We start from the raw sequence: 450,953 nt of genomic DNA on the forward strand, positions 1-450,953 counted from the left end.
ACCTCGGGGCGGGCGACGTCGACCTCCGTGGCTGTCGGCGTGCGGCCGAGCGGGCAGGAGTCGAGTGGCTCGTATTCGAACACGATGCGCCCGCAGACCCGGAGAAATCGGTTCGCGACGCCGTGGCGTGGCTGCGGAACGAGCCATCAGGATCGCGATAGGTATTTCCACGCTGGAGCGCTAGAGACGACTCAGTCGTGGATTCGCCCACGGCGTCATCATCACCATCATCACCATCACCGCCTCCGGACCGGGGGCACCAGCTATGCGCACGAGACACCAGCCATGGACGACACAGCAAAATACCTCATTCACGCGGCGATCACGGCCGACGGCGTCGTCGAACGGAGCGACGTGGTCGGCGCCATCTTCGGACAGACGGAAGGACTACTCGGCGACGAGCTCGACCTCAGAGACCTCCAGCAGTCGTCGAAGGTCGGGCGGATCGACGTCGAGATCGACTCCGAGGGTGGGCAGTCGTTCGGTCACGTCACCATCGCGTCGAGCCTCGATCGAGTCGAGACGTCGATCCTCGCGGCCTCGCTGGAGACGATAACCCGGGTCGGCCCGTGTCGGTCCGAAGTCAGGGTCACGGAGATCGAAGACGTCCGCGAGGCCAAACGCCGCGAAGTAGTCGAGCGCGCGAAGGAACTGCTCGCGGAGTCGTTCGACGAGAGCATCATGACCTCCACGGAGATCCTCGACGAGGTCCGCGAGAGCGTCCGCGTCGAGGACATCACCGAGTACGAGGGTCTCCCCGCAGGCCCTCACGTCGCGGAGTCGGACGCCATCATCGTCGTGGAGGGGCGGGCGGACGTCCTCACGCTCCTGAAGTACGGCATCAAGAACGCCGTCGCCGTCGAGGGGACGAACGTCCCCGACGCCATCGCGACGCTCACGCAAGAGCGCACCGTGACGACCTTCCTCGACGGCGACCGCGGGGGCGAACTCATCCTGCGCGAACTCGCTCAGGTCGGCGACGTCGACTACGTCGCGTTCGCACCGGAGTCACAGTCCGTCGAGGACCTGGGCCGGTCGACCGTGATGTCGGCCCTCCGCGACAAGGTCCCGTACGAGACGTTCGCCACGGGCGACGACGGGACCAGGACGGGCGTCGACGCGGAGACGACGGCCGCGGCGATCCGGGCGAAACCGCTCGGTGACGCCAGCGAGGCCGACGCGGCCGACGAAACCGACGAGACTGACGCGGCCGCCGGGACGGACGACACCGGCACGACCGGCGGCACACGGACGGCGACGGAGACCACCGACACGGAGACCGACACCGGAGAGGGTGACGGGACGACCGCCGTCGCCGAGACCGACGGCGCGGGAACGGCGGCACCGGACGGGACCGTCTCCACCGGCGCGACGGGGACGGTGACGCCGGACGGTCCCGAGGGAGCCGACCGCTCCACCGACACGGCGGACGCAGAAGACGCTGCCGACGGGACCGGCCCGGACGGGACGTCGAGCGGAGAGGACGCGGACGTGGCGAGTGAGACGGCGGACGACGAGAACGCCGACGCGGAGAGCGACACGTCGGGCGAGGAGGACATCGACGGATCGGGCGAGGAGGACGACGGTGCCGTCGGGACGCTCCGGGGGGTCGCCCGCGACGTCATCGCCGAAGAGACCGGCGAGGTCCGTCTCACGGACGACTCCTTCCGGGAAGTCGCCTCGGGGGAGGCGTCGGAGGCGTTCGAGCTCCTGAAGACGGCCGACGAGGTGCCGTACGCCCTGTTCGTCGACGGAGAGGTGACGCAACGGCTCGTCGACGTGGCCGCCCAGCGGGGGACCGAGCACGTCGTCGGGCGCTCGGTCGGGGAGTTCGTCAAGCGGCCCGTGAGCGTCCGGATCCGGACCGTCGAACAGCTACTCGGTCCGCGGCCGGCGGGCGAGTAACAGTCCCGGGCGACCGTCGAAGAAGCCCGGGAGCTCCCGCTCGATCTCGAAGCCGAACCGCTCGTACAGCGACCGCGCCGCCGCGTTGTCGCGGGCGACGGTGAGCGTCACGGTCACACCGGGTCGGCCGCCGAGGAGCGTCGCGAGGAGCGCCGACGCGTGTCCCTGCCGCCGCGCCGCGGGGGCGACGACGAGTTCGGCGACGTGCGTCGTGGGGTCGTCGCGGGGGAGCGGCGGTGCGAGGTCCGCCGGCCCACCGTCGACCGCGAGCAGGTAGCCGACGGGACCGCCCTCGTCGCGGCCGACGGCGACGAGCAGCTCACCCAGCGCGCCCGAGAGCGCCGCGTCGAGCAGCGCCGGTGCGGGGTCGTCGAGGTGCGCCTGAAGCGAACGGATCGCGGCAACGTCGGCGGGGGCCGCACGACGGACGCGCGGGGCGTCCGAGTCCGTCGGCGGCATCAACCCGGGAGGACGGCGAGCGCCACGCCGCCGCTGACGAGCGCGCCCGTGAGCGTCGCGAGGAGGTTGACGGCCTCGTTGCCGATGCGGTCGCCCTCGAGCGTCGCTCCGAGGACGCTGTCGACCGTCATCCCGGCGACCCCACCGACGACGACGATGACGACGACGAACGCGACGGGGCCCGACAGCGGCATCAGGAGGAGCGCGAGGCCGGCCACGAGCACCGCGCCGACGACGCCGGCCACCTCGCCCTGCCAGGTGACGCCGCCGTCGGTGCCGGGCGGGACGGGCTGGAACGTCGTGATGAGTCTGGGGCGGTCGTAGAGGCCGCCGATCTCCGAGGAGAGCGTGTCGCTCATCGCCGCGGCGACCGAGCCGGCGAAGGCGAAGCCGAACGCGGTGTCGACCGGGAGCGGCGTCGCGAGCCGGAGCGACGCGGCGAAGCCGACGACGGCGACGAACGCGACGACGGCGTTGCCCAGCACGTTCGACGAGCCACGAGCCCCGTCGTTGTCCTCGGCGACACCGCGGGCGCGTTTCTCCTCGTAGCGGAACTTCGTCGAGAGGCCGCCGATCGCGAAGAAGGAGGTGAGGACGACGAACCAGCCGAATCCGCCGAGGACGATGGTGAGGAGACCGAAGAGCCCCCCGGTGAGCATCCCGGTGACGGAGGCGGTGCCGAGCGCGTAGGAGGCGTAACCGAGCACGACGGTCACGGCGATCGCGACGCCGATCTCGACGGCACCGACCCGCAGGGCGAGCGCGTCGAACAGCCAGACGAGGATGCCGGCCGAGAGCACCACGACGGGGTCGTCGCGCTCGTGCAGTGCGGAGCGGACGAGCGCGGCGACGAGCGTCGCCGTGGCGGCGACGAACGCGAACGCCGGGAGGGAGACGGCGGTGGCGGCCGCGAGCGCGACGACGATCTGTCCGGCCACGCCCGCAAGGAAGCCGAGTGTGACGAAGCCGACGACAGGTGCGAGCGAGTCGTCGAGCGGCGTCGACCGCGTCGTCACGAACTGCGCGCCGAGGTTCCCGTAGGCGACGACCACAACGGTCGACACGAAGAGGCCGACGGGCATGGGCGTCCGCGGGACCGTCGCGAGGAGCGCGAGGCCGGTCGCGGCGAGCGCGAAGCTCGCGAGGCCGTTGAGCCGCCCCTCCTCGCGGTCGCCGGGACGGGCGAACAGCTCGAACACCGGCCCGTCGGTGATGACGAAGGCGGCGAGCACGGCGATGGCCGCGAAGGGTGCAGCGGCGGCCACACCGAGCGCCGGGGCAGCCAGCGAGAGCGTGCCCACGGCGGCGAAGCCGCCTGCCCGCCGGAGCGTCGAGGTCACAGAGTTCGGTACCCCCGACGCACACTTAACGGTCCCGACACGGGCGTCAGCGGGATCGCCGGACTGCGAGGCGGTCGAGGGACGGGCCGAGGCGTCGACGCACGCGGTCGGAGCCGCCGTCGACCGGAGCGTGCTCCGACTACCGCGTGCCGATGGGGACGGAGCGGTGTGGTTTAGGTGATCGACACTGAACGACCGGCGTGGGTGTGTACGATCGGTATCTCGCCGTCCGCCACCGCCTCCACCCCGAGGAGCCACCGGCACACGTCGCCGTCGTCATCACCGAACGGGATCTGCTCGAACAGGGGGCGTACGCGACGCTCGAGCGGTTCCTCCGGTGGGCGTTCGAGTACGGTGCCGAGCGCGTCACCATCTCGGTGAGTGTCCTCGACGAGGCGGTCGTGCCGACGCTCGAACGCGAACTCCGCGAGGTCGACGCCCCGCGGCCGCTGGCCGTCCGGCAGCCGGGCGACACGGAGCCGGCGACCGAGCCGATCCAAGTGAGCGTCGGCCTCGGCGGGAAGCACGAGTTCGCCGAGGCGGTCCGGGCGCTCGCCGAGACGGTCGAGAACCACGAGGTCGGTCCCGACCTGGTCGAGGAGATCGACGAGACCGACATCGAGGACCGGCTCGTGTTCCGCGAAGAACCCGATCTCGTGATCAAGACCGGTGCCGAGCGCCTCTCTGACTTCATGATCTGGCAGTCGGTCTACTCGGAGCTGTACTTCACCGACGTCAACTGGCGCGACTTCCGCAAACGGGACTACCTCCGGGCCGTCTTGGACTATCAGAACCGGAACAGACGGTTCGGGCGATAGACCGAAGCACGTCGAGCGTGCTCGACGGCGATTCGGGCGCTGAGCGGCAGTGAAGCGCGGGAACGTCGGAGGACGAACAGAAGTGAGTCGTCCGGAAGTTCGGACGCTGACCGGTCTGGAGAGCAGCGGGGGACAGACAGGTGTCGCGTGCTGGGTACAGAGGATGGATTCAGCGGTCGCCGTTCCCGGTCAAGGACTGAGCGATATCCAGAAGACCTGTGGACATCCTCTGGCGTTCCGAATCAGTCGACGGTTGCGGTGGTTATCAGGTATTCCATAGAAACGGTGTTCTGGCTGTCGTCGAAGTACTCCTCGATCGTCGCGATCATGTCCTCGCTCAGGGCTGGGTAGTCGTCCTCGTCCACGTCTTCGAGGGCGACGATGAAGATCCCCGACTGGGAGCGGATCATCTCCCACGAGTGTGACGGGGAGAGCGACAGTTGCTCGACGACACCGGTCTCGAACGAAACGTCGGACACTCCGTCGTTCAATCGCTCCTGCACGACTTCCTCGTCACCCCAGAGGAACGGGGGCGGGGATGCATCTGGATTGGGCGGCAGGTACTCCTGCAGAGTCTTCGCCATCGCCGGGACGACGCTTCGGGGTGTCCACGACGTGAAGGCGATCCGGCCACCCGACTTCGTCACCCGACGGAGTTCCAACGAGGCAGCATCCGGCGGATTGGCGAACATGTGACCGACGCACGAGAGGGTGACGTCGAAGGCGTCGTCCTCGAACGGCAACTCCGTCGCATCTCCCTCGCGCCACTCGATATCGTCGACACCCGCGATGGCGGCGTTCTCTCGGGCGTCTTCCAGCATGTCAGGGGTGATGTCCAGGCCGGTCACCTGCGCTCCGCGTCGGGCGGCGGTGATGGCGACGTTTCCCGTCCCACACGCGATATCGAGGACCCGGTCGTCCGCATCGACCGTGGCGGCTTCGACGAGATGGGCGGCCATCGACAGGAAGCTCGGCCCGATGGTATCGGAGTAGGAGCCGACCGTCCAGAGCCGTTGCACGTGCTCTTTGGAAACCATAATTCACTCTGTCGGAGGGTCGACGACCCCGACCTGTGTCAGTAGCCCGAGGAAATCCCAGGTCGCCCACGTTTCTGCGATCTGGCCGTCTCTCACGCGATGCATCGCGTTTCCCTGTATCTCGACCGACGAATCGGTTGGTTCGATGCCTCGGAAATCTCCCCGATGTGTCCCGGTCATGGTGCCTTCGAACGCGACCAAGTCGCCTTCGGCAATGAGTTCACCAATCCGAACCTCGGCATCAGGGAACGCCTGATGCAAGCCCTTCACGGACTCGACCCAGGGGCCAGGCCCCGACTCGGATTCGGGACTCGCGGGGTCGTGACGGGTGTACTCCTCGGTGAAGATGTCGTCGACGAGATCGTAGTGCTTGTCGTTGACGAACTCGCTGATGAATCGCTGGACGACTGCTTTGTTGTCCTGTTCTCGGGTGGTCATACAATCGCCTCCAACCAGGCGACCATTCGGGTGGGCGGATAATGTAGATGTCTAGTGAAATATTTCAGGCGGTGAAATCTCACACCCCACGAGGAGTCGGTCCGCTCGTCACGTCGGTCGATCGAGGGAGAGGAAGGATTCGGGGTCCTCCACCAGGCGAGCGTCGTTTCGGACCTGCTGGTACACCGAATCGGCCCACTCGCGTGCCGCTGGCGAGTCGGTATCGACGACAGCTCTGAGCGCACCCACCGGGCCGTCGTGGCAGCAGATGGCCACGCGCTCGTCGAGAATAACGAGTCCGCACCGGTCGCCGTCTGGGAGCGAATCGTGGACGAGGTGCGTACAGTTCTCGAGGGCAGTCGCCTCGGTGACCAGCTCGGGGTTCCACGAGTAAACAGCCTCGAATACGGCCGGGTCGTAGACGTACTCCGCCTCCATACCGTTCAATATGCGGGTGAATGCCGCCTCCAGGTTGTTCGATTTTACCACCGTCGCGCCGAACCCGCGCAGCGACTCCGTCCCCCCGACGAGCTCCGCGATGCGCTCGAGCGGCTGGGAGGGGTAGCCTGGTCCCGGGTACGAGACGACAGCGTCCTCGAACAGTTCGACGTCGAATCTCGACATCTCGCTGGGGAGCCAGCGCCAGACGTCGCGCAATTTTCGCTCTGTCGCCATCGACTTGCAGAATTCGACGAGTTCCTCGGCCACGAACTCACCGAGTCGCGTCAGTTCGTAGATTCGACCGTCGCGGACGACCCATCCACGCTCCTCGAAGTCGGCGAGGACGCGGCCCATCGTCGGTGAGGACGCCTCGGTCGCCTCACACAGTTCGGCCCGGTCGCAGGGCTCCTCCGAGAGGGCGGCTAGCACGCCGACACGGTGGGCTGACCGGACGAGAAACTCGATCTCCTCGACAGACTGTTCGAGTGCGGCCCCGTCACCAGGCGTGTGCATGATTCACATACGAGGTCGTTCGCATTATCTCTGTCCACCCGGGTGTCGGAGGGGCTAGGCCGAACTGCGAGAGGTGTGCCGTGTATGCAGCACGGCTCACACGAACTACTCGGCAACTGTCATAGGGGGGGTGAGCGAGATACAGCGGGTACAGTCAGCAGGATTGCACTAATGAGTCGCCTGTGAAGGTGATCTCGGATCACGGGCCTCTGGACAGGCTTGGTCTCGGGGGCACGCTTAAGCGTCCATGTGGAGCGTCGTGAATCACCATAGCCCCCGGAGTTTCGCCCTGATCATCTTCGGGAGGAGCGGTAGTACGTCCGGAAAGGTCACACCGAGTTGGGCCAGCATATCCTTCTCGTTGTAGTAGAGCCGATCTTCCCGCACTTTCCCGTCCCGTACGATGGTTTTGGCCATCCCCGAGACGGTGAAGCTACGCCCAGTGGGTGGGGCACCGTAGAACTCGCCGTCAAAGGTTCCGGACGCCGTCCAATCGAGCATGACAATGTCGTCGCGGACGAGTATGTCGTGGGTTTCTAACTCGAAGTCAGGGAACCCCTGGAACGTCTCCCGGACGTGTGCTTCGACCGCATCCCGCCCGTGGACGACCCCCTCGGGAGCGGCCGGATCGTACACCGATGCCGACTCAGCTACCACGTCGATGTTCGAGAACTCACCGTTCCAGAGGCCCTCATACTCGGCGATAATCTGTTCTTGTCGTGATGAGCTTGCCTGGGTCATTGGAACCACCGCTGGCCGCCAGACTGTCCCTCGTGCCTCGACAGGGGGATCGTCGTTTGGTATGAGCCAACATACGACAATCAATCCGAGTGACAAAGAACGTTCGGCTGTGTAAACAATACGCGCCCTGTATTCAGCAAGCGTCTCTGCCAGTTACTCGACCTCTGTCAGTAGCGGCGTGACCGATACAGAGGGTGTCTCCGTCACAAAGGGAATCCAAGTTATTTCGGAGATACCACCGCGCCGAGTGTCTGCGTAGCTATCTTCCCGTTGCGGATCAGGAAGGTATCGGTGACAAATTCGTAGACGTTGTCGGGCGTCTCCGCATGGTAGGTAATATAGGCAACGTCCCTGTGGACGCGCTGTTCGTCAAGCGTGACCGACACCTCCTCCTGACCGAACTCCGTGAAGAGCCCTTGGAACAGCTGTTCGATCTCGTCGAGGCCGTGAAAGTCGCCATTGTTCGAGATGATGACCGAGTCTTCAGTGTAGTCGGCCAACACATCGGCCATCTCGCCCGCGCTGAACGCGGCAAGGTGGTGATCGAGCACTGCTTCGGTTGTCTGCGGTCGTGTTGTAGCTGTCATCAGTTGTCCCTACCCCTACGAGAGGTTCCGTATCGACACCGAGAACCCACTCTGATAAGTCTCGGATAAGTATAAGCTAGCAGGTAACATACTGAGATCAACTAACCAACTAGTCCCCAATCTGGTCTCAGCGTTCCGGGGAGGAGTGTGCTGACTCCCATGACCGATTCGCGCGCTGTATCCAGCACGACCGATGACACCGGTCACATGCTGCACCGTTCTACGAGGTCGACGGACCAGGCACCGAACGGGAGCGAACGCGCGACCGAGCCGTCGTCAGTCGGCGTACCCGGAACCGGCCTCGCTCTCGCGCTGCCGTTCGAGTTCGGCGTTCAGTTCGCTCGCGGCCGTCGAGGAGAGCTGCCCGCGCAGGCGGCCGGCGACCGTCCGGGCCTCCGCGAGTTCGGTCTCGGCCACCGCGCGGACCAGCGCCACCGCGCGCTCGGTCCGGGTGTGACGCCACGACTCCTCGCGGGATTCGTACGTGCGGATGGCCCGGAGGAAGTCGACCTTCGAGAACTCCGGCCAGTACGGCGCGCAGAAGAACACCGCCGCCTCGTTGCCGTTGGCGTGCCACGGCAGGAAGTTCGAGGTTCGCTCGTCGCCGCCCGTGCGGATGATGAGGTCGACGTCGCGGACGGGCTGGCCAGAGAGCCGGGCGTCGATGGCGTCGACGTCGACCTCACTCGCGGCAAGATCGCCGTCGGCGACCGACCGGAGGACGTCCCGTGCGGCGTTCAGGAGTTCCGCGCGGCCGCCGTAGGCGAGCGCGACGTTCAGGTTGAACGAGTCGTACGCGCTCGTGCGTCCCTCCGCGTAGGCGATCGCTTCGCGCACCCGTTCGGGTAGCCGCTCGGTCTCGCCCACCGCACGGATACACATCTCCTCGTCGTGGACGCGGTCGGCGTCGGCCAGTTCGTACAGCTTCGACTCGATCAGATCGAACAGCGGCTCGCGCTCCTCGGGGGGGCGCGAGAAGTTCTCCGTCGAGAAGGCGTAGACGGTGAGTTCCTCGATGCCGAGCTCCCGGCACCACTCGAGCACCTGTTCGGTCGTCTCCGCGCCGGCGCGGTGGCCGTCGGGGGCGTCGCCCCCCTGCTGGCGGGCGTACCGGCGGTTGCCGTCCTGGATGATCGCCACGTGGGTGGGGCCATCGTCGATGGTCCGGTCGAGGTGACGGACGTACGCCTGCCTCAGCTGTCGCCGGACCCAGCGCAACATACGAGTGGGTACTTTCCGCCCCCGATATGTGTCTTGTGTTCCGAGAGTCACGACTGAGACTGGGGGACGAGGTCGGCACGACGGTCCGGACGTCCACGATCCGGTCGTGCGGTCGCAGCCCGTCGGCTATCGTCACCAGTATATGCCCGTCCCACCGAACGACGAGTATGACGACCGTCTCCGACGAGGACCTCTACCGACGGACCAGGACGCTTCTCGAACCGGGAGAGATCGAACTCGTGGGGCTCGTCGTCCACACGGACCTCGCGGGCGCAGAGGACCTTGAGATGCACGAACTCACCGTCGCACTCAACGACGTCATCGCCGAGCACGCCGGGAAAGGCGAGTCGTACATCTACGCCGGCAACGACGACACGAGCTTCGCCTCGAACCAGTTCCAGGGGCTCACCCTGGCGGACGACGCGTTCGTCTGGGAGTGTCAGCAACTGCTCCGTGAGGGGACGTTCGACCTCGTCTTCTACTACGAGGCGGACGTCGACCAGGCGGCCATCGTCGGGGCAGTCGAGGACCTCGACCACGTCGACCGCGCGGCGACCGTCCGGACGGACGACTGAGCGCTCCGGAACGCCCAGTACCCCGTCGAACCGAGGGATTCAGACGCGAGCGGACCGGGAGGCGTCCACACGTGGGAGGACTGAAACCCGGTACCGTTTTCGGCCGGTGAGAATCGGGACGAGACGCTTAACTCCCTCTCGCCCTGACGGTCGCACATGAAGACGGTGGACGCGGAGCTGGCACCGCTCGACCGGGCGATTGTGAACGCCTTTCAGGGAGGGTTCCCCGTCGTCGAGCGACCGTTCGAACCGGCCGCGGAGGCGCTTCGCGACCGCGGCGTCGACGTCGACGCCGACGGACTGCTCGCGCGCGTCCGTCACCTCGACGAGACGGGCGTCCTGTCCAGATTCGGCCCGCTCGTCAACGCCGAGGCGATCGGCGGCACCGCGACGCTCGTCGCGATGCACGCCCCGCCCGAGCGCTTCGACGACGTCGCAGAGCAGGTGAACGTCCACCGGGAGGTGGCGCACAACTACGAGCGCGAGCATCCGCACCTGAACATGTGGTTCGTCGTAAGCGTGGCCGACGCCTCGCGGGTGGCGGAGGTGCTCGACGCTATCGAGCGCGAGACGGGCCAGCCGACGTACAACCTGCCAAAGCAGCGTGAGTTCCGCGTCGAGGCGAAGTTCCTCGTCGACGGCCCCCTCTCGGAGGGCGACCTCGACCTCTCGCGGCTCGGCCCTGCCGTCGAGCCCGACGGTCGGGCGACGCTCACACCCGCAGAGCGCGACCTCGTGATGACCGTCCAGGGTGGGCTGCCGGTGACGGCGACCCCGTACCGCGACGTCGCCGACTCGCTCGGGGTCGACGTCGACTGGGTGCTCCGGACGCTCAAGCGCTTTCTCGCCGAGGGAAAGATCAGACGGATCGGCGTCGTGCCCAACCACTACGCGCTCGGCTACACGGAGAACGGCATGACCGTCTGGAACGTGCCCGACGACCTCGTCGAGACGGTCGGCCCCGCCGTGGCGTCGCTGGAGTTCGTCACCCACTGTTACCAGCGGCCGCGTCACGAGGGGGTGTGGCCCTACAACTTCTTCGCGATGACGCACGGCCGCTCCGAGGAGGAGTCCCGCGAGCGGATCGACGAAGTGCGCGAGACGATGGCGGAGTACTGGGACGTCGGGGACGACGACTGGGACAGCCTGTTCTCGACGCGTATCCTGAAGAAGACCGGCATCCGGCTCGACGAACGCGCCGACGCGAACACCGAACCGACCGATACAGACATCGAACCGACCGACTCGAACGCCGAGCCCACCACACGGAACGAATGATCCCGCTCGTCCACGACTTCACCGGCCAGACGGTCCTCGTCTTCGGCGGGGGTGCGGTCGGCGCACGCAAGGCGCGACGGTTCGCCGCGGAGGCGCACGTCGTCGTCGTGAGCCCCTCGTTCGCGGACGGACTCGTGGAGGACGGCCCTCAGCCGTCCGTCGCCGACGGAGAGACGACGCCGGGGTCGTGGACACCAGCGGGTGACGCCCCTGGCGTGGAACTCGTTCGTGCGGAACCGACCACGAGCGAGGTGGCGGCGTGGATCGAGCGGCTCGAACCGGCGCTCGTCGTCGCGGCGACGGACAGCGAGGCGGTGAACAAGGCCGCAGCGACGGCCGCCCGCGACCGGGGAATCCTGGTGAACCGGACGGACAGGGCGGGCGAGCGCGACGTCGGGAGCGTCGTCGTGCCCGCGACGGTCGAAGACGGCCCAGTCACCGTCGCCATCACCACGGGCGGGGCCAGTCCCGCGCTCTCGAAGTACCTGCGCGAACACCTCGAGAGCGAACTCGCCGGCGCGGGGGCGATGGCCGACCTGACGGGCGAGCTCCGCGCGGAACTGAAGCGAGGGGAGCTCTCACCGACGGAGCGACGCGACGCGATCCGTCGGGTCGTCCGGTCGTCTCGCGTTTGGAAGGCTTTACGTACGGGTACGACAAACGCCCGACGAGTGGCCGAGGACGTGATGCGAACAGAGACACCCGCCAGTCCGGAAACGGAGGGAGGCAACCCGTGAACGGGGGCGTCATCAGCGGCGTGAGCGTCTCGCACGTCGACGCGAGCGTCGACGAGATCGAGCGCGTCGGCGGGGACTCCGAGCGGGAGATCGTGCGCGACCTCCTGACGCGCGAGGACGTCGAGGAGGCGTTCGCCCTCCGGACGTGCAACCGTGCGGAGGCGTACGTCGTCACCGACGACGCGGCGGCCGGTCGCCGCGCACTCCGCGGGTTCGCCCCCGAGGTCCGCGACGGCGCGGTCGTCGACCTCGAACACGAGGCGGCGGTCAGACACCTGATGCGGGTCGCGAGTGGGCTGGAGTCGCTCGTCCTCGGCGAAGACCAGATCCTCGGACAGTTCCGGACCGCGATCGAGGAGGCGCGTGCCGTCGGCGGGGTCGGACCGATGCTCGACGAGGCGCTGACGAAGGCGCTCCACGTCGGCGAGCGAGCCCGCACCGAGACCGCGATCAACGAGGGCGTCGTCTCGCTCGGGTCGGCCGCGGTCCGGCTCGCCGACCGACAGCTCGACCTCGCGGAGACGACGGCGCTCGTCGTCGGCGCGGGTGAGATGGGCCTGCTCGCCGCGCGTGCGCTGGCCGCCGCGGGCGTCCCTCGCGTGCTGGTCGCGAACCGGACCGTCCCGCACGCCGAACACGTCGCACAGGACGTCGCGGCCGAGGCGTGCGCGATCGGTCTCGACGCCCTCCCGGCGGCGGTGGCCGAGGCCGACCTCGTCGTGAGCGCGACCGCCAGCCCCGACTACGTCCTCGACGAGGATGCCGTCGCGGGGGCCGGCGAGACGCTGCTGGTCGACATCGCCCAGCCACGCGACATCGACCCCGCCGTCTCGTCCGTGCCGGGCGTCGACGTCCACGATATCGACGCGCTGGAGTCCGTGACGTCGGAGACCCACGACCGGCGGCAGGAGGCGGCGGCGCGGGTCGAGGCGATGATCGACGCGGAGTTCGAACACCTGATGGAGCGGTTCAAGCGGAACCGCGCGGACGAGGCGATCAGCGCGATGTACGAGAGCGCCGAGCGGACGAAGCGCGAGGAGCTGGAGACGGCCTTCAGGAAGCTCGAGGCGCAAGGAGAGCTCACGGCGGACCAGCGCGAGACGGTGGCTGCGATGGCCGATGCGCTCGTCAACCAGCTGCTGTCCGCACCGACGAAGAGCCTCCGCGAGGCGGCCGCAGAGGACGACTGGACGACGATCCACACCGCGATGCAGCTGTTCGACCCCGAGTTCGGTGGCGATCCACCCGAATTACCGACGGGCGAGACGCCGACCGAGATCCCCGACGACGCCGACGTGCCCCAGCACGTCCTCGACCGGTTGAACGACGACTGAGCGACGACCGAGCGGCGGAGTCGACTGTCGCGGTCGGGGTGCTCGTCGTCCGCTCGTCGGGTGCTCGTTTTCGTCGGCCACGACTGGAGGGCCGAGCGACGAACACGCCGGACGGCGGCGTGAGCGCACCTTTACAACCGTCCCACCCCAGGCCACGAGCATGTACACCGTCACTGTCGTCCGTTCGTTCATCGCACAGCACTTTCTCACCGTGCCCGACCCGGGACCGGAGGGCGAGGTGCACTCACACCACTTCCGCGCCGAGGTCGAACTCGCGGGCGACGAACTGAACGAGTACGACTACCTCGTCGACATCGACGAGGTGGAGGCCGCCCTTGACGCGATCGAGGCGCGGTACGCCGACGAGACGCTCAACGCGCTCCCCGAGTTCGAGGGGTACAACCCGAGCGTCGAGCGGTTCGCCCGGGTCGTCCACGAACGGATCGCCGACGGGATCGACGCCGCCGGAGTCGACCGACTCACCGTCACGATGTGGGAGGACGACGTCGCAAACGCCGCGTTCACCGCGGCGCCGTAATGCGGATCTCGTTCGTCGTCCCCGGCGACTTCGACACCACCTCCGGCGGGTTCCGGTACGACCGTCGTCTCGTCGCGTCGCTCCGCGAGGCGGGCGACGACGTCACCGTCCACTCCGTACCGTGGCGTCGCTACCCGCTCGGGGCCGTCGACGCGTCGCGTCACTCGCTGGCACGCCTGGCCGCCGGCGCGGACGTCGTGGTCGTCGACGAACTCGCACATCCGACGTTCGCGTTCGCTTCGAACGGAGCGTTCGGGACGAAGCGGACGCCCGTGGTCGCACTCGTCCACCACCTGCGGTGTGACGAGGGTGGCGTCGAGGCCCCCCTCGCCCGGACGCTCGAACGGCGGTTCCTCGGCCGCGTCGACGCCGCGATCTGCACAAGTTCGGCGACGGCCCGGTCGGTCCGCGAGGCGGTCTCGACTCCCGGAGGGAGACAGAGACGGGAGTCCGACGAGGACATCGATCACGACGCACCCGCGCTCCCGACCGTGGTCGCTCCGCCGACCGACGACCAGTTCGACCCCGACGTCACGACCGCGGCGGTCGACGACCGCGCCACCGTGGACCCCTTCCGCGTCGTCTTCCTCGGCTCGATCGTCCCTCGAAAACGGCCACTCGCGCTCGTCGACGCGCTCGCGGGACTGGACGGCGCGTGGCGGGCGACGCTCGTCGGGCCACAGCCGAACGACCGCTACGTCGACCGGGTCCACCGGCGGTGTCGTCGCCGGGGAGTCGAAGGCCGGGTGACGCTGACCGGTCCGCTGCCGACCGACGAGGTCGCGGCCGTGCTCGAACGAGGGCACGTCCTGGCGCTGCCGTCGAGACACGAGGGGTTCGGCATCGCCTACCTCGAGGGGATGGGGTTCGGCCTCCCGGCGGTCGCGACCCACGCGGGGGGCGCGACCGACCTCGTCACCCACGGCGAGACGGGGTTTCTCGTCCCGCCGGAGGGCGTCGGGGCCGTCGCCGCGGCGCTGTCGACGCTCGCGTCCGACCGGGCGCGGCTCGCGCGGATGGGGCGCGCGGCGCTCCGCAGGTACGACGCTCACCCCCCGTGGACCGAGACGATCGCACGGATCCGGTCGTTCCTCACGGCGGTGGTCGACGGCGCGAGCGGAGCGGACGCGAGCGTCGGTGGGGGAGTCACGGGATGAAGGGCGACTTCGAGCGGTACCTGGCGGCGAAGGCGACCGTCGACGACCGCGCGCTCGACCGCCGGGTGCTCGAGCGCGCCCGCGAGGGTCTCAACGCGGAGTCGACGCCGCGGGTCCTCGAAGCCGGGGCGGGGACGGGCGCGTTCCTCCGGCGCGTGCTCGGCTGGGAGGCGGTCCCCGACTGTACCTACGTCGCCGTCGACACCGACCCCGCGCTCCTCGCGACAGCCCGCGACCGGGTCGTCTCCCGCGCACGAGACGAAGGGTTCGAGGCGTCCGTCGTCGACCCCGGCCCCGAGGAGACGGACGTCGACCGCTCGCTCGAGCGGACCGAGGCGACCACCGTCGCGGCACTCAGCCTGCGCGGTCCCGCCCGGATCGACGTCCGACTCGTGGCCGGCGACGCGGTGGCGGTCGCCGAGGCCGGGGAGTGGGACTGGCTCGTCGCGCAGGCGTTCGTCGACCTGCTCACCCCCGACGCGGTCGGTCGCCTCGTCTCGGGCGTTCGCCGTGGTGGCGGCGTCTACTTTCCCATCACGTTCGACGGCGGCACCGCGTTCGTCCCCGAACATCCCGCGGACGCGCCGGTGCTCGACGCGTACCACGCGACGATGGCGGACCCCCCCGACAGGCTCGGCGCGACTGCCGGCCGGCGACTGCTCGCGCTACTCCCCGAACGCGGGATCGAACTCGACGCGGTCGGCGGGTCGGACTGGGTGGTCACACCGCACGACGGCGCGTATCCGGCCGACGAGGACTACTTCCTGGAGGTCGTCGTCGACACGGTCGCCGACGCGGTCCGCGGGCGCGTCGCGTCGGAGACGGTCGAGTCGTGGCTCGACGCCAGACAGGGAGAACGAGCCGAGAGACAGCTGCGGTTCGTCGCGCGGAACCTCGACCTCTACGGACACCGCGCGTAGGAACGCGGCGGACACCGCGCCCGTGAGCGGGAGGGACGGATCAGTCCTCGGTAGTGGTTCGGTCGATGTCGACCTCGCCCTCGTGGATGCGGGCGCCGTCCTGGGTGACCTGTCGCGCGAGGACGGCGCATTTGATCCGCATCGGGCTGATGTCGACGCCGAGCATCTCCGTGACGTCGTCGGTGTCGAGCGCCTCGAGTTCGTCGAGCGTCATCCCCTGGAGTCGGGAGGTGAGCATCGACGCCGACGCCTGCGAGATGGCGCAGCCGTCGCCGCTGAACGCGGCGTACTCGATGGTCTCGCCGTCGTCTTCGAGCCGCACGTCGACGCGGATGGTGTCGCCACAGGAGGGGTTCTCACCCTCGTGGGTGAACGTCGGATCCTCGAGTTCCCCGTAGTTCCGGGGGTTCTTGTAGTGGTCGAGGATCTGCTGTCGGTACATATCCGAACCCATGCCCATTGTGGCTCGAGATACGGCTGAACGCTGTAAAACAGTTCCGCCACGACCCGCCGACGAACCGCTCACGTGCCGTGCACGACTCACGGCGCGCAGTGAGCACGGATCCAGACACGAGTCGCGCAGTGAGTACGGATCCAGACACGAGTCGCGCAGTGAGCATCGATTCACACACGAGTTATGCACCGTGATCACGTCCGTATCCACGGAGATGCAGATCGGTATCATCGGTGCCGGCAACATCGGGCGAACCGTCGCGGCACACGCGGTCGACAACGGCCACACCGTCGTCGTCAGCAACTCGCGCGGGCCGGCGTCGCTCGCCGACCTCGTGGAGACGCTCGGACCGAACGCACGGGCGGGCACCGTCGCGGAGGCGGCCGCGTTCGGCGAGATCGTCCTCGAAGCGATCCCGTACGGCGCGTACGAGAGCCTCCCGGCCGACGAACTCGCCGGGACGATCGTCGTGAGCGCGGCCAACTACTACCCGGAGCGCGACGGCGAGATCGATCTCGCGGGCGGGACGCAGACGGGGCTGATCGCCGACCACCTCGCCGAGTCGCGCGTGGTGAAGGCGTTCAACACGATGTACTACGAGACGCTCCGCGAGGAGGCGCGACCGGACGCCCCGCTCAAAGAGCGGCTGGTGCTCTTCCTCGCGGGCGACGACGACGAGGCGAAGTCGACGGTGAGCGAGTTCATCGAGGAGATCGGCTTCGCCCCCGTCGACGTCGGGTCGCTCCGCGACGGCGCGGTGATGGAGCCCGGATCCCCCATCTACAACGAGCCGATGACGCCCGCGGAGGCACGGGCGGCGCTCGAACGGCTCCAAGAGTAACGACGCAGGGCGGACGCCGGGGACTCCCGACCGGAACCACGCGCCGCGGCCCGGGCCACGCCTCAGTCCAAACAGCCAAGGAGTCGCCCCACGCAGAGAGATCGATGACCGACGGGGACGTGTCGGACCGCGTGGCACGGATCGAACCGCAACAGATCCGTCGTCTGTTCGACCTCGCGAGCGAACACGACGGCGACGATCTGGTGCATCTCGAACTGGGGGAGCCGGACTTCCCCACGCCCGACCACGTCGTCGAGGCGGCCGTGACGGCCGCACGCGACGGCCGGACCAACTACACGCCGAACGCGGGGATCGACCCGCTCAGGCGGGCCATCGCCGACCGGCTGCGGGCCCGTGACGTCGACGCCGACGCCGACCGCGTGGTCGTGACGACCGGCGGCGTCGAGGCGCTCTACCTGACGCTGCTGACGGTGACGGACCCCGGAGACGAGGTGGTCGTGCCGACGCCGGCCTGGCCGAACCCGCTCTCGGGGGCACGGCTCGCGAACGCGGTTCCCGTCGAGGTTCCGCTCGACCCGGCTGACGGCTTCGCCTTCGACGCCGACCGGATCGTCGACGCGATCGACGAGCGGACCGGGGCCGTCGTGCTGACCTCGCCGTCGAACCCGACCGGCCGGGTGTTCGACGTGACGGAGATGGAGCGCGTCGTCGCCGCCGCCGCGGCCCACGACGCCTACGTCGTCGCCGACGAGGTGTACCACGAACTCGTATACGACCACGCCCAGCCGCGGCTCGCGGCCGTCACGGACCACCCCGAACGGGTCGTGACCGTCGACTCCTGCTCGAAGACCTATTCGATGACGGGGTGGCGCGTCGGCTGGCTCAGCGGGCCGGAGCCGGTCACGGCGGCGGTGACGAGGATCCACGAGAGCACGACTTCGTGCGTGAACACCCCCGCCCAGTACGCCGCGCTCGCCGCGCTCACGGGGCCCGACGGCCCGGTTCGGGAGATGAAGGCGGCCTTCGAACGCCGGCGTGACCTGGTCGTCGACCGGCTCCGCGAGATTCGGGGCGTCTCACTGACGCCACCCGACGGCGCGTTCTACGCGTTCGTCGACGTGGGCGCCCTCCCGGGGTCGAGCATGGACGTCGCCCGGCGACTCCTCTTCGAGTACGACGTCGTCGCCGCCCCGGGCAGCGCGTTCGGCCGCGGCGGTGAGGGGCATCTCCGGTTCAGCTTCGCCAACGACACCGAGCGGCTGGAACGCGGGCTGGACCGGTTCGAGCGACTGGTTCGGGCGACACGGGGCACGCGCTGAGGTGGGTCGATCCCGTTCGCGGTTCGCCCCCTACGGTCCACTCTCGGGGTCGTCCGCTAGCGTCCACTTCTTCTCGACCGCGCTGTTCGCCACGACGACCCGGTCGCCGTCGTCCAGATCGAGCCGGCTCTTGCGGAGGCCGATGTCCCGAACCTCGCCCGTGGTCCCGTCGGCCGTCACGCGGTCGCCGGGGTTGAAGTCGGGGTCGCGGAGGAGGTAGACGCCGGCCACTGTATCGGCGATCATACTCGACAGCGCGTAGGAGATCCCCAGCGCGATGAAGCCGGCGGCAGTCCCCAGGCTCGCGGCGATCTCACCCAGTCCCAGGATGTTCAACAGGGCGAGACCGGCGGCGAACCAGAGGAAGACGCCGACGACGGTGGTCGCCAGGTTCACGATCAGGTCCTGTTCCGCCGGGTAGACGGCGTCGAGCGCCCCCCCGACGAGTCGGAGAGCGATCCTGATGCCGACGTACGCGATCGTGAGGAACACCAGCGCCATGACGAGCTTCGGGAGCGCGCTGACGAGCCCCTCCTGGATGCCGGCGATCGTCTCTCGGACGAGTTCGGTCAGAAATCCGACGTTTGTCTGCATGGCTCAGGGTCATGGGCGGGTCGATAAAAAACGGTTCGACATCCGGACGGTCGGCTCGAGGGCGGGACGAACGAAGAAGAGCAGGTCAGGCGGGAGCCGGCCCGATCCATCACTCGCCGACGACCGTCTGTCTCCCCGCCTCCTCGCCGGCGAACTCCGGTTGCGCCATCCTGTACAGGCCCCAGAGGAACAGCACCGCGAGGCCCGCGATGACGAGGCCGGTTCTGAGTGCGGGGTCGACCATCGGGGTGGCGACCACGTCGCCGGCGTCGTTCGTCACGGGAGCGGCGCCGTACGGCGGCCCCGCGAGGATCTCTACGACTCCGAGCACGACGACGCCGATCAGCATCAGCGCGCCGCTCAGACCCATCGCGAGTCTGTCGATCGCGTCGATTTTGTGTTGCATCTCTGGTCACCTCCTCAGCCGAGCAGGTACCGCAGCCGCGGGTGTGCTTGCACGAAGCGGGTCTTCTCGATGATCGCGTCGAGGCCGTAGTAGCGCCCCGTCGCCAGCACCATCACGGTGACGAACAGCAGCAGTCCCATGAAGTCGCCGCTGACGACGCCGTGGGCGAAGTCCGCGTTGCCGATCCAGAACAGGACCATGAAGATGGCCCCGCCGAAGGCCGCCAGCCGGGTCAGCGCGCCCGCGATGAGCGCCAGCCCGATCAGCGTCTCGAACAGGGGGACACCCGGCTCGATCAGCCACGCGAGGTTCTGGCCCATCCAGACGGGGATCGGCCCGAGCGCCGTCCCGGTCATGCCCTCGAGGTAGGCCGGCCCGTAGCCGAACGCCAGACCGTCCTCGATGAGCTTCGTCACGCCCGCGTGGAAGAACCACCAGCCGGTGACGACCCGCAGGATCGCGAGCCAGTACGCCGCGAGCGGCCCCGCGGTGAACTCGAACTCCGATTTCAGGGGGTTCGCCGGTTCGTATGCCATCGGTCTCACCTCACATGTGCGGGTTGCGGGCTAAGAGTGGTATAAGTTCCAGCAGGTTCCCGGCGTGTGAAAACCGACGCGGCGGCCACACCCTCGTGATGGAATAAACTGAAGACCGTTCTCAACTGCTGGAAAACACTGTGATCGATCGTGAAGGTCGGTGACGTCGCATCTACCGTCCGGACGATGCACCGGATCGAGGGGGGCGTGCGGCGGGGGAAAACGCGGGTCGGTGCGCGTCCGGGCCGGATCAGGCGAACAGCTGTCGAGCCTCGTCGACCGCGTCGACGAGCGCGTCGACTTCCTCGCGCGTGTTGTACACGTAGAACGACGCGCGCGCCGAAGCGGCGGCACCGAGTTTGTCGTGTAGCGGCTGGGTGCAGTGGTCGCCGGCGCGGATCGCCACACCGTAGTCGTTCAGGATCGACGAGAGGTCGTGGGCGTGGACCGAGTCGAGGTTGAACGCCACCAGCCCACCGCGGTCGTCGCCCGGCGGGCCGTAGACGGTGACGTCGTCGAACGCCGTGAGACGGTCGTAGGCGTACTCGGCGAGCAACTCCTCGTGGGCCTGGACGTTCGCCATGCCGAGGTCGTCGAGGTAGTCGACGGCGGCGTGGAGCGCGACGCCCTGCGCGATGGGCGGCGTTCCCGCCTCGAACTTCCACGGGAGGTCCTCCCACTCGGAGTCGTCGTACGTCACCTTCCGGATCATCTCGCCCCCGTAGAGGTACGGCTGCATCTCCTCCAGGATGTGCTCTTTGCCGTAGAGGACGCCGATGCCCGTCGGGCCGCACATCTTGTGCCCCGAGAAGGCGAAGAAGTCGGCGTCGATCTCCTGGACGTCGACGGGTCGTGTCGGGACCGACTGCGCGCCGTCGACGAAGGCGTACGCGCCGACCTCGTGGGCCAACTCAGCGAGGTCGGCGACCGGGTTGACGGTGCCCAGCGTGTTCGAGATGTGGACCACCGAGACCATCGCGGTCGACTCGTCGATCAACTCGCGCGCGTGGTCCATGTCGAGATAGCCCGAGTCGTCGACGCGGATGTACCGGACCTCGGCACCGATCTTCTTGGCGATCTGCTGCCACGTCACGAGCGACGCGTGGTGTTCCATCTCCGTGAGGACGACCGAGTCGCCCGGGCCGAGTTCGGCGAGCCCCCACGCGTACGCGACGAGATTCATCGCCTCGGTGGTGTTCTTCGTGAAGACGATCTCCTCTCGCCCGTCGGCACCGACGAACTCGGCGACGCGGTCGTGCGCGCGTTCGTAGGCGACCGAGGCCTCCTGGCTCAGGTGGTGGATCCCTCTGTGAACGTTCGAGTTGTAGCCGCGGTAGTAGTCACAGATCGCCTCGACGACGGGTTCGGGCGTGTGACTCGTCGCGGCGTTGTCGAGGTAGACCAGTGGCACCGTGTCGTCCGGCCCCTCGCCGGGCGTCTCGAGGTCGCCGCCGACGTGCCGTGTCAGGATGGGGAAGTCCCGCCGGATCGCCTCGACATCGAGGGGGTACGACTCCTGCGTTCTCATTAGGTACGCCTAAACACTGCATCATCAACACACCTTCGGTCCGTGGCGCGACGAGAAACCGAAATCGGTTGCGGTGGACCCGGCGCGTACTCGTGTCTCGGTTCTCGTGGCGGTCGCGGCGTCGGCGATCCGAGGCTCCCGGACGGTCGGCGTGCGAGCGAGAGCGGGCAGGGTGATCGAGACGCCGAAGACGTCGGGACGGCCGAGCAGAAGACGCCGTCGACACCCGGTAACACTCACGTCAGCGCGAATTCAAGTCGTTCCGGCCCCTCTCTCCGACGATGGCAGACGTCACACCCACACCGGGCATTCACCACGTCACGTGTATCGCGGGCGACCCACAGCGGAACGTCGACTTCTGGGTCGAGACCCTGGGACTCCGACTCGTGAAGCGGTCGATCAACCAGGACGACCCCGGCACCTACCACTTCTTCTTCGCGGACGCCGAGGGGACCCCCGGGACGAGCATGACGTTCTTCCCGTGGGAGGACCTCCCGCGGGGGAAAGTGGGGTCGGGACAGGTCTCTCGCACGGCCTTCCGGGTTCCCGAAGGGAGCCTCGACTACTGGGAGGCGCGGTTCGACGAGTACGGCGTCGACTACGACGAGCGCGTCGAGCGGTTTGGGAGCGAGGCGCGAAGCGCCTCGGAAGACGCGAGCGGCAGTGAGCCGCGGGCGGAGACCGTCCTCCCTTTTTACGACCCCGACGGTCTCCCGGTCGAACTGGTCGCGGTCGAGATCCCCGACGACGACCCGACGGTCCCGTGGACCGCGTTCGTCCCCGAGGAGCACGCGATCCGCGGGTTCCACTCCGTGACGCTCTGGCTGGCGGATCCCGAACCCACGAAGGAGCTGCTCCGGACGATGGGCCTCGAGGAGGTCGGCACCGAGCAGTCGCCGGGCGACACTCCCGGTGACGAGCGAACCCGGTTCGCCGCCAGCGGTCCCGTGGGCAAGTACGTCGACGTCCTGCCCACGATCCAGGGCGGGCGACAGGGCCACGGCACGGTCCACCACGTCGCCTTCCAGACCCCGACCGACGCGGACCAGGAAGCGATGCGCCGGGCGGTCCAGTCGGCGGGGCTGAGCCCCACTCAGCAGATCGACCGGCACTGGTTCCGCTCGGTGTACTTCCGCGAGTTCGGGGGCGTCCTCTTCGAGCTCGCCACGAACGGCCCGGGCTACGTCAGCGACGAGCCGCTCGACGACCTCGGCGGGCGACTCGTCCTCCCCGGCCCGTTCGAGGGCCGACGCGAGGAGATCGAGGGAAAGCTGGCCGACGTGACGATCCCGCGCCCCGCGACGGCCGAAGCGGACGACTGACCGCCCACCGTCCGCGCCCGCGTCGCTCCCTCAGTCGTCCGCGGTCACGTCGTCCGCCGGTACCGGGTCGAGGAGCCCGTCGAGCGCCAGGTGTGTCGCGACACCGACGAACAGGCCCACCCCGACGACGGCCGCCAGGTCGACCGTCCCCGGCACGTCGTAGATCCACCCGAGTACCCCGATTCCGACCCCGAACGACCCGCCGACGACGACGCCCGCCCAGAGCGTGTGCGTGACGGTCCGGTGAGGCGGCCGCTTGTGTTCGACCAGCCGTTCGCTCCGGGTCATCACCGCCAGCACCACGAACACGCACAGCACCGCGAGGAGTCCGTTTGGGACCGCCCGGTCGACGTCGAACAGGAAGACGAGGTAGAGAACGCCGCTGCCGGCGGCCAGTTTGACGCCGGTCGTGAGCCACCGGTTCGGCTTCGACGCGTGGTGGTCGACGTCGGGGACGCTCGCGCCGACCAGCACGCTCGCCGCTCCTGCGGCGCCGAGGGCGAACGCGTACACCGAACTCCCGGTCAACCAGAGGACCGACCACGTGACGACGACCCCGAGTCCCGCGGCCGGGAGTCGTGCCACGTCGAGGTGTTCCTCGAAGCTCCCCATACGAGAGCTGACAGTCCCGTTCGACAAAAATATTGGGTATTCAAACTTTCAGAACTGGCGACGCTACCGCAGCCAGAGCAGCTGTGCGTGGAGCGTCCCGCCGACCTCGAGGACGCGGTCCTCGTCGACGAGGCCGGCGTCGATCGCCACGGAGACGGCTCGCTCGCCCACGATGTTCGCCGTCGTCGCCCGGGAGAGGCTGTCGACGACCGTCTGTTCGTCGGCCTCCTCGGCCTCCTCGCCGCCGTAGAACTCCTCGGTGACGTCGAGGGAGACGGGGCCGTCCTCGAACGTCTCGCCGAGGCAGTCGGCGTCGCAGACCGACACCAGCAGGCCCTCGGGCGTCTCTCGCTCGCGCAGGAGCATCAGCGACGGTCCTCGACGAGGCGCTCCTCGCGCTTCTCGCGCAGTTCGTCGGCGCGTTCCTGCACCCGCTCGGCCTCCTCGCTCTCTCCCAATTCTTCGAGGGCGATCGCCTTCTCCTCCAGCACCTCGGCGCTCCGCATCCCCAGGCGGATGGCGTTGTCGAAGGCGTTCACGGCGTCCTCGAACAGCCCCCGTTCGGAGAGGAAGAAGCCCCGGTTGTACCACGCCTGCGGGAAGCGCGGGTCGATCTCGACCGCGCGCTCGGCGTGTTCGAGCGCCTGCTCCGTCCGTCCGTACTCCCAGAGGGCGTAGGCCAGATTCGTCTCCGCCGAGGCGGCGTGCTCGGAGTCGTCGTCGATCCGGAGCGCCTCCTGGTAGGCACCGATCGCCTCGTCGTACTCCTCGAGTTCGGCGTGGGCGACACCCTTGTTCACCCAGGCTTCCTGGGCGTCGAGCGAGTCCTCTTCGGCGAAGCGGGCGGCGCGCTCGAACGTCTCGGTCGCCTCCTCGAACCGGTTGATCCCCATGTACGAGAGGCCGACCTCGACGAGCTCCTGGACGTCGACATCGTCGCGGTCGACGTTCCGGCGGTCGAGGATGTCGGAGAGCACCCGCGAGTCGACGGGGTCGACCTTTGTCGGGTCGACTTTGAGTTCGGGCGGATCGAGCGTGAACTCGTCGTAGTCGGCGTCGACCCCCTGTCCCTCGGAGAAGCGGTGTTTCTTCGGCGGGTCGCCGTCGTCGGTCATACCGCAGGGTTGGCAGTCGCCGGGGGTAAGGGTTACGTCACGCGGCCCTCGACGCGTCACGGTTTTGCCGCTCGCCGCCGCACGGACGACCATGCGCCTGTTCGTCGCCATCGATCTCCCCGACGACCTCGCACCCGATGTCGCCGCCGCACAGGACCGGTTCGAGGGGGCCGCCAGCCTCCGCCCCACCGACCCCGGGGACGCACACGTCACCCTCAAATTTCTCGGCGACGTCGACGACTCGCGCGTCGACATGGTTGCGGAGGCGATCGCGGAGGCAGTCGATGCGGCTGGCGTCGGCCCGTTCGAGGCGACGGTCGGTGGCTTCGGCGTCTTCCCGTCGCTCGACTACATCAGCGTCGTCTGGACCGGGATCAGAGCGGGGACCGGGGCGATGACCGAACTGCACGAACGGGTCGAAGCGCGACTGACTGCGCTCGGCTTCGACCCCGAGGATCACGCGTTTACCCCCCACGTGACCCTCGCACGGATGGACGACGCCCGCGGGAAGCGGACGGTCCAGCGCGTCGTCCGCGAGGAGGACCCGACCGTCGGGTCGTTCCGGGTCGCGGAGGTGCAGTTGAAGCGGTCGGAGCTGACACCGGACGGGCCGGAGTATTCGACCGTGGCACGGTTCCCACTCTGAGCCGGTCGAGCGACGGCCACGAGCACGGTCGGGTCGTCCACCCGAAGTCGCGACCACGGTCGACAGATCGTCGTCGTGGGCGACCCACGGGCCGAGAGGATGCCGATCGGTGCGACGGTCACACACGAGCGAGGGAGCGTTATTATCGAGGGAGTGGTCGTTCTCTCATGCACACTGTCCGTCGGTCACGGGTACTGCACGCACCGAAAGACCGCGTCTGGGAGGTCATCGACGACTTCGGCGGCGTCTGGAAGTACAACCCCGGCGTCGAATCCTCGCGGATCGTGAGCGGGCCCGAGACCGGACAGGGCGCGTGCCGCGAGTGTGTCTTCTCCGACGGCGGCCGCATCGAGGAGACGATCCTCGACTACGATCCGGGGACCGCCTACACCGTGGCGTTCACCGACGTGGGCTCGTATCCGCTCGTCTCGAACACGGTCGACGTCACGGTCGACGCGCTCGACGAGACACACAGCGACGTCACGATCACCGCCCGGTTCACGCCGAAGTACGGCCCGCTCGGCTGGCTCCTGGGACGGGTCGTGATGGAACGGCAGTTCGAGAAGCGGTTCGACGCCGTCCTCGAGGGGCTCGTCGCGCATCTCCGGACGGGGGAGCCGGTCGGCGAGGACGGCGAACCCGTCGCCTCCGCCTGACCAGCGACGCTCGTGGAGGAGACGGCCCTCGTCGCGACCGTCGTCGAGACGACTCGTCGTTCGAGATCGCCCCCGTCGACGTCTGTCGAGGGCGTCGTCGGATTCGAACGGGCGAGCCGTAAATCACATTTCGCGATACAGAATCACCGCGAGCGGCTCGGAAGACGACTTATACCCAGCCGCCGACACCCCAGACCATGGAGCGAATCTGCGTCTACTGCGGGTCACGGTCCGGGACCGATCCCGCGTTCCGGGCGGCCGCCGCGTCGTTCGGCCGCCTGCTCGCCGAACGCGGGATCGGGCTCGTCTACGGGGGTGGTGACGTCGGGCTGATGGGTGCGGTCGCCGACGGGGCGCTCGACGCCGGTGGCGACGTCGTCGGAGTCATCCCCGAGGCGCTCGAAACACGCGAGGTCGCCCACGCGGGGCTCACGCGGCTCGACGTCGTCGACTCGATGCACGCCCGCAAACGGCGGATGGCCGACCTCGCCGACGGGTTCGTCGCGCTCCCCGGCGGCTTCGGGACGCTCGAGGAACTCGTCGAGATGCTGACCTGGGCGCAGCTGGGGTTTCACACCGACCCCTGCGGGCTGTTGAACGTCGCGGGCTACTACGACGGGCTCGTCTCCTTCTTCGAGACGCAGGTGGACGCGGGGTTCGTCGAACCGGCCCACCGGGACCTGCTCGTCGTCACGGACGACCCCGACGAACTGCTCACGCGCTTCGCGTCGTACGACTCGCCCGTGGGCGAGCGTGTCGTCGACGAATCCGAGATCTGAGCTGGCTTCGGCGTCACCGCACCGCGGTCGCGGTCCATCACCTGTGCCCGACGAGCGACTGGCACCGGCCGGGCCGGTCGGGGTCGTGATTTCGTGGACGGCGGCAGCGTCGCCTGATTCGCGCTCGTCGGGTGCGGTGGCGCGGACGACGGTCCGGCGCGCGGAGTCCCACGGCGACGAGAGCCAGTGGTCGGGGTGACGACGGAGACCGTGGTTTCGTATCGCGGAATACGATTTACGCTTCGTTCGAACCGGCTCACGGGAAGCGGTCGAATCGAGCGTCAAGGAGCCTCGAAATCGGCCGACTCGAAGGTCGAGCGGCGAAGCGAGATCAATCGAGCCACGACCAGTCGAGGAGCACGGCGCAGACGGCTCGACCGCGGCGGAGAGTGTGACGAGCGAGTCACCGCGACGGAGCACCGACAGAACAACGGTCACGACTCGCGACGTGGCCGGCCGACCGGCGACGCGTGAATCGGTGGGAACCACGGTGGCGGCCGGGAGTCTCGGGTCCACACTCCTCGAATCAAGAAACCGACCGGCCGCCGCGGCGTGTCGCAAGGTCGGAGCGGGTCGGCGAACGACAGCACTGTCGACCCCGCGCGCTCGACCCAGGGGTCGGAGACGCCTCCCGGTCGGTCGGCAGTGCCACGTGCGCGCCAGTGGGATCATGACTTCGGTTCGTCAGAACCACGCACAGGGTCGTGATCGTGCGACGTTCCCGACCTGTGCCCGCGTCGGAGCGTCGCTATCGGAGCGGACGTGAGTCCGCGAACACGTCCGTCTCCGAACGAGTGCACCCAGTCGGAGCCCGGCCCACGATCTCCGGCGGTTCGGCCCTCAGCTCACGGATCTCCGTGCGTTCCGGGTCGAAGTCCCACGAGCGTCGATACACCACATGTGACGATACGAAACGCGGGCGCTGGAGATTTCGGCCCGCCGGATTCCTCACGACGGCGGGGCGCCCCCGGTGTCCGTGGCGGCCGAATCCAGCGATCCCCCGGTGGAGGTCCGAAAGAACAAGATTTTATGCGCTCCTCATGAAGTACCCGTCACTATGGGTAAGAAATCGAAGGCCAAGAAGAAGCGGCTGGCCAAGCTCGAACGGCAGAACAGCCGGGTCCCCGCGTGGGTGATGATGAAGACGGACATGGAAGTCCAGCGCAACCCCAAGCGGCGCAACTGGCGCCGAAGCGACACCGACGAGTAAGCCATGAGCGCCAACGACTTCGAAGAGCGTGTCGTCACCGTGCCGCTCCGGGACGTCCGCGCGGCCCCCGACCACGAACGGGCGGGCAAGGCGATGAGCATCATCCGCGCACACCTCGCGAAACACTTCACGGTCGACGAGTCGGACGTCCGACTGGACCCCTCGCTGAACGAGACCGTCTGGGCTCGCGGCCGGAAGAACCCGCCGAGCAAGCTCCGGGTTCGCGCCGCGCGGTTCGTCGAGGACGGCGAGCCGATCGTCGAGGCCGAGCCGGCGCGGTAACGCGTGCTCCGCGCCTCCTTCGCCGGGTCGTCGTACGTCGGTGTCTTCGCACGCGCGACCGACGACTGTCTTCTCGTCCGGCCCGACGCCGACGCCGATCTGGTCGCCATGATCGGTGAGGAACTCGGCGTTCCCACCGTACAGACGACCGTCGGTGGCTCCGGAACCGTCGGGGCGCTCGCGACCGGCAACGAGAACGGGCTCCTCGTCACGGGTCGGTCGACCGAACGCGAACGCGACGCGATCGCCGCCGTCACCGACGTCCCCGTCTACGAACTCCCGGGGCGTATCAACGCCGCGGGCAACGTCGTGCTCGCCAACGACTACGGGGCGTACGTCCACCCGGAGCTCTCCGCGGAGGCCGTCGCCGTCGTCGAGGAGGCGCTCGCGGTCCCCGTCGAACGTGGCGACCTCGCGGACGTCCGGACGGTGGGCACTGCCGCCGTCGCGAACAACCGCGGCGTGCTCTGTCACCCCAAGTCCAGAGAGCCCGAACTCGAGGCGCTCGAGGCACACCTCGACGTACGGGCCGACATCGGGACCGTGAACTACGGCGCGCCGCTCGTCGGCTCGGGCCTCGTCGCCAACGAGACGGGCTACGTCGTCGGCGAGGACACGACCGGCCCCGAACTCGGCCGGATCGAGGACGCGCTCGGCTACATCGACTGACGCGTCTCTGCCGACGCACCCCGGTCGAGACGACGACGCTCACGGACGCCCGTCGTCGACCACACCGACCGCCGCGACGGAACCGAGTAGGAAGACTCTTCCCGCTCCTTCTCCCAGGCGTAGACATGAGCCAGTTTACAGTGAGCGGCCGCTTCCAGATGCGGAACGGCTTCCAGGAGTTCACCAAACGCGTCGAGGCACCCAACGACTCTGTCGCTCGCGAACACGTCCTCTCCCAGCTGGGGAGCGAGCACAACCTCAAGCGCACGCAGATCGAGATCGGGGAGGTGACCGCCGCATGATGGGTGGCGGTGGCAACCAGCAGCTCCAGCAGCTCTCGCAGGAACTGCAGGCGATCCAGGGCGAGATCGACGAGCTCGAGGCCGAGATCGACGCCTACCAGGACGAGCAGGACGAGATCGATGAGGCGATCGAGGCGATCGAGACGCTCGAGACCGGCTCGACGGTGCAGGTGCCGCTCGGCGGCGGCGCGTACGTCCGCGCCGAGATCCAGGACATCGACGAGATCATCGTCGAGCTCGGCGGCAACTACGCCGCCGAGCAGGAGCAGGACGCGGCCGCGGACGCCCTCGAACACAGGAAGGAGGCGATCGACGACCGCATCGCAGACGTCCGCGAGGAGATCTCCGAACTCGAAGACGAGAGCGCCGAGCTGGAACAGCAGGCCCAGCAGATGCAACAGCAGATGCAGCAGCAGCAGATGCAGCAGATGCAGCAGATGCAGCAGTCCGACGACGAGTAACCGCCGATGTTCGACGGGCTGAAGAAGAAGCTGAACAGTTTCCGCGAAGACGTCGAGGAGACGGCCGAGGAGAAGGCCGAGGCCGAACCGGAGACCGAAGTCGAGTCGGAGGCCGAAGTCGAGTCGGAGGCCGAAGTCGAGTCGGAGGCCGATCCCGAGGCCGACTCCACGGACGGAGAGGTGGCCGCCGCCGACGTCGAGCACGGCGTCGACGACGCTGCCGCCGAAGCCACGGCTGACGCGGGGACCGGGGCCGACGCCGGCGTCGACACGGACACGGACGCAGATGCGGACGCTGGTGCAGACGACGGCGAGACGACGACCGCGGCGGTCGACAGCGACGACGCCGGCACCGCGGTCGAGCCGGACGCCGAGGACGTCCCCGACGACGTCGACCTCTCGGACGACGAGGAACGGCTCGCCGCCGAGGGCGTCGAGACGGCCGTCGAGGAGGCCGCGGGCGGTGCCGAACGTAAGAGCGCCAGCACCCTCCAGCGGGCGAAGGCGTTCGCGACCGGGCGGATCATCATCGAGGAAGAGGACCTCGAAGAGCCGCTCTGGCAGCTGGAGATGGCGCTGCTGGAGTCCGACGTCGAAATGAACGTCGCGGAGGCCATTCTGGAGACGATCCGCGAGAAGATGATCGGCGAGTCGCGCAAGCAGGTGGATACGACCGCCGAACTGGTCTCGGCGGCGCTCTCCGACGCCCTGCTGGAGGTGATCTCGGTCGGGCAGTTCGACTTCGACCAGCGGATTCAGGCGGCAGACAAGCCCGTCACGATCATCTTCACGGGCGTCAACGGCGTCGGCAAGACCACGTCGATCGCCAAGATGGCGCGCTACTTCGAAGCGCGCGGGCTGTCGACCGTCATGGCGAACGGCGACACCTACCGCGCCGGCGCGAACGAACAGATCCGCGAGCACGCCGACAACCTCGGGAAGAAGCTCATCAGCCACGAGCAGGGTGGCGACCCCGCCGCCGTCATCTACGACGCCGTCGAGTACGCCGAGGCACACGACGTCGACGTCGTCCTCGGCGACACCGCGGGACGGCTCCACACCTCGAACGACCTGATGGCCCAGCTAGAGAAGATCGACCGCGTGGTCGATCCCGACGTGACGCTGTTCGTCGACGAGGCCGTCGCCGGACAGGACGCGGTCCAGCGGGCGAAGAAGTTCAACGAGGCCGCCGAGATCGACGGTGCCGTCCTCACGAAGGCGGACGCCGACTCCCAGGGTGGCGCGGCCATCTCCATCGCCTACGTCACGGGGAAGCCGATCCTCTTCCTCGGCGTGGGCCAGGGGTACGACGATCTCGCCCGGTTCGACCCCGAGGAACTCGTCGCGAGCCTCCTCGGCGACGAGGAGTAGCGCGACGGGTCGTCTCCTCGGCGTCAGGCTGTGTTTCGTGCTCTCGTCCGTCCGTCGTCGAGTGTCGTCTGGGTGTGCACTGAGTGACACCTACGAACCGGCCGCCGAGGCGGCGTAGCCGTCCCGACACGCCGCCTCGGCGGCCGGTCTCGCAGGCCCACCGCTTTTCTCGTTCGCGACACATCGTCAGACATGGCCACTATCGTTGGCCTCCGCTGTCGCGACGGCGTCGTCCTCGCGGGCGACCGCGTGCTGGTTCGAGACGGGCGGATCGAGAGTCGCAACCGGCGGCACGTCTTCGACTTCGACGACGTCGGTGCCGCCGCAGTCGGCTCGGACGTCGATCGGTTCGCCGACCGTCTCGCGGGCGAACTCCGGTCGTACCGGCTCGACCGCGGGTCGGTCTCCGTCGCCGTTCTCGAACGACTCGCGAGCGAACTCGCGTCCGGAACGGGGATGGAGGCGGTCGTCGCCGGGCGCGACCGCGACGACGAGGGAGAGCGCGAAAACGGCACGGGACGTGCCGCACTCCGCGGCGTGTACGCCGACGGCTCGACGCTCGGGGACCCGCCGATGGCCCTCGGGAGCGGCGCGTCGCTCGCGCTCGGGCAGCTGGAGGCCGCCGACCTCGACTCGATGTCGGTCGCCGAGGCCGAGACGTTCGTCCACGACCTGTTCGAGACCGTGGCCGAGCGCGATCCGGGGACCGGAGCCGAGACCGACGTCTGGACGCTCTCGGACACCACCAGCGAGGGGACGAGTGGCGCGGAGACGGACACCACCGGGAGCTGACCGACGCTCGGTATCACGCCGTGCCGTCGGGCCGCGTGTACCACCACGCCCAGAGGAGCAAGACCCCCTGGAACGGCAGCCGCGCCCACGTGGCCGCGTCGGACGGTTCGCTGGCCCACTCGGGGACGCCCTCCAGGACGACGTCGTGGGTCGCCATGTAGACGTTCGCGGGGAAGACGGCGAGCAACAGGAGAACGAGTCCCCACGCGGCGATCCGGCGCGTCCGGGGGACGAGGACACCGAGGCCGAGGAGGATCTCCGCGATCCCGGAGAGGTAGACGAGGGCGAGCGGGCGGGGGAGCGACGGGGGGACGACCTGCACGTAGACCTGTGGGACGACGAAGTGCATCGCGCCGGCGACGACGTATAGGACACCCATCACGTAGCGGAGCGGTCGCTTGTACCGCCCGAGACGGTTCCGAACCACGTCACGCATCTCGTCGGAGAGTCGGTCGGAGACGACAAAGGACGATCGGTCGAAGACGGCGAGGAGCGTTCGTCACGCGTCAGCGGAGCAGCGTCGCCGCGAGGACGACCATCACGCCGGCGGCGACGTACTGCAACCCCGAGGAGACCCGGCTTCGCGCGAGGAGTCGCCCGGCACGGTTGGACGCGAGCGCCACGCTCGACAGGTAGACGGCCGTGATGGCGGCGTACAGCGCACCCAGGAGCGCCATTCGCGTCGGCGCATCGGGGCCCGATCCCGCGAACCCGGGGAGAAAGGCGAGGAAGAACAGCGCGACCTTCGGGTTGAGCGCGTTGACGAGGACGCCCCGGCGAAAGCTCCCACCCGCCTCCGTCTCGGTCGTCGGGTCGAACTCGTCCGTGCGCAGGGTCTCGACCGCGAGGTAGAGCAGGTAGGCCGCGCCGACGTACTTCAGGACGGTGAAGGCTGTCGGGGTGGTCCGGAGGAGCGCGGCGACGCCAACCGCCGCCGCGAGCGTGTGGCCGAGAACACCCGTCGCGACGCCGAGTGCCGAGCGAACGCCAGCGTCCGGCCCCTGGAGCCCGCGCGCGAGCACGTACATCGTGTCCGGCCCGGGCGCGAGGATGAGCGCCACCGCTGCGGCGAGGTACGCGACGAGGGTGGTGGTCTCGAAGCCGGCTACGGGCACGAGTCGCCGGTTGACGAGCGGCGGGTAAGTAAGGTGTGGGTTGTGACTGCTGTCGAGCGGGCGTGTGACTCGTTCGTCGGAATCGCGTGAATTTTCGTGCGTTCTGAGTGGCAGGTGACAGAGGAGATGAGATGTCGCGACCGATACAGAGAATCTGTGTAGCCCTGTGGCGTGTTTAGCTGCCGCCACCGTCTTTCCTCGCTTGGTGGGCGTCAATACCGAACAGCAGGCCAGCGAGGAACAGCAGTTCATTCCCCTGATAGATATTCTGAATAACGTAATCGATAAGTCCGATATCCGGTGCGGCGATACCGAAAATGACCAGAACGAGTGCGATGAGAGCCGCGAGCCCGGCAATTGCTCTGATGATGACACCGGAGATCAATCCGACGACGAATATCACTATCGCTGAAAGCAGGCTCATTGTGGTGTCCGTTCCAGCCGAATCGACGTATAGATATCCTGCGATCCGGGCGATGTCTAAGCGAACTGTTCGCCCAGCTCGATCCCCCTACGGGGTGGGGCAGGAAGCCTCTCGCAGGAGTACAATAGGGCCCATCGCAAGTACGCGATATGGATAGCTGCCGACGAGCGATACGCGCCCTGTATCTCGCACGGCGTTTCTGACAACGACCGAGAACACATGGGATGAACGTCCGGCTTCCGTTGCTCGTCCTCGTCCGAATCGACGGGGTCAAAGCCGTCCGTGACGACGATCCCGCAGTACACGGTGCGTGGTTACGCCGCGTCCTCCCCAGTCGATTGCGATCCTCTGGCCTCCAGCCCTGCAGTCCTCGTCAGTCGCGCGTGTCCTTCGCTCGCGCCGACCGGCTCTGTGGTGGCGTGACAGTCGCTGCGGTGGCACGACAGTCGCGGCTCCGGCCACGACGGAACGCGAGGGGTAACTGAGCGAATGGAGTGAGCGAAAGAGTCGGGTGGAGGGGTCGGCGACAGATCCGTCCTGGCAGCCGTTTCGCCGTCACCCGCGAGCCACGTTCACGTCCGCTCGTGAGTCAGTGGTCACGACGCGGGTCGAAGCCACGCCGAACGCACCCGGTGTCTCATAGACCACCACCATCCGCGACGAACAAAGCCTTTACCGCCCCCGTCTCCTACCTGCATTCAACAATGGTACTCGACAACCTCGGGAGTTCCCTCAGGGGTTCGTTGAACAAGCTCCAGGGGAAGTCCCGGCTCTCCGAGGACGACGTCCAGGAGATCGTCAAGGAGATTCAACGGTCGCTGCTGTCGGCGGACGTCGACGTGAGCCTCGTGATGGAGCTGTCCGACTCGATCAAGACGCGAGCGCTCGACGAGGATCCACCGGCAGGCACCAGCGCCCGCGACCACGTCCTCAAGATCGTCTACGAGGAACTCGTCGATCTCATCGGCGACTCCACGGAGATCCCGCTGGAGCCGCAGACGATCATGCTCGCGGGCCTCCAGGGGTCCGGGAAGACGACGACATCGGCGAAGATGGCGTGGTGGTTCTCGAAGAAGGGGCTTCGCCCGGCCGTGATCCAGACGGACACGTTCCGGCCCGGCGCGTACGACCAGGCGAAACAGATGTGCGAACGCGCAGAGGTCGACTTCTACGGCGATCCCGACGCCGACGACCCCGTCCAGATCGCCCGCGACGGGCTCGAGGCGACCGAGGACGCCGACGTCCGCATCGTCGACACCGCGGGGCGGCACGCGCTCGAGGCCGACCTCATCGACGAGATCGAGGAGATCGAGTCGGTCGTCGACCCCGACCTGAACCTCCTCGTGCTCGACGCAGCCATCGGCCAGGGCGCGAAGGAGCAGGCACGGGAGTTCGACGACTCGATCGGCATCGGCGGCGTCGTCATCACGAAGCTCGACGGCACCGCGAAGGGTGGCGGAGCGCTCACGGCGGTGAACGAGACCGGCTCCTCGATCTCCTTCCTCGGCACGGGCGAGACAGTCCAGGACATCGAGCGGTTCGAGCCCAACGGCTTCATCTCCCGGCTCCTCGGCATGGGCGACCTCAAACAGCTCTCCGAGCGCGTCGAGCGCGCGATGGCCGAGACGCAGGCCGAGGACGACGACTGGGACCCCGAGGACATCATGAAGGGGTCGTTCACGCTGAAGGACATGCAGAAGCAGATGGAGGCGATGAACAAGATGGGGCCGCTCGACCAGGTGATGGACATGATCCCCGGGCTGGGCGGGGGGATCAAGGACCAGCTCCCGGACGACGCGATGGACGTCACCCAGGATCGAATGCGGAAGTTCGAGGTGATCATGGACTCGATGACGGACGCGGAGATGGAGAACCCCCGCTCCGTCGGCGCTCAGCAGGTTCGCCGCATCGCCCGCGGCTCGGGCACCGGGGAGGAGACCGTCCGCGAGCTGCTCCAGCAGCACAAGATGATGGAGCGTACCCTCAAGCAGTTCCAGGGGATGGGCGACGGCGATATGCAGCGGATGATGAAGAAGCTCCAGAAACAGGGCGGCGGTGGCGGCATGGGCGGCATGGGTGGGATGGGCGGCGGCCCGTTCGGCTGAAGCCGCTTCGCGCGTTTTTTCGCTTACATCGGCTGCGGGGTGTCCGGCTGTGACGGCGTCGTTTCGACGACCGGCCGGCGGGTGTACTCAGCGACGCCGACGAAGGCGACCCCCCACGCGACGGCGAGCGCGCCCCACAGCGGACCGGCGCTCGACTCGACGGTGAACGCGAGCGAGGTCGCGCCCAGCAGGACGGCGACGGCTCCTGCACTCCACGCGGCGAAGCGCCAGTCGCGTTCTCTGACGGTGGCCAGTGCGGCCATCAGGACGATGTACACCGCACCCGCGGCCATCGCCCCGTAGTGCACGAAGAGGACGTGGTCGTCGGCGAGCGTCACTTGCCGGAGTATCTGGTCGCCCGCGAACACCAGCAGGGGAACCGCGGCGACGACGACGAGCCCCGCGAGCAGCCGGTTCAGCCGTTCGACCCGGTCCAGCCGGAGGACGGACCGGCCGGCCGGATGCAGGGCGACGAGGACGAGACCCAGCACGCCGAAGATGAGGGGGAGCATCAAAATGGGCGAGTCGGCGGCGAGGGCGAACACAACCAGCGGCGCCAGAAAGACCAGCGGTGCCAACACGGTGGTCACCCGTCGCTTCGGGCGGTACAAGAGCGTCGCTACTGGGATGAGGAGGGCGAGCCACAGCATCGGGAAGCTGATCATGTCGTGGACCTGGTGGGTGCCCATGTCCGTGGTCCACCCGGTGAACGCGAGCAGGAGCTCTCCACCGAGCATCACGCCGGGGAGGATGAGCGTCACGACCGCGACGAGCGAGAACGCAACGCCCCGCACTTTCGAGAGCGTCGATACGTTGGATTCGCCGATCGATTCACTCGTCACTGTGTGTCTCTGTCATATGTATTCGTATCATTGTGGCGCTGTGAGAACACAACTCTGCGTGCACTGCCCAGAGAAAGCTTATCACGGCCGATGACGTCCCTCTTCCATGCGATTCCCCGAACTCAAAGCACGGGACCTCGACGGTCGGTCGGTGACGCTGCCGAACGATCTCGGATCGGATCCGACACTCCTGCTCGTTCACTTCACGCCGCAAGTGACGCCCGACGTCGAGACCTGGCTCCCGGTCGCGACCGACCTCGCGGAGGCGAACCACGACTTCTGGTGTTACGACCTCCTCGTCCTGCCGGAGCTCCCCGACGCCGTCGAGTCGTCGCTGGCCGTGGACCTCCACGTCACGGACGGCGACGGCGGCACCGACGACGCGTCCCGGTCGCTCACCGCACACACCGACCTCGCGGCGTTCCGCCGGGCGCTCGTGCTCGACCGCCTCGACCGGGTGTACGCGCTCGTGCTCCGTGACGGCCGCGTGGAGTGGCGGGCGTTCGGTCCGCTGACGACGGCACTCGAACGGCGGATCCACACGGCTGTCGGGGAGTCGGCCACGGGAGACGGATCCGACGACCTCGTCGCGTCCTGAGCCACGCCACCTGTCCCACCCGAGGCGTCCCGTCCAGCTCACACTGCTCCGTGCCGACGTACACGACTCCGCTCCGTGCCGACGTACACGACTCCGCCCGGCCGTGATCCGGCGTCCGAACGCGGGTGTCACCTGGTTTTTAATGCCAGGGACCGTCCCTCGGCACGATGACAGTCCGCGAGGTCGCCGTCGAGGCGTACCGCGACGCGCTCCCCGCGCTCGTCGCCAGCCTGGTCGGGGGGCTCCTCGCCGGCGTCGTCCTCGGCGGGATGCGTGCGGAGCTTCGCGCCGTCCCGGGACTCCTCGTTCTCATCCCTGCCCTCCTCGCGACCCGTGGCAACGTCTACGGCTCGCTCGGTGCGCGGATCGCGACCGCCCTCCATCAGGGGCTCGTCGAACCACGGCTGTCGGCGGCCGACCGGCGGCTCGGTGCGGCCGCCGCTGCGGCGATCTCGAACGGACTCCTCGCGTCGACGTTCGCCGCCGTCGTCGTCTTCGCGCTCCTCACGACGCTCGACGACCCGGTCGCGCCGCTGGCGACGCTCGTCGGGGTCGCGCTCGTCGCCGGCGTCCTCTCGGGCGTGGTCCTGACGGTCGTGGTCGTCACGGTGGTGTTCGCTGGCTACCGCCGTGGACGCGACCCGGACACGCTCGTCGGGCCGATCGTCACCACCACGGGTGACGTCTTCGGCGTGCTCTTCCTCCTCGTCGCCGTCAGGCTCGTGCTCGCCCTCGGCGGAGGAGGAGGTGGCTGATGCCGACCGAGTGGACCGTCCGGGCGATCTCCCGTGCGATGCTACCCGTCCTCCTCGTGTTGACGCTGGTCGAAGTGGGTTCGGGGCTCGTCCTCGGCAGCTTCGAGTCGTCGCTGCTGGAGTTCCCGACGCTTCTGGTTCTCGTGCCGGTCACCATCGGCACCGCCGGCAACCTCGGGAGCATCCTTGCCGCGCGCCTGTCGACCGCGTTCCACCTCGGCACCCTCTCGTTCGACCCGGGCGACGAGACGCTGTCGGGCAACGCGCTCGCCACGTTCGCGCTCTCGGTCACGGTGTTCCCCGTCATCGGTGTCGGCGCGTGGAGCCTCTCGACGCTCCTCGGGACCGCACGGCTCCCGCTCGCGACCGTGTTCGCCATCGCCATCACGAGCGGCGTCGCGCTCGCGGTACTGGCCGTCGCCGTGACGCTCGTGGCGACCTACGCGGCGTACCGCTTCCGCCTCGACCCCGACGACGTCGTCATCCCCGTGGTGACGAACGCCTCCGACGTGCTCGGGGTGCTGGTGCTGTTCGGTGCCGTCCGACTGTACGTGTGAGTGTGCCGGGTGACCACAGCCGTCCACGGAGACGCCCGACTGCCGACAGTCAGTCCGCAGCTGAAACCCGCGTGGTCGCGTCGGGCGTTGCTACGCGGGCAGTTCCTCGGGGACGAGACCCAGCTGGCCGAGGTAGGTGAGGGTGTCGTAGTACCACCACGCCTCGGTCACCTGCGCTCCGTCCAGGCGGTAGACGGTCGCTCCCGAGAACTCGACCGTGTTGCCCGTCGGATCGGCGTCGAAGGCGGGGAGTGGCCCCTCGTGCGTCCCGCTGACGGTCCACTGGCTAGCGACCCGGTCTTCGCTCACGACGAAGTCGACCGTCTCCATGTCGACCTCGAAGTCCGGGAAGCTCTCGTGCACGCGGTTCACCCACTGTGCGAACTCGTCGCGGCCGTCGTACGTCTCTCCGAGCGGGACGTCGTGGACGACCACGTCGACGGCGAACAGCTCGTCGAGGGCGTCGACGTTCCCGCGGTTCCAGACGGCGTCGGTGTACTCGTGGAACTGTTCGTTCAGGTCGTCGGTCGCTGATTCGGTCATCGTTCTCCCCCAATCAAAGGTTGTCCATCCGACACGATAGCTGTTGCGGTGGTCCACCGTACCGTCTCGTCACGCGGCCGAACCACCGCTGGCCGGGTGCAAGTCGGCTGTCTTTTTGTCGTTCCCGGCTCTCGGACGACTCGATGCGTTCGCTCCCCGTCCCGGGTCCCGACCGTCCGTACGTCGCAGCCCCGTTTCTCGGCATCCTGGCGACGATCCTCGTCCAGTTCGCGAGCGGCCCGGTGGGACTCACGTCCGCACAGACGGTCGTCGTGGCGCTCATCACCGCCGGGCTCCTCGGTGCCATCTTCGGGACGCGGTACGCCGGCGAGACCGCCGCGGCCGCGTCGCTCGCTGCGTCGCTCGCCACCGGCGGAGCCGTGATCGTCCTCATCGTCGCGGGCTCGCTGTAGCACCAGCGGGCGCTCTCCCACCAGCGACCGCTGGCTACCGCTGGCTCTGGTACAGGAGCACGACCGTCGCGAGCGCCGCGAAGAGGTCCGGGAGGAACGTGAACGGACCGAACGGCGTGGGGCGGAAGCCGAGGATCAACACCACGACCGGGTTCGACGTGAGCGCGTACAGCAGCAGCGCGACGCAGAACACCACCAGGCTGAGCGTGAACGGGTTCGGCAGGTCGCGGTAGAGGCTCGCGTACGTCCCCGCCAGCGCGAGGAGCAACACGACGGTGAACGTCGTGACGATGAGCTTCACCTGCAGGACGAGCGCCAGCCGAGGCCGGTCGATGAGCCGCGGACCGACCGCCGAGGTGAACAGATACGAGACGACGAGCGCCACGACGAGCGCCACGGCGACCAGCGCCGCCGTCCGCGTCAACGGGTCTCCCTGTCTCTGTCCCCCTCCGGTGCCCACGTCCGTAGGCGCCTCGCGGTCGCTCATGAGAGGTCCGCCTTGCTGGCGATCTCGTCCAGCACATCCATGTTCCCTTCCATCCGGTCTGTCACGAAGTACGTCTTCCCGTAGTCGTCGCCCATCGTCGTGAGCACGTCGTTCTCCTCGAGGAGTTCGAGGTGGTGTTGGATCGTCTTGTAGTCGAGGTCGAGCGCGTTCGAGAGCTGGTTCGTGTTCATCGGCGTCTCGTGGAGGCTTCGGATGATACGCAGGCGGTTCCGTCCCCCGCGCGACCCACCGATGAGCCACCACAACACCCGTCGCATTCGTGCGCCCGTTCTCCGTGAGTGTACCTAAAGAGGGAGGGCCGAGGTCGGGGACGTTACGCGTCGGTCCCGTCGGTCTCGTCGCTGTCGTGATCGCGTCTCTCGTCGTGGTCGCGCCTGTCGTCGTAGTCGCGTCTGTCGTCGGACCGACCGTCGCGGTCACGGCGCTCGTCGCGGTCGTGGTCACGGCGCTCGTCACGGTCGACGCCGAACTCGTCGAGCGTCTCGCGGACGTACTCGCGGAGTTCCGCCCGGTTCGCGCCGTCGTCGACCAGTTCGAGCGCCCCGTCGACGAGCGCCTCGGTCTGTTCGTCGCTCAGGTCGTGGCGCTCGGCCAGGGCTCAGAGACGGTGCTCGACGACCGCCGCGCGCATCTCCGCGTCGGTGACGCCGAACGACTCGAGGGTCTCGCGGACGCGCTCGCGGACCGCGGCGCGGTCGGCACCGGCGTGGAGTTGGTCGACGATACCGGTGGCGAGTTCGGTCACCTGGTCGTCGGTGAGGTCGAACGCCTCGCCGAGGCGGGAGGCGACGGCGTACGCGTGGACGTCTCTGGCGTCGTACCCGTGCTGGTACAACTGGTAGTGGACCATGTGATGCAGGTCGGCCGCGGCCGCACCGTCGGCACGCATCTCCTCGGCCTCGTCGACGATTGCATCGTGTTCCTCGTCGGTGAGGTCGAAGACCGCGAGGAACGCGTCGAGGTCGTCGAGCCAGTCAGTGCCCCCAATACCGGCGAGCCGCGTCTCGAAGACGGTGCCGCGGAGCCGGGTCGTCTCCGCGTTCACCGCCCGGTCGGCCTGGGTGTTCGTGAGCTGTTCGGTGGGCGCGTCCGTCGCGCCCGTGTCGAGTGCGGTGACGCTGCCGACGCCTGCCCCGACGAGCAGGAGCACCAGCACCGTCGCCGCGATGGATGCAAGTCGTCTCATTCTGTACCTCCACCCATCCCGACGGTGAGGAGGTAATAGTAGATTTTCCGAACTTTCTCCCGATTCGACGAGAGTTCGACGCGAGTTCGACGCGAGTTCGACGCGGGGTTCGTCCGAGGTTAGACCCAAATTCGTCCCAGACCCACTGACAGGGAGTAGCGATTCGGTCCGTACTCTCTCCACAAGTGTGTCACGAGACTATCAGAATCCGCATGCGAGATGTACAGCGCAAGATTGCTATCTCCTTGCAATAGACACCTGCGTTCCACGTTGCAGGACAGATTTTTACCATATTGATGAAAGTACCCGAGTATGGGCCGCCAACCAGAGGGGCCAACGGATGACGACGAGGTTCAGCGTGAGGTCGACGAATACGTTCGAGGACTCCAGCCACCCCCCGAAGAGCTCTTAGAGATGGATTTCCTCTTCGAGTCCTTGTCACACCCGAGACGTCGGTATCTGATCTATTCACTTCTTTCCGATACGAAGTGGACACTCCGAGAGTTGTCCACGAAACTCGTCGCCTGGGAACAGGATATTACCGAGGAGGCCGTCACCGATATCGACCGCGACGAGATGCTCGTGTCGTTGTATCACCTTCACGTCCCAAAGCTCATCGAGCACAGAATTATCGAATATATGGACGAGAAAAGCACCACAATCGTCACCGCGGAGAACGCCACGCAAGTGCTCGCCGCATTGGAGGGACTCGGCGCGAGCGTGGATGCCGATCAAGAATCGCACGCTCGTCGCGATTACAAAGAGGAGTGAACTCAATGGCAGAGAACACAGACTCGAACTCCCCTGTAGAGAACGAGAGACGGAGTAACGATTCGGGACTGGCGGACGAACTCTACACCTTCGAGACCCAGGCCAATTACGACCCGACGGAGTCGCGGGACCTAACCACGGTCATCATCGGGGCGATCGCCGATGCCGAGGGTGTATCACTCACCGAGGTGCGCTCACCACCCCTCTATGACGTGGTGGACGTCGAGGCAGTCGAGAGAACCTTGTTTGGCCGTTCCAAGACATCTCAGGACGACTCGGTATCGGTCGTGGAGTTCCGATACGACGATTACGAGATCAGAGTCGAATCGACCGGTTGGGTGACGGTCTCGAAACGTTCCGACGGGAGGACGGTTGACTGAGAAGGATTGGTGAATGTAGCCTCTGAGTCGGTCACGCCGATCTCAGCAGATCAGAGTTCCGTTACGGTGGAGATCACGAAGCGCTCTGCTAATCCCTAGTACCATTGTGAGATCGTCGTGGTCTGGGGGCGGTCACACGAACCAGGCTCTGGACCGGCACTCGCCCCACCCACGCTCTGCCAACCGACGCGCATTTGACTACTCGCTTCCGATCGGCGACTGTGACCCCCGTGGTCGTCGCGCTCCAGTCACAGTCGAACGCGCTCGTCCCGGTGCTGGCCGAGGTGCTCCCTCGCGTCGCGCGCATCGCCGTCCTCATCGCGCTCGGGGTGTTCCTCGCGAACCTCGCGGTGGGGTTCGGCGTCGTCGAGCGCATCGCCGGCCTCTCGCGGTACCTGACGCGGCCCGCGAACCTCCCCGACGAGGTCGGGACCGCGATCCTCACGACCGCCGCCTCTACAACCGCGGGCTACGGGATGCTCGCGGAGTTCCGCGAGTCCGGGATGCTCGACGACCGCGCGACGCTCGTCGCCGTCACCATCAACACGTTCTTCGGCTTCGTCCAGCACATCTTCACGTTCTACGCCCCCGTGCTCATCCCGATCTTGGGCATGGAGGTCGGCGTCCTGTACGTCGGCTCCCGGGCGCTCGTCGCGCTGGGGATCACGCTCGCGGGTGTCGCCGCCGGAGCGCTCCTGCTCTCGGCGGAGAACGTCGACCGCTCGGCGACCGTCGCGGCGGACGGGGGCGGCCGTCGGCACCACGGCGACGACGATCCGGACACTCCCCGGGAGGTCGTCGTCCACGCGTGGGACCGAACCCTCCCCAAACTCCGGCGCATCGTTCCGCGGCTCGCAGTGGTGTACACGCTCGTCGTCGTCCTCACCCGGACGTACGATCTCACGGCCATCACGCGCGCAGCGGATCCACTGGCGACCGTCGTCGGCCTGCCGGGGGCCGCCATCCCCGTGATCGCCGTCTTCGCGCTGGACACCACGGCGGGAGCGGCGACCATCGCTCCTCTGGTCGGCGTCGAGTTCACCCCGCGGCAGGCCGTGGCGACGATGCTCCTCGGCGGGATCGTCTCCTTTGCCGTCTCGACGTTCAAGCGGTCGATCCCCTTCCAGTACGGCATCTGGGGGGCAGAGTTCGGCTCGAAGGTCGTCCTGGTGAACACGGCGTTCAAGATCGTCTTCATCGGGCTGGCCGTGACGGTCGTCCTGTACGCACCGCTGCCGCTGTAGGCGCACGACCCGTTCGTCGGGCGGGTCCCGTTCGCCGTGGCGCTGGACGCACCAGCAGACCGAGTACGTCAGCCGATACAGGCGTCTTCCGTCGTCCGCGTCGACGGGATCGTGACCGTCAGGGTCGGGTCGAGGGAGTCGCGACGACGACCACGTGTGAACTCGCTTGGGCCGTCAGCGACGAGCCCGAATCGGTCGCGGTCGGTGGCAGAGAAGACTTTTGCCGCCCTGACCGGAACGTGACGATCCATGCGACGCCGCGCCCTCCTCGCAGCCCTCGGCACAGCGCTCACCGCGGGCTGTGCCACGACCACACCCTGTGCGTCCCCGGACGGTGACACGGCACCCGCGGACGCGTCGGAGTCGACCACGGAGACGGACGCTGGCTGGCCGGCTCCCCATCGGACGCCGACGAACGCCGGTCGTGCCCCCCCGACGCACGGACCGGACGGTTCGGAGCCTCCGGTGGCACGCGAGTGGCGTCTCTGGGAGTTCACCGAGGAGGCCGAACGCGCGAGGGACGACGGAGACGACGAAGGGAGTGACGGAGACGGCGAGGGGTGGGACGTCGGGCGACTGCTCCAGCGGAGCCGATTCACCAGCCCCGTCGCCGACGGTGAGCGCCTCTTCGTCGCGACCGGACCGCGCTCGCTCCCCGTCTCCGACGACGATCCGCGTGGCGGCTTCCTGTTCGCCGTCGACCCGGCGACGGACCGCCCGGCGTGGACGACCCGGCTCGCGTTCGGTGCGACGGGGTCGCCCGTGCGCTGGGACGACCGCCTCGTCGTCCCGACGAGCGACGGATCGGTCGTCGTGGTCGACACCGCCGATGGCACGCGTCGCTGGAGCCGATCGTTCGACGCGCCCGCCGGCACCCCCACGGTCGCGGGCGGGCAGCTCTTCCTCGGGAACGCCGACGGTCACCTCCGTGCGCTCGGGAGCGACGGCCGCCCGTGCTGGTCGATCCACCGGGGTCCCCTCGTCGGCGGTATCGGCCTCGGCCGTCGGCCGTCGGCGCGGTTCAAGCCCGCCGTCGACGCCGACCACGTCTACCAGCTGTTCGTCCGCGACCGGGGGACGGGAGCGATCATCGCGGCGTCGCGCGACGACGGCGACGTCGTCTGGGCGACCACGTTCGAGGCGGACGGGCTGGATGCCCGGGCACCGGCGGTCGACGGCGGGACTGTGTACGTCCCGACCGGACGGACGCTCCGCGCGCTGGACGCGGCCACGGGAACCGAAGAGTGGCGCTACGCGTTCGGGGCGGTGCCGACCGTCAGTACGCCCGCCGTCGGCGACGACCGGCTGTTCGTCTGCGCGAAGAACGTCCACGCGCTCGACGCGGCCACGGGGACCGAGAAGTGGCGTTTCGTCAACGAGTCGACCGGCCGGTCGCTCGGTGGCGGGCGCATCCCGATGGAGGCTTCCCCGGTGGTCGCAGGCGACACGGTGTACGCCGGTGCGGGCGCGCTCGACGCGGAGACAGGGGCGAAGCGGTGGGGAGACCTCGGCAACGACCCGGAGTCGCCGTACTTCGCGAGCGGGCTCGACGGCGTCCCCACCCGAGAGGGACCCGCGCTCACCGCCGCGGCGCTGTCCGTCGTGACGCAGTTCGGTCTCCTCGTCCGGTTCACCACGGAGGGTGAACAATGAACTCGACTCGCCGGACGTTCCTCGCAGGAGCGGGCGCGACGGTCGGGCTGTCGACCCTCGCCGGTTGTTCGGGGGTGCTCGGGAACGGGTCCTCCGACGACACACCTCGGTGCGACCTCGACCGTTCCCGAGAACGGGGCACGAGCGGGTGGCCGACCCACCGGGGCGATCCCCGAAACACGGGCGCGGTCCTGGACGCCGACCTACCTGCACCGCCGTTGTCTGTCGCGTGGTCGGCCACGCTCGGCGGGTTCGCCGCGACGGTGCTCCCGGCGGTCACGGACGGGACGGTGGTGACGACCAACGCCGACGACGTCGCCGTCGCGTTCGACGCGACGACGGGCGACGAGCGCTGGCGACGGACGATGGAGAACACCCGGGCGTGGGCGGCGCTCGTCGACGGGCGAGCGCTCCTCGCGTCAGACGACGGCCTCCACGCGCTCGATCCGGCGACCGGCGAGCCGATCTGGACGGCCCCTCACCCCGACGGGCCGGTGTCGTTCGACGGCGTTCTCGGGAGCGACGGCGACATCGTCGTTCTCGGGACCGACCTCGGGGTCGTCGCACTCGACGCCGAATCGGGCGACCAGCTGTGGACGCACCGGACGGGCCTCGCGAGCGACCCACCGCCTGCGGTCGTCGACGGGACGGTGTACGTACCGAACGCCGACACGTACCTGTACGCGCTCGACGCGGCGACAGGCGAACCAGGGTGGCGGTTCAAGACGGGCGCCCGGATCCGGTCGGCACCGGTCGTGGTCGGCGGTCGAGCGTTCGTCGGTTCGAACGACGGCACCCTCTCCGCGCTCGACGCCGGATCGGGCGACGAGCACTGGCGACGCGAACTCGGCGGCGAGGTGTGGACGCCGGCGGTAACCGGGGGCCACCTCTTCGTCCCCGCCGCGCCGGGGTACGGCGAGCGGACACTGACGGCGATCAGGGCCGACACGGGCGAGGAGTGCTGGCGGAGCGACGCGTTCACCGGCGCGACGGTCGCCGCCGGGCTCGACCACCTGTACGCCCCCGTCGAGTCGGAAGAGGAGCCGACGACGATCGGCGCGTTCGATCCGACGAGCGGCGAGGTCGTCTGGCGGCTGACCGGGTTCGATGGACGGCTCTCCGACGGTCCGGCGGTCGTCGACGGCAGGCTGTTCGTCGGGGGCGTCACGAGGGACGGCGTGGTGATCGCAGCGCTGGAAGGAGCGACCGACTGAGCCGCGCGGGTCAGTACAGCTCGCCACCCAGCGGGACGTCCTCGTCGGGCGTCACGAGGACGGGGTTGCCGTCTTCGCCCGGCACGCCAACCGTGAGCGCCTCGCTCTCGAACCCGGCGACGTTCACCGTGCCGAGGTCGACCGCACAGAGCACCTGCCGACCGACCAGTTCCTCGGTCGTGTGGTGGTAGCCCAGCTGGGCGGCCGACTGCACCACGCGATCGCCGAGGTCGACCGCGAGTTTGAACAGTTCGGGCTTGCGCGCCTCGGGGAACGGTTCGGCCGAGACCACCTCGCCCACGCGGATCGTGACGTCGAACGGACTGCTCATACCATCCGCTCCGTGTCCGGGTTGATAAAAGCCGGCATGAGCGTCCCGCGGAGAGTGGCCGACCAACCCGACACGATCGGCTGGCCGGAGTAAGATACTCAACCCCCGCCCGCACACACCAACCCATGACAGACAGTCGACGCTACGAGTTCGAGGAGACGACGCCGACGATCGCCGACTCGGCGAACGTCGCCCGAGACGCGACGCTCGTCGGTGACGTCCGGGTGGGACCAGACGCGAGCGTCTGGCCCGGCGTCGTCCTGCGGGGAGACATCGACCCGGTGATCGTCGGCGGCGAGTCGCACGTCGGAGACAACGCCGTGTTGCACGCGGCCCGACTCGGCGAGCGCGTGATGGTCGGTCACGGCGCCGTGCTGAACGAGACCACGGTGGGAGACGGCTCGATGGTGGGGTTCAACTCCACGGTGTCCGACACGCACATCGGCCACGGGAGCATCGTCGCCGTCGGGACCGTCGTCCCCGAGGGACTCGACATCCCCGCCGAGTCGTTCGCCCGCGGCGCACCCGCGAAGGTGACGCCGCTGTCGGAGACGACGTTCGACGTCGAGGAGGCGTTCGAGGCCTACTCTTCGGGAGACTACTCGGACCTGGCGAACCGACACACGGACCTATTTAAGTAGCGACAGCTCTCGTCTCCGAGGTTCGAGCGCCGTTTTCGGAGACGACAATCGCCTTGCTACCGCCACTAACACGGATCGACTACCGATCGAGAGCGGTTCGTATCGAGCGATTTCGACGGGGGTGGTTCTCTGTCGAACCCCTGCGTGCTACGCAGCTCTGTGTAGCAAACGGGACACACGTAGACACCGGTATCCCGCAATACTATTATATAACTGATGTGTTCGACATTACACACGATTAAGACCTGTCCCTCCATCGGCCCGATTGTGGAACCCACAAAACCGAACTCGGACCTCAGACGCCGAACCGTCCTCGGTCTCACGGGAGGAACCGTCCTCGGACTGCTCGCGGGCACTGCGGTCACGAGCGCCGATCCGGGTCAGTCCGGCGGCCCCGGTGAGAGCACGAGTATCGCGCTGGAACGGATCGGTCGGTACGAGTCGAATGAGGGATTCGACGAGGGCGGGGCCGAGATCATCTCTTATCACGCCCCGACCCAGAAGCTGTTCGTCATCAACGCGAACCTCGGTGGCGTCGACGTGCTCGACGTCACGGACGTCGAGGATTTCGATGGGTCAGGGCCGGCTGATCTCACGGAAGTCGGTGAGATCGACGCCGTGGGTGCGAACCCCGACGTGAGCTCCGCGAACAGCGTGGCGACGTCCGAGGACCTCGTCGCCGTCGCGCTCGAAGCGAACACCGCACAGGACCCCGGACAGGTCGGTTTCTACGACCCCGAGACGCTCGAATCGCTGGGCACGGCACCGGTCGGCCCACTCCCGGACAAGGTCACCTTCACACCCGACGGGACCAAAGTGCTCGTCGCGAACGAGGCCGAGCCCACAGAGGACTACGCGTACGACCCGCAGGGCTCGGTCAGCATCGTCGACATCTCCGACGGTGTCGACGAAGCTACGGTCGACACCGCGGACTTCACCCGCTTCAACGGTCGCGAGGACCAGCTCCGCCGGCAGGGGATCCGCATCTTCGGCCCGAACGCGAGCGCTTCGCAGGACTTCGAGCCGGAGTACGTGACGATCAGCGACGACTCGCGGACGGCGTGGGTCTCGCTACAGGAGAACAACGCCATCGCCGAGATCGACATCAAGAACGCGCGAGTCCGGAAGCTCCTGCCGCTCGGCTTCAAGGACCACAGCCTAGATGGGAACGAACTCGACGCCAGTAACGAGGATGGCGGGGTCAACATCCAGAACTGGCCGATTTATGGCATCCTCCAGCCCGACGCGATCGGCGCGTACAGCCCCAACGGGCGGACCTACATCGTGACGGCCAACGAGGGTGACAGCCGCGACTACGACTCCTACAGCGAGGAAGTCGAAATCGGCGACCTCAGGCTCGATCCCGACGCGTTCGGGGGCGAGGACAACGTCGAGGAACTCCAGAAACCTGAGAACCTCGGTGCGAAGAACGCGACGACGACGCTCGGCGACACCGACGGCGACGGCCTCTACGAGGAGATCTACGTCTTCGGCGGCCGCTCGTTCAGCATCTTCACGACGCAGGGCAAGCGGGTGTTCGACAGCGGGAGCGACTTCGAGGAAATCACCGCCGAGCGGTTCGGCGACGACTTCAACAACGACAACACGGAGAACACGGGCGACAGCCGCAGCGACAACAAGGGGCCCGAGCCCGAGGGCCTCGCGCTCGGGCAGGTCGGCGATCGCCACTACGCGTTCATCGGGCTCGAACGCGTCGGCGGGGTGATGGTCTACGACATCACCGACCCCGAGAGCGCCGAGTTCGTCGACTACGTCAACAACCGGGACTTCGACTTCGACATCCAGGGCGAGATCGCGAACGGTTCTGCCGACCCCGGCGCCGCCGGCGACCTCGGCCCGGAGGGGCTGGACTTCGCGACCGCCGAGGAGAGCCCGATCGACAACCCGCTGGTCTTCGTCGGCCACGAGATCAGCGGCACGACTTCGGTCTTCGAAGTGAAGAGCGAGACCACTGGCTCGTAGGTCGAGTACGGTACCGACTGAGGCCCGCATCGGTTCGCGGCTCTCGGTCTCCGGTTTCTCTCGTTCTATCACCTCTGTTTCGCACGACCGATCGCTCGGAGGCGAAAACAGTACTGCCGCCGGCACGTCACGCGCGACCGCTGCGCTCACGGACGGCTCTGTTGTGGCTAGCAACCCACTCAGCACGCCGTTCCCCGGTCGGTTAGCAGGATGTCGTCGCACGCCGACGTTGCCGTGTGGCCGGAGCGCACGGGATTCGCCCGCGCTTTCCTCGACCGCCGGCTACTCGTCGTCCCGAATCGGTCTGCCGTCGCGTGTCTCCGGGGCGATCGAGTCGATGAACGCTTCGACCGACGGCTCTCGGACGCGGACGTGGACCTCGATGTCGCCGAGTTCGTCGGGGTTCCCCACGGAGAAGTTGACCACGCTCTTGAACGCGGCCTGTTTCTTCAGTGCGAAGGAGAAGCCGTCGTCGTCGGCGCGACGGAAGAACTCCCGACGAGCCGAGTCGAGAATCTCCTGTTCGTGGAGTCGTTCGGAAAAGCGGTCCATCGAGTGCGTCTCCGCGACGATCCGTCCGGCTTCGCGTGAGACGTCGGCGTTCGGGAACAGGTTCCCCACTGCGTCACCCACCCGGTCGGCGACCTCGGTGTCGCGGACGGGGGCGACGATGCGGACGTCGACGCTGTACACCGCCGTCATCGGTCGCTCACCTCGGCTCCGGCCTCGGTCTCGGTCGCGTCCCCTTCGGCCGACTCCGACTCGACGTCGAGCACCGTCCGGATCCGCTCGCGGTACGCCGCCAGTGACGTCGTGTTCTCGATCACGACGTCCGCGCGCGCCATCGCCTCGTCCATCCCGAAGTCGAGTTCGCGCTGTTCGCGCGCCAGGAGCGCCTCGCGGTCCTCGTCGGTCAGGTCCCGGCCGCGCTCGGCCAGCCGCGTGGCGCGCGTCTCGAACGGGGCCTCGATACTCACCAGGGTGAAGTCGTCGCCGAAGGCCTCCTCGAAGCAGTCGAGCTCGACGCCCGACCGGAGACCGTCGACGACGACGGTGTCGCTGGTCTCGAGGTGGCGCTCGATCATCGGGATCGACCGCCGCGCGATCGCCTCGGGACCGTCCTCCGCGCGGAGCGCCCGCGCGACGGTCCCGTGTTCCTCCGGCGGCAGACCGCGCTCTTCGGTCTCCTTCCGGACGACGTCGCCCATCGTCACCACGGGGATGTCCGCTCGCTCGGCGACCGCCGCAGCCTCCCCTTTTCCGCTCCCGGGCAGGCCGACGGTACCGACCACGCGCCTGTCGCCGTCGTCCGTCTCCGTCTCGTCACTCATCTGTTCGAACGTCCTCGTCGGTAGGCCGATTCGGCACCACCCGCGCGAGATCTGGTCGCTCAGGACCGACCGCGCGCCCCGACGACCGACCACTGCTCATACACGACCGTATTCGAGTCGGCCGGATAGGTGTTCCGTTCGCGCGGTCCGTCCGCGCGGTCCGTCCGGCGACGCTCTCTTTGCCGTCGGTGGTCTCTTTCCCCCATGGCACAACGATCCCTCCTCGTCCGTGCGCTGTGGTTCGTCGTCGTCGGCTGGTGGGCGACGCCGCTCGTCGTCAACCTCGCGTGGCTCCTCAACGCCACCATCGTCTTGCTCCCGCTCGGGATCAAGCTCATCAACCTCGTCCCGACGGTGCTCACGCTCCGAGAGCCGCGGTCGCTCGTCGACCCCGATTCGGCGGGGAGTGGCCAGCGCTCACTCGTCGTCCGGGCGGTGTACTTCGTGTTCGTCGGCTGGTGGCTCTCGTGGCTCTGGGCGAACGTGGCGGCGTTTCTCGCCGTGACCATCGTCGGCCTCCCGATCGCCGTGTGGATGTTCAACCGCCTGCCGTACGTGACGTCGCTGTACCGGTTCGACGGGTGATACGAGAGGGTGTCGTCGGTCGCGACGATCGGTGCGAGAACGTACCGTGCGTGTGAGATCGAACAGATCGGAGACGACTCCGAGCTGCTAGGGCAGTTATGCCACGCCCTCCCCAGCCGATTCGTTCGCTCGCTCCGCTCGCTCACTCATCCCTCGCACGGTCGAGGCGCGACACGAGGTCGCGCCAGCGCGCGCCACCGCCCGACACGAATCAGTACCGCTTTTGTGCCGTCGTCGTCTTCCCGTGAGTGAGGGCACGTAGCTCAGCCAGGATAGAGCGTCGGACTTCTAATCCGATGGTCGTGGGTTCAAATCCCATCGTGCTCGCTTCTGCGAGGAACGGACGCGACGAGTAGAGCGAGCAGACGTGGGGTTTGAATCAGGGAGTGGGAGGTGAGCGAGCAACGCGAGCGAACGGGAACGACCGTGGTTCGAATCCCATCGTGCTCGCTATCTGCGAACGAAGTGAGCAGTAGCGACACCGGGATTTGAATCAGAGAGTGAAACGAACGGAGTGAGCGGAACGACCGTGGTTCGAATCCAATCGTGCTCTCGCTTCTGCGAGGAACACACGTGACGAGCAGAGCGAGCAGACAGAGAATTTGAATCAGAGAGCGGGGGATGAGCGACCGTGATTCAAAGCCTATCTTTGCTACTTAGCCTTCGAATCGTAGCGGTGAGACGCGTCTTCCATACTCAATTCCACCTGGCAATCAATGTATACATCTCCATTCACTACCCCTGTGTCTTGGTCTTCGCTTTCGGTCAACTTGCTATAGATGTACGAGGATACAACTCCAACCCCAATATCTCGCGTTGAAATTATCACTTGGCTTGCAACGCTACCGGCAATCTGAGGGTCAACCTCACAGAGTGTACGTTCCTGATTATCTCTTATCTTTAATTCACCGGCAAATTCATTCGCGATATCTTCTCGAAACTGGTTGTATGCTTCATGAGATGTTTTTTGATTATCTATCTCCAGGTACACCACTTTCGACTCATCTTCGGACATACAATTAGAAAGAGTGCGTAATATTTAGTCTTTGACCACTCAGAGATATCTTCCACGTCGAAGTTTCCGAGCACGGAGCAGGCTATCAGAAACGCCGTCGCTCACGACCTCAAAAGAACGGAGAAGTGTCGGTGTCGGCCGAGCGGCGATTCGTGCAGCAGGTCAGGGGGATGGGCGGGTGTGAGTTCCTAAACCGGCGCTCACATCGCGCCGCCCATACCGCCCATGCCGCCCATGCCGCCCATGCCGCCGCCCATACCGCCGCCGGCGGGCATGTCCATGTCGTCGTCGTCGTCGTCGCTGGAGCCACCCTTGAGGTCGCCCGCGGCGATGACGTCGTCGATGCGGAGGATCATGACGGCGGCCTCGGTGGCCGACTCGATGGCCTGCGTCTTGACGCGGAGCGGCTCGACGACGCCCTCTTCCTCCATGTCGATGATGTCGCCGGAGTAGGCGTCGAGACCCGCCGCGAACTGGCCGCTGTCGTGTTTCTGGCGCAGGTCGACCAGCGAGTCGATGGGGTCGAGCCCGGCGTTCTCGGCGAGCGTGCGCGGGACGATGTCCAGCGCGTCGGCGAACGCCTCGATGGCGAGCTGCTCACGACCGCCGACGGAGCCGGCGAAGTCGCGGAGCTGCAGCGAGAGTTCCGTCTCGGGGGCACCGCCGCCGGGGAGGACCTTCCCGTCCTCCAGCGTGGTGCGGACGACGCCGAGGGCGTCCTCGACGGCGCGCTCGACCTCGTCGACGACGTGCTCGGTGCCGCCGCGGAGCACGAGCGTCACGGACTTGGCGTCCTCGACGTCCTCGATGAAGAGGCGCTCGTCGCCGCCGATGTCCTTCTGGGCGATGGAGCCGGCGAAGCCGAGGTCGCCCTCGTCGATGTCGTCGACGCTGCCGACGACCTTGCCGCCGGTGGAGCGGGCGATGCGCTTGAGATCCGAGTCCTTCACGCGGCGGGCGGCGATGATGCCGGCCTTCGCGAGGTAGTGCTGGGCCATGTCGTCGATGCCGTCACCGACGAACACCGCGTCGACGCCGTGGTCGACGAGCGTGTCGACCAGTTCCTTCAGCTCCTGCTCCTCGCGGTCGAGGAACTCCTGGAGCTGGTCGGGGTCGGTGACGTTGACCTCGGCGTCGATCTCCGTCTCGCGCACCTCGAGCGCGCCGTCGATGGTCGCGACGGTGGCGTCCTCGACCATGTAGGGCATGTTCTCGTCGACGCGCTCCTTGTCGACGACGACGCCCTCGATGAGCTCGGAGTTGTCGATGGAGCCACCGACGACCTTCTCGACGCTGACGTTGTCCGTGTCGATCCCGTCGTCGTCGGCCACGGCGAGCACGGCGTCGACGACGAGTTCGGCGAGTCGGTCCTTCGCGCTCTCCGCGCCCTTGCCCGTCATCGCCGTCGAGGCGATCTTGACGAGGGTCTCGCGGTCGTCGGCGGAGACGTCGATCGCGTTGTCCTCGAGCACTTCCTTGGCCTTCTCGGCGGCCTGTCGGAAGCCCTGCGCGATGGTGGTGGCGTGGACGTCCTGCTCGATGAGCTCCTCGGCCTGGTCGAGGAGTTCACCCGCGATGACGACGGCGGTCGTCGTGCCGTCGCCGACCTCGTCCTCCTGCGTCTCGCTCACTTCGACGATCATGTTCGCCGCGGGGTGGTCGATGTCCATCTCCTTGAGGATGGTCACCCCGTCGTTCGTGACGACGACGCCGCCCGAGGAGTCGACGAGCATCTTGTCCATCCCCTTCGGGCCGAGCGTCGTCCGTACGGACTCCGCGACGGCCTTGCCGGCCGTGATGTTCATCGACTGTGCGTCTTTCCCCTGTGTGCGCTGGGAGTCTTCGCCGAGAATGATCATCGGCTGTCCCTGCTGCATGCGCTGAGACATAAGTCACCCATGCGTTGTTTGCGATTCTATATAAGTTCTTCGCTACGGCTCGTGTCAAATCGCCACACGGGGACGAGGTGTATCACGATAACTGCTAGCACGAAACGGTGTGTTTATACCTGTTCCGTGGCCACACGGGTCAGCCCGTCCGGAGCCGGACCCGCGACCGTCCGGCGAACGGCTGGACGTAGTCGATGCCCGCACGGTTGAACACCTCGCGAGGGATGCCGATGTCGGCGAGCCAGAGCGCACCGTCGACGGGCCCGGCGAGGCCAGCGAGACCGGTCTTCGGCAGTGCGAGCGTCAGCACGTGGTCTGCGTCGACCGCCGCGCCGGGCGTCTCGCCCGTGGTCGCGTCGACGCCCGAGGGAACGTCGAGCGAGAGGACGGGCGCGGCGGCGGCGTTACAGGCGTCGATGCGGGCGGTAGCCCGCCCCCGGGGCGCACCCGCGAGGCCGTAACCGATGACGGCGTCGACGACGACCCCCGCCTCGGTGATGCCGGCGGCGTCGACGTCGGTCTCGACGAGCGTCGCGTCGGTCCCTTCGAGCGTGCGGTACTGGGTCGCCGCCGCGCCGGTCAACGCCGCGCTCGGTCGATCGAGCGCCACCCGCACGTCGAACGTGTGGTTCGCGAGGTGACGTGCCGCACAGAGACCACCTCCCCCGTTCCCGCCGTCGCCGGCGAGGATGACGACGGGGCCGTCGGCGAGTTCCCGGGCGAACGACGCGAGCGTGCGGCCGGCGTTCTCCATCATCTGGAGGAGTTCGGGACCGACCTCCTCGACCGCGATCCGATCGATCTCGCGCATCTCCGCGGTCGTCACGGCCGGGACGGCCCGGCCGTCGTCCGTCGTGAACGTCTCCGTCGGCATCGCTGTCCCGTCGACGGTCGGACAGCATACGTGTTCCGGGGAGGCCGAGCACGGAGCCGACCAGTCTCGACGGCACGAACGCCGCGGCCGCGCCGAGCGAACCAGCCACACCACCGAGAGCGGGGTGTGTCCGCGTCACTGATCAGGAGCCCGCACGCGGGGCAGGAGGCCGGCGACGCGCGTCTCCCGACGCTACGACTTGACGTCGAACCCGCGGGTGAGTTCGTTGTGTTTCCGTTCGAGGAACGAGTAGACCGCACCGTGGGGTGCCCCGTCGAGGATCATCTTCGTCGCCCGGCGAACCGCCTCGACCTCCTCGGGCTGGCCGATGATCCCCAGCGTCGAGCCGTAGATGACGACCTCGGCCCCGGTGAGCTCCTCCATCAGCTCTCTCGTCCGCCCGTTCTCGCCGATGAGTCGGCCCTTCTGTCGCTGGAGGTCGTTCTTGTTCCGGGTCTGGTCCGCGAGATCGATGAGTTCGAACATGCGCAGGTCGTCGTCGAGAAGCGACAGTGCCGTCTCTGGGGTGAACCCCCGCCCGACGGCGCGGACGATGTCGGGTGCCACCAGCCCGGTGACGGGGTCGCCGACGGTGTCGACGGCGACGCTCCCGCTCTCGGAGTCGATGTCGAGGCGGACCTCGGCGCGGCGTTCGATCTCGCGCATGGTCTCGCCACCTTCACCGATGAGAACACCGATGCGGTCCTGCGGCACCTTCACGTGCTGCATACGCCGAACTACCCGATGGAGTGGTTTAAGAGTTCCTTCGTGGGCCGGCGCACCCCGGATCGGTCGGTGGCCTCCCGTCAGCGTGGTGCGTCCCGTCGAGGGTCACCCCGTCCGTTCGGTGGACGCGTCGACGGCGTGGACGGGTGAGACCGGGCGCACGGACAGCTGTTCGCGGAGCCACCTGTGGTTGTCGATCATACCCGTCGTGGCGATGCGACCGTCGGCGAGTTCGTGGACGAACGTCCAGTGTGCCTCGACACGCCGGCCCGTCGGTTCGAGCCCCTCGAACGTCCCCTCGTGCGTACCGGTCATCGCTGCCCTGACGACGATCCGGTCGCCCTCGGCGACGGCGTCGCGGACGGTGACCCGCAGGTTCGGGAACGCGTCGCGGTACGATTCGACGACCGACACGTACGCGTCGCGTCCGTCGACGTCGTGCGCCGCCCGTCGGAAGGCGTGGTCGGCGGCGAGAAGCCGTCGGGCGACGGCTCGGACGTCGTCGCCACCAGCACCCCCCCAGAGTCGCTCGGCGTGGGCGATCCCGAGCGCCCGGCTCTCGTCGGTGCTCTGCAGGTCGGCCACCACCGGCGTCGGCGACGTCTTCGGGACCGGAACGTCGTCGGCGTCGGCAACGATGCCGGCGTCGTCGAGTGCCCACGCGAACCCGGCGTCGTCGACGCTGACCCACGCCTCGGCGACTTCGATCGTGTCATCGACGTCGGGCGCGTCTGCCCGGTCGTCCGTCGACACCCGAGCGATCTGGACGCCGCGGAGCGAGACCCGCTCGTCCGTCGGATCGACGCCGAAGAGACGACCGACGTGTCTACCGCTCACGGTGAAGACGAGCGCCACCCGGTCGCCGTCGGCGACGTCGCTCTCGATTCGCACGGAGAGGTCGTCGAGCGCATCGCGGAACCGATCGACGTACGCGTCGTACACCGCCGGACCGCGGTCCGACGGTGCGCCGGCGGCGTGGAGCACGAAGTCGTCGGCGAGGTAGGCGCTCGCCGCGGGGCTGTCCGTCCACACCGCCTCGACGGTGCCGCGGACGAGCCGGCGGTTCCGCTCGGCGGCGAGGAAGCGGTCGGCCGCCGCCCGTCCTGCGGTCGTCAGTTCCTCGATGAACGACGGCCGACAGTCGAGCTTCGAGGCCGGCCCGAGCGACCGCGGCGGGTCGAGCCGCGTCTCGTCGAGGCCGATCGTCCGCACGGCCACCTGCTGGTATCGCTCCGGGAGGGAGCCGTCGGCGACCCACTCGTTGACCCGCCTGATGAACGCCAGCTCCTGGGAGACCGAGAGGTTTCCGCCGAGTTCGTTCCGGCGGTCGCCGATCGTCTCCAGGGTGGTCGGGACGTCGTCGCGTCGCTGTGGGTTGATTCGGACGAGCCAGATCTCCTCCGGTTTCTCGGCTCTCGACCGACCCGCGAGCAGGTCACGGAGCGGCGGGTTCTGCGAGAACAGCCCGTCCCAGTACTGCCGCGTCTCGCCGTCGTCTTCGACCGTCGCGGCTCTGAACACGGTCGGCACCGCCGCCGACGCCAGCACGGCGTCGATGGTCACGTCGCGCTCCGTGAACGTCCGGAACGTCCCGCGAGTGACGTCGACGGCACCGATGTGGAGGGTGGGACCGGTCGGTTCGTCCTGTTGTGCGTCGACGACCCGGGCGAGTTCGTCAGGTGGGACCGCCCGCTCGAGTGCCGACCGGAGGTACCGCTCGGTCCACACCGACGCGCCCGAGGCGTAGGGGCTGACCTGCGGCAAGGGAGCGCCGCTGTCGCGGGCCCGTGCCCACCAGACACCCGCCCGGTTCGCCGCCGCCGTGACCGGATCACCCGCCGCGACGTCGTGCCACACCTGATCGAGGAGTTTTCGTGCCCGTGCTCGTCCCGCCGGTTCGTCGGCGGTGTTCGCGAGGCCGTACCACGCGAGGAACGCACAGATCGCACCGCCCGACGTCCCGGTCAGCGCGACGATCTCGTGCGCCGGATCCGGGTCGGACAGCAGGCGATCGAGCACCCCCGCGGTGAACGCCGTGTGGCTCCCGCCGCCCTGACAGGCGACGGCGACACGGCTTCGTCTCTCCTCGGTCATGTCTGTTCAGGTACGGGTGTCGACGACATAGCCCTAGTTGCGGCGGCACCGACAGTCTACGGGGCTGAGATGACGGCTCGTGGCGGAGACGACAGCGGTGACTCGTGGCGGAGACGACAGCGACGGGCGACCGTGGTGGTCACTCCGTCTCGGCCGTCACGTAGTCGTAGAGCGCCTCGGGGTCGGTCTCGAGCCCCTGTCTGGTGAAGAACGTCGCCACGTTTCTGCAGTCGCGCCTGAGGAAGTCGTCGGCGTTGCGGTGGTGGACTGTCACGGCCTGACCGAGGTCGATCACCACGAGTTCGCCGTCGTGGATGATGAGGTTGTACTCGGAGAGGTCGCCGTGGACCAGCCCCGCCCCGTGGAGCCGTCGCATGTACTCGCGGACGACCTCGTACGCCGTCTCGGGGTTCTCGACCCTGACCTCGGCGAGGCGGCGGGCGCGCTCCTCGACGAGGCCGACGAGCTCCATCACGAGCACGTTCCGCTCGACGGCGATCGGTTTCGGGACGCGCACGCCCGCCGCCCGCGCCCGTTCGAGGTTGGCGAACTCCTTGCGCGTCCACGCCAGCACGATCTTGGCCTTGTCGTTGCCGATCCCCTCGAACCGCGGGTCGCCGTCGAGGTAGTCGCGCATGTGCTGGAAGTCCGAGGCGTTGATGCGGTAGATCTTGACGGCGATGTCGCCGTCTTCGCCGAGGGCCTCGTAGACGTTCGCTTCCTTCCCGGTCGAGATGGGCCCCCCGAACGCCTCGATGTGTCCGTCCTGGACGAGTTTGTAGATGGCGGCGAAGGTGGCGTCGTCGAACACCGACTGCTCGACCTTGAACTGGTCGGCGTCCTTCAGCCGTTTGCGGAACTCGTCGAACTCCCGATCCCGTTTGCGGGCGATGCGGTCGGCGTCGGTGTCGGAGACGTCGATCTCCTCCCACTCGTCGCCGAACGTATCGCCGTCGCCCTCCTCGGGTTCGATCAGGCCGAACTCCTCTGTCATCTAGGTTCGGTGTAGGTGGCCGTGGGTGAAAAGGGTGGGTATCGATGCCACGGTCTGGATGCGTCGCGGAATCCGGGTGGGTCGTCGGCCGGGCGGTTGTCCGACGTACCGACACTCGCCGACTCCGGATCGGGTGGATGCGGTGTCGACGGGCGACGGTCGCTGATGAGCGAATCGCGGACGCACGACAGTCCGTGCGACATCCGCGAGGGGCTACCCGTCCGGATCGCCGGTGAGGTTGAGCTGAGCGAAGAGACGGGCGGTGATGACCTGTTCGATGATGGAGAGCAACCCCGCGTCGTCGGTCGTGTAGTCGGCGAAGATGCCGAGCGGGATCTCGCCGCCAGCCACGTCGTGGTGACCGCCCGCACTCCCGACGTCCTCGAACGCTTTCCTGAGCACGTCGCCGGCGTGGATGCGCGGATCCGGCGACCGGGCACTCAGATGTATCGAGTCGTGGACGATGCCGAAGACGATGGCCGTATCGACGCCCTCCAGCGTCGCGAGGTAGTCGGCCGCCTGCGGGAGCGCGTCCCGCTCGGTCGTCCGGCCGACGTACGAGACGAGCACCGACCCCTTCGTCGTGCGGTTCTCGATCGCCGTCGCGATCGCGTCGAGGGTCTCACCGGTGACCGACGGGGTCGAGATCTGCCGGAGGAGTTCCCGGTCTGCCCGCGGGTGGAGGTAGCCCGCCGCGTCGTACTCCGCGCGGGTCGCCCCGCGGAGGAAGCCGAGCGTCTCGCTCCGGATCGCGAAGAGCAACGCCGTCGCGAGCGTGTCGTCGACGTCGACGTCGAGTGCCCGAACGTGCTCCGTGAGCATCGTCGCGGCGGCCCCCATCTCCGTCCGGTGGTCGACGAACCGGGCGGTGACGTCCTCGGCGGGGTGGTGATCGATCACGATGTCCAGCGCCGTTCCCTCCGGAACCCGGTTGTTCGCGCCCGGGATCGAGTGGTCGACGAACGCCAGCAGTGAGTCCGGCGGCCGGTCCTCAATGATGTCCGCGTCGAACTGTCTGAGGTCGATGTCGAGCAGGTTGACGAACGCCCGGTTCTGCTGGTGGGAGATGTCGCCGCTGTAGAGGATGCGCCGCTCGTCGATACCGGCGACCGCCGCGATCCGACCCAGCGCGAGCGCGCTCGCGAGGCAGTCCGGGTCGGGGTTGTTGTGACAGACGATGGTGAGTTCGTCCCCCTCGGCGAGGATGTCGTGGAGGTCCTGCGCGGTGCTCATACTCTCCGTACGCTCCCGACCGGGTTAGGCTACGGGGCTGTCCCGCGTAGAGCGGTGTGGTTCCGACGGCGTCCTCCAGTTCGCTCCGCCCCTCGCCGGCGTAGTACTCGTCCATCTGCCGCCGGAAACAGTCGGGGTTGCCCCTTGCCGCGTCGATCGCGGCGTCGCCGAATCCCCCCGGGAGGAAGTGGCTGATTCCCTTCGCGAGTCTCACGCGATACGCGTGTTCATCCCCGTCCGTCTCCTCGATGTACTGTGTGAGGCGCCTGTCCGCCTTCCGGCCGTACTCGACGAGTTCGGTCTTCGCAAGCGTTCCGATGACTGCGCCGCCGACGAGAACCGTCGGGTCCGCCATGGCGACTCCCGTGACCGCTTCGAACGCTCCGCTCTCGGTCAGTTTCCGGAATCCGTCGCCGATCGCGTCGGCGGCGGCCCCGGCGTCAAGCGTCGGAAGTCAGTCCGGGCTGGCTGACATCGGACTATACGTGTTATTTTTGAGTCATAACGTTTCCGCACGTCGGGCTACACGAATCGGCGTCGAGCGTTCGTCGGAGCCGTCGCTCCGCGTCCGACACACCATCGAAAACCCTCTCCTCTTCAGGCGATGTGCCCTTCTTCGCGCAGCTGGTCCGCCTCGCTCTTTTCGTAGCGCCAGGTGATGTCCCCCTTCTCGTCCTGCCAGTCCCACGGCTCGACGAGCACGACGTCGTCCTCGCGGATCCAGATACGCTTCTGCATCCGACCCGGGATACGGGCGGTGCGCTCGACGCCGTCCGCACAGCGGACCTTCACCCGGTTGGCGCCCAGCATGTCGGTCACGACAGCGAACACCTCGTCGTCGTCGGGCATGCGGAGGTCGCGTCGCGTCTCGTCTCCGTCTCTCGCCATATCCGGAGGTTGGTCATCATCCGGTTTAAAACCGCGGATCGTCCGTCGTGCGGCTCGTGCTCCCCCGTAGCCCCCCCAAGAGCGACCACGACACGCGATCGTCGTGACGACAGCTATCACGTTTGAAAACCGCACACATAGCTATAAACTGTATCCGTCTCCAGAATGTCACCAGTGGGGCGGATTCGAGTCGGCGGTCGACCCGCGAAGCGACCGATCGACCGGACCCGTCCGAACGAGCCGCCCCGTGAGCCAGAACCCACTCGGGAACACAAATTATGAAGTTAGGAACAATCGGCATCGGCAACGCAGGCAGCAAGATCGTCGACAAGATGGTCGAGTTCGAATCGCTCACTGACCGAAACCTCTGCCGGCACGTGATGGTGATCAACACCGCACGGACGGACCTGAGCAAACCGGACCACATCCCGGAGGACAAACGGATCCTGATCGGCGACACCCACCAGAAGGCGAAGGGTCACGGCGTCGGCGGCGACGTCGAGGTCGGCGCAGAGGTCGCCAAGAACGACATCGACGAGATCCGGCGCGCGTTCGACGACGTGGACATCCACGAGGTCGACGCGATCCTCGTCTGCGCGTCGCTCGGCGGCGGCACCGGGAGCGGTGCAGCCCCGGTCGTCATCAGCGAACTGCAGAAGATGTACGACGAGCCGGTGTACGGGCTCGGGATCCTCCCCGGGAAGTACGAGGGCGGTCGTCCGGCGCTGAACGCCGCCCGCTCGCTCCAGTCGTTCGTCAACAACACGGACAACTTCATCGCGTTCGACAACGACGCGTGGCGCTCGAAGGACCAGACGGTCGGCGAGGGGTACGACGGCATGAACCGCGAGCTGGCGACCCGGATCGTCACCCTCCTCGGCGCCGGCGAGTACGACGAGCCGACCGTCGCGGAGAACGTGATGGACGCGAGCGACATCATCCGGACGCTCGACACCAACGGGATCTCCTCGATCGGCTACGCGTCGACCTCGGTCGATGGGAAGGACGACGGCTTCCTGACGCGGTTCCGCGAGGATTACGAGATCGAAGACAGCGGGAGTGCCGCGGCGAAGATCAACGGCCTCGTTCGCCGGGCCGTCAACTCCCGGCTCACCCTGCCGTGTGACGCGTCGAGCGCCGACCGCGCACTGATCGTCATCTCGGGCCCACCGTCGGAGTTCTCCCGGAAGGGCCTCGAGAGCGCCCGCGAGTGGATCGAGAGCGAGGTCGACACGGTTGACGTGCTGGCCGGCGACGACCCGCGGGAGAACGCCTCCGCCCTCTCGGCGGTGGTGTTGCTCTCGAACGTCACCGAGACGCCCCGGATCAAGTCGATCCAGGAACAGGCGGTCGACGCCCAGGACAAGATCGCCGAACAGGACGCCGTGCGCGAGGAGGAGATCGCCGAGCTGATCACGGACGAACAGGGCAAGATCGATCCGGTCATCTGACCGTGACCCCCGCCACCCGTGGACGCGCGTCCACCCCACAGGGAGAGAGCGCATGAAGCTCGCAGCCGTCGGCGTCGGCAACGCCGGCAGCCGGGTCGTCAACCGGATCCTGGCGACGGAGAAGGCGTCGAACCGGACGCTCTGTGGTGGCGACGCGCTGCTCGTCAACTCGACGGCGCCGACGTTCGACACGACCGAGCACGTCCCCGAGGAGCGGCGACTGACCATCGGCGACGCCTACTGGGAGGTCGACGAGATCGACGTCGACGGCGACCCCGACCTGGGGGCCGACATCGCACGCGAGGAGCGGAACGAGATCAACCGTGCGTTCGACCTGATCGACTTCCAGCGGATCGACGGAGTCCTGGTGATCGCCGGGCTCGGCGGCGGCACCGGTGGCGGCGCGGGATCGGTCGTGATCGACCAGCTGAAATCGATCTGTGACGTGCCGGTGTACGCCGTGGGCGTCCTCCCCGGCGCGTCGGAGGGACCACGGCCGGCACTGACCGCCGCCCGGTCGCTCCAGTCGTTCGTCGACAGGGCGGACAACGTCATCCTCTTCGACAACGACACGTGGCTCCCCGACGATCCGTGGCGGGTGTCGGCGACCGACGCCGAGGACGTGGACGGCCTCGACGACGTGGTCGAGGCCGAAGAGACCGTCGCCGGAGACGCGGCCGACGCGACGGTTGCCACCGATGGAGCCGGCGAACCCGGCGAAGCCCGCGAAACGGATGGAACCGAAGTCGACGACGACCGGCTGATGGAGGCGTACGGGCGTGCGAACGTCGAACTGGCGGAGCGGCTCGTCGCCCTGTTCGCGGCGGGTGGGATGGAGGGGGCCGTCACCTCCGAGACGCAGCTGGACCCCAGCGACATCATGCGGATGCTCGACACGGGCGGCGTCTCGTCGATCGGCTACGCCTCGATCGATCTGCCGTCGAGCGGCGGTCTCACGGGGTGGCTCCGCACGCTCCGCGAACTCTTGCCCTGGACGGGCGACGAGGCGACCGACGACGACGAAGCGACCGACGCGGCGCGGATCAACGGTCTCGTCCGCCGGGCGGCTCGATCGAAGTTGACGCTCCCGTGTGAGATGGCGAGCGCCGACCGGGCGTTGATCGTCCTCTCGGGCCCGCCGGGGACGCTGTCGCGCAAGGGGTTCGAGAGCGGTCGGTACTGGCTCGAACGGGAGGCCGACATCGTCGACGTGATGGCCGGCGACGAGCCACACGACGGTTCGGCGACGCTCACCGGAGTCGTCCTGTTCTCGAACGTGACGGACGTCCCCCGGATCGACGCGATGCAGGAACTGGCGCTCGAACACCAGCCCACGCCCACCGACGGGGGATGGCGCTTCGGCATGACTCAGCCCTCATGAACAACCCGATCGACGAGGAGTGGCAACGGACGACCGGAGGGATCTCTCCACGGCTCGCGAACGCGGTCAGAGCCATGCGCGTCGACCTGGCGTGGCTCCACGCGGCGTGGATGAGCCTGCTCTTCGCGGACGGCTTCGCCGGCGACTACTCCGTGGTCGAACGCCGTGGACCGGAGACCGCAGGCGGTGCCGTGCTCTTCCGGCTCTGGGCCGTGATGGGCGGGCTGGTTCTCGGCGTGGCGTACCCGCTCTTCGTCCTCGGTCTCGCCACCCGGTACTACGCACGGCGGCTCGACCGTCTCTCGGCGAGCCTCGGCTTCGTCGGGGTCGCGCTCCTCTCGCTTGTCGTCTGGGGCGCACTCACCGCGGTGACGTACCTCTCCGCGATCGGGTTCGAGGGGTTCGTCGCGGTCGGCATCGCGGGCGTCGTCGCGACCGCGTCGGCGGTCCTCGCGATGCAGGTCGCCCGACGGGGGGGACGGGCCTCGACGGTCCTCCTCGGCTATCCACTGGGGGTGACAGCCATCCTCCTCCCGCCGGTGGTCGCGTCGCTGTACTCGCCGACGCTGGCGTCCGTCGTCTTCCCCAGCTCGGAATCGCTCGCCATCTGGCTGCTGAACAACGTCCTCGCAGTCGGTGGCCTCGCCGCGTTCATCCGGGCGTCGTTCGAGCTGCAGGGGCTGGCGTACGTTGGGATGTGGTTCCTTCTGGCGGTCCCGACGGGCTGGGTCCTCGGAGTCCTCGCCACGCTCGCGACCGGCGTGCGACGGTCGCGCGAGACGACGGGGAACGACGTCTACTGACGGTGGCGTCGTCTACTGACGGACGCCCGCGGACCCCGCGGTCGGCGAACTGTCGCCGAAATCGCCGGAGACAGCGGTTTCTTCGGACAGTGTGGCGGAGAGAGACGGAAGACTACCGGTGGCGGATTCGTCTACTCCGCCGAAGGTCGGGGGGACCGGATCCGCCCTTGAGACGCCGCGTGCTCAGAGTACCGCGCGTCCGGGCGCGATCAGGTCGTCGAGGTAGCCGGCCAGCGCACTTTTCGCGTCCGCCGGGTGGAGCTCACCCGAGTCGAGATCCGCCTCAAGGGCCGCGTAGGCGTCGTACGTCAGATCGCCACCGTACTGTTCGGGGCGCTCGACCACGACCGTCTCGAACCGCGGGAAAACGTGGTACCGGAAGATCTGGAGCACGGGGTTCTCGCGCTCGTTGCCGTCGTCGTCGGGTTCCGGGTCGGCCGTCGGCGGGCAGTACGCGGCGTTGACCTTCTCGTCGAGGTCCTCGCGCGAGTCCTCCATCGAGATGGTGACGCCCTCCGAGGAGGACATCTTGCCGACGCCCGTGGTGAGATCCGCGAGGATGGGCGTGTGGAGCGCCGGTCGGGAGTCGTAGCCGACCGAGGGCAACTCCTCGCGGGCGAGCATGTGCACCTTCCGCTGGTCGAGGCCGCCGACGGCGAGGTCGAGATCGAGGTATTCGATGTCGAGCGCCTGCATCAGCGGGTAGACCATCTGTGACACCTTCGCGTGCTCGCCCCGCTGGATCTCCGCCATCGCCCGCTGGGCCCGCGCCACCGTCGTCTCCAGTTCGAGCGCGTGCAGGTCGAGCACGTACTCCTCGTCCAGCTGGTACTCCGACCCCAGCACGAACTCCGTCCGCGACTCGTCGAGCCCGTAGGCGACGAACTGCTCCTGCATCCGTTCGGCGGTCTCGCGGATCTCCGCGAACGTCCCCTTGTCGTTGAGGTACGCGTGGACGTCCGCCAGGAGGACCACGATCTCGAACCCCGCCTCCTGGAGGTCGATGAGCTTGTTCGCCGTGAGCATGTGTCCGATGTGGAGGACGCCGGAGGGTTCGTAGCCGACGTACGCCCGCTTGCCCTCGGGGTCGTCGCTCAGCGCGCGTACCTCCTCCTCGGTGACCACCTCGGCCGTGTTCCGGGCGATCAGCTCGTAGGCGTCCATACACGTGGGGAGCCGACGGTGTGGCATATGACTTCTGGAAGCGTTCGGTCGCGGAGACGGGGAAACCGGGAGAGACGCGGCCAGCCGTGACGAGCGGCGACCGACAGCCTGATTCCCGCCGCGCCGATAGCTCCGGACGAGACGATGGCCTCGCTTCGCTCCCCGGTCGCCCTGTTCGTCGGCTTCTTCGTCTTCGTCAGCGTCCCGCTGGTCGCCATGTGGGTCGCCGTCGGCGACCTCTCGCTCCTCGCGCGGCTGGCCGGATTCATCCTCTACTTCCTCGTCGCCCACGTCGTCCTCCCGGGGTGGGTCTACCTCGACGCACGGAGCGCCGGCAACGACTACGCGGTCGCGTGGACCGTCGTCACGTTCCTCGTCCCGTTCGTCGGTGCCCTCGTGTACCTGCTGCTCGTGCGTGGCCGCCGGGACGTGGCGTCGAGTGGGTGAGCCGCACCGCTCACTCCTGTGCGTGCCGCACGACGCGGACTGGCCCCGCTCTCACTCCCGGCTCTCCGCCCGCGACTCCGCACGGTGTTCGGAGATGATCTGGTCGACCATGCTCTCCTTCTGTTCCCGCCGGCGTTCCTCGGCCCGTACCTCCCAGTCCTCGATCGCGTCCTCGACCTCGGACTCGCGGGCGACGGCGAGTTCGTCCACCTCCTGGACCGTGACGTCGTCGGCAGGCGCGACCGGGATCTCGTGATCGAACAGCACCTGATCGGCGACCTCCGAGAGACCACCCCGTCTGAGCACCACGCGGGGATCGAGGTCGGCGAGGCGTTCGGCCGTCGACCGTCCCGCCCCCGAGGCGTCGCGGAGGTAGACCACGTCGCCCGCGGCGATGCCGTACTGCTCGACCGTTCGATCGATGGCGTCGCGGGTGAACTGCTCGACCACCTTCACCGGGACGAGGTTCCGGTCGGTGTTGACGTCCGCGAAGTTCGAGTGGTCGAGCTTCCACAGCGTCTTCAGCCGTTCGAGCTTCCCGTCGAGTTCCTCGCTCCGCTCGCGCACCTTCGCGAGCTCGCGCTCCAGCCGGCTCTTCTCGCGTTCGAGCCGGGAGACCTCCTGGCGCTCTCGCGCCTCGCGGCGTTCCTGTCGGCGCGCCTCGGAGAGCTCCTCGCGGTACTCCTCGATCGTCTCGGACTGCTCTTCGACCGTCGATTCGAGGTCGTCGACGAGCGACTCCAAGCGCTGGGCCCGGTCGCGGAGCCGACGGAGCTCCTTCTCCTCCTCGGTGAGTTCGCGCTCGGTGTGTTCGTGTTCCTCCTCGGGTTCCTGGTCGTCCTGTGTGAGGTCGCGGAGGACGCTCTCGACGCTCTCCTCATTCCCCAGCACGCGCGAGATGACGGTCCCGCGGTCGACGTCCGGGGGCACTTTCCGGGAGATACGGTCGAACTGGTCCTCGTGGTCGTCGAACGCGAACAGCGCCGCCGCCAGCGCGTCGCGCTCGTGGTCGTTGTCGTAGTCGACGTCGCGCGTGCGGTGGAGTTTCTCGTCGACCGGGAGGTCCTTCGGAGGCGTCCACCCGGCGGCGTCGAAGCTCCGGCGGAACTTCTCGACGGTCTCGGGTATCGGCGTCACGTCCGCGGCCACCAGCAGGGGGCGTCCCCGCTCGATGAGCCACTCGATGACGCCCGCGGTGTCCTCGGTCCGCGTGGAGAAGACGTCGAGCGCGGAGCCGTCGAGCCCCACCACGGCGGCGGCCGTCGTCGTTCCGGGGTCGATACCGACGATGACGTGGTCGCGCCGTTTGACGAGGGGTTCGAACTCGATGCCGTCGCGCCGCTGTCGTTCGACCTCGACACGGGTGTCGCCCGACCGCCGCGCCGACACCGGAATGTCCCCGGGCGGGGCCTCGACGGTGAAGACGGCGTTGGCGTAGCCGCCGTACTTCTCGGTGACCTCACGCTCGTAGACGAGCCCGGCCTCCGTGAGCTTCGATTCGACCTGTCTGGCCGTCCGCTTGACCGACCCGTGGATGCGCCGCGTGTAGCGGTCGGCGCTCCACCCACCCTTCCCCGTAGAGCGCCCCCGTGACACCTTCACCGTGGTGGTATTCTCGAACGCCGACACCTCGTAGCCGACGTTGGCGGCGGCGAGCCGGGCGGCGGCCTCGGCCTCCTCCATCGGCTTCTTGCCGTAGGGGACGCCGTGTCGCGACGCCACCCGCGAGAGGGGTTCGGGCCGTTCGGCACCCGTCACCTGCACGAGCTTCGTCTCGCTCGGGAGCGAGCGCAGGAAGGCCACCAGCTCGTCCTTGTCGGCCGCGAGCTCGTACATGTTGTCGGTGGCGACGATCGCGGGGGTCTCCCGGTCGATCAGCCGCCGGAGCTTGCGGTACGACACGACATCGCGGTCGACCCGCTCGCCGTCGAAGGCGACGACAGCGTACGACGGTGCGTCCCCGCGGACGTCGCCGCTCTGGATGTCGACGCCGAACACGAGCGAGTCGAGCGCGCTCGTCCGGTCGTTCACACCAGGGGGTAGGGACGTGGCCGATATATACTCCACGCCGACTGTCGGCACCGTCTCACGGGACGAGAGAGGGTATGGACGGGTGGAGCGACCGGAGCGTCTGGACGAGCAGAGAGTCGCCATGCCTGATACTTCGGAGGCCAAAGTTATTGTAGTCTGGACTTCGAAGCATTGGACGAAGACGGTCGAATTACCAATGACAACGTGTTCGCGCTCTCGATGCGTCTGCCCCGACACCGACCTGATGGACGTGCTGGCGAGCAAGTACACGATGCAGCTCGTCTGCATCGTCGACGCGCACGGCTCGGCCCGGTTCTCGGAGTTCGAGTCGCACCTCCCGGACGCGAGCACGTCGACGCTGTCGACGCGACTCGGTTCCCTCGTCGACGCGGGGATCCTCGAACGGACCCGCTACGACGAGGTCCCGCCACGAGTGGAGTACGAACTCACCCGCGACGGGCGGGGGCTGGCGCGGCGCACCCGCTCGCTGCTGTCGTGGGTCGACCGGAACGACTGACTACCGGATCGACCCGTCGGCGGGGACGACGCGACCGCCGACACCGAGCGACGTGCCCGTGAGCGAGCCGTACGATCACGCCTCGGGGAACGGTACCTCGATCTCGAGCCCGTCGTGGGCGACGACCGACTCGCCGTCGAACGCCGCCGCGGCCTCCCGGGCGATCTCGGAGGCGTCACCCGCGTAACGCGAGGAGATGTGCGTCAGCGCGAGCCGTTTCACGCCGGCACGGCGGGCGAGCCGTCCCGCCTCGCGCGCCGTCGTGTGTCCGGTCGACCGCGCCCGGTCGGCCTCGTCGCTCGCGAACGTCGCCTCGTGGATCAACAGATCCGCGCCCGCGGCGATCTCCTCGGTCGCCGACACCGGACGAGTGTCGCCGGTGTACACCAGCCGCCGCCCGGGTCGGGGGTCGCCGACGACCTGCTCGGGCTCGACGACGCGGCCGTCGTCGAGTTCGACCGGGTTGCCGTCGTGGAGTTGCCCGAACTTCGGGCCGACGGGGACCCCCAGCTCCTCGGCACGCTCACGGTCGAACCGCCCACGACGGTCCTCCTCAACGAGCGCCCACCCGACGGAGCGAGTGCGGTGTTCGGTGGCGAACGCGCAGATCTCGAAGCCGTCGCCATCGAGCGCGACGGCACCCGGAGAGACCTCGTTGACGCGGATCGGAAAGCCGGGCTGGTGACCGCCCGCGTGGAGCAGTGACTCGATGTGCCGGCGCGATCCCGGCGGGGCGTGGATCGCCAGCGGCTCCTCCCGATCGTTGAAGTCCCACGTCTGGACCAGTCCCGGAATGCCGAGGACGTGATCGCCGTGGAGATGCGTGACGAACAGGTGCGAGACGGCGAAGCCCGTCCCGAACCGCATCATCTGTCGCTGGGTCCCCTCGCCGCAGTCGAAGAGGAACCGCTCGCCCGCGCGGTTGCAGACCAGCGCCGAGGGGGCCCGCTCGGTCGTCGGCACGGCCGCGCTGGTCCCGAGAAACGTCACGCGCATCGACATGCGTCACCGTCGTCGTGGCGACGGTAAACGGCTGTCGGATCGAACCCGCCAGCCGGTCGGCTACGACAGCGACTCGATCTCGGTCACGCGCCCGCGCCAGGCGTGGAAGTCGTTGTCGGGCAGGTGCCACACGACCTCGCCTGCGGTCGGGATCGGTGCGCCGTCGCGGACCTCGTAGTCACGCCACAGGCCTGTCCACGGTGTCGGCTCGTACCCGTCGCCGACGCGCCTGTTCCGGGCCGTCGCGTGGACCCGTTCGACCTCGTTCTCGGGGGAGAAGTGGAACGTGAGCGACGCCGTCGTCCCGCCGTGCGCAAGCGTCGCCCGCGCGGTTCGGTCGTCGATCGGCTCCCACGACACCCCGTGTTCGGGCAGGAGCGCCTGAGGGTACCAGACCGCCTCGGCGAGGTACCGCTGGAGTGCCGCCTCGTTCAGTTCCGGACTCGGCGTCGCCCCGTCGACCGGCAGCGCGCCGAACAGGGCGACCCGAGCCGAGCCGCCACCGTCGACGTAGCCGTCGCGGACGCGGACCGACACGGCGGGGGCGAGGTCGACCGTCGCGTCCCAGACGAACCCCGGTCGACGGGTCGTCGCGTGGTGCGTCGCCGCGAACCCGGTCCACGAAGAGTCGGGACCGAGACGGAGCTCGCCCCGCTGCTCGACGCGAACCGCCGGTCTCTCCAGCGGATCCGCCGGGAGTACCGTCTCGAAGTAGCGTCGGACTGGGTCGGGCAAGCCGTCGAACGCGTCGGGGGATCTCGCCGGAAGCGGACGGCCACGAGCGGAGCCGAGGAGTCGGTCCACCGCCGCCGCGGTCGCGCGTTCCTCGCGGCGTCTGCCGACGACGAGGAGCGCGAGCGTCAGGAGGACGTGGACGGCGACGGCGAGAGCACGCGAGCGGGTGAACCCGCGGTCGATTTTCATCGGTCAGAGTTGTCGTTCCCCGGCTAATAGTAGTGTCTCGTCACCACCGTGGACGTGATCGACCCGGACTGTGTGATGTCGGGCCACACGGTCGAGTCAGGTCCACGGTCGGAACAAAATAACTTGTACTTACGTTGAGTCACCAACTCGGGAGACCACGCGAGCAGAGTTCGCGGTCTCCGTTCGGGGTAGAGGGCGCGATATCCGGGTCTCACGCGGTTTTCGTCTCGTCTTCGACGTTTTCGGTGTCGATTCGTGTCTTTCTCGAGAGTAGTGCCGGGTCGCCGACCAAAGTCGACACATCGTGGTCGATCGCCCCGAAGAGACGAGAAACCGTCGGGAGATCGGCGACCCGTCGACCGTGTCGAGAGCTTCGACTACGGAGCGGAGAACGAGACGGCAAAAATATACAATTATATCTATTCACTCGTTTCGACGAGTCGGACATCGACGGCGCGAACGCTCGACCGACCCCACGATCTCGTGACGCGAGTATCGTTGTAACGAACCCTGGAGGACGACCCGTCAGCACGGGTCGTCACCGGACCCGTCCCGAACTCACGTCGAGAGGGGCGGGACCCGTGTTGACCAGCACTGGTGTACGATTCTACGGAGACGAAACATCGTTCATCGTTCAATAACGCCACGCACGCGACGAGTGCGCTACGGACGGATCAGACGGGCTCGTGTCACGTGATGTGTACGGTAGTACTGGCAACAGTGCAACGGAGAAGCCACTCCGTTCGAGGTTCGAGTCGGTTCTGGAGATGGCGTCTCGAGCACGGAGAGCTATCCGAATTCAGTCATTTCGTGTCACACGAACGGTTCGGTGATCGAGAGGGGATCGAGAGACCGTGCCGGAGCGCACGAGCCGGCAGTACATCATCCGCGGGCTCACTCGGTTGCGCCGAACGTGAACCCGCGGAGGACGCCACCGCGCCGTCCCTGCCCGCACCAATGTATAAATAGCTCGTACCGAAATCACGGAGTAGTCATGCGATTCGTCGACGCACACACGCACGCGTGGGGGCACGACACGGCGGAACTCCCCTGGCAGGGCGAGGTCCTCCCTCCGGAGTGGGAGGGGCCGTACACGCATGAGGATCTCGTCGCCGACATGGACCGCCTCGGCATCGACGCGAGCGTCATCGTGACCACACCCGCCTACGGTCGCGGGATGCGCGCCAACGAGTACACGATGCGGAGTATCGAGGCCCACCCCGGACGCTTCTACGGCGTCGGGCTGGTCGACTTCTTCGGCGACGAGGAGACGGTCCGCACCGCCGTGCGACGGGCGGTGGGCCACGAGCGGATGCTCGGCGTGCGAATGCACGCGGCGCTCGAGTACGCGGAGATCCCAACAGAGCTGAATCCGGACACGGACTGGATCGCCGACGATCGTCTGGAGCCGGTGTGGGACGAACTGGCGAGACAGGACGCGGCGCTGTTCGTCTTCCCGAAGGCCCGGCAGCTCCCGCTCGTGGAGGAACTCGCCGGAGCGCACCCGGACGTGCCGGTGGTGGTCGACCACATGGCGTGGCCCGACGAGGAGACGGACCCCGAGGCCGCCCCGTGGACCGAGTTCGCCGCGGTCGCCGACCACGACAACACGTACGTGAAGATCAGCTCGCTCCCCCGGTCGGCCGACACCGACTGGCCGTACCCGGACCTCCACGGCTACGTGCGGAACCTCGTCGAGTGGTTCGGCCCCGAGCGACTGATGCTCGGCTCCGACTACCCGTGGATGGACAGCTGGGACTCGTACGAACGCTGTCTCTCGTGGGTCCAGGAGGTCGAGTTCCTCTCCGCGCGCGACCTGTCGTATCTCGCGTATCGGACCTTCGAGAAGCTCCACCTGAAGTGAGGTCCGAAGCGGAGTTCGCGTCTCCCGCTCGCCGGATCAGTCGAAGACGTGTCCCTTGCCGAGGACGTCGTAGATGGCGATCTCGATGGCACCGATCACGCCCAGCGGGATGGCTCCGCGCGCCCAGAAGAGGTTCCGGTCGTAGAGGTCTTCTCGGATCCCGAGGACGTTCTCCGGGTCCCGTCCGACGACCTGCGACCGCAAGGCGTCGACGATGCCCCGGACCGCCTCGTTGCCCGTCAGGGCGTGCCCGGCTTCCCCCCAGCCGACGAGGCCCGTGTCGGTTTCGACGCGCACGAGCGACGCGTCCCACGACTCGATCGTTCCCGCGGACCACTCGAGTGTCTCGTCCTCGGGGTAGACGTGACTCACCAGGACCGGCTCGACGCTGGTTATCTCCATGGCTGTCACGACACGCTCGCCCAGTGGGCTTAGCGTTTCCGCCGGCGATCGTCACCGTCGTTCGGTCCAGTTGACGAGACAGCGGAGGTAGCCGGCACCGTACGCCCGCGAGCGGTGCCGCCACTCCGTGTCCCCCGCGAGTTCAGGGACGTGATCCAGGAGCACCGGCCCGTCGAACCCCACGTCGTGGAGCGCCTCCATCGCGGCGAACTCGTCGAAGTTCCCCTCGTCGAGGAACGTCTCTGTGAACGCGGGCACCGTCCCGATGACGTCGCGGAAGTGGACGAACACCAGGTCGTCGCCGAAGTGACAGATCACGTCGGGGACGTCTTCGCCCATCTCGGAGAAACAGCCCAGACACAGCTTCAGCCCGTGGGCGTCGCTCGGGACGGCCGCGAGCGCGCGGTCGAAACTCTCCCGCGTCCCGAACAGGCGCGGGACTCCGCCGAGTTCCTCGTACACGGGCGGATCCGCCGGGTGGAGCGCCAGGCGGACCCCGGCGTCCTCCGCCCGGGGGAGCACCCGCTCGAGGAACCCCTCGTAGTACTCCCAGCACTCCTCGGCCGTGTACGTCCGTTCGAGGTCGCCGGGTGGGGTCTCGATGGGATCGAGGTCGGCCTCGTCGAACGCCGTCGCCGTCGCGCCACCCCGAACGGGAACCGCCGTCGCGGTCCGCATCGGGACCAGCCCGCGTGGGTTCCACTGGTAACCGAGCGTGTCGATGCCGGCGGCACCGAGGCGGTCGATCAGCGTCCCGATCGCCTCGAGCTGCTGCTCCTTGCCCGCCCGGTCGAACATGATGTCGCCGTACATCCCGAAGTGTAACGAGTGGATCCCGGCGAGTCGGAGGCCGGTCCCCTCGACGTGGGCCTTGAGCGTCTCGAGCCGGTCGACGCTGGGGACGTCGTCCGGTGCCAGCCGGAGGTGTTCGACGTCCCGATCCGACGCCAGGTCGTCCGCGTACGCGTCCGCCTCGTGTCCTGGGGCGATCACGTCGACGAACACCTCCTCGGCACCGACCTGCCGCATGAACCGGAGGCGTTCGTCGCTCAGCCAGCGCGTCCGAAAGCCGAACCGAATCCCGTCGGGGGTCGAAGTGGGTGCCATACGTGGTCCTCGAAGGTCGGGCGGTTGTATGTTCTGGTCGGTCCGCCCCCGCACTGTCGCGACCGGACGCGACGGGCGCACGTGAGTCGGGCAGGGGTCCAATGATATTTGTAACGCTTCGGATCGTCCGGACAGTCGGATTCGACGACACGGACCGCGGCGACGACACGCCAGGCAGTCTGACGGTGGCGGTGCGGAAGGCAGGGTCGACGCCGACGTCGTCACCAGAGCACGGTCGGTGGGCGTCGGGTCGTGTAGTGTTCGCCGAGAGACGACGTGAGACGATGTCGCGCGGAACGGGTGATCGAGTCGCTCAACGGCCCCTGTGCGCGGTCACACGAGGACGCTCGATCGGCAGGCTTCGCGGCCAGTTCCGGTTCCCCGCGACGAGACCGAGGCAGCTGCTGTTCCGCCGAACGCGGAGACGGGGACGATCCTCGCCTCGCGACGACCGGACCGGGCGGGGAGCCGATCCCACGAGAGGCGCGATCGTCGAAACGATATGAAATTATAAATAATTGTTTTCTCGGGAGAAGACACGCTGGCGGTCACGCCGGGCGGAGCGGACGACGGCTCCTGGCCGCCGGCCGGTCGAACGGACGACGTGCCGACGTCGGGTCCGAGACGGAACGCGACGCCGTGCGGTGGCCATCACCAACCGTTATGTAGAGTCGCGGTCTCCGTCCACAGAGGAGAACGATGTCCCAGGCACGACTGAATCACGTCAGCATCGTGGCGCACGACATGGCGGAATCGCTGGAGTTCTATCAGGGCGTGTTCGGTCTCGAGCACATCCCCTCGCCGAACTTCCAGACGGACGTCGAGTGGCTTCGGGCCGGCGACCTGCAGCTCCACCTGTTCGAACGCGACGTCCCCGCGCCGCGGTACCACCACTTCGCACTCTACGTCGACGACTTCGAGACGGTGTACCGGACGGTGAAGGAGAGGGGGATCATCACGGATATCACCGACGACCAGCCCGAGGACCGGGTGTACGTCCTGCCGGACGGGGCCGTACAGATGTACATCGAAGACCCCGCGGGGAACCTCGTGGAGGTGAACTACCACGACGCCACCGAACTGGACGAGTCCGTCGTCACCGATCTCGTCCATCGGGAGGAACTCACACCGGACATCGGGGCCGGACGAGCCGGAGAGGCACGCCTGTTCACCGAGGCGTTCCTCCGCGCCGGAGCGGACGGCAGTCGAAGCTGACGCCTGCGAACCCGAATCGGTCGTCGACGAACACGGCCCCGACGGGCCTCGACCCCGTGAGACCGGAGACTGCGTGTCGTAGCGGCGAGGCGTCGTCACCGGACCGTCCCCACACTCGACGGTTCAGTCGAGGCGTCTGACCGGCTCGGCGGGGTTCCCCTGGACGACCACGTCGTCGGGGACGTCTGACGTCACGACCGCGCCCGAAGCGATCACCGCCCGGTCGCCCACCGTCACGCCCGGATTGACGACCGCCCGTCCACCGATCCAGACGTCGTCGCCGATCGTGACGGGCGTTCCGTACTCCGGCCCTTCGATCCGTCTGGCGGCGTCCAGCGGGTGCGTGGCCGTGTAGACGTGGACGCCGGGACCGACCAGGCAGTTCCGGCCGATCCGCACCGGACAGACGTCCAGGACGACGCAGTCGAAGTTCGCGTAGAAGCCGTCTCCCACGTGGACGTTGTAGCCGTAGTCGCAGCGGAAGGGCGGTTCGACGGAGACGTCCTCGCCGCTCGGCCCGAACAGCTCCCGGAGCAGTCGCTGTCGCGTCTCCCCGGCCGACGGCTCTGTCTCGTTGAACCGTCGCGTGAGTTCCCGGGCGCGTTCGCGTTCCGCGACCAGCTCCGGGTCCGAGGCGTCGTACAGGTCCCCGGCGAGCATCTTCTCTTTTTCAGTCGGCATACTGCATTCTGGAGAGCCCCGGTCAAAACCGTTGTGTCGGTCGGCGTCCGTGGTCGCGTGGACCGGTAGACTCGTCGACCCGACGATCCGTCCGGCGCAGACGGTTCGGTGATAGCAAACGGCCGCCGTCGACACCGGGCAGCGTTCGGACGGGGAGACGCGCCGGAGCCGTGACGCGACGACACGGCCACGGATCGGTCGTCGAGCGGCGCGAGTCGTTCGACGTGGGGAGTCATCGGCGAGGACCGTGGCGTCCATCTAGTCGGCGATCGGGTGTCGGGTACCCGGACGGTCCAGCACACGGACAGCCCGGCGGCCGGGAACGCTCCCGACGTCGCTACACGAAGTACTGCGCGGCCAGCAGGAACCAGCCCTGACCGAACGAGGTGACGCCGAACGGCATGTCCGGGCCGCCCGGCGGACGGGCGACCCGTTCGACGCCGCCATCGTCGTTCACCAGATCGAGCGTGACCTCGATCCCGGCGCGTGCAGCGTCCTCGTACCGGTCGTCGTCGAGCAGTCCCATCTGGCTCGCCTTCATGAACGAGTAGGCGAACATGAGCGTCCCCGACGTCTCCAGCGGTGACTCGGGGTCGTCGAGGATGTGGTGCCAGAAGCCGCTCGCGTCCTGCAGGTCGACGACACTGCTCGCGACGTCCTCGAAGATCTCGACCAGGTCGTCGCGATCCGGATGGTCGTCAGGGAGCCGTTCCAGCGTGTCGAGGATGCCGGCGGTGGCCCACCCGTTGCCGCGCGACCAGAACGCCCCCTGCGGGAAGGTGTTCGGCGTCTCCTTCCACATGTGTCGACAGAGGCCGGTGTGGGGGTCCTGGACGTGCTTCGCGACGATCTTCGCCTGGTGAGCCGCCTCGTCGAACGCCGCCGGCTCCTCGGCGGCGACGCCGTAGCGCGCGAAGAACGGACAGAGCATGTAGATGGAGTCCACCCAGAGTTCGACGTCCTCGCGTCGGTGTGAGATCCCGCCGTCTTCGGTTCGATCGACCGTCCCGAAGAACTCGTACTGGCGGCGTGCGGCCTCGAGATACCGTTGCTCGCCGGTTCGCTGGTAGACGTCGAGGACGCCCTGTCCGAGGGCGGCCGGGTCCGAGATACCCTGGAACGAGTCGAGGTGGGACTGCTGGAGCCACGGTTTGTAGTCGAGCGAGCCGTACGAGAACTGGCCGGCGCTCGTCTGTGTCGCGACACAGCGATCGACGAGCGTCTCGGCGGCGTCGAGGAACTCCGGCTCTCCCGTCGCGTGCAGTCCGTTGATCGCGACCGCCTTCTCCCAGTCTTCGCCCTCCATGTCCCGTTCGATCGTATGCCGAGCTACCACCGGACGGAGCGCCGCGAGTCGTTCTGCGAGCATCGATATTCGTCCGTCGTTGGCAGCTACCCGATAAAAAAACTACTGTTGTCCAGGGGAGGTCGTCGAGCGAGGCCGTGACGGACACCGACGGTGCCGCTGTCGGTTCCGGGCGGGCCAGGGCTCGCGGGCGCGTCAGAACGGCGACGCCGCGACGAGTCGGTTAGCCGTCCAGGAACTCCCGGAGCCGTTCCTTCCGCTCGGGCGTGGCCTCGAGGACGTTCGCGAGCAGGCCCTCGAGGTGGAGCCCCTGCTCGAACTCGGTTCGCGAGGCCATCTTCGCCGCCGTCTTCGCCAGGACGAGCGCGAGTTCGTCCTTCTCGGCGATCGCCTCGGCGACCGCCATCGTGCGCGTCTCGAGCTGATCGGGTGGATGCGTCTCCTGGATCAGTCCGTACTCCCGTGCGCGCTCGCTCGGGACCATCTCGCCCGTCAGCAACATGAGGAGGGCGGTGCCGAGGTTCGTCTCGCGAGGGAGTCGCTGCGTGCCGCCCTCACCGGGGAAACCGCCGATGGCGATCTCGGGGAACCCCACCGACGCCTCGGTCGACGCGAGCCGGATGTCACACGCCAGCGCCAGTTCGAGGCCGCCGCCGAGCGTGAGACCGTTCAGCATCGCGATGGTCGGTTTGTCGATCGCTTCGATCCGTTCGGGGAGCGCGAACTGCTCGAGTGTGACGGCCTCCGTCGTCGTCTCCGGGATCCGTTCTTCGAGTTCGGCGATGTCCGTCCCGGCCGAGAAGGAGTCGCCCGACCCGGTCAACACGAGGACCGTCGCGTCGGCGTCGTCGTCGAACCGGTCGAACGCCCGAACGAGTTCGTCCCGCATCGTCGCGTTGATCGCGTTCTTCTTCTCGGGGCGCTGCAGTCGGACGGTCGCGACGCCGTCGTCGACCGTGACGTCGATGAACTCGAAGTCGGTCGCGGTAGTCATGATCGGTGAGGCCATCGTAGAACGGTGGTAAATAGCTTGGCGTCGACCGTCGAGGAACGCGTAACTGGGGCCTGGTTACGTGCCGAAGTCGTCGACCAGATGCTCGGCCGCGCGCAGACAGACGGCCCACATCGTCAGCGTCGGGTTGATGCCCGGACAGTTCGGGAACACCGCGCCGCTGTACACGTAGAGGCCCGGCGTGTCGTGAACCTCCAGTTCGGGACCGACGACGGACTCCTCGGGATCCGTGCCCATGCGGCAGCCACCCAGATCGTGACTACTGCCGACGCCGGTGAACGCCGGCCCGCCCCAGGTCTCCGTCGCCCCCATCTCCTCGAGGATCTCGACGATCTGCTCGCGGAAGAACTCGTGGAGCCTGCGCTCGTTCTCGCGCAGGTCGTACGTGATCCGCAGCACGGGCATCCCCTCGCCACTCTCGTCGACGTGTTCCGGATCCAGTTCGATGTAGTTCGTCGCGTACGGGAGGTTCGTCGACTGGAGTCGCACGGCCGCCCAGTGGTTCCACTCGCGCAGGTGGTCTTTGTACTCCCGGCCCCAGCGTGGGACGTCCGCCGGCAGCGACTCCTGGCTGATCTCGATCGGCAGGTACTGGGGCTCGGCACTCAGGGTGGCGCCGCCGACGAAGCCGTGTTCGACCGAGTCGAACTCGTCGGAGAGGTAGTCGTCGAGGATCACGCTCTGGGCGGCGGGTCCGGTGTGGCGGTTCCACACCTCGTCCGGCACGTAGCCGCTCACGTCGGAGAACATCTTCGTCATGAAGTGGTTGCCGACCTGTCCGGTGTTGTTGCCGAGGCCGTCGGGGTGGTGTTCGTCCGTCGAGGTCAAAAGCAGCCGGACGTTCTCGAAGGTGTATGAGCAGAGGACGACGGCCTTCGCGTCCTGTCGGCGTCGCGTCCCGTTCGCGTCGACGTACTCGACGCCGCAGGCGTCGCCGTCCTCGTCGGTGAGGATCTCCACGACTCTGCAGTGCGTCCGCAGGTCGAAGTTCCCGGTTTCGAGCGCCCGGGGGACGTGGGTCTGCCCTGGGTGCCACTTGGCGTCGTTGAACGGACCGAACCCGTTGTTCCACGCGGTGTAGGTCGTCGCCGCTCGGCCATCGTACGGTTCGCTGTTCACGCCGACCGGGACCGGGAAGGGGGTGAGTCCCATCTCCTCGGTGACCTCTTTGAACGCCTCGCCGATCTTGTGAGGCCGGAGCGGGGGGTTCGGGAGCGGTTCGCTCCGCTCGACGTACGGGTTGTCGTCGCCGCCCGAGACGCCGATCTCCTGCTCGGCGCGGGTGTAGTACGGTTCGAGGTCCTCGTAACTCAGCGGCCAGTCCGCGAGCGTGCAGTCGTCCGGCAGGACGTCCTCGCCCCAGCGTTCCTCGACGTACGAGCGCTCGCGGAAGTGGTGTGGGTGGAAACGCCGGAGCCACGCCCCGTAGTGGATGACCGAACCGCCGACGCTGTTCATCATCCGACCGAGCGAGAACGACGCATCCCGGGTGTCTTCATCCTCGTCCCGGCGCCACCGGGGCGTCTCGGCGTCGAACTTCTTGCCCATATCGGCACGACAGTAGTACGACGAACCGAGTTCGTCCGGCAGGAAGTCGCCCTCGGTCCGGTACGGCCCTGCCTCGTACGCGACGACGTCGAGGCCGGCCTCCGCGAGGATGGGTGCGACCATCCCACCCATCGCGCCGACCCCGACCATCGCGACGTCGGCCTCGTCGGCCGGCGGCTTCCCGCCGGCCTGTGGGTCGAACCCCTCGATGTCCGGCGGGCCACCGCCGCCCGCGTCGTCGGGGTCGTAGCCGAGGTCGGCCATCGACTGGTACTCGCCGCCCTTGGTCACGGGTTCGTCCGAGAGGTTCTCCGCCGCGGAGTTCTCCAGGGAGACGCCCGGATGGCCCAGCACCTTCCAACCCTTCTTCTCCCGGTTCCCGCCGTACGCCGGGTCGGCGAACAGCCCCTCGGTCAGATGCTGGTGGAGCAGATCGAAGAACGTCTCCTGCGGCGGCGTGTGGAAGTCGTCGAGCTCGCCCGCCTCGAGGCGAGCGATCAGACTGTCCTGCTGCTCGGGCGGACAGTCCGCGAACGGAACGCCGTACGTCTCCGTCGCGTTCCGGTCCAGCGCGTCGAGTCCGAGGCGGTAGGCGCGCTGTTGCTCGGCGTACGCGTCGTTGAGTGCGCGATCGACGTACCGGGTGGCACCGATCTCCGTCGCACCGGGGTCCTCGTCGGCCGGGAACATCCGCTCGAACAGCGCGGATACCGTCCGGGCCTGATGTCGATTGAACGTTATGAGTGTGTCAGGGAGACGCATGCTCGTGTTGTGCGTGCAACGTACGAGCCGATTGATTAAACGTTGTCGGTGAGTTCGGTTCGTGGAGTGGACGGACGACGGTGGCGGCATCGTCGACCGCGGTCGCTGCGCACGACCGAGAGAGAGGGGTGCGTGTGCCAGGAGACGAACGTACCGACGAGCGTCGGCGTCGACAGACGAGCTGGGGGTGATCGGAGAGCTGGCGGGTGGTCGGAGAGCTGGCGGGTGGCCGAGAGGCCACGAGGCGTCCGTTCCCGAACGACGATCCGTCAGTCGTCCACCGAGGACGACGCGAGGTCGGCCGGATAGCCCAGTTCCTCGAGGACCTCCGCCGTATGTTCGCCGGCGCGTGGCGGATGTCGCCGGATCGACGGGGGCGTCTCGCTCAGTCGGAGCGGCATGCCGGTGACGGTGAGCTCGCCGAGCGTCGGGTGGTCGATGGTCTTGATCATGTCGTTGTCCCGGACCTGCGGGTCCTCGAGCACCTCGGGGAGGTCCTTGACCGGCCCACACCAGACGTCGTGTTCGATGAGCTGCTCCATCCACGCGTCCGTGGTGTCCGTCTCGAGGACGTCGGCGACGTGTGCCATGATCTCGTCGCGCCGCTCGTACGCCTCCTCCCACGTCGACACGTCGGTGATCTCGTCGATCCCGAGTATCTCGCCGAGCTCCGAGGGGAGCACGAGCGAGAGCACGATGTGGCCGTCGGCGGTCTCGTACACCCCGTAGGGAGCCGGGTGGTAGAGGTTGCCGAGCCCGTGTTCGCCACGATCGAGTTCCGCGCCCGTGTTGGCGTACGTCGACAGTTCCTGGAGCTGGAGGTCGACCGTCGCGCTGAGGAGGTCGCCCTCGATCCGCTGTCCCTCGCCGGTCCGGTCGCGGTAGTGTAGCGCCGCGAGGATCCCGAACGCGAGGTACGTCGCCGAGTGGAGATCGGCGATGGCGACCCCCTGTGGCGTCGGGAGGTCGTCGCGGTCGCCGGTGATGCTCATCAGACCGCCCATCCCCTGGATGATGAGGTCCTGCCCCGGCCGGTCGACGTACGGACCCGACGAGCCGAAGCCGGACGCGCTCGCGTAGATGAGTCCGGGATTCCGCTCGGAGAGCTCCTCGTACCCGAAGCCGAGTCGGTCCATCACGCCGGGGCGGAAGTTCTCGAGGACGACGTCCGCCTCCTCGCAGAGGTCGTAGAGCACCGCGCGGTGGTCGTCGTCCTTGATGTCGAGTTCGACGCTCCGTTTGTTGCGGTTGAAGACCTGAAACTGGAGGCTCTCCCCGTCGCGATAGCCGTTGGCCATCGAGAAGTGACGCATCCACTCCCCACCGGGCCGTTCGATCTTGAGGACCTCGGCACCGAGATCCGCGAGCATCTGCGTCGCGACCGGACCCTGGGCGATCTGCCCGAAGCTTACGACCGTGATGTCGTCGAGTGCGGCTGGCATTGCGTGAGCGTGTGAACCGACCGAAATAGGCTTTTCCCTCGCCTCACCCCTCCGGCGCCTCCCGTCGTGGAGTGATCGGCTCCCGTCGGAGGCTGATTCACTCCGGCTGAAGGGCAGCGTCCGGGGCGACACCCGGCGTGTTCGACACGGCGAGGAACGGTCGGAATCGGGGTCGTCACACCGCGGAGACAGTTTTATACCGAAACCTCCCGACGGTCGAACCATGCCGACCGACCAACACGCGCACGGCCTCTCGGTGTCGGAGGAGGTCATCGTCGACGCCTGCGGCGACCTGCGCCTCCCCGAGATGGGAGTCATCGAACAGCTCTGGGAGACGGATCCGATCGCACCCGACGACGTCAGTGCGGCGGCCGCCGCAGCCGTCGAGTCGCTCTCGTTCGCGGACGTCCCCGACGGCGGCGAGGTGGCGCTGGGTGTGGGGAGCCGCGGCATCGCGAACCTGGGGGCCATCGTCGCGGGGGTCGTCGACGCGCTCGAAGACGCCGGCTACGAGCCGTTCGTCTTCCCAGCGATGGGGAGTCACGGCGGGGCGACGGCCCAGGGCCAGACCGAGATGCTGAACGAACTCGGCGTCTCCGAGGCGAGCGTGGGGTGTGAGATCCGTTCGAGCATGGAGGTCGTCGAGGTGGGTCGGACGCCGGACCGCGACGTCCCCGTCGTCGCCGACGCCAACGCGGCGAGCGCGGACGCCATCCTCCCGATCAACCGCGTCAAACCCCACACCGACTTCGACGGCACCGTCGAGAGCGGCCTCTCGAAGATGCTCGTCATCGGCATGGGAAAACAGCGCGGCGCGAAGATCGCCCACGAGTGGGCGGTCGACTGGTCGTTCCGGCGGATGATCCCCGAGATCACCGAACAGTTGCTCGACTCGCTCCCCATCGTCGGGGGGGTCGCCATCGTCGAGGATCAGCACGACGACACGACGCTGATCGAGGGCGTCCCCCCGAGCGGCTTCCTCGACCGCGAGAAGGAGCTGCTCGAGCTGGCGTACGACGTGATGCCGACGCTCCCGTTCGACGAGCTCGACGTGGTCGTCTTCGACAGACAGGGCAAGGACGTCAGCGGCCAGGGGATGGATACGAACGTCATCGGTCGCCGCCCGTTCTCGATCAACGAGCCCGCGCCCGAACGGCCCGAGATCAAGCGAATCTACACGCGCGGACTGACCGAGACCACCCACGGCAACGCGATGGGCGTCGGCTCCGCCGACGTCGTCCACGAGTCGATCGCCGCCGAAATCGACGCGCCGACCACGCTGATCAACGCGCTCACGGCGAGCACCATCCGCGGCGTGAAGCTTCCCCCGGTCGTCGAGACCGACCGCGCGGGGCTCATCGCCGCGCTGTCGACTATCGGCGTCGTCGATCCGGAAACCGTGCGCGTGCTCCGGGCTGGCGACACGATGCACCTCCACCGGCTGTACGCGTCGACTGCACTGGTCGAGGCCGCCCGGGGGCGCGACGACCTCCGCGTCGTCGAGGAACCGTCGCCGATCGAGTTCGACGACGGGCAGTTCCGCGCGCCGTCGTTGCGAGAACGACCCCGCTGAGGGCGACAGGGGGTCGACCGTGGTGCTGTGACGGCGACGCGGCTCACAGCTCGCCGTCGACCCGGGCGCGTGCGATCGATCGGAGTTTCGACGTCTGTATCTTGCCGGTGCCGCCGAGGGGGAGTTCCGCCGCGAAGAAGACCCGTCGCGGGTGGGCGTACGCCGGCCCGCGGTCGAGCGCGTACCCCTTGAGTTCGGCTTCCGACACGGGAGTCGCTCGGACGACGAACGCGACGGGTGCCTCGCCCTTCTCGGCGTGTGGGACGGCGACCACGGCGACGTCCTCGACGGCGTCGTGGGTCAGGAGCAGGTCCTCCACCTCGGCCGGGTAGAGGTTCTCGCCGCCGACGACCAGCATGTCGTCGAGTCGTCCGACGACGTAGTGGTAGCCCGCCGCGTCCTTCCGAACGAGGTCACCGGTGTGGAGGACCCGCCGCCCGTCGCGGAGCTCGAACGCCGCCCGGGTGGCCGCCGGTCGGTCGTGGTAGCGCCCGAGGCCGGGACTGGCGACCAGCAGTTCGCCCGGTTCGCCGGGCGGGCAGGTCTCGCCGGTCTCGGGGTCGACGATCTCGGTCTCGACGCCGGGGAGGGCGACACCCGCGCTCCCGACCTTCCGGGAGCCCGTCCGTGGCGAGTGCGTCACGACCGGCCCACCCTCGGTGAGCCCGTACACCTCCAGCAGGTCGGCGTCGAACGTCTCGGAGAACGAGTCGACGAGCGACGCCGGGACGGGCGCGCTCCCGCAACTCGCCCACGTCATGGAGGAGACGTCGTGCGCGTCGAGCGCCGACGCGTCGGCGACGAGTCGCTTGTAAATCGCCGGCACGCCGGTCATGTAGGTGACGTCGTAGGTGTCGATGGCCGCGACGACGGCCGCGCTGTCGAACTCCGGCACCAGCACCACGGTCCCACCACGGTGGAGCATCGGTTTCACGACGCCCGTCATCGCGTTCTTGTGGTACAGCGGGGTGACGACGAGTCCCCGGTCGTCGGCGTCCAGATCGAGGTGGTCGGTGAACGCGGTCGTACACCACGAGACGCCGCCGTGGGTGAGAACGACCCCCTTTGGACGGCCCGTCGAGCCGCTCGTGTACGGCTGGATCGCCGGATCGTCGGCCGAGACCGCGACGGGCGCGCGCTCGTCGGCGGCCGCCGGCAGGCGTTCCGTGAGTGCGACCACGCGCGTTTCGGAGAGGGAACACGCCTCGGGGGAGCCGTCCACGACGACCGTCTCGACGCCCGCAGCGTCGTCGAGCACCGCGTCGACGGCGTCGGGGACGGAGGGACCGGGGCGCACGACGGCGAGCGACGCCCCGGAGTCGTCGACGATCGCGGAGAGCTTCTCGCGGCGGAGCTGGAGGTTGATCGGGACGGGGACCGCACCGAGACGAGCGACGGCGAGCAGCGTGACGAGGTACCGGACATCGTTCGGGGAGAACGCGAGGACGCGGTCGTCGCGTCCGACACCCAGATCGGCCAGAACGTTCGCCACCCGAGCGACGCGTGTGGCGAACCCACCGTACGAGAGACGCTCGTCGGTCTCGCCATCGACGAGCGCCGTGCGATCGGGGTCGCTGGCGGCGACTGGGTCGTGGACCGCCCCGAGGTTGCGTTCTGTCGCCCTGTCGTGTGGCATAGCGCCACGTTGCGGGACGCGGGTCAAATGTGTTTCTCCCTGGCTCCCGGGACGTCGGGAGGACCACGGGATGCGTGGGGGGACGGGACGAGTGGATGGGGGTCGAGCGTACCATCGGCGCGCAGGTCGCAAACCATCCGGAACTCGCCGTCGTCGGTCGACGGCCCGGCCGAGAGACCGTTTTCGAGTGTAACGAACGCACGCGAGGTATTCCGAACGACACTGCCCACGCAGGATGCCGAAAGCAAAGAGCCCGATCGAATCGACGAAGCCGACCGTTCGCATCATCGGGAAGCTGAAACGGCTCGATGGGGCGACGATCTCCGAACTCGACGGCCACCTCGACATGCGCTTTCTCGAAGCGGGACCGTTCGCCCGGCACCGTCGACAGATATACGAGGCCGCCAGGGCCGAGATGACGGGACCCGCCGGGGAGACCAGTGAACTGGCGAACCTCGTCGTCGAGGAACACGGGTGCGGTGTCTACATCCACCGGGCGTCCGGCGAGCGGGCGGTCAAGGTCGACTCCTTCACCGGACAGCGAGCCTACCTGCACAACACGGCACTCGGCAGGGCGATCCTGTCTCGTCTCCTCAGGCTCGAGAACGAGACGGTGCGGTATTCGTCTCCGCACGAGAACCAAAATCCGAAACCGTGTGGACGCGATCGATCGTTCAGTATAACGAATAGATTCGTCCGAGAGACACGGTGGACTCGTCGGTGACCGACGTCTCGTCGTCGAAGCGAGCGGTTCCGATTCTCACGTGTGGTCGCTGGGGGCCACTCGTCGACTCCTCATTACACCCGTACAGACGTAATAGATCACGTTGGACACCCCCGGTTCCAGTAGAGCGGCGTCCGCCGCTGATCGGAGCGGGCGAGAGTGATGCCGCGCGGCCAGTGGGATCGCTGCGACGTGAGGGCACGCTCCCGGCTGGTCACGACCGAACGGACAGCCGGTCACGCCGTACAGCGATGCAGCGGGTCCGTGACCGGTTCACGTCGGACCGCCAGCGCGATCGTGGCGACTCTGACCGGACCCCGTTCGCCGGATCCTGTGCAGGGACGCGGCGCATGATATCCGAGTTCGAAACCGATGATAGCACGCCTGAGTGGCCGGAAGGGGGAGAGATCGAGGACGGCAAGACTGCGAACGGAGTCGGCGCTGGTCGCCCGTCCGAGGGGGATCGAGTGGGATGAAAACGACGGTCGTACGAACCGGATACCGTCGACGTCGACCTGTTTCGGTGCGCACTGAACGGGAACTGTGGGGAGAACTAATTGTACTTGTACCGGCGTCAATAGACCGACCAATCTCCTCACGGCCGTACCGCTCGCGGGCAGGGGATCGACGTTCCCGTTCGTGACACGCCCTGAAATATAATTTCTTTGGTGTTTTTGTCTAAGTAGCAGATATAATATACTTGCGGTGGCCGTCCGTCGGCGGCAGCCTGTACCCCCGATGCCGGGGACGTGTGCGACTGAACGGTGCTCGACGATTCGATCGGTGACGGTTCTCGTCCGGGCTAAGTCGACGTTCAGCACGTGCTGGACGACGTGTTCGAGACACCGACGAGCCGATCGGGAGAAAGAGAACGACGCGAGAACGTGCCGAGACACGACGTGCAGGCCGTTTCGTATCGGTCGACACCCCCCGATCGGAGAGATACGTCGACGGAGGGACGACGAGTCAATCCGATACGCCCACCGACATATCTTGCTAAATGCTAGTTAAGAAATCTTATAGTTCGAGGACGGCGGACGCCGGATGTCGTCGGAGCGGCTCGCGTCGGAGTCGTCACGGTGGAGAGGCCAGGATCGAACGGCGGGCCACGGACGGAGCCGACGACGGGCGGTCGTCGGTCGATCGCAGTCCGGTCCGTACGGACGGACTGACCGACCGATTCTTACGCTCCGGCCGACACACTACGTCGTATGAACGCACCGCTCTGGACGGAGGCACACGCGCCAGCGCTCGCGGAGCTCCCCCAGCCGGAGGTCCGCGACCACCTCCAGCGAACGGTCGACGAACCGATGAACCTCGTACTCCAGGGCCCCGTGGGTGTCGGTAAGACCGCTGCGGTCAGAGCGCTCGCATGGGAGACGCACGACGACCCCGACGCGGACCTCGTCGAGATCAACGTCGCGGACTTCTTCGACCGTTCGAAGAAACAGATCGCCGACGACCCGCGCTTCTCGCACCTGGTCGACCGGAGTATGTCGAAGCGCGAGATGGTCAAACACGTCTTCAGCGAGGCCGCCGGCTACGCACCCATCACGGGCGACTACAAGACCATCCTCTTCGACAACGCCGAGACCATCCGCGAGGACTTCCAGCAGGCCCTCCGGCGGGTGATGGAACGTCACCACCGGACCACGCAGTTCGTCATCGCCACCCGCCAGCCCTCCCGACTGATCCCGCCGATCCGCTCGCGGTGTTTCATCGTCCCCGTGCGGAAGCCGACGACGGACGAACTCCGTGACGTCTTGCGGCGGATCGTCGAGCGCGAGGGGGTCGACTACCACCCGGACGGCCTGGAGTTCGTCGCCGGCTACGCGGACGGAAACGTCCGACGCGCCGTCATGAGTGCACAGGCGACGGCGGTCGAGGAGGGCGAGATCACCATGGACGCCGCCCACAGAACCATCACGGCCGTGGGTCGCGACGATCAGCTCGAGTCGGTCCTCTCGGACGCCCGCGCGGGCGCGTATCGTGACGCTCGGAAGACGCTTGGGAGCCTCCTCGACGACGAGGGGTACGAGGGTGGCGACCTCCTGCAGGCGCTCCTCCGGGTTGCTCGCCGGGGCGATCTCGACCGTGACGAACTCGCCCGGCTCCACCGGATCGCCGGCGAGGTCGACCTGGATCTCGCGACCGGGACCGACGACAGACTTCATCTGACGCATCTCCTCACCGCTTGGGGAGAGGAGGTCCACGCGTGAACTTCGCCCCTGGCGTTCGGAAGTGGGCGCTGCCACCGCTCGTCGGTGCGTGCGTCTTCGCCCTGCTCGTCCCGCCGCTCGCGGTCGTGCTCCTGGGGGTGGGGCTGTTCGTGCTCTGGAACTTCCGCGACCCCGAGCGACATCCTCCCACGGAGGGGATCGTCGCGCCCGCCGACGGGAAGGTCTCCGTGGTCCGCCAGGAGGGCGACCAGCTTCGGGTCGGCGTCTACATGAACGCCCTCGACGTCCACGTCGTCCGCGCGCCGAGGAAGGGGTACGTCGACGGGATCGAACACTCGCCGGGCGCGAACAGGCCGGCGTTCACGAAGGATTCGGAGAACAACGAGCGTGTCGACGTCGACTTCGGGCTGTTCGAGGTGTCGCTCATCGCGGGCTGGTTCGCCCGACGGATCGTGCCGTACGTCCACGACGGCGACACGGTCGCCAAGGGCGACCGCCTCGGCCACATCGCGTTCGGCTCCCGCGCGGACGTGCTCCTGCCGCCCTCGATCGACCGCGACCACCTCCTCGTCGAGGAAGGTGACTCGGTCCGGGCGGGCGAGACGGTCGTCGCCGAACTGCCGAGCGACGGCGAGGTCTGAGGTCGACCCCTCCGTCCGGTCTCACGCGGGTTCGATCCGATACGGGAGCGTCTCGAACGTCCGTACGTCGACGGCGTCGGGGGTCGCAACCGTGACGGGGAATCGGTCCGAGGCCCGCGTGTCGGTCGGATACCAGGGACGACCGGTCTCGACGACGACGAACAGCCCCTCGTCGTCGCCGACGACTGCGAACTCGTCGGTCGACTCGTCCCACCGGGTCGCACCGACCGCGTCTTCCAGCGCTTCGACGGTGTGCCGGACGTCCGGCGTCGGCAGCCCGATCTCGCTCACGCGACGGAACCGTCCCGCGTCGAACGCGCCCGTGGCGTCCGGCAGCCCGTGTCTGGCGATCAGTTCGACGACGTTCCCGGCCGGATCGAGACAGTAGACCGCGTGGGCGTTCATGAACTCGAAGGAGAACGTCTGCTCGTCCGTGTCGGGATCCGTCAGTGGCTCCACCCGGTCGGTCAGCCACGCGACGGCGTCGTCGAAGCGGTTCGACGGAACGGTGATCGCGAAGTGGTAGTACGGATTCGTTCCCGTCGGTGACGGCTCGAACACGACGCTGGTCTCGCCGAACGCGACGACGACGCTGTCGTCTTCCACGCTCCTCACGTCGAGCTCGAACTTCTCGGCGTAGAACTCGGACAACGCTTCCAAGTGGGCCGTCTGGAGGTGGAGCCTGTCGATTCGCATCCTGACACTGGTCCGGCGCGTCCGTCCATAACGGTTGCTCGCACGGGTCGCGGACACGCACACGTCCCCCTCGCGCTCACACGTCGGCGTATATCTCCAGCAGGTTCCCCTCCGGGTCTCGAAAGAACAGCGTTCGGTGCCCGTACTCCCGGGTTCGCGGTTCGTCGACGATCTCGACGTCGTGGTCACACAGCGCCTCGTAGCAGCGGTCGACGTCCGGTGGTGGCACGCGAAACGCCAGCTGGACGCCCGTCGTTCCGGACGGCGGCGACTGTCCGTCCTCGGGCCGTCCCCGTTCCCGGAGCGTCAGGAGCGTCGCCCCGACCTGGAACTCGATCCAGTCGTCCCAGTCGCGATAGATCGGGAACGAGAGCACGTCGGCGTAGAACCGCCGTGTCGTCTCGATGTCGTCGCAGAGCACCACCACGTAGTCGAGCGACCGAATCGCGTCGAGCATGGTCGACCCACGTCGAGGAGGGACGAATCCCTGTCCGTGTTCGGTACGACCGACACACAGATCCGCGTGGGATTGCGCTTCGGTCGGGGGGTCACGCCCGCCGTACCACGTGGACGTTCCGCGTCAGCGACCCGTGGGTCCGCCGTTCGAACCGCTCGACGACGCGCCACTCTGCGTGCTCGGCCGCGCCGTCACCCTCCCGTCGCCCCGACTCGCCCGCTACCGGTCCACCGACGCCCTGATGAACTCGGTCCCGTCGAACCGGTCGCCGATCCGGTCGACGGCGTATCCGTGGGCGGTCAACAGCTCCGTCACGTCGGCACCGACCCCGTGGATCTCGCAGAATATCGCCGGCTGGTGGGACTCCAGGAGACGGCCCATGCCCTCGAGCACCGCCCGCTCGTGCCCCTCGACGTCGATCTTGACGACGTCGGGGGGCTCCGTCTCGAGTTCGTCGAGTGTGACGCTCTGGACCGCGAGCCCGGTCGGTGTCTCCGAGATCTCGCTGCGGCCGTTCGGGGATCCCCGACCCGTCAGGTAGCGTCTGCCCGAGGCGTCCGAGACGGCGGTCTCGTGGACGGATACGGTGTCGAGGCCGTTGCTCGCGACGTTCCGTCGGAGGTCCGCCGCCGCGTGTGGGTTCGGTTCGAACGCGTGTACCTCCGCGGCTATCCGTCCCAGCAGGCAGGCGTAGAACCCGACGTTCGCGCCGACGTCGTAGACGACCGTCCCCGCGTCGACCGCATCGAGTAGCGCCGACCGGAACGGTCCCTCGGTCCGCCTGGCGAACTCGATCTCCCAGTACCCCCGGAAGTGGTCCGAGGTCAACGTGACGCTCGTCCCGCGGGTCCGAACAGTGACCGTCCCTCGCCGAGTGTTCCGTATCGCGCCGACGAGGGCCGCGAGACAGACACCCAGTCCGCCCACCGCTGCACGTGCACCGATCAATGACGACCTGTTCTCGCCACGGCCGAATAACCGTTCTTACGACCGAACATCGATCCTGCCGTCCGGGATTCGATGACCGACGGCACGCGCAGCGACGGCGACCGCTATCGCCGTAACACGTGCACGTGTCGCGTCAGCGAGCCGTGCACTCGCCGCTCGAACCGCTCCTCGACGGTCCACCCGGCGTGTTCGGCTTCGGCGTGCCAGCCCCGGTCGGCGACGACGACGGCCCGCGGGGCGACCCGGGCCGCTTCTTCGAGTGCGCCCCCGACCAAGTCGGCGAGCGAGTGGGTCGCGACCTTCGACTGTCTCCCGTAGGGGACGTCCACGACGACGCCGTCGGCGCTGTCGTCTCTGAGTGGGAGGGCCGTCGCGTCGCCTCTGAGCACGTCGTACCCGTCGTCGAGATACGCGGCCAGGTTCTCTCGCGCTCCGCGCGTCATCTTCCACTGGGCGTCGAGGCCGACCACGTCGCTCCCGACGAGCCCGGCCTCGACGAGGAACCCGCCGGTGCCGCACATCGGGTCGACGATTCGGGTTCGAGGGCCCGCACCGGCGACGTTGACGGCCCAGCGGGCGTCCAGCGGGTCCATGCTCCCCGGCTGGAAGAACGGCCGGTCCGTCGGTTGGCGGGTCGAGAAGTCGCGGACGCTCTCGGCGACCTGCCAGCCGACGAGACAGGTCCCGCCGGAGAACCACGCACGGAGCACGTGATCGGGGTCGTCGAGGTCGACGTCGAACCCGCGGTCGACGAGGACACTGCCGAGTTCGGTCTCGGCCGTGCGCGTGGAGACGCCGGCCGACGAGCGGACGTCGCGTGCCCGGACGGCGACGCTTCCGACGCGGTCGATCCGGGCCGCCGTCAGGAGCGCCCGGGCGCTCTCGACCGAGGCGTCCGTTCGCCCGACGAGTTCGACCGCACGGTGGGTGTACGCGAGGTCGGCCACGCGCGCGTGATCGATCCCCCGTGCGGTCGCCAGGCCCGGCGCGACCACGGTGACGTCGGTCGCGGCGACCCGTGCCTCGCGGGCCGCGTACGTGTCGTCGGTTCCGGCGAGTTCCAGCCCGTACACACCCGCGACTCGACGCGCACGGCGAAAGAGCGTGTCGATCCGACCGGTCCGCGTCCGCCTTCGTTTCGTCGTGTCAGCGCCTGCACCAACCTTTTTAAAGGTTAAATACGAGTCTCCATCCGATATATGGCTGACCCCAAGGACACGATAAACATCGAGAACGTCGTCGCCTCGACGGGGATCGGACAGGAGCTCGACCTCCAGAGCGTCGCGATGGACCTCGAGGGGGCGGACTACGACCCCGAACAGTTCCCCGGTCTCGTCTACCGGACGCAGAACCCGAAGTCCGCCGCGCTCATCTTTCGCTCGGGCAAGATCGTCTGCACCGGGGCCAAGAGCACGGACGCCGTCCACGAGAGCCTCCACATCGTCTTCGACAAACTGCGCGAACTCGAGATCCACGTCGAGGACGACCCCGAGATCACCGTCCAGAACATCGTCACCTCCGCCGACCTCGGCGTGAACCTCAACCTCAACGCCATCGCCATCGGTCTCGGCCTCGAGAACATCGAGTACGAGCCCGAGCAGTTCCCCGGCCTCGTCTACCGCATCGACGACCCGAGCGTCGTCGCGCTCCTGTTCGGCTCCGGAAAGCTCGTCATCACCGGCGGAAAGGACCCCTCGGACGCCGAGAAAGCGGTCGACAACATCGTCTCCCGTCTCGACGAACTCGGCCTCCTCGACGGCTGAGTCGCGTCCGTCTCCCCGCCCGTGCCCGCCGATGCCGTCGGACGATGGGAACCCGTCCCTCGCGCGTCGCTTCCGCCGACCGACCCGAGATAGCCGGACCTAAGACCCTCTCGCCCCTCCTTCCGGTATGTTCGTCCTCCAGACCGTGCCGTCGGGGAGCGCGTCACAGGTGGCCGGCACGTTCGCACTCTTCGCGCTCTTCTTCGCGGTCACGGCACACATCGCCGCGCGGAACGTCCTCGGTGACGTCGAACTCAAGAACGCGGTCGCGGTCGGGCCGGTCATCCCGGCCGTCAGCTTCGTCTTCGTCGCCCTCGAGTGGCCCGCCGCGCTGGCAGTGCCGGTCGCGCTCGCGGGCGACTTCCTGCTCGTTCGGTACCTCTACGGCCAGTCGACCCGGCTCGCGGCGTATCTCACGCTCATCCACGTCGTCGTGAGCATCATCCTCGGCGTCATCGTCTTCGGCCTGCTCGCTATCATCCAGAGCGCGCCCGGGTGAAACCGGGGGGAGACACGGACGGGCCGCGGACCGAGCGGTGCGCTGAAGTGGCCCTCGGACGCACTCCCGGCAACGAATGGTCGCCATCGCCCGTTTCTTCCGTCGGCTCGTCTGGAACGCCGACGAGCGTCGCCCGCGTGCACCCGTCCGCCTCGTCGGCGGGATCGTCGTCGTCGTGGTCGCCCTCGTCGGCGCGGCGCTCTCGCTCCAGTCGCTCCGCTCGGTCCTCCCGCCGTTCACCCTGGTCGAGAGCAGCCTGTTCGTGGTCGTCGTGACGGCCCTCACCGGCGTGGTAAGCGTCGTCGCCGTCGCCCTGGTCGGGTGGTTCGTCGACCGCCGCCGTCTGTCGGACTTCGGTCTCGATCTCGACCGCGACTGGTGGATCGATCTCGGCTTCGGGCTCGCCCTCGGGGGCGCGCTCATGACGGCGATCTTCGGCGTCGAACTCGCGCTCGGGTGGGTCGTCGTCACGGGGACGTTCGTGCCGCCGGAGTCGTTCCTCCGGGGTTTTCTCGCCGTCTGCGTCCTCTTTCTCGTCGTCGGCGTGCAGGAGGAGCTCCTCGCGCGGGGCTACCTGCTGACGAACGTCTGTGAGGGCCTCGTGGGGTGGCTCGGCGAGCGGGGTGCGACCGGCGTCGCCGTCGTCGTCTCCTCGCTGGTGTTCGGCGGGCTCCACCTCGGGAACCCGAACGCGACGCTCGTCTCCACCCTCTCGATCTCTCTCGCCGGGGTGATGCTCGCCGTCGGCTACGTCCTCACCGGCGACCTGGCCATCCCGATCGGCCTGCATATCTCGTGGAACCTCTTCCAGGGAGCCGTCTACGGCTTCCCCGTCTCGGGGCTGGGGATCGACGCGACGGTCGTCGCCGTCTCACAGCGCGGCCCCGACCTGTGGACCGGGGGGGCGTTCGGCCCCGAAGCCGGACTCGTCGGGATCACCGCGATCGTCCTCGGGACGCTCGCCACCGTCGGATACGTCCGTCTGCGGTACCGTTTTCTCGCCGTCCACCCCTCGCTCACGGTGCCCGATCTACGGTGGCGCGACTGAGCCGAAACCGGGACTGTCCGACAGTCGTGACGGTCGACGCAGCTTTTTGATCACGGACGTCGTCTCGCGACGACATGAACTCCGGACTCCTGCGGTTACTCCGCCCTCGCCAACACGTCTCGCTCGGGCGCGTCGTCGGCGTCGGTGCCTGGCTCAGCGTCGCGCTCTGGTCGGTCGTCGCCCTCGGAGCGATCGGCGCGTACCGCGATCCGACCTTCTTGACGAAACTCGGGAACGTCGGGGGCGTGAGCGAGGCTGCGAGCCTCCTGTTCGGAGTCGTGCCGACGACCGTGCTCCCGTTCGTCGTCGCCGGGGTCGCGCTCGTCGTGATCCCGCTTCGGCTCGTCCGCGAGGTGCGTCGGGCGTTCGGGCGCGGGCGACGCGGGTACACGAACAACGGCGGATACGGTCACGGCGACCCCGGCGCTGTCGGGGGGTCGCTGCTCGGCGGTGGGCTGCTCGGTGGCGCCTTCGACGTCGGCGACGCGCTCGGCGGTGACGGTGGTGGGGACGACGACGGCGACGAGTAACGCGAGGGACGACGACGACGACGGCGACGAGCGGGGCTACTCCACGAGCCGTTCGATCTCGGTGACGAGGATGTCGCTCGCGCCGACCTTCTTGAGTTCGTTCACTACCTCGTAGACGGCCCGTTCGTCGACGACGGCGTGGACCGCGACGGACTCGCCGCCGGCGACGTCCATCACCGTGGGACCGCCGAGCCCGGGGATGACGTCGCGCACCGCGTCGAGCTCACTTCGCGGAGCGTTCATCATGAGGTAGCGCTTGCCCTCCGCCGAGAGCACGGAGCGGAGCGCCATCACCAGCCGTTCGACCGCCTCGTCGTCGACGTGGTCGGGGTGGGCGAACAGCCGCGCCGACGAGGAGAGCACCTCGTCGACCACGGCGAGGCGGTTCACCGCGAGCGTCGTCCCCGTGGAGGTGATGTCGATGATGGCGTCGGCCATGTCGACGTGCGGGGTGAGCTCGGTCGCGCCGGTCACCTCGACGACCTCGGCGTCGATCCCCTGCTCGGCGAAGTACTCGCGAGCGATGGTCGGGAACTCCGTGGCGACCGTCCTGCCCGAGACGTCGGCCGGTGAGGTGATGTCTCCGTCCTCGGGGGCGGCCAGCACCAGCCGACAGCGCCCGAACTCGAGGTCCACCAGGTCGACGAGGTCGTGGCCCGACTCGCGCACCTGGTCGTAGCCCGTGATGCCCACCGCGGCGGCACCGTCCCAGACGTATTCGGGGATGTCGGCGGCGCGGGCGAACAGCACCGTCACGTCGGGGTCGACCGTCCCGGCGTACAGCTTCCGGTCGGCCCCGTTGTCGAGGTGGAGACCGGCGCGTTCGAGCAGCTTCAGCGTCGGATCGTGGAGACGCCCCTTGTTGGGAACGGCGATGCGCATACGCACTCCACACGGCGTCGGGTGAACTGCCTTTCGACCGGGGACCGACGGCACGACCGCGACGGCGAGCCAGAGGTTTATCCGGGAAGCCGACGCCACCCCGCGTCGTGACCTGACGGAGAACGCGACGCGGCCCGGGGCCGAACAGCCGGCCCGAACGCTGGCGGCACACCGCGTCGCGCCGACTCGTGGGAGACGACAGGTGCCGTCCGTTCGCCCCGACCACCACGACGACGGGTCCCGACTACCGAGTGAACCGACGGGGTTTTCGCCCACCGCTCCGCACGCGAGTACATGACAGAGACGCTCTGTGTCGCCGGCGGTCTCGTCCTCCGTCCCGACGGCTCGGTCGTGGAAGCCGACGTGCTCGTCGATCAGTCGGCCAGCGAGATCGCCGACGTCGCGCCCGATCTCGCCGGCACGGCCGACGAGACGCTCGACGCGACGGACGCGGTCGTCCTCCCGGGGCTCGTCAACGCCCACACCCACGCCGCGATGACGCTCCTCCGGGGGTACGCCGACGACAAGCCGCTCGACGCGTGGCTCCGCGAGGACATCTGGCCCGCCGAGGCCGCCCTCGAACCCGCCGACGTCCGCACCGGCACCGACCTCGCGCTGCTCGAGATGATCCGCTCGGGGACGACGACGTTCGGCGACATGTACTTCCACGTCCCGGCGGTCGTCGACGCGGTCGCCGAGGCAGGTCTGCGCGCCCGGGTCGGCCACGGCATCGTCACCGTCGGCAAGGACGTCGAGACGGCGCACGACGACATCGCGGAGAGCCTCGACGTGGCCCGCGAGTACGACGGCACTGCCGACGGTCGGATCCGGACGGCCGTCATGCCGCACTCGCTGACGACCGTCTCGGCCGAGGCGTTCGAGGCGTGTGTCGCGACGGCCGCCGAGGAGGGTGTGCCGCTCCACCTGCACGCGAACGAGACGCGCGACGAGGTCGACCCGATCGTCGACGAACACGGCGTCCGTCCCCTCGAATACGCCGACGACCTCGGCGTGCTCGACGAGGGGACGTTCCTCGCTCACGGCGTCCACGTCTCCGAGGAGGAGATCGGTCTGCTCGCACGGCGAGAGACGAGCGTCGTCCACTGTCCGGCGTCGAACATGAAGCTCGCGTCGGGCATGGCTCCCGTCCAGGCGTATCTCGACGCCGGCGTCACGGTCGCACTCGGGACCGACGGCGCCGCCTCGAACAACGACCTCGATCTCTTCGACGAGATGCGCGACGCCGCCATGGTCGGCAAACTCGCCGCTGGCCGAGCGGACGCCGTCGCCGCGCCCGACGTGGTCGCGATGGCGACCGCGGGAGGCGCCGACGCGCTCGGCCTTCCCGGCGGGCGGATCGAACCCGGTTCGGCGGCCGATCTCGCAGTCGTCGCGCTCGACGCGCCGCACCTGACGCCCGTCCACGACGTGGTCTCACACCTGGTGTACGCCGCACGCGGCTCCGACGTCCGCCACACGGTCTGCGACGGGCAGGTGCTCATGCGCGACCGCGAGGTACTGACGCTCGACGAGGAGCGGGTGATGGCTGAGGCGCAGAATCGGGCGACCGGACTCCGCGAACGGGCCACCGGCGAGTAGACGACCGGTCGCGTCCGGTCGGAGCCGTAGGGGGAAGTGAACGAGGCGTACGGCGGCAGCGTGCGACGGCGACGAAACCGTCGCCAGTCGGCGCTACCCGATCTGTCGCCGGTAGACGACCGTCTCGCCGTGGACGATCCTGAGCGCGGTCGCGTCCGAGGGCAATCCGTGGCCGAGGTGGACCGACTCGCCCGCGGTGAATCGGCCGTCGCCCCCGGCGTCGTCCGTGAACTCGGTGAAGCGAACGCGCTCGGTGCCGTCCGAGCGCTGGACGACGAGTTCGAGCGCGTCGAGCGCAACCCGGTCACCGCTCTCGTGAGTGACGACGACGTCGTCGTCGGAGACGACCACGTCGAGTTTCACCACCGGACTCTCCCGCTGTGCCTGGTCGACGACCCCGGTGAGCGCGAACGCGGTCGCACTCGCGACGACGAACGTCACCACCAGCAGGATCATGCTGGAGGCCATCGGCGTCGGTCCACCGTTGTGCCGGGTCACGCATAGAACGTTCAGTTCCGAACGGATAGTGTTTCCTACAGTAATATTTCTTTTGATAGTTGGCGCGAGGCGGAGCGCTCGCGCGGACGGGCAGCCGTCGGCCACGTCCGAAAGCGGAGCGAGGGAGCGGGCTTCGGTAGGGTTTTGCCACCGCTACGACAAGCCACGACCATGACCAGGACGTCTATCACGGCGCGCCTCGACGACCCCGAGGCCGCACGCGAGGAGGGCCGTCGGAAGATGGAGTGGGCGATGCAGCACATGCCCATCCTCGAGGCGCTCGCCGAGGAGTTCTCGGCCGAGGAGCCGCTCGAGGGACAGGTCGTGGGGATGGCGATGCACGTCGAAGCGAAGACGGCGAACCTCGTCGAACTCCTCGCAGAAGGGGGAGCCGAGGTGGCCATCACGGGCTGTAACCCCCTCTCGACGCACGACGACGTGAGCGCGGCCCTAGATGCACACTCCCACATCACGTCGTACGCCGAGCGCGGCGTCGACGACGAGGCGTACTACGCCGACATCGAGGCGGTCATCGGACACGAGCCCACGGTCACGGTCGACGACGGGATGGACATGGTCGCGGCCATCCACGAGTCCCATCCCGACCTCATCGACACCATCGTCGGCGGCTGCGAGGAGACCACGACGGGCGTCCACCGCCTGCGGGCGATGGACGCCGACGGCGAACTGAAGTACCCGGTGTTCGCCGTCAACGACACGCCGATGAAGACGCTGTTCGACAACGTCCACGGCACGGGCGAGTCCGCGCTCGCCACCATCGCCATGACGACCAACCTCTCGTGGGCGAGCAAGACGGTCGTCGTCGCCGGCTACGGCTACTGCGGGAAAGGAGTGGCACAGAAGGCGTCGGGACAGAACGCGAACGTCGTCGTCACCGAGGTCGAACCCCGACGGGCGCTGGAGGCACACATGGAGGGGTACGACGTCATGCCCATGCGAGAGGCCGCCGAAGTGGGCGACGTCTTTATTACCACCACTGGAAACCGCGACGTGATCACCCGCGAGCACTTCGAGCGCATGCGAGACGGCGTCCTGCTCGCCAACGCGGGACACTTCGACGTGGAGGTCAACCTCGACCACCTCTCCGACATGGCGGTCGACCAGTACGAGGCGCGCGACGGCGTCGAGGCGTACGAACTCGCCGACGGACGGCGGCTGAACGTCCTCGCCGAGGGGCGACTGGTGAACCTCGCCGCGCCCATCGCGCTCGGCCACCCGGTCGAGGTGATGGACCAGTCGTTCGGCGTCCAGGCCGTCTGCGTGCGCGAACTGGTCGAGAACGCCGACGCGTACGACCCGGGTGTCCACGACGTTCCCGACGAGCTGGACCGCGAGGTCGCCGAGATCAAACTCGCCGCCGAGGGCGTCGAGCACGACTCGCTCTCCGACGCACAGCGCGAATACATGGACTCCTGGGACCACGGGACTTAAGCTGATTACTCGGATCGTTCGGTTCGCGTGTGAGATGGGGCAGGAGCGCGGGACCCCCGACCGAGACTGAGGCCGCGCGGTCGCCAGGGCGACTGTGCCACAGTCCTCCCCAGCCGATTCACTCGGTCACTCCGTTCATCCACCAGAGCGACCGCGTCGCTCCGAGCCTTCACTCGCTGGTGCTCGCGAAGACCCCGCGTGTGGGTCGCGGACCGGCGTCCACGACGCCACGCGCCACCACACCGCTGCGATTCGCTTCAAAGGCGATCAGCGCGCAGGACCGAGTGACTGCAGGGAACGACTCGCACGAGGGACGAGTGACCGACGTGACGAGCGAGTCCGATGGGAGGTGTTCCTCCCTGACGTACCGGCTCCTGCAGCCAGAGCGTGGCAGAAGTCCTCACACTGTTCACTGTAACAGATTGCTGAGTAATTGAAACCGGTGTGCCGAATAGAGAGCACATATCTCGAACGGAAGCAGGTCGAGAGTATGAAAGACGGAACCGTTCCATACAGAGCAGGAATCACACGCCGTTATCACCCCCCGAAATGGGGCTGCCGGAGGTATCCTTATTAGAACGGATCATGTTACACTTTACCATGAGTGAAACCCATCTGACTCCGGATCTCGAACTAGATGGGCTCTCTCCAGAAGAGGCATTTGCCGTTCTGGGGAACGAAATCCGACTCGACATCATCCGCGTGCTCTGGCACGCGGACGCTACCCACCAGTACGACGAGGTCTCCGATATCGCCGAGACAATGTCGTTCTCGGAGCTACGGCGCCGGGTCGATCTCGTCGACAACGGCCAGTTCAACTACCACCTATCGCAGCTCTGCCCACACTTCGTCCGGCAAACCGAGGACGGGTATCGACTGAGCGGCGCCGGCAAGCAGATCGCCCGAACCGTGATCGCAGTCTCGGGGACCGGAGACATCGACTTTTCGGCGGACTTAGAAGAGAGGTGCCCTCTTTGCGACGCGCCTATGACAGTGACATACGAGGATCAGTGGCTCCGAGTCAGTTGCACCGACTGTGACGGCCAGTTCGGCGACGAGACGCCCCGAGGGTCGGTCTTCCTTTCAAACTATCCGGCTGCAACGATAGCGAATCAAACGGCCGACGAGGCGCTACGGATAGGGTTCTACCGGTGTATGCTGGATAACGCCTATCTGATGCACGGAATTTGTCGAGAGTGTGCAGGGGCCGTCTCGGCGTCCGTTTCGGTCTGTGAGGACCACCAATCGCGGGCTGGGAACCCGTGTCCCGACTGTGGAACCCGGTCACAAGTCTGGGTGGAACAGCGGTGTGACACCTGCAGATTCGCCAAGCACCTGCCGGTCGAGGTGTTCGTCATGGGTCTCACCCCCGTAATCGGGTTCCTCGATCAGCACGGGATCGACGTTCTCGCTCCATCCCTGGAAGAGATCGTTGACATCCTTCAGCACAACATCGAAACGGCTGTCACGAAGGACCCGTTCCGTGTGACGGCCACGGTCGCGAATGGCACCGATGAACTGACAGTGATGCTTGATGGAGAGATGAACCTCGTAGACGTCAAACGCTGACAGGATTACATATAATTCGACTGTTGTATCACGTACTCTAGTGAAAGGCGTTTCTCCGAATCTTGAACACGATTCCGACCGATACGAGTGAGACGCATGTACAAAGATAACCTCATCGTGGAGGGCACCAGTCACACGTACCATATATCGGAACAGAACGCACTGAACCCACAGGCCGTAGGGATGGGCAACGGGCTCTTCGAGATCATCAACAACCTGCACCCGGACGCCTACGAACTCCCGCCGGAGAAATGGTTCAAGGACGACACCGCGCAGGAACTCGCCGACCTGATGTGGCTCGAAACCGACATCGACCTCGCCCGGTTCCAGTCGACGAAGCTTACGGACTACTTCGCGGACGGGATGAACAGGCTGGATACGGGGATCGAACTACGCGAGAAGTACGGCGACTTTCGAGTGCCGTCGGTGCTGGGGAGCGTCAATCCCCTCGCCGACGATGCGCTCGAGGAGATGGAACGACAGGTCGAACAGGAGGACGTCGACGGGTTCAAGCTGTATCCTGCATTCTTCGAGGACGGTCAGACGCTCGATATGCGTTTGGACAACCCCAACGTCGGGGTACCAATCATCCAGAAGGCTGTCGAACTCGACGTGCCTCACATCGCGGTCCACAAGTCCGTCCCGTACGGGCAGACAAATTTCGAGGAGTACGACGTGGGCGACGTAGAGGATGCGGCGTCGATGTTTCCGGAGGTTACCTTCGAAGTCGTCCACGCCGGGTTGTCGTTCCTCGAGGAGACCAAGTTCCTCCTCCAGCGCTACCCGAACGTCTGGGCCAACCTCGAGATAACGACGTTCCTCGTCGCCGAGAGTCCGATGAACTTCGCAGAGGTCCTGGCTGAACTGCTGGTGTGGGGCGGGCCGGAGCAGATCATCTGGTCGACCGGCCCGACCGCGATCCATCCTCAGCCGATTATTGAGGCGTTCTGGGAGTTCCAGTTCCCCGAGACGATGCGGGAGAACGGCGTCCCGCCGCTGACCGACGAGATCAAACGGATGATTCTCGGCGAGAACGCGCTCCGCATGATGGGCAAAGACCCCGACGCGGTCAGATCGAAACTCGAGGGTATCGACGACGAGGTCGCTCGCATCCGTGCAGAACAGGAGGAACGCCCTGAGCCGTGGTCGTCGATCCGGCCCACTGGCGCCTCGGGACCGATGCAGCAGCCGAAGGCTGGACAGAAAGCAGCCGGTGATAATTGATGTTCATTAGTAGCGACAGCTCGGATCTCGAACTTCGAGTTAGGGAGCAACTGGACGAGGTCTTCGACCCCTGTAGCACGTTCACGGAGAAACCTCAGAGCATCGTCGACCTTGGGCTGGTCGATGGTGTCTCTATCGAGAACGGGGATGTAACAGTCGATCTGTTACCCACGAATCAGTTGTGCATGTACATCCCTCACATGTCAGAAGACATTAAAAACAGAGTGGGGGACATCCCGGAGGTCGACTCGATCACCGTCGAGACGGTCGCGGACAAAGTTTGGACCCAGGATCGGATGACCGACGAGGCATACGAGGAACGGGAGGCGTACTTCCAAGAGCGGGTTGAAGCCCACGAAATCACGCCAGCCTACGACGGAGCGGAGTGGTCTGATGAGACCACGAGTTATATCGGGAACGCGGAAGACTGAGAAGAGTAGTCACCCACAAACTGCAGAACGAAGCGCAGTCGTTGATTCTTTTGCCCGTATGCTGAACTCACCCTCAGTATTCAGCACACCACTTCTATCAGTTTCCGAGGGTTCTCGAAGCGAAACTGCGGAATTCTCTGACAAGCCCTCGATGTCGTCACGTCACCACTCGCTTCGACGACGGTGAGGGCGACTCGACAGCGATCACACTCATCCACCGAACAGAGTCCACGAAGCACCCAATTTAAGCCCGTCCACCGACGAGAGCGGGCAATGAGTGCGAACCGGAAGGGTGACCGGCGGGAGCGCGAGCTCGTCAACAGACTCGACGAGGCCGGCTTCGCCGTCATGCGCGCGCCGGCGTCCGGCAGCGCCACGGCCCGCGAACTCCCCGACGTCCTCGCCGGCAACGGCGACGTCTTCTACGCGATCGAGGCGAAAGCGAGCGCCGGCGACCCCATCTACCTGACGGGCGAGGAGGTCGAAGCGCTGATCTACTTCGCACAGAACTTCGGCGCCAAGGCGAGGATCGCCGTCCGGTTCGACCGCGAGGACTGGTACTTCTTCCACCCCGGCGACCTCTACGTCACCGACGGGGGCAACTACCGGGTGAAGAAGGAGACGGCGCTCGCGGAGGGCGAGGACTTCGACGAGTTCGTCGGGCGGTCGAAGCGGACGACGCTCGACGATCTAGACTGAGCGGTCACACGGTGGTGAGGAACCCCTCGACGGCGGCGGCGAGTTCCGCGCTCTTCTCCTCGGCGACGTAGTGCCCGCAGTCGTCGAGAGGGATGGTCCGGGCCCGAGGGAACGCCTCGCGCCACCGATCGAGTTCGTCGCCGAACGCCGGGTCGTCGAGCCCCCACACCACGAGCATCGGTTTCCCCGCGATGGCCTCGCGCCGCGCCCACAGGTCACCGAGCCACGCCCGCGACCCGACGAGCTCGCGCGGGAACACCCACGACCCCTTGCGGTCGGCCGGCGTCGCCAGCGGGGCGACGTACTGTCGACGGACGTCCCGCGTGAGCCGCGAGCGGTCGGCGAACGCCAGCGGGACCACGACACGGGCGAACGCGTTGAATCGGAGGATGGCCTCGCGGCCGAGTACGCCACCGAGCAGCCGGCTAAACCGCCGGACGTGCGCCGAGTCGTGTGGCCACATCCAGGAGTTGGTCACGACCACGCCGCGAACCCGGTCGGGGTGGCGCGTCGCCCAGTCGAGCCCGATCGGCCCGCCCCAGTCGTGAACGACGAGGACGACGTCGTCGAGTCCGAGGTCGTCGACGAGGCGGTCGAGGACGCGGGCGTGGTCCCGCGGGAGGTACGAGAAGTCGGCGGGTTTGTCCGAGAGACCGAATCCGAGGTGGTCGGCGGCGACGACCCGCGTCTCCGTGGCGAGCGCCGCGACGAGCTCGCGGTAGAGGAACGACCACGTCGGGTTCCCGTGGACACAGAGGAGCGTCGGCCCCGTGCGTGGTCCCTCGTCGACGTAGTGGACGCGGCCCTCGGGGAGGTCGAGGAAGTGCGACGCGAACGGGAACAGCGACCGGTCGAGCCACGGTGGATCGCCGTCGTCGGTCGTCGGACGTGCGGGAGTGAGACGCATGATCGAGAGAGGCATCCGAGCGGGTTAAATCGGCGTATCGGAGCATCGACCCAGGCTGTCGGGCCGCACGGTCGGCTCAGGCAGTCGACTCGAAGCCGACCGCCTCGCAGTCGTTCGTCCCGCCAGGTGTCCGGTCCGACGTGTCGTCCACGCCGACTCGATCCGTGGTCGTGTCGTTCTCGTCAGCGATCGTCTCGTCCGAGTCGTCCGATTCGGCGTCGGTCCGTCCGGGACGGTCCGAGAGTGTGAGCCGAGGTTCGCCCGGCAGCCGTCGGAGGCGCGACGCGGGGAAGTAGTACCGACGCCGTGGTGGGCGGTCGTCGAGGTAGACGGCCTCCACGACGGGTTCGTGCCGACCATAGTGGCGGTTGGTTTCGTAGTCGGCGACGACTCGCCCCTCGCGGGTCTCGACCGCATCCGCGCGTCGGGTCGTCGACCGGACGACGGCGAGCGCCGACCCCGTCTCGCGGTCGGTGACGACCGCGCCGGATTCGAACGTGTGGCGGGCGCACAGCTGTGGACCGGTCGCGTCGAGCGGGACGAAGGCGTCGTCGCCGCAGACGGCACAGACGGCCGGCCGTTCGTGTGGGGCGGGGATCCGTCGTTCGGTGATCTCGATGGCGACGCGTCTGAGGTGTTTGCAGCGCGCCCCACGGATCGCGTGATCGGGGCAGGTACACGTGCGGCGTTCGACGTCGACGACGTACGTCCCACCGTCTGTCTCGACGACGTACCGGCGGTCACGGAGCGGGCGGACGGTCATCGGCTCGGTGCGGGCGCGACGGGCGCGTCCCGTGGCGTCGGCGGCTGGCAGTCGCGTGTGCTGTGACGCGGGTGTGTGTGCAGGGTGCGTCATGATACGAGCGCGTGGTCGGAGACCACGTCCTCGTATTCTCGTAGGGGCTGCACGGTCCTAAGGCTTCTTCTCGTCGCACGAGGACGTGAACCCGGAAGCGAGAGAACGACGGTTCGCCCCCGCTTCGAAGCACTTTTCAGAACGTCGGAGGAAGCGACAGCAGACAATGGCTCTCGAAGCGGAGATGCGTCGGAAAATCGTCGTCTCCATCGTCACCGTCGCCGTCTTCATCGGCATCATCATCGGGATCGGCGTCACGTTTCACGACGGTGGGCTCGGGAGCACCGGCGGTCTCGCGCTCATCGGGAGCATCGTCCTGTTCGTCCTGTTGATGGCCGGCGTCGGTGTCTTCCTCTCGCAGTAGTCGGTCTCGGCTGCGATCAGACACGGACCACGACCCCTCGTGACGGCTACGTCGGCGGGTTCCCGGTCGTGTCGGCGTCTCCGTCGGTCGTGTCGGCGTCTCCGTCGGTCGTGTCGGCATCTCCGTCGGTCGTGCCGACGTCTCCGTCGGCCGCCTCCAGTTCTGCATCGGCATCCCTCCTCTCGGCGGTTCCGACGTCTGCTGCGTCGTCCGTGCCCGACCGCTGGCTCGACAGCCGGGTAGCCGAAGCCGACTCGACCGCGTCGCCGTAGTACGCAAGCGGATGAGTGATCCGATCGCACCGCTCGTCGCGGTTCACGCAGTCGCCGTACGCCTGCATCGTCGCACACGACGGTGAGGGGTACTGCGTCCCCTCCCGGTCGCGGAGGAACTCGACCTGTCTCGCCGTCGTCTCGGGATCGAGCCTCGTCATCGATGCCACCGTCTCGGCGTCGAGGTCGAGTGCGACGAGAAACGACGTGAGTGCGAACCGCGACGCCGGCGGGAGCTCCTCGCCGTCCCGGGCGCGACTGACGAGCGCGGTCACACACGGCGGGAACAGCGATGGTTCGACGACGTCGGGACCCGACGCGGGAGCGTGTCCCGCCGAGAGGAGCCGTCTGACGGACGCGACGGTCGGTTCGAGCGCCGCCGCGAGGTCGGGGTTGCGCCCGCGAACGTCGAACGGGAGCCCGTCGGCGACCCGTCTGCGGACCGCCTCCTCGACGAGTCGGTCGAGCGCCGACCGGCGGACGCGGACCTCTCCCTGTGCCACCTCGCGGTTGACGAGTCGCCACTCGTCGCCCCAGTCGGGATCGGCGAGGGTGAGATACGTCGAGAGTGGAAGACGGAACCAGTCCCCCTCGCGCCCTCGTGCCCGATCACGACGTTCGGGGACGGCGTCGATCTCGAACTCCTCGAGCACCTCCTGTCGGGTGACGCTGACACGTTCGACGCTCCGCAGTCCGCCGTCGTCGGTCTCGAAGTCCGTCTCGAACCGGTCGGCCGCTGTCGCCGCCTCCGCCGCCGCGTACTTCTCGACGGCCGCGCCGTCGTCCAGCAGCGAGACCAGGATGCGGGCGATGGGATACGAGAGCAGTTCGTCGCGGGGGTCCCACCGATCCGGCTCCTCGGCTGCCGTCCGCCCACGAGTGAGTGCCCGTTCGACCCGCTCGCGCGCCCGCTCGACCGCCGGTGCTTCACGCGCGACGAGTTCCGTCAGCGAGAGATCCGCCTCTCGGACGGCCTCTCTGGCCGCGCTGAAGAACGGGTATCGCGCGTGACGAACCGCCGGTGGCATCTGCTACGGGTTGCGGGTCGTGCCGAATAAACACGGCGGTCCGAGGGTTTGACGCTCGGCCGGAGTCGCGAGACGAGAGTGTGGCGGGGCGGGACACACCGCCAGATGGGACACGGACGGGAGAGGTGTCGGGAACGCGAGCGACCGAACACTCAAGTACGAAACCGCAGCCACGCAGTGTCGTGGTGTAGACACCACCGGGAGACGACTCGCGGTCGTGCGGTACACCGTCTCCCGGCATCGACGTACCGCCTGTCCGCCACCTCGACACCGGAGACAGGGACGGCGACGACCACGGAGCATATTACCAGCCGACGTCTACCGGAGGTCGTGCCGCGCTTCAGCTACCCCTGTCCCGACTGTCGGAGCACCAACAGTCTCCACGGCACCGACTGCCGGTTCGAGGGGACGCCGTGGGCCGACGTGGAGCGCGCGTACGTCGACCTCCTCGCGCGGCTGTCTGCGTCGCCGCTCCGCGAGGACAGCCTCCGCGACGCCGTCGACTGGTCGGCGCTGCACGAGGCGGCGCTCCGCCAGCTGAAACACGAGGACCGGCTCACGGAGCGCAACGGGGTGCTTCGCCTCAGGACGGCCGAGGAGTATCGCGAGGAGGTCTCCGAACCGACGGTCGAACCGCTCCGAACCATCTACCAGTACGGCTCTGTCCCCGGCTGTCACGACAACGCTGTGTTCGCGATGATCGCCTGGTACGAGATGGTGGGGCTCTCGTGGGCCGAGACGAAGGAGAACGTCGTCGCCTGGCTCGAAGAGACCGGGACGTGGGACCGCGGGGGGTTCGAGGAAGCCTCGCCCGGGGAACTCGTCGAGAAGAAGCGCCACGTCTACGAAGCGGGCTACGGCTGGAAGGAGAAGGCGCAGTCGGCGAAGCGGGTCATCGATCGGAGTCTGTGACGGATTTTATTCCCCAGCCTCTTCACCGACCCACCCGCACCGGTCGTCGTATCTGTCACAGCTGTGAACGAGCACGTTCCACGGGTCGCTGACGGTCTCGCCGGGTATGTAGTGGACCTCCACTGCGACACAGCCGGACGATTTCTCTGCCTCCTCGCGAAGGTCGGCGGTCTGTTCACGACGGTCGACCCTGTTCCACTCCCCACCGTCGACCCGTGCGTGGACCGCGTACATCCCGGCGACGGCCCCCCACGTGCAGTCGGCGAGAGCTCCCGGGATCCGGCCTTCGGTGGCCTGTTCGACCCTGTGTGACGACTCGTGGACGGTCGTGTCGTCGCGCTCGACGCGGAGGTCGAAGGTGTGTGCCGCGGTCTCGTCGTGGTTGCTCACCGAGAGCCGGCCGAGCGTCGTCGCCGGTTCGAAAACTGCGCCGTCGAGACAGCCTGCGAGGTTGGCGGCCCCGACTGCACCGAAAGAACCGAGGAGGGCACGACGGTTCATGCGGTAGCTGTGGCAGAACCCGGTAAATGTCTTGTGACCCGACAGTCAGTTCGGAGAAAGCATTAGGCCCGCTGGGTGCGCCGTGAGTATATGAGCGGACCCGAAGCCGCCACCGCGTCCGACGCCACGTCCACCGTCGTCCCTCGCCGTCGGGCACTGGCGACCGTGATCTTCGTCGTCTTCCTCGACCTCGTCGGCTTCGGTATCGTCATCCCGATCCTCCCGTTTTACGTCCGGAGCTTCGGCGTCAGCGACGTGTTCATCGGCCTCCTGGCAGCGTCGTACTCGCTCATGCAGTTCGTCTTCGCTCCGCTCCTGGGGAGGCTCTCCGACGCGCGCGGACGTCGGCCAGTACTCATGCTCTCGCTCGCGGGGAGCGTCGTCGCCTGGACCGTCTTCGGTCTCGCCGGGGAGGTGCTGGCACTCTCTGGGCTCGTCGCGGGCGTCGCCACGCTGTTCGCCTCACGGATGCTCGCCGGGGCGATGGGTGGCAACATCGCGACCGCCCAGGCGTACGTCGCGGACGTGACGCCGGTCGACCGACGCGCCGCCTCGCTCGGTCTCATCGGTGCCGCCTTCAGCCTCGGCTTCATCTTCGGCCCCGCCCTGGGGGGTGTACTCGCCAGCGACACGGTCGTCGCCGCCGCCCGGAACCTGCTCCCTGCGGTCGTCCCCGCGACCCGGTTCTCGCTGCCGTCGTTCGGTGCCGCGACGCTGAGCCTCCTCGCCCTGCTCTCGGCGGCGCTGTTCCTCCCCGAACCCGAGCGGAGCCGCGGGCCCGCCCAGCGGGTGACGCTCGTCAGCGGGTTCGTCGAGGCGCTCTCCGACCATCGACTCCGGGGTCTCGTCGGCTCGTTCTTCCTGCTCTCGCTCGCCTTCTCCGGCGTGCAAGTGATGTTCATCCCCTTCGCGGCCGACGTCTACGGCTACGACGCCACCCAGACCGCGTTCTTCCTCACCTACATCGGCTTCCTCGGCGCGCTCAACCAGGGCGTCCTCGTCGGGCGGCTCTCCGCGCGCTACGCCGAATCGCGCCTCGCGGTCGTCGGCGCGCTCGTGCTCCTCGTCGCGCTGACGCTCCTGCCGTTCTCGCCGGACGTCGGCCGCCTCCTCCCACCGATGGGGGGACCGGCGTGGTTCACCCGCGAACTGTTCGTGCTCCTCGTCGACGGGGCGCTCCTGTCGTTCGGCAACAGCCTGCTGAACGTCTCGCTCTCGACGCTGGTCTCGACGACCGCGAGTGCCGACCGACAGGGCAACGCGTTCGGCGTCACCCAGGGTGCGGGGAGTCTGGGTCGCACGGTCGGGCCGCCCGCGATGGCCGTCCTCTACGTCGCCGGCTTCTGGTGGCCGTTCGTGATCGGCGCCGTGCTCCTCGCCCCCATCGTCTTCATTCTTGCACGGGCCGCCGTCGACGCTACCCCCGGGATCTCCGTCTGACGCGGCCGATCGCGGAATCTCCGGGTGGCACCGGCGTCGAGGCCACCAGTTCCGTCGGTGGGGACGCGGAAAAGTAGTATTTATTGATAGTCAGTATAGAGAATATTTTTGGCCGTGGAGATCGTTCGTCGAGTATGGGACCGAGCGCCTCGCCGCTGGTCTTCGGCTCGCTGGTCGCCGGCGGGACCTCGCTCGCACTCGCCACGTACGCGTGGTACGGGCGGGACGAGCCCGGAGCCACATCGTTCGCGCTCCTGATGGCGGGGGCGACGGTCTGGTCGCTCTCGTACGCGATCGCGCTCGCGACCTTCGACCCGACGCTCAGACTCGCGTTCGAGGTGCCGATCGAGGTCGGCAAGGCGCTCATCGCCCCTGCGTGGCTGGCGTTCGCGCTCGGCTACACCGGCCGGTCGTCGTATCTCTCGCGCCGGACTATCGCCGTCATCGGGCTCGTGCCGGTCGCCACGCTCCTCTTCGTCGCGCTCCCGTCGCTCCGTTCGCTCATGTGGACCGGATACCGGGTCGTGCCGACGCTCGGCGCGGCCACCGTCGTCTACGACCCCGGCCCCTGGCACTTCGTCCACGCGGTGTACGGCTACGTCCTCGTCGGGGTCGGGATGGCGCTGCTCGTCGGCACACTCGTCTCCAGCGGCTCGCTGTACCGCGACCAGACGGTCGCGCTGGTCGTCGGCTCGGCGGTCCCGACGGTCGCCCACGTCAAGCGGACGTTCGGGCTCGGCCCACTTGCGCCCGTCGACTTCACACCGATGGCGCTCGCCGTGATGGGGCTGACATTCGGCTACGCGCTCTTCCGGTTCGAGCTGTTCGACCTCGCGCCGGCGACCAGCTACCGGGGTCGACAGGCGGCCGTCGACGACCTCGGCGTCGGCGTCGCCATCGTCACCACCGACGACCGGATCGTCGAACTCAACGCCGAGGCCGAACGGCTGTTCGGGGACGCCGACGCCTTCGTCGGCGAACCGCTCTCGGAGCTGGTGCCCGCCCACGCGGTCGACGGGGGAACGTTCGACCGCGTGGTCGACGGCCACCGCCGGACGCTGGAGGTCGTCCCCGCCGCCGTCGACGACGCCCACGACCGCGCCATCGGGCGGACGATCGCGTTCCACGACGTGACCGACCGCGAATCCCGGCGACAGCGACTCGAGGTGCTCAACCGCGTCCTCCGGCACAACCTCCGCAACGAGATGACCGTCGTGATGGGGTACGCAGACGTGCTCGCGGAGTCGCTCCCGGACGACGAGGCCCGACTCGCACGCACGATCGAGGACCGGTCCGCGGCGCTCGCCGACCTCGGGGAGAAGGCCCGGGACCTCGAATCGATGATGAAGTCAGCCGACGAGGTGTCCTCGACGGTCGTCCTCGCCGACGTCGTCGGCGACGTCGTGGCCGACGTCGAAACGGACTTCGAGGCCGGCGACACCACGGGGAGCGAGACCGACCCGGCACCCACGCCCGACTTCGAGACGGACGTCCCGTCGGCGCTGACCGTCGAGACGAACGAGCGGGTGCTCCGGGCCGTGCTCTCGACGGTCGTGGAGAACGCCGTCGAACACAACGACGACCCCGAACCGTGGGTCGGCATCTCCGCACGCGCCGCCGCGACGGACGGGGGCGTCACGGCCGGTGACGAAGTCGTCGTCGAAGTGCGTGACGACGGTCCCGGTATCCCCGACCACGAACTCGCCGTCGTCGACGAGGGCGAGGAGACCCCACTGAATCACGGCAGCGGGCTGGGCCTGTGGATCCTCCAGTGGGGGAGCCGGTGGCTGGGAGCCGACGTCGACGTCGAGACGGGCAACGCCGACGCCGAGACGGACGACGGACGTGGAACGACCGTTCGGCTCCGGCTCTGAGGCGGTGGTCGGTCGGGACCGCTCGGGAGCGAGAATGGTCCTCACGGACGATCGGGCGCGAGAATGGCCCGCACGGACGACCGGGATCGCTCAGTCGTCGGAGCCGTCCGAGTCGCGACCGAGCAGCTCCTCGACGCCGTCGACCGGGACGCTGTAGCCTTCGTCCCGCCACGTCGCCAGGGCGTCGTCGGCCGTCCCGACCGAGAGCACCTCGCGCTCGACGGCGCGTGCCACGAGGCCGAGCGAGCCCGTGACGGGGACCCCGTAACTGTCGGCGACGCGGCGGACGTCGCGGTCGTCCGTCGCCAGCGGCACGCCCGCAGCCAGTGCCTGATACAGCACCGAGGCCTCACCGAGCGACAGACGGTCGAGCAGTTCGGGTTTCCGCTGGCGGACGAGCGAGCCCGCGACGGCGATCCCCGGCGTCCCGGCGTCGGAGTCGAGAGGGTCGCGCAGCGCCGCCAGCGCCCGTCCCGCGGCGTCGTCTCCGGCCGCGAGACTCGCGTCGAGATCCGCCCGGACCGCGTAGGAGGTCCGCGGGTTGTCGACCGTCGACGGGGCGGCGTCCACGAGGTCGACGCTCGCGAGCGTCGTGAGAACCGTCGCATCGAGGTAGAGCCGGTCGTACGAGTCGGTCGACCGGGGTGTCGACGTGGGGCTCATCTGACCGCCCGGGCGACGTCGAGTTCGTCCGCGGCCCGCTCCTCGTCTTCGGGTCCGACGCGGAGGTCGACACTGGACGCCCGGAGCGTCGACCGCATCTCGAACCGGGACAGCCCCGCCCGTTCGGCCGCCTGCCCCATCGTCAGCTCGCCCAGCGCGTACTGACCGACGGCAGCCGCGAGCCGCTCGTCCGTCTCCGTCGACAACGAGTCTGACATTCTTTGAGGCGTATACGCGCCCCGAGCTTGAAAGTACGGTTCGGAGCGCCGCGCGACGGGGTGCGGCGGGCCGTAGCGTGCGCGGTCGTCTCCGCGCGCCTCAGTCGCTCTGGATACGCGGGGCGAGCATGTAGGTGATCTGTCCCTGTCCCTCGGCGATCTGGTAGTGGAGCTTGACGGGGAACTCCTCGCCGAGCTCGACCGTCACCTCCGCGTCCTTCGGGATGGCCTTGTTCATGTCCTTCAGGTAGTCGAGGGAGAACAGCGAGCTGGCCGGTCCCGCGGCGAGAGAGATGAGGTCGCTCTCCGTGAGCGTGAGGTCGACGTCGTCGGTGTCGCCCTCGGCCTCGATGTGGAACGTCTTCTCCTCCTCGTCGACGCGGAGGGAGATGTGGTCCGACACCATGTCCGCGGCCTTGATCCCACGGTCGAGCTGCTGTCCCTCCAGGACGATGCTGGCGGGAAGGTCGAGGTCGGGGATGTCCGGCTCTTTCCTGATGGAGTCGGGGTCGATGAGCGCCAGCGTGTACGAGAGGCGCGAGTCGGACGTGTCGATCTGGATGTGGAGCTTCCGCGTCTCCTCGTTGAGTTCGAGGTGGACCAGGTCGTCCGCGTTCGCCATCTTCGCGATCTCTTCGAGCCGCTTGAGATTCACGCCGATGACGCCGCCGTCGGCCTCGTACGACTCGAACGCTGCGGCCTCCAAGAGCAGATCGACCATCCCCACGTTGGCGGGGTCGACCGCACGAATAGCGAGTCCGTCGTCGTTCAACCGGATCTTGCACTCCTCGACGAGGACGCTCACCGAGTCGAGGGCGTCCCGGAGCGTCGCGGCGCTCACGATGGCGTTGAACATGTGGGTTCAGGTACGACAGCGGACTTAAAAATACTCCTGATTCACGTCCCCGCACGCACGGTGGCCGCGTCTCGCCGGTGGCGAACGACGCCTCCCGGGTCGATCCGTGTGGCCCCGTTCTGTGGTCATCGAGAGCGACGAGTACGCCGCGGTGAGACCGACTGTGACGTGACCGTGTACGAGAGCGACACTACCGTCGGCTGCCTGTAGACCCGCCACGAGTACCGAACCACTCCCGACCGCGCGGGAGAGAGCCGGTTCGGCTGCGTTCCGTGAGCGGGCACGGTCAGCGCCATCCGATGTCCCTTTCCGGGTCGGCGGCGTCTCCTACGATATGAACACGATTTCGCCGGCGGTCTCTGCGCGGAACACGTCAGGGAATTCGGTGAGGTACGCATGACAGGTCGAGACGAGTACTACAACCGGGCCAAACAGGAGGGCTACCGTGCCCGATCCGCGTACAAACTCAAACAGCTGGACGACGACGCAGGGCTGTTCGGTCCCGGGAACACGGTCGTCGACCTCGGTGCCGCCCCGGGTGGGTGGCTCCAGGTGGCCGCCGAGGCGGTCGGTCCCGGTGGGAGAGTGGTCGGCGTCGACCTCCAGCGCATCAGACCGCTGGATCGCGACGACGACGTCGTCGAGACCGTGAGGGGGGACATGACCGACGAGGAGACGCGTGCGCGCATCACGGAACTCGTCGGCGAGGCGGGAGCCGACGTGGTCGTCTCCGACATGGCACCGAACATGACCGGTGAGTACTCACTGGACCACGCCCGTTCGGTCCACCTCGCCCGGCAGGCGTTCGAGACCGCCCTCGAGGTGCTCGCGACGGGGGGCGACCTCGCGGTGAAGGTGTTCGAGGGACCGGACGTCTCGGCGCTGCGGGAGGACATGGAAGCCGAGTTCCAGTACGTCCGCTCGATCCATCCCGACGCCTCGCGCGACAGTTCGTCGGAGCTGTACCTCGTCGGCAAGCATCGCATCACCGCACCCGTCCGCGCGGGTGACGAGCTCGCGGTCGAGATCGAGGACGTCGGGAGCGAAGGAGACGGCATCGCGAAGGTCGAGGGATTCACGCTGTTCGTCGCCGGGGCGACCGAGGGAGAGACGGTCCAGGTCCGAGTGACCGACGTGAAGCCGCGGTTCGGGTTCGCCGAACGGGTGGACTAGTCGTCGACGTCCACGTCGACCATCTCGCGGTCGCCCTCGGAGTCGGAGTCGACCACCAGGTCGAGCCACAGGTGCGTCTCGCACTCGCTCGACCGGACGCCCCGACACTGACCGGTGGCGAGGATGTCCGTGAACGACGTGTACGTCCCGCAGTTCGGACACCGTACTCCCCGTTCCATCGCGTCGTCCTCGGAGAGACGGATCCGTCTGCGATCGGCCATGCGTGGGTTACGCGAGCACGGGTCATAAACTAGCGCGGTGATTGCGTCGGAAGGAACGCGACAGAGCGCCGCAGTCGCTCGGTTTTACGTCGACTGTGCCTCAGTCGACCGTCCAGGCGTTCGTCGATTCGGACCCCGTGCCGTCGTCGATCGTCCGGACGACCGCGTAGACGAACGGGGTGTCGGCGACCGCGATGAGCAGTTTCAGGAGGTACTGCCCCACGATGAGCGCGACGACGACGGAGGTCGGGAGCGGCTGGCCCGTGCCGAGCAGCGTCGGCGCGACGAGGAACGCGACGGAGACGAAGATGACGGTGTCGAGCACCTGTGACGTGCCCGTCGAGACGATGTTGCGGAGCCAGAGGTGCCGCCCGTCGGTGCGAGCGCGAAGCGCGTGGAAGACGAGCACGTCCCAGTTCTGGCTGACGACGTACGCCAGGAGGCTCCCGAGGACGATGTTCGTGCTCGATCCGAGCACGGTGGCGAACTGGCCGGGGTCGACGCTCGTCGGTGCCGCCGGCGCGAGGATGGTGCTCCACACCAGCGCCAGGAGGACGAAGTTCATCCCGAAACCGACGTTGACGAGCACCTGCGTCTCGCGCCGGCCGTACAGTTCGGCGTAGCAGTCCGACGCGAAGAACGTGAGCGCGTACGCCAGCGCCGCCCCCGGGAGGAACACCGTCGCGCCGACGACGGGGAGCGCCCGCGGCAAGGGGATGGCGAGCACTTTCGACGCGGTCAGCTGGGCGGTGACGAGCGCGGTGACGAACAGCGAGACGAGGGCGATCCGGCCGACGTCGCGTCTACTCATCCTCGAGGCGGCCGTGACGCTCGTCGATGTCGTCGAGCAGGTCGAGCGTCTTCCGGATCGACGCGCGAATGGCGTCCGACCGGTTGACGAACTTCTTCGTCTCGCCCACGTGCTCGTCCAGGTCGGCGAGCAGTTCGTCGGGCACTTCGACACTTATCTTGGTCATATTCCGAGATTCTCACCCGAGCACTTACGCCTTTTCAGGCGAGACGGGGACGATCGGGGACGGGGAGCGACGCGACCGATCCGAGGTGCGACGGTTCACGCCTCCGCAGTCCGTGGCTTCGCGAGGTTGCGACGACCGCCGAGCGTGATCACGTACAGGATCCCGAGGCCGGCACCGTAGGCGGCCATCAGCGGCACGGTGACGAGGAACATCGTGATGACGTCCGCGGGGGTGAACAGCGCGGCGAAGGAGAGGATACCGACCGTCACCTCGCGCCACCGACTCCGCATCGTGCGGTAGCTCACACCCGCGGTGTTCAACAGCACCATCAGGACGGGGACGTCGGCGAGCAGACCGATCCCGGCCGTCGTGAAGAAGATGAGCCAGAAGAAGTTGGTGATGCGGTAGGCGATGATCATGTTCGACTGGACGGCGTCGGCGACGAGGAACGAGATGATCGTAGGAGCGACGTAGCCGTAGCCGAGGGCGAACCCGCCCAGCAGTCCGGCGGTGAGCGCCCCCGCCCAGCCGAACACCGCCCGACGGCGGTGGCGGACCACGTTTCGCTCGCGGAGGGCGGGCCACGCGTAGTACGCGATCACGGGGAGCGTCACCAGCGCCGCGATCAGCGTCGAGAACTTCACCTCGAAGATGAGCGCCTCCATCGGGTGGAGGGCGACGACGGTGATGTCCTGGTCCGGCGTCACCTGCGCGGGGAGCTGCGAGAGGAACTGTTCGAAGACCTCGCCGATGCCGCCCGTGTAGAGCCAGCCGAACACCGACGCGAGCGTGATCCCGAAGACGGCGGCGATCCGGAACGACTTCGAGGTGACGGAGTCGACGACGAACGCGATCTCGTCGTAGTAGCCGCCGACGTCGTCCTCGTCTTTCTCCCCCTCGGTGAGTTCCGAGAGGAAGGTCCCCGTCGCCCGTTCGGTGCGGTCGGTGACGTCCTCGACGGGGTCCGGCTCCTCCCCGTCTTCGTGTGCCCGGGCCTCCCGCTCGGCCTCGGCGGCGTCGAACCGGTCGAGGATCGCGCGCGCCTTCTCCTTGTCACCGGCTTCCATCGCCTCGCTCGACAGCCGGAGCGCCTCCTGTTCTTCCAGCTCGGCGAACGCCTCCGGCGGGGCTGCCCGGACGCCCATCGCGTCCAATTCGCGGAGGTCGATGTCGGCGGGATCGCCGACGGTGCCCGGCGTGGCGCTCCCGGCGAGCGCGACGATGTCGACGTACACCACGTACATGGCGGCGAGCACTCCACCGGTGAGACCGGCCGCGGCGACGTAGACGAACAGGAGCGTCCGACCCGGGGTGATGGCGCGGTAGTCCGACCCCGCCGACGCGAGGAGGTCGTTGGCCAGGGGAACACCGCCGTACGAGAAGAACGCGTAGAGCGCGAGGCCGCCGAGGACCGCCGCGCCCGCGAGGAGGTTCCAGCGGGTGCGGAGCGTGCGGGGGAGGTCGAGACGGTCGGAGCCGCGGCGGGCGGTCGTGACGACCCGGGCGAGATACAGCGAGAACCCGTACAGCACGATGACGGGCGTCGCCCACAGCACCTGTGTGAACGGGTCGGGCGGGGTGAACAGCGCGCCGGCGAGGAAGATGCCGGCGATGGCGTGGCGCCACTTCTCCTTGAAGGTCTCGTACGGGACGATCTCCGTGTACGACAGGGCCGTCATCACCAGCGGGAGTTGGGTGGCGAAGCCGAACGAGATGGTGAGCAGGAAGATGAACTGTGCCCACTTGACGATGGAGTACGTCGGCGCGAACCCCGCCGAGATCGCGTTGTTCGCGAGGAACGCGAACGTGAAGGGGAAGAAGACGAGGTAGCCGTAGGCGACGCCGAGCATGAACAGCACGGTCATCGCGAGGAGGAGGACGACGAGTTTCCACACCGGAACGGGCGAGGAGGGCCAGAGATCGCGTGCCCTGAGGGCGTCACGGGAGAAGTAGAGGAACGGCGGGACGGCGAAGATGACCCCGACGACGAGCCCGATCTTCGCCTGCAGGAGGATGACGTCGAACGGCGTCTGGGCGATGATCTCGACGCTCTCGGCCGTGAGCGCGTTCATCTTCGCCTCGGTGACGCCCTTGAAGAAGTCCCAGATGTACAGCCGGAGCGCGTAGAACGTCCCCAGGAAACCGACGAGGAAGACGATGAACACCTTCTGCAGGTCCTTCTGCGCCGCCCGCAGCATCGCCCCTGCCGTCTCCCGACCCCGATCGAGGGTCCGGCGGGTGTCCTCGTCGAGCGCGCTAGACATACGTGAGGAGAGTCAGTTGGTCGTTATCAACCTTTTTCATCGTGACGACCGGTGCGCCGAGCCGATGCAAAAAGGCCTATAACCGCCGGGTGGCCTACACCGAGTCAATGGGCGACGATCCGGAGCCGCGCGGGTCGCGATCCGACGAGACGGACTCGACGGCGGACGCCGACTCCGAGTCCACAGCCGCGGCTCCGACCGATCCGTCGTCGGATGCCGGGTCCGGCGACGACACTGACGACGACGTCAAGGGCGACGGGACTGCTGACGACGACACCGACGACAGTACACTCGAGGACGACGCGACCGCTGACGACGAGTCGACCGAGCCGACATCGGAGACAGCCGTCGACGACGAGACAGTCACAGATGCGGATACCGGGGCGGACGCGGAGACGGTCCCGGGCAGCGAGACGAGCGCGGACGGCGACGAGATCGACTGGACCACGTTCGCGGCCGATGAGCGGGAAGAGGACGGGACGCCGAAGCCGACACCGCCAGTCGTGACTGACGACACCGACGACGCCGAAAGTGACGACACCGGCGACACGGGCGGCTTCACGTTCGAGCCGCCGCAGTCGACCGACGGTGAGACCGAGGCCGACGCGGGCGACGACAGTCGGATCGACGAGAGCACCGAAGCGGACGAGGCAGGAACCGACAGCCGCGACGCTGACGACGCGGACCCCGTCGACGACGACCCGGCCGGCTTCGACTTCGAGTTCGAGGATCTGGAGTCGGACGGCAGCGAGACCGACGAGGCCGTGGACGGCGAACCCGACGCGGAATCCAGCGCCGACGTGGTCGCCTCACCAGGGGACGACGACACCGAAACGGTCGAAACCGGCACCGACGCCGAGACGACGACTGCCGCGTCCGAATCGGGAGCGAGCGTCCTCGAATCCCCGGAGCTCGACGAACGACCCGCCGAAGACGCCCGCGACGCCCCGGCGACGAGCGCGGAGATGGCCGAGGAGGCACCGACCTACGACCCGACTCTCGCCGACGACGAGGACGACGACTTCTTCGACGGCCCCGAGTCGGACGTCGAGATGCCGCTGGCCGACCACATCGAGGAGATGGTTCGCCGTCTCGGCATCGTGTTCCTCCTCGCCGGCGTGGTCGCCGTCGTCGTCTTCCCGATCGCCGACGACCTCGTCAACTTCCTCTGGAACACCCACATCCCGGGAGCGACGACGATCGAATCCCGCCGGCCACGGCTGTACGGACCGCTCGAACTCATCCTGACGGAGCTGAAGGTCGCCGGACTCGCCGGCTTCGTCGTCGGCCTCCCCGTCTTCGTCTACCAGACGTACCGATTCATGCGTCCCGGACTCTACCCGAAAGAGCGGAAGTACTACCTCGCGGCCGTCCCCACGAGCCTCGTCCTCGCGTTCGTCGGCGTCGGGTTCGCACACTTCGTCGTCCTCCCGGCCATCTTCGCGTACTTCACGTCGTACACCATCGGCACCGCCGTCATCGCGTTCGGTCTCAAGGAGACGTTCGGCCTCATCCTCGTGCTGATGGGGTACATGGCGCTCGTCTTCCAGATTCCCCTGTTCATCATGCTCGCGATCATGATGGGACTCGTCACCCGGACGTGGCTCACCGAGAAACGGCTGCTGTTCTGGGGTGGCTTCCTCGGCGTCTCCTTCCTCGTCTCGCCGGACCCGACCGGGATGGCGCCGATCATCATCGCCGCGACGATGATCGTACTGTTCGAGGGGACGCTCCTGCTGCTGAAGTGGACCGGCCGCTGACGCGAGTCACCGGTGATGCCGGGTGGGTCGTGGGGAGCCGGTACCGTCGCCGCGCTCCGTTCGCCGCGAACGAAGGTTTACCTACGAATCCGCGGCCACCGCGTCCCGTGACCTGACCGTCGCCACGGGGTGGACGCGAGTGTGCGGCACACCGCGCCGTGGAAGGGAAGCGTGGCGCCTGTTCGCACGCTGGACAGTCGTGAGCCGGTCGGTTGGACAGTCCGTGAGCCGATGGCTCAGCGCGTCGGTCGGGGATGCGGCCTCGTATCTCCTCTCGCTCCGTTGTCCGTCGACTCGACACGTCGTTTCAGTGCCAGGTTCATCGCCTCGAACCCCCGCTCGGTCGCGTCGCCGACGAACCGCCAGACGATCGGGAGGAGGACGCCCGACATCGACTCCGCGTGGGTTACCGACGTCCGGGTATCGCCGTCGAGCGGGGTGAGGACGAACCGGTGCTCGCCGTCGAACAGTCCCGTCGTCCAGAGGTGACCGAGCCAGCGGAGCTCGCGGGAGGGGTCGACCCGCGTAACCGTCGGCCGGAACCGCGTCGTGGGAGCACCCGGCGGCGACAGTGCGACGTGGAGTCGGGCACCCTCGGTAGCGCGGCCTGCCACGGCCAGGAACGGGTTCCACTCGTGGTAACGGTCGAAGTCAGTGAGGACGTCCCACACCCGGTCGGGAGACGCGTCGATCTCGACGTGTGTCGTGAGTTCCATGGGAAGGATATCGTCTTCTCAGCACGTGAACGTGCCGTCCGTGACGGAGTGTGGGCTCGGACGGGGACGGAAACGCTCATCCACTGGCGTCGTGTAGCGTGGCCATGGCGACGGTACTCCTCGCCCGCCACGGCGAGACGACGTGGAATCGAGACGGACGAGTCCAGGGGTGGGCACCGACTCCACTCACGGAGCGCGGTCACGAGCAGGCAGCGGCGCTCGGGATACACCTCGCGTCGGACCACGAGGTCGACAGGGTCGTTTCGTCCGATCTCCGGCGGGCACAGGAAACCGCACGGTACGTCGCGAGAGAGACGGGGCTCGACGTAGAGACCGATTCGGCGTGGCGCGAGCGCGATTTCGGGTGTCTGCAGGGTCTCTCCGTTCCCGAACTGTTCGACGAGCACCCGGAGTACGCGCTCTCACAGTCGGGCGCAGCCGCGGCGACAGCCTGTCCGGACAGCGGCGAGTCGATCGTCGACGCGCGTGAGCGCGTCCTCGCCGGCTGGAGACAACTCCACGCCACTCTCGAAACCGGGGAGACGACCGTCGTCGTCGCTCACGGTGGGCCGATCCGGCTGGTGCTCGGCTCACTACAGGGGTACGACATCGTCGACTCGATTCTGGAGATCGACCAGAACAACTGCGCGCTGAACGAAATCCACGCTTCGGAACCGCGCGTCGTCCGCCAGAACGACACGGACCACCTCTCTGACTCGCTCAGCGTCGACTCGGAGACGGTCGCGTAGTCCACAACCGTCGCGAGCGCGAGTCGACCTGCGCTGCCCGTCTACTCCCCGAGGGGGTAATCCTGCGCGAACACGTCTTCGACAAGCGGCTCGTCGGTCTCGTCCTCGGCGGCAGCGGGACTCACGCTACCCGTGCGGTAGCCGGCGAGGTCGAGCGTGACGTGATCGAAGCCGATGTCCGCGAGGTGTTCGTTGGCCGCGCGGGCGAACTCGGGGTCGAGCGCCCACTCCAGTTCGTCGGGCCCGACCTCGATCCGGGCGATCCCGTCGTGATCGCGGACGCGGAACTGGGTGAAACCCCACTCGCGCAGGAGCGACTCGGCACGTTCGACGCGGCTGAGCCGTTCCTCGGTGACTTCGAGCCCGGTGGGGATGCGCGAGGAGAGACAGGCCATCGCGGGCTTGTCCGCGACCGAGAGGCCGTACGTCTCGGCGAGCTGGCGCACTTCGGCCTTGTCGATCCCGTGGGTGAGAAGCGGGGAGAACACCTCGAGTTCCTCGACCGCGCGGAGTCCCGGTCTGTGACCCTCGCCGGGATCGGAGGCGTTCGTCCCGTCGCACACCGTCTCGATGCCGAGGTCGCGGGCGACATCGTACATCCGGCCGAGACGCATCGTCCGACAGTGGTAACAGCGGTCGCCGTCGTTCTTCACGAAGTCGGGGTTGTCGAGTTCGGAGAACTCCACGACCTCGTGACGGATCCCGATCTCGTCGGCCACTCGCCGCGCTTCGTCGAGTTCCGCGTCCGGGAGCGTCTCGCTCTTCGCGGTGCACGCGACGGCATCGTCGCCGAGCGCGTCGTACGCGAGCGCGGCGACGACGCTGGAGTCGACACCGCCCGAGAACGCGATCAGGACACCCTCCCGTTCGGCGAGGGCATCCCGCACCGAGTCGGCCTTCTCTGTCGTCGTGGCCGTCGTCATGCCACTCCATACCGGGTCGAGGGTCAAAAACGGCGCGACTCACCGCCCGATCCCGGTTCGGGGAGACGACAGGGCGTCGTAGTGGTCCACACTGGATCGTCCGGCGGAAACGGCGACGTCGCGTTTCCGCGATCCGGAGGGATGGCAGCGTGGTCGTCGGCGTTCGTATCTCGAACGTCACGGTGGCTCCGACGCGGTCCATCACCCACCGTCGCAGGTGAAATCCAACGACCCGCAAGGTTTTGTCGACCGGGGCGATAGCCACATCCGAATGGACCTGACGGCCATCTCGGGGATCGGCGAGAAGACGGCAGCCGCGCTGGCCGAACTCGACGACCCCGAGGGCGCGCTCCGTGCCGGCGACGTCGCCACCCTCGCGGGAGCGCCCGGCATCTCCGAGGGGCGTGCCGCCAGCATCGCCCGGGCCGCCATCCGCCACGACCACGGCGACGACGGTGGGTTCCTCGCGACCGCTCGCGCCCAGGAGGTCTACCGGGACGTCCTCGCGCTCGTCAAGGATCGGACGGTGACCAGCTACGCCGAGAAGCGGGTCGAGACGTTCTTCCCGACCGCTACCGCGTCGCGGATCGAAGAGGTGCGGACGGTCGTCGACCACGCGGTCGAGCGCGTTCCCGACGAGGCCGTGATCGACGCGCTCGCCGGCGTGCGCCCGCTCCGGTCGCCGACGACCGTCCGCGTCCGCGAGCGGTGTCTCGCGACCGCCGACGCCGAGACGTACGCCGACGCGAAGGAGGCGTTCCCGGAGCTCTCCGTCGAGGTCGTCGACGATGCGCGTGGGCTGGCCGAGCTCGCCCGGTCGTACTCGACGGTCGTCGCGCTCGACCAGGCGTTCGCCGGCGTCGACGTCACGGGCGACGTCCGCGTCCGACCCGACGCGTTCGAACACCCCGACGAGGTCGTCCCCGAACGGGTGCTCGCGTTCTTCGCGGCCAACCGCCCGTCCGTGCTGGCCGCGGGAGACGTCCACGAGGCCGCGGGCGAGGAGCCCCCCTGCGACCTCGATGCGCTCCGCGACGCGCTCTCGCGGCTCGACGACGACGGGACCCCCGTCGGCGACGCCGACCTCGATCGACTCGTCCGTGCCGTCGACGACCTCGACGCCGCCGTCTCCACCGCGGAGTCGGTCGCCAACGACCGCCTCCGCGACGCGATCCGCGAGCGCGACGTCACCATCGAGGGGACCGACTTCCTCTCCCTCGTCGAACAGGGTGCCCGGATTGATTCGCTGCTCGCGCGCGAACTGGCCGACGAGTACGACGAGAGCGTCGCGGCCGCGCGCGACCACCTCGTCGACGCGCTCGCGCTGACGCCGAACGAGGCCGAACTCGCCCGGCGCACGTTCGGTGGCGACCCGACGTTTCCGGTCGACCGTCGCGAGGACGCGGTGTCGCGGCTCCGGACGGAGTTGACGGCCGCACGCGACCAGCGGGCCGAGCGGCTGAAGCGGGAGCTCGCGTCGGAGCTGGCGGCGCTCCGCGAGCCGGTCGAGATCCTCGTGCGAGACGCGCTCGAACTCGACGTCGAGCTCGCGATCTCACGGTTCGCCCGCGACTTCGACTGCACCGTCCCCGAGTTCGGCGGCGAGGGGTTCGCGATCGAGGGCGGTCGTTCTCCACTGTTGGACGTCCCCGTCGCCGAGGTCGACCCCGTCGACTACGCGGTCGAGGGGGTGACGCTGCTGTCGGGGGTGAACTCCGGCGGCAAGACCTCGACGCTCGATCTGGTCGCGCTGGTCGTCGTCCTCGCGCAGATGGGCTTTCCCGTCCCGGCCGAACGGGTTCGGCTGCGCCGCTTCTCCGAGTTGCACTACTACGCCAAGTCACAGGGCACACTCGACGCCGGCGCGTTCGAGTCGACGCTGCGCGACTTCGCGGGCGTCGTCGACGGGGCCGCGGATCGGCTAGTGCTCGTCGACGAGCTCGAGTCGATCACGGAGCCCGGCGCGTCGGCGAAGATCGTCGCCGGCATCCTCGAGGCGCTTCACGCCCAGGACGCGACCGCGGTGTTCGTCTCCCACCTCGCGGGCGAGATCCGCGACGCCGCGGGGTTCGAGGTCGCCGTCGACGGGATCGAGGCCGTCGGTCTCGTCGACGGCGACCTCGCTGTGAACCGCTCGCCCGTGAAGGGCCACCTCGCCCGGTCGACGCCGGAGCTGATCGTCGAGAAACTCGCCGGCGACGACGACACCGGCTTCTACGCGCGGCTGCTGGAGAAGTTCTGAGCCGACCGCACTCGTCGGTGACGGCCGCGCGTCTCGGCGACGACGAGACGCCCCGATCCACCGCGGCTACTCCGTTTCTGTACCAGTCGTGTACGACAGGTGGGCCGTGAGATCCATCGTCGAGAGGATCCCGACGATCCCCCCCTCGTCGTCGGTGACCGGGAGATGGTGGATACCGTTGGTGATCATCTTGGCGGCTGCGTCGCGAATCGAGTTCCGCTCGCCGATCGTGACGATCCGATCGGACATGTACTGTTCGACGGTCGCCTCGCCGTCCAGTTCACCTGCCGAGACGATGCCGACCAGGTCGGTGTTCGTCAGCATTCCCACTGGCCGTCCCTCCTCGTCGACGACGACCAGCGACCCGATCTCCTCCAGAAGGAGCGTTTCGGCGGCGGCGGTGACGGACGTGTCCGGTGTCACGGTGAAGACGCCGGTCGTCATGAGTCGGGCGACGGGGGTTCCGTCTAGGTCCATACGACGACCTTGGATCCGAGCCCGTAATAGCTGTCGGCAGCGACATGTTTCGAGTGCTGTGTCCTCGCACGTACTCGAATACGATCGAAAGGTGCTCATCTGTCGTTTTCCACCGATCCGAACGGTGTCGGGCGAGCGCCGCCGTGTGGGTACCGTGATCGTCGTGCCGACCGGACGAGCGGTGGCGTCTCGGTATCTCGCCGTCGCCGTCGCGTCCTGGCGTAGTCCGTCAGTCGTCGGTCGCGTCCGGAGCGCAGACGACAGTGACGGGGACGGGCGCGTAGACGTCCATCTCTCGACCGTTCGCCGAGTACCACGTCTCCACGCGATCGACGAGGCCGACCGCTTCGAGTCGGTCGAGGTGGTAGGTCGCGTTCTGTATCGACGTCCCGACGGCCTCCACGACCTCCGAGGCAGGGGCCGGTGACCGGTGAAGCCGCCGAAGTACCGTCCGTGCCGTCTCGGAGGTGAGCGCCTCGAAGACGGGACCTGCCTCCTCGATGGGACAGACGCGTTCGTCCGGTTCGCTGTCGACGGACGATCGAAGCGGGGGCCCACGGCTCATGAGTTACTGGCACGCCCCCGCCGAGCCACCTGGAGCGAGTAGGCGATGAGCGACAGTCCGGCGAGCTGGAGCAGTCTGACGAGGAGCCGGAACACGCTCTGGAACGACAGCGAGACGACGTGGAACGCGATCATCCCCTGGCCGACGATGGCCAGCAGGTAGGTGACCCCGAACAGGAGGATCATCCCGAGCGAGAGGTACCGCATCGCCGGCTCGTCGTTGCGGCGGAGCCCGCGGTAGGCCTGGTAGCCGATGTAGAGGCCGACGACGGCGGAGCCGGTCGCCGCGCCTCCTGCGAACAGCCCGACGAGCGACTGGGTGCCGAGCATCTCAGAACTTCCCCCAGAGCCGCGTCAGTTCGTCGGCGACGTCCGTCTCGGCCCGGTCGACCGTCCACGTGAGGTCGCCGTCGCGGATCGAGAGCTCGAACCGTTCGATGGCCGCCACGTACACCGTGTCGTGGTGGCCGTCGCTCCGGGGGCGCGTCCGCTCGCGGAGCAGGTCAGCTGCGACGAGTCGGTCGGTCCGGCGGTAGATCGCGGAGTCCGACACGCCGCACCGCTCCGCGAGCTCCGCCGCCGACAGCGGTTCGGCGCTCGTCGCGACCAGCATCGTCCGGACGTGTTCGTCCTCGAGGAGGTCGACGACGGTCGCGAGGTCGGGCTCCTCCGCCACGGGTGCATCGCTCATCGCACGGCGAAATAAATCGCCCGCCGACGGGGACCACCCCCCGCAGGTCGCCGGCGTCGAGTTTCGCACCACACCGACGGCGGGTGCGGAGGAAGTCGTCACGGCTCGCCCTCCAGCACGACACTGAACAGCGTTCGCCCGAGCGTCGACGACGACCCGGGCGCGAACGCGACGTCGACCCGAGTCGCCCGACGATAGTCGCCCGCCGTGTACGGGTTCGCGGCGTCGGGATCGACGTCGTCGGAGTGGACGACTGCCACCTCGGGTCGGTCGCTCACGTCGACGGACACCACGTCGCCGGGACCGAGTCGCTCCGCCTCCGTCGGGAGCGGACGGCGGACGGCCTCGGCCCACTGCTCGCCCACGCCGTCGACGTCGAACTGGAGGTGGAGGGCGTCGGCCGGAACCGACTCGCCAGCCTCGTGCCGGATGCGGAGCGTGTTCCCGTCGCGGGTGTATCCCCAGGTGATCAGCGGCGGGTACGGTGGGTCGACGGTGGACGGGGGGATGCCCGCCGCGGGTGGGATCCGTCCCTCGACCGTGACGAGTCGGCCGTCGACCCGGAAGTCGGTGTTCTCCACCTCCCGGGTGAGCACCGTGCCGGTCTTACTCCGTCGCCGGAGCTCGTCCTCGGGTGGCGTCTCGCCCTCGGGGTAGAGAAACGTCCGAACGTGGTAGGCGGTGTCGCCGTCGAAGCGGAACCCCTCGCAACTCGCCCACGTCCGCTCGTCGGTCGGCGGAACGTACTCGACCATCCGGCTCTCGCCGACGGCGTCGGTGACCCGCCCGAACGGTTCGCTCTCCTCGTGGTACCGGGGGCGTCGCCCGTCACGGGCGTCGACGAGCGCCTCGACGTTCGGCCGCTCGTGGACGCGACGGCTCGACCAGACGACCGCGTCGTCGGTCACCACCGCCCGTCGCCGGACGTCGGACCGGGTGAACACGTCGCCCCCCGCGTACGAGCCGTCGCGCCGGTAGCCGCTCGCCGCGAGCGTCGAGGCGACCGCCGCCGGGTCGAACCCACCCTGGAGCACGGTGCCGAACGGGGTCCGAATCAGCCGGTCGTAGGTCGCGTACGCGACGCCGAAGGAGTCGAGTTCGGCGAGGAGTCGTTTTCGGGGCGTGGTGAAGCGGACCGGGGCGGGGTAGTCGAGCGCGGTCGGGTGTCTGAGGAGAACCCGGTAATGTCGGCTGTCGAACCCGTCGAGCGCCGCGGGTGCGGGGAGCCAGCGGCGGTAGATCGGGTCCTCGGCAGGCGGTGCGTTCACGCGCCCGAAGCGCTGTCGCGCGCCGAGCGGCGGGAGGGCCGAAGTACAGCCGGCGAACACCGCGAGACCGCCCGTCAGCAGTCCCGCACCGCCGCGGAGGAACGCGCGGCGCGTGGCGTCGCCGGTGGAGGGTGTGTCGGGAACCATCGTCGGTTCGTACTCCTGTCGCCATCCGTATCAGCGTGGGTGACGACCTGCGTGGCGGCGCGGATCGGAGAAAGATTTTTGTGAGAGGTCGGCCCGAGGCGTGGGCCGGTGGGACGAGCGCTCCACTCACGAACAGAACGACCCGCAGGAGACGCCGACCACTGTCACGCCGTGGCAAACGATTAAGTAGTCACCGGAGCCTGGTGAAAGTGATGAGGGACGACCCCGAGGAGGGGATGCTGTCGTGGGACGAGACGGTGTTCCGCGACGAGCACGTCTTCGAGATCGACTACGTCCCGGAGACGTTCGACCACCGCGAGACGCAACTGGAGACTCTGAAGTACGCGCTCCGGCCCGCGGTGCGGGGCTCCCGTCCGCTGAACACGATCGTCCGGGGGCCCCCGGGGACGGGCAAGACCACCGCGGTCCAGAAGCTCTTCGGCGAACTCCGCGGCCAGTCGAGCGTGCGCGTGGTCCACGTCAACTGCCAGATGAACTCGACACGATACGCGGTCTTCTCGCGAGTGTTCGAGGACATCTTCGAGTACGAGCCTCCCTCCTCGGGAATCTCGTTCAAGAAGCTCTTCTCGCAGATCACCGACCGCCTCGTCGAGGAGGAGGAGGTGCTCGTGGTCGCGCTCGACGACGTGAACTACCTCTTCTACGAGAACGAGGCATCCGACGTACTCTACTCGCTGTTGCGGGCGCACGAGACCCACGCCGGCGCCCGCATCGGCGTCATCGTCATCTCGTCGGACCTCTCGCTCGACGTGATCGACGAACTCGACGGCCGGGTCCAGTCGGTGTTCCGCCCCGAGGAGGTGTTCTTCCCCCGGTACGACCAGCCGGAGATCGTCGACATCCTCGGCGAGCGCGTCAAACGGGGCTTCCACGACGGCGTCCTCGACACTGTCGGGCTGGACCGGGTGGCCGAACTCACGGCCGAGAGCGGCGACCTCCGGGTGGGGATCGACCTGCTCCGGCGGGCTGGTCTCCACGCCGAGATGCGCGCCTCCCGGACTATCGAACGCGAGGACATCGAGACGGCGTACGACAAGTCGAAGTACGTCCACCTCTCGCGGTCGCTCCGCGGACTCTCCGACTCGGAGCGGGCGCTCGTCCGCGTCATCGCCGACCACTCGGGCGAGCAGGCCGGGGCGGTGTACGAGGCCTTCCACGAGCAGACCGACCTCGGCTACACCCGCTACTCCGAGATCGTCAACAAACTCGACCAGCTCGGACTCATCGACGCCGAGTACGCCGACGTCGAGGGGCGTGGCCGGTCACGGTCGCTCACGCTCGAGTACGACGCCGACGCGGTGAAAGAGCGTCTCTGAACCGTCGTTGCGTCCGGGCCCGGACGCTCGGTGTTCGGATGGACCCAGAGGACCGGCCGCCGCCCGTCAGCCACCCCCACCACGAACGCCGTCGCGACGACACCGTGGTCGTCGACGAGAGCCGCAGGGCCGGCGGTCGACGACACCGGGGAGCCGGTGTGACCGGCAGTCCGATCCGACGCTCGACGGGGACGACGGAGAACGCGAGCGAGCCGGAGTCGGGAGTCATCGGCCCGTACACTCTTGTCGATCCACTCCTGACCCCCGGGTATGCCCTGTCCGCTCGGGTCGAAGTCGTGTACGGAACGCAGAGAGGCGACGAAAGGCGCCGCGACCGGTGCCACCATCGGCGCGCTCGTCGGGTCACCGCTCGGCCCGGTCGGCGCGGGGATCGGTGCCGGCTTCGGGGGTGCCTCGGGCTTCATCGCCGGAACCGCGAAAGGGAAGGTGAAGTCGAAACTGAAGCCCGGCTGTCGGTAGCGGCCCACGATCCCCGCACGTCACCACCGTCGGCGACGGCCTGGCTACTCCTCGTCGCCGTTGTCGAGGGTGATGTACTTGACCTCGGTGAGTCGTTCGTCGGCCAGCAACTGGTCGCGGACCGACTCGGGGACGGGATCGTCGAGGTTGTAGACGGTGAGTGCGGCGTCGTCGCCGGGGGCGCGACGGGCGTTGAACATCCCCGCGATGTTGATGTCGTTGTCGCCGAGCACCGTCCCGATGAAGCCGATGACGCCCGGGCGGTCGTAGTTGCGAGCGACGAGCATCCGGCCGTGCGGGATCGCGTCGACGCGGTAGCCGTCGAGGCGGACGATGCGCGGATCCTCGCCGGCGAAGAGCGTGCCGCAGACGGAGAGCGAGTCGTCGTCGTTCTTGACGGAAACCGTGACGAGGCTCTGGAAGTCCTCCGACTGCCGGCTCTTGGTCTCGACCACCTCGATGCCGCGTTCCTCGGCGATCTTCGGCGCGTTGACCGCGTTGACCTGCCACTCGAGCGGCGTGAAGACGCCCTTGAGCGCCGACGCGGTGACGAGTTCGACGTCCTCCTCGGCGATCTCGCCCTGGTAGCGGACCTCGACCTCCGAGATGCGCTGGTCGAACACCTGCGCGGCGACCTTGCCCGCCGTCTCGGCCAGGTCGATGTACGGGCGGATCCGGGGGAACGCGCTCCGATCCACCGACGGCGCGTTCAGCGCGTTCACGACGGGCTCGTCGGCGAACGCCGCCATCACCTGGTCGGCGATGCTGGTGGCGACGTTCTCCTGTGCCGCCTCGGTCGACGCGCCGAGGTGCGGCGTGACGACGATGTCCTCGACGGCGAGCAGCGGGCTGTCGGGCGAGACGGGCTCCGACTCGAAGACGTCGATCGCGGCCCCGTCGAGCGTCCCGTCCTCGACGGCCGCCGCCAGCGCCGCCTCGTCGACGACGCCGCCGCGGGCGCAGTTGACGAGGTAGCCGCCGCCCATCAGTTCCAGCTCGTCGGTCGAGATGAGCCCCTCCGTCTCCGGAGTGAGCGGGGTGTGGACGGTGAGGAAGTCGGCGCGGTCGAGACACTCCTCGAACGGCACGAGTTCGGCACCCAGCCGTTCGGCGCGCTCCTCGCCGATGTAGGGGTCGTACGCGACGAGTTCCATCCCGAGCGAGTCGAGCCGTTTGGCGACCTCCTGCCCGACACGGCCGAGCCCGACGATGCCGAGGACCTTGCCGTTGAGTTCGGTGCCGAGGTACTCACCCTTGGCCCACTCGCCCGCACGGAGTCGGGCGTGTGCCTGGGGGATCGAGCGCGCGGTCGCGAAAGCCATCGCGACCGTGTGCTCGGCCGCGGCCCGGACGTTCCCCTCGGGGGCGTTGGCGACGACGACGCCGTGGTCGGTCGCGGCGTCGATGTCGATGTTGTCGACGCCGATCCCCGCGCGACCGACGATGACCAGGTCGGGAGCCGCCTCGAACACCTCACGGGTCACGTCGGTCCCCGAGCGCACGACGAGCGCGTGGACGTCCGCGACCGCGTCGAGGAGCGCGTCACCCTCGACGTCGTAGTCGGTGACGACCTCGTGGCCGGCGTCGCGCAACTGTCGCAAGCCCGCGTCCGCGATGGGATCCGTGACGAGTACCTTCATAGGCGTAGGGTTCTCTGGCGCGTGTTTAAGCGTTTCTTCAGCGGCCGGACACCGTGGTAATAGGTGTGTTCACACTGGTCACGTTCGGGCCGTCATGTCCGCGGAATCGCACAGCAGCGTCTGCGGCAGGGTACATCGTCTGCGGCGGAGCGCATCGTCTGCGACGGAGACACTCCCCGGTCGTCGGTCGTCCCGTCCGACGTGCGACGACGAGAGACCGAACAGTTAACAGAACAGGCCGCCACGCCATGGGTATGGCCGAACTGCTCTCCGACGACGAGGTCGACGAGCGGCTCCCGCAAGGGTGGGAGCGCGAGGGAGACGAGATCGTCCGGACGTACGGGTTCGACGACTACCTCGCCGGAGTCGAGTTCGCGACCCTGGTCGGCGAGGTCGCGGAGGAGGAGTTCCACCACCCCGAGATCGTCATCGGCTACGAGACCGTCGAGGTCCGCCTGACGAGCCACGAGGAGGGCGGCATCACGGACAAGGACATCCGGCTGGCGAACCTCTTCGACGACGAACGGTGAGCGAACGAGGAGAGGTCGGCGGCGCGAACCGACCGGACCGGAGGAACGAACCGACCGGACGGGAAGAGCGGATCGACCGGTGACGGACGGAGTGGAGACGACGAATGGACGGACACTACGTCTTCCGCGTACAGTTTCGCCTGACGTCGAGCACGGTCGAGACCGATCCGGACACGTTCGAGACGGTCGTACGATACCCCGCCGCCGACCCCGGCGACGACGGCTGGCGCTTCTTCGAGGAGTGGCTCTGGCACGGCGACCTGACCGACGAGCGGCGGTTCCGGGAGGTGGTCGAGGGGTGGCTCGGCGTCGCGGTCGTGTCGGTCCGGTTCAGCGAACTCGTGGTGGACGAGGCGTACCTCGACGCGTGGACCGACGCCGTCGCGAGCGAGGTCGACCGGTACAACGCGGCGTCCGCGCGGGAGGTCCGGCACAACCACCTCGGGTCGTCCGTTCGCGTCCGTGAGTAGCGGGCGAGGGCCCTCGCTCGCACCGGGACGACACGCGGCGTCGAGGGTCGGGGGGCGCGGATCGAAGGACGTGCTGCGCCGTCAGGCGAGGACCGTTCTCACCCGAGAGAACCGGGACACAAGGGACTTACCCATCCACATCGTAGCGGATAATCCGTATGGTGGTCGAGGAGTACGACGTCTGGCTGTTCGACCTCGACGGGACGCTCGTCGACGCCGACTGGGCGTACACGCGCGAGGTGTTCGACCGCGTCGGCGCCCGTCTCGGCCGTGAGTTCACGGACCGGGAGGCGGAGGTCATCTGGCACGGACTCAACGGCGCTCGCGACCCGCAGTTGCGGGCGTGGGGCATCGACCCCGCCGAGTTCTGGCCCGTCTTCCACGACGAGGAGGACCCGCTGGCCCGCGCCGAGGTGACGTACCTCCACGACGACGCCGTCGACCTCGTCCGCGACATCCACCGGACGGGCGCGCCGATCGGGGTCGTCACACACTGTCAGCGGTTCCTCGCGGAGCCCGTCATCGACCGCCTCGACATCCGCGACTGGTTCGACACCGTCGTCTGCTGTACCGAGGAGCTCGGCTGGAAGCCCGACCCGGCACCCATCGAACACACGCTGGCCCAGCTCGAGGTCACGGACGGTGAACACGGGATCCTCGCCGGCGACGGCGCGAGCGACATCGGCGCGGCGTGGAACGCCGGGCTGGACGGGATCCACGTCGAGCGACACGAACCCGACCGGCGCGGCCACTGCGTGCTCGCCGACTACCGCGTCGAATCGTTCGACGAACTGGATCGGACGACCTCGACCTGACGAACTCGCCTGGACCTGCCCGGTTCGCGGACGAGACTCACCCGGACCGACTCCGCGACCGCGACTGCTACCGTTCTCGCGGTCGACGTGCGTCGGGAGAGCCGGCGAACGAGCAGATAACTACAATGACGCGGACGCGGCAGCGACCGCGGAATCCGCGAGTGACGCGTCAACAAGTAACGGGGTACCGTGACGGACGAAAGAGACAGAGAGGACGGAGAGGATCGAACAGACGGAACGGACGGAGCAGACGGTGTCGACAGCGTGGGTCGCGTGGACGGAGCGAGCGATCGCGACGGACCGGGGAGGCCGGAGTCGGTCGATGCGTGGACGACTCAGCTCGGGACGGCGGAGACCGTGATACTGCCGCTGGCGGTGACGGTCAGATCGAGGTCCGCGTACGAGAAGTGGACCTCGACGTCCTCCGTCGTCCGGCTCCGCGCCGACGGTGCGAGCAGACGCTCGAGCGCGTCGGCGTCGACGGCGTCGTACAGCGGGTCGAGTTCGGTCGCGTCGGTGTCGACGAAGCGTTCGACCGCCTCGACGATCGAGACGCCGAGTTCGGCGTGCGAGGAGAAGTCGTGGCGACCGATGAGGTGTCGGTTTTCGTCGCTCGTGCGGGCGTCGTCGGCGGCGAGTCGGAGCACGTGACGGAGGACCGACCGGTAATCCGACGGGTCGGCCTTGCGGACGTACTCGGAGACGTCCGCCGCGAGAGCGTCGTCGGCGACGTCGCGCCACTCCTTCGCGGTGAAGAGGACGATCGGGGCGTCGGTCTCCCGGCTGGCGGCCTCGATGAACGACTGGCCGTCGGGCATCCGGACGGAGTCGGAGACGATGCAGTCGACGTCGTGCGTCTGGAGCGCCTCCAGCCCGTCCGGTCCGCTCCCGGCGGTGACCATCGAGAGGCTGGAATCCGTGCGGTCGAAGAGCTGTTTCGACAGGTCCAGCACGTCGGGTTCGTCGTCGACGTGCAGCACTGAGACGTGTCCGGACATGATACGTCGTATGGCGAAGTAGTACATAAAATCGGGGTCGGGATTATCACTTCTGAATCTGGTCTGGGAACAGCGACGGGACGAACCTGACGGACAGCGAGGGATCGGAGGCAGGGTGAGGCCGTTACGCCATCTGGTAGCCGGGGAGGTCGACGTCGGCGTCCGCGAGGGCGGCCGCCAGTTCCCGGACGGCCGGTTTCCCGACTCGATCCGGTGAGGCGCGGAGAGCGACGCGTTCGTGCCCGAGCGAGACGAAGTCGAGATCCAGCGCCTCGGCCGTCGCTCCGAGTCCGAGTCCCACGTCGGCCTTCCCGCCGAGGACCGCCCGGGCGGGGCTCTCGTGAGCCTTCACGGTCAGATCGTAGCCGTCGATCGCGTCCGCGAGCGCGCCGCGGGAGACGTCGCGGGCCGCGGCGAGGTCGTCGAGCGCCGCGTCGAACGTCGCCCGGAGGCCGGCGTTGCGGTCGCGGTTCACGAACCGGACCGCCTCGTCGACGAGTGCGGCGAGTCCGTCGACTGCGGTGTCGGCGTCGGGGGCGACGACGAGCCCCCACTCGCGGGTCCACGCGCCGAGTTCCTCGCTGTCGACCTCCCGGGAGGTCGGCCCGGCCACGACGGCGAGGTCCGGCACGCCGTCGCGCAGGCGACGCAACCCTTCGCGGCTCCCGACAGGGAGGTATCGCGGCCGATCGACCCGATCGAGCAGGCGCGAGAGGAGCGGGTCGTCCTCGCCGACGCCGAGCAGTCGCGGCGGGCGGACGTCCGGGGAGAACAGCTGGACCTCGACGCGCTCGCCGGCGGCGACGTACTCCGTGTCGGCCGGCACCTCGACGACGCCGTCGGCCTCGACGAGGCTCGTCGTCGCCCCGCTGCCCTTGTCGACGGGGTAGACGAGGAGGTCGTCGTCCGGATCCGTCGCGGCGACAGACGCCGACGACTCGGTCCCGGTCCCGGTCCCGGTCCCGCGCCCGACGAGACCGACGGGCATCAGTCGCATCCGACCCTCGCTGTACCGTTCGCGGACGGCGAACTCGCCAGTGAGCGTCGCCGTCCGCGGCTCGGGGAGCCCGGCCGCCCGACGGATCGCGGGCGCGACGAACGTCCGGAAGATGGTGAGCGCGGACACCGGGTAGCCCGGCAGCCCGACGTACGCCGACTGCTCGCTCTCTCGATCGTCCCCGGCCACGCCGTCCGGCGGGTCGATGCGACCGACGAGCATCGGTTTGCCCGGCTTGACCGCCACGCCGTGCAGGAGGAGGTCGCCGCGGTCCTCGATGACGCGGTAGATGACGTCCACGGCAGAAGCGGAGGTCGATCCCGACGAGAGGACGAGGTCACACTCGTCGGCGGCCCGCCTGAGCAGGCGCTCCATCTCGTCGTAGTCGTCGCCGGCGTGTGGGTAGAGGACGGGGTCGCCGCCCGCGTCGGCGACGCCGGCGGCGATGGTGTTCGAGTTGACGTCGTAGATCTCTCCCCGATCGGCGTCGAGTTCCTCGCCGGGCCGGACGAGTTCGTCGCCGGTCGAGACGATCCCCACCCGCGGACGGCCGCGGACGGGCACCTCGTCGACGCCCAGCGCCGACAGCAGGCCGATCTCTCGCGGAGTGAGCCGCGTCCCAGGGCCGAGCGCACGCGACCCGGCGGCGATGTCCGTGCCCGCGAACATCACGCTGTCACCGGGCGCGACGGCGGTCCGAACCTCGATCTCGCCGCCGAGGTCGTCGGTCCGTTCGACCATCACGACGGCGTCGGCACCTGGGGGGAGCACCGCACCGGTCGAGATCTCCGCGCACGTGCCCGGCTCGACCGTCACGTCGGGTTTCGCCCCCGCGTGGACCGACCCGATCAGCGCCAGGGTTCGAGGATCCGACTCGTCGGCACCGAACGTGTCCCGCGCGCGGACGGCGTAGCCGTCCATGCTCGCCCGATCGAAGCCGGGGACGTCGATCGCGGCGTCGACCCGTTCGGCGAGCACCCGCCCGCGGGCCTCGTCGAGCGGGACCGTCTCGGGCGACGGGGCCAGCGAGAGCGAAGCGATCGCCTCGCGCGCCGCCTCGGGGGTGGCGAGGTCGCGGAATTCCCGGCGGTCGCTCACGCCGACCACTCCCAGTGTTCGACCGCGACCCGTTGACCCTCGGGGAGTCCCTCCTGCGAGTCGGGGACGACGACCCAGCCGTCGGCGAGCGCCACGGAGGAGAGGATCCCCGATCCCGAGGTCCGGGTCGGAACGGCGACCTGCTCCCCGTTCTCTTCGTCGAGTTCGACGCGGGCGAACGTTCGCGTGCCCGGTTCGCTGGAGATCTTGCGTGCGAGACGCGCCTCCGTGGTCGGGAACGGCGGACAGGCCATCCCACCGACGTGTTTGACGAGCGGGCGGAGGAACTGGACGGCGTTGACGATGCAGGCGACCGGATAGCCCGGGAGCGACACCACCGGCGTCTCCTCGACGACGCCGAGCGCGACGGGGTGACCCGGCTTCAGGGCGACGCCGTGCACGAGGACCTCGCCGAGTTCGTCGATCACCTCGGGCAGGAGGTCGCGTTCGCCCACGGAGGAGCCGCCGGTCGTGACGATCACGTCCTTCGTGAGGTCGCGCTGGATCGCCGCGCGGAGCGCGTCGAAGTCGTCGGTGACGACATCGCGGTAGGTCGGGGCCCCGCCCCACCGCGAGGCGAGCGTCGACACCGTGAGCCCGTTGGTCTCGATGACCTCGCCGGGGCCGGGATCGGACTGGACGAGCTCCTCGCCCGTGGGGAGCACGCCGACGGTCGGCGGCTCGAACGCGCGGACGCGATCGAGTCCCACGGACTTGAGCAGGCCCAGGTCGGAGGGGCGGAGCGTGTGGCCTGGCTCGAACAGGAGCTGGTCAGCCTCGACGTCCTCACCCGCGTCGCCGACGTTCTCGCCCTCGGAGACGGCGTCGAACACCTCGATTTCGTCGCCGACGCGTTCGGTCTGTTCGATCATCACCACCGCGTCGGCCCCCTCGGGGAGGGCGCTCCCGGTGTGGACCCGGACGGCGTCGCTCGGGCCGACCGGGGCGTCGTCCCCGGCGGCGCCGGCCATCCGGAGCACCGTCGGGGAGCGACCCGAGGCGCCGAACGTGTCGGCGGCACGGACCGCCCAGCCGTCCATCGCGGCGCGGTCGTAGCCGGGGACGGGGTTGGGTGCCGTCACGCGCTCGGCGAGCGTGCGGCCGTCGGCCCGTGTGAGCCCGACGCGTTCGGTTCGTTCGTGTGGGGCGGCGGCGTCGAGCAGGCGCTCGCGGGCGTCGTCGACCCGCGTCCGCGTCTTGAACCCGGATCGTTTCCGGTCGTCGTGCATACCTGTGTCTGGGTGGACGAGCGGTAAAAAACGTCGCCGAGTGCGCACGGACGGACCGAGCGTCGGGACCGTGCCGGTCCGCAGTCGTGGACCAGCCGTCCGTGCGAGACACGGGAGAGCGAGGCGGGGGAGACGAGAGAACGTGACGGAGAGAGCGACCACCAACGACTACGGGGCTGGCGGAACCAGCCCCGGTCGCGCTCCGATGACCGAGACACATCGCAGACCCCTGTTGAAAGCCTTCGCCGCGATCGGCCTCGGCACGGCGTCGATCGTCGGGTGGCTGTCGTGGCCGCTCCACACCGACCTCCACAGCGTCGCGTTCGAGAACTGGCGGTCGGAACCCGTCGAACTCGACGTCGAGCTCGCGGCCAACGGCGCGACGGCGTCCCGATCGACGGTCGAGTTGAAGCCGGAGGGACGGGCCGCACTCCCCTGTGCGTGGCCCCGACCCGCCCTCTCGTACCGGCTGGCCGTCCGGCTCTCGTGGACCGACGAGTGGCACACGGTCAGGTTCCGTGGCGAGGGGACGCACTGCTCGGTCACGAAGATCCGCCCCGACGACGCGGTCTCGGAGCCGGTCGACTTCGAGTACACGACGCCCTGTCCGTCGACCCGTCCCGAACCCGAGTCGTGTCGGTGAATAGGTCGGATCCCCTCGACGACGGACCGGACGAGCGCACGAGGGCGCGGCATCCGGGACCGCGGCCTTCTTACATCCCCGTTCCGTAGCCCACTCCATGTCAGCACTGCGTGACGCGCTTCGCGAACTCCCCGAAGCAGTGTTCGCGGACCTCCTCGAGTCCGACGACCAGTACCTGCTGGTGCTCGACCTCCCCGGTGTCACGGCCGAGACGGTCGACATCGCGGTCGAGAAGGGCCGCCTCGTCGTCGAGGCACGCCGCGAGAAGAACCTCCCGCCGGAGTTCCGCTACGTCCGGGAGAACCGCTCGCTGTTCCTCGACGCGGAGCTCCCGCTCCCGCCGGACGCGACCGGCGCGGGCGCAGAGGCGACGATCGACCGTGGCGTGCTCGAACTCCGCCTGCCGAAGCGGGATTCGGCCCCCGAACACACCATTCCGATCTCGGACAAGGACGACTGATCGGGTGGGGTGGTCACGCTGGTCAATCTCCGCGCCTACTGGCGCTTTCTCGTCGTCATCTACCAGTTCTCCCCGCTCATCGTCGCGTACGCGCGGGACAGACGACGGTTCGTCCTGTTCGGACGGTCGCGACAGGTCGACGCCGAGACGCAGACGAAACGCGCGAACGTCCTCCTCGATTCGCTTCTGACCCTGGGACCGACGTTCATCAAACTGGGGCAGCTGCTGTCGACCCGGCCCGACATCCTCCCACCGGCGTACGTCGACGTGCTCTCACGGCTCCAGGACGACGTCCCGCCCGCCCCGTGGGCGGAGGCCGAAGTCGTGATCAGGGAGGAGCTCGGCCCCGTCGACGAGGTGTACGACGACTTCGACCGCGACCCGATCAGCGGCGCGTCGCTCGGTCAGGTGTACACCGCCACCTACGACGGAGAGGACGTCGCGGTCAAGATCCGTCGGCCGGGAATCGAAGAACTCGTCGAGGCGGACCTCCGCGTCATCCGCTGGTCGCTCCCCGTCGTCCGGCGGTTCATCGGCGAGGGGCGGGCGTTCTCGCTGGAGAACCTCGCCGACGAGTTCGCCAAGACCATCCGCCAGGAGATGGACTACTCCCGTGAGGGGCGCGTGCTCGCGACGATCCGCGAGAACTTCGCCGACGACGACGAGATCCGCATCCCCGAACTCGTCGACGAGGTCTCCGGCCCGCGCGTGCTCACCATGGAGTATCTCCCGGGAATCAAGATCAACGATCTGGAGACGCTCGACGAGCGCGGCATCGACCGGACCGAACTCGCCACCCGATTGCAGCGCATCTACCTCCAGATGATCATCGACGACGGCGACTTCCACGCCGACCCCCACCCGGGGAACCTCGCGGTCGACGACGACGGCGCCATCATCTTCTACGACTTCGGGATGAGCGGCCAGGTCGACCCGTTCGTCCAGGAGAAGATCGTCGACTTCTACGTCGCCGTCGCCAACCAGGACATCGACGGCATCCTCGACGCGCTGATCGAGATGGGGACGCTCTCGCCCGAGGCCGACCGGCAGGTGATGGGCGACGTGATGGAACTGGCAATCGCCGACGCCCGCGGCGAGGACATCGAGCAGTACCGCGTCCAGCAGATCGTCGAGCAGGTCGAGTCGACCATCTACGAGTTCCCCCTCCGCCTCCCCCGGAACCTGGCGCTCGTGCTCCGCGTCGCCACCGTCGTCGAAGGGGTCTGCGTCACGCTCGATCCCGACTTCGACTTCATCGCCGTCGCCACCGACTACCTCACGGAACAGGGCTACCGCGAGGAGACCATCAAGCGGGTCGTCACCGAGACCGGCCAGCAGGTCCAGGAGACGACGCGGTCGCTGTTCCGGGTCCCACCGAAACTCGAACGCGTGCTCGACACCGTCGAGCGCGACGACCTCACCGTCAACGTCCGCATCGAGGACCGCAACGACGTGCTATCGAAGCTCGCCCGGCGCATCGTCTACGGCGTCCTCCTGGCGGTGGGCGTGCTCTCGACCGCCATCCTCTACGCGTTCGACGGTCCCGAACCGGCCGTCGTGGCCGCTGTAGCCACCCTCCCGTTCGTCTACCTGCTCTACCGGTCGTTCAAGCGGAAGAAGGGGCTGAAGGCGCGCCCGCAGTTCACCCGGCAGAACCTCCGGGAGCGTCGCGGCGAGTGACGCGGTGACGTACGTGTCGGTCGGGGGGACCACCCTCGCCGGACCGAGCCGACGGCGTTCGACGGCGCGAGTGGCTGGTGGGGCGACGAGCGAACGATCTCGAAACTGGTGAACGGACGGGTTTTTGCTCCCACTCGGCGTAACTCGACCGTGCACCACACCGTCTTCGGCTACGCGTTCGACCTCGACGAACGGCTCGTCAGCGTCTCCGCCGACGAACTCCGGCGACAGCTCCGCGAGTACGAAGACGGTGACCGAACCGCGTTCGACCTCGACGTCGACTTCCCCGACTCGTTCACCGGCGCGGTGATGCGGGCCATGTCGGCGATCCCGTACGGCGAAACCCGGACGTACGGCGACCTCGCGCGGCGGATCGGGACGAGTCCCGTCGCCGTCGGCGGCGGCTGTGGCCGCAACCCGCTGCCGCTCGTCGTTCCCTGTCACCGGGTGGTCGGCGCGGAGTCGCTCGGCGGCTTCTCGGCGGCCGGTGGCATCGCCGCGAAGGAAGCCCTGCTCGCCCACGAACGGGGGAGCCCCGTCCAGCGGACTCTGGGGTAGCATCGGATCACCGAGCACGGTCGTGGGGGCGTGCTGTGATCCCTCCGGTGACTCCTCTCCCGATTATCAAACGAAAGAACTACCGGACGGGTATTATGTAGGGTGGGATGCGTAGATGGGTCAATGACCCGTTGGCCCGCGGTGTTCACCGGCCTCCTCGTCGCCCTCACGATGGAGGTCGTCATCTTTCTCGTCTCCGGGCGACTCTCGCTCGTCGGCGGTCTCGTCGGGAGCGGCGTCGCCGGCTACGTCGCCAGCACCGACCCGACGGACGGTGCCTGGCACGGGCTCATCGCGGCGCTCGCGTGGGGGACGATCCTGATCCCGGTTGGGGTGCTCGTCACGCTCACCCGCGGGGTGGGGTTCCCGTTCCCGCTGGAGTTCGTCCTCCCGCTGCTCCACGCGCCGGGCGACGTGACGACGGCGATGCTGCTGCTCGTGACGCTGCCGAACGTGCTCACGGGGGTCTCGGGGAGCCTCCTGCGCTGGGGGACCGGCCCGCCGACGTGGGTCCCCGAAGAGTGGGTCTGAACGGAGCCTCCGGTCCCGCGACGCCGACGGCCACGCCAAGGGTTTTGTCTCGTCCTCCCGAGTCGCGACCATGGAGATCGCCCCCTTCGCCCTCGAACGCTGGTTCGCCGAGGTCGAACACGACGCCGACGTGATGCTCGCCGAGTCCGGGATCCGCTCGCTCCACGCCGACCGGTTCGACACCGACCCCGACGACCTCGGCTACGTGATCCCGACGAACGGCGATCCCGATCTCCGCGACAGGATCGCCGGACGGTACGACCGCTCCGCCGAGGAGGTGCTCTGTACCTGTGGGACCCAGGAAGCCAACTTCCTCGCGTGCGTCGCGCTCCTCGACTCGAGTTCACACGCCGTCTGCGTGACGCCGACGTACCAGTCACTCCACGAGCTCCCGCGGACGTTCGGCTCCGTGACGACCGTCGACCTCGACCCGCCGCGGTGGACGCTCGACGTCGACGCAGTCGCCGACGCGATCGAACCGAACACCGAACTCCTCGTGTTCAACAACCCGAACAACCCCACGGGACGCTACCACGCCGAGGAGACCGTCCGGGCGCTGTACGACCTCGCCGCCGACGCCGACGCGTACCTGCTGTGTGACGAGGTGTACCGGCTCCTGGCCGAGAACCCGCTCCCGCCCGTGGCGTCGATGGGACCGCACGGCCTGTCGACCACGTCGGTGACGAAGTCGTACGGGCTCGCCGGGGCGCGGTTCGGCTGGCTCGTCGGCGATCGGGAGGTCGTCGACGCCGCCTGGCGGTGGAAGGACTACACCACGATCTCGCCGTCGGCGTTCGGCCAGCACATCGCGCGACAGGCGCTCGGACGGCGCGAGGCGACGATCCTCCGCGAGAACCGCGACCTCGCCCGCGACAACCACGCGATCGTCGCCGAGTGGCTCGACGACCACGGGCTGGACTGGCACAGCCCCGTCGGCGTCGACGGCTTCGTTCGGGTTCCGGAGGGGTTCGCGGACGGCGAGGCGTTCTGTCGGGCGGTCGTCAGGGAGGCGTCGGTCGTGCTCGCACCCGGGAACGCGTTCGGCTTCCCCGACTACTTCCGCATCGGGTTCGGCCTCCCGACCGACGACCTCCGCGAGGGACTCGACCGGGTCGGCCGCGTGATCGAAGACGTCTCGTGACCCACGCCGGCAGGCGGTCGACGCCCCGGTCGGGGGACCGCGCGGTCGGTGACGGACACGAATCGTGACACGAACCCGAAAAAACGCTCTCTCGTCCCCACGGGGAACCACATGACAGACACACCGCAACGCCTCGTGTCCCGAGGGCGGCCGCGGCGCGACGTGTACACGTGGGGATGCTCAGACCGTCGTGCCACACCGTCCGGATTCGGGACGCGATGCGCAAGTGGAATGACGCGTCCTGAGAGCTTAATTATGCGCTCCCTAGAGCCGCGCACACGCCGGTTCGGCGGTCGACACGGACGAGGGGTGCGGTCGACGGAACCGGAGGGATCGGTGTTCCGGTCGGAGCCGTGGTCCAGTGCGACGGATCCGTGGGACGGCCGGGGCTGACACCACAGGGCCGTAGCACGGCTGATCCGTCCTCCCACCGGCACGACACCACGACCGGCCGTGGCGGTGTTCCAAACGGTTTATACTGCCGTCCCAAGAACCCACACACATGGCGAAAGAGCAGAAGCAGGTCCGAGAACTCCAGGAGGGGAGCTACGTGATGATGGAGGACTCCCCCTGTAAGATCAACGCGTACTCCACCGCCAAACCCGGCAAGCACGGGAGCGCGAAGGCTCGCATCGAGGGGAAGGGCGTCTTCGACAACAAGAAGCGGTCGCTGTCACAGCCGGTCGACGCGAAGGTGTGGGTGCCGATCATCGAGCGCAAGGGCGGACAGGTGCTCTCGGTCTCCGACGGCGAGATGCAGGTGATGGACCTCGACACGTACGACACGTTCACGATGCGCATCCCCGACGGCGTCAGCGTCTCCTCCGACGACGAGATCGAGTTCCTCGAGTACGAGGGACAGCGCAAGATCGTCCGGTCGTAGGACGTCACCATGTTTCCCGGCGCGCGTACCCCGCGAGAGGCGGCCGACTACGTCGTCGTGGGCGCGCCGCTCGACGTCTCGACGACGTTCCAGCCGGGGGCCCGCTTCGGTCCCGACCGCGTGCGACGGTTCGCCGAGACGTACGACGACTACGACCACCGGACGGACCAGTGTTTCACGGCGCTCGGTGTCGCCGACGCGGGTGACGTCCGGGCGTGGGACGACGCCGAGGAGTACCTCACGTTCCTCGCGGGCGAGCTCGGCGACGTCGTCCGTGACGGCGCGGTGCCGCTTCTCCTGGGCGGCGAGCACACGGTGAGCTACGCCGGCGTGGTGGCGACGGAGCCGGACGTCTTCGTCTGTCTCGACGCGCACCTCGACCTCCGGACGGAGTACGACGGGAACGAGTGGAGCCACGCCTGCGTGACCCGACACGTCCTCGACGTCGTCGACGAGGCCGTGATCCTCGGCGCCCGTACGGGGTCGGCCGAGGAGTGGGATCGCGCCGCAGAGCCGGACGTGACCGTGGTCCCGCCCGAAGACGTGAGCGAGTGGCTCACGGCCGTCGACGGCTTCGACCGGGACATCTACCTCAGCGTCGACGTCGACGGTGCGGATCCGAGCGTCGCCCCCGGCACCGGGACGATGGAGCCGTTCGGGCTCTCTGGCCGGGAGATGCGCGACGTCGTGCGAGCGGTAGCGCCCGCCTGTGTGGCCTGCGACGTGGTCGAGGTGAACGACCGCGACGACGGGCAGGCGGCGGCGCTCGGTGGGAAACTCCTCCGCGAGTTCGTCTACGAACACGCCGCAGGCGGAACGCGACCCCGAGACTGAGGTCACAGGCGGAACGCGACCCCGAGACTGAGGTCGCCGATGCGACGTTCGACGAGTGCGCCGTGACGTTGCTGTGACGCGTCGTGGCGCACTCGCAAGCAGAACCCCTACACTGCGGTCCCGCCGTTGTGAACTCGTGCAAGCATCCACGCTCGTTCTCGCGTTCGGCGCACTGTTGTTCGTTCTCCCGATCCCCGGCACGTTCGTCGGCGGCGGGCTCGTGCTCCTCGGCGGGGCCCTCGCCCGCTGGCTCGGCCTGTGAGGCGCGACGGCACGCGGCGCGCGAGCCGAACGTCCACACCGGCGAGAAGGCGGAGCGGTCGCGGCGGGGGACGGGACAGATACAAGCGCGTCGCAGTCGACGACCGAGTATGAGACTCACAGAACTCGTCGCGCGGTACGACGAGGAACTGCGGACCGACGCCTACGGCGACATCGACGCGAGCGCGAACGGGCTGCAGGTCGGCTCGCCGGAGGGGGAGGTCGACCACGTCGCCGTGGCGGTCGACGCGGCGACGGCGACGATCGAGGAGGCGGCCACGGCGGGGGCCGACGTGCTGGTGACCCACCACGGGCTCTCGTGGGGTGGGATCGAGCGCGTCACCGGGCGGACGTACGACCGGATCGCCGCGCTGGTCGACGCCGGGATGGCGCTGTACGTCTCACACCTCCCGCTCGACGGCCACCAGCAGGTGGGCAACGCGGCCGGACTCGCCGAGTTTCTCGGGCTCGACCACCGCGAACCGTTCGCCACGATGGGCGGAGAGCCGGTCGGGCAACAGGGGCGGCTTCCGACGCCCACGTCGGCGTCGGGGCTCCGCGAGACGCTCGACGAACTCCCGCAGGGCAACCAGGAGACGCGGCTGCTCCCGTTCGGTCCCGAGGAGATCGAGACGGTCGCCATCGTCACGGGGAGCGGCGTCGACTTCCTCGACGCGGCCGTCGAGAGCGAGGCCGACGCGCTCGTCACCGGCGAGGGGAAGCAGCAGGCGTACCACCAGGCGCGGGAGTCGAAGCTCAACGTCTTCCTCGCGGGACATTACGCGACGGAGACGTTCGGCGTCCGGTCGCTGGCCGCGCTCGCCGCGGACTGGGGGCTGGAGACGACGTACGTCGAACATCCGACCGGGCTGTGAGCGACTGACGGCGGGCCCGCGTCCCCGCAGGACGGACCGGGACGTTCAAACGCCGGCCCCGCCCATCTCTCGCCCATGAGCGACCAGGGAGACGCCTCGGACGCCCCCGACGAAGACGGAGCGGGCAACGCCGGGGCGGCGGACGATGGGCACCGAGAGACGTTCCGCCACGACCCGATCGGCCACGCCCGGGTGCGGGCGGGGATGACCGTCGGCGAGCTCGTCGACGAGTACGGGAAGGCGGGGATCGGTGCCGCCGACGTCGACCGGGCGGTCGACGTCTACGCCGAGATGCTCTCGCCAGACGTCACGAACTTCGTCGGCCTCGCGGGCGCGATGGTCCCGGCGGGGATGCGACAGATCGTGACGGACCTGATCCGCGACGGCCACGTCGACGCGCTGGTGACGACGGGCGCGAACCTCACACACGACGCCATCGAGGCCGTGGGCGGCAAACACCACCACGGCAGCGTCGGTCCGCACGACCACCGGGTGGAGGAGCGCACCGACGCACGGAACGAGCGCGAACACGACGAACGACTCCGCGACGAGGGCGTCGACCGCATCTACAACGTCTACCTCCCGCAGGAACACTTCACCCTGTTCGAGGAGCACCTGCGCGCGAACGTCTTCCCGAAGCTGGAACGGACCGTCACGATCCGGGAGTTCACCCGCGAGCTGGGCCGGGCGAACCTCGAACAGAACGAGGAGCGAGGGGTCGACGAGGATCCCGGCATCGCCGCCGCCGCCTACGAGCACGACGTTCCCGTCTACGTGCCCGCGATCCAGGACTCCGTGCTGGGGATCCAGGCGTGGATCTACGGCCAGACCTCCGAGTTCGCCCTCGACGCGATCGGCGACATGACGCACCTCTCGGACCTCGCCTTCGCGGCCGACTCCGCGGGTGCGCTGGTCGTCGGCGGCGGCGTCCCGAAGAACTACACCCTCCAGACGATGCTGACGGTCCCGGACGCGTACGACTACGCGGTGCAGTTGACGATGGATCCCTCGCATACGGGGGGCCTGTCGGGCGCGACGCTCGACGAGGCGCGGTCGTGGGGCAAACTCGAGAAGTCCGCGCGCAACGTGACCGTGGTGGGGGACGCGACGATCACCCTTCCACTGGTCGTGGCGGCGGCGCGCGAGCGGGCAGGGGAGTGAGCCGGACGAGCAGTGGGGAGAGTGACCAGCATCGGGCCGGTGACGAGGACGAGCCGAGCCGAATCGGTCGTGACAAAAGACGGGGGCGGAGTGGCGGTAGCATCCCACGGTCGACCGGAGCGGCGAGCGGCGAGGAGACGACGCCTCACGACCCGTCAGTGTCGACCAGAAACGGTCCCACGCGGTCGAGCGCGTCGACGCCCTGCGCCTCACCAGCGAGTTCGGGGACTCGCCTGACGGGGAGGTCGAACCGCTCGTCGATCTCGTCGAGGCGAGCGGCGTGGCGCTCGGCGTCGCGGCGGCACCGATCGCAGGAACACCCCTCGCGGTTCTCGAAGACGCGGTTCACCACGAGCGAGTCGACGGGAACGTCGGCGTCAGTCAGTCGGGCCACCAGTCGGTCGGCCTCCGCGATGGCCATCCGTTCGGGCGTGAGCACCACACGGAATCGGGTCCGAGCCGGATCGCGCAGGAGCGCGCCGACCCGGGCGATGCGTTCCTGGAGCGACGCGACCTCGTCGCGGTCGTCGTCCGACCGCCAGTACGCCGCCGGGCCGAGCACCATGCTCTTCGCGGCGCGACCGGCCCGCCGTACACGTTTCTGGACGTCGCCAGCGACGCCGAGCGTCTCGGCGAGCACGTCCGGCAGGTCCAGCAGTCGGAGCGTGTGCCCGGTCGGGGCGGTGTCGAAGACGACCGTGTCGTAGCCGGCGTCGGCGTAGCGAGCGACGTACTCCAGCGCCGCGACCTCGTCGCCGCCGGGGATCAGCCCCGCCTCGAACAGTCGTTCGAGGTCCGCGTCCGACAGCCGGAGGCCGGCGTCGCGGAACTCGCGGGCGAGCGCCTCGACGACGCGCCGGTAGGCGTCCTGGCCGGTCTCGGGGTCGACCTCGACGGCGTCGAGTCCCTCGTGTACCTCTCTCGGTTCACCGTCGAGATCGCACTCGAAGGCGTCGCCGAGCGAGTGTGCCGGGTCGGTCGAGACGACGAGCGTCTCGCCCGCAGTCGAGCGAGCCAGGGCGTGGGCCGCCGCACACGTCGTCTTGCCGACGCCACCCTTGCCCCCGTAGAGCACGATCTCCGGTGCCGCAGAACGCTCCCCGGTCATCGTGTCGGTAGACGAACCCGACCACTACAAATCCGCCGGTCGCGCAGTCGTGGGGACAGCCGACCGGGGCGTACACGGATCGAGGCGGACACGGGTCCACACCGGATTCACGCGGATCGAGACGGACACGGGACCACACCGGATTCACGCGGATCGAGACGGACACGGGTCCACACCGGATTCACGCGAACGGGGACGGATACGGGGCGACACCGGACGCGTCAGTCGCGGTCGCTCGGCTCCGCGTACCCGTCCTCCGCGGGGCTGTAGTCGAGCACGCCGACGTCGCCGAGCGTGAGCGCCTCGGGGTGGTAGCTCCCGTCGGGGGAGTGATAGCCGGCGGCCTCGAGCACCGCCGAGACGACCGCCTGGTCCTCCGCCTCGATCCCGACGGCGTCGGCGACGCGCTCGACGCGGTGTTCGGTGCAGGAGACGTCCTGGATCTCCCAGGTGAACCCCTCGTAGTTCCGGAGCACGACCACGACGATGTCGCCGACGCCGAGGTCCGCGTCGTCGCCCGCGCGAGCGCAGGCCCCACACCGGACCGTCCCGCGGTCGACGTCCTGTCTGACGGCGAGGCTCTCGACGACGAGCCCCGTGAACTCCCGTCTGAGGTCGGCTTCGGTCCGGCGTGGGAGTGGCATCGTCCGCCACGATGGGAGCGAACTACAAATACTGCCGGGGCGACGGATCCGACGCCGCCGGTGACCCCTTCCCACCGATCGGGAACGGATGACAGCGTTCTTGCCCCGGGACGCCCTCCTTCCGGACGACCCAGATGTACGACGACATCCTGCTTCCGACGGACGGGACCGAGTCGATGGCGGCCGTCTACCGACACACGATCGATCTCGCGAAACGACACGACGCGACCGTCCACGTCCTCTACGTGGTCGACGACCGCGCGTTCCTGACGCTCGCCCCCGACCTCGTCGACGACGTGGTGGGCGAACTCGAAGGGGAGGGGGACGAAGCGACCGCCGCGGCGCTCGACCGACTGGCCAGCGGTGGCGTCGACGCGCGGGCGGTCCTCCGCCGCGGGAGCCCCGCCGAGGAGATCATCGCGTACGTCGAAGAGGCCGGGATCGACATCGTCACCATGGGCACCCACGGCGCGAACTACCGGCAGAACATGGTCGGGAGCGTCTCGGCCCGCGTGGTCGCGGACGCGCCCGTCCCCGTCCTGACGGTGAACGTCAACGGTGACGACGACGACGCGGAGTGACGACGGTCGTCGGGAGAGGACGAACCGGTTTTATCCGAGGCGTGTGATCGTGTCGGCATGGCACAGGAGTGTCCCGTCTGCGGCACCGCAATCGTCGCGTTCGTCGACCTCCCCGAGGCCGTGCGCGAACGACTGGAAGCCGATCCGGAGCGACAGTGGCAGTCGGTCGCCCACCGCCGGGAGAAACACACCGCCTGTCCCGACTGTGAGCTGGAGATCCACGGCTGCGGTCAGCCGTACGCGATCCCCGAGCAGGCAGTGCAGTAGAGTCGAGAACCACTGGCGAGTCGGTGAGAAACCGATTTGTTCCCGCGCGGTCGACATCCGGGTGGCCGATGACGAGCGAACCGCTCAGAACCGGGGTGGCACCCGGTGGTGACGAGCCCTATGAGTGCCGAGGCCGCCAATTTTGATGGTAGAAGGGCTCTCTGAGGCCGTCTTATTGGGGTCACAGTAGACAGAGGCCACAGTCAGAATACAGTCGGGCAGGCAGACACGGATTTATGAGCACAGGCGAGCAAGCACACTGCATGGCCGCCGAAATTTCCGACCGAGTTCGAGAAATCGCCGAGGCTCGCGGCCTTCCAGAATCCGAGGTGTTCGAGCAAGCGCTGGAACGCGGTCTCGAAGACCTGTGGGAAGACCTCGTTCTCGCGCGGTATCTCGACGGGGATCTCGACCGCGAGGAAGCTATCGAACTCGTCGGTCGGACGAAAATCGAGCGAGCCGAACGAGAACGTGAGGTCGTCGAGGACGACGTGGACTGGGGCCTGAACGCGTGACGCTTGCAGCGGTTTCGGACACAGGACCGCTCATCCACCTCGCCGAAATCGATTCGCTCGAACTCCTATCAGCGTTCGACAAATTGTACATCCCCAAGACAGTCTACGAAGAACTCAAAGCAGGTGACGTTCCGAAGGGGTTGAGCCAGCTACGATACGAACTGGTCGAGCCGAACGAGAGGCGAACGTACTCCACCGAGTTAGACGCCGGCGAGACAGCAGCGTTGTCGGTTGCAAAAGAACAGGGAGTCGTCTTCCTGACGGACGACCTCGTCGCTCGAAAGGCGGCATCGGAGGAGGACATCGAAGTCCACGGTTCTGTCGGCATTATCGCGCTTGGCTATTCCCGTGATTTGCTCGACAGGGACGAAGCCGCATCCCGAATGCGAGCCCTCCAGCGCGAGACGAGCCTCTTCGTGACCGAGGCGGTCGTGGAGCGTGGCATCCGGATGCTCGACGAGCAGTAACGGCACGAGCGGACTCTATAGGGACGCTAAGAGCGTTCACTATGGATGGATTGTGAGTCGTGAGTGCCGAGGCCGCCATTTTCGACGGTAGACGGCGTCTCTGAGGGCATCTGGTTGTGGCCTCGGTGAACATAGGTCCCGGTCAAATTCTCACCGGGCAGGCAGACACGGATGTAACAACGTTGCCGGGTAATCACACGCCGCGGCCGCCGAAATCTCCGACCGGGTTCGAGAAATCGTCGAGGCGTACTGAGCCGTGGACAGATCCCGAGTCGTGAGTGCCGAGACCGTTCTCACGACGTGCCGTCACCGACGACCGGGACGACGACCGACGCGGTCGCCGCCCGCTCCGTCTCGTTCGCCTCCTGCACCACGTACCGCTGGCCGACCATCGGGTCCAGGAGGCTGTCGACGGGCGCGCGGTCGTCGCGCAACACGGGTACGTCGTCGGTCTCGGGCGGCTCCCGGTAGTTCCGGATCTCCCGCGCGAGGTCGATGCCGACGTCGCGGCGGTCGTTCCGCGCGAGGAGTTCCGCCTCGGTGAGTCGCGACCCGTTCTTCGTCGCGACGACTTCGATGTTCTGCACCACGGTGCCGCCGTGGGTCGGGAAGCTGTACACCTGCGGGAACACCCCGTGCATCGTCTTGTACTCGGCGCGGTAGAACTGTGACGCCGGGCCGGTAGGCGCGGAGATGAGGTTCGCGAACAGGACGCCGTCGTCGGAGAGACGGTCGCTGGCGAGCTCGAAGAACTCCACGGTGGTCAGCTCGAACGGGACCTTGTCCTTTCGGTAGGCGTCGAGCACGATGAGGTCGTACGTGTGGTTCGTCTCCCGGAGGAACTGCCGTCCGCCCGTCGTGTGGATCCGGAGTCGTGGGGACTCCTCGACCGAGAAGTACTCCTCGGCGACCCGAACGACCTCGGGGTCGATCTCTGCGACGTCGACGGTGACGTTTCGATAGTCGTGCACGAACCGTTTCGGGCCGGTGAACCCGCCGCCACCGACGAACAGCACGCGGTCGACGTCGTCGGTCATCAGAAGGGGGAGGTGGAAGTAGCGGGTGTAGTCGAAGACGTGACGGTTCGGATCGTCGAGGTCCATCGCGCTGTGGCGCTGGCCGTCGAGGTACAGCGTCCGCGTCTCGCCGCGGTCGATCACCTGGAGCTCCTGATACGGCGTCTGCGTCTCGTAGACGACGCGGCCCTCGACAGTGATCCCCGCCACGCCGGTGCCCGCCGCGGCGACGAGCAGGAGTGCGACGAAGCCGATCGCGGCGGCCCGGTCGACGTCGAAACGCGGGCGGAACAGGACGAACGCCGTCGCGACGGAGAGCAGCCCGAAGAGGAGCGCGATCTGGTCGATTCCGAGCGACGGGATGAGAACGAACGTCGTCGCGAACGCGCCGATGATGCTCCCGATCGTGCCGAGCGCGTAGACGTGGCCCGACGCCTCGCCGAGGCCGTCTTTCGCGGAGAGTTCGGCCGCGTACGGGCTGATGTACCCCAGGAGATACGTCGGTGGCCCGAACAGCAGCGTGATCGCCGGGAGCGACGCGAACCGGCTCGGCAGCGGAAAGCCCGCCGTCGCGCGTAACAGGAGATCGCCCACGAAGATGAGGCCGGCGACGTACGCCGCCGTCAGGAGGAACAGCCGGGCCATCCGGTCGTTCGTCGCGCGCGTCGCCGCCTCCTGTCCGCCGCGGTGGTAGCCGTAGCTGAGCGCGGCGAGGAAGACGCCGATGATGCTCCCCCACGTGTAGATGCTGCTGCCGAACTGCGGGGCGATCATCCGGCCGGCGAGGATCTCCAGCCCCATGCTGGCGACGCCGGAGACGAACACCGCGAGTTCCGGACGTGTCAGCCGGAGAGAATCGAGAGACTGGGCCGAGGCCATGCCGGAGGGAGCGGACCGAGGTACATTAACTGTTCGACGCCGTGTCGCACGAATCCGAACGGGGCGACGCGGCCGGGAGACGTCGAACCAGTCGACGAACCCGGCCGTGGCCGCGGAGCCGTCGTCGAACCGTCGTCGTCAACACGACGGGGACCGTTCGAACGAGCGTGCCCCACGACCGGATTCACGCGAGACGGCCGACCCACGATGTCGACCGATGGAACACCGGCACGATCACGCGCGTCTTCGAGCGCGACGGCCACTGCATCGTCGTCGTGGAGGACGAGGGCGAGCCGGTCGAACTCCGCGTCACGTTCGCGATCAGGGACCTGTTCGTCCGCCGCCTCGATCTCGCCGAGGGCGAGAGTCCCGTCGGCTCACAGGTCTGGTATCGAAAACGCGGCGCACGGTGAGGCGCGACGGGCCTTCCCGACGAGGACGACGGACGCGATCGAAGCCAGCGGTGTGATCGAAACGGGCGACGCGAGCGGGGCCGTCGCTGGTCACGACGAGGATCGGGCGAAACCGGCTCGAAGAGCGGGGGAGCGGGGGGACGCCCCGAAAGAGATCAGTCGATGTGGCCTTCGCGGCGGAGCTGGTCGGCGTCCTGTCCCGTGTAGCGCCACTCGATGTTGGCCTTCTCGTCCTGCCAGTCCCACGGTTCGACGAGGACGACGTCGCCCTCGTTGATCCAAGTCCGGTACTTCATCCGGCCGGGGATCCGCCCCATGCGGTTCTTCCCGTCCTCGCAGCGGACGCGGACGTGGTTTCCGCCGTTGTGCTCTGTGACGACCGCGAACAGTTCGCTGCCGTTCGGCATTCGAAGGTTCTTCCGTTCTACTTCTTCACTCATTGGAGGAAGTACGAGGCCTGGACGGTTAAGTCATTGGAGACGCGCGATACCGTGTGACACGGCCCCGACGAGTCGACGAGGACGCCGCCATACGAGGACGAACCGATTCCGACGCCGACGCGGACGTGCCTGGGAGCGTCGGTCGCGACGAGCGACCCGGTTCGGGCGGGAGGGCTGGTCCAGAGTGCCGGAAAGCTTAGTCGCAGCCGTCCAGTACGGAGAGTATGGACGGTCACGGGGGGCACCAGCACGTGTCGCGCGGACGGACCACACGGGACACGGTTCGCTTCTACCTGATCGATCACCGGACGACGGCGGGCAAAGCGATCGACGTCGGCCTCCTCGCCCTCAATCTGGTGTTCATCGGGATCTTCGTCGCGCAGACGTATCCGCTCTCCGGCGGCGCACAGGGGGGGCTGTGGGCCGTGGAGGTGGGTATCGCGACCGTCTTCCTCGTCGAGTACCTGCTCAGGCTGTACGGGGCGCGGAACCGACTCGCGGAGGTGACGAACCCGTACACGGTCGTCGACCTCCTCGCGATCGTCCCGACGTTCGCGGTGCTCGTGTCTCCGGGGTCGGTGGCCGGACTGGGCGTCCTGCAGCTGCTGCGCGTGGTCCGGATCCTCCGCTTCTTCCGCTTCACCCGCGACGAGGAGTTCTTCTTCGGGACGGTCTCGGTCGAGACGCTCCGGGTGATGAAACTGCTCATGACCGTGGTGGCGATCTTCTTCGTCTCGGCGGGGCTGTTCTACGAGTTCGAACACCGCGGTAACGCCGGCGTCGACACGTTCGGTGACGCGTTTTACTTCACGGTGGTCACACTCACTACGGTCGGCTTCGGCGACATCACGCCGACCACCGACGCCGGGCGGTGGGTGACCATCGCCGCGATCCTCGCCGGCATCATCTTCATCCCGTGGCAGGCGTCGAAGATCGTCCGCGAGTGGACCTCCCGGGACAAGCGGAACGTCACCTGCCCGGAGTGTGGGCTGGAGTACCACGACGCGGACGCCTCCCACTGCAAGGCCTGCGGCCACGTCATCTACCAGGAACACGACTCGCGGGAGTCGTAGCCCGGACGTCGACCATCCGCGGTCGGGGTCCGAGCGAGGCGGTCCGAAGAGTTCCAACGGGCGAGACGCCGAAGGGTCTCACCGGGCCGACGCCGAGACGTCGAACGTGTAGCAGACGGCGGTCCCCGAGAGCACCTCGGTTCCGTCGTCGCGCGTCACCCGCGTCCGCAGTTCTGTGATGGGTTTGTCCTCGCGCACGGCCGTGACCTCGACGACGCCGGTGATCGTGTCGCCGGGACGGACCGGCGCGGTGAAGTCCCAGTCCACGCTCATGAACACCGTCCCCGGCCCGGGGAGGTCCTCGGCGACGACGGCGTTGAGGATGCCGCTCGTCACGCCGCCCTGGACGACGATCCCCCCGAACGGGGTCGCTTCGGCGGCCACCTCGTCGTAGTGGAGGGGGTTGGTGTCGCCCGTGATCTCGGTGAAGTAGTCGATGTACTCCGCGCGGATCTCGCGCGAGCGCTCCGCTCGATCGCCGACCTGCGGCGCACCGCTCGGCCAGACGGTCTCGTCTTCGGACATGGTCGGGGGGACGACGCGAACTGTCAAATAGCCGCCCCGAGGTGAGCGTCGAGGGCACACAGCCGGCCGTCGGACGCGACGCAGACCGACGGCGGCGAGAGCCGAGAGAACGGCGGGGGAACGAAAGAACGGTGGCAGGAGCTGAGAGGGAACGAGAGCGGCGGATGCGATGCTGGAGCGGAGCGAGACGACGAACCACGGAGGTGAGCGGGCCACTGGAGGCCGCAGCCGCGACGACCGTGGCGGCTACTCGAACACGAACTCCGCGGCGACGAACGCGAGCGTGCCGACGACGACCGTGGCGAGCAGTGCAACGTGCCCGGGGCCGAGTGGCCGTGACGAGACGACGAACGCGCCGACGAGCGTCGCACAGAGCAGGGCGACGACGCCGACGACGCCGACCGTCCAGACGACGAGTTCGACGAGTCGGAGCGTCTCCGTGATCGACCGCCCGGGGGTGGTGACGGGTGAGAGTGCCATGTAGGACGGTCGACCGTGGGGCACATCGACCTGTCGGTGAGCCAGGTGACGGCTGGACGTGCGTGTAATTATCTGCCACGGATCGGTGGAGATTGCCAACGGCTATCCGTCTCGAGCACTTTCTCGTCCCCATGGACTACGAATCTTCTCTCGACCGTGCCATCGACGCCTTGCCGGAGCGGACCGGAACGGAAGACCGTCGACTCCGTGTCCCGGACCCCACGGGGGAGACCGACGGTGCGTTCACACGGCTGACGAACCTCGGTGCCATCGCCGACGCGCTCTCGCGCGAGCCCGAACACGTCCACCGGGCCATCCAGCGCGAACTCGGGACGGCTGGCCAGTTCGACGGCGACCGCGCCCGATACAACGGCTCGTTCACCGTGGCGGACTTCGACACCGCCGTCGAGAACTACATCGAAGAGTTCGTCCTCTGCAGCGAGTGCGGCCTGCCCGACACGCGACTCACGACCGAAGACGGCGTCGACATGCTCCGCTGTACGGCCTGTGGGGCGTTCCGACCCGTCGAGAAGCAGAAGAAACAGACGACGACGCAGACCCCGCGCGACGTCATCGAGGAGGGGAAGACGTACGAGGTGGAGATCACCGGGACCGGGCGGAAGGGCGACGGCGTCGCCGAGCGCGGCAAGTACACCATCTTCGTCCCCGGCGCTCGCGAAGGACAGGTCGTCAGCGCCCGGATCGAGAACATCAGCGGCTCGCTGGCGTTCGCCCGGAAGGTCTGAGCGCCACACACGCAGGCGACGGCTGATTCTCACCGCCGAACCAACCAGGACAGCGACGACGTCGACGCACCAGAACGGCTCGCCACCGTGGACGGACGCGCTGGGACGACCCGTCACCGTGGACGGGCGACCGAGCCACGCGGACGCGACCGACGTCGACCGCGGCGAGGTCGAGACGGTGGTGGACCGACTCGTCGGGCCGGCCGCAGGGAGAGCAGCCCCGACGACGTGACCGGGGCGGAGTCGTCGGACCTGAACCGGCTCTGTCGGCGTAGTTTTATTCGTCCGTTGGCCGACTCCGAACCATGGAGTACACCACGTTCGGCACGACGGGGACGACCGTCTCACGCATCTGTCTGGGCTGTATGAGCTTCGGCACGAACTGGGACGACTGGACGCTCGACGCCGAGGCGAGCCGCGAGGTGATCGAGCGCGCCATCGACCTGGGGATCAACTTCTTCGACACCGCCAACGTCTACTCGTACGGCGAGAGCGAGGAGATCCTGGGGGAGGTCTTGGGGGAGTACGACCGCGACGAGATGGTCGTCGCCACCAAGGGGTACGCCCGGATGCGCGAGGACGACCCCAACTCGGGCGGCCTCTCCCGCAAGGCCATCGAGCAGGAGCTCGACGCCTCGCTCTCCAGGCTCGGGATGGAGACGGTCGACCTCTACCAGATCCACCGGTGGGATTACGACACGCCGATCGAGACCACGCTCCGCGCGCTCGACGACGCGGTTCGGAGGGGGTCGGTCCGCCACGTCGGGGCGTCGTCGATGTGGGCCCACCAGTTCGCCGAGGCGCTCCACACCGCCGAGAGGGAGGGACTGGAACGGTTCGTCTCGATGCAGAACCTCTACAACCTCGCGTACCGCGAGGAGGAGCGCGAGATGCTCCCCCTGTGTGCGAAGGAGGACGTCGCCGTGATGCCGTGGTCGCCGCTCGGTGCGGGCTACCTCACCCGGCCACACGAGGCGTTCGAGGCGACGACGCGCGGTGAACACGAGGCCGACGTGGGGCGACCCTACCTCGACGGTGGTGGCGTCGAGGTGAACGAGCGTGTCCAGGAACTCGCGGCGGAGAAGGACGTGAAGATGGCACAGCTGTCACTGGCGTGGCTGTTCCACAAGGACTGGGTGACGACGCCGATCCTGGGCACGTCGAGCGTCGAACACCTCGAGGACGCGGTCGAGGCGCTCGACGTCTCGCTCTCGGAGTCGGACGTCGAGTGGCTCGAGGAGCCGTACCAGCCGGTTCGGGTGTCCGGACACGAGTAGAGCCGGGCGTGGCTGGGCGGACAGGGGTCGTCCGACGACTCACTCGGAGGTCTTCGAACCGCCGGCCTCGCGCTCGTCGACGACCGGGATCTCGGTGCCGCGCGTCGAACCAGTCGAGTTCGTCGAGTCCGTCGAATCGTCCCCACCGCCCGCACGGGCCCGCCAGAAGCCGTCGTCGAGATACCGTTCCTCGGTCGCCCGGTAGCCGAGCGCTCGTGCCAGCGGGCCGAACGTCTCGCCGAGCGCCCGCTGGAGCGCGTACGGGGCACCGGTGAAGTACGTCTCGTCGACCGCCGCCTCCGCCATCGCCATCGCTCGGAGGAAGCCGGGGCGACCGCGGCCGTCGACCTTTCCGTCGTGTGCGAGACCGAACAGTGTCACCACGACCTCTCCCAGCAGGGCGTTCGGCGGGACGGTCCGGACGACCATCACAGCCTCCTCGCTCCCCTCGTTGCGGAACGTGTGCGGCGTGCCGGGCGAGACGCGTATCTCGGTGCCGGGGTCGATCCGTCGCTCGCGGCCGTCGATCCGGAAAGTCACGCTTCCCTCGCGGACCTCGAACCGCTCTTCGGTGGTGCGGTGGACGTGCTCCGCCGGCCCCTGCGCGCCCGGGGCGAGGCGGATCTCGGCGGCCGACTCGTCGTCCGGGAGTTCGGAGAGCGAGACGCCGGTCACCGGGTTCGAGACGGAGACGCGCTCGTCGGATCGCGCTGCCATGTGCGGCGCGACGGGATCGAGGCGAAAGACCGTTTCGGCGCGGTCGGTGTGGTCGGTCTGACCGGCGCGGGTGGTGTGATCGGCCGGTCGATGCGATCGGGAGCGTCGCGGGGGTGGGTCAGCAGGTCAGCGGGTCAGCGGGTCAGCGGGTCAGCGGGTCGGCGGGTCGGCGGGTCGGCGGGTCGGCAGGGCGGCAAGACGGCGAGGATACTCCTCACGCGCGATCGACGACGCCGTTGCACCGCAGGCACAGCACCGTCTCGGCGACGTAGTTGACGTCGCGCGCGCCGCAGTCGGGACAGCGGAACGCGTCGACCCCGTACTCGGTCGAACCGCGGGGGGCGAACAGCCGGCCGTCGTCGGCTCTGGTCGCGAGGAGCGACCGGAGCCGCGACCGCTTGAATCGGACCCGACGAGCGAGTGCGTCCGATCCGTCGGTGCCGTGGAGGTCACCCCAGTCGAGGTCGTCGGGACGCGAGAGCTGGAGGACGGCGTCGGTGTTCGACTGGAGGAGCGGTCGCGTCGTCGCCTCTGCGGGCGAGTCGGGCGCGGCATCGGCGTAGGCGTCCGCGGCGCGGTCGTAGGCGGCGGTCGCCCGGTCGGCGTCGCCCGCGACGGTCCGGAGGTCGCCGGTCCACTCGTGGCAGGCGGCGCGGTCGACGGGGTGGACGAGTACGTGCTCGCGCTGGTCGCCGGCGACGAGGATACCCTGGCCGGCACGGTTGCGCGCGCGGTCGTCGCTCCCGGCGAGCCGATAGCAGACGCCGGCGAGGAACAGCGACGCCAGCGGGTAGCCGACCCAGCCGGCGTCGTCGGGATCGAACGCCTCTCGACGGCGACCGTCGAGGCCCGACAGTCCCCCGTACGCCGCGAGCGTGTACGCGTCTCCCGCCTCGGCGTAGCGCTCCCCCGAGAGCGCGCGGATGGCCCGATCGCGGTGGTTCAGGTCTGTGTCCGTCTCCGTGTCCGTTGTCGTGGTCACGACCTCGCTAGGGAGCGAGCCGTATCAAGGTCACTGGCCGCCGTCGGAGCGAGCGGCGTCGGGTCGAAACCCCGGTGGGATCAGCCATCGTGCGTGGCCAGCCCCTCGTCCCGAAGGTCGCGGTCGCGGTCCGTCTCGACGGTCAGATCGGGCACCGGTTGGGGAGCGCCGTGGGTGTCGACGGAGACGAACGTGAACGTGGAGTCGCTCGTGCGCTCGCACTCGCCCGTCCGGGGGTCCTCGCGGTCGACGCGGATCCGAACCTTGACGCTCGTCCGACCGGCGTCGTACACCCACGCCTCCACGACGGCGATGTCGCCTCGTGGGATGGGTCGGCGGAAGTCGAGGCTCTCGACCCGGGCGGTGACGCACGTTTCCCCCGCAAAGCGCATCGCACTCATCGCGCCGATCTCGTCCATCAGGTGCATCACGACGCCGCCGTGGGCCGTGTCGTAGTTGTTGGTCTGGTTCGGCTGGATGCGCTCGCGGTTCTGGATGTACGTCTCCGAGGGGGTGGGCATGGTTGGAGAGGTCGGCCGAGCGGCTTACGTCTGGTGTCGCCGTGCGCCCGTGATCAACGCGCGCGATCGCGGCTCGACCGTTCCCCGGAGGACGATCGCAGGCTGTTCGACGGCGCTACCAGGATGCCGACACCAGCTCGCCGGGCACGCCGATCCGTCGCCGACCCTTCTCGGACGTCGTCCGTCCGGCTCGTGGCGCCACTGAGTAATCTTTAATGTCAGACGTAGCATATTTATGTCGTGCAAATCGCGGCTACCCGGTTCCCACCGTCGATCGACTCGAGCACGGATCAGTCATCGGACGAGACGGTCCACGGGACACGACGAGGGAGCGTCGACGGTGACGACGACCAGGGTGAGGGATGGGGTAGCGATGTGGTCGGGGGAGGGCTGCAACACTCACTGCTGTTCTTGCGGACGAACATCCCGGCCAACTTGCTCGCGCTCTGGGCGGCACTCGAAGGGGCTGCGGAGCTGTACGCGCTCCCAGCATGGGCACAGTGGGCGCTGTTCGTGCTGGCCGTCGTCGCCACCCCGATCTACGTCTATCAGGCGGTCGACAGGCCCGAGGATCCGTCAGACGGATCCGACGTCAGGTGGTGGCGGGAGGCGAACGTCGGATGGCAGAGCATCCTGTCCACCGGTGCATTCGTCGTGTGGGTCTACTTCCTCGGTGGGCCGTTTCAGGCGGCGGGACTTCAGAACGCCGATCTCGCGATCCTCCTGGTCCTCGCCTACCCGATCGTGATCGTGATCTCCCCGTACTACGGCAGTTTCCTCCTGTATCAGCTCTCCCAGCTACGCCGGAAGGCAGCGTGAGGACGACGGGCCACGGACGACAGCCGGCCGACAGTCAGAGGCCGGCGATCGGCTGGGCAGAGCCCGCGTTCGAACCTGCGAGCGGCTGTGCCTGCAGACCGCGAGGGCGGTCACTCGTACGTGCGGTACGAGGCCGTCCCGACACTGACCCGGACGAGCCGGTTCTCCGACCACGCCTCCTCGCGCGCGTCGTACTTCGCATTGATGCGCCGGGTCGCCTCGCGCGTGGCGGCCTCGTCGTCGACGACCTCCGCGGTGCCGAGCAGCGTCACCGTCCACTCCGCGTGGCCTCCGGTGTCCTTCTGGATCGACAGCGCCACGTACGGGTTCTCGCGGACGTTGGCGAGTTTGCGCCCGGTGGTGACGAGTTCGACGACCTCGTCGGTGGAGTCGTACACGTACCACACTGGTGCGACGTGGGGCCGATCCCCACGACAGGTCGCGAGGTGCGCCATCAGCGGTTCGCTCGTGAGCAGGTCCGCGGCCTCGGGTGGCACGACGGTCATGCGGGGGGGAGGAGCGGCGGCGGCAAAGACGTACCGCGGGATGTCAGACGGCCTGTTGTCGGTCACGACCGGATCGGTCGCGTTGCGACACGCGATCGACCGGGAGACGAGAGAGCAGGCCGTATCAGAGCCGGATGAAGAGCAGGAGGATCCCGAGCGGCGTCGCGGCCGCGGCGACGAGGAGGAGACCGGCGACGATCACGACGGTCTCGCCCGGGACGACGAGCCCACCCGCGAGCAGGTCCGTCACCGGCACGTGCCAGAAGACCTGGTGGAACGGATAGAAGACGGCGAGACAGAGCGCTCCGAGCCCGACGAGCACGAGTCCGAGCGACACGTATGGGTCCTGAGACTCTCCAGCAGACTGTACGTCTCGCCACATGATAGATAAGACATCGCGAATATACATAAATATGATGTGATTACGAGGGCGTAACTACCGGTTAAGCGCCCCCGACGTGACGGCCGACCGGGACGGTCGTCACTCCCGGGAGCGGACCGAACGGTGCGGTCAGTCGCGGTCCGGCTCGAAGTCGAGCGCGACGGAGTTGATACAGTAGCGCTTGCCCGTCGGCTCCGGACCGTCCTCGAAGACGTGTCCGAGGTGGCCGTCGCAGGTCGCACACAGCACCTCGATACGGCGCATCCCGTGGCTCGTGTCGACTCGCGTCTCGACGTTACCCGAGAGCACGTCGAAGAAGCTCGGCCACCCGCTGTTGGAGTCGAACTTGGTGTCGGCGTCGAACAGGGGCGTGCCACAGCCGGCGCAGCGGTAGGTGCCGTCGTCGGACTTGCCGAGGTAGTCACCGCTGAACTTCGGCTCGGTGCCGGCCTCGCGGAGGACGCGGTACGCCTCCGGCGAGAGTCGCTCGCGCCACTCGGCGTCGGAGTCGGGGAGGTCGTGGGTGTCGGTGGTCGACTGATCCATACCCGTACGAGGGTCCGAGAGCAGAAGAGGGTTTGGCGCGCCGTGGGTCGGGCGCTAGTCGTCGCGCTGGAGCAGCTCGGGGAGCCGGATCCGCTCGAGGTCGTCGAAGCCGTACTCGAGCAATCGCGCGCGCGTCACCGCGTCGGGGACGCTCCCCTTCGGACGGCGGTCGTCGGCGTCGTCGCGTGCGGACGGCGGACCGGCGACGGGCCCCGTGTCGACGAGGGCGTCCCAGACGGCCTGGCGCTCTTCGAACTCGCGGCGGTTGTTCTTGGCCCGCTGCTGTCCCTCCTTGAACGAGAGTTCGAGGACGCTTCTGCGGTAGGCCGTCGACGCCTGTCGCATGATGCGTTTGTACTCGTCGGGGTGCCGCTCGCCGAGCACCGCGGCGACGCCGAGGGCGTACATCCGCTTGAGCGCCTGCTCCTCGGAGAGGCGCTCCCAGTCGAAGCCGAACGCCTCCTCGTACATCTCACTCACGTCTCGACCTTGGCCGAGGGATCGACGACGAGTCCACCGTCGGTGAACGTGGCCGAGCGGATGTCGCAGTCGATGTTCGTCCCCCGCATCTTGATGACCTGGACACCTCGCGTCATGCCGCCCGCCTCGAGGTAGTTGTGGAAGAAGACGACGCCGTGAGCGAGGTAGTGCTCGTCGGAGTACGACGACGGGTCGGTCATCTCAGAGACCAGCAGGGTCGTCGCGTCGCCCTGCTTCAGCGCCGTGAGAAAGCGCGTCATCTCCTCGGAACCGTTGGCGAAGAACAGCCGGAGGAGCATCGTCGAGTCGATGATGAGTCGGTCGACGTTGCGCGAGTTGACGAACGCGACGATCTTGTCCGTGAGCGACTTGACGCTCGAGGAGCCGCCGCTCTGCGAGAACTGGTTGAGGACGTGTTTGCCCTTCGGACTCACCAGGTTCAGGAACCGGAAGTTGTCGGAGTCGGTGAGCGTGTCGAAGCCGAAGTCGTAACTCGACATGTCGTTCACGAGCTCCTCGCGCGTCTCGTGCATCGTGATGTACATGCACTGCTCGCCGTTCCGCAGCCCCTCGGCCACGAACTGTGCGGTGAACGTCGTCTTGCCACTCCCCGGAGGACCACTCAGGACGTAGAGGCGTTCGGGAAGGAATCCGCCCCCGATGAGGTCGTCGAAACCGCTGACACCGCTCCGGATTCTCATACCGCGACCGACACGGCACCCACGCATAACCGTTATCCACCAGATATCAGGTGAGATAATTCACGTCGGCCAGCAAATACGGACCTGTCCACGGATTTCGGAGTAGTTGTCCGCTGCTCGACAGTTCGAGGTGGTGCGTCGGGGTCGAGGGCGCGTGTGGGCGCGACGCGGCGGACACACGCGGCTCGTCGGCGCGACGGGGTGTGCGCGCACGAACGCCACCGGAGGTCGTCGAGACGCCCGCACGAACGCTCCGTCATCGTGCGCGAGAGGAGTCGTTCGGAGGACAGTTCCGCGGCCGGCCTACTCGGGGTACAGCTCCGTTTCGGCCTCGATGGCGTCGATGCGAGCGACGTCCGCCTCGTCGAGGACGACGTCGCCCGCATGGAGGTTCGACTGGAGATGCTCGGCGGATGACGCCTTCGGAACGACGGCGAGCCCCTTCGCACGGAGCCACGCGATGCTCGCGACCGCCGGAGAGACGTCGTGTCGCTCGGCGACGGCGACGACGGGGTCGAGGTCGAATACCCGGCCCCCCGCCAGCGGCGAGTACGCGACGACCGTGTAACCGTGTTCGCGGGCGTCTCGTACCAGCGCCGGCCGACGGAACAGCGGGTGGTACTCCGTCTGGTGAGCGGTGAGAGGGGCGTCGAGGTGTGCGCGCGCATCCCGCAACTGGTCGAGCGTGAAGTTGCTCACGCCGACGTGCCGGACGAGACCGTCGTCGACGCACGCGTCGAACAGCGGGAAGGTCGTGGGGGGATCGTACGAACCGCGGGGTCGGTGGAGGTAGAGCAGGTCGATGGTGTCGACGCCGAGTCGCTCGCGGGAGGCCTCGACGGAGTCGCGGAAGCGGTCGGGGTCGAGGTTGTCGACCCACACCTTCGTCGCCACCAGCACCTCGTCGCGGTCGACCAGCCCACGGTCGAGCGCCCGGTGCAACCCTGCCCCGACGACGGCCTCGTTTCCGTAGATCTGTGCCGTGTCGAGGTGGCGGTAGCCGAGTTCGAGCGCCGTCGTGACGACGTCGCTCCCCGCGTCGCCGTCGAGACCCATCGTCCCGAGGCCGATCGGCGGGACGACCGGGCCGCTGGTGTCCGCCCCGTCGTCGGGATCGCTCATCGTGCGGCCTCCGACTCGCGAACCGGGACGCGGTCGAACGCCAGGAGGTCGTCGAGTCGCTCGACCTCGTACGTCGGCGGCGTGTCGAGCGCGTGACCGTGGCGGTGTGGGCGGCGGACGAAGGCGGTGTCACAGCCCGCCCGGTCACCCGCGACGACGTCGACCCAGGTGTCGCCGACGAACAGCGCGTCCTCGGCGGCGACGTCGAGCGTCGCCAGCGCGCGGTCGACGTAGTGCGTTGACGGCTTCTTGCGCGAGAGGCTCTCGGGCGTCGGCTCCCGCCCGAGTACCGTCTCGAACCACGACCCGATGGCGAAGTGGTCGACGAGGAACGACAGCGTGGCCTGCTGGTTCGAGCTCACGACGCCCCGGGGGGCGTCGATGGCCTCGACGGCGGCGACGTCGTCGTACAGGCGCTTCTCCCCGCGGTGGACGGCGTCGATCTGTGCCCGAGAGGACGTCTCGTCGCGGACGCGCCAGAACGCCTCGGGCGAGAGATCGTACCGCTCGCACACCGCGGCGAGGTCGTCCGGCGAGACGCCGACCGTCACCCGGTCGACGTCCGCGGGCGCGGGGTCGACGTCGAACGCGGCGAACGCCTCGGCGGCCGCCTCCCGGAGGACGGCGCGGTCGACGAGCGTCGTCAGGACGCCGTCGTTGTCGAAGAGCACTGCGTCGTAGGCGTCTGTGGTCACGTCACAGCAGGCGTGCCGACGGCTAATGAGCGTGCCGGGCGACGGGTGAGGATCGCTCCGGGCGAGGGTCGTCAGCGACGCGGAACGGCCGGAACAATCAACATCCGGACATCGCTAGGTCCGATCGATGTCCGAGATACCGGACGCTGGACACCTGGCGGCCACGGCTTTCGATCAGGTCTGGCGGCACGGCGACGTCGAGACAGTCGAGGAGTCGTACGCCGACGACTACGCGGTCCACTTCATGGGCGAGGAGAACCGGCTCGTGGGACCCGACGCGCTGGGCGGCTACGTCGATCACCTCCACGACGCGTTCCCCGACCTCGCGATGACGGTCGAGGACCGGCTGGTCGATGGCGATCGCGTGACGACGCGCTGGTCCGCGACGGGAACCCACGAGGGCGAGCACATGGGTCTCCCCCCGACGAGCGCCGAGGTCGACCTCTCGGGCGTCGTCATCGACCGCGTGGACGAGAGCGAGGGCGAGATCGCCGAGTCGTGGATCTACCTCGCCCTCCCGGCGGCGCTCCGTCAGCACGGGATCGAGCCACACGGCGCCGGGCGGAGCGAGTGAGTCGGGGACGAGCCACGACATCGTCGACCGGGCGACAGGCCACGACGCCTTTCACTGCCCAGTGCCAACGATCGCGCATGACTTCCCTGTGTGTCGTGGGTGCGGGTGCGGCCGGAGCGGGTGCCGCGTACGCGCTCCGGAACACCGACGTCGAGGCGACGGTGCTCGAGAAGTCCCGCGGCGTCTGTGGTCGCGCGGCGACCCGCCGGAGACACGGCTGTCGGTACGACCACGGCGCAAACTACGTCAAGGACCCCGACGAGCGCACGACCCGACTGATCCGCGAACTCGGCGACGACGGGCTGGTCGACGTCGAGGAGCCGGTCTGGACGTTCGACCGACGCGGACGGATCACGGAGGGTGACGACCGCGACGACCACAAGTTCACCTGGACGGAGGGGCTGACGCAACTGGCCAAGCGGCTGTTCGCCCGGACCGACGCCGACGTCCGGACCGCGACGCGCGTCGCGGCACTCGACCGCGAGGGCGACCGCTGGTCGGTCACCGACACCGACGGCGACGGCCACGGCCCGTTCGACGCGCTCCTCCTGACGCCGCCGGCGCCGCAAACTGCCGCACTGCTCACCGACACGCGGTGGGACGACGCGCGGCTCCCCCGGCTGCGCGAGGCGGTCGGATCGGTGCCGTACCGGACGATCCGGTCGTACCTCCTGCACTACCCGTTCGAGATCGACCGCCCGTGGTACGCGCTCGTCAACGTCGACAGGGAGCACGACGTCGGCTGGCTCTCCCGCGAGGAGTGCAAGCCGAGCCACGTCCCCGACGGGGAGTCGCTACTCGTGGTGCAGATGTCGCCCGCGTGGTCGACCGCCCACTACGACGACCCGCTCGACGAGTCGGTCGGGACGGTCGCCGAGACGGTGGCGACGCTGCTCGACGACCCCTCGTTCGCCGAACCCGACTGGTACGACGACCAGGGCTGGCGCTACGCCCTGCCCGACGACGGCGTCTCCGACGTGGTCCACGAGGCCGAGGACGCGGGGCTGTTCTTCGCGGGCGACTGGGTCGCCGGCGAGGGCCGGGTCCACGCGGCGCTCTGGAACGGGATCGAACAGGGCGAACGCGTGGGCGAACACCTCGCGACATCGGTGTTCTGAGAGGGATTCGCGGATGTCCCCGTACTTCCGAGCGTGAACAATCCAAATAGTCGAGATCGGTGCGGCCGACTCGGAGGGTGCATTCAGCAGAGCGATGCTAACCAGGATTCGCCCATAGAGTTCGGGAAGTCCAACAACACGGCTATCGGTGAACGAGACGGTGGAGAGCCCCCAAGAGAGGTATTCGGACAGAAGCTCCCGGAAGCGTGGACTCTCCCTCTCGCCGCAGGACTCTGGCCAGTCTCGTAGGGGCAAGTACACTATCGGGTGCTCAGCACTACCCTCTGACCGAGCATCGATGGACCTGGCCGTCTTCAGCCACGTCGATGAGCCACACGAGGTGTGGCTACGTCTGTTTCGTGCCGATAAACAAGCGAGAGCCGAGGCAAGCGTCTACGAGCAGACGTTCTCGATAGAACCGGAAGGTAGAGGTCCAGCGCGAGGGAATCGTTCCCGCCCGGCAGTACGAAATCCGGTTCACGGTACTCACGTCTTCCGACGGCAAAACGACGCAGCAAGACCACGTTCACTACTACCCGGTCCGTGGCAAGGATGACCCCTCCGTGGCGTTTGATCTCGATCCAGGTGGTGTGATGTGGATGCGCCGACAGAGCACGTGTTTTCACGACTGGTCTCTACTGAGTGTCTTCAGAGACGGTCGAACTCCGAGAAGCGGCCCGGCTACAGTCGCGCCCTGTACGCAGCACGACCGCAACGAACTACCCGGTTGCTGTCGGTAGCGGCGTGACCGATACAGAGGGTAGGTTCAGCACCGAGATCGCCGACGACACCCTCAGTGAGGTATCTCGCTACGGGTAGCGAGTTGTCGTAAATTGTAAAAATACCTGCAGAGTTGGTGGCGTTGTGCGTGAATCCACGATCGGGGCGGTGCTGGTGCTCGGCGCGGCCGCGGGGTTTGGAACGATCGGAATCTTCGGAAAGCTCGCAGTAGCGATCGACCTCGACCTGGCGACGTTGCTCCCCGTCCGGTTCACGATCGCGACGCTCGTAGTGGTTGCCCTCGCCATCAACCGTAGCTGGGCGTTTCCCCGATCGGAGCGTGACTGGCTGACGACGCTCGCGCTCGGTGTGACCTACACGGCCATGACGCTGTTCTTCTTCGTCTCCCTGCGATTTCTCACGGCTGGCATCGCCACGATCGTCCTATACACGTACCCGACGTTCGTCGTCGCGCTGTCAGCTACCTTCCTCGGCGAGACCGTGACGGTACGGAAGCTGATCGCGCTTGGATTGGCGACGGGCGGCATCGCGCTCGTGGTCGGGGTAGGGATGACCGATATCGATCCACTCGGAGTCGGCCTCGCGCTCGGTTCGGCGGCTTGCTACGCCGTGTATACGACCGGGAGTCGGATGTTGTCACCGTCGATCTCACCACGGCCGCTCATGATCGGGATCCTCGTCGGAACGACAGTCAGTATGCTCGTCTATGGAGTTCTCGACGGCGGTCTCGCGCTTCCGACCGGACGTGACGAATGGTGGATCGTGCTCGGTCTCGCTCTCGTCTCGACGGTGATACCCCATCTGCTGTTCTACGAGGGAGTATCCCGACTGCAAGCGAGCAGGGTCGGCGTCGTGAGCACTGCCGAACCGGTGGTCACGGTCGTGCTCGGTGTGATACTGCTCGGAGAGACGGTCACGCTCTCCGTCCTCGCGGGTGGCCTGCTCGTGCTATGCGGCGTGCTCGTTGTCCAGTCCGGGGAAACGGACCCCGGATCCCTTCCAGAGGCCCCGGCGTTCACCGACTCCGACGACTGAGGCGCTCGTCGCAGGAGAATCACTCCCCTGATGTTGCGGGATGGCTCTCGAAGAGACCGGCAGACGATGCAAACTGTTGATTCAGGTTACGCGCCCTGTATTCAGCGAGCGTCTCTGCCAGCTACTCGATCTCTGTCAGTAGCGGCGTGACCGATACAGAGGCTGTATGCAGCAGAACTACCGTTGTGAATGGTCACAATAGTGGTATTTTTATCTGCTTTGGCATGCTGATATTAAGCTCCCACAATTGAAGGATGGCGGTTTGACTGGTCGAAGCCTGTTCAATCCGTCCTATTCCCAAGAAATCCCGCAAGGGGTAACTGGGGGCATGAGTGGACTCGACGGGAGGTCAGCGCTCGGCTCTGGGTCGTTGTAGGCCTTCGGAGCGACGTCGTTCGGTGCGTTTGGATAGAACAGCGATGCAATCGCATGGATGTGCTCACGGCCGACATCTAACTCGAACTGGCCACCGCCGAACATCTGTATATCGTGTTCGCGGCAGTAATCAATCGTGTCGAAGAGTGACTGAACCGACCCAAATCGTGACGGCTTGATGTTGAGCCATTCCGGTTCCCATGGGAGAGTCTCGACCGTCTCAACTCCTCGAATTGGGTAGTCCCATGTTACGCGTGCCTCTGCTCCATTGAACAGTGATCGCGTCTCCTCGTTCAATTCCGGGTCTTCGATAAGTGCGCTGGGAAACCCTTCAAGAACCCGTTCGTACAATTCCGGGTCAGCTGGTTGGTCGACCGTCGTCCCGTGGTACTGGCCTTTGAGATCGAGCGTCTGGACTGCATCAGTCGCTGCAAGCCGTTCGATAACCTCAGCGGTCCACTCGGAGGTCGGATCAAGTTTGAACTCCAACTCGGGATCTCGCTCAAGCCAATCGATGATTCGATCCCCAGTTGGTGGCTCCTCCAAACGCGTGCTCACGACGAACCGGACGGGCTCGTACGTACGCCCTAGTTGCTCGGCGAGGTTCGTATCGGCCTGTTTGAGTGCAAGATCCAACGCAGCGCTCTCGAATGCCCACTGCCGATAATTGTGGAAAATTGACTGTCCCGGTTCGTCACCGAAGAAGAAATCAATCTCAGATAGTTGGTTCGAGAACTCGCCGAGAGTGTATTCGCCCGTGATGGGAAATTCCGCTTCGGCGTCGTGAAGTGTGTCGTGTGCCTCGTTGTCGTACGTGACGTCCTCGCCACGTCCAGTACTCCCATTGCCGTGTAACGAGACGAGAGTCGTTGCTCGGGTGAAACCACTAGACGTGTCTCGCTCGAGTTGTTCGAGACTATATTCCTCAATCTGGAGTTCGAGATTAGCGACGTGGTCGTACAGCATTGTCTGTTTCTTACGAGAGAGGCAAGTAAAGGTAGTGCAGACACCGGTCGAACTAGGTAACAGCCGTGTCACTGCGTGTACGATTCTCTGGAGCTAGTCAATCACGGGACCTTGATGTAGCGATACCCCTCGTCTTGTAGTCTGGTCAGCACACCGACTGACGTCGGGGCTGTCTCAGCTGCGTCATGAATATCGTCGATTGTTAATCCTGCTGCCTGCATCGACTTTTCGCACGCGATGAACTGAACGTCGCCTTTGGACAGTTCAGCGATATCCTCGGCGTACGTGGAGTCCGCTCGAACGAGGTCGATACCAGAGGCGTTTGCCACGACTGCAACGGCATCGATCTCCACGGAGTCGTCGTCGAAGATTCCTCCGGCATACCGAATCGTTGCGTCCTGAATGTCGTCGTCTCCATCTGCGAGGTGAAAGACGGTCTTCATACTGCGTTCATCAGTGGGGTGTCGGTAAGTGTTTTCGACGCCGCACAATTGGAAGGTGGGGGCTAGGATATCAGAGCCGCCGATGTGGAGTGAGGATAGGTCGGTCGTAGCGCAGTTAGTTGAAGAAAGGGGCTGGATTTCCGCCGACACACTGATTTTCTGTCTCTTGCTAACGGATGTATGCCCATCGAAGACGCCGACGGACTCCGTCGGATTCTTGGATACAATCGCGTCGCCGTAGTCGGGGCGTCGACATCCTACGAAAAATCAGCACACATCGTGCCAGCGTATCTTCAGCGCCACGGATATGAACTTCGTCCGGTCAACCCAACCGCCGACGAGATATTCGGCATCCAAGCGTACGACTCCTTGGCCGACGTTATCCAACCCATTGACATTGTCGAGATTTTTCGGCCGAGCGATGAGGTTCCTGGAATCGTCGAACAGGCGCTCGATCGAGACGACGTGAAGGCAATCTGGATGCAACCCGGAATCCGAAACGATGATGCGGTTCAAAAAGCGGAAGCGAACGGAATTGAAGTCGTCCAAGACCGGTGTATGAAGGTCGAACACGGACAACTGATTCGTCATCCTATGGACTGAGTCGTGGAGTGACTGACTTGCGCCCTGTATACAGCAGCACCTTTGCCAGCTACTCAGTCTCTGTCAGTAACGGAGTGACACATACAGAGGGTGTATGTAGCGATGCCAATGACCTGACTTACGAGGCGTTAGGAGGGTCGTGAGATCATAGATGTATGTTGGCAACTATCGATACCACGCGTACAGTACACTGGCCACCAGCAACACACCGACGATGACTAGTATTCCACCTAACTGCATTGATTCACCAACAATCATCACACCGATTACCGTTGACGCAACTCCTGCTACCACAAACAAGAACCCCCACACGAAATCGGGGATGAATTCCAGTACGATATCGAATAGTCCCTCAAATATCTCGCCTATCATGGTCCCCAGGCGAAAACTGTTCAACGAGTCATATAAATCTGGCTTGCCATCATGCGCTGTGAGTCACTGACCGATTCGCGCCTCGTATCTCGCACGGCAACAGTGGCTGGTTTCGGACAACAGGCGGGGAGACATCTGGATTCGTTGACTCCTCCCGGTGACTGTCCGTCGCGAGAGCGTCGACTACTCCTCGCCGTGAATGGTCTCGCCGCGGTGGAGCCGTGACGCGATGGTGAACGTCTGCTCGCGCTCGCGGCGCGTGGGGGCGTGTGCCGCTAGGTATCGCGCGACGGCGACCAGACAGACGCGGCGTTCGTCCCCCTCGCGGCGGTCGGCCTGCGCGAAGCCGGCTTCGAGCGCCTGGAACGTGTGAAAGCCCGCGTCCTCTCTGACCAGCGCTGCTCCCAGTCGCTGCTTCAGCGTCGCCACGTCGCCGCCGGCGTCGAGCGCGTGGGCGGCGAGTCGTCCGGCCTCGTCGACGCCACCCTCGCGGTCCATCGTGTCGTCCAGCGCGTCGAGGAGAGCGTCGACGTCCGCGTTCTCGTCCCCCCGGTCGGGGATCCGTGCCGGGGGACTGTTGAGGAAGCGGTCGAGGTAGACGTTGACCGCACCGTCGAAGACGGCCCGGTAGGCGGCCCGCGAGACGGCTCCGTCGACGTCCGAGACGCGCCGGGCGAGCGCGTGGACGGCGTTCGCGTAGGTGAACGTGTGGTGGACCGTGTTCCAGTCGGAGAACTCGTTCGCGGTCGAGAACTGCGCGACGCGAGTGGCCGCGGCCATCGCCACGCTCCGGGCGAGCTGGCGGGGCGTCGCACCGGCCGCGATCGCGTCTTCGAGGGTCTCGACGACCCGGTCGGGGTCGTCTTCGAGGAGCGTCTCGACGAAGCCGTCCGGCTCGGCCCACGCCGACCCCCTGCCTTCGTCGGCGAGGTGGTCGAGGCGGTCGAACGTCTCGTCGAGCCGTGCCGCGAGGTCGACGGGCTGACGCCACGAGGACAGTTCCTCGCTGCGCGTCGCGTCCGTGAGGCTCGTCACGAGCGCGGGGAGGACCTCGTCGGCGTGGTCCCAGCCGACGTGGTCGAGCGCCTCGCAGGCCTTGTTGACGAAGTCCATCGTGTGGCCGCCGTCGAGGTAGCGGTGGTCGGTCGCGGCGACGAGGAGGAGGCCGGCGACCTCCTCGGGGACGTAACCGGCGGCGATGGCCGTGCGCAGACACCGCTCGGCCCCGTCGGCGTCGCGCACCTCGACGGTGTCGCGGAGCCAGTCGGCGAGGCGGTCGCGGGAGACGTCGCGGTCGTCGAACGGGTCCTGGTCGAACCGGGGGGGTTCGCCCGCGCAGTCGTCGGCAACCTCGACGAGCCCCTGGTACAGCGCCCGCTTGCGGTCCTCGACCACGAGGTCGGGGAGGACGTTCGCCATCGCCGTGAGGATCGTGAGGCCGGGGCCCCAGCCGTCGGCGCGGTAGCGTACCCCGAACCGGACGCCGGCTTCGAGAGGCGACGTGGGAGCGACGTCGGCGTCGAGGAGGCCGATCACCGACTTGGCGACGACGAGCCGGAGGCTCCGTTCGAGACCGTCGTCGAGGCGTTCGGCCCACCGTTCCGCGGGCGGGCGATCGTTGCTCGGGTTCGGGTCGACGTAGACGACCCCGTCGACAACCTCGGTGGGGTACGACGGGACGTCGTCGGCCCACGGATCGAACGTGTCGCCACAGGAGAGCGCGAAGCGCGCGTGGTGCCAGTGACAGGTGAGGACGCCGTCGTCGACGGTGCCGCGGGCGAGCGGGAACCCCATGTGCGGACAGCGGTTGTCGACGGCGCGCACCTCGTCCTCGTGGTGGACGACGAGGATGGCGCGGCCGTCGACGCGGACGACGCGGCGGCCCTCGTCGCGGAGTTCGTCGAGCGGGCCGACCTCGTGGGCGTGCGGGGGAGGACTCGTACTCATCACCCCCGGTAACACGCCCCACGGTCAAAGTTCTCACGGGAGACGAAGTAACAGCCGACACGCTCAGACAGGAGGCTTATGCCGGTCGGGACCAACTCTCATACGTGTCACTGACCGTCCGCATCGATCCGCACGTCCACAGCGAGGCCTCGTACGACGGGCACGACCCCGTCGACCTCATCCTCGAGCACGCGGCGGACATCGGTCTCGACGCGGTCGTCATCACCGACCACGACGTGATCCACGCGTCGCTCGACGCTGCCGCCATGGCCGAGGAGTACGGCCTCGTCGGGATCCCGGGGGTCGAGGTGTCGACGAAACACGGCCACCTGCTCGCGCTGGGCATCGAGGAGCTTCCCCCCCGTCGACGACCACTCGACGAGACCGTCGAGTGGGTTCGTTCTCGTGGTGGGGTCGCGATCGTCCCCCACCCGTTCCAGCGCTCCCGACACGGCGTCCGCAAGCGACACTTCACCGACGCCGACGCGGTCGAGGTGTACAACTCCTGGCTGTTCACGGGGTACAAGAACCGCCGCGCGCGGCGGTTCGCCGACAAACAGGGCTATCCCCGCGTGGCCGGCAGCGACGCGCACCACGTCGGCTTCGTCGGGCGTGCGTACACCGAGATCAAACTCGACGGCCTCACCCGCGAGGAGCTCACGGCCGACCACGTCCTCGACGCGATCAGGAACGGGTCGACGAGCGTCGAGGGACGACGGACGCCGGTGCGGGTCAGCACCAAACATTACACGATCGCCGCCGGCCGCAAGAGCGGCTACTACGCCAAGCGGGGTGCGCTCGCCAGCGGCCGGACCGCCGCCCGCGGCGCGGTCACTACCGCCAGACTCCTCTATCGTCTGTCGCCGCTGTCCGGGTGACCGTCGCGACCGAACCGTCCTCCACCCCGTCTACCGGAGACACTGCACTCCGAATGTTTACATCGGAAGCCGCGGCCACACGCCGCGTGACGTGAGGATCACACGGCGTGGGCAGCGGAGCGCGGCACGACGCGTCGTGGCGGCATCCATGCCGACAGTTCGCCAGTCGGGTCCGAGGAGCGCGAGTGCGAGCCGAGCCGTCTCGGCCCGTGAGTCGTCGGCAGATGACGAGCGTCGTGAACTGCGACGGCCCGGTGTCGCGAGGCACGGGGCACGACTCTCGGCTCCCGTCGACTACCGGAATCTGACGCCGAGATCGTGCATCCCGTCGTTGTGCTGGGCGACGTTGATGAGGAGTGGGGTCAGCGCCTCGATCTCCGGCGCGTTGGCGACGCCGCCGGCGTCGAGCGCCCGGAGGCCGCGGATCTCCTCGGCGAGCCGCGTCACGATGTCGTTCGCGTCGGGGTTGTCACCGATGACGAGCGTGTCGATGCCGAGGTCGGCGTCGAGGTCCGCGAGCCGACCGGCCGGGAGGTTGTGGAACGCGCCGACGACGTGGACGCCGTCGGGCGCGGCGTCGGCGGCGAGCTGTGTGACCGAGCCGGCGCCGGGGCGGTGGTAGTGGAAGCCGTCGTCGTCGCGCTTGATGCCCGTCGCCGGCGAGACGAGGATGTCGCCCTCCGAGAGCGACTCCGCGACCGCCGAGACGGTGTCGCCGACGTGGTACGGTGGGACCGCGAGGACGACGACGCGGGCGCGGTCGGCGGCCATCTCGTTGGCGAAGCCCTTCATACTCGATTCGACGCCGCGGCTGTCCAGTTCGGTCAGATACTCTTCGACTTTCCCGCGGGCGCGGTCAGGGTCGCGCGAGCCGACCAGGATCTCGTGATCGGTGTCGTACGCCCACCGGAGTGCGAGACCCTGACCGATGTCGCCGGTTCCACCGAGCAGTGCGATGCGCATGCATGGTGGGAGGACGGACGGGAGGTAAGCGTTGCGTGACGGTCGCGGCTGGTCGAGCCGTGTCTCACTCTCGGCTCCGTGCGTCCGACTCGTCCCCGTCGGCGCCACGACCCAGCAGTCGCCGGAGCTGGAAGGACGCGAAGCCGTCGCGGTAGACCAGCCAGTACGCGACGAGCGGCGCAGCGACGAGGGTGACGCCCAGCGCGTACGTTTGTGCCGTCGTACCAAGAGCGAACAGCCCGGTCGCGAGCGACACGCCCAGGAGGTCGAGGGCGAGCATCGTGACGACGTACGTCGGGAAGCGGCCCATAGTGGTTCCCGTGGGGAGCAGCAAGCAAAGCTCCGTCGGCGTCGGTGCTGGCGTCGCCTCCGGTGTCGGGAACGAGGGCCGTGTCGGGAGCGAGAGCCGCGTCGACGCGAACCTCCGATGGTGAAGGGCCGCCGTCGGCCACCCGATCAGACGTCGCCGAAAAGCGCCGGGAGGTCGTCGACCGTCTCGACCACCGCATCGGCCCCTGCGGCGACGAACTTCCCGCGACCGTCGCTTCCGCGGAGGCCGCCGGTGAGGACGCCGATGCCGTAGTACGTGCGGTCGGGATCCGTCTCGTCGGCCCGGACCGCGGTGCGCACGTCGTCGAGCGTGTCACCGACGAACGCGACGCGGGTCGCGTCGAACCGTTCGGCGAGCGTCACGAGCGCCCGCGGATGGGGCTTCCCCTCGTCCCAGTCGTCCATCGTGAACCGGTGGTCGTCGGGCACCGCGAACCCGACGCGGTCGAGGGCGATGTCGGCCTCCGCCGCCGGTCGCCCGGTCAGGACGCCGAGGTCGTACGCCGCCGCGAGCGTCTCCAGGGTGCGCCCGGCCACGAGGATCGGTTCGTCGTGGATGTAGCCCGGCGCGTCGAACGGAGGATCGCCCCCTTCGAGGTCGCGGTACAGGTCCGAGCCGAGGTACAGCGTCTGGAAGACGTCTCTGAGTCGGTCGGTGTCCCACGCGGTGCGGACCCGGTCGTGTGCGTCGCCGTCCAGCGCCTGCTCGACGACCGACTCGGCGGCAGCGAGGCCGCCACCGGCGTCGGCGATGGCGTCGGTGAACGTTTCGACGTCGCCCTCGTATCCCGCTCGCTGGGCGAGGACGAGCAGGGCGGCCGCGTACGTGACGTCCCAGTCGTTGTTGAACCCACTGGCGTCTTTGAACGCCTGGATCGCGTCGGTCGGGACGGGTTCGTCGTACACGCGTTCGACGGACTCGCCGATCGCTCGCCGGTAGGAGTCGGCGACGTCGACGAGGACTCCGTCGATGTCGAGAACGACCGCGTCGACTTGCATGCGTGTCGCTGGGGCGCGCGAGTGATTTAGTGGGTTCGGATTCGTCCCGTCTCGTCCGCGTCGCTGACGGACGTCTGACGGGCGTCGCACGCAGAGTTATACAGCCGGAACGGGTGAATTCGAGACGATGTCAGTCCACGCACGAACACTCGTCGTCTCGGGTGCCCGACGGGTCGTCTCCCCCGCGGGAGTCGCACTGTTCGCCACGTCCGCACTCGGACTCGCGGCGTTCAACGCGGCGCTGAACACCGTCCTCACGGCAGCCGCCGGGACACCGCTCCCGGCCGGTGGACAGATCGCCGAGTACGGTGTCGTCCTGCCGGTCAGCCCCGCAGTGGCCACCCTCCTCGCCGGAGTCACCCTCCTCGTCGGCGCGTTCGCCGTCGTCGTCGGTAGTCGTCGCCTCCTCGGTCGCTCCCAGTCCAGATGGACGGACCCCGTCGAGTGTCTCACCCACCGTGTCGTCCCCGCAACCATCGCCGTGCTCGTCGGCAGCGTCGTCGTCGTCGCCGCCGTCGCGTTCGGGACCGTCCTCCTCGTGATCCCGGGCGTCGTCGTCGCCGGACACCTGCTGCTCGTCCCGAGCGTCCTCGCGGCGGAGGACGTCGGACTCCTCACGGCGCTCCAGACGAGCTGGCAGCGCGCCGCCGCAGCCCGGGTCGAACTGGTGACCGCGGCGCTCGCGCTCGTAGCCCCCGCGACGCTCGTGGTGGCCGGTGCGAGCCTCTCGTATCTCCTCCCCACGGGCGTCGAGTTCGTCCTCGGCGTCGTCAGCGGCGCGGCCCTGCTCGTCCTGTGGCTCGGCGTCGCGACGGAGGCGTACCAGCGACTCGGCACCGGATCGAAGCGCACGACTGCCGGCAGCCGGAGTCGCCGTGCGAGCCGGGCACTCTGAGCGTTATTGACAGATAAGAATTATGAGTCAGACACGCGTCATACGCGTCTGATAGCCCTAAGAAACGGTTATACGACCCGTTACATTTAACATCTGATAGCTTGTGCATCCGGTATGCAACGACGCCAGGTACTCGTGGCGCTCGCTGCCCTCCTCCCCGCCGGGTGTCTGGGTGCGAAGCGACCCGAGGCCGCAGCAGCAGTCCGAACCGAAGGTGGATCACCCCGACGGACGCCGACACCGACACCCGAGCCGACGCCGACCCCCGAACCGACCGAGACGCCCGAACCGACCGAGACGCCAGAGCCGGGCCCGTCAGAAGAAGCGATCGACGCGGGCGCAGAGGCGATCTCCCGCGTCCAGTCCGCGTTCGTCGAGAGCGTCGAAGCGTACACCGGTGACGACGACGGGACGCTGACCGAGGTCTCCGTCACGAGTCGGAAGTTCGACGTCCGGACGGTGCTGCTCTCGATCGACACCATCCAGCGTGAACTGATGGCTGCCGAGACGGCGGCGGTGACCGACGACCAGCAGGCGACGGTCACCGACCTCCGGACCGCCGAGCAGTTCCTCACGCAGTCGGCGCTGGTCCAGTCGTACGCCGTCGAGACCGTCGACCGCCTCGACGCGGTCCGGGCGGCCTTCGCGGACGACATCGATGCGGTCGAGGACGCCGAGTCGCGGTTCGAGACGACACTGAAGCGGGCCAGTGACGGCATCACTACGCTCAAGAACGACGTCGACGCCGACGCGGTGCCCGCCGCCGAACCGTTCGACGACGACACGTACGACGAGACCGTCTCGCGGTTCGACGCCGTACGCGCCGTCTTCAGGGACGCCGATTCGGGCCTCAACCGCATGATGCAGGGACTCGACGACCTCGAAGACGCCCACGAGGACGAGGAGGACGGCGACGACGACGACGCCGAGGAGAAGGCCGAGAGCGCGCGCGACTACTTCGACGAGGCGTACGACTTCTTCGACGACGCCGCCGACGCCGCCGACGACGTCGGCAGCGAGGAGCTGGAGTCGGTCATGGACGCACTCAGAGAGCGTGCCGACGACCGATACGTCGAGGCGGACGACCTCTACGAGGACGTCTCGTAGTCGGCACGAGAGCAGGCGAAGTCGCCGACGTCGAGACAGTGCGCGCTGACCGACTGTCTTCGATTTCAACACTGATATTCACGGGGGCAGGTTCAAATACGAGCCGTGGCTCGCACGAGCCATGGACACGCTCACGCTCCGCGACCGGCTCGTGTTCGTCCTTCTGGCGGCAGGAACGGTCGCGCTGTCGATGGCGTCCACGACGGCACTGACGCCGTGAGCACCGACGGTCCCTGCGGCACGGATCCGGACGCGGCGCGGCGTCACGGCTCACGGCCGTTCTCACCGGGACAGCCGCGCCTCTCCACGACTCGTACCGGTCGCCAGTGAAGACGTTTCGGCGGTGAGACGGCGAGTCGAGCGATCGGCTCTTGTTCGTCGACCCGACAGTCGACCGAACCGGCGCGACGGTGTGTCCGAGGACTCGGAGTCGCGTCGTCGCCCGGTCAGGCGCGGTCGTCGGCGGGTGGCAGTCCCTCGTCGTCGACGACGTTCCCCTCGTCGTCGACGGTGACGACGCCGCGGTTGTTGACGGCGTAGGGGTCGAGACCGATCTCCTCCATGAACTGTTTGTAGAGGCGTTCTGCGGTCTCGGCGTCCTTCTGCCGGTCGGAGGCCCGGTCGCAGAGTTCGACCAAGTCCTCGGGGACGTCGTTCTCGTGGACGATCCAGTGGTTGATCAGGTCGGAGAGCCGTCGGATGGGGGAGGTGAAGTGGCCGTAGATGTCGAAGTTCAGCGCGTGGTGGCCGCCGAAGGGGTCGTTCATGTACTTCGCCCGGGGCATCACCCGGAGCACGGCGCGCTGGATCTTGTTGAGCGCCCGGCCGGGTGCCTCCTCGAGCGCCGCGTTGACCGCCTTCCGGGGATCGTCGAACGAGGCACCGGGGATGGAGACACCGTCGAGTTCCATGATCTCCGTGAGGGCTTTGTCCCACTGATCGGGGGTCGGCTGGGGGTGGACACGGTACATCGCTTCGACGCCGCGACCCCACATGAGTTCGTGCGTGACGGCTTTGTTCGCCTTCAGCATGCACTCCTCGATGATGGTGTGGGCGCGGTCGCGGCTCGGGTTCAGTACTAAGGAGCCGTCCTCCTTGCGCTGTTCGTGCATCTGGTCGGCGAGTTCGAAGGCCAGAACGTTCTCCGCGTGTAACGGAGCGTCCTCGTCGTCGAGCCGCTTCTCGCACTGCGAGTAGGTCAGCCGTTCGTTCGAGTTGATCACGGACTTGTAGATGTCGACCGACTCGAAGGAGAGCGTCTCGCGACTGATGTGCATCTCGACGGTGTGTGCAAGTCGGTCCTCGTTCGGGACGAGCGAGCAGACTGTCTCCGCGAGGATCGGCGGGAGCATGTGGACGGTGTACGCGGGGAGGTAGACGGTGTTCCCCCGCTTGACGGCCTCGGCCCACATCTCCGAGCCGGGGTGGACGTAGTGGGTGACGTCGGCGATGTGGACCCAGAGGGTGTACTCCTCGTCGCCCTTCTCGATGGAGATGGCGTCGTCGAAGTCCTGTGCGTCCGCCGGGTCGGTCGTCCACGTGGTCAGGTCGCGGAGGTCCTGCCGTTCGTCGACTTCGGCCTGGATCTCCGCCTGGACGCCTTCGGTCCGCTCCTCGGCCTCGCGGAGGACGGCGTGAGGGAACTGATCCCGCAGCTCGAACTCCTCGAAGAGCTCCTCCCGCTTGTTCTTGAGGTGGCGGGCGACCTCGGCGTCGATCTCCACCGGGCCCTGTCCTTCGGCGGTCCCGGCGTACGCCTGATCTTCGTTCGACATGCAGTGAGGTAACAGGGAGAGGTAGTTAGTCGTGTCGGGGGAGGACGGAAGGGGAGGGAGCGAACACGACCGATCCCGCGAGGAGAGCCAACGGACCAGCCACCGGGTCGGTGTCGTCCCGGCGACGACCAGCGGGAGAAAGACCACGGACCGATCGCGTTACCGATCGCGTTCCTCGGCCGACCCGTACCGCTTCTCGACGGCGGCGAAGTACCGATCGAGGAACTCGTCCCGGGCGAGTCCGTCCTGTTCGATCCCCAGGAGGAGCGACTCGAGGTCCTCGCGGGGCTGGTGACAGAGCTCCCGGTAACACTCCTTGCAGAGGTGTTCGAACTCCTTGCCGTGCCGGTCCCAGCGGTTGCCCTCCTTGTCGTACTCGCGGGCATCGGCACGGAGGACCGACTCCCCGCAGGCGATGCAGACGACCGTCTTTCGGTCCCGGTTCGTCCGGGAACGCCACATGAGGGGTACCACGAACGGGGGTTACTTAGCGTTTGTCAGCCGTGTCTGACGCGGAGCACACGCGCACGAGTCGAGCAGGGTCGCGAACTCGGAGCCAGAGTTCGGGCGTCCGGACCCAGGCGAGTCGACGTCCGTCCCGGAGTCGCCGGAGCGTCCGTCCTCGGCGGCACGACACACCGTATCGGTCGATTTATCGGCGCGGGGAGTCCACCACCGGTCATGAAAGTCAAGTCTCGCCACCACCTCCGTAGCGACGAGATCCGCCAGCTGCGCGAGACCGTCGAGACGCGGACGGGCGTCGACCTCGCGGGCGACACGTTCGAGAAGGTCGAACTCGCCGAGACGCGGTTCGACGTCGTCCTCGTCGACGGGTCGCCCGCCGTGATGTACGTCGACGGCGACCCGTCGCTCACGGTCACGGGTGCGAACGCGTACCAGCCGACCGAACACGTCGTGACGGTCGACGCCGGTGCCGTCTCGTTCGTCTCCAGCGGGGCGGACGTGATGCGCCCCGGGATCGTCGACGCGGACGAGGACATCGCCGAGGGCGACCTCGTCGCGATCGCGGAGGAGACCCACGGGAAGGTGCTCGCCATCGGCCGAGCCCTGGTTCCGGGGTCGGAGATGCTCGGCGACTCGGGGAAAGTCGTCGAGAGCGTCCACCACGTCGGCGACGACCTGTTCGAGCTGTCGATCTAGGATCGGGAGGCGGTCCGGTTCGGTCTCGCATCCCGTCACGTTCCGGACCAGTGCGGAGTTCCGCTCGGTGAGACGACGCACAGGACCCGGTGTGCACGGAGGCCACAGGTGGTTCGGTCGGGCGATCCAGCGCGCGCTGCTGGCGCCTCCGAGTGCTGCCCCCGGACGAGGCCGTCGCCGGCACAATTAATCGGATCGTCGTCGATTACGGTCGTATGCGTGCGATTCGATATCACGACACAGGAGGACCGAGCGTGCTTACTGTCGACGAGGTCCCCCGTCCGGGACCGGGATGTACCGACGTGCTCGTCGAGGTGAGAGCAGCGGGCGTCAATCCGGTCGACGTGAGCTTCCGTGAGGGGGCGTACCCGACCGATCTGCCGGCGACAGCGGGCCTCGACGTCGCCGGCGTCGTCTCCGCGGTCGGCGAGGACGTCACTGCCGTCGAGGTCGGCGACAGAGTGTGTGCGACGGGCGTCGATGGGGCGTACGCCGAGTACGCGCTCGCGCCAGCTAACAACGTTGCACAGTTGCCCGACGACGTGTCGTTCGTGGAGGGGGCTGCGGTCGGTCTCGCCGGCGTGACTGCCTGGCAGGCGGTCGTCCACTACGGGTCGCCACTGCCGGGAAAGACCGTTCTGTTTCACGGGGGCAGCGGCGGCGTGGGTCATATCGGCGTGCAACTCGCAGCACTGGGCGGAGCGCGGGTCATCGCCACCGCGGGGGCAGCGGATCGACGAGACCGGGTTCGTGACCTGGGCGCGGGCGACGTCTTCGACTACGCCCGTGAGGACCTCGGAACCGCAGTAGCGGACGTCGGAGCTCCCGATCTCGTCGTCGACCACCGGCCGGAGACGTACCTCGAACTCGACCTTGAGGTGGTGGCCGAGGGGGGAACGCTCGTCCTCATCGAGGGCGAGTTCCCCGAGACGAGCACTGCCTTCCTCTCGCGAGTGAAGGAGCTCACGATCCAGGCGGTGAGCGGGTTGAACGCGCCGGATGTCGGATCGACGCTCGGCGATCTCGTGGGATTGATCGCGGACGACCGGCTGACCGTCGAGGTGGAACGCACCTACCCGCTCGAGGACGCCGCCGAGGCGCAACGTGCGGTGGTCGAGGACAGCTACGTCGGCAAGCTGGTCGTAGAGCCGGGCGCGTGAACGACAGCCATCTCGAACGTGCTCACGTCACCTCTCCACCGTCGTGTCGAGGTGTCGAGAGAGGACGAGTGAAACACCTCGGAGACGTGTTCGGGGTGCGGTGACGACCCGACATCGGACCGAACGCATCGTGAACTGTGCGTCTGCCAGCCGTGCGGGTTAGTCGGGGACGCCGATCGTAACGGGGCGGAGAACAGGACAGCAGATAACTCCGAGTCCTCACGGTGAATGGAGGAGTCACGGCCGTGTGACACGGCCATCGACAGACGTCGACCACCAGAGCGGGACGACCGACACGAGAGAACAGGTCGTGTCGTAGACCAACGCAGATCCCAACCACCGCACGGGGAGCCCGGCCGTTTACCGTGGGGAGGACGTCAGCCGTCGGACCTGAGACCGTGGGCGATGGACGCGAACACGATCGCCACGAATACGACGAGGAGCACAGCCACTATCAGAAGTATCGCAGTCTCCCCGAGCGCTCCCGAGACGCTTCCTCTTCCCTCGAATTCCAGGATCTGTGACTTGAAACTGACCAGGTCAGCTCCGAGCATCAGGAGTATAGTCGAGACGACGATCATCTCGGTCACGATCTGGAAAATCATGAATCCGTGACGACTCATCTATTCGTCACCCCCAGGAGGACGCCGATACGCAAATACGAGGAACGCCGTTGCCAGGAGTGAGACGGCCACCGACGGAAGGGAGCCCAAGACGACCGAAATCGCGATCGCAAGTCCTCCGACGACGGCACCGGTACCGACGACTGATTTGTAGATGAACGCATAGATCTCCGCTGCCTCTCCACGAGTCATCTCTTCAGGACCATCCGTCTCGTCAGTGTCCGAAAGTGATGCGACCTGTGCGACGGCCGCTGGCACCAGGCGCTCGGAGTATCCCGCAGCGAACCCGACGGCGATCATCAGCGACGCCAGAGCGCTACTGTCAACCATGGTGGTACCTTCGCTCAAAAATGGTGTTTGGAGCAAAAAATACAGTACCAGTGCGGAGACCGCGCCGATAGCCCCACGCCCGGTGGTGATAGTACGCTGATTGATCTGAGGAGGAATCCGTGTCCGATCCGAGTGCCTGCGGAGCGACCATATCCCGGATACCGATGCTCCCATCACTCCCGTGAGAGCGACATATACCGCGAATCCTACTGCGGTGACGTCTGGAGGGGTCGTCCCGAAAGGCGTCTCGAGATAGGCGGCCATGCTGCCCGCGAATCCGAGAGGAGCGTCACCGAGAGTCGAGTCGAGCAACGATAACACGAACAGTGAGAGACCTGACAGCAGTCCCATGAACAAGAGCTGGTTGAATTGGCGCTGGTACTCGCTACGGACGAGGTATGTGCTCTCGTACTGTTCGTGGAGGATCCGACTCGCCTCGCTGAGCTCCGCTGCGGTAACGTCGTCTCGCAGCGCCTCCGACTCGTCACAGAGGAGGTCGACCACCGCTTGTCGCCGCCAGCCGTCGAGCGCGTCGAGAGCCTCCTCGCGAACGGTGGCAGCGCGGACCTGGAGCGGCGACGATGGTTTTACCCGTTCGTCGGTGATGTCTGATGCCGAATCGGTATCCTGGACTTGCTCTTCGATCCGTTCAAGCCCGTAAATCTCGAGTCGCTTTGCAGCGTGGAGGTGTCGCCAGCTCTCGTTGAAGTTGCCACGTCGTAGGTCACCTACCGCCGTCTGCAGTAACTCTCGTCCCAGAGTCGCCCACGGTTCCCCTTCGGCTTGGCTTCGTTCGACTGTCATCTCGAATTCTCGAATAGAGACAGTGAGTTCGGAGCTGAGTCCCGAATACGCCGCGTCGTTCACGAGGAGCTTCGCAACGAACGACCGCTGAGAGGGTGGCTCCACTGCGGTCGGCAGGTCGACCACCGCCTGGTTGACCCCATCCTCCTCTCGGGATGTGGTTGGTTGGTCGGACGTATCCATGGTACCGTATACCATGATACACTATACCATAACATTATGTTTCTGAATTGATGCGAAGTCCGGGGTGTCCCAGACGCCGACACCCTCCCCCGTATCCGTGCCCCGTTCGAGACGTCGGTGGTGGTGTTCGAGTGAACGATCTCCCCCTCGTGTACAGAGACGAATTATTCTCACACGTTGTGTGTACGTCGTTGCCGATGCATCTCGGGTGAGTTCGAAACGAGAATTCTACATACGGAAGGCTCCGTACGTTCGTTATCGGATTTTATCTGGTTGTTCGCTGCTGAGTCGGAGCGTCGTATTCGCGAACACTGCTGCCCCACGGACGACATCCTCCCACGGCGTGAACTCGTCCTCGTTGTGGGTCTTCCCGTCTTCACTCGGGACGAAGATCATCGCCGTCTCCGCGATATCGCTCAGATACTTCGCGTCGTGACCAGCACCACTGACGATGCGCTCGGCCGAGACGTCGAGCTCCGCCGCGACGGTTTCGACCGTCGAACAGACCGATTCGGAGAACTCGGTGTGAGGGATACGCCAGATCTCGTCGACTTCGGACGACGCACCGATGCGTTCACACGCGGCGTCGACCTCGAACCGGATCGCGTCGACCCCGCGTTCGACGACGTCGTCGTCGTAGCTTCGAACGTCCGCGGTGAAGGTGGCTCTGGTCGGGATAACGTTGATCGCATCGGGCTCGACACTGATTCGGCCGACCGTCGAGACAGCGTCCTCGGACAGGCGCATCGGGAGTTTCTGGATCTTGCCGATCGCCTCCGTCGCCGCGTCGAGCGCGTCCGTCCGGGTGTGCATCGGTGTCGGGCCGGCGTGGTCAGCTTCCCCGTCGATCGTTACACCGAGCCAGCTCATGCCGTACACACCCTCGACGATACCGATACTCGTCCCGTGTTCCTCGAGCGTCGGTCCCTGTTCGATGTGGAGTTCGAGATGGGCGTGGACGTCGTGCGCCTCACATGGAGCGTCACCCGCGTAGCCGATCCGTTCGAGTGCTTCACCGACGCTGACTCCGTCGTCGTCCGTGATCGCGAGCGCTTCTTCGGTCGAGACGACGTCCGTGAAGACACCGCTCCCGAGCATCGCGTGCTCGAACCGCGCACCCTCCTCGTTGGTCCAGTTGACGATCTCGACCGGTCGGCGCGTCTCGACACCAGCGTCGTCGAGGGCACGGAGGGTCTCGAGCGCACAGAGAACGCCGAGCTGTCCGTCGTATCGCCCACCGGACGGCTGGGAATCGAGGTGGGACCCGACGAGCACGGGGGCGGCATCGGGGTCCGTGCCATCACGTCGTGCGAACATGTTGCCGAGTTCGTCGACACGGACAGCCAGTCCGAGCGCCTCGACGTCGTCGCGGAAGCGATCACGGACTGCCTTGTCCTCGTCGGAGAGGGCCAGTCGATGGAGTCCACCGCGGTCCGTCGCCCCGATCGCGGAGTAGTCGGCGAACGTGTCGCGGAGTCGGTCGGCGTCGATCTCGAGCATGCCTGCAATCTCTGGGAGAACTCGATAACTGTTCGGACGCCAGTCGGGGCCCGGACTCACTGGTCGCGGGCAGACGAAGCTCGTTCGAGACGGGGATCGGTCGGGAGGAGCCGGCATCGTTCTGCGCCGTCCGGAGCACGTCTCGGCACCGGGTCGCTCGGGTGCGAAAAATTCGCCTCGTCTACACGTTCGGGGAGTGGTCGGTCCTGGTTGGAGCGCCTGTCTGCGCCCGTGCTCAGTCTTCAGCGGACGACAGCGGTCGGCTCCCGAAGATCTCGGCGGGAACCGATCAGAAGTACCGGTCGACGATCTTCTCGGCCGTCCGCGCCGCGAGCGCCTGCCCCGTGTTGGTCGGGTTCGCCCCGCCGACGGAGTTGGCGAGCGCGCTGTGGTCCGCGACGAACAGCCCCTCGACGTCGTACGCCTCGCACGCCTCGTCGACGACCTTCCCCATCCGCATCGTGCTGTGGACGTGCAGCGCGGTCGGCGGCGAGTCCGAGCGGTGGACGTGTGACGCACCCCCCGCCCGGAGGATCTCGGCGGCGATCTCCGCCAGCCGGTCCCGCCGTCGGCGGTCGGCCTCGCTCGGCTCGTAGTTCACGAGGGGGACGGGCCCGTGTTCGTCCGCCACGCCGGGGGCCGTCGTCACGCCGTTCCGTGCGTGCGGGCGGTCGTCGCTCACCACGAGCACCTGTAGCATCCGGCGGTAGCCCGCGAGCAGGCGCTTGAGTTCCCGTCCGGCGAGCCGGCCCACCGTGTCCCACGGCGCGTCCGCCGGGTCGTTCTGGAAGGCGAAGCCCGAGGCGCTGGTGCCGAACCCGAGGATCGCGCCGAGACCCGGGTGGGTACCGACGGTCTGGAGCATCCCGAGTCCGGGGTAGTCGAACCGCGCGGCGATGTCCTGGCCCTGGTGCTGGTCGATCCGTGGCTTGCCGAGCGCGTCGTCGAGGTCGTCGGCGTCCCACAGCCCCATCACGTTGTCCCCGAAGTGGATCGTCATCCCGCGGCCGACCCACTCGTTTCGTGGGAGGTCCGCGTTCAGCCACAGTCGCGGGGTCTCGATGGCTCCCGCGGCGAGGACGACCACGTCGGCGTCGACCCGTTCGACCGACCCCGACCACGTGTCCCGGAACCTGACGCCGGTCGCCCGTGGCGTGTCGCCCAGCGCCCGCGCCGTCTCGATCCCGGTCGCGAACGCGTTCGGCCGGATCGTCACGTTCCCGGTCCGCAGGGCGGCGGGGACGAAGCTGACGTTGCTCGCCCGCTTTGCCTTCTCCTCAAACGGCGCACCACGGGGGTGGGGGTTGCCGGCGATGTTCCCCAGCGCGAGGGTGTCGCCCTCGACGTCGGGGTAGGTGAAGTCGCCGTCGTAGCCCGCGTCGACGTGGAGCGCCGCGTCGGGCTGTCGGATCGCGTTCGGCTGGGGTCGGTACCCCGGTTCGGTGACGTTCAGCCCGTCGATGAGCTCCCAGCCGGCGGCGGCCGCCCCGCGGAAGAACAGCTCCTCCTTGGCCGTCACCGGAGCCGGTTTCACCTCGCACATCTCCTCGATCTCCTGGTAGTACGGCACCAGGTCGGCGTAGTCGATGGGCCAGTGGCCCTGCTCGTCGATCGACGCCGGATACGCCCGGGGGTGGTTGCCCGTGTAGTGTAGCGTCGTCCCGCCGACGCCGGCACACTGGAGGATCGCCCCGTCGCCGGGGAACTTCCGGAACCAGAAGCCGCGTTCGTGGTCGGCGGGGCCGAAGACGAGCTTGTTCACCATCTCGAACTCCCGCGTGGTGAACTGCTCGTCGAGCAGCTCGCCGCTGAGGTCGTCGACGCTCGACGACGCCTCGCCGCCAGGTTCCTCGTGGGGCTTGGGCCACTCCTCGTTGCCGTGGAATGGACCCGCCTCCAAGACGAGCACCGACAGGCCCGCCTCTGCGAGCTTCCACGCGGCGACGGGGCCGTCACCGCCGGCACCGACCACGACCACGTCGTAGCGGTCAGCGACCATCTCAGTTCACCTCTGGGCTCGCGTCCGGTTCCGACTCCGTCTCCGGGAACGGTTCCTCGTACCCGCTCGTGTCGTAGTCGTTCTCGCGGAACTGCCCCGGACCACGGACGACCTCGACGGGCGGGGTCGCGTCGGCGTCGATGATCGTCCAGACCGCACCTTCGCCCAGCGAACTCTCGGCCGTCCCGACGTACCCCCGGAGCGCGGCGTAGCCGTCGGCGTATCCGGGGAAGTCCGTCTGTCGCCAGCTCTGGACGGCGCTCGGGCGGTTGGGGTGGACGCGCTGGCTCGGCGGTTGCGTAAACTCGTCGTACCCCTGCCACTCGCTGTAGTAGATCATCTCCGCGAAGCCGACGGCGAGCTGGCCGACGAGGCCGGCGTCGATCTCGAACAGCGTGTCCGCGAACGGTTCGACCTCGATCTCGAACTCGTCGAGGATGCCGATCGCGCGCAGTCGGTCGCGCCGCGAGAGTTTCGCGAAGAGTCCGGCCCGTTTCCTCACACGTCGCCGGGGCGGGTCGTCGGGGCCGAGCAGCGCGTACACCCGATCGAGACTGGGGTCGGAGTCGTTCTCGTCGCGGGCGACGAGCGCGATGGCCGCCTTGTCGAGCACGGCGGCGAGCGGCCCGGCGATCGGGAGGTTCCCCTGCGGGCCGAAGTGGGGGAGCCCGAACTGGAACAGGTCGTTGACGTAGACGACGAGGAAGTCGTCGAGGGCGACCGCGAGGCCGCCCGGCACGTGTTCGGGCCCGAGGTCGGCCGCGAGGTCGGGCGTCTCCGGGACGACCGCGTCGACCACCGCGCGGTACGTCACCACCGTGTGCAGGTCGCGGTCGGGGTCGAGCCGGAAGCCGAGCAGGGACGCCGCCTGCTCCCAGAGGTCGTCCACTCGCCGGAGGAACCGACGCCACCGGGGGTCCTCGTGCATACCGCTAGTCATTGTTCACCTGACATATACGGTTTTTTACGACGGATCGGACAGACAGCCGGTGGAGAACGTCGCAGCGCGCACACGGTCGAGCGTGGAGCCGGTTCGCTGTCGGCCACGAGTCGAGCGGCAGGAGGACTGACCACCGTTCTCGGCTCCGTGGACCCACCCCGCCGATATTTCCCGCCAGGCGACGACATCGAGGTATGTACAGTCGCATCCTCTTCCCGACCGACGGCAGCGACACCGCGACGGCCGCCCTCGAGTACGCCCTCGACGTCGCGGCCGCCCACGACGCGACGCTCCACGTGCTCAACGTCGCGGACACCAACCAGGACAGCCTCACCCGGATCGGTGGGCGCGTCGTCGACGTGCTCGAGGGCGAGGGGCGGAAGGTCGTCGACGCGGCGACCGACCGGGCGGCGGAGCGGGGCGTCGAGACCGTCGCGACGGTGCTGCAGGGCGACCCGGAGTTGACCATCGTCGACTACGCCGACGAGCACGACGTCGATCTGATCTGCATGCCGACGCACGGCCGAACGGGGCTCTCGCGGGTGCTCCTCGGGAGCGTCACGGAGCGCGTCGTCACCACGGCGACCGTCCCCGTGATGGTCGTCACCCCCGACGACGACGTCGAGTTCGTCTACCCACCCCGGCGGATCCTCGTGCCGACGGACGGCAGCCGCGCCGCGGGGCTGGCGCTCGCGTCGGCGATCGACCTCGCGCGGGAGGTCGGCGCGGGACTGCACCTCCTGCACGTCGTCGAGACCGCGAGCCTCGGCTTCGACGTGCGCTCCGTCGTCGCGAGCGACGACCTCGACGCGCGGGCGGAGTCGATCCTGTCCGAGGCGGTCGCGGCCGCCGACGAGGCCGGCGTCGAGCCGACCGTCCGCTCCGTCGCGTACGGCCGCCCCTACCGGGAGATCCGCTCGTACGTCGCGGAACACGACGTCGACCTCGTCGCCATCGGGAGCCACGGGGAGACCGACTTCAGTCGCTCCGTGCTCGGCGGGGTGACGACGAAGATCGTCCGCTCCTCGGCGGTGCCCGTGTTGTTACGCCGCGAGACGGGAGCCGTCGCGGACGAGGGGAGCGAGACGAGCGGCTGAGCGACTGAGCGACTGGGCGTCGGCGTCCGGCCGCCAGCGCACTCGTCTCCGCCGGCGAGCTACGGCTGTCCATGGTCGGATCGTCACCGAGCCGTCGTCGAATCGAGGACGATCCACCCCCTGATCCGCCCGCCGTCATGCGGATGTCTGACGTAGAACTAAGCCCCCGGACACCGCTGTACTGTCCATGGGCATCATGAACAAGTTGCTGAGTGGGGGGCAAACCCACAGCACAGACGACTACGTCACGCTCGACCTCGACGACTTCGACACCGCCCGCGGCGGCGAGGCCAGCACCCAGGTCCACATCGCCGAGATCGGCGGGCAGCAGGACGTCATCGCCATCAAGGACGCGGTCTACGACGGCGACATCGTCATCGCCGACGTCACCCGTCTCCGCATCAACGACAGCACGATGGAGCACATCATCGACGACCTCCAGCAGGTCGCGCGCGAGGTGGACGGCGACATCGTCCAGAAGGGCGACGACCAGATCATCATCGTCCCGCAGGGCTGCGGGATCTCCCGCCGCAAGCTCTGAGCTGGCCCCGGAACTGAGGCCACTCTTCTCCGCCACCGTGTCGATACCCACCGCAACCGATGGGTATTCCCCCGCCCGTTCCTTACGACGGTTCAGATGAGCAAGGACTTCATCGAGGTTCGAGGTGCAGAGGAACACAACCTGAAAGACCTCGACGTCCGGATCCCACGCGAACAGTTCACCGTCGTGACGGGTCTGTCGGGGTCGGGCAAGTCGTCGCTCGCGTTCGAGACGATCTACGCCGAGGGACAGCGCCGGTACATCGAGTCGCTGTCGGCGTACGCCCGCAACTTCCTCGGGCAGATGGACAAGCCGCAGGTCGAATCCGTGGAGGGACTCTCCCCCGCGATCTCCATCGACCAGAAGAACGCGGCGAACAACCCCCGGTCGACCGTCGGAACGGTCACCGAACTCCACGACTACCTCCGACTCCTCTACGCCCGCGTCGGCACGCCACACTGTCCCGAGTGCGGGCGAGAGGTCGGCGAACAGTCCGCGTCGAACATGGTGTCGCGGGTGCTGTCGCTCCCCGAGGGGACGAGAGCGAAACTCTGCGCGCCCGTCGTCCGCGACCAGAAGGGCGCGTTCAAGGAGCTCTTCGACGACCTCGTCGCCGAGGGCTACTCCCGCGTGGAGGTCGACGGCGAGGAGTACGACCTCGCGTACGACAAGCCCGACCTCGACGAGAACTACGACCACACGGTCGACGTGGTGGTCGACCGGGTGAAGATTTCGCCCGAGGCGCGCTCGCGCATCACGGACTCGGTCGAGACGGCGCTCGAGGAGGCCGGCGGCGTCCTGAAAGTGATCCTCCCCGACCCGCCCGAGGGCGTCCACCTCGGCGTCGAGAGCCGCTCGACGGGCGATCTCGCGGGCGACGGCGACGCGCGACTCGTGGTGGAGTTCTCCGAGTCGCTCGCCTGCACACACTGCGGCATCGACTTCTCGGAGATCGAGACGCGCTCGTTCTCTTTCAACTCCCCCCACGGGGCGTGCCCCGAGTGTGAGGGGATCGGCAACACGAAGGAGGTCGACGAGGATCTCGTCGTACAGGACGCCTCCCAGCCGATCAAACACGTCTTCGAGCCGTGGAGCTACAACCGGTCGTACTACCGGACCAGACTCGACTCCGTCGCCAGACACTTCGACGTCTCGGTGTCGACGCCGTTCGAGGAGCTCGACCCCGAGGTCCAGCGACAGTTCCTCTACGGCACCGACCGCGAGGTCGTCTTCGAGCGACAGACGAAGAACGGCACCCGCCGCAAGACCAAGCGGTTCGAGGGCGTCATCCCCAACCTCGAACGCCGCCACGTCGAGACCGACTCGGAGTCGACGCGCGACCACATCGAGAAGTACATGGCCGTCACCACGTGTCCCGCCTGCGACGGCACGCGGCTGAAGCCGCAGTCGCGGTCGGTGCTGGTGCAGGACACCGCGATCACCGAGGTCAACCGGATGAGCATCGGCGACGCGCTCGACCACTTCGAGGGGCTCGAAGCGGAGATGGGCGAGCGCGAGCGCACCATCGCCGAGGAGATCCTCAAGGAGATCCGCGCGCGGCTCGGCTTCATGTGCGAGGTCGGCCTCGAATACCTCACCCTCGACCGCGAGGCCTCCACTCTGTCGGGCGGAGAGAGCCAGCGCATCCGGCTGGCGACGCAGGTCGGCTCGGGGCTGGTCGGGGTGTTGTACGTGCTCGACGAACCCTCGATCGGCCTGCACCAGCGCGACAACGACCGACTGCTCGACACGCTCGAGGGGCTTCGCGACCTCGGGAACACGCTGATCGTCGTCGAACACGACGAGGAAACGATGCGCCGCGCGGACAACGTCGTCGACATGGGTCCCGGACCGGGCAAGCGCGGGGGCGAGGTGGTCGTCCAGGGCGACTTCGACGAGATCTGCGCCGCCGAGAACTCCGTGACTGCGGACTACCTCTCTGGCCGCAAGCAGATTCCAGTGCCCGACGAACGCCGCGAGTCCGCCGGCGTGCTCACGGTCAAAGGTGCCCGCCAGCACAACCTCAAGGACGTCGACGTCGACCTGCCCCTGGGGACCTTTACCGCCGTCACGGGCGTGTCGGGGTCGGGCAAGTCCACGCTGATCCACGACATCCTCTACAAGGGGCTCGCCCGCCGGATGAACGACAACACCTCGGTCGATCCCGGCGAACACGACGCCATCGAGGGCGTCGAGGAGATCGAAACCGTCAGACTGATCGACCAGTCGCCCATCGGCCGGACTCCCAGATCCAACCCCGCGACGTATACGGGCGTCTTCGACTACGTCCGCGAACTGTTCGCCGAGACCAAACTCGCCAAGCAGCGCGGCTACAAGAAGGGCCGGTTCTCGTTCAACGTCAAGGGGGGGAGATGCGAGGCCTGTGGGGGGCAGGGAACAGTAAAAATCGAGATGAACTTCCTCTCGGACGTGTACGTCCCGTGTGAGGACTGCGACGGCGCCCGCTACAACGACGAGACGCTCGACGTGACGTACAAGGGGAAGACGATCGCCGACGTGCTCCAGATGGAAGTCGACGAGGCGTACGACTTCTTCGAGGCCAACTCGCAGATCCGTCGCCGGTTGAAGCTCCTGAAGGACGTCGGGCTGGGGTACATGCGGCTGGGCCAGCCCTCCACGACGCTGTCGGGCGGGGAGGCCCAGCGGGTGAAGCTCGCCGAAGAGCTGGGAAAGAAAGACTCGGGCAACACCCTCTACCTGCTGGACGAACCCACTACGGGCCTCCACAAGGAGGACGAACGGAAGCTCATCGAGGTGCTGCACAGGCTCGTCGACAACGGCAACACGGTCGTGGTGATCGAGCACGAACTCGACCTCGTGAAGAACGCCGACCGTATCGTCGACCTCGGTCCCGAGGGCGGCGAGCACGGCGGCGAGATCGTCGCCCAGGGGACGCCCGAGGCGGTGGCGCGGGTCGAGGCGTCACACACCGGGCGCTACCTCCGCGACCTCCTCCCGGCGATCGACCGCGAGGGACCGCGGTCCGATCGGCGCGAGGTGCAGGCGAAGGCCGCGAGCGACGACGACTGAGCCGTCGGCTCCTCGTGTCGGCGGTGGGGCGCGAAGAGAGTGATTAAATATATGTCAATAGGAGATGAATGGTATCACATGACACGAGCACTCAAAACGTCCGGATTCCTCGGGCTGACGGTGATGATGGTCGTCGGCATCTACCAGCACTCGCTCGTCGCCGGTGGGGGTGGCGCGCCGGGGTGGATGGTCGGTGGACACGCACACCTCGGAGTGCTGTCGATCCTCGCGATCGTGATGGGGTTCGCCGTCGACGCGTTCGCGCTGACCGGGACGCTGCGGTCGGCCGTGACGGGCCTGTTCGTCGTCGGCCAGTGGCTCCTCCCAGTGAGCGTGTGGGTCGGGGCCGGCCTCGGTGTCACGGTTCTTCTGCCCACCGTCTTCGTGTGGGGGGTGTGTCTCATCGTCGCGATGCTCGTCATGGCGTGGCAGGCGGCGACGACCGACCTCGGCGGCGGGAGTTCGACACGGGGCGTCACGCCTGCCGACGACTGAGCGTGTGGTGCTCGGTCGGTCGCACGGAGCGGTCTCCCCCCGCTTCGAGGGAAGCCGCTGCCGTGGCCGTCAGCCGAACACGGTTCGCACGGCGTCGGCCATCGTGCTCGCCCGGGTGCCGTGTTCGAACTCGTCACGGACGCCGTTCGTGACGTAGGCCATCGCCAGCCCGTCGGGATCGCCCCAGCCGACGATACTTCCGAGTCCACCGTGACCGAACGTCGAGCGGGGAGAGAGCGTGCCGTACTTGTCCCACACGGACCCGGCACACTCGAACCCGAGGGCGTAGCGCCGGGGTACCCCGAGGGTCGCGTCGTGGTCGACCGCGATCTGAGGGGAGGTCGCCGCGGCGACGGTCTCCTCGCTCAGCACCCGGACACCGTCGAATTCGCCGCCGTTGACGAGACAGGCGTAAAAACGCGCCATGTCGCGGGCGGTGCCGATCCCCGTCGAGGCGGGGACCACGGCCCGCTGGATCGACTCCCGGTTGAACAGCGCGGCGGCGTCTTTCGTCCCCGTGTCGAGACCGGCCCCCGACGCGCGACAGGAGTCGTACGGCTCGAAGCCGACGAGCGTCGCCACCGCGTCGGCAGAGACGCCGTCGGGGAGGCCGATCGTCGTCTCGGTCATGCCCAGCGGCTCGAAGACGTGCTCGTGGGCGTACGTGTCGATCGGGGTACCCGATAGCCGCCGGACGAGCTCCCCCACCAGAAAGCCGTACGAGAGCGCGTGGTACGCCGCCGTCTCGCCCGGCGCGAACGAGAGGGTCGCGTCCTCCATTGCCGTCACGGCCGCGTCCCAGTCGGCCCACTCGTCGGGACGCGCCTCGAAGCCGGTCGTCGGCAGACCGGCCCGATGGGAGAGGACGTGCCCGACCGTCACCTCTGCCTTCCGATCGTCGCCGCGGTCGAACGCGGGCCAGTGGTCGACGACGGGGTCGTCGTAGTCGACCAGTCCCCGGTCGCGGAGGTGGTGGAGACACACGCCGGCGTAGGGCTTCGTACACGAGAACAGGAGGTGGCGCTGGTGTGGGGTCGTCTCCGCACCGTCGGAGCCGGTGACGCCGCCAGCGAGGTCGAGGACGAGTTCGTCGCCGTCGTACACCGCCAGCTGTGCGCCGTGGTGGAGGCCGGCGTCGAGGTGGGCGTCGAACAGCTGGCGGATGCGGTCGGGGCCGGTCGCGTCGAAGGGGCCGGACGACATAGTGAGTGAGACCGAGGAGCGGGTGAAATGCGTTGGGGCGAACCAGCACCCTGAACTGTTCCCCGACGGGACGTATCGACGATGCACACCGACACCGACGCGCTCCTCGAATCGGTCCGTCGCTGGCTCCGAGTCGTGGCGCTCGCGCTCGGATTCGGCGTGATCGCGCTCGCCGACGTCGGCTACAGCGTCACGAACGGTGTCGACGGGACCCTGTACGCCGTCGTCGGCATCGTCGGCGGTCTCGTCGCGACCGTCGCGGGTCTGCGGCTCCTCGCGGACCTCCTCGTCGTCTCGGGAGACGACCGGCCGACACGCGATTCGACGGACTGACGCACCGACGCGACCGCCACGCCGTCCGCGACGACCACGAGCCGTCCGCTACGACTGTCGCGTCGGCAAGCTCGGCTGTCGTGTCGGCCACGCCGATCGGTGCGTCGACCCCCTCGACCGCCGTATCGGTTCCCTCGATCACCGCGACACGTCCCGACTGTCACGGGTGAACACGCACCACCGACGCTTTCAGTCTCGGCAGTCTATCCGCCTCATGGACCGACTGTACGCCGCGTTCGGTGGACGCGTCGCCGTCGTCGACGTCGAAGGGGAGACGGTCGACGCCGACGGGGAGGTCGAACGGATCGCCGGAGCCGAGTGTCGTCGGACGGCAGCGCCCCGTCCGGACGCGTCGATCCAGTGCGTCGCCGCCTCGCCGCTCGCCCCCGACGTGGTCTGCTGTGGGACCGCCGACCACGGTCTGTTCCGCTCGGCGGACGCCGGGCGGACGTGGCACCGCGTCGCCGGCATCGACCACGAGCGCGTGACGAGCGTCACCGCGTCGGTCGTCGCCGGCGACACCGGATTCGACCGCCGCGACGGCAGTCACGACGCCGAGCGCGACGCGCGCGCGGAAGACGCGACCGACGAGCGAGTCGAGTGGTGGGCCGGGACGGAACCGAGCCGGGTCTACCGCTCACACGATGGGGAGACGTGGACCGAACGCGAGGGGCTGATCGACCTCCCGTCGGCGTCGTCGTGGGCGTTCCCGCCGCGGCCCCACACCCACCACGTCCGGTGGATCGAGGTCGACCCGCACGACCCCGACCACCTGTACGTCGCGGTCGAGGCCGGCGCGCTCGTCCAGAGCCACGACGCGGGCGAGACGTGGGAGGACCACGTCGCGGAGTCACGGCGCGACACCCACTCGATGGCGACCCACCCCGACGCGCCCGGACGGGCCTACTGCGCGGCCGGCGACGGCTACGCCGAGAGCCACGACGGAGGGGAGACGTGGCATTACCCACAGGAGGGGCTCGCCCACCGCTACTGCTGGAGCGTCGTCGTCGACCCCGCCGACCCCACGCACCGACTGCTGTCGGCCGCCAAGGGCGCGATGACGGCCCATCGCGTCGGCTCCGCGGACAGCGACGTCTACCGACGACGGGATGACCGGCCGTGGGAGCGAGTCGAGGGACTCCCGACGGGCGCGGGCGTCACCCGGTACGTGCTCGGCGTCGGCGACGAGGGGTTCTACGCGCTGTCGAACGCGGGGCTGTTTCACTCGTCAGGAGGAGAGTCCTGGGAACGGCTCCCGCTCGACGTCCCCGACGCCGCGACCGCGGCGGGAGTCGCCGTCGTCTGACGACTCGCGAGCGTCCGTTCACGAGCGCATCTGCGAGCGGCGCGTCAGCCCTCACCGTCGTCGCCGACGAGCGCCCGCGGAGGAACGACGCCGAGCCGCCGCCGCACGACGTACTCGACGGCACCGAGGGCGACGACCGCGGGCAGCACGAGGAACCAGCCGACGAGGTAGAGCGGCGTGAGACTGTCGACCGGCGCGGCGAAGAGATCCGTTCGAACCGCGTTCGCGGTGAGAACGACGACCACGAGGCCGGGTGTGACGAGACTGTGCCGGAGCAGCAGAAGCGTCGGCACGGCGCCGAGGGCGAGCATCCCGACCGCACCCCAGCCGAGCCAGAGGCCGAGCGAGTCGACGACGGCCGCGTACTCCCCGCTCACGACCCAGAGCACGAGTGCGGCGTGAGCAGCGCCGACGACGCCGGCCGTGGCGAGCGCGGCGGTCCCGAGTCGCTCGCGCACCTGCTGCGGGGTTCGGAGCGCGTGTTCGACCACACCGAGGACACCACAGCCGACGACGAGCATCGACACGGCGACGCCCACGCGGGAGAGCGAGTGGAGCCCCGACGGGACGACCGCCGGGAGGACGAGGAGGCTACAGCCGGCGACGACCAGGGTGACGTGGAGTCGACGACCGACGCCGACCACGACCCCGGCGCCGAGCGCCGCGAGGGGCAGGAGGTAGAGGAGACAGAGCGCGACGACAGCCGTCGGGAGGACGTCGCCGCCGAGTCCCGTGATGCCGAACGGAGCGAGGTACGCCGTGTAGGCGAGCGGTGCGAGGAGGGCCGCGCCGACGAGTCGTCGGTCCACGTGGGTCGACGACGGGGGCCGTGGGAGGGGGAGGAAGGGGACCATGGGGAACGCCTGGGTCGACACGGTCAAAGCCGTTCGGGCCGGACGGCCGCAGCGAACGGGGACGACCGTCGCGTCGGGACGGGTCGACGGCTTCGAGAAGATATTTACTCGCGCTCCCGTTACCGGGGAGTGATGTACGACTTCGTCGTGGTGGGGGTCGGCCCCGCAGGTGCCCGCGTCGCCCGGCGGGCCGCCGAGGCCGGCTACGACGTCCTCGCGCTGGAGAAGGGGGAGGTCGGGACGCCGCTGGCGTGTTCCGGTCACGTCTCGACGGACCTCTGGGAGTACCTGCCATCCGCGGCCAAGGCGGAGCTGTTCCAGAACCGCATCTACGGGGCGAACTTCCACGTCGGTGGCCCCGGAACGAACGCACACCGGTTCTACAAGCACGAGGAGATCTCGAACGTCATCGACCGGGTCGGGCTCGACCGGACGCTCGCCGAGCTCGCGCGCGAGGCGGGGGCGGACGTCCGCGAGAATCACACGGTGACGGGCGTCGACGAACGCGCCGACCGGGTCGTCGTGACGGTCAAACACGGCGGCGAGACGTGGGCGGAGGAGGCGAAGATGGTCGCCGGCTGTGACGGCCCCGTCTCGCGGGTGCGGCGCACGCTCGACCTGCCCGAACCCGCTGAGACGCTCCACGGCGTCCTCGCCTTCTCCGACGAGGTGGACCACGGCGATCACGTCGACGTTCACCTGACCGTCCCGCGGTTCTTCGCGTGGCGCATTCCGCGTGGAGAGGCCGGCGTCGAGTATGGCCTCGCCGCCCCGCCGGGCGCGTCGGTGAACGAGATGTTCGAGGTACTCACCGACGAGTACGACGTCGACACCGACCACTTCTGCTCGGGCGGCATCCCCATCGGGCCGCCGGAGCGGGTGACGACCGACCGCGTCTTCCTCGTCGGCGACGCCGCCGCCCAGACCAAACCGTTCACCGGTGGCGGTATCCTCTACGGCATGTCCGCGGCGGACCACGCGGTGCGGACGATCGACCCCGACGCGCCCGACACGCTGGCGGACTACGAGGCGGCGTGGCGCGCGGACCTCTCGCGGGAGATCAGGCTCGGCCACTGGGTCCGGCGGTGTTACTCACTGCCCGAGCCGGTCCAGAAACTGGGGCTCCGGGCGCTCTCGGGGGAGATCGGCGTCCACATGGACCGCCCGACGACGCTCTTCTCGCGGGAGGGGCTGAGGAAGCTCGTCAGTCGGTAGGCGATCCCGGAGGTCGTCAGTTCCGACCGCGAGCAGAGCGCCGGGTCTGCCAGCCCTACAGCCGCGCGCGGTCGCCCGTGCCTCCTCCGACGCGCCCGTCGAAGCGGCTCGCCCTACAGGCGAGCCCGATCGCCGGTCCCGCCGGTCATCGCGCTCGCGACCGCCCCCTTCACCACGACGTCGTCGCCGAGCGACGTGAGCTGGATGTCGGGGATGTTCACCATCACCATCTCCTCGATGCGCTCGCGGATCGGGTCGACCACCTGGGTCGGGTTCCGCAGCGCGACGGCGCCGCCGATGTAGACGACGATTGGGGCGTACGCGTGGATGACGTTGGCGACGCCCATCGCGTTCCAGTGACAGAGCTGGTCGATGACGTAGTCGGCGAACTCGTCGTCGCCGGCGTGCTGGAAGACGTCGACGGCGGAGAAGTCGGGGTCGTCGACGGGGAGGTCGGTGTCGACCGTCGGATCCTCCTCGTACAGTTCGTACGCGTAGCGGGGGATGTTCTTGCCCGAGCAGTACGCCTCCCAGTGGCCGTCGTGGCCACAGCCGCAGGTCATGAAGCCGTGCGGGTCGACGGTCATGTGGCCGACCTCGCCGGCGTTACCGTCCCAGCCCGAGACGACGTGTCCGTCGATACAGACCCCGGCACCGATGCCGGTCGAGACCGTGATGTAGACGACGTCGTCGGGGTTGCGCTCGGAGTGGAAGCGTTCGCCGATGACGCCGGCGTTGGTGTCGTTGTGGAGGTAGACGCGATCGGTGTCGAGCAGCACGGACAGGGGACCGGTGAGCGGGATGCGGTCGATCGTATCGGGCAGGTTCGCCGGGTTCTCGACGGCCCCCTCCGCGAGGTCGAGCGGGCCGATCGAGCCGATGCCCGCCGAGACCGCGTCCTCGGGGTCGATACCGGCGTCGTCACACGCCTCTCGCGTCACCCCGAGGACGGCCTCGGTGACGGCGATGCCCGTCGGTCCACGCGGTGTCCCACGCTTCGCGGTCCCGATGATTCTCCCCTCCGCGTCGGCAACGACCGCCCTGACGTTCGTCGCCCCCAGGTCGACACCAACGTAGTACGTCATTGTCTCCACTGGAACGCGCCGAGCACTTAATCGGGCCGGTTCCAGCTATCGAATCAGCGAATCGGCGAATCAGCGAATCGGCGGCTCGCTGGCTCGCCGACACACCGACGTACGAATCACGAAGCCGCGGATCAGCGGATCGGCGACGCACGAACCGGGTCCGGTCGACGGAGGGTACGTCCGGCGGTCACGAACGAGCGAGACGCGGGACGGGTCGCTCCGGCGTCACGCGAGATGTCGGCCGCTCAGTTCCCGCCGCTCGTGTTCGGCAGCTGGGGGATGAGGAACGACAGGAAGTGGTCGAAGCTCCGCGTCTGGAGCCACACCTTCCCGGGACCGGTGAACTCGCAGACGAGCCCCTCGCCGCTGAACAGCGTCGACTTCAGCCCGCCGACCCGGTTGACCGAGAACGTCGTGCTCTCTTCGAAGGCGACGATGTGTCCCGTGTCCACCGTGTACCGCTCTCCGTCGGCGAGTTCCCGTTCGTGAACGGCGCCGTAGCTCGACAGGAACGTCGGTCCCGACCCCGACAGCGACAGGAGGAACAGCCCCTCGCCGCCGAAGAAGGTCCGACCGCCGCCGAACTTCGTATCGAGGTCGATCGCGGGGTCGCACGCGAGGAACGACCCCGACTGCACGAGGAGCGTCTCGTCGGCGATGTCGTGACGGACGACGTCGCCGGAGAGTGCGGGGGCGAGCGTCACCTCTCCCGCCTCGGTCGCGGTGAACGTGTTCTGAAAGAAGGACTCCCCGCCGAGCACGTTCCGTTTCAGCGAGCCCAGAATGCCGCCGCTGGCACCCGTCTCGATGTCGATACCGCTACTCTTCGAGACCATCGCGCCGGCTTCCGCGCGCAGCTGCTCTCCCTGGTCGAGGTGGACGGTCAGGAGGGCGAACGAGGGTCGGTAGTCGATCTCGTGTTCCATACGACTGCACGTGTGAGCGGGAGAACACATCTACTTGTCGCCGGCGAGGGAGTCGACGCTCGGTGCGGCGGCACGGCACGGGAGAACGGCCGACCGAGGTCGCCCGAATCGACCGGTGACCGTCTCTCACTTCGTGTCCGCGCGGACGAACGTCACGGGACACGGCGATTCGAGCATCACTTCCTGGGCGGTGCTGCCGAAGACGGCCTTGCCGGCGGGCGACCGTTTGCGACCGCCGACGAGGACGAGGTCGGCGTCGACGTCGGTGGCGATCTTGACGATCTCCTTGCCGTGTTCGCCGACGCCACCGCGGAACTCGTAGTTCAGGCCCGCCTCGTCGAGCATCCTCGCGAGTTCGCGAGTCGTCGTGTGCCGGCGTGCGGCGTTCCCCGGTGTCGCCTCCTCGGCCTGCGGGTCGATCTCCAGCGTGTCCAGTGTCCTCTCGAACTCCTCTTGGGTGAACACGTGGGCGAGGATGACTTTCGCGCCGGCAGGGCCCGCGATGTCGACCGCCTCTTCGCCGAGTCGTTCGTACCGGTCGGCGTCGCTCGGACCGACCGCCAGCAGGATCGTATCGAGACTCATACGCAGGTCGTGGTTCGCTCCCCCGGCACTTAACTGTACATTCCGTTTACTCGAAATTGAATGAATATCTTTGACGAGGCGACCACGGGGGCGGCCCGATCGTGGGGTGACCACCCAGTGCCCGCGTCTCAGATCGCGTCCGCGTCGCGGAGCCGGTCGATGTCGGCGTCGGTGTAGCCGTACTCCGAGAGGACGTCGACCGTGTGCTCGCCCAAAAGCGGCGGGTGGTGACGGATGGTCGCCGGGGTCCGCGAGAAGTGCATGGGACTCCCGGGCATCTCGATCTCGCCGGCCGTCGGATGGTCGACGGACTGGCGCATCCCGCGGGCACGGATCTGCGGGTGGGAGAAGACGGCCGCCATGTCGTTGACGGGACTGACCGGGACGTCGTGCTCGCGGCAGCGGGAGACGACCTCTTCGGTCGTGTACGCCGCCAGCTCCGCCTCGAGGATGGGGTCGAGTTCCGCCCGGTGTTCGACGCGGTCGGCGTTCGTGGCGAAGCGCTCGTCCGTCTCCAGGTCGGGTCGGCCGATCGCCTCGCAGAACCGCGGCCAGATGTGTTCCGAGGCACAGGCGACGACCACGTAGTCGTCCCGCGTCTCGAACGCCTGGTACGGGGTGATCGTGGGGTGTTTACTCCCCATTCTCGCCGGGGGGTCGCCCGTGGCGAAGTAGTTCGACGCCATGTAGCTCATCCACGCCGCCTGCCCGTCGAGGAGGCTCACGTCGACTTTCTGTCCCGTCCCGTCGCCGAGCTCGCGCGACAGGAGCGCGGCCAGGATCGCCTGCGTCGCGTACATCCCGGCCCCGATGTCGGCGAGCGCGACCCCCACTCGCACCGGCGGACCGTCGGCCTCGCCGGTGATGCTCATCAGGCCACCCTCGGCCTGCATCATGATGTCGTAGGCGGGGCGGTCCTTGTGCGGCCCCCACTCGCCGTACCCCGAGAGCGAGCAGTAGACCAGCCCGGGGTTCTCCTCGCGGAGGTCCGGGTAGTCGAGGTCCCACTCCGCCATCTTCCCCACGCGAAAGTTCTCGACGACGACGTCGGCCTCGCGAGCGAGGTCGCGGAACACCGCCCGACCGGCGTCGGTCGTGAGATCGAGCGTGATCGAGCGCTTGTTGCGGTTGATGCTCACGTAGTAGGCGCTCTCGTCGCTGTCACCGTACGTCGGCGGGTGCCAGCCGCGGGTCTGGTCGCCCGTCCCCGGCCGTTCGATCTTGATCACGTCGGCACCGAGGTCGCCGAGCTGCATCGTACAGAACGGGCCGACGAGGACGCGCGATGCGTCGAGCACGGTCAGTCCGTCGAGCGGTCCCGTCTCGCCCGACGGAGTGCGGGCCTCACCGGTCATGGTCCGTCGGGGCTGCCGGTGGCGACGTGGGTCGGCCAGAACGGTACGGCGATCTCTCGAGGATCATCGTGGCTCAGTAGTCCGGGGCGTCGTCTTCGACAGCCCGCTTCATCGAGTCGCGTCGGGACTTCGCGTCGCGACCCGTCACCTCGAGCAGGAAGTCGTTCTTCGCGGAGACGGCGTCCTGCGCGTGGTCTTCGAGGCCTTTCTCCAGGATGGCTGCGGCCTCGTGCTCCTCGAAGTGGACGGCGAGCTGGTCCTTCTTGCCGCTGTACGTCGACGCGCCAGCGACGATCCGCTTGAACACCGGGTTGTCCGGCTCGTCGACCACGTACAGTTCGTTCCCGTTCCACTCCTCGGTGCCCGTCACGGGGCCGAAGTACTCCTCGATGGTCGCCTTGAGGTCGGGGGCGTTCTCCTCGAGCGTCTCCCCCCGTCGCATCTTGTACTCCTTCATGCTCCGTCGTTTGACAGGGGATGGTTTACCTGTTTCGTCACCTGTCGTGACTCAGCGTTCGCGCTCCGCGATGTACCCCTGCTGACACTCGGGACAGATGTCGCCCGAGCGGAGCGACGAGTCGAGCGGGCGGGCGTGGCCACAGTTCGGGCAGTAGTACTCCGTCTGGACGCCCGGCGCACGCCCCGACACGTCGTCGTGGGACGCGCTGACGATGGTCCCGTCGCCGTCGCGCTGTTCGACGGCCTTGTCGAGGTACGACGTCTCGTAGCCGTCGTCGTGGTCCTCACCGTTGGTCGACTCGGGGGCGATCGAGTTCCCGTACGCGACGTCCGGCCCGCCGGCCGTGGCGCTGGCTGCCGCGAATCCCTCGTCCGCCCCCTCGTGTGCCGGCCACGAGCCCCCGGCGTCGGTCGTCCCGTGGCCGCCGGTCGTCGCCTCCCCCGCGTCGGGCGTGTCGGTCTCGTCCGTGCCGCTGTCGAGCAGTTCGGCGTCCTCCTCTGCGGCCGTTTCGGCGACGGTGCGCTCGACGTCGTCGGCCTCGCCACCGGCGTCCGTGTCGACACCGTCTCCCGCGTCCCCATCCGTGGGGGCGGCGTCGGGCGAGTCGTGCGAGCCGTTCGACGCGGCCGCATCGTCGCTCTGCGCGTGCTCGGGGACGTCGTCGTCGGGTCCGCGGCCACCGTCTGCCGACGCCGAGGGAGGGGAGCCGACGTCGCTGCTGTCGGGCCACTCGCCGTGGCCGCGTTCGGGTGTCTCGTCGGTCTCGTCGAGGATGACCGCGTCCTCCTCCGAGGGGTCGATCGCGTCCCTGTCGTCGTCGAACCCCGCCTCGGCCCGGTCGAGGAGCGACGTGTTCGAGTCGTCGGCCGGCACGTCGGCGGTCTCCGCGGCGTCGTTCGTCACGCGTTCCGTGGGCTCGTCGGCCGTCGCCTCGCCGCTCGGTTCCTCGGCCGTCGCCGGCTCCGTCCCGCTCGCGGGGCCGACCGCTTCGGCCGTCTCGTTCAGTGGGGTGGACGCCGGCGTCGACTCGTCACCGTGGGCCGTCGCCGGCCCCTGTGTGCGACCTGCCGGCGCGACCGCGTCGGCGTCGCGGCGGTCGATCCTCACGTCGTCTTCCTGGCGGATGGCTCTGACCTCCGTACTCTCGGAGAGGACCTTCTCCTCGCCACACCGGCGACAGAGCCGGATCTCTCGTTCGGTCACCACCATCTCGCTCCCATCCTCCTCGTGCTCGCGAACGACCCCGGAGGGACCGAAGTCGTGTCCGAGCAGGCACTTGAGTCCCATTACGTCTCACATTCCCGAGTCGACAGCAAAAAACTACCTCCGCCGTCAGACGGCCGTCTGACGCCGTTTGACCGCGAAATCGGCGGATCGATCGACCCGGTTTCGACGGTCGTCTGACGCTCGGCTGACGGGTGGCTGACGCGCGTCGTGCCGGGCCGTCTCCACCGCCGCCGGGGGAGCCAACAGTATAAACCATCCGCGCCCGATGCAACAGATATGAGAGCGCGGCGGGAGTTCCGGAAACGAAAGGACATCGACGTCGCCGTCCTCGATGCCCTCGTCGACCGGGCCTCTGAGGGGATGACCGTCTACGAACTGCGAGCCGTCGTCGACGCCGACATCGACACCATCGGCGAGGCGCTCGACCGGCTCAAGGCGGACAACCTGATCACCGTCGAGGGCGAGGACGATCGCGTCCGGATCCTGCCGGCCGACCGCGTCGTCCCGGAGCCGGGTGAAGCACCGGACGACGACCGTGGCCTCGTCGACAGGATCCGCGACAAACTCGGCTTCTGACGGTCGCGCGGTGCAGTCGCGCCGTCCCGCGTGACGATCCCTCGGACCGCTGTCGGCACCTCGTGCTCCCCGCTGGCGGCCCCCGGACCACTGCCGCCGACGGGAACGATTCCCTACCGTTTTCCCCTCTGCGCGTCTCCCTACAGCCATGACGCTCGTAGGCGACCTCCACGAGGCACACGGTGCCACCTTCGTCGAGCGAGGCGGGGTCGACGTCGTCGACCACTACGGCCGGCCCGAACGCACACACCGGGCGGTCAGAAACGGCGTCGGCGTCGTCGAGATGGGGTACGGCGTGGCCGTCGTCGAGGGCGACGACCGCGTCGACTTCGTCGACAACGCCGTCTCGAACCGCGTGCCCGACGTCGAGGGGGAGGGCTGCTACGCGCTCCTCCTGGACCCGCAGGGACGGGTCGAGACCGAACTGTTCGTCTACAACGGGGGCGAGCGACTGCTGCTTTTCACGCCGCCGTCTCGGCTCGACCCGCTGCTCGACGACTGGCGCGAGAAGGTGTTCATCCAGGACGTCGAACTCCGCGACGCCTCCGCCGACTTCGGCGTTTTCGGCGTCCACGGCCCCACGTCGACGGAGAAGATCGCCTCCGTCCTGAACCACGCCGGCGCGCCCGAGGGGGAGCTGAACTTCGTCCGCGGGTCGATGGGCGACGTCGGCGTCACGGTCGTCGCCACGGACGCGCCCACGGGCGAAGAAGGGTACGAGGTCGTCTGCCCCGCCGAGCAAGCGGAGGCGGTGTTCGACACGCTCCTCACCCGCGGACTGAACGCCGTCCCCGTCGGCTACCGGACGTGGGAGACGCTGACGGCCGAGGCGGGGACGCCGCTGTTCGAGAGCGAGGTCGAAGGCCGGATCCCGAACGTCGTCGGGGCCCGCTCGGGACTGGACTTCGAGAAGGGCTGTTACGTCGGGCAGGAAGTCGTCTCGAAGGTGGAGAACCGTGGACAGCCGAGCCAGCGACTCGTCGGGCTGCTCCCGGCGAGGCTGCCCGGCGCGGGTGCGGCGGTGTTCGCGGGCGACGCGGCCGTCGGCGAGGTGACCCGCGCCGTCGAGAGCCCGTCGCTCGAGCGACCCATCGCGCTCGCGTTCGTCGACTACGACCTGCCCACGCGCGTCGCGGACGGGGTCGACCTCACGGTTCGCGTCGACGGCGACGAGGCCGACGCCGACCTCGCTGGTCTCCCGTTCGTCGAAGGGAGCGCACGATCGGGCCGCCTGCCGCGGTACCCCGCGGACGAGAGCGAGTAAGCGCGGGACGAGGACGGGTCGGGACGAGAGCGAGGAAGCGCGGGACGAGAACGGGTCGGCACGGGCGGAAACGGCTTATCCGCGCTCGGCCCCAACGCGGTGTATGCACAGGCGTGACGTGCTCCGTGGGATTGCCACGACCACGGCCCTGGGTGCGGGGCTGACCGTCGGCACTCCCGCGAGCGCGCACGAAGGGGGCGGCGACGGCGACGGGACGGTCGCCGGCGAGGCGGGTGGGTACGAACCGCTCGGCGTCGTCGACGTCCCGGGAGCGATGGAGGCCGTCGTGAGCGGGCGGACCGTCTACGTCGCCACGGGCGACGGCTACGCCACCGTCGACATCTCCGACCCCACGGTCCCGCGGGTGCTGGCGCGCCGCCGTGACCTCCTGGCAGACCGCGACGACGGCCCGCTCGTGAACGTTCAGGACGTGAAGGTCGACGGCGACACGCTCGTCGTCGCCGCGCCGGCACACCCCCGCCGGAACGCCCTCTCCGGCCTCGTCGTCGTCGACGTCTCCGACCCGGCGTCACCGGTGGAACACGGCTTCTTCGAGACCGACTACCCGATCCACAACTGCGACGTCGTCGACGGGCGTGCGTATCTCACCGGCAACGACGGCGACCGCAACGCGCTCGTGATCGTCGACGTCTCGGACGTGGGTTCGGACGAACGTCCCGTTGAGCTGGGGCGCTGGTCACTACTCGACGTCGACGACGGCTGGGGCGACGTCGCCGGGGGCCGGCGGACGCTCCACGACGTGACCGTCCACGACGGCGTCGCGGTGTGTGCACACTGGGACGCCGGCACCTGGCTGGTCGACGTCGCCGACCCCGCCGAACCGTACGTCCTCGGGAGCGTCGAGGCACCGGAGCCGAGCGACCTCTCCACCGCAGGCCCGAGACCGGCGGTCACAGCGCCGGGCAATCACCACTACGCGACGCGCTCGGGCGGACTCCTCGCGGTCGGCAAGGAGACGTTCGGCGTCCGCGTCGACGACGACGGCGACGGCGAGGGCGACCAAACGGTCGGCGGGCCGGGTGGCGTCGACCTCTGGGACGTCTCGGACCCGCGCGACCCGGTGAGACGGGCGACCGTCGCACCGCCGACCAGCGACGACCCCACGGTCGGGGGGACGTGGACTACCGCCCACAACCTCGACCTCGCGGGGGGGACGCTCTACACCTCCTGGTATCGGGGTGGGGTGAAACGATACGACGTGACCGACCCCGCGAACCCGATCGAGGAGTCGTGGTGGCTCGCACCCGCCGAAGCGAGTTTCTGGACCGCACGGACGGTTACGACCGGCGCGGACGGCTACTTCGTCGCGTCGAGCCGCGGGGTCGGCGACGTCCCGGGACGGCTCTACACGTTCCCCGATCGACCGGGCAGCCAGGCAGAACGACCGACACTCGGGGCGACCACGACCACGACCGCGGCGGCGAACGCGGGCGAGACGCCGTCGTCGTCGGCCGCGTCGACCGAGTCGGCCGCCTCGGCTCCCGGTTTCGGCGTAGGATCGGTGATCGCGGCGTTCGGGGTAGGTGGCTGGTGGCTGCGGCGACGCGCCGGCGACCGCGACTCGTGAGTGCGATGGCGACGGGTCGCAGCGTCGACGTCGCCGTCACGATCACCGGCGCCACCGGGTCCGAGTTCAGCCGCACGGTCGGTTCGACGACGTGGTCGCGTCGACCTCCTGTGAGGAACGACCGCGGCACCGCCCGGCAGCGTTTTTCATGAACGATCCACGAAACCGTAACCTACCCATAGCTGGACGTGCAATCTCGGGTAATGACCGACGAACCGCTGAAGGAGCGCATCGAGACCTGGATGGTCGGCCAGATGCCTATCATCCAGATGCACGGCGGCGAGAGCGTCGTCCGCGAGGCCGACCCCGACACCGGCGAGGTCGTCGTCGAACTCGGCGGGACGTGTTCGCACTGCGGGATCAGCAACATCACCGCCCAGAACATCAAGGCCGACCTCATCCGCGACTTCGAGGAGGTCACGGACGTCGTCGTCCGGGTCCCCGACACGGGCGAGATGACCTCCGACACCGTCGAGGGCGGCCGCGGCGGCGAACTCCAGTTCTCGACCGAGGGATCGGATCACTTCTGAACGGTCGGTCTGGCGTCCGTCTGTCGTCGTGTTAGTACCGGGGGCAGAGTGAGAGACGTTCGAGCGAGCAACCAGTCGATGTCGAGCGGAGTCGGAGTCGGTTCCTCCCGTTGCCTGTGACACCGTCGCATCCGATCGCGTCTGTCGAGTTCGTTCCTCACGACGTAGTACAGTGTTCGGCCGTCGTCACCCTGCCAAGCCGCCGGTTCCACACGCTCGATCCACCACTCGTTCAGGGTTATTGAAATATATGTGACAGAAGTCAAAAATTTTTTGTCTTGACCTTTTGGCTATCTACCACATGGGAGCCGAAGTCGAGGGCGACGCGATCCGGAGTGCCTTACCCGATACGATCATCGGGATCGGCGGAGCGGGGAAGAACATCCTCTATCGATACCTCAACACTGACTGGATTCTGGAGGAGGCGATCGAACCACGGGAGGGGCAGCATCCGGACGGGTTCAGTGCGTACGCCATCGACACGGCGATCGAGGACCAGGAGACCGACGAAGCGATGGAAGCGCAGGTGAACAAGCGGATCGGAGAGATGGCGACGGACATCGAGGGCCTCGAACCTGCGTTCGTGCAGAACAAGACGAAACTCACGTACATCAATCCAATCGACGAGATCGACGACCGATACCTCACGGATATCGGGCTGACCGCGACGAACAACGTCCGTGAGATCGCCGAGCTGTCGGGCATCCGAGCGTGGTGGCTCGAACAGAACAAACAGCTGGCAGGCGACGGGGACTACGCGACGGGCGTCGTTCGTCGACGGGCATTGAGCAAGGCGCTGTACTTCGCGACTCAGTCGAGCTCGCAGTCGTTCGAGAGGATCAATGAAAACCCTGGCGACCACATCGCGATCATCGTCGGGCTCGGTGGCGGAACCGGGTCCGGGATGTTCCTCGACCTCGCACGATCGCTCCGCAAACAGAACCGATCGGTCGTCCTCTACGCGATCATCCCCTCGAAGAAGGAGAACGACCGAAAACGAGGAAACGCCTACGCCGCACTCTCGGAGCTCGAGTATCTCAGTCTCACGGGGAACAACCCGTTCACCAACGTCGTGCTGTTCCCGTTCGACGAGCCACGGAAGCTCGCCGACAAGACCGAGTTTTACGATGCCGTCGTCCAGTCGATCGTCGCCAACGCGAACATGTCAGACGAGGTTCGGAGTGTCCTCGACTCGTCGACCGGGGACGGGCCGCCACCGTACGCGCCGTTCACCGTCGCCGTCCCGAAGACGCTCCACTACAACATCGGCGACATCGAGGAGGCGAAGAGTGGGCTGGACGAGTTCACCGAGAGTCGGATCGAGGCACTCGAGACCGAGCACGCGCTGTACGATTCACTGGCCCAGTTCATCCAGGAAAACGTAGGGGGGAAGGCGTGGCGGCTGCTGGAGCAGACGAACGATGGCGACGAGCCAGTCGACACGGAGGAGTTCAGGCTCACGTCAGAGGAGGTCGACGAGCTCTGGGAGCGAATCGAGGACATCAAGGGCATCCTCGAGAGCGACGAGTACGACTACGTCGGCTACGAGACGCTCGAGGGGTGGGAGGAGTTCATCACGGAGAACGAGGCGAAGGTCAAAAACGAGGAGTCGATTCCCGAAGAGGAGAAACTGCGGTCGCTCGTCCTGGAACTGTCCAGACGGGGGACCGAGTACGAAGTGGACGGAACGGGAGACGACGAGGACGACGAGCAGTTCGGCGAGATGATGCAGAAGGAACTCGGTGCCATCCGCAAACGGGTGAACCTGTTTCGAACGATGCGTCTCCTCGACGAACCGATCAAATCGGGGGTCGGAGACGCGCTCGACGAAGGGACCAGCAGGATGTCGGGGGGAAGCGATGTCAAGGACCGGATCAGAGCGGTCCAGGACGAAAGTGAGGCGCTCGAGACGAACATCGATGTACTGACCGGGGTCGCAGAGACGATCGAGAACGAGGACCTGTTCACCAGGTACCGGAGACAGTGGTGGGATTCGGTCGAAGGGAAACTCTCGTCGTACCTCGTCGTTCGGCGTGACGGCGAGCGGGTGAGACAGCTCCTGTCCGATCTCGACGACGCGATCGAGGACGCGGTCGAGCAGATCAACGAGGAGGACGAAGCGGCGTTTCTACCGGTCGATCTGGAGTTCGACGGGTTCAGAGAACTGAACGATCGGCTCGACGAGATGGGGATCGACGCCGACGTCACCATCGACGAGGAAGTCATCGAGGGCACGGTCGAGGCCGCGGGCGACGCACGCAGGGAGTGGCTTCAGGCCAACTCGCTCGGATTCATCAAGCGGAAGTTCACGTCCGCCTTACAGGAGCACGAAACCGAGTACGACCGGTGCATGAACAGCATCGACACGGAGCTACTCTCCGTGAGTCCCAGCGTGGGTGCGGACATCACCGACGCCGACTACTACTGCACGTACAGCGGCGAGAGCCAGTTCGACCGGCTCGAAACGCAGGTGGCCAACAAAGAACAGGAACTCCTGGCAGAGATCGTCAGTTCGTTCGAGAACGCGCTGATGAATCCACCGATCGACACCGACTGGTTCGAGGCACGATCGGAGTTCGAGGAGTGGGCCGGCGAGGAACCGACGCTCACGTGGCCGGGAGACGTCACGGAGTACCCGAACAGTCTTCGGACCGAACTGGATCGACTCGATCCGACCGAAGCGGACGTCCAGTCGGTCAAAAACGAGTTCGATCGACAGCCGAACGAGGCCGTCCAGCAGCCAGGGGGAGTCGTGTACAAGGCGTTCCGATCGGCCGTCTTCGAGCCCATCGAGACGCTTCGGAACGAATACCGAGACGACAAGAGCGAGATCGACGAGGAGGTCGCCCGGCTCACGGAACTGCTGCGTATCGTCCAGAACGAGGGGGACGAGTGGAGCGAAGCGCACGACTCCCGGATGGAAAAACCGGCCCGTGTCGCGGACACACAGGTCAGCACGTCGATGTTCCGAGTCAACCGACATCCACACGGGGAAACGAGTATTCGGAGTAAGGACCACATCGGCGAGACGAACTTCCTCGAATCCGACTCCGAAGAGCACGACGCACTCCTGCGGACGTTCTGGGAATCGATCGCGAACGACGCGGCAGACGGGACGGCTCTCACGGGGCTCGTCACGGGGCACCTGACGGCGACTCGCGACGAACAGGACGTCGAACGACCGACACACAAGGGGACGTTCATCGGGAACGTGTTCATGAGCCGCGCGTGCCAGCGATCGGACGACCCGGCGGGGGGCGTATACGAGCGGACCAAAGATCGGTTCGACGATGGAGAGATCTACTTCGAGGACAACCAGAACGGCTACGCGGCCGTCGCTCGGCCGTTCGGTCCGAAGTGGGACGTCTCGCTCACGACGTTCATCGGCGGCGTCTTCCTCGACAACCTCGAACCGGTCGTCGACACGGCACACGGATACAAGACCGGGTACGAGGATCAGGTCACCAAGCTGGACCAGAACGTCCGGGTCAGACACGTCCACGGGCTGGACGGGCTCGACCGAGAGATCGCCTCCGACGGGTGGGGAGCGTACGTCTGGCGTCGGAGCCTGTTCAACCTCAGAAACGGCTCCGATCGAGACACGTTCCTCGACATGACCAACGAGAAGGTCGCCCAACACATCAGGGAGGACCGACTCACCGTCGAGAAGTTCAGGAGTACGGTCGATTTGACGGGCGACGAATAACGCATGGGACGGGAATGGGGGGCGCTTCTGGGACTCGCAGTCGTCATGGGCGTCCTCGGAACCAGGGTGAGCGATCTCCTCGTCGCCGCGTGGGACAGCCACAGGACTGTCTACCACGTAGGATATACGGTCGTCGCGCTCTCGCCGGTCCGCGATCCCGACATTTTCGTCGTCCTCGGCGTGGGGACCGTCGGGGGACTTCTCGTCTTTTTCGCCGTCGACGCACGAAAGCACAGGCAGGGACTCCTCCTGCTGATCGGAGCAGCGCTCTTTGGCGGGACGGTGTTCCAGACGTGGGCGGAGACGGTCTCCTTCTTCGAGAACCTCCCGTGGGCGGTGGGGGGGCTGGTTCTCGGCGCCGTCGCGAGTTATCCACGCAGCACGATTCCGCCGCTGCACAGCGGGACGCGGGGAGACTTCGGAAGACGGTGGGAGTTTCCCTACGCGGGACTGTGGTTGTACGTGCTGGTCGTCGTCGTCTCCCTGATCGGACTGGTGGAGCGATACGTCCCGTACCGGAGTCCGATCGTCGCGCAGAACGCACCGCTCTCGCGGACTGCACCACAGGTCACGGCGAGCGGGGTGCTGCTCGACGTTGTGAGCGTCGGGGCACTGGTGATCCTCGTGGCAGTGTTCGTCGACTACTCGAACGAGCATCGGATCGTGTTGGTCTCGGAAGATCGACAGGAGCTCGGACGGGTGATCGGTGGCCTGTTCAGACAGGTGAGCGATCCGACTCCGGTCGGTCGCGACATCTCGGTCCTCCGGGCTGTCGCACAGAACCGCCGGAGTTCGCAGCAAAAAGTGAGTAAGCCGGTGACCTTCGCGTACGCGGGCGGCCTTCTCGCGACGTGGCAGACCATCACGGCGGAACCCATTACGCTCCGCCGGAGGGATCCGTCGACGATCGGGGAACGGGTAAAGGAACGGCAGTCTCCGATTGGTCGGCTCAGGCAGCTCCTCCGTTGGGTCGCGAAGACCGTGATCCCCGGCACTCTCACGGCCCCGTTCAGTACCTACGGCCACATCGATCGAATCGACGATGCCGACACGATCTTCTTCGTCCTGCCGGCGTCGGCGTTCATCAACGCGAGCTACCTCGACCAGTTCGAGCCCGGTGAGAGGGGCGTCGAAGACGAGTACCTCTACCGCTCCCGTCCGCGGAAATTGAAACCGTACATCGAAGCGTGCACACAGTATACCGGCGATCGGAGCCGTACGGCAGTGCTCGTAGTCACGGAGGGAGACCTCGCCCGTCGAGCGTTCGCCCTGGATCAGAGAGACGAGACGCGGACGGATGTCGCCCTCGACAACGGACCGTTCCTGCAGTACGTTGAGGAGAGCGTTCTCCAACTCGAGGGCAGGGAGCGCTCCTGCGATGTCATCGTGGTCGATCGACCTCCGGGTGAGATGCGAGGCACGGGGTTCGAATCACTCGCCCGTCATCTCTGACGACGTCGCCTGTTCGAACCAGCGTCGTGTGAGCCACGCCACGGTTCGGTCGCTCTCGCGCCGTGAGCGTGCGTCGGTCGTTCGCCATCTCGGAGGATCGTCGGGTCGGTTCGAAGGTGGCCGTACACCCAGGACCGTCTTTCGTTCGAGAATCCTCAGTTCTAATCCTGATCACGGAACACGAATGTTTATGTAACAAGACGAGAACGAATCCAGATATGACCCGGGAACACTCCGACCGCATCGGACCCGACGTGCGCGGGACGTTTTACAGGTTAGTTCCCAACGGGTATTCCCTCCAACGTTCTCTCCCGAACCGCTGGTACGTCGAACTACCCGCCTATCTCTTTCTTCTCGTCGCCGGTGGTCTGTTAGTCAGTCGAATGCTGGCGATCGCGTGGACGCGTCCCGAGCCGACGTATCCGTCGTGGGGAGTGACTCGTATCCTCGTTCGCAGCGTTCTCGAAGGGGCGAACATCCCGCCACAGGTGTTCTTCTACGTGCCGACCGGGTTCGTCGTCGGCCTCTCGCTGGTACTCCTCTTCGACGACTTCAAACGACGGCAAGGGATCATCGTACTCGTCGGGATGCTCCTGCTCTCTGTGCTGGTGCTGGTACCGTTCGGTGTGCTCATCGGACCGCTGCTCAGTGGGTTCACGCTCGCCGGTGGGCTGCTCGGCCTCGTCGCTCTTGGCGTCGGGCTCGCGGTCGGTGGTCTCAGGCCGAAACACTTCGCATTACCCGAACGTGGTGAGATCCACCGCGACCGAAGCTGGAGTATCCTCAACCCGAAACAGCGGCCGCTCGAGTTCGACACCGCACCACGGCTCCTCCTCGAGATCGCGTTCTGGGCGTGTGTGGTGGGGTTCATCGACGCACACGTCATCTACGACCCGCCGATCAGGGCGACCGGAAACGGGCTTCTCGTGTCGATGATGGCATCGGGACCGTTCTCGATCCCGGAACCGTTCGTAGTCGAACAGGTGGTGATCGGGCAGTGGGGGCTGCTCCATCTCGCCGGCATCGTGATGCTCCTCCTGGGCCTCGACGCGCTCCGAATCTACGAGGTGAACCGCAACGTGTTGATGCTCGGCCCGGCGCGAAGCGGCAAGAGCGCGGCGTTCGGTGGGCTCCACGAGGCACTCGACCGCTTCGAGGAGTCGAACACGATGCAGTGGCAGGGTGACGCGCTCCGTGACGCGATCAGCGAGGGACGGTTCCCGGACCCGAACGAGGTCGGTCGGTTCGAGGGCGCGGCCGGGACGCGTTACCTGCACATGCCGTACGTGTGGGGGAAACTCTTCCCGAAACGGGTCTCGTTCGACACGGTCGACTACCCCGGGGAGAGCCTCGAGCGGATCCTCAGACCGTTCTACGACGATCCGGGTCCGGGGGCCACCAACACGAACCCGTACGGTCTCTCGGTACTCGGTCAGGCCGCCGCGACCGACGGTGGACGGACCACGAGCGGAGAGACGGAGCGTTCGGGGGTCGACCAGGGAGGAGAGGACGCCGAGGTGATCGACGAAGACGAGGACGACCCGGGGAGGTCACAGAGAGACCCACACCAGACCGAAACGAGTCAGTACTCCACGAGCTACACGCCAGCGGGCAGCTGGGACGATGCCGTCTACGGGCTCAAAACGGAGCTCGGATCGGCCGATCCCGAGATGACGACTGTCATCCAGCGTATCTCCGACATGGTCTACTACGCCGACACGCTCATTCTCGTGGTCCCGCTGGACGACTTCATCGTGCCGATCGCTGCCCGGGGGAACGAGCCATCGTACGTCGAGGTGTACGACGAGGACGAGGTGACGTTCGGGAGCGACGTGGTGACGGCGACGACGGAAGTCGACGGCGAGCGAATCTCGACCGAGTACACGGACGTGGAGTTCCAGCGACGGTTCACCGCACTCAGGTACCAGGGGAAGAGCTACTACTCACGGAGGCCCGAGACTCGCGCCAGACCGAACCAGTATCTCGACTGGTATCGCTCGCTCGTGAGCGTGTTCGGCGGTGACAAGACGTTCGTCATGGTTCCAACGATGTCGGACCTGGCCGTCGACGACATGCGGGCGGCCGAGGGCAACAGTCGAATAGACCCCGGACGGCGAGACGTGTACCCCGACTTCGCGGCTCACATCGAAGACGAAGTCCTCAAGAAACAGAGTCAGAAGGTCGATCAGGTGATCGGTGAGCCACACATTCCCGGACTGTATCCGATCTGGTATACGATCGTGGACGATCGCGCGCCCGAAGACGACGACGAGGATCTGTCGATCGACACGAGCGTCAGACCGACGATACTGAACGGGGCCGAACAGCTCCTGAAGAAGGTGAACTGGTGAGATGCAAGAGGTTCGTATCTTCGGTGGTCCGACAGGGGAGTTGATCGTCGGCGACGGGGAATCCGGATCGATCCGGTCCGACATCAAGGCGGAGTATCACACGCCCGTCCTGCTCTACTACGACCCTACCGGAGAGACGCGGACGATCCGGACGTACCTCCGTCTGAGTGACAGGGACCGAAGTCAACAGTACATGGCCGAGTACGTCGACGACCAGGACGCCGATCTCGTCGCGTCGTACAAGCGGGCGGTGACCGAGCTGATCGAACAGACCGAGTGGACAGTGAACACGGCGGAATCGGAGAGTGCCAATCAGATCGTCTACGACCGCCTCGGCGTCGTCGACGAGGGGCAAACACGCGACATCGACGAACGGCTCGGTCAGTGCGTTCAGAAAGACGACGAGACGAAGTCGCTGTTCAACAACCGCGAGCAGTTCGAGAGCTTCGGGTTCGGCGTCCCGGACAGACGTACTGCTGTGGTGCTGTTCGAGGTCCTGCGCGAGCGGTATCCGGACAGTTCGATCGCGATCAGCGGCCAGGAGAACGTTCGGTCCATCGTCGACGTCGACGTTCTCATCGTTCCCAAGGGAAAGTACGAACGGATCGCGTACACCGATCGAACGTGGGACGAGTGGCGGGACCGCAAGTACGAGATCGCCAAAAATGACATCGAGACGAAGCTCGAGCAACTCGCGACGACCGTCGAAACGTCCGAGACGACTCAGTCGGCCGCGATGGCTCGCGCGCTGACACGGGCCGGGCTCGAAGAGGCGATCGGAATCGTAGCCCGTGGGGACGACGAGACGGGACCGTTCGTTCGTAAACTGAAGACGAACGCGCGGTTTTTCACCCCGTACACTGTCCTCGCCGGCGTTCTCGTCGCAACGGTACTCACCGGAGCAGGGAACCTCCTCACTGACCTCCGCAGAACGGGAGAGTTCACGATGCCGGTGGCGCGGCTCAGGCCGTACGTTTCGTCGATCCGCTTCCAGAGCTGGCTGCTCGTAGCGGTGAGCGGCACGATCAGTGTTCTGGGACTGTTCGTTCCGCCTGCGACGGCACCGGCAGGGCCGGTCCTCTCCCGGTCGGGATCGAACTCCCAGACGACACGAGCGACGACGGAGTGGGGGGAAGACGTTCGAGAGTCCGGGGACGAGGTCGTCGACGCGTTGGGACAGCTCCGCGAGTACGCGGACGACGACGACGTGTTCGCGAGTGATCGAGACCAGCTCCTCTCCTCGCACGTCACGGTCGTCGACGCGCGAACGGAGCGGCGGAACGCGGTTGGAGGCGCGATCGTCGGAGCAGTGGGAGCGCTCGCCGCCGGTGTCGCGATCTTCGTCGGCGCGTCGGAAGTGGCGAGGCTCGCCTTCTCCCTGCTGAGTACGTACTGGTGGACCGTGCTCGAGGTGCTGACGGTCGTCGCCGTCGGGATCGTCGGAATCCGCGCAGCACCACACGTTCGCTCGGGAGTCACACGGTTGTATCGCGGCGTGACGTCCCGCCCGTCTGGAGGAGTGCGTATTCCGGGACTGTCGCGCGGTTCGTCGAGGGGTACAAGCAAGAACTTCTCTCAGTTCGAGGCGGAGCTCGAGGCAGGAGAGAAGCCGAAACCGAGCGAGTACATCCACATCGTGGAAGAGGAGAATTTCAACTGGAACGTCAGAAAAAAAGTGGCGTACGAGCTGAGAGATCGCGCCTCGAAGTCGGAGCGCGAGAAGATCGATCCCGTCTACGACGTCGGAAAACTGGAAGACGGGGAGGGCCAGGGACAGCTCGACCACTACTACCAGTACCTAGGTGGGGGGCACAACGAGAAGATCCGAAAACGCGCCGCGAAGGCCCTCTCGAAGCTCGACCAGCACCATCCGGTGGAACAGCAGCGCCGGATCAACCAGATACTCGACACGGAGTCTCGAAGCCACGACACGGCCGACACCCAGCCGGACAGCCCCGAAACCGAGAGCGGTGCCGAGACACCCGGTGACCAGACGCATCAGACCGACACGCTGGCCGCCGACAGGGAGACCAGCACTGAAACCACCCCCCGGCAACAGCAATCCGCCCGGTCCGTGGTACCGAAAAGTTTCGGGACTGCAGAGACGGAGCAGCCGAATCCACGGCGGTTCGCGCACTATCGGGGCGACGCCTGGCGGAGTGGGTCGAACACGAGCGTCGGAAACGCGATGGAGGAACCACCCGCCGAGGGGAAACCACTCGTCGACCTCTCCCACCACAAAGAGGTGTCGTCCCCGGTCATCGCCGACGGTCGCGTCTTTGTGACGGCCGATCGGAAGCTGATCGAGTGTGAGATCGACACCGGAGCGTGCGACGACAGGACGGCCGAGATTCTACAAGACAGGCTGTTGTACAGCGGACCACCGACGGTCGTGAACGACATCGTGTATGCGGTGACGAAAGGTGGACGGGTGGTCGGGGTATCGACCGACGACGTCGTCCTGAACGTGGAACTCGACGGGGCCAGTCCGACGACGCCAGCAGTCCGCAACGGGATCGCATACGTCACGTACGAATCCGACGACGGGGGGGCAGTCGCTGCAGTGCACCCGGATTGGCCCGAGTCTGTGGTGGTCTCGGAGCTTCAGACACCGGTTACCCGACCCATCGCGACGAAGGACCACGTCATCGTCAGCCACGGGACGAAGGTCTCGGTCTTCGACCGAAACAAGCCCTTGCGGCTGTTGTGGACCGACTCGCCGAACGACGGGATACAGCCCCTCATGGGAGCAGCGGGCCACCACGATCGAGGTGATCTCTACGTTGCGGATTCGGAGTACCTGTACGTCTACCGGTCCGTCTCCGAGGGCCTGTCAGATCCCGAGAGAAGCAAGTTCCCCGGCGACGAGGGCACGTTGTTCGAACCGGCAGTCACGAGAGATTACGCCGTCGTCGCGGGGGGGACCGATATGCTGTTCAGGGGAATGGGTAGTCCCGAGTCGAAATCGTACGACACACGGATCGTTGCGCCGCCGGTGTGTACCGACGACGCGATCATCACCGTGCACAACCCTGGGGGAGGGAGGGGAGAGCTCCGCGCGAGAAGTTCGTTTGGCAACACCACATCGTGGGTCAAACCGGTGCAAGGGCCGGTCGTGGGCGAGCCTGCGGTCACCAGGGACTGCATCGCGGTCCTCACGACTCGGGGGAAGATCGTGCTGTTCACTCGGTGAGTCGGGACCCCGGATCCGAAGCGGCCTGAGGCAGCACCGGCACACCACCGTGAAGCGGTGAGGGTCGGTACGATCTCACGACTACCGGCGCACGTAGAGGTAGACCGCCACGATCACTACGGCGGCAAGACCGATCACCACACCCGGGATCTGGACCGGTTCTGGGGGTCGGGGTCGGCTCTCGTCTGCGTCCCCCACACCGGTGTCTGCGTCAGTGTCGTCGAGTGCGGTCTGAGCGTCCGCGCCACTCTCTCGACCGTCCCCATTGCTGTCGGCGTCGGAACTGGTGGTCGTCGATTCGCCGGTATCCGTCTGTACAGCAGTCTCTGTTCGCGGTTCGACTGTTTCGGTGCCCGGCGGTTCGACGGTAGCGGATCGGATGTGTTCCTCTCCGTCGACATCGACGACGCGAAGGAGGATCGTGGTATCCGACCCGTCGGCGGCCGCGAGCTGTTCGTCGATGGTGAGGTTCTGCCCGGTCGATTCACCGTCGTACAGCTGTTTGAAGTCGATCGTTTCGTCGCTTCCCCGTGGTGCAGTTTCGACGCTCACCCGCTGGTATGAGCCGAACTGAACCGAACCCTGGACGTGGACCGACCCGTTGTGCCACGTGACGTCGCTGAACGACATCTCGGGCACCACGCTGTCGTTGTACACGACCGTGAACTCCTCGGTCACCGTGTTCCCGGCGACGTCTGTCGCCGAGACTCGAACCGTGTTCTCGCCGGGGTTGAGCGGGATGCGTCGGTCGAACGAGACGGATCGCCGTTCGGAATCGACCGCCGGTCCGTTAGAGGTCACGAGACTGGCCGATCCGATTCGGTTCTCGACGGTGTAATCGATTCGATCGATCTGGGTGTTGTCTGAGGCACTCCCCGAAAGGACGACAGAGCTGGAACGGACGGTCGTCGGGAGTTCGTCGACAGTGAGTGTGGGATCGGTCCTGTCGACGACGACGATCTCGAACTCGTACGACCGTGTGTTCCCCAGGGTGTCCGTCATAGTGAACTCGATGTCGTTCTCACCGTATCCGACGGAGACGTTCTGTGAGAACGTGTCGCCGGGGTCTCGTATCTGGTGGGATCTGGCGGCGACGCGGATCTCACCCACCTGTTCGTACCGATGACGTCGTTCGATCGTGACCGTCTTCACACCCGAGAGGTCTGAGAGCGTCCCGGAGATGGTGAGACTCGACGATGATTCGGAAACTGAATCCGGGGGACGTGACTGAACCTCGGTCTGAAACGGCGAGTCGAACCCGACGAAAGGACCGACCCCGTCTTTGATCAGCGTGAACTGCGTGGATTCGACTCCACCAGCGGAATCACGAACGAGGACCTCGACGTCGTTCGCCTCGTTGTTTTCCAGTGACACGACGAACTCGGTCGTGAACTCCGTCGAGTCCGGGGAGAACGACCGTGTCGTCTCACCGTTGACCCGAACGGCGACCGTCTCGATCTCGTCAGCTGCCGTCGTCGTGATCTCCATCGACGGATTCTGTCTGAACGACAGTTCGTCTCCACTGGTGACGTTCGTCTTCTCGACCGTGACGTCGAGTGTGGGCGTGTCGGCGACTGCAGCCCCTGCTCCGACCCCAAGGACGATCAGTAGCACGAGAACGCCAGTCGAGAGGGGTCTGGCAGTCATGTCAGAAGGCTCGTTAATCAGTGTAGTAAATGTTTGGTCCCTCGGAAGATCGGGTCCACCAGCGAGCCCGGCAAGAACCAGTTGTACCTCAAGATTGACACTTGTATATAGCTCAGCACGGTCGTAGCCGCGGGTCAGTACGGCCTCAACTGGTCCAAGAGAGGTATTTTCGAAGCTCGTTCGTCGTCCACCAGCTCCCACGCGATTCCCGTCGGTTTGCCGTCCGGACTCGGCGTGTCGACCGTCCGCTCGGGCGTACAGATGCGATCGATCGGCACGTCCTGCGGCGTCGTCGGGATCGGCTCGTCGACGACCTGCAGGTCGTGCACCGTCGTGACCGTCGTCGTCGCGTCGTCGGCCAGTCCGAACTCGCGGAGGATCGCGAACTCCAGGTCGCTGTACCCCTCGCCTTTCCCGACGCGTGCCCCGCTGTCGTTCACCGCGACGCTCCCCGAGACGATCAGATCGACGGGCTCCATCTCCCCGGGGGCCACCTGCTCGCCGACCTCGGCCGAGCCGCCGATGGTGGTAGCGTGATCGACGTCCTCGATCTCGTCGGGGTCCAGTCGGAGGAAACACTTCTCGTCCCGCAATCTCGGGACAGCCACGTAGACGGTCTTTCCCTCTCTGAGGGCAGCCCGTCGAACGGGGAGCTGTGGCGAGTCGGGGTTCGATTTGATCACGTCCGCGTGCTGCCACGCCGCCAGCTCTGTCAGCCGTTTAGCAGCGTCGCCGGCTCCAGCAAAGTTGGGTATTCTCCCGTGCGGTGGATAGGGAAAGCGGGCAACTCCGCTCTCTTCCAACTCGTCCCAGACCCGCTCTCGCAGCTCCTGCTTGTCCATACCCTCGATTGCAGCCCTCCGTACTAGTACATCCCCACTCGGGGACAGCCGGGGACACCCTCACCCCAGGAACGCCCTCACCTCGGGAACACCCTCGCCTCGAGGCGGGGAGGAAAACCGTTCCTCCCCCGCGGTCTTCCAGTGCATCTCGGACCCGGTCACGGAGCACCTGTTCGCCCACATGTCGAGGGGAGTGTCAGGTACGAAGTACCGCGGACCCGCTGCGCCCCCGACGCTCACAGGACTCACTCGCCCGTCGGTGTGGCGTCGTCCCCCTCTCGGGTGGGTGTCGTGAGCACCGGGACGGTCGCGTTCCGCACCACGCGTTCGGTCACGCTCCCGAGGAGGTAGTGCGCCAGTCCGGTGCGCCCGTGCGTCGACATGACGATCAGGTCGGTGCCGGACTCCTCGGCGTGCGTGCAGATCGCGCGAGAGGGGAGCCCCTCGATCACGGTCGTCGACACCGCGACGCCCCGGTCGGCGGCTGCCGACTCGATCCGTTCGGTCGCCTCCTCCGCGGCCGCCTCCATCCCGCCGACGACGTCCTCCAGCGCGGTACCGACGTTGTAGAAACTCGACTTCGTCCGTTCGTCGACGACGTAGAGGCCGTCGACCGTGGCGTCGAACCGCTCGGCGAGGTCGAGGGCGTGTGGGAGCGCCGCGAGCGACGCCTCGCTCCCGTCGGTCGGCACGAGGACGCGCTCGATCGGCGGCCATGCGGGCGCGGCGTCAGAGACGCGAACCGTCACGATCGGGACGTCGGCACGTCTGACCACCTTCTCGGCGACACTCCCGATGATGAAGCGCCTGACGCCGGTCCGACCGTGGGTGCCCATGACGACGAGGTCGATCCCGGCCTCGGCGGCGTACGCGAGGATCGCCTCCGACGGGACCCCGACGGTGACGTCCGTGGTGACGCCGCCGTCGACGAGGTCGGCGACCGACTCGACCGCCCGCCGGGCCTCCCGCTCGGCGGCCGCCCGCCCCTCGCTGATCACGGCCTCGCCGTCGACGACACCCCCGTCGTAGTCCCGCTCGTCGACGACGCTGAGCGCGTGGACGTGGGAGCCGCACGCCTCCGCGAGCACCACGGCGTGGCGGGCTGCTAGCTCGGCCGAATCGCTCCCGTCTGTGGGGATCAGGATGTCGTCGTACATGCTCGTGGATGTGGACTGTACAGCGGTGTGACGTATAGACGTTCGGACGACCGTGGTGGACCGCGGCAGGCTTACCCGCCCGCGCCCCGAGGCGTCGACCATGACGCGCACGCGACTCACGACGGTCGAGGACGTGCCCGAATCGGGGTCGTTTCTGTTCACCGTCCGGGAACGCGACGGTTCCGAGGAGGAGGTCATCCTCGTGCGGTGTGACGACGCGGACGCCGACGACCCCGTCACGGCGTGGCGGAACTTCTGCCAGCACGAGACCGACCAGCGGCTGGACCGGGGGTTCGGGGCCGCCGTCCGCGCGGGGGAAGTGGTGTGCCCGAAACACGGGTCGATGTTCGACACCTGCACGGGCTACTGCGACAACGGGAAGGCCGCGGAGTCGTACCTCTCGGGCGTCGACGTGGCCGTCGACGACGGGGTGGTGTACCTCACCGATTCGACGGTCGAGTACAGCCACGACGGCGGGATCGACGACGAGGACGACGAGGACGAGGGGCCGAGCTCGACCTCGCACCTGACGTTCTGAGCGGCACAGAGCGAGTCGTCCTCGAGGACCGAAACGGACGTGACGCCCCGTTCGAGACCCGAACGACGCGCTTGTCACGACCCCTGCGTCAGCTTCGGTCGACCCGTGCTGGCCGCCGGTCGGGTGTGCTGGAGGCGGCTTCACGCCCGCTGGCGTCGCGTGATGCATGTCAACAGTTAACAATTCTCGCACCGAAGTCGTCGACATGTACCTGCCGACGGTAATCGTCGATTCCGCGACCGGGGAGCGCATCGTCTTCGACGAGGACGCCTCCAGCGAGGAACGACTGGTCTGGGACGAATCGAAGCCGGCAAACGTCGAGCCGCCGCCGACACACTACCACCCCGAAACCGAAGAGCGGTTCGTCGTTCGTGAGGGTCACCTCGTCGTCCGGGTCGACGGAGACGAACACCGGATCGGATCGGACGAGGAGCTGGTCGTCCCTGCACGAACGCCACACTGCTCGTACACGGAGGATGACGCGGCACGCTTCAGACGTGAAGTGGTGCCGCCGGGGCGGTGGCGCGAGTTTCTGACGACGCGGTTCGCCTGTTCCCACGCCGTCGGCGAGCTATCCGGGGGACGTAGTCTCCTCCAGTCGGCACTCCTCCTCCGGGCCTATCCGGACGTAGTCGTCCCCGAACGACCGCCCCGGGCCGTCCAGCGCGTCCTCCTCCCCGTCCTCGCCGTGATCGCTCGGGCACTGGGGCTGGAGCTCTGTCACTCGTATCCACGAGACGACGGAGACGCCAGCGCTGCCTGACGGCCCGAACGGCACCACGAGCGGCGGGGGCCTAGAAGCCCGTCTCGGGCCGAGAGGCAGTGCCAGAACCGACGAGAGCGGTTCACCCCTCCGTCTCGTCGTCTCGGACCGCAACCACCTCGCTCACGACGCGCGGCGGGAGTCGGTCGGGGACGAGGGCCGCGGCGTCGCGGGCGACGTCGTCGCCGACCCCGCGGAGGTCGATGGCGACGAACGCCGGGCACGGGCGTCGACCGAGGCGGAGCACGCCATCGTCGAGGGTGCCGAACCAGCCGTGGTACGAGAACCGGTCGTGGGGGTCGTCGATCCGGCAGGCGACGTAGACGGCACCGCCGTTCAGCGGACGCCACGGCTGGACGTACGCCCGGACGGGACGGGTCCACGACTCGAGCGAGAGCGCGCGCGTCTCCCCGGTCGCGGCAGCGTCGGCTGGCGTCGGGTGGAGCGTGGGAGCGTCGACGGTCGTCGCCCGTGCCCGGGGGACCGAGGGGCGGAGATCGGGGGTCGCTTCGGCGAGGTGATCGCTGGCTGGACCGGTCTCGACCACGGGCCGCCACCGCCGGCCCGCGGGCGTCCCCTCGCCGAGGAGGACGCGCTCGCGGACGGGATCGAAGACGCCGAAGTGGCCGCCGCAGTCGTCGACCGCCCACGCGACGTACGTCGCGGCGGCGCTGCGGGGCGTCCACGGCTGGAGCGTGAGCGTCGGCGGCGTGTCGCCGGCGCGACGGTGGTCGCACTCGCGACGGTGGAGGCGGCAGACGAGCGTCGGCCCGCGTGCGTCGGCGTCGGGCGGAGCCGGCGGCTCGACGTCGTCGGGCGAGCGGCGGGCGAACGAGCCGCCGTCGGGACGCTCCATGTTCGGGCATTCTCGGGTGGCGTGAAAAGCCCACGCCTCTCCGGTCGATCCGAGCACTGGCCGCGAGAATCGATCGAAGCGAGCCACGGGGTCGTCCGCGTCCCCGGCGAGCCGCCGGACTCGTGGGGGTTATCCGCCTCTACGATCTACCGACGGTATGTTCGAGAACCGACCCGACCGCGACGAGGTCGTGCTCGTGGGACGGTCGAACGTGGGGAAGTCGACGCTGATGCGCGAACTCACGGGACACGCGGTGAAGACGGGCAAGAAGCCCGGCGTCACCCGCCAGCCGAACCACTTCGACTGGGCCCCCGAGAAGTTCATGTTCACCGACCTGCCGGGGTTCGGCTTCATGTCCGGGGTGAGCGAGGAGCGCCGCGAGCAGATCAAGACCGACGTCGTTCGCTACCTCGAGGCGAACGCCGACCGGATCCTCGTCGGGGTCGTCGTCGTCGACGGGAAGGCGGCCGTCGACATCATCGACCGCCACACCGAGGCGGGCGAGGTCCCCCACGACGTCGAGATGTTCCACTTCCTCCGCGAACTCGACGTCCCGGCCGTGGTCGCCGTCAACAAGATGGACAAGGTCGACGACCGCGACGAACGGCTGAACGACCTCTGCGACCGGCTCGGGCTCTACCCACCGTGGCAGCAGTGGCGCGAGACCGTCGCGCCGATCAGCGCCAAGCGCGGGAGCGTCGAACCCCTCCTGGAGGCGCTCCGAACCCACTTCCACGACCAGAAGCGCGACGACCTCCTGAAGTTCGTCACCTCCTGAGGAGCGGTCTCTCCCGAGGCCCACCCTCCTCGCGGGTCGTCACCGCTCGCTCGCGACACGACCCGGTTCGTCAGGTCCTCGTCCGCCTGGATCCGCCGGACGTTCGTCCGAACGAGAGCGACGAAAGCGCGGGCGAGCCGAACCGCGCGTTCGAGACAGTCCGCTTCAGTCCGCTCGAGTGACCGAGCCGACGATGTCCGTGCATACGGCTTCGACGCGACGAGCAGGTCCGAGACGCCCCGGCGCGACGGGTGGGGTCGAAGACGGTGGCGACGGAGTCGTCGACGGCGACGCGCTGGCGTTTCACGCTGTCGTCCTCGCTCCCCGTGTACAAATCGCCGGGAGGTTCGGGGCGGTCAGTCGTCGGCCGGAGTCGCCGTCCCCGTCGCCCGGCCCGTCGTGACCGAGTCGACGACGCGCTCGTTCGCGGCGACCCAGCGGAGCAACAGGAACGCGAAGATGTACTTCGCGCCGATGTCGAGCAACGAGTAGCCCCACGAGGTGATGGCGACGCTGAGGAGCGCGAACCCCTCGCTCCCGAGCGCCCACAGGATCGGGTAGCCGAGCCACAGCACGACCGTCAGGAGCTTCAGCATCCCGAATATCTCGCTCGTGCCGGCGGCGGCCGCGTCCCGTGGCCACTCGACCAAGAGGACGTACAGCACGGCGACGAAGAACGCACAGCTGATCAGGTAGAACACCCACCGGAGCAGGTACGAGGACGTGATCAGCGCGGCCGCCAGCCCGGTCACGCACATCCCGATGTCCATCGTGATGGCGGTGAACAGTTTCGCCCGGTCGGTGCCGGCCAGCAGGCCGAGGGCGAGGAGGATCATGGGCGTGGAGAACGTCCACGTGAGGTACCGACCCCACGGCGAGAGGACCTCCTGTCCGGCGAGTGCGTGCCCCGCGGGCATCTCCAGCAAGCCGACGGTCAGCCCCGACGCGAGCCCGGCGTAGCTCGAGATGGAGACCAGCGGAACGAGCAGTGTCGCCACCCAGATCAGTTGCGCGCGCGACGACTCGATCCGTCGGCCCATCGCGACGAACAGGAGAATCGAGAGTCCGGCGAGCGCGATGTTGACCCACAACGACGCGTTGAGCGAGGCGTTCTCCTGGATCATCCGGAGCACCTCGGTCTGGGTCTGCAGTGGGAACGCGGGGTCGAATATCAGGCTACTGCCATTTGCCATGTAAACCGTTAGGACCGGGGGTACATATACCTGTCCGGTCGAGGCGGACGGTAGAAATTCACATAACGGTCGAGGCCGGGGGAGGAAGCAGGACGTCCGTCTCCGGGTGGTCTGCGCGCCACTCCCCCCAGGTGGCCACCGTCGAGGGGACGATGGTGAGTCGGTCGCCCTCGCGTTCGCCGCAGATGGCGCGCGCGAGGAACTGGCTCCAGTAACTCCCGGTCAGTTCGTCGTAGAGAACGAGATTCCCCGAGTTGCGCGCCTCGGCCTCGCCGTCGGTGGCGCTCGCGCCGAAGACGCGGCCCTCCGTCTTCGCCGACTCGGCGTAGATCTGGGGTGGCTGCCAGAGCTGTCCCGTGACGCCGAAGGTCGTCTCCGTTCCCCCGACGCGCCGTTCGGCGACCATCCCCGACTGGCAGATGGGACAGAACGTGACGAGCAGCGGCCGATCCAGGGTGTCGTTGACGATCTCGTGCCACCACACGACCGACAGCGGGTACGCCCGCGCCTGCGTGCCGTCGTCGCTCGCCACGCCGATGACGAAGCTGTCGGCGGTGAGCCCGTCGCCGACCTCGAACCCCATGCGATACTTCTTCGCGACGTCGGCGTCGGCCCAGTCCGCACCGTACGCGGGATCGACGATGGCGCGGATGCCGATGTCGGGCTGGATCTCCGCCTCACAGATCGTCGAGGGATAGCCCCACTCGCCGAGGCTGTCGCGCTCCTCGACCGGGACGGGCGTCCCATCACCCGCGAACGCGCCGCGGTCGGGCGTCGGCGTGTCGGTCGGCGTCGAGCCGTCGTCGGCCGCGAGCGGAGAGGCGGCCGAACAGCCGGCGAGTGCGCCCGCGACGCCGGTCGCGAGCGCCCCGAGGAGCCGACGGCGGGTCGTGGGAGCCGAACGTCTCATACGGGACCCTCGGCGTCCCGGCGGTTAATCGGCGCGCGGCTGTGTGGCCCCGGCACACACGGTCGGACTGGTGCGGCTGACGACCCGTCTCGGTCGCCACCGATACACCGTCTTAACATATATCTGTGATACCTGTTGACCTGATAACTGTCGGTCGTCTGTGGCCGTGACGGTTCGGAGAGTGGACGGAGGGGACGGATGAGTCGAAGGGGTGGGACCGCCCATCGGTCACCGCCTCACTCGCCGGGCTGGCGCTCGACGAGCGTGATGTGTTGACACGCGAGCAGCGTCGTGCCCGCCTGATCTTCGACCTCGTACGCGTAGACGACCCGGCCGAGGCTGTCGTTGTACGGCTCCGTCTCGACGACCTCGCGGTGGACCGTGAGCGTGGTCCCGATCGGGACGGGGTTGACGAACCGGAGCGAGTCGTAGCCGTACGAGAACGAGCGCGGGTTCATGTCCGCGACGAGCGCCTCGGCCACCGAGAACACGAGGTTCCCGTGGGCGATCCGCTCGCCGAAGTCGGAGTCGCCGGCGACGGTCGTGCTCATGTGGTACGGGTGGAAGTCGCCGGAGAGGCCCGCGAAGTTGACGATGTCGGCCTCTGTGATCGTCCGGACCGCATCGACCGTGAACGACTCCCCTTCCTCGATCTCCTCGAAGTAGCGATCGGTGTCCTTGGTGAGTGACGACATGCCAGGGACACGACCGAGACGGTAATAAATCTACGCTGAACGAGCGGTCGGAGGAGGCGCTCGAATTCATATAGAATTTCATATATTACTACGTTATAGTCCGAAAACAAGTATGTACGATCCGGGTCAGCGACGTCCGCGTCTGTAGGCGGGACTTCCGGAACGGACGGGCGGCTGTTCGATCGTCGCCGGTCTTGATGCTCCCTCCGGCACCCGCCAGCACCGTCGTCCCGTCGGGCAGGGCGTCGACGGTCGTTTCGGTGACGGCGATCCGTTCGCCGTACGACAGCGAGTGGTACTCGCTGACGTTCGCACACGCGAGGATCGTCCCGATGCCCGCGTCGGCGATCGCCCGCGCGTTCGACGAGAGCGCGGCGTGGTCGACTTCGAGCTCGTCGTCGAACGGCGTGAGGACGGCGGTCGCGACGTCCCGGAGCCGCTCTCGGAGCAGATCGTAAGCCATGGCAGCAGCCAACACGCCGTTTCGGGTTGAACGCTTCGTCGGTCCGACTGGGACGACACCGCGCGACGGGCGACGCGGCCACGGCCCGTGCCCCCAACAATTATCAGCGCCCCCTCCCCCTCCTCTGGTATGCAATTCGACTGGATGGTGCAGTGTTACGCGGGCGCGGGCGTCCACCGCGACACGCCCTTGCTCGACACGGTCGAGCGGGAGACGGTACTGAACGGGGTCGACGTCGCCGTCGAGTCGGGGCTGGAGGGACTCTGGGCACCCGACCACTTCATGCTCGGGCCGAAGGCCGAGGAGTACGAGGTGTGGACGCTGTTGAGTGCCCTCGCCGAACGGACCGACGACGTCGACCTCGGCCCGCTCGTCGGATCGGTCACCTACCGCAATCCCGCCCTGCTGGCGAAGATGGCGACGACGGTCGACATCCTCTCGGAGGGGCGACTCAGGCTCGGTCTCGGTGCCGGCTGGCACGAGGAGGAACACCACGCGTACGGCTTCGACTTCCCCGACATCAACACCCGGATCGACATGCTCGACGAGGCGATCAACGTCGTGAAGACGATGTTCACCGAGGAGTCGCCGACGTTCTCGGGCGAGCATTACGAGATCGACGCGGCGCTCAACAACCCGAAACCCGTCAGCGATCCCCACCCGCCCATCGTCGTCGGGGGGGCCGGCCCCCGGATGCTCCGGCTCGTCGCGCGGCACGCCGACGAGTGGAACGTCGAGATCAGCGCCCGCGCCCGCGGCAAGCCCATCGAGTTCAAAGTCAGAAAGTTCGACGAGTACCTCGAGAACGAGGGGCGCGACCCCGACGACGTGGAACGATCCTGGCTCGCACACGTCCTCGTCTGCGAGGACGAAGCGGAGATCGACGAGTACGTCGACCGGATCTTCCCGCTGCCGTGGGGCGAGGAGTCCGACATGGACGAGCAGCTCGAGACCGCCGACGACGCACGCGAGAAGGGGAGCATGCTCATCGGGACGCCCGCGCAGGTCGCCGAACAGATCGAGCGGATCGAGGCACTCGGTTTCGACAAACTCCAGCTGATGTTCCTCGACTTCCCCGAGACGGGCGGGATGGAGCTGTTCGGCGACGAGGTCGCCCCGCAGTTCCAGTAGCGGTCTCGTGCCCGCCCGGCGTCTCGCGACTCCGTCCCGGTACTGCCCCCTCGGCCGAGGGGTAGCGGTTATGTGCGTGTTGGTGGACGGTCTCGTATGACGTGTACGGTCACGGCCGAGTACAGCCGCCGCGGACTCGACGTGGTGTTCCTCGAGAACGATCACCTGCGCGTCGAACTCCTCGCCGGGAAAGGGGGCGACGTCACCGAGATCACCGACAAGCGCACGGACACGAACGTGTTGTTCGAGGCGCCACACGGGTGGCGCCCGCCGGGGGACGGCGTCGTGGGAGCGCCCGACGGCGCGTTCGCGTTCCTCGACCACTACCCCGGCGGGTGGCAGAGCGTCCTCCCCGCGGCGGGCGGTCCCGCGTCGGTCGGCGGGACGCCGCTCGCGCTGCACGGGGAGTCGACACTGATCCCGTGGACCGCCCGGGTCACGACCGACACGCCCTCGCGGGTGGCGGTCGAACTCACCGCGTCGCTCACGCGCTACCCGTTCACAGTCGAACGCGAGGTCGAACTCGTGGCCGAGGAGCCGACGCTGAGCGTGACCGAGACGGTCACGAACGCCGGCGACGTGCCGGTCGACTACTCGTGGCTCCAGCACGTCGCGCTCGGCCCGCCGCTCGTCGCGCCCGAGGCGCGACTGTCGGTGCCGTGCGAGACGGTCGTCGTCGACCCCGACCAGACGACCGACAACGCACGGCTCCCACCCGGCGAGACGTTCGACTGGCCGGTCTGCGAGACGAGCGACGGCCCAGTCGATCTCCGGGAGTTCCCCCCGAGAGCGGAGCGGGTCCACGACCTCGTCGCGCTGACCGGTCTGCAGGAGGGTCGGTACACGGTCGCGAACCCCGCGATCGACCTCGGCGTGAGCGTCGAGTTCCCCCACGACCTCTACGAGTACCTCTGGTACTGGCAGCCGTTCGGCGGGTTCGAGGGGGCACCCTTCTTCGGTCGCAACTACAACGTCGGGCTAGAGCCGTGTACGTCGGTCCCGAACGCGGGGCTCGACCGAGCGATCGAGAACGGGACCGCGGAACGCCTCGACCCGGGTGCCCGCCAGGAGTCGACCGTCACGGTGACGACACACCCGGTCGACGACGACTAACCGACGGGCGACGCGCCGGGGAGGCGACGCGAAGTCAGACGCCGAACGTCCGCATCGCCAGCCACGCGTTGGTCAGCGGGTGGTAGCCGGGTTCGACGGCGACCCCTCGGTTGGGGTCGTCGCGCTCGTGGTCGCGGGTCAACCGCTCGTACCAGTTCCCGTGCCGGGGGTTGACGAAGTGCTCTTCGCCGTAGACCCAGAGCCGGTCGTACCACTCGTCGAACGTGTCGCCGGCGACGGTCCTCGCTGCGGTGTCGTCGGCGTCGTGCGCCGCGAGCAGGGCGGCGGCCCCGATCCCCTCGGTGTGGACCCAGCTGAACTTGTCCGCCACGACGGGGTCGCCCGTCTCGTCGGTCGTGTAGTAGAAGCCTCCGTGGGCGTCGTCCCAGCCGAGGTCGACCGCGGCCTCGAACAGCTCGACAGCACGCTCGTGGAACCACGCCTCGGGGTGGTGGTCGTCGAGCACCATCAGGAGCTTCGCCCACTCGAGGTGGTGGCCGGGTTCGTACCCCCACGGCCGGAACTGGTGGCGCGGCTGGTCGCGGTTGTAGTCGAGGTCGGCCTCCCACTCCTCCGTGTAATGTTCCCACAGGAGGCCGTCGGTCTGGCGGGTGACCTCACGCGTGAACGCGTCGGCTATCTCGTACGCCCGGTCGAGGAACGCGTCGTCGCTGGTGGCCTCGTACGCGGCGATCAGCGCCTCGCAGGTGTGCATGTTCGCGTTCTGTCCCCGGTACGGGGCGAGGTCGGACCAGTCGCCCGAAGCGTGATCGGCGCAGAGGCCGTAATCGGGCTCCCAGAAGTGGTCGTCGATGACGCCGAACGCCCGGTCGAGTTCCGCCCGCGCACCCTCGATCCCGATCTGGTGGGCGCGCGCCGCCGCGAGGAGGACGAACGCCTGGCCGTAACAGAAGCGGCGGTCGTCGACCGTTTCCCGGCCTTCGAGCACCCAGTCGTACCCTCCCTGACGCTCGTCCCAGTGGTGTCTCGACAGGAAGTCGAGCCCCCACTCGGCCGCGGTCCGGCACCAGACGGGGCCGTCGAGCAGCGCGCCGACGCTGAAGTTGTGGACGGCGCGGGCGGTCGCCACGAGGTGTTTCGTCCGCGCGTCGTACACGTGACCGTCGCGTTCATCGAGCCCGATGACGTAGCCGCCGTAGTGGACGTCGAGACACGTCGGGTAGTAAAACGAGAGAACGTCGTAGATCTGTCCCCGGAGCCAGCGCGGATCGCGGTACAGTGAGTCGGACATGGTACAGTCGTCTGTGGGGAGCAGTAAATAGTCGCTCCCTCGCGTCGTGGTTCGTCACACGAACTGTGCCGGACAGGGAGGGTGTGGTGCCCCGTTCCAGCCGTGTTCGAGTCGGTGCACGCGATGACGACCGTCTCTCGCGAACCGATAACGGCACTGGCAACGGTCCGGTGGCTCACCGATCACGGGACCATGACGTGGATTCGAACGCGAGACGCCGCTCGTCGGCCCCTTCGGTCACCGGCCTGTCCCGTCTCCGGCCTGCTGGGAGCGGACCGTGCTCGACGCGGGCGGCGGCAGCAGCACACGACCGTCGGGGTTCTCGGCTCGCCACTGCTCCCACGTCGTGACGGTCGACGGGAGAACCCGCAGGTCGGTCCCAGCCAGTGGTCCACAGATGGCCCTCCCCAGCAGCTGACTCCAGTAGCTCCGCGTCGCCTCGTCGTACATCACGAGGTTCTCGTCGGCCTCGACCGCACCCCGCTCGCCACCGACCCGTTCGGCCCCGAACGCGACCGTCGAGCCGTCGAGGGAGCCGTCCGACGACGGTGACCACAGGAGTCCCGACACGGCGAACGTCGTTCGCACTCCGTCGACGACGCGCTCGAAGACCAGCCCGCTCCGGCAGAGCGGACAGTACGTCACCGCCAGCGGCGTCCCACCGATCGTGTCGTTGACGATCTCGTGCCGTGTCAGGACCGTGATCGGGTAGGCCCGGGCGTGGGTGTCCGTCCCGACGCCGACGACCGTGGTCTCCGGCGAGAGTGCGTCGTTCCCCGCCGTGGCGTATCGGGAGTCAGCCGCGACGTCGCCCCAGTCCGGGCCGAACGCGGGGTCCACGATGGCGACGATCTGAGTGTCGTAGCGGATCGACTTCGAACAGACCGCCGGAGTCCGGGCCCGTCGTCCCGACGCCGATCGGTCTGAATCGGTCCCAGTGCCGCGAACGGCTCCGTCCACCTCGGCGGCGCGGGCAGTCCCGTCCGTCCTGGTGGCGCGAAACGGAGTCGTGCCGCCACGGTCCGTGCTCGCACGGCCGAGACAGCCGGCGACGCCGACCGTCATCCCGGAACCGAGGGAGCGGAGGAGTCGCCGCCGATGCATGTCGCTCTCATCGCGTCCCGTCCGCAAACCCGTTTCGGGGTCCTGCGCGGACCGTGCCACTGTCGAGCGGCGGAAGTTCACCGTCCCGCACGGTTCAGTACTCGACCGCGACGGCCCGGCCCGACGCCGCGGACTCGTACGCCGCGTCGACGACGGCGAGCGCCTCGACGGCTGTGTCGCCCGGCACTGCGGGGTCGGCACCGCGGAGCGTCTCGGCGAACCGCTCGAGCATGACCCGGTTCGGGTCGGTCCCGTAGAACACGGACGAGGTGCCGCCGTCGTCGCCGTCGCGTGTGACGCGGAACCGCTGTGCGAAACAGTCGAGGTGGACGACGCCCCGTGTGCCGGTGATCTCGAGCGTCGCGTTACCCCAGGCATCCCAGGCTTCGGGGCGGCTCCACGACCCGTCGAGGCTGAACGGCGTCTCCGCGCCGAGCGTCATCGACAGCAGGTTGACGTCCTCGACGTCGGCGTCGGTGAACCGGGTGGCCGTCTCGGCGTACACCTCGGTGACCCGGGCACCGGTCAGCCAGTGGACGAGGTCGACGACGTGGACGGTGTGGTCCATCACCGCACCGCCGCCGCTCTCGGCGGGATCCGCGAACCACCCGCCGGGGAACTGTCCGCGGTTCGTGCCGGAGAGCGCGACCAGCTCCCCGAGGGCGTCGAGGCAGTCACGGGCCTGGCGGGCGGGAACGCTGTGGCGGAGCGGCATGGCGACGCTCAACGACACGCCGGCGTCCGCGCAGGCGGCGGTGATCGCGGCCGCCTCGTCGGCGCTCGTCCCCAGCGGTTTCTCCGCGAGCACGTCGACCCCCGCGTCGGCGGCCGCGTGGACCCACTCGCCGCGGTCGGCGTTCGTCGAACAGACGACGACGCCGTCCGCCCGCTCGAAGAGCGCGTCGCGCGACCGAAGTTGGATGTCGTGGTCGGCGGCGAACCGTCGCCCGCGCTCGGTCCGTTCGTCGGCGACCCCGACGAACTCGACCCCCGGGAGCGAGTCCGAAAGGAGGTCCGCGTACGCGCCCGCGTGGACGTGGGCGACCGAACAGAGGCCAACGCTGACGGTCACGCGTCCACCTCCCTGACGACGACCGGTTCGTTCCGCGCGGCCGAGCGCCGCGCCGCGACGGCGAGTCGCACCGCCTCGACCGCATCCCGGACGGGCACCGGCGGCGGCCCGCCGGTGGTGACCATCTCGACGAACGCGTCGAGTTCGCGCCGGTAGCCGTCACGTCGGACGGGTGGCGGCAGGTCCACCTCCCCGGTGTCGCGGTCGCCACCGGTTCCCTCGAACCGCAACGGCACTCCGGTGTCGCTCTCGTAGGCGACGACGCCTCGCTCGCCGGCGACCTCGAACGCGCTCTCGAGTTCACCGCCGGCCGGTCGGTCCCACCCGGCCTCGACGACGCCGACGGCCCCGTTCGCGAACCGGAGCGTCGAGTGGCCCCGCTGGCACCGCTCGTCCCGGTGAACCCTGGCGAACACTCGCTCGACGTCGCCGACGGTCCACCGGCAGAAGTCGAACTCGTGGATGGCCAGATCGTGGAACACCCCGCCGCTCCGGTCCGCGTCGGCGTACCAGTCGGCCCAGTCGGGGAACGGCGAGACCCGCCGTGCCCGGACGGTCCCCGGTTCGCCGATCGCTCCCGCCGAGAGCGTCTCGGCGAGTTCGCGGTACGCGGGGAAGAACCGGAGCACGTGCCCCACGAAGAGCGACCCGTCTGCCGCCGCGACGGCGTCGGCGACCGCCTCCGCGTCGGCGACGGTGAGTGTGAGCGGCTTCTCACAGAAGACGTCGAACCCCCGCTCGACCGCCGCCGTCACGAGGGACCTGTGGGTCGGGGTCGGCGAACAGACGTCGACGGCGTCGAGGGCGGCGTCGCCGTCCATCATCGCCCCTGCGTCGGTGTGAGCCGTGGCGTCGAGCCCGTTCTCGGCGACGAACGACGAGGCGGCGGTCGGCGAGGCAACCGCCACGACCCGGGCGTCGTCCATCGCCCGATACCGGTCCAGATGCGTCTGTGCCATGAACCCGCTGCCGACGAGCCCGATACGAACCATACTCGCTGCATTGGACGAGCGGTGTGATAGTAGTTAGCACGGGAGGAGCGAGAGGTGTGAGGGTCGCACGCGTCCGTCGGCTCGCGTCGCCCGACCCGTCTCACCGCTCCTCCTCTTCGGTCTCGTACGCCTTCCCGACCGCCGAGGGCATCCGCGTCCGGCCGACCAGCGTCAACACCACGAGGACGGCGAAGAAGGGGAACAGCCCCGCGAGTCGGTTCGGAATGCTGATCCCGACGGTCTGGAGCTGGATCTGGAGGGCGTTGACGCCCCCGAACAGCAGCGAGGCGCCGAACGTGCCGAGGGGGTTGTAATTGCCGAAGAGGTAGGCCGTGATCGCGATCCACCCGCGACCGTTGACCATCGTGACGCCCCGGCCGACGAACCCGGCGGAGAACGCGATCGTGAGCGAGGCCCCACCCAGCCCGCAGAGCGCACCCGAGAGAACGACAGCCGCGTACCGGACGCGGTTGACGCCGATGCCAGCGGTGTCGAGCGCCTGTGGGTTCTCGCCCGCGGCCTGGATCCAGTAGCCGAACCGGGTGTACTCGAGGACCACGTAGGCCGCGACGACGATCACGAGTGTCAACATCACGAGCGGTGAGGCCGCGAAGAGGAGCGGCCCGAAGAACGGGATCTCGGAGAGCCCCGGGACGACGACCTCGTTGATGCTCCGGAGCGGGGGACTGTTCACCTGTCCCCAGAGGACGATCGCGCCGAACGGACCGAACCCGAGCCCGATGAACCAGACGGCGAGCCCGGCGACGATCTGGTTCGCCTTGTACCGGATGGTGAGGACGGCGAACAGCGCCGCCAGGACCGCCGTCGAGACGACGGCGGCGAGCACGCTTATCCAGAGGTCGAGCTGGCTGATCTGCCCCCCGCCGGAGACGAGAAACGCGGCCGCACCCGCGAAGAACGCCCCGAAGATGAGAAAGCCCTCGAGCCCGATGTTGAACACCCCGCTCTTCTCCGCGTAGAGGCCGCCGATGGCGGCCAGAGTGATAGGAGTCGAGAGCCGCAGTGCCCGCTCGAACGTCCCCGTCGTCGTCAGCTCGCCGACGACGGTGTCGGGGAAGACGGCACCGACGAGCGCGAGCCCGAAGAAGACGGCTGTGGCGGCGAGCGTCGTCCCGTGGCGGTGACGCAGCCGACCGAGATCGACGCTCATCGGTCGTCACCCCGCAGGCGTCGGCCGGCCATCCTGAACAGCTCGGGCGTCGCCACGAACAGCACGATGAGACCGATGATGCCGTTGACGAGCTCTTTCGGGACCATGAGGTTGACGTCGACGAACTGTTTCGCGGTCGCGAGCCCGCCGAACAGCAGCCCCGCCGGCACGACGGCGAGCGGGTTGTTCGCCGCCAGCAGGCTCACCGCGATGGCGTCGAAGCCGAACGTCGGGAAGACACCGGGGTCCTGGAAGTAGCCCACGATCATGACCACGTAGACCGCGCCGGTGAGCCCGGCGAGCATCCCCGAGAACACCATCGTCGTGACGGTGGTCCGCTTCGGCTCGACGCCGCTGTACGCCGAGGCGGCCGCCTGGTAGCCGGTCGTGCGGAGGTCGTAGCCGAACCGCGTGTTCGTCATCACGACGGAGACGACGACGACCGCGGCGAGCGCGATGGCGAGACCGATCACGGAGAACGAACTCGAGTTGGCGAACAGGGACGGGAACCCGGCGTACGCCGGGAAGTCCGGCGTCTTCGGCGCGGCCGCCCCGGGTGCCTTCAGCGGCCCGTCGACGAGGACGAACAGGACGCCCGTCGCGATGAAGTTGAGCATGATCGTGGTGATGACCTCGTTCGCGTCGGCGTAGGCCTTCATCAGCCCGGGGATCGTCGCGTACGCCGCGCCACCGCCGACGCCGCTCACCAGTCCCAGCAGGACTAAGACGACGCCGCCGATGCCGTTGGCGGGCAGGAACGGCGCGAGCCAGAGGATCGTCATCGACGTCGCGAACGCTCCCACGACCATCTGTCCCTGGACGCCGATGTTGAACACGTTCGCCCGGAAGGCGAACGCGACGGCGAGCCCGGCGAGGATCAGCATCGTCGTCTTGCGGAGCGTGAACGCGATCTGGCCGGGCGTGCCGACCGCGCCGTACAGCAGCGAGTACATGAACAGCCCCGTGTCGTGGCCCATCACCACGAGGATCGCGGCGGCGATGACCAGCGAGAACGCGATGGCGGCGAGGGCGATCAGCAGCCGTTCGAGGACGCTGGCGTCCACCAGGCGGGCGAGGAGCCACCGGGAGTTCCGCCGGAGACGGTCGACGGCGCTCACCGGCTCTCACTCCGTGCGTCCGCTGCGTCGGGTCGGCGGCCGGCCATGAGCAGTCCAAGCTCCGCGTCGGTCACCGTGTCGGGGTCGACGACGTCGGTAAAGCTCCCCTCGTACATCACCGCGAGTCGGTCGGAGAGCTTCCGCATCTCGTCGAGCTTCGAGGAGACGAGCAGCACCGACACACCCTCCGCTCGCATCTCGAGCAACTGTTCGTGGATGAACTCGATCGAGCCGACGTCGACACCCCGCGTGGGGTGGGCGGCGACGACCAGTGTCGGATCGTGTTCGAACTCGCGACCCACGATGAACTTCTGCTGGTTTCCTCCCGAGAACGAGCGCGCGAGCGTGTCGACGTCCGGGGGCTGGACGTCGTACTTCTCGACGATCGCCTCGGCGTGCTCGCGGACGGCCGGCCAGTTCAACAGGCGGCCGTCGGAGAACGGCGAGAGCGTCTGGTTACCGAGGAGCGCGTTCTCGACGAGGTCGTACGCGAGGACGAGTCCCTCCTCGTGGCGGTCCTCGGGGATGTACGCGATGCCGGCCTCGATCCGTTCACGCCGCGAGAGCGGGCTGATGTCTCGGCCCTCGAACTCGACGCGGCCACCAGCCAGCGTCCGGAGTCCGGTCACGGCCTCGACCAGTTCCGACTGACCGTTTCCCTCGACTCCGGCGATGCCGAACACCTCGCCCTCGCGGACGCTGAAGTCGACGCCAGCGACCTGTTCGATCCCACGGTCGTCGTCGACACGGAGAGTCTCCGCTGACAGAACCACGTCGCCGGGGTCGTGGGGGGAGCGCTCGACGTCGAACAGCACGTCGCGGCCGACCATCATCCGCGCGAGCTCCGTCTGCGTCGTGGAGTCGGTGGAGACCGTTCCAATCTTCCGGCCGTCGCGCAGGACCGTGATGACGTCCGCGGCCGTCATCGCCTCCTCCAGTTTGTGCGTGATGAAGACGATCGAGTGGCCCTCCTCCGTGAGTTCGGCCATCACCCGGTAGAGCGACTCGACCTCCTGCGGGGTCAACACCGCGGTCGGTTCGTCGAGCACGAAGACATTGGCGCCGCGGTACAGCGTCTTGAGGATCTCGACGCGCTGCTGGAGGCCGACGCCGATGTCTTCGACCCTCGCGTCGAGCCGCTCGTCGACCGCGAACCCGTACGCGTCACAGAGTGCTCCGATCCGCTCTCTGGCGGCCGACCGATCGACGAACCCGAGGCCGCCACCGGTCGGTTCGTGTCCCAGAACGACGTTCTGGAGGACGGTCATCGTGTCCACGAGCATGAAATGCTGGTGGATCATCCCCAGACCCGCCTCGATCGCCTCCTGTGGGGAGTCGAACGTCCGGGGCTCCCCGTCGACGTAGATCTCGCCCTCGTCCGGGCGATAGAGCCCGTAGAGAACGTTCATCAGCGTCGTCTTCCCCGCACCGTTCTCCCCGACGAGGGCGTGGATCGTCCCCCGGTCGAGGGTGAAGTCCACGTCGTCGTTGGCGACGATGTCGCCGAACCGCTTGGTGATCCCCTCCAGGCGAACGGCAGGGGTGTTCGGTCCCGACATACGTTACCTGGTCGCCCTCCGGGGGGAGTGTATAAACGTGATCATGAGACGCACCGCCCGATGACGGTCACTGACAGCCCGCAGCGGTGCACGGAACGGTGATGCTACCGTCGACGATGGCGTTCTTGGCGTCCTCGAGGTTCGTGTCGAGGGCGGCAGGGAGCTTCGACTCCAGCCCGCCGCCTTTGACGAATCTGACGGCGTCCTCTTTGAGGCCGAGCACGTTGCGACCGTTCACCGCCTCCCAGTTGTCCTCGCGGACTCCCTTCGCCACCTCGTAGGTCCCCACGTTGAGGAACTTGACCGCACTGCCGATGATGACGTCGGAGTACTGCGGGAGCGTCTGTGACTGGTCGGCGTCGACGCCGATGGCGAAGCGGTCGCGGTCCTGCGCGGCCTGGAAGATGCCGGGACCGGTTCCGGCCGCGGCGTGGTAGACGATGTCCGCCCCGTCGTCGTACTGTGAGAGCGCGACCTCCTTGCCGGCCGCGGGGTCCTGGAACGACCCCGCGTAGCCGACCTTGACCTCGGTCCCCTCGTCGACCCAGTGGACCCCCTCGACGTACGCCCGCTGGAACGCCCGGATGAGCGCGGAGTCGACCCCGCCGACGAACCCGACGACCGTCCCGTCCGGGTCGGTCGCGTTGTCGTCGTGGGTCAGCTCGCGGGTCGTCATCGTCCCCGCCGCGACACCGGCGAGATACGACATCTCGTGGTTCGCCCAGACGTAGCCGGCGACGTTCTCGAAGTGTTCGCCGTTCTCCTTGAACAGCCCCTGGTTGATGAGCATCCACTTCTGGTCGGGGAAGTTCGCGGCGTTCTGCTTCAGCGCGGAGGCCTGGTAGAAGCCCACACAGACGATGAGGTCGTAGTCGGTGCTGCTCTCTGCGAGCTGGCTCTGGAGGCTCTCGTACTGACCGCCCTCACCCTGGACCCTGTTGACGCTGCCGCCGAACTCGCTGACGGCCCGGTTCAGCCCCTGTAACGCCATGTCGTTGTACGCCTTGTCGCCGAACCCACCGGGTCCGGAGATGATCGCGAGGTCCAGTCCCTCCTGTGGGGTGGCGGTATCGTCGCCACCGTCGCTCCCACTACCGTCGCCACCATCGCCACCGTCGCTACCGTCGCCGCTGCTGCTGTCGCCGCCGCCGCCGCCACCGCCGCCGTCACCGTCGCCACCGGTTCCGGGCTCGCTGAGACACCCCGCGAGTGCGCCACCGGCCCCGATCCCTGCACCAGTCCGCCTGAGGAAGTTCCGTCGTCTCATTGTGTGTCACCTGTTACCGTGGCTTCATCACGATTATTCGGAACATAATTAAATCTGACGGGTGGGCGTCACGAACGCCCACGAACCGCCCGTGAGACACCGCGAACGACGGCGTGAGGTCGGTCGCGTGGCCAGGGGCCGGACGGCTCGGCGGGGAAGAGCGGGTCGTACCGCCCTCGCCGTCACTCCGATCACTCGGGTCGCTCCGGTCACTCTGATCGCTCGGATCGCTCGTGGGGCCGTGACCGCCCCGACGAACGGCCCGTCTCGCCGCTCACACGTCGTCACGCGCCGTCACGCGCCGACGCGGACCGCCCTCCTCGAGGGCGAGAGGCCGACCGCGGTCACCAGGAGGTGATCTCGACGTCCTGCAGGGGACGGTCCAACGGGATCGACACCTGACCGTTCGCGTAGTGCGAGACGTAGAAGCCGACGATGATCTCGAGCGACCTGGTGGCGTCCACACCGGTCGAGGGGTTCTCCGCCTCGCCGTCGAGCATCGCGACGAGGTGTTCGACCGCGTTGGGGAACGCCTGTTCGTAGTCGTCGTCCCACGACCAGGCGTCGTCGATGCCCGGGAGCGGTTCCTCGACGTGTTCGCCGTCGTCGAGCCGCCAGTACCGCCACTCGCCGTCGTCGTTGTTCAGGTAGAGTTTCCCCTCGCTGCCGATGAAGGTGAAGGCCATCGACGAGTCCGCCCGCGGGATCGTACAGTCGACGGTGGTGAAGGTCCCGTCGTCCATGACGACGAATCCGCCGCCACCGGCGTCGTCGACCTCGCGCCCCGCGCCGAGCGATTCGGCCGCCTCGTTCTCGCCGGTGATGTACCCCGCGACCCGTTCGGCGCGCGCGTCGAGGAGGTAGACGAGCGTGTCGAGCAGGTGGGTCGAGTTGCGCAGCAGTTCCATCCGGAACTGTGCGTTCACCGAGTGGACGTCGCCCAGGATGCCCCCGTCGTGGATGAGGTCGTGGAGCCGCTGGAGCTTCTCCGTGAATCGAAACGAGTGGTTCACCACGAGCTCCGTCCCCTCCCGCTCGCAGACGTCGATCATCTCCTTCGCGTCGGTGACCCGCGAGGCGATGGGCTTCTCACACCAGATCACGTCGGGGTCGGCCGCGGATTCGGCGGCGTCGACGACGTGGCGGTGGTGGAGGTACGACGGGGTCGCGACCGACACCACGTCGAGGTCCTCGGCCGCGAGCATCGCCTCGTGGCCGAGGTACTGGCGGTCGTCGGGGATGTCCCAGGCCGTCCCGAACGTCTCGAGTTTCTCCTCGTCGACGTCCGCGATGGCGACGAGGTCGATGCCGTCGGTGGCGTCGAAGCCACCCGCGTGGCTCGCCCGTACCTTCTTCTTCCCGATGTCCTCGGCGTCGTGCATCCCGAGGATGCCCATGCCGGCGATGCCGCCCGTTCCGATGATCCCTGCGGTGTAGCTCATTGTCCGTGTCGTATGCTCCGTCGCGTCACTCGTAGACGTGGACGCTGCCGGTCGCGTTGTCCTCGATGTACTCCCAGTCGTAGTCGACGCCGAGACCGGGACCGTCGGGCACCGAGACGGTTCCGTCGTCGTCGACGGTCTCGATCATGTCGGAGTAGCCCTCCTCGTACACCGGCGGCATCGTGTTCTGGCAGTCGGGGTGGACCAGCGCCAGTTCGTAGTAGTTGGCGTTGCGCGCCGCCGCGATGCAGTGGCGCTGGGCCGGGCCCGGCGCGTGGAACTCCACGTCGAGTCCCAGTCCCTCGGCGATCCGGGCACGCTTCATCGCGCCGGTGATGCCGCCGTCGTACTCGGGGTCCGCGCGACCGAAGTCGGTCGCGCCCGAGACGAGGAAGTCGGTGTACGGTTCCAGTCCCCGGACGTGCTCGGTCTGCAGCAGCGGTGTCGAGAGCCGTTCGGCCAGCCGGTTGTGGGCGTGCTGGGAGATGCCGCCGTCGCGGTAGGGGTCCTCGTACCAGTAGAAGTCCTGTTCGTCGCAGGCCCGACCCACTTTCAGCGCGTCCGCGAACGTCTCGTACTCGCAGGCTGGATCGAGCATCAGGTCCATCTCGTCGCCGACGCGCTCGCCGACGGCGTGGACCGTCTCGACCTCGCGGTCGACGTCGCGCTCGGCGTCGCTGCCGCCCCAGCCGTGGATCTTGAAGCCGCCGAACCCCATCTCCAGACACGCCTCCGCGAAGTCGGCGAACGCCTCGGGCGAGTCAAGCCCGCCGTTGGTGTCGCCGTGGTACGTCGAGGCGTACGCGGGCAGTCGCGTCCGGTAGCTCCCGAGCAGTTCGTGGATCGGCGCGTCGTGGTACTTGCCCGCGAAGTCCCACAGCGCGATGTCGACGGGACCGATCCCCATGCGGTCGTACTTGCGGAGGCCGCGCTTGATCTCGGACCAGTGGCGCTCGCGGTGGAGCGGGTTCTTCCCGAGGAGGTAGTCGGCGAACGTGTTGATCTGGGCCGCGCCCGGGGAGTTGCCGCCGACGTACTCGCCGGTGATCCCCTCGTCGGTGTGGACGCGGAGCGCGAACAGTTTGCGGTGCGTGACGCTCCCGGACTCGTAGACGAGGTTGAACCCGTTGTCGTCGGTGCCGACGTCCTCCAGCGGGTAGGAGAACTCGGTGCTCTCGATCCGTTCGATCTGCGGTGGCATGAGAGAAGCGTCCAGCGGCGACTTAATAAATCCCACACTGACGTGACCGCGGCGGGGGAGGGGAGACAGCAATCGCCGGTCAGACCCACGGAACGTCGCCACAGAGGGCCGCGACCGGATCCGGGCCGGTCAGCGCCGTGACCGCGCCCGGCTGCGTCGTCGTCACCGCGCCGACGGCGTTCGCCACCGAGAGCACTCGTTCGGCGTCGGTCACGCCGTTCGTCATCGCGGCGATCGCGCCCGCGAGGAAGCCGTCGCCCGCCCCCGTCGTGTCGACGACGTCCACGTCGTACCCCACGTGCCGGGCGACGCCCGCGAAGGGGCTCGACTCGGCACCGTACACGAGCGACCCCGCGCCGCCGAGCGTCAGGAACACCGTCGCCGGGCCGCGTGCCGTGACCGACCGCGCCAGTTCGGCGGGATCGGACGCTCCGAACCCCGCGGCTGCGAGGTCCTCCGGAGTCGCCTTGAGCACGTCCACGTGGTCGAGCGCCCCCCGCACGACGGCGGCGAACTCCTGCGTGGAGTGCCACATCTCCGGCCGGGCGTTCGGATCGAGCGACACCGTACAGCCCGCCTCGTGTGCGCGCTCGGCGAGTTCGAGCGTCGCGGTGCGGCTGGGCTCGACGCTGAGCGTGACACCGGTCAGGTGGACCCACGAGACGTCGGCGAGCGTCTCGTCGGTGACGGTGCCTGGCTGCATCCGGGTGTCGGCCGTCCCCTCGCGGTAGAAGCTGAACCCCCGCTCGCCGTCGGCGTCGTGCGAGACGAACGCGAGCGTCGTCTTCGCGTCGGCGTCGCGGACCACGTACTCCGCGGGGATGTCGCTCTCGGCGAGGACCCCGGCGAGGAACTGGCCGAACGAGTCCGTGGCGAGGCGCGTCCAGAACAGCGGCGGGGCACCGATCCGTGACAGCGCCATGGCGACGTTCGCGGCCGAGCCGCCGAACTTCCCCGCGAAGTCGGTCGTCGGTTCACCGTCGCCGGCGGGCATGAAGTCGACCAGCGTGTCGCCGGCGACCAGGACCTCCGGAGCGGTCGTCCCCATCCCTGGTCACCTCTGGTCCTCGCTCGCGTCCGCACGTAGCGGATCGCCGCGATCGCCCCAGTCGTCGCGGAAGCCGGCCAGCCCCTCGTCGGTCTTGTGGTGGTCGAAGCTCGCCTCGAACACCGACGGGGGGAGGGTGAGCGCGTCGACGCCCGCGCGGTAGAGCTCCCGGGCCTGCTGCGTGTTCCGGACGCTGGCGGCCAGCACCTCCGTGTCGAAGCCGTACGCGTCGAACGCGGCCTGGATGTCCCGCGTCACCTGGAGGCCGTCCTCGCCCGCGTCGGTCAGCCGGCCCACGTACGGGGCGACGAACGTCGCGTCGTTCTTCGCCGCGAGGACCGCCTGCGACACCGAGAAGAGGACCGTGACCCCCGCGCGGATCCCCTCGCCACGGAGTCGGTCGAGCGCCTCGTACCCCGCGGTCGTCGCCGGGATCTTCACGATCACGTCCGGGGCCCACGCGTCGTACGCCCGGCCCTGCTCGACCATCCCCGAGACGTCGTCCGCGATCACCTGGGCGAACACCGGCCCGTCGATCCGCTCGGCGATCGACGCCACGACCTCGTGGTAGGTGTACTCGGTCTCGGCGACGATCGAGGGGTTCGTCGTCACTCCGTCGATGACGCCGGACCGCGCGTACGTCTCGATGAGGTCGAGATCCGCCGTGTCGACGTACAGATGCATACGCAGGGTGTCGGTCGCGCGGCACATGAAAGTATACCGTCGACGTCGATGGTGATGGAGATGGAGACAGCGACAGTGACGGCGACGGCGACAGTGACGGGCAGGAAACGACACGACCGAGCGTAGCTCACCGGCCGCCGGCCAGATAGCCGCCGTCGACGACCAGGTCCGTGCCCGTGATCCACGCGGCGGCGTCGCTGGCGAGGAAGGCGACCGCCTCGGCGACGTCGCGCGGCTCGCCGACCCGCGAGAGGAGCGTCCGCTCCGCTTCGCGTTCGATCGTCGCCTCGTCGTTGAGGTCCTGCATCGGCGTCTTCACCACGCCGGGGAGGACGGCGTTGGCCGTGGCGTCGCTCGCGGCGGCCTCGATCGCCAGCTCGCGGGTGAGCGCGACGACACCGGCCTTGCTCGCGGCGTACGGCGGACCGCTCCCACCCCGGTAGGCGTTGACGCTGGCGACGTTGACGATGCGGCCGCGGTCGGAGGCGTGCAGGTGTGGCATCGCGTACTTCGCGGTCAGGAAGTAGCCCGCCAGGTTGACGCCGAGGACGCGGTTCCACTGCTCGAACGTGAGCTCCTGTGTGGTGCCGGGGATCTGGATGCCCGCGTTGTTGACGAGCACGTCGAGCCCGTCGAACGTCTCGACCGTCCGCTCGACGAGTCGTTCGACGTCGGTCTCGTCGCTCGTGTCCGTCTCGACGAACAGCGAGTCGACGCCGTAGTCGTCGGCGACGAGTTCGTCCGTCGGTCGCGTGACGTCAGTGTCGTACCGCGCACCCTGTTTCGGCTCACGACGCAGGTCCGCGACGACGACGCTCGCGCCGTCCGCGGCGAGCCGAGTCGCGATCCCCCGCCCGATCCCGCTCGCGCCACCGGTGACGACGGCGACCACCCCGCTGAGAGACATACGCACCACTCCCGCGGCGGCCGAATGACTGTTGCGGTCGGCCACGGTCCGGCTGCCGTCACACGGGCGGTCAGGCAAGGCTGCGTCGTCACACGTCTCGCCGAAACGTCTGTGTGGTCGAACCGCACGACCGCACGACCATCGCCCACGCCGACAGTCAGCAACGTTTATGCTGATGCCGTAATACCACCTGAACATATGTCACGAATTAACAGGCGCTCGTTCCTGAAAGCGACCGGTGCGACCGGCCTCGCGGTCGGACTGGCGGGCTGTACCGGCGGCCTCGGCGGCGGCGGCTCCGACAACACATTCGAACAGGTCGGGCTCACCGCGTACGTCCGCGGCGGGGCGTGGATCACGGCCTACATCGAGGCGGCGGAGTTCTACGCGGAGGACCTCGGGATCGAACTCGACGTCCGCCCGAACCAGCAGTCCGCACAGAAGCAGGTTCAGGACATCCGCGACTTCACCAATCAGGGGTACGACGGCATCATCGCGGGCATCTGGTCGACGGGAGCCGCCGAGAGCGCCATCGACGAGGCGATCGAGGCGGGCGTCCCCGTCTTCGCTACGAACGCCGACACCTCGAGCAGCGAGATTCCGATGTACGTCGGGTTCAGTAACTACGACGGCGGTGCCCAGTGTGCGGAGGCGATGCTCAGCTCGCTCGAAGAACAGCGCGGCGATCAGGACGAGTGGCGCGTCCTGAACGTCCGCGGGATCCAGGGCAACCAGTCGGCCAATCAGCGGAGTCAGGGCTTCCTCGACGTGATGAACGAACAGGACAAGGTGACGGTGCTCGACACGATCAACGGCGAGTACGCCCGTGACGTCGCCCAGTCGACGTCGCAGGAGTGGATCAACGCCAACGAGGTGCCCGACGGCATCTACTCGGGGAACCTCTCGATGGGGCTGGGCGTCGTCCAGGCGCTCCGGAACCTCGACCTGGCGGTGCCGAAGAGCGACGAGGACCACATCATCCTCACGCAGATGGACGGTAGCCCGGAGGTGAACCCGCTGGTGAGCGAAGGACTCATCGACGCCGCCGCCGACCAGCCGAACTACTTCTACAACCCGATCGCGATGGAGTACATGCGGCAGTACGTCGAATCGGGACAGGACGAGAGCGTCATCCCCGAGGTCGGGTCGACGGTGACGCCAGAGGACTTCTCGATCGAGCCCGGTCAGCACAAGGGCGTCGAACTCTGGTCCGAACCCATCTGGGCCCCCGGCGAGATGCGAGAGCAGAACGGCCACCCGTGGTTCCGGACGAACAGCATCCTCATCACCGAGGAGAACGCCGACCAGCCGTTCCTCTGGGGCAACGTCTGGGGCTGAGTCGGTCTACCGACTGCTGCTACCAACTCACTCGACACTTCATCAGAGATGGCAACCGAAACCTCACTGCGAAATCGACTGTTCGACGACACGGACGACATCGTCCTGACGCTGCTGGACAACATGATCTGGCCGATACTGGCCATCGTCGTCCTCGGCGTGCTCGTGTTCGTGCCCCAGACGCTCCGGAACTTCCGGGGGATTCAGCTCCTGCTCTGGGCCGCCGTCCCCCTCGGACTGCTAGTGCTCGCCGAGAGCCTCTGTCTCCTGTCGGGACACTTCGACCTCTCGATCGGCTCGATCGCCGGCTTCTCAGCGATGTTCACCGGGATGCTCCTCGGGACGTGTCCGAGTTGCTGGAACGTCTTCCAGAGCCCGGTCCTCGGCTTCGTCATCATCCTCACCGTCGGCGGCACGATCGGCCTGGTCAACGGCCTGATGATCGCGAAGGTCGGCCTCAACCCCTTCCTGCAGACACTCGCCTTCCTCATCATCTTCGAGGGCGCGAAGACGGCGATCCAGACCCAGCCCGTGACCGGTCTCCCCGGCGGCTACGTCGAGCCGGGCGGGACGCCCAACTTCGCCATCGGCGTCCTCGTCGTGGCGTTCTTGCTGTTCGGTCTGATGATGCGCTACACGTCGTTCGGCCAGTCGGTGTACGCCGTCGGGAGCGACATCAAGTCCGCCCGCGAGGTCGGGATCAACACCGACCGCCTGATCATCGCGGTGTACACGATCAGCGGTCTGCTGTCGGCCATCGCCGGCCTCATGCTGACCGGCTTTACGGGCGTGGTGCCGCCGCTCATCGGTGAGGGGCTGGTGTTCCAGGCGTTCGCCGGCGCGGTCATCGGCGGGATCAGCCTCTTCGGCGGGCGTGGCAAGATCACCGGCGCCCTCGGTGGCGTGGTGCTCATCGAGGTTGTCCAGTCCGCGCTCGACAACGCGAACCTCATCAGCGCGACACAGATCCAGATGATCAACGGTGTCGTGCTCCTCATCGCTATCCTGCTGTACAGCACGCAGACCAAGATCCGGGCTCGCATCCTCGCGAGTGGTGCGTCGTGAACCCGCTGTCGATCGGGCCGGTCGCCGCCACGACCGCCGAGAGCGAGGGGGTCGACGCGTCCGCGGTCGACGACGACCGCGACGTGAAGATCCGGGTCGAGAACGTGACCAAGCAGTTCGGCCGGATCATCGCGGTCGACGACGTCACGCTCGACGTCATGGACAGCGAGATCTTCGCACTCGTCGGCGACAACGGTGCCGGCAAGTCGACGCTGATGAACGTCATGAGCGGCGTCCACGCGCCGACGTCGGGGACGGTGTACGTCGACGGCGAAGCCGTCTCGTTCTCGAACCCGAGCGACGCCCGCGCGAGCGGGATCGAGACGGTGTATCAGGACCTCGCACTGATGAACGACCTGGACATCGCCTCGAACATCTTCATGGGGCAGTTCCCGACCAACGGGGTCGGCCCCTTCCGGTTCATCGACTGGGACGAGACCTACGAGCGAGCGGAGGAGATCATGCACGACCGGCTCGGACGCGACGTCAACGTCCAGACCGAGGTCGAGTTCTTCTCCGGCGGTGAGCGACAGCTCGTCGCCGTCGGGCGGGCGCTGGCGTTCGACCCGCAGGTGATCATCCTCGACGAGCCGACCAGCGCGCTGTCGGTCGACGCGACCCGGCTCGTCGTCGACACGCTCCAGCGGCTCCGCGACACCGGCCACACCATCGTCATCGTCAGCCACAACATCGAGACGGTACTCCAGATGGCCGACCGGATCGGCGTGCTCTACCAGGGGGAGCTCGTCGGCATCTACGACCCCGCGGACACCGACCTCGAACGGCTGAACAAGCTGATGACCACCGGGACGGCCGGCGCGGAGGTCGCGGACGACTGAGCCCCCACCCCGGCGTTCACTGGCCTTCGTGTTCACCGGCTCGGTGAACGGTCGGCCCCGGTCGCCCCGGCCCACCGGTCACCCACTCCGTCGACCCGTCACCCCGAACGGACGGCGCGCGCGTCTCAGATCCCGCGGTGTGCCAGCCAGCCGCCGTCGACCGGGACGTTCGCGCCGGTGACGAACGACGCTTCGTCGCTCGCGAGGAACACGGCCATGTCACCCACGTCGCGGGGAAGCCCGAACCGGGGGAGAAGCGTGTGGTCCGCGGCGGCGGCGACGTCGTCGTCGGTGAGGTAGTCCTGGAGTGGGGTCTCGACGTACCCAGGGTTGATACAGTTGACCCGGACGTTCGCCGGGCCGAGTTCTTTCGCCAGATCCCGCGTCAGGTTGACGATCCCACCCTTCGCGGCAGCGTACGGCGGGCCGCCGCCACCCTCGAACCCGCGGACGGAGCCGACGTTGATCAGCTGGCCCGCCGACTCCTTCAGGTGCGGGATCGCGTGTTTCGCGCAGTAGAACGCCCCGCCGAGATCCACCTCGACCGAGCGCTGCCAGTCGTCGACGCTCGTCGTCTGGGAGTCGCCGACGATCTGGATACCGGCGTTGTTGACGAGCACGTCGATTCCACCGTAGGTGTCGACCGTCGTCTCGACCATCGCGGCCACGCTTTCGGGGTCGGCAACGTCCGTCTCGACGTAGGTGGCGTCACCGGGCGTCTCCGCGGTCACGAGCTCGTCCGTCGGTCGCGTCGCCTCGGTGTCGTACCGGTCGCCCCGCTTCGGCTCCCGCCGGGGGTCGGCGACGACGACGTTCGCGCCCTCCTCGCCGAACCGGAGCGCGATGCCGCGGCCGATGCCGCTCGCCGCCCCGGTCACGATCACCGTCCGACCCGTGTGTCTCTCTGCCTGCATGACGGTGGGTCGCCTGCCGCCAGCATAACCGTGCCGGGGGTGCCCCCGGAGACACGAGGGCGAGTTCCCCAGCGGCTCGGCGGTGTCGGTGACGGATGCCCCGCTTCTCGGGGCACGCTGGGCGTCGAGAGCAGTTTAGCCGCCGCGCCGACGGTAGCTCTTTATTCGTGTCGGGCGAGCACACGCGGTATGGCGCAGACCGATCCGACACCGACGCTCGTGGCGGACGTCGCCTGTGAGACGGGCGAGAACCCGCTGTGGCACCCCGACGAGGAGCTGCTGTACTGGTGTGACATCCCGCCGGGCCACCTGTACGCGTACGACCCCGCCCGCGACGAGCACGAGCGAGTGTACGCCGCGCCCGACGACCGCATCGGCGGCTTCACGTTCCAGCGCGACGGCTCGCTGCTCCTGTTCGGGAACGCCGGCGGTGTCAGCCGCTACGCCGACGGGCGGGCCGAACGGGTGATCGACCCCGATCCGGATCGGTTCCACGAGCGGTTCAACGACGTCATCGCCGACCCACGGGGGAGAGTGTTTTGCGGGGTGATGCCGGACCCCGACGCCGAACTGACGGGCGCGCTGTACCGGCTCGACACCGACGGCACCTTCACGCGGGTGATCGACGAACTCCACCTCCCGAACGGCATGGGCTTTTCGGCCGACCGCGAGTCGATGTACGTCACGGACACCGGCTTCTACACCGACGAACCCGGCCGGATCGACCGATACGACTACGACGAGGCGACGGGTGAGATCTCGAACCCCGAGACGGTCGTCGAACCGGAGGACGTCCCGGGACTCCCCGACGGGATGACCGTCGACGCCGAGGATCACCTCTGGTCGGCCTTCTGGGACGGGCACGTACTCGTCCGCTTCGCCCCCGACGGCACCCGGGAGCGGACGGTCGAGTTCGAGCCGCGCAAGGTCTCCTCGGTCGCGTTCGGCGGCGACGACTTCGGCGACGCCTACGTGACGACCGCTGGCGGCCCCGGCCGTCCCGAAGAGGGCGAGACCGCCGGGAGCCTCTTCCGCGTCGACCTCGGCGTCGGCGGGCGGGCGGAGTTCCGATCCGCGCTCGACGTCTGAGCGGGTCCGAGCGGCGACCGCGGTTCGCACGGTGCGACCGCGACCGTGCTCATCCGCCCCGTTCGTGTCTCAACGCAGTCAACATCCCGTTGAGGTAGCCGACCGCGTGGGCGCGTCCCCGGTGCTCCCAGTCGGTGTCACCCTCAACGTGGGGGACGTGGTCGGGGATGATCATGCCGGAGAAGCCGACCTCGTCGAGGAGCGCGAGGATCTCGTAGGCGTCGTAGTTGCCCTGGTCGACGAACGTCTCGTTGAACCGCGGGACCGTGCCCTCGACGTCGCGGAAGTGGACGTAGAACAGTTCGTCGCGCTCCCCGAAGTAGCGGACCACCTCTTCGAGGTCCTCGCCCATCTCCGACCAGCAGCCCAGACAGAACTCCAGCCCGTGGTTCGGGCTGGGGACGAGCTCCATCGCCCGCCTGAAGTTCTCGAAGTTCCGGAACAGCTGGGGGATCCCCCCGAGCGACTCCACGGGTGGGTCGTTGGGGTGGAGACAGAGCTTCACGCCCGCGTCCTCGGCGACTGGCAGGAGTTCCCGGAGGAAGTACTCGTAGTTCTCCCACAGCTCGTCCTCGGTGTACTCGCGGTCGTGGGTGAGCGCCTCGTCGACGGCGTCGCCGTCGAAGCCGGAGGCGCTGGCCCCGCCGCGGACGGTGACGTCTGTGTTCCGCCAGACGCCGCTCGGCATCCAGTGGTAGCCGAACATGGGGATGCCCGCGCGGCCGATGTTCCGGATCGTGGTCTTGACGTGTTCCATCTGCTCCTCGCGTCCCGGCCCGCCGAGCATGATCTCGTCGTAGAAGGAGATGGGGATGTTCTCGATGGCGTTCAGCCGGAGACCGGCCGCCTCGATCCGCTCGCGGAGTTCGACCAGGTTCTCGTACGCCCACTCCTCGTCCCCCTCGAGCGGGATCCGCTCGTTGTCCGGCATGTGGGGGTAGTCCGGCGAGTAGCGGTACATGTTGAGCAGGACGTCGTCGACGCCGAGCTGTTTGATGAACCGGAGCTTCTCGTCGGTGGGGTCCATGAACTGCCCGAGACCGACGCGCATCGGGAGGGCGTCGAAGTCGAGGTCGGAGTCGGTGTCGCTCGCCGTGGCTGTCGGCGGTGTCATGCGTACACCACTCCGTTGACCAGTATAAGGATTTCCCGGGGAACGACGTCCCGACCCAACGGGGCGGACCGCGGTCCACAACGCTCAATAGCGCCCGCCGTGACGCCGAACCATGCCCAGCGATCGAGAGACGGAGCGGGCCGTTTACGTCCAGCGGCTCGATCCCGACCAGCGCGAGGCCTACGTCGCGGCGCACGACGACGTCCCGGAGGGCGTGACGGACGCGATGGCCCGCGGGGGCGTGACGGCGTTCGACCTGTTCGTCCGCGACGACATCGCGGTGTGTATCCTCGAGGCCGAGGACGTCGACGCCTACCTCGAGGAGGTCACGGGCGATCCCGACGTCGAGGAGTGGGAGCGGTACGTCGCGGGGTTCAAACGCGAGGGGGTCGACGTCGACGCCGACCCCGACGAACAGATCCCCTTCATGGAACGGGTGTGGCAGTTCAGGCCCGACGCGGACGACGACTGAGCGGCGAGCGGATCGAACGGTCGCACCACACCGGCGACGACCGCTCCGGCTGTCGTCGCCGAGGGTGTGCGTGAGAACGCGTCGCAACGGCAGGACAGCACCCTTTTTGTCCGGGGATGGCGAACTGACGGGACGACATGGACCTCGACTTCGACACCATCCTGCTCGCCGTCGGCCCCCGCGACGAGGACAGCGTCGAACGGCTCGCCGAGACCGTCGCGCAGGTTGCGCTCCCGACCGGCGCGACCGTCGTACTGACGCACGTGTTCACGGGCCAGGAGTTCCGCGAGACGGCCACGATGCTGGACTACCCCGACGCCGACGCGTCGATGGTCGACGAGATCCTCGACCGCTACGACACGGTCAAACGGTTCGAGGAGCTGTTCGAGGAGGTTGGCGTCGACTGGGAACGCCGGGGGATCGTCGACGACGTCGCCGAGGGCATCCTCTCGCTCGCCGGCGAGATCGACGCCGACCGGATCGTCGTCTCCGGACGGCGGCGCTCGCCCGCCGGGAAGGCCGTCTTCGGGAGCGTCAGCCAGGAGGTGCTGCTCAACGCACCCTGTCCCGTGACGTACGTGCGCGAGGGGCTGTAGGCCGACAGCCGCGGACGGGAGACGGAGACACCGCGGCGCGGCTCACCCCAGCAGTTCCTCGGCCCGTTCCGACGCGGTCGCGATCGCCTCGTCGACCGACGCCGAGCGGTCGACGACCGCCGCCGCGACCATCTCGTCGAGGATCTCGTTCAGGTCGGTGTACGCCGGAACCTGCGGAAGGGTGTTGACCGGCCCGGTGTTGACCTCCTCGACGACCGAGTAGAACCGGTTCGTCCGGAGGATGTCGGGGTCGCGCCACGTCGAAAAGCGCGTCCCCGAGGCCCCTTCGAGCGTGGTGATCCGGTCGTTCTCGGCCGAGGCCGCGTGGCGAACGAAGTCGTACGCCAGGTCGGCGTGGTCCGTGCCCGCCGGAATCGTCAGCCCGTACAGCACGGTGAGCGAGGTGTGCTCGCCCGCCGGCGTGTCCGCGCGCGGGATGAGTCCGTAGTTGGTGTGGCCGAACACCGCCGAGTCCGGCGCTTCGGCGAGCGCGCCGAACCCCGACCAGTTCCACATCATCGCCGCCTTCCCGTCGGCGTAGAACTGCCCGGCCTCGACGCTCTCCATCTCGACGGCCTCGGGCGGGACGACCCGGTGTTCGTGGATCAGATCGTGGTAGAACTGGAGCGCGGCGCGTCCCTCTGGGCTGTCGAACGCGGGGCGGCCGTCGTCGTCGAGCAGTCGACCACCGCGGCTCCACAGCTGGATGGCGAAGTCGTAGACGTCGTTGTGGCCGTCGGGTTTCGCGGCGACGACCGTCCCCCACAGTCCCTCGTCGGGTCGCGTGAAGAACGTCGCGACCTCGATGAACTCCGCCCAGGTTCGCGGGACGGAGAGCGGTCGACCGTACGCCTCGCGGAACGCGCGCTGTTCGGCGACGCTCTCGAAGAGGTCTTCGCGGTAGTGGAAGATCTCGGGGCCGTCGTGGTAGGGCACGCCGTACGTCGCCCCTCCGTAGCTGACGAGGTCGCGCATCGAGTCCGCCCAGCCCGCGGGCCAGTCTTCGGGCGGGTCCGCCGCGAGTCGGTCGTCGAGCGGCTGGAGCAGCTGGCGGTCGGCGAGCGCCGGGAGCCAGTCGCTCAGGCAGAGGAACAGGTCGTAGTCGTCGGCGATGTCGCCCGTCGTCACCAGTTCCTCGTGGATCTCCGGGAGCGGCCGGTGGTCCCGCTCGAACGTGACGTCACGGTCGACGGTTTCGGTGAACGAATCCATCTGTCGCTGGAGCGCGCGCTCGAACCCCTCGAACGGTCGGCCGACGAATCGGAGCGTTGGCATGGACCGTGTGCGCACGCCGAGCCGATAACTCTGCTGTCGTCCCAGTGCCGTGAGCCGCGGGAACGTCGTGTCGGTACCCGTCCCGTGAGCACCCGCCGAGCCGGCTTCCGACGGCGGCCAGTGAGCCGAGGCAGAACGCTTATTAGAAACACGGCCGTCCTCACAGTCGCCCGTCGGAGGCAGCAGCAGGTGCTGTCGTGGCGGGACAGTCAGTCGGTCAACCCCCCCCCCAGACCCGTGCCAGCGGCTGGCTCACTCCCCCCGAGCCAGTTCGCTTCAGGGACGCGATCCCCCGACACGACGCCGACGACCGAGAGACGCGTCTGCACTCCCGCCGGATCGTGGGGTTCGACGAGGTCGAGTCAGAACAGAGAGTGCGACTATATCGCACACATCGACCGATCGGCCGACACACAGCGCGCGACTCCGGCGTCGATCGCCCGTGAACGCTGAATTCGGACGAGCAAGTCCGATAATATCGGACGGATATCGAGAGGCTCTCTGGGAGAGTGGAGCGATATCGGGGAACAGATTCGAACGTTTCGTGGGTTTCTACGACGATGACGTTCGTAACTGATCGGAGCACGGCTGAAAAGCGAGTATGTGAAGAAACGTACCATCGATCGATCGTCTTGCCTGTTCGATATTGTTGTCTGGTACCAACACACACGACAGGGCCGCCGCTCGGACGACTGTTTCGGTGTAACGAGCGCCGTGCGAGCGGTCGGATCGTCGCCGGTACCGCGTCCTCGGCCGTGGGTAGTCCTCGACGAGGACGGTGGCCGGATCCCTGGCGCGAGCACTGGAGCCGGGACGTGGCGTCGAGTCACCGTCCCGAGCTTCGACCGGGCCGACACACTCGGCGGGTCACTCTCGTCGGAGGTGGGCTCCGGGACCCCGGGAACGTCGAAGCGGTCACACGGTGGACGACGCGCAGCTGTCCGTCGGTCACGGCGGTTGCCGCCGTCGTGCGGGGGAGTCGACAGTTCGTCTCCGTCTCCCCTCCCACCGATCGGTCCACTCCCCCCGGACCGGCTGGGTCGGAGAGCACCGTCGGTGGCTCCGGTCCCCCCACGCAGATCCGGTCCGATCCTGTTCGACCACGCCGAAACGCTCGTCTCCACAGGTGCGGTCCGTATCGAACACCCGTTCGATGGGACCGGACGAGGTCGAACGCGAGGGAGACGACGAACTCACGACCGTCGGGTGACGACGTCTTCGGCAGAGGCTCGCGGTGGTGTGCATCGACTCCCACCAGTGTCGCCCGACGACGGTGACCGAACGCGCGAACGGCGAGCGTGCACGCCGTCTCGTCGGATTCGGAAGATCGCGAAGACCGTCTTCCGACGGAGGAGCGAACGGGGTCGGCCCTACCAGTTACAGCTGTACTGTTGTAATGGATACCGACGGGCGCGAGAGACGACAGTGGCGTCGCGACCGGTCATTCCGACTCGAAGCGATCCTGTTCGATGTCGCTCGTCTGGACGTTCACCTCGATGATGTTGGCCGCCTCCATGACGCGCTCGACCGCCTCGTCGGCGAACGCGTCGTTCCGGTGTCTGCTGGTCGGGGCCGAGAGACTTATCGCCCCGATCGGTTCCTTGTATCGGTCGAGCACGGGCGCGCCGACCGCGTGGAGCCCGCGGACGGCCTCCTCGTCGTTGACCGCGAACCCCCGGTCGCGGACCCGTTCGAGCTCCTCGAAGAGGACGTCGACGTCGCCGACGGTCCTGTCGGTGCGCCCCGGGAGCCCGTGCCGCTCGACGATCTCCTCGACCCGCTCGCGGGACAGGTGAGCGAGGATCGCCTTGCCGGCGGCCGAGTAGTGGAGGTGGCGGGTCGCGAACTCGCGGTTCTGAATGTAAAACTCCGTCCCGACGGCGTCTTGTCCGAACGACTCATAGAGGATGACCTCCAGACCGTCGTCCTCGACGATGAGGTGGACGGCGTCGCCGGTCTCGTCGGCGAGTCCGTCGACGACCTCGCGGCCGTGACGGTACAGCGTCGAGTGGTTCCGGACGTACTCACCGAACACCATGAGCTGGTAGCCGAGGTCGTACCGGCCGTCGACCTTCCGGACGAACCCCCGGTCGTCGAGCGTCGACAGATGCGTGTGGACGGTGCCGGGCGACAGACCGGTCCGTTCGGCGAGCTCGGAGACCGTCGCTCCCCCGAGCGCGTGAATCCCTTCCATGATCTCGACGGTCCGGTCGACCGATTTGATCCGCCTTCCGTCGTCGTCCCGTGTCATCGGTTACGCCTACGTTGTGGTCCCATCCCGATAGATTTGACGATCGCAAATCGACGCTCCGACTGGCCACAGCTTGATGAGAGAGAGAGTGACAGTCATGCGGCGTGACAGCGTGAGAACGCCACGTCGGCCGTTGCTCGCCGGTGTTCACCCGCTCCGATAGTGACCGGAGCACTGAACGTCTATTTGTCACACAATATTGATGCGCATTTTTTGACACTCGCAAACAGCGTCGGGACGGTGACCGTCGATCCGTCCCGGTGGTGGGGCGGCGTCGACCGGGGATCGGCGGCGTCCGTCACCGACGCACCAGTCCGGGCCATCCGACGTGGCCGACGCTACCGGTGTGGTTCCGTCGCGTCGGCGATCCAGTCGAGGTTCCGCTCGGGCAGGAGACCGTAGTTGTAAAACGAGATGCGGGGGGTGCCGGCGTCGACGAGTCCGTCGACGATCGCCGCGAGCGTGTCGCCGTCCTCCACGACGGGATGCGCCGGGAGAACGCCCGCGTGCAGCGGGATCTCGGGCGTCAGTGCGTCGGCCTCGTGAAGACAGTCCACGGCGGCTTCACGCGAGGACTCGTAGGCCGCGACGGTGTAGTAGTCGACGCTGTCGGCGAGCGCGTGCAGGTCGACCCCCTGCATCCACGTCTGCCCGACCGACAGCAGTCCGACGTACGAGCCGAGCGACGCGCTCCCGGCCGCACGATCGAGGTCACGGTAGAGCGCGGAGAGCGTCTCCTCGCGGGCGTCGACGTAGCCGCTCACCGCCGGATGGGCACGGAGCCACGCGCCGACGGCCGCGTCGTGTGGGACGTCGCCGGCGACGATGCCGTCGACCGTCTCGCGGACCACGGAGCGGGCGCGGTCGACGTCGACGCCCTGGTCGGCGGCGTGTCCGCGACAGTCGGGGCAGAAACAGAGACCGAACAGGAACTCCCCGAGCGTGCCGAGGCGTGCGTGGAACTTCTCGTGGTGCCAGCCGAACCCCGTGCCGTAGAAGTAGTCGAACGTTTCGAGTTCGATCCGCTCGAACTGGTTCCGGTCGGCGAGATCGGCCACGAGCGTCCGGAGGTACGTCTGAACCGCGGGGTTCGACGGACAGAGACCGAACACGAGGTCGTCGCCGAATGCGTTCTCGATGGTCGTCTCGGGGTGGCGCATGCCGAGCCGGGAGTTGTGGACGCCGACCGTCCACGAGTTCAACGAGACCGCCGTCCCTGCCAGTTCGGCGGCGATCTCGTCGACCCAGTCGGCGTCGCCCATCGTCTCGTTGGGGATCGGTTCGAGCGTCCCGTACCCCTCGCCCGGCTGGAAGTACGAACTCGCCTCCGCGAAGAACGTCCGCCGTTCGGGGTTGTGAGGGGCGAACGCCTGCACGTGGTGGTAGTTCGTCGCGAGGTTCAGTTCGGTGATGCCCAGCTCCTGAAGCCGTGCGACGACGTCGGACACTCCCTCGTCGAGGAGGTCCCACGCGTACGCCCAGAGTGCGAACTGCATGCGAGGGCTATCCCGAGCGGTGGCTTTACCTCTTTTTTCATTTGTTTTACACGACTGTCCCCGGTTCGAACCGCTGAGACAGAGTTAAGTAGCCGGACGAGTCGACTACTGGTAAGAGTTACCATGGGAGATGTCACACTCACCGACGTCACCAAAGTGTACGCCGGCGAGGAGTCCGTCGTCGCCGTCGAAGACATAGATCTCGAGGTACAGGACGGGGAGTTCGTCGTCATGGTCGGTCCGTCGGGGTGTGGGAAGTCGACGACCCTGCGGATGATCGCGGGGCTCGAAGAGGTGACCGGCGGGACGATCGAGATCGGCGGCGAGATCGTCAACGACACCCAGCCACAGAAGCGTAACATCGCGATGGTGTTCCAGAACTACGCGCTCTACCCCCACATGACGGTCCGGGAGAACATGGCGTTCGGGCTCCGCCTCTCGAGCGAACTCTCCGAAGACGAGATCACCGAGACGGTCGAGGAGACGGCGACGCTACTGGAGATCGAACCGCTCCTCGATCAGTACCCGAAACAGCTCTCCGGCGGCCAGCAACAGCGGGTCGCACTGGGCCGGGCGATCGTCCGCGATCCACAGGTGTTCCTGATGGACGAGCCCCTCTCGAACCTGGACGCCAAACTCCGGACACAGATGCGTACGGAGCTCCAGCGGCTCCAGTCCGAACTCGGCGTGACGACAATCTACGTCACCCACGATCAGACGGAGGCGATGACGATGGGCGACCGGATCGTCGTCCTCAACGACGGCGAACTCCAGCAGGTCGCCCCACCCGAGGAGTGTTACGACCGACCGAACAACCGCTTCGTCGCCGGCTTCATCGGCAGCCCGTCGATGAACTTCTTCGAGATCACGCTCGCCGACACCGAATCGGGGTCGACCGTCTCCGGCGAGGGATTCGAGGTCTCGCTCGGCGAGATCGACGCGCCGCCCGGCGAGTACACCCTCGGTGTCCGTCCGGAGGACTTCACCATCGTCGAGTCGGACGGGATCACGGCGACGGTGGACGTCGTCGAACCGATGGGGTCGGACAACTTCATCTACCTCCAGACGGAGACTGGCACGGCGTTCACTGCGCGCGTCGACAGCGCCTTCCGGCCGAACGAGGGTGACGTCGTCCGCGTCGGCTTCGCGGCCGACGACGTCCACCTCTTCGACGCCGACGGCGACCGGATCGAACACCGCCGCGAACGGACGCCGCCGGCGACCTGAGGCTGGGAAAGGTTTATTTCGGCGCTCGAAGACCACCGAACGATGTACGACACGCTTGGCGCCGGCCGGAGCGACTGGGCCGGCAAGCCGTATCCGGAGATCGTCGAGACGGCCGAGGCGGACGGATCCGTGCTCGTGATTCCGGTCGGGAGCATCGAACAGCACGGCCACCACCTCCCCGTCGCGACCGACACGATCCTCGTCGACGCCGTCGCACACCTCGGCGCGGACCGGGTCGCGTCCGACCTCCCGCTGCTGGTGACGCCCACCGTGTGGTCGGGCTACTCGCCTCACCACATGCCCTTCGGTGGCACGATCACGGTCGACTACCGGACGCTCCTGTCGATCCTCGAAGACGCCGCCGATGCGGCGCTCGACAACGGGTTCGACGCGGTTCTGTTCCTGAACGGCCACGGCGGGAACGCCTCGTTGATCTCCTCGGCGGTGAGCACCGTCGGCGTCGAACACCCCTCGGCGCAGGTGCTCGGGCTGACGTACTTCGACCTCGCGCGGTCGTTCGCCGACGAGATCCGCGACAGCGACGTCGGCGGGATGGCCCACGGCGGCGAGTTCGAGACGTCGCTGATGGCGTATCTCCGTCCCGAACTCGTCGGCGAGGGCGACGCCGAGTACTGGCACGAGCCGTACGATCACGGCGGGAAAGACCTCCTGGAGGGTGGGCCACTCTCGGTCTACCGGACGTTCGACGAGTACTCCGAGACGGGCGCGATCGGCGATCCCGCCCTCGCCTCGGCCGAGAAGGGCGAGGCGATCTACGACCTCCTCGGCGACGAACTCGAGCACATACTCCGGGCGATCCACGAACAGAACCGCTAAGAACCGGTCGGTCGGCGACGGCGATCCGAGGCGCGACGCGTCGGTCAGGGTGCCGAGGCGATGACCTCGATCTCGACGCCGATGTCGACGGGGAGGTCGTCGACTTCGACGGCGCTCCGCGCCGGGTACGGCTCGCTCATGTACTCGCCGTACACCTCGTTGATGGCCGCGTAGTTGCGCATGTCCCTGACGAACACGGTCGCCTTCACGACGTCGTCGAGCGACGCGCCCGCCGCTTCGAGGACCGCGCCGACGTTCTCGAGCGTTCGTTCCGTTTCTTCTTCGATCGTGTCGCCGACGATGTCGCCGGACTCGGGGTCGATGGGACCCTGTCCGGAGACGTAGATCGTCCCGTCGTCGACGATTCCCTGTGAGTACGGGCCGATACTGGCCGGTGCGTCGTCGGTCGAAATCTCTCGCATCGTCTCGGTCGACGACGACCGGGCACAAAAAAGGACGTGTCCGCGGCGACCCACGTGGGTCGGTCGTCCCTACTCCTTGACCGCGCCGCTCGTCATCCCGGCGACGATGTACTCCTCGAGGAACGCGAACAGCAGGAGAAGCGGGACGACGCCGATGACGGCGACGGTGAGCATCATGCGCCAGTCGATGCTCAACACGCCGACCATCGAGAAGATCCCTCGCGGGACGTTGTACTTCCCACTGGACGTGAGGAACGTGAGCACGAACAGCAGGCGGTTCCACGCGTAGAGGAAGGTGTAGGTCACGCTGGCGACCATCGCGGGCTTGGCCAGCGGGATCACGATCTTCCGGAGCACCATCAGCTGGCTGGCGCCGTCGATGCGTGCGGACTCTTCGAGTTCGACCGGGATCGTCTTGAAGTAGCCGTACAGCATCCAGATGTTGAACGGCAGGGTGAACGCCGCGCTCGGGATGATGACCGCGAGGTACGAGTCCATCAGGTTCAGCGCGACGATGATGTCGAACAGCCCGACGATGAGGATGACGGGCGCGAACATCTGGACGACCAGCACCGAGAGCAGGAACGTCCGCTTGCCGACGAAGTCGTTCCGGGCGCAGGCATACGCCGCCGGGATGGCGAGCGCGAGCGTCAGCACGACCGTCGAGATGGAGATGATGAAGGAGTTCATGACCCACGTCAGCACCTCCGTCTGCGACCACACGTCGAGGTACGCCGAGATGGTCGCGTCCTGCGGGAGCACGTCCGCCGGCGACTGGAACACGTCGCCCTCGGCTTTCAGCGTCGTCGAGACCATCGTGTAGAAGGGGAACATCATCACGCCGAGCAGCGCGATGAGGACGCCGTAGACGCGGACCCGCGTGAGCGTCGACTCGCCCGAACTGAGACCGACACTCACAGGCTGTCACCTCCGCCACGGGTGTAGACGCGGATGTACAGCATCGCGAACAGCAGGAGGATGACGAAGCCGATCGCACTGAACGCCGCGGCCATCCCGAGGTTGCCGTTCTCGAAGCCGGTCTTGTAGATCCAGATGACGAGCGTCGCGGTCGAGTCGAGCGGGCCGCCACGCGTCATCGTCCAGATGACGTCGAAGCCGACGAACGTCCAGATCGTCGACAGCAGCGTCGCGATGAGGATCACCGGTTTCAGCTGGGGGATCGTGATGTGACGGAACTGCTCCCACCGGTAGGCCCCGTCGACGGCGGCGGCCTCGTAGAGGTCCTCGGGGATGGACTGCAGCCCCGCGAGGAAGATGATCGCCATGAACGGCGTCCCGATCCAGATGTCGGCGGCGACCGCGCCGAGCCAGGCGATCGAGGGATCGCCGAGGATGCCGATCTGCTGCTCGATGAGTCCGAGTTTCAAGAGGATGGCGTTGAGGTAGCCGTACTGCGGCTGCTCGATCCAGCGGAAGATGACCGCCGAGATGGCGTACGGGATCCCCCACGGGATGAGGAAGGTGGTACGGAAGAACTTCCGTCCCTTGATGTCGTGGTTGAGGTGGACGGCGATGAGCAGACCCAACAGTGTCTTCATCACCACGGCGAGGACCACCCAGCGCGCCGTCTGCCAGAGCAACTGGTAGAAGAACGGGTCGGCGAAGATCTCCCGGAAGTTCTGGAGCCCGACGTACGCCTCGACCGTCGTGGTTCGCGGGGCCGAGTAGAGCGACAGCCGGAGCGTCTCGAGGATCGGATAGGCGACCACGGCCAGGAGGAAGAGAATGGCGGGCGCGATGAGCGCGTAGACGTTCCAGTTCCGCTGCAGGTACGAGACCAGCCGATCGACGGATCCCTGCGTGGCGCTCTCGGCCTGTTGGTTGTCGAGAAGGGACATAGGAGCGGTGGTGAGCTCCGCCGATCAGCCCTCGATCATCTCTTCGAGGTCGGCCTGGGCGTCGTTGAGCGCCGTCTCGGGCGTCTTGCGCTCGGCGATCGACTCCTGGATCGCCGTCACGAGCCGGTTGGTGACCTCGTTGAGGTTCGCGAGCTTCGGCCGCGAGCGGGCGTACTGCGACGCCTCGATGAACGGCGACCAGAGGGGGTCCTCGGCGAAGTAGTCGCGCTCGCCGACCTCCTGGACGACCGGCATGAACCCCTTCTGCTTCGAGTACTGGAACCGGCGTTCGGTGTCGTAGTAGAACTCCAGGAGCTCCCTGACGCCCTCTTTGGCCTCCGACGTCGAGTACATCACCATGCTGTCGGTCGTCGCCAGCGAGTACCGACCATCTGGCCCCTGCGGCATCTGCACGATGCCGTAGTTCGTCCCCGTCTCGTTGTTCGCGATGTTGATCCCGACGTAGACGTGTCCGATGTGCATGGCGACGTCGCCCTGCTCGAACAGCTTCCGCACGTCGTGACGGGTCGACGAGAGGGGCGACGACTGGGTGACGCCGTGTTCCGTGACCAGACTGGAGTAGAAGTCGAGCGCCTCGATCCCGGCGTCGGAGTTGACGACCGGTGCGCCGTCGCCGTCGATGATGTCCGCGCCGTGACTCCAGTGGTACGGGAGCCACTGCGAGACGGTAGTCAGCCGGTCGGCGGCGGGCAGCCCGTACGCCGGCGTCGACGTGTTCTCTTTGATCTGCTGGGCCGCCGAGAGCACGTCGTCCCACGTGTCCAGCGTGGGGTTCTCGGGGTCGAGTCCGGCCTCCTCGAAGACGTCCTTGTTGTAGTAGAACGCCTTGTTCGAGTACGCCCACGGGACGCCGTAGTAACTCCCGTCGACCTGCGTCGTCTCGGCGACCTTCGGGTAGAACTTCTCGAGGAACTCGCCCTGCATGAGGTCGTCGAGCGGGTCGATCGCCTCGAGGTTGCGGAACTGCGGGATCCACCGCGACGGGAGACGGCTCGTGTCCGGTGCCTTGTTCCCGTTCACCCGCGTGACGAGCGTCGACTGGGCGTTGTCCCACGTGATCGAGGTGAAGTCGAGTTCGTATCCGGTCTCCTCCTCGAACGCGGCGTTGTTCTCCTCGAAGAACGACTGGATGTTGTCGCCCACACCCATCGTGAGGAACTGGATCGTCCCCTTGCTCCCGCCACCGCCGTCGCCAGAGCCGCCGTCGCCACCGCCACCGCCGCCACCGCCGTCGCCGGAGCCGCCGTCGCCACCCGACTCACCGTCGCCGGAGCCGCCGTCGCCACCGCCACCGCCGGTACATCCGGCGATGACGACCATTCCGCCTGCGCTCGCGCCGCCGAGGGCGCGCATCATCTCGCGTCGTGAGACGCCGCCAGTACTGTTGGACTGCGGGCTGTCTGAGTCCATCGTGAGTCGATATCTGACTACTCTACTAAATATGTTTGGGAGTCTGCCACACACGTCCGTCTCCACGCGGCGCGGGCCGGGACACACGTCGGCCGCAACCCCGCACGATCCGGGACGCAGGTCCCGCTCCGCCCTGCACGGTCCGACCTCCGGCGTCGTGCGGCAGCCGATCGTCAGAACTCGGGGAGGACGTGCTCCGCGAAGGCGTCGATCGTCGCCCGGGGGTCACCACAGGTCGATCCGACGAGGACGCGCGAGACGCCCGCGTCCGCCAGGCGTTCCAGGGCAGTCACCCAGGTTTCGGGATCGTCCGTGATGTGGTTCGCCGACCGGATCGCCTCGTCGCTCAGCTCGGCGAGTTCCGCGTCCGCGACGCGCTGGATGTCGCGGGGGTCCGGGTTGTCCAGCTCCGTGTCGTCCGGGATGTACTCGCCGCGGTCGCGGATCTCCGCGACGAGTGAGGCGGGGTCGCCGTAGTTCGCGGCGAACTCCGTCGTCACGTCCGTGTCGTCGAACGACCGGTCTGCCGCCTCGAGCCCGTCGCGGAAGTTCGGGACGATCCGGTCGGCGATCAGGTCCGCGGGGGCCGCCGTGATGAGGTGGTCGGCGTACTTCCCCGCCGCCCGGCACGACTGTGGTCCCCACCCGGCCCAGTGGACGTCGATCTCCGTCTTCGGACGCGTGTACAGCTTGACGTCCTCGTACTCGTAGTACTCCCCGTCATGGTGGATGTACTCGTCCTCGGACCAGAGGCGTTTCATGACCTTGATGGCCTCGACGAGCATCCCCGCGCGCGTCCCCCAGTCGGGCCACTCCCCGTCGTAGAACGGAGCCTCGTTCAGCGCCTCGCCGGTCCCGACGCCGAGGTTCACCCGTCCGGGGTACATGTTGTCGAGGGTGGCGTACGCCTGCGCCAGCAGCGCCGGATCGTACCGGATGATCGGACAGGTCACGGAGGTGCCGACCGGGACGTCCGGTACCGCCTCCATCAGCGCGCCGAACCACGGCAAGACGTGGTGCGTGTACGGCCGCGAGTGGATCCACGGGTGGAAGTGGTCACCGATCCAGACGCCCTCGAACCCCGCGTCGACCGCCTCGCGTGCCAGTTCGACGTCCTCGTGCGGCGGTCGAAAACAGCCGTAGACGTTGTAGTGGATCTCCAGCGACATAGCCTGGCTTCGCTGTCGAGAGTGCGGTACAAGAAGGTTCGGGGGCGTGGGAAGTGGTACCCGACAGAGAGGACCGGCGCGTCCTCCGAACGTGCTCCGCGATGCGGGAAGACGGCGTGACGAGAGGGCCGGTGAGAACGAGGGTGCGACGAGAGTGCCGGCGAGAACGAGAGCACGATGAAACAGAGACCGTGCGCCACCCGGTGTGCAACGAGATGCCTCTCCCCTCCCCAGCCGGGTGTTCGCGCACGGTGGCGCGAACACGTCCCCTCGCGTGGGTCGCTCACGCCCTGCGGTCGTTCGCTCCCGCACGCCGATCGCCGCGGAGGGGGTCACCGCCATCACCGTAGTCGACCACATCGGGCACTGGCTGACGGCCGTCCGTATCAGTCGGTCCGGCCACGCCGACGACCCGCTCCGACGACCGAATCGCGGCCGAGCGTCCGCGTCCACACCGAACGGATCGCGGCCCCCCTTCGGCCCCGATGATTTATGTCGAGTCCCCACACACCGGCGTCCATGCAAGTGACCGGCGTAGACGTGACTACCGTCGAGGTCGAGCGACGGTACGGCTTCGGGACGAGCACGTGTTCGTTCGTGGAACTGACGGCCGACACCGGCACGACCGGGGTCGGGGAGATCCCGGACGTCGAAGAGCCGGCGGCGATGCCCGCCGACGAGACGATCGCGGCGGAGATCGCGGAGTTCCTCGTCGGCGCAGATCCCCGCCGTATCAGACGACTCACGGACGAGATGGACGACGCCGTCGACTTCGGTCCCGTCGCGTTCCACTCCTTCCAGCAGCTGGCGCTCGGGGCGATCGACACCGCGCTGTACGATCTCGTCGGCTCCGAACTGGGCGTGCCCGTCCACCAGCTCCTGGGCGGGCACTCGCAGGACGTGCCGATCCAGTGGGTCGTCTTCACCCGTGGCGGTGCGGACGAGCTCGACGCCCTCCGCAACGAGGTGCGCGAGAAGGTCGACGCGGGGTTCTCGGCGTTCAAGCTCAAGGTGGGCGAGCGCTCGCCCGAAGTCGACCTCGCCCGGATCGAGGCCGTCAGGGAGATCGCCGGTCCCGAGGCGACCGTGATGCTCGACGCCCAGGGGCTCTGGACCGTCGAGGAGGCGGTCGACTGCATCACGACGTTCGAGTCGGCCGGTATCGACGGCGTCGAGACCCCCGTCGGCCACCCCGACCCGGACGTGGACGCGCCGGGCTACTACTACGACATCCCCCTCGTGCCCGAAGAGCTCGCCGAAGTCAGAGAGCGAACCGAGACGCCCGTCGTCGAACACGTTCTCGACCCGTCGTTCGGGTTCGCACTCGCCGAGGCCGACGCCGTCGACGTCTTCACCGTCGAAGTCTGCTCCGGTGGCATCACCCGCGCCGACCGTGTGCTCGACCTCGCTGCCGCCGCCGGCATCGACGCCCGTCTCGGGAGCACCGTCGAACTCGGTCCCGGGACGGCCGCGGCGACGGCGCTGGCAGCGGCGAACACGGCCGTCACCTACCCCTGTGACCTCGTGGGACCGGCGCTCTACCGGGAGTCGGTGCTCACGACGCCCGTCGCCTACGACGACGGACACCTCGTGCCACGGGACGCGCCGGGGTACGGACTCACGCTCGACATCGATCGCGACGGCGCGGAGGTGCGCCCATGAGCCCACCGGTGACAGAGCGAGACGGCCGCCTCGCGGGCGAGATCGCCGTCGTCACCGGAAGCGCGAAGGGGATCGGGCGGGCGATCGCCGAACGGTTCGCGAACGAGGGCGCGTCGGTCGTCGTCGCCGACGTCGACGACGCGGGTGGTCGAGAGACGGTCGACGCGATCGAATCGGCGGGAGGACGGGCACTGTTCGTCGAGACCGACGTGAGCGACGCCGGCGACGTCCGTGCACTCGTCGACGCCACGCTCGACGAGTACGGGAGACTCGACGTGCTGGTGAACAACGCGGGCGGCGGGCTCGCGGGCGACGACAACCTCCACCGGATCGACGAGGCGACGTGGGACGTCAACGTCGACGTGAACCTCAAAGGGTCCTTCCTCTGTGCACGCGAGGCCGTGCCCGCGATGGTGGCCGGCAACGGTGGGCGGCTGGTGCACATGTCCTCCGTGAACGGGCTCACCGGCATCGGTCTCACCGCCTACTCGGCGGCGAAGGCCGGCGTTCTCTCGCTATCGCGGAACATCGCGACCCAGTACGGCCGCCACGGGATCCGCTCGAACGTCATCTGTCCGGGGACTATCGAGACCCGATCCCGGCAGGAGGAGATGGAGGAGAGCGGCGGCGGTCCGGCCCGCGACGAGTGGCTCGAACAGTACGCGCTCGCGCGGTTCGGCCGCCCCGAGGAGGTCGCCGACGCCGCGCTCTTTCTCGCCTCGGACCAGTCGTCGTTCGTCACCGGGACGGAACTCGTCGTCGACGGCGGGCTGACCGCGGGGCTGGACCACGGTCTCGAACAGCTCGTCTACGACGTCGACGACGTGCCGACCCGCCCCGAGTGATCGGTTCGAGGGGACGGCGAGACGGATCGAACCACAGGTCGACGCCCGCGGCGCTCAGGGTTCGACGCGGTACGTTTCGACCTTCTCCTCGTCGACCGTGACGCCGAGTCCCGGCGCGTCCGGCACGGCGATCTCCCCGTCCTCGACGGTGAAGGGCGTCTCGATGATGTCGTCCGCCCACGCGTAGTAGACGGTGTCGGGCGCGAGGTTGATCTCGGGCGTGGTGGAGACGGCGTGGAGGATGGCCGCGGTTTTCACGCCGAGGTCGAACGCGCAGTGGTGTGACAGCGAGATGCCGAGATCGCTCGCGGTGCCGGCGAGCCGTTTCATCCCGAGGATCCCCCCCGAGGGGATGATGTCGACGACGCCGACGTCGATGGCGTCCTCGCGGCCCATCTGGAGCAGGTTCCGCTGGAAGTACATGTCCTCGTTCGCGCCGATCGGCGTCTTGAGCCGGTTGCGTAGGCGTTTCATCGTCCCGAAACTGTCGATCCGGATGGGCTGCTCCATGTACTGGAGGTAGATGTTCTCGTCTTCGAGCATCGCACCGACGCGGACGGCGTCCTCGAACGTCCACCCCTGGTTCGGGTCGAGCCGGAACTCGAGTTCGCCGTCGACCTCGTCGTGCATCGCCACGATCCGAGCGACGTCCTGCTTCCAGTCGCGGCCGGCCTTGGTCTTCAGCACGTCGAAGCCCTTCTCGAGCGCACGCCGGGCGTGCGGGCGCGACTCCTCGGGGCTCAGGATGCCGACGCAGTACGCGAAGTCGACCGCGTCGGTGCACTTCCCGCCGAGCAACTGGTGGACGGGCGCGTCGCGGTACTTCCCGAGCGCGTCCCACATCGCCATCTCGACGCCGCCGACGAACGTCCGCGTGTCCATATACTCGTAGAAGAAGGAGTCGGCGAACGCCTCGATCTCCCACACCTCTCTTCCCACGACCTCGGGAGCGACGTCGTGTTCGAGGATGGTCTTGGTCGCTGCCGCGGAGAGCGTGGTCCGCATCTCGCCCCAGCCCGTGATCCCCTCGTCGGTGTCGAGTCGGACGAGCATCCGCTCCATCGTCTCGACCGCACCGTGGTTCGTGACGTACGGTGCGAGGCCGTCCTCCTCGGCGAGCGGTTTGACGTCCATCGCGACGGGAATAGCCTCGAGGTTCGTGATCTCCATCGTGCCCGAAAGCCTGCGGCCGGGTTTCATAAATCCACCGTCGGTCACCACTCACCCGATCGCCTCGACTCTCACGACGTCCACGGGGCGAACCACCGGTCCGTCCCTTCGACGCAAACGCTTTGCCCCTCCCGGGTGGAGTCGGCGTCATGCATCGCATCACGCGCGAGACACAGGAGCGGGCGGGCTACCGCTACGCGTTCGATCCGGACGACGACCCCCTCCTCACGGTCGATCCCGGCGAACGCCTCGTCGTCGAGTCGGAAGACTCCTACCACGGGCAGCTCTTCGCCGAGGGGCACCGAGACCGTTCGACCGAACCCCGCTCGAACCCGCTGTCCGGACCGATCGCGGTCGACGGCTCCTCTCCCGGCGACACGCTCGCGGTCCACGTCGAGTCGATCGAGCCGCTGGAGGGGCGGGCGTCGACGTACGTCCCCTCGTGGTGGTGGTATCTCGGACCGATGGCCTCGCGGCGGGCGATGGACGACTTCGTCGGCGTCGACCCGCCCGAGGAAGCCCGGGAGCTCGCGATCGGACTGGACGGAGACGACGCCGAGGGGACGATCGACGTCGACGGTCATACGGTCCCGTACGAGCCGATGCTCGGGACGATCGGGACGGCTCCGGCCCGGACACCAGCACCGAACGGACCGGCCGGCCCACACGGCGGCAATATGGACCTCCCGATCGTCCACCCCGGAAGTACCGTCTACCTCCCGGTGAACGTCCCCGACGCGCTCCTCGCGCTCGGCGACGCCCACGCCGCGCAGGGCGAGGCGGAGGTGACTGGCGTGGCCGCGGAGATGCCCGCACGGACGACGCTCCAGGTCGACCTCCTCCGGGGTCACGACCTGTCGTGGCCGCGCGTCGAGACCGACACCTACCTGTACGCCGTCGCGGCGAAGACGCCGTTCAGCACGTTCGAGGACGCGATCCGACTGGCGTTCGTCCTCCTCGTCGGCTGGCTCGAAACACGGGGGACCGACCGGTACGACGCGCTCAGACTGGCGGCGGTCGCGGGACGGCTGCTAGTCGGCAACTTCAACTGTGTCGCCGCCGGCCTCCCGAAAGCCCTCCTCGACTGAGCCGTCGCCCGGTCCGTGTCGGTCTCGGCTCGCATCACGCCGTGTTCGTCCCGCGCCGTCGTCCACGTACGCTGCCGACGCCGGCACTCTTTTGTCCGCGTTCGGTGTGCGTGAGACCGATGACATTCGAGGCACTGAAGACGAACCTCCGGGATGCGGCGTTCACGACGCCGACACCGTTCTCGGCGGACGGCGACGCCGTCAGACACGACGCACTGGCCGACAACCTCCGCTTCCTCCGCGACGCCGGTGCCGGTGTCGTCATCCCCAACGGCAACACCGGCGAGTACTACTCGCTCTCCCACGAGGAGCGGGTCGCCGTCGTCGAGACGACAGTCGAGACGGTCGGTGACGACCTCACCGTCGTCGCCGGTCTCGGCGGCTCGACAAAGACGGCGCTGTCGCTGCTGTCTGCGTACGAGGACGCGGGCGTCGACGGGGTAATGGTGATGTACCCCGCCCACACGTACCTCCACGAGGAGGGCGTCGCCGACTACTACCGATGCATCGCCGACGCGACGGATCTCGGCGTAGTGCTCTACAAGCGCGGGCCGCGGCTCAGCGTCGAGAACGTCGCCACGCTGACCGCGATCGAGAACGTCGTCGCCGTGAAGTTCGCACAGAACGACGTGAACCTGTTCGCGAGAGCCGTCGCGGAGAGCGAAGGGGACGTGGTCTGGTCGGTCGGCATCGCCGAACGGTTCGTCCCGTCGTTCGCCGCGGAGGGGGCCGACGCGTTCACCACGGGTATCGGCAACTTCGTCCCCGGGGCGGTCCTCGCGCTGATGGACGCGATCCGCGACGGTGACCTCGACCGCGCCCGACACGTTCGAGACGTCCTCCGACCGTACGAGGAACTCCGCGAAGAGCCGGGGGCGGGGAACCACATGAGCGCCGGCAACAACGTCCCCGCGGTCAAGTACGGGCTGGAGCTCGCCGGCCAGTACGGCGGACCCGTTCGAGAGCCGCTCGTCGATCTCGCCGAGCGAGACAGAGAACGCTGCGAGTCGTACTACGAACGCATCCTCGAACTCGACGTCTGAGGAGCGGCTCCGATCGCGGACGAGTTACGCCCGATAGTCGGTGGCGACGTCGACCAGCGTCCGGGCGTTGTCGGTGATTCGTTCGAGGTCGCCAGTTCGAACGGCCTCGTCCGGGGTGATCGAGCTGCCGACGCCGAGCGCGACCGCACCGGCCTCGAAGTACGTTGCCGCGTTCTCGGGGCCGATCCCACCGGTCGGAACGAGCGGGAGCTGCGGGAGAGGGCCACGAACGCTAGCGACGTGCGCCGGCCCGACCGACGACGCGGGGAAGATCTTGCAGGCGTCGGCACCGGCCTCGACAGCCGAGAGCGCCTCCGTCGGCGTCAGGACGCCGGGAATCGAGACGACGCCGTACCGGTTGCACGTCTCGACGACGGCCTCGTTCAGGGTCGGCGTGACGACGAACGACGCGCCCGCGTCGAGCGCGGCGACGGCCGTCTCGGGGTCGAGGACCGTCCCGGCACCGAGCACGCCGCCGCGGTCGGCGACGACCGGGGCGACCGCCGACAGCTGGTCGAGAAAGCCGTCCGTGTTCGCCGTGATCTCGACCGACGTGACGCCACCGTCGAGGATCGCCCTGACCACGCGACACACGTCGTCGGTCGGGACGCCCCGCAAGATGGCCACGATTCCACTGTCGAACACCGTCGACGGATCCGGCTCGGTCATCGTGTGAGTCGACACGGTCCCTCGTAATATACTGTCGGTCGCACGCCGCCGGTCGTCGACGCCCGCGACGACACCGACGTCTCCTGACTCCCCGACGCCCGGTCGACCGGGCCCGAACGGGATTCACACGGCGTCACTCGCCTATCGAATATTTCTCGTTAAAATTCGAATCGGTTCACCCATAATTCCCAGTGACGTCGATTCACGAATTCGAGATTGTCTAGTATTCAATAAAACGAGTCAGAATTTTATATCTCGTCCTCATTGGTCGATTACAGAGAAATAGCACGAATAATAACGGCTGGCTGGCCTCAGATCGCGTTTCAACCGTCCAGAGACGATTCGTCCGCCGTTCACGGCGATTCAGACACACCTCTCGTAACGCCTTTAATCCGAATACTTGTGTAAATATCGGATCCACGTGTCGACGATGGTCGGCCTCTCGGAGAGTCCAGAAGACTCCACGGCGTGCTGGCCGCGGGTCGAACACACCGCTGTGGCACTGTCGGCGCTCGAAGCGGTGATCGATCGACGCGTCAGGAGAACGGTGGCTCGGGAGACGGCCTCGTCACACGGGGCTCGGAGGGGGTAACTGTCGTCACTGCCACCGGATCTACGTTCCGCTCGAACGGCAAAAACGCACTCGGTTCCACCCGAGGCGTTCGACGTGTCGCGGGAAACGAATTTTGTCGGTGAGGTCGAATAGTCCCAGCATGTCGACCGACCTCGCCGTCATCGGGGATACGCACGTCCCCGGCCGCGAAGCCGCGGTGCCGCAGTGGGTCCGCGAGCGCGTCCGCGCGGCCGACCACACCATCCACACGGGCGACTTCGACGACCCTGAGACGCTAGAGACGATCGAAGGGCTCGCGACCGGGTTGACTGCCGTCGCGGGGAACATCGACCCGCCGGCCATCGACCTCCCGGACGTCGCGCAGTTCGTCGTCGAGGACGTGACGTTCGTCGTCGTCCACGGCACCGGCCCGCAGGAGTCGTGTCCCGAGCGCGTCGCCAGACTCGTCCGGCAAACGACCGACGACGACGCCGAGCGTGTCGTCGGCGTCGCCGGCCACACCCACACACCGACCGACACCACGGTCGAGGGGCTCCGCCTCCTCAACCCCGGCACGGCGACCGGTGCGACGCCGGGGTCGCGGGCGACGATGTACTCGGTCCGGGTCGAGGGTGCGAGCCTCGACGTGGAACTGCTCGAAGAGTGAGCGCGGGTCGTGTCTCACGTCCGTCCTGTCCGCGTTCGTGTTTGTTACCGCGTGGGACCGTGTCCGCTCGCGTCCGCGTCCGATCGTGCCGCCACCGTCGGTCACCGACGTCGGTAGACGTACAGGCCGACCACCACGGCCACGAGGAGCACGAGGAGCCACCACGGGAACGCGACGCCGAACAGGGTCGCCGATGGGGCGGGCGTGGCGGTCTCGGTCGGTGGCGTCGCGGTCGGCGTGTCCGTCGGCGTCGCGGTCGGCGTGTCCGTCGGCGTCGTGGTCGGCGTGTCCGTCGGCGTCGCTGTTGCGGCCCCACCGCCACCGGTAGATCCACCGTCGCCGGCACTGGCGTCACCCGCAGCCACACTGACCTCGACGCTCCGGGTCGTCGTGTTGGTGTAGCCGAAGGCGTCGACGACCGTCAGCGACACCTCGAACGTCCCGCCGTTCTCGTACGTGTGGCCGATCCGCGCCGAGTCGCTCGTCGCGTCCGTTCGCCCGTCACCGTCGAAGTCCCACTCGTACGAGAGGATGATCCCGTCGGGGTCCTCCGAGTCCGACGCGTCGAACCGGACCGGCGAACCCGACTCGGGAGCGGTCGTCGACACGCTGAACGCGGCGACGGGAGGCTCGCTCGCGCTCCCTCCCCCACCGCCCGACTCGGGAGCGGGCGTCGGTGTCGGGGTTGGCGTCGGCGTCGGTGTCGGGGTTGGCGTCGGCGTCGGTGTCGGGGTTGGCGTCGGCGTCGGTGTCGGGGTTGGCGTCGGCGTCGGTTCGGGCTCCGGCCCCGTATCGGACTCCGCCGTTCCGAGCGGCGCGAGGACGCTGAACTCGGTGACGTACGCCGAGACGACGTCCGCGTCGGTGTCGATCTGTGACGTGGCGACCGGCTCCCAGACGGAGCCGTTGTGCTTCCAGAGTGCCAGCGTCGACTCGTCGACACCCGCGGACGCGACGGCCGCCGCGTCGTACGCAATCGTGAGGTTCAAGAACGCGCCGGGACCGAGCGCCTCCACGTCGACGAACTGGCTCACGTTGCGCTGCCCCGCGGGGTCGGCCGGCGGCGACGGTTCGGCCGCGACAGCGACCTCGCTCGCGTCGAACGTCACCACCGCAGTGTCGAGCGTCAGGTTCGTCGCGGTCGTGTCCGTGCTGCCCGACCGCGTCTGGACGGCTGTCGTCGCGTTGGCGACGGTCGTGTCGACCACCAGTGTCTCCGCCACACCGACCAGCTCTACCCCGACAGCCGTGGTCGTGACCGTCACGCCGACGATCCTCGTCCCTTCGCTGCCGCTGTCGACCCTGACACCCTCGTCGACGCGAGTCATCTCGGTCCCGGAGACAGTCACGTCGTCCGATCCGGAGACGTGGACGCCGGTGTCGCTCTCCTCGACTGTGTTGCCGACGATTTGTCCGTCGTCGCCGGTGGTACCCGAGACGGAGATCGCCGCCGAATCCCCGCCGCCCGTCTGGTTCGCGAGGCTGTTGTCACGGACGGTCGTGGATGCGACGCTCGCGCCGCCGCCGACGGCGACGCCGAACTGCCCGCCCGTCACGGTGTTACCCGTGACGAGATGTCCGCCGGAGTCCGCGATGGTGACCCCGCGCTGGCTGCTGCGGATCGCGAGATCGATCGTGTTGCCCTCGACGACGGTCCCGTCGGAGACCCTGACGGAGATCGCGTGGGTGTCGGCGGCCATCGACACCGCTGTCACGTCGTTCGCGACGACGTCGCTGTCGGGCGCGTTCAGCAAGCTGATCCCGTCCCCAGCGGCGACGGTGACGGTGTTGTCCGACACGTCGGTGTTCGCCGCTCCGCCGGCCGACCCCGCGGCGATCTCGATGGCGACGTCGCCGTTCTCGCCGCCGACGAGCGTGTTCCCGCGGATCGTGCCGTCGGTCGCGCTGCTGTCGACGCTGATCCCGCTCGAGACTGCCGACGTCCCGGCCGCCGGCCCGCCGTACTCGACGGTGTTGTTCGCGACGGTGACACCGTCGATCGACGCGCCCACCGTGAGGACGGTGGCCAGGATCGACTGCGCGGTGTAGTTCCTGACCTCGAAGCCGTCGATCGTCACCCCTTCGGCGAGGATCAGGAACGCGGTGTCGTTCGTGTCGGTCCCGTCGAGCACCGCCGTGCCGTTCGCGACGAGCGAGACGTTCGTGTCGACGGTGACGCTCTCGGCGTACGTCCCCGAGCAGACTTCGATGACGTCGCCCGGTCCGGCGGCGTCGACCGCGTGCTGGATGGTGGTGTGGCTCGCGACCGAACACTGCAGGCCGTCGTCGTCGACCACGAGGGTCGACGGCACGACCGGGCCGGCACCCTCGGGCTCGCCCAGCGGCGCGAAGACGCTGAACTCGGTGACGTTCGCGGAGACGGTTTCCGCCGTCGTGTCAACGGTCGAGCCCGGCACGTCGGTCCAGTCCGTCCCGTCGAACACCCACAGCCGGAGCGTCGACTCGTTCACGTCCGCGCCGTCGACGACCGTCGGGTCGTAACGGACGGTCAGATCGAGGTAGCCGCCCACGGTGGTGTTCGTCGCGTTGACGTAGACGCCCACGTTCCGGCGGTCGGACGGATCGACCGGCGGCGACTCGACGCCGGCGACGGCGACGTCTCGCGCCCGTGCGTCGAGGACGGCCGACCGGACCGTGAGGTTCTCGGCCGTGTACGCGCCGGAGAGGTTCGACGCGACCACGGCCCAGCGACCGTTGTCGCGCGCGGTCGTGTCCCGTATCGTGACGCCGCTGCTCTCGTCGAGGTCGATACCGTCGGCGGTGTTGTTCTCGAAGACGCCGCCGTCGACCACGACGCCGGCGGAGTCGACGATCGAGAGGCCGACGGCGTTGTCGCTCGCCGAGAGATCGGTGAGGGTCGTGCCGTCGGCCCCGGTGAACAGGAACCCCTCGGCGCTACTGTTGACCGCGGAGACGTTCCGCAGCACGTTGTCCCCGACGGCGACCCGGTAGCCCACCGGACCGCTGTCGACGACCGAGACGTTCGTGAGGCTGTTACCCCCGGCGTCGTACAGCTCGAACCCGCCCGAGCGGCCGTTCCTGACCGCGACGTCCCTGAACGTGTTGTTCCCCGCGTTGAAACTGAACCCGTGCCCCCCGGCGGTCTCCACGGAGACGTCCCTGAACGTGTTGTCGCCGGTCTCCCTGAACGCGAACGCGAACCCGTCTGCGCCGCTTTCGACCGCCGAGACGTTCGTGAACGTGTTCCCTCCCGATATCAGGAAGAATTCGAACCCGATCGAACTGCTGTTGATCACGGTGACGTTCCTGAACGTGTTGTTCCCGGCGTCGATGATGAATCGGAAGCCGCTGCGGGTGCTGTTGACCACGGTGACGTCCCTGAACGTGTTGTCGCCGGAGTCCCAGAACTCGAAGCCGTTGTCGCGGCTGTCGGTCACCGAGACGTCGATGAACCGGTTCCTCCCGGCGTTCGAGAAGTCGAACCCCCGGATCTCGCTGTCGTTCACTGAGACGTTCGTGAAGACGTTGTTCCCGGACGCCTCGAACTCGAAACCGCTGCCCCCGCTCCGGGCGACCGAGACGTTCCTGAAGCCGTTCCCTGCCGAGTCGGTGATCCGGAGCCCCGTGGCGCTGCTGTTTTCGACGGCGACGTCGACGAGCGCCACCCCCGGCGATCGGGTCAACTCGAAGCCGTCGCCGTTGCGCTCGGCGACCGCGTCCGCGACCCGCCCGTCCGTCGCGTTCTCGAAGCGGATCCCGTCCCCCCAGTCCGAGACGGTGAGGTCCCGCACGGTGACGTTCTCGATCCGGGCGGCCGTCCCGTTGGCGAACACCCCCACCGTGTCGGCCGCGGCGACGCCGTCGATCGTGTAGCCGCCCCCGTCGAGGATCACGTCGGACGACCGCACGTCGAGACAGACGCCCGCGGTGCTGTCGGTGATGTCGCCCGTGAGTTCGTATCTCCCCGGCGAGTCGATGACCCGACACGTGGAGACGTCGGTGCCGCCGCCCGACACGGTGGGTCGACCGAACGCGGTGTACACGCCGGGACCGGTGACGTTCCCGCTGACGACGTTCGTCGTCGTGTTCACGGTCGATCCCGACACGAGCGACCAGGCCGAGCCGTTCCAGCGCCACAGTGCCAGCGTCGACTCGTCGATCCCTGCGGTGGCGACGTCGGCGTCGGTGTAGCTCACCCCGAACGACGAGCTCGACGTGGTGTTGGTCGCGTCGACGTACGTCCCGAGCGGGAGCACCCCCGACGGCGGCGGGCTCGGCTGGGTCGTCGGCGAGAGCGCGACGTCGCCAGAGACGAACGAGACCGTCGCGGCGTCGGTCCGGAAGTCGACGACAGAGACGTTCTGAGTGCCGTTCGTCGCGAAGTAGTCCCACACCGCGCTGTCCGTGACCGTCACGTTCTCCATCCGGACGCTACGGGTGGCGTTGATCGACACGCCGTATCGGTCGGATTCGAGCACACGTGTGTTCCTGATCGTCGTGTTCAGGGTCGTTTCGAGCTTGATTCCGTCCCTCGTGCTGTTTTCGAACTGTCCTCCGTCGATCCCGACGTCGCTCGAGACGATGACGAGCGCGCCGTAGACCTGACTGTCGACCGCCGAGACGTCCCGAAGGCTCGTGTTGAGCGTCAGGTTCAATCGGAAGCCGATGGCTGTCCGTTCGGTCGCGACGTCGACGAAGGTGTTGTTCCTGGAGGCCTCGACGTTGACACCGAGCACGCCCTCGGCGATGGACGCGTCTCGCAGGGCGTTGTCGTCTGACGCCTCGAACAGGAATCCGCCCACGCGATTGTCGTTCGCTGATGCGTCGCTGACGGTGTTGCTCCCGGACCCGACGAAGTGGAAGCCGAGTACACCGTCGTTCGCGGAGACGGTCGTGAGGGTGTTGTTCCCGGCCGAGTCGTCCGGGTCGCCGGAGCTGCGCCAGAAGCTGAAACCAGCGGATCCGCTGTTGTTCGCGGAGACGTTGGTGAGCGTGTTGTTTTCGGAACTCAGGAACCGGAACCCGTCCACCGCGCTGTCGTTCGCCGAGACGTTCGTGAGGACGTTGTCGTCGGCATCGCTGAAGCTGAACGCGACGAAGCCGCCGCTCTGGCCCGGATCGAACCCGCTGTCGTCGGCGGAGACGTCGGTGAGTGTGTTGTTCCCGCCCCCGCTGAACGCGAACGCCCGTTCGGTGGTGTTGACGGCACGGACGTCGGTGAGGGTGTTGTTCTCGGAGTCGTCGAACTCGAACCCGATCCGGTCGCTCCCGACGGCCGCAACGTCGCGCAGGACCGTCGACTCGGTGCTCTCGAAGCTGAACCCGACGTCGTTACTGTCGGCGCTCGCCCCCTCGACGCGTCCCTCGGTCGCGTTCTCGTACCGGACACCGCTCGCCCAGTCGGTGGCGGTGAGGTTCCGGACGGTGACGTTCGTGACCGGCGCGGCCGTCCCGTTCGCGAAGACACCGATGCTCTCCGCGGCGTCGACGCCGTCGATGGTGTAGCCGTTCCCGTCGAACGTCACGTCCGACGAGCGGACGTCGATACAGACGTCCGTGCCGCTGTCGAGGATGTCGCCCGTGAGTTCGTATCTCCCTGGCGAGTCGATGACGCGGCAGACCGAGACGTCGGTGCCGTCGCCCGGTTCACTGACGTCCATGGACTCGCCCAGCGGCGCGAACACACTGAACTCGGTGACGTTCGCAGACACCGTGTCGGCGTCGATGTCGACCGACGAGCCCGGAACGGGGACGGGAACCGGCTCCCACCCGGTGCCGTCGTTGCGCCACAGCTGCAGCGACGACTCCTCGATGCCCGCGGCGTCGACCGCGGTCTGGTCGTAGTCGACGGTCGCGTCGAGGTATCCAGACGCCGAGGTGTTCGTCGCGTTCAGATAGACGCCGACGTTCGTCCGACCGGACGGGTCCGCCGGCGGCGAGTCGACGCCGACGAGCGCGACGTCGCGGATCTCTGCGTCGAAGACGGCCGAACCGACGTCGACGTCGGTCACGTCGGCATCGCTGCTGTTCTCGGCGAACACCGCCCACCGGCCGTTGTCGACGGCCGTCACGTCCGCGAGCGTCACTGGCGAACCGTCGAGGACGAGCCCGTTCGCCGTGTTGTTCCGGGCGGTGAGGTTCCGCACGTCGGTGCCACTCGCCGCGAACACCACGACACCCTCGACGTTCTCCGCGGCGGTCGTGTTCGAGAGGACGGTGTCGTCCGACTCGGAGATCGCGACGCCGGTGGGCGGGAACGGCGCGCTGAGGTAGGTGGGGACGGGGAGGGCGTTGCCCGTCGCGTTGGTGTCGGACAGCTCGTTCCGGTCGGCCCCGTCGAGCACGACGCCGAACGAGGAGTTGGTGACCGTGGTCCGGGCGAGCGTGTTGTCGCTCGCGTTCGCCAGCCCCACACCGACCAGCTGGTCGCGGACGGTGTTGTCGGCGAGTTCGTTCCCGCTGCCGTCGAGGACGACGAGCCCGAACCCGGGGACCGCCAGGCTGCCGACGACGCCGCCGCCCTCGGTGATCGTGTTGCCCGTGACGGTGGCGCCGTCGATCCCCGAGAGGACGATACCGAGGACCGCGTCCGAGACGTCGTTGTCGCGAACTCGGTCGGCCTCGCCCGCCGCGGGATCGGAGCCGGTCGGCTCGAAGACGGCCACGCCAACCGTGCTGTCGGCGACGGTGTTGTCCGCGACGTCGACGCCGTCGACCGACTGGAGGAAGATCCCGGTGTCCCTGGTCGCGCTGGGGAACGCGAGCCCGAAGCCCTCGACGCCCGGTGCGCTGAAGCCGATCGAGACGCCCGCTGGAATCTCGCGGGTGTTGTTCCGGATCTCGTTGCCGGTCAGGGTGGCGTTCCGGCCCTCGACTCCGACGACCCCAATCAATCCGTCGGTCACCTCGCTGTCGACGACCTCGATCCCGTCGCCGGAGACCGAGAGGACCCCGAGGTAACTGTCGCTGATCTCGGTGTCGGTCACGCTGGCGTCCGTCGTGTTGACGAACAGCACTCCGATGGTGCCGATCAGTTCCTCACCCCCGGTCCCGTCGGACAGGTCGACCGGGAGGGTCGCGGTGTCGTCGACGACCGTGTTGTTCACCACGTCGCTGTCGTCGATCGTTACGTTCTCGCTCTCGGTGACGGCGAGTCCGATCGTCCCGTCGGCGAACCGGCTCCCGGCAACCGTCACGTCGGTGGCGTTCTCGAAGACGCCGCCGACCGCGTTGCCCTCGGCGACGGTGTCGACGAACCGGACGTCGGTAGCACTGTTGACGTACAGGCCGTACCGCACGTTGTTCCGGGCGGTGACGCCGGTGACGAGCGTTCCGTTGCTCCCGTCGGCGATCAGCCGGCTTTCGCCCCTGCTCTGGCCGGTGACGAACACACCGTCGCCGGCGTTGTTGTCGGCGATGGCTCCCCGGACCGTCGCGTTCGGACTGGTCTCGATCCGCAGGCCGTGGCCTCCGAGAGATCGCACACTGTCCCCCCGACTCGCGGCGAAGGTCCCACCGTCGACCACGGCGTCGACCGAGGATCGGACGAGTGCGCCGAGGGAGTTGTTGATCGCCGAGACGTTCGTGAGCGTGACGTCGTCGCTTCCGAGCACCGTGAGCCCCTCCTCGGTTCCATCGACGACCGAGACGTTCGTGAGCGTGGTGTCGGGGGAGTCGTCCACCAGGACGCCAGTCATGCCTCTGGCCGTGGTCACCTCGGTGAGCGTGCCGTTCGGCGAACCGGCGAACACGACGCCGAGGAATCCGTTGTCGACGGCCGAGACGTCGACGAGCGTGCCGTCGGGCGATTCGACGAACCGAACCCCGCTGAAACCGTTATCGAGGGCCGTGACACCTTCGACGGTCCCACGGGACGTGTTTTCGTAACGGATGCCGTTGGACCACTCGGAGACCGTGAGGTTCCGGACGGTGACGTCCGAGAGCGGCACGCCCGCGCCGTCGACGCGGACGCCGGTCGTCTCGAACCCGTCGACGCCGCCGATGGTGTGGCCGTTCCCGTCGAACGTCACGTCCGACGAGCGGATGTCGATACAGACGCTTGCGGTGCTGTCTGTGATGTCCGCCGTGAGTTCGTATCTCCCGGGCGAGTCGATGAGGCGACACGCGGAGACGTCGGTGCCGTCACCCGGCCCGCTGACGTCCGTCGGCTCGCCCAGCGGCGCGAAGACGCTGAACTCGGTGATGCTGGCCGAGACGGTGTTGGTAGCCGTGTCGACGGTCGAATCCACAGGTGTCCACGCCGTCGAATCGTTCCGGTAGAGTGCCAGCGTCGACTCGTCGACGCCTGCGGCATCGACCGCCGCCTGGTCGTACGCGAACGTGACGTTCAGGTAGCCCGTTGCTGTGGTGTTCGTCGCGTCCAGGTAGACCCCGACGTTCTGGCGCTCGGGCGAGGTCGGATCCGCGGGCGGGTTCTCGACCCCCGCGAGCGAGACGTCGTCGGCCTCGAAGGAGAGCGTTGCCGACTCGGTCGAGACGGTCTCGCCCGTCAGGTTCGCCGATTGGAAGGAGTAGATTCCGCCAGTGTCGACCAGAGAAACGTCCCGAAGCGTGACGTCGGCGGACTGGAGGAGCGTGAGCCCCTCCAAGCCGGTGACGGCGACCGAGACGTTCGTCAGCGTGGCGTTCGGAGAGTCGTCGAACCTGATGCCGTCGAAGGTGCTGTTGATCACCACGACGTCCGTGAGGGTGGTGTTGCTCGCGAGGAAGGCGCTGATCCCGTCGTCGCGGCTGTCGCGCACGGAGACGTTCGTGAACGTGTTGTTGGCCCCGTTGATGACGTCCACGCCGTCGGTGTTGTTGACCGCGACGATGTCGGTGAACACGTCGTTGGAGGCGGAATCGATGAAGAGACCCGTACCTCTGTTGTTCCGGACGACGACGTTCTCGACGGTCGTGTTGCAGAACTGCAACCTCGACGACAGTTCGACCCCGTTGCCGCGGTTGTCGGAGGCATTGACGTCGGCCATGTCGGTCCCGTTGGAGTTCTGGATCAGGACACCCGTTGCCCGGTTGTCGGTAGCGATGACGCCCCGGATCGTCGTCCGGTTGGCGTCGGAGAGCTGAATCCCCGGCCCGCCGTTGCCGACGGCGGTGGTGTCCGTGAGCGACGAGTCGGTCCCGCCCACCACGACGCCAGCGCCGTCGTTCCCGTTCGCGGTCGTGTTCGCGAACGTTGCCGTCGAGTCGAAGAGGGTGATTCCGGGCCCACCGGTCGTCCCGCTCGCGGTGGTGGTCTCGAACGTCGCCGTCGAGAGGGTGAGGACGATCCCGGCGTCGACGCTGTCGCGAGCGACGGTCTCGCGGACCGTGGCGTTCGACTGTTCGAGCAGGATTCCCTCCGCGTTGCTGGTCGCCTCGACGCCCAGGAGTTCGCCGCCCTCGACGCCCGTGAACTCCACGCCAGTGTCCCAGTCGGAGACGGTGAGGTCGCGGACGGTGACGTTCGAGAGGACGTTGCCGGCGGCCACGCCCGTGGTCCCGTCGGCGTCGACGCCGTCGACCGTGTGGCCGTTGCCGTTCACCACGACGTCCGAGGACTGGATATCGATGCAGGTGGTCTCGCCGCTGTCCGTGATGTCACCGGTGAGTTCGTATTTCCCGGGCGAATCGATGACGCCACAGGCCGAGACCTCGGTCCCACCGCCCGGTTCACTGACGTCTGTCGGCTCGCCCAGCGGTGCGAAGACGCTGAACCCGGTGATGTTCGCGGAGACGGTGTTCGCGGCTTCGTCGCGCGACGACTCCGGTACCTCGGTCCACGCCGATCCGTCGAACTCCCAGAGCGCGAGCGTTGACTCGTCCACACTGGAGAGGTCGGCCTCGTCGTACGACACGGTCACGTCGAAGAACGCGTCCGCCGAGAAGGCCACCGCGTCGAAGTAGACGCCCACGTTCTCGCGGGCGCTCGGGTCCGCGGGCGGCGAGTTGACCCCTGTCACGAAGACGTCGCGGGCAGTGAACGACAGCGTCGCCGATCCCACGGAGACGTTCTCCCCGGTCAGGGTCGCCTCCTCGAGTTCGAGGTCAGAGACGTCGTTGGCTCCGAAGACGACGTCGGTGAGGGTCCCGGTCGACGACTCGACGAACAGCCCCAGGTCCGTGTTGTCCTGGCTGACGAGGTCGGCGATCGTCAGCCCGTTCGAGTCGAACGTTTCCACGCCGTTCTCGTTACTCAGGGCGTCGACGTGTCGGATCTCTCCGTCGGCGACCTCGTCGAAGAAGATCCCACCGCCCCAGTCGACGACCGTGACGTTCCTGACAGTGACGTTCGACAGCGCGAACCCGGCGACGATCCCGATGGAGTCCGGGTCGTCCACGCCCTCGATGGTGTGGTCGTTCCCGTCGAAGATCACGTCCGACGACTGGATATCGATGCAGTCGGGATCGGTGGAACCGACGATGTCTCCCTGAAGTTCGTATCTCCCTGGGGAATCGATGACGCGGCACCCGTCGACGGGTTCGACGGCCGCGAACCCGTCATCCGGAGCGAGCGCGCCGAACCAGCCGCCCGTGGCCGCGACGCCGCTGGCGAGACCATCGAGCGAAGCCGCGACCCCCGACCGCGTGTTCGCCAAGGGTGAGAGGTCCCACGGCGTCTCGGATGCGGCCGAGACGTGATCCGCTTCCATCCCGCTACCCGTGTGTGCGGCGCTGGCGGCGACGACGATCCCGGGGAAGACGCTCGCGAGCACGACCAGCACGACGACGGCGACGACCGAGAGAGGTCCACCCCGAGATAGCATGATGCGCCTGACACGACGCACCGGTATTTAACATCTTCGTGGACTATCCGTTAAACGTACCACTATCATACGATAATAGCCGATTAAAATACATAGACGCTAGCCGAAAACGGTGCTGTACGGAAACGGCCCGAAAGAGAGCCCCCGAGAGCGAGCACGCGTCTCTTTTTACCTCCGGGGTGAACCCGGTAGTATGGAACTGTTCGCTGTCGAGGGACTGCCCGAGATCGAGCCGGGCGACGATCTCGCCGCGCTGGTCGCCGAACGGGTCGATCTCGCGCCCGACGACGTCGTCTGCGTCGCCTCGACCGTCGTGTCGAAAGCCGAGGGGAGGGTCGCGTCGCTCGACGACTTTCCGCCCGGGCCGCGGGCGAACGAGATCGCCGCACGCCTCGAAGCGATCACGGGCGAGGAGAAGGACCCTCGGTTCGCGCAGGCCGTGCTCGAGGAGTCGACGGAGCTGTTGCTCGAGGCGCCGTTCCTCCTGACCGAGACGCGCTTCGGTCACGTCAACGTCAACGCGGGGATCGACCGCTCGAACGTCCCCGGGGGCGACCTGCTCCTCCTGCCGAAGCGTCCCGCCGAGTCGGCCGCGCGGCTCCGTGAGGAACTCGCTGCCGACCGCGTCGTCGTCACCGACACCTGCGGGCGACCGTTCCGCCACGGCCAGCGCGGCGTCGCCATCGGCTGGGCCGGTCTCCCCGCCTCGCGCGACTGGCGCGGCGAACGCGACCGCGACGGCCGCGAGCTCACGGCGACGGTCGAGAGCGTCGTCGACGAACTCGCCGCCGCGGCGAATCTCGTCGCGGGGGAGGGTGCGGGCGGGACCCCCGTCGTGGTCGTCCGCGACTTCGAGTTCGGCGAGCACGCGGGGAGCGACGAGCTCTTCCGGGAAGTCGACGACGACCTCGTCCGGCAGGCGATCCGTGCGTGGCACTTCGACGGGTAGCCGTCGGTCCTGGGCGAACAGGCGGAACCCGCAGACCCGATGCGCTGTCTCGCACAGACGCGTGACGCACCGGGGTGACTCTCAGTGGTCCATGTGACGTCGTGGCCGCGGTTTCGTACGTAAGCGTGGGGGTCGTCCCTCCGCATGCCAGGAGCGAACTCACCGTCTCCCGACTACCGTTTTGCCGGTATCTCGACCGTTGAAACCCGGCGAGTTCCGAGGACCGGTATGCGACGATACGCGCCACGAGCAACCGCCGACGCCGACCCGTGGGCAACCGACCACACGGACCCGGCCGCGCGTTCCGAGAGGGGGATCGCGTGATGTTCGGGATCGAACTCACCCCCGAACAGCCGGTCGACGACGTGGTCGATCTCGGCGCCCGCGCAGAGGACGCGGGGTACGACACGCTGTTCGTCTCCTCGCACTACAACAACCGCGACCCGTTCGCGGTGCTCGCTCGCCTCGTGACCGCGACCGACGACGTGCGGCTGGGGCCGGGCGTGGCGAACCCCTACGACCGCCACCCGGTGACGCTGGCCTCGCAGGTGGCGACGGTCGCCGAGCAGTCTGGCGGTCGTGCCGTCTTCGGGATCGGTCCGGGCGACCCGTCGACGCTCGAGAACCTGGGACTCGCCGACGAGCGCGGCCTCCGGTCGGTGCTGGAGGCGTTCCGCGTCGCCCGGCGACTGTGGGACGGCGAGCGCGTCTCCCACGACGGGGCGTTCGCGTGCGAGAACGCCGGGCTGAACTTCGACGTGCCCGGCGAGATCCCCGTCTACGTCGGCGGCGAGGGGCCGAACATGTGCCGCATGGCGGGCAAACACGCCGACGGCCTCCTGTTCAACGGCTCACACCCCGACGACCTCGCGTGGGCCCGCGATCGCGTCGAGGAGGGGATCGCGGAGCGAGCCGACGACCACGGGACGTTCGACCTCGCGGCGTACGCCAGCGTCTCCGTGGCCGACGACCGCGAGGCAGCGCGGGAGGCCGCACGCCCTCCGGTGGCGTTCATCGCCGCGGGGGCGGCCCCGCCGGTGCTGGACAGACACGGCATCGATCACGACCGCGCGGCGGCGATCGGTCAGAAGATCCGTGCGGGCGAGTTCTCGGCGGCGTTCGAGCGCGTGACGCCGACGATGGTCGACGCCTTCTGCATGGCGGGGACCGTCGACGACGTCGCCGGGCGAATGGCTCGGGTCAGAGAACACGCGGACAGTGTCGTGGTCGGATCGCCGCTCGGACCCGACCCCGCCGAGGCGATCACTCTCGCGGCGGCGGCGTCCGACCGATAGCGTCGCTCCCACCCCTGCCACCGCCGGGGCCGCCGGCGATCGCGTCGACGAGTGCGCCGAGTGCCAGATAGCCGAGCGCGGCGACGGCGAACGTGGTCAGCCCGGCACCGACGAGGAAGGAGACGAACGCGAGGGGGTCCGACAGTGCGACCCGGGTGACGAAGATGACGACGAGTTCGATGACACTCCCGAGGAGCCGAGCGACGAAGTCGAAGAGCGTGACCATGTACCGTGTGAGTACGGGGGGTACTTGTGTGTTCACACTTCGCGCGGAAAGCGAGTGGTGGCGAGGGAAGAGACGTCGAGTCGCCACGGGGGAGAAGCGTTATATTCTCTATTTCGCTAGGAAGTGACGTGGCGTCTCCGTTTGAGATTCTGGGTGTCGACTCCGACGCGGACGAACAGGAGATCAGCCGGGCCTACCGCCGGCGGGTGATCGAGACGCATCCGGACCAGGGAGGCTCGGCACGCGAACTCCAGCTGGTCAGACGGGCGTACGAGGAGATCCAGGCCGGCGACGGCGCCGCCGAACTGGAGATCGAGCCTGCAGAGGCCGACGCCTCGAGTCCGTCCGCCGACGATCCGGTCGAGGAACGTCCCGAGGACCAGGGCGTGCGGGTCGAGTACCTCAACTACGACGTCCTCGCCGACCACGGGTGGAGCCTCGACGACGAGGACCTGTTCGAGAAGGCGGCCGACGCCGACCTCGACCCCGCGGATCGCGGGCGCTTCCGCGCCGAGTCCCACGAGACACTGCTGGACGCCGCCGAGGAGTGCGGCTTCGCGTGGCCGTACGCCTGCCGCGGCGGCGCGTGCGCCAACTGTGCGGTCGCCGTCACGGAGGGCGAGATGGAGATGCCCGCCGGACACATCCTCTCGAACGATCTGCTCGACCGCGGCTTCGAACTCTCCTGTATCGGCATCCCGACCACGGACGAGCTGCGGGTCGTCTACAACGTCAAACACCTGCCGGACCTCGACGAGCTCCGGCTGCCGGCCAGCCGCTTCGAGAAGGCACAGCTCAACGACTGACGGGGCCGAGCGTGAGTCGTCCCCGACGTCTCGACGAACCGGATTGAAGAGACCGGCGAGCGGAGCGCGAGCGACTCGACGAAGCCGCCGGCCGTCCCGTCGGCCGGGGGACGGGGCGCGACGTAGCAGAGGCCAACGCCGCCGAGGGTGTGACTCCGGCCGTGTCGACTCCGTGCATCGGTCAAACGGTCGTGTGTCCGACCACAAGGAACTCGGGGAGTCGGCCCCTCTGTTGGCGCATGCCGACTACGGAAACGCCGGCCGGGGGCGAGCGGAGCGCGAGCGACCTGCTGGCGGGGGTGGTCCTCCTAGCCGGGATCGGTCTCGTCGGCGCCGGGAGTTACGTCCACCTGACCGTCGCAGCAGAGGCGAGTGCCGGACGATGCGACGGCTGCGAGCCGTGGCACCCCCTCATCGTCGTCACCCCGCTCGTCGTCGGTTCGGGGTTCGTGCTCCTCGGAGGATATCTCCTGACCCGGTGAGCCGATGCTCCGGAGCTGCTGACGTCGTGGCCGGAACGCGACTCAGAGGTCGGCGACCCGGTCGACCACGTCGTCGAGCGGGGGTGCGTCGAACCAGTCGAAGCCGGTGTACGCGTTCGTCCCTGCAGTGTAGAGATCCGAGACCGTGTCGAGCACCGTCGGAGGGAGCGGCTCTGGCGTCTCCTCGCACCGGCTCCGCCAGTCGGCGTCGCCCGCCTCGCGCGCCGCCCGCTTCGCCGCGGCCACCGCGTCGACCCACTCGGGATCCGTCCGTCTGTAATACTGCCTCACGACCTCCTTCGAGAGCTCCTGTCCGTCGTACGAGAAGCGGTTCTCGTCGAACGTCCCGACGACGTCGGCCACCTTGAGCGTCCCGTCGTCGTACACCACCTCGATCTTGCCGTCCTCGTGAGTGAAGCCACTCTGCTCGGCCCGCATCGTCACGACCGTGTTGACGCCGAGCGCGAGCTCTTCGAGCCGGTCGAGGCTGGCCTTCCCCGCGATGGCGTCCGCCTCCGGGCGCGAGAGGTAGCGGTCCTGTTCTTCGAACTTGGTCGAGAACTCGACGATCGGCTCGGGGAGGTCGACCGGTTCGTCGGGCCACTCCTCGTATGAGAGCCCGAACTCGTCGGGCGAGCGCCGCTTCCGGAGCGACGAACCCTCGGGGACCGTGTTGCGGAAGACGATCTCCAGGGGGATCACGTAGCCGTCGCCCGCCGCGGCGTGAAACGCCTCGTAGTCGTACGCCTCGCCGTCGACCGGGAGCTCCGGGACCCGTGCGAGTTCGATCGCCATCGTCCGCGGCGGCGTCTCACACTCGCCCAGCTCTTTGGGTTCGCCCGCACCCGCGTCCACCTCCTCGTACACGCCTCGGTAGTGCGTGGGGACGTGGTTCACGTCCAGGAGTTCGAAGTTCGCGGCCCCCATGGTACAGAGCGCGGTTCCCTTGTCGGGGATCCGGTCGGGCATCCGCCCCCAGTCGAAGACGGAGTAGTCGTCGGTGAAGTAGAACGTCCCCCGGCCCAGACCGTCCGCGTCGGGTTCGCGGTCGACGTGGATCTCCTTGACGCTGGTCATACGCGTGTTCGCGGGGGCCGGCAGGAAGAAGGTTGCAGTTCCGTCTCTCCCGTCATACTCGTCGTTTCGTCTGTCCCGTCACGCCGAATGCCTTCGCGTCGCTGGCGATGCAGGGGCTGACCGGTGCGCGAGCGCGAAAACGACGCCACGGTTCACGGCGACAGTGGCACCGTCTGCGCCGCGCGAACGACTGACGTCGACGAGCGGCTTTTGTCCACGGGACGACTCCTCCCGACCATGACCACCGACGTCGACGCCGCCCTCGCCGCGGTCGCCGACGCGCTCGTCGACGGGAGCGGCGCGATGGCGCTCACGGGCGCGGGCGTCTCCACGGCCTCCGGCGTGCCGAGCTTTCGAGGGGAGGACGGCATCTGGGAGACACAGTTCGACCCGAACGACTTCCACTACTCGCGCTTCCTGCGCGATCCCGAGGGGTTCTGGGTCGATCGTCGGAGGCTCCAAGACGCGATGTTCCCGGAGGGGGTCGAGCCGAACGCCGCCCACCACGCGCTCGTCGCGCTCGAAGAGCGGGGCGTCCTCGACGGGGTCGCCACGCAGAACACCGACGGCCTGCACCGCGCCGCCGGCCAGGAGACCCTCGTGGAACTCCACGGTAACGCGGCCCGTGTCGCCTGTCACGCCTGCGGGAAGACGCGTGACGCCGCGCCGATCGTCGAGCACGCCGACGGGGACGACTCCCCCCCACGCTGCGGCTGCAGTGGGGTGTACAAACCCGACGTCGTGCTGTTCGGCGAGAACCTCGACCCCGACGTCCTCGCCCGGGCAGAGGACCTCGCGATGGCATCCGACACCGTGCTCGCGGTCGGCACCTCGCTCCAGGTGAATCCGGCGGCGTCGCTGGCCGGACTGGGCTCGCGGCTGGTCGTCGTCAACTTCGACGAGACGCCGTACTCCGACCGCGCCGACCACGACCTCCGCGCGGACGTCACGACGGCGCTGCCACGGCTGGTCGACCTCGTCGACGAGCGGCTGTGACGACACGCCTACACGTCGGCGGATCGACGCGCCGACCCGCGGAGGCACTCCCTCTCGAGTTTCCCCGACCGGCCCATTTTTGACCCCGTAGCGTCTTCGAGGGAGCATGTCCGCACGACGGGTCCCCGACGACGTGACGTTCGAGCACGTGCCGGAGACGGACCAGTCGTTCGAGAACGCCCTGGCGAAGGCGCGCGCCGGCGACCGCCTCACCGTCGCCGACGGCGTCGAACTCCTCACCACGGGGACCGATCACGCGGGGATCGACCTCAGACGGAAGGAACGCGTGCTCGAGGCCGCCGACCGTCGCCGTGCCGACGTCGTCGGCGACGACGTGACGTTCGTCGCCAACCTCAACAACAACGTCACCACCGCCTGCAACACCGGCTGTCTGTTCTGCAATTTCAAGGACACCGCCCACCAGTTCGAACGTGGCGAGGGCGACCACGCCGGCTTCACCAAACCCCCCGAGGAGTCGCGCCGGATCGTCGAGACGACGCTCGATCGGGGGATATCGGAGGTGTGTTCCGTGTCGGGACTCCACCCCGCGTTCGCCCTCGACGACGAACACCACGAGATCCTCGCGTCGTACGACTCGCCGGCGCAGACGGTGAACTACAAGCCGCCCGCCCGGTACGAGGTCGACCCGGGGACGTACCTCGACCAGATGCGCGCGATGAGCGTCGGCGGCGTCCACCTCCACTCGATGACGCCCGAGGAGGCGTACCACGCGAGACGGGGCACCGACTGGTCGTACGAGTCGGTGTACCGGCGTCTCCGCGATGCGGGGCTGGACTCCGCACCGGGGACCGCCGCGGAGATCCTGGTCGACGAGGTGCGTGACGTCATCTGCCCCGGCAAGATCGACACCCAGGGGTGGGTGGACGCGATGGAGGGCGCCGTGGCCGCCGGGCTGGACGTGACGGCGACGATCATGTACGGCCACGTCGAGAACGAGATGCACCGCGTCATGCACCTCGACGTGGTCCGCGACCTCCAGGATCGCACCGGAGGGATCACCGAGTTCGTCCCCCTGTCGTTCGTCCACCAGAACACGCCCCTCTACAGGCGCGGGATCGTCGACGGCGGGGCCTCGGACGACGAGGACGAACTGATGATCGCCGTCTCGCGGCTCTACCTCGACAACGTCGACAACGTCCAGTCGTCGTGGGTGAAGTACGGCAACGCGAAGGCGCTCAAACTGCTCAACTGCGGCGCGAACGACCTCATGGGCACCATCCTCTCCGAGGAGATCACGAAGCGCGCCGGCGGCGAGTACGGCGAGTTCCGCTCGGTCGCCGACTACATCGACATGGTCTCGGCCATCGGTCGGCCGCTGGTCGAACGCTCCACGGACTATCGGACCAGACACCGGGTCGACCCCGACGACCCGCCGTTCGGGCCACACCTCGGCCCGCGTGCGGACGGGACGCCGCTGCTCGACCGCCCGCGACGGGGCGTCGCAGCCGACGACGACTGAGGTGAGGGTGGCAACGGGGACCGAATCGCCGGGCGCGGGAGGAAACCGGCGAGGGGACGATCACGACACGTCTAAGTGTGCCGACGACTTCCGTTACGGTTCGTATGCGACGTCGACCGAAACCGAGTGAGGGAACGGGGAAACGTCCGGTGAGCGCGCCGTGATGGCCCCGACTCACGCGATGGTCGGCCTCCTCCTGGCGACGCCCGTCGCGATCGTCGCCCCGGAGCTGGCGCCGTCGGTGGCCGCTGCGGCCGTCCTCGGGAGCCTCGCCCCCGACCTCGACATGGCCGTCGGTACCCATCGCCGGACGTTCCACCTGCCGCTCTTGGCCTGGCCACCGGCTCTCGTCGCGGCGGGAATCGCGCTCGCTCGGCCGACGCCGTGGCTCGTCGCGAGCGCTGTGTTTCTCCTCACCGTCGCCGTCCATCCGCTCTGTGACCTCCTCGGCGGCTCGTCGGAGCCACATCCGTGGCTCGCCAGGACGAACCGCGGCGTCTACTCGCACGTCGGCCGGCGGTGGATCGAGCCTCGTCGACTGGTCAGGTACGACGGCTCGCCCGGTGACCTCGCCGTCGCCGCGCTCGCCGCCGTCCCGGCGCTCGTCGTCTTCGGTCCCTCTGTGGAACCGGTCGTCGTCGCCGCCCTCGTCGTCGGCACGGGCTACGTCGTCGTGCGCAAGCGCGTCCCACAGCTGTCGGGCCGCATCCCGATCCCCGGCCCGCTCGCCGTCCTCGTCTGGGTAGTCGCGTTCGTCCGGTCGCGGTGAGCAGTGGCACCGCGGCACGGGAACGGACGCCAGCCCCGACTGGACTCAGTGGTCGGCCTCGTGAGGGTTCACCACCGTGCCGTAGTTCTCGGCGTGGTCGGTGTAGTCGATGAACCGCGGTGCGTCGGGGTCGAACGGCCGCTGGAGCGACTCGAACGCCTGCTTCTTGTCCCACCCCTGCAGCTTCCCCACGGCGCTTCTGTCCTCGAGATCGTGGTAGGCCAGATCGTCCTTCGTGAGGTTCCACGCCTTCAGCCCCTGCTCGGTGCGGACGATGACGCTGGAGTACTCGTCGGACGACCCGACCGAACCCACCGTCAGATCCGCGCAGTAGCCGGTGAAGTCCGCACACTCGTCGCAGCCCTTGAGCGCCGCATCGTGGAAGTGCTCGACGTCCTCCTCGAGCAGAAGGTCGCCGTCGTGGTCGTACGCCATCAGCTTCCCGTGGAGGACGTCCATCTTCCCGATCTCCTCCCGGGCGATCCCGCGCTCCTCCTCGATCAGTTCACCCATCAGCGCGTAGTAGTTGAAGTTCTTCGTGCACATCAGGGCGATCGTGTAGTCGACGGCACGGACGCCCGCCTCCTGGCTCCCGTACTCCCAGTCGAAGTCCTGCAGCGCCCGGATGCCCTCGATCTCGCAGGGCGTCCCCACCAGGGCGAGCGAGAGGTCGTCGGGATCCTTCTCGACGTCCGCCGCGAGGTCGTCGACGAGATCGGAGACGTCGAGCGCGCCGAGCGCCATCGTCTGGTTGTAGACGCTCCCGGCGTTGGCGATCAGTTCTTCCCGAGAGGTCGCGAGGAACGGCTCCGCCTTCCACGCCTCCTCGTCGGACTCGCGCGCGACGAGCGCGCCGTCGATCTCGCCGTCGTCCAGGAGGTGGATCAGCACCGAGGTGACGACCCCGCCGTCCTGCGACCCCTCGCGCCACGCCTCCTCCACCTTCGCGGAGAACTCCGTGATCGGGTCGCCCGCCCCCTTCACGTTGTCCTCGCCGCCCGTGATCTTCCACTGGCGCTCGTAGCGGAGGCCGCCACGGGGGCAGAAGTCCCAGCAGAGCGAGCAGCCGGTGCACATCTTCACCAGCTCCGGGAGGTCGTCGTCGCCGATGCCGATCGAGTCGGATGGACACGCGGCGACGCACGTCCCGCACTGGATGCAGCGATCGGCGTCGATGACGGCCGTATCCAGCTCCATGAACCACGTCTTCTCGTCGGGTTCGGCGATGTCGTTCATCTCGCCCCGGATCGCGTACGAGGGCGTGTCGAGCTCCTCCGGATCCACGCCGTCGGGAAGCTGGACGCGTCTGTCTACGGGTTCGTCGGACACGTCCTGGCTCGTTCCTTCCGTGGGTGGCGTGAACGAGAGGTCCGTGAGGTTTCCCTCGCTGTCGACGTTCGCCGGCTGGACACCGCCGTCGGTCGCCGCCGAGTCGTTCGAGCGACAGCCACACGAACTCCCACAGCCGCAGCCAGGGTCGTCGGTCCCCGACTGGGCGCCTGACGACGGCCGCGGGCCGCGTCGGAACTGGATCGGCTTCCAGCCGTCACCCGTGACGGCGTTCGGGTTCTGGACCTGCGGGTCGCCACCATCGCCCTCGGGAACACGAGGGAGCCTCCCTCCGTCGGCGACCTCTCGCCCGTCCGCCGCCGACTCGGGTTGTTCCGGTTCGTCGGCTGCCGGCTCGGTGAGTTCGGGTGCGGCGTCGGCCGGCGCGTTCGTCGGCGGCGATTCGTGGGGGTCGACCGACGGGTCGTGTGGGTCAGTCATCGGCCGCGACACCTCCGACGACGTCGGCATCGGCCCGCTGCATCACGGTTCGGAGCCGGTCGTTGTCGACGCGGCGGCACCACTCGTAGAACCGTTCGTCGTCGCGCCGTTCGCGGGCGAAGGCGTCGAACAGCTGTTCGAGCGCCGGCACCACGGCGTCGGCGGGCACCGCGGCCTCGACCCAGTCGAGGAACTCGTTGTCGCTGCCTAACGAACCGCCGAGACCGAAGTCCATCCCCTCGACGATGTCGACGGCTTCGCCGTCTCCTCGAGGCGTCGTCGACACCTCGTTCCCCTCGTTCGTCGTCGCCCCGAGATCGTCGACTTTCACCGTCTCCCCGCGGAAGCCGATATCCGCGATCTGCGGCTGCGCGCACGACGCCGAACAGCCCGACAGGTGCATCCGCACGACTTCGAGGTCGTCGGGAGTGTCGATTCGTCGGTCCAGCGCCTTCGCCCACCGTCGAACGCGCTGTTTGGTCTCGACGATGCCGTAGCTGCAGAACTCCGAGCCGGTGCACCCCACGGCACCCCGCGAGAAGGGGCCGGGATCCGGACGATACGTGCGGGCGAAGGGCTCGTCCAGGAGCGCGTCGAGGTTCTCCTCCGGGACGTGGGTGACGAGGAAGTTCTGGTCGGTCGCCAGCCGGACCGACGCGTCGTCGGTGCCGTACTCCCGGGCGGCGCGGGCCGCCTCGACGAACTCCTCGCCGCCCATGCGCCCGGCGACGACGTTGAACCCGACGTAGTAGAGACCGTCCTGTTTCTGCTCGTGGACGCCGACGTGGTCGCCGCGATAGCCGCGCGTGAGATCCGTTCCCCGGCTGGGGAGGTCGACGGCACAGCGGTCGCGGACGGCCGCCTCGAACGTCTCGGGTCCCAGCTGTTGGACGAGGTAGCGCAGCCGGCACACGCCGCGGTTGTTCCGGTCACCGAGTTCCTTGAACGTCTGGGCGACGGCGCGAGTGAACTCGACCGCGTCCTCCGGCGGGACGAACACGTCGAGGTCGGAGGCCATCCGGGGTCCGTCGGAGAGACCGCCGCCGACACGGACGTGGAAGCCGTACTGATCTACCCCCTCCAGCGTCTTCCGCGCAGGCGTCATCCCGACGTCGTTGATCTGCGACTGCGCGCAGTCCTCGCGACAGCCGGTGATGGTCATCTTGAACTTCCGCGGGAGGTTGGCGTACTCGCGGTTGTTCGTGAAGAAGTCCGAGACCGCGTCGACCACGGGCTGGGCGTCGAAGCAGTCGTGGTCGTCCAGCCCCGCGGCGGGGCAGCCGAGCACGTTGCGCGCGGAGTCGCCGCAGCCCTGGATCGTCGTGAGGCCGACGTCGTCGTAGCGGTCCCAGATGTCGGGGACGTCCTCGACCTCGATCCAGTGGTGCTGGACGTCCTGTCTGGTGGTGATGTCGAGGAAGGCGTCGCCCCACACCGGGTTCTGCTCGTCGCCGCCGTACTCTTCGGGAGCGGTGGCGTAGTCGCGGGCGACCTCGCCGATCACCTCGGCCTGCTCGGGCGTGAGGTAGCCGCCGGGGACCTTGGTGCGCATCATGAAGTAACCCCGCTGGCGGCCGTGGCTGTACATCCCGGCCCACTTGAGCCGCTCCCACTCGCCGTCGCCCGCCCGCGCCTCGATCTCGTCGAACGACAGCCCCTCCGCGGCGTACTCGTAGACGTCCTCGACCACGTCGAGCGGGTGCTTCTCCTGTTTCCACTGCTCGACGGTGTTCACGCGAATCCCCCCGAGATGAGCGTGTGCTCGTCGCGCGCTCCGCGTGCGACGGTGTTCACGCGAGCCACCTCCGGTGGTGAGCGTGAGCAGGGAACAGCTCCGCTGTGACCGTGTTCATCTGAGTCCCTCCGGGACGAAGATGAGCTTGCTGCGCGCTCCACGTGCAGCAGCGTTCACGCGAATCCCCCCGAGATGAGCGTGAGCAGGGAACAGCTCCGCTGTGACCGCGTTCATCTGAATCCCCCCGTGCCGACACGCCCGCCGCGCACCGCGCGCGACCGCCCGTGCGAGTTGCCACCAGTGTTCGTTGGCATGGTCACCTACACGAGGGCCAGCCGTATGCCCCTCGTCGTACGAGCCACATCTGCCACCACTCCGGGACACCGGGAGTCTTGCGTGGGCGTCTACGACGCGCCACAACGCCAGGTTCGCGAGGTTCGCTCGCGCACGCGGCGGTTGACTCGAGCTGTGCGCGGTCACACACGACCGTGTAATCGGATGATGTTGCCGGTTTTTCGACGGTTCTGGTTACGCCCGGCTCCCGTGGGCAGAGGAGAGACACGCGCGGTACCGCCGACCCGCGTCGTCGTCGGCCGCGATCGCCGCCCGGATGCGCTCCGAAACCCACGCGCGGTCAGTGGAGGAGTCGTTCGCGTCCGCCGTCGACAGGTACCGCTCGTACACCGGCAGGCGCTCGTGCAACGGGACGCCCGCACCCGACGCGAGATCCTCCAGTTCCCGCAGGGCCGGCCACTGGTAGTCGGGGTTGATGTAGTCGTCCGTCACGGGCGAGACGCCGCCGAGGTCGTCGACGCCGCAGTCCAGGAGTCGGGCGGTGGGCGAGAGGTTCGGCGGCACCTGGACCGACACCTCCTCGGGAAGCGCGACGCGCGCCATCGCCACGACGCGCCGCATCGTCTCGACCGACGGCCGCTCGAACGACGAGCGCTCGTTCGGCACGACGTTCTGGACGATGACCTCCTGGATGTGGCCGTACCGCTCGTGGAGCGCCCGGATCGCCAGGAGCGACTCGGCGCGGTCGCGCCACGTCTCGCCGATGCCGACGAGGAGCCCCGTGGTGAACGGGACGCCGACCTCGCCGGCCGCGCGGATCGTGTTGAGCCGCTGGCCCGGCGTCTTCTTCCGCCCGCCCGAGTGCGCCGCCACGTCGGCCGTCGTCTCCAGCATGACGCCCATCGAGGCGTTCACGTCCCCGAGGCGTTCGAACTCCGCTTCGGTGAGGTCGCCGGGGTTCGAGTGGGGCAACAGACCGACGTCGAGCGCGAGTTCACACACCTCGGACAGGTAGTCGAGGATCGAGTCGTGACCCCACTCCGCCAGCTGGGAGTGGATCGCCTCGTAGCGCTCGTCGGGCTTGTCGCCGAACGTGAACAGCGCCTCCGTACAGCCGGCGTCGGCACCCATCCGGAGCGTCTCCTCGACCTCGGCAGGGGACATGAGCGACGCCTGTCCCGGCACGTCGTAGTAGGTGCAGTACGTGCAGGTGTAGCGGCACGCGGTCGTGAGCGGGAGGAAGACGTTCCGCGAGAAGGTGAGCGCGGGTGCGGGGTCGACGTCGGCCGGTGTCACGTCGAGCAGGCGCTCGACCCGTCCCTCGTCGACCATGAGCGAGAGGTCGTACGCGTCCGCACCGGGGAACATACCCGGGATTCGGGCACAGGGGGATATAAACGACGGGGTCGACGACGGAACCGGGCGCCCCGTCACTGACCGATCAACCGGGCGTCAGAGCCCGAACGAGCCCCGTTCCGGAGCGGCATCGGCTCGTCCGCACCCCAAGACCTACGCGTAGCCCCACGTGACACGAACCCATGCGCCGCCGCTCGGTCCTCGCGACGCTCGCTCTCGCTCCCGTCGCCGGCTGCGGCACTCGGCTCCCCCCGTTCGCACGGACCCCGTCGTCGGTGGGATCGACCACGGAGCCGCCGCTCGACGACCTGCCCTGTCCGCCCGGCGGTATCGACCCGGCCGCGGCCGTCTGTGCGCACCGCGCCGACGACCCGCCGGTCGTCGTTCGCGCGACGGAGCACGTCGCACGGGTCGACTCCCTCGAGAGTGGGTTCGTCCTCGCCAACGCGACCGGTGAGGCGCTCCGGTTCAACCCGCACAACCCCGACGTCTACCGTTACGTCGGTGGTCCCGGCGACGAGTACGACCTCGTCGAGCGTCAGTCGAGCGGGAACGGCGTCGTCGAAGTGCCCCCGGGAGGCGAACACGAGTGGCGGCTGACCGACCTCCCACAGGTCGACCGGCTCTCGCCCGGCACGTACCTGTTCGGCGTCTCGGTGCCGACGGCGGGGACGATGGAGACGGAGTGGGTGATCTGTCTCGCGCCGTTTCGTCTCACCGACGGCTGAGGGCGACGCGCCCCGCCGCGTCGTCGATCGCGAGTTCGAACCGGTCGGCGAGCCAGTCGCGCGCGCGACCCTCGCCGTGGACGAACACCTCGACGAGATCCGCGGGTTCGTCGACGTCCGTCGAGAGCCGGAAAGAGTCGACCGTTCCGAGTGTCGCGCCCACGTCGTCGGCTGCGCGGCGGTGGTCGAGGTACGACGTGCCGTGGAAGTCCACCTCGAACGCGGGCGTTCGGACGACGAGCGCGTTCGTACCGACGCCGCGACCCGGCGCGAGGACGACGTCGCCGTCGGCGTCGACGAGTCGGGCGAGTGCGGCCGGCGTGGCGAGCGCGAGGTCGGCCATCACGACCGCCAGCGCGTCGCCGGTGGCGTCGCCGTCGGCCGCGTCCCTGCCGACCGTCTCGTCGATAGCGTCGTTCACGACGGCCGAGAGCGGGCGGTCGTCGACCCGCACGGTCGCCCCCGGGTCCCCGGGGTCGACCGCGGCGGTGGCGAGGACGTCGACGTCGGTGTCGGCGTCGGTCGCCGCGACGGCGTCGAGCACGTCCCGCAGCATCCGCTCGGCGAACGCGCGGCGTTCGGTCGCGTCGAGAACGGGGGCGAGCCGCGTCTTCGGCTCGGTCGCGTCGAACGGGACGACGACGCGCATCGGTGTCACCCGAGCGGGTCGTGGCTGTCCTGTTGCGAGCGCCAGTAGAGGAACCCGCCGACGAGCAGGGCGACGACGACGAGTCCGCCGACGGCGTACAGCGCCAGCTGGAACGTCTGCTGGGACTGCTGCGAGGACTCCGCCTGCGACTGGGCCTCGTTCGCCAGTTCGGCGGCGAGGTCGAAGTTCTCCGACTCGTAAGCGTTTCGCGCCTGTTCGAACGTGTTCTCCGCCTCGCTCACGTCGGCACCGTCGGCGCTGGCCGCACTGATCGCGCTCCCCGCGTCGTCGAGCGCGTTCCGCGCGCGGTCGCTCGCCGACGTGAAGTGGTGGGCCTCCCAGCTGTCGATGGCGTTGGCGTTGCCACCCTCACGGCTCTGCGTCAGCGAGAGGAACAGGAACGTCTGCTCGGGGTCGTACGAGTACGAGTCGACGGGCGGGACCGTCCCCGTGACGCGAAGGCGTACCTCCGCGGTGCCGTCGGTCGCGGAGATCGCCGAAGAGGTGAAGTTCTGCCCGTCGAACTCCTCGCGGCCCACGGTCGCGCCGGTCTGGTCGACGTAGCTGAGCGACCACGTCACGTCACGCAGTTCGGTCTCGCCTTCGAGTTGCCACTGTTCGAGCGTCGGGTTCTGGTACAGCTGCGTCAGCGTCACCGTCGCTTCGACCTGCGAGCCGACCTGTCCTTCCTCCGGGACGGTCGCGTCGCCGACCGAGACCGCGGCGACCGGAGCGGCGAGGGACGCGAGGACCAGGAAGGCGATGAGGAGGCTAGAAAAGCGACTCAAGTTCGTCTTCGTCATCGTTCACTAGGCCTTCGAGCTTCTCCTCACTCTCATCTCGGATTTCGGCAAGATTGTCTTGTGCCTCGATGGCGACCTGCTGCAGCTCCTTGATCCGGGGGACGTTCGTCACGCCCGAGAGGAGGATGACCGCCGCGACCTGCGTCGACTTGCGGATCGGGTAGTCGCCGCCGCGGACCTCCATCGACCCGGTCTGCTCCTCGATCCACTTGCGGCCGCGCTCGATCCCTTTCCGGTTGAGGTGTTCGGGCGGACCGGCCATCACGAGCAGCGCACGCTCGGCGCCCTCGATCTCGCAGGGGAGCGTGAGCCGGCCGAGCGCCGCCTTCCGCACGAGCGACGTGATGCGGTTCGTCGTGTGGGCGCTGTCGAGCCCGTCGTCGTCTTCGCCCCCACCCGTGAGCCGCGAGAGCAGCCCACCGGAGTTCCCCTTGGGTTCGACGTTCTCGGAGGCGTAGCCGACGGTGGAGACGCCGCCGCCGGCGAGGGTGTTGATGATCTCGGAGGAGTCGACGACCGACTCGGCGACTTCCTGCCCGGCCTCGACCTCGCCGGCACCGAACAGCACGCCGAACCGCGTGACGATCTCCGTGTTGATCTGATTGTAGCCGCCCTCGACGGACTCGCCGGTCTTGCGCCAGGCGTCGTTGTCGAAGACGAGGAGGTTGTCCACCTCGCGAACGAAAGTCTGGAACGATCGCGCGGCGTTCAGCGTGTAGATGCCGCCCTCGTCGCTCCCGGGGAGGATCCCCAGACCGTAGACGGGTTCGGTGTAGATCCGCTTGAGGTGTTTCGCCAGCACCGGTGCACCGCCGGAGCCGGTGCCGCCGCCCAGCCCGGCGACCACGAGGAACGCGTCCACCTCGTGGACCGGGATGTTGTCGATGGCACCCTGCACCTCGTCGATGTCCTCCTCGGCGATCTCCGCGCCGAGTTCGTTGTCCGCGCCGACCCCGTGTCCCTTGACCCGCGACTGGCCGATGAGTACCCGCTGATCCTGTGGGATGTTCTCCAGCCCGAGTAGGTCCGCCTTCGCCGTGTTCACCGCGACGGCGGCGCGGACGATGTTCGAGTTGTGGTTCCGGTCGTACTCGAGGAACTGGTCGACGACTTTGCCGCCCGCCTGGCCGAAGCCGATCATCGCGAGTTTCATCTGTGCTGTCCCCTCGTCATTGAATAGAAACCAACACGAATCAGCGTATAAGCTTTTTGAATGTTTGAAATCTTATACTTCGGTTACAGACCGCACGACTGAGCTGCGATGGGGCGATGTCAGCCCGACGTGTGACGCCCGTCTGACAGACGATGTTTTCACGACGGATAATCAGCGTGTGGCCGCGCGTGTGAACAGAAGCGAGCCGAAGGGCGTGCCCACGGCGGCTCCGGAAGGGGTGCGCCCGTCCGTGAGTGGTCGTACGCAGTCACCGCTCCGAGACGAGGGGGGAGCGATCGGACCCGTCACGGACGCCGACCCCGGGCCGCGTCACCCGGCGAGGTACTCGCCGAGGGTCGTGAGGTCCGACTCGCTCACCCCGAACGCCCCGACGTCGTTGTCGGCGGTGGTGTTGTCGAACTTCAGCGACCGGTACTGATCGGCACCCATCGGGAACCCCGGTACCTTGCCGGCGATGCTGAGACCGACACCTGCCAGCGCCATGGGAACCGGGAGGACCGTCACCGAACGCCCCTCGGCGCCGTGGATGACCTCCGCGACTTCGGCGAGCGTCAGTTTCTCCGGGCCGCCGATCTCGTAGGTCTGCCCGACGTGCTCGTCGTCCTCGCAGGCGTCGGCGAGCATCGGGACCAGGTCCTCGACCCAGATCGGCTGGAACCGCGTCTTCCCGCCGCCCGGGAGCGGCGTGACGTACGGCGGGGCGAGTTTCTTCGTGAACGAGACGAACTCGCCGCCCTCGCCGAACACGACCGAGGGGCGGAAGATCACCCAGTCGAGCGAGGAGTCCCTGACCGCGTCCTCGGCGTTCCCCTTCGACCGGATGTACGCCGTCTCTCCCTGGGAGTCGGCACCGAGCGCGCTCATCTGGACGAGGCGGGAGACGCCGTGTTCCTCGCAGGCACGGACGACGTTCTCGGTCCCCTGTCGGTGGATCCGGTCGTGCATCTCGTCGCCACCGCTCGGTTTGAACAGTGGCGAGAGCGCGACGAGGTTGACGGCGACGTCCATCCCGTCGAACGCCTCGTGCATCGAGTCGTAGGCCGTGACGTTGCCCATCGCCTTCGACACCCCGCTCGGGAGGCGGTCGTTGCCCGGACTCCGCGACAGCGCGGTGACGCTGTGGCCGCGCTGCTTGAGCTCGCGACACAGGTAGCTGCCGATGAACCCGCTCCCGCCGACGACGATGACTCTCATACGCTCACCTGCGCCGGAGTTGACGTAAAGCTGTCGCGAAGGGTCCGGTTCCGTGTCCCGGTTTTCGGACCGGATCCGCCAGAGCCTCGCCGGAGCGTGCCACCGGGTCTCGGCTTCGACAGGGTTATTCCTCGGCGGCGTCCCCTCATCCCATGCTCGTCACGCTCGAGGGGCTGGACGGGAGCGGCAAGACGACGGCGTGGGAGGCGCTCCGCGACGAGTTCGACGCCGTGTTCACCCGCGAGCCGACCGACTCGTGGTACGGCGACGCCGTGTTGCGCTCGATCCGCGACGACGACGCCGACCCACTCGCCGAACTGTTCCTCTTCACTGCCGACCACGCCGACCACCTCTCACGAGTCGTCCGGCCCGCCCTCGCCGACGGCGAGGTGGTCGTCTCCGACCGCTACTCCGACTCCCGGTACGCCTACCAGGCCGCGACCCTCGCCGACTACGACGACCTCGCGGTCGACGACGCGCTCGACTACGTCCGCCGGGTCCACGAGCCGTTCACGCGCGAACCGGACCGCACCGTCTACCTCGCGATCGACCCCGAGACGGCCGCCGAGCGGGCCGGGGCGACGAACAAACTCGAACGCCTCGACTACCTGCGGCGGGTGGGCGAGAACTACGAACGGCTCCTCGACGAGAACCCCGAACGGTTCGTCCGCGTCGACGCCTCCCGGACGGAGTCGGCGGTGGTCGCGGACGTGGTTCGGGTGGTCGAGGCGGCGCTGACGGACTGAGAGGGGACGAACGACAGTCGACGGCTGGTCGACGGCGGATCGACGACGGATTCGCTCGAACCGGGGTTCAGGTCGTGTCGGGGAGTTCGATCTCGTCGGGCGGCGGGACGTACAGCACGTCGATGGTGAAGCCGAGGACGAGCGGCATCGCGATCCAGACGCCGAGGAGGACGGAGACCCCGAGGTTCCCCGGAATGATCGCCCCGAACAGCATCGTGGTGACGAAGAGGACGACCGGGATGAGCAACAGCGCGTAGATCACCGCGCCGGCCCGGGTCTTGAGACGGATGCGGAAGAAGCGCGTCATCACCGCGGCGATGAGGGTGTTGATCACGAGGACGACCCCCAGGAGCACGAGGTTCACGACCGAGACCATGCCTACGGTAGGAGCGAGACGCTCTTTGACCTGTCGGGTTTCGGTCGCCCGAGCGTCGCGGTACGGTCGACCGGCCGGCGCACGCGACAATCTACGGTCTGTCGGCGGACGGGTCGATCCCGCCCACCCGGGAATCAGTCGTCCATCGCGATGTACGTCTTGGTGTCGGTCACGCCCTCGAGGCCCTGAATGCCGCTCGAAGCGGTCTTCAACACCTCGTACACCTCGTCGGCGTCCACCTCGGCGATGATGTCGTAGGCGCCCGCGACGATGTGCGCCTCCGTCACCCGTTCGAGACCACGAACGGGCTCCAGCAGCGGTTCTGACTCGCCGGCACCGGTCTTCACCATGATGAACGCGTGAACCATGCGACGTGATACACCACAGCAGGGCAAAAAGCGTTCGGCGTGGTGACGCCGGACCGCGAGGCGACGCCCGACTGCGGGGACAAGCTTATTGACGGCGTGCGGTGTATCCTTCGTCATGCGATTCGTTATCATTGGTGGCGGGCGCGTCGGCTCCCGCACCGCGCGCGTCCTGCGGGAAGAGGGTCACGACGTGACCATCGTCGAACTCGACGAGGACCGCATCGAACGCTGCCAGTCGGCGGGCTTCGAGGTGGTCGCCGGCGACGGATCACACGAGGACGTCCTCGTCGAGGCGGGGATCGACGATGCCGACGCCCTCGGGGCGCTCACGAGCGACCTCAACGTCAACTTCGCGGCCTGTATGATCGGCAAACACCACGACTGCCGCACCGTGATGCGCATCGACGAGGAGTACCGCGAGGAGATCTACCAGAAGTACGCGGGGGAGGTCGACGAGATCGTCTACCCCGAGCGGCTCGGCGCGATCGTCGCCAAGAACGCCCTCCTCGGAGGGTCGATCCGCGCCATCGCCGACATCGCCCAGAACCTCCAGGTCGTCCTCCTCACCGTGGGTGAGTCGTCGCCGATGCGCGGCTACACGCTCTCGGAGGTGGCGCTCCCCGGCCAGTCGCACCTGCTGGCGTTCGGCAAGAAGGACGAGCCCATGGGCATCCCGCTCCCCGACGACTCGCTCGAACTCGGCGACCGCGTCGCCGTCCTCGCGGACTTCTCCGTGCTGGGCGAGGTGCGACAGCTGCTGGTCGGCGACAACGTCGCCTACGCCGCGGGGGGTGACTGACCGTGGTGACCGCCTACATCATGGTCAAGGCCAACACCGGCGAGGCCGACCGGCTCAAACACGAGATCCTCGACCTCGGCGACGGCATCGTCGACGCCAACATCGTCGCCGGCGACGTCGACTTCGTCGTGAAAGCGATGGTCGAGACGCCGGTCGACGTCAAGGACATCGCGTCGGCGATCCAGGCCATCGACGGCATCGAGGACACGCAGACGTACATCGCGATGGACTGAGCCGTCGCGTCCTCGCCGACGGCCGCTCGTCCGACGCCGACTGCGAGACCGGAACCGAACCGTTCCGAACCGACGCGCTCAGAATCCGCCCGTCTGTCGCGCGCTCGAGAGGAGCGACGACACCGGTTCCGTGTAGTCGTAGCCGGGGATGACCCCCTGGACGAACGTCCCCTCGACGAACGTGACCAGCGCCGCCGCGTCATCGACGCCGCGTCGTTCGTTGATGTCGGCGTACTCGACCGTCACGACGACCTCTTCGTCGGCGCGGCGGACCACCAGGTCGAGGTCGTGCTCCGCCCGTGTCACGCCGCTCGCGTCGGTCACGCGGAGCTCGAACGTCTCGTACCACCCCGACGCGACGACGTCGGCGACGTCGCCGTCGACGACCGCCGGGAGCGTCGGCACACGGGCCTCGACGGCGAACGCCACGCGGCCGTCCGTGGCGTCGTCGACCCGTACCGTCGCGTCGAACGACGTCTTTGTCGACGCGTACTCCCCGTCCGCGACCTCCTCGAACCCGTCGTGGTCGGCGAACGCACGCCGGACACGACCCGGGACTTCGCTCATACCCCGTGTGAAGCGTTCGCCGGAGAAAAGCCCGTTGTCCCGGCGCGACCGACAGTCCGTCTCGTCCGTCTCCCCGTCGGTGTCCGACCGATCCGGTCGTCACGGCCGCCGATCCGTCTCGGTTCGATCGGCTCGTTGGGGGCGATCACGGCGGTCTCCGGGTGGATTTAATCGGTGGGAAACCCGGGAACCGTGCCGTCGGCGGCACGCTTAAGTTGCCATGGGTGCATGCTTCTCGTGACGCTTCGCTTTGGAGGGCCGAAGCGTCAGCGGGGACCAATTCAGGGCGGCAAGCGGTCGCATTTTTGGCGACCGCTTTCCACTCTCTCTTCGTCGTCCACGGAACGTGAGTCACGACCAGCGTGGCCGCACCGTCGATGTCCAGATGACTGCCGGACGCACGGCGTCGGCGTGGTCGCACTCTCGCGACGCCGTCGCGCTCGCCACCGACACGCGGCGCGCTCAGGCGGTGCGCGCGTCGGGGTTCACGGCGACCGACCCCACCCACATCGTCGTCGCCAGCACCGACCCGACACCGCCGGCGACGCGGAGCGGAACCGACGAGAGGGTGCCCACCGCGAGGCCACCGAAGAGGATGAGTCCCATCGCTGCGAGCACCAGGTCGGTCCAGGCGAGCGGCCGTGAGTCGGACAGTCGCGAACGCATAATTACATCTCATTACCGCCCCAGGGAAGTATCTTGTCGTTCGGTCTGACTGTCCGTCCGACACGCACGCTCGACCCGACTGGACGCTCGGTCAGAACGACTACGTGGCTCGCCGCGAACACCGCCGTATGCGCGTCGCGTTCGTCTGCGTTCAGAACGCCGGACGGAGTCAGATGGCCGCCGCGTTCGCCCGTCGCGAGCGCGAACGACGGGGCGTCGGCGACCGGGTCGACGTCGTCACGGGCGGCACCGACCCCGCGGACCACGTCCACGAGCCGGTCGTCACCGTCATGCGCGAGGTGGGGATCGACCTCGCCGACGAGACGCCCCGCGTGTTCGATCACGACGACGCGATGGACGCCGACGTCGTCATCACGATGGGCTGTTCCGCCGAGGGGGTCTGTCCGATGACCTGGCGCGGCGACGCCCGCGACTGGGCCCTCGACGACCCCGCCGGACGGGATCTCGAGACCGTCCGAGAGATCCGCGACGAGATCGCCGCCCGGATCGCCGCCCTGTTCGACGAACTGTGCGCGGAGTCGTCCGGCGTCGACCCCTCGGTGGGACCTCCGACGGAACCCGACAGCTGACGCGGCTCACTGCCGGCGGTCTCGCCGGAGCCCCGGCCGCGTCCGGAGCGCACGCGACCCCTCTACGGACGCTCACTCGCGTTCGTCGTCGCGGATGTCGAACTCCGTCCAGAGCGGGAAGTGGTCCGAGATCCGCCACGAGAGCGACCGCCTGCCGAGGCCGCGGCGTGCCAGGGCGACGTCCCGGAAGTCGAACGAACCGCTCCGTCTGTACGCCAGCGAGAGCGCCGGACGGTCCCCGTCCTCGGTGAACCACGCGATCTGGTCGTAGAACTTCTCGTCGGAGTCGTCGGGGTCCGCGAAGATGGTGCGAGGGACGTCGTGGAGGTCCTCGGGGACGGTCAGGCCCGTCGAGGTGAACGCCTCGTAGCGCTCGTCGCCGCGGCGGTCGATGTTGAAGTCGCCGAGCGCGACGATGTTGTGCCCCCAGGCGTTGACGTCGCGCGCCCACTCGTCGAGCCACTCGGCGATCGCTCGCAGCTCCGGCGTTCGCTCGCTCACCCGGTCCCCGTACAGCACGTGGAGCGTCACGAGGATGAACGTCTGATCGCCGGCCCTGAAGCTGACCGCGTACGGCGTCCGGGCGAACTGCTCGGTCAGCGCGTCGGGCGCGATGGGTTTGTGCTCCAGCTGTTCTTTCGGCACCACGAGCTCGCCCGCGAGACCGCTCGGCTGAACCGTGCGTCGGTCGTAGAGGAAGCCCAGCCGTTCGCCGTTGCCCTTCGAGCCACGGGTCACGTCCGTCAGCACCAGCCCCCAGTTCCGGCCCAGGAGCTTCATCGTATGCCGCAGCGCCTTGAGCTTCCCCCGCGTCTCCTGGATCGCGACGACGTCGAAGCGACGGATGATCGCGGCGATGACGTGCAGCGACTCCAGGTCGCGCTTCGGGCTGTCGTCGTCGTCCGCGACCCACTTCTCGGTGAGCCCCCCGAACGCCCGGACGTTCCACGTCCCGATCAGGAGGTTGCGGTCGATCGTCCGGGGGGGAATAGCGTCGTCGAGCGCCGTTTCGAGCCCGGCGAGATCGGTCTGGACCGCCGCCGGTGGGGTGTCGGTGACGTGTGGCATGGTGTGTTGTCGCCAATAAATGTATTCGAGGCAACATAACTGTTGCCGGACGACCGGCCGGCAGCGTGGCCTCGGTCGGTGGACGACGGGAACGGAACGACGGCCGATCCGCTCCGCTCGTATCCGTTCGACGGTTCGCCGTCGACGCGTCGGCGTCGACGACCCGCGTGCGGGGCGGGATGTGAACCACGGCCGGACACGCCGCCCCGCTCGCTGGCGGTCGCAGAAGCGATGCGAGGGAAGGGATCGTGAACCACGGTCGTTCCGCTCACTCGGTTCGCTTCACTCCCCGATTCGAATCCCTCCGTGCGCACGCTCGGCTCCTCACGTTCGTTCGGAGCCAGAGAGTGCGAGGGAAGGGATTTGAACCCTCGAACCCCTACGGGAGCGGATCTTAAGTCCGCCGCTTTTGGCCTGGCTCAGCCACCCTCGCGCGACTGTCCCTTTCCACGTCTCCCGAAAATCGGTTTCGGTCCGACTCGCTACCAGTCGACCGACAGAGTGCCGTCGCCGTTCGGATCGGGCGCGATCTCCTCGTCGGTCCGCCGGTCGATCACGTGGATGACTCCCCGCCCCTTCTTCGCTGGGCACACCTCGGCGGCCTCGACGTTCTCGTCGAGTTCGTCCTCGCCGATGTAGTACGACCCCGGCTGGGCGAGCCCCGTGTCGATGCTCATCGTCCAGTTGTCGGCGACTTCGGCACACCGGCCCGCGCCGATGCACTTGTTGGCCTCGAAGATGATCTTGTACGGTTTCTCGTCGACGGGTGGGGCGTTGGCCTCGTCACCGATCTCGCTCGGCTTCGGGGGGGCGTCGCTCATCACCGATGGTAGACGTGGTCCGGTCTTTCCTCTTTCGCCTCCACGACGCCAGCGCGCGATCGTCGTGTCGGGGGCCGAGGGGTGTGTCTGTAGTGTCGTGACTCGGAGCGTCTGCAGTGTGGTAAGGCACCAGCGCGACGTGGGGGTTCGGTTCGTCGGACGCGACAGTCCCCCGATGGCTCCCTCTGCGTGCGGCGGTGGAGGGCCACGTTCCGATCGGTTGGGAATCGTGTCAGGACTTTATGAACGAACGTGGGCACGTCGAACGTATGAGTTCGGACTACAGACCCCTGCTAGGGATGGAACTGGACGAGTCCGGGATCGACGAACTGTTGACCGAGGCGGGCGCCGGCGTTCTGTCGATGAGCGCCGACGGTGTGCCGTACGGCGTGCCGCTGTCGTTCGGGTACGACGGAGTCGGTAGCCTGTACTTCGTCTTTCTCGGCTCGACCACCGAACTCCGCAAGGAGACGTACGCCGAAGAGTCCGACGTCGCGAGTTTCACCACCTTCGACGTCGGCACTGACGGCTCCTGGCGGAGTGTGATCGTCGCCGGCCCGCTCGACCGGATCACCCCCGGAGAGTGGGACACAGCACGCGAGGCGATGATCGACAACGCGTACCAGTCTACCCTCCTCGCCGAGTACGAACTCCAGGAGAATCCGAACGTGTGGGCACTCGACATCCAGGAACGGTCGGGACGCGCTGTCGGTCGACGGTGACCGCGTGACGGCCCCACGTCGGTCCGACTGACGCCGCCGCTTGCGGCCCGGCGAGCCGACCACGCAGGTCATACGTTCTCGACGCTTACCCGAGGTGAACGTCGATCCACACGGTGGGTCGAAGGACGGTGATTTCGATACCACAGACACCCACAGTCCCCCCGAAACCCGCGACACGGAACCCGATGGCCCGCCTCTTCGCCGAGTACGGTCGCCCCGAGTGGCACCTCCTCGCCGTCGCGCTCATGACCAGCCTGTTCGGTCGGACCGTCGCGCTCGTCCCGCCGCTCGTGCTCGGCGTGGCCATCGACGCCGTGTTCGTCGGCGACGCCCCCTACACGCTCCCCCTGGTTCCGGTCGAATACCTCCCGGAGACGCGGGCCGAGGGGCTGTGGTTCTCGGCGGTGCTCGTCGTGGGCGCTCTCCTCCTGGCGGTGCTGTTGACCTGGGCACAGGGCGTCTGTTTCTCGCTGTTCTCCAACCGCGTCCAGCACCGGGTGCGCGTGGACGCCTACGAGGCGATGCAGGGGCTCGACATGGCCTTCTTCGACGACAAACAGACCGGGCAGGTCATGTCCATCCTCAACAACGACGTCCGCAACCTCAAGTCGTTCCTCAACGGGACGGTCGGCGGCGCGGTCCAGCTGGTCGTGACGGTCACGGCCATCGCGTGGCTCCTCTTCTACCTCAACGCCCAGCTCGCGCTCGTGACGCTCGTCGCAGTGCCGCTTCTCGGCATCTTCACCGTCTGGTTCATGCGGACCGTCCGGCCCCTGTACCGGGCGCTGCGGGCGAGCGTGGGCGACCTCAACACGCGCATCGAGAACAACCTCGACGGCATCGAGGTGATCAAGACCTCCGCGACCGAGCCGTTCGAGACCGCCCGAGTGGACGACGCCTCCTGGACCACCTACCTCAAGACGTGGGCCGTCGTGAAGCTGGAGTATCTCTACCAGCCCGGAATGGAGCTCATGGCCGGAATCGCCTTCGCGTTCACATTCGTCGTCGGCGGGCTGTGGCTCGTCGCCGGCCCGCCCGGTCCCTTCTCGGGGACGCTCCTCGTCGGGGAGTTCGTCACGTTCCTCTTCATGACCCAGCGGTTCGTCGACCCGCTCGCGGGGGCGGGACGGATCGTCAACTCCTACGAGAACGCCCGCGCGTCCGCCGAACGCATCTTCGAACTCGCCGACCGGCCCGTCGTCGTGAGAGACGCCGACGACCCCGTCCCGCTCCCGCGCTCGGGGGTTCGCGGCCGGATCGAGTACGACGACGTGACGTTCGGCTACCGGCCGGACGACCCCGTCGTCTCGAACGTCTCGTTCGTGGTCGACCCCGGCGAGACGGTCGCGTTCGTCGGTCCCACGGGTGCGGGCAAGTCGACGCTCGCGAAGCTCCTGCTCCGGCTGTACGACGTCGACGAGCGGCGCGCGTCGGCCCGCCGGGCGCGGTCCGACGACGTCGATCGCGGCTCGGTCTCCGTCGACGGCGTCGACGTCCGCGACCTCGCCCTATCCGACCTCCGTCGCGCCGTCGGCTACGTCGGCCAGGACGTCTACCTGTTCGACGGCACCGTCCGCGAGAACCTCCGCTACGGCGCGTTCGACGCCACGGACGCGGAGATGGTCGCCGCCGCGAAGGCCGCCGAGGCGCACGCGTTCGTCACCGCCCTCCCCGACGGCTACGACACCCGCATCGGCGAGCGCGGCGTCAAGCTCTCCGGCGGACAGCGCCAGCGGCTCTCGATCGCCCGTGCCATGCTCCAGGATCCCGCGATCCTCGTGCTCGACGAGGCGACGTCCGCGGTCGACACCGAGACCGAACTGTACATCCAGCGTGCACTCGACGCCCTCACCGACGGGCGGACGACGGTCGTCATCGCTCACCGCCTGTCGACGATCAGGGACGCGGACGTGATCCTCGTCCTCGACGAGGGACGAGTGGTCGAGCGAGGGACCCACGCGGAGCTCGTCGACGCGGAGGGTCTGTACGCGGCGCTCTGGGGCATCCAGGCCGGCGACACGGACGACCTGCCGTCGGAACTGGTCTCGCGACTGAGCCGTGTCTCGACCGCCGACTGATCCACGTCTCGACTGCCGACTGATCCACGTCTCGACGTCGAAACCGCCGCGTTCGACGGCCTTCTTCGCCCCCTCCGGCGACGGATCGAGCCACGCTCGAGGGTTCGACCGGGCTACGACGTCGAGGCTCCACCGGGAAACTCGTCCCGCGACCGCTCCGGTCGGTACCTCGTCGGCTCGCCGGCGTCGGCCGAATCCTGTTCGTCGGGAGCCGACGAGCCGTGTTCGGCTGGGTCGGACGAGCCCTTGCCGGAGGCGTGGTACTGTTCACCCTCGGGCGCGCGGAAGCGGAGAGTCACCACGTTCCCCCGTGGCTCGTTCGACTCGTAGGTGACCGTCCCGCCGGACTCCGCGACGATCCAGTGGACGAGCCACAGTCCGAGCCCGCTCGCCTCGTCGAGCGTCGGATCCGCACCGACGAGCACGTCCCGGTCGGCATCGGCGATCGGGGGACCGTCGTCCGCGACCGTGAGATCGACGTAGCGGTCGCCGTCGACGACGAGTCGGTCGACTGTGATCCGCAGCCACGGGGACGACGAGTCGTTGTGTTCGACCGCGTTCTCGACGAGGTTGTCGACGGCGGAGCCGACGAGGTCGGTCGCACGGATCCACGCGTCGACGGGCAGCTCTGTCTCGACGGTCACGTCGGGGGTCGACCGTTCGAGTTCGGCCACCTCCTCGCGGACGACGCGGACGACGTCGAGCGTCGACAGTGTCGGCTCGTCCGCGTCGAGGTGGCGTTCGACCCGCCGGACCGTCTCGACGAGCTCGCGCATCCCGGCCGCTCGCTCGGCGAGCCCCTCGACGTACGCCTCGTTGCCGGGGTCGCGCTGGAGGAGCTGGGCGTAGTTCTCGACGACCGCGACGTCGTTTCGGAGGTCGTGTCTGAGGACGCGGTTGAGGACGGCCACCTCCTGCTCGCGGCGCCGGCGGTCGGTCACGTCGCTGAGCGTCACCAGCCGCCCGGCGGTCCGGCCACTGCGGAGCGGCGACACCCGGACCTCGTAGTAGCGGCGCGGGTCGGAGACGACGTAGTCCGCGACGCCGTCGCCCTCGCCCTCACCCTCACCACGGGGGTCGGCACCGACGTCGACGCTCTCGACCAGATCGGCGAGCGACGGGGCGACCGTCCCCAACGCCGCACCCACCGCGTCGTCCAGTGTGGTCCCGAGCACCGACTCCGCGCTGGGGTTCAGGTCGACGACGCGGCCACGGTCGTCGAGCGCCACGACCGCCTCGGGGAGTCGCTCGACGAGTTCCTCGCGGGCGATCCCGCCCGTGACGGGGTGGAGGTCGAGCAGCCGGTAGCGGTGGAAGCCGCTCCCGAGGACGACCGCCGAGACGACGAAGCCGAGCGGGGTGAGATCCAGCGGAGAGAGCCCCGAGAGGAAGGCGAGATTGCCGATCCAGGGCGCCGCGACGGCGAGCACCAGCGCGACCGTCTGGAGCCGGAAGGTCCGGGCGCGCGCGACCGACCACACCAGCAGGAGCGTGCCCGCCGCAGTCAGCGCGTAGGCGTACGCCGTCCAGAGCCAGAAGACCGGCCCGTATTCGACCGAGAGTACGGCGACCGACAGCCTGGGGACGGTGACCAGTTCGTAGCTCGTCCAGACGAGACCGGTCGAGAGCGTCGTCCAGGCGAACACCACCATCGCCGCCGGCGGTGCGGCGAGCGCGAGCAGCCGTCTCCGTGTCAGGAGTCTCTCGCGGCCCGTGTACGCGAGCGCGAAGGTGAACCACGTCAGGGGGACGACGACGATGCCGACGTACGAGAGCCGACCGAAGCGCAACGTCCCCGTCAGGGTCGGGCTGGCCAGTTCCAGCGCGTAGAAGAGCGACCACCAGCCCGCGCCGAGCGCGAGCGCCGTCAGCGACGCCGAGCCGGGGCGTGCGCGCCGCCGCCACACCACCACGGCGACAGCTACCGCGAGGACGACAGCGACGGCGAGGACGGTGGCGACTGTCAGGGACAGCGGCTGCTCGAGCGCGACCGGCAACGGAACCGGCGTGGCCGTGGAGCGGAGCGCCTCGACCACCCGGTCGAGTGGCCACATCACCTCGGATACGAGCCACAGCGTATTTGCTCTTTCTGCCGTCGTACCAGGGCTCGACGGCACCAACGGGAGGTTACTTGAGCACCCGGTCCCAACGACGGACGATGCCGTCCGCCCCGTCGCTCGCGTCGCTCCTCCGGAGACGAAGTCGGACCGAGGTCGCGGCGTTCGTCGCGGCGCTGTACGCCGCGCGGGGGGCCGAAACCCGCGTCGAGGGCGGGTCGGTCGTCGTCGACGGGAGCCGCTACCTCGTCGTGCCTGCCGGCTACCGTGCACGCGTCCGCCAGTGGCTCCCCGGAGCGATCCGTTCGACGCCCCACGGAGCGACCGCTTCGACACCCGACCGGGTCGTCGCCGTCGACGCGGCCCGTGCCGACGCGCTGGCGGAGCGGTACGACGCGCCAGTGCTCACGCCGGCGACCCTCGACGACCTGGCACGGTACGGACTCGACCACGAGATCGCCGACGCGGTCTACCGCGACCACCTCGGACGCTCGCTCGACGACGTCGCCCCAGCCGCCGCACGCTCGCGGTCTCCCGACGCGCCGGACCGGGCGACGACCGACTCCAGTGCCCCGAACCGCGACGACGTTCGGGACCCCGCGTCGCTGTCCACCGGCGCGGTGGTCGCCACCGTGGCCGTCCTCGCCAGCGTCGTCCTGCTGACGACGGCGGCGGCGCTCGGTGGCGGACCGCTCGCTGGTGGGTCCGACGGCGTGCCGACGACGACCGCGACACCGGCACCCGGGGTGGCGACGGACGAGGCGGACGTCGCGAACAGTCCCCGTCCCACGCCCGACGAGACCGAGGAGGGGAGCGAACGAAACGAGACGAGCGGGCTCGTCCTCGCCCCCGGACTCACCACCCACGGCGTCGTCGACGCCGACGCGCTCGCCGAGGCACACGCGACGACGCTGGCGAACCGCTCGTACACCTGGGAGCTCACGTACGTCGAGTTCGCCAACGGGACGAAAGTCGGGAGCGCGACCGAGACGGTCGCCGTCGCCGCACCGTCCGTGTACGTCTCGAACGTGAGCCACGACGGGTTTCTGACCTACCGCGGTCCCGTCGACTCGCGCCCCGCGTACGCCGACGGGACGAAGCGCTACCAGCCCACGGCGACCGGGCTCGAAAACACGACGATCGAGGACGACGACGCCGGCAGGCAGCAGTCGCGTGCCCGCCAGTATTACGGGATCCTCCTCGACGGACAGGAGACGTCGGTCGTCCGAACCCTCCTCGGCGGTCCGCGGCTGTACGTCGTCGACATCGAGGGGACGAGCGCCGTCACGGTCCAGAACTACACGGCGACGGCCCGTATCTCCCCCGAAGGGATCGTCTACTACTACTCGGGCTCGTACTGTCTGGCCTCGTTCGGCAGAGACGACGTCAGAGAGCTCTGCCTCTCGATCACGATGCAGTACCGCAACGTGGGCGAGACGACCGTCGAACCGCCGCCGTGGTACACGGAGCGGGTGCCGAAATCGGCGTGAGCCGACCGGGAGGTGGATTCTTGGGGGCACGCGTCGTCGTAGGGGACGATGTCGTCGCCCCCGACGCTGGCGTCCTTGCTCCGTGGCCGGAGCAGTGCCGACGTCGCGGCGTTCGTCGCGGCGCTGTACGCCGCACGCGGTGCCGAGACCACCGTCGCGGGCGACGTCGTGATCGTCGACGACACCCGGTACCTCGTCGTGACCGCCCGGCAGACCGCTGTCGTCCACCGGCTCCGGAGACGAACAACGACGCCGCGGCGGCGAATCGACCGGGTCGTCGCCGTCGACGCGACACGGGCGGCCCGGATCGCCACCCGGTACGACGCACGCCCCGTCTCCGCCGCTGATCTCGACCGTCTCGCGCGCTACGGACTCGACCGCGCGACGGCCGACACCCTCTACCGCGACGAGTTCGGGTACCCGCTCTCGGCGGTCGCCCCCGTGCCCGACTCACCGACTACAGACGGGCGGGCGCGACCGTCGGTCGTCGGTGTGGTCACCGTCGTCGCTGCCCTCGTCCTGCTCGGGACGGCGATCGCCGGCGTCGGCGTCGCGGCCGCCCCGTTGCCGTGGGCGTGGGGGGCGTTCGACGACGTCTCCGTGTCGACGCCGTCGCCGCTGGACGGGGGACCGCGGGCCATCGGGACGACCGGTCTCGCCGACGACGACGTGACCGAGACGACACCGCCGCCCGAACCGACGACTCCCTCGGCACGCGAGGGCGAGCAGTTCGCCCCGGGACTGTCGTCGAGCGGGATCACCGACGTCGCCGCGCTCGCCGCGGCGCACAGGGTCGCCCTCGGCAACGGTTCGTACCACTGGGAGCTCGACTACGTGGAGGTGGCGAACGGGTCGGCGACGGCGAGCGGGACGGAGACCGTCCTCGTCGAGTCGCGCCGACGGTTCGTCTCCACCGTCGCCTGGACGGGCGAACCGACCGGGAGCAGTCCCGTCGCCACTCGGTCGTCGTACGCCGACGGCTCCGTTCGGTACCGTCCAGCGGCCAACGGGACAGGGGTCGTCATCCGCTCGCTCAACGACTTCCCACCGGCCGGCGAACAGGGGTGGCGCGCCTCCCGCTACCTCCTCTGGTATCTCTCCGCCGAATCGTCGACGGTCGAACGGACGCTCGTCGACACGGGACGGCCGACGGCGGTGGTGGCGCTCCGCGGGAAGGCGTATCCGATCGCCGAGGAGTACACCGCCCGGGCGCACGTCACCGCCGACGGGTTCGTCCGCTCGCTCTCCGTCTCGTACGTCCGTACGGGGCCGGACACCGACCCCGTTCGCGTCCGGTTCTCGTTCCGGTACGACGTCGATCCGAACGTGTCCGTGTCGTCGCCGGTGTGGTACACGGCCGACGAGGCGCACCGTGCCGGCTGACGACCGCGAGAGGAGCCGCTGTCGATCGATCGGGTCGATACGTCCTCAGAGACGTCGATAAACTGTCTAAAAATCTCTCGTGAGGTGATAAACGGTCTGAACTGCGTTCAAACACGGGTCGCGTGGCTGTAAACAATCTGAACCGGCGCGAACGGTTTCCCCCCTATACGTGGGTGGGACTCCATGGATCACGTGACGGTCGTTCCCCATGTCAGTCTCGGAATTCGCCCGCACGGAACAGGTCACCCGCACCGCCCTCGAACGGATCGAGAGCCTCCAGACGCTCCTCACGGCGCTCGTCGGCGTCGTCACCCAGTCGGTCCAGGCCGTCGCCTTCTGGGCGGCGACACTCCTGCCGCTGTCGTATCTGCCCCTCCTCACGACGGACGTCGCCGCGGAACGGCCGGTCGGGTTCGCCGCCCTCCTCTGTCTGAACGCCGTCGCGTTCGTCGTCGGTCACGCGTACAAGCGCGACGAGGCGGAGGACCGGTGACGGAGCGTTGAAGACGCTCGGCCCGCTAGTCGGATCCGTGGCAGACGATCCCACCGGCGTGGCCGCAGATCGGACCGGCGTGAGCGACGACCGCGCCGACGTGGCCGACGACACGGAACGCACCCCCTGATATGGCCGACGATCCCACCACAGACCCTCCCGACGACGCCACTCCCGACCCGCCCGACGCGGTCGACGACGTCCCGACCATCTCCTGTACCCGGTGTGGTCGCGAGTGGGACCTCACGTACGAACTCGACGCGCTCGTGGCCGGCAACCAGTCGGTCGAGCAGTTCGCGCTCGATCACAAACGCCACACCGGTCACTTCCCCGACGACGCCGCGACGTGGCTGGCCCGCTGTCGACACTGCCCGGAGGGGGTCGAGCGGCTCTCCCGGCGTGCGGCACGACGCTGGGCGGAGGTACACGCGCGACACACGCGACACAGCGTCGCGGTGAGCCACGGCACCGACGGGGAGGAACTCCTCGTCGAACCGGGCGACTGGAAGGCGTCGGCACGGGCGGAGTCCGACGACGACGGCCGGTTCTGAGACGGCGGACCGGCCGGCGAGGCGACGCCGTGCCGTCCCGTTCCATCTCGTCCCGTTCCATCCCCTGTCAGACGTCGACGCCGACGTCGACCGACTCGAGGAGGACGTCCTCGCGGGGGCGGTCGTTGCCGTCGGTCGGCACCGAACCGATCGCTCGGACCACGTCCATCCCCTCGACGACGCGGCCGAATACGGCGTGTCTGCCGTCGAGGTGTGGCTGGGCGTCGAGGGTGACGAAGAACTGTGAGCCGTTGGTGTCGGGCCCACGGTTCGCCATCGAGAGCACACCGGGACCGTCGTGGCTCAGATCGGGATGGAACTCGTCGTCGAACGTGTAGCCGGGGCCTCCTCGACCGGTCCCGGTCGGGTCCCCACCCTGGATCATGAAGCCGTCGATGACCCGGTGGAACAGCACGTCCTCGTACAGCGGATCGGTGCGCGTCTCGCCCGTCTCGGGGTCGGTCCACTCCTTCTCGCCCGTGGCGAGCCCGACGAAGTTGGCGACCGTGTTCGGGACCTTCTCCGGGTAGAGTTCGACCGCGACGTCGCCCTCCGTCGTGTGCAGCGTCGCGCGACGCGCCGAGAGCGATCCCCCCGACGCGGGCGACTCGTCCGCCCTCTCGGATGCACCAGTCGACGTCGTCGAGGCCGATTCGGACGGTTCGGTCGACTCGCTCGACTCGCTCGACGAAGACGACGAAGACGACGAAGACGACGAAGACGACGAGGACGAATCGGCGTTCGAGGCGGCGGAGCTACAGCCGGCGAGGGTGGTCCCGACCAGCGCCGCACCGGCGAGGAGCGTGCGGCGTCGCATCCGGTTCATACACCCCGGAGCAGGGCGGCGGACATAACCTCACTGCTGGTGGGCGCGACGGGCGGGTCGGTTCAGCGGTCGACGTCGACCGACTCGAGGACGACGTCCTCGCGGGGGCGGTCCTGACGGTCGGTCGGCACCGAGCCGATCTCCCTGACGACGTCCATGCCGTCGGTCACCTCGCCGAACACCGCGTGTTTGCCGTCGAGGTGCGGGGTGGCGTCGAGGGTGATGAAGAACTGCGAACCGTTGGTGTTCGGACCGCTGTTCGCCATCGAGAGCACGCCGGGGCCGTCGTGTGTCAGGTCGTCGTGGAACTCGTCGTCGAAGCTGTAGCCGGGGCCTCCTCGACCGGTCCCGGTCGGATCCCCACCCTGGATCATGAAGTCGTCGATGACCCGGTGGAACAGCACGTCCTCGTACAGCGGATCGGTACGCGTCTCACCCGTCTCGGGGTCGGTCCACTCCTTCTCGCCCGTGGCGAGACCAACGAAGTTCTCGACCGTGTTCGGGACCTTCTCCGGGTAGAGTTCGACCGTGATGTCGCCTTTCGTCGTGTGCAGCGTCGCTGTCAGATCGCTCATACCCGGGTCGACGGCTGCCGGCGTGAAAACCCTGCCGTCCGCGACCGACGGGCGGCGGTCACGCTCACGGCTGTTCGCCCGGTTCGCTCGTTCGTCCGGTCGCGGCCGCGACCCTCATCCACACCGTCGTCCTGCAGCACCCTTTTTGCCGCCGCCCGCCTGAGCAGTGAGCCGATGGTACCTGACGCCCCACGGGACCGCCCGACCTCGGTGGCCACCGTCGAACAGCTCCGGTTCGCGTACGAGCAGGCGAACGCCGAGGTGAAACACCACGACGGCCTCCTCGCCGTCGCTGCCCTCCTCTTCGCCGTCGTGCTCGTCGCGTTCGGCGGGAACGTCCAGGTGGAGCGGCTCTTTCGACTGAACACCGGGTTCGCGCTCCTGACCGGCGGGCTCGCGTTCGCGACAGTCGGACTCGTCGTGGCCGCGGTCGCCAGGCGACGGGTCGCGGCCGCGGGGCGGCGACGGCGGCTCGGACAGCGACTCGCAGCGGCCACCGCGACGGCCGAGGGGATCGACACCGACCCCGATGCAGTCGTGACCCACGCGGATCATCGAGCGGGTGTCGAGGGCGGGCAGAGAGCAGGTACCGACCCGGAGACGGACGGTCACGGCCCCGAACCGACGGCTAGCGATACTGAGGAGGAACCCGTCGACACGGAGCCTGACGGGGTCGACGTCGAGACAGCGGACGGAAATCTCGACGCCGCCACCGCCGTCGCCGGTGTGATCGTGACCGTCGGCGTGGCGCTGGTCGGCCTCTCCGTGGTCGTCTTCGCCGCGTGGCTCAACCGACTGCTCCCGGTGTACGTCCCATCGAGTGACCAGGAGTTCTGGCTCGCGGTGGCGATCACCGCCGTGCTCCTCCTCGTCTCCGTCGTCGTGCTCGCCACGCTCGTCGTCGCCGGGATCGGCCTCGTGACCGACAAGGGAGGGTCGGAGGACGCATCCGACGTCGTCGACTCGTCGTCGACCGACCGGGCGTCACGGTGACGCACGCCGACCGCCCGAAGCCCCAAGAGACCACGGTCCCATCCTCCGGTATGCACACTGCCGAGCGACTCACGCTCGCTCGCCTCCCGTCCGGCTCGCCGGTCGAGACGACCGTACACACGTATGGAACGGGGGACCCGACGGTGTACGTCCAGGCCGCCCAGCACGGGCACGAGGTGAACGGGGCGGAGGTGCTCCGCCGCGTCCACCACGCGCTCCTCGACGGCGAAGCCGACCTCAACGGCACCCTCGTCGCGGTGCCGGTCGCGGACCCGATCTCGTTCGATCACGTGTCGTACACCACGCCCCCGGAGATCGACGCGAAGAACCCGAACATGAACCGGGTGTGGCCTGGCGACCCCGACGGGACGATTCATCAGCGGATCGCCGCGCGGCTCTGGTCGTACGCCTCGGCGGCCGACGCCGTCGTCGACCTCCACACCGGCAGCCCGGAGATGCTCACCCACACCGTCTACCGCCGTGGCGACGACGCCTCGCGCGCGCTGGGACTCGCGTTCGGGACCGAAGTCTGTCTCGCGGAGTTCGCCGGCGAGGACGCCGAGTCGGAGTGGAGCGACCGCGGCTTCGACGGGAAGTTCCGCGTGGCGGCCTCCGACGAGGGGATCCCCGCGATCACGCCCGAACTCGCCCACAACAAACAGCTGGTCGACGACGCGATCGAGACGGGCGTCGACGGCGTGTTCAACGTACTCCGTTACCTCGACCTCCTGCCCGGCGACCCCGACACGCCGGCGCGCCAGCGGACCGTCCGCAACCACCTCGGTCGTGTGACGGCCACGGCGTCGGGACTGTTCAGACCCGCTCCGGGCACCGAGCTCGGCCGCGAGGTCGAGGCGGGCGAGCTGCTCGGGCACGTCACCGACCCGACGAGCTACGATCGACTCCAGCGCGTCGAAGCGACCCACGACGGCCTGCTCTACTCGATCACTCGGAACGCGACCGTCTCCACCGGCCAGAAGCTCGTCGGCGTCGCGCTCCCGCTCGACGACGGAGACGAGGACGACGCCGACGAGTGAGACGGGAGAACCGAGTGGCTTCGGTGGCGTCGACCGGTCCAGAAGACGAGACCAAACCGCCCCCACCAGAGACGGTGACGCAGGACGACGGTGGACGGGTCGGCCGACCGGCTACGCGTGCCGGCGGCGGTCCCGCCGCGCACGACCCTCGTCGGGTCCGTGGACCGCCTCCGAGACGGCCGCGAGCACCGGCTCGCCGTCCTCGAGCGCGCGGAGTTCGTCGCGGAGCGTCGGGTCGATCGTGGGCGAGAGGAGTGCGTACGCCGAGCCGGTCGCGACGGTCCGGACGCGCCACCGGACGAACGGGGCGAGACGCGGGCGGTCGGCGAGCAGGGCCGCGTTCGTCCACGCGAACTCCCGGGCCGCACGGAGGCCGAAGAGCGTCGCGTCCTCGTCGAACCGACCGAGGAGGGCGTCGATCTCGGCCAGGCCGGACGCCTCGTACATCGACGCGAGCGTCGTCTGGACCACGTCGGCGAGCCCCGCGAGCACCTCGTTGATCGCCAGGTGGTCGGCGCGTCTCCGCGCGCGCTCGCCGCCGTCGCGGTCGCCGATCCCCACCTCGTCGAGCGCGAACGCCAGGTCGTTGACGATGTGGGCGTTGATCCCGAGCAGTGCGTCCTGGACGACGAGCGTCCGGTCGCTCAGCGAGGCACCGAACGCGACGCGCCAGGCCGGCGGCACCGGACGGCCACGCTCGAAGTCGACGAGCGCACGGCGGTACTCCTCGGCGAAGGCGACGAGGTACGCCCGCGTCCAGTCGGGGTCTTCGAACCGTGGCTCGCCGCCCTCGATGCCCGCACGGACGCGCGCCGTCATCGCGACGTACACCGTGAGGAACACCGCCCGGCGGTCGTCACGACTCCGAAGGTGGGTCTCGGTGGCCGAGAGCCGGTCGTACACGTCGTCGACGCCCGAGAAGGGCTCGGAGAGCAACACGGTGAGGTCGGGATCGGGATGCGCGGGGGGACCGGCGAGTGGCCGTGTCAGCCGACCCCAGTAGCGGTCGGCGACGGCACGGAGTTCGGCGGCGAGGCTCGGTCGCCCAGCTTCGTCCGTGGTCGCCCTCGGCACACCCATTGCTCTCTGTCTACTGTTCGCCCTCGTACTTATCACTGTCCGTGCCGCAGACGGGCGTCTACTGGTGTGTGGATCGACGTCTGTCGGTTGGAGGTCGGCGTCTGTCGGTTGGAGGTCGGCGTCTGTCGGTTGGAGGTCGGCGTCTGTCGGTTGGGGGTCGGTGTCGGGCACGATGGTCGGTGCCCGGAGCCGCGCCACGGAGACACGGCAGTGGTCGTCCGTCTCAGAACGCCTGGAGATCGTCGAGCACCGCGGCGGCGTCGCCGCGGTCGACGACCTCGCGGGCGCGGTCGAGCCCCGCGTCGAGGCTGTCGACGTCCTGGCGAGCGTAGATGCGGAACGCGGCGTTCAGCGCGATCGCGTCGGCGAAGTCGTCGTCTCGGTCGCCGGCGAGCACCTCCCGAGTGATCGCGGCCGACGCACCGGCGACGTCGTCGGGGTCGACGCCGAGGTCGTCGTACTCGAAGTCCATGCCGTACTTCGCGGTCTCGATCTCGTAGTCGTCGAAGTCGCCGTCAGTCCACTCCGCGACCTTCGTGTAGCCGGGGCGGATGTCGTCGTACCCTTCCATCCCCTGGAACATGATGACGCGCGAGAGGTCGTGGTGGTCGGATCGCTCGAAGGTCTCGACGACCTTCTTCGCGAACGCCAGGTGGTAGAACGAGCCGAGGTGGACGTCCGCCTCGGCGGGGTTGGCGAGCGTCTCGATGGTGTTGACGAAGCTCCGGACGCCCATCTGGTCGCGGCGGTCGAACAGGTCGTGAGTCGCGGGGTTGAACGCCGGCTGGTAGTAGAAGCCGAAGCCCGTCTCGTCGACCATGTCGGCCGATTCGGCGGGTTCGATCTCCGTTCGGATCCCGAGCGCGTCGAGGACGTGTTTGTACGCGTCCTGTTTCTGCGTTGGGACGCGGTCACCCGAGTGGACGACAACGGGGGTACCGGCAGCGGCGGCGACGACTCCCGCGGCGACGCCCAGGATGGCGGTCTCGCCCTTGCCGTCGTAGTTCGCGCCGCAGTCGACGGGGTCGGCGTCGGGGGCGGCGTACTCGACGTGCTCGCACATGACGTCGGTGTACGCCGCGAGCTCCTCGCTATTGTTGTGTTTCCAGCGGTTCGCCAGCCAGAACGCTCCCAGCGTGGTGGGGTCGGGCTCGCCCGCGAGGATCCGCCGCATCGCCTCTGTCGCCTGCTCGCGACTCATGTCCTCGGCCGACTTGACGCCCGAGCCGACGACCTCGGTCATCAGCCGCTTGAGCGGCCACTCGCCGTACTCGTGGTCGGGGTCGTGTTCGGGGGCTTGTGCCATGGTCGCGGCTTCGGACGCGGACCTCAAAAGGGGTTCGTCTGGTCGCGCACGCCCGGCGTCGCTCACCGCGCAGACCCCCGCCACTCGATCGGCCGTTCGGCGGAATTCGTGCCCGACGGTCGCGTTCCGATCGGCCGTCGATCGCGTTCGCCGACGCCGGGCCGAGTTCGGTTCAGGCGAACGGGGCGAACCTGTCGACCGAGCGGGCGACCGCCGGTGAGCCGTCGACCGACTGTGACGTCACCGCCGTGGCGTCTCCCGTCGAAGGGGCGACGAGATCGGCCGTCGGCGTCTCGGGTGCGGGCGTCGTCGTGTTGTTGGTGAGCGCTCCGTCGCCGCTCTCGTCGGTACCGTCCGTCCCGTCGGCCGTCTCCTCGTCCGTATCGTCCTCCTCGTCGTCGCCGTCGAGCTCCGACTCGGGGATGCGTTCGCCGCTGATGAGGAACTCGACGAGGAACGCCATGAACTGCTCGTTGTCACCGACGTTGAACCGGTCCGACTGGAGGAACGTCTTGTCCCCGACGAGCACCGCGTTCTCCGCCTCCTTGTGGATGGCGACGGGGTAGCGACGCGAACTGTCGATGCCGGCCTCGTGGGTGTTCTGTGCCGTCCGCAGGAGTACCGTCCCGCCGCGGGAGTACACCGGTGCGGCGGTGAACATGGTGACGCTGTCGAGTTCGAGTCCGGATTCGGGCGTCGCTCGTGCGGTGACGTGCTTGTAGTTGCCGCCGTTCGTCTCGAGGTTGTAGAGGTACGCCGTGCCGAGGCTCATGTCGTACCGTCCAGCGAGGGTGGTGAGCGCGCTCTCCTGTTCGGAGATCGACGTCCCGAAGAGGCTGGCCGAGATCCGCTTGCGGTTCGGTTCGCCGATCATCAGCAGGTGCCCACCCTCGTTCGTGAACTCGCGGACGTTGTCGATCTCGTCGCGGTCGAACTCCTGGCCGGGGTCGACGACGAGGAACGCGTTGACGTTCGACAGCTCCTGGTCGAGCGACTGGTCGCCGTCGTAGAAGCGGACGGTGTAGCCGATCCGCGTCAGCTCCCGGACGAGCGGGGCGAGGTCGGCACGACTGACTCGGTTCGAGTGGCTCTCGTCGATGACGACCACGCCCGCGCGGTTACCGACGCTCGCGTCGGCTTCGATCTCACCCTCGGCGGGGATCGGCGTCGTCGCCAGCGACTCGACCTCGTACTCCGGCGTGTCCAGCGGCTCGCGCTCCGTGCTGGAGTCGGTGGCGGCCGGAATGGCGAACGCCGTCGCGACGATGAGCACCACGACGACCGCCGCGACGGCCAGTCGTTTCGCGAGCGCGACGCCGAGTTCGTTCGGCGTCATGGCCGGCCCTCCGTAGCGGCCCGGATCGGTGGCGTCTCGAACGCCGACGCGGTCGCGCCCTGCGAGGTCCCAGTCCCAGCCCCAGCCATCGTCGCCTGAGCCGTCGTGGCCGAGCTGAGCTGCCACTGGGAACTGACGTACGACCCGGGCATCATGAGGAACGTGGGGCCCGTGCCGGGACGGCCGGCGAAGTACTCGAACTCCACCATCTCCTTGTTCGGCGCGTCGGACGCGAGGTAGTTGTTCCGCGACACGAAGCGGAACGTCTGGCCGTCAGGCCGGAGCGTCCGGACCTCGTACGACTCGAGGTTGGCCTCGTCGGCCGCGCGTTCGATGGCGGTCTGGCGGTCACCGATCTGGTCGGCGAGCCCGTTCTGCACCGCCTGCGAGCCGGAGTAGATCTGCGCCTGCGCCAGCTCCGCGCGCGTCAGCTGGATCCGGTCGCCGCGGCTCTCGAACACCGCGCCGATGAACGCACGCCGGAGCGACTCCAGGATGGAGAAGAACTCCCGGCTGTCACCACCGGAGAGCTTGTTCGGTCCCGTGGTCCCGACGATGTCGTTCGGTTCGAGGTCCTGTGGGATCGTCCCGAGGACACCGACACTACCGACGATCGAGGACGGCTTGGCGTAGATCGCTCGGGCGGGGGCGATCGTGTAGTACGCACCCGAGGCGGACGACGCGTCGATGCTCGCGACGACCGGGAGCTGTTGCGCCGTCCGTTTAGTCTGGAGGTACATCGTCTCCGACGCGGAGGCCGATCCGCCCCCGCTGTTGGAGACGAGGACGACAGCCTTGATGTCGGAGCTCTGTCGTGCTTGCTGCATCATGTTCGTGTAGGCCGCGGCGGTGTTACCGTCGATCCCGCCGTCGATGGGGACGATCGCGACGGTTCCCCCGGCGTCGGTCGCGGCGTTGAACGCGAGCGGCGCGAAGGTGAGGCCGACCACCACACCGATCACGACGAACAGTACGTAGGATGTCGCCACCCGGCGGAGGGCAGCCCATATCGAATCGAGCATCAGTCTCGTGTGTGACTGTGTTCCACGCTACTAAAGTCAATGGGTTTGTGGCGGCCCGTTCACACGCGCAGATGTCGGGGATGTGACGGCGCTTCGAGATGTGTGAGCGCCTCCCGACACGCTTCCGGACGGTGGAGCGAAAGCGATACCCTTCACGGCTTCCAAACCGGGGTAATGAGCGCACTGGACGACGACTGGCGGGCCGGGCTCGACGAGGTCGACGCGGCCCTCATCGACGGCTACCAGAGCGGCTTCCCCGTCGTCGAGCGGCCGTTCCGGGTCGTCGGGGAGGCGCTCGGCGTGAGCGAGGACGAGGCACTGCGCCGGGTCCGTGACCTGCGTGAACGCGGCGTCTTCCGTCGGTTCGGTGCGGTACTCAACCCGCCAGTGATCGGCTCCTCCACGCTGGCGGCCGTCCAGGCCCCCGAGGACCGGTTCGACGAGGTGGCCGCCGTCGTGAACGAGTACCGCCAGGTGAACCACAACTACCGCCGCGACCACGCGTGGAACATGTGGTTCGTGGTCACCGCCGGGTCGCGCGAGAAGCGCGACGCGATCCTCGCCGAGATCGAAGAACGAACCGGATGTGCGGTGCTCGTCCTGCCGATGCTCACCGACTACTACATCGACCTCGAGTTCCCGGTGGTGAACGACGATCGGTTCGCGCGGGAGTCGCTGACCGAGACCGAGGTTTCCGCCACCCGCATCTCCGAGGACGCGACCGGAAGCCTCTCGCCGCTCGAGGCGGCGCTGCTCGTCGAGATACAGGGCGGCTTCCCGCTGTCGAAGACGCCGTACCGCGACGTCGCCGCGGCGATCGACGCTCCCGTCGACCGGGTGCTCGCCGCCGTCGACCGCCTGCTCGCCGACGGCTGTATCAAGCGGATCGGCTGCGTCGTCAACCACGTCGTGACCGGCTTCGACGCCAACTGCATGGTCGTCTGGGACGTCCCCGACGGCGAACTCGACGACCGCGGGACCGACGTCGGGAGTCTCCCGTACGTGACACTCTGCTACCACCGACCCCGTCGCCCCGACCAGGGGTGGCCGTACAACCTCTTCACCATGATCCACGGGCGCGACCCGGCGGCCGTCGACGAGATGATCGACGAACTCGCGGCCGAACACCTCCCGTTCACGCACGAGCGGCTCTACTCCACCGAGACGCTGAAGCAGACGGGTGCCCGGTACGACGAGCTCGTCGCTTCCGCCGAAGGCGACGACCGGTCTCGGTGTCGGTGAACGGGGCGGACGTCCCCTCGCCACGCGACCGCTCAGAACCGCGCTTCGAGTTCGTCCCGCAGGTCCGCGACGGTGAGATCGTTCATCGCCAGCAACACCAGCAGGTGGTAGACGAAGTCGGCCGACTCGTGCAACAGTTCCTCGCTGTCGTCGTCCTTCGCCGCCAGCACGATCTCGGTGGCCTCCTCGCCGAGTTTCTCTAACACCCTGTTCTCCCCCTTCTCGTGGGTGAAGAGCGAGGCCGTGTACGACCCCTCCGGGAGGTCGCGCTTTCGGTCCTCGATGGTCGCGAAGAGGGAGTCCAGAACGTCCTCGTCGGCGACCGTCTCGTCTTCACCCGCGCCGGAGTCGTCGCTCATGAGGGGTCGGAGACGGTCGAGGAGCGAAAAGCCTGCGTCTTCGCGTCGTCCGGTCGTTTCAGTCCGCCGCCTCCGCGGGCAGTTCCTCGAAGAACGCCAGCCGGTGAACGCGGACGTCGTTCGTGAGCTCGGGGTGGAAGGAGGTCCCGACGACGGGGCCGTCGCGGACGGCGACCGGGCGGCCCTCCCACTCGGCCAGTACCTCGACGTCCTCGCCGACGGTGTCGATCAGGGGTGCACGGATGAACACCGCCGGGAAGGGGTCGTCGAGCCCCGCGACGTCGAGCGGGGCCTCGAAGCTGTCGACCTGCCGGCCGAAGGCATTGCGGTCGACCGTCACGTCGACGAGGTTCAGGGTTTCGACGCGGTCGTCCTTGGCGTCACGCGCGGCGACGATGAGCCCCGCACACGTCGCGAGGACGGGTTTGCCGGCGGCGACGTGTGCCTCGATCTCGGGGGCGATCCCTTCCTGGCGGAGGAGCCGCGAGATGGTCGTCGACTCGCCGCCGGGCATGAGGAGGACGTCGCAGTCGGGGACGACCCCCGCGTGTCTGATCTCGTGGACCGTCGCCTCCCGGCCGTGGGCCGCCGCCGCTCGCTCGATCGCCCGCGCGTGTTCCGAGACGTCGCCCTGCACGGCGATGACGCCCGCGTGTAGCATACTACTCGCTTCGAGGCGACTCACAAAAAGGGCGCGTCACGAATCGACGAGCGGGCGAACGTCCAGTCGAGACGAGAACCGACGGGCGACCACGCTCGGGTTGAGGAACGTCGGTGCCGGCGACCTCGTGGGGCTGTCTGTGTCGCGGCTACAGCGCGACGACGTTCAGCACCATCACGAACACGCCGAAGAGGAGGCCGAACGCCACCACGGTCTTCGGATCGATGCGGATCGCGTTGCGGTCCTCGGCGTCGAAGTAGCGGACGAGCCCCGCGCTCGACATCAGGCCGCCGCTGTTCTGGCCACTGCTCATACCTCTCTTTGCGAGACTCGACCGCCTAAACGTTTCGTTCACGTTCTCGGAGGGGAGAGTGGGAAATCCTTATGCGGACGAGTGGGCAATCTGCGTGACGCAATGAGCGTCCGACTCAAAGACTTCTACGCCGACTGGTGTGGCCCGTGCAAGCAGCAGGACTCCATCCTCGAGGAGATCGTCGCGGAGTGGGGCGACGATCTCGAACTCGAAAAGGTCGACGTCGACGAGAAGCAGGACGTCGCCAACGAGTACCAGGTCCGCTCGCTGCCGACGCTCGTCGTCGAGAACGACGAGGGGGTCGTCGACCGCTTCGTCGGCGTGACCCAGCGCGAGGACATCGAGGCCGCGCTGACCGAGGCCTCGGCCTGACCGCGCAGCGGGTCGTCGCACGCCCGGTTCCGCACCGACGGCACGGTCGGCGTCCCGGCCGTCTCGCAAGCATTATCACGCCGAATCGTCTACCGCCAGGCATGGCGAGTTTCGACGCGGCCGAGGAACGGACGCTGAGCAAGCAGATCTGTATGCGCTGTAACGCCCGGAACCCCCAGCGGGCCGACAGCTGTCGGAAGTGCGGCTACAAGAACCTCCGTCCCAAGTCGAAGGAACGACGCGCAGCCTGACGCCGACAGCGGCCGCGTTCGGTTGCCACGGACACGGCGACGACGGTGGCTACGATGGCTACGGTGGCGGGGTGCGGGTCGGCGGCGACGTTCACGAGCCGAGCGTCACGATCGGCGAACAGCTCTCTCTTCGCCGACGGGTCGACGAGCGAACCAGCGAGCGGCCGGACCGCGACGACCCGTCCCGACCGCCGGGGTCGGTCAGCCGTCGGGGTACTTCGGCTGGCGGCGTTCCGCGCGCGACAGCGCTCGCTCGATCACGTCGCGCACGGACTCGCCGTGGTCGCTCGCCCGGAAGACGTCGCCGTGGCCGGCGTACATCGCCTCGACCGAGTCGGGTAGCCGGTCGAGGAGCGTCCGCAGGCTGGTGATGAGTCGCTCGCGGGACTGGCCGGTCATGTCCGTCCGCCCGAAGCTCCCGTCGTCGTACGCGCCGTCGTTGTAGACGACGACGTCGCCGCTGAACAGCCGGCTGTTCGAGACCAGCGAGACGTGATCCGACGCGTGACCCGGTGTGTACACCACGTCGTACGACTCGTCACCCATCTCGACGGCGTCGCCGTCCGCGAGTTCGTGGGTCCGACGCGGGTGGTCCGCGTACGCGTAGAGGTCGGCGTCGAACGCGTCGAGCACCTCGTCGAGCCGGCCGACGTGGTCGGAGTGCTGGTGGGTGAGCACCACGCGGTCGAGGTCGTCTGTGTGGTCGGCGACGACGTCGGCGACACCGAGCATCGTGCCTGCGTCGACGAGCGTCGGCACCTCGCCGGGCACGAAGTACGCGTTACAGGTGAACTGGTCGGCCCCCGCAGTGACGGTGACGATGTCGTCTGTCATGACTGGTCGTAGACGGTCGGGGGAGTAAAAATAGCGGGTCGGCGGCACGAAATCGCCCACATGGTTTTTCACTCGGAACTACCTACGTCTACGTGTAATGGGGTTCGGAAGCTACGACGAGTCCGAACAGGAGAACCAGGAGATAGACGCCGACTACGACGAGGAGGACGCGGAACAGACCGAGAGGAACACACACGACGGAAGCGTGGAGTTCGACATCGGGGCGTCGAACGACGAACTGCTCGACCGGCTCGAAGAGATCAAACAGACGGGCGAGTGAACCGACCGGCAACGCCGAGAGACGGGGCACCGTGACGTGAAACCCGGTGTCCGCGCCGTCGGCATCGCGGCGTCCGACGGCCCGAGCGAGGGCGACCCGAGCGTCCTCTGCGGGGCGGTCGTGCGCGCCGACCGGGTCGTCGACGGCTGTTCGTTCGCCACCTGTACCGTCGGAGGAACCGACGCGACCGCCGCCATGGAGACCCTTCTCGCCGACCTCGACCGCGAGGACGTCAGAGACGTCCTCGTGGCCGGCGTGGCACCCGCCTGGTTCAACGTCGTCGACCTCTCGCGGCTGGCCGACGCCGCCGACCGCCCCGTGCTCTCGGTCTCCTTCGAGGAGAGCACGGGGCTGGAAGCCGCCCTCCGCGAGGCGTTCGACGGCGACGCGCTCGCGACGCGGCTCGAGACGTACCGGGCGCTCCCACCTCGCAGCCCGATCGACGTGAACGACGAGACCGTGTTCGTTCGCGCCGTCGGCTGTGACGACGAGGAGGCCACACGCGTCGTCGACGCGTTCACGCCCGAGGGCGGTCGACCCGAACCGCTCCGGGTGGCTCGGCTGGCCGCACGCGGTGCGCGCCGGTGGCGCGAGCGTGAGGACGAGGATGGCTGACAGCCGGCCGATGTGTGGTGTCAAGCCCGGCCGAGGTGTGGTGGCGCCAACGGCCGGGATTAAGTACGCACGGCACCGCGGTCGGGTATGGACACCGACCCCGACGTGGAGTTCGACGGCCTGCGCGTCACCGCGTGCGAGCGCTGTCCCGAACTCGTCGACTCGAGAAGTCGGATCGTCAACGGCGTCGGCCCCGAGGACGCGGCCGTGGTGTTCGTCGGCGAGGGACCCGGTGCCAGCGAAGACGAGCGGGGTGAGCCGTTCGTCGGGCGATCGGGGAGCGTCCTCGACGAGGCGCTCGCCGAGGCCGGTCTCTCCCGATCCCGCGTCCGCATCACCAACTGCGTCCGGTGTCGGCCGCCGGAGAACCGCGATCCGTGGACGGACGAACTCGCGAACTGTCGGAGCTTTCTGGAGTCGGAGCTGAGGACGGTCGCACCGGAGGTAGTGGTGACGCTCGGGAAGGTGCCCTCACAGCACCTGCTCGACCGCTCCGTGGCCGTGACGAAGGAGGCGGGGAGCGTCCACGACCTCCGACTGGACGACGTCTCGCTCCGCCTCCTGATCTCGGTTCACCCCGCCGCGACGCTGTACGACCGCAGCCAGCGCGACGGCTTCTTCGAGACGATCGCCGAGGCCGCCCGACTGGCCGGCGTCGAGGCGGGCGAGGGTGGCGAGGGGGGCGACGGGGACGGAGGAGGCCGGAGTGGCCAGTCGAGTCTCGGCGACTTCTGACGCGCCGCGCTCGACTCACACGGCCGGCGGTCCATGCCCCGTTCCGCGCGGCCGACGCGAGACCGACACATTCGTACTCAGGTCACCTCGATCTGTTCGATCTGCTCGCCCCGCGCTCCCCCGGTGGCCGCCTCGCGTCGTTCGGCCGCCCGTCGGTGTTCCTCGAGGTGTGCGTAGAGGTCCGTGGCAGTCTTCAGCCCGATCAGGAGGACGAGCGCGAAGAGCGGCGCACCGGCCGCGGAGGCCCCGAACGCACCGAGGATGATCGTCAGGTGGAGGACGATGACGCGTCGGTACGGCTCTTTCATCTGCATCCCGGGCGAGGCAGCGCGGTACTCCTCGTGTCCGACGAAGTTCACGAGGAACGAGCCGGCGTGGCTCACGACCATGCCGACGACGCCGAGGAAGACGGTCGTGAACGCGAGACCGCCGGAGAACGGATCGGGGACGAACGCCACGAAGACGAACAGCCCGTGGACGACCCAGAAGATCCCGTAGTGCATCACGAAGAAGCCGGCGATGTCGGTGTTTTCGGGGTAGAGGTGGAGGCCGTCTCTCGGCTCCGACGGCCCCGAGAGGTCGACCTGCCGGCCGTTGATCTTCGCCGAGAAGTTCGCCGGCTCCTCGGAGCCGGGAGCGAGCAGGATCTTCGGGACGTTGAACGCGCCGATGATGCCGCTCTCCACCCAGTAGATGACGAGGATCGTGCCGAGACTCCACCCGAAGAAGACCACGCCGGCGAGCGGGACGAGGTTGACCGCGACGAGGCCCGCGATCGCCAGCGAGGACGACTCCCGTGGGGGAAGCAGGCGCATGCGGACAGTACTGCGGTCGAGCGACCTAACCGTTTGCCTCCGATCACCGACGCGTGACGTCGCGAGGCGTTCCGCTCCGGGCGTGGCATCCCGCCGACTAGCCGGGTGAACGAGCATCGGACGCCGATCCGGAAGCCGAAGCGCACGGAGCGGCCTGCGAGCCGAAGCGGGCCTCAGTCACTCGTAGCGGAGGCGTGTCGCTCCCGATCGGCGAACCGGCCGACGACGACTGCGGTCACCGCCGTCGCGAGGGCGCCGACTCCGGCGATCGCGTAGAACGCCGTCTGAACGCCGGCCCACTCGATGAGGTAGCCGAACACGGGCGGAGCGATCGTGCTCCCGAGCATGATGCCGACGGTGACGACGGCGAAACTCGTCGCGACGGTGCCGCGGGCCGACAGCCGCTCGGTGAGTTCGTCGCGAGCGGGACTGGCCACGCTGCGGACCCCACCGAGCAGCAAGAAGAGTCCGACGACGGCCGTCGCGGGGGCGAGCTGTGTGGCGATGAGACCGACCAGTGCCGTGAACCCGACGAAGCTGAAGATCAGGATTCGCCCGCCGCCGAAGCGATCCGTGAGGTAGCCACCGACGAGGATCGCACCGGCGCCGACGACGAACAGTCCGGTGAGGGTGAGATTCGCGGTCCCCAGCGAGAGCGCGTAGGCGTCCGTGAGAAACACGACGGCGTAGGAGGTGAGCCCCCAGTTCGCAGTCGTGGCGAACAGCGCGAGCACCGCCAGGGCGAGGATGCCGGGCTCGGCGACCAGCGCCCGCAGTTCCGACCTGACACGTTCGGCGAGCGGCTCCCCGGTCGTCACCGCCTCGACGTTCGGAGCGGTCACCTCGTCGTCGACGCGCCACGCGATCAGGGCGGTGACCAAGAGCCCGTAGACGAGTCCGACCACGCCCAGGATGCCGATCGCGTGACGCCACGTCAGGCCGTCGATCGCGACGATCGCGGTGATGACCGCCGGTGGGGTCGCGAACCCGAGGCTCCCACCGAAGTTGTAGATGGCGAACGCTCGGCCACGGACCGCGTCGGGCGTCGCGTCCGACAGGAGCGGGTAGTGACTGGGGTGGTGACCGGCGACGCCGATCCCGAGGAGCACCTGTCCGAGCACGAGGACGGTGAACTCCGGTGCGACCGCCGTGACGAGCGCGCCGACGCCACCGAGCACCGAGGAGATCCCGAGCGTGATCGTTCGGTCGTAGTGATCCGCGAGGTAGCCGAAGGGAAGCTGGAAGACCGTGTTGACAAGCGCCTGCACCCCGAGTGCGAGGCCCAGCAGCGCGATCGACACGTCGAGATCCCGCGAGAGGAGCGGGAGGATCGGCGGTAACAGCACGAGGAAGACGTGGTTGACGAACTGTGAGCCGCTGATGAGCCCGACGACGACCGCCGTCTCTCGGGAGCGGAGACCGACCAGTTCGCCGACGCGACTCATCTGCCTGCCCGGTGCGTCGGATCGACGAATAACAGTGGCGAAGTCGTGGCCGATTGGCGGTGGTCGGAAGCCGACCGCGTCGTTCGGCACGGGGCGTCCCGTCTGCGGCAACGGAAACGCACTTGACCGCGACCGGCGAAGACTGAGTATGAGCATCTCGGACCAGGCCGAAACCGAGGAGACGCTGGCGTCCGTGGTCGTCGTCGACTACGGGCTCGGGAACCTCCGGTCGGCGATGCGTGGACTGGAGCGCGCCGGCGCGGACGTCACCATCTCCGCGGACCCCGCGTCGTTCGACGACGCCGACGGGATCGTCCTGCCCGGCGTGGGCGCGTTCAGCGAGGGGATGGAGAACGCGGGGCCGTTCCGCGCGTCGCTGGCGGAGGCCGCGTCCGACGGCGTGCCCGTCTTCGGGATCTGTCTCGGGATGCAGATGCTGCTGACGTCGAGCGAGGAGGCCGACCACGCCGGCGAGGGCGAGGTCGAGGGGCTGGACATCATTCCCGGACGAAACGTCCGGTTCGACGAGGGGCAGAAGGTGCCGCACATGGGGTGGAACCAGCTCTCCGTCCAGCGCGACCACCCGCTCGTCGCGGGCGTCGACGGCGGGTACGCCTACTTCGTCCACTCGTACTACGCCGCCCCCGACGACCCCGAGAGCGTGGTCGCCACCACCGACTACGGCGTCGAGTTCCCGTCGGTCGTCGCCAACGAGGCGGGGAACGTCTTCGGGACGCAGTTCCACCCCGAGAAGTCCGGGAAGATCGGGCTCAGGATCCTCCGGAACTTCGTCGAACTCTGCGCCGACCGGGCGTAACACGGGTCCCGACGGTGGCGAGTAGATCCGGTCACCGACGAGGGAGAAGTCGATCACACCGACGTTCGAGCGTGTCGACACCCACACCCACGATCGCGCGGGCGACCACGAGCCGAGAGTTATGCTCGTCGGCGTTCTGACGTCGGACATGACGACGGACGGGGAGACGGCCAGGGACGAAACAGAGGCGGACACTGACGCGGACCACGACGGCGACGACGGGAACGGCGGACCGGACGAGCGCCACGTCGTGACGGCCTTCCTGCGGAACGCGGGCGACGTCCTTCTGATCCGTCGGAGCGACGAGGTGGGGACCTACCAGGGACAGTGGGGGGCGGTCTCGGGCTACGCCGAGGGCGATCCCGACGCCGCCGCACGGTGGGAGATCGACGAGGAGGTCGGCCTCGCCGACGCCGTGACGTTCGTCCGTCGGGGCGACCCGGTCGCGTTCACCGACGACGACCTGGGCGTGCGGTGGGTCGTCCACCCGTCCCTGTTCGACTGCACGGAGCGGGCGCTACGACCGAACGAGGAGATCGCGGAGACGGCGTGGGTGCCACCGACTGAGATCCTGCGTCGCGAGACGGTCCCCGAACTGTGGACCGCGTACGACCGGGTGCGGCCCCGGGTCGAGACGATCGAGGGGGACACCGAACACGGCTCCGCGTGGCTCTCGCTCCGGGCGCTCGACGTGCTGCGGGACGAAGCGGGGCACCGGGCGACGGTCGAAACCGACGGGCGAGACGGCTGGGCGGCAGTCGTCGAGACGGCCGAGGCACTCCTCGACGCCCGTCCGAGCATGACCGCACTGGCGAACCGGGTGAACCGGGCGATGGCCGAGGCCGCCGAAGAACGCACCGCCACCGCGGTCGAACGTGCCGCACACGAGGGGATCGAGCGGGCGCTCGCCGCCGACCGGCGCGCGGCCGAGACCGCCGCCGAGAGGGTGGCGGACGAGACGGTGCTGACGCTCTCGCGCTCGGGGACGGTCGAGCGGGCGCTGTCGGGGCACGGCGGGACCGACGAGGACGGAGACGAGGAGAGGAACGAAGACGGGCCTGCCCACGTCGTCGTCGCCGAGTCGCGGCCGGCCCGCGAGGGCGTCGGGGTCGCCGAGCGCCTCGCGGCCGAGGGAGTCGACGTGACGCTCCTCACCGATGCGGCGACAGCGCACGCCCTCGCCGGCGGGATCGGCGACCGGATCGACCGGGTGGTCGTCGGCGCTGACACCGTCTTCCCGGACGGGAGCGTGCTCAACAAGACGGGTACCCGGAGTGTCGCCATCGCGGCCGCAAACGAGGACGTCCCCGTCGACGTGGTCGCGGCCGTGGACAAGGTGGCGACGACGACGACCGTCGAGGGGGAGACTGGACCCCCCGAAGCGGTGTACGACGGCGACGCCGATCTCGCCGTCGAGAACCCGACGTTCGACCACACGCCGGCCGTGTTCGTCACCGGCGTCGTCACGGAACGGGGCGTCCTCGACGATGCGGCCGTCGAGCGCGTCGCAACGGAGTTTCGAGCGCTCGCGAGGTGGCGGGACTGAGCGGAGCTGACGAGTGTCGGGGACGGCAGAGACCGACGAGAACTGACGAACGTCGGGGGCGACGGAGACCGACGGGGACCAGCGAGGCGAGAGCGACGACCCCTCACCCGACGGTCTTTTGCCACCGACCCGAGAAGGGAGCGCGTATGAGAGCAGTCACCCTTGGTCCCGCGGGGACGTACTCCCACCGGGCGGCCCGTGCGGTCGCCGACGACGTCGAGTTCCGCGAGTCGGTCACGTCGATCGTCGAGAGCGTCGCCGACGGGACGTACGAACGCGGCGTCGTCCCCATCGAGAACAGCATCGAGGGATCGGTCACCGAGAGTCTCGACGCGCTGGCGGAGTACGAGGTCGCGGTGACCCAGGAGATCGTCACGCCGATCCGCCACGCACTGCTCGCGCAGGGACCGGAGTTCGAGGTCGTCGCCAGCCACTCGCAGGCGCTCGCACAGTGTCGTTCGTTCCTCGAGTCGGAGTACCCCGACGTCGCGCTCGAGGCGGTCGCCTCCACCGCACGCGGCGTCGAGCGTGCCCGGCAGGACCCGACGGTGGCGGGCATCGGCCACCCCGACAACGCGGGGGGAAGTCTCGAAATCCTGGCCGAGGACATCCAGGACCGCTCGTCGAACGCGACGCGCTTTCTCGTCGTCACGCCGCAGTCCGAGCGGTCGGAGGCGGGCGGCAAGAGTTCGATCGTCGTCTACCCGAACGCAAACTATCCGGGGCTCCTCCTCGAACTACTCGAGGTGTTCGCCGAGCGCGACATCAACCTCTCGCGCATCGAGTCGCGCCCGTCGGGGAACCGCCTGGGCGACTACCTGTTCCACATCGACTTCGAGGCCGGCCTCTACGAGGGACGCACGAAGGAGGCGATCGCGGCCGTCGAGGAGATCGCCGACAACGGGTGGGTTCGAGTGCTCGGCTCCTACGACTCGCGGCACGTGGTGTAGCGACGGCGAGCGCGCCCCAGTACCCGCCACTCCGTCCCGACGTCCGGGTAACGCTCAAATCCGTCGCCGACGTACCGACAGGTGAGATGCCTGACAGACCCAATCCGTTCGAGGACATCGAGCGGTTCTTCGAGCGCATGAACCGGAGCCTCGGCGACGCAGGAATGACTCCACAGCTCCACGATATTTCCGTCGACGTCGCCGAGACCGACGCCGAGATCGTCGTCACGGCCGACCTTCCCGGCTTCGAGAAGGAGGACGTGACGATCTCGGTGTCGGGACGAGACCTCACCATCGAGGCCGATCACGAGGAGGAAACCGAAGCGTCCGACACCCGGTACGTCCGCCGCGAGCGGACCCACCGGGCGGTGTCGCGGACCGTCCGACTCCCCGACGCGGTCGAGGAGGACGACGCGAGCGCCACGTACCACAACGGCGTGCTCACGGTGACACTCCCCCGTGAGACGGTGGAGACCGACGACGACTCACACACCATCGACATCAGCTGAGTCGATCGACGATCGAACCGAAGAGACGGTCGAACCACCGACGTCGACGGGCACGCCGCCCGGAGCCCGTTCGCGGACGACGGTTCGAACACAAGATATATTCCAGTCCGATGCCAGCCGTCGGTATCCGCAGTGATCTCCCCTACACGAGCGAGCGGCGTGCCCGTCGACGGAACACGCACACGGCGCCGAGCCGATCGGCGTGCAAATCGACCGACCACGTGCCCGACGAGCCGAACGGCTGACGTCGCCCGAGGGGCCGTCGCCACGGCCACTCGTGAGCAACGCGCCCGCGCACATCCCCAGCCATGTCAGTCGACGTAACGCGCCCGCGGCTCCGCCGTGCGCTCCAGGTCGTCGCGCTGGTCGTGCTGACGCTCACCGTGCTCTCGGCCGGCCACTCCTACCTGAGCTACGAGCCCGTCGCGGGTACCTCGGCGTCGGTCGACGAGGGGATCGGTGTCGCTGGCGGCTCGTCGGAGCCACCCGCGGTGGTCGCGACGATCGACGGCGTCGGCCCCGGCCAGATCGTCGCCTACGACGACGACGGCGACGTCGTCTACCGGAACGACTCGCTGTGGATCTACCACGACGTCGACCCCAGTCCCCGAGGAAAGTACACCGTCACCTACGTCGCGTCGGACGGGGCCGATCCCAGCGAGTGCGCCGGCGAGAAGTGTCTCCGGAACGTGATCGAACGGCTGAACCTGACGACCGGCGAGGTGACGCGCGTTCACGGGTGGGTCGACGCGCGGAACGGCTCGTCGCAGACGCACGACGTCGACCGGGTGAACGAGTCGGTGTACCTCGTCGGCGACATCAGCTACCCCGACCGGGTGTACATGGTGAACACGACGACGGGCGAGGAGATCTGGGAGTGGCGCGTCTCCGAGGCGTACGAGCCGACGAGCGGCGGCGACTACCCGTCGGACTGGACGCACCTCAACGACGTTGAGTATCTCTCGGACGGGCGCGTGATGGTCAACCTGCGCAATCAGGACCAGGTCGTCTTCATCGAACCGGGTGAGGGGATCCAGCCGGAGTGGACCCTCGGAGCCGACGACGACCACGAGGTCCTCTTCGAGGCGCACAACCCCGACTACATCCCCGCCGAGCGCGGCGGCCCGGCGGTCGTGATCGCGGACAGCGAGAACAACCGGCTCGTCGAGTACCAGCGCGAGAACGGCTCGTGGGAGCGGACGTGGCACTGGCAGGATACGACGATGCAGTGGCCGCGCGACGCCGACCGCCTCCCCTCGGGCCGGACGCTCGTCGCCGACTCGCACGGCCAGCGCCTCCTGAGCGTCGACCCGGACGGGACCATCGCGTGGGCACAGCCGTTCCCGACCGGGAGTTACGACGTCGAACTGCTCGGGACCGGCGACGAGAGCGCGGGCGGGACCAGCGCGGCCGTCCTCGAGCCACGTTCGCGGTGGCCGCAGGTGAGTATCGACGACGGCAACACCTCGATGCGCGACGGGGTAGTGGGCGGCGACGCGAGCCGAGCGACCGATTCGGCGGCCGACACCGGATCGTCGGCGTCCGCGTCGACGGGTACCGCACCGGCCGCCGAGGGGTTCGCTCCCGGTCCCTCGACGGTCGCGTACACGGTCGTCTCGCTCGTCCCCCCGCTCGTCCTCCACGGCCTCCTCTTTGCGCTCCCGACGTGGGCGACCGCCGTCGACGCCGTCCTCGTCCTCGCCACGCTGCTCGTCGGCGTCCCGCTGGTCGTCGTGGAACTGTGGGCACGACTCGCCCCACGCGTCCGCGCCAGGTGGGGGTAGCGCGTGGGTGGCGACGACCCACATCGGAGGAGTCGACTGGGGCTCGCCAACCACGGCCTGCCGTGACGCCTACGCCTGTCGCTAATACGCCGTATTCTCCGGATAGAGTCGCTCTACTGTGCGAATTACCACCACGTGTCCTGCAATCTTTATTATTTCAGACGGCGTCGTATCGGTCGCAATGATGCGACGTTCCAACTTCGGTGACGACCCGTTCGACTTCCGATCCATGTTCGAGCAGATGAACCGCCAGTTCGAGGAGATGAACCGCCAGTTCGGCCGGTTCGCCGAGACACGCCCCGCGCTGGAATCCGGCAGCGCGCTCCCGGCCACGATGGGCCAGGGCGGGATGCAGGTCGACGTCGCCGAGTACGACGGCGAGATCGTCGTCACGGCCGACCTCCCCGGCTTCGAGAAGGAGGACATCGACCTCTCGATCGCCGGCGACGCGCTCACCGTCCGCGCCGACCGCGACGTCGACTCGGAGCACGAGTCCGGCAACTACGTCCGCCGCGAGCGACGCCACCACTCCGTCCGCCGGACCATCCCGCTCCCGGGCGAGGTCCGCGAGGAGGACGCGAGCGCGTCCTACGCCAACGGTGTCCTCACCGTGACGCTCCCCCGCGAGTGGACCGACGAGGACGACGACAGCCACCACATCGACGTCGAGTGAACTGTCCGTGGCCGACCCTGGCCACTCGTCTCGTGTCGTGCACCGTTCACGGTTTGGTTCGAGGTTCGGTTCCGGTTTGGTTGGCCTCGAATTGGTCCGATTCGTTCCGATTTCCGTCCGCGTTTCGTTCCGACTCGTCCCGTCCCTTCTCACCCGTCTCGCTCCCTGCCGTGGATCGAGCTTACGCGCCCGCAGAGCTAGTGCACCACGTGTCCAGAGCGTCTCATCAGTGATGGATCGAGAGTCGCCGGTGACGGATCGGGACGACGCCGAGGTTCGTGAAGGGTACCGACCCGGGGTCGTCGGACGACTGACCGAGTTACACGCGACGTACTACGGGCGGCGCTGGGAACTCGGACCCCGCTTCGAGGCCGAGATCGCCGAGGGGGTCGCCGAGTTCGTGGCGCGGTACGACTCGGCGCACGACGGCCTCTGGACCGTCGTCGACGGGGCGGGGGTCGTGAGAGGCGGTATCGTCATCGACAGCCGACGGGTACGGGACGAGGGGGCACAGCTCCGGTACTTCATCCTCGACCCCGCGCTCCACGGGAAGGGGCTCGGGCGGGCGTTGCTGACGACGGCGATGGGGTTCTGTGACGCCAAGGAGTTCGACCGCGTCTTCCTCTGGACCGTCGACGAACTCGAGGCGGCGATCCACCTGTACCGCGAGGCGGGATTCTCGCCGACCGACCGGATCGACGTCCACACGGGGTGGCGAACGGACGTGCCGTACCGGCTGTTCGAGCGCGAGCAGTAGCGAGCGGAACGGGTACGACGGCAGCCTCGATCGAGACGACGACGACGGGCCCACTCAGTCGACCGATCCGTCGACAGGTTCGGTCGCGGCGTCGACCGCGACGAGGACACGCTCGGCCGCGCCGTCGACCGCGTCCCGCCAGCCGGCGGGGAGCGTTCCGTCCGCCCGCGGTGGGGAGAGGTCGAGTGAGACGCCGTGGTACGAGACGTGTGGGAACGACGCCGCGATGCGACGACCGACGAACTCGGCGTCCGCACGCCGGCTGGAGACGCCGCCGCCGGCGAGGTCGTAGTGGGCCGTGAACAGCTGAACGACCACCACGGGACGTGTGGTCGAACGCGAGAGCACGCCCTCGGCGAGGTGTCGGAAGAGCGTCGCCGTGTTCGAGACCGGGTCGGCACGGCGCCACTCCAGTTCGACGAGGACCAGCGCCTCGCTGGAGTCGCCAGCGACGTCGACCCGGGTACCGCCGAGGTCGTACTCGGTGTCCCAGTCGACGGCGGGGCGGGACGCGGCGAGCCGATCTCTGAGCGCCGACTGGATCTGCGAGGCGTGCTCACCCATCGGCAACCAGCTCGGCCGCGGGGGGCCTGAATGTTCCGCCCACGGCGTGGTCCGTCTCGGAGCCCGTCACGGTGCGTCGGATGACCCGTGTGCTCGGTGATCGGCCCAGGGCGCCGGTCGGTCGACCGGGGCTCGAACCGCGCGACCGGCGAACGCGAGCGACGGACGGTATAGCAGTTGTTTTAGGCCGCCACGACGGACACGTGTGTATGACTTACGACCCGCAGGAACTCGAGGAGCGCTGGCGGGAGCGCTGGGCCGAGACCGGGCGGTACGAGCCCGACCCCGGCGACGACGCGGACGACGTGACCTTCCTGACGGTCCCGTACCCCTACCCGAGCGGCGGGATGCACATCGGTCACGCCCGGACGTACACCGTCCCCGACGTCTACGCACGCTACCGACGACAGCAGGGCGACACGGTGCTGTTCCCCATCGCGTGGCACGTCACGGGCACACCGATCATCGGTGCGGTCGAACGGCTGAAGAAGGGCGAGGAGAAGCAGCTCTCGGTGCTCCGGGACACGTACAACGTGCCCGAAGAGACGCTGCAGGACCTGGAGACGCCGATGGGCTACGCCCGGTACTTCATCGAGAACCACTACAAGCGGGGGATGAAACAGCTCGGCCTCTCGGTCGACTGGCGCCGGGAGTTCACGACGAACGACGACCACTACTCGCAGTTCATCACCTGGCAGTACGAGACCCTGCGGGAGCAGGGGCTCCTCGAGAAGGGGCTGCACCCCGTGAAGTACTGCACGAACGAACACCAGCCCGTCACAACCCACGACATCCTCGAGGGCGAGGAGGCGGAGTTCCAGGAGTACACGCTCGTCCGGTTCGGCTGGGACGCGAAGGGAGAGTCGGATTCGGACACCAGCGGCGGCGACAAGGACGGCGAGGTGGTCGTCCCGATGGCGACCCTGCGTCCCGAGACGGTGCGTGGGGTGACGAACGCCTACATCGACCCCGACGCCGACTACGTTCGAGCCACGGTCGACGGCGAGACGTGGCTCGTCTCGACCCAGGCCGTCGAGAAGCTCCGCCTGCAGGACCACGAGGTGACGGTCGAGGAGGAGTTCACGGGCGAGCGCCTCGTCGGCGAGCGGGTTCGGAACCCCGTCACGGACGAGTCGGTGCTCGTGCTGCCCGCCGGGTTCGTCGATCCCGACAACGCCACGGGCGTCGTGATGTCCGTCCCCGCGCACTCGCCAGACGACTACGTCGCTCTGCAGGAGGCGAAAGCCGACCACGCGCGGCTGGAACGGTACGGCATCGACCCGGGGGAGGTCGAGACGATCGAGCCCGTCCCGATCCTCGAGATCGAGGGATACGGCACGATCCCGGCGAAGGACGCCGTCGAGGAGCGCGGCATCACGTCGTCCGACGACCCCGCGCTCGAAGAGGCGACGAAGGAGCTGTACAACCGCGAGTTCCACGCCGGGCGGCTCCTCGACGCGTACGGCGAGTTCGCCGGCGCGGTCGTCGAGGACGTTCGAGGGAGTTTCCGCGACCACTACCGCGACGCGGGCGTGTTCGGGTCGATGCAGGAGTTCACCGAGGACGTCGTCTGCCGGTGTGGCGGCGACGTCGTCGTCGCCGAGCAGGAGACGTGGTTCCTGCGGTACAACGACGAGGCGTGGAAGCAGCGGACGAAGGAGGCCGTCGAGAACATGGAGTGCATCCCCGAGAACACGCGCGGGGAGTACACGCACACGATCGACTGGCTGAACGAGTGGCCCTGCATCCGCAACTACGGGCTCGGGACGCGACTGCCGTGGGATCGCGACTTCGTTATCGAGCCGCTGTCGGACTCGACGATCTACATGGCGTACTACACGCTGGCCCACCGCATCGGGGAGCTCCCGCCCGAAGAGCTCGACCGGGCGTTCTTCGACACGCTGTTTTACGGGGCGGACGCCGTCGACGACCCCGACGAGCGCGCGCTCGAGTTGCGCGAGGAGTTCGAATACTGGTACCCCGTCGACTACCGCTTCTCGGCGAACGACCTCATCTCGAACCACCTCACGTTCTACCTGTTCCACCACGCGGCGCTGTTCGAGGAGGCGAAGTGGCCGCAGGGGATCGTCATCATGGGGATGGGTCTGCTCGAGGGCGAGAAGATGTCGTCGTCGAAGGGGCACGTCGTCCTCCCCGGGGCGGCCATCGACGACTACGGCGCCGACACGGTCCGCTTCTTCCTCCTGAACTCGGCGGAGCCGTGGCAGGACTACGACTGGCGTGCCGACCAGGTCGAGAGCGTCCGTAACCAGCTCGAACGGTTCTGGAACCGCGCCACCGAGATCGTCGACGCCGCGCCCGAACGAGCGCCGACCGTCGCCGACGACGGCCAGGGCCCCCGGACGCTCCCCGACGGCCTCGCGAGCGTCGACCACTGGCTGCTCTCGAAGCTCCAGACCACCGTCGGGGACGTGACCGGGGCGATGGAGAGCGCCGAGACGCGCTCGGCGTCGCAGGCGGCGTTCTACAACTTCGAGGAACAACTGCGATGGTACCGCCGACGCGCCGATCTCGACCGACCGGGCGCGCGGTGGACGCTCCGACACGTCCTCGAGACCCGACTCCGGCTGCTGGCCCCGTTCGTGCCGTTCCTCGCGAACGAACTCCACGAGCGGCTGACGGGGACGCCCGCCGAGAACGCCCCGTGGCCGGTGGTCGACGAGACGCTCGAACGCGAGGCCGTCGAGGTCGAGGAGCGGCAGATCGAGCGGCTCACCGACGACGTCAACGACATCGTCGACGTGACCGGCACCGACCCCTCGATCATCCGGGTGTACGTCGCCGCAGACTGGAAACGCGAGGTCTTCGAGACGGTCGCCGACGTCGGCACCGACGTCGGTGCGGTGATGGGACAGGTGATGCAGGAGCCGTCCCTCCGCGAGCGCGGCGACGACGTGAACCAGCTGGTACAGGAACTCACGGAGCAGGTCCGTGGGGTCGACGACGAGACCCTCGCGGCGATGGTCGACCTCGACGAACACGCGGTGTACGAGGCCGCGGTCCAGTTCCTCGAAGCGGAGTTCGACGCGACCGTCGAGCTCTACGGTGAGTCCGACGACGACATCGTCGATCCGGCCGACCGTGCGTCCGGTGCGGTGCCGTTCCGCCCCGCGATCCACATCGAGTGAGGGACGGGCGACGCACCCGGTGAGGGACGGACGGCATCCAGAGTGAGGGACGGACGGCATCCAGAGTGAGGGACGGACGACCAACGGTTATGAGCCCGGAGCGCTTCGGTGGAGGCATGAGTTCCGACACGGAGCTGGAGACGAGTAGCGACGAGCCAGGCGTCCTGACGCGGGCGTACCGGAGCGTCTCCCCTCGGTACGAGTCGCACGGCGACGCGGCGATGGACTCCATCGGCTGGGCGATGTTCCTCGGCCTGCTGGTGCTCCTCGTCCCACTGCTGCCCATCCTCGTCGTCGTCTGGGTGCTGGAGAAGGCCGTGAGCGCCGTCGCACGGCAGCGAGGAGGCGAATAAGGGCAATAAGGGGAGTCGTCGACCGGCGGACGTCCGCGAAGCGACGGGACGACGGGGTCGTGACTGCGTTATCACGGACGAAACCAGGACACTGACAGTCACGTGTCACCGCTTATCGAGTCGGGACGCGTATCCGTTCTATGCGACGACGTGAGTTCATTCGGGGAGCGGGTGCACTCGCGGGAGCGGCGGTCGTCGGCGGGGCCGTGTCGACTGGGGCCTTCGCCCGACCGGGAGCGACTGTCCAGCAGGTCGTCGAGGGGGGGAGACCCCAGCCACGGTCGCTGCTGACCGTTCGGACCGTGGACACGATCGACCACGTCGACCCCGAACGGATCCACGTCTCCGTGCCGGTCGTCGACCCGACGGTCGACGAGACGACGATGCGTGGGGTCGAGGTGATCGACGCCTCGGTCGTCGGCAAGACGCTTCGGCTCGTCGTCGACGGGCCGGTGAGTCAGGGGGCCGTGCTCTCGTTCGGCGAGCGGGGCCTCTCGGTCGACGGGCAGGGCCTCTCGGTCGACGGGCAGGAGACGGGCTCGTTCATCCACGCACTCGACGGTTCGCTCGAACGGCCCGAACGGGCGACACAGTGGTTCAAGGCGTACGAACCCACGGACGTCGACCTCTTCGACCCGCGGGTATACCGTGGCGGGACGCTCCCCCGACAGTACCCCGTGGCCGACACCGCGACCGTCCGGACGCGGCTGGCGGCACACCTCGACCGCTTCGTCGATCGGGGACGGCTCACCGTCGAAGACCGCGACGCGAGTCTCGCTCGCTTCGACGATCCGGACGTGAGACGGCTGTTCGTCGACCACGACGGGGAGTTCGATCCATACACACTGGCGGGCGTGCTCGCGAACGCCGGAACGATCGCCCGCGGCATCGACGCAGTCCTCGTCGACGGCGAGAACCGGTTCGGCCGACCCTACACGGTACGGCGACAACCTCCGCCGTCGGGCGGGCTGATGGAAGTACGGATCGACGACGGCGATCCGGTGATTCTCGTCAGCCCACGGCTCGACGGCGAACCGATCGCCGCGCTCGCGCCGCTGCTCGCCCACGAAGGGTTCCACCAGGACCTCACCGTCGGCCTCCACGAGGAGGTCATCGCTACCTACCTCGAGACGCTCGTGTGGGCCGAGCACCTCCTCGTGAACCCGACCCTGGCACGGCTCGGAACGCGGGCGATCCGGCGAGCCAACACGTTGCTCCTGCTCGCGCTGAACTCCGGCAGTCGTGCGTTTCCCGAGATGGGGCTCCGGGCCGCACCGCACAGGCAGGGGGTCGCCAACGCCGCACCCAACGCGGCAGAGCCGGTGGCGGACTTCGCCGCCGTCGTCGAGTCGAGATACCTCCGGACGCTCCCCGGATCGTCGCCGGGCGTCCCGTTCGCCCAGCAGGTCATCTCGCAGGTCACGGGGACGTCGACGGCGGCACTCGACTTCGACGTCGACACCCTCGGGCTGCTCGACGAGCGGACGCGGCTGTTCTCGACCGAAGAGCTGCTCGCGTTGCTCGCGACGCTCGAGCTTCGACCGGCCACCGGAACGGCCGAGGCGCCCGCGAGTACCGATCCGGTCGCCGTCTCGGACGCGACCGGGAGCGACGAGGGGGCGGGGATCCACGCGGACGCCCAGGCCGGTCACCTCGGCGACTGTGGGACCTGCCAGCGGACGGCAGGCGGCATCGGGTAAACGATCCCGCTCTACTGACTCACTTCGGTCAGTGCTTGCGGTCGGGGGCTCCACTTCGAATCGTGCAGAGTCGTCCCCGCACGCCGCCGCGGACCGGAGTGGACGCGGTGCGAATCGGGGAGTTCGGGACAGACCGATCAGAGACCGTAGAAGTCGAACGGAGTGCCGTTGTCGTTCTCCGTCGCGTGTTCGTACACGACGTGTGCCGCGGCGACGTCCTGGATTGCCAGTCCCGTGGAGTCGAAGACGGTCACCGCGTCGTCGTCGGTGCGGCCCTCCTTCGCGCCGACGACGATCTCGCCGATCTCGGCGTCGATGTCGTCGTCGGTGAGGGTTCCCGCGCCGTAGGGGACGTTGATCTCGCCGGAGTGGGTGCACTGCTCGTAGTCGTCGATCACCAGTTTGGCGTCGAGGAGGAGCTGGTCGGCGAGTTCGTGTTTGCCGGCGGCGTCGGCGCCCATCGCGTTGACGTGAGTGTGGTCGCCCACGGCGGAAACGATCGGCGACTCGACGGGCGTGACCGTCGAGAGCACGTCACACCGGGCTGCCTCGTCGACGGAGCCGCCGCGGACGTCGAAACGGTCCGCGAACGTCTCGACGAACCGCCCGACGCGCTCGTCGTCGAGGTCCGAGATCACCACGGTGTCGATGTCGCGGACGGTCGCGATGGCCTCCAGCTGGGTGTACGCCTGCACCCCCGCCCCGACGATGCCGAGCGAGGAGGCGTCGTCGACCGCGAGGTGGTCTGTGGCGACCGCCGCGGCCGCCCCGGTCCGCTTCATGGTGAGCGCACGCCCGTCCATGATCGCCAGCGGGTAGGCGTTGCGCGGGTCCGAGTAGATCATCGTCCCGAGCACCGTCGGGAGGTCGTACTCGGCGTTGTTGTCGGTGTGGACGTTCACCCACTTGATGCCCGCCCCGTCCCACCCCGTCTCGTCGAGCGCCGACTCCTCGACGCGCAGGTAGGCGGGCATCGACCGGAAGTCCCCGTTGTACTGCGGGAGATCGATGTACGACTTCGGCGGCATCTGGGCGTCGCCGCGTTCGTACGCGGCGAAGGCGTCTTCGACGGCGGCGATGAGTTCGGGGTAGGAAGTGTTCTCGTCGACGTCGTCGCTGTCGAGGAGTAGCGTGTGCATACGTCTCGTTCACGCGACGGACACTTAGTTCATGCTAAAACGAGAGATAGCTACTACCTCTATCGAAGTGGCAGAACTGAATACGGATTTCGAGTCTCGTTCCAAACTGAATTCGACTCTGTCGACACGCCCCGCGGGGACGAGAGCCGGCGGTGGGCGGGGGGAAGAGACGCGATCCGGTCATTCGGCGTCGGGATCGGTCTCGTCGGCTTCACCGTTCCCCTCGTTCGCGGTCTCGACCGGGTTCCGTGCGTCTGCGGCGTCCGTGGCGTCGAGCGTGACGCCCTCGACGACGCCCGTACCGCGCACCAGTCGCCGGTCGTCGTCGGTCGTCCGAAAGACGAGAGTCCCGTCGACGAGCGACTGGAGGACGCGGACCTGTTCCCCGTCGTGCCGGGCCTCGTCGACCACGAACAGTCCCAGCTGGTCGGCGTTTCGGACGCGGCTCGTCAGCACGTGGAAGAACGCGAACGCACGCTCGGGACCGAGGCGCTCGACGACGGGCGACAGCGAGACCATCCCGAGGCGGACGCGGTCCGACTTGATCGACCGGAGGTGGTTCGTGATCCCGACGCCGATGCCGGTCACGTCACCCGGTGACTTCGCCGCCTCGACACGAGCCGGAGAGAGTGGACCGGTGTCCCGTTCGAGTCCGGAGTGTGACGCGTCGACCACGTGGAGGTGGTCGAGGTCGTCGGGGTCGGCGAGGTGCGAGCGATACGCGTCGACGACCGACGCGGTCGTCTCCGTGGTCGTGACGAGCACGACGCACTCCCGATACCGCTGCGCCCGCGCGAGTATCCGGTAGGAGAGATCCGACGCGCCGGCTTCGTCGCCGACGACGAGGAGGTTCGTCCCCGACGAGATGGCGTCGAGGGAGTCACCCAGGGCACCGTCGAGGACGTACGCTCCGTCCATTGGCGGTCCGGTCATCGGCGAACCCTTCGGCGCTCGTCACCGCCGGCCAGGGCGGGCACAGCGTCGACTACTGCCGATCGAGACGGGAGATGGGATCGGCGGATGCGTACGACGATCCGGCAGGAGGTCGTATCGAACACCTCCCAGTCGACCACAGTCGCCGGAGCTGATCGCATATTCGATAATCCAGCGTGAGCGTGATAAAGGTCACTGGCGACAGTAATAGAACGTGAGCGTCGGGGACGCGAACCATCGCGTCGTCCGACCGTCGGGCGACGACGGACGTCGACCGCGGACGATCGTGCTTCGACAGCGTTCGTGTCTCGGGCGGTACCGGCTGGACGGAGGGGTCCGGGAACGAACCCCGCGGACATCGGCCGTATCAGACTGAGTCTGACGGCCTATGGAAATCGGTCTTCGACCGATTTCACCTCGCGGGTCGCGTGCGCTCCCCGCTCGGTATCGAGGCGGTGCGCCGCTCGCGCTGCTCGCGTTTTCCCGCCTCGCTTACATCGCGCCGCCCATACCGCCCATACCGCCCATGCCACCCATGCCGCCGCCGGGGGCACCCTCGTCGTCGTCACCCTTGTCGGTGGAGAGGTCGCCGGCAGCGATGATGTCGTCGATCTTGAGGACGAGGTTCGCCGCCTCGGTCGCGGAGGAGAGCGCCTGCTCCTTCGAGTGGGCCGGTTCGACGACACCCGCCTCGAACGTGTCGACGACGTCGCCGCTGAAGACGTTCAGGCCAGCGCGGACCTGTCCGTCCTCGTGAGCGGCGCGGAGGTCAACGAGCGTGTCGATGGCGTCGAGACCGGCGTTCTCCGCGAGCACGCGCGGGACGAGTTCGAGCGCATCGGCGAAGGCCTCGACGGCGAGCTGTTCGCGACCCTCGACGGAGTCGGCGTAGTCGCGGAGCCGGGAGGCGATCTCCACCTCGATCGCGCCGCCACCGGCGACGACTCGGCCGTCGGTCACCGTCGAGGTGACGACGTCGAGCGCGTCTTCGATGCCGCGCTCGAGTTCGTCGACGACGTGGTCGGTCGACCCGCGGAGGAGGAGCGTCACGCCGTGGGCGTCGTCGCCCTCGACGTAGAACAGCTCGTCCTCCTCGTCGCGGCGGACGGAGCCGTGGCCGAGGTCCTCGGTCGTGGCGGAGTCGAGGTCGGAGACGACGGAGCCGCCGACGACGTTCTTGAGGAACTTGATGTCGCTCTTCTTCACGCGGCGCAGGGCGAGGATACCCTTCTTCGCGAGGTAGTGCTGGGCGAGATCGTCGATGCCCTTCTGGCAGAAGACGACGTCGGCGCCCGTCGCCTCGATCTGCTCGACCTTCTCCTTCAGCTGGGACTCCTCGCGGTCGAGGAACTTCTGGAGCTGGTCCGGTGAGTCGATGTTGACCTGCGTGTCGACGTCGGCCTCCTCGATCTCGATCGCCTCGTTGATCAGCATGATGGCCGCGTCGTCGAACTCGACGGGCATGTCCTCGTGGACGGGGTCCTTGTCGATGACGGCGCCAGCCAGCATCTCGGACTCGCTCGCGGAGCGACCCGTCTGCGTCTCGATGTTGACGTTCTCGAGGTCGACGATGTACGACCCGTCGTCGGCTTCGACCGTGACCTGCTGGACGGCGCCGACGATGAGCTCCGCGAGGAGCTCCTTGTTGAGCTCGGCACCCTTGCCGGTCATGGACGTCTCGGCGACCTTCTTCAGGAGGTCCTCGTCGTCGGGGTCGACGCGCTCGGCGACCGCGTCGATCTCCTCGCGGGCCTTCGCCGAAGCGAGGTGGAAGCCCTTGATGATCGCCGTCGGGTGGATGTCCTGCTCGAGGAGGTCCTCGGCGTTCTTCAGAAGCTCGCCCGCGATGGCCACGGCGGTCGTGGTGCCGTCACCGGCCTCGTCCTCCTGCGTCTCGGCGACCTCGACGATCATCTCGGCCGTCGGGTTGTCGATGTCCATCTCCTTGAGGATGGTGACGCCGTCGTTCGTGATGGTGACGTCGCCCATCGAGTCGACGAGCATCTTGTCCATCCCTTTCGGGCCGAGTGTGGATCGTACCGCGTCGGCGACCGCACGCGCCGCGCGAATGTTGTACGCCTGCGCGTCGCGGTCCTTGACGCGCTGGGAGTCCTCACCGAGAATGATCATCGGCTGTCCCTGCTGCATACGCTGGCTCATAGTACACCAGCGGATTGTTTGTGATTCTATATAAAAGCTTCGGGGTCGTACCGGAGACGCTCGCCGGACTCCCGACCCCGTACAGGTGACGAACACGATGACTGCACTCGCTTTTCGGTGAGGTTCGTGCGAGATATTCTCACGCGAAGGAGCGATTCGACGCCGGCCATTCCCCGGCGTTTATATATTAGTCGGTCGGCTCCTTCCAGTGGATCGCGACGGTCCCGACGGCGAAGGCGTCGCGCGAGTCGGCGTCACGGCGAATGCGAACGGTGTTGGTCCCCGCGTGGAGTTCGACGCCGGTCAGCGTGTCCATCCAGTACTGCCACCCGTCGTTCGGCGGGATGTCGAAGCCCGTCAGCGCCTCGTCGTTCACCACGATCTCGTGTCCGTAGTCACCGACGTCGAACGCCTGCAGGCCCACGTACGCGTCCTCGGCGTCGTCGGTGGGCACCTCGAACTCGTACGCCTCCGTCAGGTCGCCGACGTTGGTCGCCCAGTCGAGGTCGAGCGCCCGTCCCTCGGGGGCCAGCTGGACCCCCATGTACAGCGTCGCGTAGTTCGCGCGGTGTGACACGCCGTCAGCTACTCGTGGGCAGTTCATAAACACGGCGACATCGGCCGGAAGCGGCCAGTGCCGCGGGAGAAACGTGAGTCTCAGTCGTCGTCCGGGAGGTCGTCAGCGATGAAGTCACCGTCGACGTCCTCCCACCGCGGCGGTTCGTCGTCGCGGTCGAGTGTCCGGAGCTCCCTCTCGTTCAGGCGCTCGTGTAGCTGGTTCAGCTTGTTCAGGCCTTTCTTCTCGCGGCCACTCTTCGTGTCAGGCATTGTCAGGCACACCAACGTCCCCAACTGGTATGAACGTTTCGTCAAACCGGAGAAACGACCGGGAGACGGCACCGATCGGTCCACGAATCGGCCGGAGGACGGCACGTTCGTACGGCTCCCGACCACGTTCGTACAGCTCTCGACCGTCGACGCCGTCGGCCGACCGACGGGGGGCGGCTTAGCCCCGGCGACCCGACCGGTCGCGAGGTGTAAGAACGGGAGACCGCAAACGGACCGACGACCCGACCGGTCACGAGGTGTAAGAACGGGAGACCGCAAACGGACCGACGACCACGAGTCCGCCCGGCACCGCTCGCCGGCAGCAGTGACAGCTCGTGGCACGGTTCACCGACGGCGACGACGCCCTGTCGCTCCGCTCGCCGTCACCAGCCGCGGGTCGCCTCGACACCGTCACTCTCGCCCACGCGGTCGAACTCGTCGGCGAGCTGCTGTCGGACAGCGTCGGTGTCGCGGTCGGGGTCGGTCACGATGTCGAGCGCGGCGAGCAGGGCGGCGCGCGTCTCCTCCAGTTCCTCGATCCGGTCGACCAGGTCGTCGTGGCTCCAGTCGTCGTACTTCGTGGACATGCGTCCACAGACAGGGAGAGCGGATACATAAGCCATGGCGTCGTGCGCGTCGCGCGACCGTGACCGACCCGTCCGACGACGATGCCGCGTCGCTCCCGGATCCGAGCGTGCACGTTTTACGTGTCGCGTCGTCTGTACAACCATGGACTTCGTCCCCAGTCGGCGACGGTTCCTCCAGACCCTCGCCGCCGGGGCGGCCGCCGGACTCGCCGGCTGTTCGCAGTCGGTGGAACCGCCCGCCCAAGAGAGCACGGACGGGACCGCGTCTTCCGCGACGGGCGCGGCGACCACGACGGCCACGTCGACACCCACCACCGAGACGTCCCGGGCAGGATCTGGAACTCCACCGGGAGCCGTCGCGTTCGACACACTCGCCAGGGGGCTGGGCGCACCCCTGGACGTGGTGTTCGCACCCGACACCGACAGACGGTATATCGCCGACCAGGCCGGACGAATACTCGTCCACGACGCTGACGGCCTCCGTGACCGTCCCGCGCTCGACCTCGGAGACGCCGTCGTCACCGGCGGCGAGCGGGGGTTGCTGGGGATCGAACTCCACCCGGAGTTCGCCGAGAACCGACGGCTGTTCGTCCGCTACAGCGCACCTCCGCGATCGGAGACTCCCGACGAGTACAGCCACACGTTCGTCCTCAGCGAGTTCCGCGCCACCGACGACGGCAGCCGCGTCGACCCCGACTCCGAGCGGACGCTCCTGGAGATCCCCCAGCCCCAGAGCAACCACAACGCCGGCGACCTCGCGTTCGGCCCCGACGGCTACCTCTACGTCGCGGTCGGCGACGGGGGAGGTGGCGGCGACCAGGGACCGGGCCACGTCGACGACTGGTACGACGCAGTCGACGGCGGCAATGGGCAGGACACGACCGAGAACCTCCTCGGATCGATCCTCCGCCTCGACGTCGACGAGACGGGCGACGACCCCTACGCCGTCCCCGACGACAATCCACTCGTCGGCCGCGAGGGGCTCGACGAGCAGTACGCGTGGGGGTTCCGCAACCCCTGGCGGATGTCGTTCGACGGGACAGATCTCTTCGTCGGTGACGTCGGCCAGAGCGCCTACGAGGAGGTGAGCCTCGTCGAGAAAGGTGGCAACTACGGCTGGAACGTGCGGGAGGGCACCCACTGCTTCCGGGCCAGCGACTGTCCGACCACGGTGTCCGAGGGCGACGAACGCCTCGTCGACCCCATCGTCGAGTATCCCCACGGCGGAGCGCCGGTCAGCGGGATCTCCGTCATCGGCGGTGCAGTCTACCGCGGATCGGCGTTCCCCGACGCCAGGGGCGTCTACGTCTTCGGCGACTACCGGCTCCAGGGTCGGCTGTTCGCCGCGACCCGTCCCGACGGCGACGGACTGTGGCCGACGACGACGATCGACCTCGCCGACGGGAGCGCGGAGAAGCTCCGGCAGTTGCGGTCGTTCGGCCGCGACGCCGACGGCGAGCTGTACGTCGTCGGCACGGGCTCCGAGGGCGGAGCACTCCACCGTCTCGTCCCCGCGGAGTGACCGACGGAGGACACCGAATCCACCGACAGGGGCGCGAAACCCGCTGGCGTCGCCGACTCAGCGTTCGGTGACCGAGAGGACCTTGCCGGCGGCGATGGTCTGCCCCATGTCGCGCACCGCGAACGACCCGAGTTCGGGGATCTCCGAGGAGGGTTCGATCGAGAGCGGTTTCTGCGGGCGCAGCGTGACGACCGCAGCGTCGCCCGCCTTGATGAAGTCGGGGTTCTCCTCGGCGACCTCGCCCGTCTTGGGGTCGAGTTTCTGGTCGATCGCCTCGAACGTGCAGGCGACCTGCGCGGTGTGCGCGTGCAGGACGGGCGTGTAACCCACGGTGATGACCGAGGGGTGCTGCATCACGACGATCTGCGCTTTGAACGTCTCGGCGACCGTCGGCGGGTCGTCGGCCGGGCCGCAGACGTCGCCACGACGGATGTCGTCCTTGCCGACCCCGCGGACGTTGAACCCGACGTTGTCGCCCGGTCCCGCTTCGGCGACTTCCTCGTGGTGCATCTCGACCGTCTTCACCTCGCCGCCAACGTCCGACGGCTGGAACGAGACGTTCATTCCGGGCTTCAGTACCCCGGTCTCGACGCGTCCCACGGGGACGGTCCCGATGCCGGAGATGGTGTAGACGTCCTGAATCGGAACGCGCAGCGGCGCGTCCGTCGGCGGCGACATCTCGGGGAGGTTGTTCAGCGCCTCCAGGATGGTGGGCCCGTCGTACCACGGGGTCTCGTCTGAGTGTTCGGCGACGTTGTCGCCCTCGAACGCCGAGATGGGGATGAAACGGGCGTCGTCGCTGTCGAACCGCACCTGTTTGAGGAGCTTCTGGACCTCCTCTTTGACCTCGTCGTAGGTGGTCTCGCTGTAGTCGACGACGTCCATCTTGTTGACCGCGACGATGAGCGTCTCGATGCCGAGCGTCTTCGAGAGGAAGACGTGCTCGCGGGTCTGGGGTGCGACGCCGTCGTCTGCCGCGACGACGAGCACGGCGTGATCGGCCTGCGAGGCACCCGTGATCATGTTCTTCACGAAGTCGCGGTGACCGGGCGTGTCCACGATGGTGAAGTAGTACTTGTCCGTGTCGAACCGCTGGTGGGCGATGTCGATGGTGACGCCGCGCTCGCGCTCCTCGGCGAGGTTGTCCATCACGTAGGCGAACTCGAAGCCGCCCTTGCCCTTCTCCTCGGCCTCCTCTCGGTACTGCTCGATGACGTGCTCCGGGACGGAGCCGGTCTCGAACAGGAGGCGGCCGACCAGCGTGCTCTTTCCGTGGTCGACGTGGCCGATGATGGCCAGGTTCTGATGTGGTTTGTCTGCCATGAGTCTGAATCCCCCCGGACGGCGTGGTTGCCGTCCGGAGACCGAGAGATACGCTGGCGACGGGCAAAACGGTTCTGTGGCACGCGAGTTGACAGATCGTTCGTGCGAAGCCACGCAGATGCAATCGAACACGTCGTTCCGAGAGTCACGCCAGGACAGGGATTCGAACCCGATGGCGAGACTCACGCCGTTCATCTCGCGTGGTTCAAATCCCTGTGGGGGTTCCTACACACTCGCAGGTGACGAGCACACGCTTCGCGGTACTCGTCACGTCGCTCGCTCGAAAATCACGCCAGGACAGGGATTTGAACCGGAACCGGACGGTCGTCCTCGCTCCGCTCGGACGCTGCGACCGGTAGGGTTCAAATCCCGTCGAGATCGCTCCCAGACCACCATCGCGTCCACTCGGCGACGAGACGCCTCGCTCGAGAGCTGAGGTTCACAGAAGCGCCAGGACAGGGATTTGAACCCTGGATCCCAGAGGGAACACGCTTTCCAGGCGTGCGCCTTACCACTCGGCCATCCTGGCTCGTTCCAACGTATCCCGGTGCGAGGTTTAAGTCCTTCCTTTCGGCTCGAAACGGGGTCTGAGCCGGTGTGTGAGGCCTGCAGCGACGACTCCCACGAGAGCGGCGACGGCGAACCGACTCGCGAAGCCGACGTCCAGTCCGACGACGAGGTCGTACCCCTGGACGAGTACGAGGAAGGCGAGCGCACCGACGACACCCCAAAGGAGGCTCGCCTTCGTCCGGGGGGTCAGCGTCACTCGTCGTCCGCCCCCGCGTCGGGAACGACGGCGACCGCCTCGATCTCCACCGCGGCACCCTTCGGGAGCGCCCCCACCTCGACGGCGCTCCGCGCGGGCGGGTCGTGTCTGAAGTACGTCGCGTACGTCTCGTTCATCTCGTCGAAGTCGTCGATGTCGGCGAGGAACACCGTGATCTTGAGGACATCGTCGACGCCGGCACCCGCCGCGTCGAGCACCGCCAGCAGGTTCTCCAGCGCCTGCTCGGTCTGGACGGCGGCCGAGGACTCGCTCAGAAAGTCGCCCTCGGGCGTGAGCGCGATCTGCCCCGCGGTGAAGACGAGGTCGCCGGTCGTCGTCCCCTGGCTGTACGCGCCGACCGCGGCGGGTGCCTCGTCCGTCGAGATGATGCGTCGCATACGGGAGGCTCGGCGGGTGAGGATAAAAAATCAGCACTCGGGACGACTGCCGCTCTGCGCCAGTCGTCGGTCGGCGGCCACTGATCGTCGGCCACTGGCAGTGCAACTCGGCGCGATCGCCGCCGGAGACCGGGACGACCCACGCCGGCGACCTCACACCAGCACTTCGACCGCGTAGCCGTGTTCGCGGAGGGCGGCGAGCAGGTCGGCGACGTGCTCCTCGCCGCGCGTCTCCAGGTCGAGTTCCACCTCGGCGGCGTTCATCGCCACGTCCTTCGAGGTGCGGTCGTGGTGGATGGCGTGGATGTTCGTGTGGTGGTCGACGAGGATCTCGGTGAGGTGCAACAGCGCGCCGGGCCGGTCCTTCAGGATCGTCCTGATACGCAGGTAGCGGCCAGTCTCGACGAGGCCGCGCATCAACACCGTCGTGAGGACGTTGAGGTCGATGTTGCCGCCACAGAGCGCGGGGACGATCACCTCCTCGTCGTCGTAGTCGAACGCCTCCGAGAGCACGGCAGCCAGCGGAACCGCCCCCGCGCCCTCGACGAGCGTCTTCGACCGCTCGAGCAGGTGCGTGACGGCCATCGCGATCTCCTCGTCCGTGACGGTCACGACCTCGTCGACCCGCTCGCGGATGACCTCGAAGGTCCGGTCGCCGACGCGGCGCGTGGCGATCCCGTCGGCGATGGTGTCGACCGAATCGAGTTCGACGATCTCGCCCTTCTCAAGCGAGGAAGCGAGGCTCGACGCGCCCGCCGCCTGGACCCCGACGACCCGCGTGTCGGGCGACCGTGCTTTGACCGCGGTGGCCATACCGGAGATGAGACCGCCGCCACCGATCCCGACGACGACTGTCTCGACGTCGGGACACTGGTCGAGGATCTCCAGCCCGAGCGTGCCCTGGCCAGCCATCACCGCGGGGTCGTCGAACGCGTGGACGTAGGTGCGCCCCTCCTCGGTCTCGATCTCGTGTGCCTTCGCCTGCGCCTCGCTGTAGTCGACGCCGTGGAGGACGACCCGTCCACCGTACCGACGGGTGGCCTTGACCTTCGAGATGGGCGCGAACTCCGGCATGACGATCGTCGCGTCGACGCCGGCGCGGGTCGCCGCCAGCGCCACCCCCTGCGCGTGGTTACCCGCGCTGGCGGTGACGACACCCGCTTCTCTCTCCGCGTCCGAGAGCGTCGCGATCCGGTTCGTCGCGCCACGGATCTTGAACGATCCGGTTCGCTGCAAGTTCTCCAGTTTCAGGTGGACCGCCGCGCCGGTCATCCGCGAGAAGGTGTGCGAGTAGTCGAGGGGTGTCTGCCGGGCGACCGCCTCGACGCGTGGACGGGCGTCGAGTACGTCTGTCAGCGAGAGCATGCGCGACGTTGCCAACGGGAGGCGATAACGGTTGGGACGACGGGACGCGATGGGGAAGGAGGACGATGTGATGAGAGGAAAGACGACGGGAGGCGATGACGGCTGAGGGCAGTGAGATTCGATACCGGTCGGGAGGGCGAGAGCCGTCGGTCGTCGAAGCCGAGCGTGACTCGTCGGCACCGGTGTCGCCAGAGCCGGTCACGGACGGCTCGTCGGCTCGCGGCAGGAAGGGGGAAATGCACGCGTGTGACGTGCAAGGGAGACTATCGGTCCGGTTGATATAAACCTCATCCGAGCACAGTGAAAGTGAAACCGTCCGATGGCACCGACACACCGGCGAACGTCGGACGGACGTCTGTCGGCGAACCGACGACGGACGCTACCGGTCGGGGAGCGGTTCGACCGACACGTCGGCGTCGGCGAGGTACGCACGGAGTCGCTCGGGGAAGGAGCCACGGCCGGGCCAGTCGACCGCGGCCTCGAGTCGGTCGGGGTCGCCGACGTAGACGGCGACCTCGCCGCCGTCGGTCCGCGGGAGCGAGACGCGGACGTACAGCCCGCCGTCGACACCCTCGTAGGCGTCGAGCCGGTCGATTTCGTCCGTCCGGAGCAGCCGTCCCGCGGCCCGGCCGCCTGGTGCGAGCGTCGGATACCGGCCCTCGACGATGTGGAGGCCGTGAAGGTGTGCGGGTCCGACGAACGCATACGAGTCGACCACTTCGGCGACCCGCTCGGGCGCAGTGAGCGTCCCGTAGACGAAGACGTCCATGCTGACGGGAGGCGACGAACGAATAAAAAGCCACAGCGACGGCGAGGGTTACGCCTCGCCGGCCACGCTTCGCACGTCGCTCGCCCCGCACCCGGGGCACGACACTCTCGCCATGTGCGACTCGTCGGTCACGAACTCCTCGTTACAGATCAGACACTGGTACGCGTACGACCGGGACTCCGTCCCGCGACCCAGGACCGCCTTGAGACGTTGGACGAGTGTCATCTGATACCACACCCCACGTAGAAGAGATAGAGCCAGTGACATAAACCGCGGCGAGAGTGGTCAGCTTCTGGTACGTACTCGCCGGGGTGAGGGCGGTTACCGCTCGTCGAGCGGCACGAACTCCAGGTCACGCGGGCCGACGTAGCGGGCGCGCGGTCGGATGAGCCGGTTGTCGTCGTACTGTTCGAGGACGTGTGCGATCCACCCGCCGACGCGCGACAGCGCGAAGATGGGTGTGTAGATGTCGATCGGGATCCCCATCTGGTAGTACGTGGAGGCGGAGTAGAAGTCGACGTTCGGCGCGAGCCCCTTCTCTTGCATCATGTACTCCTCGATGGCGACGGAGTAGTCGTACCACTTCATCTCCCCGGCAGCCTCGGCGAGCGCCTCCGACTGCTCGCCGAGGATCTTCGCCCGCGGGTCCTTCACGTTGTAGACGCGGTGGCCGAAGCCGGCGACGCGCTTGCCCTCGTCGAGCGCGTGCTTCACCCAGTCGGTGGGGTCCATCCCGCTCTCGTCCACCTCGTGGAGCATCCGCATCACGTTCTGGTTGGCACCGCCGTGGAGCGACCCCGCGAGCGTCCCCACGGCCGAGGTGACGGCCGAGTGCAGGTCGGAGAGCGTCGAGGCGGTGACGGTCGCCGAGAACGTCGAGGCGTTGAGGCCGTGGTCGGCGTGGAGGACGAGCGCCTGGTCGAAGACGTCGGCGAGGACGTCGTCGGGCTCCTCGTCGTTGAGCATGTAGAGGAAGTTGGCGGCGTGGCCGAGGTCCTCGCGCGGGTCGACGGGGTCGTTGCCGTTCCGGAGGCGTTTGAACGCCGCCAGCGCCGTCGGGATCTTGGCGGTGATACGCCGGCCCTTCCGAATATTCGCCTCGCGGTCGGTCACCGCGTCGGCGGCGAAGCCCGACTCGTCGTCGTACGCCGAGAGCTGCGAGACGACGGTTCTGAGCGCGGCCATCGGCTCCTCGTCGGCGTCGGCGAGCGACTCGATGGTCCGGAGCAGCGCGGGGTCGATCGCCCGCTCCGTGGCCATCGACGCCGAGAACTCCGCGAGTTCCGACTCCGTGGGGAGCGCCCCGTGCCAGAGAAGGTAGACGACCTCCTCGTAGGAAGCGCCCTCGGCGAGGTCCTCGATGTCGTAGCCACGGTAGATCAGCTGCCCCTCGTCGCCGTCGATGAAGCTGAGTTCCGACTCGGCAACGAGGACGCCCTCGAGCCCCCGTTTCAGGTCGTCTGACATACGACTCCGTTTCTGACCCGCTCAAAAAAGCGTTATCGTTCGGTGCGCACCCAGTGGAGAGCGGGTGGATAGGTGTCCACCGATCACCCGAAAGGATGACCGGTCGTCGGGGCGTTCACGAGATAGCCATGCTCTAGCGGTATCTATGTCCTCAGCACGCGAACGGAGGGGAGATCATGAACACGACGAGTGAGTCGGGAGTGACGACGATGACGACGACAGACGCCCCGCGAATCGGCCGCCGGACGGTCCTGCAGGCCGCGGGTGCGATCGCAGCGAGCGGCCTCCTCGCGGGACGGGCGCGTGCCGCCCACCGCGACGACGGCACGTTCACCGCGTGGGGCCGCCCCGTCGAGGTGGCCAGCGGCGTCGACGTGCGGACGTTCGCGACGCTCGACCGCCGCGGGGTTCCCGTGGCCATCGGCGTCCACATCCCCGTCGAGGCCATGCGGGTGCTGCCGGCGAAACTGACGGCGTACCACCTCGACTTCCCGCGAGCGTTGACCACGCGTGACACCCACGCGTTCACGTTCGCCGGCCTCGACTGGAATCCCGCGGGTCACCCCGGCCCGATGTACGAAGTGCCGCACTTCGACGTGCACTTCTACCTGATGGACGAGGCGGAGGTCGAGGCCATCGCCCCCGGCGTCGCGGCGTACGAGATCGCGGCCGAGCGCCTGCCCGAGGGGTACGTCTTCGAGCCGGTGCGTTTCATCGTCCCGGAGATGGGCGAACACCTCGTCGACCCCACGTCGCCGGAGTTCAACGGCCAACCGTTCACCGAGACGTTCATCTACGGGGCGTACGCCCGCGACGGCGCGTCCGACGACAGCGGCGTGTTCGGTGCGGGCGCGACCGGGGAGATCACCTTCCTCGAACCGATGGTGACGAAGGCGTTCCTCGAGACGAACCCCTCGGTCCGGAAGTCGATCAAGCAGCCCCAGGGCTTCGCGGTCGCGGGGTACTACCCGACGACGTACACGATCGAGTACCGCTCGCAGTGGCAGGCGTACGTCGTGACGCTCGAGGACTTCGAGTGGGTCGACGCGGTCTGAAACCGACCCATTCGGTCTCGGTCTGAAACCGACCCACTCGGTCGCCAGACGGGCCCTCGTTCGGCAACTGAACGACCCCATCGACGCGCCCGCGCCAGTCGGCAGGGGGTCGCCCCCGCCGGAAATCGAGCGTGCCTGTCGGCAGACAACCCTTTTGCGCGTGCGGGGGTGATTGACTGTAGTATGTACCCCGGGGACGTCGAGTACGAGCCGGTCAGCGTGAAGGAGGTGCTGGCGGAAATGAAGGACACCGCCGAACTGCTCATCGATCTCTCGTACTCGGCGGTCCTCCTCGGGAGCGACGAGATCGCCAGCGAGGTGCTGGCGCTCGAAGAGCGGATGGACATCCTGCAGCTGCAGGCACGGATGAGCCTGCTGATGGCCGCCCGCAGCCCCGAGGACGCCGAGGAACTCGCGCCCGTCCTCGGGGTGGTCGGCGCGGCCGAGAAGATCTCGAACGCCGCGGGCGACATCGCCAAGGTGGTCATCGAGGACATCGGCCTCCCGGAGGCGATCCGCGCGGCGCTCCCCGAGGCGACCGAGATCCTCGTGCGCGTGCCCGTGGGCGTGGAGTCACCGTACGACGGCCGCTCGCTCGGCGAGATCAACATGGAGACCGAGACGGGCGTTCGGGTCATCGCCGTCCGTCGGGAGCAGGCGACGGGGAAACGGCGGTGGATCACGAACCCCGACCACGAGAGCGTCCTGCAGTCGGGCGACGTCCTCCTCTTGCGAGGACCGGAGACCGGCCTCACCGAGGTGTACGAACGCGCGAGCGGCACGGCGTACGAGCCGGTCGAACCGCCCGAGGCACCCATCGACGACCTCGAACGCGCCGTCGACTCGATCGTGACGATGAAGAACATGAGCGAACTCGCCGTCGACCTCGCGTACGGGGCGGTGCTGTTCGACAGCGAGGGCGTCGCCGAGGAGGTCGCCGAACTCGAGGCGGAGGTAGACGCGCTCAAGTCGCGGTTCGAGGCGTGGACGCTCCGCGCGGCCGCCCGCGTCGACGACCCCATCGCGCTCCGGGGGCTGATGCATCTCGCGGTCTCGACGGAGGTCATCTCCGACGCGGCGCTGGAGATCAGCGAGGGCGTCCTCCACGGGCTGGCGGCCCACCCCGTCGTCGCCGCCGCGGTCAGGGAGTCCGACGAGGTCATCGTCCGGCTGACGCTCGCACCGGCGAGCGAGCTCGCGGGGACGACCATCGGCGATCAGCTGATCCAGACCGAGACGGGGATGCGGATCATCGCCATCCGTCGCACCGGGTCGGACGGCGACTGGGTCGTCCAGCCCGGCCCCGAGACCGACCTCCGCGCCGGGGACGTCATCATCGCCAAGGGGACCCGCGCCGGGGCGGCCCGACTCGGCGAGCGCGCCGGCGACCGGCCCGACGTCGGCGAGTAGCGCCGGGGAGCTGGCCACGGAATCGACGATGGGCGAACTGTTAAAAATTTTTTAATTTCCGGGGAGAAATAAATTTATTCACTCCCTCTCCGTGGGATGCGGTATGAGCATCGTCGCGGAGTTCACCATCGACGCCGAACAGTTCCTGTTGGGGCGGGTGCTCCGCACGGGTGGGGGGATGAACATCGAGATCGAACGGGTCGTTCCCGCCTCCAGACGAATCATGCCGTACGTCTGGGTCAGCGGCGGCGACCGCGCGGAGTTCGAGGAGTCCGTCAGGGGGACCGACGAGGTGCGCGAACTGCTCCACCTCGACACGATCGAGGGCCGGTCGCTGTACCGTATCGACTGGGACGAGACCGTCGAGAGCCTCATCTACGGCATGGTCGAGACGGACGCGACCATCCTCGAGGCCCACGGCGGCGGCAGCTGGCTGTTCCGCATCCGGTTCAACGACCACGAGTCGCTGTCGGCGTTCAGCGACTACTGCCAGCGCCACGACATCCGGCTCAACGTCCGTCGCGTGCACAACCTGACGGCCGAGGAGGTCCGCGACGAACCGTTCGACCTGACCGACGAGCAACGCGAGGCGATCGAGTTGGCCATGGAGCGAGGCTACTTCGAGGTGCCCCGGCGGGCGACGCTGTCGGATCTCGCCGCCGAAGTCGGGGTCTCACAGCAGGCCGTCTCCGAACGACTCCGCCGCGGCACGAACAAAGTGATGCGGGCGCTCGTCGACGGGGCGATCAGATCGTGACCGCATCGGGAGTGAGAGGAGTCACGGTAATAAGGGCCTGAATCAACAAGCCGGAAAGCCATACCAGAGAGAGGAGTTCACCGGAGTATGGCGCGAACCAGCAGACAAGGGAGGGGAGACGACGTGCTCGTCCGCGAGCTGGTCGGTTCTCCGCAGCGGCAGGCGATCGTGAAACGGCTCGCCGACAACGACGGAGACGCGACGTTCGAGGAGCTCGTCGGTGCGCTCTCCGACGGGCCGGAGGAGACGATGAGCGCCGTCCGACTCTACCACGTCCACCTCCCGAAGCTCCAGACGATGGGAGCCGTCGACTGGGACAGCGAGACGGGAGCGGTACGGCTCACGCCCCGGGCTCACCGGACGTTCGAGACGCTCGCCGCCAACGGGCTGTTCGGTCGGGTCACCGGCGACTGAGAGACGCCGTCTACCGGTTCACCGACAGGAGAACGAGGCGAATCAGAACTCCCGCGAGAGTCGGTACGCCGAGACGACGGTGAGTAGCGCGGTCACGAGCAGTGCCGTCGCCGACGCGAGGACGAACGCCAGCAGCAGGAACCACCCTTCGGCACCGATGACGGGGTACTGTCGCGTGCCGGCGAACGGGCCGAGGAGTTCGAGCACGCGGAAGAGGTAGACGACGACCGCCAGACCGACGCCGGCGAGGACGCCGAGCGTCGCGTTCCGGGGGACCTGCAGCGCCTGCACGAGACCGCCCGACTGCGGGCGGTCGGGGGGGTCGTCGGTCACGTCTAGAGACGAGGACGGGGACGGTAAATCGGCGTCGGTTCCGACCGCCGCGGCCCGGGTGAGTGCGGCGACCTCCCCGGGTCAGGCGTACGCCTCGAACTCCTCGCCCGCGACGAGGAAGTAGCCCGTGCCGACCAGCCCGACGACGGTGGCGACGCCGAAGGCGACCGCCGGGGACCCCGCGTACAGCAGTCCACCGACGGCGGCGCTCGGGATCGTGACCGCGTTGCGAACGAGGTAGTACGAGCCGACGACGCGACCGCCCGTGTTCGCCTCCGCGGGACCGACGATGAGCGCCTTGTGCGCCGGGAGGCCGGCGAAACGGAGCCCCGAGAGCGCGAAGAGGAGTCCGACGACGAGCGGGTCTGCGGGCACGGAGATGAGGAGCACGGGAAACACCGCGTACACCGAGAAGCCGAGCGCGACGACGGGTTTCAAGCCCACGCGCTCGGCGAGTTTCGCCACCGGGACCATCGTGAGGAGGGCGATCGCCATCTCGACGGCCAGGAGGACGCCGAAGAACGCGTCGGGCGAGAGCCGTCCCACGGCGGGGAGCGTCACGCCGACCGCGAGGAACTCGGTGACGACGATGACGAAGAAGACGTACACCATCCCGTTGGCGAACCGGACCAGGGTGTCGCCGATCAGGAGCGGGCGGAGCGGCGACGGCAGTGACCGGAGGTCGTCGACGACGGTCTCGACGCCCGAGAAGGACTTGCCGAAGGAGTCGGCGGAGGCGTCGTACAGGAGATGCTGGGTGATCGTCGCCACGGCACCGAACGCCACGGCGACGAGCAGGACGTACCGGAAGCCGATCTCGAACGCGAACCGTGCGAGGATGGCGGCGGCGAGCAGCGGTCCGAGGAGGAACGCCAGTCGCCGGACGGTCTCGGTCGAGGCGAAGCCGGTCGCCAGCCGGTCGGGTTCGACGCTCTGCTTCACGACGGCGAACGTCGCGCCGAGCCCGAACGACTTCCACGCCTGCGAGAGGACGAGTCCGAGAAAGACGACGACGACGCCGACCGACGTCGGCCCCAGGGAGACGGCCGCGAGCGGCCCCGCGGCGTACCAGACGAGGAAGCCGAGCGTCGAGGCGAGGCCGAACGCCGTCAGCGCCACGCGGGAGCCGACGCGGTCGGAGACAGCACCGCCGGGATAGGGGTAGACGGCGCTGATGAGGTTGCCGAAACTCCCGTAGAGCCCGATCGCGAGGCTGCCGGCGCCGATGACGCTCAGGTACCGCGGCATGTATCGTCCGGTCATCTGGAAGCCGAGGCTGAACGCGAACATCGCCACCGACAACACCAGCACGTCACCGTCGAGCGCGAGAAACTGCCTGACGGTGCCCCGGACGCCGGCCTCCGCGTCGGACATGCGTGGCGGTTCCGAGTCCGAGCGCAAATAGCTCTCGGTGAGCGAGTACAGTCGACTACGTTCCACAGGGGAGAACACCCCCCAGTCACCACGGTCGAGACGGGTTCGATCACCCCGGGGAGGGCCGTATCACCGGCTCCCGACGAGGGATGCGGCCGACCCCACGACGGAGCGCGTCAGAGATCGGTCCAGTCCGTGGGACCTACTTCGGGGATGGACAGCCGCTGTTCTGGCCGGGACCGTTCGCGGAGGTCGACGAAGCCGTCGAACAGGTCGTCGGACGGGCGCGTCGCGTCGTCCCGCGAGCAGCCGTACCGGTAGTGGCCCATCCCCCGAGCCGTGCCGATCGCGTCCGTGATCCGCCGGAGGAACCGGTCGATCGAGTCACGGCCGTGACCGGCCGCGAGGGAGTCGAGCGAGACGAGCGCCAGCCGGAGTTCCCCACCGACGAGCGGTGGCGACCGCGAACTGAACTCGTCGACGGCCGCGGAGATGGCCTCCCCGATTGCGCCGAGCGGGTCGCGCTCGGCGGCGTACGTGCTGGCGTCGATGACACGGACGGAGGGGTCGCTCGCGTCGACTCCGGTCGGCAACAGGTCGCCCACGGCTGGGGCGTCCGCCGTCCGCACGAGGATCCGCTTTCGCTCGATCGTCGGCGACCCGAATAGCCGTCGTGTGGCCCGACACGTGGTCGCCTCGGAGACGGCTCCGGTGACGAGCAAATTGCAGCCCTCTCGTTTGAGTCGTGGGAGCGTCTCCACGACCGCCGGCTCACCGCCCCCAGTCGCTCGGCGGCCGTCGGACATATGTTACAATAAAATCTTTGATGAGATAAATCTTGGCATGTCGTTCATCCAAAATTCGTGCAGGTTGAAACGAATCGGACGAGCGGGGTCACAGCGGTCGGCATCGAGGACCGAACCGATAAAGGGGGGGCCGGACCAGTGTTCGACAATGACGACACTGGGAACCGCGGACGCGGCCCCTGGGGAGGTGGCGACGGGTCGACTCGAAGTTGGTGAGACGCGCGACGGGAGTCCGATCGGACTGCCCGTCGCCGTCGTCAACGGGGTCGAACCCGGGGATACGTTGTACGTGCAGGCGGTCAGCGACGGCGACGAACTCAACGGGGTGGGCGTCGTCAGTCGCGTCGTCCCGCGGCTGGACCCTGCCGAGCTCTCCGGGACGGTGCTGTTCGTCGGCATCGTCAACTACCACGCCTTCCAGATCGCGGAACACCGCAACCCGATCGACGACCGGAAGCTGAACCGGACCTATCCCGGAGACGAGAACGGGACCTCCTCGGAGCGGATCACGCACGCGACGTTCCAAGCGGCCCGGCGGGCCGACCTCATCCTCGACCTCCACCAGGGGTCGACCAGCCGGATGATCGACGAGACGCGGGTCCGGTGCGGGTCGCGGCACCGCCTCCACCGCGAGTGCCTCCGCCTCGCGAAGACGTTCGACTGCGGCTACATCCTCGACCAGAAGGGACCCGACGGACAGCTCGCCCGCGCCGGCCCGGACGAGGGCATCCCGACGATCGACCCCGAACTCGGCGGGAGCGTCGGCTGGGACGAGTCGAGCATCCAGCGGGGCGTCGGGGGCGTGTTCAACGTCCTCCGGGGGTACGGCTACCTCGACGGGGAGGTCGAGCCGGGGCCCCAGATTCGGGCGAAAGGGTTCGACCAGTACGGCTCGCCCAGCGGCGGACTCGTCCACTTCGAGGCGGAGCTGGGCGACGAGGTCGACGCGGGCGACACGCTCTTCCGCGTGACGGACCCGTTCGGGACGCCGAAGGCGCGCGTCACCGCCGACAGCACGGGGGTATTCTGGCGCACGCGGCGGCTCCCGCAGGTCGCCACGGGCGAGTACGTCTGTTCGGTCGGGACCGACATCGACACCTACTGATCGACCGTGTTTCCGGGACGGAGCTGGCTCTGTCACGGACTGCAGCAGCGGTCTCGAACCGTTCGCCGTGTTCCTGAACGGTGCCGACTCGTCCTCGTTGGCCGACGCGTCCGCGACGAAGCGGACGAGCGCTTCCGGCACCCGATCGAGATCGGTACGTGACGGTGTGCACGTCTGCGACCGGCAGTCCCAAGATCACCGTCAGCCCAATCGAGCGCTGGGGAGGGGAGAAGCTGGATCTGAACGTAGAGGGGATCTATCGCCGCCTACCCGTCGACGGCGCCAGTCGTCCGAGGGCCCTCGGATGGTCCACACTGCCCTTCCCGCGAGAGTGACGCGATGCCGCATCCAGGATACCTCGATCGACCCACGAGGCGCGCAGACGGAGTTGGCGTCCACGACGATATCACAGCCGAACTACCACATCGCCGCTGAGACGCGACGCACCGTCCGCTGAGACGGCACGAACACGGCCACGATTGTTAGAAATAGATTCACATTCACTCGAGTAACCGAACGTCCCGTCGAGTGTGACGATGGGTTCATCAAGAGAGCAGAGCAGGAGATCATCAGGCCGTCACTCGTCCGTCTAGGAGATTCTTCGACCGAAGTTCGACTCGAGCGAGCACTACGGATGCATCTCTCACGGGCGATCATATCGATAACAGTTGACGGCCAGAAAACGAGGCGCGTTCGACATTTAAACGTATATTTTTGAACACATACACGAGACTGAACCTTCGTGGAGTGGGCGGTGACGCGTGCTTCGAGTCGAAGGGGCCGTCTCTCTGAGACTGAAGACATCGTACGAACTCAGGTCCACCACCCAGAACGGTTGCCCGTTCACGCCTCGAACAGTCCACAATAACACTGACAGCTCTCATAGATCTCTTTCGTCGCATTACCCTGTGGTGAGCTAGTACCCGCCGGCAACTCAGACGTGGGTCGGTGCCGAACGTGCACTTCGCTCAATAGTGTGGTTCAATTTTTTATCTACCGTATCACTGGTGAAGTCGTGTGAGGAATGCACAGCGACGAGAGTCCCGACGGTCTGGCCAACGTATCGGTCTTCGGATGGTAGATTTGGGATACGAACAAGACGAGAAAATTGTTCTAATAACCGGGTGGACATGCCCCACCGCCCAAGCTGCGGACTCTCCGCCCTCGACCAACGATCGCGCCGGGAGAGAAGTCCCACGTCGGTTCGGTACGAGGAGACAACGAACGTACGGGTTCAGCCGACCGGTACGACTAGTTCGCCGCTGGTGCGCTCGTCGATCGAGCGCTGCGGTGCAGTAACACCAGTTGCCGATCCCGTTGACGGACGGCATCGCTTTCGAGACACGTGTATTCGTCTTTCCGGAAGACGTCCCCGACGTCGAGCGTGATAGACAGTGGGATATATCAAGAATAATTAACGTTGATCTCCATCACGTTCGCCGCCTGCAGCAGTCTGTTCGGAATCTCCTCCTCCACTCGTTCGCCCTTCATGCGCGTGGTGGGTCCGGCGACACTGATCGCTCCGAGCACGCGGTCGCTGGAACCGCTCATCAGCGGCACTGCGACGCACTGGAGTCCCTTGACTCGTTCTTCATTACAGTAGGCGTATCCCCGCTCGCGGATCACATCGAGTTCGTCGTACAGGTCCTCACGGTTCGTGATCGTGTGTTCCGTCTCCCGCGGGAGGCCGTGTTCGTCCAGTATCTCTTCGACTCGCTCGTCGTCCGTGTGCGCCAAGATCGCTTTGCCGAGGGCGGTGTTGTGGAGCGTTCGGCGCTTTCCAGTGTGTGTGTCGATCGTCACTGCGTGTTCTCCGCGGGCACGGTAGAGGTAGACGCCACGGCCGTGCTCCTCGACGAGTAAATTTGCCAGCTCTCCAGTTTCCTCCGCCAGTTTGTCCACTTCCGACTTGGCGACGTGGTAGATCCGAATTCGCTTGCGCGCGTACTCGCCAATCTCGAAGAATCCAAGGCCGACGTAGTAGGTGTTCCCCTCCTTGACGACGTAGTCGTGTTCTCGTAATGTACTGAGGTAGTTGTGGACCGTCCCTTTCGAGAGATCGAGCCGGGCCGCCAGTTCGGTCACCCCCGCGCCGTCCATCACCTGTAACGCTTCCACGATCTGGATGGTCTTTTCCGTCCCCTTGATCGGATTCTTGGCCTTGTTTTGCATCCCACCAGTTCAATCGATTGTGGGTGCATAAATATCTTGTTCCAAGTTATCAAACACCAGTCGTCGGCACGAACGGGCGTCGACGTCAGCGGTTACCGGCTACCCCTGTGCGCTGTCGGCGTTCGGTTTGTGCCGGTTCGTTCGGCGACCGAGTTGACGCTCCAACCGTGGACAGACGACGAGTGCCTCCAAGAGACACCCACCTCGTGCAGATTAGATATATCAAACAGTCCGTGTCTAGGATTGTCATACCAGTGAGAGCGACGTTATGCCTGCCGGACAGCCCGCAGACGCTCTCCTAGTCGTGCTTCGGCAACACGACGCACTCCGTTGTGACTGGGCGATCACTTCCCGGCCGAGCTCCACTGCGTGCACTTCGTTTCTCGTCGGTGCGCGCAGTCGCGACCCTCCTCGGAGTGATCCGACGGGTCGTTCGGCAAGTCACCGTCCGCCGCTCGGGCGGTGTGGTATCCGGTCACCGTGGCGAGCGTGTTCGGGTCTGCGCGTTTGGGTCCAGTGTCGGTTCGTCGATGTGTCTCGATCGAGGGCGGATCCGTGACATCGTCGATCCAGTAACCGATCGCGCCGTCTGGCACCGGTTTCGGTACGCACTATCGTGCAAACCGGAGTACAGATGTAACAGCCGGTCGTCCCCTCAGACGGCGTCAGTGGACTGGAACGGCGACGACAACGGTCATCGTGGTGATTGCTCCGATCCCGTGCGACATGAGTAAAAGCACGTTGTTGTTGAATTTTTCGTCTCAGAAAGCGATGTGTATTCATATATGCGCAAAATTTTCACGTTTAATCGAGTCTTCGACGGTCAGATGAAAATACCTCCAGTATTGAATGCACATGGTGAAATCCGGTTGAGTTACATCTATATCACTGTAAAGCTAGAGAAGAGATTGAATTACAGTCATAGAATTGTAATTTACAAGAGAACGTACTAGAATTATACAACCACAATATATTAATCAGCGAACAAGACGTCACCAATTACAAACGTATCAATGTAATTTCCAGGGTCGGGAATGGACTGTCCTCCCCCCGCGGATCGCATGGGATCGAGTTTGTGTATATCAAACAATGTCGACAGGCCGGTCCGACGAGCGGCGAACGCGGATGCTGACGACGCCTGAGCCGTCTCGGGGGCCGTGCGCTGGATCTCCCATCGCACGTTCGACCAGTCGGTCTCGCAGAGAGACGGCGGCGCGTAGTACACCCACAGCCCCACCTGCTGAGATCGCGGTGCCTTCGAAGCCACCCGATACATTCAGGTGAGTTCGTCGTGTCGCAATCGCTATGTCTCTGATAAACCCTGACGTCGATCGACTCGACCGAGAACTCGTCGAGTCCTTCGAGGGGATTCCGACCGCGATACTCTCGGACGTACTCGGTGCCAGGGCAGCCGTCATGGACTCCGGAATCGACCCCATCTACAGCGGGATCGAAATGGCCGGAACTGCACTAACCGTGAAGGCGGTCCCGGGCGACAATCTGATCATCCACAAAGCCATCACCGTGGCGGAACCGGGAGACGTGATCGTGATCGATGGCAAGGGATACACCGAGACGGCCTATCTGGGAGAACTCATGTCCGCATCGTGCGAAGCGCACGATCTCTCCGGGATTATCGTCGACGGGGCGATACGCGATCGAGCGGAGATCGAGGAAATCGGCTTCCCGGTCTACGCACGCGGGGTTCATCCGAAGGGACCGCTCAAACACGCTCCCGGTTCGATCAACGTCCCGGTCACGTGCGGTGGGGCTACCGTCGCCCCCGGAGACATCGTTGTGGGTGACGATGAGGGCGTCGTCGTCGTCCCACCGAACGACGTCGAGGCGACACTCGAGAGTGCCCGCGAGAAGCAGGCCGCCGAACGCATCCTCCGTGAACGGGTCGAAGACGGCGAATACCTCTACGACATCGGCAACTACGACGAAGTGCTCGAGGATCCGGACGTGACCGAACCCGACGACTCGGTCTCTTAGTGGTCTGTCGGTGTGTTCCGATACGCTCCGACGCGAGCGCGTGATTCGATCAGAACGGAACTCGTTCGAGGGCTCGACTGCGGTTCTCGAGGAGCGGACCACTCGTCCCGTGATCCGAGTACCACGGCGACACGAGCGCTGTGGAGACGACGTATCGAAGAACGGTGCCGGCCCCCTCTCTGCACTCGGAGCGTACTCGTGCGCACGGAACGACCCTCACCTCACGAACGACTGGTATCAACTCAGGCAAAGGTTTTTGTCCGCACTGTGTTTTGGGTGGTTCACCTAACATGGTGTACGGCTTAGACGGTAATACAGCTCTCGTCGCTGCGTCGAGCAGTGGGTTGGGAAAGGCCTCCGCGAAAGCGCTCGCTCGCGACGGTGCGAACGTCGTAATCAACGGTCGGGACGAAGACCGCCTCGAAGAGGCAGCGGCGGAGGTGCGTGCCCTGGCCGAAGGGGACGTCCTGCCGGTCCAGGGTGATCTGACGGACCCGAACGACATCGCGCGACTCGTCGAGCGGACGATCGACGAGTTCGACCGACTCGACCATCTCGTGACGAACGCTGGTGGCCCGCCGAGCGGGGCCTTCTTGGAGACCGAAGAGGAGGACTGGTATCAGGCGTTCGACTTACTGGTGATGAGCGCGGGACGTCTCGTTCGGGAGTCAGCGTCGCACCTCCGCCGAGACGGGGGCGGAACGATCGTCACGATCACCTCGAGGAGCGTCAAAGAGGCGATCCCGTCGCTCGTGCTCTCGAACTCGGTGCGGATGAGTGTCATCGGTCTCGAGAAGACGCTCTCGAAGGAACTGGCGCCCGAGGTACGTGCCAACGCCGTCCTTCCAGCCCCGCACGAGACGGCACGCCAGCGGGAACTCATCGAAGCGGCCGTCGACCGCGACGAGTTCGACAGCTACGAGGAGGGGCTGGACGCGAAGGGCGAGATCAACCCCCTCGGGCGTATCGGTGACCCGATGGAACTCGGGGACGTCGTCGCGTTCCTCTCCTCCGAACGATCGAGTTTCATCAACGGCGTCGCGATTCCAGTCGACGGCGGACAGGGAGCCTCGAATCTGTGAATGACCCGACTTGCCAGAACCAGCGACGGTCGACCGCTCGTTGGTGACGGAGCGGGTTTCGTTCCACTCTCGTCGGTCGATCCGTCACTGACGACGATCCGCGACGCGCTCCCGGTAGCCGCCGCGGGCGACCTCCCGTCACTCGACGACTCGTCGGCCGAACTGATCTCGAGCGAACACCTCTCGTTCGCGTCCCCGTTCGAACGATACGGGAAACTGTGGGGAATCGGGCTGAACTACGCGGAGCACGCGTCTGATCTCGACGAGGATCGGCCGACAGAACCGGCGAGCTTCATGAAGCCGTCGACAGCGGCCGCTGGTCCAGGTGGTCCGATTCGACTCCCTCCCAGCGACGTCTCTGATCGGGTGACCGCAGAGGCCGAACTCGCGGTGGTGATCGGACGAACCTGTTCGGATGTCGCTGTGAGTGAAGTCGACGATGTCGTCGCCGGATTTGTGCCAGTCATCGACGCGACGGCCGAAGATATACTGGACCGGAATCCACGGTTCCTGACTCGGTCGAAGAGTTTCGACTCGTTTCTCGTGTTCGGGCGTTCTATCGTGACGACCGACGAGGTGGGTCCGCTCGACGGGCTCTCGGTACGAACGGTCGTCAACGGCGACGTCGCCGCGGAGAACCGTATCCGGAACATGATGACATCCCCGGACGAGCTCGTGGCGTTCCACTCGAGCGTCATGACACTCGAACCCGGCGACGTCATCTCGACGGGCACACCGGGAGCGGAACACATCGCCCCCGGCGACACTGTCAGAGCCGAGGTCGCCGAAGTCGGTGCCGTCGCCGCGAACGTCGTCAGATAGCCTCGTCACGGCCAGTCACCGGCACGATCGACGGGGTGGTCTCTCCAGCACCCTCCGGTCTTCGATCCGATCGCTCTTGTCGCCAGTTTCGGCCACGTCGCGCGGTCTCGCCCCGAGCCCGGACCGGTTTTCCCGACTCGGCTGAGCACAACGCTTAAGAACTACCTCTGTCTGTATCCCATCGTCGGTGTTCACAAATGGAAGCACATCAAGCAGATGACGGTCATATCGTAATGTTGCTGGAGCCGGGTGACTTGGTACTCGAGTCGATTCGAGAGGCGTGCGACGAGTACGAGGTCGACACCGGTGTAGTCGTCTCGGGGATCGGCACGCTCCGGAATCTCAACTTTCACTACGTGCCGACCGACGAGATGCCAAAGGAACAGAAATGGCGCAACGAGACGCACAAGCTCCTGGGTGCGTGGGAGGTCGGGACGATCGACGGCATGATCGCCAACGGAGAACCGCACCTCCACCTCGTCGCGTACAACGGCGATCGGACGGTCGCCGGCCACCTCGAGGAGGGCAACGTCGCCCACCTGCTGGGCGAGATCGTCATTCGCCCCATCGAGGGACTCGAACTCGAGCGCCGGTCGGACGAAAACGAGTACAACATCAGCCAACTCAAGCCGAGATAGGCCTCACACCGAGTCCCTCTTATTATGACAACGTATCCGAGCGTCACGGTCGAAGGTAAAACGACGGTCGTCATCGGTGGAACGAGCGGGATCGGAGAAGCGATCGCACTGGGCTTCGCAGACGACGGGGCGGACGTGGTCGCGACGAGCCGGACGCCCGAAGCGGTCGCCGAGACGGCGGAGAAACTCCGTGAGCGAGGAGCACGAACGATCGAACAGACCTGCGACGTGGCCGACCGGTCCTCGATCGAGGAGCTCTGCGACACGACTGTCGCGGAGTTCGACGACGTCGACGTGCTCGTGAACTCCGCTGGCACTGCTGCACGGTCCACGTTTCTCTCCCTCGACGAGGCGGACTGGGAACGGGTGCTCGACGTGCAACTGACCGGTGTGTTTCGTACCTGCCAGGTGTTCGCGGACAGGATGGACTCCGGGAGCATCGTCAACATCTCGTCGATGTCGGCCGACCTCGCCAGAACACGGCTGATGCCGTACTGTGCGGCCAAAGCCGGTGTCAACGCGCTCACCCGCTGTGCAGCCAAGGAGCTGGCACCGGATATCCGCGTCAACGCGATCGCCCCCGGATTCGTCATGACGCCACTCACCCAGGAGACGTACGGTGACGGGACGCAGATCCGAGCGGATATCGACGAGCGAACCCCGCTGGGACGGGTTGCCGACCGCGAAGAGATCGTCGGGAGCGCGATCTATCTGGGGAGTGATTCGGCGAGCTTCACCACCGGAGAGGTGCTCTTCGTCGACGGTGGGTTCACGCAGAGCGCTCTGTGAGCCCACAGTCAGTTCGAAGACGCCGCTGGCTCGTATGGTTCGATTTCTCCCGCCTCTGACCGTCCCCGTGGCGCGGTGTCCTCGACGGCTCGATCGGTCGTCAGAGCACCCACCAGTGTTCGCTCGAGGGCGAGTCAGTCGATTTCCGGACGTCCGTGTGAACGACAGTTACTGGGTGTACATCGGCGGCTTGATGCCGTACTCCTGGATGTCGATCCGGTCCCCCACTCTGATCATCTCGATCGATTTGGGGTAGCGATAGGAGGTCGCGTGCTCGTGCAGTCCGGTCGGGTCGGCGTTCCAGCCCTTCCAGAAGTCATAGTGCGTCGGAAGCAGCCGATCGGTCGACAGCGCGTTCGCGGACTTGATGATCTGATTCCCGTTCATGTAGTTGGTCGTAGAGCGAGCCTGACCCGACTCCCCATCGAAGAATCGACCGCGAGTACCGTACGCGAGGGCGCTCGCGTCCACGTCGAACTCCGCACCCACGTCCTCGAACGTCTCTGTGTACCGGCTATCACCGCCGTGGTAGAACGTCCCCGACTCGTGTTCGACCACGTACGAGACGGGTTCTTTCGCGTCGGGATCGTTCGCTCCCCGAACGTGGACGGTCAGGTCGCCCACCTCGAACGTGTCGTCGACGTCGACGACGGCTCGTTTCGCCGCGGGTACGCGGAGATCGCCGTCGTAATCGGGGTCTTCATACGACGTCTTCGGCGCGTAGATTCGTGCGTCTTCCTCGAGGAGGGGAGCGTGCGAGGGAGGGTGCATGTGGTCGACGTGTTCGTGAGTGACGAGCACTGCGTCGCACGTCGTGTCTGCGGGGTCCATCGGGACCGGGATCATCCTGATCGCATACGGGCGGTGTTCGCCAGATCCGAAGTACGGGTCGATGAACACCGTGGTCGTATCTGTCCGCAGAATAAAACCGTTACATCCGAGATACCAGACGGAGAGGCTGTAGGTGTTCGTGTTCTCTACTTCCTCTACGAGCCAGTCGTCCCACGTCGCGTGGACCATAGCCGCGTGTCCACTCGCGGGGTAATAAATATACGTCCGGTTCGCGCCCTCGAACGCGCTCGATCGAGCCTGTTCGCAGCCACCGAGTCGGTCGCACGGCTGACGTCGGCTCGCCTTCGTGTACGTGATCCGAGGTTTTAATTACTCATGAGCAGTCCACTGCCGTATGGCAACGAATATCTTGGTCACGGGAGCGTACGGACGCGTCGGGACGGCGATCATCGACCACCTCCACGAGAAGGACGAGTACGAGTTCACGTATCTGAACCGCTCGGACCGACCGGCGGACCACCCCTACGGCGGCTACGAGACGGTCGTCGCCGACGTGAGCGACCGAGAGGCGATGTGGCCCGCCTTCGAGGATCAAGACGCCGTCGTTCACCTCGCGGGGTACCCCGAGACCGATGCCACCTGGGAGGAGATACTCAAAAACAACTTGATCGGGATGTACCACACGCTGGAAGCCGTCAAAGAGGCGGAGGTAGAGCAGTTTATCTTCGGGTCGACGAACCACGTCGTCGGCATGTACGAGGTCGACAACGCCCCCGAAATCTACTACCCCGGATTCGACCTCATGGTCGATCACACGGCTCCACGCCGGCCCGATTCGTACTACGGCACCTCGAAGTCCTTTGGCGAGGACTTCGGTCGGTACTACACGGAGAACTACGCATACCCGACCCAGTTCTACTCGCTCCGGATCGCCAGCATCCGACACGCCGAGTACGATCACCCCTACGGCGACGCCGAACACGGCGTCGACCGCGGTGACTGGGAGCGTGGAAGCGACGAGTACGACGAGATGGTCGCTCGGATGAAGGCGATGTGGCAGTCCCGGCGGGATTTCGCCCACCAGGTCGAGTGCTGTCTCGCCGACGACGACGTCGAATACGACGTCTTCTACGGCGTCAGCGACAACGACCGTCGCTGGTTCGACCTCGAACACGCCCGTGACGTGATCGGGTACGACCCACAGGACAACGGTGAAGCGTGGGACTCGCCCCCGGGGTAACGAGCGGAGGGCTCGGGAGAGACCAAACCGTGTTTCGGGTGACTACGTCGGCGGAGTCGTGGCGACCGGATCGGGTTCTGAGTCCCCCATGTCAGCAGAGCCACAGCTACCATCCGAGCCGCGGCGGCAAGTGGCCGTCACCCGTGTTGTCCCATCAGTACGCTTTTGCATGGTGCATCCGAGCGGTCGTGCATGGACGCAGTGTTAGACCACGTGATGATGCGCGTCGAAGATCTAGACGAATCGCTGGAGTGGTATCGGACGCACCTGGACTACGAGGAAAAGGGGCGGTGGGAAGCCGACACGTTCACCAACGTCTTTCTCGGCCCCGAGGAGATGCACGAGGACGGCGCACTCCTGGAGCTGACGTACAACCACGATGGGCGCTCCTACGAGCTGGGTGACGCGTGGGGACACATCGCCGTGCGTGTCCCCGAGGACGAACTCGAATCGTCGTACCAGCAGCTGATGGACGAGGGTGTCGAGGACTACCGCGACCCCGAATCGTGTGGGGGCCGCTACGCGTTCGTGAAGGACCCCGACGGCCACGAGGTCGAGATCGTCACGCGCGACCACGGCGCGAAGTGGAGCCTCGACCACACGATGATCCGCGTCGAGGACGCCGACGACGCGCTCGGCTGGTACGTCCGGAAACTCGAGTACGAGCACACGGGCCGCTGGGAGTCCGATACGTTCGCCAACTACTTCGTCAAGCGCGCGGACGCCGCCCCCGAAGAGATGGCAGTAGAGCTCACGTACAACTACGACGGGCGTTCGTACACGATGGGCGACGCGTGGGGCCACCTGGCGGTGCGGGTCGACGACCTCGAAGACGGATGGCAGACCCTCATGGACCGCCACGCCGAGGAGTACCGCGATCCCGAGAGCTGCGGCTACGACTACGCGTTCACCAAGGACGTGGACGGTCACGAAATCGAGCTCGTCACGCGGTAACGAGAGTTCGACCGAACGCGACGCACCGTCCTGGGATCGGTGCCGGACGCCCCAGCTGCGTCTTCGGCGCTCGGCGATCCGGCCGTAGTTAGATATAAACAACCGTCACGGGATACCCCTCCGTGATGACCCGTTCCAATCGAGAGGAGCTCCGGTTCGGCTGTCAGATAGTCAGTTACGACGACGTACACACGGGAATCGACCGAGCGGTGCGTGCCGAGGCGGCCGGGTTCGACCTGTTGACGGTGCCCGACCACCTGTTTCACCCCACCGACTCCGAGGATTTCCTGGTCGATCCACCGTGGGAGGCGTTCTCGGTCCTGGGCGCGATGGCCCAACACACGGACGAGGCGGATCTCATGCCGGGCGTCACCGACTCCGTGCGCCGTCATCCGACCGAACTCGCCCACGTCACCGCGACTCTCGACCGTATGACTCACGGTCGGGCCGGGTTGGGTATCGGTGCGGGTGAGGTGTTCAACTTCGTGTCGATCAAGGACATCGACTGGGACGATCCGTTCGCCCGGTTCTCCGAGGCAGTCAAGGTGATCGACGGGCTGTGGATGTCGACGCCCGACGACCGCTTCTCGTTCGCCGGCGAATACTTCCAGCTGGAAGAGGCCTACATGGGATTCAAACCGGTTCAGCAGCCCCGTCCCCCCATCTGGGTCGGCGGATACGGTCCCAGCATGCGCGGATTTACCGGCGCGGTCGCGGACGGCTGGTTCCCCTGGATCCACTCGCCCGACCAGTACGAATCGGACCTCCAGCGAGTACTCGACGTCGCCGAGGAGCGGGGCCGGGATCCCGGCGCGATCGACCGTGCCGTGATGGTCCCGACGACGGTCACGGACGACGCCGACGAGGCACGACAGGCGGGGGCCCGGCGCAACCGCACGAACCTGGCACTCCGACCGCCTCTGCTGGCGAAGATGGGATTCGAGGAGATCGCGGAGGAGACACCCATCATGTATCGGATGGCGTTCGACGACGAACAGGAGCGACGGCTCCTGGCCGCTGCCGAGCGGATCCCCGATCACGCGGTCGACGAAGTCACCATCACCGGCGACCCCGAACGAGCGATCGAGCGGATCGAAGCGTTCGCCGACGCCGGCGTCGACAACCTCGTCGTCATCCCCGTCGGCGACTTCGAGGAGACGATGAGACATTACGAGGAAACGATCATCCCCTACTTCCGGGAGTAACGGGCGACTCGTCTCACTCGAACGGATCCAGTTCGCTCATCCGCCGACGGAACGTTTTGCGCGTCGAGTCGATCTCGTCGCAGATCCGGACGGGACTGTACCCCTCCGACAGCAGCTCGCTAGCGGCGTCCGCATCGGACACCGAGCCACCGACCGGGACGCCGCTGTCGAGACAGGCCGTTCGGGTGGTCTTGATCGCGGACTGTCCGTCCTCGTGGTCCGTTTCGAGAGGATGATCGAGGGATACCGACAGGTTTCCGTGGCTGATAAGGACGAACCCGAGTTCCGGATCTGATCTCCTGGAAGCTGCCAAACTGGTCACGGGCTCCCGGCACCTCCCACGCACCCGACTGTACGGCGGCCGTCCGCAGTCGGCTGGTGCCGTCCCCGTCCCGACGGCATTCCGAACGTGATACGTTAACGAAACGAATTTACGAGTGCCGCGTGCAGGACGTGGTGAGATGGCAGAGAAAACCGTCGGGTACATCGGGCTCGGGATCATGGGATTGCCGATGGCAAAGAACCTGATCGACGCCGGGTACACGGTGGTCGGCCGCAACCGGTCGACCGAACCGATGGACGAACTGGCGGCGTACGGGGGCGAACGTGCGGACTCCCTCGGCGAGGTAGCCGGTCGTTGCGACGTGATCTTCACGTGCCTGCCCGACTCGGAAACCGTCGAGCAGGTCGTGTTAGGTTCCGACGGTGTGTTGGCGGGCAGCGGTCGAGGGACGACAGTGATCGACATGTCGACGATCGCTCCGCCGGTCGCCCAATCGATCGCAAGGACACTCGACGACCACGGCCTCTCTATGCTCGATGCGCCGGTCAGCGGCGGTGAAACGGGTGCGAAGGAGGGCAGTCTCTCGATCATGGTCGGCGGCGACAGGGACGTGTTCGATTCACAACGGGACGTCCTCTCGGTGGTCGGCGAGACGATCACGTACTGCGGTGAGTCGGGGGCCGGCCAGATCGCCAAGGCGACCCACCAGACCATCGTCGCAGGAACGCTGGAGGTGATCGCCGAGGCACTCGTGATGGCCGGCAAAGCCGGGTCGGACATGGAGGCGATTTACGACGCGGTCTCGAGCGGTGGCGCTCGTGGACGTCTGCTGGACGTCCACGGCACCAACATGTTGACGGGCGACTTCGAGCCGGGATTCTTTGCCGAGTACATGTACGAGGACTTGGGATACGCGCTAGAGGCGGGCGAGGCCTACGGCGCACCCATGCCGGCCGCGTCCACGACCCACGAGATGTTCAAGTCGCTGGTCGAGAACGGACACGGTCGCGATGCCAATTCGGCTATCATCACAGTCATCGAAGAACTCGCGGGGGGTACCGAAGTGCGACTCGAAGACGACCAGCAGGCCCGGAGCTCCGGGATCGACTGGTAACCCGGACGGTCGGCTGCCGTTCCCGACGTCTCCCTGCACTGTCGGGAGGTTTTATCGTGTACCGTCACCGACATCTGTCCGTGAGAGTCGGTCCACGGCTCCGAGACAGTAGAGAGGAGGGTCTGCCTCCCGCGCGACCGTTCCACGGATGTGCGCCTGCCTGCTGGACGACGGGGCCTTCGTGAACGCGGTTCCGACGCCGCGCGATCGGTGCTCGCGCCCGAACGCGGCTCCACTCTGTCGGCTGTCGGTCCTGCCGGCACACCGACGGTCCCATCACCGTTTCCGTCCCAGTTCACCCGTCGAGACATCGTTTTCGACCGTCACCGATCTGTTTCAGGCGAACTTTTATGATAGAGGCTGTTTGATTCACCTATATCTATGGCCAAAAGTTCCAGCGAGGCCCGATCACAGACGGCACAGACGACGGACGAACGTTCCGGGGACCCCGTCATCGACATCCAGGACATGACGAAGACGTTCGACGGGGGCGAGATCATCGCCTGCGAGGACATCAATCTCGAAATCTACCAAGAAGATTTCGTCGTGTTGCTCGGTCCCTCGGGCTGTGGGAAAACGACGACTCTCCGGTGTATCTCCGGTCTCGAGATCCCTACCGAGGGGACGATCCTCATCAGCGGTGTCGACATGACGGGCGTAAAGCCGAAGAACCGGAACCTCGCGTTCGTCTTCCAGTCCGTCGCGCTATTCCCCCACATGAACGTCCGGCGGAACATCCGCTTCGGTCTGGACATGACGTCGGACCTGACGAAAGACGAGAAGAACGAGCGAGTCGAGGAGGTCGCCAAAATCCTCGGGATCGAGGGGATGCTCGACCGGGACACGAGCGAGCTCTCGGGCGGGCAGCAACAGCGCGTGAGCCTCGGACGAGCGATGGTGATGGAACCCGAGGCGTTCCTGCTCGACGAACCGTTCTCCGCGCTCGACGCGAACCTCCGGAAGACGATGCAAACCGAGGTGAAGGAGCTCCAGCGACGCCTCGAAACGCCGATGGTGTTCGTCACGCACGATCAGGAGGAGGCGATGTCCATCGGCGACAAGATCGTGGTCATGAACGAGGGGCACATCCAGCAGGTCGGCAGTCCATATCAGATTTTCAACGAGCCGTTGACGAGGTTCGTCGCACGGTTCATCGGGTCTCCGACCGTGAACATGTTCGACGGAGTCGTAACGAACTCGTCGGGGGAGACCCAGTTCGAGTGCGACCGGTTTACCGTCCCCGTCGACGGCGAGGGAAGCGCCGAGTTAGCGGCGGACCAAGACGTGACGCTGGGTGTCCGTCCACAGTACATTTTCCAGGCCGACGAAGGGGAAGGGGTGATGACGGGCGAGGTGGCGCTCGTCGAACCGCAGGACGACCGCGATACGGTCGTCGTGGACGTGGACGGGACCAATGTGCGAACGGTCGTTCCCCAGGGGACGATGTCGGCGGGGGAGAGGGTCGAACTGGACTTTGGGAGGAACGAGTTCTGGCTGTTCGACCGAGACGGGGATCGAATTTACTGATACGGTCGGCTGCACGTTTCTGAGTATTTACTCCCTGTACCGAGTGCGTCCGAGAAGAGGTAGCCTGCAGTACGGGCGATCCGGAACGGGAACCGGGTCGCCGGATTGGCTGTCCTGCAGTATCGGTCACTTCAACTACATAATTATAGAAAATTATTTATATCCTCCTCTGTTTGAGCTTCTGTGGTGGATGTCAATGGCTGACAAGACTCACAGACTGAGCAGGCGACGTACATTCCTGAAGAGCACAGCGGTCGCCGGTGTCGCCGCGCTGGCCGGATGTAGCGGTGGCGGCGACGGTGGCGGTGGCGGTGGAGACGGTGGCGGTGGAGACGGTGGTGGTGGAGACGGTGGCGGTGGAGACGGTGGCGGTGGAGACGGTGGCGACGGTGGTGCCTCAACCGGCGAGCCGGACAACGGCCTCAGGTGGGAGGGCGTCGAGATAGAGTACTGGAACCGCTTGGGCACCAATACGAAACTGGCGGAGCCAGCTATCAGGCAGGCGGTCCAGAACTTCGAGGCAGACACTGGCGCGACTGTGAACGTCACCTGGGCACGGACGGAAGCGCTCAACCAGTGGCTCACCCTCTTCCAGGAGGGGCGACGACCGCACGTCATGGACCAACCGACGGGCGGTTCCGGGCCGTTTATTCAACTGGATTCCATCAAACCCTACGAGGACTACCAGCAGTGGTTCAGCGACGAGACCGTCGATAACATCAGCTGGATGATGGACAGAGTGGGTCCGATGGTGTACGGCGGGTTCGACGGGAGCGCGTACGATATGAAGTTCAGCAACGAGGGGGTCCGGACCTTCCTCATACGCGCCGACCACGCCGAAGAAGCGGGCATCAGTGTCGAAGACGAATTTCCGCCGGAGAACCACGAACAAACGGTTCAGATCGGTCAGACTCTTCAGGAGGACGGACCGGCTGACTACGGCTGGCAGATTTACGGATCGACGGGAGACGTAACTGACACCTATACCGAGGACACGCCTGCCTGTTACGGGGGCACTGATGGCGTCTGTCTAAATTCAGATTGGACTGACACCAACATAGACAACGAACACTTCCTGCGGGCGTACGAAGAGTTCGTCGGACTCTTGACCGAACACGAACTATCGCACCCGGAATCAGTCAGTATGTCCGACGAGGACGCGACTGGACTGCTCATCGAGGGCAGCGCGAGTATGACGTCTGTCCCGCCTGCTTCGTACGCCGACATCCTCGGTCAGGCACCGGAGATGATCGAGAACGGGCAGTTCTACTTCTCGACGAACTGGAAGGGCCCGAGCGGTGCCAGAGGTATCGTCGGTGGCGACGGTATCATGTTCCCCAAGCCGCCCGAAGGCGCAGACGAGGACGAGTGGAACACGAAACAGGAGGCCGCCGCCGACCTGATGGATAACTACCTATTCTTCTCGGACTTCTTCCAGAGGCAGATGTTCACCACTATCGGTGGTGGCCCTATACGGGAAGACGTGACCGCAGAGGAAGTCATGAATGCTGTGAGTGACCCGACTGGCTACGAGCAGTCGAATGTCATCAACGCCACCCTGAGTGGTTCGTTCGACAACGACAACATCATCATCGAACCCCAGGCACCGATGTACAGCGGTGTCCAGCAAGGTGTCTTGCCACCGCAGATACAGCAAGCGATGCAGGGCAGTAAGTCGGTCGAGCAAGCGTTGAACGACGCTGCTGAGGAAGCACGGAACCGGTTCTTCTAACGGAGACAACATTCCACTTTTGATAGTATGCAATTCCAAATACCAGTAAAATACTCACGGTTACAAGAGACGTGGAGCAACGCCGAAGTCGCCATCAAACGAAACTGGATGACGTATATCTTATTACTTCCAGTTCTTCTCGTTATGGGAGTGCTCGTCTGGGGGAACCTCATCAACGGCCTCTGGATGACGTTTCACGAGTGGGATATCATCGGTCAAGCCAACTGGGTCGGCCTCGAGAACTACCAGTTCGTCGTCCCCTGGGAAGTGTTCCATCAGTCAATAATCGCGACGCTCATCTTTTCGTTAGTCACGTTCATTCAGGTCGGTATCGCCTTGGTCGCGACGCTCGTGATCAACAACATCCGGTTCAAGGATCTGGTCGGCGCCATCTTCGTTATTCCGTATACGATTCCCGGGCTCGTCTCGGGCACGCTGTGGGTGTACCTGGCCAATCCAGACTTCGGTCCGTTCTTCAGTTTCCTGACGTCACACGGTATCCTCGCGGAACCGATCTACTGGCAAGGTAACGGGCAAGCAGCGATGGGGATGATCATGTTCGCGGCCGGGTGGACGTACTGGCCGCTGGCGTTCATCATCCTCTATGCGGCGATCCAGGGTATCCCGGACGAGCACTACGAAACCGCCAAGGTGTACGGTGCAACCAGGGCACAGATGGCGCGACACGTCACGATCCCGCAGATGAAGGGTGCCTTGCTGGTCGCACTCAGCATACGGACGATCAACAACCTCACGAAGGTCAGCCAGCCGCTCCAGATGACCCAAGGTGGTCCAGGGTACTCCACGTCGATTCTCGGAATCACCGTCTTCAACTTCACCAACGCGCGTCAGTTCGGCTTGGCGATGACCGTCGGGGTCTTCATGATCATCCTGACGATGATCTTCGTGATCCCGTACATCATCAAGTTCGAAGAACAGGCCGGATCAGGGAGGGTGGCATGAACTTCAACTTCGACGACTACAACATCGTCTCCCCTCAGACGAATCGATGGGATATCGCGTACAAGGTCACGAACTACTTGATCATCGGCCTGATCCTGGCAATGATATTGATTCCGATCGCGTATACAATATCTGCCTCGTTCAAGCCGCAAAACGAGATATTCCGAAACAGCGTCGCGTTGATCCCGAACAATCCGACACTCGAAAACTGGACCTTCGGGATCGGCGAGATGTCCGACGGACTGTTCGTCAGTGCTGTCGCGTCGCTCGGTGCCGCCCTCTTCGCCCTGGTCGTCACCATCCCCGGGGCCTACGTGTTCGGCCGGAAGGAGTTCCCGGGCAAGCGGATCCTCTTCTACGGCGTCGTCCTCACGATGCTCTTCCCGGTGATCGTGCTCGTCGTCCCAGTCACGCGATTGTGGCTGGATACAGGTCTCTACAACACGATGCCTGGACTGGTGATCGCGTGGCAAATACTCATCACGCCGCTGTTGATCTGGATCCTCCGCGATTACTTCAGCAGTCTCCCGGAGAACCTCGAGGAGGCTGCACAGGTCTACGGTGCGACGGAGTTCGGTGCGTTCGTCCGGGTCATCCTCCCGATCGCGACGCCCGCCCTCGTCGCTGTCGGCTTCCTGGCGTTCCAGAACGCCTGGAGCGAGTTCCTGTTCGCCACACTCATCACGGACAGTAGTGGACCGCAACCGGCGATCATCCACCTCTGGGCGACGCTGAACGCCTCCAGCGGTGAGCGAATTCTCTGGGGTCCCATGATGAGTCAGTCACTCGTCATCGCCCTGCCGCCGGCCTTACTCTACTTCGCGACGCAACGCTCCCTCGCGAAGGCGCTCGGAGAGACCTGACCACTCACTTCTTCAACGCATATCTTGGATAGCGAGGAATCGCTGTCCGTCTCTCTCGTTCCTTGCGTTGTCACGCTCCGGTAATGTCACACAGGTCCATCGAATCGACAGGGTGAATCGACCTTATCAGAGCGTGTAGCCGCTCCCGGGCACGGGAAATCAGTACCAATTTATATTACAAACTACGTATCGATGCAATATGGAGACAGAATGGAAAGAGATATCCCATCCAATTGATAGAAATGTCCCGAAAATGCCGTTTCTGCCCGAGCCGGAATTTCGGGTGATCGAAGACGCGAGTCTGAGAGCGACCGAGATACGGATCGTCACGCACGTGGGGACCCATCTGGAGGCCCCGATTCACCTCTTCGACGATGGTGCCTCGATCGACGAGTACCCGCTCGATCGGTGGATCACGGACGGTGTGGTCGCGACAGTCGACGCGGAGCCGCTACAGGAGCTCACTCTCGAGGATCTGAACATGCCTCAAGAGCCGGAGAAGGGGGAGGCACTGTTAGTTCGAACCGGATGGGAAGATCGCATCAGCGACGACAGTTACTTCGAACAGCCCTACCTCAGCGAGGACGTGGCTAACTGGATCGCAGATCGGGAGCTAAGCTGGATCGGCGTGGACTCACCGTCACCTGAAATGCCGAATTCGATCCGTGAACGTGATCCCTTCCCCTTCCCAGTTCACTCGACCTTACTGGAGAACGACGTCCTGATCGCCGAACATCTTACTAACCTCTCGTCGATCGCCGGGAAAGCGGTCGAAGTGATCGCGCTACCGCTTCCGTACGTCGACTCTGACGCAGCCCACGCGAGAATTGCGGCCCGACCCAAATAACGACGAGAGTCGTGTACAAAAGCGTGCAATCGGTGGCGTATCCCCCGATTTCATGGGTCAGAGCCCTGAAGACGCCGACTCGTACGACGAGCTGCCCGACCACGACCGCGAGACACCTCCGTCACGCGGTCTGCGGTCTCGCGCAGAAGCCAACGGAGAAACCCGCGACGTCCCCTGTAAGGACCGCTACGTATGAACTTTCGCACCCACGCGGTGTAACTCCTCCCCGTTTGGTCCCAGCTATCGCTCGATACGCGACCTACGGCCCCTCTTCGTAGTACTGTCGGATGTCCCGGAGCGGCTCCTGGCGAGACGGGTTGTCGGCCAGTGCGTTTTCGTCGAGTTCGATGCCGAGCCCGGGGTCGTCGGGTATATCGACGTAACCGTCCTCGACCTCGAAGGGGTCGTGGGCCAGCTCCTCGCCGAACGACTCGAGATTCACGAAATATTCGGTGATCAGGAAGTTCGGCATGACGGCGGACGCGTGGACGGTGGCGGCCAGGCCTACCGTCGTAGAGTTGTAGTTGTGGGGCGACACGGCCACGTAGTACGGTTCGGCCATCGCAGCGATCTCTTTGAGTTCCAGAATGCCGCCGGTGTTACACACGTCCGGGTTGATGACGTCGGCAGCGCCCTTCTCGAACGCCTCGCGGAACTCGAACTTGGTGTAGAGTTCCTCCCCGGTGACCACGGGGATGTCGACGTCTCGTCGGACCTCGGCGAGGGCGTCGAGGTTCTCGGCGAGAACCGGTTCTTCGAACCAGAAGGGGTCGAACCGTTCGATCCGGCGGGCGATCCGCGTGGCGTGTACAGGTGCGAGGCGTCGATGTATCTCGACGTGTATTGCCACGTCCGGACCGACCGCCTCGCGCACGGCGCGAACGTTCTCGACGGCGCGGTCCTCGACCTCGGGATCCACGTGGGTACGCCACGGCCCCGGCACCGGATCGAACTTCAGAGCGTCGAACCCCTTGTCAACGACCTCGGTGGCGGCAGCGGCCAACGCCTCGGGGGTGTCCATGCCGAACGACCAGCCGTTCGCGTACACCTTGATTCGATCGCGGCACGCACCGCCCAGCAGGCTGTGGACCGGTGCTCCGAGCGTCTTGCCCCTGATGTCCCAGAGGGCCTGTTCGATCCCACTGACCGCACAGTAGAGATCCATCGCGCCACGCCGAGCCGCGAAGTCGTCGAACGCCCACTGGAGAAAGTGCTTGATGTGCTGTGGATCCCGTCCGACCAGGTACCGCGAGAGCTGATCGACGTGAGCAGTCATCTGTTCGTCTCGGTCGGTCTGCGTGTAACACTCCCCCCAACCGTGGATCCCCCCGTCCGTGTCTACCCGAACGAAACAGAGGTTTTTACCCTCCGGTGGACCGACTAGGAACGTCTCGACGTCAGTTATTTCCATGATAGAAGTCCACACACTGACTACTTTACCGTTCTGTTATGATCCACGGGGAAACGACGGACAACACTGCTTCCCGGTCGTGCTTCGCTCGCCCGCTGTCGATTCGGGTTTTCACCTCGCACCCACAATATCGGTCACGGAGAGTGGCTACGTGCGTCAGGCAGTATCGACTCCCTCGTTCGGCGGCCCGCATCGGGTCGCGTATCGAGGATCAGACGCACTCCGGATCTCGGTGCAGCGGACCGACTGTCGCTGACGGCGGCGCTTGTCACAGACGCTGGCAGCGCGTCCAATTGCAACGGACGTACACTCCAACGGAGAGCCGGTTGCACCGGATTCGTACGAGCAAGTAGGAGACATTTCAGGACCGTATACCGTCTACTGACGTTCACTGGTGCTATCGTAGCGTTTGAACGAACCACTCGCTCGATTGTCCCGCGCCTCAGTGTTCCACTGGAACGGTCAGGGCGCCGCGACCGGCGGCGAGGCGTTTCAAACGCTACTTTGGCCGTGTTGTCCATACCGTACTACCGGAATCTGTATCTGGTTGCGGGCTGCAATTGCGAGTATGTTGGGGTTCCGACTCGCGTTCTATGGTGATGACTTCACCGGGTCAGCTGATGCACTGCAGGCCTTGTGCCAGGGAGGTGTCCGAACCGTCCTGTTTACAACTCCTCCCACTGAAGCCGAGCTCGAACAGTTCGACAACTTAGAAGCCATTGGAATCGCGGGGCAGAGTCGCTCAATGACCCCGGACGAGATGGACGAAAAGCTCCGCCCGATACTCCAATTCCTCAACGAGTTAGACACGCCACTTATTCATTACAAAGTGTGCTCGACGTTTGATTCTGCACCAGACGTTGGAAATATCGGGCACGTGATTAATATGGGGGCAGAGATAACCGGTTCCTCTTACGTTCCGTTGGCCGTCGGGGTGCCAGAACTGGGCCGGTTTGTCGTGTTCGCAAACCACTTCGCCCACTTTGACGACGAGGTGTATCGGTTAGACCGCCACCCAGTGATGCGTGATCATCCGATCACCCCGATGGACGAAAGTGATCTCCGGAAGCATTTGGCAGAGCAAACGACGAAGACAGTCGCGAACGTAGACGTTCGGACGCTGGCCGAACCGATCGATACGATCCGCTCGGACATCGGCGCACTGACCGACGATGCCGAGATCGTCCTCTTCGACACCCTGACCCGAGACCACCTGGAAAAAGTCGGGGAAATTCTGTGGACAGAAGCGCAAGAATCCGCGACTCCCCTGTTTACCGTTGGATCGTCCGGAGTCGAATACGCGCTCTCGCACCACTGGAAGAAGACAGGCGAATCGTCACGGTCACCGACATTTCCCGCCGCGGATACTGTAGAGCAGCTCGTGGTGGTCTCGGGGAGTGCATCACCGGTTACCGATGATCAGATCGGTTGGGCAGTAGAGAATGACTTTACGCCCATCCGATTGAACACGTCAAAGCTCGTTGATCCGAACGCGGCCCGTAGTGAAGTCCAGAGAGCGGTAGCTGACGCCGTTGCCACTGTGAATAAAGGCAACTCTGTAGTGCTCTTTACGGCCCGAGGACCGGGCGATCGAGCGATCTCCCGCACGAGAGAGAAAGCACGCGAGTTAGAGCTCCAAGAGAACACAGGGCGTGTCATCGGTGAGAGACAGGGCGAGATTCTACGAGAGATTTTGCTCGAAACGGACCTCGAGCGAGCGTGTGTTTCCGGCGGGGATACCTGTAGCTACGTCACCCCCGAGCTGGCGATATACGCGCTGGAAATGGTGGTTCCGACGGCACCGGGGAGTCCCCTCTGTCTGGCACACTCTCGAAACTCGAACTTCGACGGGCTCGAAATTGCGCTCAAGGGCGGTCAGCTCGGGCAGACGGATTACTACGGGAGGATACGGGAAGGGAGATAGTCGTCGCGGGGATGGACCTCGGCCTCGTCGAGTGTGAAGACTCGTTCTCCGATACGCCCACCGACTTCAGTAGTCGTCGATCGGATTCGAAGAACGTCTCCCGGGTCAAAGGGGATACGAACTTCGAGATCGTCGGAGAGCTCCGGACGTGACGGGGCGACAGTATTTTACTGGAAGGTAAGTCGCTGCAGGTCGTCGAGGGCCTCGTAGAACGACAGGAGAGCCAGGTCCACATCGCCCTCTCGTTCGGTCGCAAACGAGGGTCCCGTGGCCGTGAGACCCGGATGTTCCGACCGGTAGACCTCCGCAACAGCGAGATCGAGACGATCGACCAGTGCACCATCGAGACACCAGTCCCATGGCAGACAGATCACTGCTGACGAACCGTCTGATCGCGAAGGAGTGGTGGAAGCTGGAGGCAACGCAGCGAGCTGGAGAGGTCGCCGCGGACGCTGACGAATCGGCGTCGCGACTCCCCACCGTCGCTGTTCACTGGCCGTTGAACCGTACGCTCATCTCAGCCAATCGTACCTGATGCCAGAGTGGGGCAACGATTGTTCGGATTTGGCCGAACTGTTGCTCTGGGAGTCACAGGATCCGAACTTACACAGAGAACGGTTACGCATCGAGGGTGAATCAGGTGAGTATCCGCGTGTCCGCCACCAAGCCAGAACGAGTGGCGGATCGATTCCACCAACTCATCCGAGTTATTTTCCCTTCTGACGGTACGTCCCGAACATCTCCAGAAGATACTCGAGGTCGTCGTCGTCCATGATTACCGGGTCGCCTATAGCAGAGGCCTGATAGTGGATTCGTGCACAGTATTCGACCATCACTGCCGTCTCGAGGGCAGCTGCACCGTCTTCGCCGACTGCGATAACGCCGTGGTTTTGCAGGAGACACGCATCGTGGTCGGCTCCCAGTGCGTCGACTGCGAGTTCCCCGAGTGCTTCAGTACCTGGTGGTTCGTACCCCGCAACAGGTATCTCTTTGCCCGCGTACGCGATAAGATAGTGTGAAGCCGGAATCGCCTCGCCCAGACTGGCGAACGTGCTCGCGTACGGTGAATGTGTGTGAACAACCCCGCCGACGTCATCCCGGTGTTCGTAGATGAGCCTGTGCATCGGCATCTCGTTAGAGGGCTCGTACTCCCCGGAGACGAGGGTTCCTTCGAGATCGACGACAGGAACCATCTCACTCGTAATCTCCTCGTAAGAAATTCCCGACGGACTTATCGCGAATCGGTCACCGTTCCTGACACTGACGTTACCGCCCGATCCGCGTGTCAGGTCCTGTTCGAGCAGCTCCGGACCGAGTTGCGATACGGCTCTCCGCTCCGATCCGAGTGGACGTTCTCCGCTCATGGCCACGGGAACAATAGTGAGCGATTCTATAAACGTTGGTGATTCTCGGAACGAGAGTGGTACGGCACTGTCTGGGTGAGCGGCACCTATCGGAAAATCACTGTAACCTCCCGGTCGGATTCAATTCAGAGGAGGAGAAGACGTGCGATTTATATTCGGGTGTAGATACGGTGAAGTAAAGAATAACGGCGAAGGAACTGAACGATGTCACACTGCCACACTCAGTTTATTACGCCATCGTTCAACGTACTGGACGGGAGCTCCCCGTCGTGGACCATTCTAACGTGTTCGGCAGCGCGTCTGCTTTTCTCTTTGTTGGCCTCGATTGTCGTGCCTGCAATATGAGGGGAGAGGACAACGTTATCGAGATCGTATATCGTGGACGCCTCGGCCGGTGGTTCGTCGTGGAGCACGTCGAGGCCCGCTCCGGCTATCTTACTCGACTGTAAGGCGTTTAGCAGTGCCTTCTCGTTCACGATTTCGGCACGTGCCGTGTTAAGAAGAATTCCCGACCTCGAAAACGTCTCGAATTCGGCTTCGCCGATTATATTTCGTGTCTCATCAGTGAGTGGAGCATGAATGCTGACGACGTCTGATCGGCTAAATAAGTCACCGAGTGTCGATGTTTTTCTGACGTGTGAGGGTAGCTCCGATCGAGTCACGTAGGGGTCATAGACTACAGCGTCCATCCCAATACTCTTCGCGATTCGTGCGACTATCTCCCCGATATTTCCAAATCCGAAGATCCCGAGCACATCCCCACTGAGCTCGTGACCGACGTATTTCTCGCGCTGCCACATCCCGTCACGCACATCCCGGTCCGCGACAAGCAACTTCTTCCGAACGGCCAGTAGAAGTCCGATAGTATGCTCAGCGACCGCCTGGGCGTTTGCCCCCGGCGTATTACACACAACAACACCCATTTCAGTCGCCGTCTCTACATCGATCGAATCGACACCGACTCCACGCTTCGAGATTACTTTTAGTTTGGTCGCGTTCTGCAGAAGCTCCGAGTCGATGTCGTACGACCTGACGATGATGGCGTCGAATCGACTGATGTCTGACAATAACTCGTCCCTGCTTCGATAGTGGGATGTTTCGGTGAAACGCGCGATGTCATCTATCATCTCGAACTCGTCTTCGGCGATATCGCCGGCGATCAGTACGTCCCAGGCCATTAACCGATTCGTCTCTCTTTTGGATCATAACCATTTCGTCTCTGTCGGGGGTACTGTCCAGAGTAGCTGATTCAGCCGGGCGATTTGTCGGAGGATCGATCGCGACGTACAGCCAGTGGGGCTGGTCGTCGACCTGAATGACGGTCTCGTCGAGCGCAACGGGATTCGGGTCCGTCCGTGTTCGGTCAAGCTGGGAAGCCGGGAGACAGGACGATGAAAGGTCGGTACGGCAAACTGGGCACGTGTCGAACCGTCTGAACGACCCGACGGAGACGATGCGATTGAATAGTAGTTCCGGCAAGATCGTGAACGAAGGCGAGACGGGGAACGATCACGCGTTCTGCTCAACCGCCTCGACTACTGTTGGAAACAACTGCTTGCCCATGGTCGAACGATGGAAGGGGCCTGGTCCCTCGACGATCGAAAGACTCAACGACGGACACATCCAGATAGCTATGCCGCCCGCTCCGAGCGCCGCGAACGAGTCGGTCGGGAGCGATGGCCAGAGAGTACCCGCGGCGTTCGTCCAGAACCCGAGGCCGTATCCGTCGAGCATACCACTCTCTGGGTCGGCGTCCCGTTCGGCGGGGGCGGGAGACACCGACTCTCGCATCCAAGCTTCGGGCACGAGCTGTTCGCCCTTCCACCGTCCGTAGTTACACCACAGCCAACCGAGTCGCGCCATGTCCCGTGCCGTCGCGGCAACACCTGGAAAGTACCCGAAGTTGGCGAGTTTCGCATCCTCGTGGAGATCGAAGTTCTTTCGATAGTAGGTCCACGACGCGTGGATCGGGATCCGGAGCCGGGAATCTATGAGGAGTTTGAACCCTGGCGATCCTTCCGGATCCGAAACGTCGTACATACCGTACTTCGATGCGATGGCATGAGTAAGGACGTTCATCCCATAGGTCTGATAGTGCTTTACTTCACCGGGGGCTTCGTCGGGTTTGAGGTATCCCGACGTGTTCGCGACGAGCTGACGAAGCGTGATGTCTCGATCCTTGTGCCGGCCGTGACGACCCGTTTTCGGCCCTTCCCCTGGGAGGACGTCGACCGCTTCGGGGAAGTACTCGACCACTTTGTCGTCCGGCGAGGAGATCATTCCCTCCTCGGAGGCGATTCCGAGAATCGACGAGAAGACCGATTTGGTAGCCGACCGGAGGCGAACCCTACGACCGGGTTCGATTCCCTGATTCCACTCCGCGACGAGTTTTCCTCCTCGGACAATAACTACTCGGTAGGGGTTGTCGTGACGGTACGTGTCAAGTGCACGCGGATCGTTGCTACCAGGCGTCGTTTCGAGATCTTCGCGAGCGACGCTCAGTAGCTCGGCATCGAATCCAGCCTCTTCGGGTTCGACCCGATCCCATGTCGTATCGGGGAAGCTTGACGTCATAGTCAGTGCTCGTCATCCCGGAGGAAAACACTCCCGGTGTCTCGGGACTCGACTCCGAGGCGGTTCAGCAGTCGCTTGCCCGTTCCCATACGTATTTATTCCTATGATGTTCGACAAGAATCACCATGCCCGACCAGAGAGAGGCGTCGTCCGGAGAGTCAGCTGCGCCGAGGATGCGGGTCGGCTGGAGCAAGTACCGCGACCTCGACGACACGGAACTCCGCCAGATCAGACAGCTCGGCGTCGAGGACATCTTGCTAGTCCCCTACCAGTACGAGGACTTCGAGTCGGCGATCCCGACCGGTGACGAGTGGTCCTCCGAAGAACTCGTCGAGATCCGCGACCGGATTGCGGCACAAGACCTGCGGCTCGTCGGGTTCGAACAGATGCCGATCACGCTCTACGACGTCCTGCTCGACGACGAGAGGCGCGACGAGTCGATCGAGAAGATCAAGGCCACGATCCGGAACATGGGCGCGGCCGGAATCCCCGTCCTCGGATACAGCGGCCACCCCCCGAACGGGGTCGGCCGCACGACCAGATCCAAGGAGATCCGTGGCGGTGCGAAGACGACAGCGTTCGTCGAGGCGGAGATGGAGGACCCCGGGCAGCTGGCAGACAGGCAGTTCACCGAGGAGGAGCTCTGGGAGATCTACGAGGCGTTTCTCGCGGAGGTACTGCCGGTCGCGGAGGAGGCTGGCGTCCAGCTCGCCGTCCATCCGAGTGATCCACCGATCGAGGAGATCGGCGGCGTGCCCCTCCTGTTCCGTAACTTCGGGAACTTCAGACGAGCGATGGAACTGGTCCCGAGTGAGAACCATGGACTGAAACTCTGTCTCGGATGCTGGTCCGAGATGGGGGAAGACGTCCTCGAGGTCATCCGATACTTCGGGAGCCGAGACGAGATCACGTACGTTCACTTCCGTGACGTCGTCGGGACCGTCCCGGAGTTCTACGAGACGTTCCTCGACGACGAGGAGAGCAACTACAACGAGTACGACGTCGTTCAGGCACTCTACGACGTCGGATACAGCGGGTTGCTGCTACCCGATCACGTGCCGATGCTCGAGGGTGAAGAGACGTGGGAGTTCGGCGGCACCGTCGGACGGAGCTTCACGGTCGGGTACATCCGTGGACTGATTAAATCCGTATATGAGACCTCGTAGGTCACTGCGAACGCCGCGGACGGGAGGTGCCGTCGAACGGTTCGATCGAAGCGACCCGAGAGAGATCGAACCGTTCGACGTATCGGGCGACCACCTGCTCCGTGACGGAGTGCAGGTGTCGACAGCTTCCAACTCGGATCTCGTCTCTCAGTGCCACGGACACACACCCACAAAACGCGCTGGAGCGGCGATCGGCGCATGAACTGTCTGGCGGCACGATCAGGCAGCTATTTGTACGGATTCGCAGTCCCTGGTGGTGGGTGACGGAATGCGAAATTTGTCTGAAAAAACACAATTTTACACGCTCTACCTGGTGAAGTTCGCCGAGAACGCGGGCTTCATCGCACTCATTACGCTCCTTCCGACGTACATCAACCTCCTCAATCCATCGGGGATCGCCATCGGACTGTTCATCACCGGGTTCACCGCAGCGAGGGCCGTCGCCGTCGTTCCGCTGGGGTGGGCCGGTGACCGATACGACAAACGGACACTTCTGCTGGGGTCGATCGTCGTCTCTGCGGGTGCATACGCGCTCTTCCCCTTCGTCGAGACCAGTAGCGGGTTCATCGTGGTCCGGTTCCTGCAGGGGCTGGGTATCGTGGGCGTCGGATTGCTGAGCCTGTCGCTGGTCGGAGAGTTGGCCAGCGACGAGGGGCGTGCCAAAGTGATCGGGACGTTCAACTCGTGGAAGCTGGCCGCGGGAGTGCTCGCGACCATCGGAGCGGGAGCGCTCTACGAACGGTCCGGGTTCACCGTGATCTTCGCGATCCTCGTCGTCCTCTTGCTCGTCGCTGCCGTGGGCACCTGGCTGTTCATCGAGCCGGATGACACGAGCGTCAGTTTCGCGTTCGACGATCTGGCGGTCAACCCGCGAATCTTGACGATCTCGAGTTTCCGTGTCCAGTACGCGTTCGCGGTCACGTTCGTCCGGAACTGGGTTCCGATCTTCGTCGGTGTCTCCGCTGCGCAGGGTGGGCTGGGGTTCGCCGCGTCCGTCGTCGGTGTCACGATGGCGGCCGAGCGGTTCACGAACATGGTCTGTCAGCCGTTCACCGGGGGACTGGCAGATAGGTACGGACGAAGCCTCTTTCTCTTCATCGGTGGGGGGTCGTACGGCCTCCTCGCGTTCACGTTCCCGGCAACCCCGGTGATCGGGAACGTCATCGACGTTCCCAGTACGTACCCCGTCGTGGGGACGGTCTCGGCGACACTGATCGCCATCGTCGCTCTGCACTCGCTGGTGGGGATCGCCGACGCGTTCCGGGAGCCGGCGAGTATGGCGTTGTTCGCGGACGAGGGAGTCGATCAGGGAGGAATCACCAGCAGCTTCGGGATCCGTTCGCTCGTCTGGCGACCGGGGAATCTGGTCGCACCCCTGATCGGTGGCGTCGTAATGACACAGTTCGGGATCGAGTGGGTGTTTTACATCGCCGGCTTCTTCGCCGTCAGCGGGAGTCTCACGTTCCTGGGAGCGCTCGTGTATGCGCACGGTCGGCATCCGTTCAGCGGGTGGTGAGCACGTATTCGTCCCGTGGCGTTCCGACCACGGGTCTGTGAAACGGTCGTTTGTAAGACGGTCGGTCCCGACTGCCACGTGTTGCGGGTCGATGGCGTCGTGTTCGGTAGAGCACGACGGACGGGGACCGCTGCGGAGCGAACACGCACAGAGAGCCGTCTCCTGTGGACAGCTCTTCCGAAGCGTCCGGGCGTCGATCGAACCGAATCAGTCGCAGGAGCCTCACCCGGCGGTTGAGAGAGACGATCGATTTAACACGACTCACCGAATCGCTCTACTCGTGACGCCAACGATAACGAAGATCGAGACGACCGAATTCGCGTACGAACTCGAGGATCAGGGCCCGACACCCGACGGCTTCCACATGGTCTACGAGCCAGGAGGGAGCTTCACCCGCCACCTGTTCGGGGTCCGGGTGTACACTGACGAGGGAGTCACCGGAGAGTACGTCGGTGGTAACTCCCCGGGGATGGCCCAGATCAACCAGTTCGCGGACTTCCTCGTCGGGAAGAACCCGCTCGACCGCGAGCGCCACTGGTCGGAGATCAAACGGGCGATGCGCAAGTACGACCGCATGGGGATCGGACCGATCGACATCGCGCTCTGGGACTTCGCCGGCAGGTACCACGACGCACCGATCCACGAACTTCTCGGCACCTACCGGGAGCGGATTCCGGCCTACGCGTCGACGTACTTCGGTGACCGAAACGGGGGACTCGACTCGCCCGAGGCGTACGCCGACTTCGCGGCCGAGTGTCTCGACATGGGCTATCCGGGGTTCAAGATCCACCCCTGGGGTGGACAGTGGCGCGACACCGACGAAGTGATCGAGACGGTCCACGCCGTGGGGGAACGGGTCGGCGACGAGATGGAGCTGATGCTCGATCCCGCCTGCCAGCTCGAGACGTTCGGGGACGCGTTACGGGTCGGAAAAGCCTGTGACGAACAGGACTTCTTCTGGTACGAGGACCCCTACCGCGACGGGGGGATCTCCCAACACAGCCACCGCAAACTGCGACAGCAACTGAAGACGCCGATCCTTCAGACCGAACACGTGCGCGGGCTCGAACCGTTGACCGACTTCATCGCCGCCGAAGCGACCGACTTCGTGCGGGCCGATCCCGAGTACGACGGCGGCATTACCGGCGCGATCAAGCGGGCGAGAGTCGCGGAGGGCTTCGGTCTCGACGTCGAATTCCACGCCCCCGGACCGGCCCAGCGCCAGTGTCTCGCGGCCATCCGCAACACCAACTACTACGAGATGGCGCTCGTCGGACCGAAGACCTCGAACACCACACCCCCGATCTACGCGTGCGACTACGACGACCAACTCGGTAGCATCGACGACGAGGGCACGGTCGGGATCCAAGACGGGCCAGGGCTCGGCGTGCGTTACGACTGGGACTTCATCGAGGAGAACAAAACCGGGCGCCGTATCTACAATTGACATCCTCCCCGCGCTGAAGCGCGTGGCTTTCTCCTCGTACTTCCGTGACCGTCCTCGGGAAGACCGTCGTCGAACACGGTCTGAGACACCGGATCGCGGACGGCAGTGGTGTCAGGTCGACCGGTAGTGCTGTCGTTTCGTCGACTTGTCAACAGCAGAGCTGCTCGAATCGCTCTTCGACCGACGGCCGTTCGGTGCCCAGCCCACAGTGCCAGCCGCAGAGATCGGGGATGGTGAGAACGCCGCTTCGACGAGAAACCGTCCGTGGCGGTGAGGTGTTCAGTCGTCTCTGAAACGTTTTGGAGGCGTCGTATCCCGTGGTCCACCGGGACGCTCAGAATGTGCCCCTGAGACGCGATGCGTCGTACTCTCGCTTCTACCTCGGCGGCCATACTCGAGAAGGTGAACGCCTGTTTTCAATTACTCCGTCCATCAGCGGGAGCAACCTCCGTTCACACGGTGTCGAGACGAACACCCGCGGCCCCAGTCGTGGGTGCCGACGGGCGACGGTGAGTCGAGCGAGCGAACCTCGACAGTGACCGCGACCGACTTCGCCGTCCTGGGTGCCGGTGCGAATAGATTTAAGCGAGTACGTTTCGTGCTGTGTGACGATGCAGAGAGTAAGCTTCAACAGCGCGGAGACATACGAGCCCGACGAAGGCTGGCGGCGTGTTTCGATGGCAGGAAGCGAGGACGTGACCCTCGAGTGGTTCGAGAAACCACCCGGTCACTCGTCGCCGATGCACGACCACGCGAACGGACAGGTCTGTCTGGTGCTGTCCGGGGAACTGACGATATACACGGACGACGACGCCGAGACGCTGGAGGAGTACGATTCGGTGTGGCTCGACCCGTGGGAGTCACACCGCGTCGAGAACACGGGCGACGACATCGCCGTCGGGCTGGACGTGTTCGCCCCCGGCCGGTCGTTCGACTTCTGGACAGATCGGGAGTAGCTCTTCGAGACGTGAGCAGCCGTGAGGCGCGGCGTGCGCGTTCACGGAGCCGATCGACGAGAACGTCACATACAGAAACCAGGACGTCGTCGTGCGACGCCGCTGGCCAGTAGTGTCACCCGCGTCTGCGGCCGATCACGAAGAGCGCTCGAGCGCATCCGCTGCCCTCGGCAGACAGCCCGCCGGAACCGAACGTACCGTCTGGACGAGACGACGTGGTAGAGAAGCTACCGGACGGATCGGCACGGTACCGGTTCACGTTGGTTGGACAGACAATGCGTGGGAACCGCGGTTAGCGACTGGATAGTTCGCTTCCGAACCGTCCCGTCCGGTACGCATTCTCGGCCTTCAGCACAAACTGAAGGCATGTGTCTATGTTTCACATCCCAACATGAATCATCAGTTTTCAATCACGCAGAATACTATTTTAGTACTTGTATTCAATTCTCGGAGTGGACGAAAGAATCACCGTTGGTCCCATCCAGTAACCAGTTCTGAGAGACAAAAATAAATTATTTTTATAAATAATAGTCGTTATAATTAAGAATAAAAGAACAATTTTGTGATAGTGTTAAACTCTGGTGTATCGGAGAGTAGGTTAGCAGATCGATAATTGTCTAATTTATTATATTCACACCATCGCACCGACACGTCTCCGAGGCCACGAGAGGGAGGTCAGTGTGCGTGCCGTCGACGGAGACTCGTCGTCGAATTCGCCCTGTCTCCTGTTTCACGACGCGACCGAACTCGTCTCCAGAGACCGGTCGACCACGCGCCCGTTCTGAGAGTCCGAGACGGGACATCTCCGAAGCCGCTCGGTCGAACGTCACCCTTCCCCCTCGACCGGTTCCGACCGGCGCACCGTCCGACCACAGTACACCTACAGTTTCTTGTGGCGCCTCACCCCAGTGACCCCCATGCCTGACCGCCTCTCGTGTCCGTCTTGCGGTGCCACGTTCGCCGACCGCTGGCGCTGCACCTGCCACTCCCCGCTGAAATTCGCCGACCGACCGCTCCCCGACGGTCCCGCACCCGCTCCCAGCGACCTGGACCGCGACCGCGGGCTCTGGGCGTTCGACGACTTCCTCCCCGTCGGTCGCGAGGTCACGCTGGGCGAGGGGTGGACGCCGCTCGTCCCGGCCACGGAGTGGGACGCCGCGTTCAAACTGGAGTACGTCTTCCCCACGGGGAGTTTCAAGGACCGCGGCGCGGCGACGACGCTCTCGCGGGCAGTCGAACTCGGCGTCGACACGGTGGTCGAGGACTCCTCCGGAAACGCCGGTGCCGCCATCGCCACCTACGCCGCCCGCGCCGGGGTCGACGCGCGGATCTACGTCCCGGCCGGGGTCAAGGCGTCGAAGCTCCGGGCGATCGAACGCACCGGCGCGACACCGGTACGAGTCGAGGGGAGCCGCGAGACCGTCACGGACGCCTGTATCGAGGCGGTCGAGTCGGGCGAGGGCTGGTACGCGAGCCACGCGTGGAACCCCGCGTTCTTCGCCGGCACCGCCACGGTCGCGCTCGAGATCGCAGCACAACGGGGCTGGTCCGTCCCCGACGCGGTGGTGACGCCACTCGGCCACGGGACGCTGTTCCTCGGGGCCTACCGTGGCTTCCGCGCCCTCCACGACGCGGGGTGGACCGACCGGATCCCTCGACTCCTGGGTGCGCAGGCAACGGGGTACGCACCGATCGCCGAGGCGCTCCACGGCCCGGACGAGGCGGAACCGAACGAGGTCGCCGACGGCATCCAGATCCGCGAACCAGTCCAGCGTGACGCGATCCTGAACGCGGTCGACGAGACGGGAGGCGACGTGGTCGCGCTCCCCGAGGAAGCGGTCGACGAAGAACTCGACAGGCTGCACGAGCGCGGCTTCTACACCGAGCCGACCTGCGCCGTCGCCCCGGCGGCGCTCCGCGCGTTCAGAGAGCGCGGGGTCGTCGGTCCCGACGACGACGTCGTCGTCGCGCTCACGGGGAGTGGGCTGAAGGGTTGAAACGAGGACGCGGCGGTGAACCCGGTCGAGCCGATCGGTCGCTGGCTCCCCGGCACTCAACGACGCTGGCCCCTCGGCGTTCGGGAAGTCCCGTGGTCTAGATGACTAGACCGTCCGCGTCTCCTCCCGATTCGCTATTGAGCAGTGGATTCCACGGCAGTGTCGACCGCGCGTTCGAACGCGGATACGAGAGACATACCATGTTCGATCACGACACGAACGCGGACGAACCGGTTTCGAGACGCAGCGTGCTCAAGACGACCGGAGGACTCCTGGCCGGATCGACGGTGCTCGCCGGTTTCGGCGCCGGCCGTGGTGCCGCCGAGACCGAAGAGGGGCTCCGGATCGAGGTGAGGGAGATGAGCGAGGAGTACATCGTCGTCGATCTGCAGCTTCCCTCCACGTTCGACGAGGTCGACTTCCCGGACGACGTCTTCCTCGGCCACGCCGAGCGGTTCGTGATCCACGAGGACGAAGAGACGGTGTCGCTCCCCGAGGACGCGGAGGGGCTCGCCATCCCGGTCGAGATGGACTTCGGCACCCCCCACGAAGCGAGGGCGTACTTCCGCACGGGAGAGGTGGACCTCTCGGAGTCGTCGGGCGGAGCGGTGCGGCTGGGACTGGGCCTGTTCGGGGAGCGCACTGTGCCGGATGAGCAGTGGGACGCCTGTCCCGGCCACCGGGACTACTGAACCAGTCGACGTGCGTCGGGCCGAGGTGGTCCGAGACAGCGGTCGTGCGAGCGACGGTTCACGAGCGTCAGCTCCCAGGACCGGTCACCCGGCACGGTTGATCGCAGTGAACGTCTCGACCATCTCGGTGAAGTTCTCGGCCGAGACTGCCAGTTCGTCGCGAAGCTCGTCGGCCCGCCGCTGCATCCGGAGGTACTCTCCCGACTCCGCGAGCTGTTCGGGGGAGCGGTCGGCTTCGAGCACGGCCAGCTTCGCGGTGAGCCCGAAGAACTCCGTGAGTGGATCGTCGTACGACGCCGCCTCGAGCTGTTGGTCCACCGCAGCGAAGAGGTCCGCCTTGTCGATGGGCTTGCAGAGGTAGTCGTCGAAGGGCATATCCACGATGCCGAACCCCGGGTCGACAGCCGTCACCATGATGACACGGCAGTCGTAACCCCGGTCGCGGATCTCCCGCAGCACCCTGTCGCCGGAGTACGGCATCCGCCGGTCGAGTAACACCACGTCGATCGTCGCGTCCATGGTGTCGAGCGCCTCTTCACCCCCGTAGGCCGTCCGAACGTCGCTGTAGCGCTGGCGGAGTCGGAGCGCGTACGCGTCCACGACCTCCCGCTCGTCGTCGACGACGAGGACGGTTCCATCCTGTTCCATGATACCACCCCTCGTTCACCGATTGATCGGTCGCCCGGTTATAGCTTCGTGCGGGCGCACCCGACCCGGAAGCGCGGTCGTAAGTTACCGACGACTGAAGTAGTGGGCTTCCGCCTCGATTCTATGTGAAGTATTATCGTGATTCTTGGTGACGTATGACATATGCGGTTACGGACGAAGTTCGTGATCGTCTTCGTCGCGGTCACGCTCGTGCTGAGCGGATCGATCCTCCTCGCGCTGGAGTTCTACAAGCGCGACGCGGTCGGCGAGTCGCAGGCGAACGTCGACGAGACGGCGACGCTCGCGGCCGAACAGATCGACGCGTCGATCCGCGACCGTCGGGACTACCTCGGCCTCGTCGCGTCCCGACCGCGCGCGCGGCAGTTCGACCGGAGTGGCCCGTTCCTCGACGCGTTGCTGGCGAACTCTCGATTCTACGCCGTCCAGATCACCGCCGCGAACGGAACCGTCGTCGACTTCCGTGGCGACGTGACGGCCGCCCACCGCCACGCGGTCCTCGGGGCGAACCGGAGCGAAGCACCGTACGTCCGGGAGGCGCTCCGCGGCCAGTCGCACGTGGGCGAGGTCGAGGCCACCGACGACGGGAACGCGCACATCCTCGTGTTCGCCGCACCGATCTTCGAGGGGGGGGACGTCAAGGGCGTCCTCGCGGCCGCGATCTACCTCGACACGCGGACCACCTTCGACGCGCTCCCGCCCCTGGAGACGAGCAGGCAGACGGTCACGGTCGTCGGCAACGAAATGGAGATTCACGGCAGCGACCGGACGTTCACGTCGTCGATCGAGGGGTCCGCGACTGTCGACGCGACCGGGTGGGAGGTCAGCGTCGTGCGGGACCGGACCGCACTCGACGCCCGTCTCCGCCGGTTAGGGCTCTTCCAGGCCGGACAGCTCGGACTCGCGGTGGTCGTGATGGTCGGGTTCGGCTACTGGCAGTACGCCGCGAGCCTCCGCCAGACCGAGCGACTCCTCGAGGGGTTTGCCGACCTCGGCGCGGGCGACTACGGTCGCACTGTCGCCCTCCACGGCGGGACCGAGTGGGAGCAGATCAGTGACGGGTTCAACGACCTGGCGACGACGCTGGCGGCGCGCGAGGCGGCCCTCCGGGAGCGAACACAACGACTCGAAGTCATGTACCGGGTCCTGCGACACAACCTGCGGAACCAGCTGAGCGTCGTCCTGACCTACGCCGACGTCATCGCCGACGTCACCGACGACGACCAGATCAGGGCCGCGGCCCGGTCGATTCACGACGCCGGGCGGAGACTCACGAGTCTCAGCGAGCGGGCACGACAGATCGAAACCGCGCTCGACGCCGAGCACGAACGGACGCGAGTCGAGGTGAGCGCCGTCGTAGCGGAGATCACGACCGACCTCCGCGAGGCGTATCCCGACGTCGACCTCGCGACGACACTGCCCGACGAGGCGTGGGCTGTCGCCCTCCCGTCGCTTCGGATGGCGATCGAGAGCGTCTGTGAGAACGCCTGCGAACACACCGACGCCGACGAACCCCGTGTCGAGATTTCGGTCACGGCCGTCGACGAGGCGGAGACGACGGGCTGGATCCACGTCACAGTGGTCGACAACGGTCCTGGGCTCCCACAACAGGATCGGGCCGCGATCCGCGAGGGACGTGAGACGGCGCTCGAACACGCGAGCGGGCTCGGCCTCTGGCTGACCTACTGGATCGTCGACAGCTCGGGCGGCGATCTCGAGTTCACCGACGCCGAGCCACGGGGAACGGTCGTCGAGATACACCTTCCGCAGGCACGCGAGGAGGCGGACGACGACTGGAGAGCCGACACGAACCGGGCGGACCCCGAGTCACCCTGAGGGGACTGTCGTAGATCAGTGCTGAGGATCGTCGGCCCCGGGGACGCCGACGCGAAACAGTCACGACGCCCCTTGCAAGAGCTGCCAGTCTCGGCCGACCAGGGTGGACGCCTCCGGACAGGGGACGAACGGGGAGCCGACCGGTGTCGTGGCGAACCGACCGACGCAGCGTGGCCGGCCACGAGGAAGTGTCCTCACCCCCGAAGGTCGGGCGCGACTCATCGACGGCGGCGGCGGTGGACGACAAAGAGGAAGGTCGCGGCCAGGAGCGCCAGCGCGGCCGTCCAGGGACCGAGTCCAGACAGTGCGCCGTCGGTCGTCGACCGGGAGGCTTCGGAGCGTGTCCTCGACACCGTTCGGTCCGTCGCCGTCGTCGGAGCCGCAGTCGTCGCCGGGTCGACCGTGACGTGTCCGACGAAGCGCTCGTTGACGGACACCTGGTAGGTTCCGGGTTCGTCGAACGATCGTTCGAAGGTCGCCTGCCGGGTCCCGTTCGGGGCGATAGACAGCTCCCGACTGTCGACGACAGTGTCCGCGAGGAGCAGTCTCACCGTGTAGGTTCCGTCGGCACCGCCGACGTTCCGGACGCGGACGAGGACCTCCGTCCCCTCGACGGTGGTGAGCCGGGTCACGGTCACGAGCGCGTCCGTGATCCGGAACTGTGCCTGCTTGATGCCCGTGGCGAAGTCCGACAGCCCGGGCGCGCTCGCCTCGAAGAAGTAGTGCGTGTCACCCTCGTCGACGAGTCGTGTCGGGCGCTCGGCCCAGACGCCCTCCTCGAACCGATACAGGGCGACGTCTTCCGGGCCAGTCTCGGTGCCAGTGAGGAGATCCTTGCGCACACGGAACGTGAGCGTGACGTTCCGCACGTGATCGTCCTCGAGGTCGTGTTCGACCCGGACGAAGCCCACCGGTTCGGTGCCGTCCGCGAGGGCAAACGCGGGCACGTCGCCGAAGCGACTGGCGTTCGTCGCGACGCTGAGCGCGACGCTCCCGTCGCGTTCGGGCGTGAACGACAGCGCGTCGATCGCGACGCCGTCGTCGCGGGTCAGCGGCCACGAGAGATTGAGCGACTGCGTCGTATTTGCCTCGACGTTCGTCACCGTGGCGTTCACGAGCGTCTTCGTCTCGAGAACCCGTGACGGCGAGACGTCCGCGATCGTCCGCGTGTTAGTGAGCCAGACGTTCCGCTGTGGCTCGTCGGGATCGTCACTCAGGACGTGGATCGTCGCGAACCGCGGCCGCGAGTCCGCGGGATCGAACGTGACCGTGACGGCCTCACGTTCGCCCGGGGCGAGCGTACTCGGAGCCTCGGCCCCCACTCCGAAGGCGGCTCGATCCGGCCCGACGATCCGAACGGATCGGATCGTCAGTGGCCCGTTGCCGACGTTCCGGACCGTGAGCGTCCGCGCCGTGGGTCGGTCGGTCGTATCGACGAAACTGAGGGTCTCGGGCTGTACCTCGATGTCCGGCACCGACTCGACCTGGCGGGCGTCGGTGGGGAGCGCAGGTCTCACCGCGCCCACGACTGCGGTGGCCGAGACGGTAGCCACCAGGAACAGCGCCACCACGACCCGTGTGTTCTGTTTCATCGTCGGTCGTCTCCGAATCGTGTTATATTGTACCGCACACCTACTAAGTCGACTAGCCCAGTAGTTCGGTATCCACGAGCGACAGTAGCGTCGTGTCGATCCGTGGGAAGCGGGCCCGTCACGACTCTCGACGGTGGTCGTCTCGACGGCGCGCCCGACGGGTTACTCGAAAACGAGGTGGGGTCGACGGTCAGTACGGATCCATGTCCTGGGGCAGTTCGTCCGGAGGGATCGCGTACGGGTCCATGTCCTGGAGACGGAACGGCGTCTCCCCACCGGTCGAGCGGATGAGACCCGTGTCCCGCACGTCCCAGGATGCCCCATCGATAGTCACCCGATCGGTCGGGAACGCAGTCGTCACGTTGTCGATCGGAAACGCAGTCGTCACGTTGTCGATCGGAAACGCAGTCGTCACGTTGTCGATCGGAAACGCGGCGGAGAGTCCCTCCTCGACGACGGCGTGGTCTGTGATCGCGTCAGTGGACGCGGGTGACGTCACGGAGACGAACCCGAGCCCGCCGACCACACCGCTCGCGAGAACGATGCCGGCCAGCAGCAGTGTGAGAGCGATTCCGTCGGCGATGTTGGTGTCGTCCATCATCACACCTACTCCTGGGACGGCCACCGCAGTGACGGTTGATGCTCAGTATCGAACCACACGATCACACGGGGACTCTCAATAGCTAGAGTGGACTCGTCACGTCCTCCGTTTCAGTACTGACCACTCGTCGCCAAGCCGAGCGGGGAGCAACGAACGATCGTACCTCGTCGGGGGACGCTCGCCCGGCGATGGGGACGGTGACCACCGATGACCTCGACCAACGATACCCGGGACACGGACGACCAGAACTGCACGGACGACCGAACGGGCCTCCTACTCACGGCCGACGGCGTCGTCGTCTACGACATCGAGAATCCGTCCGGGTGGATCCAGTCGGACGTGTCCGTCGCCCTCGCGGAGCGACGATGACCGATCCGCCGTGAGAGTAGCCCACGGACGAGGCGGGTCGCGAGCCACGGACGCCCGCGGGGAGCCGAGAGCCGGTGACAGGCTGGTGGCCCGGTCACGCTCCGCCGGATGGGTACAAAGATTCACCACTGTTACCGTGTATCACGATACTATGGACGACGTTCTCGACCACGTCAGCGACGGGGTGCTCGTCGTCAACGCCGACTGGCACGTCGCGGACGCGAACGCCGTGGCTGCGGCGCAACTCGACCGCGACGTGTCGACGCTGGTCGGCGTCGACGTACGCGAGGTCTTCCCACGGTCGGTCGAGTCGACCTTCCACGGCCACTTCGCGGGTGACGATCCGGTCCCGGCGGCAGTCACCTTCGAGGACTACTTCCCCGACCTGGGAACGTGGCTGGAGGTCCGGACCGTCACGGTCGGCGACGGACTCACGATCTACCTCCACGACGTCACCGACCGTCGGGGCCTCGAGCGGGCGCGACGGGACAGCGAGGCGGAACTGGGTCGACTCAGCCGGATCAACGCCACCATACAGGAGATCATCCGAGAGCTGGTCGGCGCGACGAGACGCACGGAGATCGAAGAGACGGTCTGTGAGCGCCTGGTAGCGAGCGACCTGTACGAGTTCACCTGGATCGGCGAGCGCGAGCCGCTCGCCGACCGGATCACCCACCGTGTCGGTGCTGGCGAGTACCGGGAGGTCGTCGACCTGGTCGTCGAGAGTGGTGCGTCGCCCGACACGTCCGAGTGCCCGGAACACGCGGTGATTCGGACCGGACAGACCCGGCTCGTCCGCCAGCTCGTCGAAGACGAGTCGCTCCCCGACCCGATCCGACGCGTGGCGTTCGCCCGGGGGCTACAGTCGGCGATCGCCGTCCCCGTTCGGTACGGCACCACGACGTACGGTGTACTCGGGGTGTACGCCACACGGCCAGACGCGTTCAGCGAGCGCGAGCGCGAGAGCCTCGAGACGCTCGGCGTGGCGACCGGATTCGTCATCACTGCCGCTCGTCAGCGTAACCTGCTCCTGTCCGACACGGTCGTCGAACTCACCGTTCGGGTGACCGACCCGGACGACTTCCTCGTGGCGGTGGCGTCCCGGCTCGACTGCTCACTCGCGGTCGAGGGCGTCGTTCCGCTCGCCGACGGAGCGCTGCTCTGTTACGTCAGCGTCGAGGGGGCGGCACCCGGCGACGTCCGCGAGATGGCAGCGAACCGGGGAGACGTCGACGATCCCCGCGTGGTCAACGAGACGTCGGAGACGGAGTCGAGCGTGGGCGGCCTCCTCGAGATCACGCTCACCGGAGCGTCGCCGTTGCGTTCCCTGACGGAACGAGGCGCGACCGTGCGGGCCGCGACCTTCGAGGACGGCGTCGGTCGGCTGGTCGTGGAGCTCGCACCCGACGAGGACGTCCGCGCGATCGTCGAGTCGCTGGGCGAGGCGTTCGCCGGCTCCGAACTCCTCGCCAAGCGCGAACGGCAGCGGTCCGTCGAGACGGCCCAGGAGTTCCGGAGCGCGCTCCACGAGTCGCTCACCGACCGTCAGCGGACGGCGCTGCGCGTCGCCTACCACGGCGGCTACTTCCAGTCGCCGCGAGACAGCACCGCAGAGGAACTCGCCGCGCGGCTCGGCGTCTCCTCGCCGACGCTCCACTACCACCTCCGAGCGGCGCAGTGGAAGCTGGTCGACGCCTTCCTCGACGAGCGTCCCGGACAGGAGCGACTGGGCTCCACGGACGACTGGCGCGACGACGAGACGGGTGATGGGTGATGGGTGGCGTGCCGAACGACCCACCCGACGTCGAGAGGAGCGTCGACACGGAACGGGTCCTCGAACGAGCGAGAGACGTGTCGCCGGCCGCGGGTGCGCCAGCCGTGTCTCGGCCGGTCGCCGACGGTGGACGACCCCCGGACGCGCTCTTCGAGTCGTTCCCCGACCCGCTCCTGGCCTACACGTGCGAGCGAGAGACGGGAACCGACGAGCAGTCGAACGCGACCGGCAGTGCGGGCCGGATCGTCGTCGACACGGTCAACCCCGCGTTCGAGACCACGTTCGAGATCGCGGCCACGGAGATCGCCGGAACGCCGCTCGACGAGCTGATCCTGCCCCGGACGGCCGTCTCCGACACCGAACGAGACGAGCCGACCGCCGAACCCGGGGAGACCGAAACAGCGGCGGGCACCACGACCGTGGCGTCCGTCCTGAACCGGACTCGCGGGAGTGGGAGAGCCGGCGTCGGTCTGCGACACGAGTCGGACGACGAGACGTGTTACTTCCGCGTCCGGACGGTTACGACCAGCCACGACGAGGAGTATCTCCTGTTCACCGACGTCACCGAGGGCGAGCGACGCCGACGTGATCTCGCGACGACGGTCGCACGGCTCGAACGGATCGCGAGTGTCGTGAGCCACGACCTCCGAAACCCGCTGGAGGTGGCGAAGATCCGTCTCGAAGCGGCGCAGGACACCGGCGATGCCGTCCACTTCGAGAAGCTCGAGGACGCGCTCGACCGGATCGAACACCTCGTACGAGACGTCCTCACGATCGGTGGCGGGGGCGTCGATCCGACCGGCACGGTCGCGATCCGTGACGTGGCCGAGGCCGCATGGGAGACGGTCGACACGGCCGACGCCACGCTCGTCACCGCGGCGTCGCTGCCGACGGTCCGCGGCGACGCGGATCACCTCCAGCGCCTCTTCGAGAACCTGTTTCGGAACGCCGTCGAGCACGGCTCGACGGACAGTCGGACCGCACGGCAGTCCGGTGACGCCACGGAACGGGGCGGCCGGGTCGTCACCGTACGGGTCGAGCCCCTCGAGAACGGGTTTCTCGTCGACGACGACGGACCGGGCGTCCCCCCGGAACTGCGCGACCGTGCCTTCGAGGCCGGCACCTCGACAGTGTCCGGTAACCGCGGTCTCGGGCTCTCCATCGTCAGTCAGGTCGCCCGGGACCACGGCTGGGACGTCTCCCTCGCGGTGAACACGGACGGAGGGGCGCGGTTCGAGTTTACCGGCGTCGAAGTCGTCGAGAACGCGGGTGGAGGTCACGTGGACGAGCCAGCGGGCTCGAACGAGCCAGAGCGATCCGACGAGTCGAACACCACGGACGACACCGACTGAGGTGCCCTCGGGCGGTTCGTTCCCACGGACACTCGTCCGCACGCTCGGGAAACGGCCCCCGGTCCGACACCGGAACGGCGGCGACCGTACCGAGACCGATCCGGCGGCGCGGCGTGGTTCACGAAGGAGCGAGAGCGAGAGGGGCACCCGAACTGGCGCGGTGGCGGCAACGAGTCATATGGGAGTGGCTGGGCTGACGTCCGGTCGCGAGCGCTTGTCCGAGACGATCGTCAGTGCGTGATCTGTGGCGCGACTCGTGAGGAGCTCGGCCGCAATCCTGATGTCCACCACATCATCCCGGTTCGACGGTATATCGAGTCGGAGCGGTTCTCCAGAGAGGATGCGCACTTCCTCGAGAACCTCGTCTCGCTCTGCAGCAGCTGCCACCGAAAAGCCGAATTCGGGAAAATCTCGCCCGAACAACTGCGGCAACGCCGTGACCGAGGATAGAGACTCTCAAATTGTCTCTTTTTTGCCAGATTGACTGAGTAGCGCAGCGACTCAGAAGCCGTGTAGAGAACCGTTCGCAGGAATTCGCCTGCGAGAATGTTTAATTTCTTATATGGTCCGGGTGCGAGAATCGAACCCGCGTCTCAGCCTCCACAAGGCTGAAGGATGACCATTACCCCAACCCGGACACGCTGGTGGCGTATTACTGCGTTATGTCCTAACCCGTGAGCAGTCAAAAAGGGTTACGACTCGGGTTTCGGTGGCGTGCGACTCTCACACACGCCCGAATGGGGTTCATTCACACACCACTCCTACGACCGATATGCTCAGAGTCGGACAGACGGCACCGGGGTTCACGCTCCCGGGTGCCGCCGGTGACAACGTCGACGAGCACGCCCTCGCGGAGTACGTCGACAACGGGTGGCACGTCGTCCTCGTCTTCTACCCGTTCGACTTCCACCCCGCGTGCGTCTCCCAGTGGTGTACGATCCGCGACGCCGACCGGCAGGTCCAGTTCGCCTGGCAGGGTGACACCGCGGACGCCGGCCCGGACTTCGACGCGGTCGAGAAGGCGACGCGGTGTCACGACGACGAGTGCGAGCTGTCCGACGAGAGCGCGGAGCCGGTCGGCGACTGATCCGGGCGGTCCGGACACCCGACGCTTCCGCACACCCGACGCCTCCGCGCACCCGGTCGGGGGCCGGAACTAAGTCGAACGGGGCCGGTTCGGTCGGCATGCACGTCGACTACCTCACGGTCACGCCCGAGGTGCTCGCCGTCGAGCGCCGGCAGCTCGCCGACACGGGACGACTGACGGACACCCTCGCCGCCGACCTCAACGGGGTGGCGGCCGAGCTGGGGAGTGCATGCACGGACGCGGGCGCGGATGCGGATGCGGACATGCACGCAGAGACGGACGCGGCCGTGCAGAACCGCGCCCGGGCGCTGCTGGACCGATGTACGGCGATGCCCGACCCACGTTCCGAGGAACCGGACGACCTCGACGCCATCCACGACGCTCGACCGGCGGGGCCGCGGACGCTCGGTGTCGACGACGACACCGACCACCGCGACCGGCTCGCGGGAGCGTGGCGCGGCCGGATCGCCGGCTGTCTCCTGGGGAAGCCGGTCGAGACGTGGACGCGGGCGACGATCCACGAGTTCCTCGACGCGACTGACCAGGAGCTCGACGGCTACCTCCACGCCGACGTCCCCGGGAGCGAGGGGTTCGACCTCGACGCGACCGGCGGGTGGACCGACCGCATCGACGGGACGGTCCGCGACGACGACGTCGACTTCACCGTCGCGGCGCTGGAGACGCTCCGTCGGGCCGGGGACGGATTCACGAGCGAAGACCTCGCGCGAACGTGGCTGACGGAACTGCCCGCGTGTGCGCTCCACACGGCCGAGCGGGTCGCCTATCGAAATCTCCTCGACGGCGTCGATCCGTCTGGCTCGGCGACGCACCGGAACCCGTACCGCGAACTGATCGGCGCGCAGATCCGTGGCGACTGTTACGGCTACGTCGCGCCCGGCGAACCCGAACGCGCGGCGGCGCTCGCCCACCGGGACGCACGGGTGAGTCACGTCCGCAACGGGATCTACGGGGCGATGTGGGTCGCGGCGACGCTCGCCGCGGTGCCCGCGGTCGAGACGGTCCGCGAGGCCGTCACGGTCGGCCTGACGGAGGTGCCCGCGGGATCGCGACTGACGGCAGCCGTCGGGCGGGTGTTCGAGTGGCACGACGCCGGCGTGGAGTTCGGGACGGCAATCGACCGGGTCCACGACGACTGGGACGACGCCGACCCCTACGAGGGGTACCACGTCCTGCCGAACGCGCAGGTCGTCACGGCGGTGCTGATCTGGGCAGGGTCGGATCCCGACGCCGACTCCGAGTTCGAGAACGCGCTCGCCCGCGCCGTCGCGGCGGGGTTCGACACGGACTGCAACGCCGCGACCGTCGGCTCGGTGCTCGGCCTCGCGCTCGGCCACGACGGCGTGCCGGCGACGTGGACCGATCCGCTCGGCGACCGCGTGCGGACGGCGCTCGCCAGCCGTCCGTGTCCGTCGCTCGACTGGCTCGTGACCGAGACCGCCGCCCTCGCGGACCGGCCCTCACGGACGGACCCCACGTGAAACGGTGTCGTCCACGTGAAACCGTGTCACACCCACAAGTCATATAGGACCAGAGACACGATTTCGGTTGATGAGAGAAGACGTTCGAACGAGACGAGTGAAGAAGAATTCGCTCCGAACGGTTCGACCGAAACGGTTCGTCTCGGGGAGGAGGTGAGGCAGCATGGCTGAACGAACCGAGTCGGGATTCGTCGCCGGCATCAGCCGGGAGTTCACGACGCAGACGTGGGTGCTCATCCCGGTCGGCGTCGCGCTGAGCGTCGTCGCGGCCTACGTCGTCAACGTGGTCAAGGTGCCGTTCCTCTACATGGACGCGCTCGGGGTGGTGCTCGTCGCGCTCCTCGCTGGCCCGTGGGCGGCCGCGCTCACCGGCGTGTTCGTCAACGTGGTCGAGGGCTTTCTGGTCAACCCGACGTTCTGGGCGTACACGCCGCTGCAGGTGGCGTTCGGCCTCGCGGCGGGCTACATGGCACGGCGCGGGTGGTTCCGTCGGTACTGGAAGGTGGTCGTCGTCGGCCTCGTCATCGCCGCCATCTCCATCGTGATGGGCGCACCGATCACGGTGCTCGCGTTCGGCGGCGTCACGGGCACCGGCTCGGACGCCGTCACGACGTTCTTCCGGGCCACCGGCGCGAACATCTGGTCGGCCGTGGTCGGGCAGACGCTCGTCGTCGAACCCATCGACAAGGTGCTGACCGCCCTGCTCGCCGCGCTCATCGCGAAGCGGGTGCCGCGGCGGTACATGCCGGAGACGGCCGCGTCCGTCCTCGACCGGGAGTCGTGAGCCGCACGTCGTCGCGGACGGCCGACCGATGAGCGACCTCGTCACGTACCAGCGGGGCGACAGCGTCGTCCACCGGCTCCACCCTGTGACGAAGGTGACGCTCCTGGGCTGCTCTCTGCTCGGCGCGTACCTCGCGCCACCGGTGGTGGTTGGGGGACTCGTCGGCGTGCTCGCGGTGGCAGCGGTCGGTGCCGGCGTCGCCCACACGGTGGGCCGGGCAGCCCTCCCCATCCTCGTTCCGCTGGGGATCGGCCTGCTGGCCATCCACGGCCTCTTCCGCGTCGGCTCCGGCGACGTGCTGCTCGCCGTCGGCCCACTCACGCTCTGGCGCGACGGCGTCGGCTACGCCATCGGCTTCTTCGGCGTGCTCGTGGCGTTCGTCCTCACCGGCCTGCTGTTCGTCACGACCACACATCCGAAGAAGCTGATGGTGGGGCTGACCGACGTGGGCGTCCCCCGGAAGCTGGGGTACGTGTTCGTCTCCTCGCTCCAGCTGGTGCCGGATCTCCAGCGTCGCGCGGAGCGCATCGTCGACGCCCAGCAGTCCCGCGGGCTGGACACCGAGGGATCGCTCCGCAACCGGGTCCGCGGACTCGTCGCGCTGTTGAGCCCGCTGTTGATCGGTGCGCTCGTCTCGACGCAGACCCGGTCGCTGGCGCTCGAAGCCCGCGGCTTCTCGATCGAGGGGCCGCGTACCTCGCTGTACAGCCTCACCGTCTCGCCCGCCGACTGGCTCCTGCGCGTCGTCGGCGTCGTCGGCGTCGTCGCGCTCGCCGGGTGGCGGTTGCTGTGACCGGCGTCGTCGTCGACGGCGTCACGTTCCGCTACCGCGACGGCGACGAGCCGGCGCTCCGCGACGTCTCCTGCACGGTCGAGGAGGGGTCGTTCGTCGGCGTCACCGGCCCGGCGGACGCGGGCAAGACGACGTTCTGCCGGCTCCTGCCGGGGTTCGTCCCGTCGTTCTTCTCGGGGGAGCTCGCGGGCACCGTCACCGTGGGCGACCGCGACGCGACGACCGCCGGCATCGCCGCGCTCGGCGAACGGGTCGGCTACGTCTTCGAGAACCCGTTCGACCAGCTGACCGGCGCGGCGACGACGGTCATGGAGGAGGTGGCGTTCGGGCTCGAACAGCGCGGGATCAGTCCCGATCGGTTACGCTCGCGGGCGCGAGACGAACTCGCTCGGGTCGGCGTCGCGGACCTCGCCGACCGCGACCCGCAGACGCTCTCGGGCGGACAGCTCCAGCGCGTCGCCGTCGCGAGCGTCCTCGCGCTCGACCCCGACCTCCTCGTGCTGGACGAGCCGACCGCCGAGCTCGACCCCGACGGGACCGAGGCGGTGTTCGACGTGGCGAGCCGGCTCCACGCCGACGGCTACACCGTCGTCGTGGTGAGCCAGGACCTCCAGCGGCTCGCTCCCCGGGCCGACCGCCTGTTCGTCTTCGACGACGGCCGGCTCGTCCGGGACGCGCCGCCTCGGGAGGTGTTCGCCGACCGATCGCTGGACGACCGGCTCCGCGTTCCGCCCACGGTCCGGCTCGGGCGCGGCCTCCGCGACCGCGGCGTCGTGCCAACGGATCGGCCGCTCCCGCTCTCGGTCGACGACAGCGTCGCGGAGATCGACCAGTACGCGAACGTGACCGTGGAGACGACGCCGTCGGCCGGAGCGGAGCGGGGAACCGCGAACGGGGGCGAGCCGGGAGACGTGGGCGGTCCGACAGACGCGACGGACGTGGGCAGTCCGATAGACACGGGAGATGCGGCCGACTCGCCACGCCCGACAGACGCGGGCGAGCCGGCGGTGCGGCTCGACGGCGTCCGTCACGTGTACGAGAGCGGCGTCGAGGCGCTCCGCGGCGTCGACCTCACGCTCGACGGAGGGTGTGTCGCGCTGATCGGCCCCAACGGGGCGGGGAAGACCACGCTGGTGAAACACCTCAACGGACTGCTCACCCCGACTGCGGGCCGCGCCGTCGTCTGCGGGACGAACACGCGGGAGACGCGGGTGGCCGAACTCGCGGCCGACGTCGGCCTCGTCTTCCAGAACCCCGACGACCAGCTGTTCCGGTCGACCGTCGCCGACGAGGTCCGGTTCGGGCCGGAGAACGTCGGCGTTCCCGACAGAGAGGCGGCCGTCGACACGGCGCTCGCCCGGCTGGGCCTCGACGGGGTGCGCGACACCGACACCTACGAACTCGGCCGCGCCGTCCGCAAACGCGTCGCCCTGGCGTCCGTGCTCGCGATGGACCCCTCCGTGGTCGTCCTCGACGAGCCGACCGCCGGACAGGACGCCGCCGGCGTCGACACGGTCGGCGACGTGGTGTCGGCGCTCGTCGCCGACGGCCGCCTCGTGGTGGTGATCACCCACGACGTCGCGTTCGCCGCCGACTACGCCGACCGCGTCGTCGCGCTCGTCGCCGGCAGAGTGCTGGCCGACGGTACCCCCCGGGAGGTGTTCACCGACGAGTCGGTGACGGACGAGGTGGGCGTCGCCGCGCCGGTGGCGACGCGCATCGGGGCGAGGGTCGACCTCCACGACGTGGTGGGTGTCGACGATTTACTCGGCCGGCTCCGGTGACTGCTCACCGCCGGCGTCGGCGCGAGGTCGACCCGCGAGCGGTCTGACGGCCGTGCCACCCACACCTCCCAGCCGTCTCATCGCCGGTGAAACCGCCACCCGATGACGACGCTCGACGGGAGATCGAACGCTTCGAGTGTGATTCGTGTCGGAACGTCGGCCTCGAGCGGCGGGAGAACCGAACCGGTGACCGAGGACAGTCACCGACGGTCCGCAGTCCGACCGAGAGCGCGGGGCTTTTTTCCGTTCCGCTCGAAACACGCGTGAGAACCGTGGCCATCACCGACAAGGTCTACCTGAAGAACCACCGGCAGATCGTCTCGCAGCTCGACACGTCGATCCCGAAGGGCGCGTTCAAGGGAGCGACCGTCGAGCTGCTCTACTCGGGTGAGGGGCTCTCGAAGGTCGACGACGCGACGCGCGACCGGCTGCTGGACTTCGCACAGGACTTCCTCGACTGCGAGAGCGAGGAACAGCTGTACACCGGCTATCCCGAACGGCAGTTCGTCCGCTACCTGCTCGAACTCCGCGCACAGGGGCTGGGCCCGGACGACATCGTCGACGTGATGGGCGACGACTACATGCTCTACGCGTATCCGGGCGACGTCCTCTCGTTCCTCGACCAGGCGGTGCGGACGCTGGAGGCCGCCGAGGCGCTCGCCGAGGTCGACGGAAACCAGGAGGCCGCGCGGGAGATGGGCGAAGCGAAGCGGTCACTCGCGGGCCGGCGGTAGGCGCCGCGGAGCCGACGAACCCGACGAGCGGCACACGAGCGACAGGAAAGCGACCTCTGGGACGAAGCCGTCCGACTCCCGTCCGCCCCCCGTCTGACACTGTCTCTCACGGCTGAGTCTCGGGAGCCACTTCTTATACGGGAGGTCCGAGTTCCACCGAACGAACCCACAATGAGTGTCCAGACACCTGCTCGAACCGCCGACCGCGCGTCGCGCGAGTCCGTCGCCTACGCCATGTTCATCGAGGGGTACCGGGCGCGGATGGCGGACGTCGACGCCACCGTGGCGTTCCCCGACCGCGACGCGTTCGACGACTCCCTCTTCGCTCGGTTCCAGCGGTCCTACCACGAGACGGTTGCGAACGGGCCCGTGCCCGCATCCGCAGGGCCGGCGTCGACCTCGGCCGCGCGAACGGCACGGCCCCACCGGAAGGGCGAGTTCGATCCGTCCACTCGCTCGGTGGAGTCACGGTAACGTCGACCGGGGGAGACACCCCTGCACCCGGAGTTCTCATGCCCCCGCTCGTGGGCACTGGTCAGAGCTGATAACCGGGGGCGAACGCTTACCACCCGTCGAAGAGTACGCTCGGCGAGGGCTGGTCGCCGGTGGCCCCGAAACGCGATCACCGACGTTTCGACTGACGACCATGCACCGTCTGTCGCGCCACCGCGTCCCGTCCTCGTTCCTTCGTGGCGAGCGAAGCGTGACGAGTGATTCGCCTGCGGCGAGACGGGTGCTCGTCCGACAGCCGGAGAGGGGCGCGGCGAGCAGGCGCGAAGAGGAAGCGGAGCGAAGCTGCTACCGGGTGAGAACGGACCGGAACGCACGGACAGGGCGCGGAGCGTGACTTCTCTCGACCGAAGAGCCGTCGACAGAGAGAGACCGATCAGCCGATCCGGAACGACGTCTCCTCGCGCTCGTCGCCGTCGAGGTCCTCCAGCTGGATGATCTCCTCCTCGTCGTCCTGCTCGTCGAGCTGTTCGCGGAGGTAGTTGACGTACGCCTTGTGCTCCTCCAGCTGTTCGCGGAGGTGTTCGGCCTCGAGTTCGAGCCGTTCGTGCTCGCGGATGAAGCTCTTCGGGACCTTCACCTTCGGCGGGAAGCTCTCGGAGTCGTCTTCGCTCTGCTGTAACTGTCGGAGTTCGTGCTCGGGGACGACCCGGACCTGGCCGTCCTGGGCAACGAGCGTGTCGACGTAGTCACGGAAGACGGCGGAGAGCGAGATGTCCCGCTCCTCGGCGATCTCTCGGAGCGTCTCGAAGGAGTCCTCGTTGACGCGGAACGAGATCGTTTTGTTCTTGTTGCCCATGGCTGCTTCTACATCATCTTGCACGCCCGTCGTACTTAATGGTTCGTCAGACATCCACACGGCCGCGGGGGAGCGGCCGTGACCGCCACCGACGTCGGACGGGCCGCCGAGCCCTGTGGATCAGACCGAGTCCGCAGGCGCGTCCACACGACTGAGTTCTGTCCGGTCGGGGTCCGGATGCGGGAGATAGAGGACGAGTTCAGTAGATGTCCAACAGAACGGTCATGGGCGAGAGATCGACCGAACTGGTTCGAGAATCACAACAGTCAGTCCGTTCCGAAATATTTTAAATGATTTTAATAGGTGGAACGGCATGCGGAGGTATGGACACACGACAACCAAGCAGCCACGGCTTCCAGCCTCACCGATGGTAAACGTCGCGCTCTCGCTGGCGCAGGTCGTCGTTGCGCTGGCTCTCGTGGTACTCAACGGCTTTTTCGTCGCTGCAGAGTTCGCCTTCGTACGAATACGGGGAACGTCGGTCGAACAGCTCGCTGAGGAGGGGCGCACCGGTGCGGGGACGCTCCAAGAGGTGATGGTGAATCTCGACGACTATCTCGCGACGACCCAGCTCGGCATCACCATCGCCTCGCTCGGGTTGGGGTGGGTCGGCGAACCAGCCGTGGCGTCGCTCATCGAGCCCGTGCTGACACCGATTCTCCCCGTGGGTCTCATCCATCTGGTCGCCTTCGCGATCGGCTTTAGTCTCATCACGTTCCTCCACGTCGTCTTCGGTGAACTCGCGCCGAAGACGCTCGCAATCGCTCAGACCGAGCGACTCTCCCTGTTCCTCGCCCCGCCGATGAAGGTGTTCTATTACATCCTCTATCCGGGAATCGTCGTCTTCAACGGGGCTGCCAACGCGTTCACGCGAGCACTCGGCGTGCCACCCGCTTCCGAGACGGACGAGACGCTCGGTGAGCGGGAGCTCCTTCGGGTACTGACTCGATCCGGCGAGGAAGGAGACATCGACGTTGCGGAAGTGACGATGGTCAAACGGGTCTTCGATCTCGACGACACCGTGGTGAGGGGGGTCATGGTTCCACGACCGGACGTAGTGAGCGTTCCGGCTGATGCCTCGCTCTCCGACCTCCAGTCGATCATCCTCGAGGCGGGTCATACGCGCTATCCAGTTCTTGATGCCGACGACGGCGACCAAGTGGTCGGATTCGTCGATATCAAAGACGTGTTACGAGCTGAGGTGGAGGGCGGGGACGCCGAGTTTGTCGGCGACATCGCCCGCGAGATCGTCATCGCCCCCGAGACGATGGAACTGAGCGATCTCCTGAGACAGTTCAGGGAAGATCAACAACAGATGGCCGCAGTTATCGACGAGTGGGGGACGTTCGAGGGGATTGCAACGGTCGAAGACGTCGTCGAGGCGCTCGTCGGAGACCTCCGAGACGAATTTGATGTGGACGAGCGTGAACCCTCGATTCGCCAGCGTGACGACGGGTACGACATCGACGGGGGCGTCCCGCTGTCGAAGATCAACGACACGCTGGAGGGGGACTTCACGAGTGAAGAGGTCGAAACGATCGGTGGACTGGTGCTCGAACAACTCAACCGTGCGCCAGAACGTGGCGATCGCGTCGAGATCGACGGGTACGTCGTCGAGGTGACGAACGTTGAGGGGACCCGAATTTCGACGGTCTGGGTCCACGAACGTGAGACGGATGAGTCAGTGATGGACTGAGTGGGGGTGCGGACTCGCTCGGTGGGATCCGTTCGAGTGCTCCCCGTCGTCGCACCGGAGTCTCGTAACGGTCCGACTCGAAGGAAGTCGCTTGCAACCGCCTCGACGGTCGAGGCGTCCTGTTTCCAGTGGCAGAACTCCATCTGCCGGAGTCGCGCCCCGTATTCAGCCCGACCGTTCGAACAGGTGGTCGAGAGTATGGGCCCGAGCGTGTGGCTCCTCCCGCGGGGTTCGATCAGTTCGCGGTTCACCGGGAGGGATCGCGACGTTCCGGCCGAGAGCTGCGACAGACCGGCTCAGTCGTGGCTCCCTGCGTCCGGCACGGCCACCGGGCTGCCAGTTTCGGCGGACTCGTAGAGGGCGTCGAGGACACACATGTCGGTCAGCGCGTGCCGGCCGTCGGGGTAGAAGTCCGTGCCCGTGAGCAGGTGGTGGCCGAAGTAGGCGAACTCCTCTTCGAGCTGGTGGACCTGGTCGAAGTCGATGGTCGCCTCGACGCCGCCCCGGACGACGGCGACGCCGCGGTCCTCGCGTTCGTAGAAGGCAGGGTCGAGCACGAGCTGTCCCTCCGTGCCCGTGATCTCGAGCCGGCTGTGGTGCTGGGCGTTCTGGCTCACCGTACAGAGCGCGTGCACGTCGTCGGGGAACGTGAGCTGGAAGGCGGCGTGCTCGTCGACCTCGCTGAACGGCTCGTGTACGGAGCGAGTGTGGCCGATCACCCGGTGTGGGTCGGACTCGAGCACGAACCGGGTCGTGTTGATCGGGTAGATGCCGATGTCCATGAGCGCGTTGCCGCCGGAGAGCTCCGGGTCGAGTCGCCACTGGTCGGCCTCGCCAGTGAGTTCGCCGAGCATGTGCTGGGACATGTTCGCGTGGACGTGGACGATGTCGCCGACGAACCCCTCCTCAAGCAAGTCCTTGACCCGGCGCGCCGCGGGGTCGGTCTGCATCCGGTAGCCGACCATGAGCGGGACCCCCGCGTCCTCGCAGGTCTCCACGATCCGCTCGGCCCGCTCGAGCGTCGCAGCCATCGGTTTCTCACACAGGACCGCCTTGCCCTGCTCGGCCGCGCTCTCGACGTACTCGAGGTGGGTCGCGTTCGGCGTCGCGACGTACACGGCGTCGTACTGGTCGACGACCGCCCCGCTCTTCAGTTCCTCGGGGGTCACGCCGGTGAGGTCGTGTTCGGCCGCGAGATCGCTCACGGCGTCGGCGTCGACGTCCGTCACGACGGTCGCCTCGGTGAACGCCGACCGCTGGATGCCCGGGAGCGCCCAGTTGTGAGTGAACCAGCCGAGACCGACGATTGCGAGTCGGACCGGGTCGTCGACCGCGTCGGGGTCGAGCGTCTGCCAGTCGCGGTGTGTGAACTCGTCGAAGTAGTCGCCGAGATGCGTCGCCATACCGTACACGTGGATTCGATCCTCAATAATCCCGCGGGAACGTGGTCTACGTGGCTCCCGACGTCGTCCTCCCCGTCGTGTCGATCTCCCGACATCGACCCACACGGCTATACTCCCGGCTCGCAAATTTTGCCGCATGGACTCCGACACGACGGGGGCCGCACGCCCCGACGTCGGCGAGCCCTCCGCAGCGTGGCGACGGTACCAGGGGGCACCGACCGGCACCGACATCGAGTGCCGGGGCTGGCGTCAGGAAGCGGCGCTCCGCATGCTCAACAACAACCTCGACCCGGACGTGGCCGAACGGCCCGAGGACCTCGTCGTCTACGGCGGCACCGGTCGGGCGGCGCGGTCGTGGGACGCCTACGACGCGATCCTCGCCGAACTCCGCGTGCTCGAGAACGACGAGACGCTCCTCGTCCAGTCGGGGAAACCCGTCGGGCGGTTCCGGACGCACGAACGCGCTCCGAGGGTGCTGATCGCCAACGCCAACCTCGTCGGCAGGTGGGACGACTGGGACCACTTCCACGAACTGGAGGCGAAGGGCCTGATCATGTACGGGCAGATGACCGCCGGATCGTGGGCGTACATCGGCACCCAGGGCATCGTCCAGGGGACGTACGAGACGCTCGCAGAACTCGCCAGACAGGAGTTCGGTGGCCCGGACGACACCGGAGACGCCGCGACAGGTCTCCGCGGGCGACTCGTCGTGACGGGCGGACTCGGCGGGATGGGTGGCGCGCAGCCGCTAGCCGTGACGATGAACGGCGGGGTGTGTCTCGCCGCCGAGGTCGACGGCTCCCGCATCGACCGCCGGATCGAGACGCGCTACCTCGACGAGCGTGTCGACGGCCTCGACGAGGCGCTCGCGCGCGCTACGAGCGCGGTCGAGGCCGGCGAACCGTACTCCGTCGGGGTCGAGATGAACGCCGCGGACCTCCTCGACGGCCTCCTCGCCCGCGACGTCGTCCCCGACGTGGTGACGGACCAGACGAGCGCCCACGACGAACTGGAGGGGTACTACCCGTCGGGCTACACCGTCGAGGAGGCGGACCGCCTCCGAGAAGAGGACCCTGACGCGTACGTCGAGGCGTCGCTCGACACGATGGCGCGCCACGTCGAGGCGGTCCTCGCGCTCCAGGAGCGAGGAGCGGTCGCCTTCGAGTACGGCAACAACATCCGTGGACAGGTGCGGGAACACCGCGACCTCGACCGCGCCTTCGACTTCCCGGGCTTCGTCCCGGCGTACATCCGACCGCTCTTCTGTCGGGGGAAGGGGCCGTTCAGGTGGGTCGCGCTCTCGGGCGACCCCGACGACATCCACCGGACGGACGACCTGGTGACGGAACTGTTCCCCGACAAGCCGCACTTACACCGCTGGATCGATCTCGCCCACGAGCGGGTGGCGTTCCAGGGCCTGCCGTCGAGAGTGTGCTGGCTCGGCTACGGGGCCGGGGACGACCCCGACGGGCTCACGGAACGCGCCCGGTTCGCGCTCGCGATGAACGACCTCGTCCGGGAGGGAGAGCTCTCGGCACCGATCGTCGTCACTCGCGACCACCTCGACGCCGGCTCCGTGGCCTCCCCCAACCGCGAGACGGAGGCGATGCGCGACGGCTCCGACGCCGTGGCCGACTGGCCGATCCTCAACGCCCTCCTCAACTGCGCCGCCGGCGCGGACATCGTCAGCGTCCACGACGGCGGCGGCGTCGGCATCGGCAACTCGCTCCACGCGAACAACCACGTCGTCCTCGACGGCTCCGACCTCGCCGCGGAGAAGGCACGCGCGGTGTTCACGACCGATCCCGGGATGGGCGTGATTCGCCACGCCGACGCCGGCTACGCCGAGGCACTCGACGAGGCCCGCGCGTCAGGGGTCCACATCCCGATGCGCCAGAACCAGGACGCGGACGGTGAGGAGGATCGATGAGCGGGCTCACCAGTGCCCCGGCGTGGACGAGTCCGTCGAACGATCCGAACGACGAGACGTTCGGCGACGTCGTCGACCCCGTCGACCACCCCCGCGTGGCGGGAGGCGACTACGACGCCGTCCTCGTCGGCGAACCGTTCGACCGGGGCGTCATCGGTCGCAGGGGAGCGGCACAGGGACCCCACGCCATCCGCCAGGCGCTCGCGGGGGTGAAGACCCACCACTTCGGCGGGCACGGCGTGGGCACCGTGGGTGACGCGGGCGACGCCTACCTCGCCGTCGACTCCGGCGACGAACTCCCCGAGACGACCCGCGACCTGCAAGACCACCTCCGCGTGGTCGCCGGAGGCGTCCACGATGGCGACGCGTTCCCCGTCTTCCTCGGCGGCGACAACTCGCTCACGTACGCGAACTGTCTGCCGCTCCTCGAGGAGGGATCGCTCGGCGTCGTCAACCTCGACGCCCACCTCGACGTGCGCGAGCGGCGCGAGGACGCGACCAGCGGGACGCCCTACCGCCAGCTGTTCGCGGCGGGGCTGGACGCCTACGCCTGCGTGGGGGCCCGGCACTTCGAGACGTCGAGAGCCTACGGCGAGTACGTCGAGAGCCGTGGGGGCGCGACCGTCACGAGCGACGAGGTGGGACGGGACGTCGACGGTGTCGCCGAGCGGGCGCTCGCCGCGATGCGCGACGTCGACCGGGTGTACCTCAGTCTCGACGTGGACGTGCTGGACGCGACGGCCGCGCCGGGCGTGAGCGCCCCCACGCCGGGCGGCATCACTACCCGCGAGTGCTTCCGCCTGTGCTCGTTGCTCGCCCGCGAGGAGCGCCTCGCCGGGTTCGAGGTGGTGGAGTGTGCCCCACCGCTCGACAGGGAGAATCGAACGGTCGACGCCGCCGCGCGGGCCGTCGCGCACGTCCTCGCCGGACGACAGGCCGGTGTCGCCGAGCGAGCGGAGGCGGCGGGTGACCCGGGGGTTCGCCGATGACCCCCACGCTCGACGCGGTAGTCCACGGCGCGACAGAAGTGGTCGTCGGCCCGAGCGAAGACGGACGGGGGGCCGAGACCGTCGCCGACGCTGGCGTCGCCGTCGTCGACGGCCGCGTCGCCGCGGTCGGTCCCACGGACGAGATCCGGCGAGCGTACCCACCCGAGAACGCCCGCGAGGCGATCGACGCCCGGGGACGGACCGTCGTTCCGGGGTTCGTCGACGCCCACACCCACGCCTGCTTCGCGGGCGACCGCGCCGACGAGTTCGAGGCGAAACTCCGTGGGACGACGTACCAGGAACTCCTCGCGGGCGGTGGGGGCATCCTCCGGACGGTACGGGCGGTCCGAGAGACCTCGGTCGAACGGCTCACCGAGAACCTCCTCGCTCACCTCGACGTGATGCTCGCCCACGGGACGACCACGGTCGAGGTGAAGTCGGGGTACGGGCTCGACACGGAGACCGAACTCCGGATGCTCGAGGCGATGGCCGCGGCCGACCGACGCCACGCGGTCGACGTGGTGCCGACGTTCATGGGTGCCCACGCCGTCCCCGAGGACGTGGACGCCGACGACTACGTCGACGCAGTCGTCTCCGACCAGCTCCCGGCCGTCGCGGATCAGGGGGTCGCGCGGTTCTGCGACGTCTTCTGTGACGAGGGTGCGTTCACACCGGAGCAGTCCCGCCGCGTCCTCGAAGCCGGGCTCGACCACGGTCTCACGCCAAAGGTGCACGCCGAGGAACTCGCCCACACGGGCGGGGCACGGCTCGCCGCTGAAGTCGGTGCCGCCAGCGCGGACCACCTCCTCAACGCCACGGACGACGACGTCAGGGCGCTCGTCGACAGGGGCGTCGTCCCGGTCGTGCTCCCGGGGACGGCGTTCTCGCTCGGAGCCGACTACGCCGACGCGCGTGGAATGCTCGATGCGGGCGCGCCGGTCGCGCTCGCAACCGACTTCAACCCGAACTGTTTCTCCCGGGCGATGCCGTTCGCCGTGACGCTCGCCTGCGTCGGGATGCGGCTCACGCCGGCGGAAGCGCTCGTCGCCGCGACCGCCAACGCCGCCGCGGCGACGGGGCTCGACGCCGGTCACGGGACGCTCGAAGCGGGCGCGCCCGCGGACCTCGCGGTCGTCGACGCCCCCTCGCACGTCCACCTCGCGTACGACTTCGACGTGAACCGGGTCCGGACCGTGGTGAAGGACGGGGAGGTGGTCCACCGTGCCTGAGATGGAGCCAGTGACCCTCGACGGCACGTCGCTCACCGTCGACGAAGTGGTGGCCGTCGCGCGCGAGGACCGACCGGTCGCGGTCGCGGAGGCGGCCCGCGAGGCGGTGCGCGCGGGACGTGAGCGCGTCGAGAGCGTCCTCGACGCAGACGAGGCGGTGTACGGCGTCAACACCGGCTTCGGCGACCTCGTCGACACCCGCATTCCTCGGGCGGATGTCGACGAACTCCAGACGAACCTCCTCCGGAGCCACGCGGCCGGGACGGGGCGCGAACTCGCCCGCGAGGAGGTCCGCACGCTCCTCGTCGTCCGGCTCAACACCCTCCTCCGGGGGTACTCGGGCGTCCGGGAGACGGTGGTCGACCACCTCACGGCGCTGGTGAACCACCCTGTCCATCCCGTGGTCCGCTCCCGCGGGAGCCTCGGCGCGAGCGGCGACCTCGCGCCGCTGGCTCACCTCTCGCTCGTCCTCCTCGGCGAGGGCGAGGCGGACGTCCCGAGCGTCGGCGACGACGACGGGATCGAGCGCGTCCCCGGCGACGAGGCGCTCCGACGGGCCGGTCTGCAACCCCTGCGGCTCCGGGCCAAGGAGGGGCTCGCACTCATCAACGGCACCCAGCTCACGACAGGGCTCGCGGCGCTGGCCGTCCACGACGCCCGACGGCTACTCACCGCGGCGGACGCGGCGGGGGCACTGACGACGGAGGTGACGATGGGGTCGACGGCCGCCTGCGACCCCGCGATCCACGACCTGCGCCCCCACGCGGGGCAGGCCGTGAGCGCCCGGAACGTCAAACGCCTCACGCAGGGGTCGGAGATCGTCGAATCGCACCGCAACTGCGACCGGGTGCAGGACGCGTACTCGATCAGGTGTCTCCCGCAGGTCCACGGCGCGGTCCGCGACGCGGTCGCGCACCTCCGCGACGCCGTCGAGATCGAGCTGAACGCCGTCACCGACAACCCGCTCGTCTTCCCCCGGGCGGCCGTCGACGACCGTGCCTCCGGCACGGAGACGGCCGCGGTCGTCTCGGGCGGGAACTTCCACGGCGCACCGCTCGCCCACCGGCTCGACTACCTGACGGCGGCGTTGACCGATCTCGCCGCGGTCTCGGAACGCCGAATCGACCGAATGGTCAACCCCTCCCTGCAAGAGGAACACCTCCCGCCGTTTCTCACCGGCGAGAGCGGCGTCCAGTCGGGCTACATGATCCCCCAGTACACCGCCGCGGCGCTCCTGGCCGAGTGTCGCGCCGAGGGGCGGCCCGCCACGGACTCGACCCCCGTCAGCGGCGGACAGGAGGACCACGTCAGCATGAGCGCGACGAGCGCCTTCGCGACGGGACGGACGCTCGACCGCGCCCGACACGTCGTGGCCGTCGAACTCCTCTGTGCGGCACAGGCCGCAGAGTTCGTCTCGGGGCTCGCCCACGGCGTCGGCACCGGCGCGGTCTACGACGCCGTCCGAACGGTCGTCGAACCGCTGGACGGCGACCGCCCCAGCGACCGTGACGTCGACGCGCTCGCGTCGCTCGTCGCCGACGGTGACCTCGAGACGGCGCTGGCAGATGCCGTCGACGAGGTGGAGTAGCGGCGTCGACGCGAACCGCGGTCGGGCACCGGCCCCGGTGTCTCTCCGACAGCGGGGTTTACGCCGGCGGCGCGTCGGTGTCGAGTTCGCCCGTCTCGTCGAGGCTCCCCAGCGCTGCGATCGCCTCCTCGCGGTAGCGGTCCACCGACGAGCCGTACCGTTCCTTGGCCATCCGGGCGTACTGGTTGCCCTCGTCGTCGAACGCGCGGACGCGTTCGAGGGTGCGCTGGGCGGTCTCGACCACCCAGCGGTCGCGCGTGGCGGCGTCGACCTCGGTGATGGACTCGGGACGGACGCTGACGATGACGCCGTCGCCGTCTTCGGGTTCGTACGTCCGTGGCTTGCCGACGATGGCGACGTACGAGGGGGCCTCGATGTCGCGCAGCGCCGCCGTCGCCTCGGGCTGGTACTGCCCGGCGTAGACGAAGAACGTCCCCGTCGGGTCGACGATGCGGCCGCGCCAGTACTCCGAGTCGTCGCCGATGTCCTCCTTCTCGGTGAGGGTGCCGACGACGAAGACGCGGTTGGCCCGCTCGCCGCTCGGGAGGAGCAGGTAGACGGGGGCGCGCTCGTCGTCGCTCTCGGTGAAGGTGTGGCTGGCGTCGTTGAACTCGCTCGCGAAGACGCGCCGGGCGACTTCGCGGGTGGGGATGGACTGTGACTGGCTCATTTACGTAGACCTCGCGTCGGACAGCAGGGCACTCGCATCCGCGGCCGCGGGCGCGGAGAGCTGTTCGAAGTCGTCGACGAGCAGGTAGCGCCCGAACGTCGGGCCCGATACGCTGAAGTACCGACCCAGGACGTCGGCGCGCATGTCGTCGGCCACCACGGTGGTGTCGAGCGCGTCCATCGCCCGCTGTTTGGCCGCCTCGAGCGTGACGCCGGTCAGCTGCTCGGTCGTCTCGCGCCCGAAGATGACCTCGTGGACGTCGGCCCCGTCGTCGAGCACGGCCTTGATCCGGAGGTCGAACTCGCCCTCGACGTTGCCGTGTTCGGAGCAGCGGCCGTTCTGCAGCACTCGAGTACAGTCCTCCTCGGGGCACCGCTTGATCAGCCCGGATCCGGACTGGATGTCGACCAGCGCGCCCTCGGCCTCGCTGGTGTCGTCGCCGACCTCGACGTCGGAGTCGAGTTCGGTGATCGTCGTCGTCCGGTTGAGCTTGATCGAGAAGTTACCCTGGTACTCGTCGGTGACGACGTTGGAGAGTTTGTAGGACTTCCCCTCCTCCAGCAGCGGCAGGTCGGAGGTCGTGAAGGCGACGAACTTCTTCGTCCCGGACTCGTCTCCCACGAGTCCGACCTGCGAGATGGCGTCACTGCGGGGTTCCCAGAGGTCGACGAGCTTGACCGTGACGTCGACCCACTGTTCGTCCGCGTCGATGTCGCCGAGCTGTACCTCTTCGGTGCCACCACGACCGAGGTCGTCACGCTCCATGCCTGCCTCGTCGAGGTAGCTGTTCGTGACGCTCCGCCGCGCCTCGTCGACCGGAACTCGGTACTCGTTGACGAGGTTGTCGAGCCGTTCTTCGACGTCCTCTACCGAGAGGTCGAGGTTGTCGGAGAACTGCGATACTATCTCTTCCGCGTGGGTACGCAAATCGCTCATGGTTCACTCGCCTCCGCTTCGTTTTCAATGGGAGGCGTACGACGGTTGGTGCCCGATGGTATAAAAAGTTCCCCGAGTGCGGTGGAAGTGAAAACCGGGGGACGACACCGACGTACGCCTCGATCAGAGCACCAGTTCGGCGACCACCGGACAGTGGTCCGACGGCGGTCGGCCGTCCCAGTGGTCGGCGAGCACGGCGTGTTGCCGGACGTCGACGTCGCCGGCGACGAAGACGTGGTCGATCTTGCGGTCCGGCTCCCGGCCGAAGCGCTCGAACGTCGTCGTCGGTCCGTGGTGTGGATACTCGGAGATCGACATGGCGTCGGTGAGCGCCGGGCCGGTGAGGTCTTCGGCGTCTCCCGTGAGGATCCGGTACGGCGCGGAGTCGGGCGTGCAGTTGAAGTCGCCGAGCACGACGACCGGGACCGAGGGTGGCTCCCCGTCCGTCGCCCCGGCGAGCTCGCCGACCAGTTCCCGGAGCTGTCGCGCGCTCTGGCGTCGCGCCCGCTCGCCCTCGTGATCGAAGTGGGTGTTACAGACGAGCATCTCTTCCCCCCGGACGCTGAGTCGCGCCCAGGTCACCAGACGCGGTTTCCGGGCGCTCGGATACGAGCTTCCGGGGACGTCGGGCGTCTCGGAGAGCCAGACGGTCCCGTGGTCGGAACGGGCGACTCGTGGGGTGTACCAGCCAATCGGACAGTGTTCACCCTCCGTCTCGCCGTCGACGCGGCCGGAACCCTCCCACGCGTACTCGGGGAGCGTCTCGGACAGGTACGCGTACTGGTGTGCCAGCGGCTCCTGGAAGCCGGCGACGTCCGGTTCGTGAAACCGGACGACGCTCGCGACCATCGACCGGCGGTGCTCCCACGCGTGTTCCCCGTCGGTGGCGGTGTCGTACCGGGTGTTGAACGTCATGACCCGACACCGAACGCTCGTCATACCTCCCTCTCACCGTGGCTGCACTTGAAACGTCTCCTACGAGCGGGGACGGAGTAGACGACAGCGTGACAGGAGCGACGGGGACGACGAGGCTGTTTCGCTCGCCAGCGAGGACGACTGTCCGTGCGATCGCGGGTTCGGCGACCGTGAGTACGACTGTGCGCGCCAAGTACACGTCGAGCGGTCGGGCGGTGGGAGCCGCCAACGTCTAAACCGTCCCGCACCAACGCACCGATATGACCGACAGCGGTCGGGATGGACGCGACCGAGACCGGGACCGCTTCGAGCGGTTCGTCCGGACGACGTTCCGGCGGGCCGGCCGACGCTACGCGGAGGCGAAGCGTGCCTACCGCGAGGGACGCACCGGCGCGGGGACGTTCGGACTCCCGACCGACGACGAGGGGCGTGCGCGGATCGTCTGTCGACGCCACGCCGAGCGCCGGGCGATCCACGTCGACGCCGAAGGTCGCCCGACCTGTTTCGAGGCCGACCACCCCGACTGTGAGGGCTGTGCGGAGGACGTGCGCGAGGGGGTCGTCGAGACGTGGTGACGCCGTCGGAGACCACGGCCGGCGACGGGAGCGAGAGCGAGACACCACGGATCGTCGCGCTGGTGCTCGCCGGCGGCACCGGCTCTCGTCTCTACCCGGCTTCGCGGTCGACCCGGCCGAAGCAGTTCCTCCCGCTCCTCGGGCCCGAGACGCTCCTCGAGCGCACGGTCGACCGCGCCGACTTCGCCGACCGCGTCGTGGTGAGCACGCGCTCGACGTACGAGGCCGACGTCCGCGGCCTCCTCGACACGGTCGACGACGTGGTCGTCGAGCCCGCCGCCAAGGATACCGGACCGGCGCTCGCGTACGCGACGCACGCGATCGAGGACGCGTACGGCGACGACGTCGCCGTCGTCGTGCTGCCGAGCGACCACCACGTCGGCGACGACGACGCGTTCGCGGCGACGATGCGTCGCGGCGCACGGGTCGCACGCGAGACGGGTCGGCTCGTCGCGTTCGGCGTCGACCCGACGCGGCCGGACACGGGCTACGGCTACATCGAACCCGGTACCGACAGGGGGGACTTTTTCGAGCTCGCCGCGTTCCACGAGAAGCCCGACGCCGAGACCGCCGAACGCTACGTCGACGCGGGGTACCGCTGGAACGCGGGGACGTTCGCCTGGACGCCGCGGGCCTTCCGCGCGGCCGCCCGCGACTCCCCGCTGGGTCCCCTGATCGAGGCGCTCGACGAGGGTCGAGTCGAGGAGGGGTTCGACGCCGTCGAGCCGACGAGCGTCGACTACGCGGTGATGGAGCGCGTCGACGACGCGGCGGTTGTCTCGCTCGACGTCGCGTGGGACGACCTCGGCTCGTGGGACGCGATGGCGCGCGTGCTCGACCCCGACGCGGACGGGAACGTGGTCCGGACCGGGGCCGACGACCGATCGGACGACGAACTGAGCGGCGACGGACGGGAGGGCGACGATCCGGGTGCGCTGTTCGTCGACAGCGCCGAGAACGTCGTCGTCACGGACGGGACGCACGTCTCGCTCGTCGGCGTCGACGGCCTCGCCGTGGTCGCGTGGGACGACCGCGTGCTCGTCGTCCCCACGGACGAGGCCCAGCGTGTCCGCGACGTGGTGGCGCGGCTGAAAGAACGAGGCGCGTTCTGACGCCACGGAGAGCCGTACACCCGCGGTGGATCGTCAGTCGTCCGGATCCTCCTCGCGTCGGGCACGCCAGGTCGTCGGGTGCCGCGACGCTGCCGGCGAACGGAGACCGTCATCGTCCAGTTCGACGTATCTGGCGTACGCGTACACGACACCGAACGTCGTGGCGAGCGCGAGCGCCGCGCCGACGAGCAGGCCGGGATCGACCCACACCAGCGCGGTGGCGAGGACACAGAGCGGGAGCACGACGCCGGTGACGAGCTTCGCCGTGACGTAGGCCTCGGTCAGTCCGGTCATCACTCCCGGTCGGGCTGCCAGCGTCGTAACTCCGGCAGCCCGACTCGGCCCGATCCGGCTCGGGGGTGTCGACGGCCGGCGTGGCGAGACGTGACGAGACCGAGCCACCGGACCGGTCACTCGACCGCCGGACCACGGTCGCGACTACCCGTCGGCCGTCGACCGCCGGACCTGGACGTTCCCGTCGCTCGTGACACCGACGAGGATCGGCTCGCGGACCTCTCGCCCCTGGACCGCGTCGCCGGCCGCGTCGCTCACGGCTTTCATCAGGTCCGGCGCGGTGTAGTTCACCTTCACGCCCGCCGCGTCACAGGCGTCGTAGACGAGTTTCGGCACGTCGTACAGGTCCGTCCCGACCTCGACCTCGGCGGTGACCGGGGCCGACAGCGCCTCGGCGAACGCGATCGTCTCGCGGGCCTTCTCGACGTTGGTCCGGGCGCTCGCCTCGATGCTCGAGACGTTCGCCCGCGACGTGCCGATCCGGTCGGCGATGGTCGTCTGCCTGACGTTCCGTTCGCGGAGCAAGAGCACCTCCGCCTGCCGACGGGTCAGGACGTTCGTCTCGGGATCGAACCCAGCCCGATCGAGGAGCGCGTCGATGTCCACGTCGACCCCGTCGGCACGCTCGCCCTCGGCGTCGCCGTTCGAGGTGTCGGTGTCGTCCATACTGATACCAACTGGTCTGTCGAGAAAAAGACAACGCGTCGACTGGCCGTGGCGGATCCCGCGACGACGCTACTTGCCCCAGAAGTTGTCGCGGCTGCCGAGTGCCTCGGGTCGACTGCGCCCGCCACGGCGGCCGCTGGACCGGTCGGCGTCGCCGTCGCCGGGTTCGCTCGCACCCGGTTCGTCCTCGGCGTCGGGGTCGAACGGCAGTTTCTCGACGACCTCCTTCGCGGTCGCGTGGTTCGACTTCACCCGGTCGATGCGGACGACGGCACGGCAGTCCGGCAGGAGTCCGTCGACGAGGACGATGAAGCCGTCGTCCGTGCGGCCGACGCCCGCGCCGCTCTCGTGGATGTCGGTGACCTCGATCTCGACCTCTTCACCGGCTTTGACGGGCTGTTGTTTCAGTTCGTAGATCGGCATGTCGTAGCTGTCACACCACTCGGCGCCACCCTTGTCGCCGTAGTACTGACAGCCCATCCCGGCGATCCGCTCGGAGAACCGGGGACACTCGTCCGCCAGGGGACAGTCGGCCATGAGGTGGACTACTCGGGCGGCGGTCTAAACGCTTGCGCCCGCGGTTTCGTCGCCGTTCGCCGGGCGTTCCGTCGCGGAGGCCGGGGACGGTCCCGACTAGTCGCACCCGTGAGAAAAAGACCCGTTCGTGCCGGTGTTGTGGCCTCTGTAGTCCGTTCACCCCAGCAAACGTTATTTACCCCGACTGTCTTTGTCCACTACGGGGGAGCACCAGAGGGTAACGTACCGAGACGGGAGTGTACGATCACGCAGTGGAGAGGAGACGTCCACGAGCCCGTCGCCGTCGAACGCTCTCACGGGGAGATCATGAACACGAATACCACCTCACTCGGCCGCTGTCCGGAGTGCGGGCGGTCCGTCCCGGTCGGGTGGACACTCATCGAGTACGAGCGGGCGGACGGCGAGTCGGCAGTGTTCGCCGAGTGCCCGTCGTGTGAAGCGGTGATCAGGCCGGAGTGAGCGCGGCCACCGCCGACGGAACGCATTTGTCCCCGACATCCCAAGCGTCGACATGGATCACGCTCCCGGGACGAGCCGCCACGTCCCCGAGTTCGCGCTCGTCACCGGAGCGTTCCTCTCGCTGTCGTTTCTCGTCGCCGGCGTCGTTCTCACGGGCGACGTCGTCCGGTCACTGCTGACCGCGGTGGTCATCCTCTACCCGTTCGCCGCCTACGCCGTCACTCACTCCGACGATCCGACGACCGTCCTCCCGCCACGGGTCACCTCCGCGGGAGCCGTCGTCGTCGGCGTCGTCCTCGCCGGGAGCGTCCTCCTCGCGGCGGCACCCGGCGCAGTCGCGACCGAACTCCCGTACGCGCTGTTGCTCGGCACGGGAGTCGTCCTCCCACCGGCTGCCTACCACGTCCGCTACGGCACCCGAGACGAGCGCGTCAACCCCCTCTCACCGGTTGCGACGACCGTCGTCGCCATGGTCGTCGCCGTGGTCGTGCTCGCGTACGGGCTGCTCGTCGGCGGGACGGTGTTCGCCGCCGCGACCGCGCTGCTGTCGTTCCTGGCGGGGGCCGTCTACGCACGGGCACGGGGTGCCCGGCTCACCGTCCGCACCCGTCGACGGTTCGTCGCCGGCGGGGCGATCGCGGGCGTCGCCGCCGTCCTCGTCGGGCTCGTACGTGGAACGGCACCGGAGTCGTGGCTGCTCGTCGGGCTCTGCGTCGCGGCCGCGCCGACGATCTTCTACGCGCTCACGGCGCCCGAGCGCGCCTGACCGGGGCGGGGAAGCGACTATGCTACTCCGACCCATACATCTCGAGAACGGATGAGGGAGAACGAATGAGACGGACAGTGCCGGCGACGGTGACACGCCACACCGCCAGCCCACCCGGACCGACCCCTCGGTCTCGACTGGGAACGAGACTGGAACGGCCGGAAGCCAGGACGGAACGGCCGTGAGAGCGAACGGGACGGCCGAGAACGGGATCCTCGACCACCACCTCGCCCGCCTCGACACCGGAGCGTGTCGCGCGTTCGTCGCCGACCTCTGGGCCGCTCGCGGCTTCGAGACACGGATCGAGGACGACGTGGTCGTCGCCCGGCGGCGCGACGACACGGTGACGATCGTTCCCGCGTGTGGCGGTCGCATCCGCGGCCCCGCGGCACCGACCCGCGACGTCGACGTCGTCGTCGCCCCGCGTGGGGGCGACGCCGCGGCGGCGATCGCGGCCGACCACGACGCCCGGCTGCTCGTCGCGGCCGACCTCCGAGGGATGCTCCGGTACGCGGTCGATCCGGCGGACGCGGAGGCGCTCTGTGAGCGACACCTCGGAGCGGCACCGTCGGCGCTCCGTCCGTCGACACTCGCTCGAACGCGGCGACACCTCGCCCGCGTCGGGGAGATCGAGTCGCCGGTCGGTCTGTCGACGGTCGCGGCGATCCTGGCGCTCGTCGTCCTCGCGAGCGGCGGGATCACGGCGTTCGGCACCGGTGGCCCGCCCGTCGGCACGGCGTCGACCCCGGACGCCGCCGGCGACGCCGACCTCGACCCACCCGACACCGGCGGCGAGTTCGACGGGGCCGACGGCCGCACCCCCACGCCCGACAACGGCGTCTCGATGGCGGGGTCGCGCAGCGCCGACGTGGGCTCGCTCTCGTCAGTCCCGGGCGTGAACCGCTCGGGCGTGACGAACCTCACCGCGCTGGCGCTCGCCCACGACCGGGCGATCGGAGACCGCTCGTACACGCTCTGGATCGACACGTACCGGCCGTTCGAGGGCATGCCCGGCGAGCCCTGGACGCAGCGGGACACCGACATCGCCGTCGAGGGCGACCGCTACCTGGTGCGGGAGAGCCTCGAACAGTCCGACGACCGGTGGCTCGCCAGGGTCGTCTACTTCGACGGCACCGACTGGTACGTCGACGACCGGACGACTGATCAGCCCTCGATCCGCTGGATCGACGGCACCGTGGCCGACGTGTCGGTGCGGCCGGACCCCCGGTCGCTCCGCGAGACGCTCGTCACGCGCTACCTCGCGACGCCGACGACGCGAGTCACAGAACGCGTCGACGTCGGCGAGTCGACGCGCTACCGGCTCGAAGGGGAAGGACGACCGCCGGCGTTCGCCGTCGACCGGGTGCACGACTACAGTTTCGTCGCGTTCGTGGACGAGAGCGGCCTGGTCCACGAGGCGACGATCGAGTTCACGGTGGCCACGATCGAGGGGACCTACCGACTCCGCTTCGAGTGGACCTACGGCGGGTTCGACGCCACGACGGTACGGGAGCCTGCGTGGACCGACCGGGCGCAGCCGGCGAACCGGACCGCCGAGGCGACCGAGACCGTCACGGCGTCGGCGAACCGGACGGAGACCGCCCACATCGGTCACTAGGGGTACCCAGTCGGGCGATCGTGATCGTGACGGCGCTCGCTCGTTCCACTCGCTCGCGCAAAACCTGGACCAAAACGCGGCTCCCTACGCCAGCGGCGTCCGTTCCACCACCGTGCCATCCCAGCTTTTCCGCTCGTTCGTTCCACTCACTCGCGCAAAACCTGGACCAAAACGCGGCTCCCTACGCCAGCGGCGTCCGTTCCACCACCGTGCCGTCGACGGTCGGGTACTGCTCGACGATCTCGCCCTCGGGGACGTCGCCCGCCTCGATCATCTCCTCCAGGAGCCACCAGGCGACCTCGACGTGCTCGGATTTGACCGTGTAGTACTCCTCGGGGACGCCGAGCGCCGCCAGTTCCTCGGGGGAGACCCACGCCTTCCCGTACACTAAGGTACCGTCGTCGGTCACCTCGTCGAACGGCCGCCGGAGGTTGCGGGCCATCCGCTTGAGGCGGCGGCGGTGCTGGGCGGCGTCCTTGAAGACGGAGGTACAGAAGTAGACGCGTTCGTGGCCGCCCATCACGTCGAGGATCTCCTCCTTGGGGGAGTCGACGGCGCTCATGTGTCCCTCGCGGAGCTCGAACCCTTCCTCCTGCATCCGTCGGAAGTTTCCGTCACTCATCTCGAACTCGTTGACGTTGCAGAACTCCGCGGCACCCTCGTCGAGGAACTGCAGGAACTCCGGTTCCGCGCGAATGCCGGGAATCTCGAACGCCGGGGTGAGCCCCTCCTCGCGGGCGACGTAGAGGATCTCCTCCCACTCGGTGCCGTGCAGGTCACCCCACTGTTCGTAGGGCGGGTGAAAGCGGATCTCGTCGAGCCCCGCCTCGGCGAGACGGCGCATGTTCTCTCGACCACCGGTGATGCCCGTGTAGAGGTGCGTGTGGTGGTCCTCGCCGAACTCCTCCTTGAGGAGCGAGAGATAGTGACAGGTCCGGTCGAGCGCCTCCTGGGGCTCGCCGCCCGTGATCGAGGTGCCGAGCGCGTCCATCCGCCTGGCCTCCTCGATCACGTCGTCGTCCGAGTCGACGGCGCGCTCGTTCGCATACACCTGGGTCACGTTCTTGCGGTTCTCACCCAGCGGGCAGTAGAAACAGTCGCGCTGGTCGCAGTAGCCGTAGACGAACAGCACCATCTTCCCGCCCTTGGCGCACTGCTCACAGCCCTTCGAGATCATTCGGTGCTCACTCTAGGACGGCGGAGCGTCAAAAGCGGTGCGACTTGTGCTGCGCGAGGGTGTGATACGGTCTGCCGTCAGTCACGATCGGCTCGATCGCGCCGCGGCGCACGATCGACCGGGAGCCAGTGGCGGCGGACTGGACGAGTCGCTCTCGTGGCGGGCGCTTGCAGGTGCAAGCCGTTCCCTGGCGTGGCTGGAACCAGTACGTGTCGACCGACACGATGTCCGAACAGTCGGAGGAGCCGCCGGACGAACCGTCGACCGAACCGCCGGTCGAGACATACGGAGTGACGACGTGGGAACCACGGAGCCCGATCGATCGGGCGTCGGTCTCCCTGTACGAGACGCTCGCCACCCGCTGGCGGCTGGTCGTCGTCGCCCTCGCGGCGCTCGTCCTGCTCGGGCAGTTCTTCGTGGCGTTCGGGCTGTTCGCTACCGACCCGTTCCTGGCCGTCTTCTCGGCGGTGTCGGTGGTCCCCGCGCTCCTCCTGTTCTGGTACATTCGCCGGCAGGACGTCGATCCCGAACCGGTCGGGACGCTCGCGGTCACGTTCGTGCTCGGGGGGCTGCTGGCGAGTTTCGCCGCCCTCGTCAACACCGCCGCCGGGACGGTGTTCCAACAGATCCCGCTCGTCGGTTCGATCCTCCTGTTCTTCCTGATCGTCGGCCCCGGCGAGGAGCTGGTCAAGTGGCTCGCCGTCCGGCTGTACGCCTACGAACGCCCCGAGTTCGATGCCGTCGTCGACGGCGCGATGTACGGCGCGGCCGCCGGACTCGGCTTCGCCTCGATCGAGAACGTCATCTACATCGGCCAGAACGCCCTGACCGCGATCCAGAACGGCGGACCCGTGCTGGCGGCCACGATCCCGACGACCGTGGCGCGTTCGCTCGCCGGGCCTGGCCACGTGCTCTACTCGGCGTTCGCCGGCTACTACCTCGGACTCGCGCGATTCAACGACGAACATTACGGCCCGCTCGTCGTCAAGGGACTCCTCGTCGCCGCCGTCCTCCACGCGACGTACAACTCGCTCACGACCCTCCTGCCGCAGCTCCTGCCCACGACGGCGCTGACGACGTTCGCGTTCATCCTCGTCTGGGACGGCGCGCTGACCGTCGTGCTCGTCCGCAAACTCCGGCGGTACCGGCGGGTCGTCGCCGACCGTCCCGATGGCGAAGCCGACACGGGCGGGTCGGGGGCCGCCAGCGCCGACGACTGAGACCGGGGCCGACGCGAGCGCGTCACCCACTCACGCGACGAGGGCGTACCGGATGAACAGCGCCCCGAAGAGGAGACCGAACAGCCCGAGGTACACCGCGAGCAATCGACCACCACCAGCGGGCAGTCCGACCCACAGGAGCGGCCCGACCGCGAGACAGCCGAGACCGAACGCGGCCGCCACCAGACGGACGGCGATCGGTGTCGCGTGGTCTTCGGCCCCGGGAGCCGTCGTCGCGCTGTCCGACGAACGGACGGACGCGATCGCCCGGCGTGCGGCCGCGGAACAGACGACGAACCGCGGCGTCGACGGTCCCACGCTCGCGTCGTAGTAGCGGAGCAGCGCCAGCACGAACGGGCCGACCCGTGCCGAGCGAACGCGTCGAACGGCGTCGAGCGGAACCGTGTGGCCCCGGTACGTCAGCGTCCCACCGTCGCAGTCGACGACCCCATCGGTCCGGAGTCCAGCGCCGATCACGAGCGCGAGAACGCCCGTGACGACGCTCCCGACGATCAGTTCGAGGCCGACCCCAGTGGCACGGAATCCCCAGACCGTGAGGCCCGCCGTGGTCAGCACAGCCCCGGCGACCCACCGGCACGAGAGTGCCCGGACGTCCTCGTGGATCGGTGTCGGGAGCTCGCCGCTCGCCAGTCCCACGAGGGCGCGACCGCTCCCGACGCCGAGACCGACGAACAGCGCGACGACGAGCAAGAGGAGACCGGCGTCCGCGCGGAGGAGCGTCGTCAGGAGGAGACCGACGAAGCCGACGGCCGGACCGACGAGGAGGCCGACCGCGGCGTACACCAGCAGACGGAGCGAGCGGGTGGCCGCGGGGCTGAAGCGCCAGCGGACGACGGTGGAGGGCACAGCCGTCCTTCGGGCGGTACCGGATTAACCGTGGCGTCGACGCGGGGCCGTGAGACGGCGCTCGACCGAACAGGCACGGATGCGGTCCGGTGGAACAGACACGGGATGCGGTCCGGTGGAACAGACACGGGATGCGGTCCGGTGGAACAGACACGGGACGCGGTCTAATCGGGTCGCACCGACCGTCGACCGGACCGGCCCCGCACGGATCGTCAGTCGGAGCAGTCGGGTGTGTCCGTCCAGGGCGACTCGCCGTTGACCGCCCGCGACGTCGACTCGTCGTCGTCCAGCGTCGCGGTGAACTCGTACGTCCACGAGCCGTCTGCCCTGAACTCGCTCCCCGGCGGGACGGTCGCGGTCGACTCGGCGGGGACGGGGAACTGGAACGGGAACGAGTCGCCGCCGGCCGTCCCGACCACGTCGACGGTGGCGTCGACGTCGTTGGGGTTCGTCAGCGTGTACTGTCCCACTCCGGGGCCGGTACACTGGAACGTGGCCGTGAGGTCGCGCTCGCACTTCTCGACCGTGACCGGGCTCCCGTCGACGACGACCGCGGGGTTGCTCTTCGAGCCGCCCTTCCCGGGCTTGCCCGTCACCACGTAGTCGCCGGGGTCGACCGTCCACGTCACCGAGCGGTTCCCATCGTCGAGCCGTGTCCGGAGCGTCTCGGGGCCGTCGACGAACACCTGCACCGGCGGGTTCCCCCGGGTGTACTCGACGCGGAGCGTCTCACACTCCGGCGTCGAGGCGACGAGCGTCGGCCGGCCGGCCGTGTCCGACTTGCCGTCGTCTGTCGACTCCCCTCTCCCCTTCCCGTTCGATCGTTTCGGTCTCCCGGAGGCGACGCCGGTCAGCGCACTCGCGGCCAGCAGGCCGGTGCCGACACCCCGTACCACCGCCCGTCTGCTCGGTCTCGTCCATTCGTGTTCCTGTTCCGTCGTATCGTTAGTTTCCATCCTCGCCCCCTTTCGAGGTCGGAACGGAACCTATACTTTCCGGGCCGGTTATCAAAAATTATTCATCATTTCTGATGGATCGAACGGTGGACACCGACGCGGTGTCGACCGAACGTGCGCGTCGATTCCGCCCTCGTCCCGAAAACAGATATACGACGACGACGTACTCTCCCCCGATGCTCCTGGTCCTCTGCGTCGACCTCGACGACGACCTCGGCCGCAAGACCGGCTTCGACACGCCGGTCGTCGGCCGGACGGCCGTCGAGGAGAGCGCGGTCGCCCTCGCGACCGCCGACCCGGAGGACTCCGACATCAACGTGCTGTTTCAGGGGATCCACACCTACGACGACCTGCTCGCCGAGGGTGGCGAAGAGGTCGAGGTCGCGGCCGTCACCGGCGTCGACGCCGCGGACGTGAAGGCGAACCGCGCCATCGGCGAGGAGATCGACACGGTGCTGGCGTCGCTCCAGACGGGCGAGACCGTCCGCGCCATCGTCATCACCGACGGTGCACAGGACGAGTCGGTGTTGCCGGTGATCCGCTCGCGGGTGCCCATCGACGGCGTCCGGCGCGTGGTGGTCCGCCAGGCGCAGGACCTCGAGTCGATGTACTACACGATGAAGCAGGTGCTCGACGACCCCGAGACGCGGGGAACGATCCTCGTCCCCCTCGGGATCCTGCTGTTGATCTACCCGTTCGTCACCATCGCGTCGTACTTCGACGTGCCCGGAGCCGTGGTGCTGGGACTCATCTCGGCGCTCCTGGGGCTGTACTCGCTCTTTCGAGGGCTGGGGCTCGAGACCGTCGTCGACGACGTCGCGGAACGCGCGCGGAACGTCCTCTACGCCGGTCGAGTGACGCTCATCACGTACGTCGTCGCCACCGCGCTCATGATCGTCGGGGGGGTGCGGGGTGTCGAACTCCTGCGAACCGTCGACGCCGCCGTCCCCGGGAGCCCCGGTGCCGGCGTCGTCCTGGCGGCAATCGTCCACGGAGCCGTCCAGTGGTTCGCGGCGGCCGGGGTCACCTCCTCGCTCGGGCAGGTCACCGACGAGTACCTCGCAGACCGCTTCAAGTGGCGCTACCTCAACGCTCCCTTCTACGTCGTCGCCATCGCGGTCGTCCTGCACGCCGTCTCGGGCTTCTTTCTGCCTCCGGCGGCGGGCGTCACCACCCTGTCGCTCACGGATCTGGCCGTCGCGCTCACCGTCGGAACCCTGCTGGGCGTGTTGAGCACGCTCGCGTTCGCCGTCGCGGAGTCGCGCTTCCCCACGGGCGTCGAGACGGACGCGTCGGCGTGAGCGATGGGCCACGGGGCGGACACGTTTTTCACCGTCGAGCGCCTGTCGTCGGAGCATGAATTACACGCTCGATCCGCACGAACCGGTCTCGGCGGAGACGAAGCGGATCGTCGGGGCGCTGGTCGACGACGGACTCGACCACATCGACACGTTCGGGGAGGACGACCCCCACGAGGCGGTCCACGAGGTCCGCAAGCGCTGCAAGGAGGTCCGCGCGACGGTTCGTCTCGTCAGGGGGGTGTTGCCGACGTACAGCGAGGTGAACTCCCACTACCGCGACGCCGCCCGGCGACTGTCGCACATCCGCGACGCACAGGCGCTCGTCGAGACGTTCGACGACCACGTCGCTCCCGCGGTGGAGGCACACCGACAGCTCTCGGGCGACTCCCTCGACACGGTTCGGGAGACGCTCGTCGACCGCCGCGACACCCTCGCCGCCGAGGAGGACCTCGACGCGCGGCTCGAAGCGGTCGAGCGGGACCTCCTCGAGGGACGAGAGCGCGTCGACGCGCTCCCGGTCGCCACGGACGGCTTCGACGCGGTCGCCGGGGGGCTCCGCAAGTCGTACAAGCGCGGCCGGAAGCGAATGGCCGACGCCTACGAGGAGCCCACGACGGAGGCGTTCCACGAGTGGCGCAAGCGCGTCAAGTACCACCGGTACCACTGTTACCTGCTTCGGCCCGTCTGGCAGAAGCCGATGAAGGCCCGTCGGAACCAGCTGAAGGAGCTGTCGGACCTCACGGGCGACGAACACGACATGGCGGTCTTCGTCGAGACCATGCACGACGAGGAGCTGTTCGACGCGGAGACGCGCGACGTGCTGGAGAGAGCCATCGCCGACCGGCGTGCGGGACTCCGGCGGGCGGCCCGACCCATCGGAGAACGGCTGTTCGCCGAATCGCCGGACGACCTGGTCGCCCGCGTCGAGGGGTACTGGCACGCGACCGTCGAGTACGACGTCGCCTGACTCGCCTCCGACCGGGAGCCCTCGGGGGGCACCGTTCGGGGGTCGCCGAACACTGCTCGTGTTCGCAGTGTGTGCCGGAGGGCAGGGTCGCGATTGTCACACCGGCGACGGCCGTTTCGGAACGCTCCACCGAGTCAGCCGGAGTGACGGCCGAAAGACGAGCTCGACGATCGGGTCGGTACACAAACTCAATAGCCCGTACGTCGAAGAGGGAGAGATGCCCGAAGAAACGCTGTTCGAGTTCGAGCGGGATATGACCACGGCGGACGTCGCACAGTACCTCAGAACGGTCGCGGATCACCTCGAATCCGGCGACGAGTTCACGCTCGAATCCGGCGACGAATCGGTGACGCTCACGCCGCCCGGGCGCGTCGAGTTCGAGGTCGAGGTCGAACGCGAGACGTCGAAGTCGGGCGGACCGGCGGAGATCGAACTCGAGTTCGAGCTCGAGTGGGACGAAGGCGCGACCGACACCGGCGATCTCACGATCGAGTGAGGGACGCTCACGAGGTGAGTACAGTGGCGACGACGGGAGGGGTGTCGCTCGGTTGCCCGCTACAACGGCCGACTCGACACGACGGGGCCGGCACGACTCGTCCCCTCGATTCGGTCGTCTCCGTCGCCCCGTTCGCCGTGTTTCGCTGACTGGCCGACGGGGCGAGCGAACGCGCCGCCCGACGACTCACGACCGCCCAGGACCGACGATGTACCCCGGGCGATCGGAGCGATCGTCGACCAGCATCGAGCCGGATACACGGCTCTAATATCAATTTCGATATTTTCGGCCGCGGTTTTATCGTTTCGAGCGGTGCCGGCAGTGTATGGACGAGAAACGACTCGTCGTCGCGCTCTTCGGCCTCTTCGTCACCGTCGTCGTCGGAACCCTCGCCTTTCGGTTCGTCGCCCCGCTCACGGTTTCGGTGTTCCTCTACTACTCGACCCGGCGGTTCTACACGTCGCTCCGATCGCTTCGACTCCCCGCACGGGTCCGGGCGGTCGTCGTCATGGCCTCGCTCGCCCTGCCACTGCTCTTGCTCGTGAGCTACGCGGCCGTCCTGCTCGTCCTCGAAGCACGACGGTTCGTCACGCAGTACGCGGTGATCGATCTCGCCGCGACCCACGTCGACTGGCTCGGCGAGATGGAGACCGTCCCCGACCTGACGCTCACGGGGCTGTACGCGGCGTATCAGGCCGGTCAGCTCTCCCCACTCGTCGACTTCATCGGCCAGCACGCCACCCTCCTGACGTCGGTCGTCTCGAACTTCTTTCTCAACCTCTTCATCATCGTCATCGTCACCTACTACCTCCTGCTCGACGGGCATCGCATCCGCGGGTGGCTGCTGCGGTTCGACGACGACGCCATCGTTCGGGAGTATCTCGAGGCCGTCGACGCGGAGCTGGAGGCGGTCCTGTTCGGGAACCTGCTAAACGTGCTCGCCATCTCGCTCATCGCCATCGCCGCCTTCTCCGGCTACAACGCGCTGGTCCCTCCGGCCGCCGAGGTGCCGTATCCGGCGCTGGCGGGTGCGCTGACCGGGACGGCGAGTCTGATCCCCGTCGTCGGGATGAAGATCATCTACCTCCCGGTCGCCGGGCTCACGGCTCTGCCGATGGTCCTCAGCGGCGACACGTCACTGCTCGTCTACATCGGTGGCTTCCTCTTCGTCGTCGTGGTCCTCGTCGACACGGTCCCCGACTTGGTGCTCCGACCATTACTCAGCGGGAAGCGGACGCACGTGGGACTCCTCATGCTCGCGTACACGCTCGGGCCGGTCGTCCTCGGCTTCTACGGGCTCTTCCTGGCACCGATCCTGCTGGTCGTCGGGCTGACGTTCGCGCAGACGGCACTCCCGCGTCTCCTCGGGGCCGACGAGCCCGACACGCTCCCGCCGGATCAGCTGCGCCTCGACGACCTCTGAGAGGAACTGCGGTCACCGTCTTCCGGTCGGTCGCGCGTCGTGACGCGGTTTCGGTCGCGACCGACGACAGGCGGTCCGAGGTCGCGTCTCCCCCGACCGCCTACCGCTCGCGGACGACCACGAACTCCGCGAGATCGCGCAGGTAGCCGAGGGCGGCGGTCTCGGGCGGATCGGCGCTCTCGAGTGCGGCCAGCGCGCGGTCGGACTCGGCGCGGGCCCGCTCGTTCGCCTCGCCGGGGTCGATGCCGGTCACCTGCACCAGCGAGGGGCGGTCCATCGCCGCGTCCTGGCCCGTCGGTTTGCCGAGGTCGTCGGCGTCGGCGGTGGCGTCGAGGACGTCGTCGCGGATCTGGAAGGCGACGCCGACGCGCTCGGCGTACTCGCCGAAGGATTCGACCGTCAGGGGATCCCCGTCCGCGGCGACGACACCGAGTTCCGCCGAGGCGCGGAACAGCGCCCCGGTCTTCCGCCGGGCGAGCTCCATGTACTCCTCGTCCGTGGTCGGGCGTGCGACGAGTTCGGTCGCCTCGCCCTCGCCCAGTTCGACCATCGACTCGGCGACGATCTGCGTCGCCTGGTCGTCCACCGAGAGGAGGGCGAACGCCTCGCCGAGCAGGCCATCGGAGCAGACGATCGCCGGACCGTAGCCGTACTCGGCCCAGGCGCTCGGCTTGCCACGCCGAACGCCGGAGCGGTCGATGATGTCGTCGATGACGAGCGAGGCGTTGTGGACGAGCTCGACGGCGACCGCGAAGTCCACGGCTTGAGAGGGCGAGCCGCCGACCGCCTCACAGGAGAGGATCGTCACCGCGGGCCTGACGCGCTTGCCGCCGGAGAGCGACACGTGGTCGAGTTCGGCGGAGAGCTCCGCGGGCTCGACCGACTCGACGACCTCCTCGAGCCGGTCGTTCACCAGCGCGACCCGGCGCTCCAGGTACTCCATTGCCGGCTCTCAGGACGGCGGAGGCAAGTAGGTGACGGAACCGCGAGGGGCCGTCCGCTCGTCGACCCGACAGGCACGAGGCGGTCCGACGCGGCCAGCCACGGGGCCCGCTCCTCCTGTCCGCCGGAGAGTCGCGGGTCGTTCTCAGCGCTGAGTATCGGGAACGAACGCTTTTGTCGACGGTCTTCGAGGACCCGATGTGAGTTCGCCGCAGATGGAGTTAGTTCGCGGCGATCCGTTGGACGACCCGTTCACGGAGCCGATCAGGGTGCTGTACGTCGGCACCGACGAGTCGACCAGAGCGTCGCTCGAACGCCGGGTCGACCAGTTCGACGTCGTGACGGAGCCGGACACGGCCGGGGGACTCAATCGGCTCGCGACCGACCGGGTCGACTGCGTCACGAGCGAACACGAACTCCCCGACGGGACGGGCCTCGACTTCCTCCGGGCCGTTCGGGCGGCGGACGGTGGCCTCCCGTTCGTCCTACTCGGGAGCGAAAGATCGACAGCAGACGTCGAGGCGCTCTTCGACGCCGACGCGACCGAGTACGTCCCAGCGTGTGCGGAGCCGGAGCGATCGACACTGCTGGCGACACGGATCGAGCGGCTCGTCGAGCGCGCGCGAACGCGGCGCGCGGTCGAGAGCCGTACCCGGCGACTGGAGACGCTCATCGGCAACCTCCCCGGGCTGGTCTACCGGTGTCGCAACGAGCCGACGTGGCCGATGGAGTTCGTCGGCGGGGAGTGTGAGGTGCTCACTGGCTATCCAGCCACGGCGCTGGAGGCCGGGGAGGTGCTCTGGGGGGAGGACCTGCTTCACCCGGACGACCGCGAGCGGATGTGGGAGCGGGTCCAGGATGCCCTCGTGACGGGCGAGTCGTTCGAGGTCACGTACCGCATCACCGCCAGGAACGGGACGATCAAGTGGATGTGGGAGCGCGGTCGTGGGGTGTACGACGACGACGGCGGGCTGGTCGCGCTGGAAGGGTTCGTCACCGACATCACCGAGCGGAAGGCACACGAACGGGAGCTCAGACGGCTCAAAGAGGAGTACCGGGTCGTCTTCGAGCACGCCCGCGACTCGCTGTTCCTGATCGACGTCGAGGAGGGCGAAGACACCGACGAGGAGCCAACGTTCAGGATCAGGCAGATCAATCCGGCCAACGAGGCGACACTCGGGGTGACGAACGAGGAGGTACAGGGCAAAACCCACTCGGAGCTGTTCGGCGGGGAACTCGGCGAAACGCTCGTCGCGAACTACCGGCAGTGTTTCGAGCGGGGCGAGGTCGTCAGCTACGAGGAGGAGATCCCGACCGATGAGGGTGGCCGTCTCTTCGAGACGACGCTCTCCCCGGTCGTGGTCGACAGCGAAGTGACACAGATCGTCGGCGTCGCACACGACGTCACCGCCCGCGAGGAGCGCGAACGACAGCTCGCGTCGCTCCACGAGGCGAGCCGTGATCTCGTGGCGGCCGGATCGCCGTCGGCCGTCGCGCGAATCACCACGGAGGCGTCGGAGACGATCCTCGCGTTCACCAACACGGCCGTCCGTCTGGTCGACGACGACGAGGAGCTGTTGTGCGTCGCCGAAGCTACGGAGGGGTCGGTCTCCCACGCCGGCGACCGCCCGGACTACCGCGTCGACGGCGATGCCCCGGCCGCGCGTGCGTACAGAACGGGCGAGTCGGTGGTCGTCGACGACCTCGAACGGGTCGACGACCGGTACGACCGGGGCTCGTTGCGTTCCGCCGCGTACGTCCCGATCGGCGAGTGGGGCGTCGTGACCGTCGCCGATACCCGGCCCGCCGCGTTCGGCGACGCGGACATCGAGATCGTCGGGCTGCTCGCCAGGCTCGCGGCCACGGCGCTCGCGCGCATCCAGTCGCGGACGGATCTCAAGGCGCAGAACGAACGGCTGGAGGAGTTCGCCTCGATCGTCAGCCACGACCTCCGGAACCCGCTGAACGTGGCCGAGGGCCGGGTGGGGCTGGCGCGCGAGGAGTGCGACAGCGACCACCTCGTCGCCGCGGCCGACGCGCACGGACGGATGCGGGCGCTGATCGAGGACCTGCTGGGGCTCGCACGCGAGGGTGAGGCCGTGACCGACGTCGAACCGGTCGACCTCGGCCGTCTCTTCGAGACCGAGTGGATCCACGTCGACACCGGTGGCGCCACGAGCGCCGTCGAGACTGACCGGGTCGTCCGCGCCGACCGGAACCAGCTCAGACGGCTGCTGGCGAACCTCGTGCAGAACTCCGTCGAGCACGGCTCGACGGGCAGCCGGCCGTGGGCCGACGACAGCGTGGGGCGCGGGTCCACGAGCGACCGGACGGGAGAGCGGGCCGACGACGCGGACGTCCGGATCGAGATCGGCGATCTCGACGGGGGGTTCTACGTCGAGGACGACGGGCCGGGGATCCCGGCCGACCGGCGCGAGCAGGTGTTCGATGCTGGTCACACGACGAGCGACTCCGGAACGGGGTTCGGGCTGGCGATCGTCGAGCGGATCGCGGACGCCCACGGCTGGACCGTCTCCCTGTCGGAGGGAACCGACGGCGGCGCGCGGTTCGAGTTCAGGGGCGTCGACGTCGAGGCGCAGTGAACCGGCGTCGAGCCGAACCCGCTCCGGACGCCGCCGGAGCCGCACCGGCGCTCGGTTCCGTGTTACCCACGAGGGCTTGCGGCTGCGAGCACCAGGCACATACCTCTCCGGTTCGTGTACTGGACGTATGCACGACCCGACTCGCGACCTCGACGACGCCTTCACCGACGACCTGGCGGTCGAACTCCCCCCGACGGTCGACGAGGCAGCTGTCCGGCGGATGGCCTCCGTGAGCCGACTGCTCGACGAGAGCGTCCGGATCCCCGGCACCGAGTTCGACGTCGGGCTCGATCCCCTCCTGAGCGCGCTCCCCGGGAACGTCGGTGATGCCGTCGGGGCTGGACTCTCGCTCTACATCGTCCTGGAGTCGGCGCGGCTCGGCGTCTCCTTCACCACGCTCGTCCGGATGCTCGCCAACATCGCGATCGACGTGGCGGTCGGCTCCGTCCCGGTCGTCGGCGTCCTCTTCGACGCCCTGTGGAAAGCGAACGTCCGCAACGTCGAGCTGGCGCTCGAGGACCTGGCCGACGCGGCAGCGCAGTCCGCCGTGCCCGAGGACGGCGACGACGCCGACGCAGTCACCATCGAGGTCGAGTGAGGCCGCTCGGCCGCCCGTCTCACGTTCGACGCTCGGTCTTCCGTTCGACGCGCCGTCTCACTTTCACCCCGCACGCTTGGCTCACGGCTATCCCCCGCCCGAGCGTCCTCCTGTCATGGCACCCGATGTCACGACCAGCGGTGAACAGCTCCTCCAGACGTCCCCCGTCTTCCGCGTCGCCGACGTCGAAGCCGCCGCCGAGTACTACCGCGACCGTCTCGGCTTCAGCTACACGCGCTTCTGGGGCGAGCCACCCTCGTTCTGTCTCCCATCCCGTGACGGGGTCCACGTCGCGCTCGAACTCGCACACGAGTCGGACGACGTCCGTCCGAACGGGGCCGACGGACACGGCTGGGACGCCTACATCTGGGTCGCGGACGCGGACGCGCTCTTCGCCGAGTACGAGGACGCCGGCGCGTCGATCAGGGACGAACCGACCGTGAAAGAGGCGTACGGCATGAAGGAGTTCACCGTGAGCGACCTCGACGGCTACGTGCTCGCCTTCGGCGAGGACGTCGAGTGAGGCGCCCTCACGAGCGGCGCGAGTGGGGGCTCGGGAGGCGAGCGACGCGAGCCTTCCGGTGGATCAAAAAACGAACGGGTCAAAAAAATCGAACGGCGCTACTCGAACTGCTCGATCAGTGCCGGCACCACGTCGAACAGGTCTCCCACGATGCCGTAGTCGGCGATGTCGAAGATGGGCGCGTTCGGATCGGTGTTGATGGCGACGATCGTCTCCGAGCCCTTCATGCCGGCGACGTGCTGGACCGCCCCCGAGATCCCGATCGCGAGGTACACCTCGGGGGTGACGACCTTCCCCGACTGGCCCACCTGCCGGTTCTTCGGGAGCCAGCCGTTGTCGACGATGGGTCTGGAGGAAGAGAGCGTCGCGCCCAGCGCGTCGGCCAGCTCCTCGACGAGCGCGATGTTCTCCTCCTCCTCGATGCCACGACCGACCGACACGAGGACGTCGGCGTCCGAGATGTCGACGTCGCCGCCGGCGACCTCCTCGAAGCCCGTCACTCGCGAGCGGACGCGCGACTCGTCGACCGCGAGATCGAACGGCTCGATCGTGGGGTCGCCGTGTTCCTCCGTGGGCCCCCACTCGCCGCCGCGGATCGTCACCGCGACGCGGTCGGCGTCGACGTCGACCGTGGTCTCGACCTTCGAGGCGTACATCTCCCGCGTGGCCGTGAGCCCGTCGTCCCACTCGAGGGCGACGGCGTCGCTCACCAGCGGCAGGTCGAGTGCCGACGCCACCGCGGGGGCGTAGTCCAGCCCGTTCACCGAGTTCGGCATCAGCACGACGGTGGGGTCGATCTCGGCGTCGAGCGCCTCGACCGCCTGGAGGTAGACGTCGTGGTTGAACTCCTCGCCGTGGTCGACGGTGTGGATCGCGTCGACCCCGTCGAGCGAGAGGTCCTCGGCGAACGCGTCGACGTTCCCGGAGATCACCGCGACGTGGAGGTCGCCGTCGAGCGCGTCGGCGAGTTCCCGACCGGCCGTGACGAGCTCGTAGCTCACGTCGCGCAGCTGGCCGCGCCGGTGGTCGGCGACCGCGAGGACGGTCATTCCGCGCCCACCCCCTTCTCGCGGAGGACGTCGGCCAGCTGTGTGGCGGTCTCCGCGGCGTCGCCCTCGAAGATCGTGGCGTCGGAGTCGGTTTCGGGCTCGTACATCGCGGTCATCGCGATGGGGCTGTCGACCGTCGTCGCGTCGAGATCCAGGTCCGAGAGCGTCTTCGGCGCGATCTCCTTCGACTGGGCCTGGCGGATCCCCCGCAGCGAGGCGTACCGCGGCTCGTTGATCCCCGTCTGGATCGTCAACACGGCGGGCAGGTCGACCTCCGTGTGCTCCTCGACGCCACCCTCGAGTTCGCGGTGAACCCGTGCGACCGAGCCGTCGTCGTCGAGTTCGAGGTCGTTCACGACGGCGGCCCACTCGTAGCCGATCCGTTCGGCGAGCGCGACGCCGGTCGCGCCGAAGCCGTCGTCGTTCGCCTGCACCCCCGTGAGGACGAGATCGGGCTCTTCGGCGGCGACGACGGCCGCGAAGACCGCCGCCTTCGCGTCGACGTCGAGCAGGCCGGCGCCCGCGATCTCGTCGTCCCACACCCTGACCGCGCGGTCGACCCCCTTCGCCAGCGCCATCCGGATCGTCTCCTCGGTTCGCTCGGGGCCGATGGTGACGCTCACGACCTCGTCGGCGTGACCCGCTTCCCGCAACTGGACCGCGGACTCGACGGCGTACTCGTCCCACTCGTTCAGGTCGTACTCCAGGTACGCCGGATCGATGTCGAGTCCGTCGATCTCGAAGTCGTCCGCGGCCTCCGCGACCTCTTTGACGGTGACGAGGACCTTCATTGTCCACTCATCCCGCTCGTCGGAGGTAAACGTTTTCGAAAGGGGCCACGAACGACCGAGTTGTCGGTGGGTTTACCTCACCGTCGAGTGAGTTTTTCCTATGACCACGCCAGACGGGACGTACCCCCGGGACGACGACGACCGGGTCGACGTCGACGCCCTCCTCGCCGGGCTGACGCTCGCCGAGAAGGCGGGCCAGTGTGCCGGCACCTACGTCGGCGAACTCGACGAGCACCAGACGGTCGCCGACGTCGAGGCGCTCGTCGAGGACCACCACCTCGGGGCCGTGACGCCGTTCGGATGGGCCGGCTCACCACACGTCCAGCCCGCCGACGCGGCCGCGGTCGCCAACCGCCTCCAGCGCCACGCCGTCGAGGAGACGCGCCACGGGGTGCCCCTCCTGATCCCGGTCGACGCCGTCCACGGCCACGCCTACCTCGACCACACGACCGTGTTCCCCCAGAACCTCGCGCTCGCGGCGACGTTCTCGCCCGAACTCGCCGAGCGCGTCGGTCGCGTGACGGCCCGCGAGGCCCGCACGACCGGCGTGACGACCAACTACGGCCCGACCTGCGACGTCGCCCGCGACCCCCGCTGGGGCCGGACGTTCGAGACGTTCGGGGAGTCGCCCGCCCTCGTCGGCGCGATGGCCGCCGCCAAGGCCCGCGGTCTCCAGGGCGAGACGCTCGATTCGGACGAGAGCGTCGCCGCCACTGCCAAACACTTCCCGGCGTACGGCGGCCCCCTGCGCGGGGAAGACGCCGCCCCGGTCGAGGTGTCACGGACGACGTTCCACCGGACGTTCGTCCCGCCGTTCGTCGAGGCGCTCGACGCCGGCGTCGCCAGCGTGATGCCCTGTTACAACTCCATCGACGGGGAGCCGGCCCACGGTTCGCCGCGGTTCCTGCGCGGCCTCCTCCGCGAACGGCTCGGCTTCGACGGCGTCGTCGCCTCCGACTGGAACGGTGTCGAGATGCTCCACGCCGACCACCGGACCGCCGAGACCTCCGAGGCGGCGGTCGCCGACGCCCTGGTCGCCGGCGTCGACGTCGGTTCGGTCAACGGCGCCCGTCACGCCGAGGCGATCGTCTCCCTCGTCGAACGGGGTGCGATCGACGAGGCGACCCTCGACGCCGCTGTCCGTCGGATCCTCGCGTTGAAGCGCGACCTCGGCCTCTTCGACGATCCGTTCGTCGACGCCGACGGCCTCGACGTGACCCTCAGACGAGCGGACCACGTCGATCTCGCCCGCGACGTCGCCCGCGAGAGCGTCACCCTCCTGCAGAACGACGGCCTGCTCCCGCTCGACACCGGGACGGACGTCCTCGTGACGGGCCCGAACGCGGACGACCTCACCGCGCAGGTCGGCGGGTGGAGCGTCCGCGACCCGAGCGAGGGGACGACGCTCGTCGAGGGGCTCGACGCCGCCGGCGGCACGGTGACGCACGAGCCGGGGGTGACCCACCGCGACGCCGACGCGGGCGCGGCGGCCGCGACCGATAGCGACGTGGGGGCTGCGATCGACCGGGCGGCCGCCGCGGCCGCCGACGCGGACGTCGCGGTCGTCGCCCTCGGCGAGGGCTGGTACATCCACGAGTTCGGGCCGAGCGAACTGGCCGGAACCACGACCGGCGCGTTTCCGTCCCGCCACCACTTCGGACTCCCCGACGCCCAGTCCGACCTCCTGCGGGCCGTCCACGAGACGGGAACGCCCACGGTGCTGGTGCTCGTCGCCGGTCGCCCGTTACCCGTCCCCTGGGCGGCCGACCACCTCCCCACGATCCTGTTCACGCCGCCGGGCGGGACCGAAGGCGGCGCGGCGCTCGCCGACGTGCTGTTCGGTGCCGAACCGGGCGGGGCGCTGCCGATCTCGATTCCGCGGTCGACCGCCCACCTGCCCACGCACCACGACTACGTGCGTCACCCGCACCCGATCGGCGACGACGAACACCCGCCGTCGTACGACCCGCTCTATCCGTTCGGCCACGGGCGGAGCTACGCCGACCTCGCGGTGACCGACGCGACCGTGCCGGACGGGACGGTCACCGCCGGCGACCCCGTGACGGTGACGGCGACGGTCGAGAACCGGAGCGACCGCGCGGGGAGCCAGGTCGTGCAGGCCTACCTGCGGGACGAGTACGCCTCGCGTGCGCAACCGGTCCGCGAACTCTGCGCGTTCGAGCGGGTCGAACTGGACGCGGGGAAGACGACGCGGATCGACCTGCGGGTGCCACCGGCGACGATGGGCGTCGTCGACTCCGACGGTGACCGAACGATCGAACTCGGAGCGTTCACGCTCTCCGTCGGGCGATCGGCGACGGATCCACGGGCGAGACGGGTCGAGTTCACGGTCGAGTGAGATCGACGAAGACCGATCGAGAAGTGTCGTCACCGGCATCGACGACGCCGGAGCAATCGCACGACCACGTCGAATCACTCGTCGCGGGCGTCGGTGTCGTCGACGACCGTCTCGTCGGGGAGCGAGATGAGGTTCTCGCGGCCGAGTCGGAGCTTCTCGACGCGACCGTTCTGCGCCATCGACGAGAGGAGCTGTGACACCTTGGCGTCCGACCAGCCCGTCTCCTTGACGATGTTCGCCTGCTTCATCCGACCACCACGTTCCTCGAGGAGGTACTCGACGCGCTCCTCGTCGGAGAGCAGCTCGAAGTCCGGCTCGTCGGGGGCATCGTCCGTCGCGTCGCTCGCGGCTGTCGTCCCGTCGTCCCCGGGCGTCGGGGTCGAGGTCGGCTCCGAGGGGCCGGTCGACACCGCGTCCCCGTCGGTGCCGCTCGCACCGCCCGTTTCGGTCTTCGTCGACTCGCCACCGTTCGTCAGAGTGGTCTCGGCCGGCGTCTCCGACCGGGAGCGACCGCGCAGGAGGCCGAAGTAGAACACGAGCGCGAGGACGACCACGACGGCGACGAAGCCGCCGACGAGGAGCATCCAGGGGATCTCCGCCTGATCGCTCGGTCGGTAGGTGACCGAGAGCCGCTCCTCACTGGTGAACTCCCGCGGCCCGTCGATGACGAGCGACTCGTTCTGCTGCTGGATCGGGAAGCTCGTCCGGCTGATGACGAATCCAGGGGGTGTGACGACGGTGAGCCGCTGGTCCGTGCCGAGCGACGTCAGCCACGTACCGCCGTCCCGCGTGACGAAGACGTCTCCGAGGACGAGGCTCCCGTCGTCGTTCTGTTCGAGGAAGTTCGTCCAGGTGAACGACAGCCGGAGGACGCCGGTCGCGGTCGTGACGGACGACCCCGTCGTCGTGGTCGCCGTCGCGGTCGTGGTCGCCGTCTCGTTCGCGGTCCCGTTCGCGGTCGCCGTGGTCACGTTCCGCTCGACGGTCGCGCTCCGTTCGACGTTTCGGATCTGCATGGGCCGACCGGTCGACGCCGACGCCTGGGCGGCTACCGACCGGAAGACGCCGACGTCGACCCCGATGTCCGCCTGTCCGGACTCGTACTCGCGCGCGAGCGTCCGGAACGCCTCGATCTCGTTCTCGTCCTGCAACACGTATCGGTACGTGATCGTCCACCGGGCGTCCGTGTCGGCTTCCAGCTGGACGGTCATCTCCGTCGACGGCGGTCGGTCCGTATCGACCTGGGCGACGCCTCGGTTCGAGGCGAGACTCGTCAGTGTCGCGGGCTCCTGTCCGTCGTCGACACCGGAGGGGACCAACGCTGTCGCCGGTGCCACGCCGGAGAGGATGATGAGGAGGGCGAGGGTGAGCGCGGCGCACCGCATGTGCGTTTTCACTCCTCAGCCGGGCGTCAA

The 450,953-nt window shown here is 67.5% G+C and carries 443 protein-coding genes, 4 tRNA genes and 4 pseudogenes (1 of these 451 cut by a window edge); 230 read left to right on the forward strand and 221 right to left on the reverse strand.

The window, feature by feature from the left end; all coding sequences use genetic code 11:
• Window positions 1-161 carry the 3' end of a sugar phosphate isomerase/epimerase family protein gene (locus FZP69_RS18730; protein ID WP_152042881.1) on the forward strand. 673 nt of this gene lie to the left of the window's left edge, so the window shows 161 of its 834 coding nt (coding positions 674-834); its start codon lies off the left edge, out of view; its stop codon occupies window positions 159-161.
• A gap of 124 nt (window positions 162-285) precedes the next feature.
• On the forward strand, window positions 286-1,905 hold the full coding sequence (gene dnaG / locus FZP69_RS18735; RefSeq protein ID WP_152042882.1) for a DNA primase DnaG: 1,620 nt from the start codon (window positions 286-288) through the stop codon (window positions 1,903-1,905).
• Here the strand turns inward: dnaG and FZP69_RS18740 are convergent.
• A complete protein-coding gene (locus FZP69_RS18740; protein ID WP_152042883.1) occupies window positions 1,876-2,364 on the reverse strand; it encodes a GNAT family N-acetyltransferase in 489 nt (162 codons plus the stop codon). The two genes, dnaG and FZP69_RS18740, sit on opposite strands and share 30 nt — an antisense overlap.
• Window positions 2,364-3,704 carry a DUF92 domain-containing protein gene (locus tag FZP69_RS18745; RefSeq protein ID WP_152042884.1) on the reverse strand — a complete coding sequence of 447 codons (1,341 nt, stop codon included), beginning with the start codon at window positions 3,702-3,704 and terminating at the stop codon, window positions 2,364-2,366. Before FZP69_RS18745 ends, FZP69_RS18740 begins: the two co-directional genes overlap by 1 nt.
• A gap of 200 nt (window positions 3,705-3,904) precedes the next feature.
• Here FZP69_RS18745 and FZP69_RS18750 point away from each other — a divergent pair, with 200 nt between their 5' ends.
• Entirely contained in the window at window positions 3,905-4,522 is a 618-nt protein-coding gene (locus FZP69_RS18750; RefSeq protein WP_152042885.1) for an undecaprenyl diphosphate synthase family protein, read from the forward strand.
• A gap of 242 nt (window positions 4,523-4,764) precedes the next feature.
• Here FZP69_RS18750 and FZP69_RS18755 read toward each other — a convergent pair whose 3' ends face one another.
• From FZP69_RS18755 to uppS, 6 genes are all read right to left on the reverse strand, one after another.
• Window positions 4,765-5,559 (reverse strand): class I SAM-dependent methyltransferase, encoded by a 795-nt coding sequence (locus tag FZP69_RS18755; protein ID WP_152042886.1) that lies wholly within the window; start codon window positions 5,557-5,559, stop codon window positions 4,765-4,767.
• Between the two features lie 3 nt (window positions 5,560-5,562).
• Complete coding sequence (locus tag FZP69_RS18760) at window positions 5,563-5,997, reverse strand: ester cyclase (RefSeq protein WP_152042887.1); 435 nt, start codon at window positions 5,995-5,997, stop codon at window positions 5,563-5,565.
• A gap of 108 nt (window positions 5,998-6,105) precedes the next feature.
• A complete protein-coding gene (locus tag FZP69_RS18765; RefSeq protein ID WP_152042888.1) occupies window positions 6,106-6,951 on the reverse strand; it encodes a helix-turn-helix transcriptional regulator in 846 nt (281 codons plus the stop codon).
• Between the two features lie 264 nt (window positions 6,952-7,215).
• Entirely contained in the window at window positions 7,216-7,692 is a 477-nt protein-coding gene (locus FZP69_RS18770; protein WP_152042889.1) for an ester cyclase, read from the reverse strand.
• Between the two features lie 221 nt (window positions 7,693-7,913).
• Window positions 7,914-8,279, reverse strand: a complete 366-nt coding sequence (locus tag FZP69_RS18775) for a nuclear transport factor 2 family protein (protein ID WP_152042890.1) — start codon at window positions 8,277-8,279, stop codon at window positions 7,914-7,916.
• Window positions 8,280-8,555: 276 nt separating this feature from the next.
• Window positions 8,556-9,500, reverse strand: a complete 945-nt coding sequence (uppS, locus tag FZP69_RS18780) for a polyprenyl diphosphate synthase (RefSeq protein ID WP_152042891.1) — start codon at window positions 9,498-9,500, stop codon at window positions 8,556-8,558.
• Between the two features lie 167 nt (window positions 9,501-9,667).
• Here uppS and FZP69_RS18785 point away from each other — a divergent pair, with 167 nt between their 5' ends.
• The 7 genes from FZP69_RS18785 to FZP69_RS18815 all read left to right on the forward strand — a co-directional run bounded on the left by FZP69_RS18785 (window position 9,668) and on the right by FZP69_RS18815 (window position 16,039).
• On the forward strand, window positions 9,668-10,075 hold the full coding sequence (locus FZP69_RS18785) for a DUF5778 family protein (RefSeq protein WP_152042892.1): 408 nt from the start codon (window positions 9,668-9,670) through the stop codon (window positions 10,073-10,075).
• Window positions 10,076-10,231: 156 nt separating this feature from the next.
• Complete coding sequence (gene ahbB / locus FZP69_RS18790; RefSeq protein WP_152042893.1) at window positions 10,232-11,353, forward strand: siroheme decarboxylase subunit beta; 1,122 nt, start codon at window positions 10,232-10,234, stop codon at window positions 11,351-11,353.
• Window positions 11,350-12,090 carry a precorrin-2 dehydrogenase/sirohydrochlorin ferrochelatase family protein gene (locus FZP69_RS18795; protein ID WP_152042894.1) on the forward strand — a complete coding sequence of 247 codons (741 nt, stop codon included), beginning with the start codon at window positions 11,350-11,352 and terminating at the stop codon, window positions 12,088-12,090. The genes ahbB (FZP69_RS18790) and FZP69_RS18795 overlap by 4 nt, the downstream gene beginning before the upstream one ends.
• The gene (gene hemA / locus FZP69_RS18800; protein ID WP_152042895.1) at window positions 12,087-13,424 is read left to right on the forward strand and encodes a glutamyl-tRNA reductase; all 1,338 of its coding nucleotides are present in this window, start codon (window positions 12,087-12,089) and stop codon (window positions 13,422-13,424) included. The genes FZP69_RS18795 and hemA overlap by 4 nt, the downstream gene beginning before the upstream one ends.
• Window positions 13,425-13,584: 160 nt before the next feature.
• Window positions 13,585-13,962 carry a 6-pyruvoyl trahydropterin synthase family protein gene (locus FZP69_RS18805; RefSeq protein ID WP_152042896.1) on the forward strand — a complete coding sequence of 126 codons (378 nt, stop codon included), beginning with the start codon at window positions 13,585-13,587 and terminating at the stop codon, window positions 13,960-13,962.
• On the forward strand, window positions 13,962-15,119 hold the full coding sequence (locus FZP69_RS18810) for a glycosyltransferase family 4 protein (protein ID WP_152042897.1): 1,158 nt from the start codon (window positions 13,962-13,964) through the stop codon (window positions 15,117-15,119). Before FZP69_RS18805 ends, FZP69_RS18810 begins: the two co-directional genes overlap by 1 nt.
• Entirely contained in the window at window positions 15,116-16,039 is a 924-nt protein-coding gene (locus FZP69_RS18815) for a class I SAM-dependent methyltransferase (RefSeq protein WP_152042898.1), read from the forward strand. The genes FZP69_RS18810 and FZP69_RS18815 overlap by 4 nt, the downstream gene beginning before the upstream one ends.
• A 40-nt stretch (window positions 16,040-16,079) precedes the next feature.
• Here FZP69_RS18815 and sufU read toward each other — a convergent pair whose 3' ends face one another.
• On the reverse strand, window positions 16,080-16,499 hold the full coding sequence (gene sufU, locus FZP69_RS18820; protein ID WP_152042899.1) for a Fe-S cluster assembly sulfur transfer protein SufU: 420 nt from the start codon (window positions 16,497-16,499) through the stop codon (window positions 16,080-16,082).
• A gap of 208 nt (window positions 16,500-16,707) precedes the next feature.
• Between sufU and FZP69_RS18825 the strand changes: the two genes are divergently transcribed.
• Entirely contained in the window at window positions 16,708-17,334 is a 627-nt protein-coding gene (locus FZP69_RS18825; RefSeq protein WP_152042900.1) for an NADPH-dependent F420 reductase, read from the forward strand.
• Window positions 17,335-17,438: 104 nt separating this feature from the next.
• Complete coding sequence (locus FZP69_RS18830; RefSeq protein WP_152042901.1) at window positions 17,439-18,614, forward strand: pyridoxal phosphate-dependent aminotransferase; 1,176 nt, start codon at window positions 17,439-17,441, stop codon at window positions 18,612-18,614.
• A 30-nt stretch (window positions 18,615-18,644) separates the two neighbouring features.
• Here FZP69_RS18830 and FZP69_RS18835 read toward each other — a convergent pair whose 3' ends face one another.
• From FZP69_RS18835 to sufS, 4 genes are all read right to left on the reverse strand, one after another.
• Window positions 18,645-19,208, reverse strand: a complete 564-nt coding sequence (locus FZP69_RS18835) for a mechanosensitive ion channel domain-containing protein (RefSeq protein ID WP_152042902.1) — start codon at window positions 19,206-19,208, stop codon at window positions 18,645-18,647.
• A 109-nt stretch (window positions 19,209-19,317) separates the two neighbouring features.
• Window positions 19,318-19,614, reverse strand: coding sequence for a hypothetical protein (locus tag FZP69_RS18840; protein WP_152042903.1), 297 nt, complete (start codon window positions 19,612-19,614; stop codon window positions 19,318-19,320).
• A 14-nt stretch (window positions 19,615-19,628) separates the two neighbouring features.
• Window positions 19,629-20,150: a DoxX family protein gene (locus FZP69_RS18845; protein ID WP_152042904.1), complete on the reverse strand. Its 522-nt coding sequence runs from the start codon at window positions 20,148-20,150 to the stop codon at window positions 19,629-19,631.
• Between the two features lie 250 nt (window positions 20,151-20,400).
• Entirely contained in the window at window positions 20,401-21,678 is a 1,278-nt protein-coding gene (gene sufS, locus FZP69_RS18850; RefSeq protein ID WP_152042905.1) for a bifunctional cysteine desulfurase/selenocysteine lyase SufS, read from the reverse strand.
• A gap of 281 nt (window positions 21,679-21,959) precedes the next feature.
• Between sufS and FZP69_RS18855 the strand changes: the two genes are divergently transcribed.
• Window positions 21,960-23,000, forward strand: coding sequence for a VOC family protein (locus tag FZP69_RS18855; RefSeq protein WP_152042906.1), 1,041 nt, complete (start codon window positions 21,960-21,962; stop codon window positions 22,998-23,000).
• A gap of 30 nt (window positions 23,001-23,030) precedes the next feature.
• Here FZP69_RS18855 and FZP69_RS18860 read toward each other — a convergent pair whose 3' ends face one another.
• The 3 genes from FZP69_RS18860 to FZP69_RS18870 form a co-directional block, all read right to left on the reverse strand.
• The gene (locus FZP69_RS18860) at window positions 23,031-23,612 is read right to left on the reverse strand and encodes a metal-dependent hydrolase (protein ID WP_152042907.1); all 582 of its coding nucleotides are present in this window, start codon (window positions 23,610-23,612) and stop codon (window positions 23,031-23,033) included.
• Between the two features lie 63 nt (window positions 23,613-23,675).
• Window positions 23,676-23,978: a DUF424 domain-containing protein gene (locus FZP69_RS18865; protein ID WP_152042908.1), complete on the reverse strand. Its 303-nt coding sequence runs from the start codon at window positions 23,976-23,978 to the stop codon at window positions 23,676-23,678.
• Window positions 23,978-24,727 (reverse strand): tetratricopeptide repeat protein, encoded by a 750-nt coding sequence (locus FZP69_RS18870; RefSeq protein ID WP_152042909.1) that lies wholly within the window; start codon window positions 24,725-24,727, stop codon window positions 23,978-23,980. Before FZP69_RS18870 ends, FZP69_RS18865 begins: the two co-directional genes overlap by 1 nt.
• Before the next feature lie 91 nt (window positions 24,728-24,818).
• Between FZP69_RS18870 and thpR the strand changes: the two genes are divergently transcribed.
• From thpR to FZP69_RS18920, 10 genes are all read left to right on the forward strand, one after another.
• On the forward strand, window positions 24,819-25,373 hold the full coding sequence (gene thpR / locus FZP69_RS18875; protein ID WP_152042910.1) for an RNA 2',3'-cyclic phosphodiesterase: 555 nt from the start codon (window positions 24,819-24,821) through the stop codon (window positions 25,371-25,373).
• Between the two features lie 167 nt (window positions 25,374-25,540).
• A complete protein-coding gene (locus FZP69_RS18880; RefSeq protein ID WP_152042911.1) occupies window positions 25,541-26,029 on the forward strand; it encodes an SRPBCC family protein in 489 nt (162 codons plus the stop codon).
• A gap of 197 nt (window positions 26,030-26,226) precedes the next feature.
• The gene (locus FZP69_RS18885; protein ID WP_152042912.1) at window positions 26,227-26,808 is read left to right on the forward strand and encodes an LOG family protein; all 582 of its coding nucleotides are present in this window, start codon (window positions 26,227-26,229) and stop codon (window positions 26,806-26,808) included.
• Window positions 26,809-27,865: 1,057 nt separating this feature from the next.
• Complete coding sequence (locus FZP69_RS18890; protein WP_103427295.1) at window positions 27,866-28,018, forward strand: 50S ribosomal protein L39e; 153 nt, start codon at window positions 27,866-27,868, stop codon at window positions 28,016-28,018.
• A gap of 3 nt (window positions 28,019-28,021) precedes the next feature.
• Window positions 28,022-28,300, forward strand: a complete 279-nt coding sequence (locus tag FZP69_RS18895) for a 50S ribosomal protein L31e (protein ID WP_152042913.1) — start codon at window positions 28,022-28,024, stop codon at window positions 28,298-28,300.
• A gap of 3 nt (window positions 28,301-28,303) precedes the next feature.
• Window positions 28,304-28,969, forward strand: coding sequence for a translation initiation factor IF-6 (locus FZP69_RS18900; protein WP_152042914.1), 666 nt, complete (start codon window positions 28,304-28,306; stop codon window positions 28,967-28,969).
• A gap of 125 nt (window positions 28,970-29,094) precedes the next feature.
• Complete coding sequence (gene rpl18a / locus FZP69_RS18905; RefSeq protein ID WP_152042915.1) at window positions 29,095-29,271, forward strand: 50S ribosomal protein L18Ae; 177 nt, start codon at window positions 29,095-29,097, stop codon at window positions 29,269-29,271.
• Complete coding sequence (gene pfdA, locus FZP69_RS18910; protein ID WP_152043439.1) at window positions 29,271-29,732, forward strand: prefoldin subunit alpha; 462 nt, start codon at window positions 29,271-29,273, stop codon at window positions 29,730-29,732. Before rpl18a ends, pfdA begins: the two co-directional genes overlap by 1 nt.
• Window positions 29,733-29,738: 6 nt before the next feature.
• Window positions 29,739-31,103, forward strand: a complete 1,365-nt coding sequence (gene ftsY, locus FZP69_RS18915; protein WP_152042916.1) for a signal recognition particle-docking protein FtsY — start codon at window positions 29,739-29,741, stop codon at window positions 31,101-31,103.
• A gap of 192 nt (window positions 31,104-31,295) precedes the next feature.
• Window positions 31,296-31,895 carry a 20S proteasome subunit A/B gene (locus FZP69_RS18920; RefSeq protein WP_152042917.1) on the forward strand — a complete coding sequence of 200 codons (600 nt, stop codon included), beginning with the start codon at window positions 31,296-31,298 and terminating at the stop codon, window positions 31,893-31,895.
• A 13-nt stretch (window positions 31,896-31,908) separates the two neighbouring features.
• On the opposite strand, the gene FZP69_RS18925 is transcribed toward FZP69_RS18920, so the two are convergent.
• The 3 genes from FZP69_RS18925 to FZP69_RS18935 form a co-directional block, all read right to left on the reverse strand.
• Entirely contained in the window at window positions 31,909-32,331 is a 423-nt protein-coding gene (locus tag FZP69_RS18925) for a DoxX family protein (protein ID WP_152042918.1), read from the reverse strand.
• A gap of 70 nt (window positions 32,332-32,401) precedes the next feature.
• The gene (locus FZP69_RS18930) at window positions 32,402-33,010 is read right to left on the reverse strand and encodes a LysE family translocator (RefSeq protein WP_240137710.1); all 609 of its coding nucleotides are present in this window, start codon (window positions 33,008-33,010) and stop codon (window positions 32,402-32,404) included.
• A 175-nt stretch (window positions 33,011-33,185) separates the two neighbouring features.
• A complete protein-coding gene (locus FZP69_RS18935) occupies window positions 33,186-33,434 on the reverse strand; it encodes a hypothetical protein (protein ID WP_152042920.1) in 249 nt (82 codons plus the stop codon).
• 704 nt (window positions 33,435-34,138) lie between these two features.
• Here FZP69_RS18935 and FZP69_RS18940 point away from each other — a divergent pair.
• On the forward strand, window positions 34,139-35,539 hold the full coding sequence (locus tag FZP69_RS18940; protein WP_152042921.1) for a signal recognition particle protein Srp54: 1,401 nt from the start codon (window positions 34,139-34,141) through the stop codon (window positions 35,537-35,539).
• A 23-nt stretch (window positions 35,540-35,562) separates the two neighbouring features.
• On the opposite strand, the gene FZP69_RS18945 is transcribed toward FZP69_RS18940, so the two are convergent.
• Entirely contained in the window at window positions 35,563-36,381 is an 819-nt protein-coding gene (locus FZP69_RS18945) for a hypothetical protein (protein WP_152042922.1), read from the reverse strand.
• Between the two features lie 106 nt (window positions 36,382-36,487).
• Between FZP69_RS18945 and FZP69_RS18950 the strand changes: the two genes are divergently transcribed.
• The 3 genes from FZP69_RS18950 (at window position 36,488) to FZP69_RS18960 (ending at window position 38,291) form a co-directional block, all read left to right on the forward strand.
• Window positions 36,488-36,979, forward strand: coding sequence for a hypothetical protein (locus FZP69_RS18950; RefSeq protein ID WP_152042923.1), 492 nt, complete (start codon window positions 36,488-36,490; stop codon window positions 36,977-36,979).
• A 167-nt stretch (window positions 36,980-37,146) separates the two neighbouring features.
• Window positions 37,147-37,734 carry a magnesium transporter gene (locus tag FZP69_RS18955; RefSeq protein ID WP_152042924.1) on the forward strand — a complete coding sequence of 196 codons (588 nt, stop codon included), beginning with the start codon at window positions 37,147-37,149 and terminating at the stop codon, window positions 37,732-37,734.
• Entirely contained in the window at window positions 37,734-38,291 is a 558-nt protein-coding gene (locus FZP69_RS18960) for a magnesium transporter (RefSeq protein WP_152042925.1), read from the forward strand. The genes FZP69_RS18955 and FZP69_RS18960 overlap by 1 nt, the downstream gene beginning before the upstream one ends.
• Before the next feature lie 90 nt (window positions 38,292-38,381).
• Here the strand turns inward: FZP69_RS18960 and FZP69_RS18965 are convergent, their stop codons facing one another.
• On the reverse strand, window positions 38,382-38,834 hold the full coding sequence (locus FZP69_RS18965) for an ester cyclase (RefSeq protein ID WP_152042926.1): 453 nt from the start codon (window positions 38,832-38,834) through the stop codon (window positions 38,382-38,384).
• Between the two features lie 143 nt (window positions 38,835-38,977).
• Here FZP69_RS18965 and FZP69_RS18970 point away from each other — a divergent pair, with 143 nt between their 5' ends.
• A complete protein-coding gene (locus FZP69_RS18970; RefSeq protein ID WP_152042927.1) occupies window positions 38,978-39,247 on the forward strand; it encodes a hypothetical protein in 270 nt (89 codons plus the stop codon).
• Window positions 39,248-39,281: 34 nt separating this feature from the next.
• On the opposite strand, the gene FZP69_RS23095 is transcribed toward FZP69_RS18970, so the two are convergent.
• The 3 genes from FZP69_RS23095 to FZP69_RS18985 form a co-directional block, all read right to left on the reverse strand.
• Window positions 39,282-39,734: a hypothetical protein gene (locus FZP69_RS23095; RefSeq protein ID WP_240137712.1), complete on the reverse strand. Its 453-nt coding sequence runs from the start codon at window positions 39,732-39,734 to the stop codon at window positions 39,282-39,284.
• Window positions 39,731-40,003, reverse strand: a complete 273-nt coding sequence (locus tag FZP69_RS18980; protein ID WP_240137769.1) for an ArsR/SmtB family transcription factor — start codon at window positions 40,001-40,003, stop codon at window positions 39,731-39,733. Before FZP69_RS18980 ends, FZP69_RS23095 begins: the two co-directional genes overlap by 4 nt.
• A 350-nt stretch (window positions 40,004-40,353) precedes the next feature.
• Complete coding sequence (locus tag FZP69_RS18985; protein ID WP_152042929.1) at window positions 40,354-40,941, reverse strand: hypothetical protein; 588 nt, start codon at window positions 40,939-40,941, stop codon at window positions 40,354-40,356.
• A gap of 312 nt (window positions 40,942-41,253) precedes the next feature.
• Here FZP69_RS18985 and FZP69_RS18990 point away from each other — a divergent pair, with 312 nt between their 5' ends.
• From FZP69_RS18990 to FZP69_RS19010, 5 genes are all read left to right on the forward strand, one after another.
• Window positions 41,254-41,712 (forward strand): DUF7344 domain-containing protein, encoded by a 459-nt coding sequence (locus tag FZP69_RS18990; RefSeq protein ID WP_152042930.1) that lies wholly within the window; start codon window positions 41,254-41,256, stop codon window positions 41,710-41,712.
• 5 nt (window positions 41,713-41,717) lie between these two features.
• Entirely contained in the window at window positions 41,718-42,092 is a 375-nt protein-coding gene (locus FZP69_RS18995) for a HalOD1 output domain-containing protein (protein ID WP_152042931.1), read from the forward strand.
• Window positions 42,093-42,313: 221 nt separating this feature from the next.
• Window positions 42,314-43,336: a nucleoside recognition protein gene (locus tag FZP69_RS19000; protein WP_240137714.1), complete on the forward strand. Its 1,023-nt coding sequence runs from the start codon at window positions 42,314-42,316 to the stop codon at window positions 43,334-43,336.
• 249 nt (window positions 43,337-43,585) lie between these two features.
• Window positions 43,586-44,989, forward strand: coding sequence for an outer membrane protein assembly factor BamB family protein (locus FZP69_RS19005; RefSeq protein ID WP_152042932.1), 1,404 nt, complete (start codon window positions 43,586-43,588; stop codon window positions 44,987-44,989).
• A complete protein-coding gene (locus tag FZP69_RS19010; RefSeq protein WP_152042933.1) occupies window positions 44,986-46,203 on the forward strand; it encodes an outer membrane protein assembly factor BamB family protein in 1,218 nt (405 codons plus the stop codon). Before FZP69_RS19005 ends, FZP69_RS19010 begins: the two co-directional genes overlap by 4 nt.
• A 10-nt stretch (window positions 46,204-46,213) precedes the next feature.
• On the opposite strand, the gene FZP69_RS19015 is transcribed toward FZP69_RS19010, so the two are convergent.
• Window positions 46,214-46,534 carry a tRNA-binding protein gene (locus FZP69_RS19015; protein WP_152042934.1) on the reverse strand — a complete coding sequence of 107 codons (321 nt, stop codon included), beginning with the start codon at window positions 46,532-46,534 and terminating at the stop codon, window positions 46,214-46,216.
• A gap of 125 nt (window positions 46,535-46,659) precedes the next feature.
• On the opposite strand from FZP69_RS19015, the gene FZP69_RS19020 reads away from it, so the two are divergent.
• Window positions 46,660-47,175 (forward strand): gamma carbonic anhydrase family protein, encoded by a 516-nt coding sequence (locus FZP69_RS19020; RefSeq protein ID WP_152042935.1) that lies wholly within the window; start codon window positions 46,660-46,662, stop codon window positions 47,173-47,175.
• A gap of 267 nt (window positions 47,176-47,442) precedes the next feature.
• Entirely contained in the window at window positions 47,443-49,158 is a 1,716-nt protein-coding gene (locus tag FZP69_RS19025; protein WP_240137715.1) for a choice-of-anchor I family protein, read from the forward strand.
• A 282-nt stretch (window positions 49,159-49,440) separates the two neighbouring features.
• On the opposite strand, the gene FZP69_RS19030 is transcribed toward FZP69_RS19025, so the two are convergent.
• Window positions 49,441-49,860: an RNA-binding domain-containing protein gene (locus tag FZP69_RS19030; RefSeq protein ID WP_152042936.1), complete on the reverse strand. Its 420-nt coding sequence runs from the start codon at window positions 49,858-49,860 to the stop codon at window positions 49,441-49,443.
• Window positions 49,857-50,489, reverse strand: a complete 633-nt coding sequence (locus tag FZP69_RS19035) for an AAA family ATPase (protein ID WP_152042937.1) — start codon at window positions 50,487-50,489, stop codon at window positions 49,857-49,859. Before FZP69_RS19035 ends, FZP69_RS19030 begins: the two co-directional genes overlap by 4 nt.
• A gap of 204 nt (window positions 50,490-50,693) precedes the next feature.
• Here FZP69_RS19035 and FZP69_RS19040 point away from each other — a divergent pair, with 204 nt between their 5' ends.
• Both FZP69_RS19040 and FZP69_RS19045 read left to right on the forward strand, forming a co-directional pair.
• Window positions 50,694-51,074 (forward strand): YccF domain-containing protein, encoded by a 381-nt coding sequence (locus FZP69_RS19040; protein ID WP_152042938.1) that lies wholly within the window; start codon window positions 50,694-50,696, stop codon window positions 51,072-51,074.
• 252 nt (window positions 51,075-51,326) lie between these two features.
• Window positions 51,327-51,401 (forward strand) — tRNA-Arg (locus FZP69_RS19045).
• A gap of 325 nt (window positions 51,402-51,726) precedes the next feature.
• On the opposite strand, the gene FZP69_RS19050 is transcribed toward FZP69_RS19045, so the two are convergent.
• The 8 genes from FZP69_RS19050 to eif1A (FZP69_RS19085) form a co-directional block, all read right to left on the reverse strand.
• Window positions 51,727-52,089, reverse strand: a complete 363-nt coding sequence (locus FZP69_RS19050) for a hypothetical protein (RefSeq protein WP_152042939.1) — start codon at window positions 52,087-52,089, stop codon at window positions 51,727-51,729.
• A 200-nt stretch (window positions 52,090-52,289) separates the two neighbouring features.
• Window positions 52,290-53,948, reverse strand: a complete 1,659-nt coding sequence (gene thsA, locus FZP69_RS19055) for a thermosome subunit alpha (RefSeq protein ID WP_152043443.1) — start codon at window positions 53,946-53,948, stop codon at window positions 52,290-52,292.
• A gap of 169 nt (window positions 53,949-54,117) precedes the next feature.
• A complete protein-coding gene (locus tag FZP69_RS19060; RefSeq protein WP_204960066.1) occupies window positions 54,118-54,852 on the reverse strand; it encodes an NAD(P)H-hydrate epimerase in 735 nt (244 codons plus the stop codon).
• A gap of 192 nt (window positions 54,853-55,044) precedes the next feature.
• Window positions 55,045-55,581, reverse strand: coding sequence for a KH domain-containing protein (locus FZP69_RS19065; protein WP_152042940.1), 537 nt, complete (start codon window positions 55,579-55,581; stop codon window positions 55,045-55,047).
• A 102-nt stretch (window positions 55,582-55,683) separates the two neighbouring features.
• On the reverse strand, window positions 55,684-57,672 hold the full coding sequence (locus tag FZP69_RS19070; RefSeq protein WP_152042941.1) for an ester cyclase: 1,989 nt from the start codon (window positions 57,670-57,672) through the stop codon (window positions 55,684-55,686).
• 139 nt (window positions 57,673-57,811) lie between these two features.
• On the reverse strand, window positions 57,812-58,666 hold the full coding sequence (gene rio1, locus FZP69_RS19075; RefSeq protein ID WP_152042942.1) for a serine/threonine-protein kinase Rio1: 855 nt from the start codon (window positions 58,664-58,666) through the stop codon (window positions 57,812-57,814).
• Window positions 58,667-58,879: 213 nt separating this feature from the next.
• Window positions 58,880-59,899 (reverse strand): DHH family phosphoesterase, encoded by a 1,020-nt coding sequence (locus FZP69_RS19080; RefSeq protein WP_152042943.1) that lies wholly within the window; start codon window positions 59,897-59,899, stop codon window positions 58,880-58,882.
• A gap of 597 nt (window positions 59,900-60,496) precedes the next feature.
• Window positions 60,497-60,787, reverse strand: coding sequence for a translation initiation factor eIF-1A (gene eif1A, locus FZP69_RS19085; protein ID WP_152042944.1), 291 nt, complete (start codon window positions 60,785-60,787; stop codon window positions 60,497-60,499).
• A gap of 278 nt (window positions 60,788-61,065) precedes the next feature.
• On the opposite strand from eif1A (FZP69_RS19085), the gene FZP69_RS19090 reads away from it, so the two are divergent.
• Genes FZP69_RS19090 through FZP69_RS19100 form a run of 3 tightly spaced genes read left to right on the forward strand, consistent with a single transcriptional unit; the run spans window position 61,066 to window position 64,422 of the window.
• Entirely contained in the window at window positions 61,066-62,238 is a 1,173-nt protein-coding gene (locus FZP69_RS19090; RefSeq protein ID WP_152042945.1) for a tubulin/FtsZ family protein, read from the forward strand.
• Window positions 62,239-62,290: 52 nt separating this feature from the next.
• Entirely contained in the window at window positions 62,291-63,619 is a 1,329-nt protein-coding gene (locus FZP69_RS19095; RefSeq protein WP_152042946.1) for a tubulin/FtsZ family protein, read from the forward strand.
• Complete coding sequence (locus FZP69_RS19100; RefSeq protein WP_240137718.1) at window positions 63,616-64,422, forward strand: hypothetical protein; 807 nt, start codon at window positions 63,616-63,618, stop codon at window positions 64,420-64,422. Before FZP69_RS19095 ends, FZP69_RS19100 begins: the two co-directional genes overlap by 4 nt.
• Before the next feature lie 183 nt (window positions 64,423-64,605).
• Here the strand turns inward: FZP69_RS19100 and FZP69_RS19105 are convergent, their stop codons facing one another.
• The gene (locus tag FZP69_RS19105; protein WP_152042947.1) at window positions 64,606-65,586 is read right to left on the reverse strand and encodes a tyrosine--tRNA ligase; all 981 of its coding nucleotides are present in this window, start codon (window positions 65,584-65,586) and stop codon (window positions 64,606-64,608) included.
• Window positions 65,587-65,730: 144 nt separating this feature from the next.
• Here FZP69_RS19105 and FZP69_RS19110 point away from each other — a divergent pair, with 144 nt between their 5' ends.
• Window positions 65,731-66,033, forward strand: coding sequence for a PLDc N-terminal domain-containing protein (locus FZP69_RS19110; RefSeq protein ID WP_152042948.1), 303 nt, complete (start codon window positions 65,731-65,733; stop codon window positions 66,031-66,033).
• A gap of 51 nt (window positions 66,034-66,084) precedes the next feature.
• On the opposite strand, the gene FZP69_RS19115 is transcribed toward FZP69_RS19110, so the two are convergent.
• A complete protein-coding gene (locus FZP69_RS19115; RefSeq protein WP_152042949.1) occupies window positions 66,085-68,064 on the reverse strand; it encodes a DUF460 domain-containing protein in 1,980 nt (659 codons plus the stop codon).
• Window positions 68,065-68,260: 196 nt separating this feature from the next.
• Between FZP69_RS19115 and FZP69_RS19120 the strand changes: the two genes are divergently transcribed.
• Entirely contained in the window at window positions 68,261-68,581 is a 321-nt protein-coding gene (locus FZP69_RS19120; protein ID WP_152042950.1) for a winged helix-turn-helix transcriptional regulator, read from the forward strand.
• Window positions 68,582-68,656: 75 nt separating this feature from the next.
• Here FZP69_RS19120 and rnz read toward each other — a convergent pair whose 3' ends face one another.
• Complete coding sequence (gene rnz, locus FZP69_RS19125; RefSeq protein ID WP_152042951.1) at window positions 68,657-69,583, reverse strand: ribonuclease Z; 927 nt, start codon at window positions 69,581-69,583, stop codon at window positions 68,657-68,659.
• Window positions 69,584-69,643: 60 nt separating this feature from the next.
• Window positions 69,644-70,507 carry a DUF6920 family protein gene (locus FZP69_RS19130; protein WP_204960068.1) on the reverse strand — a complete coding sequence of 288 codons (864 nt, stop codon included), beginning with the start codon at window positions 70,505-70,507 and terminating at the stop codon, window positions 69,644-69,646.
• A 994-nt stretch (window positions 70,508-71,501) separates the two neighbouring features.
• Here FZP69_RS19130 and FZP69_RS19135 point away from each other — a divergent pair.
• Entirely contained in the window at window positions 71,502-72,371 is an 870-nt protein-coding gene (locus tag FZP69_RS19135; protein ID WP_152042952.1) for an amidohydrolase family protein, read from the forward strand.
• A 36-nt stretch (window positions 72,372-72,407) separates the two neighbouring features.
• Here FZP69_RS19135 and FZP69_RS19140 read toward each other — a convergent pair whose 3' ends face one another.
• A complete protein-coding gene (locus tag FZP69_RS19140) occupies window positions 72,408-72,773 on the reverse strand; it encodes a hypothetical protein (protein WP_152042953.1) in 366 nt (121 codons plus the stop codon).
• Window positions 72,774-72,824: 51 nt separating this feature from the next.
• Window positions 72,825-73,880, reverse strand: coding sequence for a mannonate dehydratase (locus FZP69_RS19145; RefSeq protein ID WP_152042954.1), 1,056 nt, complete (start codon window positions 73,878-73,880; stop codon window positions 72,825-72,827).
• A 699-nt stretch (window positions 73,881-74,579) separates the two neighbouring features.
• Between FZP69_RS19145 and FZP69_RS19150 the strand changes: the two genes are divergently transcribed.
• Entirely contained in the window at window positions 74,580-75,095 is a 516-nt protein-coding gene (locus FZP69_RS19150; RefSeq protein WP_152042955.1) for a VOC family protein, read from the forward strand.
• 123 nt (window positions 75,096-75,218) lie between these two features.
• Here the strand turns inward: FZP69_RS19150 and FZP69_RS19155 are convergent, their stop codons facing one another.
• The 5 genes from FZP69_RS19155 to FZP69_RS19175 all read right to left on the reverse strand — a co-directional run bounded on the left by FZP69_RS19155 (window position 75,219) and on the right by FZP69_RS19175 (window position 81,846).
• Window positions 75,219-75,776, reverse strand: coding sequence for a sugar O-acetyltransferase (locus tag FZP69_RS19155; protein ID WP_152042956.1), 558 nt, complete (start codon window positions 75,774-75,776; stop codon window positions 75,219-75,221).
• Window positions 75,777-76,113: 337 nt separating this feature from the next.
• The gene (locus FZP69_RS19160; RefSeq protein ID WP_152042957.1) at window positions 76,114-77,145 is read right to left on the reverse strand and encodes a glycoside hydrolase family 88/105 protein; all 1,032 of its coding nucleotides are present in this window, start codon (window positions 77,143-77,145) and stop codon (window positions 76,114-76,116) included.
• Between the two features lie 160 nt (window positions 77,146-77,305).
• Entirely contained in the window at window positions 77,306-78,076 is a 771-nt protein-coding gene (locus FZP69_RS19165) for an enoyl-CoA hydratase/isomerase family protein (RefSeq protein WP_192918651.1), read from the reverse strand.
• Between the two features lie 75 nt (window positions 78,077-78,151).
• Window positions 78,152-80,404 carry a GMC family oxidoreductase gene (locus FZP69_RS19170; RefSeq protein WP_192918652.1) on the reverse strand — a complete coding sequence of 751 codons (2,253 nt, stop codon included), beginning with the start codon at window positions 80,402-80,404 and terminating at the stop codon, window positions 78,152-78,154.
• A gap of 269 nt (window positions 80,405-80,673) precedes the next feature.
• Window positions 80,674-81,846 carry a CaiB/BaiF CoA transferase family protein gene (locus FZP69_RS19175; RefSeq protein WP_192918653.1) on the reverse strand — a complete coding sequence of 391 codons (1,173 nt, stop codon included), beginning with the start codon at window positions 81,844-81,846 and terminating at the stop codon, window positions 80,674-80,676.
• A gap of 223 nt (window positions 81,847-82,069) precedes the next feature.
• Here FZP69_RS19175 and FZP69_RS19180 point away from each other — a divergent pair, with 223 nt between their 5' ends.
• Window positions 82,070-83,419, forward strand: coding sequence for a DUF362 domain-containing protein (locus FZP69_RS19180; protein ID WP_152042961.1), 1,350 nt, complete (start codon window positions 82,070-82,072; stop codon window positions 83,417-83,419).
• 43 nt (window positions 83,420-83,462) lie between these two features.
• Here the strand turns inward: FZP69_RS19180 and FZP69_RS19185 are convergent, their stop codons facing one another.
• Entirely contained in the window at window positions 83,463-85,055 is a 1,593-nt protein-coding gene (locus tag FZP69_RS19185; RefSeq protein WP_192918654.1) for a class I adenylate-forming enzyme family protein, read from the reverse strand.
• Window positions 85,056-85,290: 235 nt separating this feature from the next.
• Between FZP69_RS19185 and FZP69_RS22760 the strand changes: the two genes are divergently transcribed.
• The 3 genes from FZP69_RS22760 to FZP69_RS19195 all read left to right on the forward strand — a co-directional run bounded on the left by FZP69_RS22760 (window position 85,291) and on the right by FZP69_RS19195 (window position 88,600).
• Complete coding sequence (locus FZP69_RS22760; RefSeq protein ID WP_192918655.1) at window positions 85,291-85,779, forward strand: IclR family transcriptional regulator domain-containing protein; 489 nt, start codon at window positions 85,291-85,293, stop codon at window positions 85,777-85,779.
• A 1,211-nt stretch (window positions 85,780-86,990) separates the two neighbouring features.
• Window positions 86,991-87,998 (forward strand): AAA family ATPase, encoded by a 1,008-nt coding sequence (locus FZP69_RS19190; RefSeq protein WP_152042963.1) that lies wholly within the window; start codon window positions 86,991-86,993, stop codon window positions 87,996-87,998.
• Window positions 87,995-88,600: a protein sorting system archaetidylserine decarboxylase gene (locus tag FZP69_RS19195; protein WP_152042964.1), complete on the forward strand. Its 606-nt coding sequence runs from the start codon at window positions 87,995-87,997 to the stop codon at window positions 88,598-88,600. The genes FZP69_RS19190 and FZP69_RS19195 overlap by 4 nt, the downstream gene beginning before the upstream one ends.
• A 21-nt stretch (window positions 88,601-88,621) precedes the next feature.
• On the opposite strand, the gene FZP69_RS19200 is transcribed toward FZP69_RS19195, so the two are convergent.
• The 4 genes from FZP69_RS19200 to FZP69_RS19215 form a co-directional block, all read right to left on the reverse strand.
• Entirely contained in the window at window positions 88,622-89,296 is a 675-nt protein-coding gene (locus FZP69_RS19200) for a VOC family protein (RefSeq protein ID WP_152042965.1), read from the reverse strand.
• 76 nt (window positions 89,297-89,372) lie between these two features.
• Window positions 89,373-89,753, reverse strand: a complete 381-nt coding sequence (locus FZP69_RS19205) for a VOC family protein (protein WP_152042966.1) — start codon at window positions 89,751-89,753, stop codon at window positions 89,373-89,375.
• 219 nt (window positions 89,754-89,972) lie between these two features.
• Window positions 89,973-90,581 carry an FkbM family methyltransferase gene (locus FZP69_RS19210; protein ID WP_192918656.1) on the reverse strand — a complete coding sequence of 203 codons (609 nt, stop codon included), beginning with the start codon at window positions 90,579-90,581 and terminating at the stop codon, window positions 89,973-89,975.
• 224 nt (window positions 90,582-90,805) lie between these two features.
• Window positions 90,806-91,765: a methyltransferase domain-containing protein gene (locus tag FZP69_RS19215; RefSeq protein WP_152043447.1), complete on the reverse strand. Its 960-nt coding sequence runs from the start codon at window positions 91,763-91,765 to the stop codon at window positions 90,806-90,808.
• Window positions 91,766-91,900: 135 nt separating this feature from the next.
• Here FZP69_RS19215 and FZP69_RS19220 point away from each other — a divergent pair, with 135 nt between their 5' ends.
• The 4 genes from FZP69_RS19220 (at window position 91,901) to FZP69_RS19235 (ending at window position 94,541) form a co-directional block, all read left to right on the forward strand.
• Complete coding sequence (locus tag FZP69_RS19220; RefSeq protein WP_152042968.1) at window positions 91,901-92,464, forward strand: TATA-box-binding protein; 564 nt, start codon at window positions 91,901-91,903, stop codon at window positions 92,462-92,464.
• A 127-nt stretch (window positions 92,465-92,591) separates the two neighbouring features.
• The gene (locus FZP69_RS19225) at window positions 92,592-92,963 is read left to right on the forward strand and encodes a DUF7473 family protein (RefSeq protein WP_152042969.1); all 372 of its coding nucleotides are present in this window, start codon (window positions 92,592-92,594) and stop codon (window positions 92,961-92,963) included.
• 76 nt (window positions 92,964-93,039) lie between these two features.
• Entirely contained in the window at window positions 93,040-94,011 is a 972-nt protein-coding gene (locus FZP69_RS19230; RefSeq protein ID WP_152042970.1) for a CPBP family intramembrane glutamic endopeptidase, read from the forward strand.
• A gap of 74 nt (window positions 94,012-94,085) precedes the next feature.
• Window positions 94,086-94,541 carry a hypothetical protein gene (locus FZP69_RS19235; RefSeq protein ID WP_152042971.1) on the forward strand — a complete coding sequence of 152 codons (456 nt, stop codon included), beginning with the start codon at window positions 94,086-94,088 and terminating at the stop codon, window positions 94,539-94,541.
• A 36-nt stretch (window positions 94,542-94,577) separates the two neighbouring features.
• Here FZP69_RS19235 and hisG read toward each other — a convergent pair whose 3' ends face one another.
• A complete protein-coding gene (gene hisG, locus FZP69_RS19240; protein ID WP_152042972.1) occupies window positions 94,578-95,423 on the reverse strand; it encodes an ATP phosphoribosyltransferase in 846 nt (281 codons plus the stop codon).
• A gap of 294 nt (window positions 95,424-95,717) precedes the next feature.
• Between hisG and FZP69_RS19245 the strand changes: the two genes are divergently transcribed.
• Window positions 95,718-97,022, forward strand: coding sequence for an amidohydrolase (locus tag FZP69_RS19245; RefSeq protein WP_152042973.1), 1,305 nt, complete (start codon window positions 95,718-95,720; stop codon window positions 97,020-97,022).
• A 93-nt stretch (window positions 97,023-97,115) separates the two neighbouring features.
• Here FZP69_RS19245 and FZP69_RS19250 read toward each other — a convergent pair whose 3' ends face one another.
• Window positions 97,116-97,490 carry a type IV pilin gene (locus FZP69_RS19250; RefSeq protein WP_192918657.1) on the reverse strand — a complete coding sequence of 125 codons (375 nt, stop codon included), beginning with the start codon at window positions 97,488-97,490 and terminating at the stop codon, window positions 97,116-97,118.
• A 201-nt stretch (window positions 97,491-97,691) separates the two neighbouring features.
• Here FZP69_RS19250 and FZP69_RS19255 point away from each other — a divergent pair, with 201 nt between their 5' ends.
• From FZP69_RS19255 to hjc, 5 genes are all read left to right on the forward strand, one after another.
• The gene (locus FZP69_RS19255) at window positions 97,692-98,972 is read left to right on the forward strand and encodes an adenosylhomocysteinase (protein ID WP_152042975.1); all 1,281 of its coding nucleotides are present in this window, start codon (window positions 97,692-97,694) and stop codon (window positions 98,970-98,972) included.
• 600 nt (window positions 98,973-99,572) lie between these two features.
• Window positions 99,573-100,541 carry a DUF7351 domain-containing protein gene (locus tag FZP69_RS19260; RefSeq protein WP_152042976.1) on the forward strand — a complete coding sequence of 323 codons (969 nt, stop codon included), beginning with the start codon at window positions 99,573-99,575 and terminating at the stop codon, window positions 100,539-100,541.
• A gap of 96 nt (window positions 100,542-100,637) precedes the next feature.
• Window positions 100,638-101,765 carry an amidohydrolase family protein gene (locus tag FZP69_RS19265; protein ID WP_152042977.1) on the forward strand — a complete coding sequence of 376 codons (1,128 nt, stop codon included), beginning with the start codon at window positions 100,638-100,640 and terminating at the stop codon, window positions 101,763-101,765.
• Entirely contained in the window at window positions 101,765-102,196 is a 432-nt protein-coding gene (locus tag FZP69_RS19270) for a metal-sulfur cluster assembly factor (RefSeq protein ID WP_152042978.1), read from the forward strand. The genes FZP69_RS19265 and FZP69_RS19270 overlap by 1 nt, the downstream gene beginning before the upstream one ends.
• 273 nt (window positions 102,197-102,469) lie before the next feature.
• Window positions 102,470-102,895: a Holliday junction resolvase Hjc gene (gene hjc, locus FZP69_RS19275; RefSeq protein ID WP_152042979.1), complete on the forward strand. Its 426-nt coding sequence runs from the start codon at window positions 102,470-102,472 to the stop codon at window positions 102,893-102,895.
• A gap of 4 nt (window positions 102,896-102,899) precedes the next feature.
• On the opposite strand, the gene FZP69_RS19280 is transcribed toward hjc, so the two are convergent.
• On the reverse strand, window positions 102,900-103,802 hold the full coding sequence (locus FZP69_RS19280) for an alpha/beta fold hydrolase (protein ID WP_152042980.1): 903 nt from the start codon (window positions 103,800-103,802) through the stop codon (window positions 102,900-102,902).
• Window positions 103,803-104,067: 265 nt separating this feature from the next.
• Window positions 104,068-104,658, reverse strand: a pseudogene (locus FZP69_RS19285) (SWIM zinc finger family protein); the annotation flags it as partial.
• Between the two features lie 166 nt (window positions 104,659-104,824).
• Between FZP69_RS19285 and FZP69_RS19290 the strand changes: the two are divergent.
• A complete protein-coding gene (locus FZP69_RS19290; protein ID WP_152042982.1) occupies window positions 104,825-105,022 on the forward strand; it encodes a DUF7472 family protein in 198 nt (65 codons plus the stop codon).
• Between the two features lie 46 nt (window positions 105,023-105,068).
• Here FZP69_RS19290 and FZP69_RS19295 read toward each other — a convergent pair whose 3' ends face one another.
• Window positions 105,069-106,322 (reverse strand): DNA primase, encoded by a 1,254-nt coding sequence (locus FZP69_RS19295; protein WP_152042983.1) that lies wholly within the window; start codon window positions 106,320-106,322, stop codon window positions 105,069-105,071.
• Between the two features lie 330 nt (window positions 106,323-106,652).
• Here FZP69_RS19295 and FZP69_RS19300 point away from each other — a divergent pair, with 330 nt between their 5' ends.
• Window positions 106,653-107,234 (forward strand): DUF7474 family protein, encoded by a 582-nt coding sequence (locus FZP69_RS19300; RefSeq protein ID WP_152042984.1) that lies wholly within the window; start codon window positions 106,653-106,655, stop codon window positions 107,232-107,234.
• A gap of 6 nt (window positions 107,235-107,240) precedes the next feature.
• Here the strand turns inward: FZP69_RS19300 and FZP69_RS19305 are convergent, their stop codons facing one another.
• Window positions 107,241-107,735 (reverse strand): hypothetical protein, encoded by a 495-nt coding sequence (locus FZP69_RS19305; RefSeq protein WP_152042985.1) that lies wholly within the window; start codon window positions 107,733-107,735, stop codon window positions 107,241-107,243.
• A 90-nt stretch (window positions 107,736-107,825) separates the two neighbouring features.
• On the opposite strand from FZP69_RS19305, the gene FZP69_RS19310 reads away from it, so the two are divergent.
• Window positions 107,826-109,175, forward strand: coding sequence for an MFS transporter (locus FZP69_RS19310; protein ID WP_152042986.1), 1,350 nt, complete (start codon window positions 107,826-107,828; stop codon window positions 109,173-109,175).
• Between the two features lie 134 nt (window positions 109,176-109,309).
• Entirely contained in the window at window positions 109,310-111,049 is a 1,740-nt protein-coding gene (locus FZP69_RS19315; protein WP_152042987.1) for a histidine kinase N-terminal 7TM domain-containing protein, read from the forward strand.
• A 90-nt stretch (window positions 111,050-111,139) separates the two neighbouring features.
• Here the strand turns inward: FZP69_RS19315 and FZP69_RS19320 are convergent, their stop codons facing one another.
• From FZP69_RS19320 to pcn, 3 genes are all read right to left on the reverse strand, one after another.
• On the reverse strand, window positions 111,140-111,712 hold the full coding sequence (locus FZP69_RS19320) for a hypothetical protein (RefSeq protein WP_152042988.1): 573 nt from the start codon (window positions 111,710-111,712) through the stop codon (window positions 111,140-111,142).
• Window positions 111,709-111,930: a UPF0175 family protein gene (locus tag FZP69_RS19325; RefSeq protein WP_152042989.1), complete on the reverse strand. Its 222-nt coding sequence runs from the start codon at window positions 111,928-111,930 to the stop codon at window positions 111,709-111,711. The genes FZP69_RS19320 and FZP69_RS19325 overlap by 4 nt, the downstream gene beginning before the upstream one ends.
• A 100-nt stretch (window positions 111,931-112,030) precedes the next feature.
• Window positions 112,031-112,786: a proliferating cell nuclear antigen (pcna) gene (gene pcn, locus FZP69_RS19330; RefSeq protein WP_152042990.1), complete on the reverse strand. Its 756-nt coding sequence runs from the start codon at window positions 112,784-112,786 to the stop codon at window positions 112,031-112,033.
• A gap of 396 nt (window positions 112,787-113,182) precedes the next feature.
• Here pcn and FZP69_RS19335 point away from each other — a divergent pair, with 396 nt between their 5' ends.
• On the forward strand, window positions 113,183-113,959 hold the full coding sequence (locus FZP69_RS19335) for a 23S rRNA (uridine(2552)-2'-O)-methyltransferase (protein ID WP_152042991.1): 777 nt from the start codon (window positions 113,183-113,185) through the stop codon (window positions 113,957-113,959).
• Here the strand turns inward: FZP69_RS19335 and FZP69_RS19340 are convergent.
• From FZP69_RS19340 to tatC, 4 genes are all read right to left on the reverse strand, one after another.
• A complete protein-coding gene (locus tag FZP69_RS19340) occupies window positions 113,956-114,180 on the reverse strand; it encodes a hypothetical protein (RefSeq protein WP_152042992.1) in 225 nt (74 codons plus the stop codon). The two genes, FZP69_RS19335 and FZP69_RS19340, sit on opposite strands and share 4 nt — an antisense overlap.
• Before the next feature lie 100 nt (window positions 114,181-114,280).
• Window positions 114,281-114,991, reverse strand: coding sequence for a queuosine precursor transporter (locus FZP69_RS19345; RefSeq protein WP_152042993.1), 711 nt, complete (start codon window positions 114,989-114,991; stop codon window positions 114,281-114,283).
• The gene (locus tag FZP69_RS19350; RefSeq protein WP_152042994.1) at window positions 114,984-115,157 is read right to left on the reverse strand and encodes a ribbon-helix-helix domain-containing protein; all 174 of its coding nucleotides are present in this window, start codon (window positions 115,155-115,157) and stop codon (window positions 114,984-114,986) included. The genes FZP69_RS19345 and FZP69_RS19350 overlap by 8 nt, the downstream gene beginning before the upstream one ends.
• A gap of 95 nt (window positions 115,158-115,252) precedes the next feature.
• Window positions 115,253-117,421, reverse strand: a complete 2,169-nt coding sequence (gene tatC, locus FZP69_RS19355) for a twin-arginine translocase subunit TatC (RefSeq protein WP_152042995.1) — start codon at window positions 117,419-117,421, stop codon at window positions 115,253-115,255.
• Window positions 117,422-117,855: 434 nt separating this feature from the next.
• Here tatC and FZP69_RS19360 point away from each other — a divergent pair, with 434 nt between their 5' ends.
• On the forward strand, window positions 117,856-119,181 hold the full coding sequence (locus FZP69_RS19360; RefSeq protein ID WP_449329028.1) for a twin-arginine translocase subunit TatC: 1,326 nt from the start codon (window positions 117,856-117,858) through the stop codon (window positions 119,179-119,181).
• Between the two features lie 236 nt (window positions 119,182-119,417).
• On the opposite strand, the gene FZP69_RS19365 is transcribed toward FZP69_RS19360, so the two are convergent.
• Window positions 119,418-119,897 carry an SRPBCC domain-containing protein gene (locus FZP69_RS19365; protein ID WP_152042997.1) on the reverse strand — a complete coding sequence of 160 codons (480 nt, stop codon included), beginning with the start codon at window positions 119,895-119,897 and terminating at the stop codon, window positions 119,418-119,420.
• A gap of 104 nt (window positions 119,898-120,001) precedes the next feature.
• Between FZP69_RS19365 and FZP69_RS19370 the strand changes: the two genes are divergently transcribed.
• On the forward strand, window positions 120,002-120,646 hold the full coding sequence (locus FZP69_RS19370; RefSeq protein WP_152042998.1) for a histidine phosphatase family protein: 645 nt from the start codon (window positions 120,002-120,004) through the stop codon (window positions 120,644-120,646).
• A gap of 41 nt (window positions 120,647-120,687) precedes the next feature.
• Here FZP69_RS19370 and larE read toward each other — a convergent pair whose 3' ends face one another.
• Window positions 120,688-121,569, reverse strand: coding sequence for an ATP-dependent sacrificial sulfur transferase LarE (gene larE, locus FZP69_RS19375; RefSeq protein WP_152042999.1), 882 nt, complete (start codon window positions 121,567-121,569; stop codon window positions 120,688-120,690).
• Between the two features lie 271 nt (window positions 121,570-121,840).
• On the opposite strand from larE, the gene FZP69_RS19380 reads away from it, so the two are divergent.
• Window positions 121,841-123,811, forward strand: coding sequence for a MutS-related protein (locus tag FZP69_RS19380; RefSeq protein ID WP_152043000.1), 1,971 nt, complete (start codon window positions 121,841-121,843; stop codon window positions 123,809-123,811).
• A gap of 66 nt (window positions 123,812-123,877) precedes the next feature.
• Here the strand turns inward: FZP69_RS19380 and FZP69_RS19385 are convergent, their stop codons facing one another.
• The 5 genes from FZP69_RS19385 to FZP69_RS19405 all read right to left on the reverse strand — a co-directional run bounded on the left by FZP69_RS19385 (window position 123,878) and on the right by FZP69_RS19405 (window position 126,958).
• The gene (locus FZP69_RS19385) at window positions 123,878-124,288 is read right to left on the reverse strand and encodes a CBS domain-containing protein (protein WP_192918658.1); all 411 of its coding nucleotides are present in this window, start codon (window positions 124,286-124,288) and stop codon (window positions 123,878-123,880) included.
• A 229-nt stretch (window positions 124,289-124,517) separates the two neighbouring features.
• On the reverse strand, window positions 124,518-124,853 hold the full coding sequence (locus FZP69_RS19390; protein WP_152043002.1) for an ArsR/SmtB family transcription factor: 336 nt from the start codon (window positions 124,851-124,853) through the stop codon (window positions 124,518-124,520).
• A complete protein-coding gene (locus FZP69_RS19395) occupies window positions 124,850-125,182 on the reverse strand; it encodes a DUF7521 family protein (protein ID WP_152043003.1) in 333 nt (110 codons plus the stop codon). Before FZP69_RS19395 ends, FZP69_RS19390 begins: the two co-directional genes overlap by 4 nt.
• A 1-nt stretch (window position 125,183) precedes the next feature.
• On the reverse strand, window positions 125,184-125,543 hold the full coding sequence (locus tag FZP69_RS19400) for an ArsR/SmtB family transcription factor (protein WP_152043004.1): 360 nt from the start codon (window positions 125,541-125,543) through the stop codon (window positions 125,184-125,186).
• Window positions 125,544-125,641: 98 nt separating this feature from the next.
• Window positions 125,642-126,958, reverse strand: a complete 1,317-nt coding sequence (locus FZP69_RS19405) for a hypothetical protein (protein ID WP_152043005.1) — start codon at window positions 126,956-126,958, stop codon at window positions 125,642-125,644.
• A 212-nt stretch (window positions 126,959-127,170) separates the two neighbouring features.
• On the opposite strand from FZP69_RS19405, the gene FZP69_RS19410 reads away from it, so the two are divergent.
• Window positions 127,171-128,295 carry an ORC1-type DNA replication protein gene (locus tag FZP69_RS19410; protein ID WP_152043006.1) on the forward strand — a complete coding sequence of 375 codons (1,125 nt, stop codon included), beginning with the start codon at window positions 127,171-127,173 and terminating at the stop codon, window positions 128,293-128,295.
• Window positions 128,296-128,565: 270 nt separating this feature from the next.
• Window positions 128,566-128,775 carry a hypothetical protein gene (locus tag FZP69_RS19415; RefSeq protein ID WP_152043007.1) on the forward strand — a complete coding sequence of 70 codons (210 nt, stop codon included), beginning with the start codon at window positions 128,566-128,568 and terminating at the stop codon, window positions 128,773-128,775.
• Window positions 128,776-128,819: 44 nt separating this feature from the next.
• On the opposite strand, the gene serA is transcribed toward FZP69_RS19415, so the two are convergent.
• Window positions 128,820-130,415 (reverse strand): phosphoglycerate dehydrogenase, encoded by a 1,596-nt coding sequence (gene serA / locus FZP69_RS19420; protein ID WP_152043008.1) that lies wholly within the window; start codon window positions 130,413-130,415, stop codon window positions 128,820-128,822.
• Between the two features lie 254 nt (window positions 130,416-130,669).
• On the opposite strand from serA, the gene FZP69_RS19425 reads away from it, so the two are divergent.
• From FZP69_RS19425 to FZP69_RS19435, 3 genes are all read left to right on the forward strand, one after another.
• Window positions 130,670-130,945, forward strand: a complete 276-nt coding sequence (locus FZP69_RS19425) for a 4a-hydroxytetrahydrobiopterin dehydratase (protein ID WP_152043009.1) — start codon at window positions 130,670-130,672, stop codon at window positions 130,943-130,945.
• A 104-nt stretch (window positions 130,946-131,049) separates the two neighbouring features.
• The gene (gene lwrS, locus FZP69_RS19430) at window positions 131,050-131,415 is read left to right on the forward strand and encodes an LWR-salt protein (RefSeq protein ID WP_152043010.1); all 366 of its coding nucleotides are present in this window, start codon (window positions 131,050-131,052) and stop codon (window positions 131,413-131,415) included.
• Between the two features lie 158 nt (window positions 131,416-131,573).
• Window positions 131,574-132,230, forward strand: coding sequence for an HAD family hydrolase (locus tag FZP69_RS19435; RefSeq protein WP_152043011.1), 657 nt, complete (start codon window positions 131,574-131,576; stop codon window positions 132,228-132,230).
• 335 nt (window positions 132,231-132,565) lie between these two features.
• Here FZP69_RS19435 and FZP69_RS19440 read toward each other — a convergent pair whose 3' ends face one another.
• The 3 genes from FZP69_RS19440 to FZP69_RS19450 all read right to left on the reverse strand — a co-directional run bounded on the left by FZP69_RS19440 (window position 132,566) and on the right by FZP69_RS19450 (window position 136,552).
• Window positions 132,566-133,228, reverse strand: coding sequence for a HalOD1 output domain-containing protein (locus tag FZP69_RS19440; protein ID WP_192918659.1), 663 nt, complete (start codon window positions 133,226-133,228; stop codon window positions 132,566-132,568).
• A gap of 124 nt (window positions 133,229-133,352) precedes the next feature.
• Window positions 133,353-135,323 carry a molybdopterin biosynthesis protein gene (locus tag FZP69_RS19445; RefSeq protein ID WP_152043013.1) on the reverse strand — a complete coding sequence of 657 codons (1,971 nt, stop codon included), beginning with the start codon at window positions 135,321-135,323 and terminating at the stop codon, window positions 133,353-133,355.
• Complete coding sequence (locus FZP69_RS19450; protein WP_152043014.1) at window positions 135,320-136,552, reverse strand: molybdopterin molybdotransferase MoeA; 1,233 nt, start codon at window positions 136,550-136,552, stop codon at window positions 135,320-135,322. The genes FZP69_RS19445 and FZP69_RS19450 overlap by 4 nt, the downstream gene beginning before the upstream one ends.
• Window positions 136,553-136,757: 205 nt before the next feature.
• On the opposite strand from FZP69_RS19450, the gene FZP69_RS19455 reads away from it, so the two are divergent.
• The 11 genes from FZP69_RS19455 to FZP69_RS19500 all read left to right on the forward strand — a co-directional run bounded on the left by FZP69_RS19455 (window position 136,758) and on the right by FZP69_RS19500 (window position 145,579).
• Window positions 136,758-137,195: a hypothetical protein gene (locus FZP69_RS19455; protein WP_152043015.1), complete on the forward strand. Its 438-nt coding sequence runs from the start codon at window positions 136,758-136,760 to the stop codon at window positions 137,193-137,195.
• Between the two features lie 97 nt (window positions 137,196-137,292).
• Entirely contained in the window at window positions 137,293-137,655 is a 363-nt protein-coding gene (locus FZP69_RS19460) for an Hsp20/alpha crystallin family protein (protein WP_152043016.1), read from the forward strand.
• A 9-nt stretch (window positions 137,656-137,664) separates the two neighbouring features.
• Window positions 137,665-139,335: an ABC1 kinase family protein gene (locus tag FZP69_RS19465; protein WP_152043017.1), complete on the forward strand. Its 1,671-nt coding sequence runs from the start codon at window positions 137,665-137,667 to the stop codon at window positions 139,333-139,335.
• 150 nt (window positions 139,336-139,485) lie between these two features.
• A complete protein-coding gene (locus FZP69_RS19470) occupies window positions 139,486-139,893 on the forward strand; it encodes a methylated-DNA--[protein]-cysteine S-methyltransferase (RefSeq protein ID WP_152043018.1) in 408 nt (135 codons plus the stop codon).
• 123 nt (window positions 139,894-140,016) lie between these two features.
• Window positions 140,017-140,424, forward strand: a complete 408-nt coding sequence (locus FZP69_RS19475) for a DUF5518 domain-containing protein (RefSeq protein ID WP_152043019.1) — start codon at window positions 140,017-140,019, stop codon at window positions 140,422-140,424.
• Between the two features lie 70 nt (window positions 140,425-140,494).
• Window positions 140,495-141,565 (forward strand): aminotransferase class I/II-fold pyridoxal phosphate-dependent enzyme, encoded by a 1,071-nt coding sequence (locus tag FZP69_RS19480; protein ID WP_152043020.1) that lies wholly within the window; start codon window positions 140,495-140,497, stop codon window positions 141,563-141,565.
• Between the two features lie 502 nt (window positions 141,566-142,067).
• Window positions 142,068-142,448: a translation initiation factor IF-5A gene (locus FZP69_RS19485; protein ID WP_152043021.1), complete on the forward strand. Its 381-nt coding sequence runs from the start codon at window positions 142,068-142,070 to the stop codon at window positions 142,446-142,448.
• Window positions 142,449-142,457: 9 nt separating this feature from the next.
• Entirely contained in the window at window positions 142,458-143,282 is an 825-nt protein-coding gene (speB, locus tag FZP69_RS19490) for an agmatinase (protein WP_152043022.1), read from the forward strand.
• Between the two features lie 136 nt (window positions 143,283-143,418).
• Window positions 143,419-143,544: a hypothetical protein gene (locus FZP69_RS23315; RefSeq protein ID WP_275689381.1), complete on the forward strand. Its 126-nt coding sequence runs from the start codon at window positions 143,419-143,421 to the stop codon at window positions 143,542-143,544.
• A gap of 109 nt (window positions 143,545-143,653) precedes the next feature.
• The gene (locus FZP69_RS19495) at window positions 143,654-144,418 is read left to right on the forward strand and encodes a Nif3-like dinuclear metal center hexameric protein (RefSeq protein ID WP_152043023.1); all 765 of its coding nucleotides are present in this window, start codon (window positions 143,654-143,656) and stop codon (window positions 144,416-144,418) included.
• Between the two features lie 75 nt (window positions 144,419-144,493).
• Complete coding sequence (locus tag FZP69_RS19500) at window positions 144,494-145,579, forward strand: deoxyhypusine synthase (protein ID WP_152043024.1); 1,086 nt, start codon at window positions 144,494-144,496, stop codon at window positions 145,577-145,579.
• Between the two features lie 145 nt (window positions 145,580-145,724).
• Here FZP69_RS19500 and FZP69_RS19505 read toward each other — a convergent pair whose 3' ends face one another.
• Complete coding sequence (locus FZP69_RS19505) at window positions 145,725-146,687, reverse strand: ArsA family ATPase (protein ID WP_152043025.1); 963 nt, start codon at window positions 146,685-146,687, stop codon at window positions 145,725-145,727.
• 221 nt (window positions 146,688-146,908) lie between these two features.
• Window positions 146,909-147,331 carry a hypothetical protein gene (locus FZP69_RS19510; RefSeq protein WP_152043026.1) on the reverse strand — a complete coding sequence of 141 codons (423 nt, stop codon included), beginning with the start codon at window positions 147,329-147,331 and terminating at the stop codon, window positions 146,909-146,911.
• A 134-nt stretch (window positions 147,332-147,465) separates the two neighbouring features.
• Between FZP69_RS19510 and FZP69_RS19515 the strand changes: the two genes are divergently transcribed.
• From FZP69_RS19515 to FZP69_RS19530, 4 genes are all read left to right on the forward strand, one after another.
• Window positions 147,466-147,912 (forward strand): universal stress protein, encoded by a 447-nt coding sequence (locus tag FZP69_RS19515; RefSeq protein WP_152043027.1) that lies wholly within the window; start codon window positions 147,466-147,468, stop codon window positions 147,910-147,912.
• A gap of 57 nt (window positions 147,913-147,969) precedes the next feature.
• Window positions 147,970-148,179, forward strand: a complete 210-nt coding sequence (locus FZP69_RS19520; protein WP_152043028.1) for a hypothetical protein — start codon at window positions 147,970-147,972, stop codon at window positions 148,177-148,179.
• Window positions 148,180-148,442: 263 nt separating this feature from the next.
• Window positions 148,443-148,694 (forward strand): hypothetical protein, encoded by a 252-nt coding sequence (locus FZP69_RS19525; protein WP_152043029.1) that lies wholly within the window; start codon window positions 148,443-148,445, stop codon window positions 148,692-148,694.
• Complete coding sequence (locus tag FZP69_RS19530) at window positions 148,691-149,161, forward strand: nucleic acid-binding protein (RefSeq protein ID WP_152043030.1); 471 nt, start codon at window positions 148,691-148,693, stop codon at window positions 149,159-149,161. The genes FZP69_RS19525 and FZP69_RS19530 overlap by 4 nt, the downstream gene beginning before the upstream one ends.
• Window positions 149,162-149,454: 293 nt before the next feature.
• On the opposite strand, the gene FZP69_RS19535 is transcribed toward FZP69_RS19530, so the two are convergent.
• Window positions 149,455-151,056, reverse strand: coding sequence for a spermidine synthase (locus tag FZP69_RS19535; RefSeq protein WP_152043031.1), 1,602 nt, complete (start codon window positions 151,054-151,056; stop codon window positions 149,455-149,457).
• Window positions 151,057-151,223: 167 nt separating this feature from the next.
• Between FZP69_RS19535 and FZP69_RS19540 the strand changes: the two genes are divergently transcribed.
• The gene (locus tag FZP69_RS19540) at window positions 151,224-151,469 is read left to right on the forward strand and encodes a DUF7861 family protein (RefSeq protein WP_152043032.1); all 246 of its coding nucleotides are present in this window, start codon (window positions 151,224-151,226) and stop codon (window positions 151,467-151,469) included.
• A gap of 155 nt (window positions 151,470-151,624) precedes the next feature.
• On the opposite strand, the gene eif1A (FZP69_RS19545) is transcribed toward FZP69_RS19540, so the two are convergent.
• Complete coding sequence (gene eif1A / locus FZP69_RS19545) at window positions 151,625-151,909, reverse strand: translation initiation factor eIF-1A (RefSeq protein WP_152043033.1); 285 nt, start codon at window positions 151,907-151,909, stop codon at window positions 151,625-151,627.
• 224 nt (window positions 151,910-152,133) lie between these two features.
• On the opposite strand from eif1A (FZP69_RS19545), the gene FZP69_RS19550 reads away from it, so the two are divergent.
• The gene (locus FZP69_RS19550) at window positions 152,134-152,982 is read left to right on the forward strand and encodes an ion transporter (protein ID WP_152043034.1); all 849 of its coding nucleotides are present in this window, start codon (window positions 152,134-152,136) and stop codon (window positions 152,980-152,982) included.
• A gap of 78 nt (window positions 152,983-153,060) precedes the next feature.
• Here FZP69_RS19550 and FZP69_RS19555 read toward each other — a convergent pair whose 3' ends face one another.
• On the reverse strand, window positions 153,061-153,507 hold the full coding sequence (locus FZP69_RS19555) for a MaoC family dehydratase (protein ID WP_152043035.1): 447 nt from the start codon (window positions 153,505-153,507) through the stop codon (window positions 153,061-153,063).
• Between the two features lie 246 nt (window positions 153,508-153,753).
• Complete coding sequence (locus tag FZP69_RS19560; RefSeq protein ID WP_152043036.1) at window positions 153,754-153,987, reverse strand: hypothetical protein; 234 nt, start codon at window positions 153,985-153,987, stop codon at window positions 153,754-153,756.
• A gap of 131 nt (window positions 153,988-154,118) precedes the next feature.
• Between FZP69_RS19560 and FZP69_RS19565 the strand changes: the two genes are divergently transcribed.
• Window positions 154,119-154,733, forward strand: a complete 615-nt coding sequence (locus FZP69_RS19565; protein WP_152043037.1) for a translation initiation factor IF-2 subunit beta — start codon at window positions 154,119-154,121, stop codon at window positions 154,731-154,733.
• 305 nt (window positions 154,734-155,038) lie between these two features.
• Window positions 155,039-156,010, forward strand: a complete 972-nt coding sequence (locus FZP69_RS19570) for an aldo/keto reductase (RefSeq protein ID WP_152043038.1) — start codon at window positions 155,039-155,041, stop codon at window positions 156,008-156,010.
• Between the two features lie 39 nt (window positions 156,011-156,049).
• On the opposite strand, the gene FZP69_RS19575 is transcribed toward FZP69_RS19570, so the two are convergent.
• From FZP69_RS19575 to FZP69_RS19585, 3 genes are all read right to left on the reverse strand, one after another.
• Window positions 156,050-156,727 (reverse strand): cupin domain-containing protein, encoded by a 678-nt coding sequence (locus tag FZP69_RS19575; protein ID WP_152043039.1) that lies wholly within the window; start codon window positions 156,725-156,727, stop codon window positions 156,050-156,052.
• Between the two features lie 214 nt (window positions 156,728-156,941).
• On the reverse strand, window positions 156,942-157,709 hold the full coding sequence (locus FZP69_RS19580; protein ID WP_152043040.1) for a hypothetical protein: 768 nt from the start codon (window positions 157,707-157,709) through the stop codon (window positions 156,942-156,944).
• 80 nt (window positions 157,710-157,789) lie between these two features.
• A complete protein-coding gene (locus FZP69_RS19585) occupies window positions 157,790-158,230 on the reverse strand; it encodes an acyl-CoA thioesterase (protein ID WP_152043041.1) in 441 nt (146 codons plus the stop codon).
• Between the two features lie 240 nt (window positions 158,231-158,470).
• On the opposite strand from FZP69_RS19585, the gene FZP69_RS19590 reads away from it, so the two are divergent.
• Window positions 158,471-159,049 (forward strand): hypothetical protein, encoded by a 579-nt coding sequence (locus FZP69_RS19590; protein ID WP_152043042.1) that lies wholly within the window; start codon window positions 158,471-158,473, stop codon window positions 159,047-159,049.
• Between the two features lie 110 nt (window positions 159,050-159,159).
• Here FZP69_RS19590 and FZP69_RS19595 read toward each other — a convergent pair whose 3' ends face one another.
• From FZP69_RS19595 to FZP69_RS19625, 7 genes are all read right to left on the reverse strand, one after another.
• Window positions 159,160-159,555: a pyridoxamine 5'-phosphate oxidase family protein gene (locus FZP69_RS19595; protein ID WP_152043043.1), complete on the reverse strand. Its 396-nt coding sequence runs from the start codon at window positions 159,553-159,555 to the stop codon at window positions 159,160-159,162.
• Window positions 159,556-159,679: 124 nt separating this feature from the next.
• Entirely contained in the window at window positions 159,680-159,937 is a 258-nt protein-coding gene (locus FZP69_RS19600) for a hypothetical protein (RefSeq protein WP_152043044.1), read from the reverse strand.
• A 129-nt stretch (window positions 159,938-160,066) separates the two neighbouring features.
• Entirely contained in the window at window positions 160,067-160,483 is a 417-nt protein-coding gene (gene msrB, locus FZP69_RS19605; protein WP_152043045.1) for a peptide-methionine (R)-S-oxide reductase MsrB, read from the reverse strand.
• Between the two features lie 54 nt (window positions 160,484-160,537).
• Window positions 160,538-160,963, reverse strand: a complete 426-nt coding sequence (locus tag FZP69_RS19610; protein ID WP_394350165.1) for a hypothetical protein — start codon at window positions 160,961-160,963, stop codon at window positions 160,538-160,540.
• Window positions 160,960-161,664 carry an RAD55 family ATPase gene (locus FZP69_RS19615; RefSeq protein WP_152043046.1) on the reverse strand — a complete coding sequence of 235 codons (705 nt, stop codon included), beginning with the start codon at window positions 161,662-161,664 and terminating at the stop codon, window positions 160,960-160,962. Before FZP69_RS19615 ends, FZP69_RS19610 begins: the two co-directional genes overlap by 4 nt.
• Before the next feature lie 303 nt (window positions 161,665-161,967).
• Complete coding sequence (locus FZP69_RS19620) at window positions 161,968-162,786, reverse strand: aldo/keto reductase (protein ID WP_152043047.1); 819 nt, start codon at window positions 162,784-162,786, stop codon at window positions 161,968-161,970.
• Window positions 162,783-163,481 carry an HAD family hydrolase gene (locus FZP69_RS19625; protein WP_152043048.1) on the reverse strand — a complete coding sequence of 233 codons (699 nt, stop codon included), beginning with the start codon at window positions 163,479-163,481 and terminating at the stop codon, window positions 162,783-162,785. Before FZP69_RS19625 ends, FZP69_RS19620 begins: the two co-directional genes overlap by 4 nt.
• Window positions 163,482-163,608: 127 nt before the next feature.
• Between FZP69_RS19625 and FZP69_RS19630 the strand changes: the two genes are divergently transcribed.
• The 3 genes from FZP69_RS19630 (at window position 163,609) to FZP69_RS19640 (ending at window position 166,949) form a co-directional block, all read left to right on the forward strand.
• Window positions 163,609-164,055, forward strand: coding sequence for an ester cyclase (locus FZP69_RS19630; RefSeq protein WP_152043049.1), 447 nt, complete (start codon window positions 163,609-163,611; stop codon window positions 164,053-164,055).
• Window positions 164,056-164,132: 77 nt separating this feature from the next.
• Window positions 164,133-165,173 (forward strand): NAD(P)/FAD-dependent oxidoreductase, encoded by a 1,041-nt coding sequence (locus tag FZP69_RS19635; RefSeq protein ID WP_152043050.1) that lies wholly within the window; start codon window positions 164,133-164,135, stop codon window positions 165,171-165,173.
• A gap of 864 nt (window positions 165,174-166,037) precedes the next feature.
• Window positions 166,038-166,949, forward strand: a complete 912-nt coding sequence (locus FZP69_RS19640) for a DMT family transporter (RefSeq protein ID WP_152043051.1) — start codon at window positions 166,038-166,040, stop codon at window positions 166,947-166,949.
• 291 nt (window positions 166,950-167,240) lie between these two features.
• Here the strand turns inward: FZP69_RS19640 and FZP69_RS19645 are convergent, their stop codons facing one another.
• The gene (locus FZP69_RS19645) at window positions 167,241-168,290 is read right to left on the reverse strand and encodes a hypothetical protein (RefSeq protein WP_152043052.1); all 1,050 of its coding nucleotides are present in this window, start codon (window positions 168,288-168,290) and stop codon (window positions 167,241-167,243) included.
• Window positions 168,291-168,391: 101 nt separating this feature from the next.
• The gene (locus FZP69_RS19650; protein ID WP_152043053.1) at window positions 168,392-168,733 is read right to left on the reverse strand and encodes a DsrE family protein; all 342 of its coding nucleotides are present in this window, start codon (window positions 168,731-168,733) and stop codon (window positions 168,392-168,394) included.
• 180 nt (window positions 168,734-168,913) lie between these two features.
• Between FZP69_RS19650 and FZP69_RS19655 the strand changes: the two genes are divergently transcribed.
• Window positions 168,914-169,336 carry a CoA-binding protein gene (locus FZP69_RS19655; protein ID WP_152043054.1) on the forward strand — a complete coding sequence of 141 codons (423 nt, stop codon included), beginning with the start codon at window positions 168,914-168,916 and terminating at the stop codon, window positions 169,334-169,336.
• Between the two features lie 165 nt (window positions 169,337-169,501).
• Here FZP69_RS19655 and FZP69_RS19660 read toward each other — a convergent pair whose 3' ends face one another.
• Together FZP69_RS19660 and FZP69_RS19665 are read right to left on the reverse strand one after the other, a co-directional pair.
• Window positions 169,502-169,708, reverse strand: a complete 207-nt coding sequence (locus FZP69_RS19660) for a hypothetical protein (RefSeq protein ID WP_152043055.1) — start codon at window positions 169,706-169,708, stop codon at window positions 169,502-169,504.
• 183 nt (window positions 169,709-169,891) lie between these two features.
• Complete coding sequence (locus tag FZP69_RS19665; protein WP_152043056.1) at window positions 169,892-171,655, reverse strand: Rieske (2Fe-2S) protein; 1,764 nt, start codon at window positions 171,653-171,655, stop codon at window positions 169,892-169,894.
• 104 nt (window positions 171,656-171,759) lie between these two features.
• On the opposite strand from FZP69_RS19665, the gene FZP69_RS19670 reads away from it, so the two are divergent.
• On the forward strand, window positions 171,760-172,533 hold the full coding sequence (locus FZP69_RS19670; protein ID WP_152043057.1) for a CehA/McbA family metallohydrolase: 774 nt from the start codon (window positions 171,760-171,762) through the stop codon (window positions 172,531-172,533).
• A gap of 294 nt (window positions 172,534-172,827) precedes the next feature.
• Here FZP69_RS19670 and npdG read toward each other — a convergent pair whose 3' ends face one another.
• The 3 genes from npdG to FZP69_RS19685 form a co-directional block, all read right to left on the reverse strand.
• Window positions 172,828-173,496 (reverse strand): NADPH-dependent F420 reductase, encoded by a 669-nt coding sequence (gene npdG / locus FZP69_RS19675; protein ID WP_152043058.1) that lies wholly within the window; start codon window positions 173,494-173,496, stop codon window positions 172,828-172,830.
• 64 nt (window positions 173,497-173,560) lie between these two features.
• Window positions 173,561-173,806, reverse strand: coding sequence for a DUF7534 family protein (locus FZP69_RS19680; protein WP_152043059.1), 246 nt, complete (start codon window positions 173,804-173,806; stop codon window positions 173,561-173,563).
• Between the two features lie 146 nt (window positions 173,807-173,952).
• Window positions 173,953-174,825: a TIGR01548 family HAD-type hydrolase gene (locus FZP69_RS19685; RefSeq protein WP_152043060.1), complete on the reverse strand. Its 873-nt coding sequence runs from the start codon at window positions 174,823-174,825 to the stop codon at window positions 173,953-173,955.
• A 127-nt stretch (window positions 174,826-174,952) separates the two neighbouring features.
• Here FZP69_RS19685 and FZP69_RS19690 point away from each other — a divergent pair, with 127 nt between their 5' ends.
• Together FZP69_RS19690 and FZP69_RS22765 are read left to right on the forward strand one after the other, a co-directional pair.
• Window positions 174,953-175,720, forward strand: a complete 768-nt coding sequence (locus tag FZP69_RS19690) for a hypothetical protein (protein ID WP_152043061.1) — start codon at window positions 174,953-174,955, stop codon at window positions 175,718-175,720.
• A 114-nt stretch (window positions 175,721-175,834) separates the two neighbouring features.
• Window positions 175,835-176,827: a hypothetical protein gene (locus FZP69_RS22765; RefSeq protein ID WP_192918660.1), complete on the forward strand. Its 993-nt coding sequence runs from the start codon at window positions 175,835-175,837 to the stop codon at window positions 176,825-176,827.
• Window positions 176,828-177,273: 446 nt separating this feature from the next.
• On the opposite strand, the gene FZP69_RS19700 is transcribed toward FZP69_RS22765, so the two are convergent.
• Together FZP69_RS19700 and FZP69_RS19705 are read right to left on the reverse strand one after the other, a co-directional pair.
• Window positions 177,274-178,602 (reverse strand): ribonuclease catalytic domain-containing protein, encoded by a 1,329-nt coding sequence (locus FZP69_RS19700; RefSeq protein ID WP_152043062.1) that lies wholly within the window; start codon window positions 178,600-178,602, stop codon window positions 177,274-177,276.
• Between the two features lie 159 nt (window positions 178,603-178,761).
• Complete coding sequence (locus tag FZP69_RS19705) at window positions 178,762-179,064, reverse strand: DUF7562 family protein (RefSeq protein ID WP_152043063.1); 303 nt, start codon at window positions 179,062-179,064, stop codon at window positions 178,762-178,764.
• A 219-nt stretch (window positions 179,065-179,283) separates the two neighbouring features.
• On the opposite strand from FZP69_RS19705, the gene FZP69_RS19710 reads away from it, so the two are divergent.
• The 3 genes and pseudogenes from FZP69_RS19710 to FZP69_RS23455 all read left to right on the forward strand — a co-directional run.
• Complete coding sequence (locus FZP69_RS19710; RefSeq protein ID WP_152043064.1) at window positions 179,284-179,763, forward strand: RNA-binding protein; 480 nt, start codon at window positions 179,284-179,286, stop codon at window positions 179,761-179,763.
• 254 nt (window positions 179,764-180,017) lie between these two features.
• Window positions 180,018-180,923 (forward strand): NADPH:quinone reductase, encoded by a 906-nt coding sequence (locus FZP69_RS19715; protein WP_240137722.1) that lies wholly within the window; start codon window positions 180,018-180,020, stop codon window positions 180,921-180,923.
• A 39-nt stretch (window positions 180,924-180,962) separates the two neighbouring features.
• Window positions 180,963-181,242, forward strand: a pseudogene (locus tag FZP69_RS23455) (zinc ribbon domain-containing protein); the annotation flags it as partial.
• Window positions 181,243-181,300: 58 nt separating this feature from the next.
• On the opposite strand, the gene FZP69_RS19725 reads toward FZP69_RS23455, so the two are convergent.
• From FZP69_RS19725 to FZP69_RS19745, 5 genes are all read right to left on the reverse strand, one after another.
• Window positions 181,301-181,546 carry a hypothetical protein gene (locus FZP69_RS19725; protein ID WP_152043066.1) on the reverse strand — a complete coding sequence of 82 codons (246 nt, stop codon included), beginning with the start codon at window positions 181,544-181,546 and terminating at the stop codon, window positions 181,301-181,303.
• Window positions 181,547-182,863, reverse strand: a complete 1,317-nt coding sequence (locus FZP69_RS19730) for a hypothetical protein (protein WP_152043067.1) — start codon at window positions 182,861-182,863, stop codon at window positions 181,547-181,549. It abuts the gene before it with no gap.
• A gap of 255 nt (window positions 182,864-183,118) precedes the next feature.
• Window positions 183,119-184,363: a Zn-dependent hydrolase gene (locus FZP69_RS19735; RefSeq protein ID WP_152043068.1), complete on the reverse strand. Its 1,245-nt coding sequence runs from the start codon at window positions 184,361-184,363 to the stop codon at window positions 183,119-183,121.
• A 289-nt stretch (window positions 184,364-184,652) separates the two neighbouring features.
• Complete coding sequence (locus FZP69_RS19740; protein ID WP_152043069.1) at window positions 184,653-186,362, reverse strand: GMC oxidoreductase; 1,710 nt, start codon at window positions 186,360-186,362, stop codon at window positions 184,653-184,655.
• Window position 186,363: 1 nt separating this feature from the next.
• Entirely contained in the window at window positions 186,364-187,290 is a 927-nt protein-coding gene (locus FZP69_RS19745) for a hypothetical protein (protein WP_152043070.1), read from the reverse strand.
• 206 nt (window positions 187,291-187,496) lie between these two features.
• On the opposite strand from FZP69_RS19745, the gene FZP69_RS19750 reads away from it, so the two are divergent.
• The 4 genes from FZP69_RS19750 to FZP69_RS19765 all read left to right on the forward strand — a co-directional run bounded on the left by FZP69_RS19750 (window position 187,497) and on the right by FZP69_RS19765 (window position 192,486).
• The gene (locus FZP69_RS19750) at window positions 187,497-188,399 is read left to right on the forward strand and encodes a universal stress protein (protein WP_152043071.1); all 903 of its coding nucleotides are present in this window, start codon (window positions 187,497-187,499) and stop codon (window positions 188,397-188,399) included.
• Between the two features lie 187 nt (window positions 188,400-188,586).
• Complete coding sequence (locus FZP69_RS19755) at window positions 188,587-188,940, forward strand: cell division protein SepF (protein WP_152043072.1); 354 nt, start codon at window positions 188,587-188,589, stop codon at window positions 188,938-188,940.
• A gap of 96 nt (window positions 188,941-189,036) precedes the next feature.
• Window positions 189,037-191,991 (forward strand): excinuclease ABC subunit UvrA, encoded by a 2,955-nt coding sequence (gene uvrA, locus FZP69_RS19760; protein ID WP_152043073.1) that lies wholly within the window; start codon window positions 189,037-189,039, stop codon window positions 191,989-191,991.
• Window positions 191,992-192,069: 78 nt separating this feature from the next.
• Window positions 192,070-192,486, forward strand: coding sequence for a hypothetical protein (locus FZP69_RS19765; RefSeq protein ID WP_152043074.1), 417 nt, complete (start codon window positions 192,070-192,072; stop codon window positions 192,484-192,486).
• Between the two features lie 69 nt (window positions 192,487-192,555).
• Here FZP69_RS19765 and FZP69_RS19770 read toward each other — a convergent pair whose 3' ends face one another.
• On the reverse strand, window positions 192,556-193,689 hold the full coding sequence (locus FZP69_RS19770; RefSeq protein ID WP_152043075.1) for a serine hydrolase domain-containing protein: 1,134 nt from the start codon (window positions 193,687-193,689) through the stop codon (window positions 192,556-192,558).
• A gap of 81 nt (window positions 193,690-193,770) precedes the next feature.
• Here FZP69_RS19770 and FZP69_RS19775 point away from each other — a divergent pair, with 81 nt between their 5' ends.
• Together FZP69_RS19775 and FZP69_RS19780 are read left to right on the forward strand one after the other, a co-directional pair.
• Window positions 193,771-194,022, forward strand: a complete 252-nt coding sequence (locus tag FZP69_RS19775) for a hypothetical protein (protein ID WP_152043076.1) — start codon at window positions 193,771-193,773, stop codon at window positions 194,020-194,022.
• Between the two features lie 214 nt (window positions 194,023-194,236).
• Window positions 194,237-195,328 carry a WD40/YVTN/BNR-like repeat-containing protein gene (locus FZP69_RS19780; protein WP_152043077.1) on the forward strand — a complete coding sequence of 364 codons (1,092 nt, stop codon included), beginning with the start codon at window positions 194,237-194,239 and terminating at the stop codon, window positions 195,326-195,328.
• Window positions 195,329-195,372: 44 nt separating this feature from the next.
• On the opposite strand, the gene FZP69_RS19785 is transcribed toward FZP69_RS19780, so the two are convergent.
• On the reverse strand, window positions 195,373-196,182 hold the full coding sequence (locus FZP69_RS19785; protein ID WP_152043078.1) for a hypothetical protein: 810 nt from the start codon (window positions 196,180-196,182) through the stop codon (window positions 195,373-195,375).
• On the opposite strand from FZP69_RS19785, the gene FZP69_RS23320 reads away from it, so the two are divergent.
• Both FZP69_RS23320 and FZP69_RS19790 read left to right on the forward strand, forming a co-directional pair.
• Window positions 196,181-196,315, forward strand: coding sequence for a hypothetical protein (locus tag FZP69_RS23320; RefSeq protein WP_275689382.1), 135 nt, complete (start codon window positions 196,181-196,183; stop codon window positions 196,313-196,315). The genes FZP69_RS19785 and FZP69_RS23320 overlap by 2 nt on opposite strands.
• On the forward strand, window positions 196,315-197,397 hold the full coding sequence (locus FZP69_RS19790; protein WP_152043079.1) for a geranylgeranyl reductase family protein: 1,083 nt from the start codon (window positions 196,315-196,317) through the stop codon (window positions 197,395-197,397). Before FZP69_RS23320 ends, FZP69_RS19790 begins: the two co-directional genes overlap by 1 nt.
• Window positions 197,398-197,510: 113 nt before the next feature.
• On the opposite strand, the gene FZP69_RS19795 is transcribed toward FZP69_RS19790, so the two are convergent.
• The 6 genes from FZP69_RS19795 to FZP69_RS19820 all read right to left on the reverse strand — a co-directional run bounded on the left by FZP69_RS19795 (window position 197,511) and on the right by FZP69_RS19820 (window position 203,095).
• Complete coding sequence (locus FZP69_RS19795; protein ID WP_152043080.1) at window positions 197,511-198,482, reverse strand: ROK family protein; 972 nt, start codon at window positions 198,480-198,482, stop codon at window positions 197,511-197,513.
• A 245-nt stretch (window positions 198,483-198,727) separates the two neighbouring features.
• Entirely contained in the window at window positions 198,728-199,408 is a 681-nt protein-coding gene (locus FZP69_RS19800; RefSeq protein ID WP_152043081.1) for a TIGR00266 family protein, read from the reverse strand.
• A 126-nt stretch (window positions 199,409-199,534) separates the two neighbouring features.
• Window positions 199,535-199,993 (reverse strand): universal stress protein, encoded by a 459-nt coding sequence (locus tag FZP69_RS19805; RefSeq protein WP_152043082.1) that lies wholly within the window; start codon window positions 199,991-199,993, stop codon window positions 199,535-199,537.
• Window positions 199,994-200,121: 128 nt separating this feature from the next.
• The gene (locus FZP69_RS19810; RefSeq protein WP_152043083.1) at window positions 200,122-201,348 is read right to left on the reverse strand and encodes a CaiB/BaiF CoA transferase family protein; all 1,227 of its coding nucleotides are present in this window, start codon (window positions 201,346-201,348) and stop codon (window positions 200,122-200,124) included.
• A gap of 73 nt (window positions 201,349-201,421) precedes the next feature.
• Window positions 201,422-201,805 carry a DUF5611 family protein gene (locus FZP69_RS19815; RefSeq protein WP_152043084.1) on the reverse strand — a complete coding sequence of 128 codons (384 nt, stop codon included), beginning with the start codon at window positions 201,803-201,805 and terminating at the stop codon, window positions 201,422-201,424.
• 51 nt (window positions 201,806-201,856) lie between these two features.
• Window positions 201,857-203,095, reverse strand: coding sequence for a DUF7093 family protein (locus FZP69_RS19820; RefSeq protein WP_152043085.1), 1,239 nt, complete (start codon window positions 203,093-203,095; stop codon window positions 201,857-201,859).
• Window positions 203,096-203,311: 216 nt separating this feature from the next.
• On the opposite strand from FZP69_RS19820, the gene FZP69_RS19825 reads away from it, so the two are divergent.
• The 8 genes from FZP69_RS19825 (at window position 203,312) to FZP69_RS19860 (ending at window position 217,695) form a co-directional block, all read left to right on the forward strand.
• On the forward strand, window positions 203,312-203,611 hold the full coding sequence (locus FZP69_RS19825) for a DUF6432 family protein (protein WP_152043086.1): 300 nt from the start codon (window positions 203,312-203,314) through the stop codon (window positions 203,609-203,611).
• Window positions 203,612-203,759: 148 nt separating this feature from the next.
• A complete protein-coding gene (gene ygfZ / locus FZP69_RS19830) occupies window positions 203,760-204,875 on the forward strand; it encodes a CAF17-like 4Fe-4S cluster assembly/insertion protein YgfZ (protein WP_152043087.1) in 1,116 nt (371 codons plus the stop codon).
• A 103-nt stretch (window positions 204,876-204,978) separates the two neighbouring features.
• A complete protein-coding gene (locus FZP69_RS19835) occupies window positions 204,979-206,463 on the forward strand; it encodes an LVIVD repeat-containing protein (RefSeq protein WP_152043088.1) in 1,485 nt (494 codons plus the stop codon).
• A gap of 203 nt (window positions 206,464-206,666) precedes the next feature.
• Window positions 206,667-206,993, forward strand: a complete 327-nt coding sequence (locus FZP69_RS19840) for a NifU family protein (RefSeq protein ID WP_152043089.1) — start codon at window positions 206,667-206,669, stop codon at window positions 206,991-206,993.
• Between the two features lie 301 nt (window positions 206,994-207,294).
• The gene (locus FZP69_RS19845) at window positions 207,295-210,699 is read left to right on the forward strand and encodes a tubulin-like doman-containing protein (RefSeq protein WP_152043090.1); all 3,405 of its coding nucleotides are present in this window, start codon (window positions 207,295-207,297) and stop codon (window positions 210,697-210,699) included.
• Between the two features lie 3 nt (window positions 210,700-210,702).
• Window positions 210,703-212,151: a hypothetical protein gene (locus FZP69_RS19850; RefSeq protein WP_152043091.1), complete on the forward strand. Its 1,449-nt coding sequence runs from the start codon at window positions 210,703-210,705 to the stop codon at window positions 212,149-212,151.
• A 383-nt stretch (window positions 212,152-212,534) separates the two neighbouring features.
• Window positions 212,535-214,502 carry a hypothetical protein gene (locus FZP69_RS19855; protein WP_152043092.1) on the forward strand — a complete coding sequence of 656 codons (1,968 nt, stop codon included), beginning with the start codon at window positions 212,535-212,537 and terminating at the stop codon, window positions 214,500-214,502.
• A 1-nt stretch (window position 214,503) separates the two neighbouring features.
• Window positions 214,504-217,695, forward strand: coding sequence for a PQQ-binding-like beta-propeller repeat protein (locus FZP69_RS19860; RefSeq protein ID WP_152043093.1), 3,192 nt, complete (start codon window positions 214,504-214,506; stop codon window positions 217,693-217,695).
• A gap of 81 nt (window positions 217,696-217,776) precedes the next feature.
• Here FZP69_RS19860 and FZP69_RS19865 read toward each other — a convergent pair whose 3' ends face one another.
• The 3 genes from FZP69_RS19865 to FZP69_RS19875 all read right to left on the reverse strand — a co-directional run bounded on the left by FZP69_RS19865 (window position 217,777) and on the right by FZP69_RS19875 (window position 221,341).
• Entirely contained in the window at window positions 217,777-219,342 is a 1,566-nt protein-coding gene (locus FZP69_RS19865; protein ID WP_152043094.1) for a hypothetical protein, read from the reverse strand.
• Between the two features lie 134 nt (window positions 219,343-219,476).
• Complete coding sequence (locus FZP69_RS19870; RefSeq protein WP_152043095.1) at window positions 219,477-220,184, reverse strand: 5-formyltetrahydrofolate cyclo-ligase; 708 nt, start codon at window positions 220,182-220,184, stop codon at window positions 219,477-219,479.
• Between the two features lie 245 nt (window positions 220,185-220,429).
• On the reverse strand, window positions 220,430-221,341 hold the full coding sequence (locus tag FZP69_RS19875; RefSeq protein WP_192918661.1) for a universal stress protein: 912 nt from the start codon (window positions 221,339-221,341) through the stop codon (window positions 220,430-220,432).
• A 100-nt stretch (window positions 221,342-221,441) separates the two neighbouring features.
• Here FZP69_RS19875 and FZP69_RS19880 point away from each other — a divergent pair, with 100 nt between their 5' ends.
• Together FZP69_RS19880 and FZP69_RS19885 are read left to right on the forward strand one after the other, a co-directional pair.
• Complete coding sequence (locus FZP69_RS19880) at window positions 221,442-221,879, forward strand: Rieske (2Fe-2S) protein (RefSeq protein WP_152043097.1); 438 nt, start codon at window positions 221,442-221,444, stop codon at window positions 221,877-221,879.
• Window positions 221,880-222,084: 205 nt separating this feature from the next.
• Window positions 222,085-222,642, forward strand: coding sequence for a cupin domain-containing protein (locus FZP69_RS19885; protein WP_192918662.1), 558 nt, complete (start codon window positions 222,085-222,087; stop codon window positions 222,640-222,642).
• Window positions 222,643-222,724: 82 nt separating this feature from the next.
• Here FZP69_RS19885 and FZP69_RS19890 read toward each other — a convergent pair whose 3' ends face one another.
• Window positions 222,725-223,498: a hypothetical protein gene (locus FZP69_RS19890; RefSeq protein WP_152043099.1), complete on the reverse strand. Its 774-nt coding sequence runs from the start codon at window positions 223,496-223,498 to the stop codon at window positions 222,725-222,727.
• 157 nt (window positions 223,499-223,655) lie between these two features.
• Here FZP69_RS19890 and engB point away from each other — a divergent pair, with 157 nt between their 5' ends.
• A complete protein-coding gene (gene engB, locus FZP69_RS19895) occupies window positions 223,656-224,276 on the forward strand; it encodes a GTP-binding protein EngB (RefSeq protein ID WP_152043100.1) in 621 nt (206 codons plus the stop codon).
• A 356-nt stretch (window positions 224,277-224,632) separates the two neighbouring features.
• Here the strand turns inward: engB and hop are convergent, their stop codons facing one another.
• The 4 genes from hop to FZP69_RS19915 form a co-directional block, all read right to left on the reverse strand.
• Window positions 224,633-225,469, reverse strand: a complete 837-nt coding sequence (gene hop, locus FZP69_RS19900; protein ID WP_152043101.1) for a halorhodopsin — start codon at window positions 225,467-225,469, stop codon at window positions 224,633-224,635.
• 58 nt (window positions 225,470-225,527) lie between these two features.
• Entirely contained in the window at window positions 225,528-226,379 is an 852-nt protein-coding gene (locus FZP69_RS19905) for a DUF3179 domain-containing (seleno)protein (protein WP_152043102.1), read from the reverse strand.
• Window positions 226,380-226,615: 236 nt separating this feature from the next.
• Window positions 226,616-227,074 carry a MaoC family dehydratase gene (locus FZP69_RS19910; protein WP_152043103.1) on the reverse strand — a complete coding sequence of 153 codons (459 nt, stop codon included), beginning with the start codon at window positions 227,072-227,074 and terminating at the stop codon, window positions 226,616-226,618.
• 88 nt (window positions 227,075-227,162) lie between these two features.
• Window positions 227,163-227,537, reverse strand: coding sequence for a dihydrodipicolinate synthase family protein (locus tag FZP69_RS19915; RefSeq protein WP_152043104.1), 375 nt, complete (start codon window positions 227,535-227,537; stop codon window positions 227,163-227,165).
• Window positions 227,538-227,666: 129 nt separating this feature from the next.
• Between FZP69_RS19915 and FZP69_RS19920 the strand changes: the two genes are divergently transcribed.
• Both FZP69_RS19920 and FZP69_RS19925 read left to right on the forward strand, forming a co-directional pair.
• Window positions 227,667-228,668, forward strand: a complete 1,002-nt coding sequence (locus FZP69_RS19920; RefSeq protein ID WP_152043105.1) for an LLM class flavin-dependent oxidoreductase — start codon at window positions 227,667-227,669, stop codon at window positions 228,666-228,668.
• Between the two features lie 96 nt (window positions 228,669-228,764).
• Window positions 228,765-229,781 (forward strand): aldose 1-epimerase, encoded by a 1,017-nt coding sequence (locus FZP69_RS19925; RefSeq protein ID WP_152043106.1) that lies wholly within the window; start codon window positions 228,765-228,767, stop codon window positions 229,779-229,781.
• A gap of 34 nt (window positions 229,782-229,815) precedes the next feature.
• On the opposite strand, the gene FZP69_RS19930 is transcribed toward FZP69_RS19925, so the two are convergent.
• From FZP69_RS19930 to FZP69_RS19990, 13 genes are all read right to left on the reverse strand, one after another.
• Window positions 229,816-231,033 carry an AGE family epimerase/isomerase gene (locus FZP69_RS19930; protein WP_152043107.1) on the reverse strand — a complete coding sequence of 406 codons (1,218 nt, stop codon included), beginning with the start codon at window positions 231,031-231,033 and terminating at the stop codon, window positions 229,816-229,818.
• Between the two features lie 237 nt (window positions 231,034-231,270).
• Window positions 231,271-232,137, reverse strand: a complete 867-nt coding sequence (locus FZP69_RS19935) for a DUF3179 domain-containing (seleno)protein (RefSeq protein ID WP_240137725.1) — start codon at window positions 232,135-232,137, stop codon at window positions 231,271-231,273.
• Between the two features lie 94 nt (window positions 232,138-232,231).
• Window positions 232,232-233,209, reverse strand: coding sequence for a Gfo/Idh/MocA family protein (locus FZP69_RS19940; protein WP_152043108.1), 978 nt, complete (start codon window positions 233,207-233,209; stop codon window positions 232,232-232,234).
• Window positions 233,206-234,201: a Gfo/Idh/MocA family protein gene (locus tag FZP69_RS19945; RefSeq protein ID WP_152043109.1), complete on the reverse strand. Its 996-nt coding sequence runs from the start codon at window positions 234,199-234,201 to the stop codon at window positions 233,206-233,208. The genes FZP69_RS19940 and FZP69_RS19945 overlap by 4 nt, the downstream gene beginning before the upstream one ends.
• Before the next feature lie 100 nt (window positions 234,202-234,301).
• Entirely contained in the window at window positions 234,302-235,372 is a 1,071-nt protein-coding gene (locus tag FZP69_RS19950; RefSeq protein WP_152043110.1) for an ABC transporter permease, read from the reverse strand.
• Window positions 235,369-236,490, reverse strand: coding sequence for an ABC transporter permease (locus FZP69_RS19955; protein ID WP_240137727.1), 1,122 nt, complete (start codon window positions 236,488-236,490; stop codon window positions 235,369-235,371). Before FZP69_RS19955 ends, FZP69_RS19950 begins: the two co-directional genes overlap by 4 nt.
• Complete coding sequence (locus FZP69_RS19960; RefSeq protein ID WP_152043111.1) at window positions 236,487-238,049, reverse strand: ABC transporter ATP-binding protein; 1,563 nt, start codon at window positions 238,047-238,049, stop codon at window positions 236,487-236,489. The genes FZP69_RS19955 and FZP69_RS19960 overlap by 4 nt, the downstream gene beginning before the upstream one ends.
• 67 nt (window positions 238,050-238,116) lie before the next feature.
• On the reverse strand, window positions 238,117-239,316 hold the full coding sequence (locus FZP69_RS19965) for a BMP family lipoprotein (protein WP_152043112.1): 1,200 nt from the start codon (window positions 239,314-239,316) through the stop codon (window positions 238,117-238,119).
• 344 nt (window positions 239,317-239,660) lie between these two features.
• Window positions 239,661-240,758, reverse strand: a complete 1,098-nt coding sequence (locus tag FZP69_RS19970; RefSeq protein WP_152043113.1) for a Gfo/Idh/MocA family protein — start codon at window positions 240,756-240,758, stop codon at window positions 239,661-239,663.
• A 25-nt stretch (window positions 240,759-240,783) separates the two neighbouring features.
• A complete protein-coding gene (locus FZP69_RS19975; RefSeq protein WP_152043114.1) occupies window positions 240,784-241,959 on the reverse strand; it encodes an enolase C-terminal domain-like protein in 1,176 nt (391 codons plus the stop codon).
• A gap of 79 nt (window positions 241,960-242,038) precedes the next feature.
• Window positions 242,039-243,007, reverse strand: a complete 969-nt coding sequence (locus FZP69_RS19980) for a carbohydrate kinase family protein (RefSeq protein ID WP_152043115.1) — start codon at window positions 243,005-243,007, stop codon at window positions 242,039-242,041.
• Window positions 243,008-243,013: 6 nt separating this feature from the next.
• A complete protein-coding gene (locus FZP69_RS19985; RefSeq protein ID WP_192918663.1) occupies window positions 243,014-243,691 on the reverse strand; it encodes a transaldolase family protein in 678 nt (225 codons plus the stop codon).
• A 127-nt stretch (window positions 243,692-243,818) separates the two neighbouring features.
• A complete protein-coding gene (locus FZP69_RS19990; protein ID WP_192918664.1) occupies window positions 243,819-244,598 on the reverse strand; it encodes an SDR family NAD(P)-dependent oxidoreductase in 780 nt (259 codons plus the stop codon).
• A 198-nt stretch (window positions 244,599-244,796) separates the two neighbouring features.
• Between FZP69_RS19990 and FZP69_RS19995 the strand changes: the two genes are divergently transcribed.
• Genes FZP69_RS19995 through FZP69_RS20005 form a run of 3 tightly spaced genes read left to right on the forward strand, consistent with a single transcriptional unit; the run spans window position 244,797 to window position 247,840 of the window.
• A complete protein-coding gene (locus FZP69_RS19995; protein ID WP_192918665.1) occupies window positions 244,797-245,936 on the forward strand; it encodes a substrate-binding domain-containing protein in 1,140 nt (379 codons plus the stop codon).
• A 48-nt stretch (window positions 245,937-245,984) separates the two neighbouring features.
• Window positions 245,985-247,001, forward strand: a complete 1,017-nt coding sequence (locus tag FZP69_RS20000; protein WP_152043119.1) for an ABC transporter permease — start codon at window positions 245,985-245,987, stop codon at window positions 246,999-247,001.
• Window positions 246,998-247,840 carry an ATP-binding cassette domain-containing protein gene (locus FZP69_RS20005; RefSeq protein ID WP_204960070.1) on the forward strand — a complete coding sequence of 281 codons (843 nt, stop codon included), beginning with the start codon at window positions 246,998-247,000 and terminating at the stop codon, window positions 247,838-247,840. Before FZP69_RS20000 ends, FZP69_RS20005 begins: the two co-directional genes overlap by 4 nt.
• A 125-nt stretch (window positions 247,841-247,965) precedes the next feature.
• Here FZP69_RS20005 and FZP69_RS20010 read toward each other — a convergent pair whose 3' ends face one another.
• Window positions 247,966-248,754, reverse strand: coding sequence for an SDR family NAD(P)-dependent oxidoreductase (locus tag FZP69_RS20010; RefSeq protein WP_152043120.1), 789 nt, complete (start codon window positions 248,752-248,754; stop codon window positions 247,966-247,968).
• A gap of 189 nt (window positions 248,755-248,943) precedes the next feature.
• Between FZP69_RS20010 and FZP69_RS20015 the strand changes: the two genes are divergently transcribed.
• The gene (locus tag FZP69_RS20015; RefSeq protein ID WP_152043121.1) at window positions 248,944-249,843 is read left to right on the forward strand and encodes an SMP-30/gluconolactonase/LRE family protein; all 900 of its coding nucleotides are present in this window, start codon (window positions 248,944-248,946) and stop codon (window positions 249,841-249,843) included.
• A gap of 49 nt (window positions 249,844-249,892) precedes the next feature.
• Here FZP69_RS20015 and FZP69_RS20020 read toward each other — a convergent pair whose 3' ends face one another.
• Window positions 249,893-250,957, reverse strand: a complete 1,065-nt coding sequence (locus FZP69_RS20020) for a mannonate dehydratase (protein ID WP_192918666.1) — start codon at window positions 250,955-250,957, stop codon at window positions 249,893-249,895.
• Window positions 250,958-251,069: 112 nt separating this feature from the next.
• On the opposite strand from FZP69_RS20020, the gene FZP69_RS20025 reads away from it, so the two are divergent.
• Together FZP69_RS20025 and FZP69_RS20030 are read left to right on the forward strand one after the other, a co-directional pair.
• Window positions 251,070-251,429, forward strand: a complete 360-nt coding sequence (locus FZP69_RS20025) for an L-rhamnose mutarotase (protein ID WP_152043122.1) — start codon at window positions 251,070-251,072, stop codon at window positions 251,427-251,429.
• 137 nt (window positions 251,430-251,566) lie between these two features.
• Window positions 251,567-252,025 (forward strand): universal stress protein, encoded by a 459-nt coding sequence (locus FZP69_RS20030; protein WP_152043123.1) that lies wholly within the window; start codon window positions 251,567-251,569, stop codon window positions 252,023-252,025.
• A gap of 42 nt (window positions 252,026-252,067) precedes the next feature.
• On the opposite strand, the gene FZP69_RS20035 is transcribed toward FZP69_RS20030, so the two are convergent.
• The 3 genes from FZP69_RS20035 to FZP69_RS20045 all read right to left on the reverse strand — a co-directional run bounded on the left by FZP69_RS20035 (window position 252,068) and on the right by FZP69_RS20045 (window position 257,047).
• Complete coding sequence (locus FZP69_RS20035; RefSeq protein WP_152043124.1) at window positions 252,068-253,300, reverse strand: ABC transporter substrate-binding protein; 1,233 nt, start codon at window positions 253,298-253,300, stop codon at window positions 252,068-252,070.
• Window positions 253,301-254,741: 1,441 nt separating this feature from the next.
• The gene (locus tag FZP69_RS20040) at window positions 254,742-255,551 is read right to left on the reverse strand and encodes an IclR family transcriptional regulator (protein WP_152043125.1); all 810 of its coding nucleotides are present in this window, start codon (window positions 255,549-255,551) and stop codon (window positions 254,742-254,744) included.
• 338 nt (window positions 255,552-255,889) lie between these two features.
• A complete protein-coding gene (locus tag FZP69_RS20045; protein ID WP_152043126.1) occupies window positions 255,890-257,047 on the reverse strand; it encodes a hypothetical protein in 1,158 nt (385 codons plus the stop codon).
• Between the two features lie 123 nt (window positions 257,048-257,170).
• Here FZP69_RS20045 and FZP69_RS20050 point away from each other — a divergent pair, with 123 nt between their 5' ends.
• Entirely contained in the window at window positions 257,171-258,274 is a 1,104-nt protein-coding gene (locus FZP69_RS20050) for an ABC transporter ATP-binding protein (protein ID WP_152043127.1), read from the forward strand.
• Between the two features lie 42 nt (window positions 258,275-258,316).
• Entirely contained in the window at window positions 258,317-259,111 is a 795-nt protein-coding gene (locus FZP69_RS20055) for a creatininase family protein (protein ID WP_152043128.1), read from the forward strand.
• Window positions 259,112-259,155: 44 nt separating this feature from the next.
• Here FZP69_RS20055 and FZP69_RS20060 read toward each other — a convergent pair whose 3' ends face one another.
• The 5 genes from FZP69_RS20060 to FZP69_RS20080 form a co-directional block, all read right to left on the reverse strand.
• Entirely contained in the window at window positions 259,156-259,533 is a 378-nt protein-coding gene (locus FZP69_RS20060) for a RidA family protein (RefSeq protein ID WP_152043129.1), read from the reverse strand.
• A 69-nt stretch (window positions 259,534-259,602) separates the two neighbouring features.
• A complete protein-coding gene (locus tag FZP69_RS20065) occupies window positions 259,603-260,451 on the reverse strand; it encodes a carbohydrate ABC transporter permease (RefSeq protein ID WP_240137729.1) in 849 nt (282 codons plus the stop codon).
• Window positions 260,448-261,392, reverse strand: coding sequence for a carbohydrate ABC transporter permease (locus FZP69_RS20070; protein WP_152043130.1), 945 nt, complete (start codon window positions 261,390-261,392; stop codon window positions 260,448-260,450). Before FZP69_RS20070 ends, FZP69_RS20065 begins: the two co-directional genes overlap by 4 nt.
• A gap of 24 nt (window positions 261,393-261,416) precedes the next feature.
• A complete protein-coding gene (locus tag FZP69_RS20075) occupies window positions 261,417-262,823 on the reverse strand; it encodes an ABC transporter substrate-binding protein (protein ID WP_394350166.1) in 1,407 nt (468 codons plus the stop codon).
• A 173-nt stretch (window positions 262,824-262,996) separates the two neighbouring features.
• Entirely contained in the window at window positions 262,997-263,992 is a 996-nt protein-coding gene (locus tag FZP69_RS20080; protein ID WP_192918667.1) for an LLM class flavin-dependent oxidoreductase, read from the reverse strand.
• A gap of 519 nt (window positions 263,993-264,511) precedes the next feature.
• On the opposite strand from FZP69_RS20080, the gene FZP69_RS20085 reads away from it, so the two are divergent.
• Window positions 264,512-265,654: a mandelate racemase/muconate lactonizing enzyme family protein gene (locus FZP69_RS20085; protein ID WP_192918668.1), complete on the forward strand. Its 1,143-nt coding sequence runs from the start codon at window positions 264,512-264,514 to the stop codon at window positions 265,652-265,654.
• Window positions 265,651-266,499, forward strand: coding sequence for an SDR family NAD(P)-dependent oxidoreductase (locus tag FZP69_RS20090; RefSeq protein ID WP_152043133.1), 849 nt, complete (start codon window positions 265,651-265,653; stop codon window positions 266,497-266,499). The genes FZP69_RS20085 and FZP69_RS20090 overlap by 4 nt, the downstream gene beginning before the upstream one ends.
• Before the next feature lie 54 nt (window positions 266,500-266,553).
• Here FZP69_RS20090 and FZP69_RS20095 read toward each other — a convergent pair whose 3' ends face one another.
• Complete coding sequence (locus FZP69_RS20095) at window positions 266,554-267,669, reverse strand: mandelate racemase/muconate lactonizing enzyme family protein (protein WP_152043134.1); 1,116 nt, start codon at window positions 267,667-267,669, stop codon at window positions 266,554-266,556.
• A 149-nt stretch (window positions 267,670-267,818) separates the two neighbouring features.
• Here FZP69_RS20095 and FZP69_RS20100 point away from each other — a divergent pair, with 149 nt between their 5' ends.
• On the forward strand, window positions 267,819-268,757 hold the full coding sequence (locus FZP69_RS20100; RefSeq protein WP_152043135.1) for an acetamidase/formamidase family protein: 939 nt from the start codon (window positions 267,819-267,821) through the stop codon (window positions 268,755-268,757).
• A gap of 119 nt (window positions 268,758-268,876) precedes the next feature.
• Window positions 268,877-269,800: a dihydrodipicolinate synthase family protein gene (locus FZP69_RS20105; protein ID WP_152043136.1), complete on the forward strand. Its 924-nt coding sequence runs from the start codon at window positions 268,877-268,879 to the stop codon at window positions 269,798-269,800.
• A gap of 24 nt (window positions 269,801-269,824) precedes the next feature.
• Here the strand turns inward: FZP69_RS20105 and FZP69_RS20110 are convergent, their stop codons facing one another.
• Window positions 269,825-270,469 (reverse strand): bifunctional 4-hydroxy-2-oxoglutarate aldolase/2-dehydro-3-deoxy-phosphogluconate aldolase, encoded by a 645-nt coding sequence (locus tag FZP69_RS20110; protein ID WP_152043137.1) that lies wholly within the window; start codon window positions 270,467-270,469, stop codon window positions 269,825-269,827.
• 713 nt (window positions 270,470-271,182) lie between these two features.
• On the opposite strand from FZP69_RS20110, the gene FZP69_RS20115 reads away from it, so the two are divergent.
• Entirely contained in the window at window positions 271,183-271,689 is a 507-nt protein-coding gene (locus FZP69_RS20115; RefSeq protein ID WP_152043138.1) for a metallophosphoesterase family protein, read from the forward strand.
• A gap of 101 nt (window positions 271,690-271,790) precedes the next feature.
• On the opposite strand, the gene FZP69_RS20120 is transcribed toward FZP69_RS20115, so the two are convergent.
• Window positions 271,791-282,437, reverse strand: a complete 10,647-nt coding sequence (locus FZP69_RS20120) for a right-handed parallel beta-helix repeat-containing protein (protein ID WP_152043139.1) — start codon at window positions 282,435-282,437, stop codon at window positions 271,791-271,793.
• A gap of 193 nt (window positions 282,438-282,630) precedes the next feature.
• On the opposite strand from FZP69_RS20120, the gene FZP69_RS20125 reads away from it, so the two are divergent.
• Window positions 282,631-283,386 carry a coenzyme F420-0:L-glutamate ligase gene (locus FZP69_RS20125; RefSeq protein ID WP_152043140.1) on the forward strand — a complete coding sequence of 252 codons (756 nt, stop codon included), beginning with the start codon at window positions 282,631-282,633 and terminating at the stop codon, window positions 283,384-283,386.
• 323 nt (window positions 283,387-283,709) lie between these two features.
• A complete protein-coding gene (locus FZP69_RS20130; protein WP_152043141.1) occupies window positions 283,710-284,681 on the forward strand; it encodes a 5,10-methylenetetrahydromethanopterin reductase in 972 nt (323 codons plus the stop codon).
• On the opposite strand, the gene FZP69_RS20135 is transcribed toward FZP69_RS20130, so the two are convergent.
• Entirely contained in the window at window positions 284,650-284,907 is a 258-nt protein-coding gene (locus FZP69_RS20135) for a hypothetical protein (protein ID WP_152043142.1), read from the reverse strand. The genes FZP69_RS20130 and FZP69_RS20135 overlap by 32 nt on opposite strands.
• 128 nt (window positions 284,908-285,035) lie before the next feature.
• Here FZP69_RS20135 and fer point away from each other — a divergent pair, with 128 nt between their 5' ends.
• The gene (fer, locus tag FZP69_RS20140) at window positions 285,036-285,713 is read left to right on the forward strand and encodes a ferredoxin Fer (protein ID WP_152043143.1); all 678 of its coding nucleotides are present in this window, start codon (window positions 285,036-285,038) and stop codon (window positions 285,711-285,713) included.
• A gap of 239 nt (window positions 285,714-285,952) precedes the next feature.
• On the forward strand, window positions 285,953-286,195 hold the full coding sequence (locus FZP69_RS20145; protein WP_152043144.1) for a hypothetical protein: 243 nt from the start codon (window positions 285,953-285,955) through the stop codon (window positions 286,193-286,195).
• 42 nt (window positions 286,196-286,237) lie between these two features.
• On the opposite strand, the gene FZP69_RS20150 is transcribed toward FZP69_RS20145, so the two are convergent.
• A complete protein-coding gene (locus FZP69_RS20150; RefSeq protein WP_152043145.1) occupies window positions 286,238-287,272 on the reverse strand; it encodes a phosphoribosylaminoimidazolesuccinocarboxamide synthase in 1,035 nt (344 codons plus the stop codon).
• Window positions 287,273-287,509: 237 nt separating this feature from the next.
• Between FZP69_RS20150 and FZP69_RS20155 the strand changes: the two genes are divergently transcribed.
• The 3 genes from FZP69_RS20155 (at window position 287,510) to FZP69_RS20165 (ending at window position 290,517) form a co-directional block, all read left to right on the forward strand.
• Window positions 287,510-288,268, forward strand: a complete 759-nt coding sequence (locus FZP69_RS20155) for a Sir2 family NAD-dependent protein deacetylase (RefSeq protein ID WP_152043146.1) — start codon at window positions 287,510-287,512, stop codon at window positions 288,266-288,268.
• Between the two features lie 106 nt (window positions 288,269-288,374).
• Window positions 288,375-289,748: a 7,8-didemethyl-8-hydroxy-5-deazariboflavin synthase subunit CofH gene (gene cofH, locus FZP69_RS20160; RefSeq protein ID WP_152043147.1), complete on the forward strand. Its 1,374-nt coding sequence runs from the start codon at window positions 288,375-288,377 to the stop codon at window positions 289,746-289,748.
• A gap of 163 nt (window positions 289,749-289,911) precedes the next feature.
• The gene (locus FZP69_RS20165) at window positions 289,912-290,517 is read left to right on the forward strand and encodes a metal-dependent hydrolase (RefSeq protein ID WP_192918669.1); all 606 of its coding nucleotides are present in this window, start codon (window positions 289,912-289,914) and stop codon (window positions 290,515-290,517) included.
• 45 nt (window positions 290,518-290,562) lie between these two features.
• On the opposite strand, the gene FZP69_RS20170 is transcribed toward FZP69_RS20165, so the two are convergent.
• From FZP69_RS20170 to cofG, 3 genes are all read right to left on the reverse strand, one after another.
• Window positions 290,563-292,287: a Coenzyme F420 hydrogenase/dehydrogenase, beta subunit C-terminal domain gene (locus FZP69_RS20170; protein WP_152043149.1), complete on the reverse strand. Its 1,725-nt coding sequence runs from the start codon at window positions 292,285-292,287 to the stop codon at window positions 290,563-290,565.
• Entirely contained in the window at window positions 292,280-294,022 is a 1,743-nt protein-coding gene (locus FZP69_RS20175) for a nitrite/sulfite reductase (protein WP_152043150.1), read from the reverse strand. Before FZP69_RS20175 ends, FZP69_RS20170 begins: the two co-directional genes overlap by 8 nt.
• 528 nt (window positions 294,023-294,550) lie before the next feature.
• Window positions 294,551-295,684, reverse strand: a complete 1,134-nt coding sequence (gene cofG / locus FZP69_RS20180) for a 7,8-didemethyl-8-hydroxy-5-deazariboflavin synthase subunit CofG (protein WP_152043151.1) — start codon at window positions 295,682-295,684, stop codon at window positions 294,551-294,553.
• Window positions 295,685-295,854: 170 nt separating this feature from the next.
• On the opposite strand from cofG, the gene FZP69_RS20185 reads away from it, so the two are divergent.
• Complete coding sequence (locus tag FZP69_RS20185; RefSeq protein WP_152043152.1) at window positions 295,855-296,400, forward strand: hypothetical protein; 546 nt, start codon at window positions 295,855-295,857, stop codon at window positions 296,398-296,400.
• Here FZP69_RS20185 and cofC read toward each other — a convergent pair.
• From cofC to FZP69_RS20205, 4 genes are all read right to left on the reverse strand, one after another.
• Window positions 296,387-297,049: a 2-phospho-L-lactate guanylyltransferase gene (gene cofC, locus FZP69_RS20190; RefSeq protein ID WP_152043153.1), complete on the reverse strand. Its 663-nt coding sequence runs from the start codon at window positions 297,047-297,049 to the stop codon at window positions 296,387-296,389. The genes FZP69_RS20185 and cofC overlap by 14 nt on opposite strands.
• Window positions 297,050-297,054: 5 nt before the next feature.
• Window positions 297,055-297,852 (reverse strand): hypothetical protein, encoded by a 798-nt coding sequence (locus tag FZP69_RS20195; RefSeq protein WP_152043154.1) that lies wholly within the window; start codon window positions 297,850-297,852, stop codon window positions 297,055-297,057.
• Window positions 297,821-299,005, reverse strand: coding sequence for a tubulin/FtsZ family protein (locus FZP69_RS20200; RefSeq protein ID WP_192918670.1), 1,185 nt, complete (start codon window positions 299,003-299,005; stop codon window positions 297,821-297,823). Before FZP69_RS20200 ends, FZP69_RS20195 begins: the two co-directional genes overlap by 32 nt.
• A 330-nt stretch (window positions 299,006-299,335) precedes the next feature.
• Window positions 299,336-300,220, reverse strand: a complete 885-nt coding sequence (locus FZP69_RS20205; RefSeq protein ID WP_152043155.1) for a complex I NDUFA9 subunit family protein — start codon at window positions 300,218-300,220, stop codon at window positions 299,336-299,338.
• A 152-nt stretch (window positions 300,221-300,372) separates the two neighbouring features.
• Here FZP69_RS20205 and tmk point away from each other — a divergent pair, with 152 nt between their 5' ends.
• On the forward strand, window positions 300,373-300,966 hold the full coding sequence (gene tmk, locus FZP69_RS20210) for a dTMP kinase (RefSeq protein WP_152043156.1): 594 nt from the start codon (window positions 300,373-300,375) through the stop codon (window positions 300,964-300,966).
• A gap of 67 nt (window positions 300,967-301,033) precedes the next feature.
• On the opposite strand, the gene FZP69_RS20215 is transcribed toward tmk, so the two are convergent.
• Both FZP69_RS20215 and FZP69_RS20220 read right to left on the reverse strand, forming a co-directional pair.
• The gene (locus tag FZP69_RS20215) at window positions 301,034-301,342 is read right to left on the reverse strand and encodes a hypothetical protein (protein ID WP_152043157.1); all 309 of its coding nucleotides are present in this window, start codon (window positions 301,340-301,342) and stop codon (window positions 301,034-301,036) included.
• A gap of 134 nt (window positions 301,343-301,476) precedes the next feature.
• Window positions 301,477-301,710, reverse strand: coding sequence for an Lrp/AsnC ligand binding domain-containing protein (locus tag FZP69_RS20220; RefSeq protein ID WP_152043158.1), 234 nt, complete (start codon window positions 301,708-301,710; stop codon window positions 301,477-301,479).
• Between the two features lie 115 nt (window positions 301,711-301,825).
• On the opposite strand from FZP69_RS20220, the gene FZP69_RS20225 reads away from it, so the two are divergent.
• Window positions 301,826-302,509 carry a potassium channel family protein gene (locus FZP69_RS20225; protein WP_152043159.1) on the forward strand — a complete coding sequence of 228 codons (684 nt, stop codon included), beginning with the start codon at window positions 301,826-301,828 and terminating at the stop codon, window positions 302,507-302,509.
• 2 nt (window positions 302,510-302,511) lie between these two features.
• A complete protein-coding gene (locus FZP69_RS20230) occupies window positions 302,512-302,742 on the forward strand; it encodes an Lrp/AsnC ligand binding domain-containing protein (RefSeq protein WP_152043160.1) in 231 nt (76 codons plus the stop codon).
• A 78-nt stretch (window positions 302,743-302,820) separates the two neighbouring features.
• Here the strand turns inward: FZP69_RS20230 and FZP69_RS20235 are convergent, their stop codons facing one another.
• On the reverse strand, window positions 302,821-303,309 hold the full coding sequence (locus FZP69_RS20235; RefSeq protein WP_152043161.1) for a DUF5813 family protein: 489 nt from the start codon (window positions 303,307-303,309) through the stop codon (window positions 302,821-302,823).
• A gap of 462 nt (window positions 303,310-303,771) precedes the next feature.
• A complete protein-coding gene (locus FZP69_RS20240) occupies window positions 303,772-303,975 on the reverse strand; it encodes a hypothetical protein (protein ID WP_152043162.1) in 204 nt (67 codons plus the stop codon).
• Between the two features lie 128 nt (window positions 303,976-304,103).
• On the opposite strand from FZP69_RS20240, the gene FZP69_RS20245 reads away from it, so the two are divergent.
• Window positions 304,104-304,565 carry an arsenate-mycothiol transferase ArsC gene (locus tag FZP69_RS20245; protein ID WP_152043163.1) on the forward strand — a complete coding sequence of 154 codons (462 nt, stop codon included), beginning with the start codon at window positions 304,104-304,106 and terminating at the stop codon, window positions 304,563-304,565.
• A gap of 72 nt (window positions 304,566-304,637) precedes the next feature.
• Here the strand turns inward: FZP69_RS20245 and FZP69_RS20250 are convergent, their stop codons facing one another.
• The 3 genes from FZP69_RS20250 to FZP69_RS20260 form a co-directional block, all read right to left on the reverse strand.
• Window positions 304,638-305,633: an endonuclease/exonuclease/phosphatase family protein gene (locus FZP69_RS20250; protein ID WP_152043164.1), complete on the reverse strand. Its 996-nt coding sequence runs from the start codon at window positions 305,631-305,633 to the stop codon at window positions 304,638-304,640.
• 348 nt (window positions 305,634-305,981) lie between these two features.
• Window positions 305,982-306,066: transfer RNA gene (locus FZP69_RS20255), tRNA-Leu, on the reverse strand.
• A 49-nt stretch (window positions 306,067-306,115) separates the two neighbouring features.
• Window positions 306,116-306,454, reverse strand: coding sequence for a ferredoxin (locus FZP69_RS20260; protein ID WP_152043165.1), 339 nt, complete (start codon window positions 306,452-306,454; stop codon window positions 306,116-306,118).
• 269 nt (window positions 306,455-306,723) lie between these two features.
• Between FZP69_RS20260 and FZP69_RS20265 the strand changes: the two genes are divergently transcribed.
• Together FZP69_RS20265 and FZP69_RS20270 are read left to right on the forward strand one after the other, a co-directional pair.
• Complete coding sequence (locus FZP69_RS20265) at window positions 306,724-307,176, forward strand: pyridoxamine 5'-phosphate oxidase family protein (protein ID WP_152043166.1); 453 nt, start codon at window positions 306,724-306,726, stop codon at window positions 307,174-307,176.
• 185 nt (window positions 307,177-307,361) lie between these two features.
• Window positions 307,362-309,254 (forward strand): ABC transporter ATP-binding protein, encoded by a 1,893-nt coding sequence (locus FZP69_RS20270; protein WP_152043167.1) that lies wholly within the window; start codon window positions 307,362-307,364, stop codon window positions 309,252-309,254.
• Between the two features lie 113 nt (window positions 309,255-309,367).
• Here FZP69_RS20270 and FZP69_RS20275 read toward each other — a convergent pair whose 3' ends face one another.
• Complete coding sequence (locus tag FZP69_RS20275) at window positions 309,368-311,308, reverse strand: sensor histidine kinase (protein WP_152043168.1); 1,941 nt, start codon at window positions 311,306-311,308, stop codon at window positions 309,368-309,370.
• Window positions 311,309-311,412: 104 nt separating this feature from the next.
• Between FZP69_RS20275 and FZP69_RS20280 the strand changes: the two genes are divergently transcribed.
• The 4 genes from FZP69_RS20280 (at window position 311,413) to FZP69_RS20295 (ending at window position 315,228) form a co-directional block, all read left to right on the forward strand.
• Complete coding sequence (locus FZP69_RS20280) at window positions 311,413-312,801, forward strand: hypothetical protein (RefSeq protein ID WP_152043169.1); 1,389 nt, start codon at window positions 311,413-311,415, stop codon at window positions 312,799-312,801.
• Window positions 312,802-312,849: 48 nt separating this feature from the next.
• Window positions 312,850-314,184, forward strand: coding sequence for a hypothetical protein (locus FZP69_RS20285; RefSeq protein ID WP_152043170.1), 1,335 nt, complete (start codon window positions 312,850-312,852; stop codon window positions 314,182-314,184).
• A 208-nt stretch (window positions 314,185-314,392) separates the two neighbouring features.
• The gene (locus FZP69_RS20290; protein ID WP_204960072.1) at window positions 314,393-314,677 is read left to right on the forward strand and encodes a hypothetical protein; all 285 of its coding nucleotides are present in this window, start codon (window positions 314,393-314,395) and stop codon (window positions 314,675-314,677) included.
• A 131-nt stretch (window positions 314,678-314,808) separates the two neighbouring features.
• The gene (locus tag FZP69_RS20295; RefSeq protein ID WP_152043171.1) at window positions 314,809-315,228 is read left to right on the forward strand and encodes a hypothetical protein; all 420 of its coding nucleotides are present in this window, start codon (window positions 314,809-314,811) and stop codon (window positions 315,226-315,228) included.
• A 67-nt stretch (window positions 315,229-315,295) separates the two neighbouring features.
• Here FZP69_RS20295 and FZP69_RS20300 read toward each other — a convergent pair whose 3' ends face one another.
• Window positions 315,296-315,793: a peptidylprolyl isomerase gene (locus FZP69_RS20300; RefSeq protein WP_240137779.1), complete on the reverse strand. Its 498-nt coding sequence runs from the start codon at window positions 315,791-315,793 to the stop codon at window positions 315,296-315,298.
• Window positions 315,794-316,116: 323 nt separating this feature from the next.
• Window positions 316,117-316,629, reverse strand: coding sequence for a peptidylprolyl isomerase (locus FZP69_RS20305; protein ID WP_152043172.1), 513 nt, complete (start codon window positions 316,627-316,629; stop codon window positions 316,117-316,119).
• 174 nt (window positions 316,630-316,803) lie between these two features.
• On the opposite strand from FZP69_RS20305, the gene FZP69_RS20310 reads away from it, so the two are divergent.
• Both FZP69_RS20310 and FZP69_RS20315 read left to right on the forward strand, forming a co-directional pair.
• Window positions 316,804-317,622: a hypothetical protein gene (locus FZP69_RS20310; RefSeq protein WP_152043173.1), complete on the forward strand. Its 819-nt coding sequence runs from the start codon at window positions 316,804-316,806 to the stop codon at window positions 317,620-317,622.
• Between the two features lie 50 nt (window positions 317,623-317,672).
• Window positions 317,673-318,659 carry a succinylglutamate desuccinylase/aspartoacylase family protein gene (locus tag FZP69_RS20315; protein ID WP_152043174.1) on the forward strand — a complete coding sequence of 329 codons (987 nt, stop codon included), beginning with the start codon at window positions 317,673-317,675 and terminating at the stop codon, window positions 318,657-318,659.
• A gap of 111 nt (window positions 318,660-318,770) precedes the next feature.
• Here the strand turns inward: FZP69_RS20315 and FZP69_RS20320 are convergent, their stop codons facing one another.
• The 4 genes from FZP69_RS20320 to FZP69_RS20340 form a co-directional block, all read right to left on the reverse strand.
• A complete protein-coding gene (locus FZP69_RS20320) occupies window positions 318,771-319,739 on the reverse strand; it encodes a DUF5995 family protein (RefSeq protein ID WP_152043175.1) in 969 nt (322 codons plus the stop codon).
• Between the two features lie 223 nt (window positions 319,740-319,962).
• Window positions 319,963-321,045, reverse strand: a complete 1,083-nt coding sequence (locus tag FZP69_RS20330; RefSeq protein WP_152043177.1) for an anthranilate phosphoribosyltransferase — start codon at window positions 321,043-321,045, stop codon at window positions 319,963-319,965.
• Window positions 321,046-321,217: 172 nt separating this feature from the next.
• The gene (locus tag FZP69_RS20335; protein ID WP_152043178.1) at window positions 321,218-322,381 is read right to left on the reverse strand and encodes a DUF4350 domain-containing protein; all 1,164 of its coding nucleotides are present in this window, start codon (window positions 322,379-322,381) and stop codon (window positions 321,218-321,220) included.
• The gene (locus tag FZP69_RS20340; RefSeq protein WP_152043179.1) at window positions 322,378-323,403 is read right to left on the reverse strand and encodes a S49 family peptidase; all 1,026 of its coding nucleotides are present in this window, start codon (window positions 323,401-323,403) and stop codon (window positions 322,378-322,380) included. Before FZP69_RS20340 ends, FZP69_RS20335 begins: the two co-directional genes overlap by 4 nt.
• Before the next feature lie 174 nt (window positions 323,404-323,577).
• Here FZP69_RS20340 and ahbB (FZP69_RS20345) point away from each other — a divergent pair, with 174 nt between their 5' ends.
• Window positions 323,578-324,645 (forward strand): siroheme decarboxylase subunit beta, encoded by a 1,068-nt coding sequence (gene ahbB / locus FZP69_RS20345; protein WP_152043180.1) that lies wholly within the window; start codon window positions 323,578-323,580, stop codon window positions 324,643-324,645.
• Between the two features lie 32 nt (window positions 324,646-324,677).
• Here ahbB (FZP69_RS20345) and hisE read toward each other — a convergent pair whose 3' ends face one another.
• The 3 genes from hisE to FZP69_RS20360 all read right to left on the reverse strand — a co-directional run bounded on the left by hisE (window position 324,678) and on the right by FZP69_RS20360 (window position 325,978).
• Complete coding sequence (gene hisE / locus FZP69_RS20350; protein WP_152043181.1) at window positions 324,678-325,004, reverse strand: phosphoribosyl-ATP diphosphatase; 327 nt, start codon at window positions 325,002-325,004, stop codon at window positions 324,678-324,680.
• Window positions 325,005-325,062: 58 nt separating this feature from the next.
• Window positions 325,063-325,665 carry a pyridoxal 5'-phosphate synthase glutaminase subunit PdxT gene (gene pdxT / locus FZP69_RS20355; RefSeq protein ID WP_152043182.1) on the reverse strand — a complete coding sequence of 201 codons (603 nt, stop codon included), beginning with the start codon at window positions 325,663-325,665 and terminating at the stop codon, window positions 325,063-325,065.
• Between the two features lie 148 nt (window positions 325,666-325,813).
• Window positions 325,814-325,978: a preprotein translocase subunit Sec61beta gene (locus tag FZP69_RS20360; protein WP_152043183.1), complete on the reverse strand. Its 165-nt coding sequence runs from the start codon at window positions 325,976-325,978 to the stop codon at window positions 325,814-325,816.
• A gap of 102 nt (window positions 325,979-326,080) precedes the next feature.
• Here FZP69_RS20360 and FZP69_RS20365 point away from each other — a divergent pair, with 102 nt between their 5' ends.
• Both FZP69_RS20365 and FZP69_RS20370 read left to right on the forward strand, forming a co-directional pair.
• Window positions 326,081-326,350 (forward strand): thioredoxin family protein, encoded by a 270-nt coding sequence (locus FZP69_RS20365; protein ID WP_152043184.1) that lies wholly within the window; start codon window positions 326,081-326,083, stop codon window positions 326,348-326,350.
• A 101-nt stretch (window positions 326,351-326,451) separates the two neighbouring features.
• On the forward strand, window positions 326,452-326,601 hold the full coding sequence (locus FZP69_RS20370; protein ID WP_152043185.1) for a 50S ribosomal protein L40e: 150 nt from the start codon (window positions 326,452-326,454) through the stop codon (window positions 326,599-326,601).
• Window positions 326,602-326,802: 201 nt separating this feature from the next.
• Here the strand turns inward: FZP69_RS20370 and FZP69_RS20375 are convergent, their stop codons facing one another.
• On the reverse strand, window positions 326,803-327,435 hold the full coding sequence (locus FZP69_RS20375) for an MBL fold metallo-hydrolase (RefSeq protein WP_152043186.1): 633 nt from the start codon (window positions 327,433-327,435) through the stop codon (window positions 326,803-326,805).
• Window positions 327,436-327,532: 97 nt separating this feature from the next.
• Between FZP69_RS20375 and FZP69_RS20380 the strand changes: the two genes are divergently transcribed.
• The 3 genes from FZP69_RS20380 (at window position 327,533) to FZP69_RS20390 (ending at window position 329,065) form a co-directional block, all read left to right on the forward strand.
• Window positions 327,533-327,715 (forward strand): DUF5786 family protein, encoded by a 183-nt coding sequence (locus FZP69_RS20380; RefSeq protein WP_152043187.1) that lies wholly within the window; start codon window positions 327,533-327,535, stop codon window positions 327,713-327,715.
• 36 nt (window positions 327,716-327,751) lie between these two features.
• Window positions 327,752-328,330 carry an endonuclease dU gene (locus tag FZP69_RS20385; protein WP_152043188.1) on the forward strand — a complete coding sequence of 193 codons (579 nt, stop codon included), beginning with the start codon at window positions 327,752-327,754 and terminating at the stop codon, window positions 328,328-328,330.
• Window positions 328,331-328,417: 87 nt separating this feature from the next.
• On the forward strand, window positions 328,418-329,065 hold the full coding sequence (locus tag FZP69_RS20390; RefSeq protein WP_152043189.1) for a uracil-DNA glycosylase: 648 nt from the start codon (window positions 328,418-328,420) through the stop codon (window positions 329,063-329,065).
• A gap of 77 nt (window positions 329,066-329,142) precedes the next feature.
• On the opposite strand, the gene FZP69_RS20395 is transcribed toward FZP69_RS20390, so the two are convergent.
• Window positions 329,143-329,880: a DUF6498-containing protein gene (locus tag FZP69_RS20395; protein ID WP_152043190.1), complete on the reverse strand. Its 738-nt coding sequence runs from the start codon at window positions 329,878-329,880 to the stop codon at window positions 329,143-329,145.
• A 173-nt stretch (window positions 329,881-330,053) separates the two neighbouring features.
• Window positions 330,054-331,325, reverse strand: a complete 1,272-nt coding sequence (locus FZP69_RS20400; protein ID WP_192918671.1) for an MFS transporter — start codon at window positions 331,323-331,325, stop codon at window positions 330,054-330,056.
• A gap of 148 nt (window positions 331,326-331,473) precedes the next feature.
• Between FZP69_RS20400 and hisH the strand changes: the two genes are divergently transcribed.
• The 7 genes from hisH (at window position 331,474) to FZP69_RS20435 (ending at window position 338,361) form a co-directional block, all read left to right on the forward strand.
• Window positions 331,474-332,142, forward strand: coding sequence for an imidazole glycerol phosphate synthase subunit HisH (gene hisH / locus FZP69_RS20405; protein ID WP_152043192.1), 669 nt, complete (start codon window positions 331,474-331,476; stop codon window positions 332,140-332,142).
• Window positions 332,143-332,290: 148 nt separating this feature from the next.
• Entirely contained in the window at window positions 332,291-333,688 is a 1,398-nt protein-coding gene (locus tag FZP69_RS20410; RefSeq protein WP_152043193.1) for an NUDIX domain-containing protein, read from the forward strand.
• 146 nt (window positions 333,689-333,834) lie between these two features.
• The gene (pheA, locus tag FZP69_RS20415) at window positions 333,835-334,638 is read left to right on the forward strand and encodes a prephenate dehydratase (RefSeq protein WP_152043194.1); all 804 of its coding nucleotides are present in this window, start codon (window positions 333,835-333,837) and stop codon (window positions 334,636-334,638) included.
• Between the two features lie 86 nt (window positions 334,639-334,724).
• On the forward strand, window positions 334,725-335,147 hold the full coding sequence (gene hsp14 / locus FZP69_RS20420) for an archaeal heat shock protein Hsp14 (protein WP_152043195.1): 423 nt from the start codon (window positions 334,725-334,727) through the stop codon (window positions 335,145-335,147).
• 308 nt (window positions 335,148-335,455) lie between these two features.
• Window positions 335,456-336,931, forward strand: a complete 1,476-nt coding sequence (locus FZP69_RS20425) for an aryl-sulfate sulfotransferase (RefSeq protein WP_152043196.1) — start codon at window positions 335,456-335,458, stop codon at window positions 336,929-336,931.
• A 181-nt stretch (window positions 336,932-337,112) separates the two neighbouring features.
• Entirely contained in the window at window positions 337,113-337,604 is a 492-nt protein-coding gene (gene hsp14 / locus FZP69_RS20430; RefSeq protein ID WP_152043197.1) for an archaeal heat shock protein Hsp14, read from the forward strand.
• Window positions 337,605-337,854: 250 nt separating this feature from the next.
• The gene (locus FZP69_RS20435) at window positions 337,855-338,361 is read left to right on the forward strand and encodes a GNAT family N-acetyltransferase (protein WP_192918672.1); all 507 of its coding nucleotides are present in this window, start codon (window positions 337,855-337,857) and stop codon (window positions 338,359-338,361) included.
• 54 nt (window positions 338,362-338,415) lie between these two features.
• Here FZP69_RS20435 and FZP69_RS20440 read toward each other — a convergent pair whose 3' ends face one another.
• Window positions 338,416-338,925 (reverse strand): hypothetical protein, encoded by a 510-nt coding sequence (locus tag FZP69_RS20440; RefSeq protein ID WP_152043199.1) that lies wholly within the window; start codon window positions 338,923-338,925, stop codon window positions 338,416-338,418.
• A 209-nt stretch (window positions 338,926-339,134) separates the two neighbouring features.
• On the opposite strand from FZP69_RS20440, the gene leuS reads away from it, so the two are divergent.
• From leuS to FZP69_RS22770, 3 genes are all read left to right on the forward strand, one after another.
• Complete coding sequence (gene leuS / locus FZP69_RS20445) at window positions 339,135-342,074, forward strand: leucine--tRNA ligase (protein WP_152043200.1); 2,940 nt, start codon at window positions 339,135-339,137, stop codon at window positions 342,072-342,074.
• 116 nt (window positions 342,075-342,190) lie between these two features.
• On the forward strand, window positions 342,191-342,427 hold the full coding sequence (locus tag FZP69_RS20450; protein WP_152043201.1) for a DUF7535 family protein: 237 nt from the start codon (window positions 342,191-342,193) through the stop codon (window positions 342,425-342,427).
• A gap of 140 nt (window positions 342,428-342,567) precedes the next feature.
• Entirely contained in the window at window positions 342,568-344,127 is a 1,560-nt protein-coding gene (locus FZP69_RS22770) for a hypothetical protein (RefSeq protein WP_192918673.1), read from the forward strand.
• 137 nt (window positions 344,128-344,264) lie between these two features.
• Here the strand turns inward: FZP69_RS22770 and FZP69_RS20460 are convergent, their stop codons facing one another.
• The 6 genes from FZP69_RS20460 to FZP69_RS20480 form a co-directional block, all read right to left on the reverse strand.
• Window positions 344,265-345,266, reverse strand: a complete 1,002-nt coding sequence (locus tag FZP69_RS20460) for an ornithine cyclodeaminase family protein (RefSeq protein WP_152043202.1) — start codon at window positions 345,264-345,266, stop codon at window positions 344,265-344,267.
• A gap of 180 nt (window positions 345,267-345,446) precedes the next feature.
• Entirely contained in the window at window positions 345,447-346,199 is a 753-nt protein-coding gene (locus FZP69_RS20465) for a DUF7504 family protein (RefSeq protein ID WP_152043203.1), read from the reverse strand.
• A 492-nt stretch (window positions 346,200-346,691) separates the two neighbouring features.
• Window positions 346,692-348,329 (reverse strand): thermosome subunit beta, encoded by a 1,638-nt coding sequence (thsB, locus tag FZP69_RS20470; RefSeq protein ID WP_152043458.1) that lies wholly within the window; start codon window positions 348,327-348,329, stop codon window positions 346,692-346,694.
• 217 nt (window positions 348,330-348,546) lie between these two features.
• On the reverse strand, window positions 348,547-348,936 hold the full coding sequence (locus FZP69_RS20475; RefSeq protein ID WP_152043204.1) for a DUF7383 domain-containing protein: 390 nt from the start codon (window positions 348,934-348,936) through the stop codon (window positions 348,547-348,549).
• A gap of 80 nt (window positions 348,937-349,016) precedes the next feature.
• Window positions 349,017-349,187 (reverse strand): hypothetical protein, encoded by a 171-nt coding sequence (locus tag FZP69_RS22775; RefSeq protein WP_192918674.1) that lies wholly within the window; start codon window positions 349,185-349,187, stop codon window positions 349,017-349,019.
• 383 nt (window positions 349,188-349,570) lie between these two features.
• On the reverse strand, window positions 349,571-349,774 hold the full coding sequence (locus FZP69_RS20480) for a hypothetical protein (protein WP_152043205.1): 204 nt from the start codon (window positions 349,772-349,774) through the stop codon (window positions 349,571-349,573).
• A gap of 142 nt (window positions 349,775-349,916) precedes the next feature.
• Here FZP69_RS20480 and FZP69_RS20485 point away from each other — a divergent pair, with 142 nt between their 5' ends.
• Window positions 349,917-351,296, forward strand: coding sequence for a PQQ-dependent sugar dehydrogenase (locus FZP69_RS20485; RefSeq protein ID WP_152043206.1), 1,380 nt, complete (start codon window positions 349,917-349,919; stop codon window positions 351,294-351,296).
• A 57-nt stretch (window positions 351,297-351,353) separates the two neighbouring features.
• On the opposite strand, the gene tuf is transcribed toward FZP69_RS20485, so the two are convergent.
• The 8 genes from tuf to citZ all read right to left on the reverse strand — a co-directional run bounded on the left by tuf (window position 351,354) and on the right by citZ (window position 357,384).
• Entirely contained in the window at window positions 351,354-352,619 is a 1,266-nt protein-coding gene (gene tuf, locus FZP69_RS20490; RefSeq protein WP_152043207.1) for a translation elongation factor EF-1 subunit alpha, read from the reverse strand.
• Window positions 352,620-353,067: 448 nt separating this feature from the next.
• Window positions 353,068-353,148, reverse strand: a tRNA-Ser gene (locus FZP69_RS20495).
• A 27-nt stretch (window positions 353,149-353,175) separates the two neighbouring features.
• Window positions 353,176-353,379, reverse strand: a complete 204-nt coding sequence (locus tag FZP69_RS20500; RefSeq protein WP_152043459.1) for a hypothetical protein — start codon at window positions 353,377-353,379, stop codon at window positions 353,176-353,178.
• A gap of 2 nt (window positions 353,380-353,381) precedes the next feature.
• The gene (locus tag FZP69_RS20505; protein ID WP_152043208.1) at window positions 353,382-353,783 is read right to left on the reverse strand and encodes a Rid family detoxifying hydrolase; all 402 of its coding nucleotides are present in this window, start codon (window positions 353,781-353,783) and stop codon (window positions 353,382-353,384) included.
• Between the two features lie 153 nt (window positions 353,784-353,936).
• A complete protein-coding gene (ilvA, locus tag FZP69_RS20510; RefSeq protein ID WP_152043209.1) occupies window positions 353,937-355,148 on the reverse strand; it encodes a threonine ammonia-lyase in 1,212 nt (403 codons plus the stop codon).
• A 379-nt stretch (window positions 355,149-355,527) separates the two neighbouring features.
• Entirely contained in the window at window positions 355,528-355,917 is a 390-nt protein-coding gene (locus FZP69_RS20515; protein ID WP_152043210.1) for a gamma-glutamylcyclotransferase family protein, read from the reverse strand.
• A 48-nt stretch (window positions 355,918-355,965) separates the two neighbouring features.
• Window positions 355,966-356,142, reverse strand: a complete 177-nt coding sequence (locus FZP69_RS22780) for a hypothetical protein (RefSeq protein WP_192918675.1) — start codon at window positions 356,140-356,142, stop codon at window positions 355,966-355,968.
• Window positions 356,143-356,238: 96 nt separating this feature from the next.
• The gene (gene citZ / locus FZP69_RS20520) at window positions 356,239-357,384 is read right to left on the reverse strand and encodes a citrate synthase (RefSeq protein WP_152043211.1); all 1,146 of its coding nucleotides are present in this window, start codon (window positions 357,382-357,384) and stop codon (window positions 356,239-356,241) included.
• A 176-nt stretch (window positions 357,385-357,560) separates the two neighbouring features.
• Here citZ and FZP69_RS20525 point away from each other — a divergent pair, with 176 nt between their 5' ends.
• The 4 genes from FZP69_RS20525 (at window position 357,561) to FZP69_RS20540 (ending at window position 361,020) form a co-directional block, all read left to right on the forward strand.
• Window positions 357,561-358,439: a DUF5602 domain-containing protein gene (locus FZP69_RS20525; RefSeq protein ID WP_152043212.1), complete on the forward strand. Its 879-nt coding sequence runs from the start codon at window positions 357,561-357,563 to the stop codon at window positions 358,437-358,439.
• Window positions 358,440-358,622: 183 nt separating this feature from the next.
• Window positions 358,623-359,849, forward strand: a complete 1,227-nt coding sequence (locus FZP69_RS20530) for a potassium channel family protein (RefSeq protein ID WP_152043213.1) — start codon at window positions 358,623-358,625, stop codon at window positions 359,847-359,849.
• Between the two features lie 103 nt (window positions 359,850-359,952).
• The gene (locus FZP69_RS20535; protein WP_152043214.1) at window positions 359,953-360,606 is read left to right on the forward strand and encodes a helix-turn-helix domain-containing protein; all 654 of its coding nucleotides are present in this window, start codon (window positions 359,953-359,955) and stop codon (window positions 360,604-360,606) included.
• Window positions 360,607-360,693: 87 nt separating this feature from the next.
• Window positions 360,694-361,020 (forward strand): DUF7344 domain-containing protein, encoded by a 327-nt coding sequence (locus tag FZP69_RS20540; protein WP_152043215.1) that lies wholly within the window; start codon window positions 360,694-360,696, stop codon window positions 361,018-361,020.
• Window positions 361,021-361,062: 42 nt separating this feature from the next.
• On the opposite strand, the gene FZP69_RS20545 is transcribed toward FZP69_RS20540, so the two are convergent.
• From FZP69_RS20545 to FZP69_RS20555, 3 genes are all read right to left on the reverse strand, one after another.
• Entirely contained in the window at window positions 361,063-361,353 is a 291-nt protein-coding gene (locus tag FZP69_RS20545; RefSeq protein WP_152043216.1) for a DUF7536 family protein, read from the reverse strand.
• A gap of 81 nt (window positions 361,354-361,434) precedes the next feature.
• On the reverse strand, window positions 361,435-362,727 hold the full coding sequence (locus FZP69_RS20550) for an MFS transporter (RefSeq protein ID WP_152043217.1): 1,293 nt from the start codon (window positions 362,725-362,727) through the stop codon (window positions 361,435-361,437).
• Between the two features lie 176 nt (window positions 362,728-362,903).
• Complete coding sequence (locus FZP69_RS20555) at window positions 362,904-363,533, reverse strand: DUF7504 family protein (protein WP_152043218.1); 630 nt, start codon at window positions 363,531-363,533, stop codon at window positions 362,904-362,906.
• Window positions 363,534-363,681: 148 nt separating this feature from the next.
• Between FZP69_RS20555 and FZP69_RS20560 the strand changes: the two genes are divergently transcribed.
• Complete coding sequence (locus tag FZP69_RS20560) at window positions 363,682-364,638, forward strand: succinylglutamate desuccinylase/aspartoacylase family protein (RefSeq protein WP_152043219.1); 957 nt, start codon at window positions 363,682-363,684, stop codon at window positions 364,636-364,638.
• 1,404 nt (window positions 364,639-366,042) lie between these two features.
• Here FZP69_RS20560 and FZP69_RS20565 read toward each other — a convergent pair.
• The gene (locus FZP69_RS20565; protein WP_152043220.1) at window positions 366,043-366,810 is read right to left on the reverse strand and encodes an IclR family transcriptional regulator; all 768 of its coding nucleotides are present in this window, start codon (window positions 366,808-366,810) and stop codon (window positions 366,043-366,045) included.
• Window positions 366,811-368,115: 1,305 nt separating this feature from the next.
• On the opposite strand from FZP69_RS20565, the gene FZP69_RS20570 reads away from it, so the two are divergent.
• The 5 genes from FZP69_RS20570 (at window position 368,116) to FZP69_RS20590 (ending at window position 372,136) form a co-directional block, all read left to right on the forward strand.
• Window positions 368,116-368,805, forward strand: a complete 690-nt coding sequence (locus FZP69_RS20570) for a 4-carboxy-4-hydroxy-2-oxoadipate aldolase/oxaloacetate decarboxylase (RefSeq protein WP_152043221.1) — start codon at window positions 368,116-368,118, stop codon at window positions 368,803-368,805.
• A 290-nt stretch (window positions 368,806-369,095) separates the two neighbouring features.
• Window positions 369,096-369,887, forward strand: coding sequence for an SDR family oxidoreductase (locus FZP69_RS20575; RefSeq protein WP_152043222.1), 792 nt, complete (start codon window positions 369,096-369,098; stop codon window positions 369,885-369,887).
• The gene (locus FZP69_RS20580) at window positions 369,888-370,709 is read left to right on the forward strand and encodes a fumarylacetoacetate hydrolase family protein (protein ID WP_152043223.1); all 822 of its coding nucleotides are present in this window, start codon (window positions 369,888-369,890) and stop codon (window positions 370,707-370,709) included. It begins immediately after the preceding gene.
• Between the two features lie 233 nt (window positions 370,710-370,942).
• A complete protein-coding gene (locus FZP69_RS20585) occupies window positions 370,943-371,347 on the forward strand; it encodes a PPC domain-containing DNA-binding protein (RefSeq protein WP_204960074.1) in 405 nt (134 codons plus the stop codon).
• Between the two features lie 24 nt (window positions 371,348-371,371).
• Window positions 371,372-372,136 (forward strand): SDR family NAD(P)-dependent oxidoreductase, encoded by a 765-nt coding sequence (locus tag FZP69_RS20590; protein WP_152043225.1) that lies wholly within the window; start codon window positions 371,372-371,374, stop codon window positions 372,134-372,136.
• Window positions 372,137-372,304: 168 nt separating this feature from the next.
• Here FZP69_RS20590 and FZP69_RS20595 read toward each other — a convergent pair whose 3' ends face one another.
• Window positions 372,305-373,156, reverse strand: coding sequence for an MBL fold metallo-hydrolase (locus FZP69_RS20595; protein ID WP_152043226.1), 852 nt, complete (start codon window positions 373,154-373,156; stop codon window positions 372,305-372,307).
• Between the two features lie 166 nt (window positions 373,157-373,322).
• On the opposite strand from FZP69_RS20595, the gene FZP69_RS20600 reads away from it, so the two are divergent.
• The 3 genes from FZP69_RS20600 (at window position 373,323) to FZP69_RS20610 (ending at window position 376,327) form a co-directional block, all read left to right on the forward strand.
• Window positions 373,323-374,168, forward strand: a complete 846-nt coding sequence (locus FZP69_RS20600) for an NAD-dependent epimerase/dehydratase family protein (RefSeq protein ID WP_152043227.1) — start codon at window positions 373,323-373,325, stop codon at window positions 374,166-374,168.
• Window positions 374,169-374,360: 192 nt separating this feature from the next.
• Entirely contained in the window at window positions 374,361-375,122 is a 762-nt protein-coding gene (locus FZP69_RS20605; RefSeq protein WP_152043228.1) for a VOC family protein, read from the forward strand.
• A 125-nt stretch (window positions 375,123-375,247) separates the two neighbouring features.
• Window positions 375,248-376,327, forward strand: a complete 1,080-nt coding sequence (locus FZP69_RS20610; RefSeq protein WP_152043229.1) for an LLM class flavin-dependent oxidoreductase — start codon at window positions 375,248-375,250, stop codon at window positions 376,325-376,327.
• Window positions 376,328-376,340: 13 nt separating this feature from the next.
• Here FZP69_RS20610 and FZP69_RS20615 read toward each other — a convergent pair whose 3' ends face one another.
• Window positions 376,341-376,649, reverse strand: a complete 309-nt coding sequence (locus FZP69_RS20615) for a hypothetical protein (protein ID WP_152043230.1) — start codon at window positions 376,647-376,649, stop codon at window positions 376,341-376,343.
• A 139-nt stretch (window positions 376,650-376,788) separates the two neighbouring features.
• On the opposite strand from FZP69_RS20615, the gene FZP69_RS20620 reads away from it, so the two are divergent.
• From FZP69_RS20620 to FZP69_RS20645, 6 genes are all read left to right on the forward strand, one after another.
• Window positions 376,789-377,724: an NAD(P)-dependent oxidoreductase gene (locus tag FZP69_RS20620; protein ID WP_152043231.1), complete on the forward strand. Its 936-nt coding sequence runs from the start codon at window positions 376,789-376,791 to the stop codon at window positions 377,722-377,724.
• Window positions 377,725-378,105: 381 nt separating this feature from the next.
• A complete protein-coding gene (locus tag FZP69_RS20625) occupies window positions 378,106-379,251 on the forward strand; it encodes an ABC transporter ATP-binding protein (RefSeq protein ID WP_204960076.1) in 1,146 nt (381 codons plus the stop codon).
• 196 nt (window positions 379,252-379,447) lie between these two features.
• Window positions 379,448-380,983 carry an ABC transporter substrate-binding protein gene (locus FZP69_RS20630; RefSeq protein WP_152043232.1) on the forward strand — a complete coding sequence of 512 codons (1,536 nt, stop codon included), beginning with the start codon at window positions 379,448-379,450 and terminating at the stop codon, window positions 380,981-380,983.
• Window positions 380,984-381,127: 144 nt separating this feature from the next.
• Window positions 381,128-381,946, forward strand: a complete 819-nt coding sequence (locus tag FZP69_RS20635) for a carbohydrate ABC transporter permease (protein WP_204960078.1) — start codon at window positions 381,128-381,130, stop codon at window positions 381,944-381,946.
• Window positions 381,943-382,809, forward strand: a complete 867-nt coding sequence (locus tag FZP69_RS20640; RefSeq protein WP_152043234.1) for a carbohydrate ABC transporter permease — start codon at window positions 381,943-381,945, stop codon at window positions 382,807-382,809. The genes FZP69_RS20635 and FZP69_RS20640 overlap by 4 nt, the downstream gene beginning before the upstream one ends.
• Window positions 382,810-383,008: 199 nt before the next feature.
• On the forward strand, window positions 383,009-383,656 hold the full coding sequence (locus FZP69_RS20645; RefSeq protein WP_152043235.1) for a cyclase family protein: 648 nt from the start codon (window positions 383,009-383,011) through the stop codon (window positions 383,654-383,656).
• 259 nt (window positions 383,657-383,915) lie between these two features.
• On the opposite strand, the gene dgoD is transcribed toward FZP69_RS20645, so the two are convergent.
• The gene (gene dgoD, locus FZP69_RS20650; RefSeq protein ID WP_152043236.1) at window positions 383,916-385,067 is read right to left on the reverse strand and encodes a galactonate dehydratase; all 1,152 of its coding nucleotides are present in this window, start codon (window positions 385,065-385,067) and stop codon (window positions 383,916-383,918) included.
• Between the two features lie 568 nt (window positions 385,068-385,635).
• Between dgoD and FZP69_RS20655 the strand changes: the two genes are divergently transcribed.
• Window positions 385,636-386,991: a four-carbon acid sugar kinase family protein gene (locus tag FZP69_RS20655; RefSeq protein WP_152043237.1), complete on the forward strand. Its 1,356-nt coding sequence runs from the start codon at window positions 385,636-385,638 to the stop codon at window positions 386,989-386,991.
• Window positions 386,992-387,086: 95 nt separating this feature from the next.
• Window positions 387,087-387,507: pseudogene (locus FZP69_RS23530) on the forward strand (IS4 family transposase); the annotation flags it as partial.
• Window positions 387,508-387,698: 191 nt separating this feature from the next.
• Here FZP69_RS23530 and FZP69_RS20660 read toward each other — a convergent pair.
• From FZP69_RS20660 to FZP69_RS20675, 4 genes and pseudogenes are all read right to left on the reverse strand, one after another.
• A complete protein-coding gene (locus FZP69_RS20660) occupies window positions 387,699-388,355 on the reverse strand; it encodes a class II aldolase/adducin family protein (protein ID WP_152043238.1) in 657 nt (218 codons plus the stop codon).
• 221 nt (window positions 388,356-388,576) lie between these two features.
• Window positions 388,577-389,533 (reverse strand): hydroxyacid dehydrogenase, encoded by a 957-nt coding sequence (locus tag FZP69_RS20665; RefSeq protein WP_152043239.1) that lies wholly within the window; start codon window positions 389,531-389,533, stop codon window positions 388,577-388,579.
• A 79-nt stretch (window positions 389,534-389,612) separates the two neighbouring features.
• Window positions 389,613-389,702: pseudogene (locus tag FZP69_RS20670) on the reverse strand (IS6 family transposase); the annotation flags it as partial.
• Window positions 389,703-389,864: 162 nt separating this feature from the next.
• The gene (locus FZP69_RS20675; RefSeq protein WP_152043240.1) at window positions 389,865-390,929 is read right to left on the reverse strand and encodes a serine hydrolase domain-containing protein; all 1,065 of its coding nucleotides are present in this window, start codon (window positions 390,927-390,929) and stop codon (window positions 389,865-389,867) included.
• Window positions 390,930-391,054: 125 nt separating this feature from the next.
• Here FZP69_RS20675 and FZP69_RS20680 point away from each other — a divergent pair, with 125 nt between their 5' ends.
• From FZP69_RS20680 to FZP69_RS20705, 6 genes are all read left to right on the forward strand, one after another.
• Window positions 391,055-392,095: a mannonate dehydratase gene (locus FZP69_RS20680; protein ID WP_204960079.1), complete on the forward strand. Its 1,041-nt coding sequence runs from the start codon at window positions 391,055-391,057 to the stop codon at window positions 392,093-392,095.
• Between the two features lie 268 nt (window positions 392,096-392,363).
• Complete coding sequence (locus FZP69_RS20685) at window positions 392,364-393,611, forward strand: MFS transporter (protein WP_152043241.1); 1,248 nt, start codon at window positions 392,364-392,366, stop codon at window positions 393,609-393,611.
• Window positions 393,612-393,891: 280 nt separating this feature from the next.
• A complete protein-coding gene (locus FZP69_RS20690) occupies window positions 393,892-395,058 on the forward strand; it encodes an enolase C-terminal domain-like protein (RefSeq protein ID WP_152043242.1) in 1,167 nt (388 codons plus the stop codon).
• A 611-nt stretch (window positions 395,059-395,669) separates the two neighbouring features.
• On the forward strand, window positions 395,670-396,014 hold the full coding sequence (locus FZP69_RS20695; RefSeq protein WP_152043243.1) for a cupin domain-containing protein: 345 nt from the start codon (window positions 395,670-395,672) through the stop codon (window positions 396,012-396,014).
• 908 nt (window positions 396,015-396,922) lie between these two features.
• Complete coding sequence (locus tag FZP69_RS20700; protein ID WP_394350167.1) at window positions 396,923-398,011, forward strand: pyridoxal-phosphate dependent enzyme; 1,089 nt, start codon at window positions 396,923-396,925, stop codon at window positions 398,009-398,011.
• Between the two features lie 200 nt (window positions 398,012-398,211).
• Complete coding sequence (locus tag FZP69_RS20705; protein ID WP_152043245.1) at window positions 398,212-398,703, forward strand: hypothetical protein; 492 nt, start codon at window positions 398,212-398,214, stop codon at window positions 398,701-398,703.
• A gap of 84 nt (window positions 398,704-398,787) precedes the next feature.
• Here FZP69_RS20705 and FZP69_RS20710 read toward each other — a convergent pair whose 3' ends face one another.
• On the reverse strand, window positions 398,788-399,351 hold the full coding sequence (locus FZP69_RS20710) for a response regulator (RefSeq protein ID WP_152043246.1): 564 nt from the start codon (window positions 399,349-399,351) through the stop codon (window positions 398,788-398,790).
• Between the two features lie 162 nt (window positions 399,352-399,513).
• Between FZP69_RS20710 and FZP69_RS20715 the strand changes: the two genes are divergently transcribed.
• The gene (locus tag FZP69_RS20715) at window positions 399,514-401,205 is read left to right on the forward strand and encodes a sensor histidine kinase (protein ID WP_152043247.1); all 1,692 of its coding nucleotides are present in this window, start codon (window positions 399,514-399,516) and stop codon (window positions 401,203-401,205) included.
• Window positions 401,206-401,423: 218 nt separating this feature from the next.
• Here the strand turns inward: FZP69_RS20715 and FZP69_RS20720 are convergent, their stop codons facing one another.
• Complete coding sequence (locus FZP69_RS20720; RefSeq protein WP_152043248.1) at window positions 401,424-402,797, reverse strand: PGF-pre-PGF domain-containing protein; 1,374 nt, start codon at window positions 402,795-402,797, stop codon at window positions 401,424-401,426.
• Window positions 402,798-402,987: 190 nt separating this feature from the next.
• Window positions 402,988-403,398, reverse strand: a complete 411-nt coding sequence (locus tag FZP69_RS20725) for a hypothetical protein (RefSeq protein WP_152043249.1) — start codon at window positions 403,396-403,398, stop codon at window positions 402,988-402,990.
• A 207-nt stretch (window positions 403,399-403,605) separates the two neighbouring features.
• Here FZP69_RS20725 and FZP69_RS22785 point away from each other — a divergent pair, with 207 nt between their 5' ends.
• The 4 genes from FZP69_RS22785 (at window position 403,606) to FZP69_RS23460 (ending at window position 407,343) form a co-directional block, all read left to right on the forward strand.
• The gene (locus FZP69_RS22785) at window positions 403,606-403,767 is read left to right on the forward strand and encodes a DUF7331 family protein (protein WP_192918676.1); all 162 of its coding nucleotides are present in this window, start codon (window positions 403,606-403,608) and stop codon (window positions 403,765-403,767) included.
• A gap of 151 nt (window positions 403,768-403,918) precedes the next feature.
• Complete coding sequence (locus FZP69_RS20730) at window positions 403,919-405,541, forward strand: bacterio-opsin activator domain-containing protein (RefSeq protein ID WP_152043250.1); 1,623 nt, start codon at window positions 403,919-403,921, stop codon at window positions 405,539-405,541.
• Complete coding sequence (locus FZP69_RS20735) at window positions 405,541-406,893, forward strand: ATP-binding protein (RefSeq protein WP_152043251.1); 1,353 nt, start codon at window positions 405,541-405,543, stop codon at window positions 406,891-406,893. The genes FZP69_RS20730 and FZP69_RS20735 overlap by 1 nt, the downstream gene beginning before the upstream one ends.
• A gap of 237 nt (window positions 406,894-407,130) precedes the next feature.
• Entirely contained in the window at window positions 407,131-407,343 is a 213-nt protein-coding gene (locus FZP69_RS23460) for an HNH endonuclease (protein ID WP_204960087.1), read from the forward strand.
• 115 nt (window positions 407,344-407,458) lie between these two features.
• On the opposite strand, the gene FZP69_RS20745 is transcribed toward FZP69_RS23460, so the two are convergent.
• Window positions 407,459-407,530: transfer RNA gene (locus FZP69_RS20745), tRNA-His, on the reverse strand.
• Window positions 407,531-407,665: 135 nt separating this feature from the next.
• On the opposite strand from FZP69_RS20745, the gene FZP69_RS20750 reads away from it, so the two are divergent.
• The 7 genes from FZP69_RS20750 (at window position 407,666) to FZP69_RS20780 (ending at window position 414,048) form a co-directional block, all read left to right on the forward strand.
• Window positions 407,666-407,980, forward strand: a complete 315-nt coding sequence (locus FZP69_RS20750) for a redoxin domain-containing protein (RefSeq protein WP_152043252.1) — start codon at window positions 407,666-407,668, stop codon at window positions 407,978-407,980.
• Window positions 407,981-408,078: 98 nt separating this feature from the next.
• Window positions 408,079-409,479, forward strand: coding sequence for an ADP-ribosylglycohydrolase family protein (locus FZP69_RS20755; protein ID WP_152043253.1), 1,401 nt, complete (start codon window positions 408,079-408,081; stop codon window positions 409,477-409,479).
• Window positions 409,480-409,642: 163 nt separating this feature from the next.
• Window positions 409,643-410,263: an ECF transporter S component gene (locus tag FZP69_RS20760; RefSeq protein WP_152043254.1), complete on the forward strand. Its 621-nt coding sequence runs from the start codon at window positions 409,643-409,645 to the stop codon at window positions 410,261-410,263.
• A gap of 28 nt (window positions 410,264-410,291) precedes the next feature.
• Window positions 410,292-411,056, forward strand: coding sequence for an energy-coupling factor transporter transmembrane component T family protein (locus FZP69_RS20765; RefSeq protein WP_152043255.1), 765 nt, complete (start codon window positions 410,292-410,294; stop codon window positions 411,054-411,056).
• Complete coding sequence (locus tag FZP69_RS20770; protein WP_152043256.1) at window positions 411,053-412,840, forward strand: ABC transporter ATP-binding protein; 1,788 nt, start codon at window positions 411,053-411,055, stop codon at window positions 412,838-412,840. Before FZP69_RS20765 ends, FZP69_RS20770 begins: the two co-directional genes overlap by 4 nt.
• Window positions 412,841-413,112: 272 nt before the next feature.
• Window positions 413,113-413,574, forward strand: a complete 462-nt coding sequence (locus FZP69_RS20775; protein ID WP_152043257.1) for a DUF5814 domain-containing protein — start codon at window positions 413,113-413,115, stop codon at window positions 413,572-413,574.
• Between the two features lie 171 nt (window positions 413,575-413,745).
• Window positions 413,746-414,048, forward strand: a complete 303-nt coding sequence (locus tag FZP69_RS20780; protein ID WP_152043258.1) for a hypothetical protein — start codon at window positions 413,746-413,748, stop codon at window positions 414,046-414,048.
• A 412-nt stretch (window positions 414,049-414,460) separates the two neighbouring features.
• On the opposite strand, the gene FZP69_RS20785 is transcribed toward FZP69_RS20780, so the two are convergent.
• Window positions 414,461-414,883 (reverse strand): ribbon-helix-helix protein, CopG family, encoded by a 423-nt coding sequence (locus FZP69_RS20785; RefSeq protein ID WP_152043462.1) that lies wholly within the window; start codon window positions 414,881-414,883, stop codon window positions 414,461-414,463.
• 367 nt (window positions 414,884-415,250) lie between these two features.
• Here FZP69_RS20785 and FZP69_RS20790 point away from each other — a divergent pair, with 367 nt between their 5' ends.
• Window positions 415,251-416,579: a hemolysin family protein gene (locus FZP69_RS20790; protein ID WP_152043259.1), complete on the forward strand. Its 1,329-nt coding sequence runs from the start codon at window positions 415,251-415,253 to the stop codon at window positions 416,577-416,579.
• A 296-nt stretch (window positions 416,580-416,875) separates the two neighbouring features.
• Here the strand turns inward: FZP69_RS20790 and gfo6 are convergent, their stop codons facing one another.
• Window positions 416,876-417,982: a D-xylose 1-dehydrogenase Gfo6 gene (gene gfo6, locus FZP69_RS20795; RefSeq protein WP_152043260.1), complete on the reverse strand. Its 1,107-nt coding sequence runs from the start codon at window positions 417,980-417,982 to the stop codon at window positions 416,876-416,878.
• Window positions 417,983-418,118: 136 nt separating this feature from the next.
• Here gfo6 and hutU point away from each other — a divergent pair, with 136 nt between their 5' ends.
• From hutU to hutH, 4 genes are read left to right on the forward strand one after another with little or no spacing between them, the layout of a single operon-like run.
• Window positions 418,119-419,912 carry a urocanate hydratase gene (hutU, locus tag FZP69_RS20800; RefSeq protein ID WP_152043261.1) on the forward strand — a complete coding sequence of 598 codons (1,794 nt, stop codon included), beginning with the start codon at window positions 418,119-418,121 and terminating at the stop codon, window positions 419,910-419,912.
• Entirely contained in the window at window positions 419,909-420,901 is a 993-nt protein-coding gene (hutG, locus tag FZP69_RS20805; protein ID WP_152043262.1) for a formimidoylglutamase, read from the forward strand. Before hutU ends, hutG begins: the two co-directional genes overlap by 4 nt.
• Complete coding sequence (gene hutI / locus FZP69_RS20810; protein ID WP_152043263.1) at window positions 420,898-422,130, forward strand: imidazolonepropionase; 1,233 nt, start codon at window positions 420,898-420,900, stop codon at window positions 422,128-422,130. Before hutG ends, hutI begins: the two co-directional genes overlap by 4 nt.
• Before the next feature lies 1 nt (window position 422,131).
• Complete coding sequence (hutH, locus tag FZP69_RS20815) at window positions 422,132-423,718, forward strand: histidine ammonia-lyase (protein WP_152043463.1); 1,587 nt, start codon at window positions 422,132-422,134, stop codon at window positions 423,716-423,718.
• A gap of 58 nt (window positions 423,719-423,776) precedes the next feature.
• On the opposite strand, the gene FZP69_RS20820 is transcribed toward hutH, so the two are convergent.
• From FZP69_RS20820 to FZP69_RS20830, 3 genes are all read right to left on the reverse strand, one after another.
• Complete coding sequence (locus tag FZP69_RS20820) at window positions 423,777-424,388, reverse strand: RPA family protein (protein ID WP_152043264.1); 612 nt, start codon at window positions 424,386-424,388, stop codon at window positions 423,777-423,779.
• Entirely contained in the window at window positions 424,389-425,324 is a 936-nt protein-coding gene (locus tag FZP69_RS20825) for a replication factor A (RefSeq protein WP_152043265.1), read from the reverse strand.
• A gap of 123 nt (window positions 425,325-425,447) precedes the next feature.
• Window positions 425,448-426,263 (reverse strand): endonuclease/exonuclease/phosphatase family protein, encoded by an 816-nt coding sequence (locus tag FZP69_RS20830; RefSeq protein WP_152043266.1) that lies wholly within the window; start codon window positions 426,261-426,263, stop codon window positions 425,448-425,450.
• A gap of 236 nt (window positions 426,264-426,499) precedes the next feature.
• Between FZP69_RS20830 and FZP69_RS20835 the strand changes: the two genes are divergently transcribed.
• Window positions 426,500-426,814 (forward strand): DUF7091 family protein, encoded by a 315-nt coding sequence (locus FZP69_RS20835; protein WP_152043267.1) that lies wholly within the window; start codon window positions 426,500-426,502, stop codon window positions 426,812-426,814.
• Complete coding sequence (locus tag FZP69_RS20840) at window positions 426,808-427,926, forward strand: mannose-1-phosphate guanylyltransferase (protein WP_240137736.1); 1,119 nt, start codon at window positions 426,808-426,810, stop codon at window positions 427,924-427,926. The genes FZP69_RS20835 and FZP69_RS20840 overlap by 7 nt, the downstream gene beginning before the upstream one ends.
• Before the next feature lie 33 nt (window positions 427,927-427,959).
• Here FZP69_RS20840 and FZP69_RS20845 read toward each other — a convergent pair whose 3' ends face one another.
• The 3 genes from FZP69_RS20845 to FZP69_RS20855 all read right to left on the reverse strand — a co-directional run bounded on the left by FZP69_RS20845 (window position 427,960) and on the right by FZP69_RS20855 (window position 429,423).
• Complete coding sequence (locus tag FZP69_RS20845) at window positions 427,960-428,220, reverse strand: hypothetical protein (RefSeq protein WP_152043268.1); 261 nt, start codon at window positions 428,218-428,220, stop codon at window positions 427,960-427,962.
• A gap of 144 nt (window positions 428,221-428,364) precedes the next feature.
• Window positions 428,365-428,886, reverse strand: a complete 522-nt coding sequence (locus tag FZP69_RS20850) for a Tfx family DNA-binding protein (RefSeq protein WP_152043269.1) — start codon at window positions 428,884-428,886, stop codon at window positions 428,365-428,367.
• A 69-nt stretch (window positions 428,887-428,955) separates the two neighbouring features.
• Window positions 428,956-429,423: a TRAM domain-containing protein gene (locus FZP69_RS20855; RefSeq protein ID WP_152043270.1), complete on the reverse strand. Its 468-nt coding sequence runs from the start codon at window positions 429,421-429,423 to the stop codon at window positions 428,956-428,958.
• A gap of 306 nt (window positions 429,424-429,729) precedes the next feature.
• Here FZP69_RS20855 and FZP69_RS22790 point away from each other — a divergent pair, with 306 nt between their 5' ends.
• The 3 genes from FZP69_RS22790 to FZP69_RS20865 all read left to right on the forward strand — a co-directional run bounded on the left by FZP69_RS22790 (window position 429,730) and on the right by FZP69_RS20865 (window position 432,266).
• Window positions 429,730-429,882 carry a DUF7837 family putative zinc-binding protein gene (locus FZP69_RS22790; RefSeq protein ID WP_192918677.1) on the forward strand — a complete coding sequence of 51 codons (153 nt, stop codon included), beginning with the start codon at window positions 429,730-429,732 and terminating at the stop codon, window positions 429,880-429,882.
• Window positions 429,883-429,934: 52 nt separating this feature from the next.
• On the forward strand, window positions 429,935-430,648 hold the full coding sequence (locus tag FZP69_RS20860; RefSeq protein WP_152043271.1) for a hypothetical protein: 714 nt from the start codon (window positions 429,935-429,937) through the stop codon (window positions 430,646-430,648).
• Between the two features lie 181 nt (window positions 430,649-430,829).
• A complete protein-coding gene (locus tag FZP69_RS20865; protein WP_152043272.1) occupies window positions 430,830-432,266 on the forward strand; it encodes a hypothetical protein in 1,437 nt (478 codons plus the stop codon).
• 181 nt (window positions 432,267-432,447) lie between these two features.
• On the opposite strand, the gene FZP69_RS20870 is transcribed toward FZP69_RS20865, so the two are convergent.
• On the reverse strand, window positions 432,448-433,443 hold the full coding sequence (locus FZP69_RS20870; RefSeq protein ID WP_152043273.1) for a radical SAM protein: 996 nt from the start codon (window positions 433,441-433,443) through the stop codon (window positions 432,448-432,450).
• A 224-nt stretch (window positions 433,444-433,667) separates the two neighbouring features.
• On the opposite strand from FZP69_RS20870, the gene FZP69_RS20875 reads away from it, so the two are divergent.
• Window positions 433,668-434,663 (forward strand): PrsW family intramembrane metalloprotease, encoded by a 996-nt coding sequence (locus tag FZP69_RS20875; RefSeq protein WP_152043274.1) that lies wholly within the window; start codon window positions 433,668-433,670, stop codon window positions 434,661-434,663.
• Between the two features lie 30 nt (window positions 434,664-434,693).
• Here the strand turns inward: FZP69_RS20875 and FZP69_RS20880 are convergent, their stop codons facing one another.
• Together FZP69_RS20880 and FZP69_RS20885 are read right to left on the reverse strand one after the other, a co-directional pair.
• Complete coding sequence (locus FZP69_RS20880; RefSeq protein WP_152043275.1) at window positions 434,694-435,530, reverse strand: hypothetical protein; 837 nt, start codon at window positions 435,528-435,530, stop codon at window positions 434,694-434,696.
• Window positions 435,531-435,742: 212 nt separating this feature from the next.
• Window positions 435,743-436,426: a hypothetical protein gene (locus FZP69_RS20885; RefSeq protein ID WP_152043276.1), complete on the reverse strand. Its 684-nt coding sequence runs from the start codon at window positions 436,424-436,426 to the stop codon at window positions 435,743-435,745.
• 236 nt (window positions 436,427-436,662) lie between these two features.
• Between FZP69_RS20885 and FZP69_RS20890 the strand changes: the two genes are divergently transcribed.
• The 4 genes from FZP69_RS20890 (at window position 436,663) to FZP69_RS20905 (ending at window position 440,673) form a co-directional block, all read left to right on the forward strand.
• Window positions 436,663-437,787, forward strand: a complete 1,125-nt coding sequence (locus FZP69_RS20890) for a DUF373 family protein (protein ID WP_152043277.1) — start codon at window positions 436,663-436,665, stop codon at window positions 437,785-437,787.
• Between the two features lie 55 nt (window positions 437,788-437,842).
• Window positions 437,843-438,754, forward strand: a complete 912-nt coding sequence (locus FZP69_RS20895; protein ID WP_152043278.1) for a CHAD domain-containing protein — start codon at window positions 437,843-437,845, stop codon at window positions 438,752-438,754.
• A gap of 217 nt (window positions 438,755-438,971) precedes the next feature.
• On the forward strand, window positions 438,972-439,250 hold the full coding sequence (locus FZP69_RS20900) for an amphi-Trp domain-containing protein (RefSeq protein ID WP_152043279.1): 279 nt from the start codon (window positions 438,972-438,974) through the stop codon (window positions 439,248-439,250).
• A 325-nt stretch (window positions 439,251-439,575) separates the two neighbouring features.
• Window positions 439,576-440,673, forward strand: a complete 1,098-nt coding sequence (locus FZP69_RS20905) for an AI-2E family transporter (protein ID WP_152043280.1) — start codon at window positions 439,576-439,578, stop codon at window positions 440,671-440,673.
• Window positions 440,674-440,773: 100 nt separating this feature from the next.
• Here FZP69_RS20905 and FZP69_RS20910 read toward each other — a convergent pair whose 3' ends face one another.
• Window positions 440,774-441,616 carry a polyprenyl synthetase family protein gene (locus tag FZP69_RS20910; RefSeq protein ID WP_152043281.1) on the reverse strand — a complete coding sequence of 281 codons (843 nt, stop codon included), beginning with the start codon at window positions 441,614-441,616 and terminating at the stop codon, window positions 440,774-440,776.
• Between the two features lie 199 nt (window positions 441,617-441,815).
• Between FZP69_RS20910 and FZP69_RS20915 the strand changes: the two genes are divergently transcribed.
• The 3 genes from FZP69_RS20915 (at window position 441,816) to FZP69_RS20925 (ending at window position 445,339) form a co-directional block, all read left to right on the forward strand.
• A complete protein-coding gene (locus FZP69_RS20915) occupies window positions 441,816-444,218 on the forward strand; it encodes a hybrid sensor histidine kinase/response regulator (protein WP_152043282.1) in 2,403 nt (800 codons plus the stop codon).
• A gap of 127 nt (window positions 444,219-444,345) precedes the next feature.
• Window positions 444,346-444,816: a DUF4112 domain-containing protein gene (locus FZP69_RS20920; RefSeq protein ID WP_152043283.1), complete on the forward strand. Its 471-nt coding sequence runs from the start codon at window positions 444,346-444,348 to the stop codon at window positions 444,814-444,816.
• A gap of 115 nt (window positions 444,817-444,931) precedes the next feature.
• Window positions 444,932-445,339, forward strand: coding sequence for a VOC family protein (locus FZP69_RS20925; RefSeq protein ID WP_152043284.1), 408 nt, complete (start codon window positions 444,932-444,934; stop codon window positions 445,337-445,339).
• A gap of 98 nt (window positions 445,340-445,437) precedes the next feature.
• On the opposite strand, the gene FZP69_RS20930 is transcribed toward FZP69_RS20925, so the two are convergent.
• The gene (locus tag FZP69_RS20930) at window positions 445,438-446,388 is read right to left on the reverse strand and encodes an electron transfer flavoprotein subunit alpha/FixB family protein (protein WP_152043285.1); all 951 of its coding nucleotides are present in this window, start codon (window positions 446,386-446,388) and stop codon (window positions 445,438-445,440) included.
• Window positions 446,385-447,179 (reverse strand): electron transfer flavoprotein subunit beta/FixA family protein, encoded by a 795-nt coding sequence (locus FZP69_RS20935; protein WP_152043286.1) that lies wholly within the window; start codon window positions 447,177-447,179, stop codon window positions 446,385-446,387. The genes FZP69_RS20930 and FZP69_RS20935 overlap by 4 nt, the downstream gene beginning before the upstream one ends.
• Before the next feature lie 100 nt (window positions 447,180-447,279).
• Between FZP69_RS20935 and FZP69_RS20940 the strand changes: the two genes are divergently transcribed.
• Window positions 447,280-449,538, forward strand: a complete 2,259-nt coding sequence (locus FZP69_RS20940) for a beta-glucosidase (protein WP_152043287.1) — start codon at window positions 447,280-447,282, stop codon at window positions 449,536-449,538.
• Between the two features lie 74 nt (window positions 449,539-449,612).
• On the opposite strand, the gene FZP69_RS20945 is transcribed toward FZP69_RS20940, so the two are convergent.
• Window positions 449,613-450,923, reverse strand: a complete 1,311-nt coding sequence (locus FZP69_RS20945) for a helix-turn-helix transcriptional regulator (RefSeq protein ID WP_152043288.1) — start codon at window positions 450,921-450,923, stop codon at window positions 449,613-449,615.
• Window positions 450,924-450,953 lie beyond the last annotated feature (30 nt).

Origin of the sequence: Salinigranum salinum (genome assembly GCF_009176545.1) — an archaeon.
Lineage (GTDB): Archaea > Halobacteriota > Halobacteria > Halobacteriales > Haloferacaceae > Salinigranum > Salinigranum salinum.

Bases quoted from the DNA above. Each gene is read 5' to 3' on its own strand.
- dnaG (WP_152042882.1), top strand. From the start codon at position 286: ATGGACGACACAGCAAAATACCTCATTCACGCGGCGATCACGGCCGAC.
- FZP69_RS18740 (WP_152042883.1), bottom strand. From the start codon at position 2,364: ATGCCGCCGACGGACTCGGACGCCCCGCGCGTCCGTCGTGCGGCCCCC.
- FZP69_RS18755 (WP_152042886.1), bottom strand. From the start codon at position 5,559: ATGGTTTCCAAAGAGCACGTGCAACGGCTCTGGACGGTCGGCTCCTAC.
- FZP69_RS18760 (WP_152042887.1), bottom strand. From the start codon at position 5,997: ATGACCACCCGAGAACAGGACAACAAAGCAGTCGTCCAGCGATTCATC.
- FZP69_RS18765 (WP_152042888.1), bottom strand. From the start codon at position 6,951: ATGCACACGCCTGGTGACGGGGCCGCACTCGAACAGTCTGTCGAGGAG.
- FZP69_RS18770 (WP_152042889.1), bottom strand. From the start codon at position 7,692: ATGACCCAGGCAAGCTCATCACGACAAGAACAGATTATCGCCGAGTAT.
- FZP69_RS18775 (WP_152042890.1), bottom strand. From the start codon at position 8,279: ATGACAGCTACAACACGACCGCAGACAACCGAAGCAGTGCTCGATCAC.
- uppS (WP_152042891.1), bottom strand. From the start codon at position 9,500: ATGTTGCGCTGGGTCCGGCGACAGCTGAGGCAGGCGTACGTCCGTCAC.
- FZP69_RS18785 (WP_152042892.1), top strand. From the start codon at position 9,668: ATGACGACCGTCTCCGACGAGGACCTCTACCGACGGACCAGGACGCTT.
- ahbB (WP_152042893.1), top strand. From the start codon at position 10,232: ATGAAGACGGTGGACGCGGAGCTGGCACCGCTCGACCGGGCGATTGTG.
- FZP69_RS18795 (WP_152042894.1), top strand. From the start codon at position 11,350: ATGATCCCGCTCGTCCACGACTTCACCGGCCAGACGGTCCTCGTCTTC.
- FZP69_RS18805 (WP_152042896.1), top strand. From the start codon at position 13,585: ATGTACACCGTCACTGTCGTCCGTTCGTTCATCGCACAGCACTTTCTC.
- FZP69_RS18810 (WP_152042897.1), top strand. From the start codon at position 13,962: ATGCGGATCTCGTTCGTCGTCCCCGGCGACTTCGACACCACCTCCGGC.
- FZP69_RS18815 (WP_152042898.1), top strand. From the start codon at position 15,116: ATGAAGGGCGACTTCGAGCGGTACCTGGCGGCGAAGGCGACCGTCGAC.
- sufU (WP_152042899.1), bottom strand. From the start codon at position 16,499: ATGGGCATGGGTTCGGATATGTACCGACAGCAGATCCTCGACCACTAC.
- FZP69_RS18825 (WP_152042900.1), top strand. From the start codon at position 16,708: ATGCAGATCGGTATCATCGGTGCCGGCAACATCGGGCGAACCGTCGCG.
- FZP69_RS18830 (WP_152042901.1), top strand. From the start codon at position 17,439: ATGACCGACGGGGACGTGTCGGACCGCGTGGCACGGATCGAACCGCAA.
- FZP69_RS18835 (WP_152042902.1), bottom strand. From the start codon at position 19,208: ATGCAGACAAACGTCGGATTTCTGACCGAACTCGTCCGAGAGACGATC.
- FZP69_RS18840 (WP_152042903.1), bottom strand. From the start codon at position 19,614: ATGCAACACAAAATCGACGCGATCGACAGACTCGCGATGGGTCTGAGC.
- FZP69_RS18845 (WP_152042904.1), bottom strand. From the start codon at position 20,150: ATGGCATACGAACCGGCGAACCCCCTGAAATCGGAGTTCGAGTTCACC.
- sufS (WP_152042905.1), bottom strand. From the start codon at position 21,678: ATGAGAACGCAGGAGTCGTACCCCCTCGATGTCGAGGCGATCCGGCGG.
- FZP69_RS18855 (WP_152042906.1), top strand. From the start codon at position 21,960: ATGGCAGACGTCACACCCACACCGGGCATTCACCACGTCACGTGTATC.
- FZP69_RS18860 (WP_152042907.1), bottom strand. From the start codon at position 23,612: ATGGGGAGCTTCGAGGAACACCTCGACGTGGCACGACTCCCGGCCGCG.
- FZP69_RS18865 (WP_152042908.1), bottom strand. From the start codon at position 23,978: ATGCTCCTGCGCGAGCGAGAGACGCCCGAGGGCCTGCTGGTGTCGGTC.
- FZP69_RS18870 (WP_152042909.1), bottom strand. From the start codon at position 24,727: ATGACCGACGACGGCGACCCGCCGAAGAAACACCGCTTCTCCGAGGGA.
- thpR (WP_152042910.1), top strand. From the start codon at position 24,819: ATGCGCCTGTTCGTCGCCATCGATCTCCCCGACGACCTCGCACCCGAT.
- FZP69_RS18880 (WP_152042911.1), top strand. From the start codon at position 25,541: ATGCACACTGTCCGTCGGTCACGGGTACTGCACGCACCGAAAGACCGC.
- FZP69_RS18885 (WP_152042912.1), top strand. From the start codon at position 26,227: ATGGAGCGAATCTGCGTCTACTGCGGGTCACGGTCCGGGACCGATCCC.
- FZP69_RS18890 (WP_103427295.1), top strand. From the start codon at position 27,866: ATGGGTAAGAAATCGAAGGCCAAGAAGAAGCGGCTGGCCAAGCTCGAA.
- FZP69_RS18895 (WP_152042913.1), top strand. From the start codon at position 28,022: ATGAGCGCCAACGACTTCGAAGAGCGTGTCGTCACCGTGCCGCTCCGG.
- rpl18a (WP_152042915.1), top strand. From the start codon at position 29,095: ATGAGCCAGTTTACAGTGAGCGGCCGCTTCCAGATGCGGAACGGCTTC.
- pfdA (WP_152043439.1), top strand. From the start codon at position 29,271: ATGGGTGGCGGTGGCAACCAGCAGCTCCAGCAGCTCTCGCAGGAACTG.
- ftsY (WP_152042916.1), top strand. From the start codon at position 29,739: ATGTTCGACGGGCTGAAGAAGAAGCTGAACAGTTTCCGCGAAGACGTC.
- FZP69_RS18920 (WP_152042917.1), top strand. From the start codon at position 31,296: ATGGCCACTATCGTTGGCCTCCGCTGTCGCGACGGCGTCGTCCTCGCG.
- FZP69_RS18925 (WP_152042918.1), bottom strand. From the start codon at position 32,331: ATGCGTGACGTGGTTCGGAACCGTCTCGGGCGGTACAAGCGACCGCTC.
- FZP69_RS18935 (WP_152042920.1), bottom strand. From the start codon at position 33,434: ATGAGCCTGCTTTCAGCGATAGTGATATTCGTCGTCGGATTGATCTCC.
- FZP69_RS18940 (WP_152042921.1), top strand. From the start codon at position 34,139: ATGGTACTCGACAACCTCGGGAGTTCCCTCAGGGGTTCGTTGAACAAG.
- FZP69_RS18950 (WP_152042923.1), top strand. From the start codon at position 36,488: ATGCGATTCCCCGAACTCAAAGCACGGGACCTCGACGGTCGGTCGGTG.
- FZP69_RS18955 (WP_152042924.1), top strand. From the start codon at position 37,147: ATGACAGTCCGCGAGGTCGCCGTCGAGGCGTACCGCGACGCGCTCCCC.
- FZP69_RS18960 (WP_152042925.1), top strand. From the start codon at position 37,734: ATGCCGACCGAGTGGACCGTCCGGGCGATCTCCCGTGCGATGCTACCC.
- FZP69_RS18965 (WP_152042926.1), bottom strand. From the start codon at position 38,834: ATGACCGAATCAGCGACCGACGACCTGAACGAACAGTTCCACGAGTAC.
- FZP69_RS18970 (WP_152042927.1), top strand. From the start codon at position 38,978: ATGCGTTCGCTCCCCGTCCCGGGTCCCGACCGTCCGTACGTCGCAGCC.
- FZP69_RS23095 (WP_240137712.1), bottom strand. From the start codon at position 39,734: ATGAGCGACCGCGAGGCGCCTACGGACGTGGGCACCGGAGGGGGACAG.
- FZP69_RS18985 (WP_152042929.1), bottom strand. From the start codon at position 40,941: ATGAGACGACTTGCATCCATCGCGGCGACGGTGCTGGTGCTCCTGCTC.
- FZP69_RS18990 (WP_152042930.1), top strand. From the start codon at position 41,254: ATGGGCCGCCAACCAGAGGGGCCAACGGATGACGACGAGGTTCAGCGT.
- FZP69_RS18995 (WP_152042931.1), top strand. From the start codon at position 41,718: ATGGCAGAGAACACAGACTCGAACTCCCCTGTAGAGAACGAGAGACGG.
- FZP69_RS19005 (WP_152042932.1), top strand. From the start codon at position 43,586: ATGCGACGCCGCGCCCTCCTCGCAGCCCTCGGCACAGCGCTCACCGCG.
- FZP69_RS19010 (WP_152042933.1), top strand. From the start codon at position 44,986: ATGAACTCGACTCGCCGGACGTTCCTCGCAGGAGCGGGCGCGACGGTC.
- FZP69_RS19015 (WP_152042934.1), bottom strand. From the start codon at position 46,534: ATGAGCAGTCCGTTCGACGTCACGATCCGCGTGGGCGAGGTGGTCTCG.
- FZP69_RS19020 (WP_152042935.1), top strand. From the start codon at position 46,660: ATGACAGACAGTCGACGCTACGAGTTCGAGGAGACGACGCCGACGATC.
- FZP69_RS19030 (WP_152042936.1), bottom strand. From the start codon at position 49,860: ATGACGGCGGTGTACAGCGTCGACGTCCGCATCGTCGCCCCCGTCCGC.
- FZP69_RS19035 (WP_152042937.1), bottom strand. From the start codon at position 50,489: ATGAGTGACGAGACGGAGACGGACGACGGCGACAGGCGCGTGGTCGGT.
- FZP69_RS19040 (WP_152042938.1), top strand. From the start codon at position 50,694: ATGGCACAACGATCCCTCCTCGTCCGTGCGCTGTGGTTCGTCGTCGTC.
- FZP69_RS19050 (WP_152042939.1), bottom strand. From the start codon at position 52,089: ATGTCCGAAGATGAGTCGAAAGTGGTGTACCTGGAGATAGATAATCAA.
- thsA (WP_152043443.1), bottom strand. From the start codon at position 53,948: ATGATCATTCTCGGCGAAGACTCCCAGCGCACACAGGGGAAAGACGCA.
- FZP69_RS19060 (WP_204960066.1), bottom strand. From the start codon at position 54,852: ATGCCGACGGAGACGTTCACGACGGACGACGGCCGGGCCGTCCCGGCC.
- FZP69_RS19065 (WP_152042940.1), bottom strand. From the start codon at position 55,581: ATGCAGCACGTGAAGGTGCCGCAGGACCGCATCGGTGTTCTCATCGGT.
- FZP69_RS19070 (WP_152042941.1), bottom strand. From the start codon at position 57,672: ATGACCGAGGAGAGACGAAGCCGTGTCGCCGTCGCCTGTCAGGGCGGC.
- rio1 (WP_152042942.1), bottom strand. From the start codon at position 58,666: ATGACAGAGGAGTTCGGCCTGATCGAACCCGAGGAGGGCGACGGCGAT.
- FZP69_RS19080 (WP_152042943.1), bottom strand. From the start codon at position 59,899: ATGAGCACCGCGCAGGACCTCCACGACATCCTCGCCGAGGGGGACGAA.
- eif1A (WP_152042944.1), bottom strand. From the start codon at position 60,787: ATGGCGAGAGACGGAGACGAGACGCGACGCGACCTCCGCATGCCCGAC.
- FZP69_RS19090 (WP_152042945.1), top strand. From the start codon at position 61,066: ATGAAGTTAGGAACAATCGGCATCGGCAACGCAGGCAGCAAGATCGTC.
- FZP69_RS19095 (WP_152042946.1), top strand. From the start codon at position 62,291: ATGAAGCTCGCAGCCGTCGGCGTCGGCAACGCCGGCAGCCGGGTCGTC.
- FZP69_RS19100 (WP_240137718.1), top strand. From the start codon at position 63,616: ATGAACAACCCGATCGACGAGGAGTGGCAACGGACGACCGGAGGGATC.
- FZP69_RS19105 (WP_152042947.1), bottom strand. From the start codon at position 65,586: ATGGACGCCTACGAGCTGATCGCCCGGAACACGGCCGAGGTGGTCACC.
- FZP69_RS19110 (WP_152042948.1), top strand. From the start codon at position 65,731: ATGGCCTCGCTTCGCTCCCCGGTCGCCCTGTTCGTCGGCTTCTTCGTC.
- FZP69_RS19120 (WP_152042950.1), top strand. From the start codon at position 68,261: ATGACAACGTGTTCGCGCTCTCGATGCGTCTGCCCCGACACCGACCTG.
- rnz (WP_152042951.1), bottom strand. From the start codon at position 69,583: ATGTCGATGCGCGTGACGTTTCTCGGGACCAGCGCGGCCGTGCCGACG.
- FZP69_RS19130 (WP_204960068.1), bottom strand. From the start codon at position 70,507: ATGAAAATCGACCGCGGGTTCACCCGCTCGCGTGCTCTCGCCGTCGCC.
- FZP69_RS19135 (WP_152042952.1), top strand. From the start codon at position 71,502: ATGCGATTCGTCGACGCACACACGCACGCGTGGGGGCACGACACGGCG.
- FZP69_RS19140 (WP_152042953.1), bottom strand. From the start codon at position 72,773: ATGGAGATAACCAGCGTCGAGCCGGTCCTGGTGAGTCACGTCTACCCC.
- FZP69_RS19145 (WP_152042954.1), bottom strand. From the start codon at position 73,880: ATGGCACCCACTTCGACCCCCGACGGGATTCGGTTCGGCTTTCGGACG.
- FZP69_RS19150 (WP_152042955.1), top strand. From the start codon at position 74,580: ATGTCCCAGGCACGACTGAATCACGTCAGCATCGTGGCGCACGACATG.
- FZP69_RS19155 (WP_152042956.1), bottom strand. From the start codon at position 75,776: ATGCCGACTGAAAAAGAGAAGATGCTCGCCGGGGACCTGTACGACGCC.
- FZP69_RS19160 (WP_152042957.1), bottom strand. From the start codon at position 77,145: ATGCTCGCAGAACGACTCGCGGCGCTCCGTCCGGTGGTAGCTCGGCAT.
- FZP69_RS19165 (WP_192918651.1), bottom strand. From the start codon at position 78,076: ATGACTACCGCGACCGACTTCGAGTTCATCGACGTCACGGTCGACGAC.
- FZP69_RS19170 (WP_192918652.1), bottom strand. From the start codon at position 80,404: ATGCGTCTCCCTGACACACTCATAACGTTCAATCGACATCAGGCCCGG.
- FZP69_RS19175 (WP_192918653.1), bottom strand. From the start codon at position 81,846: ATGCCAGCCGCACTCGACGACATCACGGTCGTAAGCTTCGGGCAGATC.
- FZP69_RS19180 (WP_152042961.1), top strand. From the start codon at position 82,070: ATGCCGACCGACCAACACGCGCACGGCCTCTCGGTGTCGGAGGAGGTC.
- FZP69_RS19185 (WP_192918654.1), bottom strand. From the start codon at position 85,055: ATGCCACACGACAGGGCGACAGAACGCAACCTCGGGGCGGTCCACGAC.
- FZP69_RS22760 (WP_192918655.1), top strand. From the start codon at position 85,291: ATGCCGAAAGCAAAGAGCCCGATCGAATCGACGAAGCCGACCGTTCGC.
- FZP69_RS19190 (WP_152042963.1), top strand. From the start codon at position 86,991: ATGAACGCACCGCTCTGGACGGAGGCACACGCGCCAGCGCTCGCGGAG.
- FZP69_RS19200 (WP_152042965.1), bottom strand. From the start codon at position 89,296: ATGCGAATCGACAGGCTCCACCTCCAGACGGCCCACTTGGAAGCGTTG.
- FZP69_RS19205 (WP_152042966.1), bottom strand. From the start codon at position 89,753: ATGCTCGACGCGATTCGGTCGCTCGACTACGTGGTGGTGCTCTGCGAC.
- FZP69_RS19220 (WP_152042968.1), top strand. From the start codon at position 91,901: ATGGCTGACCCCAAGGACACGATAAACATCGAGAACGTCGTCGCCTCG.
- FZP69_RS19225 (WP_152042969.1), top strand. From the start codon at position 92,592: ATGTTCGTCCTCCAGACCGTGCCGTCGGGGAGCGCGTCACAGGTGGCC.
- FZP69_RS19230 (WP_152042970.1), top strand. From the start codon at position 93,040: ATGGTCGCCATCGCCCGTTTCTTCCGTCGGCTCGTCTGGAACGCCGAC.
- FZP69_RS19235 (WP_152042971.1), top strand. From the start codon at position 94,086: ATGAACTCCGGACTCCTGCGGTTACTCCGCCCTCGCCAACACGTCTCG.
- hisG (WP_152042972.1), bottom strand. From the start codon at position 95,423: ATGCGCATCGCCGTTCCCAACAAGGGGCGTCTCCACGATCCGACGCTG.
- FZP69_RS19245 (WP_152042973.1), top strand. From the start codon at position 95,718: ATGACAGAGACGCTCTGTGTCGCCGGCGGTCTCGTCCTCCGTCCCGAC.
- FZP69_RS19250 (WP_192918657.1), bottom strand. From the start codon at position 97,490: ATGGCCTCCAGCATGATCCTGCTGGTGGTGACGTTCGTCGTCGCGAGT.
- FZP69_RS19255 (WP_152042975.1), top strand. From the start codon at position 97,692: ATGACCAGGACGTCTATCACGGCGCGCCTCGACGACCCCGAGGCCGCA.
- FZP69_RS19260 (WP_152042976.1), top strand. From the start codon at position 99,573: ATGAGTGAAACCCATCTGACTCCGGATCTCGAACTAGATGGGCTCTCT.
- FZP69_RS19265 (WP_152042977.1), top strand. From the start codon at position 100,638: ATGTACAAAGATAACCTCATCGTGGAGGGCACCAGTCACACGTACCAT.
- FZP69_RS19270 (WP_152042978.1), top strand. From the start codon at position 101,765: ATGTTCATTAGTAGCGACAGCTCGGATCTCGAACTTCGAGTTAGGGAG.
- hjc (WP_152042979.1), top strand. From the start codon at position 102,470: ATGAGTGCGAACCGGAAGGGTGACCGGCGGGAGCGCGAGCTCGTCAAC.
- FZP69_RS19280 (WP_152042980.1), bottom strand. From the start codon at position 103,802: ATGCGTCTCACTCCCGCACGTCCGACGACCGACGACGGCGATCCACCG.
- FZP69_RS19290 (WP_152042982.1), top strand. From the start codon at position 104,825: ATGGCTCTCGAAGCGGAGATGCGTCGGAAAATCGTCGTCTCCATCGTC.
- FZP69_RS19295 (WP_152042983.1), bottom strand. From the start codon at position 106,322: ATGCCACCGGCGGTTCGTCACGCGCGATACCCGTTCTTCAGCGCGGCC.
- FZP69_RS19305 (WP_152042985.1), bottom strand. From the start codon at position 107,735: ATGAACCGTCGTGCCCTCCTCGGTTCTTTCGGTGCAGTCGGGGCCGCC.
- FZP69_RS19310 (WP_152042986.1), top strand. From the start codon at position 107,826: ATGAGCGGACCCGAAGCCGCCACCGCGTCCGACGCCACGTCCACCGTC.
- FZP69_RS19315 (WP_152042987.1), top strand. From the start codon at position 109,310: ATGGGACCGAGCGCCTCGCCGCTGGTCTTCGGCTCGCTGGTCGCCGGC.
- FZP69_RS19320 (WP_152042988.1), bottom strand. From the start codon at position 111,712: ATGAGCCCCACGTCGACACCCCGGTCGACCGACTCGTACGACCGGCTC.
- FZP69_RS19325 (WP_152042989.1), bottom strand. From the start codon at position 111,930: ATGTCAGACTCGTTGTCGACGGAGACGGACGAGCGGCTCGCGGCTGCC.
- pcn (WP_152042990.1), bottom strand. From the start codon at position 112,786: ATGTTCAACGCCATCGTGAGCGCCGCGACGCTCCGGGACGCCCTCGAC.
- FZP69_RS19335 (WP_152042991.1), top strand. From the start codon at position 113,183: ATGACAGGTCGAGACGAGTACTACAACCGGGCCAAACAGGAGGGCTAC.
- FZP69_RS19340 (WP_152042992.1), bottom strand. From the start codon at position 114,180: ATGGCCGATCGCAGACGGATCCGTCTCTCCGAGGACGACGCGATGGAA.
- FZP69_RS19345 (WP_152042993.1), bottom strand. From the start codon at position 114,991: ATGAGTAGACGCGACGTCGGCCGGATCGCCCTCGTCTCGCTGTTCGTC.
- FZP69_RS19350 (WP_152042994.1), bottom strand. From the start codon at position 115,157: ATGACCAAGATAAGTGTCGAAGTGCCCGACGAACTGCTCGCCGACCTG.
- tatC (WP_152042995.1), bottom strand. From the start codon at position 117,421: ATGTCTAGCGCGCTCGACGAGGACACCCGCCGGACCCTCGATCGGGGT.
- FZP69_RS19365 (WP_152042997.1), bottom strand. From the start codon at position 119,897: ATGGAACTCACGACACACGTCGAGATCGACGCGTCTCCCGACCGGGTG.
- FZP69_RS19370 (WP_152042998.1), top strand. From the start codon at position 120,002: ATGGCGACGGTACTCCTCGCCCGCCACGGCGAGACGACGTGGAATCGA.
- larE (WP_152042999.1), bottom strand. From the start codon at position 121,569: ATGACGACGGCCACGACGACAGAGAAGGCCGACTCGGTGCGGGATGCC.
- FZP69_RS19380 (WP_152043000.1), top strand. From the start codon at position 121,841: ATGGACCTGACGGCCATCTCGGGGATCGGCGAGAAGACGGCAGCCGCG.
- FZP69_RS19385 (WP_192918658.1), bottom strand. From the start codon at position 124,288: ATGGACCTAGACGGAACCCCCGTCGCCCGACTCATGACGACCGGCGTC.
- FZP69_RS19390 (WP_152043002.1), bottom strand. From the start codon at position 124,853: ATGAGCCGTGGGCCCCCGCTTCGATCGTCCGTCGACAGCGAACCGGAC.
- FZP69_RS19395 (WP_152043003.1), bottom strand. From the start codon at position 125,182: ATGCTCGGCACCCAGTCGCTCGTCGGGCTGTTCGCAGGAGGCGCGGCG.
- FZP69_RS19400 (WP_152043004.1), bottom strand. From the start codon at position 125,543: ATGAGCGATGCACCCGTGGCGGAGGAGCCCGACCTCGCGACCGTCGTC.
- FZP69_RS19405 (WP_152043005.1), bottom strand. From the start codon at position 126,958: ATGGTTCCCGACACACCCTCCACCGGCGACGCCACGCGCCGCGCGTTC.
- FZP69_RS19410 (WP_152043006.1), top strand. From the start codon at position 127,171: ATGAGGGACGACCCCGAGGAGGGGATGCTGTCGTGGGACGAGACGGTG.
- FZP69_RS19415 (WP_152043007.1), top strand. From the start codon at position 128,566: ATGCCCTGTCCGCTCGGGTCGAAGTCGTGTACGGAACGCAGAGAGGCG.
- serA (WP_152043008.1), bottom strand. From the start codon at position 130,415: ATGAAGGTACTCGTCACGGATCCCATCGCGGACGCGGGCTTGCGACAG.
- FZP69_RS19425 (WP_152043009.1), top strand. From the start codon at position 130,670: ATGGCCGAACTGCTCTCCGACGACGAGGTCGACGAGCGGCTCCCGCAA.
- lwrS (WP_152043010.1), top strand. From the start codon at position 131,050: ATGGACGGACACTACGTCTTCCGCGTACAGTTTCGCCTGACGTCGAGC.
- FZP69_RS19435 (WP_152043011.1), top strand. From the start codon at position 131,574: ATGGTGGTCGAGGAGTACGACGTCTGGCTGTTCGACCTCGACGGGACG.
- FZP69_RS19440 (WP_192918659.1), bottom strand. From the start codon at position 133,228: ATGTCCGGACACGTCTCAGTGCTGCACGTCGACGACGAACCCGACGTG.
- FZP69_RS19450 (WP_152043014.1), bottom strand. From the start codon at position 136,552: ATGCACGACGACCGGAAACGATCCGGGTTCAAGACGCGGACGCGGGTC.
- FZP69_RS19455 (WP_152043015.1), top strand. From the start codon at position 136,758: ATGACCGAGACACATCGCAGACCCCTGTTGAAAGCCTTCGCCGCGATC.
- FZP69_RS19460 (WP_152043016.1), top strand. From the start codon at position 137,293: ATGTCAGCACTGCGTGACGCGCTTCGCGAACTCCCCGAAGCAGTGTTC.
- FZP69_RS19475 (WP_152043019.1), top strand. From the start codon at position 140,017: ATGACCCGTTGGCCCGCGGTGTTCACCGGCCTCCTCGTCGCCCTCACG.
- FZP69_RS19480 (WP_152043020.1), top strand. From the start codon at position 140,495: ATGGAGATCGCCCCCTTCGCCCTCGAACGCTGGTTCGCCGAGGTCGAA.
- FZP69_RS19485 (WP_152043021.1), top strand. From the start codon at position 142,068: ATGGCGAAAGAGCAGAAGCAGGTCCGAGAACTCCAGGAGGGGAGCTAC.
- speB (WP_152043022.1), top strand. From the start codon at position 142,458: ATGTTTCCCGGCGCGCGTACCCCGCGAGAGGCGGCCGACTACGTCGTC.
- FZP69_RS19495 (WP_152043023.1), top strand. From the start codon at position 143,654: ATGAGACTCACAGAACTCGTCGCGCGGTACGACGAGGAACTGCGGACC.
- FZP69_RS19500 (WP_152043024.1), top strand. From the start codon at position 144,494: ATGAGCGACCAGGGAGACGCCTCGGACGCCCCCGACGAAGACGGAGCG.
- FZP69_RS19505 (WP_152043025.1), bottom strand. From the start codon at position 146,687: ATGACCGGGGAGCGTTCTGCGGCACCGGAGATCGTGCTCTACGGGGGC.
- FZP69_RS19510 (WP_152043026.1), bottom strand. From the start codon at position 147,331: ATGCCACTCCCACGCCGGACCGAAGCCGACCTCAGACGGGAGTTCACG.
- FZP69_RS19515 (WP_152043027.1), top strand. From the start codon at position 147,466: ATGTACGACGACATCCTGCTTCCGACGGACGGGACCGAGTCGATGGCG.
- FZP69_RS19520 (WP_152043028.1), top strand. From the start codon at position 147,970: ATGGCACAGGAGTGTCCCGTCTGCGGCACCGCAATCGTCGCGTTCGTC.
- FZP69_RS19525 (WP_152043029.1), top strand. From the start codon at position 148,443: ATGGCCGCCGAAATTTCCGACCGAGTTCGAGAAATCGCCGAGGCTCGC.
- FZP69_RS19535 (WP_152043031.1), bottom strand. From the start codon at position 151,056: ATGGCCTCGGCCCAGTCTCTCGATTCTCTCCGGCTGACACGTCCGGAA.
- eif1A (WP_152043033.1), bottom strand. From the start codon at position 151,909: ATGAGTGAAGAAGTAGAACGGAAGAACCTTCGAATGCCGAACGGCAGC.
- FZP69_RS19550 (WP_152043034.1), top strand. From the start codon at position 152,134: ATGGACGGTCACGGGGGGCACCAGCACGTGTCGCGCGGACGGACCACA.
- FZP69_RS19555 (WP_152043035.1), bottom strand. From the start codon at position 153,507: ATGTCCGAAGACGAGACCGTCTGGCCGAGCGGTGCGCCGCAGGTCGGC.
- FZP69_RS19560 (WP_152043036.1), bottom strand. From the start codon at position 153,987: ATGGCACTCTCACCCGTCACCACCCCCGGGCGGTCGATCACGGAGACG.
- FZP69_RS19565 (WP_152043037.1), top strand. From the start codon at position 154,119: ATGGACTACGAATCTTCTCTCGACCGTGCCATCGACGCCTTGCCGGAG.
- FZP69_RS19570 (WP_152043038.1), top strand. From the start codon at position 155,039: ATGGAGTACACCACGTTCGGCACGACGGGGACGACCGTCTCACGCATC.
- FZP69_RS19575 (WP_152043039.1), bottom strand. From the start codon at position 156,727: ATGGCAGCGCGATCCGACGAGCGCGTCTCCGTCTCGAACCCGGTGACC.
- FZP69_RS19585 (WP_152043041.1), bottom strand. From the start codon at position 158,230: ATGCCCACCCCCTCGGAGACGTACATCCAGAACCGCGAGCGCATCCAG.
- FZP69_RS19595 (WP_152043043.1), bottom strand. From the start codon at position 159,555: ATGACCGTCGTGCCACCCGAGGCCGCGGACCTGCTCACGAGCGAACCG.
- FZP69_RS19600 (WP_152043044.1), bottom strand. From the start codon at position 159,937: ATGTGGCGAGACGTACAGTCTGCTGGAGAGTCTCAGGACCCATACGTG.
- msrB (WP_152043045.1), bottom strand. From the start codon at position 160,483: ATGGATCAGTCGACCACCGACACCCACGACCTCCCCGACTCCGACGCC.
- FZP69_RS19615 (WP_152043046.1), bottom strand. From the start codon at position 161,664: ATGAGAATCCGGAGCGGTGTCAGCGGTTTCGACGACCTCATCGGGGGC.
- FZP69_RS19620 (WP_152043047.1), bottom strand. From the start codon at position 162,786: ATGAGCGATCCCGACGACGGGGCGGACACCAGCGGCCCGGTCGTCCCG.
- FZP69_RS19630 (WP_152043049.1), top strand. From the start codon at position 163,609: ATGTCCGAGATACCGGACGCTGGACACCTGGCGGCCACGGCTTTCGAT.
- FZP69_RS19635 (WP_152043050.1), top strand. From the start codon at position 164,133: ATGACTTCCCTGTGTGTCGTGGGTGCGGGTGCGGCCGGAGCGGGTGCC.
- FZP69_RS19645 (WP_152043052.1), bottom strand. From the start codon at position 168,290: ATGCTGTACGACCACGTCGCTAATCTCGAACTCCAGATTGAGGAATAT.
- FZP69_RS19650 (WP_152043053.1), bottom strand. From the start codon at position 168,733: ATGAAGACCGTCTTTCACCTCGCAGATGGAGACGACGACATTCAGGAC.
- FZP69_RS19655 (WP_152043054.1), top strand. From the start codon at position 168,914: ATGCCCATCGAAGACGCCGACGGACTCCGTCGGATTCTTGGATACAAT.
- FZP69_RS19660 (WP_152043055.1), bottom strand. From the start codon at position 169,708: ATGATAGGCGAGATATTTGAGGGACTATTCGATATCGTACTGGAATTC.
- FZP69_RS19665 (WP_152043056.1), bottom strand. From the start codon at position 171,655: ATGAGTACGAGTCCTCCCCCGCACGCCCACGAGGTCGGCCCGCTCGAC.
- npdG (WP_152043058.1), bottom strand. From the start codon at position 173,496: ATGCGCATCGCACTGCTCGGTGGAACCGGCGACATCGGTCAGGGTCTC.
- FZP69_RS19680 (WP_152043059.1), bottom strand. From the start codon at position 173,806: ATGGGCCGCTTCCCGACGTACGTCGTCACGATGCTCGCCCTCGACCTC.
- FZP69_RS19685 (WP_152043060.1), bottom strand. From the start codon at position 174,825: ATGCAAGTCGACGCGGTCGTTCTCGACATCGACGGAGTCCTCGTCGAC.
- FZP69_RS19690 (WP_152043061.1), top strand. From the start codon at position 174,953: ATGTCAGTCCACGCACGAACACTCGTCGTCTCGGGTGCCCGACGGGTC.
- FZP69_RS22765 (WP_192918660.1), top strand. From the start codon at position 175,835: ATGCAACGACGCCAGGTACTCGTGGCGCTCGCTGCCCTCCTCCCCGCC.
- FZP69_RS19700 (WP_152043062.1), bottom strand. From the start codon at position 178,602: ATGTCGAACGAAGATCAGGCGTACGCCGGGACCGCCGAAGGACAGGGC.
- FZP69_RS19705 (WP_152043063.1), bottom strand. From the start codon at position 179,064: ATGTGGCGTTCCCGGACGAACCGGGACCGAAAGACGGTCGTCTGCATC.
- FZP69_RS19710 (WP_152043064.1), top strand. From the start codon at position 179,284: ATGAAAGTCAAGTCTCGCCACCACCTCCGTAGCGACGAGATCCGCCAG.
- FZP69_RS19725 (WP_152043066.1), bottom strand. From the start codon at position 181,546: ATGAGTCGTCACGGATTCATGATTTTCCAGATCGTGACCGAGATGATC.
- FZP69_RS19730 (WP_152043067.1), bottom strand. From the start codon at position 182,863: ATGGATACGTCCGACCAACCAACCACATCCCGAGAGGAGGATGGGGTC.
- FZP69_RS19735 (WP_152043068.1), bottom strand. From the start codon at position 184,363: ATGCTCGAGATCGACGCCGACCGACTCCGCGACACGTTCGCCGACTAC.
- FZP69_RS19740 (WP_152043069.1), bottom strand. From the start codon at position 186,362: ATGGTCGCTGACCGCTACGACGTGGTCGTGGTCGGTGCCGGCGGTGAC.
- FZP69_RS19745 (WP_152043070.1), bottom strand. From the start codon at position 187,290: ATGCACGAGGACCCCCGGTGGCGTCGGTTCCTCCGGCGAGTGGACGAC.
- FZP69_RS19750 (WP_152043071.1), top strand. From the start codon at position 187,497: ATGTACAGTCGCATCCTCTTCCCGACCGACGGCAGCGACACCGCGACG.
- FZP69_RS19755 (WP_152043072.1), top strand. From the start codon at position 188,587: ATGGGCATCATGAACAAGTTGCTGAGTGGGGGGCAAACCCACAGCACA.
- uvrA (WP_152043073.1), top strand. From the start codon at position 189,037: ATGAGCAAGGACTTCATCGAGGTTCGAGGTGCAGAGGAACACAACCTG.
- FZP69_RS19765 (WP_152043074.1), top strand. From the start codon at position 192,070: ATGACACGAGCACTCAAAACGTCCGGATTCCTCGGGCTGACGGTGATG.
- FZP69_RS19770 (WP_152043075.1), bottom strand. From the start codon at position 193,689: ATGTCGTCCGGCCCCTTCGACGCGACCGGCCCCGACCGCATCCGCCAG.
- FZP69_RS19775 (WP_152043076.1), top strand. From the start codon at position 193,771: ATGCACACCGACACCGACGCGCTCCTCGAATCGGTCCGTCGCTGGCTC.
- FZP69_RS19780 (WP_152043077.1), top strand. From the start codon at position 194,237: ATGGACCGACTGTACGCCGCGTTCGGTGGACGCGTCGCCGTCGTCGAC.
- FZP69_RS23320 (WP_275689382.1), top strand. From the start codon at position 196,181: ATGGGGAACGCCTGGGTCGACACGGTCAAAGCCGTTCGGGCCGGACGG.
- FZP69_RS19785 (WP_152043078.1), bottom strand. From the start codon at position 196,182: ATGGTCCCCTTCCTCCCCCTCCCACGGCCCCCGTCGTCGACCCACGTG.
- FZP69_RS19790 (WP_152043079.1), top strand. From the start codon at position 196,315: ATGTACGACTTCGTCGTGGTGGGGGTCGGCCCCGCAGGTGCCCGCGTC.
- FZP69_RS19795 (WP_152043080.1), bottom strand. From the start codon at position 198,482: ATGACGTACTACGTTGGTGTCGACCTGGGGGCGACGAACGTCAGGGCG.
- FZP69_RS19800 (WP_152043081.1), bottom strand. From the start codon at position 199,408: ATGGAACACGAGATCGACTACCGACCCTCGTTCGCCCTCCTGACCGTC.
- FZP69_RS19805 (WP_152043082.1), bottom strand. From the start codon at position 199,993: ATGAGTCTCGATACGATCCTGCTGGCGGTCGGTCCGAGCGACGCCGAC.
- FZP69_RS19810 (WP_152043083.1), bottom strand. From the start codon at position 201,348: ATGACCGGTGAGGCCCGCACTCCGTCGGGCGAGACGGGACCGCTCGAC.
- FZP69_RS19815 (WP_152043084.1), bottom strand. From the start codon at position 201,805: ATGAAGGAGTACAAGATGCGACGGGGGGAGACGCTCGAGGAGAACGCC.
- FZP69_RS19820 (WP_152043085.1), bottom strand. From the start codon at position 203,095: ATGGGACTCAAGTGCCTGCTCGGACACGACTTCGGTCCCTCCGGGGTC.
- FZP69_RS19825 (WP_152043086.1), top strand. From the start codon at position 203,312: ATGAGAGCGCGGCGGGAGTTCCGGAAACGAAAGGACATCGACGTCGCC.
- ygfZ (WP_152043087.1), top strand. From the start codon at position 203,760: ATGACGCTCGTAGGCGACCTCCACGAGGCACACGGTGCCACCTTCGTC.
- FZP69_RS19835 (WP_152043088.1), top strand. From the start codon at position 204,979: ATGCACAGGCGTGACGTGCTCCGTGGGATTGCCACGACCACGGCCCTG.
- FZP69_RS19840 (WP_152043089.1), top strand. From the start codon at position 206,667: ATGACCGACGAACCGCTGAAGGAGCGCATCGAGACCTGGATGGTCGGC.
- FZP69_RS19845 (WP_152043090.1), top strand. From the start codon at position 207,295: ATGGGAGCCGAAGTCGAGGGCGACGCGATCCGGAGTGCCTTACCCGAT.
- FZP69_RS19850 (WP_152043091.1), top strand. From the start codon at position 210,703: ATGGGACGGGAATGGGGGGCGCTTCTGGGACTCGCAGTCGTCATGGGC.
- FZP69_RS19855 (WP_152043092.1), top strand. From the start codon at position 212,535: ATGCTGGCGATCGCGTGGACGCGTCCCGAGCCGACGTATCCGTCGTGG.
- FZP69_RS19860 (WP_152043093.1), top strand. From the start codon at position 214,504: ATGCAAGAGGTTCGTATCTTCGGTGGTCCGACAGGGGAGTTGATCGTC.
- FZP69_RS19865 (WP_152043094.1), bottom strand. From the start codon at position 219,342: ATGACTGCCAGACCCCTCTCGACTGGCGTTCTCGTGCTACTGATCGTC.
- FZP69_RS19870 (WP_152043095.1), bottom strand. From the start codon at position 220,184: ATGGACAAGCAGGAGCTGCGAGAGCGGGTCTGGGACGAGTTGGAAGAG.
- FZP69_RS19875 (WP_192918661.1), bottom strand. From the start codon at position 221,341: ATGTACGACGACATCCTGATCCCCACAGACGGGAGCGATTCGGCCGAG.
- FZP69_RS19880 (WP_152043097.1), top strand. From the start codon at position 221,442: ATGACGCGCACGCGACTCACGACGGTCGAGGACGTGCCCGAATCGGGG.
- FZP69_RS19885 (WP_192918662.1), top strand. From the start codon at position 222,085: ATGTACCTGCCGACGGTAATCGTCGATTCCGCGACCGGGGAGCGCATC.
- FZP69_RS19890 (WP_152043099.1), bottom strand. From the start codon at position 223,498: ATGGAGCGTCCCGACGGCGGCTCGTTCGCCCGCCGCTCGCCCGACGAC.
- engB (WP_152043100.1), top strand. From the start codon at position 223,656: ATGTTCGAGAACCGACCCGACCGCGACGAGGTCGTGCTCGTGGGACGG.
- hop (WP_152043101.1), bottom strand. From the start codon at position 225,469: ATGGCAAATGGCAGTAGCCTGATATTCGACCCCGCGTTCCCACTGCAG.
- FZP69_RS19905 (WP_152043102.1), bottom strand. From the start codon at position 226,379: ATGAGACGTTCGGCTCCCACGACCCGCCGTCGGCTCCTCGGGGCGCTC.
- FZP69_RS19910 (WP_152043103.1), bottom strand. From the start codon at position 227,074: ATGTCGTCACTCACCAAGGACACCGATCGCTACTTCGAGGAGATCGAG.
- FZP69_RS19915 (WP_152043104.1), bottom strand. From the start codon at position 227,537: ATGGCTTACGATCTGCTCCGAGAGCGGCTCCGGGACGTCGCGACCGCC.
- FZP69_RS19920 (WP_152043105.1), top strand. From the start codon at position 227,667: ATGCAATTCGACTGGATGGTGCAGTGTTACGCGGGCGCGGGCGTCCAC.
- FZP69_RS19925 (WP_152043106.1), top strand. From the start codon at position 228,765: ATGACGTGTACGGTCACGGCCGAGTACAGCCGCCGCGGACTCGACGTG.
- FZP69_RS19930 (WP_152043107.1), bottom strand. From the start codon at position 231,033: ATGTCCGACTCACTGTACCGCGATCCGCGCTGGCTCCGGGGACAGATC.
- FZP69_RS19935 (WP_240137725.1), bottom strand. From the start codon at position 232,137: ATGCATCGGCGGCGACTCCTCCGCTCCCTCGGTTCCGGGATGACGGTC.
- FZP69_RS19945 (WP_152043109.1), bottom strand. From the start codon at position 234,201: ATGGTTCGTATCGGGCTCGTCGGCAGCGGGTTCATGGCACAGACGCAT.
- FZP69_RS19950 (WP_152043110.1), bottom strand. From the start codon at position 235,372: ATGAGCGTCGATCTCGGTCGGCTGCGTCACCGCCACGGGACGACGCTC.
- FZP69_RS19960 (WP_152043111.1), bottom strand. From the start codon at position 238,049: ATGTCGGGACCGAACACCCCTGCCGTTCGCCTGGAGGGGATCACCAAG.
- FZP69_RS19965 (WP_152043112.1), bottom strand. From the start codon at position 239,316: ATGAGACGACGGAACTTCCTCAGGCGGACTGGTGCAGGGATCGGGGCC.
- FZP69_RS19970 (WP_152043113.1), bottom strand. From the start codon at position 240,758: ATGAGCTACACCGCAGGGATCATCGGAACGGGCGGCATCGCCGGCATG.
- FZP69_RS19975 (WP_152043114.1), bottom strand. From the start codon at position 241,959: ATGCCACCGCAGATCGAACGGATCGAGAGCACCGAGTTCTCCTACCCG.
- FZP69_RS19980 (WP_152043115.1), bottom strand. From the start codon at position 243,007: ATGGGGACGACCGCTCCGGAGGTCCTGGTCGCCGGCGACACGCTGGTC.
- FZP69_RS19985 (WP_192918663.1), bottom strand. From the start codon at position 243,691: ATGCATCTGTACGTCGACACGGCGGATCTCGACCTCATCGAGACGTAC.
- FZP69_RS19990 (WP_192918664.1), bottom strand. From the start codon at position 244,598: ATGTCTCTCAGCGGGGTGGTCGCCGTCGTCACCGGTGGCGCGAGCGGG.
- FZP69_RS19995 (WP_192918665.1), top strand. From the start codon at position 244,797: ATGTCACGAATTAACAGGCGCTCGTTCCTGAAAGCGACCGGTGCGACC.
- FZP69_RS20000 (WP_152043119.1), top strand. From the start codon at position 245,985: ATGGCAACCGAAACCTCACTGCGAAATCGACTGTTCGACGACACGGAC.
- FZP69_RS20010 (WP_152043120.1), bottom strand. From the start codon at position 248,754: ATGCAGGCAGAGAGACACACGGGTCGGACGGTGATCGTGACCGGGGCG.
- FZP69_RS20015 (WP_152043121.1), top strand. From the start codon at position 248,944: ATGGCGCAGACCGATCCGACACCGACGCTCGTGGCGGACGTCGCCTGT.
- FZP69_RS20020 (WP_192918666.1), bottom strand. From the start codon at position 250,957: ATGACACCGCCGACAGCCACGGCGAGCGACACCGACTCCGACCTCGAC.
- FZP69_RS20025 (WP_152043122.1), top strand. From the start codon at position 251,070: ATGCCCAGCGATCGAGAGACGGAGCGGGCCGTTTACGTCCAGCGGCTC.
- FZP69_RS20030 (WP_152043123.1), top strand. From the start codon at position 251,567: ATGGACCTCGACTTCGACACCATCCTGCTCGCCGTCGGCCCCCGCGAC.
- FZP69_RS20035 (WP_152043124.1), bottom strand. From the start codon at position 253,300: ATGCCAACGCTCCGATTCGTCGGCCGACCGTTCGAGGGGTTCGAGCGC.
- FZP69_RS20040 (WP_152043125.1), bottom strand. From the start codon at position 255,551: ATGACACGGGACGACGACGGAAGGCGGATCAAATCGGTCGACCGGACC.
- FZP69_RS20045 (WP_152043126.1), bottom strand. From the start codon at position 257,047: ATGCAGTTCGCACTCTGGGCGTACGCGTGGGACCTCCTCGACGAGGGA.
- FZP69_RS20050 (WP_152043127.1), top strand. From the start codon at position 257,171: ATGGGAGATGTCACACTCACCGACGTCACCAAAGTGTACGCCGGCGAG.
- FZP69_RS20055 (WP_152043128.1), top strand. From the start codon at position 258,317: ATGTACGACACGCTTGGCGCCGGCCGGAGCGACTGGGCCGGCAAGCCG.
- FZP69_RS20060 (WP_152043129.1), bottom strand. From the start codon at position 259,533: ATGCGAGAGATTTCGACCGACGACGCACCGGCCAGTATCGGCCCGTAC.
- FZP69_RS20070 (WP_152043130.1), bottom strand. From the start codon at position 261,392: ATGTCCCTTCTCGACAACCAACAGGCCGAGAGCGCCACGCAGGGATCC.
- FZP69_RS20075 (WP_394350166.1), bottom strand. From the start codon at position 262,823: ATGGACTCAGACAGCCCGCAGTCCAACAGTACTGGCGGCGTCTCACGA.
- FZP69_RS20080 (WP_192918667.1), bottom strand. From the start codon at position 263,992: ATGTCGCTGGAGATCCACTACAACGTCTACGGCTGTTTTCGACCGCCG.
- FZP69_RS20085 (WP_192918668.1), top strand. From the start codon at position 264,512: ATGCAAGTGACCGGCGTAGACGTGACTACCGTCGAGGTCGAGCGACGG.
- FZP69_RS20090 (WP_152043133.1), top strand. From the start codon at position 265,651: ATGAGCCCACCGGTGACAGAGCGAGACGGCCGCCTCGCGGGCGAGATC.
- FZP69_RS20095 (WP_152043134.1), bottom strand. From the start codon at position 267,669: ATGGAGATCACGAACCTCGAGGCTATTCCCGTCGCGATGGACGTCAAA.
- FZP69_RS20100 (WP_152043135.1), top strand. From the start codon at position 267,819: ATGCATCGCATCACGCGCGAGACACAGGAGCGGGCGGGCTACCGCTAC.
- FZP69_RS20105 (WP_152043136.1), top strand. From the start codon at position 268,877: ATGACATTCGAGGCACTGAAGACGAACCTCCGGGATGCGGCGTTCACG.
- FZP69_RS20110 (WP_152043137.1), bottom strand. From the start codon at position 270,469: ATGACCGAGCCGGATCCGTCGACGGTGTTCGACAGTGGAATCGTGGCC.
- FZP69_RS20115 (WP_152043138.1), top strand. From the start codon at position 271,183: ATGTCGACCGACCTCGCCGTCATCGGGGATACGCACGTCCCCGGCCGC.
- FZP69_RS20120 (WP_152043139.1), bottom strand. From the start codon at position 282,437: ATGCTATCTCGGGGTGGACCTCTCTCGGTCGTCGCCGTCGTCGTGCTG.
- FZP69_RS20125 (WP_152043140.1), top strand. From the start codon at position 282,631: ATGGAACTGTTCGCTGTCGAGGGACTGCCCGAGATCGAGCCGGGCGAC.
- FZP69_RS20130 (WP_152043141.1), top strand. From the start codon at position 283,710: ATGTTCGGGATCGAACTCACCCCCGAACAGCCGGTCGACGACGTGGTC.
- FZP69_RS20135 (WP_152043142.1), bottom strand. From the start codon at position 284,907: ATGGTCACGCTCTTCGACTTCGTCGCTCGGCTCCTCGGGAGTGTCATC.
- FZP69_RS20145 (WP_152043144.1), top strand. From the start codon at position 285,953: ATGCCGACTACGGAAACGCCGGCCGGGGGCGAGCGGAGCGCGAGCGAC.
- FZP69_RS20150 (WP_152043145.1), bottom strand. From the start codon at position 287,272: ATGACCAGCGTCAAGGAGATCCACGTCGACCGCGAACCCGACGCGGAC.
- FZP69_RS20155 (WP_152043146.1), top strand. From the start codon at position 287,510: ATGACCACCGACGTCGACGCCGCCCTCGCCGCGGTCGCCGACGCGCTC.
- cofH (WP_152043147.1), top strand. From the start codon at position 288,375: ATGTCCGCACGACGGGTCCCCGACGACGTGACGTTCGAGCACGTGCCG.
- FZP69_RS20165 (WP_192918669.1), top strand. From the start codon at position 289,912: ATGGCCCCGACTCACGCGATGGTCGGCCTCCTCCTGGCGACGCCCGTC.
- FZP69_RS20170 (WP_152043149.1), bottom strand. From the start codon at position 292,287: ATGACTGACCCACACGACCCGTCGGTCGACCCCCACGAATCGCCGCCG.
- cofG (WP_152043151.1), bottom strand. From the start codon at position 295,684: ATGTTCCCCGGTGCGGACGCGTACGACCTCTCGCTCATGGTCGACGAG.
- FZP69_RS20185 (WP_152043152.1), top strand. From the start codon at position 295,855: ATGCGCCGCCGCTCGGTCCTCGCGACGCTCGCTCTCGCTCCCGTCGCC.
- cofC (WP_152043153.1), bottom strand. From the start codon at position 297,049: ATGCGCGTCGTCGTCCCGTTCGACGCGACCGAGCCGAAGACGCGGCTC.
- FZP69_RS20195 (WP_152043154.1), bottom strand. From the start codon at position 297,852: ATGACGAAGACGAACTTGAGTCGCTTTTCTAGCCTCCTCATCGCCTTC.
- FZP69_RS20200 (WP_192918670.1), bottom strand. From the start codon at position 299,005: ATGAAACTCGCGATGATCGGCTTCGGCCAGGCGGGCGGCAAAGTCGTC.
- FZP69_RS20205 (WP_152043155.1), bottom strand. From the start codon at position 300,220: ATGAGAGTCATCGTCGTCGGCGGGAGCGGGTTCATCGGCAGCTACCTG.
- tmk (WP_152043156.1), top strand. From the start codon at position 300,373: ATGCTCGTCACGCTCGAGGGGCTGGACGGGAGCGGCAAGACGACGGCG.
- FZP69_RS20215 (WP_152043157.1), bottom strand. From the start codon at position 301,342: ATGGTCTCGGTCGTGAACCTCGTGCTCCTGGGGGTCGTCCTCGTGATC.
- FZP69_RS20220 (WP_152043158.1), bottom strand. From the start codon at position 301,710: ATGGTTCACGCGTTCATCATGGTGAAGACCGGTGCCGGCGAGTCAGAA.
- FZP69_RS20225 (WP_152043159.1), top strand. From the start codon at position 301,826: ATGCGATTCGTTATCATTGGTGGCGGGCGCGTCGGCTCCCGCACCGCG.
- FZP69_RS20235 (WP_152043161.1), bottom strand. From the start codon at position 303,309: ATGAGCGAAGTCCCGGGTCGTGTCCGGCGTGCGTTCGCCGACCACGAC.
- FZP69_RS20240 (WP_152043162.1), bottom strand. From the start codon at position 303,975: ATGCGTTCGCGACTGTCCGACTCACGGCCGCTCGCCTGGACCGACCTG.
- FZP69_RS20245 (WP_152043163.1), top strand. From the start codon at position 304,104: ATGCGCGTCGCGTTCGTCTGCGTTCAGAACGCCGGACGGAGTCAGATG.
- FZP69_RS20250 (WP_152043164.1), bottom strand. From the start codon at position 305,633: ATGCCACACGTCACCGACACCCCACCGGCGGCGGTCCAGACCGATCTC.
- FZP69_RS20260 (WP_152043165.1), bottom strand. From the start codon at position 306,454: ATGAGCGACGCCCCCCCGAAGCCGAGCGAGATCGGTGACGAGGCCAAC.
- FZP69_RS20265 (WP_152043166.1), top strand. From the start codon at position 306,724: ATGAGTTCGGACTACAGACCCCTGCTAGGGATGGAACTGGACGAGTCC.
- FZP69_RS20270 (WP_152043167.1), top strand. From the start codon at position 307,362: ATGGCCCGCCTCTTCGCCGAGTACGGTCGCCCCGAGTGGCACCTCCTC.
- FZP69_RS20275 (WP_152043168.1), bottom strand. From the start codon at position 311,308: ATGTGGCCACTCGACCGGGTGGTCGAGGCGCTCCGCTCCACGGCCACG.
- FZP69_RS20280 (WP_152043169.1), top strand. From the start codon at position 311,413: ATGCCGTCCGCCCCGTCGCTCGCGTCGCTCCTCCGGAGACGAAGTCGG.
- FZP69_RS20285 (WP_152043170.1), top strand. From the start codon at position 312,850: ATGTCGTCGCCCCCGACGCTGGCGTCCTTGCTCCGTGGCCGGAGCAGT.
- FZP69_RS20290 (WP_204960072.1), top strand. From the start codon at position 314,393: ATGTCAGTCTCGGAATTCGCCCGCACGGAACAGGTCACCCGCACCGCC.
- FZP69_RS20295 (WP_152043171.1), top strand. From the start codon at position 314,809: ATGGCCGACGATCCCACCACAGACCCTCCCGACGACGCCACTCCCGAC.
- FZP69_RS20305 (WP_152043172.1), bottom strand. From the start codon at position 316,629: ATGAGCGATCTGACAGCGACGCTGCACACGACGAAAGGCGACATCACG.
- FZP69_RS20310 (WP_152043173.1), top strand. From the start codon at position 316,804: ATGGTACCTGACGCCCCACGGGACCGCCCGACCTCGGTGGCCACCGTC.
- FZP69_RS20315 (WP_152043174.1), top strand. From the start codon at position 317,673: ATGCACACTGCCGAGCGACTCACGCTCGCTCGCCTCCCGTCCGGCTCG.
- FZP69_RS20320 (WP_152043175.1), bottom strand. From the start codon at position 319,739: ATGGGTGTGCCGAGGGCGACCACGGACGAAGCTGGGCGACCGAGCCTC.
- FZP69_RS20330 (WP_152043177.1), bottom strand. From the start codon at position 321,045: ATGGCACAAGCCCCCGAACACGACCCCGACCACGAGTACGGCGAGTGG.
- FZP69_RS20335 (WP_152043178.1), bottom strand. From the start codon at position 322,381: ATGACGCCGAACGAACTCGGCGTCGCGCTCGCGAAACGACTGGCCGTC.
- FZP69_RS20340 (WP_152043179.1), bottom strand. From the start codon at position 323,403: ATGCTCGATTCGATATGGGCTGCCCTCCGCCGGGTGGCGACATCCTAC.
- ahbB (WP_152043180.1), top strand. From the start codon at position 323,578: ATGAGCGCACTGGACGACGACTGGCGGGCCGGGCTCGACGAGGTCGAC.
- hisE (WP_152043181.1), bottom strand. From the start codon at position 325,004: ATGAGCGACGACTCCGGCGCGGGTGAAGACGAGACGGTCGCCGACGAG.
- pdxT (WP_152043182.1), bottom strand. From the start codon at position 325,665: ATGCTACACGCGGGCGTCATCGCCGTGCAGGGCGACGTCTCGGAACAC.
- FZP69_RS20360 (WP_152043183.1), bottom strand. From the start codon at position 325,978: ATGAGCAGTGGCCAGAACAGCGGCGGCCTGATGTCGAGCGCGGGGCTC.
- FZP69_RS20365 (WP_152043184.1), top strand. From the start codon at position 326,081: ATGAGCGTCCGACTCAAAGACTTCTACGCCGACTGGTGTGGCCCGTGC.
- FZP69_RS20370 (WP_152043185.1), top strand. From the start codon at position 326,452: ATGGCGAGTTTCGACGCGGCCGAGGAACGGACGCTGAGCAAGCAGATC.
- FZP69_RS20375 (WP_152043186.1), bottom strand. From the start codon at position 327,435: ATGACAGACGACATCGTCACCGTCACTGCGGGGGCCGACCAGTTCACC.
- FZP69_RS20380 (WP_152043187.1), top strand. From the start codon at position 327,533: ATGGGGTTCGGAAGCTACGACGAGTCCGAACAGGAGAACCAGGAGATA.
- FZP69_RS20390 (WP_152043189.1), top strand. From the start codon at position 328,418: ATGGACACCGACCCCGACGTGGAGTTCGACGGCCTGCGCGTCACCGCG.
- FZP69_RS20395 (WP_152043190.1), bottom strand. From the start codon at position 329,880: ATGCGCCTGCTTCCCCCACGGGAGTCGTCCTCGCTGGCGATCGCGGGC.
- FZP69_RS20400 (WP_192918671.1), bottom strand. From the start codon at position 331,325: ATGAGTCGCGTCGGCGAACTGGTCGGTCTCCGCTCCCGAGAGACGGCG.
- hisH (WP_152043192.1), top strand. From the start codon at position 331,474: ATGAGCATCTCGGACCAGGCCGAAACCGAGGAGACGCTGGCGTCCGTG.
- FZP69_RS20410 (WP_152043193.1), top strand. From the start codon at position 332,291: ATGACGACGGACGGGGAGACGGCCAGGGACGAAACAGAGGCGGACACT.
- pheA (WP_152043194.1), top strand. From the start codon at position 333,835: ATGAGAGCAGTCACCCTTGGTCCCGCGGGGACGTACTCCCACCGGGCG.
- hsp14 (WP_152043195.1), top strand. From the start codon at position 334,725: ATGCCTGACAGACCCAATCCGTTCGAGGACATCGAGCGGTTCTTCGAG.
- FZP69_RS20425 (WP_152043196.1), top strand. From the start codon at position 335,456: ATGTCAGTCGACGTAACGCGCCCGCGGCTCCGCCGTGCGCTCCAGGTC.
- hsp14 (WP_152043197.1), top strand. From the start codon at position 337,113: ATGATGCGACGTTCCAACTTCGGTGACGACCCGTTCGACTTCCGATCC.
- FZP69_RS20440 (WP_152043199.1), bottom strand. From the start codon at position 338,925: ATGGGTGAGCACGCCTCGCAGATCCAGTCGGCGCTCAGAGATCGGCTC.
- leuS (WP_152043200.1), top strand. From the start codon at position 339,135: ATGACTTACGACCCGCAGGAACTCGAGGAGCGCTGGCGGGAGCGCTGG.
- FZP69_RS20450 (WP_152043201.1), top strand. From the start codon at position 342,191: ATGAGTTCCGACACGGAGCTGGAGACGAGTAGCGACGAGCCAGGCGTC.
- FZP69_RS22770 (WP_192918673.1), top strand. From the start codon at position 342,568: ATGCGACGACGTGAGTTCATTCGGGGAGCGGGTGCACTCGCGGGAGCG.
- FZP69_RS20460 (WP_152043202.1), bottom strand. From the start codon at position 345,266: ATGCACACGCTACTCCTCGACAGCGACGACGTCGACGAGAACACTTCC.
- FZP69_RS20465 (WP_152043203.1), bottom strand. From the start codon at position 346,199: ATGACCGGACCGCCAATGGACGGAGCGTACGTCCTCGACGGTGCCCTG.
- thsB (WP_152043458.1), bottom strand. From the start codon at position 348,329: ATGATCATTCTCGGTGAGGACTCCCAGCGCGTCAAGGACCGCGACGCG.
- FZP69_RS22775 (WP_192918674.1), bottom strand. From the start codon at position 349,187: ATGCCTGACACGAAGAGTGGCCGCGAGAAGAAAGGCCTGAACAAGCTG.
- FZP69_RS20480 (WP_152043205.1), bottom strand. From the start codon at position 349,774: ATGTCCACGAAGTACGACGACTGGAGCCACGACGACCTGGTCGACCGG.
- FZP69_RS20485 (WP_152043206.1), top strand. From the start codon at position 349,917: ATGGACTTCGTCCCCAGTCGGCGACGGTTCCTCCAGACCCTCGCCGCC.
- tuf (WP_152043207.1), bottom strand. From the start codon at position 352,619: ATGGCAGACAAACCACATCAGAACCTGGCCATCATCGGCCACGTCGAC.
- FZP69_RS20505 (WP_152043208.1), bottom strand. From the start codon at position 353,783: ATGCGACGCATCATCTCGACGGACGAGGCACCCGCCGCGGTCGGCGCG.
- ilvA (WP_152043209.1), bottom strand. From the start codon at position 355,148: ATGCTCTCGCTGACAGACGTACTCGACGCCCGTCCACGCGTCGAGGCG.
- FZP69_RS20515 (WP_152043210.1), bottom strand. From the start codon at position 355,917: ATGGACGTCTTCGTCTACGGGACGCTCACTGCGCCCGAGCGGGTCGCC.
- FZP69_RS22780 (WP_192918675.1), bottom strand. From the start codon at position 356,142: ATGACACTCGTCCAACGTCTCAAGGCGGTCCTGGGTCGCGGGACGGAG.
- citZ (WP_152043211.1), bottom strand. From the start codon at position 357,384: ATGTCAGACGACCTGAAACGGGGGCTCGAGGGCGTCCTCGTTGCCGAG.
- FZP69_RS20525 (WP_152043212.1), top strand. From the start codon at position 357,561: ATGAACACGACGAGTGAGTCGGGAGTGACGACGATGACGACGACAGAC.
- FZP69_RS20530 (WP_152043213.1), top strand. From the start codon at position 358,623: ATGTACCCCGGGGACGTCGAGTACGAGCCGGTCAGCGTGAAGGAGGTG.
- FZP69_RS20535 (WP_152043214.1), top strand. From the start codon at position 359,953: ATGAGCATCGTCGCGGAGTTCACCATCGACGCCGAACAGTTCCTGTTG.
- FZP69_RS20540 (WP_152043215.1), top strand. From the start codon at position 360,694: ATGGCGCGAACCAGCAGACAAGGGAGGGGAGACGACGTGCTCGTCCGC.
- FZP69_RS20550 (WP_152043217.1), bottom strand. From the start codon at position 362,727: ATGTCCGACGCGGAGGCCGGCGTCCGGGGCACCGTCAGGCAGTTTCTC.
- FZP69_RS20555 (WP_152043218.1), bottom strand. From the start codon at position 363,533: ATGTCCGACGGCCGCCGAGCGACTGGGGGCGGTGAGCCGGCGGTCGTG.
- FZP69_RS20560 (WP_152043219.1), top strand. From the start codon at position 363,682: ATGACGACACTGGGAACCGCGGACGCGGCCCCTGGGGAGGTGGCGACG.
- FZP69_RS20565 (WP_152043220.1), bottom strand. From the start codon at position 366,810: ATGCAAAACAAGGCCAAGAATCCGATCAAGGGGACGGAAAAGACCATC.
- FZP69_RS20570 (WP_152043221.1), top strand. From the start codon at position 368,116: ATGTCTCTGATAAACCCTGACGTCGATCGACTCGACCGAGAACTCGTC.
- FZP69_RS20575 (WP_152043222.1), top strand. From the start codon at position 369,096: ATGGTGTACGGCTTAGACGGTAATACAGCTCTCGTCGCTGCGTCGAGC.
- FZP69_RS20580 (WP_152043223.1), top strand. From the start codon at position 369,888: ATGACCCGACTTGCCAGAACCAGCGACGGTCGACCGCTCGTTGGTGAC.
- FZP69_RS20585 (WP_204960074.1), top strand. From the start codon at position 370,943: ATGTTGCTGGAGCCGGGTGACTTGGTACTCGAGTCGATTCGAGAGGCG.
- FZP69_RS20590 (WP_152043225.1), top strand. From the start codon at position 371,372: ATGACAACGTATCCGAGCGTCACGGTCGAAGGTAAAACGACGGTCGTC.
- FZP69_RS20595 (WP_152043226.1), bottom strand. From the start codon at position 373,156: ATGGTCCACGCGACGTGGGACGACTGGCTCGTAGAGGAAGTAGAGAAC.
- FZP69_RS20600 (WP_152043227.1), top strand. From the start codon at position 373,323: ATGGCAACGAATATCTTGGTCACGGGAGCGTACGGACGCGTCGGGACG.
- FZP69_RS20605 (WP_152043228.1), top strand. From the start codon at position 374,361: ATGGACGCAGTGTTAGACCACGTGATGATGCGCGTCGAAGATCTAGAC.
- FZP69_RS20610 (WP_152043229.1), top strand. From the start codon at position 375,248: ATGACCCGTTCCAATCGAGAGGAGCTCCGGTTCGGCTGTCAGATAGTC.
- FZP69_RS20620 (WP_152043231.1), top strand. From the start codon at position 376,789: ATGGCAGAGAAAACCGTCGGGTACATCGGGCTCGGGATCATGGGATTG.
- FZP69_RS20625 (WP_204960076.1), top strand. From the start codon at position 378,106: ATGGCCAAAAGTTCCAGCGAGGCCCGATCACAGACGGCACAGACGACG.
- FZP69_RS20630 (WP_152043232.1), top strand. From the start codon at position 379,448: ATGGCTGACAAGACTCACAGACTGAGCAGGCGACGTACATTCCTGAAG.
- FZP69_RS20635 (WP_204960078.1), top strand. From the start codon at position 381,128: ATGGGAGTGCTCGTCTGGGGGAACCTCATCAACGGCCTCTGGATGACG.
- FZP69_RS20640 (WP_152043234.1), top strand. From the start codon at position 381,943: ATGAACTTCAACTTCGACGACTACAACATCGTCTCCCCTCAGACGAAT.
- FZP69_RS20645 (WP_152043235.1), top strand. From the start codon at position 383,009: ATGGAGACAGAATGGAAAGAGATATCCCATCCAATTGATAGAAATGTC.
- dgoD (WP_152043236.1), bottom strand. From the start codon at position 385,067: ATGGAAATAACTGACGTCGAGACGTTCCTAGTCGGTCCACCGGAGGGT.
- FZP69_RS20655 (WP_152043237.1), top strand. From the start codon at position 385,636: ATGTTGGGGTTCCGACTCGCGTTCTATGGTGATGACTTCACCGGGTCA.
- FZP69_RS20660 (WP_152043238.1), bottom strand. From the start codon at position 388,355: ATGAGCGGAGAACGTCCACTCGGATCGGAGCGGAGAGCCGTATCGCAA.
- FZP69_RS20665 (WP_152043239.1), bottom strand. From the start codon at position 389,533: ATGGCCTGGGACGTACTGATCGCCGGCGATATCGCCGAAGACGAGTTC.
- FZP69_RS20675 (WP_152043240.1), bottom strand. From the start codon at position 390,929: ATGACGTCAAGCTTCCCCGATACGACATGGGATCGGGTCGAACCCGAA.
- FZP69_RS20680 (WP_204960079.1), top strand. From the start codon at position 391,055: ATGCCCGACCAGAGAGAGGCGTCGTCCGGAGAGTCAGCTGCGCCGAGG.
- FZP69_RS20685 (WP_152043241.1), top strand. From the start codon at position 392,364: ATGCGAAATTTGTCTGAAAAAACACAATTTTACACGCTCTACCTGGTG.
- FZP69_RS20695 (WP_152043243.1), top strand. From the start codon at position 395,670: ATGCAGAGAGTAAGCTTCAACAGCGCGGAGACATACGAGCCCGACGAA.
- FZP69_RS20705 (WP_152043245.1), top strand. From the start codon at position 398,212: ATGTTCGATCACGACACGAACGCGGACGAACCGGTTTCGAGACGCAGC.
- FZP69_RS20710 (WP_152043246.1), bottom strand. From the start codon at position 399,351: ATGGAACAGGATGGAACCGTCCTCGTCGTCGACGACGAGCGGGAGGTC.
- FZP69_RS20715 (WP_152043247.1), top strand. From the start codon at position 399,514: ATGCGGTTACGGACGAAGTTCGTGATCGTCTTCGTCGCGGTCACGCTC.
- FZP69_RS20720 (WP_152043248.1), bottom strand. From the start codon at position 402,797: ATGAAACAGAACACACGGGTCGTGGTGGCGCTGTTCCTGGTGGCTACC.
- FZP69_RS20725 (WP_152043249.1), bottom strand. From the start codon at position 403,398: ATGATGGACGACACCAACATCGCCGACGGAATCGCTCTCACACTGCTG.
- FZP69_RS22785 (WP_192918676.1), top strand. From the start codon at position 403,606: ATGACCTCGACCAACGATACCCGGGACACGGACGACCAGAACTGCACG.
- FZP69_RS20730 (WP_152043250.1), top strand. From the start codon at position 403,919: ATGGACGACGTTCTCGACCACGTCAGCGACGGGGTGCTCGTCGTCAAC.
- FZP69_RS20735 (WP_152043251.1), top strand. From the start codon at position 405,541: ATGGGTGGCGTGCCGAACGACCCACCCGACGTCGAGAGGAGCGTCGAC.
- FZP69_RS20750 (WP_152043252.1), top strand. From the start codon at position 407,666: ATGCTCAGAGTCGGACAGACGGCACCGGGGTTCACGCTCCCGGGTGCC.
- FZP69_RS20755 (WP_152043253.1), top strand. From the start codon at position 408,079: ATGCACGTCGACTACCTCACGGTCACGCCCGAGGTGCTCGCCGTCGAG.
- FZP69_RS20760 (WP_152043254.1), top strand. From the start codon at position 409,643: ATGGCTGAACGAACCGAGTCGGGATTCGTCGCCGGCATCAGCCGGGAG.
- FZP69_RS20765 (WP_152043255.1), top strand. From the start codon at position 410,292: ATGAGCGACCTCGTCACGTACCAGCGGGGCGACAGCGTCGTCCACCGG.
- FZP69_RS20780 (WP_152043258.1), top strand. From the start codon at position 413,746: ATGAGTGTCCAGACACCTGCTCGAACCGCCGACCGCGCGTCGCGCGAG.
- FZP69_RS20785 (WP_152043462.1), bottom strand. From the start codon at position 414,883: ATGGGCAACAAGAACAAAACGATCTCGTTCCGCGTCAACGAGGACTCC.
- FZP69_RS20790 (WP_152043259.1), top strand. From the start codon at position 415,251: ATGGTAAACGTCGCGCTCTCGCTGGCGCAGGTCGTCGTTGCGCTGGCT.
- gfo6 (WP_152043260.1), bottom strand. From the start codon at position 417,982: ATGGCGACGCATCTCGGCGACTACTTCGACGAGTTCACACACCGCGAC.
- hutU (WP_152043261.1), top strand. From the start codon at position 418,119: ATGGACTCCGACACGACGGGGGCCGCACGCCCCGACGTCGGCGAGCCC.
- hutG (WP_152043262.1), top strand. From the start codon at position 419,909: ATGAGCGGGCTCACCAGTGCCCCGGCGTGGACGAGTCCGTCGAACGAT.
- hutI (WP_152043263.1), top strand. From the start codon at position 420,898: ATGACCCCCACGCTCGACGCGGTAGTCCACGGCGCGACAGAAGTGGTC.
- hutH (WP_152043463.1), top strand. From the start codon at position 422,132: ATGGAGCCAGTGACCCTCGACGGCACGTCGCTCACCGTCGACGAAGTG.
- FZP69_RS20820 (WP_152043264.1), bottom strand. From the start codon at position 424,388: ATGAGCCAGTCACAGTCCATCCCCACCCGCGAAGTCGCCCGGCGCGTC.
- FZP69_RS20825 (WP_152043265.1), bottom strand. From the start codon at position 425,324: ATGAGCGATTTGCGTACCCACGCGGAAGAGATAGTATCGCAGTTCTCC.
- FZP69_RS20830 (WP_152043266.1), bottom strand. From the start codon at position 426,263: ATGACGAGCGTTCGGTGTCGGGTCATGACGTTCAACACCCGGTACGAC.
- FZP69_RS20835 (WP_152043267.1), top strand. From the start codon at position 426,500: ATGACCGACAGCGGTCGGGATGGACGCGACCGAGACCGGGACCGCTTC.
- FZP69_RS20845 (WP_152043268.1), bottom strand. From the start codon at position 428,220: ATGACCGGACTGACCGAGGCCTACGTCACGGCGAAGCTCGTCACCGGC.
- FZP69_RS20850 (WP_152043269.1), bottom strand. From the start codon at position 428,886: ATGGACGACACCGACACCTCGAACGGCGACGCCGAGGGCGAGCGTGCC.
- FZP69_RS20855 (WP_152043270.1), bottom strand. From the start codon at position 429,423: ATGGCCGACTGTCCCCTGGCGGACGAGTGTCCCCGGTTCTCCGAGCGG.
- FZP69_RS22790 (WP_192918677.1), top strand. From the start codon at position 429,730: ATGAACACGAATACCACCTCACTCGGCCGCTGTCCGGAGTGCGGGCGG.
- FZP69_RS20860 (WP_152043271.1), top strand. From the start codon at position 429,935: ATGGATCACGCTCCCGGGACGAGCCGCCACGTCCCCGAGTTCGCGCTC.
- FZP69_RS20870 (WP_152043273.1), bottom strand. From the start codon at position 433,443: ATGATCTCGAAGGGCTGTGAGCAGTGCGCCAAGGGCGGGAAGATGGTG.
- FZP69_RS20875 (WP_152043274.1), top strand. From the start codon at position 433,668: ATGTCCGAACAGTCGGAGGAGCCGCCGGACGAACCGTCGACCGAACCG.
- FZP69_RS20890 (WP_152043277.1), top strand. From the start codon at position 436,663: ATGCTCCTGGTCCTCTGCGTCGACCTCGACGACGACCTCGGCCGCAAG.
- FZP69_RS20895 (WP_152043278.1), top strand. From the start codon at position 437,843: ATGAATTACACGCTCGATCCGCACGAACCGGTCTCGGCGGAGACGAAG.
- FZP69_RS20900 (WP_152043279.1), top strand. From the start codon at position 438,972: ATGCCCGAAGAAACGCTGTTCGAGTTCGAGCGGGATATGACCACGGCG.
- FZP69_RS20905 (WP_152043280.1), top strand. From the start codon at position 439,576: ATGGACGAGAAACGACTCGTCGTCGCGCTCTTCGGCCTCTTCGTCACC.
- FZP69_RS20910 (WP_152043281.1), bottom strand. From the start codon at position 441,616: ATGGAGTACCTGGAGCGCCGGGTCGCGCTGGTGAACGACCGGCTCGAG.
- FZP69_RS20920 (WP_152043283.1), top strand. From the start codon at position 444,346: ATGCACGACCCGACTCGCGACCTCGACGACGCCTTCACCGACGACCTG.
- FZP69_RS20925 (WP_152043284.1), top strand. From the start codon at position 444,932: ATGGCACCCGATGTCACGACCAGCGGTGAACAGCTCCTCCAGACGTCC.
- FZP69_RS20930 (WP_152043285.1), bottom strand. From the start codon at position 446,388: ATGACCGTCCTCGCGGTCGCCGACCACCGGCGCGGCCAGCTGCGCGAC.
- FZP69_RS20935 (WP_152043286.1), bottom strand. From the start codon at position 447,179: ATGAAGGTCCTCGTCACCGTCAAAGAGGTCGCGGAGGCCGCGGACGAC.
- FZP69_RS20940 (WP_152043287.1), top strand. From the start codon at position 447,280: ATGACCACGCCAGACGGGACGTACCCCCGGGACGACGACGACCGGGTC.
- FZP69_RS20945 (WP_152043288.1), bottom strand. From the start codon at position 450,923: ATGCGGTGCGCCGCGCTCACCCTCGCCCTCCTCATCATCCTCTCCGGC.